At 69.5% G+C, this 461,373-nt stretch carries 372 protein-coding genes and 1 pseudogene (2 of these 373 only partly in view); 183 read left to right on the top strand and 190 right to left on the bottom strand.

Features of this window, described 5'->3' with window-relative positions; genetic code table 11:
* The 3 genes in view from SK854_RS10520 to SK854_RS10510 are tightly spaced (at most 35 nt apart) and all read right to left on the bottom strand, a layout consistent with a single transcriptional unit that may run on beyond the window.
* Positions 1 to 1,375, bottom strand: the 5' portion of a protein-coding gene (locus SK854_RS10520; protein WP_319974830.1) for an AfsR/SARP family transcriptional regulator. Its footprint begins 1,301 nt before the window's first position; the window shows 1,375 of its 2,676 coding nt (coding positions 1-1,375); it begins with the start codon at positions 1,373 to 1,375; its stop codon lies beyond the left edge, outside the window.
* A 13-nt stretch (positions 1,376 to 1,388) separates the two neighbouring features.
* Positions 1,389 to 1,775: a hypothetical protein gene (locus SK854_RS10515; RefSeq protein ID WP_319974829.1), complete on the bottom strand. Its 387-nt coding sequence runs from the start codon at positions 1,773 to 1,775 to the stop codon at positions 1,389 to 1,391.
* A gap of 35 nt (positions 1,776 to 1,810) precedes the next feature.
* The gene (locus SK854_RS10510) at positions 1,811 to 2,689 is read right to left on the bottom strand and encodes an alpha/beta hydrolase (RefSeq protein WP_319974828.1); all 879 of its coding nucleotides are present in this window, start codon (positions 2,687 to 2,689) and stop codon (positions 1,811 to 1,813) included.
* 22 nt (positions 2,690 to 2,711) lie between these two features.
* Between SK854_RS10510 and SK854_RS10505 the strand changes: the two genes are divergently transcribed.
* The 3 genes from SK854_RS10505 to SK854_RS10495 all read left to right on the top strand — a co-directional run bounded on the left by SK854_RS10505 (position 2,712) and on the right by SK854_RS10495 (position 4,783).
* Positions 2,712 to 3,251 (top strand): PH domain-containing protein, encoded by a 540-nt coding sequence (locus tag SK854_RS10505; RefSeq protein ID WP_319974827.1) that lies wholly within the window; start codon positions 2,712 to 2,714, stop codon positions 3,249 to 3,251.
* A 69-nt stretch (positions 3,252 to 3,320) separates the two neighbouring features.
* Positions 3,321 to 3,740, top strand: a complete 420-nt coding sequence (locus SK854_RS10500; RefSeq protein ID WP_319974826.1) for a pyridoxamine 5'-phosphate oxidase family protein — start codon at positions 3,321 to 3,323, stop codon at positions 3,738 to 3,740.
* A gap of 155 nt (positions 3,741 to 3,895) precedes the next feature.
* Entirely contained in the window at positions 3,896 to 4,783 is an 888-nt protein-coding gene (locus SK854_RS10495; protein ID WP_319974825.1) for a cellulose binding domain-containing protein, read from the top strand.
* On the opposite strand, the gene SK854_RS10490 is transcribed toward SK854_RS10495, so the two are convergent.
* From SK854_RS10490 to SK854_RS10480, 3 genes are read right to left on the bottom strand one after another with little or no spacing between them, the layout of a single operon-like run.
* Positions 4,755 to 5,096: a DUF4387 domain-containing protein gene (locus SK854_RS10490; protein ID WP_319974824.1), complete on the bottom strand. Its 342-nt coding sequence runs from the start codon at positions 5,094 to 5,096 to the stop codon at positions 4,755 to 4,757. The two genes, SK854_RS10495 and SK854_RS10490, sit on opposite strands and share 29 nt — an antisense overlap.
* Positions 5,089 to 6,471 (bottom strand): acyclic terpene utilization AtuA family protein, encoded by a 1,383-nt coding sequence (locus SK854_RS10485; RefSeq protein WP_319974823.1) that lies wholly within the window; start codon positions 6,469 to 6,471, stop codon positions 5,089 to 5,091. Before SK854_RS10485 ends, SK854_RS10490 begins: the two co-directional genes overlap by 8 nt.
* 15 nt (positions 6,472 to 6,486) lie before the next feature.
* On the bottom strand, positions 6,487 to 7,743 hold the full coding sequence (locus tag SK854_RS10480) for an MFS transporter (RefSeq protein WP_319974822.1): 1,257 nt from the start codon (positions 7,741 to 7,743) through the stop codon (positions 6,487 to 6,489).
* Positions 7,744 to 7,825: 82 nt separating this feature from the next.
* On the opposite strand from SK854_RS10480, the gene SK854_RS10475 reads away from it, so the two are divergent.
* A complete protein-coding gene (locus SK854_RS10475; protein ID WP_406601748.1) occupies positions 7,826 to 8,575 on the top strand; it encodes a GntR family transcriptional regulator in 750 nt (249 codons plus the stop codon).
* A 17-nt stretch (positions 8,576 to 8,592) separates the two neighbouring features.
* On the opposite strand, the pseudogene SK854_RS10470 reads toward SK854_RS10475, so the two are convergent.
* Positions 8,593 to 9,276 (bottom strand): annotated as a pseudogene (locus SK854_RS10470) (alpha/beta fold hydrolase); the annotation flags it as partial.
* 65 nt (positions 9,277 to 9,341) lie between these two features.
* Here SK854_RS10470 and SK854_RS10465 point away from each other — a divergent pair.
* A complete protein-coding gene (locus SK854_RS10465) occupies positions 9,342 to 9,764 on the top strand; it encodes a MarR family winged helix-turn-helix transcriptional regulator (protein WP_319974820.1) in 423 nt (140 codons plus the stop codon).
* 4 nt (positions 9,765 to 9,768) lie between these two features.
* On the opposite strand, the gene SK854_RS10460 is transcribed toward SK854_RS10465, so the two are convergent.
* The 4 genes from SK854_RS10460 to SK854_RS10445 all read right to left on the bottom strand — a co-directional run bounded on the left by SK854_RS10460 (position 9,769) and on the right by SK854_RS10445 (position 13,271).
* Positions 9,769 to 10,857, bottom strand: coding sequence for an alanine racemase (locus SK854_RS10460; RefSeq protein WP_319974819.1), 1,089 nt, complete (start codon positions 10,855 to 10,857; stop codon positions 9,769 to 9,771).
* Positions 10,854 to 11,783: an ornithine cyclodeaminase family protein gene (locus SK854_RS10455; RefSeq protein WP_319974818.1), complete on the bottom strand. Its 930-nt coding sequence runs from the start codon at positions 11,781 to 11,783 to the stop codon at positions 10,854 to 10,856. The genes SK854_RS10460 and SK854_RS10455 overlap by 4 nt, the downstream gene beginning before the upstream one ends.
* Positions 11,780 to 12,448, bottom strand: a complete 669-nt coding sequence (locus SK854_RS10450; RefSeq protein ID WP_319974817.1) for a helix-turn-helix transcriptional regulator — start codon at positions 12,446 to 12,448, stop codon at positions 11,780 to 11,782. Before SK854_RS10450 ends, SK854_RS10455 begins: the two co-directional genes overlap by 4 nt.
* Positions 12,449 to 12,521: 73 nt before the next feature.
* Positions 12,522 to 13,271 (bottom strand): SDR family NAD(P)-dependent oxidoreductase, encoded by a 750-nt coding sequence (locus tag SK854_RS10445; protein WP_319974816.1) that lies wholly within the window; start codon positions 13,269 to 13,271, stop codon positions 12,522 to 12,524.
* A gap of 91 nt (positions 13,272 to 13,362) precedes the next feature.
* Here SK854_RS10445 and SK854_RS10440 point away from each other — a divergent pair, with 91 nt between their 5' ends.
* Positions 13,363 to 13,962: a TetR/AcrR family transcriptional regulator gene (locus SK854_RS10440; protein ID WP_319974815.1), complete on the top strand. Its 600-nt coding sequence runs from the start codon at positions 13,363 to 13,365 to the stop codon at positions 13,960 to 13,962.
* A gap of 103 nt (positions 13,963 to 14,065) precedes the next feature.
* Here the strand turns inward: SK854_RS10440 and SK854_RS10435 are convergent, their stop codons facing one another.
* Positions 14,066 to 16,381, bottom strand: a complete 2,316-nt coding sequence (locus SK854_RS10435; protein WP_319974814.1) for a beta-L-arabinofuranosidase domain-containing protein — start codon at positions 16,379 to 16,381, stop codon at positions 14,066 to 14,068.
* Positions 16,382 to 16,813: 432 nt separating this feature from the next.
* Between SK854_RS10435 and SK854_RS10430 the strand changes: the two genes are divergently transcribed.
* The 3 genes from SK854_RS10430 to SK854_RS10420 are packed head-to-tail and all read left to right on the top strand — an operon-like array spanning position 16,814 to position 19,135.
* On the top strand, positions 16,814 to 17,266 hold the full coding sequence (locus SK854_RS10430) for a hypothetical protein (protein WP_319974813.1): 453 nt from the start codon (positions 16,814 to 16,816) through the stop codon (positions 17,264 to 17,266).
* 37 nt (positions 17,267 to 17,303) lie between these two features.
* Entirely contained in the window at positions 17,304 to 18,491 is a 1,188-nt protein-coding gene (locus tag SK854_RS10425) for a sensor histidine kinase (RefSeq protein WP_319974812.1), read from the top strand.
* On the top strand, positions 18,491 to 19,135 hold the full coding sequence (locus SK854_RS10420; RefSeq protein WP_319974811.1) for a response regulator transcription factor: 645 nt from the start codon (positions 18,491 to 18,493) through the stop codon (positions 19,133 to 19,135). The genes SK854_RS10425 and SK854_RS10420 overlap by 1 nt, the downstream gene beginning before the upstream one ends.
* Here the strand turns inward: SK854_RS10420 and SK854_RS10415 are convergent.
* From SK854_RS10415 to SK854_RS10385, 7 genes are all read right to left on the bottom strand, one after another.
* Positions 19,128 to 19,604 (bottom strand): RDD family protein, encoded by a 477-nt coding sequence (locus SK854_RS10415; RefSeq protein ID WP_319974810.1) that lies wholly within the window; start codon positions 19,602 to 19,604, stop codon positions 19,128 to 19,130. The two genes, SK854_RS10420 and SK854_RS10415, sit on opposite strands and share 8 nt — an antisense overlap.
* A gap of 96 nt (positions 19,605 to 19,700) precedes the next feature.
* Positions 19,701 to 20,540 carry a LacI family DNA-binding transcriptional regulator gene (locus tag SK854_RS10410; protein ID WP_319974809.1) on the bottom strand — a complete coding sequence of 280 codons (840 nt, stop codon included), beginning with the start codon at positions 20,538 to 20,540 and terminating at the stop codon, positions 19,701 to 19,703.
* Positions 20,530 to 23,007 (bottom strand): glycoside hydrolase family 2 protein, encoded by a 2,478-nt coding sequence (locus tag SK854_RS10405; protein ID WP_319974808.1) that lies wholly within the window; start codon positions 23,005 to 23,007, stop codon positions 20,530 to 20,532. The genes SK854_RS10410 and SK854_RS10405 overlap by 11 nt, the downstream gene beginning before the upstream one ends.
* Positions 23,004 to 23,759 (bottom strand): ABC transporter ATP-binding protein, encoded by a 756-nt coding sequence (locus tag SK854_RS10400; protein WP_319974807.1) that lies wholly within the window; start codon positions 23,757 to 23,759, stop codon positions 23,004 to 23,006. Before SK854_RS10400 ends, SK854_RS10405 begins: the two co-directional genes overlap by 4 nt.
* Positions 23,756 to 25,435 (bottom strand): dipeptide/oligopeptide/nickel ABC transporter permease/ATP-binding protein, encoded by a 1,680-nt coding sequence (locus tag SK854_RS10395; protein ID WP_319974806.1) that lies wholly within the window; start codon positions 25,433 to 25,435, stop codon positions 23,756 to 23,758. Before SK854_RS10395 ends, SK854_RS10400 begins: the two co-directional genes overlap by 4 nt.
* Positions 25,432 to 26,430, bottom strand: a complete 999-nt coding sequence (locus SK854_RS10390) for an ABC transporter permease (protein ID WP_319974805.1) — start codon at positions 26,428 to 26,430, stop codon at positions 25,432 to 25,434. Before SK854_RS10390 ends, SK854_RS10395 begins: the two co-directional genes overlap by 4 nt.
* Before the next feature lie 2 nt (positions 26,431 to 26,432).
* Complete coding sequence (locus SK854_RS10385; protein ID WP_319974804.1) at positions 26,433 to 28,097, bottom strand: ABC transporter substrate-binding protein; 1,665 nt, start codon at positions 28,095 to 28,097, stop codon at positions 26,433 to 26,435.
* Positions 28,098 to 28,234: 137 nt separating this feature from the next.
* On the opposite strand from SK854_RS10385, the gene SK854_RS10380 reads away from it, so the two are divergent.
* The 10 genes from SK854_RS10380 to SK854_RS10335 all read left to right on the top strand — a co-directional run bounded on the left by SK854_RS10380 (position 28,235) and on the right by SK854_RS10335 (position 37,423).
* Positions 28,235 to 29,464 (top strand): ROK family protein, encoded by a 1,230-nt coding sequence (locus tag SK854_RS10380; protein WP_319974803.1) that lies wholly within the window; start codon positions 28,235 to 28,237, stop codon positions 29,462 to 29,464.
* A 72-nt stretch (positions 29,465 to 29,536) separates the two neighbouring features.
* On the top strand, positions 29,537 to 30,151 hold the full coding sequence (locus SK854_RS10375) for an NPCBM/NEW2 domain-containing protein (RefSeq protein ID WP_319974802.1): 615 nt from the start codon (positions 29,537 to 29,539) through the stop codon (positions 30,149 to 30,151).
* Positions 30,152 to 30,233: 82 nt separating this feature from the next.
* Positions 30,234 to 30,689: a hypothetical protein gene (locus SK854_RS10370; RefSeq protein WP_319974801.1), complete on the top strand. Its 456-nt coding sequence runs from the start codon at positions 30,234 to 30,236 to the stop codon at positions 30,687 to 30,689.
* Positions 30,690 to 30,847: 158 nt separating this feature from the next.
* Positions 30,848 to 31,771 carry a carbohydrate ABC transporter permease gene (locus SK854_RS10365; RefSeq protein WP_319974800.1) on the top strand — a complete coding sequence of 308 codons (924 nt, stop codon included), beginning with the start codon at positions 30,848 to 30,850 and terminating at the stop codon, positions 31,769 to 31,771.
* A complete protein-coding gene (locus SK854_RS10360) occupies positions 31,761 to 32,594 on the top strand; it encodes a carbohydrate ABC transporter permease (protein ID WP_319974799.1) in 834 nt (277 codons plus the stop codon). The genes SK854_RS10365 and SK854_RS10360 overlap by 11 nt, the downstream gene beginning before the upstream one ends.
* 15 nt (positions 32,595 to 32,609) lie before the next feature.
* Complete coding sequence (locus SK854_RS10355) at positions 32,610 to 33,917, top strand: ABC transporter substrate-binding protein (RefSeq protein WP_319974798.1); 1,308 nt, start codon at positions 32,610 to 32,612, stop codon at positions 33,915 to 33,917.
* Positions 33,914 to 34,996 (top strand): Gfo/Idh/MocA family protein, encoded by a 1,083-nt coding sequence (locus SK854_RS10350; protein WP_319974797.1) that lies wholly within the window; start codon positions 33,914 to 33,916, stop codon positions 34,994 to 34,996. Before SK854_RS10355 ends, SK854_RS10350 begins: the two co-directional genes overlap by 4 nt.
* Positions 34,993 to 35,859, top strand: coding sequence for a DUF6807 domain-containing protein (locus tag SK854_RS10345; RefSeq protein ID WP_319974796.1), 867 nt, complete (start codon positions 34,993 to 34,995; stop codon positions 35,857 to 35,859). Before SK854_RS10350 ends, SK854_RS10345 begins: the two co-directional genes overlap by 4 nt.
* The gene (locus tag SK854_RS10340; protein WP_319974795.1) at positions 35,853 to 36,566 is read left to right on the top strand and encodes a cupin domain-containing protein; all 714 of its coding nucleotides are present in this window, start codon (positions 35,853 to 35,855) and stop codon (positions 36,564 to 36,566) included. The genes SK854_RS10345 and SK854_RS10340 overlap by 7 nt, the downstream gene beginning before the upstream one ends.
* 74 nt (positions 36,567 to 36,640) lie before the next feature.
* Positions 36,641 to 37,423, top strand: a complete 783-nt coding sequence (locus SK854_RS10335; RefSeq protein ID WP_319974794.1) for a glycoside hydrolase family 16 protein — start codon at positions 36,641 to 36,643, stop codon at positions 37,421 to 37,423.
* 48 nt (positions 37,424 to 37,471) lie between these two features.
* On the opposite strand, the gene SK854_RS10330 is transcribed toward SK854_RS10335, so the two are convergent.
* Positions 37,472 to 38,746 (bottom strand): YncE family protein, encoded by a 1,275-nt coding sequence (locus tag SK854_RS10330; protein ID WP_406601747.1) that lies wholly within the window; start codon positions 38,744 to 38,746, stop codon positions 37,472 to 37,474.
* A gap of 162 nt (positions 38,747 to 38,908) precedes the next feature.
* Here SK854_RS10330 and SK854_RS10325 point away from each other — a divergent pair, with 162 nt between their 5' ends.
* On the top strand, positions 38,909 to 39,553 hold the full coding sequence (locus SK854_RS10325; RefSeq protein ID WP_319974793.1) for a TetR/AcrR family transcriptional regulator: 645 nt from the start codon (positions 38,909 to 38,911) through the stop codon (positions 39,551 to 39,553).
* Positions 39,554 to 39,630: 77 nt separating this feature from the next.
* Here SK854_RS10325 and SK854_RS10320 read toward each other — a convergent pair whose 3' ends face one another.
* Positions 39,631 to 43,371: a glycoside hydrolase family 2 TIM barrel-domain containing protein gene (locus tag SK854_RS10320; RefSeq protein WP_319974792.1), complete on the bottom strand. Its 3,741-nt coding sequence runs from the start codon at positions 43,369 to 43,371 to the stop codon at positions 39,631 to 39,633.
* Positions 43,372 to 43,559: 188 nt separating this feature from the next.
* Here SK854_RS10320 and SK854_RS10315 point away from each other — a divergent pair, with 188 nt between their 5' ends.
* The 4 genes from SK854_RS10315 to SK854_RS10300 all read left to right on the top strand — a co-directional run bounded on the left by SK854_RS10315 (position 43,560) and on the right by SK854_RS10300 (position 50,442).
* The gene (locus SK854_RS10315; RefSeq protein ID WP_319974791.1) at positions 43,560 to 44,963 is read left to right on the top strand and encodes a BNR repeat-containing protein; all 1,404 of its coding nucleotides are present in this window, start codon (positions 43,560 to 43,562) and stop codon (positions 44,961 to 44,963) included.
* Position 44,964: 1 nt separating this feature from the next.
* Positions 44,965 to 47,802, top strand: coding sequence for a glycoside hydrolase (locus SK854_RS10310; protein WP_319974790.1), 2,838 nt, complete (start codon positions 44,965 to 44,967; stop codon positions 47,800 to 47,802).
* A gap of 126 nt (positions 47,803 to 47,928) precedes the next feature.
* Positions 47,929 to 49,692, top strand: coding sequence for a rhamnogalacturonan lyase (locus SK854_RS10305; protein ID WP_319974789.1), 1,764 nt, complete (start codon positions 47,929 to 47,931; stop codon positions 49,690 to 49,692).
* A 462-nt stretch (positions 49,693 to 50,154) separates the two neighbouring features.
* Positions 50,155 to 50,442, top strand: coding sequence for a GNAT family N-acetyltransferase (locus SK854_RS10300; protein WP_319974788.1), 288 nt, complete (start codon positions 50,155 to 50,157; stop codon positions 50,440 to 50,442).
* Between the two features lie 50 nt (positions 50,443 to 50,492).
* On the opposite strand, the gene SK854_RS10295 is transcribed toward SK854_RS10300, so the two are convergent.
* Together SK854_RS10295 and SK854_RS10290 are read right to left on the bottom strand one after the other, a co-directional pair.
* Complete coding sequence (locus SK854_RS10295; RefSeq protein WP_319974787.1) at positions 50,493 to 51,500, bottom strand: SGNH/GDSL hydrolase family protein; 1,008 nt, start codon at positions 51,498 to 51,500, stop codon at positions 50,493 to 50,495.
* Positions 51,497 to 53,746: a rhamnogalacturonan lyase gene (locus tag SK854_RS10290; protein WP_319974786.1), complete on the bottom strand. Its 2,250-nt coding sequence runs from the start codon at positions 53,744 to 53,746 to the stop codon at positions 51,497 to 51,499. The genes SK854_RS10295 and SK854_RS10290 overlap by 4 nt, the downstream gene beginning before the upstream one ends.
* A 251-nt stretch (positions 53,747 to 53,997) precedes the next feature.
* Here SK854_RS10290 and SK854_RS10285 point away from each other — a divergent pair, with 251 nt between their 5' ends.
* Positions 53,998 to 56,157 carry a glycosyl hydrolase family 95 catalytic domain-containing protein gene (locus tag SK854_RS10285; RefSeq protein ID WP_319974785.1) on the top strand — a complete coding sequence of 720 codons (2,160 nt, stop codon included), beginning with the start codon at positions 53,998 to 54,000 and terminating at the stop codon, positions 56,155 to 56,157.
* Between the two features lie 50 nt (positions 56,158 to 56,207).
* Here SK854_RS10285 and SK854_RS10280 read toward each other — a convergent pair whose 3' ends face one another.
* Both SK854_RS10280 and SK854_RS10275 read right to left on the bottom strand, forming a co-directional pair.
* Positions 56,208 to 57,500 (bottom strand): jacalin-like lectin, encoded by a 1,293-nt coding sequence (locus SK854_RS10280; protein ID WP_319974784.1) that lies wholly within the window; start codon positions 57,498 to 57,500, stop codon positions 56,208 to 56,210.
* Positions 57,500 to 59,416, bottom strand: a complete 1,917-nt coding sequence (locus SK854_RS10275) for a ricin-type beta-trefoil lectin domain protein (protein WP_319974783.1) — start codon at positions 59,414 to 59,416, stop codon at positions 57,500 to 57,502. The genes SK854_RS10280 and SK854_RS10275 overlap by 1 nt, the downstream gene beginning before the upstream one ends.
* Before the next feature lie 327 nt (positions 59,417 to 59,743).
* Here SK854_RS10275 and SK854_RS10270 point away from each other — a divergent pair, with 327 nt between their 5' ends.
* From SK854_RS10270 to SK854_RS10260, 3 genes are all read left to right on the top strand, one after another.
* A complete protein-coding gene (locus SK854_RS10270) occupies positions 59,744 to 62,005 on the top strand; it encodes a cellulase family glycosylhydrolase (RefSeq protein WP_319974782.1) in 2,262 nt (753 codons plus the stop codon).
* 139 nt (positions 62,006 to 62,144) lie between these two features.
* The gene (locus tag SK854_RS10265) at positions 62,145 to 65,264 is read left to right on the top strand and encodes a family 78 glycoside hydrolase catalytic domain (RefSeq protein WP_319974781.1); all 3,120 of its coding nucleotides are present in this window, start codon (positions 62,145 to 62,147) and stop codon (positions 65,262 to 65,264) included.
* A 114-nt stretch (positions 65,265 to 65,378) separates the two neighbouring features.
* Positions 65,379 to 66,269 carry a CPBP family intramembrane glutamic endopeptidase gene (locus SK854_RS10260; protein WP_319974780.1) on the top strand — a complete coding sequence of 297 codons (891 nt, stop codon included), beginning with the start codon at positions 65,379 to 65,381 and terminating at the stop codon, positions 66,267 to 66,269.
* Between the two features lie 19 nt (positions 66,270 to 66,288).
* Here the strand turns inward: SK854_RS10260 and SK854_RS10255 are convergent, their stop codons facing one another.
* The 10 genes from SK854_RS10255 to SK854_RS10210 form a co-directional block, all read right to left on the bottom strand.
* Positions 66,289 to 67,542, bottom strand: coding sequence for an MrcB family domain-containing protein (locus SK854_RS10255; protein WP_319974779.1), 1,254 nt, complete (start codon positions 67,540 to 67,542; stop codon positions 66,289 to 66,291).
* Positions 67,543 to 67,587: 45 nt separating this feature from the next.
* Complete coding sequence (locus SK854_RS10250) at positions 67,588 to 68,823, bottom strand: SGNH/GDSL hydrolase family protein (RefSeq protein ID WP_319974778.1); 1,236 nt, start codon at positions 68,821 to 68,823, stop codon at positions 67,588 to 67,590.
* Positions 68,824 to 68,943: 120 nt separating this feature from the next.
* Positions 68,944 to 70,242, bottom strand: a complete 1,299-nt coding sequence (locus tag SK854_RS10245; RefSeq protein WP_319974777.1) for a rhamnulokinase — start codon at positions 70,240 to 70,242, stop codon at positions 68,944 to 68,946.
* Positions 70,239 to 72,263 carry a bifunctional aldolase/short-chain dehydrogenase gene (locus SK854_RS10240; RefSeq protein WP_319974776.1) on the bottom strand — a complete coding sequence of 675 codons (2,025 nt, stop codon included), beginning with the start codon at positions 72,261 to 72,263 and terminating at the stop codon, positions 70,239 to 70,241. The genes SK854_RS10245 and SK854_RS10240 overlap by 4 nt, the downstream gene beginning before the upstream one ends.
* Positions 72,263 to 73,417: an L-rhamnose isomerase gene (gene rhaI / locus SK854_RS10235; protein WP_319974775.1), complete on the bottom strand. Its 1,155-nt coding sequence runs from the start codon at positions 73,415 to 73,417 to the stop codon at positions 72,263 to 72,265. Before rhaI ends, SK854_RS10240 begins: the two co-directional genes overlap by 1 nt.
* 18 nt (positions 73,418 to 73,435) lie before the next feature.
* A complete protein-coding gene (locus tag SK854_RS10230) occupies positions 73,436 to 73,747 on the bottom strand; it encodes an L-rhamnose mutarotase (protein WP_319974774.1) in 312 nt (103 codons plus the stop codon).
* Between the two features lies 1 nt (position 73,748).
* On the bottom strand, positions 73,749 to 74,810 hold the full coding sequence (gene rhaS / locus SK854_RS10225; protein ID WP_319974773.1) for a rhamnose ABC transporter substrate-binding protein: 1,062 nt from the start codon (positions 74,808 to 74,810) through the stop codon (positions 73,749 to 73,751).
* Positions 74,807 to 75,766, bottom strand: coding sequence for an ABC transporter permease (locus SK854_RS10220; RefSeq protein WP_319974772.1), 960 nt, complete (start codon positions 75,764 to 75,766; stop codon positions 74,807 to 74,809). The genes rhaS and SK854_RS10220 overlap by 4 nt, the downstream gene beginning before the upstream one ends.
* On the bottom strand, positions 75,759 to 76,802 hold the full coding sequence (locus tag SK854_RS10215; protein WP_319974771.1) for an ABC transporter permease: 1,044 nt from the start codon (positions 76,800 to 76,802) through the stop codon (positions 75,759 to 75,761). Before SK854_RS10215 ends, SK854_RS10220 begins: the two co-directional genes overlap by 8 nt.
* Positions 76,799 to 78,316 carry a sugar ABC transporter ATP-binding protein gene (locus SK854_RS10210; RefSeq protein ID WP_406601756.1) on the bottom strand — a complete coding sequence of 506 codons (1,518 nt, stop codon included), beginning with the start codon at positions 78,314 to 78,316 and terminating at the stop codon, positions 76,799 to 76,801. The genes SK854_RS10215 and SK854_RS10210 overlap by 4 nt, the downstream gene beginning before the upstream one ends.
* 108 nt (positions 78,317 to 78,424) lie before the next feature.
* On the opposite strand from SK854_RS10210, the gene SK854_RS10205 reads away from it, so the two are divergent.
* Entirely contained in the window at positions 78,425 to 79,447 is a 1,023-nt protein-coding gene (locus tag SK854_RS10205; protein ID WP_319974769.1) for a LacI family DNA-binding transcriptional regulator, read from the top strand.
* On the opposite strand, the gene SK854_RS10200 is transcribed toward SK854_RS10205, so the two are convergent.
* Together SK854_RS10200 and SK854_RS10195 are read right to left on the bottom strand one after the other, a co-directional pair.
* Positions 79,440 to 79,850: a hypothetical protein gene (locus tag SK854_RS10200; RefSeq protein ID WP_319974768.1), complete on the bottom strand. Its 411-nt coding sequence runs from the start codon at positions 79,848 to 79,850 to the stop codon at positions 79,440 to 79,442. The genes SK854_RS10205 and SK854_RS10200 overlap by 8 nt on opposite strands.
* Positions 79,851 to 79,914: 64 nt before the next feature.
* Complete coding sequence (locus tag SK854_RS10195) at positions 79,915 to 80,742, bottom strand: S1 family peptidase (RefSeq protein ID WP_319974767.1); 828 nt, start codon at positions 80,740 to 80,742, stop codon at positions 79,915 to 79,917.
* Positions 80,743 to 80,883: 141 nt separating this feature from the next.
* Between SK854_RS10195 and SK854_RS10190 the strand changes: the two genes are divergently transcribed.
* Positions 80,884 to 82,026, top strand: coding sequence for a serine/threonine-protein kinase (locus tag SK854_RS10190; protein ID WP_319974766.1), 1,143 nt, complete (start codon positions 80,884 to 80,886; stop codon positions 82,024 to 82,026).
* 1 nt (position 82,027) lies between these two features.
* On the opposite strand, the gene SK854_RS10185 is transcribed toward SK854_RS10190, so the two are convergent.
* The 5 genes from SK854_RS10185 to SK854_RS10165 all read right to left on the bottom strand — a co-directional run bounded on the left by SK854_RS10185 (position 82,028) and on the right by SK854_RS10165 (position 88,637).
* A complete protein-coding gene (locus SK854_RS10185; protein WP_319974765.1) occupies positions 82,028 to 83,617 on the bottom strand; it encodes a CocE/NonD family hydrolase in 1,590 nt (529 codons plus the stop codon).
* Positions 83,614 to 84,192 carry a TetR/AcrR family transcriptional regulator gene (locus SK854_RS10180; protein WP_319974764.1) on the bottom strand — a complete coding sequence of 193 codons (579 nt, stop codon included), beginning with the start codon at positions 84,190 to 84,192 and terminating at the stop codon, positions 83,614 to 83,616. Before SK854_RS10180 ends, SK854_RS10185 begins: the two co-directional genes overlap by 4 nt.
* Before the next feature lie 40 nt (positions 84,193 to 84,232).
* The gene (locus SK854_RS10175; RefSeq protein ID WP_319974763.1) at positions 84,233 to 85,228 is read right to left on the bottom strand and encodes a TerC family protein; all 996 of its coding nucleotides are present in this window, start codon (positions 85,226 to 85,228) and stop codon (positions 84,233 to 84,235) included.
* Between the two features lie 87 nt (positions 85,229 to 85,315).
* Positions 85,316 to 87,616, bottom strand: coding sequence for a glycoside hydrolase family 3 N-terminal domain-containing protein (locus SK854_RS10170; RefSeq protein WP_319974762.1), 2,301 nt, complete (start codon positions 87,614 to 87,616; stop codon positions 85,316 to 85,318).
* A 7-nt stretch (positions 87,617 to 87,623) separates the two neighbouring features.
* Positions 87,624 to 88,637 carry a LacI family DNA-binding transcriptional regulator gene (locus tag SK854_RS10165; RefSeq protein WP_319974761.1) on the bottom strand — a complete coding sequence of 338 codons (1,014 nt, stop codon included), beginning with the start codon at positions 88,635 to 88,637 and terminating at the stop codon, positions 87,624 to 87,626.
* Between the two features lie 122 nt (positions 88,638 to 88,759).
* Between SK854_RS10165 and SK854_RS10160 the strand changes: the two genes are divergently transcribed.
* From SK854_RS10160 to SK854_RS10140, 5 genes are read left to right on the top strand one after another with little or no spacing between them, the layout of a single operon-like run.
* On the top strand, positions 88,760 to 90,037 hold the full coding sequence (locus SK854_RS10160) for an extracellular solute-binding protein (RefSeq protein ID WP_319974760.1): 1,278 nt from the start codon (positions 88,760 to 88,762) through the stop codon (positions 90,035 to 90,037).
* Complete coding sequence (locus SK854_RS10155) at positions 90,037 to 91,008, top strand: carbohydrate ABC transporter permease (protein WP_319974759.1); 972 nt, start codon at positions 90,037 to 90,039, stop codon at positions 91,006 to 91,008. The genes SK854_RS10160 and SK854_RS10155 overlap by 1 nt, the downstream gene beginning before the upstream one ends.
* A 1-nt stretch (position 91,009) precedes the next feature.
* Positions 91,010 to 91,825 carry a carbohydrate ABC transporter permease gene (locus SK854_RS10150; protein WP_319974758.1) on the top strand — a complete coding sequence of 272 codons (816 nt, stop codon included), beginning with the start codon at positions 91,010 to 91,012 and terminating at the stop codon, positions 91,823 to 91,825.
* An 18-nt stretch (positions 91,826 to 91,843) separates the two neighbouring features.
* Complete coding sequence (locus SK854_RS10145) at positions 91,844 to 92,836, top strand: endo-1,4-beta-xylanase (RefSeq protein ID WP_319974757.1); 993 nt, start codon at positions 91,844 to 91,846, stop codon at positions 92,834 to 92,836.
* Positions 92,837 to 92,849: 13 nt separating this feature from the next.
* Positions 92,850 to 94,391 carry a glycoside hydrolase family 43 protein gene (locus SK854_RS10140; RefSeq protein WP_319974756.1) on the top strand — a complete coding sequence of 514 codons (1,542 nt, stop codon included), beginning with the start codon at positions 92,850 to 92,852 and terminating at the stop codon, positions 94,389 to 94,391.
* A 4-nt stretch (positions 94,392 to 94,395) separates the two neighbouring features.
* Here SK854_RS10140 and SK854_RS10135 read toward each other — a convergent pair whose 3' ends face one another.
* Both SK854_RS10135 and SK854_RS10130 read right to left on the bottom strand, forming a co-directional pair.
* Complete coding sequence (locus SK854_RS10135; protein WP_319974755.1) at positions 94,396 to 94,875, bottom strand: roadblock/LC7 domain-containing protein; 480 nt, start codon at positions 94,873 to 94,875, stop codon at positions 94,396 to 94,398.
* A 5-nt stretch (positions 94,876 to 94,880) separates the two neighbouring features.
* Positions 94,881 to 95,255 carry a hypothetical protein gene (locus SK854_RS10130; protein WP_319974754.1) on the bottom strand — a complete coding sequence of 125 codons (375 nt, stop codon included), beginning with the start codon at positions 95,253 to 95,255 and terminating at the stop codon, positions 94,881 to 94,883.
* Between the two features lie 264 nt (positions 95,256 to 95,519).
* Here SK854_RS10130 and SK854_RS10125 point away from each other — a divergent pair, with 264 nt between their 5' ends.
* Positions 95,520 to 96,830: a DUF1996 domain-containing protein gene (locus tag SK854_RS10125; protein ID WP_319974918.1), complete on the top strand. Its 1,311-nt coding sequence runs from the start codon at positions 95,520 to 95,522 to the stop codon at positions 96,828 to 96,830.
* Positions 96,831 to 96,870: 40 nt separating this feature from the next.
* On the opposite strand, the gene SK854_RS10120 is transcribed toward SK854_RS10125, so the two are convergent.
* Entirely contained in the window at positions 96,871 to 100,602 is a 3,732-nt protein-coding gene (locus SK854_RS10120; RefSeq protein WP_319974753.1) for a glycoside hydrolase family 2 TIM barrel-domain containing protein, read from the bottom strand.
* Between the two features lie 448 nt (positions 100,603 to 101,050).
* Positions 101,051 to 101,788 (bottom strand): FadR/GntR family transcriptional regulator, encoded by a 738-nt coding sequence (locus SK854_RS10115; RefSeq protein WP_319974752.1) that lies wholly within the window; start codon positions 101,786 to 101,788, stop codon positions 101,051 to 101,053.
* Between the two features lie 224 nt (positions 101,789 to 102,012).
* On the opposite strand from SK854_RS10115, the gene SK854_RS10110 reads away from it, so the two are divergent.
* Positions 102,013 to 103,455, top strand: a complete 1,443-nt coding sequence (locus SK854_RS10110; RefSeq protein ID WP_319974751.1) for an RICIN domain-containing protein — start codon at positions 102,013 to 102,015, stop codon at positions 103,453 to 103,455.
* 12 nt (positions 103,456 to 103,467) lie between these two features.
* Here the strand turns inward: SK854_RS10110 and SK854_RS10105 are convergent, their stop codons facing one another.
* Both SK854_RS10105 and SK854_RS10100 read right to left on the bottom strand, forming a co-directional pair.
* Positions 103,468 to 104,376 carry a cellulose binding domain-containing protein gene (locus SK854_RS10105; RefSeq protein WP_319974750.1) on the bottom strand — a complete coding sequence of 303 codons (909 nt, stop codon included), beginning with the start codon at positions 104,374 to 104,376 and terminating at the stop codon, positions 103,468 to 103,470.
* Between the two features lie 209 nt (positions 104,377 to 104,585).
* Positions 104,586 to 105,587 carry a LacI family DNA-binding transcriptional regulator gene (locus SK854_RS10100; protein WP_319974749.1) on the bottom strand — a complete coding sequence of 334 codons (1,002 nt, stop codon included), beginning with the start codon at positions 105,585 to 105,587 and terminating at the stop codon, positions 104,586 to 104,588.
* A 217-nt stretch (positions 105,588 to 105,804) separates the two neighbouring features.
* On the opposite strand from SK854_RS10100, the gene SK854_RS10095 reads away from it, so the two are divergent.
* Complete coding sequence (locus tag SK854_RS10095) at positions 105,805 to 106,788, top strand: LacI family DNA-binding transcriptional regulator (RefSeq protein WP_319974748.1); 984 nt, start codon at positions 105,805 to 105,807, stop codon at positions 106,786 to 106,788.
* 162 nt (positions 106,789 to 106,950) lie between these two features.
* Positions 106,951 to 107,640, top strand: a complete 690-nt coding sequence (locus SK854_RS10090) for a glycoside hydrolase family 12 protein (protein WP_319974747.1) — start codon at positions 106,951 to 106,953, stop codon at positions 107,638 to 107,640.
* Between the two features lie 16 nt (positions 107,641 to 107,656).
* Here the strand turns inward: SK854_RS10090 and SK854_RS10085 are convergent, their stop codons facing one another.
* Positions 107,657 to 108,634: an acetylxylan esterase gene (locus SK854_RS10085; protein WP_319974746.1), complete on the bottom strand. Its 978-nt coding sequence runs from the start codon at positions 108,632 to 108,634 to the stop codon at positions 107,657 to 107,659.
* A 33-nt stretch (positions 108,635 to 108,667) separates the two neighbouring features.
* Positions 108,668 to 111,493 carry a glycoside hydrolase family 3 C-terminal domain-containing protein gene (locus SK854_RS10080; protein ID WP_319974745.1) on the bottom strand — a complete coding sequence of 942 codons (2,826 nt, stop codon included), beginning with the start codon at positions 111,491 to 111,493 and terminating at the stop codon, positions 108,668 to 108,670.
* Positions 111,494 to 111,653: 160 nt separating this feature from the next.
* On the opposite strand from SK854_RS10080, the gene SK854_RS10075 reads away from it, so the two are divergent.
* From SK854_RS10075 to SK854_RS10035, 9 genes are all read left to right on the top strand, one after another.
* A complete protein-coding gene (locus tag SK854_RS10075; protein ID WP_319974744.1) occupies positions 111,654 to 113,336 on the top strand; it encodes a type 2 periplasmic-binding domain-containing protein in 1,683 nt (560 codons plus the stop codon).
* Positions 113,333 to 114,289, top strand: coding sequence for an ABC transporter permease (locus SK854_RS10070; RefSeq protein WP_319974743.1), 957 nt, complete (start codon positions 113,333 to 113,335; stop codon positions 114,287 to 114,289). Before SK854_RS10075 ends, SK854_RS10070 begins: the two co-directional genes overlap by 4 nt.
* A gap of 5 nt (positions 114,290 to 114,294) precedes the next feature.
* The gene (locus SK854_RS10065; protein ID WP_319974742.1) at positions 114,295 to 115,263 is read left to right on the top strand and encodes a carbohydrate ABC transporter permease; all 969 of its coding nucleotides are present in this window, start codon (positions 114,295 to 114,297) and stop codon (positions 115,261 to 115,263) included.
* A gap of 6 nt (positions 115,264 to 115,269) precedes the next feature.
* On the top strand, positions 115,270 to 116,298 hold the full coding sequence (locus tag SK854_RS10060) for a LacI family DNA-binding transcriptional regulator (protein WP_319974741.1): 1,029 nt from the start codon (positions 115,270 to 115,272) through the stop codon (positions 116,296 to 116,298).
* A gap of 40 nt (positions 116,299 to 116,338) precedes the next feature.
* Complete coding sequence (locus tag SK854_RS10055) at positions 116,339 to 118,375, top strand: glycoside hydrolase family 31 protein (RefSeq protein WP_319974740.1); 2,037 nt, start codon at positions 116,339 to 116,341, stop codon at positions 118,373 to 118,375.
* Positions 118,372 to 120,351, top strand: coding sequence for a beta-galactosidase (locus tag SK854_RS10050; RefSeq protein WP_319974739.1), 1,980 nt, complete (start codon positions 118,372 to 118,374; stop codon positions 120,349 to 120,351). The genes SK854_RS10055 and SK854_RS10050 overlap by 4 nt, the downstream gene beginning before the upstream one ends.
* Complete coding sequence (locus tag SK854_RS10045; RefSeq protein WP_319974738.1) at positions 120,348 to 121,805, top strand: glycoside hydrolase family 43 protein; 1,458 nt, start codon at positions 120,348 to 120,350, stop codon at positions 121,803 to 121,805. The genes SK854_RS10050 and SK854_RS10045 overlap by 4 nt, the downstream gene beginning before the upstream one ends.
* A 12-nt stretch (positions 121,806 to 121,817) precedes the next feature.
* Entirely contained in the window at positions 121,818 to 123,815 is a 1,998-nt protein-coding gene (locus tag SK854_RS10040) for a cellulase family glycosylhydrolase (protein ID WP_319974737.1), read from the top strand.
* A 115-nt stretch (positions 123,816 to 123,930) separates the two neighbouring features.
* Positions 123,931 to 125,358, top strand: coding sequence for a cellulose binding domain-containing protein (locus SK854_RS10035; RefSeq protein ID WP_319974736.1), 1,428 nt, complete (start codon positions 123,931 to 123,933; stop codon positions 125,356 to 125,358).
* Between the two features lie 3 nt (positions 125,359 to 125,361).
* On the opposite strand, the gene SK854_RS10030 is transcribed toward SK854_RS10035, so the two are convergent.
* The 6 genes from SK854_RS10030 to SK854_RS10005 form a co-directional block, all read right to left on the bottom strand.
* The gene (locus tag SK854_RS10030; protein WP_319974735.1) at positions 125,362 to 125,787 is read right to left on the bottom strand and encodes a nitroreductase family deazaflavin-dependent oxidoreductase; all 426 of its coding nucleotides are present in this window, start codon (positions 125,785 to 125,787) and stop codon (positions 125,362 to 125,364) included.
* Positions 125,788 to 125,816: 29 nt separating this feature from the next.
* Positions 125,817 to 126,656 carry an expansin EXLX1 family cellulose-binding protein gene (locus tag SK854_RS10025; protein WP_319974734.1) on the bottom strand — a complete coding sequence of 280 codons (840 nt, stop codon included), beginning with the start codon at positions 126,654 to 126,656 and terminating at the stop codon, positions 125,817 to 125,819.
* Positions 126,653 to 127,615, bottom strand: coding sequence for a galactofuranose ABC transporter, permease protein YjfF (gene yjfF, locus SK854_RS10020; RefSeq protein WP_319974733.1), 963 nt, complete (start codon positions 127,613 to 127,615; stop codon positions 126,653 to 126,655). The genes SK854_RS10025 and yjfF overlap by 4 nt, the downstream gene beginning before the upstream one ends.
* The gene (locus tag SK854_RS10015; protein WP_319974732.1) at positions 127,612 to 128,592 is read right to left on the bottom strand and encodes an ABC transporter permease; all 981 of its coding nucleotides are present in this window, start codon (positions 128,590 to 128,592) and stop codon (positions 127,612 to 127,614) included. Before SK854_RS10015 ends, yjfF begins: the two co-directional genes overlap by 4 nt.
* A 67-nt stretch (positions 128,593 to 128,659) precedes the next feature.
* The gene (locus SK854_RS10010) at positions 128,660 to 130,192 is read right to left on the bottom strand and encodes a sugar ABC transporter ATP-binding protein (protein WP_319974731.1); all 1,533 of its coding nucleotides are present in this window, start codon (positions 130,190 to 130,192) and stop codon (positions 128,660 to 128,662) included.
* A gap of 107 nt (positions 130,193 to 130,299) precedes the next feature.
* Entirely contained in the window at positions 130,300 to 131,268 is a 969-nt protein-coding gene (locus tag SK854_RS10005; RefSeq protein ID WP_319974730.1) for an ABC transporter substrate-binding protein, read from the bottom strand.
* Between the two features lie 163 nt (positions 131,269 to 131,431).
* On the opposite strand from SK854_RS10005, the gene SK854_RS10000 reads away from it, so the two are divergent.
* The 6 genes from SK854_RS10000 (at position 131,432) to araA (ending at position 140,957) form a co-directional block, all read left to right on the top strand.
* Entirely contained in the window at positions 131,432 to 133,903 is a 2,472-nt protein-coding gene (locus SK854_RS10000; RefSeq protein WP_319974729.1) for an alpha-L-arabinofuranosidase C-terminal domain-containing protein, read from the top strand.
* Positions 133,900 to 135,336, top strand: a complete 1,437-nt coding sequence (locus SK854_RS09995; protein WP_319974728.1) for a family 43 glycosylhydrolase — start codon at positions 133,900 to 133,902, stop codon at positions 135,334 to 135,336. Before SK854_RS10000 ends, SK854_RS09995 begins: the two co-directional genes overlap by 4 nt.
* Positions 135,337 to 135,444: 108 nt before the next feature.
* Positions 135,445 to 136,431: a LacI family DNA-binding transcriptional regulator gene (locus SK854_RS09990; protein WP_406601755.1), complete on the top strand. Its 987-nt coding sequence runs from the start codon at positions 135,445 to 135,447 to the stop codon at positions 136,429 to 136,431.
* Between the two features lie 679 nt (positions 136,432 to 137,110).
* The gene (araB, locus tag SK854_RS09985; RefSeq protein WP_319974917.1) at positions 137,111 to 138,784 is read left to right on the top strand and encodes a ribulokinase; all 1,674 of its coding nucleotides are present in this window, start codon (positions 137,111 to 137,113) and stop codon (positions 138,782 to 138,784) included.
* Positions 138,784 to 139,437: an L-ribulose-5-phosphate 4-epimerase gene (locus SK854_RS09980; RefSeq protein ID WP_319974726.1), complete on the top strand. Its 654-nt coding sequence runs from the start codon at positions 138,784 to 138,786 to the stop codon at positions 139,435 to 139,437. The genes araB and SK854_RS09980 overlap by 1 nt, the downstream gene beginning before the upstream one ends.
* A 17-nt stretch (positions 139,438 to 139,454) precedes the next feature.
* A complete protein-coding gene (araA, locus tag SK854_RS09975) occupies positions 139,455 to 140,957 on the top strand; it encodes an L-arabinose isomerase (protein ID WP_319974725.1) in 1,503 nt (500 codons plus the stop codon).
* Here araA and SK854_RS09970 read toward each other — a convergent pair.
* Positions 140,927 to 141,754 carry an alpha/beta fold hydrolase gene (locus SK854_RS09970; protein ID WP_319974724.1) on the bottom strand — a complete coding sequence of 276 codons (828 nt, stop codon included), beginning with the start codon at positions 141,752 to 141,754 and terminating at the stop codon, positions 140,927 to 140,929. The genes araA and SK854_RS09970 overlap by 31 nt on opposite strands.
* Before the next feature lie 154 nt (positions 141,755 to 141,908).
* Here SK854_RS09970 and SK854_RS09965 point away from each other — a divergent pair, with 154 nt between their 5' ends.
* From SK854_RS09965 to SK854_RS09955, 3 genes are all read left to right on the top strand, one after another.
* Positions 141,909 to 142,676 carry a hypothetical protein gene (locus SK854_RS09965; RefSeq protein ID WP_319974723.1) on the top strand — a complete coding sequence of 256 codons (768 nt, stop codon included), beginning with the start codon at positions 141,909 to 141,911 and terminating at the stop codon, positions 142,674 to 142,676.
* A 157-nt stretch (positions 142,677 to 142,833) separates the two neighbouring features.
* A complete protein-coding gene (locus SK854_RS09960) occupies positions 142,834 to 144,810 on the top strand; it encodes an RICIN domain-containing protein (protein ID WP_319974722.1) in 1,977 nt (658 codons plus the stop codon).
* Between the two features lie 77 nt (positions 144,811 to 144,887).
* Positions 144,888 to 145,835: a cellulose-binding domain-containing protein gene (locus SK854_RS09955; RefSeq protein WP_319974721.1), complete on the top strand. Its 948-nt coding sequence runs from the start codon at positions 144,888 to 144,890 to the stop codon at positions 145,833 to 145,835.
* Here the strand turns inward: SK854_RS09955 and SK854_RS09950 are convergent, their stop codons facing one another.
* Positions 145,836 to 146,819 (bottom strand): LacI family DNA-binding transcriptional regulator, encoded by a 984-nt coding sequence (locus SK854_RS09950; RefSeq protein WP_319974720.1) that lies wholly within the window; start codon positions 146,817 to 146,819, stop codon positions 145,836 to 145,838.
* Between the two features lie 73 nt (positions 146,820 to 146,892).
* Here SK854_RS09950 and SK854_RS09945 point away from each other — a divergent pair, with 73 nt between their 5' ends.
* From SK854_RS09945 to SK854_RS09920, 6 genes are all read left to right on the top strand, one after another.
* On the top strand, positions 146,893 to 148,065 hold the full coding sequence (locus SK854_RS09945; protein ID WP_319974719.1) for an MFS transporter: 1,173 nt from the start codon (positions 146,893 to 146,895) through the stop codon (positions 148,063 to 148,065).
* A gap of 286 nt (positions 148,066 to 148,351) precedes the next feature.
* Entirely contained in the window at positions 148,352 to 150,535 is a 2,184-nt protein-coding gene (locus SK854_RS09940) for a pectinesterase family protein (protein WP_319974718.1), read from the top strand.
* Positions 150,532 to 151,407, top strand: coding sequence for a carbohydrate ABC transporter permease (locus SK854_RS09935; protein WP_319974717.1), 876 nt, complete (start codon positions 150,532 to 150,534; stop codon positions 151,405 to 151,407). Before SK854_RS09940 ends, SK854_RS09935 begins: the two co-directional genes overlap by 4 nt.
* Entirely contained in the window at positions 151,404 to 152,285 is an 882-nt protein-coding gene (locus SK854_RS09930) for a carbohydrate ABC transporter permease (RefSeq protein WP_319974716.1), read from the top strand. Before SK854_RS09935 ends, SK854_RS09930 begins: the two co-directional genes overlap by 4 nt.
* Before the next feature lie 7 nt (positions 152,286 to 152,292).
* Positions 152,293 to 153,561, top strand: a complete 1,269-nt coding sequence (locus SK854_RS09925; RefSeq protein ID WP_319974715.1) for an ABC transporter substrate-binding protein — start codon at positions 152,293 to 152,295, stop codon at positions 153,559 to 153,561.
* The gene (locus SK854_RS09920) at positions 153,558 to 154,703 is read left to right on the top strand and encodes an enolase C-terminal domain-like protein (RefSeq protein WP_319974714.1); all 1,146 of its coding nucleotides are present in this window, start codon (positions 153,558 to 153,560) and stop codon (positions 154,701 to 154,703) included. The genes SK854_RS09925 and SK854_RS09920 overlap by 4 nt, the downstream gene beginning before the upstream one ends.
* Positions 154,704 to 154,745: 42 nt before the next feature.
* On the opposite strand, the gene SK854_RS09915 is transcribed toward SK854_RS09920, so the two are convergent.
* Complete coding sequence (locus tag SK854_RS09915) at positions 154,746 to 155,501, bottom strand: pectate lyase (protein WP_319974916.1); 756 nt, start codon at positions 155,499 to 155,501, stop codon at positions 154,746 to 154,748.
* Positions 155,502 to 155,683: 182 nt separating this feature from the next.
* On the opposite strand from SK854_RS09915, the gene SK854_RS09910 reads away from it, so the two are divergent.
* The 7 genes from SK854_RS09910 (at position 155,684) to mmuM (ending at position 165,563) form a co-directional block, all read left to right on the top strand.
* Positions 155,684 to 156,616: a pectate lyase family protein gene (locus SK854_RS09910; protein WP_319974713.1), complete on the top strand. Its 933-nt coding sequence runs from the start codon at positions 155,684 to 155,686 to the stop codon at positions 156,614 to 156,616.
* A gap of 243 nt (positions 156,617 to 156,859) precedes the next feature.
* Positions 156,860 to 159,736 carry a glycoside hydrolase family 48 protein gene (locus tag SK854_RS09905; protein ID WP_319974712.1) on the top strand — a complete coding sequence of 959 codons (2,877 nt, stop codon included), beginning with the start codon at positions 156,860 to 156,862 and terminating at the stop codon, positions 159,734 to 159,736.
* 11 nt (positions 159,737 to 159,747) lie between these two features.
* The gene (locus SK854_RS09900; RefSeq protein WP_319974711.1) at positions 159,748 to 161,013 is read left to right on the top strand and encodes a lytic polysaccharide monooxygenase; all 1,266 of its coding nucleotides are present in this window, start codon (positions 159,748 to 159,750) and stop codon (positions 161,011 to 161,013) included.
* The gene (locus SK854_RS09895; protein WP_319974710.1) at positions 161,013 to 161,465 is read left to right on the top strand and encodes a hypothetical protein; all 453 of its coding nucleotides are present in this window, start codon (positions 161,013 to 161,015) and stop codon (positions 161,463 to 161,465) included. Before SK854_RS09900 ends, SK854_RS09895 begins: the two co-directional genes overlap by 1 nt.
* A gap of 20 nt (positions 161,466 to 161,485) precedes the next feature.
* Positions 161,486 to 163,228: a glycoside hydrolase family 6 protein gene (locus SK854_RS09890; protein ID WP_319974709.1), complete on the top strand. Its 1,743-nt coding sequence runs from the start codon at positions 161,486 to 161,488 to the stop codon at positions 163,226 to 163,228.
* Between the two features lie 235 nt (positions 163,229 to 163,463).
* Positions 163,464 to 164,489 carry a LacI family DNA-binding transcriptional regulator gene (locus SK854_RS09885; protein ID WP_319974708.1) on the top strand — a complete coding sequence of 342 codons (1,026 nt, stop codon included), beginning with the start codon at positions 163,464 to 163,466 and terminating at the stop codon, positions 164,487 to 164,489.
* Between the two features lie 183 nt (positions 164,490 to 164,672).
* On the top strand, positions 164,673 to 165,563 hold the full coding sequence (mmuM, locus tag SK854_RS09880) for a homocysteine S-methyltransferase (protein ID WP_319974707.1): 891 nt from the start codon (positions 164,673 to 164,675) through the stop codon (positions 165,561 to 165,563).
* Between the two features lie 425 nt (positions 165,564 to 165,988).
* Here mmuM and SK854_RS09875 read toward each other — a convergent pair whose 3' ends face one another.
* The 6 genes from SK854_RS09875 to SK854_RS09850 all read right to left on the bottom strand — a co-directional run bounded on the left by SK854_RS09875 (position 165,989) and on the right by SK854_RS09850 (position 175,673).
* Positions 165,989 to 167,275: a ricin-type beta-trefoil lectin domain protein gene (locus SK854_RS09875; protein ID WP_319974706.1), complete on the bottom strand. Its 1,287-nt coding sequence runs from the start codon at positions 167,273 to 167,275 to the stop codon at positions 165,989 to 165,991.
* Positions 167,276 to 167,304: 29 nt separating this feature from the next.
* Positions 167,305 to 168,600 carry a cellulose binding domain-containing protein gene (locus SK854_RS09870; RefSeq protein ID WP_319974705.1) on the bottom strand — a complete coding sequence of 432 codons (1,296 nt, stop codon included), beginning with the start codon at positions 168,598 to 168,600 and terminating at the stop codon, positions 167,305 to 167,307.
* A 45-nt stretch (positions 168,601 to 168,645) separates the two neighbouring features.
* Positions 168,646 to 171,480 (bottom strand): glycosyl hydrolase family 95 catalytic domain-containing protein, encoded by a 2,835-nt coding sequence (locus SK854_RS09865; RefSeq protein ID WP_319974704.1) that lies wholly within the window; start codon positions 171,478 to 171,480, stop codon positions 168,646 to 168,648.
* 25 nt (positions 171,481 to 171,505) lie between these two features.
* Positions 171,506 to 172,855: an extracellular catalytic domain type 1 short-chain-length polyhydroxyalkanoate depolymerase gene (locus tag SK854_RS09860; protein ID WP_319974703.1), complete on the bottom strand. Its 1,350-nt coding sequence runs from the start codon at positions 172,853 to 172,855 to the stop codon at positions 171,506 to 171,508.
* Positions 172,852 to 174,225, bottom strand: a complete 1,374-nt coding sequence (locus tag SK854_RS09855) for a glycoside hydrolase family 43 protein (RefSeq protein WP_319974702.1) — start codon at positions 174,223 to 174,225, stop codon at positions 172,852 to 172,854. Before SK854_RS09855 ends, SK854_RS09860 begins: the two co-directional genes overlap by 4 nt.
* A 77-nt stretch (positions 174,226 to 174,302) precedes the next feature.
* Positions 174,303 to 175,673: an endo-1,4-beta-xylanase gene (locus SK854_RS09850; protein ID WP_319974701.1), complete on the bottom strand. Its 1,371-nt coding sequence runs from the start codon at positions 175,671 to 175,673 to the stop codon at positions 174,303 to 174,305.
* A 456-nt stretch (positions 175,674 to 176,129) separates the two neighbouring features.
* Here SK854_RS09850 and SK854_RS09845 point away from each other — a divergent pair, with 456 nt between their 5' ends.
* Positions 176,130 to 177,506 carry a glycoside hydrolase family 6 protein gene (locus tag SK854_RS09845; protein ID WP_319974700.1) on the top strand — a complete coding sequence of 459 codons (1,377 nt, stop codon included), beginning with the start codon at positions 176,130 to 176,132 and terminating at the stop codon, positions 177,504 to 177,506.
* A 166-nt stretch (positions 177,507 to 177,672) separates the two neighbouring features.
* Here the strand turns inward: SK854_RS09845 and SK854_RS09840 are convergent, their stop codons facing one another.
* A complete protein-coding gene (locus tag SK854_RS09840) occupies positions 177,673 to 180,048 on the bottom strand; it encodes an RICIN domain-containing protein (RefSeq protein WP_319974699.1) in 2,376 nt (791 codons plus the stop codon).
* A gap of 297 nt (positions 180,049 to 180,345) precedes the next feature.
* On the opposite strand from SK854_RS09840, the gene SK854_RS09835 reads away from it, so the two are divergent.
* The 6 genes from SK854_RS09835 to SK854_RS09810 all read left to right on the top strand — a co-directional run bounded on the left by SK854_RS09835 (position 180,346) and on the right by SK854_RS09810 (position 188,631).
* Positions 180,346 to 181,113, top strand: coding sequence for a FadR/GntR family transcriptional regulator (locus SK854_RS09835; RefSeq protein ID WP_319974698.1), 768 nt, complete (start codon positions 180,346 to 180,348; stop codon positions 181,111 to 181,113).
* A gap of 141 nt (positions 181,114 to 181,254) precedes the next feature.
* The gene (locus tag SK854_RS09830) at positions 181,255 to 182,295 is read left to right on the top strand and encodes a LacI family DNA-binding transcriptional regulator (protein ID WP_319974697.1); all 1,041 of its coding nucleotides are present in this window, start codon (positions 181,255 to 181,257) and stop codon (positions 182,293 to 182,295) included.
* Positions 182,296 to 182,464: 169 nt separating this feature from the next.
* Positions 182,465 to 183,478, top strand: coding sequence for a cellulose binding domain-containing protein (locus SK854_RS09825; RefSeq protein WP_319974696.1), 1,014 nt, complete (start codon positions 182,465 to 182,467; stop codon positions 183,476 to 183,478).
* Between the two features lie 39 nt (positions 183,479 to 183,517).
* Entirely contained in the window at positions 183,518 to 184,978 is a 1,461-nt protein-coding gene (locus SK854_RS09820; RefSeq protein ID WP_319974695.1) for a non-reducing end alpha-L-arabinofuranosidase family hydrolase, read from the top strand.
* A gap of 63 nt (positions 184,979 to 185,041) precedes the next feature.
* Positions 185,042 to 186,679 (top strand): glycoside hydrolase family 27 protein, encoded by a 1,638-nt coding sequence (locus SK854_RS09815; RefSeq protein WP_319974694.1) that lies wholly within the window; start codon positions 185,042 to 185,044, stop codon positions 186,677 to 186,679.
* Positions 186,676 to 188,631, top strand: coding sequence for a family 43 glycosylhydrolase (locus SK854_RS09810; RefSeq protein ID WP_319974693.1), 1,956 nt, complete (start codon positions 186,676 to 186,678; stop codon positions 188,629 to 188,631). The genes SK854_RS09815 and SK854_RS09810 overlap by 4 nt, the downstream gene beginning before the upstream one ends.
* Before the next feature lie 98 nt (positions 188,632 to 188,729).
* Here the strand turns inward: SK854_RS09810 and SK854_RS09805 are convergent, their stop codons facing one another.
* The 15 genes from SK854_RS09805 to SK854_RS09730 all read right to left on the bottom strand — a co-directional run bounded on the left by SK854_RS09805 (position 188,730) and on the right by SK854_RS09730 (position 209,823).
* The gene (locus tag SK854_RS09805) at positions 188,730 to 189,059 is read right to left on the bottom strand and encodes an anti-sigma factor family protein (RefSeq protein ID WP_319974692.1); all 330 of its coding nucleotides are present in this window, start codon (positions 189,057 to 189,059) and stop codon (positions 188,730 to 188,732) included.
* On the bottom strand, positions 189,056 to 189,565 hold the full coding sequence (locus SK854_RS09800; protein WP_319974915.1) for a sigma-70 family RNA polymerase sigma factor: 510 nt from the start codon (positions 189,563 to 189,565) through the stop codon (positions 189,056 to 189,058). The genes SK854_RS09805 and SK854_RS09800 overlap by 4 nt, the downstream gene beginning before the upstream one ends.
* Positions 189,566 to 189,577: 12 nt before the next feature.
* Positions 189,578 to 190,351 (bottom strand): enoyl-CoA hydratase/isomerase family protein, encoded by a 774-nt coding sequence (locus tag SK854_RS09795; RefSeq protein ID WP_319974691.1) that lies wholly within the window; start codon positions 190,349 to 190,351, stop codon positions 189,578 to 189,580.
* A 10-nt stretch (positions 190,352 to 190,361) separates the two neighbouring features.
* On the bottom strand, positions 190,362 to 191,594 hold the full coding sequence (locus SK854_RS09790; RefSeq protein ID WP_319974690.1) for a hypothetical protein: 1,233 nt from the start codon (positions 191,592 to 191,594) through the stop codon (positions 190,362 to 190,364).
* A complete protein-coding gene (locus SK854_RS09785) occupies positions 191,591 to 193,129 on the bottom strand; it encodes an amino acid adenylation domain-containing protein (protein ID WP_319974689.1) in 1,539 nt (512 codons plus the stop codon). The genes SK854_RS09790 and SK854_RS09785 overlap by 4 nt, the downstream gene beginning before the upstream one ends.
* Positions 193,130 to 193,842: 713 nt before the next feature.
* Positions 193,843 to 194,928 (bottom strand): aldose epimerase family protein, encoded by a 1,086-nt coding sequence (locus tag SK854_RS09775; protein WP_319974687.1) that lies wholly within the window; start codon positions 194,926 to 194,928, stop codon positions 193,843 to 193,845.
* A gap of 13 nt (positions 194,929 to 194,941) precedes the next feature.
* The gene (locus tag SK854_RS09770; protein ID WP_319974686.1) at positions 194,942 to 198,016 is read right to left on the bottom strand and encodes a family 43 glycosylhydrolase; all 3,075 of its coding nucleotides are present in this window, start codon (positions 198,014 to 198,016) and stop codon (positions 194,942 to 194,944) included.
* Positions 198,017 to 198,053: 37 nt separating this feature from the next.
* On the bottom strand, positions 198,054 to 199,268 hold the full coding sequence (gene mmsB / locus SK854_RS09765) for a multiple monosaccharide ABC transporter permease (protein WP_319974685.1): 1,215 nt from the start codon (positions 199,266 to 199,268) through the stop codon (positions 198,054 to 198,056).
* Positions 199,268 to 200,770 (bottom strand): multiple monosaccharide ABC transporter ATP-binding protein, encoded by a 1,503-nt coding sequence (gene mmsA / locus SK854_RS09760; RefSeq protein ID WP_319974914.1) that lies wholly within the window; start codon positions 200,768 to 200,770, stop codon positions 199,268 to 199,270. The genes mmsB and mmsA overlap by 1 nt, the downstream gene beginning before the upstream one ends.
* A gap of 26 nt (positions 200,771 to 200,796) precedes the next feature.
* Positions 200,797 to 201,882, bottom strand: a complete 1,086-nt coding sequence (gene chvE, locus SK854_RS09755; protein ID WP_319974684.1) for a multiple monosaccharide ABC transporter substrate-binding protein — start codon at positions 201,880 to 201,882, stop codon at positions 200,797 to 200,799.
* A 107-nt stretch (positions 201,883 to 201,989) separates the two neighbouring features.
* The gene (locus SK854_RS09750; protein ID WP_319974683.1) at positions 201,990 to 202,232 is read right to left on the bottom strand and encodes a hypothetical protein; all 243 of its coding nucleotides are present in this window, start codon (positions 202,230 to 202,232) and stop codon (positions 201,990 to 201,992) included.
* A gap of 60 nt (positions 202,233 to 202,292) precedes the next feature.
* Entirely contained in the window at positions 202,293 to 204,869 is a 2,577-nt protein-coding gene (locus SK854_RS09745; protein WP_319974682.1) for a glycoside hydrolase family 9 protein, read from the bottom strand.
* A gap of 502 nt (positions 204,870 to 205,371) precedes the next feature.
* The gene (locus tag SK854_RS09740) at positions 205,372 to 206,850 is read right to left on the bottom strand and encodes an arabinofuranosidase catalytic domain-containing protein (RefSeq protein ID WP_319974681.1); all 1,479 of its coding nucleotides are present in this window, start codon (positions 206,848 to 206,850) and stop codon (positions 205,372 to 205,374) included.
* 44 nt (positions 206,851 to 206,894) lie between these two features.
* Positions 206,895 to 208,688, bottom strand: a complete 1,794-nt coding sequence (locus SK854_RS09735; RefSeq protein WP_319974680.1) for a ricin-type beta-trefoil lectin domain protein — start codon at positions 208,686 to 208,688, stop codon at positions 206,895 to 206,897.
* A 121-nt stretch (positions 208,689 to 208,809) separates the two neighbouring features.
* On the bottom strand, positions 208,810 to 209,823 hold the full coding sequence (locus tag SK854_RS09730) for a LacI family DNA-binding transcriptional regulator (protein ID WP_319974679.1): 1,014 nt from the start codon (positions 209,821 to 209,823) through the stop codon (positions 208,810 to 208,812).
* Positions 209,824 to 209,987: 164 nt separating this feature from the next.
* Between SK854_RS09730 and SK854_RS09725 the strand changes: the two genes are divergently transcribed.
* The 4 genes from SK854_RS09725 to SK854_RS09710 are packed head-to-tail and all read left to right on the top strand — an operon-like array spanning position 209,988 to position 214,606.
* Positions 209,988 to 211,214, top strand: a complete 1,227-nt coding sequence (locus SK854_RS09725) for a sugar ABC transporter substrate-binding protein (protein WP_319974678.1) — start codon at positions 209,988 to 209,990, stop codon at positions 211,212 to 211,214.
* 6 nt (positions 211,215 to 211,220) lie between these two features.
* Positions 211,221 to 212,090: a carbohydrate ABC transporter permease gene (locus tag SK854_RS09720; protein ID WP_319974677.1), complete on the top strand. Its 870-nt coding sequence runs from the start codon at positions 211,221 to 211,223 to the stop codon at positions 212,088 to 212,090.
* Positions 212,087 to 212,899, top strand: a complete 813-nt coding sequence (locus SK854_RS09715) for a carbohydrate ABC transporter permease (RefSeq protein ID WP_319974676.1) — start codon at positions 212,087 to 212,089, stop codon at positions 212,897 to 212,899. Before SK854_RS09720 ends, SK854_RS09715 begins: the two co-directional genes overlap by 4 nt.
* Positions 212,900 to 212,911: 12 nt before the next feature.
* Positions 212,912 to 214,606 (top strand): amylo-alpha-1,6-glucosidase, encoded by a 1,695-nt coding sequence (locus tag SK854_RS09710; protein ID WP_319974675.1) that lies wholly within the window; start codon positions 212,912 to 212,914, stop codon positions 214,604 to 214,606.
* On the opposite strand, the gene SK854_RS09705 is transcribed toward SK854_RS09710, so the two are convergent.
* The 4 genes from SK854_RS09705 to SK854_RS09690 are packed head-to-tail and all read right to left on the bottom strand — an operon-like array spanning position 214,590 to position 218,809.
* Positions 214,590 to 215,771: a mandelate racemase/muconate lactonizing enzyme family protein gene (locus tag SK854_RS09705; RefSeq protein WP_319974674.1), complete on the bottom strand. Its 1,182-nt coding sequence runs from the start codon at positions 215,769 to 215,771 to the stop codon at positions 214,590 to 214,592. The genes SK854_RS09710 and SK854_RS09705 overlap by 17 nt on opposite strands.
* 1 nt (position 215,772) lies before the next feature.
* On the bottom strand, positions 215,773 to 216,600 hold the full coding sequence (locus SK854_RS09700; protein WP_319974673.1) for a carbohydrate ABC transporter permease: 828 nt from the start codon (positions 216,598 to 216,600) through the stop codon (positions 215,773 to 215,775).
* Positions 216,600 to 217,532, bottom strand: coding sequence for a carbohydrate ABC transporter permease (locus SK854_RS09695; RefSeq protein ID WP_319974672.1), 933 nt, complete (start codon positions 217,530 to 217,532; stop codon positions 216,600 to 216,602). The genes SK854_RS09700 and SK854_RS09695 overlap by 1 nt, the downstream gene beginning before the upstream one ends.
* Before the next feature lie 5 nt (positions 217,533 to 217,537).
* Positions 217,538 to 218,809: an ABC transporter substrate-binding protein gene (locus tag SK854_RS09690; RefSeq protein ID WP_319974671.1), complete on the bottom strand. Its 1,272-nt coding sequence runs from the start codon at positions 218,807 to 218,809 to the stop codon at positions 217,538 to 217,540.
* A gap of 158 nt (positions 218,810 to 218,967) precedes the next feature.
* Between SK854_RS09690 and SK854_RS09685 the strand changes: the two genes are divergently transcribed.
* Positions 218,968 to 219,732, top strand: a complete 765-nt coding sequence (locus tag SK854_RS09685) for a FadR/GntR family transcriptional regulator (RefSeq protein WP_319974670.1) — start codon at positions 218,968 to 218,970, stop codon at positions 219,730 to 219,732.
* Positions 219,733 to 219,735: 3 nt separating this feature from the next.
* Here the strand turns inward: SK854_RS09685 and SK854_RS09680 are convergent, their stop codons facing one another.
* Positions 219,736 to 220,335: a TetR/AcrR family transcriptional regulator gene (locus tag SK854_RS09680; RefSeq protein WP_319974669.1), complete on the bottom strand. Its 600-nt coding sequence runs from the start codon at positions 220,333 to 220,335 to the stop codon at positions 219,736 to 219,738.
* Positions 220,336 to 220,421: 86 nt separating this feature from the next.
* Between SK854_RS09680 and SK854_RS09675 the strand changes: the two genes are divergently transcribed.
* Both SK854_RS09675 and SK854_RS09670 read left to right on the top strand, forming a co-directional pair.
* Positions 220,422 to 220,979 carry an NAD(P)H-dependent oxidoreductase gene (locus SK854_RS09675; protein ID WP_319974668.1) on the top strand — a complete coding sequence of 186 codons (558 nt, stop codon included), beginning with the start codon at positions 220,422 to 220,424 and terminating at the stop codon, positions 220,977 to 220,979.
* A gap of 141 nt (positions 220,980 to 221,120) precedes the next feature.
* Positions 221,121 to 223,214 carry a beta-galactosidase gene (locus SK854_RS09670; RefSeq protein WP_319974667.1) on the top strand — a complete coding sequence of 698 codons (2,094 nt, stop codon included), beginning with the start codon at positions 221,121 to 221,123 and terminating at the stop codon, positions 223,212 to 223,214.
* Between the two features lie 16 nt (positions 223,215 to 223,230).
* Here the strand turns inward: SK854_RS09670 and SK854_RS09665 are convergent, their stop codons facing one another.
* The 8 genes from SK854_RS09665 to SK854_RS09630 all read right to left on the bottom strand — a co-directional run bounded on the left by SK854_RS09665 (position 223,231) and on the right by SK854_RS09630 (position 233,299).
* Positions 223,231 to 223,554: a hypothetical protein gene (locus SK854_RS09665; protein WP_319974666.1), complete on the bottom strand. Its 324-nt coding sequence runs from the start codon at positions 223,552 to 223,554 to the stop codon at positions 223,231 to 223,233.
* Positions 223,555 to 223,699: 145 nt separating this feature from the next.
* On the bottom strand, positions 223,700 to 224,719 hold the full coding sequence (locus SK854_RS09660) for a LacI family DNA-binding transcriptional regulator (RefSeq protein WP_319974665.1): 1,020 nt from the start codon (positions 224,717 to 224,719) through the stop codon (positions 223,700 to 223,702).
* On the bottom strand, positions 224,716 to 226,092 hold the full coding sequence (locus SK854_RS09655) for a GH1 family beta-glucosidase (RefSeq protein ID WP_319974664.1): 1,377 nt from the start codon (positions 226,090 to 226,092) through the stop codon (positions 224,716 to 224,718). Before SK854_RS09655 ends, SK854_RS09660 begins: the two co-directional genes overlap by 4 nt.
* Positions 226,093 to 226,094: 2 nt before the next feature.
* Positions 226,095 to 226,907 (bottom strand): carbohydrate ABC transporter permease, encoded by an 813-nt coding sequence (locus tag SK854_RS09650; RefSeq protein ID WP_319974663.1) that lies wholly within the window; start codon positions 226,905 to 226,907, stop codon positions 226,095 to 226,097.
* Positions 226,907 to 227,866 carry a carbohydrate ABC transporter permease gene (locus tag SK854_RS09645; RefSeq protein WP_319974662.1) on the bottom strand — a complete coding sequence of 320 codons (960 nt, stop codon included), beginning with the start codon at positions 227,864 to 227,866 and terminating at the stop codon, positions 226,907 to 226,909. The genes SK854_RS09650 and SK854_RS09645 overlap by 1 nt, the downstream gene beginning before the upstream one ends.
* A complete protein-coding gene (locus SK854_RS09640) occupies positions 227,866 to 229,146 on the bottom strand; it encodes an ABC transporter substrate-binding protein (RefSeq protein WP_406601745.1) in 1,281 nt (426 codons plus the stop codon). Before SK854_RS09640 ends, SK854_RS09645 begins: the two co-directional genes overlap by 1 nt.
* Before the next feature lie 375 nt (positions 229,147 to 229,521).
* Entirely contained in the window at positions 229,522 to 230,544 is a 1,023-nt protein-coding gene (locus SK854_RS09635) for a LacI family DNA-binding transcriptional regulator (RefSeq protein WP_319974661.1), read from the bottom strand.
* Positions 230,545 to 230,656: 112 nt separating this feature from the next.
* On the bottom strand, positions 230,657 to 233,299 hold the full coding sequence (locus tag SK854_RS09630) for a glycoside hydrolase family 9 protein (RefSeq protein ID WP_319974660.1): 2,643 nt from the start codon (positions 233,297 to 233,299) through the stop codon (positions 230,657 to 230,659).
* Between the two features lie 219 nt (positions 233,300 to 233,518).
* On the opposite strand from SK854_RS09630, the gene SK854_RS09625 reads away from it, so the two are divergent.
* On the top strand, positions 233,519 to 235,567 hold the full coding sequence (locus tag SK854_RS09625; protein ID WP_319974659.1) for a cellulase family glycosylhydrolase: 2,049 nt from the start codon (positions 233,519 to 233,521) through the stop codon (positions 235,565 to 235,567).
* On the opposite strand, the gene SK854_RS09620 is transcribed toward SK854_RS09625, so the two are convergent.
* Positions 235,551 to 236,513: an alpha/beta hydrolase gene (locus SK854_RS09620; protein ID WP_319974658.1), complete on the bottom strand. Its 963-nt coding sequence runs from the start codon at positions 236,511 to 236,513 to the stop codon at positions 235,551 to 235,553. The two genes, SK854_RS09625 and SK854_RS09620, sit on opposite strands and share 17 nt — an antisense overlap.
* Before the next feature lie 98 nt (positions 236,514 to 236,611).
* Between SK854_RS09620 and SK854_RS09615 the strand changes: the two genes are divergently transcribed.
* The gene (locus tag SK854_RS09615) at positions 236,612 to 237,592 is read left to right on the top strand and encodes a helix-turn-helix domain-containing protein (protein ID WP_319974657.1); all 981 of its coding nucleotides are present in this window, start codon (positions 236,612 to 236,614) and stop codon (positions 237,590 to 237,592) included.
* Here the strand turns inward: SK854_RS09615 and SK854_RS09610 are convergent.
* The gene (locus SK854_RS09610; protein ID WP_406601753.1) at positions 237,589 to 238,539 is read right to left on the bottom strand and encodes a helix-turn-helix transcriptional regulator; all 951 of its coding nucleotides are present in this window, start codon (positions 238,537 to 238,539) and stop codon (positions 237,589 to 237,591) included. The genes SK854_RS09615 and SK854_RS09610 overlap by 4 nt on opposite strands.
* A gap of 63 nt (positions 238,540 to 238,602) precedes the next feature.
* Here SK854_RS09610 and SK854_RS09605 point away from each other — a divergent pair, with 63 nt between their 5' ends.
* On the top strand, positions 238,603 to 239,745 hold the full coding sequence (locus tag SK854_RS09605) for an epoxide hydrolase family protein (protein WP_319974655.1): 1,143 nt from the start codon (positions 238,603 to 238,605) through the stop codon (positions 239,743 to 239,745).
* Here SK854_RS09605 and SK854_RS09600 read toward each other — a convergent pair.
* On the bottom strand, positions 239,742 to 240,392 hold the full coding sequence (locus SK854_RS09600) for a TetR/AcrR family transcriptional regulator (RefSeq protein ID WP_319974654.1): 651 nt from the start codon (positions 240,390 to 240,392) through the stop codon (positions 239,742 to 239,744). The genes SK854_RS09605 and SK854_RS09600 overlap by 4 nt on opposite strands.
* A 117-nt stretch (positions 240,393 to 240,509) precedes the next feature.
* On the opposite strand from SK854_RS09600, the gene SK854_RS09595 reads away from it, so the two are divergent.
* A complete protein-coding gene (locus SK854_RS09595; protein ID WP_319974653.1) occupies positions 240,510 to 241,889 on the top strand; it encodes an MFS transporter in 1,380 nt (459 codons plus the stop codon).
* Here SK854_RS09595 and SK854_RS09590 read toward each other — a convergent pair.
* The 3 genes from SK854_RS09590 to SK854_RS09580 all read right to left on the bottom strand — a co-directional run bounded on the left by SK854_RS09590 (position 241,882) and on the right by SK854_RS09580 (position 244,218).
* Positions 241,882 to 242,829, bottom strand: coding sequence for an alpha/beta fold hydrolase (locus SK854_RS09590; RefSeq protein WP_319974652.1), 948 nt, complete (start codon positions 242,827 to 242,829; stop codon positions 241,882 to 241,884). The genes SK854_RS09595 and SK854_RS09590 overlap by 8 nt on opposite strands.
* A 67-nt stretch (positions 242,830 to 242,896) precedes the next feature.
* Positions 242,897 to 243,370, bottom strand: a complete 474-nt coding sequence (locus tag SK854_RS09585) for a GNAT family N-acetyltransferase (protein WP_319974651.1) — start codon at positions 243,368 to 243,370, stop codon at positions 242,897 to 242,899.
* Positions 243,367 to 244,218 (bottom strand): NAD(+)/NADH kinase, encoded by an 852-nt coding sequence (locus SK854_RS09580; RefSeq protein ID WP_319974650.1) that lies wholly within the window; start codon positions 244,216 to 244,218, stop codon positions 243,367 to 243,369. The genes SK854_RS09585 and SK854_RS09580 overlap by 4 nt, the downstream gene beginning before the upstream one ends.
* Before the next feature lie 166 nt (positions 244,219 to 244,384).
* Between SK854_RS09580 and SK854_RS09575 the strand changes: the two genes are divergently transcribed.
* The 4 genes from SK854_RS09575 to SK854_RS09560 are packed head-to-tail and all read left to right on the top strand — an operon-like array spanning position 244,385 to position 248,029.
* Entirely contained in the window at positions 244,385 to 245,002 is a 618-nt protein-coding gene (locus tag SK854_RS09575) for a M15 family metallopeptidase (protein ID WP_319974649.1), read from the top strand.
* A complete protein-coding gene (gene alr / locus SK854_RS09570; RefSeq protein ID WP_319974648.1) occupies positions 244,987 to 246,090 on the top strand; it encodes an alanine racemase in 1,104 nt (367 codons plus the stop codon). The genes SK854_RS09575 and alr overlap by 16 nt, the downstream gene beginning before the upstream one ends.
* Positions 246,087 to 247,040 (top strand): D-alanine--D-alanine ligase family protein, encoded by a 954-nt coding sequence (locus tag SK854_RS09565; protein ID WP_319974647.1) that lies wholly within the window; start codon positions 246,087 to 246,089, stop codon positions 247,038 to 247,040. The genes alr and SK854_RS09565 overlap by 4 nt, the downstream gene beginning before the upstream one ends.
* Complete coding sequence (locus tag SK854_RS09560; RefSeq protein WP_319974646.1) at positions 247,037 to 248,029, top strand: acyltransferase family protein; 993 nt, start codon at positions 247,037 to 247,039, stop codon at positions 248,027 to 248,029. Before SK854_RS09565 ends, SK854_RS09560 begins: the two co-directional genes overlap by 4 nt.
* Here SK854_RS09560 and SK854_RS09555 read toward each other — a convergent pair.
* From SK854_RS09555 to SK854_RS09540, 4 genes are all read right to left on the bottom strand, one after another.
* Positions 247,983 to 249,002 carry a glycoside hydrolase family 5 protein gene (locus SK854_RS09555; RefSeq protein WP_319974645.1) on the bottom strand — a complete coding sequence of 340 codons (1,020 nt, stop codon included), beginning with the start codon at positions 249,000 to 249,002 and terminating at the stop codon, positions 247,983 to 247,985. The two genes, SK854_RS09560 and SK854_RS09555, sit on opposite strands and share 47 nt — an antisense overlap.
* 238 nt (positions 249,003 to 249,240) lie before the next feature.
* Positions 249,241 to 252,780, bottom strand: coding sequence for an nSTAND1 domain-containing NTPase (locus SK854_RS09550; RefSeq protein ID WP_319974644.1), 3,540 nt, complete (start codon positions 252,778 to 252,780; stop codon positions 249,241 to 249,243).
* Positions 252,781 to 252,979: 199 nt separating this feature from the next.
* A complete protein-coding gene (locus SK854_RS09545; RefSeq protein ID WP_319974643.1) occupies positions 252,980 to 254,101 on the bottom strand; it encodes an ArgE/DapE family deacylase in 1,122 nt (373 codons plus the stop codon).
* On the bottom strand, positions 254,098 to 255,105 hold the full coding sequence (locus tag SK854_RS09540; RefSeq protein WP_319974642.1) for a pyridoxal-phosphate dependent enzyme: 1,008 nt from the start codon (positions 255,103 to 255,105) through the stop codon (positions 254,098 to 254,100). The genes SK854_RS09545 and SK854_RS09540 overlap by 4 nt, the downstream gene beginning before the upstream one ends.
* Before the next feature lie 64 nt (positions 255,106 to 255,169).
* Here SK854_RS09540 and SK854_RS09535 point away from each other — a divergent pair, with 64 nt between their 5' ends.
* Positions 255,170 to 255,400, top strand: a complete 231-nt coding sequence (locus SK854_RS09535) for a hypothetical protein (protein WP_319974641.1) — start codon at positions 255,170 to 255,172, stop codon at positions 255,398 to 255,400.
* On the opposite strand, the gene SK854_RS09530 is transcribed toward SK854_RS09535, so the two are convergent.
* A complete protein-coding gene (locus SK854_RS09530) occupies positions 255,397 to 256,257 on the bottom strand; it encodes a LysR family transcriptional regulator (RefSeq protein ID WP_319974912.1) in 861 nt (286 codons plus the stop codon). The genes SK854_RS09535 and SK854_RS09530 overlap by 4 nt on opposite strands.
* Positions 256,258 to 256,343: 86 nt before the next feature.
* Between SK854_RS09530 and SK854_RS09525 the strand changes: the two genes are divergently transcribed.
* The 5 genes from SK854_RS09525 to SK854_RS09505 all read left to right on the top strand — a co-directional run bounded on the left by SK854_RS09525 (position 256,344) and on the right by SK854_RS09505 (position 261,821).
* Complete coding sequence (locus SK854_RS09525) at positions 256,344 to 257,156, top strand: LLM class flavin-dependent oxidoreductase (protein WP_319974639.1); 813 nt, start codon at positions 256,344 to 256,346, stop codon at positions 257,154 to 257,156.
* Entirely contained in the window at positions 257,156 to 257,956 is an 801-nt protein-coding gene (locus SK854_RS09520; protein WP_319974638.1) for an alpha/beta fold hydrolase, read from the top strand. Before SK854_RS09525 ends, SK854_RS09520 begins: the two co-directional genes overlap by 1 nt.
* Before the next feature lie 57 nt (positions 257,957 to 258,013).
* Positions 258,014 to 260,008, top strand: a complete 1,995-nt coding sequence (ligA, locus tag SK854_RS09515) for an NAD-dependent DNA ligase LigA (protein WP_319974637.1) — start codon at positions 258,014 to 258,016, stop codon at positions 260,006 to 260,008.
* Positions 260,009 to 260,952: 944 nt separating this feature from the next.
* The gene (locus SK854_RS09510; RefSeq protein ID WP_319974636.1) at positions 260,953 to 261,279 is read left to right on the top strand and encodes a hypothetical protein; all 327 of its coding nucleotides are present in this window, start codon (positions 260,953 to 260,955) and stop codon (positions 261,277 to 261,279) included.
* Between the two features lie 20 nt (positions 261,280 to 261,299).
* Positions 261,300 to 261,821, top strand: a complete 522-nt coding sequence (locus SK854_RS09505) for a hypothetical protein (protein ID WP_319974635.1) — start codon at positions 261,300 to 261,302, stop codon at positions 261,819 to 261,821.
* A gap of 44 nt (positions 261,822 to 261,865) precedes the next feature.
* Here SK854_RS09505 and SK854_RS09500 read toward each other — a convergent pair whose 3' ends face one another.
* On the bottom strand, positions 261,866 to 262,789 hold the full coding sequence (locus SK854_RS09500; RefSeq protein WP_319974634.1) for a peptidoglycan-binding protein: 924 nt from the start codon (positions 262,787 to 262,789) through the stop codon (positions 261,866 to 261,868).
* Between the two features lie 10 nt (positions 262,790 to 262,799).
* Complete coding sequence (locus SK854_RS09495) at positions 262,800 to 263,324, bottom strand: response regulator transcription factor (protein ID WP_319974633.1); 525 nt, start codon at positions 263,322 to 263,324, stop codon at positions 262,800 to 262,802.
* Positions 263,325 to 263,421: 97 nt separating this feature from the next.
* On the opposite strand from SK854_RS09495, the gene SK854_RS09490 reads away from it, so the two are divergent.
* Positions 263,422 to 267,537, top strand: a complete 4,116-nt coding sequence (locus SK854_RS09490) for an nSTAND1 domain-containing NTPase (RefSeq protein WP_319974632.1) — start codon at positions 263,422 to 263,424, stop codon at positions 267,535 to 267,537.
* Here the strand turns inward: SK854_RS09490 and SK854_RS09485 are convergent.
* Together SK854_RS09485 and SK854_RS09480 are read right to left on the bottom strand one after the other, a co-directional pair.
* Positions 267,492 to 268,157, bottom strand: coding sequence for a response regulator transcription factor (locus SK854_RS09485; protein WP_319974631.1), 666 nt, complete (start codon positions 268,155 to 268,157; stop codon positions 267,492 to 267,494). The genes SK854_RS09490 and SK854_RS09485 overlap by 46 nt on opposite strands.
* The gene (locus tag SK854_RS09480; protein ID WP_319974630.1) at positions 268,154 to 269,236 is read right to left on the bottom strand and encodes a sensor histidine kinase; all 1,083 of its coding nucleotides are present in this window, start codon (positions 269,234 to 269,236) and stop codon (positions 268,154 to 268,156) included. Before SK854_RS09480 ends, SK854_RS09485 begins: the two co-directional genes overlap by 4 nt.
* Before the next feature lie 131 nt (positions 269,237 to 269,367).
* Here SK854_RS09480 and SK854_RS09475 point away from each other — a divergent pair, with 131 nt between their 5' ends.
* Complete coding sequence (locus SK854_RS09475; RefSeq protein WP_319974629.1) at positions 269,368 to 269,682, top strand: DUF6223 family protein; 315 nt, start codon at positions 269,368 to 269,370, stop codon at positions 269,680 to 269,682.
* Here SK854_RS09475 and SK854_RS09470 read toward each other — a convergent pair.
* The 4 genes from SK854_RS09470 to SK854_RS09455 all read right to left on the bottom strand — a co-directional run bounded on the left by SK854_RS09470 (position 269,639) and on the right by SK854_RS09455 (position 274,034).
* Complete coding sequence (locus SK854_RS09470) at positions 269,639 to 270,778, bottom strand: ROK family protein (RefSeq protein WP_319974628.1); 1,140 nt, start codon at positions 270,776 to 270,778, stop codon at positions 269,639 to 269,641. The two genes, SK854_RS09475 and SK854_RS09470, sit on opposite strands and share 44 nt — an antisense overlap.
* A 61-nt stretch (positions 270,779 to 270,839) precedes the next feature.
* Complete coding sequence (gene xylB, locus SK854_RS09465; RefSeq protein ID WP_319974627.1) at positions 270,840 to 272,222, bottom strand: xylulokinase; 1,383 nt, start codon at positions 272,220 to 272,222, stop codon at positions 270,840 to 270,842.
* 1 nt (position 272,223) lies between these two features.
* On the bottom strand, positions 272,224 to 273,375 hold the full coding sequence (gene xylA, locus SK854_RS09460) for a xylose isomerase (RefSeq protein ID WP_319974911.1): 1,152 nt from the start codon (positions 273,373 to 273,375) through the stop codon (positions 272,224 to 272,226).
* A 68-nt stretch (positions 273,376 to 273,443) separates the two neighbouring features.
* On the bottom strand, positions 273,444 to 274,034 hold the full coding sequence (locus tag SK854_RS09455; RefSeq protein WP_319974626.1) for an SGNH/GDSL hydrolase family protein: 591 nt from the start codon (positions 274,032 to 274,034) through the stop codon (positions 273,444 to 273,446).
* Positions 274,035 to 274,352: 318 nt separating this feature from the next.
* Here SK854_RS09455 and fusA point away from each other — a divergent pair, with 318 nt between their 5' ends.
* Both fusA and SK854_RS09445 read left to right on the top strand, forming a co-directional pair.
* A complete protein-coding gene (gene fusA / locus SK854_RS09450) occupies positions 274,353 to 276,338 on the top strand; it encodes an elongation factor G (RefSeq protein WP_319974625.1) in 1,986 nt (661 codons plus the stop codon).
* Between the two features lie 120 nt (positions 276,339 to 276,458).
* The gene (locus tag SK854_RS09445; RefSeq protein WP_319974624.1) at positions 276,459 to 277,220 is read left to right on the top strand and encodes an endonuclease/exonuclease/phosphatase family protein; all 762 of its coding nucleotides are present in this window, start codon (positions 276,459 to 276,461) and stop codon (positions 277,218 to 277,220) included.
* Here SK854_RS09445 and SK854_RS09440 read toward each other — a convergent pair.
* Positions 277,210 to 278,667: a hypothetical protein gene (locus tag SK854_RS09440; RefSeq protein ID WP_319974623.1), complete on the bottom strand. Its 1,458-nt coding sequence runs from the start codon at positions 278,665 to 278,667 to the stop codon at positions 277,210 to 277,212. The two genes, SK854_RS09445 and SK854_RS09440, sit on opposite strands and share 11 nt — an antisense overlap.
* 118 nt (positions 278,668 to 278,785) lie before the next feature.
* Here SK854_RS09440 and SK854_RS09435 point away from each other — a divergent pair, with 118 nt between their 5' ends.
* The 3 genes from SK854_RS09435 (at position 278,786) to SK854_RS09425 (ending at position 282,574) form a co-directional block, all read left to right on the top strand.
* Entirely contained in the window at positions 278,786 to 279,394 is a 609-nt protein-coding gene (locus SK854_RS09435; protein ID WP_319974622.1) for a hypothetical protein, read from the top strand.
* 22 nt (positions 279,395 to 279,416) lie between these two features.
* Positions 279,417 to 281,654, top strand: a complete 2,238-nt coding sequence (locus SK854_RS09430) for a GH92 family glycosyl hydrolase (protein ID WP_319974621.1) — start codon at positions 279,417 to 279,419, stop codon at positions 281,652 to 281,654.
* Positions 281,655 to 281,995: 341 nt separating this feature from the next.
* Positions 281,996 to 282,574 (top strand): phosphatase PAP2 family protein, encoded by a 579-nt coding sequence (locus SK854_RS09425; protein ID WP_319974620.1) that lies wholly within the window; start codon positions 281,996 to 281,998, stop codon positions 282,572 to 282,574.
* On the opposite strand, the gene SK854_RS09420 is transcribed toward SK854_RS09425, so the two are convergent.
* On the bottom strand, positions 282,484 to 283,086 hold the full coding sequence (locus tag SK854_RS09420; protein ID WP_319974619.1) for a flavodoxin family protein: 603 nt from the start codon (positions 283,084 to 283,086) through the stop codon (positions 282,484 to 282,486). The two genes, SK854_RS09425 and SK854_RS09420, sit on opposite strands and share 91 nt — an antisense overlap.
* Before the next feature lie 72 nt (positions 283,087 to 283,158).
* Here SK854_RS09420 and SK854_RS09415 point away from each other — a divergent pair, with 72 nt between their 5' ends.
* From SK854_RS09415 to SK854_RS09405, 3 genes are read left to right on the top strand one after another with little or no spacing between them, the layout of a single operon-like run.
* A complete protein-coding gene (locus SK854_RS09415; RefSeq protein ID WP_319974618.1) occupies positions 283,159 to 283,482 on the top strand; it encodes a plasmid stabilization protein in 324 nt (107 codons plus the stop codon).
* A 1-nt stretch (position 283,483) separates the two neighbouring features.
* Positions 283,484 to 284,146: a hypothetical protein gene (locus tag SK854_RS09410; protein ID WP_319974617.1), complete on the top strand. Its 663-nt coding sequence runs from the start codon at positions 283,484 to 283,486 to the stop codon at positions 284,144 to 284,146.
* A gap of 15 nt (positions 284,147 to 284,161) precedes the next feature.
* Complete coding sequence (locus SK854_RS09405; RefSeq protein ID WP_319974616.1) at positions 284,162 to 284,716, top strand: hemerythrin domain-containing protein; 555 nt, start codon at positions 284,162 to 284,164, stop codon at positions 284,714 to 284,716.
* On the opposite strand, the gene SK854_RS09400 is transcribed toward SK854_RS09405, so the two are convergent.
* Positions 284,713 to 285,411, bottom strand: a complete 699-nt coding sequence (locus tag SK854_RS09400; RefSeq protein ID WP_319974910.1) for a TauD/TfdA family dioxygenase — start codon at positions 285,409 to 285,411, stop codon at positions 284,713 to 284,715. The two genes, SK854_RS09405 and SK854_RS09400, sit on opposite strands and share 4 nt — an antisense overlap.
* A gap of 18 nt (positions 285,412 to 285,429) precedes the next feature.
* On the bottom strand, positions 285,430 to 286,623 hold the full coding sequence (locus SK854_RS09395; protein ID WP_319974909.1) for an MFS transporter: 1,194 nt from the start codon (positions 286,621 to 286,623) through the stop codon (positions 285,430 to 285,432).
* Between the two features lie 101 nt (positions 286,624 to 286,724).
* Between SK854_RS09395 and SK854_RS09390 the strand changes: the two genes are divergently transcribed.
* The 5 genes from SK854_RS09390 to SK854_RS09370 are packed head-to-tail and all read left to right on the top strand — an operon-like array spanning position 286,725 to position 291,367.
* Positions 286,725 to 287,702, top strand: coding sequence for an ABC transporter substrate-binding protein (locus SK854_RS09390; RefSeq protein ID WP_319974615.1), 978 nt, complete (start codon positions 286,725 to 286,727; stop codon positions 287,700 to 287,702).
* A complete protein-coding gene (locus SK854_RS09385) occupies positions 287,695 to 288,756 on the top strand; it encodes a FecCD family ABC transporter permease (protein ID WP_319974614.1) in 1,062 nt (353 codons plus the stop codon). Before SK854_RS09390 ends, SK854_RS09385 begins: the two co-directional genes overlap by 8 nt.
* The gene (locus SK854_RS09380) at positions 288,753 to 289,520 is read left to right on the top strand and encodes an ABC transporter ATP-binding protein (RefSeq protein WP_319974613.1); all 768 of its coding nucleotides are present in this window, start codon (positions 288,753 to 288,755) and stop codon (positions 289,518 to 289,520) included. Before SK854_RS09385 ends, SK854_RS09380 begins: the two co-directional genes overlap by 4 nt.
* Before the next feature lie 12 nt (positions 289,521 to 289,532).
* Positions 289,533 to 290,363, top strand: coding sequence for a Rossmann-like domain-containing protein (locus SK854_RS09375; RefSeq protein WP_319974612.1), 831 nt, complete (start codon positions 289,533 to 289,535; stop codon positions 290,361 to 290,363).
* Positions 290,336 to 291,367: a pyridoxal-phosphate dependent enzyme gene (locus SK854_RS09370; protein ID WP_319974611.1), complete on the top strand. Its 1,032-nt coding sequence runs from the start codon at positions 290,336 to 290,338 to the stop codon at positions 291,365 to 291,367. Before SK854_RS09375 ends, SK854_RS09370 begins: the two co-directional genes overlap by 28 nt.
* Here the strand turns inward: SK854_RS09370 and SK854_RS09365 are convergent.
* Positions 291,339 to 291,503: a DUF3040 domain-containing protein gene (locus tag SK854_RS09365; protein ID WP_319974610.1), complete on the bottom strand. Its 165-nt coding sequence runs from the start codon at positions 291,501 to 291,503 to the stop codon at positions 291,339 to 291,341. The two genes, SK854_RS09370 and SK854_RS09365, sit on opposite strands and share 29 nt — an antisense overlap.
* A 484-nt stretch (positions 291,504 to 291,987) precedes the next feature.
* On the opposite strand from SK854_RS09365, the gene SK854_RS09360 reads away from it, so the two are divergent.
* A complete protein-coding gene (locus tag SK854_RS09360; RefSeq protein ID WP_319974609.1) occupies positions 291,988 to 292,149 on the top strand; it encodes a hypothetical protein in 162 nt (53 codons plus the stop codon).
* A 1-nt stretch (position 292,150) separates the two neighbouring features.
* Here SK854_RS09360 and tsaA read toward each other — a convergent pair whose 3' ends face one another.
* Both tsaA and SK854_RS09350 read right to left on the bottom strand, forming a co-directional pair.
* Positions 292,151 to 292,546 carry a tRNA (N6-threonylcarbamoyladenosine(37)-N6)-methyltransferase TrmO gene (gene tsaA, locus SK854_RS09355; RefSeq protein ID WP_319974608.1) on the bottom strand — a complete coding sequence of 132 codons (396 nt, stop codon included), beginning with the start codon at positions 292,544 to 292,546 and terminating at the stop codon, positions 292,151 to 292,153.
* Positions 292,546 to 293,943, bottom strand: coding sequence for a protein adenylyltransferase SelO (locus SK854_RS09350; protein ID WP_319974607.1), 1,398 nt, complete (start codon positions 293,941 to 293,943; stop codon positions 292,546 to 292,548). The genes tsaA and SK854_RS09350 overlap by 1 nt, the downstream gene beginning before the upstream one ends.
* Before the next feature lie 138 nt (positions 293,944 to 294,081).
* On the opposite strand from SK854_RS09350, the gene SK854_RS09345 reads away from it, so the two are divergent.
* Together SK854_RS09345 and SK854_RS09340 are read left to right on the top strand one after the other, a co-directional pair.
* Positions 294,082 to 294,999, top strand: coding sequence for a COG4315 family predicted lipoprotein (locus SK854_RS09345; protein WP_319974606.1), 918 nt, complete (start codon positions 294,082 to 294,084; stop codon positions 294,997 to 294,999).
* 75 nt (positions 295,000 to 295,074) lie between these two features.
* Positions 295,075 to 295,521, top strand: a complete 447-nt coding sequence (locus SK854_RS09340) for a hypothetical protein (RefSeq protein ID WP_319974605.1) — start codon at positions 295,075 to 295,077, stop codon at positions 295,519 to 295,521.
* On the opposite strand, the gene SK854_RS09335 is transcribed toward SK854_RS09340, so the two are convergent.
* Both SK854_RS09335 and SK854_RS09330 read right to left on the bottom strand, forming a co-directional pair.
* A complete protein-coding gene (locus SK854_RS09335; protein ID WP_319974604.1) occupies positions 295,518 to 295,907 on the bottom strand; it encodes an HNH endonuclease in 390 nt (129 codons plus the stop codon). The genes SK854_RS09340 and SK854_RS09335 overlap by 4 nt on opposite strands.
* Entirely contained in the window at positions 295,891 to 296,820 is a 930-nt protein-coding gene (locus tag SK854_RS09330) for a LysR family transcriptional regulator (protein ID WP_319974603.1), read from the bottom strand. Before SK854_RS09330 ends, SK854_RS09335 begins: the two co-directional genes overlap by 17 nt.
* A 70-nt stretch (positions 296,821 to 296,890) precedes the next feature.
* On the opposite strand from SK854_RS09330, the gene SK854_RS09325 reads away from it, so the two are divergent.
* Both SK854_RS09325 and SK854_RS09320 read left to right on the top strand, forming a co-directional pair.
* Positions 296,891 to 297,913, top strand: coding sequence for a TDT family transporter (locus SK854_RS09325; protein WP_319974602.1), 1,023 nt, complete (start codon positions 296,891 to 296,893; stop codon positions 297,911 to 297,913).
* Positions 297,914 to 297,928: 15 nt separating this feature from the next.
* Positions 297,929 to 299,065, top strand: coding sequence for a hypothetical protein (locus SK854_RS09320; protein ID WP_319974601.1), 1,137 nt, complete (start codon positions 297,929 to 297,931; stop codon positions 299,063 to 299,065).
* On the opposite strand, the gene SK854_RS09315 is transcribed toward SK854_RS09320, so the two are convergent.
* Positions 299,028 to 300,725, bottom strand: a complete 1,698-nt coding sequence (locus SK854_RS09315) for a tetratricopeptide repeat protein (RefSeq protein ID WP_319974600.1) — start codon at positions 300,723 to 300,725, stop codon at positions 299,028 to 299,030. The two genes, SK854_RS09320 and SK854_RS09315, sit on opposite strands and share 38 nt — an antisense overlap.
* A 54-nt stretch (positions 300,726 to 300,779) precedes the next feature.
* Here SK854_RS09315 and SK854_RS09310 point away from each other — a divergent pair, with 54 nt between their 5' ends.
* Complete coding sequence (locus SK854_RS09310) at positions 300,780 to 303,842, top strand: CHAT domain-containing protein (RefSeq protein WP_319974599.1); 3,063 nt, start codon at positions 300,780 to 300,782, stop codon at positions 303,840 to 303,842.
* Here the strand turns inward: SK854_RS09310 and SK854_RS09305 are convergent.
* Both SK854_RS09305 and SK854_RS09300 read right to left on the bottom strand, forming a co-directional pair.
* Positions 303,827 to 304,759: a hypothetical protein gene (locus SK854_RS09305; RefSeq protein WP_319974598.1), complete on the bottom strand. Its 933-nt coding sequence runs from the start codon at positions 304,757 to 304,759 to the stop codon at positions 303,827 to 303,829. The genes SK854_RS09310 and SK854_RS09305 overlap by 16 nt on opposite strands.
* Positions 304,756 to 305,157, bottom strand: coding sequence for a hypothetical protein (locus SK854_RS09300; RefSeq protein WP_319974597.1), 402 nt, complete (start codon positions 305,155 to 305,157; stop codon positions 304,756 to 304,758). The genes SK854_RS09305 and SK854_RS09300 overlap by 4 nt, the downstream gene beginning before the upstream one ends.
* Positions 305,158 to 305,766: 609 nt before the next feature.
* Between SK854_RS09300 and SK854_RS09295 the strand changes: the two genes are divergently transcribed.
* Complete coding sequence (locus SK854_RS09295) at positions 305,767 to 306,387, top strand: hypothetical protein (protein ID WP_406601752.1); 621 nt, start codon at positions 305,767 to 305,769, stop codon at positions 306,385 to 306,387.
* Between the two features lie 130 nt (positions 306,388 to 306,517).
* Entirely contained in the window at positions 306,518 to 307,726 is a 1,209-nt protein-coding gene (locus tag SK854_RS09290; protein ID WP_319974595.1) for an MFS transporter, read from the top strand.
* Here SK854_RS09290 and SK854_RS09285 read toward each other — a convergent pair.
* The 8 genes from SK854_RS09285 to SK854_RS09250 all read right to left on the bottom strand — a co-directional run bounded on the left by SK854_RS09285 (position 307,710) and on the right by SK854_RS09250 (position 345,678).
* Positions 307,710 to 308,555 (bottom strand): XRE family transcriptional regulator, encoded by an 846-nt coding sequence (locus tag SK854_RS09285; RefSeq protein WP_319974594.1) that lies wholly within the window; start codon positions 308,553 to 308,555, stop codon positions 307,710 to 307,712. The genes SK854_RS09290 and SK854_RS09285 overlap by 17 nt on opposite strands.
* 10 nt (positions 308,556 to 308,565) lie before the next feature.
* Entirely contained in the window at positions 308,566 to 339,201 is a 30,636-nt protein-coding gene (locus SK854_RS09280) for a hypothetical protein (RefSeq protein ID WP_319974593.1), read from the bottom strand.
* A 68-nt stretch (positions 339,202 to 339,269) separates the two neighbouring features.
* Complete coding sequence (locus SK854_RS09275; protein WP_319974592.1) at positions 339,270 to 341,090, bottom strand: hypothetical protein; 1,821 nt, start codon at positions 341,088 to 341,090, stop codon at positions 339,270 to 339,272.
* A gap of 48 nt (positions 341,091 to 341,138) precedes the next feature.
* On the bottom strand, positions 341,139 to 341,645 hold the full coding sequence (locus tag SK854_RS09270) for a YbaB/EbfC family nucleoid-associated protein (RefSeq protein ID WP_319974591.1): 507 nt from the start codon (positions 341,643 to 341,645) through the stop codon (positions 341,139 to 341,141).
* A 41-nt stretch (positions 341,646 to 341,686) separates the two neighbouring features.
* Positions 341,687 to 342,442: an ESX secretion-associated protein EspG gene (locus SK854_RS09265; protein WP_319974590.1), complete on the bottom strand. Its 756-nt coding sequence runs from the start codon at positions 342,440 to 342,442 to the stop codon at positions 341,687 to 341,689.
* Entirely contained in the window at positions 342,439 to 344,076 is a 1,638-nt protein-coding gene (locus SK854_RS09260) for a PPE domain-containing protein (RefSeq protein ID WP_319974589.1), read from the bottom strand. Before SK854_RS09260 ends, SK854_RS09265 begins: the two co-directional genes overlap by 4 nt.
* A gap of 43 nt (positions 344,077 to 344,119) precedes the next feature.
* On the bottom strand, positions 344,120 to 344,500 hold the full coding sequence (locus tag SK854_RS09255; RefSeq protein WP_319974588.1) for a hypothetical protein: 381 nt from the start codon (positions 344,498 to 344,500) through the stop codon (positions 344,120 to 344,122).
* A gap of 416 nt (positions 344,501 to 344,916) precedes the next feature.
* Positions 344,917 to 345,678 carry an ESX secretion-associated protein EspG gene (locus SK854_RS09250; protein ID WP_319974587.1) on the bottom strand — a complete coding sequence of 254 codons (762 nt, stop codon included), beginning with the start codon at positions 345,676 to 345,678 and terminating at the stop codon, positions 344,917 to 344,919.
* Positions 345,679 to 346,021: 343 nt separating this feature from the next.
* On the opposite strand from SK854_RS09250, the gene SK854_RS09245 reads away from it, so the two are divergent.
* The 3 genes from SK854_RS09245 (at position 346,022) to SK854_RS09235 (ending at position 350,286) form a co-directional block, all read left to right on the top strand.
* Positions 346,022 to 347,137, top strand: a complete 1,116-nt coding sequence (locus tag SK854_RS09245) for a molybdopterin-dependent oxidoreductase (RefSeq protein WP_319974586.1) — start codon at positions 346,022 to 346,024, stop codon at positions 347,135 to 347,137.
* A gap of 129 nt (positions 347,138 to 347,266) precedes the next feature.
* Positions 347,267 to 348,844 (top strand): MFS transporter, encoded by a 1,578-nt coding sequence (locus SK854_RS09240; protein ID WP_319974585.1) that lies wholly within the window; start codon positions 347,267 to 347,269, stop codon positions 348,842 to 348,844.
* Between the two features lie 104 nt (positions 348,845 to 348,948).
* The gene (locus SK854_RS09235; RefSeq protein WP_319974584.1) at positions 348,949 to 350,286 is read left to right on the top strand and encodes a collagenase; all 1,338 of its coding nucleotides are present in this window, start codon (positions 348,949 to 348,951) and stop codon (positions 350,284 to 350,286) included.
* Here SK854_RS09235 and SK854_RS09230 read toward each other — a convergent pair.
* From SK854_RS09230 to SK854_RS09220, 3 genes are read right to left on the bottom strand one after another with little or no spacing between them, the layout of a single operon-like run.
* Positions 350,270 to 351,214 carry a LysR family transcriptional regulator gene (locus SK854_RS09230; protein ID WP_319974583.1) on the bottom strand — a complete coding sequence of 315 codons (945 nt, stop codon included), beginning with the start codon at positions 351,212 to 351,214 and terminating at the stop codon, positions 350,270 to 350,272. The two genes, SK854_RS09235 and SK854_RS09230, sit on opposite strands and share 17 nt — an antisense overlap.
* Before the next feature lie 21 nt (positions 351,215 to 351,235).
* The gene (locus SK854_RS09225; RefSeq protein ID WP_319974582.1) at positions 351,236 to 352,129 is read right to left on the bottom strand and encodes a hypothetical protein; all 894 of its coding nucleotides are present in this window, start codon (positions 352,127 to 352,129) and stop codon (positions 351,236 to 351,238) included.
* 3 nt (positions 352,130 to 352,132) lie between these two features.
* Positions 352,133 to 352,639, bottom strand: coding sequence for a hypothetical protein (locus SK854_RS09220; RefSeq protein WP_319974581.1), 507 nt, complete (start codon positions 352,637 to 352,639; stop codon positions 352,133 to 352,135).
* A gap of 172 nt (positions 352,640 to 352,811) precedes the next feature.
* On the opposite strand from SK854_RS09220, the gene SK854_RS09215 reads away from it, so the two are divergent.
* On the top strand, positions 352,812 to 354,188 hold the full coding sequence (locus SK854_RS09215; RefSeq protein ID WP_319974908.1) for an aminopeptidase P family protein: 1,377 nt from the start codon (positions 352,812 to 352,814) through the stop codon (positions 354,186 to 354,188).
* On the opposite strand, the gene glpK (SK854_RS09210) is transcribed toward SK854_RS09215, so the two are convergent.
* Positions 354,185 to 355,678, bottom strand: coding sequence for a glycerol kinase GlpK (gene glpK / locus SK854_RS09210; protein WP_319974907.1), 1,494 nt, complete (start codon positions 355,676 to 355,678; stop codon positions 354,185 to 354,187). The two genes, SK854_RS09215 and glpK (SK854_RS09210), sit on opposite strands and share 4 nt — an antisense overlap.
* Before the next feature lie 25 nt (positions 355,679 to 355,703).
* On the bottom strand, positions 355,704 to 356,468 hold the full coding sequence (locus SK854_RS09205) for an IclR family transcriptional regulator (protein ID WP_319974580.1): 765 nt from the start codon (positions 356,466 to 356,468) through the stop codon (positions 355,704 to 355,706).
* A gap of 242 nt (positions 356,469 to 356,710) precedes the next feature.
* On the opposite strand from SK854_RS09205, the gene SK854_RS09200 reads away from it, so the two are divergent.
* Genes SK854_RS09200 through SK854_RS09185 form a run of 4 tightly spaced genes read left to right on the top strand, consistent with a single transcriptional unit; the run spans position 356,711 to position 360,943 of the window.
* The gene (locus SK854_RS09200) at positions 356,711 to 357,466 is read left to right on the top strand and encodes an MIP/aquaporin family protein (protein ID WP_319974579.1); all 756 of its coding nucleotides are present in this window, start codon (positions 356,711 to 356,713) and stop codon (positions 357,464 to 357,466) included.
* A gap of 28 nt (positions 357,467 to 357,494) precedes the next feature.
* Positions 357,495 to 359,012, top strand: a complete 1,518-nt coding sequence (gene glpK / locus SK854_RS09195; protein ID WP_319974578.1) for a glycerol kinase GlpK — start codon at positions 357,495 to 357,497, stop codon at positions 359,010 to 359,012.
* Positions 359,013 to 359,037: 25 nt separating this feature from the next.
* The gene (locus SK854_RS09190) at positions 359,038 to 360,648 is read left to right on the top strand and encodes a glycerol-3-phosphate dehydrogenase/oxidase (protein WP_406601744.1); all 1,611 of its coding nucleotides are present in this window, start codon (positions 359,038 to 359,040) and stop codon (positions 360,646 to 360,648) included.
* A 1-nt stretch (position 360,649) separates the two neighbouring features.
* Entirely contained in the window at positions 360,650 to 360,943 is a 294-nt protein-coding gene (locus SK854_RS09185; protein WP_319974577.1) for a hypothetical protein, read from the top strand.
* Here the strand turns inward: SK854_RS09185 and SK854_RS09180 are convergent.
* Complete coding sequence (locus SK854_RS09180) at positions 360,933 to 361,364, bottom strand: hypothetical protein (RefSeq protein ID WP_319974576.1); 432 nt, start codon at positions 361,362 to 361,364, stop codon at positions 360,933 to 360,935. The two genes, SK854_RS09185 and SK854_RS09180, sit on opposite strands and share 11 nt — an antisense overlap.
* Before the next feature lie 118 nt (positions 361,365 to 361,482).
* Here SK854_RS09180 and SK854_RS09175 point away from each other — a divergent pair, with 118 nt between their 5' ends.
* Positions 361,483 to 362,415: a glycoside hydrolase family 6 protein gene (locus SK854_RS09175; RefSeq protein WP_319974575.1), complete on the top strand. Its 933-nt coding sequence runs from the start codon at positions 361,483 to 361,485 to the stop codon at positions 362,413 to 362,415.
* On the opposite strand, the gene SK854_RS09170 is transcribed toward SK854_RS09175, so the two are convergent.
* The 4 genes from SK854_RS09170 to SK854_RS09155 all read right to left on the bottom strand — a co-directional run bounded on the left by SK854_RS09170 (position 362,409) and on the right by SK854_RS09155 (position 365,609).
* Positions 362,409 to 363,224, bottom strand: a complete 816-nt coding sequence (locus tag SK854_RS09170; protein ID WP_319974574.1) for a helix-turn-helix domain-containing protein — start codon at positions 363,222 to 363,224, stop codon at positions 362,409 to 362,411. The two genes, SK854_RS09175 and SK854_RS09170, sit on opposite strands and share 7 nt — an antisense overlap.
* 280 nt (positions 363,225 to 363,504) lie before the next feature.
* Positions 363,505 to 363,915, bottom strand: a complete 411-nt coding sequence (locus tag SK854_RS09165; RefSeq protein WP_319974573.1) for an SsgA family sporulation/cell division regulator — start codon at positions 363,913 to 363,915, stop codon at positions 363,505 to 363,507.
* A gap of 297 nt (positions 363,916 to 364,212) precedes the next feature.
* Complete coding sequence (locus SK854_RS09160; protein WP_319974572.1) at positions 364,213 to 364,671, bottom strand: hypothetical protein; 459 nt, start codon at positions 364,669 to 364,671, stop codon at positions 364,213 to 364,215.
* Complete coding sequence (locus tag SK854_RS09155) at positions 364,668 to 365,609, bottom strand: pirin family protein (RefSeq protein ID WP_319974571.1); 942 nt, start codon at positions 365,607 to 365,609, stop codon at positions 364,668 to 364,670. The genes SK854_RS09160 and SK854_RS09155 overlap by 4 nt, the downstream gene beginning before the upstream one ends.
* Positions 365,610 to 365,641: 32 nt before the next feature.
* Here SK854_RS09155 and zapE point away from each other — a divergent pair, with 32 nt between their 5' ends.
* Positions 365,642 to 366,580, top strand: a complete 939-nt coding sequence (gene zapE, locus SK854_RS09150) for a cell division protein ZapE (RefSeq protein WP_319974570.1) — start codon at positions 365,642 to 365,644, stop codon at positions 366,578 to 366,580.
* Positions 366,581 to 366,656: 76 nt separating this feature from the next.
* Here the strand turns inward: zapE and tnpB are convergent, their stop codons facing one another.
* Positions 366,657 to 368,018: an IS607 family element RNA-guided endonuclease TnpB gene (gene tnpB / locus SK854_RS09145; protein WP_319974569.1), complete on the bottom strand. Its 1,362-nt coding sequence runs from the start codon at positions 368,016 to 368,018 to the stop codon at positions 366,657 to 366,659.
* 131 nt (positions 368,019 to 368,149) lie between these two features.
* Between tnpB and SK854_RS09140 the strand changes: the two genes are divergently transcribed.
* A complete protein-coding gene (locus SK854_RS09140; RefSeq protein ID WP_319974905.1) occupies positions 368,150 to 368,923 on the top strand; it encodes an ion transporter in 774 nt (257 codons plus the stop codon).
* Positions 368,924 to 368,991: 68 nt separating this feature from the next.
* Here SK854_RS09140 and SK854_RS09135 read toward each other — a convergent pair whose 3' ends face one another.
* Entirely contained in the window at positions 368,992 to 371,793 is a 2,802-nt protein-coding gene (locus SK854_RS09135; protein WP_319974568.1) for a right-handed parallel beta-helix repeat-containing protein, read from the bottom strand.
* A gap of 392 nt (positions 371,794 to 372,185) precedes the next feature.
* On the opposite strand from SK854_RS09135, the gene SK854_RS09130 reads away from it, so the two are divergent.
* Positions 372,186 to 373,040: a geranyl diphosphate 2-C-methyltransferase gene (locus SK854_RS09130; RefSeq protein WP_319974567.1), complete on the top strand. Its 855-nt coding sequence runs from the start codon at positions 372,186 to 372,188 to the stop codon at positions 373,038 to 373,040.
* Entirely contained in the window at positions 373,040 to 374,104 is a 1,065-nt protein-coding gene (locus SK854_RS09125) for a family 2 encapsulin nanocompartment cargo protein terpene cyclase (protein WP_319974566.1), read from the top strand. Before SK854_RS09130 ends, SK854_RS09125 begins: the two co-directional genes overlap by 1 nt.
* Before the next feature lie 53 nt (positions 374,105 to 374,157).
* Here the strand turns inward: SK854_RS09125 and SK854_RS09120 are convergent, their stop codons facing one another.
* The 6 genes from SK854_RS09120 to SK854_RS09095 are packed head-to-tail and all read right to left on the bottom strand — an operon-like array spanning position 374,158 to position 380,578.
* Entirely contained in the window at positions 374,158 to 375,048 is an 891-nt protein-coding gene (locus tag SK854_RS09120) for an alpha/beta hydrolase (protein ID WP_319974565.1), read from the bottom strand.
* Complete coding sequence (locus tag SK854_RS09115) at positions 375,045 to 375,878, bottom strand: carbohydrate ABC transporter permease (RefSeq protein ID WP_319974564.1); 834 nt, start codon at positions 375,876 to 375,878, stop codon at positions 375,045 to 375,047. Before SK854_RS09115 ends, SK854_RS09120 begins: the two co-directional genes overlap by 4 nt.
* The gene (locus SK854_RS09110; protein ID WP_319974563.1) at positions 375,868 to 376,755 is read right to left on the bottom strand and encodes a carbohydrate ABC transporter permease; all 888 of its coding nucleotides are present in this window, start codon (positions 376,753 to 376,755) and stop codon (positions 375,868 to 375,870) included. Before SK854_RS09110 ends, SK854_RS09115 begins: the two co-directional genes overlap by 11 nt.
* Positions 376,752 to 377,945 (bottom strand): ABC transporter substrate-binding protein, encoded by a 1,194-nt coding sequence (locus tag SK854_RS09105; RefSeq protein WP_319974562.1) that lies wholly within the window; start codon positions 377,943 to 377,945, stop codon positions 376,752 to 376,754. The genes SK854_RS09110 and SK854_RS09105 overlap by 4 nt, the downstream gene beginning before the upstream one ends.
* 15 nt (positions 377,946 to 377,960) lie before the next feature.
* Entirely contained in the window at positions 377,961 to 379,556 is a 1,596-nt protein-coding gene (locus SK854_RS09100; RefSeq protein ID WP_319974561.1) for an FAD-dependent oxidoreductase, read from the bottom strand.
* A 14-nt stretch (positions 379,557 to 379,570) separates the two neighbouring features.
* Positions 379,571 to 380,578, bottom strand: a complete 1,008-nt coding sequence (locus tag SK854_RS09095) for a LacI family DNA-binding transcriptional regulator (protein ID WP_319974560.1) — start codon at positions 380,576 to 380,578, stop codon at positions 379,571 to 379,573.
* Positions 380,579 to 380,713: 135 nt separating this feature from the next.
* On the opposite strand from SK854_RS09095, the gene SK854_RS09090 reads away from it, so the two are divergent.
* The 3 genes from SK854_RS09090 to SK854_RS09080 all read left to right on the top strand — a co-directional run bounded on the left by SK854_RS09090 (position 380,714) and on the right by SK854_RS09080 (position 383,683).
* Positions 380,714 to 382,492, top strand: coding sequence for a hypothetical protein (locus tag SK854_RS09090; protein ID WP_319974559.1), 1,779 nt, complete (start codon positions 380,714 to 380,716; stop codon positions 382,490 to 382,492).
* Positions 382,493 to 382,616: 124 nt separating this feature from the next.
* Positions 382,617 to 382,793 (top strand): hypothetical protein, encoded by a 177-nt coding sequence (locus tag SK854_RS09085; protein ID WP_177320336.1) that lies wholly within the window; start codon positions 382,617 to 382,619, stop codon positions 382,791 to 382,793.
* An 80-nt stretch (positions 382,794 to 382,873) separates the two neighbouring features.
* Positions 382,874 to 383,683, top strand: a complete 810-nt coding sequence (locus SK854_RS09080) for a mechanosensitive ion channel family protein (protein ID WP_319974558.1) — start codon at positions 382,874 to 382,876, stop codon at positions 383,681 to 383,683.
* Positions 383,684 to 383,729: 46 nt separating this feature from the next.
* Here the strand turns inward: SK854_RS09080 and SK854_RS09075 are convergent, their stop codons facing one another.
* Entirely contained in the window at positions 383,730 to 384,086 is a 357-nt protein-coding gene (locus SK854_RS09075) for a DUF6401 family natural product biosynthesis protein (RefSeq protein WP_319974557.1), read from the bottom strand.
* Positions 384,087 to 384,206: 120 nt separating this feature from the next.
* On the opposite strand from SK854_RS09075, the gene SK854_RS09070 reads away from it, so the two are divergent.
* The 4 genes from SK854_RS09070 to SK854_RS09055 are packed head-to-tail and all read left to right on the top strand — an operon-like array spanning position 384,207 to position 385,786.
* Positions 384,207 to 384,542 (top strand): hypothetical protein, encoded by a 336-nt coding sequence (locus tag SK854_RS09070; protein WP_319974556.1) that lies wholly within the window; start codon positions 384,207 to 384,209, stop codon positions 384,540 to 384,542.
* Positions 384,543 to 384,599: 57 nt separating this feature from the next.
* The gene (locus SK854_RS09065; RefSeq protein WP_090064545.1) at positions 384,600 to 384,788 is read left to right on the top strand and encodes a DUF3072 domain-containing protein; all 189 of its coding nucleotides are present in this window, start codon (positions 384,600 to 384,602) and stop codon (positions 384,786 to 384,788) included.
* 37 nt (positions 384,789 to 384,825) lie between these two features.
* Positions 384,826 to 385,281 (top strand): general stress protein, encoded by a 456-nt coding sequence (locus tag SK854_RS09060; RefSeq protein ID WP_319974555.1) that lies wholly within the window; start codon positions 384,826 to 384,828, stop codon positions 385,279 to 385,281.
* Between the two features lie 4 nt (positions 385,282 to 385,285).
* The gene (locus tag SK854_RS09055; protein ID WP_319974554.1) at positions 385,286 to 385,786 is read left to right on the top strand and encodes an MSMEG_6728 family protein; all 501 of its coding nucleotides are present in this window, start codon (positions 385,286 to 385,288) and stop codon (positions 385,784 to 385,786) included.
* On the opposite strand, the gene SK854_RS09050 is transcribed toward SK854_RS09055, so the two are convergent.
* Positions 385,720 to 386,640, bottom strand: coding sequence for a sensor histidine kinase (locus SK854_RS09050; protein ID WP_319974553.1), 921 nt, complete (start codon positions 386,638 to 386,640; stop codon positions 385,720 to 385,722). The two genes, SK854_RS09055 and SK854_RS09050, sit on opposite strands and share 67 nt — an antisense overlap.
* A 111-nt stretch (positions 386,641 to 386,751) precedes the next feature.
* On the opposite strand from SK854_RS09050, the gene SK854_RS09045 reads away from it, so the two are divergent.
* Entirely contained in the window at positions 386,752 to 387,114 is a 363-nt protein-coding gene (locus SK854_RS09045) for an STAS domain-containing protein (protein ID WP_319974552.1), read from the top strand.
* On the opposite strand, the gene SK854_RS09040 is transcribed toward SK854_RS09045, so the two are convergent.
* From SK854_RS09040 to SK854_RS09025, 4 genes are read right to left on the bottom strand one after another with little or no spacing between them, the layout of a single operon-like run.
* Positions 387,111 to 387,482, bottom strand: coding sequence for a VOC family protein (locus SK854_RS09040; protein WP_319974551.1), 372 nt, complete (start codon positions 387,480 to 387,482; stop codon positions 387,111 to 387,113). The genes SK854_RS09045 and SK854_RS09040 overlap by 4 nt on opposite strands.
* A 22-nt stretch (positions 387,483 to 387,504) precedes the next feature.
* Entirely contained in the window at positions 387,505 to 387,900 is a 396-nt protein-coding gene (locus tag SK854_RS09035; RefSeq protein ID WP_319974550.1) for a PRC-barrel domain containing protein, read from the bottom strand.
* A 34-nt stretch (positions 387,901 to 387,934) separates the two neighbouring features.
* On the bottom strand, positions 387,935 to 388,483 hold the full coding sequence (locus SK854_RS09030; protein ID WP_319974549.1) for a DUF305 domain-containing protein: 549 nt from the start codon (positions 388,481 to 388,483) through the stop codon (positions 387,935 to 387,937).
* Positions 388,468 to 389,319, bottom strand: coding sequence for a lytic polysaccharide monooxygenase auxiliary activity family 9 protein (locus tag SK854_RS09025; protein WP_319974548.1), 852 nt, complete (start codon positions 389,317 to 389,319; stop codon positions 388,468 to 388,470). The genes SK854_RS09030 and SK854_RS09025 overlap by 16 nt, the downstream gene beginning before the upstream one ends.
* Before the next feature lie 256 nt (positions 389,320 to 389,575).
* On the opposite strand from SK854_RS09025, the gene SK854_RS09020 reads away from it, so the two are divergent.
* On the top strand, positions 389,576 to 389,914 hold the full coding sequence (locus tag SK854_RS09020) for a VOC family protein (RefSeq protein WP_319974904.1): 339 nt from the start codon (positions 389,576 to 389,578) through the stop codon (positions 389,912 to 389,914).
* A 10-nt stretch (positions 389,915 to 389,924) separates the two neighbouring features.
* Positions 389,925 to 390,170 carry a DUF2630 family protein gene (locus SK854_RS09015; protein ID WP_319974547.1) on the top strand — a complete coding sequence of 82 codons (246 nt, stop codon included), beginning with the start codon at positions 389,925 to 389,927 and terminating at the stop codon, positions 390,168 to 390,170.
* A 1-nt stretch (position 390,171) separates the two neighbouring features.
* Here SK854_RS09015 and SK854_RS09010 read toward each other — a convergent pair whose 3' ends face one another.
* Together SK854_RS09010 and SK854_RS09005 are read right to left on the bottom strand one after the other, a co-directional pair.
* Positions 390,172 to 390,654: a GtrA family protein gene (locus SK854_RS09010; RefSeq protein WP_406601743.1), complete on the bottom strand. Its 483-nt coding sequence runs from the start codon at positions 390,652 to 390,654 to the stop codon at positions 390,172 to 390,174.
* 74 nt (positions 390,655 to 390,728) lie between these two features.
* The gene (locus SK854_RS09005) at positions 390,729 to 391,649 is read right to left on the bottom strand and encodes an AraC family transcriptional regulator (RefSeq protein WP_319974546.1); all 921 of its coding nucleotides are present in this window, start codon (positions 391,647 to 391,649) and stop codon (positions 390,729 to 390,731) included.
* A 70-nt stretch (positions 391,650 to 391,719) separates the two neighbouring features.
* Here SK854_RS09005 and SK854_RS09000 point away from each other — a divergent pair, with 70 nt between their 5' ends.
* From SK854_RS09000 to SK854_RS08985, 4 genes are all read left to right on the top strand, one after another.
* Positions 391,720 to 392,304, top strand: coding sequence for a class I SAM-dependent methyltransferase (locus tag SK854_RS09000; RefSeq protein WP_319974545.1), 585 nt, complete (start codon positions 391,720 to 391,722; stop codon positions 392,302 to 392,304).
* 123 nt (positions 392,305 to 392,427) lie between these two features.
* The gene (locus SK854_RS08995; RefSeq protein WP_319974544.1) at positions 392,428 to 394,398 is read left to right on the top strand and encodes a WD40 repeat domain-containing serine/threonine protein kinase; all 1,971 of its coding nucleotides are present in this window, start codon (positions 392,428 to 392,430) and stop codon (positions 394,396 to 394,398) included.
* Positions 394,399 to 394,471: 73 nt separating this feature from the next.
* Complete coding sequence (locus tag SK854_RS08990; RefSeq protein ID WP_319974543.1) at positions 394,472 to 396,085, top strand: purine-cytosine permease family protein; 1,614 nt, start codon at positions 394,472 to 394,474, stop codon at positions 396,083 to 396,085.
* 51 nt (positions 396,086 to 396,136) lie between these two features.
* On the top strand, positions 396,137 to 397,834 hold the full coding sequence (locus SK854_RS08985; protein WP_319974542.1) for a cation:proton antiporter: 1,698 nt from the start codon (positions 396,137 to 396,139) through the stop codon (positions 397,832 to 397,834).
* On the opposite strand, the gene SK854_RS08980 is transcribed toward SK854_RS08985, so the two are convergent.
* Together SK854_RS08980 and SK854_RS08975 are read right to left on the bottom strand one after the other, a co-directional pair.
* Positions 397,827 to 398,912: a hypothetical protein gene (locus SK854_RS08980; RefSeq protein WP_319974541.1), complete on the bottom strand. Its 1,086-nt coding sequence runs from the start codon at positions 398,910 to 398,912 to the stop codon at positions 397,827 to 397,829. The two genes, SK854_RS08985 and SK854_RS08980, sit on opposite strands and share 8 nt — an antisense overlap.
* A 56-nt stretch (positions 398,913 to 398,968) precedes the next feature.
* Complete coding sequence (locus tag SK854_RS08975; protein WP_319974540.1) at positions 398,969 to 399,733, bottom strand: GntR family transcriptional regulator; 765 nt, start codon at positions 399,731 to 399,733, stop codon at positions 398,969 to 398,971.
* A 179-nt stretch (positions 399,734 to 399,912) separates the two neighbouring features.
* Between SK854_RS08975 and SK854_RS08970 the strand changes: the two genes are divergently transcribed.
* The 5 genes from SK854_RS08970 to SK854_RS08950 are packed head-to-tail and all read left to right on the top strand — an operon-like array spanning position 399,913 to position 405,680.
* A complete protein-coding gene (locus tag SK854_RS08970) occupies positions 399,913 to 401,151 on the top strand; it encodes an extracellular solute-binding protein (RefSeq protein ID WP_319974539.1) in 1,239 nt (412 codons plus the stop codon).
* The gene (locus SK854_RS08965; RefSeq protein WP_319974538.1) at positions 401,148 to 402,092 is read left to right on the top strand and encodes a carbohydrate ABC transporter permease; all 945 of its coding nucleotides are present in this window, start codon (positions 401,148 to 401,150) and stop codon (positions 402,090 to 402,092) included. Before SK854_RS08970 ends, SK854_RS08965 begins: the two co-directional genes overlap by 4 nt.
* On the top strand, positions 402,089 to 402,910 hold the full coding sequence (locus tag SK854_RS08960; protein ID WP_319974537.1) for a carbohydrate ABC transporter permease: 822 nt from the start codon (positions 402,089 to 402,091) through the stop codon (positions 402,908 to 402,910). The genes SK854_RS08965 and SK854_RS08960 overlap by 4 nt, the downstream gene beginning before the upstream one ends.
* Positions 402,907 to 404,328 (top strand): beta-N-acetylhexosaminidase, encoded by a 1,422-nt coding sequence (locus tag SK854_RS08955; RefSeq protein ID WP_319974536.1) that lies wholly within the window; start codon positions 402,907 to 402,909, stop codon positions 404,326 to 404,328. The genes SK854_RS08960 and SK854_RS08955 overlap by 4 nt, the downstream gene beginning before the upstream one ends.
* Positions 404,313 to 405,680 (top strand): cellulose binding domain-containing protein, encoded by a 1,368-nt coding sequence (locus SK854_RS08950; protein WP_319974535.1) that lies wholly within the window; start codon positions 404,313 to 404,315, stop codon positions 405,678 to 405,680. The genes SK854_RS08955 and SK854_RS08950 overlap by 16 nt, the downstream gene beginning before the upstream one ends.
* A 43-nt stretch (positions 405,681 to 405,723) precedes the next feature.
* Here the strand turns inward: SK854_RS08950 and SK854_RS08945 are convergent, their stop codons facing one another.
* Both SK854_RS08945 and kstR read right to left on the bottom strand, forming a co-directional pair.
* Positions 405,724 to 406,125, bottom strand: a complete 402-nt coding sequence (locus SK854_RS08945) for a hypothetical protein (protein WP_319974534.1) — start codon at positions 406,123 to 406,125, stop codon at positions 405,724 to 405,726.
* 77 nt (positions 406,126 to 406,202) lie between these two features.
* Positions 406,203 to 406,778, bottom strand: a complete 576-nt coding sequence (kstR, locus tag SK854_RS08940; RefSeq protein WP_245821835.1) for a cholesterol catabolism transcriptional regulator KstR — start codon at positions 406,776 to 406,778, stop codon at positions 406,203 to 406,205.
* Positions 406,779 to 406,937: 159 nt separating this feature from the next.
* Between kstR and SK854_RS08935 the strand changes: the two genes are divergently transcribed.
* Genes SK854_RS08935 through SK854_RS08905 form a run of 7 tightly spaced genes read left to right on the top strand, consistent with a single transcriptional unit; the run spans position 406,938 to position 414,297 of the window.
* Positions 406,938 to 408,839: an acyl-CoA dehydrogenase family protein gene (locus SK854_RS08935; protein WP_319974533.1), complete on the top strand. Its 1,902-nt coding sequence runs from the start codon at positions 406,938 to 406,940 to the stop codon at positions 408,837 to 408,839.
* Complete coding sequence (locus SK854_RS08930) at positions 408,839 to 409,801, top strand: acyl-CoA dehydrogenase family protein (protein WP_319974532.1); 963 nt, start codon at positions 408,839 to 408,841, stop codon at positions 409,799 to 409,801. Before SK854_RS08935 ends, SK854_RS08930 begins: the two co-directional genes overlap by 1 nt.
* Positions 409,791 to 410,918 (top strand): acyl-CoA dehydrogenase family protein, encoded by a 1,128-nt coding sequence (locus tag SK854_RS08925; protein WP_319974531.1) that lies wholly within the window; start codon positions 409,791 to 409,793, stop codon positions 410,916 to 410,918. Before SK854_RS08930 ends, SK854_RS08925 begins: the two co-directional genes overlap by 11 nt.
* Positions 410,918 to 411,802 carry a bifunctional MaoC family dehydratase N-terminal/OB-fold nucleic acid binding domain-containing protein gene (locus SK854_RS08920; RefSeq protein ID WP_319974902.1) on the top strand — a complete coding sequence of 295 codons (885 nt, stop codon included), beginning with the start codon at positions 410,918 to 410,920 and terminating at the stop codon, positions 411,800 to 411,802. The genes SK854_RS08925 and SK854_RS08920 overlap by 1 nt, the downstream gene beginning before the upstream one ends.
* Entirely contained in the window at positions 411,789 to 412,172 is a 384-nt protein-coding gene (locus tag SK854_RS08915) for a MaoC family dehydratase (RefSeq protein ID WP_030481674.1), read from the top strand. The genes SK854_RS08920 and SK854_RS08915 overlap by 14 nt, the downstream gene beginning before the upstream one ends.
* Positions 412,169 to 413,314 carry a lipid-transfer protein gene (locus SK854_RS08910; RefSeq protein WP_319974530.1) on the top strand — a complete coding sequence of 382 codons (1,146 nt, stop codon included), beginning with the start codon at positions 412,169 to 412,171 and terminating at the stop codon, positions 413,312 to 413,314. The genes SK854_RS08915 and SK854_RS08910 overlap by 4 nt, the downstream gene beginning before the upstream one ends.
* 11 nt (positions 413,315 to 413,325) lie before the next feature.
* Complete coding sequence (locus SK854_RS08905) at positions 413,326 to 414,297, top strand: hypothetical protein (protein ID WP_319974529.1); 972 nt, start codon at positions 413,326 to 413,328, stop codon at positions 414,295 to 414,297.
* On the opposite strand, the gene SK854_RS08900 is transcribed toward SK854_RS08905, so the two are convergent.
* Genes SK854_RS08900 through SK854_RS08880 form a run of 5 tightly spaced genes read right to left on the bottom strand, consistent with a single transcriptional unit; the run spans position 414,284 to position 419,026 of the window.
* Positions 414,284 to 415,111, bottom strand: a complete 828-nt coding sequence (locus tag SK854_RS08900; RefSeq protein WP_319974528.1) for a MaoC/PaaZ C-terminal domain-containing protein — start codon at positions 415,109 to 415,111, stop codon at positions 414,284 to 414,286. The genes SK854_RS08905 and SK854_RS08900 overlap by 14 nt on opposite strands.
* Before the next feature lie 10 nt (positions 415,112 to 415,121).
* A complete protein-coding gene (locus tag SK854_RS08895; RefSeq protein WP_319974527.1) occupies positions 415,122 to 416,093 on the bottom strand; it encodes a ferredoxin--NADP reductase in 972 nt (323 codons plus the stop codon).
* Positions 416,086 to 416,325, bottom strand: a complete 240-nt coding sequence (locus SK854_RS08890; RefSeq protein WP_319974526.1) for a hypothetical protein — start codon at positions 416,323 to 416,325, stop codon at positions 416,086 to 416,088. Before SK854_RS08890 ends, SK854_RS08895 begins: the two co-directional genes overlap by 8 nt.
* Complete coding sequence (locus tag SK854_RS08885) at positions 416,322 to 417,458, bottom strand: Rieske 2Fe-2S domain-containing protein (protein ID WP_319974525.1); 1,137 nt, start codon at positions 417,456 to 417,458, stop codon at positions 416,322 to 416,324. Before SK854_RS08885 ends, SK854_RS08890 begins: the two co-directional genes overlap by 4 nt.
* The gene (locus SK854_RS08880) at positions 417,455 to 419,026 is read right to left on the bottom strand and encodes an FAD-dependent oxidoreductase (RefSeq protein WP_319974524.1); all 1,572 of its coding nucleotides are present in this window, start codon (positions 419,024 to 419,026) and stop codon (positions 417,455 to 417,457) included. Before SK854_RS08880 ends, SK854_RS08885 begins: the two co-directional genes overlap by 4 nt.
* 114 nt (positions 419,027 to 419,140) lie before the next feature.
* On the opposite strand from SK854_RS08880, the gene SK854_RS08875 reads away from it, so the two are divergent.
* The 8 genes from SK854_RS08875 to hsaB are packed head-to-tail and all read left to right on the top strand — an operon-like array spanning position 419,141 to position 426,647.
* The gene (locus SK854_RS08875; RefSeq protein ID WP_319974523.1) at positions 419,141 to 420,598 is read left to right on the top strand and encodes an FAD-binding protein; all 1,458 of its coding nucleotides are present in this window, start codon (positions 419,141 to 419,143) and stop codon (positions 420,596 to 420,598) included.
* Positions 420,592 to 421,362 carry a 2-keto-4-pentenoate hydratase gene (locus SK854_RS08870; protein WP_319974522.1) on the top strand — a complete coding sequence of 257 codons (771 nt, stop codon included), beginning with the start codon at positions 420,592 to 420,594 and terminating at the stop codon, positions 421,360 to 421,362. Before SK854_RS08875 ends, SK854_RS08870 begins: the two co-directional genes overlap by 7 nt.
* A 9-nt stretch (positions 421,363 to 421,371) precedes the next feature.
* The gene (locus tag SK854_RS08865; protein WP_319974521.1) at positions 421,372 to 422,250 is read left to right on the top strand and encodes an acetaldehyde dehydrogenase (acetylating); all 879 of its coding nucleotides are present in this window, start codon (positions 421,372 to 421,374) and stop codon (positions 422,248 to 422,250) included.
* Positions 422,216 to 423,226: a 4-hydroxy-2-oxovalerate aldolase gene (gene dmpG / locus SK854_RS08860; RefSeq protein ID WP_319974520.1), complete on the top strand. Its 1,011-nt coding sequence runs from the start codon at positions 422,216 to 422,218 to the stop codon at positions 423,224 to 423,226. Before SK854_RS08865 ends, dmpG begins: the two co-directional genes overlap by 35 nt.
* On the top strand, positions 423,223 to 424,389 hold the full coding sequence (hsaA, locus tag SK854_RS08855; protein WP_319974519.1) for a 3-hydroxy-9,10-secoandrosta-1,3,5(10)-triene-9,17-dione monooxygenase oxygenase subunit: 1,167 nt from the start codon (positions 423,223 to 423,225) through the stop codon (positions 424,387 to 424,389). The genes dmpG and hsaA overlap by 4 nt, the downstream gene beginning before the upstream one ends.
* 10 nt (positions 424,390 to 424,399) lie before the next feature.
* On the top strand, positions 424,400 to 425,209 hold the full coding sequence (gene hsaD / locus SK854_RS08850; protein WP_319974518.1) for a 4,5:9,10-diseco-3-hydroxy-5,9,17-trioxoandrosta-1(10),2-diene-4-oate hydrolase: 810 nt from the start codon (positions 424,400 to 424,402) through the stop codon (positions 425,207 to 425,209).
* Positions 425,209 to 426,111, top strand: coding sequence for an iron-dependent extradiol dioxygenase HsaC (gene hsaC, locus SK854_RS08845; protein ID WP_319974517.1), 903 nt, complete (start codon positions 425,209 to 425,211; stop codon positions 426,109 to 426,111). Before hsaD ends, hsaC begins: the two co-directional genes overlap by 1 nt.
* Positions 426,075 to 426,647: a 3-hydroxy-9,10-secoandrosta-1,3,5(10)-triene-9,17-dione monooxygenase reductase subunit gene (hsaB, locus tag SK854_RS08840; protein ID WP_319974516.1), complete on the top strand. Its 573-nt coding sequence runs from the start codon at positions 426,075 to 426,077 to the stop codon at positions 426,645 to 426,647. The genes hsaC and hsaB overlap by 37 nt, the downstream gene beginning before the upstream one ends.
* On the opposite strand, the gene SK854_RS08835 is transcribed toward hsaB, so the two are convergent.
* Complete coding sequence (locus tag SK854_RS08835; RefSeq protein ID WP_319974515.1) at positions 426,633 to 427,448, bottom strand: class I SAM-dependent methyltransferase; 816 nt, start codon at positions 427,446 to 427,448, stop codon at positions 426,633 to 426,635. The two genes, hsaB and SK854_RS08835, sit on opposite strands and share 15 nt — an antisense overlap.
* Before the next feature lie 42 nt (positions 427,449 to 427,490).
* Between SK854_RS08835 and SK854_RS08830 the strand changes: the two genes are divergently transcribed.
* Entirely contained in the window at positions 427,491 to 427,880 is a 390-nt protein-coding gene (locus tag SK854_RS08830; RefSeq protein WP_319974514.1) for a helix-turn-helix domain-containing protein, read from the top strand.
* On the opposite strand, the gene SK854_RS08825 is transcribed toward SK854_RS08830, so the two are convergent.
* From SK854_RS08825 to SK854_RS08800, 6 genes are read right to left on the bottom strand one after another with little or no spacing between them, the layout of a single operon-like run.
* Positions 427,877 to 428,458 carry a hypothetical protein gene (locus SK854_RS08825; RefSeq protein ID WP_319974513.1) on the bottom strand — a complete coding sequence of 194 codons (582 nt, stop codon included), beginning with the start codon at positions 428,456 to 428,458 and terminating at the stop codon, positions 427,877 to 427,879. The genes SK854_RS08830 and SK854_RS08825 overlap by 4 nt on opposite strands.
* Before the next feature lie 3 nt (positions 428,459 to 428,461).
* Positions 428,462 to 429,430 carry an acyl-CoA dehydrogenase family protein gene (locus SK854_RS08820; protein ID WP_319974512.1) on the bottom strand — a complete coding sequence of 323 codons (969 nt, stop codon included), beginning with the start codon at positions 429,428 to 429,430 and terminating at the stop codon, positions 428,462 to 428,464.
* Positions 429,427 to 430,431 (bottom strand): acyl-CoA dehydrogenase family protein, encoded by a 1,005-nt coding sequence (locus tag SK854_RS08815; RefSeq protein WP_319974511.1) that lies wholly within the window; start codon positions 430,429 to 430,431, stop codon positions 429,427 to 429,429. The genes SK854_RS08820 and SK854_RS08815 overlap by 4 nt, the downstream gene beginning before the upstream one ends.
* Entirely contained in the window at positions 430,428 to 431,519 is a 1,092-nt protein-coding gene (locus tag SK854_RS08810; protein WP_319974510.1) for an acyl-CoA dehydrogenase family protein, read from the bottom strand. Before SK854_RS08810 ends, SK854_RS08815 begins: the two co-directional genes overlap by 4 nt.
* Positions 431,519 to 432,349 carry an enoyl-CoA hydratase gene (locus SK854_RS08805; RefSeq protein ID WP_319974509.1) on the bottom strand — a complete coding sequence of 277 codons (831 nt, stop codon included), beginning with the start codon at positions 432,347 to 432,349 and terminating at the stop codon, positions 431,519 to 431,521. The genes SK854_RS08810 and SK854_RS08805 overlap by 1 nt, the downstream gene beginning before the upstream one ends.
* Positions 432,346 to 433,821, bottom strand: a complete 1,476-nt coding sequence (locus SK854_RS08800) for a FadD3 family acyl-CoA ligase (RefSeq protein WP_319974508.1) — start codon at positions 433,819 to 433,821, stop codon at positions 432,346 to 432,348. Before SK854_RS08800 ends, SK854_RS08805 begins: the two co-directional genes overlap by 4 nt.
* Before the next feature lie 43 nt (positions 433,822 to 433,864).
* On the opposite strand from SK854_RS08800, the gene SK854_RS08795 reads away from it, so the two are divergent.
* From SK854_RS08795 to SK854_RS08780, 4 genes are read left to right on the top strand one after another with little or no spacing between them, the layout of a single operon-like run.
* The gene (locus SK854_RS08795; protein WP_319974507.1) at positions 433,865 to 434,938 is read left to right on the top strand and encodes an acyl-CoA dehydrogenase family protein; all 1,074 of its coding nucleotides are present in this window, start codon (positions 433,865 to 433,867) and stop codon (positions 434,936 to 434,938) included.
* A complete protein-coding gene (locus tag SK854_RS08790) occupies positions 434,935 to 435,678 on the top strand; it encodes an SDR family oxidoreductase (protein WP_319974506.1) in 744 nt (247 codons plus the stop codon). Before SK854_RS08795 ends, SK854_RS08790 begins: the two co-directional genes overlap by 4 nt.
* A 14-nt stretch (positions 435,679 to 435,692) precedes the next feature.
* Complete coding sequence (locus tag SK854_RS08785) at positions 435,693 to 436,289, top strand: TetR/AcrR family transcriptional regulator (protein ID WP_319974505.1); 597 nt, start codon at positions 435,693 to 435,695, stop codon at positions 436,287 to 436,289.
* A gap of 24 nt (positions 436,290 to 436,313) precedes the next feature.
* A complete protein-coding gene (locus SK854_RS08780; protein WP_319974504.1) occupies positions 436,314 to 437,444 on the top strand; it encodes an acetyl-CoA C-acetyltransferase in 1,131 nt (376 codons plus the stop codon).
* Here SK854_RS08780 and SK854_RS08775 read toward each other — a convergent pair.
* The 4 genes from SK854_RS08775 to SK854_RS08760 are packed head-to-tail and all read right to left on the bottom strand — an operon-like array spanning position 437,428 to position 440,723.
* Positions 437,428 to 438,477 (bottom strand): NAD(P)H-dependent flavin oxidoreductase, encoded by a 1,050-nt coding sequence (locus SK854_RS08775; RefSeq protein ID WP_319974503.1) that lies wholly within the window; start codon positions 438,475 to 438,477, stop codon positions 437,428 to 437,430. The genes SK854_RS08780 and SK854_RS08775 overlap by 17 nt on opposite strands.
* Positions 438,474 to 439,187, bottom strand: a complete 714-nt coding sequence (locus SK854_RS08770) for a CoA-transferase subunit beta (protein ID WP_319974502.1) — start codon at positions 439,185 to 439,187, stop codon at positions 438,474 to 438,476. Before SK854_RS08770 ends, SK854_RS08775 begins: the two co-directional genes overlap by 4 nt.
* Positions 439,184 to 439,981, bottom strand: coding sequence for a CoA transferase subunit A (locus SK854_RS08765; RefSeq protein WP_319974501.1), 798 nt, complete (start codon positions 439,979 to 439,981; stop codon positions 439,184 to 439,186). The genes SK854_RS08770 and SK854_RS08765 overlap by 4 nt, the downstream gene beginning before the upstream one ends.
* Positions 439,956 to 440,723 carry an enoyl-CoA hydratase family protein gene (locus SK854_RS08760; RefSeq protein WP_319974500.1) on the bottom strand — a complete coding sequence of 256 codons (768 nt, stop codon included), beginning with the start codon at positions 440,721 to 440,723 and terminating at the stop codon, positions 439,956 to 439,958. Before SK854_RS08760 ends, SK854_RS08765 begins: the two co-directional genes overlap by 26 nt.
* A 63-nt stretch (positions 440,724 to 440,786) precedes the next feature.
* On the opposite strand from SK854_RS08760, the gene SK854_RS08755 reads away from it, so the two are divergent.
* Genes SK854_RS08755 through SK854_RS08745 form a run of 3 tightly spaced genes read left to right on the top strand, consistent with a single transcriptional unit; the run spans position 440,787 to position 443,354 of the window.
* Positions 440,787 to 441,548 carry an SDR family oxidoreductase gene (locus SK854_RS08755; protein ID WP_319974499.1) on the top strand — a complete coding sequence of 254 codons (762 nt, stop codon included), beginning with the start codon at positions 440,787 to 440,789 and terminating at the stop codon, positions 441,546 to 441,548.
* Positions 441,545 to 442,399: an SDR family oxidoreductase gene (locus SK854_RS08750; protein WP_319974498.1), complete on the top strand. Its 855-nt coding sequence runs from the start codon at positions 441,545 to 441,547 to the stop codon at positions 442,397 to 442,399. The genes SK854_RS08755 and SK854_RS08750 overlap by 4 nt, the downstream gene beginning before the upstream one ends.
* A gap of 10 nt (positions 442,400 to 442,409) precedes the next feature.
* The gene (locus SK854_RS08745; RefSeq protein ID WP_319974497.1) at positions 442,410 to 443,354 is read left to right on the top strand and encodes a protein kinase family protein; all 945 of its coding nucleotides are present in this window, start codon (positions 442,410 to 442,412) and stop codon (positions 443,352 to 443,354) included.
* Here the strand turns inward: SK854_RS08745 and SK854_RS08740 are convergent.
* On the bottom strand, positions 443,338 to 444,465 hold the full coding sequence (locus SK854_RS08740; RefSeq protein ID WP_319974496.1) for a steroid 3-ketoacyl-CoA thiolase: 1,128 nt from the start codon (positions 444,463 to 444,465) through the stop codon (positions 443,338 to 443,340). The genes SK854_RS08745 and SK854_RS08740 overlap by 17 nt on opposite strands.
* A gap of 128 nt (positions 444,466 to 444,593) precedes the next feature.
* Here SK854_RS08740 and SK854_RS08735 point away from each other — a divergent pair, with 128 nt between their 5' ends.
* Entirely contained in the window at positions 444,594 to 445,820 is a 1,227-nt protein-coding gene (locus tag SK854_RS08735; RefSeq protein WP_319974495.1) for a cytochrome P450, read from the top strand.
* 51 nt (positions 445,821 to 445,871) lie between these two features.
* On the opposite strand, the gene SK854_RS08730 is transcribed toward SK854_RS08735, so the two are convergent.
* From SK854_RS08730 to SK854_RS08710, 5 genes are read right to left on the bottom strand one after another with little or no spacing between them, the layout of a single operon-like run.
* Positions 445,872 to 446,312 (bottom strand): nuclear transport factor 2 family protein, encoded by a 441-nt coding sequence (locus tag SK854_RS08730; RefSeq protein ID WP_319974494.1) that lies wholly within the window; start codon positions 446,310 to 446,312, stop codon positions 445,872 to 445,874.
* Complete coding sequence (locus tag SK854_RS08725; RefSeq protein ID WP_319974493.1) at positions 446,309 to 447,169, bottom strand: TIGR03619 family F420-dependent LLM class oxidoreductase; 861 nt, start codon at positions 447,167 to 447,169, stop codon at positions 446,309 to 446,311. The genes SK854_RS08730 and SK854_RS08725 overlap by 4 nt, the downstream gene beginning before the upstream one ends.
* Entirely contained in the window at positions 447,166 to 448,308 is a 1,143-nt protein-coding gene (locus tag SK854_RS08720; RefSeq protein WP_319974492.1) for a thiolase domain-containing protein, read from the bottom strand. The genes SK854_RS08725 and SK854_RS08720 overlap by 4 nt, the downstream gene beginning before the upstream one ends.
* A complete protein-coding gene (locus SK854_RS08715; protein ID WP_319974491.1) occupies positions 448,308 to 449,363 on the bottom strand; it encodes a thiolase domain-containing protein in 1,056 nt (351 codons plus the stop codon). The genes SK854_RS08720 and SK854_RS08715 overlap by 1 nt, the downstream gene beginning before the upstream one ends.
* Positions 449,364 to 449,370: 7 nt before the next feature.
* Positions 449,371 to 450,315, bottom strand: a complete 945-nt coding sequence (locus tag SK854_RS08710; RefSeq protein ID WP_319974490.1) for a Zn-ribbon domain-containing OB-fold protein — start codon at positions 450,313 to 450,315, stop codon at positions 449,371 to 449,373.
* A 45-nt stretch (positions 450,316 to 450,360) separates the two neighbouring features.
* On the opposite strand from SK854_RS08710, the gene SK854_RS08705 reads away from it, so the two are divergent.
* Genes SK854_RS08705 through kstD form a run of 4 tightly spaced genes read left to right on the top strand, consistent with a single transcriptional unit; the run spans position 450,361 to position 455,092 of the window.
* Positions 450,361 to 451,404, top strand: coding sequence for an LLM class F420-dependent oxidoreductase (locus tag SK854_RS08705; RefSeq protein WP_319974489.1), 1,044 nt, complete (start codon positions 450,361 to 450,363; stop codon positions 451,402 to 451,404).
* 25 nt (positions 451,405 to 451,429) lie between these two features.
* Entirely contained in the window at positions 451,430 to 452,944 is a 1,515-nt protein-coding gene (locus SK854_RS08700; protein ID WP_319974488.1) for an acyl-CoA synthetase, read from the top strand.
* Positions 452,937 to 453,389 carry a pyridoxamine 5'-phosphate oxidase family protein gene (locus SK854_RS08695; RefSeq protein WP_319974487.1) on the top strand — a complete coding sequence of 151 codons (453 nt, stop codon included), beginning with the start codon at positions 452,937 to 452,939 and terminating at the stop codon, positions 453,387 to 453,389. Before SK854_RS08700 ends, SK854_RS08695 begins: the two co-directional genes overlap by 8 nt.
* Positions 453,386 to 455,092 carry a 3-oxosteroid 1-dehydrogenase gene (gene kstD, locus SK854_RS08690; protein ID WP_319974486.1) on the top strand — a complete coding sequence of 569 codons (1,707 nt, stop codon included), beginning with the start codon at positions 453,386 to 453,388 and terminating at the stop codon, positions 455,090 to 455,092. The genes SK854_RS08695 and kstD overlap by 4 nt, the downstream gene beginning before the upstream one ends.
* Here kstD and SK854_RS08685 read toward each other — a convergent pair.
* The 3 genes from SK854_RS08685 to SK854_RS08675 all read right to left on the bottom strand — a co-directional run bounded on the left by SK854_RS08685 (position 455,089) and on the right by SK854_RS08675 (position 457,510).
* Positions 455,089 to 455,811 (bottom strand): HAD family hydrolase, encoded by a 723-nt coding sequence (locus SK854_RS08685; protein WP_319974485.1) that lies wholly within the window; start codon positions 455,809 to 455,811, stop codon positions 455,089 to 455,091. The genes kstD and SK854_RS08685 overlap by 4 nt on opposite strands.
* Positions 455,812 to 455,852: 41 nt before the next feature.
* A complete protein-coding gene (locus SK854_RS08680; RefSeq protein ID WP_319974484.1) occupies positions 455,853 to 456,623 on the bottom strand; it encodes a hypothetical protein in 771 nt (256 codons plus the stop codon).
* 95 nt (positions 456,624 to 456,718) lie between these two features.
* Entirely contained in the window at positions 456,719 to 457,510 is a 792-nt protein-coding gene (locus tag SK854_RS08675) for a crotonase/enoyl-CoA hydratase family protein (protein ID WP_319974483.1), read from the bottom strand.
* 74 nt (positions 457,511 to 457,584) lie between these two features.
* Between SK854_RS08675 and SK854_RS08670 the strand changes: the two genes are divergently transcribed.
* The gene (locus tag SK854_RS08670) at positions 457,585 to 459,171 is read left to right on the top strand and encodes an acyl-CoA synthetase (protein WP_319974482.1); all 1,587 of its coding nucleotides are present in this window, start codon (positions 457,585 to 457,587) and stop codon (positions 459,169 to 459,171) included.
* The gene (locus SK854_RS08665) at positions 459,152 to 460,240 is read left to right on the top strand and encodes an NAD(P)H-dependent flavin oxidoreductase (protein ID WP_319974481.1); all 1,089 of its coding nucleotides are present in this window, start codon (positions 459,152 to 459,154) and stop codon (positions 460,238 to 460,240) included. The genes SK854_RS08670 and SK854_RS08665 overlap by 20 nt, the downstream gene beginning before the upstream one ends.
* On the opposite strand, the gene SK854_RS08660 is transcribed toward SK854_RS08665, so the two are convergent.
* Positions 460,224 to 461,135 (bottom strand): acyl-CoA dehydrogenase family protein, encoded by a 912-nt coding sequence (locus SK854_RS08660; protein ID WP_319974480.1) that lies wholly within the window; start codon positions 461,133 to 461,135, stop codon positions 460,224 to 460,226. The genes SK854_RS08665 and SK854_RS08660 overlap by 17 nt on opposite strands.
* A 22-nt stretch (positions 461,136 to 461,157) precedes the next feature.
* Positions 461,158 to 461,373: the 3' end of an acyl-CoA dehydrogenase family protein gene (locus tag SK854_RS08655; protein WP_319974479.1), read on the bottom strand. 945 nt of this gene lie beyond the right edge of the window; 216 of the gene's 1,161 nt are visible here — the last part of the coding sequence; the start codon falls outside the window, past its right edge — the gene reads right to left on this strand; its stop codon occupies positions 461,158 to 461,160.

The raw sequence follows: 461,373 nt of genomic DNA, 5'->3' as shown, positions 1-461,373 counted from the left end.
ACAGGTCGGGTTCGGTCAGGATCCGCGCGCCCACGATGCTCAACGCGAGCGGCAGCCCGCCGCACAGCACGATCAGCCTGGCCACGGCGAGAGGTTCGGCGCTCAGTCTGGTCGCGCCGATGCGTGCCGCCAGCAACGTGCTCGCGTCGTCCTCGGCGAGCACCTCCAGGCCTACGGCTTTCGCGCCGAGCCCTGGCAGCCGGTTCCGGCTGGTCACGAGCACCCGGCAGGTGTCGCCGCCGGGCAGGACCGGTACGACCTGAGAGGCGTCGGCCGCGTTGTCGACGACCACGAGCAGGCGCCGGCGCGCGGTGAGGTCGCGGAACAACGCGGCTCTGGCCGGTGGATCGGGCGGAACGGCGCCGACGTCGAGTCCGAGCGCGTGCAGGAACCCGCGGATGGCCACGTCCGGTTCCATCGGCGTCTCGTCGGGACTGAACCCGCGCAGGTCCACGAACAGCTGGCCGTCGGGGAAGCGGTGCAGGTTGCGGTGCGCCCACTGCAACGCGAGCCACGTCTTGCCCATGCCGCCCGCGCCCGCGATCGTCGCCACGCCGGCCGTGCGCATCGCGTCGTCCAGGTCGGTCAGGTCCTGCTCGCGGCCGATGAACTGCGCCGGCGCGGACGGCAGCTGCCTCGGCACGACGTGGCGTGGTTCGGGCTCGCTGATCAGCAGTTTCTCGCGCAGGTCACGGAGTTCCCGGCTCGGTTCGGCGCCGAGTTCGCCGATCAGCCGGACGCGGACGGCGCGGAACTCCTCCAGGGCCTCGGAGATCCGGCCCGCCTGCGCGAGAGCCCGCATGTGTTGTGCGGCAACGCGTTCGTCCAGCGGGTTCTGCGCGGCACAGGCGGAGATCGCCGCGAGCAGCTCCGGGCCCTGACCGAGCCGCAGGCGCGCGTCGAACAGGTCGAGTTCGGCGGAGGTGCGTTCAGCGGTGAGCCGGTCGCGGGCGTCGTCGGCCCAGTCGCCGCCGATGCCGGTCAGCGGTTCGCCCTGCCACAACGCCAAGGCCTCGGTGAGGACGCCGACGTCGTCGGTGTGCCCGCGGGCCTTCTCGCGGAGTTTCCGGAACCGCGCGAGGTCCACAGTGGACTCGTCCGCGACGAGCACGTATCCGGCGGGCCGGCCGGCCAGCGTGACGGCGCCCGCGAAGGCGTGGCGCAACCGGGAGAGGTAGCTGTGCAGCGTGGCCCGCGACCGCTGTGGCGGGTCGGCGCCCCAGATGCGTTCGACGAGCTGCCGCACGGTCACGACCTGGCCGACGTCGATCGCCAGCGCCGCCAGCACGCACCGCTGCCGCGCGTGCCCCAGTTCGACGGGGTGGCCGTCGACCCGCGCGCTCACCTCTCCGAGCAGCGCGATCTCGACCGTCACGGCCGCCCTCCGATCAGCTGTCCTTCTCGGCGGCGAGCAGCGACACGACGGCCAGCCCGGTGTTGACGGCGGAGATGATCGTGGTCAGCTTCGCCGCCCTGGCCGGCAGTTCGCCGCGCTTACCGGCGTAGACAGCGGCGGCGGTGTCCGTGGCGTGAATGAGCACGGCCTGCCGCAGCACCCGCCGTGCGTTCGCGTCACCGCTCTTCAACGTCAGCAGGTCCACGCCGAGGACGAGCGTGCGGATGCCGAACATGCGGGCCGGGTAGACGAACCGCTTGTCGTCACCCAGTTCGTCGCCGAGGCTCTTCGCCATCCGTTCGGCGGCGACCAGGCCCAGCGCGCCGTTGAAGATCCGGACGCAGGCCAGAGCGGTCCGCGTGACATCGCCCAGCTTCATGTCGCCACCTCGTGTTGATCACTGTTGGCCGGAGTCTAGGAGAACCTGGCCGCGAGCCACTGCTCGATGTCGTGCCAGGCGGCCCGCGCCATGCCGTTGTCCCGGTTGGTGAAGCCGTGTCGCGACTCCGGGTAGATCTTGAGGTCGACCTCGCCGCCCGCCCCGACGATGCGGGCCGCCATGGCCAGGTTGTCCTCCAGGATCACGTCCTGGTCGCCGACGACCATGAGGAACTCCGGCAGTCCGCGCAGGTCACCGAAGACGGGCGAGATGTCCGGGTTCGTCCTGTCCCGCACGTGGCCCGCGTAGGCCTCGATGAAGTACTCGTCCGCGATCGACCGGCCGGCCGGGGTCAGCCCGCTCAGGTCGTAGGTGCCGGCCTGGAGGACCGCGCCCGCCACCCGGGCCACCTCGCCCCGGTCGCGCAGCCGCAGCAGCGTGGTGACGACGAGGGTGGATCCCGCCGAGAAGCCCCCGATGACGATCCGGTCCGTGCCGAACCGCTCCCCGGCCTGGTCGAGGAGCCAGAGCGCGGCCGTCTCGGCGTCGTCCGGAGCGGCCGGCCAGGGGTGTTCCGGGGCGAGCCGGTAGTCGACGCTCACGACGACGGCGCCGACCGCGTTCGCGAGCCGCTGGTTGCGGGCGTCGTCCTGCGCCGCGGAACCCATGAAGAAGCCGCCGGCGTGGAAGTCCAGGTAGACCCCGCGGGGCGTGCCCTCCGGCCTCAGAATCCGGACGGGCACCTCGCGGCCGCGAGCCTCGACCACGGTGTTGTCCTCGGCTGGGGCGACCCTGAAGCTCCGCAGCTCGTCCGCGTTGCCCGGGCCGCGCCGGACACCCCGCTCGGCGTTCGTCCGGCGCGACTCCTCGACGTGCACGGCGAGTCCGGGATCAATGAAGGTCTCCAGGTTCATGGACAAGTCCTATCGTGTGGCCATGAGCCGGGGCAGGGCGGCAGTGGTGCTGCGCAGGAAGTTCGACAGCGTCCTCAGCTGGACGGTGACGCTGGGCATGCTGGTCACGACCGTGTACGTGCTGCTCACCCCGTTCCCCGGCAACGGGTTCGCGCAGCGGCTGGAGTTCGTCGCGATCATCGCGCCGATCACCTGGTTCGTGTGGATGGTCGGCGCGCACGCGGCGGTGAAGATCTACGGCTCCGGCGTGCTGGTGGTGAACTGGTTCCGCGCGTACTGGGTGCCGTGGGCCGACCTCGCGTCGATCGAGTCGGAACGCGAGGTCCACCTCGTCACCACTTCGGGCGAGCGGATCAACGTCGCCGCCGGCGCGTTCTCCGTCGCGAGCTCCCTGAACGGAAGCCGGGTGCAGCACCGGATCCGGGAGGAGATCGAGCGGCACCGTCCGGACCCCGTGCCAGCGGAGACGGGTGTGCGCAAGAGCTTCGACCTGGTGCTGTGGCAGTTCGCCGGTGTCGTGGGGTTCCTGCTCGTCATCGCCTGGATCGGGGCGCTGATCTAGACGATTGGACAGGTGATGCGGCTTCTCGGCCATGTACCGGTCGTGATCCGGCCGTGTTCAATCGGACTCATGAGCGATTCGCTGACCACCGAGGATCTGGAGTTCCTGAGCCGCCCGCTGTACGGGTTCCTGTCCGTCGCGGCGGGGCCGGTGCCGGCGCAGCCGCGGCCGGTGTGGTTCGAGGCCACGGCCGAGGGGACGATCCAGCTGTTCACCGACCCGAACTCGCTGAAGGTCCGCCGCCTGCGCCGCGATCCCCGCGCCTCGATCGTCGTCGCCGCCCCCGTGGGGGAGCGCGAGCGCTGGCTGGCGATCTCCGGCCCCGTCACGGTGGAGACCGACGGAGCGCACGAACTGGCCGAACGCCTGGCTGCCCGCTACTGGGACGCCGACGACCCGTCCCGCGTCGACGACCTCGCCGAAATCCTCGGCGCGGAACAGGTCCGGCTCGTCATCCAGCCGGACGACGTGCGCCGGTTCGTCTACTGAGCCGTCAGTTCCACGTGGTCTGCCGAGGAACCGCACGCACCGCGCGGTAACGCGCTGATCACCCCGGCCGACAGTCCAGCAGTGAGTCGCGTGAGGACGGTGCACGAATCGTTTCGTGCCAAGCGACTTCCGTGTCGGGTGGACAGTCGGGGGTCATGGTGGCGCGCAGGCACCTGCTGGTGTTGTCGGTGTTGTTGGTCGGTGCGTGTTCGGCCGAGCCCGCGGCGCCGGCGCCAGTGCCCCAGACCCCGCTGAAGCCGCCGACGCTGGTCAACGAGGTGGTGCCGCCGCAGGACGTGCTGACCGTCGTGCGCGATGTGGTCGACGGCCGCACCGTCGAGTTCGCCGACGGCACGAAGGTCCGCATCGCCCTGCTGGCGGAACCGAAGGAGTGCTTCGCGAAAGCCGCGCTGGACTTCGCGAGGTCGACGCTGCTGGCGAGCTCCGTCCGGTTCACCGCACTGACGCCCGGCGAGGTGAACCTGGAGCTGGAGGACGGGACCGACTACGCGGTGCTCGCCGTGCGGCAGGGTGCGCTGAAGCCGGAAGGCGTCGACGGCGGGCCGATGATCGCGGCACGGGACGAGGCCACCGCGGCCAAGCGAGGGTTGTGGGGCCCACCGTGCGAGGGCTCCGACACGACCGAACCCGCTCCTCCCACGACAACGACGACCAAGGCCCCGCCGCCACCACCGCGCACGACGACCCCGCCACCGCCGGCGAAGGCGTGTGCGATCGCCTACCGGGTCACCGGGCAGTGGCAGGGCGGGTTCCAGGCGAGTGTGACCGTGCGCAACACCGGCACCGCGGCGGTGAACGGCTGGACGCTGCTCTGGGTCTTCGCGAACGGGGACGGCATCCGCGACATGTGGAACGCCACCGGACGGCAGTACGGGCCGATCGTCAGCGCCACGAACGCGAACTACAACCAGCAGATCGCGGCGGGCGCGTCGGTGCAGATCGGGTTCAACGGCAGCTCCCGCGGCACTCACACACCGCCGACGACGTTCTCGTTCAACGGCCTGAAGTGCTCGGTGGAATAGGCAGCGACGCCAGTGGGACGTGGTGCTGCCCGGCGTGGATGTCGCGGTCCAGCAGTCCACCCTGGGGAACGGGCCGCGGGAACGAGATCTTGACGACGTTCAGCGACGGGATCCGGAAGATCTGGACGTCCTCGGCGCGCACGCCGTACAGGAACGCGATGGCGTCCTCGTTGATGATCTCCGGCGCGGCCGCCAGCGCGTAGTCCGCGGGGTTGCGCATGAACAGTTCCATCGTGACCCAGAACGGTCCGGCGTTCTTGGAACGGACCTCCAGTGCGATGTCGCCGAACGTCTGCGCGGGCTGCTCAGTCATGGACAACGGCCTTCCGGTGCTCGATGCGGAACATCTCGGTGGGGGTGCGGGTGTCGACGACGTGGTTGAGCACGAACTCGTAGACGGGGCCGCGTTCGGTCTCGGCGGGGGAGGTCGCGAACGCGAGGCTGGGCAGGTAGGCCATGTCCGGGGTCGGCAGGTGCAGCATCAACGGGTTGGCGACCTTGGCGACGGCCGTCGCGAGCTCCTGGGTGGCGGCGCGGACCAGCAGCATCACGGCGATCTCGCGCGGGGGACGGGTGGCCGGTTCGAGCGAGCCCAGCACGGCGTCGTGGCCGTAGCGGCGCAGGTCGAAGGAGTAGTCGGCGCTGTCGAGGCCGAGGGTCTGCTCGACGCGGGCGGTGAAGACCTTGACGAACAGGTCGGTCCAGTCCTCGATGTTCGCGAGGATGTGCTCGTCGCGGATGGCCGTGAACGACATGGTCTCGTAGCCGGTGATCCGGGCGCCCTCCAGCTTGACCGTGTGCTGGTCGGCCGGGTGGAACAGTGAGCCTTCGACGCGCACGCGCCGTTCGTCGAGGGCCGTGTAGGTGGCTTCGGTGACGTCCAGTTCGCCTGCGGGCTCGCGCATCCGGAACGGGTTCACCGTCTCGTAGAGCATGTGCGCGGCAACGGAGATCGGTGTGCAGGCGGCGTCGGGGTCGAGCGGTTCGATGGTGAAACCGGTGTGGTCGATCGTGGCGAGAACGCCGCCCGCGCGCGGGTTCGTCGTGCACTGGCCACCGCATTCGACGATCTTCGCCGCGTGCCACGCCGGACCCGCGGGCATGCCCCTCATCAACGGGACGGCGGCGGCGAGGGCGGTGTCGGTCGCGCGGCCCGCGAGCACCACGTCCGCTCCGGCGCGCAGGGCCTCCTCGATCGGTTCGTGGCCCATCATTCCGACGATGTGGGTGCAGCTGTCCACAGTGGTCTCGTCGAGTGCGGCGGACGGTGCCAGCGGATGCACCGCGCGTTCCCGGAGACGCCGCTTGACGAAGTCGGCACGTTGCCCGCTGAAGATCGTCGCCACGGACAGGTCGAGCTTCTCCTCGCACAGGACGTCCTCGACGATCCCGGCGACCCAGGCGACGCCGGAGTCGGTGCCGCTGGTGCCGCAGGACCCGACGATGAGCGGGATGCGGGCCTGCGCGGCGGCGCGGAGCAGGATCCGCAGGTCGCGGGCGACGGCCGCGGCGGTCGTCTTGGCGGTGCCCGAACCCAGGTAGTGCGGGCCCGAGTCCGTCGAGCCGCCGTCCACGGCGATGACGTCGGCGCCCAGCTCCAGTCCGCGGTCCACGGAGGACTGGGTGAAGCCTGCGCCGAGCATGCCTGTGGGCGTCAGGACGCGGACAGCTCCGATAGGAGCGCTCATGTGCGGTTTTCCTTTCTACAGCGAGACCGAGCGACGTCGGCTCAGGACGGCGACGCGCAGGATCACGGCGGTGGCGAGCGCGGTGATCAGGGCGATGTCGAGGAGCATGTAGCGCCACCCGGTGATGTCGACCATCGCGCCGACCACTCCCGGTCCGATGAATCCACCGGCCGCCCAGCTCACCGTGTACAGGCCCGTGTACACGCCGATCACGCGGGCGGACGGCGCCAGGTTCCACAGGACGACGGCGGCGTTGATCAGGAATCCGGACGCTCCGGCGGCCGCGACGCAGAAGGCGACGACCGTGGTGGTGGGAGTCGGCACGAGGCTCCCGAACGCGAGGGAGACGCCGAAGACGACCATCCCGATCGTCATCGTCCGGATGCGCCCGATGCGTTCGGCGAGCAACGCGGCGGGATAGGCGGCGAGGAGGAACGCGACGCCGCTCGGGAACGTGAGCGAGCCCGCCTCACCCCGGGACAGGGCAAGGGTTTCCATGCCGTACGGGGTGAACAACGACCGCGAGGAGAACCAGGCGGACGCGAACAGCAGGACCGCGGTGACGACGAGAAGCCGGCTGCGGTCGGGGTCGCGCAGGATGTCCCTCGCCAGGTCGCGCAGGCGTGCGGACGTCTCGTCGTGGACGTCCTCGGTGAGCGCGAGCTGGTAGCCCCTCGACGTGTTGTCGCGGACCCGCGAGACGAGAACGGCCGTGCTCACCAGCATGATCAGGGCGGGGACGGTGAACGCGAGCTTCGGGTGGTCGTCCACCATGAACGCGCTGACGAGCGCGGACACGATGACCGTCAGGCCGGAGGCGATCTTCACCACCGCGTTGGCCCTGCCCCGGCGTTCCGGCTCGATGAAGTCCGGCAGCAACGCCTGGGCGATCGGCTTGAAGCTGTTGCCCACCAACGAGTAGACGAAGATGACCGCGATCAGCGCCGGCAACGCGGTCGCCAGCGGGATGAAGACGAACAGCACGGCGGCGAGCGGCATGCCCACCGCGAGATAGGGAATCCGGCGGCCCCACCGCGTGCGGGTGTTGTCCGAGCGGTTCGCGATCCAGGGCTGGACGAAGATGCCGAGCAGGTTGTCCATGCCCATGAGCAGGCCGACGATCGCGGTGCTGGCGATGTGCTCGCGCAGCAGCGGCGGCACCTGGGCGTCGTAGAAGTCCCAGGTCGTCTCCTGCGCGAACACGGCGAGCGCCACGAAGAACGTGATGCGCCTGGTGAGCCGCCGGTCGACCGGCGCGGCGAGTGACGACATCGGGAAGCCTCCGTTGGCTCGGGAACGTCGCGGCGTCCACGAACTTAGGATGCTATAGCAAAATTAGCAAGCAATAGCTTAGGTGCTTGTCGTAGTATCGGTGCTCGTGATGGCCGACAAGGATCCCCAGTCCGACACGCTGGCAGGCCGGGCGTACCGCTCGGTCCAGGAGGCCATCGGCGCGGGTGACCTGGCCCCCGGCGAGAAGATCACCGAACGCGGCCTCGCCGAACGGCTGTCGATGAGCCCCACGCCGGTCCGGGAGGCCATCCGGCGGTTGGAACAGGACGGCCTGATCAACAGGACCGGTCCGCGCACGGTCGTCGTCGCGGACATCGGCGCCTCCGCGGTCGAGGACCTCGCCGAGGTCGAGATCGCGCTGCGCGGGCTCATCGCCCGGTTCGCCGCCCGTCACGCGACCACCGCCCAGCTCGACGAACTCGACGACGTTCTCGACGAGGCGGACGACCTGTTGATCGTCATCAAGCAGCGCGACGCCGAGGGCCGCCCGGTCGAGAAGCACCTGAACACCTTGCTGGACACCATGCAGCGCTTCAACGACGCCGTCGCCGCTTGTGCGGGCAACGCCGTTCTGGTTCGACTGCTGGAGCAGACCAGGGTGTTCACGCGGGCGGAACGCCGGACGCGGATGCTGGACCGGGTGCTCGCGAACCACCGGTTCGGTCTCGACCGCTACACCAGCCACCGCGCGCTCGTCCGGGCCCTGCGCGCCGGCGACTCGGCCGCCGCGGAGCAGATCACCATCGACGACGTCCGCGGCGGGCTGGACGACCTGCGGCGCGAGCCCGGCCAGGTGCCGTCACCGAACTGAGAGCACGCGTCGAGGAGTGCCTCGGGTGACTCGACCTGGGGCAGGTGCCCGGTGCGGGGCAGCAGGGTGAACGTCGACCGCGGGATCGCGGCGGCGAACGCCTTGCCGTATTCGGGGGAGACGAGACCGTCGCTCTCGCCCCACACCACGTGGACAGGCACCGGGGTCTGGCCGAGCCGCTTGGCGAGGGTCGGATCCGCCATCGCCGGTCCGGTGTAGCCGATCAGCGCCTGCACGTCCGGGCCTGGGCCGGTCGCCTGCTGCGGCGCCTTGCTCTGGTCGTGCCACGAGAGGTTCCGCAGTTCCGCCGGGGAGAGGCCGCGGACGTCGGTGATCGGGTGGCCGTCGACCTCGACGCCGATCCCGTTGGCGATCACCGCGCTGCTCACCCGCGGGCTGCCGAGCAGCGCGATCTCGGCGGCCACCCAGCCGCCGAAGGAGTTGCCGATCACGGTGACGCCCGTGAGATCGAGGCGGTCGAGCAGGTCGACGTAGGTCCTGGCCAGGCCGGTGACGCCGGTGAGGTCGTCCGGTTTCGGCGTGCCGCCGAAACCGGGGTGCGTGGGCAGCAGCACCCGTGCGTGAGCGCGTTCGGCGGGCAGGTGGGCGAAACCGGCCATCGTCGGCACGCCACCGCCGCCGTGCAGCAGGAGGAACGTCCGGGTGTGGTCGAGGTCCAGCAGGGTCAGTTCGGAAGTCATATAAGGAACCTTAGATAAGGATGCTTATATAAGCAACCTGTCCTCAGTCGGGTAGGCTGGCTCGCATGCCTCACCGTCCCGCCGACGTCGGCCTGGCCGTCAAGCGCCTGCAGCACCGCCACCACCGAACGATGAGTCAGGCGCTCGCGCCGCTCGGACTTTCGCTGGTGCAGTGGGACACGCTGCGGCACCTGGCCCGCAACCCGGACGCGTCACTGCACGACCTCGCGGTGCTGACCTTCCAGACCGACCAGTCGTTCGGGTCGCTGGCCACGCGGATGGCCGACCGCGGGCTCATCGAACGGGTGCCGGGGCCGGGGCGTCCCGTGCGGCACCGGCTCACCGCGGAGGGGGAGAGGCTGCTCGCCGCTGGTCAGGACCTCGCCGACGGTGTCCTGGACACCTCTTTCCGGAACCTCTCGGCGGATCAGCTCGACCAGCTGGGCGACCTGCTCGCCCTCGCGCTCGGCGCCGATCCGACGGCGTGATCCGTCACCACCCGCGCAGGCGGCTCCACGTGGTGCCGCTGACGAGGTGGTAGCGGTCGTGCTGGGCGGCGGTGGCGCACGCGTGGTTCGGCAGGATCCGCAGGCGGGTTCCGATGGGCAGATCGGGTACCGGCCTGCCGTCCCGCGTGCTCAGGACGCCGTGCTCCTGGCTCGCCCCGGTCATGAGCAGGTCGGGGATCAGGTCGCCGTGCTCGTCGGCGACGAGTCCGTAACCCTGGTCGACGGCCTGCGCCTGCGTGCCGCGGTCCCGTGACGTGGCCATCCAGCCGCCGTCGGTGAGCACCCAGTTCTTGTCGTGCCGGTGGCCGATCACCGTGACGACCACCGAGAGCGCGAGGTCGTCGAGGCCGCAGACGCCGATGCCCGCCATGACGAGGTCGAAGAAGACGTAGTTGCCGGCGCGGACCTCGGTGACGCCCGCCAGATCGGTCGCCGCGTGCGCGGTGGGTGTCGAGCCGACGCTGACGATCGGGCAGTGCAGTCCGGCGGCGCGCAAGGCCTCCGCGGCGGCGACGGCGACGTCCCGCTCGTTCTGGGCGGCCTGCCGCAACGCCTCTGGGGTGTGAGCGAAGTAGGACTCGCCCGCGTGGGTGAGCACGCCGGCGAGGTGCGAGCCGAGCGACCGTCCGATGTGGACGAGAGCGGGATCGGCAGGTGCGATGCCACCCCGGTGCCCGTCGCAGTCGATCTCGATCAGGGCCGGCATCCGGAGGTTCTCCCCGGCTGCGAACCGGGTCAGCGCCTCGGCCTGTTCGACGGTGTCGAGCAGCACGGTGAGCGTCACACCGCGACGCAGAAGTGCGGCGACGCGGGGCAGTTTGTGCGGGTCGATGCCGACGGCGTAGAGCACGTCCCGGTAGCCCGCGTCGGCGAAGTGCTCGGCCTCGGCGAGGGTGGACACCGTGATCGGCCCATCCGCATGGACCCGTCGCGCGAAATCGACGGACTTGGACGTCTTGACGTGCAGCCGCAACGGCACGCCGAGCCCGTGCAGGTGGTCGCGGAGCCGGGCCGCGTTGCGGTCCAGCCGGTCCGTGTCGATCAGGGCGAACGGGGTGTCCACAGTGGTCATTCGGAGTCTCCCGGGGAAGCGGCGCGGCGGCGCAGCAGGGCGGCGGCGAGAGTGAGGTCCTGCAGGGCGAATCCGGAGCTGTCGAACACCGTCACGTCCTCCGGCGAGGTCCGCCCTGCGGCGTCTCCGGCGAGCACGGCGCCGAGCGCGACCGGCACGGGGTGGGCGTGCTGGAACTCGCCGATGGTCCGGGACTGCTCGGGAAGGTCGCAGAACAGCGAGGCGCGGTCGTACAGCGCGACCGGCAGCTCCTGCTTGCCGGGACCGTCGGCCCCCATGGCGGAGATGTGCGTGCCCGGCGCGACCCAACTCGCGTCGAACAGGTGCTCGCGGGCGGTCGTCGCCGTGACGAGCACGTCCGCCGCGGCGACCCCGGTCCTGGCGTCGACGGGTTCGGCTTTCAGACCGGTCACGGCGGTCACTTCCGCTGCGAACGCCTGTGCCGCGTCAGCACGCCTGCCGACGACGAGGACCCGGTCGATCGGCCGCACCCGGCTGACGGCGCGGACCTCGTGCAGGGCCTGGTGCCCGGTTCCGATCACGGTCAGCGTGCGGGAGTCCTTGCGGGCCAGCGTGTCCACGGCGAGCGCGTCGGCGGCGGCCGTGCGGTAGGCGTTGGCGGCCGCGGCCTCGACGACGGCGCTCAGCCTGCCGGTGGCGGGATCGAGCAGCACGATCGTCGAGCTGTGCCGGGGCAAGTCGACGTTGCCGGGCCAGAAGCTGCCGATCTTCACGCCGACGAGGTCGCCCGCGGCGCCGGACTTGAGGGTGAACCTGTTGTGCGGCAACGACTGCCCGATCACGACCGGGAATGTCGATCCCGTCGCGGTGGCCAGGAACGCCTCGCGTGCGGCGGCCAGTGCGAGGTCGTCGTCGACGAGGGCCGCCGACTCGGACTCGCTGATGAAGGCGGGGCTGTCGGTCACGGGGTGTCCTTCTTCAACTCGGCGAGGTCGTTGTACAAGCCGGTGCGCGAGATGCCCAGCCGTTGGGCGATACGCCCCGGCGCGCCGCGCAACGCGAAGACACCGGCCTCGTTCAGCGACCGGACGAGCACCAGCCGTTCGTCACGTCCCAGCGCCGCAACCGGAACGGCGTGCGCACGTTCGGCGCGTTCGATCAGGGACTCGACCACCTGGTCCAGGTCGCCGGAGAAGTTCGTGGACGCGGTCGGTTCCTCCAACGCGGACAGGCCGAGCAGGTCCGACAGCACTCCGGTCGCGCGGTTGATCGCCGAGACGTCGATGTTGACGCACAACGCGCCGATCAACGTCCCGTCGACGTCGCGCAACGGCAGCGTCGTGCACTTGAGCACCCGCCCGTCCTGGGCGCGGGTGAGGTACCCGACCTCGTTGCGGGCCTCGTCCCCGGCGGCGAGGACGCGCAGGCCGATCTCGCTCATCGCGTCGCCGACCTCCCGGCCCGTGACGGATCCGGCGACCGCGACGACCGACCGCTCCTGGTCCCGGTAGTCGTGCAGCACCACCTCGCAGCTTCGCCCGAACGTCGCCGCGATGCCCTCGATGACGGGGGACAACGCGGCGAACACGGCGTCCGCGGTGCTGCCTCCGGGTTCAGGAACGTCTCGCATGTGATCTCCAGAACTGAACGAAATGTCAGATGCTGGACAAAGTGTCACACGGACGAGTTCCTGGCGTCCAGGGTCAGATCTGGTTCTCGCCGCCGTCGACGTACACGTTGGCGCCGAGCATGAAGCTGCTGTCCGAGGAGGCGAGGAACGCCACCGCGGCCGCCACCTCGTCCACGTGGCCCATGCGTCCGATCGCGATCCGGGCGGCCTCGTTCGCCTTGAACGCCTCCGTGTTCTCCTCGCCCACGAGCTCCGTGATCCCGTTGGTGTCGGTCGGTCCGGGGGAGATGGCGTTCACCCGGACACCGCGGTCCTTGAGTTCGTTCGCCCAGGTGCGCGTGAACGTCCGCAGGGCTGCCTTGGACGCGGCGTAGGCGCCGAATCCGGCGGTGCCCCTGTCGGCGGCGGTGGAGGCGTTGATGATCACCGACGCGCCCTTGTTGAGCAGCGGAAGTGCTTTCTGCAGTGTGAAGAGCGTGCCCTTCACGTTGACGCCGAAGACGGTGTCGAAGTCTTCCTCGGTGATCGTCTCGATGGTCGCGAACGACGCGGTGGCCGAGTTGGCGAACAGCACGTCCAGCCCCTGGCCGCGCGCGGTGACCGTCTCGTAGAGCCGGTCCAGGTCGTCCAGGTTCGTGATGTCGCCCGGCACCGCCGTCACGTTCCGGCCGATGGCCTCCACCGCGTCGTCCAGCTCGGTCTTGCGGCGGCCGGTGATGAACACGTGCGCGCCCTCTTCGACCAGCCGTGCGGCGGTGGCCCTGCCGATGCCTCGGGTGCCGCCACCGGTGATGACCGCGGTCTTGCCTTCCAGCCTGCGCATTTCCTGACCTCCACGATTTTATGCACCGATCGGTGCATATTGCGACCGTAGCACTTCTGCACTGATCGGTGCAGAAGGGTAGGATGTGGCCGTGGAGAAGGCTCAGATCGGTCGGCCGCGAGAGTTCGACGCCGAGGAGGCACTCCAGAAGGCGATGGTGGTCTTCTGGGAGCAGGGGTACGAGGGCGCGAGCCTCACCGACCTGACCGAGCGCATGGGGATCTCCCGCAAGAGCATGTACGCGGCCTTCGGCAACAAGGAGGAGCTCTTCCGCAAGGCGTTGCAGCGCTACTCGGAAGGCACGGTCTCCTACGCCGTCGAAGCACTGCAGGCGGCCACCGCCCGTGAGGTCGCGGAGACGTTCCTCGCCGGCTCTGTCCGCGCCAACACCCGGCCGGGATGCCCCGCCGGCTGCCTCGGAGTGCAGGGCGCGCTGGCCGTCGGCGAGACCGGACGGGTCGCGCGCGACATCCTGACCGAGTGGCGCAACGGGGGCCAGGGGCTCCTGCGCGACCGGTTCGAGCGGGCCGTCGAGGAGGGCGACCTGCCCGGCGACGCCGATCCGGACCTGATCGCCCGCTACGTCATGACGATCGGGAACGGCATGGCCGTGCAGGCGGCTGGTGGCGCGGCGCGCGAGGACCTGCAGCGGGTGGCCGACGCCGCGCTGCGGAACTGGCCGCCTGCCTGAGGCGAGCGGCCGTCACGGGCGCGGTCATCTGACGGGTGCCTGCCCGGAACGGATCTTCGAGGACGGCGGGGCCACGCGGAAGTGGCCCCGCCGCGTCCGCGGATCAGTTCGCGACCAGGCTCCACCGGTTGTCGGCGCTGCCGTTGTCCGAGTCCTGCACGACCTGCGCACCGGCGGTGGTGGAACCGTTGAGGACGCCGAGCAGCTTCCCGCTGTGCACGTTGCGGATCTTGTAGGTGCCGTCGCCCTGAGCGACGAGAGTCCACTTGTGATCGGCCGTGCCGTTGTCGGACCACTGCAGGACGCGGGCGTTGTCCGCGGTGGACATGTTCTCCACGCCCAGCACCTTGCCGCTGTGGACGTTGCGGAACCGGACGTCCGGCCCGTCGGTGACCATCTGCCAGTTGTGGTCGGCGGTCCCGCTGTCGTGCCACTGCACGGCGAGACCGCCGTCCGCGGTGGACATGTTCTGGACCCCCAGCACCATGCCGGTGCCGGTGTTGACCAGCCGGTGGCTCGCCGTGCCGCCACCGCCGGTGCTCCAGTAGACGGTGTAGTTGAAGCCGTGCGCGTCGTGGAACGGCCCGAGGTTGACCTGCGTTCCGTTCGCCGTCGCGGTGAACGCCAGTGACGACGTGCTGGTGCGGGTCACGGAGCCGACGTTCAGCGAGGGCAACGCGGACAGGCTGGTGTTGCCGTAGTTGCCCGCGAGCACGGCGGGGCCGTAGGTCAGCGCGACGACGCCGGTGTTGTCGTTGGCGGGCTGGGCGATCACGCGCATCGGCAGTCGCAGTGTCACCACGTCGCCGGACGTCCACGTTCGAGTCAGGGACGCGTAGGTGCCGGGAGTGGCGGTCACGTTCTGCGCGACGCCGTTGACGCTGATGGTCGCGCCCGTGGTCCAGGCCGGGATGCGGAACCGCATCGTCCACGACCCGCCCGCGTTGCCGGTGACGGTCAGCGTCGTGGTGTCGCTCGCCGGGTAGCTCGTGGTCTGGGTGACCGTGATGGCGCGGGACGACCACGTGAGCACCGACGGCGTGTAAAGGTTCACCGTGAGCGTGGTGCCGTTGAAGAAGTAGACGGAGTCGGCGAGCTTGGTGTTGGTCTCCAGCGCGGTGCCCTGACAGCACCAGAACGTGCCGTAGTCCGTGCTCCAGTTGCCGCCGCCCCACGCGGGACCGGTGTTGCCGCGCCGGTGGCCGGGGTTGAGGCCGGTGAAGTAGCAGATGTTCCCGTGCGGGTCCGCCGGGTTCTGCTGGCCGATCAGGTGGTTGAGCAGGGCGCGCTCGTAGTAGTCGAAGTAGGCGACCTTGCCGGGATCGGTCAGCCACAGCTCACGGGTCAGCTTGAGCATGTTGAAGGTGTTGCACGCCTCGCACGCGTCGGTGCTGAGGTACGCGGCGATTGCGTTGGGAGCGCGGAAGTGTTCTGCCTGGCTGTTGCCGCCGATGACGTAGGTGTGCGCGCCGACGGTGATGCTCCAGGCGTTGAGGGCGATGTCGCGGTAGCGGGTGGTCCCGGTCGCCTTGTACTCGCGGGCGGCGCCGATCCACTTCGGCACCTGGGTGTTGGCGTGCAGGCCGTTGAGCCGGTCCTGGTTGGCGGCGAGGGGGTCGAACACCGCGGCGTGGTCGAACCGCTGGGCCGTCGTCAGCCAGCGGGCGTCGCCCGTCTGCTGGTAGAGGTCGGCGAGCACCGCGTTCATGCCACCGAACTCCGTGCCCAGGACGTTCTGCATCGTGCTGTAGGACAGCCGGGCCGTGCGCCAGTCCACCCAGCCGGCGAAACGCAGCAACACGTCGCGCGCCTGGGTGTTGCCGATGTAGCGCCATGCGTCCAGCAGGCCGGCGAGGGTCTTGTGCAGGGAGTAGTACGACACCGACTTGGGCGAACCGGCTTCCATCGCGTCGAAGTCCGACTCGGGGAACCCCGACAGGTAACCGCTGGTGAACCCCGCCGCCGAGTTGTTCGCCTGGCACTTGGCCAGCTCGGCCACCATGTAGTTCGCCTTGTCACGGCACGTCGTGTCGCCCAGGACCGCCCACGCCTGCGCCCATGCCGTGAGGAAGTGCCCCTGGCTGTGCGTGCGGAACGGGAAGTTCGGGGCCTCCCACCCGCCCAGCGCGGCGGCGCCGTTCGTGGACAGCCGGTGGTTGGCGCGGAAGTTGTAGAGCAGCCGGTCGACGTCCACGAACCGCAGGTAGGACAGCGTGCGGTTCTGGTTGTCCAGCCATCGGCCCTGCGTGAGGCGGACCTCGGACAGGTCGAACGCGTAGGCCGACACTCCGGCGTCGGTGCGCACCGGCGGCACCGAGGCCGCCTGTGCGGAACCCGCCATCAGTGACGGCGCCGTGGTCGCGATGGCGGCCACACCCGCGGCTTGGAAGAGCCTGCGTCGACTCAACGATGAGGACATGGGGACGCTCCCGTCGCTCGGCGAAGCGGTGCGGTTCGGAACGAGTCACACCGCCGGCGCGGAGCCGGACTGCCCGCGTCGGCCCCGAGACGGAACGTAGCCACGAGTCCATCAAGCGTCAACGCTAAATGTGAGCGTTAACTTTAGCGGTTTTGCGAGGAATCGAACGTGATTCGACGCTCGGACAGCACTGCTGGATGATGCCGCGAACGCCGTTCGGGCCGCGATGTTATCGCTCACATGATCAATGGCTGAGCCGGTGCGCGGCGGCGGTCGCCGCGTGCCCCCTCGCCCGCTCCGCTGGGCGTCCAGACGGAGAGCCCGGCATGCTGGCGGCCTTCACGGACCACCGCAACCGGGCTCTCGTCCGAAAGTACTAGATGGCAACCCGTTGTGCTGCAACCACTTTCGTCGCGTCCTACGGTCGTGATCATGACTACTGCAACGGGCAGGACCACGCCGCCGGGCACCATCATCGCGGCGTTCGTGGGGTTCCTCGTGTCGTGCGTCTTCGCGGTGACGTCGGTGGGTGTCCTGGTGGGCACGCGCGATGATCTCGTCGAGGCGCTGAGGGCGTCGGGGACGGCGATGACCGAAGAACAGCTGCAGAGCGCTGCCACGTTCACCCAGGTGCTCGTGGCGGGCATCGCGCTGGTGATCGCGCTGGTGCAGCTGTGGCTCGCGTTCAAGCTCAGGTCGGGACGCAACTGGGCCAGGATCCTGCTGACCGTGTTCACGGTCTTCCAGGTGGCGTCGCTGTTCATCGGGGAGGGATCGGCGACGCTGCCCGCGTACGGCGGCGCGGCGGTGGCCGCGCTGGCGGTGGTGGCGAGCTACCTGCCCGCCTCCAACGTCTACGTCGACGCGGTCAAGCGGGCGGGGTAGCGGGATCCTCCGCCGGAGCCGGGGCCAGAATGCCGGTATGACCGCAGGGGGACAGCCGGCGCGGCGAAGCGTGTTCGTGGCCGAGGTCGCGGTGCTGCTCGTCGCGACGGTCGTGGACGCGGTGCAGGTGTCCGGCGGGGACGGTCCGCGGGGCGTGCTGGGACCGTTGTTCACCGTGGTCGTGCCGTACGCGGGCACGGCGGCCGCGATCCTGGCGGTCCTGCGCCGCAGGTTCCCCCGCCGGGTCGAGCTGCTGGCGGGCGCGGTCATGGGACTGTCGCTGCTCAGCACGGCGGCCGCGGGATTCGTGGAGCAGGTTGCCGCGCAGCCGCCGTTGACGGAGGTGCTGGCGGTGCTGTTGCTGGCCGCCGCCGGATGCCGCCGGCTCCCTCCGGCGCGGGCGGCGGTGCTGGCCGTCGCCGCCTGCGTCACCGTCGTGCTCGCTCCGATCGTGCGCTACGGCCTGGACTATCCGGCGGCGTTGTTCCCGGTGGCCGCGGCGCTGGCGTGGGGCGCGGCGCTGGCGCTGGGCCTGATCCTGCGGGACGCGGACGCCCGGCACCGCCGCGAGCTGGAGCGCATCCGCACCGAGGACCGGCTGCAGCTCGCGCGGGACCTCCACGACCTGGTGGCGCACCACGTCACCGGCATCGTGGTGCGGACCCGTGCCGCCCAGGCGCTGGCCGCGAATCCGGCGGCACCGGCCCAGGACCCCGCCGAGGTGTACGACCAGATCGAGCACGCGGCGGCCGAGGCCCTGACCGCCACGCGCGGACTGGTCGGGGTGCTGCGCAGCGACGAGCCACTGCCGTCACCGAGCCTCGTGCTGGGCGACGTCGTGCGCGCCGCGGCGGGGGAGGAGGTGGCGGTGCACGTGGGTGACGACGTCGAAGCACTTCCGTTGCCGCCAAGGGTTTCCGTCGCTCTGCACCGGGTGCTGCTCGAAGCGCTGACCAACTCCCGCCGGCACGCGCGTGCCACCGTCGTGCGGGTCACGGCGCGATCCGACGAGGACGGCCTGGTGCTGGAGATCGACAACGACGGTGTGCCGGACGGCGTTGCGGCACAAGGCGGACATGGCGTCCTCGGCATGACCGAGCGGATGGCCGAGCTGGGTGGCGAGCTCGCCGCGGGTCCGCACGGCCACGACGGCTGGCGGGTCACCGCACGGCTGCCGCTGGGACCGGACGACGATCCGTCCGACACCGTGCCGAGGGGGATCTGATGACGATCCGCGTGCTGATCGCCGACGACCAGACCCTCGTGCGCACCGGTTTCCGGCTGGTCCTCGACGCCGAGCCCGGCATCGAGGTGATCAGCGAGGCCGCCGACGGGGAGGCGGCGGTGAGGCTGGCGCGGCAGCTGCGTCCCGACGTGACGCTGATGGACATCCGCATGCCGAAGCTGGACGGGTTGCGGGCGACCCGGCTGCTGGCCGGACCTGGCGTCGAGGACCCGCTGCGGGTGCTGGTCGTCACCACCTACGACGTCGACGAGAACGTCTACGCCGCGTTGCTCGCCGGGGCCTGCGGGTTCCTGCTCAAGGACGCCCGGCCGCGGCTGCTGGTGGAGGCCGTGCACGCCGCGGTGCGAGGCGAAGCGCTGGTCTCGCCCGCCGTGACGGTGCGGCTGCTCGCGCACTTCACCGGCGGCTCCGGGCCCGACCGGCCCGGCGAGCCGCTGACCGGCCGCGAGCTCGACGTCGTGCTGGCGGTGGCACGCGGCTGGACCAACGCCGAGATCGCCGACCGGCTGCACGTCTCGTTGTCGACGGTGAAGTCGCACCTGACCAACGTCCAGGGCAAGCTCGGCGCGCGCAACCGCACCGAGATCGCGATCTGGGCGTGGCGCAGCGGCCTGCTCAGGTGACGGGGTCCGCGGGGGAGGGGCGTCGCACCACCACCGTGCCGGCGACGATGTCCCCGAGCCTCTGGTTGCGGGGTGTCACCGCGATCAGCACCGCGCCGACCAGGCCCATCAGCAGGCCGTCCACGGCCATCAGCAGCCACCGCACGAAGTAGTCCCGCAACGACGGCTCGCCGCCGCGCAGCGTGGTGATCCGCAGCCCCAGCCAGCGCATCGCCGGCGTCGAACCGCCGTGCCGGTACGGGTACCAGATCTCGATCCACAGCACCCCGAGCAACGACACCGCCACCACCATCGCCCACGGCAGCACCGAGAACACCTTCGGCGTCACGCCGAGCTTGATGAGCGGCACCGACAGCAGGACGCCGAGGAACACGCTCAGGACGGCGGCGACGGCCAGCAGGGCGAACTCGATGACGTGCTGCCAGTAGCGGCGGAGAACGATCGAACGGGCATCCGCGTCGGTGGCCACCCGGCCATCATGCCAAGGTTCGCGCCCGGGCGGGCCGACGGGGCGAGACCTCTTCTCGCAACCGCCGGCACCCCAGGTCCCCGGCGCCCCGGTGTCCTAAGTGGACGCGGGTGCCGTCGTGCCGCGCGGCAGGTAGCGGGCGGTCGGCGACCAGCGCGGCGTGACCGGGCCGCCGTCGATCCGTTCCAGCACCGACTCCGCCACCGACACGCCGAACTGGTGGACGTCGACGCTCATCGTCGTGAGCGCGGGGGAGGCGAGCCGGCACAGCGTCGAGTCGTCCCACGCCACCAGGCTGAGCCGATCCGGCACCGCGACACCGAGTTCGGCGGCCGCGGCGAGTCCGGCGACCGCCATCACGTCGTTGTCGTAGAGGATCGCGGTGGGCGGCTCCGGTCCACTCAGGAGCGAGGCGGTGAGCTTGGCGCCCGCCTCCTCCGAGTAGTCGCCCTCGACGATCACCGGGTCGACGCCGGCCTGCGCGCATCCGGCCAGCAGCGCGTCGGTGCGGGCCCGCGTGTGCTGCAACGCCGACGGGCCGGTGACCCTGGCGATCCGCCGGTGCCCCAGCGAGAGCAGGTGCCCGAGCGCTTCGGCGACCGGGCCGGCGTGGTCGGTGCGGACCGAGGGCAGCACCGGGTCGTCGCCGACGACGACCGCGGGCAGTGCGATCTCGGCGAGCACCGCGGGGCGGGGATCGTCCGCCACCGGGTTCACCACCACGACGGCGTCGACCAGACCGCGGCCCGCCCAGCGGCGGTACGCGGCGATCTCGGCCTCGTGGTCCGCGACGACGTGCAGCAGAACGGACAGGTCGCGCTCGGCGAGCCGTTCCTCGATCCCCGCGATGAACTCCATGAAGAACGGCTCGACGCCGAGCAGGCGCGCGGGCCGCGCGAGCACCAGCCCGATCGCGCCGGTCGGTTCAGCGGGCATCGGGCACCGCGCGGAGGTCGGTGGCGCGGAGGTCGTTGGCACAGCGCAGGACCAGTGGATCGGTGAAGGCCGCGGGATCGACGAAAGCGTCCGTGCGGATGTGGAACACGCGCACCTCTCCTGCCAGCATCGGCACGAGCGAGTCGTCGGCGACGGCGTCCGGCGCGACCCGGTCGGCCAGGATCGTGACGTCCCGCGCGAACGAACCGGCGCGCACCTCGACCTCGTACCCGCCGGGCACGGCATGCGCCTGGGCGGAGAGGGGACGCGGGTCGTACGCCAGGTCGACGTCCTCCCGGAACGGCAGGATCGCGCGGGCTTCGGCGGTGGTCGCCACCATCACCTCCGCGTCGTCGTTCACCGGCCGCGGCAACGCCTCGTCCAGATCCAGTTCGAGGATCGAGCGGGGCGGCACCGTCCGGCGCAGTCTAGTCAGGTGCAGGGTGACACCCCGGAACGTCTGGCGCTCCAGGGTGAGGTGCGCGTCCCACGGTTCGTCGTGGTCGTTGACGGCGACGAGCACGAGCCGGTCGCCGCGCGGCTGGAAGGTGAGGAGCCGGGGCGCGTACGCGTGCCGCAGCCCGAACCACAGCGGCTTCACCCGTTCCTCGCTGTCGATCGCCGCCCAGGACGTGACCGGCCAGCAGTCGTTGAGCTGCCAGACGATCGCACCGGCCGTGCGCGGCCACCACGAGCGGAAGTGCTCGACGCCGAAGCTCACCGCCCGCGCCTGGTTGAGCTGCGTCGCCCAGTGCCAGTCCTCGAAGGCCGACTGCACCGGCAGGTGCGCCGCCAGGCCGCGCGCGAGCTTTCCGTTGCCGTCCTCCGCTTTCTGGTGCGTCAGGAAGCTCGGCGAGTCCGGGGTCAGCGGCTGGTCGTGGATCCACCGGGTGAGCGTCGACCACGCCGGCGGGCCCTGGAACCCGAACTCCGAGCAGAACCGCGGCACGTGGTCGCGGTAGTGCTCGTAGGGGGCCTGGTTCCAGACGTGCCAGTCGTGGCGCGTGCCGTGGTTCTCGTCGTTCGGGTGCACGCCGTCGACCGGGCTGTACGGGCTGCTGGGGCAGTAGAACCGGGTCGGGTCGAGCTCGGCCACGATCCCCGGCAGCAGGTCGTCGTAGTAGCCCAGCCCCCACGTCCGGCCGTCGAGCTGCTCCGGCCAGCCCCAGTCGGCGAATCCCCACAGGTTCTCGTTGCCGCCGTTCCACAGCGCCAGCGAGGCGTGGGACATCAGGCGCACGACGTTCTCGCGGGCCTCGGCCTCCAGCTCGCCGCGCACCGGTTCCTCCTCCGGGTACGCGGCGCACGCGAGCGGGAAGTCCTGCCACACCAGGACTCCGCGTTCGTCGCAGACGTCGTAGAAGTCGTCGGACTCGTAGATCCCACCGCCCCAGACTCGCAGCAGGTTGACGTGCGCGGCCACGGCCTGGCCGACCCGCCGTGCCAGCCGGTCGCGGGTGATCCGGGTGAGGAAGTGGTCGTCCGGGATCCAATTGGCGCCCTTGACGAAGACGGGCTTGTCGTTCACGACGATCGTGAACGGGGTGCCGTGCTCGTCGGGGGTCGTGTCGACGGTGATCGTGCGGAACCCGATCCGCTTGGCCGTGCTGTCGAGCTGCTCCGATCCGCCGCGCAGCACGACGTCGAGGTTGTAGAGCGGTTGTCCGCCGTACCCGGCAGGCCACCAGAGTTCGGCGCCGGGCACGTCCACGCGGGCGACCACGGTCGTCTGACCGGCCGGGACGACGACGGTGCGCTTGTGCGCGCCCACGGTGATCAGCAGTGTCAGAGTCTCGGTGGCGTCCTGCGCCCACTCGACGTCGACGTGCAGCTCGACCTGGCCGGTCCCGTCCGGTGCCACCGTCACGATCGGACGGACTAGGGCCAGGCGCGCGGTGTGCCAGCGCTCCAGCCGGACCGGTCGCCAGATCCCCGCGGTCTGCAGGTCCGGTCCCCAGTCCCAGCCGAAGCTGCAGGCCATCTTGCGGATCATGTTGAACGGGTGCGCGTTGACGTGCTCGCGCCGGCCCAAGGCCGCCTCGACCTTCTCCGCGTGGGACAGCGCGGAGGAGAACGACACGGTGAGGTCGTTGGCGCCGTCCAAGAGGAACGGCCGGACGTCGAAGCGGTGGCTCCGGTGCATGTTCGCGGTGTGGCCGAGCAGGTGGCCGTTGAGCTCGACGGAGGCGATCGTGTCCAGCCCGTCGAAGACGAGGTCGGCCTGCTGCCCGGACGTGACGGCGGCGGCGAGGAACTGGGTGCTGTACCGCCAGTCCGCGCGGTGCGTCCAGGCCAGCTCCTCCTCGGCGCGGTCGAGGAACGGGTCGGTGATCAGCCCGGACGCGAGCAGGTCGAGGTGGGTGCTGCCGGGCACGCTCGCGGGCACCGTCCTGCCCCGGACGTTGTCCGGTACCTCGTTCGTGGTCGCGGTCAGCTGCCAGCCGTCGTGCAGGTACTGCCGGATCAAGACGGACCTCCCTGGAGGAAACGGGTTTCGGGGTCGGGCGCGGCGGCGGCCAGCTGCCGGGTGTACGGGTCCTGGGGGTGCAGCAGCACGTCGTCGCCCGGCCCGCGTTCGACGATGCGGCCCCGGTGCATCACCAGCACCTCGTCGGAGAAGTGCCGGGCGGTGGCCAGGTCGTGCGTGATGTAGAGGACCGCGAGGTCCTCCTCGCGTTGCAGCCGGTCGAGCAGCTTGAGCACGCCGAGCCGGATCGAGACGTCGAGCATGGACACCGGCTCGTCCGCGACGATCACCGTGGCGCCCGGTGCGAGCGCGCGGGCGATGGCCACGCGCTGCCGTTGCCCGCCGGACAGTTCGTGCGGACGCCGCCGCGCGAGGTCCGGGGAGAGGCTCACCCGCTCCAGCAGGTGGGGCACCTCCGTCCGGGAGCGGCCGTGCAGCAGCAGGGGCCGGGCGAGGTGGTGTTCGACGGTGTGGAACGGGTTGAGCGACGCGAACGGGTCCTGGAAGATCATCTGCACGTGGTCCCGGTACCGGCGCGACGGCACCGGGTCGCCGTCCGGACCGGTCAGCGTGATCTCGCCGGAGGTGGGCCGGACCAGCCGGGCGATCATCCTCGCGATCGTCGACTTCCCCGATCCGGACTCGCCGACCAGCGCGACGGTCCGCCCGGCGGTGAGCGTGAACGAGACACCGTCGACCGCGCGGTGCCGGTGGAACGTCTTGCCGAGGTCGCGGACTTCGAGCGTGGTCATCGGATCAGGGCTCCTCGCTCGCCGGTCAGGCTGGGGAACGACGCCAGCAGCTGACGGGTGTACGGGTGCCGCGGCCGCAGGTACATCTCCTCGGCCGCCGCGTACTCGACGACCTCCCCGTCGCGCATCACCGCGATCCGGTCGCTCAGCTCCAGCAGCAACGGCAGGTCGTGCGTGATGAACACGACCGCGAACCCCAGCTCGTCGCGCAAGCGCTTGATCTCGTTCAGGATCTCGCGCTGCACCAGCACGTCGAGCGCGGTGGTGGGTTCATCCATGATCATGACCTGCGGTTCGAGCAGCAGCGCCATGGCGATCATGACCCGCTGCCGCATGCCGCCGGACAGCTCGTGCGGATACGAGCCGAGCCTGGCCGGGTCGACGCCGACGAGCCGGAGCACCTCCGCGCACCGGGCCTCACGGTCCGAAGTGGACGTCGACGGGCGGTGCGTGCGCAGGACGTCCTGCAGTTGCGCGCGGATCGGGGTGACCGGGTTCAGGGAGTTCATGGCGCCCTGGAAGACCATGGACAACTTCACCCAGCGGAACTCGCGGAGCTCCTCCGGACCCAGTGCCAGCACGTCGACGCCCTCGAAGACGACCGAGCCGGAGGTGACCTCCGCCGGTGGCCGGTGCAGGCGGTTGATCGCGTAGGCGAGCGTGGTCTTGCCGCAGCCGGACTCGCCGGCCAGGCCGAGGATCTCGCCCCGCCGCAACGTCAGCGACACGTCCTTGACCGCGTGCACGGGTGTGGCGCCCTGGTACACGACGTTGAGGTTCGTGACCGTCAGGACGGCGTCCTGGTCCGCGGGGGCCACCGCGGGTGTGGTGGCAACGACATCGCGTTTGCGCCTGGGCCGTTCGCGCAACGCGGGGTTGATGATCTCGTCGATGCTGAAGTTGATGAGCGACAGCGCGCCCCCGAACAACGCGATGATCAACCCCGGCGGGACGAACCACCACCACGCTTCCCGTTGCAGCGCGAACCCGTTCTGCGCGTAGTAGAGCATCGTGCCGAGCGTCGAGGAGTCGGCCGCGCCGAGCCCGAGGAACGACAGGCCCGCCTCGCTCAGGATCGCGAGAACGACGGCGAACACGAACTGGGAGGCCAGGATCGGCAGCAGGTTCGGCAGGATCTCCACGCAGATCACCCGCCAGGTCTTCTCGCCGGACACCCGTGCCGCGGCCACGTAGTCCCGGTTGCGCAACGACAACGTTTGCGCGCGCAGCACCCGCGCCGCCGCGGCCCACCCGGTGATCGCGAGCACCAGCGAGATCGTCCACGTGCCGCGCTGGTCGGCGGGCACGAAACCGGCGATGACGATGACCAGCGGCAGTCCTGGGATCACCAGCATCACGTTGGAGAACAACGAGAACGCCTCGTCCACGACGCCACCCGCGTAGGCGCCGACGATGCCGAAGATCCCGGACAGGACGGTCGCCATGACCCCGACGAGCACGCCGATCCACAGCGAGCCGCGAGTGGCGTGCGTGAGCTGGGCGAGGACGTCCTGGCCGATGATCGTGGTGCCGAGCAGGTGGTCACCGCCGGGTGAGGTGAGCCCGATGTCCCTGATGGTGGCCGGATCGCCGGTGAGCAGCGGGCCGAGCAGTCCGAAGAGGACGATCAAAGCGGCCAGGCCGAGCCCGGCGCCGAGTTTCCCTGACCAGGTCATGACACCGTGCTCCGATCCCTCGTGCGGGCGTCGATCAGCCCGTACAGCAGGTCGACGACCAGGTTCGCGCCGAGCACCGCGACCGTGATCACCAGGAAGATCCCCTGCATCAGCGCGTAGTCGTTGTTCTGCACGGCCTGCAGCAGCTTCGACCCGATGCCGGGGTAGGAGAACACCTGCTCGGTGACGATCGACCCGGACACCACGAACCCGAGCGAGATCGCGAACCCGGCGACCGACGGCAGCACGGCGTTGCGGGCCGCGTACCGGATCATCACCCGGCTGCCGGTCAGGCCCTTGGCCCGCGCGGTCAGCACGTAGTCCTCCGACATGGCCGAGACCATCATGTTGCGCATGCCGAGCAGCCAGCCGCCGACGGACGAGACGACGATCGTCAGCGCGGGCAGGATGCCGTGGTAGAGCGCCGATCCGAGGAACTCCGGACTCCAGCCGGGATCCAGGACCACGTCGTAGCCGCCGTTGAGCGGGAACCAGCCGAGCCCCGACGAGAGCAGCGCGACCAGGATCAGCGCCAGCCAGAAGTACGGCACCGCGGCCAGCATCGTGGTCGCGGGCACCAGCGAGTCGAGCCAGGTGCCGCGCCTCCAGCCGACGAGCGCGCCGAGCCCGATGCCCAGCACGAACGAGATCAGCGTTGCGAGGCCGACCAGCACGACGGTCCACGGCAGCGACGCGCCGATCACGTCGGAGACCTTCGCCGGGAACGCGCTGACCGACACCCCGAGATCACCGCGCAGCAGACTGCCCAGGTACGCCAGGTACTCCTGCGCGAACGACTCCCGCCCGCCGGTGCCGAGCAGTGTCTCGTAGGCCTGCCGGGCGGCGGGGTCGACGGACCCGCCGCGCTGCTGGAGCTTGGCCATCAGGATGTCCACCGGGTTGCCCGGCAGCAGCCGCGGGATGACGAAGTTCAACGTCACCGCCGCCCACAGCGCCGCCAGGTAGAAGGCGACCTTGCGCAGGTGGTAGCCCATCGTCAGGACCCGGCGGGCTTGAGCTTCGCGTACACCTGCGAGGCGTCCGGCCGCTTCCACACGGCGGGGAACGCGTACAGGTCGTCCTTGGTGGGCCAGCCGGTGAAGGCCTTGTCGTTGTACTCGTTCGGGACGCCGCCGGTCAGCACCGGGATGTACGGCATGGACTTCTCGAGCTCGACCTGGATGGCGTCGTAGTGCTGCTGCCGCGCGGGGTTGCCGCGGTCGGTCTTCTTGAGCTCGGCCAGCGCGGCGTCCACGACCGGGTTGCTGAACCGGGCGAAGTTCGGGTTGGCCGCCTCGCCGACCGGCGCGGTCGTCGCGGTCGAGAAGAAGTAGCTGTAGGTGTAGTACGGGTCCGGCGCCGGACCCTGCTCCACCGAGTCGATCAGCAGCTCGAACTGGCCGCGACCGCGCGCGTCCGCCCACTCGTTCCACGACAGCTGCTGCGGCGTGATCTTGATGCCGATCTTGAGCAGCTGCTGGCTCAGGGTCTCCAGCGCGGTGATGTAGTCAGTCCAGCCGGCGACCACCTTCACGGTCAGCGCCAGCGGCTTGCCGTCCTTGGCGTAGATGCCGTCGGGGCCCTTGGCATAACCGGCGGCGGTGAGGATCTGGTCGGACTTGGCGGTGTCGGCGTTCATCGGCGCCATGCGGTCGGTGAGCTTGCTGGAGATCAGCGACTCGTCGCGCGGCTGGAGGGTGTAGCCGGGCGACATCGCGGCGGCGGTGTTCTGGAACGCCAGCGAGTTGATCTGCGTGCGGTTCATGCCGTGGTAGATCGCCTGGCGCACGGCCGGATCGGTCTGCGCGCCCTGGCAGCCGAGCTGTGCGTTGGAGCAGGTGAACAACGCGACCTGGTTGAGCGGCAGCGTGACGACCTTGTAGCCGGGGTAGTTCTTCTCGACGTCCTTGATGTCCGGGACCGGCCCGGTCTGCCAGTCGATCGACCCGGCCTTGAGGGCGTCCACGCCCGCCTGGTTGCCCGACAGGGACAGGTAGCGGATCTGCTTCAGCGCGGGCTCTCCGCCCCAGTACTTCGGATTGGCCTTGAGGGTGAACGACTGCGCCTTGAACTCGCCGAGCTGGAACGGCCCGGTGCCGACCGGGTTCTGGTTCACCTCGGTCGCGGGCGTGGGGTAGTTCTTCCAGATGTGCTCGGGCATGATCCACAGCTGGCCGAGCACCTGCGGTCCGTCCATGTAGGACGGTTCGGGGAACTTGACGACCACGTGCGTGTCGTCGACCGCGGTCGTCGTGCCCTTGAACCCCGTCTTGTTGACAGCGGGGGTCTTCGCGACCATGTCGAGCGTGAACTTGACGTCCTCCGCGGTGAACTTCTCGCCGTCGGACCAGGTCACGTCGTTTCTGAGCGTGACGGAGAGCTCGGTGCCGTCCGGGTTCCACTGGAACTCGGTGCCGAGCAGGGGTTTCGGCGGCTGGTCCTTCGCGATGTTGAAGAAGAACAGCGGCTCGTAGATCGTGCCGGGCCCCTCGATCAGGGTGGGGGCGTACGGGTTGAAGTTCAGCTGGTAGTCGCCGGCCTGCCCGGTGTAGACGACGAGGGTGTCGCGGGACCGGCTCGCTCCGCCGGATCCGGAGCAGGCGGCGGTGGCGGCGACGACCGCGGCCAGACCGAGTGAGCAGAGCCTCTTGTGCAGGAACATCGTTGATCCTCCCGTGGGCTGGGTGGTTCGCGGCGAGGATTCTTCAGTTACTAAACAAAGAAAGTCAACGGCTCGGGATGCTTTACTGATCCCGAGCTTGTCGATGTGCCAAGTTCGTCGTTCGACGGAGGAGTGCGGTGAGCGGACCGGCGCGGGTGACCCACGCGAGCACCAGGGCGGCGGTGCTGGACCTGGTCAGGGCGGCGGGCATGATCAGCCGGGTCGGCCTGGTCAACGCCACCGGCCTGACCGGCGGAACGATCTCCACGGTCGTGCGCGGCCTGATCGACGAGGGCCTGGTCGCCGAGACCGGGCACGCCGAGTCGACCGGTGGCAAGCGCCGGGTCATGCTGCAGCTCAACCACTTCGCGCGCTACGCCGTCGGCGTGCACCTCGACGGCGCGCGGATCACCTACGTGCTGACCAACCTCGGCGGGGCGGTCGTCGCCAGGATCTCGCGCGCCGGTGCCGGCACCGACGAGCCGGCGGCCGTGGTCGCCAGGGTGGCCCGCGAGGCCGACGCGCTGATCGACAGCGTCGGCGTCGAACGCGATCGAATCCTGGGGCTGGGACTCGTCGCGGCCCGCCCGGCGGAGCACCACGAGTTCGGCCGGGCACTGGAACGTGCGACGGGCCTGCCCGTGGTGCTCGACCACGACGCGACCGCGGCGGCGATAGGCGAGCACTGGTCCGGCGGCGTGGGCGCCACGTCGACGTTCGCCGCGTTGTTCATGGGCACCGGGATCGGTGCGGGGATCGTGCTCGGCGGCACGACCTACCGCGGCCCGAGCGGGCACACCGGCGAGATCGGCCACGCCTGCCTCGACGTCGACGGCCCGCGGTGCTGGTGCGGTGCCAGGGGATGCCTGGAGGTGCTGGCCGGTCCCGCCGCCGTCGTCGAGCAGGCACGGGCGGACCGGGCGCTCACCCGTGCGGCGGGCCTGGTCGGCGGCAGGACCCGCGCGGCCACGCCGGTCGCGGCGGACTTCGCGGCGATCAGCAGGGCGGCCCGGCAGGGCAACGCCCGCGCGGTGGCGTTGCTGGAACGGTCCGCCCGCTACGTCGCGGCCGCGGCCCGCACGCTCGCGAACGTGCTGGACCTGGAGGTGCTGGTGCTCACCGGCCCGAGCTTCGCCATCGCGGGCTCGATCTACCTGCCCGTGCTGCGCGCCGAGCTCGACAGCGCGTTCATCGCCCGCGACGTGCACCCGATCTCCGTGCGGTTGTCGCCGTCGGCCGCGTCGGCACCGGCGATCGGCGCCGCGGCGATCGTGCTGCAGTCGGAACTGGTGCCGCGCCGGCAGGCGCTTCGGCTGCCGGACGACCTGGCGGCGGAGGAGCCGCCGGTGTTCCAGGTATTGCGCTGAATGGAGTTTCTTTTTGTCTCAAAAGGAGCTGACCCTGTAACAAAGAGGTGTCCGTCCCAGACAATGCCGGGCATGACTAGGCAAGACGGTGGCGCAGGTCACAAACCCAGGCGATGGATCGCGGGCACGGCGGCCGTGGCCATCGTGCTGGTCGTCGGAATATCCCTGCTCGTCAGCGGAGTGTTGAGCGGCGAAGAGCCGGCGGCCACCGTCCTCACCACGTCACCGGCCGCGCCTCCGCGGCCCGTCGAGGACTGGTACGACCTCACCACCTACCAGACGATCGAGTCCGGCGCCGGGCACGAGACCCTGGAGTCGATCAGCATCGGGGTGGGCAAGGAGCCGTTCGCCCGCGGCATCCGGGGTTCGGGCGGCTCCTCGGCGACTCAGTCGGCCAACTTCCGCACCTGGTCCACCGCGGGCAGGTGCACCCGGCTGTCGGTGTGGATCGGCAAGGACGCGGCCTCGGCCCAGACGGAGGGGGTCGGCCAGTTCGTGATCAGGGCCGACAAGGCGGAGGCCGTCACCCGGCAGGCGAGCATCGCCGACGCTCCCCAGCACGTCGAGGTCGACATCTCGGACGTCGACCGGCTGACGTTGCTGGACGTGCGCGGCGGCCGCGACGCCGCCAACGCCTGGGGGACCCCGCGGGTGTTCTGCTCCGCGCCGCCCGGCAAGTCCGTCTGACCGGCTCGGCCGGCGCTGGTGAGGCTTTGCGTTGAGAAGCAATAGCTTCAGCACACGCGGGTGAGCGCTGTTAACTGCCGTCATGGTTTCGAGAACCTTCAGCAAGATCGCCGGCCGGGTCGCGGCCGCCGCCGTGGTCGCGCTCTCGGCGGTCGTCGTCAACGCGCCCTCGGCCGCTGCCGCCGACCAGGAGTTCATCTACTCGGGGCAGGACTACGGGTACGCCGGGGCGACGTTCGACTGGACCGGGCGCAGTTCGGTGGGCAACATCGACCTGCTCGTGTCGGACTGGGGCTGTGACGCCAAGCCGGTCTACGCCTACTTCCTGTTCTACAACGGGTCGCTGCACCCGGACACGACGCCGACGCGCCGGTACGACTACTCCGGTTGTGACAAGGAGGACTACTCGTCCTACAACAACCTGACGTGGTCGATCAGCGGCGACTCGATCACCTACATGGGCGTCGTCGTCTGCCGTGACGCGTCGAACGGCCCGTGCAAGGTGGGCGGGCTCTCCGGCCGCAACCCCTACGCGTAGCGACCAGGTCCACAAAGGACCTGTGTCGAACGGGTCGTCGAACGGTGACGCGGCTGTTCGACGACCCGTTCGACTGCATTCGACAGCCTTGCTTGACGCTCGTGGTGCACCGATGCAGACTCCGGAAAGCGTTTTCCAGACGACGGGGTCAGGAGTTCATGAGCGCCCTCGACGAACTGCGCGGGCTGCGTCGCAGCGGCACGCAGGTGCGCAAACGGGACAACAAGGCCGCGTTCTGGTTCCTGGCGCCCTGGTTCGCCGGACTGCTCCTCGTCACGGTCGGTCCGGTGCTCGCGTCCTTCGGACTGGGCTTCACCAGGTACAACCTGATCCAGCCGCCGAAGCTCATCGGATTCGACAACTTCGCGCGCATCCTCAGCGACACGCGCCTGCACAACGCGCTTCGGGTCACGTTCACGTACGTGCTCGTGTCCGTTCCCCTGCAGCTGGCGTGCGCGCTGGGCGTCGCGCTGCTGCTCAACCGCGGGCTGCGCGGACTCGCGTTCTACCGCTCGGCGTTCTACCTGCCGTCACTGCTCGGGTCGAGCGTGGCGATCGCGGTGCTGTGGACGCAGGTCTTCGGTACCGAGGGCCTGGTGAACCGCGTGCTGGGCTTCTTCGGGGTCGAGGGCAAGGGGTGGATCTCCGACCCGGACACCGCGCTGTCGACGCTGATCGTGCTGAACGTGTGGACGTTCGGCTCGCCGATGATCATCTTCCTGGCCGGGCTGCGGCAGATCCCCGAGGTCTACTACGAGGCCGCGGCGATCGACGGGGCCGGTAAGTGGTCGCGGTTCTGGCGGATCACCCTGCCGCTGCTGTCGCCGATCCTGTTCTTCAACCTGGTGCTGCAGATCATCCACGCGTTCCAGTCGTTCACGCAGGCGTTCGTCGTCTCCGGCGGCACCGGCGGGCCGTCCGACTCGACCATGTTCTACACGCTCTACCTGTACCAGCAGGGTTTCAGCCGGTTCGACATGGGTTACGCGTCGGCACTGGCCTGGTTCCTGCTGCTGATCATCGCGGCGTTCACGGCGATCAACTTCTGGGCGGCGAAGTACTGGGTGTTCTATGACGACTGAGCGGCTTTCCCGGCTGGCCAAGCACGCCGGTCTGGTCCTGTTCGGGTTCGTGATGCTGTACCCGGTGCTGTGGATGGTCGTGAGCTCGTTGCGGCCGGGTGACGAGATCTTCCGCAGCCCCGGGCTGATCCTCGACAGCTTCCAGACCGAGAACTACACCGAGGGCTGGAACGCGCTCACGCCGTCGTTCGGGACCTACCTGCTCAACTCGGCGATCCTGGTGCTGGGCTGCATCGTCGGCAACCTGGTGTCGTGCTCGATGGCGGCCTACGCCTTCGCCCGGTTGCAGTTCACCGGCAAGCGGTGGTGGTTCGGCCTCATGCTCGGCACGATCATGCTGCCGATCCACGTGATCATCGTGCCGCAGTACGTGCTGTTCTCGAACATCGGCTGGGTCAACACGTTCCTGCCGCTGATCGTGCCGAAGATCCTCGCCACCGACGCGTTCTTCGTCTTCCTGATGGTGCAGTTCATCCGGGGCCTGCCGCGCGAGCTCGACGAGGCGGCGCGCATCGACGGGTGCGGTCACCCGCGGATCTTCGCGCAGATCGTGCTGCCGCTGATGAAACCGGCGCTCGCGACCACCACGATCTTCACGTTCATCTGGACGTGGAACGACTTCTTCAGCCAGCTGATCTACCTGACGGATCCGGACATGTACACGGTCCCCGTCGCTCTGCGCTCGTTCGTCGACTCGACGGTCGCCACGTCGTGGGGCTCGCAGTTCGCGATGAGCGTCGTGTCGCTCCTCCCGATCTTCCTCGCGTTCCTGGTCGGCCAGCGGTACCTCGTCCAGGGGATCGCCACGACCGGGGGCAAGTAGCCGAAAGGACAGCTCATGTTCAGAGGTGTTCGCCGCGGTGCCGCGTGGGCGGTTCTGCTGTCGCTGACCGCGTCCCTGGCCGGGTGCGGGTCCGGGTCCGACGCGGGTGGCGACCTGACGACGGAGAAGGTCACGCTGCGCTTCACCTGGTGGGGCGCCGACGACCGGCACAAGCGGACCCAGCAGGTCATCGACATGTTCCAGAAGAAGCACCCGAACATCACCGTCAAGGGCGAGTTCAAGGAGTGGAACGGCTACTGGGACAGCCTCGCCACCACGATGGCGGCCAACGACGCGCCGGACATCATGCAGATGGACGAGCTCTACATCGCCTCCTACGCCGAGCGCGGCGCGTTGTTCGATCTGAACGAGGCCAAGAAGCACCTGGACACCGCGAACTTCGACCAGAAGGCGCTCGCGACCGGTGCGATCGCGGGCAAGCAGTACGGGTTGCCGGTCGGCCTGGGCATGTACTCGATCATGGTCAACCTCGACGTGCTGGCGAAGTACAACATCCCGGTGCCCGACGACACGAAGTGGTCCTGGGACGACCTGAAGAAGATCGGCGACCAGGTGTCGAAGGCCGGTGGCGGTCAGGTGTTCGGCGTGCAGTCGCCCGGCATCAACGACGCGGCCGGGCTGAGCATCCGGGCGCGGCAGCAGGGCAAGGCGATGTTCGACGCCGACGCCAAGGTCGTGCTGCCGCAGGAGATCGCGCGCGACTACTGGCAGTACATCCTCGACCTGTCGAAGTCCGGTGTCGCGGCGCCGCCGTCGGTGACCGTCGAGAAGGCCTCCGCCGGGCTGAACCAGTCCGCCACCGCGACCGGCACCGCGGCGTTCGGCCTGTGGTGGAACACCCAGCTCACCGCGCTGACCGCCGCCAGTGGCGCCAAGCTGAAGCTGCTGCGGCTGCCCGGCGAGACGCAGGGCAAGGCACCCGGCGCCTACTACAAGCCGTCGATGTTCTGGTCGGTGTCCTCGCGGTCGAAGTACCCGGCCGAGGCCGCCGCGTTCGTGAGCTTCCTCGCCAACGACGAGGAGGCCGCGAAGATCCTGCTGACCGAACGCGGCGTGCCCGCCAACCAGAAGATCCGCGAGGCGATCGCGGGACAGCTCAAGGACACCGACAAGGCCGCCAAGGAGTACCTCGACACGGTCCCGGTCAGCGACCCGCCCAGGATCACGCCGAACGGCGCCAGCACCCTCGACACCATCCTCAAGCGGCACACCGAGGACGTGCTGTTCGGCCGGACCACGCCCGACGCCGCCGCCGCGGCGTTCATCAAGGAAGTCCAGGCCGAAGTGGACGCGGCGAAGTGAGGCGTGCCGCCATCATCGGCACGGGCGCCATCGCGGCCGCCCACGCCGAAGCGCTGCGGGCGGCGGGAGGACGCGTCGAACTGGTCGCGGTCGTGGACGTGGACGCCGGTCGTGCGACGGCGTTCGCCGAGGAGTGGGGTGTGCCGCGCACACACCTCACTCCGGCCGCGTTGCTCGACGCGGAGGACCTGGACCTGGTGCACATCTGCACACCGCCGCGCTCCCACGTGCCGCTCGCGCTGGAGTGCCTCGCCGGGAACGTGAACGTGCTGGTGGAGAAGCCGCCGGCGTTGTCGCTGAGCGAGATCGACATGCTGATCGCGGCCGAGCACGGCTCGACCGGCCGGGTCGCGACGGTGTTCCAGCACCGCTTCGGGCCCGCCGCGATCCGGTTGCGCCGGCTGGTCTCCGAGGGGGTGCTCGGACGGTCGTTCGTCGCCAAGTGCGACACGCTCTGGTATCGCGGCGACGCCTACTTCGACGTGCCGTGGCGCGGCACGTGGGAGAGCGAGGGCGGCGGGCCGACGATGGGTCACGGCATCCACCAGTTCGACCTGCTGCTGTCGGTTCTGGGGCCGTGGCAGGAGATCCGGGCGGTGGCGGTCCGGCAGGCGCGGGACGTGCAGACCGAGGACGTCTCGATGGCGCTGGTGACCTTCGCCGACGGCACGGTCGCCTCGGTGATCAACTCCTTGCTGTCGCCGAGGGAGACCTCGCAGCTGAGGTTCGACTTCGAGCGAGCCACGGTCGAGGTCGAGCACCTCTACGGCTACACCGACGCGCATTGGACCATGACTCCCGCGCCCGGCCATGACGAGGTCGTCGGTGCCTGGCGTGGCGAGCAGCCGCTGGTCGTGAGCGGCCACCGGTGCCAGCTGACGGCGTTGCTGGACGCGCTGGACAGCGGCGAGACGCCACCGGTGACCCTGGCGGACACCAGGAACACGATGGAGTTCGTCGCGGCGCTTTACGCCTCCGCGTTCACCGGTGCCGTCGTGAAGGCGGGCGAGATCGGCCCGGACAGCCCGTTCTACGCGACGATGGAAGGAATCGGTGCCCCGTGGGCGGATCCCCGGTGATCACGAGGCAGGACGACGAGGTGCTCGCCGTGTCGGTGGGCGACGTCGAGCTCTTCCGGTACGTGCACCGGCCGTCGACGCCGGCGTTCGAGGGCCCGAAGCCCTACCTGCATCCCGTGCGCACGCTGGCCGGTGACGTGGTGACGGCGTTCCGGCCGCACGACCACCGCTGGCACAAGGGCGTGCAGATGACCGCGACCGACGTGTCGGGGGAGAACTTCTGGGGTGGCGTGACGTACGTGCGCGACCAGGGGTACGTGGTGCTGCCCAACGTCGGGACCATGCGGCACGAGGACTTCGAGGTCGACGGTGCCCGGTTCACCGAGCGGCTGTCCTGGTTCACCGAGGCGGGAGAGCGCTGGGTCGGGGAGACGCGCTCGTTCTCGGTGCATGACGTCGAGGACGACTCGTGGACGTTGGAGTTCGCCACCACGCTGACGAACCTCCGCCTGGAACCGCTGGTCTTCGGCAGCCCTACGACCAACGGCCGTGAGCTGGCCGGCTACACCGGTTTCTTCTGGCGCGGCCCGCGTTCGTTCACCGACGGCCAGGTCGTCGCGGCGGACGGGGGAGTGGGCCAGGAGATGATGGGCGAGACCGCGCGGTGGCTGGCGTTCATCGGCCGTCACGACGAGGTGGACCGCTCGTCGACGCTGCTGTTCCTGGACCACCCGGACAACAAGGGCACGCACTGGTTCGTGCGCAGCACACCGTTCGCCGCGGTCAACCCGTCGTTCGCCTTCCACGACACGGTGGAGCTGGCTCCTGGCGACGCGCTGAACCTGCGCTACCGGCTCGTCGTGGCCGACGGCGAGTGGGACAGGGCCCGACTGGAATCCTATGTGGAGGAACATCCGTGGTGACGCCGTTTCCCGGTGGGGTGGGGATCTCCGGTCTGAGGGTGTACGACTGGCCGGCGGTGGACGGGGTCTGCGGCGGCTCGCCGCACGTCCACCTCGCCTGTGCGGAGTGCTACTACGTGATCGGCGGGCGGGGCAGCGTCCAGACCCTGACCCGGCGCGGGTTCGCCGAGACGCCGTTGCGCGAAGGCACCGTCGCCTGGTTCACGCCCGGCACGATCCACCGCCTGGTCAACGACGATGACCTGCGGATCCTCGTCGTGATGCAGAACAGCGGCCTGCCTGAGGCGGGGGACGCGGTGTTCACGTTCCCCGCCGAGGTGCTGGCCGACGCGGAGAACTACCCCGCGCACGCTCAGGCCGGTGACGAGGAGTCGGCCAGGCGGCGCAGGGATCTCGCCGTCGAGGGATTCCAGGAGTTGCGGCGACGCGTCGAGGAAGGCGAGGACGCGGCACTGGACGACTTCTACCGATCCGCCGTGCGGCTGAAGCAGGACGTTCTGGACGACTGGGAGAAGCGGTGGCGGGCCGGCGCCCTGGCCTCGGCCGAGCGCACCGGTGATCAGCTGAACCGGTTGCGGGAAGGCGACATCGGCCACCTCGCGGAGGCGGACGTGCACGTGATGCGCGCGGAAGGGCCGCAGCGGTTCGGCATGTGCGGCCGGCTCGACGTCCACGACCCGGCCCAGGGCAGCTCGCCGCACGACTGAACCGTCGAGTCGAACCGTTCGTCGAATCGACGGAACTGTTGTGCGGCAACAAGTCCGTGCTGGACAGTGAGGCGATGAGAATCGCAGCAGGCGCACTCGTCGTCGTCCTCACCGCCGCGTCCACGACCCCCGCGAACGCGGCGGCGTGGGAAGAGGTGATCGGGACGGGATCCTTCAGCGGCTACGGCGCGCTGGAGTCGGAATGGAACTACCGCTACCCGTGGGGATCCGACCACAACGGCACGGCCAGGATGTACGCGAGTTCCAGCGACCACAACCACGTGTCGCTGTCGGGCGGCGTGCTGACGGTGAAGGCGACGCGCATCTCGTGGGACGAGGGCAACAGCGGGGCCGATCCGCACCTGCCCATCCGCTACCACTCCGGCGCGATCCACGCCAGGGAGCACGTCGTCGTGAACGACCAGTTCCCGAACTGGGAGGTGAAGGGCGACTTCCAGGCGCCGTCGACCCGCGGCACCTGGCCCGCGTTCTGGCTGACCGGCGTCAACAGCTGGCCGCCCGAGAGCGACGTCCTGGAGTTCAAGGGGGACAACCGGAACTGGTTCAACACCTTCCGGACGTCCAGTGACGTGTCGAGCTCGATCGTCGGTGTCTCCTCGCCGGGCTCGTGGCACACCTACCGGGCCTGGATGACCAAGGTGAACGGCACCGACGTCGTCATCCACTACTACCTCGACGGCAAGTGGATCGCCCAGCACACCGCGAAGAACTTCGTCGGCAAGCCGCTCTGGGTGATCATCAACCTGCAGATGGAGGGCTCTTCCGGCAGCCCCGGTCCGACCGCGGAGACCGTCTACCGGGCCCGCAACGTCTACATCGGACGCACGCGGGCGTGAAAAGAGGTGGCCCCGGCGAACACCGGGGCCACCTCCCTGGACCGGTGGTCAGTTGGTGGGGCTGGTCCAGCCGGCGGAGATGTGGGCGACGCGGACGCGTTGCGGGTGGTCGCCGACGGGTACGGAGACGACTTTCCGGCCGGTGCCGAAGTCGATCGCGGTGACCTGGTCGGCGCCGCTCTCGGAGATGACGCACTGGCGGCCGTCGCCGCTGACGGTGGCCCAGTAGGGCTTGGAGGCGGTGACGAGCGGGCCTTCCTGCAGGGTGGCGCGGTCGACGACGGTGGCGTAGTCGTCCATGGTTCCGGCGACGCACAGCTTGCTGCCGTCCGGGTTCATGGACAGGCCGTGGTGGCGTGAGTCGTTGACGAAGGTGGTGCGGTCGTCGCTGGTGTCCGGGTTCTTCGGCAGCGTCTTCAGCTGGGTGATCCTGTCGGTGGCGACGTCGTACTCGATGAAGCCGTTGAAGTACGACACCTGGAAGTACAGCTTCGAGAAGTCGGGGCTGAACGTCGCGGGCCGCACCGCGTTGGACAGGTCCTTGCGGCCGAAGGCGTCCAGCTTGCCGCGCATGTCGATGGTGCGGACGATCTGGTAGGTGGCGGCGTCGACGACGGTGATGTGCCGGTCGCCCTTCAGGAAGTCCTGCCACGGTGCGTCGAAGTTGTTGTTGACCTCGCCGATCGACATGTTCCAGAGGTACCTGCCGCCGTTGGTGAAGACGTTCTCGTGCGGCTTGTCACCGGTCTTGAAGGAGCCGAGCTGCCGGCCGGTGTTGATGTCCAGCACGTGCACGGTGTTGGACGTCGACGCCGAGACCGCGATCTTGGTGCCGTCGGGGGAGACGGCCATGTGGTCGGCGCGGAAGCCCGACACGGGGAACCGCCACTTGATGTTCCCGGTGGCCAGGTCGAGGGAGACGACGTCGGCGAAGCTGGGTCGCGAGACGACCATGGCCGTGCCGTCGGGGGTGGAGTACATGTCGTCGACGAACTGGTCGTGCCCCTCGCCGGGGCCTGAGCGGATACCGAGGAAGAAGGCCAGCTTGATCGGGTTGAGGTAGATCTCGGTGAGTCGCTGGTCCTTGTCGGGGATGACGTTGATCCGGCCGATCTTGGCGAAGTCGCCGGTGGAGGAGATCACGTCGGCGGTGCCGTCCCAGTTGTTGCCGACGAACATCACCTCACGCAGCGGCGCCGCGGAGGCGGCCGGACTGGTGACGCAGGCGGCGAGCACCGCCGCCGCGGCGACGGCGTGGGTGAGGCGGCGGCGCGTGAGAGCGCTTCCGGAAGGTTTCCGTGCAGGGGTCGACGAAGCGTGCATCGTTGCATCTCCGAATGAAGTGGGCGCCGGCAAGGGGGCGCATGCCGCAGGGAGATCTGAACTTGGCCGAGTTCAGATTTTACCTACTGGATAGTAGGCTGACGTGATCCCGGCCACAAGAGCCAGTGGAGGCAACCACCGCACACGTCCGTTGGAGGCACAGTGGCAGGCAGGATCACCCCGGCGGAGGGCCGTTACGGCGGCAGGGACGCGGCCGAGCGCCGCGACGAACGGCGCGGGCGGTTCCGGGAAGCGGGCCTGGAGACCTTCGGCACCGCACAGGGTTTCCGGGGGACCCGTCTGGGCGATCTGTGCAAGGCCGCCGGTCTGTCGAGCCGCCAGTTCTACGAGGAGTACCGCGCCCTGGAGGACCTGCTGGCCGATCTGCACCTCCACGTCAACGACGTGGCGGGGAAGGCCGTCGCCGAGGTGCTGCCCGGCACCGCGCACCTGAGTCTGCCGGAGCTGCTGCCCCGCTTGGTGCACGCCTACGTGAAGGGCGCCTGCGCCGACCCGCGGCACGCCCGCATCGCCTACGTCGAGGTCGTCGGAGTCAGCCCCCGCATGGACCGTCAGCGCCTCGAACGCCGCGCCATCTGGGTCGAGATGATCAACCGGCTGGCCGCGGACGCCGCCGCACGGGGTGAGATCCCTCCCGGCAACTACCGCATCACCGCCGCGGCCATCATCGGCGCCATCAACGGACTCATGCACGACTGGGTCGTCGGGTGGGTCGATGCGACGCTGGACGAAGTCGCGGACGAGCTGGTCCAGATGGTGCTCGGCAGGTACCAGATCGCCGAGTGAGTCGAACGTCCACATCGGACGCACGCGGGCGTGAAAAAGGAGGTGGCCCCGGCGAACACCGGGGCCACCTCCTCCGGTCAGGCCCCCGCCGGAAGGCCCGACCAGGCTTCCTGCGACGTCAGCGGTCGCATCGTGATCGTGTACTCGTAGGTGCTGTCAGGACGGACCTGGCTGCGCTGCCGCACCGGGTTCGGCGTGTCACCGACACCGGTCACGGCATGATCGGCGTGCAGCGTGAAGTACCCCTTGTTGCGCTGCAACATGAACGGGTACGCGGCGCGCTCGATGTCGTCGTACTGCGTCACGCTGACCTCGCGCGCACCCGACACCAGCAGACCGGACGTGCGTCCGTCGGTGAGCAGCGCCCACCGTGTGTCGGTGTGGTTGCCGTGGTCCTGCGGACGGTGGTACTCGACGTACTGGTCGGCCACCGAGCTGGAGTGCACCCCGATCGGCGTGCCGTCCTTGCGGTCGACGTAGCTCTCCGCCTTCCTGCCGTACCAGGAGAACTCGGAGAAGCGGTCGGGCACGGACAGCTGGACACCGATGCGCGGCAGGTACGGCAGCGTCCGCATCGAACCCTGCGGCGTCACCCGGTGCCCGAGTCGCAGCACACCGGCCGAGTCCACCGAGTAGACCATCGTCTGGTCGAACCACGCCCCGCCGACGCCGGGTGCGGCGACCTTGCTGTCCACGATGATCCGGGTGGTCTTGTGCCCGTCCTTCTCCACCCGCACACCGGACACCGTGGTCTCCAGCCGGTCGAGGCCGGCCTTGCGCCAGTCCTCACCCTCGGCGCGGCCCCACGTGTAGGTCTCGTTGCTGATCGGCGCACGCCACGCGTCGAGCTTCGGACCGCTGGTGAGCAACTCCCGGCCCCACGACTTCATGGACGTCAGCGCACCGGACTTCTTGTCCACCGTGTAAGCAGCGCCTGCTGCCGTGGCGGTGACCTTCTGGGCGTCCTCGTGGGTGAACACGACGGCCCAGTCGAGCGGTGCCTTGTCCAGGCCGGGAACGCGGCTGCCGCCCAGCGAGAACTGGTCGTGGGCGAGGACGTGCCCGGCGGGCAGCAGCGGTGCCTTGGCCGACGTGACCGTCTCGACCGTCAGGAACCGTTCCCGATCCGCGTCGTTGACCGGCATCGGCAGCGAGATCGGCGCGGTCGAGGCGGCGGCGACGCGCAACGGCTGTTCGCCGCTCTTGACCACCCGTGAGCCTTCGGTGACCCGCCAGCGCAGGGTGAGGTCGTCGGTTCCGGTGAACTGCCGTTCGTTGGTCACCGACAGCACGCCGCCGGAGTAGCCGAACCGGATCGGCTGGTGTGCCCACGCCATCTGCGTGGTCTCCGGCTGCGGCTTGCGGTCCGTGCCGATCAGACCGTCCACACCGGACAGCGTCGACCCGTGCGCGAAGTGCGTGCCGCGTTCCCGCACGCTGTCGAAGTCGAGCGCCAGCACGGCGCCGCCGGCCGGGGCGGAGGAGACACCGAGTTCGGCGGCGGGCAACACCCGGTCGTAGACGCGCACGTCGTCCACCTCGCCGCGGGCCATCCAGCCGACGGTCGACGGGTCGTTCCACGACATCTCGAAGTCGCGGCCGATGTTCACGTCCGCCGCCGAGTAGTCGATCGCACCGGTGAACGGCAGGGTGCCCACTTCGGCGCCGTCGATGTACAGCCGCAGCGCGGTGCCATCGTACGTGCCGCTGACCCGGTGCCACTTGCCGTAGAAGTCGGCGGGCACCTTCGCCTGCACCGCGCGCCACGTGCCGCTGTGGATGAAGAACTCGAGCGTGGTCTCGTTCTTCATCTTGAGCGTCCACTGGTGGTCGCCCTTGGCGATGATGGGGAACTGGCCGGTCCACTTGCCGGGCTTGACCCACGCGTCCAGCGTCAGCGCGGTGCCGGTGATGTCGAGCTTGCGATCGCGGTAGACCTCGACGAAGTCGTCGAGCCCGGACAGCGACAACGCCTTGCCGCGGTGGCCGTCGACGAGCTTCGGTGCGCCCGACAACAACGCCGTGATGTCGTTGCCCGAACTGTCGGGTGCGATGCGGGTCTTCTGCTTGATGTTCTGCTCGGCCCAGTCCCAGATGAAGCCGCCCTGGGTCTGCGGGTTGGCCCGGATGATGTCCCAGAACTCGTGGAAGTTGCCCAGGCTGTTGCCCATCGCGTGGGCGTACTCGCCGAAGATCAACGGCTTGGTCGTGCTCTTCGCCTGCTCGGCGAACCGCTCCGGAGACGGGTAGCGCGGCCCCCACACGTCGGCGAACGGCGCGTCGCCGTCGGGGTTGTTGGACTGGTGGTAGATCGGCCGCGACGGGTCGTTGGCCTTGAGCCACTTCGCCATCTCGTAGTGGTGCGCGCCGAGCCCCGCCTCGTTGCCGCTGTCCCACAGGAAGACGCTCGGGTGGTTCTTGTCGCGCTCGACCATGCCGATCAGCCGGTCCAGGAAGGTGTCGCGCCACTCCGGCTGGTTCGCCTGGCACCACCGGGCGCAGTTCTCGTGGTTGTGGGTCTCGATGTCGACCTCGTCGTCGATCCAGATGCCGTGCTGGTCGGCGAGGTCGTAGAAGTACGGGTCGCTCGGGTAGTGCGAGGTGCGCACGGCGTTGACGTTGAGCTGCTCCATCAGCGCCACGTCGCGTTCCTGCGCCGCACGCGGGACGTGCCGGCCGTGGTCCGGGTCGGTCTCCGCGCGGTTGACGCCCTTGAACAGCACGCGCTTGCCGTTGACCAGCAACGTCCTGTCGCGAATCTCGATCTCGCGGAAACCGGTGGTGTCACTGGTGATGTGCGTGATCTTGCCGTCTGGCGCGGTGAGCGTCAGCACGACGGTGTAGAGGTTCGGCGTCTCGTCGGTCCACTTGGCCGGGTTGCGCACGGGCAACGTCAGGCGTGCGGTGTTGCTGTCGGTTTCCTGGCTCACCGCACCGACTTCGGCGCCGCGGGAGTCGCGCAGGCTGGCGGTGACGCGGTGCGTGCCGGTGGTGCCACCGGGTTTGTGGCCGAGTTCGACGTCCGCGGTGAGGGTCGCGTCGGTGTAGGTGGCGTCGAGGTCGGTCTTCAGGGTGACGTCCTGGATGAACGTGGCGGGCGTCGAGTACAGCGACACCGAGCGGAAGATGCCCGAGTACCGCCACTGGTCGTAGTCCTCCAGGTAGGACCCGGCGCTCCACCGGTGCACCTGGACGGCGATCTTGTTGCGGCCCGGTCGCAGCGCGGAGGAGATGTCGAACTCCGCCGGGGTGTAGCCACCCTGGTCGTAGCCGATGTACTTGCCGTTGACCCACACGAAGTAGCCGGACGTCACGCCTTCGAAGCGCACGAACGTGGCGCGCTTCGTCCAGTCGGCGGGCACCTCGAAGTCGCGGACGTACGCGCCGGTCGGGTTCACGTCGCGGGGAACGCGGGGCGGATCGTCCGGCTGCACCTCGGTGGCGATGTTGCGGAAGATCGGGTGGTCCAGGCCGTCGGTCTGCCAGGTGTGCGGCACGGTCACCGTGCGCCAGCCGGACGTGTCGTGGTCGTCGGCGTAGAACCGCGCCGGGACGTCGGCCGGCTTGTCCGCCACGGAGATCCGCCACTGGCCGTCCAGCGACCGCGTGAACGGAGTGCGCTCGTCGCGGCGCACGGCCGAGGCGACATCCGCCTGCGGGAGCAGCAGTGCGTGGTGCGGCTCCTGTCCTTCGGCGATCTTGCGCGGATCTTCGAGGTAGGTGTGCACGTCCGGAGGTGGATCGGCCGCGGAGGCGATCGGTGTCGTCGAACCCACCGCAACTAACAGCACCGTGGCAAGAACAATCGCGCGCCGCACGCTGAACCTCCATGTTCAGACAGAACTGAACACAAGTGAACAGTCGGGGCGGAAGGGCGACAAGGGGCCGCGAGGTCCGGGCCGTTCACAGGGCACCGGCTGTTATCGAACAGGTCGACGCTTGCGTTCGATTTTGTTCGACTTCACGCTCCGGGGAACAAGCCGAACCGCGACCAGCCGGGGGAACCGTGAAGAGGACAGTGCTGTGCTTGGTGACCGCGATGCTGCTGGCGTCGCCATGGCCTGCGGTCGGTGCGCCCGCGGCGGCGCCGGCGGTCAGCCTCGTGGGCGACACGCTGCTCGATCCTTCCGCGCTGTACTTCGTGTCCTACGACGGAGTGGTGAACAACAACTCGTTCCAGCAGGACGCGATCCTGACCTATCAGGGACGTCAGTACGCCACCTGGTACACGGCGACCCGCGAGGCCGTGGTCGCGCGGCGGACCGTGGGCGGTACGCGGTGGGAGACCGTGATCCTTCCGCACAAGCTCAGCGCCGACGACTCGCACAACGTGATCTCGCTCGGAATCTCCCCGCAGGACAACGCGATTCACGTCGCGCTGGACACGCACAACACGCGCTTGTTCTACTTCCGTTCCCTGCCAGGCCTCGCGACCGGTGCCCAGCAGTGGAACGCCGCCGCGTTCGGCTCGGTGCAGCGCACGCTCGGCGGCGTCGAGCTCGGTTCCATGACGTACCCGCAGTTCGTGGTGACTCCCGAGGGCAGGCTGCAGTTCAGCTACCGCACCGGTGGCTCCGGCAACGGCGTCAACGAGCTGGCGGAGTACTCCGGCGGCACGTGGCGCAAGCTCGGCGGCTGGTCGTCCGCCACCGGTTCGTACACCGGCCCGAACGGCGTGGTGTCCACCACCCGCAACATGTACCTGCACGGCCTGACCTATGACCGAAGTGGACGGTTGCACGCCGCTTTCACCTGGCGTGAAGGCAATGCCGGTGTGCTGTGCAACCCAGGCGGCCTGACCAACCACGACACCGGCTACGTCTACAGCGACGACCGCGGCCGCACGTGGCGCAACGGTGCGGGAACCGTGGTGGGCACCACCGGTGGCACACCCGTGCACGTCAACTCGCCGGGCCTGGTGGCCGATCCGCTCGACCCGAACCACGGCCTGATGAACCAGGAGAGTCAGGCCGTGGACGCCCAGGGCCGGCCGCACGTGGTGATCAGCTACGTCCCCGGCCGGTTCACCCAGTGCGTGTCGAACTACGCGCAGCAGCGCACGCAGTACGGCCGCACCTTCCACGTCTTCCGCGGAGCGGACGGCAGGTGGACCAAGATGGAGGTGCCGATCCCGCCGAACCACACGCAGCGCACGAAGATCGTGTTCGACCGGGACGACAACGCGTACCTCGTGCTGCCTCGCGGGAAGATCGTGGCGGCGAGCAAGGCCAGCGGCTGGACGGACTGGACGACGTTGTTCGACCGCCCGTCGCTGCAGGCGTTCGGAGAGGTGAACGTGGACGCGTCGCGCGTCGCGTCCCAGGGAATCCTTTCGGTGCAGTACCAGCAGAACTCCAGCGGCACCACGCCGTCGCCGATCCGCGTCGCCGACTTCCGGCTGGGGGCCTGACGTGGCGAGGCTTTTGCTGGCCCTCACCCTCGTCGCCGCCGGCCTTGCCACGCCGGCTGCCGCGGACCCGTTGCCGCAGAACGGGGTCACCGTCCGCATCGACCCGTCGTACCAGCAACCGGAGTTCGAGGGCTGGGGCACCAGCCTGGTGTGGTTCGCGAACGTCACCGGCGGCTATCCGGAGCCGATCCGCCGCAAGCTCGTCGACCTGCTGTTCGGTGAGGACGGACTGCGGCTGAACATCGCGCGGTACAACATCGGTGGCGGCAACGCGCCCGACGTCCGCGAGGACTACATGAAGAAGGGCGCGACGATGGAGGGCTTCTGGAAAGCCCCTCCCGGCACCACGCGCGAGGACGTGGACTGGTGGCAGCCGGACAACCCCGACCACTGGGACTTCTCCGCGGACGCCAACCAGCGTTGGTGGGTCGACCAGGTCAAGCGCAAGGTCACGAAGTGGGAGGCGTTCAGCAACTCGCCGCCGTGGTTCCAGACCGTCAGCGGCTACGTCTCCGGCGGGTTCGACGCGAACACCGACCAGATCCGCCGCGACCGCGTCGAGGACTTCGCCACGTACCTGGCGCGCGTGACCCAGGAGATCGAACGCGCGCACGGCATCAAGTTCGACACGCTCGCCCCGTTGAACGAGCCCAACACGAACTACTGGGGCACGCAGATCGGCCCTGACGGCCAGCCGACCGGCGGACGTCAGGAGGGCGCGCACGCCGGACCCGAGTTGCAGCAGGAGGTTCTGCTCGCCACGCGCCGCGCGCTCGACGAGCTGCGGTCGCGGGTGAAGGTGTCCGCGATGGACGAGACGAACCCGGGCACGTTCGTGCGCAACTGGAACGGCTACGGTCCGGCGCGGGACGTGGTCGACCAGCTCAACGTGCACACCTACGGCACGGGCCAGCGCACCAGCGTCCGCGACATCGCCAAGGGCGCCGGTGAGAAGCTCTGGATGAGCGAGGTCGAGGGAACCTGGGGCAACGGCACCACCGACTACACGAGCATGGAACCCGGCCTGGGCATGGCGACCAGAATGCTTGAGGACATCCGCGAGCTCGAACCGTCCGCCTGGGTGTTCTGGCAGCCGATCGAGGACACGGCTCCGCAGACGGCCGCTGGGAAGAACTGGGGCAGCGTCCACATCCCGTTCGACTGCAAGGCGAACGACACACTGGGGACCTGTCCTGTCAGGACCAACACCAAGTTCCACACCATCCGCAACTTCACCCACTTCGTCCGGCCGGGCGACCGGTTCGTCAAGACCGACGACCCGTCGAGCGTCGCCGCGGTGAAGCGGTTCGGTCTGGACGCGACGGTCGTCCACGTCAACAGCGGCACCACCGATCGCGCGGTGACGCTGGACCTGTCCCGGTTCGGGGTCGTCTCGCCGCTGGCCAAGGTGACGCCCGTGGTCACCGACGCGTCCGGTGCCCTCGTGCGCGGCAAACCGGTGCGGGTGGCGGGGAAGTCGGCGACGCTCACGGTGCCGGCGAAGTCGGTCACCACGTTCCTCGTCGACGGCGTGGCGGGGGTGTCCGGCGACGCCGCGCTCGTCCAGCCCGATCACGTGTACCGGATCGCCACGGGCGGGAAGTCCTTGCAGCCGTCCGACGACTGGGCGAAAGCGGTCCTGCGGACCACCGACCCCGCGAGTGCGCGACAGCTGTGGGCGGTGCGGAAACTGGGGCTCGGCAACGGAAAACGCGAGCGGTACGAGATCGTCAGCGCCGTGACCGGAACCCGGCTGGCCGCATCCGGTGACGCCGTCGTGCTCCAGTCGGCAGGTGACACAGCGGCTCAGTGGATCATGTCGACGACCGGGGACGGCGGCTGGACGTTCGTCAACGCCGCCACCGGCACGCTGATCGACGCGACCGGGGAGACCGTGTCGGCCAGGACCCCGACCTCCGGCGCGAGCCAGCGCTGGACACCGGTCGACGAGACCGTGCAACGGGTTCAGGACGCCGCCGTGTTCACGGTTCCGAAGCTTCGGCCCGTGCTGCCGCAGACCGTGACACCGGTGTACCCGGACGGCGCGCGCGGAGCTCTTCCCGTGGTCTGGAACCTCCCGCCGGACTGGCAGTGGCAGCACCCTGGAACCGTGCGCGTTCATGGCACGGCGACGGACGTGCTCGGGCGGAAGTTGCCCGCACAGGCCGTGGTCACCGTCGACACGATCGCCTCGACCCTGCCCGCTCGCGCGAAGACCTACGTCGGCGGGCGGCCCGAGTTGCCGGCCACCGTCACGGGTGTGGGCAAACGGGGCGGCAAGGCCGAACTCCCCGTGGTGTGGGACACCGCGGTGTTCGACCACGTGGGGACGGTGACGGTGACCGGTCGTGCCCAGGTCGTCGACGGCAGCACGGTGGCCGCCACAGCCGTGGTGCAGGTGACCGAGCCCGTCGAGGTCAACGCGGCGCTCGACGCGGCTGTCGCAGCGACCTACACCGAGTCCGGCTACTCCGCGGACCGGCTGCGCAACGGCGTCACGGAGGAAAAGGCGTGGTCGAACTGGAGGTCCGGCGCCAAGAACCCGTCCGACACGATCACCTTCACCCTGCCCGGAACCCGTGATCTCACGCGGGTGGCCGTGCACTCCCACCGCGACGGCGAGGGTGGCATCGCCCAGAGTCTCAAGGTCCAGGTGCGCACGGTCGACGGCGCGTGGGTCGACGCGAGCGGTGACGTCGAAGTCAACGCACTGCGGACAGAGGTCGTGCTGAACCCCTCGCCCCCGGCGACCGCCGTCCGAGTCGTCCTCACCGCGCGTCCGTCCGGATATCTCACCCTCGGCGAGATCGAGGTGCTGGCGAAAGCACCTGCTTTGTGAGTGGTGTCGAATCCGGGTCGAAGAATTGCCCTCCGCGCATTCGAGTTGTTCGACGCTACTGTTTCTCGTGTGAAACGTTTCAATTTTGCGAGGGACAATTGTTCGGTGTCAGGAGGGTGATCGACGATGAGAAGGACAACGATGTCGGCACTGCTCGCGGCGATGCTCGTCGCGGGCGGTGTTCCCGCGGTCGCGGCTGAACCGGCGGGTGCCGCCGAACGCGGGCTGGTCAGCATTCGGTCGGTGCGCGGCGACGGCAACTTCGTGTCGTGGCGGCTGCTCGGTGGTGACGCCGCCGATGTGGCGTTCAACGTCTACCGCGACGGGGTGAAGGTCAACCGCGCGCCGGTGACGACGGCGACGAGCTATCTCGACGCGGGTGCGCCCGCGACCGCGTCCTACTCGGTGCGCCAGGTGAGCGGAGGCGTGGAATCGGCGGCGGCCACGCGTTCCGTCGGCACCCTGGAGACGAGCAGGGACGTCCCGATCCAGAGTCCGGGATCCGGTTACGTGGCGAACGACGCGTCGGTCGGCGACCTGGACGGCGACGGCGAGTACGAGATCGTCCTGAAGTGGGATCCCGCCGACGCCAAGGACAACTCGCAGGCAGGCCGCACGGGCAACGTGTACCTGGACGCGTACGAGCTCAGCGGCACCCGGTTGTGGCGCGTCGACCTCGGCCGCAACATCCGGGCGGGCGCGCACTACACGCAGTTCCAGGTCTTCGACTACGACGGCGACGGCAGGGCCGAGATCGCCGTGAAGACCGCGGACGGCACGCGGTCGGGCACCGGGCAGGTGATCGGCAACGCGAACGCCGACCACCGCAACAGCGACGGTTACATCCTGACCGGACCGGAGTTCCTCTCGGTGTTCCGCGGCACGGACGGCGCGGTGCTCGACACCGAGAACTACGTGCCACCACGCGGAACCGTCTCGTCGTGGGGTGACAACTACGGCAACCGGGTCGACCGCTTCCTGGCCGCCACCGCGTACCTGGACGGCTCGCGGCCGAGCATCGTGATGGCCCGCGGGTACTACACCCGCAGCGTGATCTCGGCGTGGGACTTCCGGAACGGGCAGCTGACCCAGCGCTGGACGTTCGACTCGGCGTCCCAGTCGAACCGCTCGGCCTGGGAGGGCAAGGGCAACCACAACCTCTCGATCGCCGACGTGGACGCCGACGGCCGCGACGAGGTCGTCTACGGCTCCATGGCCATCGACGACAACGGCCGCGGCCTGTGGCAGAACAGCACCCACCACGGCGACGCCCTGCACGTCGGCGACTTCATCCCGGGAAGGCCGGGACTGGAGGTCTTCAAGCCGTCGGAGTGGACCACCGAGGTCACGCACTGGATGGGCGACGCGCGCACCGGTCAGATCATCTGGAGCGCGCCGTCGTGCGGCTGCGACAACGGCCGTGCGGTCGCCGCGGACATCTGGGCCGGCAACCCCGGCGCGGAGGCGTGGTCGGCGTCCGTGGGAGGGCTGCGCAGCGCCGCCACGGGAGCCCAGGTCGCGGCGCGCAAGCCGGGGTCGATCAACTTCGTGATCTGGTGGGACGGTGACGCGCAGCGCGAGCTGCTCAACGGCACCACGATCGACAAGTACGGCCCCAACGGCGACACGCGGCTGCTCACCGGTTCGGGCGTGGCCTCCAACAACGGCACCAAGTCCACGCCGGCGTTGCAGGCGGACATCCTCGGCGACTGGCGCGAGGAGGTCATCTGGCGGACCTCGGACAGCCGGGCGTTGCGGATCTACTCGACCACCGAGCCGACGACGATCCGGCGGGCCTCGCTGATGGAGGACCGGCAGTACCGGGAGGCGGTGGCGTGGCAGAACACGGCCTACAACCAGCCGCCGCACCCGAGTTTCACCTCACCCTGAATTGACTGAATGCCGAATTCGCGGACGGGGATCGCCCGTCCGCGAATTCGGCATTTCGGACTGGTTCGTGAATTGCGCTTGGCGGAGTGGCGGCGCGAAGGAGCCCCGATGCAGCTGCATTCGGGGGACGTCGGGTTCTACTGGCAGTTCGGCCCGGAGGTGACCGCCGCGGCGTTGCGAACGCGGCGTCCTGCCGGCGGACAAGGCCCACGTCGAAGCGCTCTGGGAGGGCCGATTCCGGGAAGTGCTGCAAGAGGACGGCTGGGAACCGGATGAGCCGTGGATCCCGATGGTGCGCGACCTGAGCGCGCCCGTGGCGGACAGCGGCGTGCGGATCGAGGTGGTCGGCCCCGAACGGGTCGAGGACCGGGTCGCGGTGCACCGCGGGGCGTTCGCCGGATCGAAGTTCAGCGCGGAGCGGTGGCGGGCCATGGCCGCCGGGACGCCGTACGCCGATGCCCGATGCCTGGTCGGGTACGACGACCGGGCGATGCGGTCGCGGCCACGACCGTCTGGTCGGCGGGCCCCGGGAAACCCGGTCTGCTCGAACCTCTCGGCGTGCACCGCGATCATCAGGGACACGGCTACGGCAGGGCGATCGCGCTCGCCGCCGCGGCGGCCCTGCAGGACATGGGTGCGTCCAGCGCGACCGTGTGTGCCGAAGGCGCCAACACCGGGGCCGTTGCCACCTACCGCGCTGCCGGATTCCAGGCCCGGCCCGAGGTGCGGGACCTGCGCCGGATCGGCTAGTGCTCCAGTCGAGGGTTCGGGGTGTGAAACCCCGAACCCTCACCGCACCACTAGATCCTGGCCGCCACGATCGGTGCCAGCCTGTCGGCGATCTTGCGGTGGCCCTGGTCGTTCGGGTGCACGTTGTCCGACGTGTCGGTGGCCTCGTCGATCCAGCCCAGCGTGTCGACGAAGTGCACGTTGCGGTCGCCGCCGTCGGTGAGCGTCTTCACCGCCGCCTGGGTCTCCGGGACGTACCGCTTGCGGAACGTGGCGAGAGCGAAGATCGCCGCCGTCGGGTACTTCTCCCGCGCACGCCGCAGAAGCGTGACGTAGGAGGCGCGGAACTCGTCCTTGGTGACGCTGTGGCCGACGTCGTTCGTGCCGAGGTTGATCACGACGGCGTTCGCCTTGTAGCGGCCGAAGTTCCACGCGGGCGCGGTCAGTGCCAGGCCGGTGCGCAGGAAGCCCTCGCGCATGCTCAGACAGCCGTCCGCCGCCGGGTGCAGGCACGCGCCGCCCACCGCGATCTGCGTGTGGCCTGCCTTGAGCTTCTCGCCGGTCAGCCAGCCGTACGCGGTGAGCGCCTGCTTCGACGACAGCTGGCCGACGGTGATCGAGTCACCGACGAACTCGATGATCTTCGACGGCGCGGTGGGCGCGAACGTGCGCGCGCCGGTGTCGATCTCGATGCCCTGGTACACCGCGTCGCCCTTGTAGGAGCCCGCGATCGGGCGGTAGGAGACGCGGAGGGTGTGGTTGCCCGCGGCCAGTGGCGCCGGGGTGAGGTCCACCGTGCCGGTCCGGTTCACGTAGGACACGTCAGGACCGCCGTCGATGCTCACGAACAAGTCGATCGCGCGGCGCTGCTTGAGCTTCACCGTCCGGCCGGTGAAGCCGACGACGAGGTAGGCGCCGGCCCACTCGGAGACGTAGGCGCTCGACGAACTCGTGTTCCAGCGGCCGAAGTACCTGACGTTCGGGTCGGTGGGCGAGCTCGTGGTGGCGGCGGACGCCGCCGGGGCCACGACGGCGGTGCTCATGAGCACCGCTGCCGTGACGAGAAGTCGTGTGATCATGATCCGGCCAATCGGTGCGAGGGCAGGGGAACGCGCGACCAGTCGACGTCCGAGGCGAAGTAGAAGCTCGGATAGGACGGCTGGTTGTAGGTGGTCTGCTGGCGGGCGACCTCGACGCGGTACTGGCGGTCGTGCATGAGCGTGTACATCTTGTGGTTCGTCGGTTCGGTGCTGAGGTAGAAGCGCAGGGCCGTGCTGTCCTGCGTGCGCACGACCAGTTCCTCGCGCCAGTCGCCGAGCACGTCGGCCACGAGCGACGGGTTTCCCTTGGTGCCGTTGTTGGTGCGCGTCCCGGTGGCGGTGAGCAGCGTGCCGCGCCGCCAGTCGTCGATGGACGGCGTGACGTCCTGGGCGCCGTTCACGATCTGGGTGGTCAGGTCGCCGGCCCAGCGGATGCTCATGTTCGTTCCAGGAGAACGGTTCTCGAGCCGGCGGCCGTCCGCGCTCCAGGTGCCCGCGGAGTCCGATCCGTTCGGCATGGACGACCAGGTTTCGAGGCCGGGCACGTCCGGGCGGACGTCGCCGATCATGCCGCGGCCGGTGTCCATTCCGGAGTAGGCGCCGTAGATCGTCGCGCCGGTGCGGGCGTCGCGCAGCGCGTAGCCGTACGGGGCGGAGCGGGCGCCCTCGTGGACCATGTAGATCTCAAGCCCGGCACGGTTCGGGTCGATGTCGGTGACGTGCAGGGCGTCTCCGTGCCCGACCCGTGCCTCGGCTCCCGGTTCCACACTGCCCGGCGGCAGCACGCCGACCGAGCTATACAGCAACGAGCCGTTGTCGTCGAGCGTCGCGCCGCCGTAGATGATCTCCTGTTTGCCGTCGCCGTCCACGTCGGCGACGCTCAAGGAGTGCGAGCCCTGCGTCGTGAGCTTGGCGTGACTGGGGTTCGTGCCGTCGCGGCCGTGCGGGGTGTCGCGGAACGGGTTCGTCATCGGCACCCAGCCGCTGTCGACGAGCCAGCGCTTCTTGAGCCGCCGTCCGTCCCAGTCGTAGGTCGCTACCGTGGAACGGGTGTAGTAGCCGCGGGCGAAGATCGCGGACGGGCGCCTGCCGTCCAGGTAGGCGACTCCGGACAGGAACCGGTCGACGCGGTTGCCCGGTTCGATGCGGGACATCGCGTAGTCGCCCCACATCAGGCCGTCGTCGGTGCGGCCGGGTTCGTAGCGGACGGTCTGCAGCTCACGTCCCGTGGCGCCGTCGAAGACTGTCAGGTACTCCGGGCCGTCGACGATGAAACCGGCGAACTGGCGCAGTTTGTTGTTGGCGCTGCGGGACGGCGCATACACGTCGACGAAGTGGTCGGCCAGCGCGGCAGCGTCCTCTGTGGACAGCGGGTAGGCGTACCGCGGCTCGATGCCGAACGCCTGTTCCAGCGTCGCGGGCCACCTACCGGAGATCACCTCGGGATGGGAGTCCCAGCCGCGGAACACGCCGATGAGGTGGTCGCGGTATCCCTCCGGGCTGAGCCGGTAGTCGTCGGTGTTCCGGTACCCGGCACGCACGTCCTCGCGCGGCATCGTGATGAACCGCTCGCGGCCGTCACGAGTGCCCGGCGCGGTCTTCGTCATCAGCTCCGCGCGGCCGTCGCCGTCGAAGTCGTAGACCAGGAACTGGGTGTAGTGCGCGCCCGCCCGGATGTTCACGCCGAGGTCGATCCGGTGCAGCAGCGTGCCGTCGAGGCGGTACGTGTCGAGGTACACCGGCCCGGTGTAGCCGACCTGCGAGACGTCCTTGGAGTTGCTGGGATCCCACTTGACGACGTACTCGTACTGGCCGTCGCCGTCCACGTCGCCGACGCTCACATCGTTGGCGGAGTAGGTGTAGTGCTCACCGGCCGGTGTCACGCCGTCCGCGGGCTTGCGCAGCGGCAGGTCGTGGTGGGACGCCGCCCACGCCGTCACGGACCTGCTGCGCCCCAGCGGGACACCGCGTCGCACGGGAGCGACCTGGTACCGCGCGCCAGGTGCCGCGCCGGTGTCGACGTACGTGGTGCTGTCGGTGACGGTCGCGATGCGCTTCCCGTCCCGGTAGACCGCGAAGTCGGGCCCCGAGAGGCCGGTGGCGGTCGCGCCGGTGGCCTCCTTGCCGAGCAGGCGCCAGCTCAGGTGCACGCCGCCCGCGACGGAGGCCGCGACGAGCCCGCGGTCGAGGTGCTCACCGGGTGAGGCGTGCGCGGCAGCGGGCAGTTGCCCTGCCAGGACGGCTGTGATCACGAACGGCAGCAGAACCCCTCGTCGCAGATCCACGACGGCTACGATGAACCGTTTCAACTCTTGAGGCAAGAGGCTGGATGCGTTGCGGCATAATGTGGAAAGCGTTTTCCGCGGCTCGCTGTCGAATCGAGCGTGCCGTTCGACGGGAGAGGCGTCGAACGAGTCGAATCGAGGTCGCCGCTTCCGTCAACCGTCAATGTGAGCGTTCACGCGGCCAGTCGTGAACAGAAGACGCGCCCGGTCCGTAATGTCATCGAAACGCTTCAACACTCGGAGGTGCCGCGGTGACCCGCCTGTGGTTCGAGGCCCCTGCGAGGGCGTGGGAGGAAGCGTTGCCGCTGGGCACCGGCAGGCTCGGTGCGATGTGCTTCGGCGGTATCGGCACCGAGCTGGTGCAGCTCAACGACGACCGGCTGTGGACGGGGTCGCCGCTGCCGGCGCCGTCCGGTGATCCGGAACTGGTGGAGCAGGCCCGTTCGCACGTGCTGTCCGGCTCGCCTCGTGCGGCGGAAGAGGTGTTGCGCCGCCTGCAGGGCCCCGACACCGCGAAGTACCTGCCGCTGGCCGACGTCCTGCTCGGCGGTGGACCCGAGCAGGCTGAGGCCTACCGCCGTGAGCTCGACCTGCGCACCGGCACGTACTCGGTCTCCTACCGGACCGGGGAGACGGTGGTGCGGCGGGAGGCCGTGTGTCATGCGGGCCTGCACGTACTGGCGTTGCGGGTGACCGGTACCGCTGTCAGTCCGGTGCTGCGCGGGTCGTTGCCCGGCGAGCACTTCACCTCGTCCGGCGGGATCGTGGGGGTGCGGGGCGTGGTGCCGGGCGGAATGGCCTGGGCGGCGGTCGTGGCGGTGGACGGCGACACGGTCTACGTCGCCACCGAGACCGGCTACCGCGGGCCTGGTGCCGCGCCGGTGGACGATCCCGCCGAATGCTCCCGCGTGGCGCTCGACCGGGTCGAACGGGCACGTGGGCTGGGCTGGGCGACGTTCCGCGACCAGGCCGTCCAGACCCACCAGGCGTTGTTCGACCGGGTGAGCCTCCAGCTGGGCCCGGTGCCGGACGCGCCGACGGACGAACGGATCGCGCGGCCAGACCGGGCGTTGCCGGCGTTGCTGTTCCAGTACGGCCGCTACCTGCTGATCACCAGTTCCCGGCCGGGCACGCTGCCCGCGAACCTGCAGGGCATCTGGAACCCGCACACCGACCCGCCGTGGCGCGGCAACTACACGCTCAACATCAACCTGCAGATGAACTACTGGCCGGCCGAGGTCACCGCGTTGCCCGAGTGCCACGAGCCGCTGCTCGAGTTCGTCGAGCAGCTGTCCGGACCCGGTGCGGAGACGGCGAAGGCGCTCTACGGCGCGCCGGGCTGGGTGGCGCACCACAACAGCGACCCGTGGTGCCTCACCACCCCGGTCGGCGACGGCGGTGGCGACCCGGCGTGGGCGAACTGGCCGATGGCCGCGGCGTGGCTGTGCCGGCACCTCCTGGACCACTACGCCTTCACCGGTGACGTCGACTGGCTGCGTGACCGCGCGTGGCCGGTGCTGCGCGGCGCGGCCGAGTTCTGCCTGCACTGGCTGGTCCCGCGCGACGGCGTGCTCACGACGGCGCCGTCGACGTCACCTGAGAACCACTACCTGGCCGCGGGAGAGCCGGTCGCGGCCGGCGTCGGGTCCACCATGGACCTGGCGTTGACAGCGGACCTGTTCGCCGGTCTGGCCGAGGTCGCGAAGGTGCTGGGGCTGCGCGACGACGTGGTCGACGAGGTGCGGAGGATCGAGTTGCCGCCACCGCCGATCGGATCGCACGGCGGGCTGCTGGAGTGGGCCGACGAGGTGCCCGACGCGGAGCCGGACCATCGGCACGTGTCGCACCTGTACGGCCTGTACCCCGGTGATCAGATCGATCCCGTGCGCACCCCGGAACTGGCCGAGGCCGCCCGGCGTGCGCTGGTAGCCAGGGGAGACGCGGGCACGGGCTGGTCGCTGGCCTGGAAAGCCGCGCTGTGGGCACGGCTCGGTGACGGCGACCGCGCGCACACGTTGCTCTCGATGTTGCTGACGGAGGCCACGGACGGCAGCCCGCACGGGGGAGGCGTGTACCGCAACCTGCTGTGCGCACACCCTCCGTTCCAGATCGACGGCAACTTCGGCGCCACCGCCGCGATCGCGGAAATGCTGCTGCAGAGCCACACCGGTGAGCTGCGCCTGCTGCCCGCACTGCCCTCGGCGTGGCCGACCGGGGTGGTGCGCGGACTGCGGGCGCGGGGCGGCGTGGTGGTCGACCTGTGGTGGGACGGAGGGGAGTTGAAGGCCGTCGCGCTGCGCACTCTCCAGGGTGCGAAGGCAGTTGTCGTGACGTGCCAGGGACATGCGGCGGAAGTGACGATCCGGCCGGACGTTCAGCTGATGCTCGGCGAGAAGCTCGTCCCGCGGTGACGGACGTCCGCGCCCAGGCAGTGCCATGGGCGCGGACGTCCTCTCCTCGCTCAGGCGGGCATGAAGATCGCGCCGAGCCGGTCGATCTCGGTGCCCGACCGGCCGGTGAACCCGGCGATGCGCCAGCCCGCGGGTGCCGTGACGGTGAGCGTCTCCCCGGTCGGCTGACCCGCCGAGAGCGTGCGCCCCCGGTTGGTGGTGAAGGCGGCCGAGAACACCCGCGTGTGGCCGTTGTACTTGCTCTGGGTCAGTTTCGCGGACACGAAGTGCTCACCCGGTTCGAGCGTGAGGGACGTGGCCGTGCCGCCTGAGCCACCGTGGGTGAGCGTCGTGCCGTTCGTGAGCGTGGCCGAGATCTGGTCCAACCTGCTGGCACCGCGCAATGTGAGCGTGCGCACCGCGCCCAGGTCGACCGACGCGACGTCGGTGAACGGGCTTCCGTGCGGACCGCCGGCTTCGGCGCTGAGCTTGATGCCGTCGTCCGCCGTCCAGTCGAACCGCGCGGCGATCGGGTAGTGGTCGGACAGCGGTTTGCCCTGTGCGTCCACGAACGCGGCGTTGTCGTTGCGGTAGTCCCGAGCGGTCAGCGTGATCTGCCGGTTGCCCCGGTAGAGGATCTTGTCGACCACCTCGCACGAGTCGGTCAGCGCCGCCGGGTCGCACACCAGCGCCGGGTCGCCCGCCGCCGGTGCCCGGCCGCCGCGTTCGAGCTGCACCCACGCGTCGGTGAGGCCGTTGGTGCCGGCCAGTTCGCGGATGTTGTCGTCGGCACGGGTGTAGCGGGTGTTGGTGTCTCCCATGACGATGACCGCGTTGCCCGCCGAGTTCGCGGCGATGAAACGGGACAGCTGGGTGATGTTCGACCGGCGCGCGGCGAGGTCCGCGTTCTCGGTACCAGCGTTGGGGTGCAGGTTGTAGACGTCGACGTACACCCCCGCGGCCAGCTCGACCCGTTTGTACGAGAAGCCCTTGGGCGTGAGGCAGTCCGTGCCGTTGCAGGACGACCACTTCGTGCGCTGGAGGTCGCTGTAGGGCCGGTGCGACAGCGTGTTCAGGCCGCTGCCGAACGGAACGCCACCGGTCGTCGGCGTGCGGTGGGCGTGGTTGTCGCCCGCGTACAGCGCCGCGTGGTAGTTGAAGTCCTCCTGGACGTTGATGATGTCGTAGGGCGCGAGACGCGGGCTGATCAACGGGGTGTTCACCGCGGGGTCGCCGGACGACAGCGGCTCCGGCAGGCCCGCCACGTTGTAGGTCAGCACCTCGAAGCTGCCACCGGTGGTGGCGTGGGCCGGTGTGGCGAGCGCCGCCAGCACCACGGGGATCAGGAGCAGGGGTCTGATCATCAGTTGCGCGTCCACTTCTGGTTGGCGGCGCCGTTGCACGTCCACAGCACGAGTTTCGTGCCGTTGGTCGTCGCCGCGTTGTTGGCGTCGAGGCAGAGACCGGACTGCACGCCGGTGATGGTGCCGTCCGGGTTGAGATTCCACTGCTGGTTGGTGCCACCGGTGCAGTCGTAGATGGCCACCTTCGTGCCGTTGGTGGTGCCGTGGTCCCAGGCGTCGAGGCACTTGTTGCCGTAGACCACTAGTTCCTTGCGTGTGGTGTGCGTGAACGTCTGCTGCTCGCCGCCGTTGCAGTCCCACAACTGGGCCTGTGTGCCGTTGGTGATGGTGTTGCCGTTGATGTCGGCGCACCGGCCGGACTGCGAGCCGATCACCTCGGTGCCCGCCGTGCCGGGCAGTTCGCGCACCTCGACGGCTGTCACCCCGGTTCCCGACACCGTGAGGGAGTTGGTTCCCTTCGCCAGGGACACGATCGCGGACACGGTGCCCTTGGGCGTCGGCGGAAGCGCGAGCGTGGTGGGGATCTGGCCGCCGTTGACCTGCAGGGTGGTCTGGCGGGCGACGCGATCGCTGTTGGTGTACTCGAACGTGGCGACCGCCAGCCCGCCGGTTTTGGCGGCGATGCCGGTGGCGCTGGAGTTCACGACGGGGTAGGTGGCGGCGCTCGCCTCCGCACCGGCGACGGACAGCAGCACCGCGTCGCCCGCGGGAACCGTGACGCTGTGGCTGCCGTTGGTGATCGGCGTGGCGACGCCGCTCCACAGGTCGCGTGCGGCCGCCATCCGGCCGGTCAGGCCGAGGTCTGCCAGCCTGACCGTCATGGTGGCCGCCGAGGACGTCCGGTTGAGCAGGGCCACCGCCCTGCGTCCGGTGCCGGACAACACCTTCGCGTAGACCTGCTGATCGCGGACGTCCTCCGCGATCTCGACGGCGGGCAGGCCGCGCGGGTCCTGGCCCACGGCGAGCACCTCGCGGTTGGTCAGCACCGAGATCGCGTTGTCGTCCATCCTCGTCAGGTCGTTGCCGAGCAGCATCGGCGAACCGCCGGCTGCCCACAGGCTCATGTGCACCCGGCTCGCCGTGGCGGACAGACCGGGCATGCCGATCATCATCATGTCCGGGTCGTTGTAGTAGCCGGTGTGCTGCGCGGTCGGCCGCTGGTTCTTGTCGAAGTTCTCGTGGACCATGCCGATCGACGGCGTCTCGTGCGCGAAGATGATGTCCGTGCCGGTGCGCCACAACGGGGCCATGCCCGGCGCCCAGTTCCACGGGTCGTTCTTGCCCCACTCGCAGATGGACAGCACCAGCTCACGCCCGGTGGTGGCGCTCGCCTTGGCCGCGGCGTCGCTGAGCGCCCGGTAGGTGCTGGGAGCGTCGAGCTTCTCGACGTCGGCGCCGCACCAGTCGACCTTGACGTAGTCGAAGCCCCAACGGGAGAACCGCAGCATGTCCTGCTCGTAGTGCCCCTCGCTGCCGGTGCCGGCGTGCGGCGGGCCGGGAGTGGGGAAGTAGTAGCCGCAGCCGTTCTTGCCCGCGTCGGTGTAGATCCCCGCCTTGAGCCCCTTGCTGTGGATGTAGTCGGCGATCGCCTTCATACCGCCTGGCCACTGGGCCTCGTCGACGGTGATGTCGCCCGCGCCGTCGCGGGTGCCCTTCCACCAGCCGGAGTCGATGTTGACGTAGCGGTAGCCGGCGGACGCGAGCCCGGACGACACCAGCGCGTCGGCCTGCGCCTTGATCACGTTGTGGTCGATGTTCTCGAAGAACGTGTTCCACGAGGCCCAGCCCATCGGCGCGGCGGGCACCCGGACCTGGTTCCCGGAGATCGCGGGCCCGGCGGAGGCCGGTGCGCCGCCGATCGCGGTGACGGTGCTCAGGGCGACTATCAGAGCGAGTAGTCGTGTGAACGTTAACATCGGGGGTTGTGACTCGCTTTCCGCTTTTGCGGGGGGATTCGGGGAAAGAGAATTCCGACGGGATGTGAGCGCTGCCATGATCTAGTCGAGAACGGGGTCCGTCAACGGTTCGGCGAATGTTCGCGGTCGATTCGACGAATGCGTTCGACGGTATGACAGAGGCCGCCCGGCCGGACAAACCCGAGGTCAGCCGGATGTCCGCACCGGACAGGCTCCGCCGGTGGGCCACTCGGCGGTGTCTGCCGGTGATCGGCTGGCTAGTGTCCGAATTCTGGGAGCGCTCCCAGAATTCCCCGAGAACAATCGAACATTTCCCAGGAGGTCGTCGTGACCTTGCGATTCCTTCGGGCGGTGGTGACCGGGCTGCTGCTGGCCGCCTGTGTCGTCATCGCTCCCACCGCGGTGAACGCCGCCGCACCCGCGCGCGTGATGGCGCTCGGTGACTCCATCACCGGCTCCCCGGGGTGCTGGCGGGCGCTGCTGTGGAAACACCTGCAGGACACCGGGTACACCGACGTCGACTTCGTCGGCTCGCTGCCGGCACAGGGCTGTGGCTTCGCCCACGACGGTGACAACGAGGGCCACGGCGGGTTCCTCGCGACCAACATCGTGCGGGACAACCAGCTCCCAGGCTGGCTCTCCTCGGCACGGCCGGACGTCGTGCTCATGCACCTCGGCACCAACGACGTCTGGAACAACATCCCGGCGAGCACGATCCTCAACGCCTACACCGCGTTGCTCGGCCAGATGCGGGCGAGCAATCCCGCGATCAAGCTGGTCGTCGCGCAGATCATCCCGATGAACCCGTCGAACTGCTCGGCGTGCGGACAGCGGGTGGCCGACCTGAACGCCGCGATTCCCGGCTGGGCGCGGGCGAACAGCACCACGGCGTCCCCGATCACGGTGGTGGACCAGTGGACCGGGTTCGACACCGCCGCCGACACCGGCGACGGCGTTCACCCCAACAGCACCACCGGCATCCAGAAGATCGAGGCCCGCTGGTACCCGGCTGTCGTGGCGGCACTGCGGTCCCAGCCGACGGCGGTGGGCCTGCACGTCGAGGGCACGCGGGTCGTCGAGGGCAACGGCGCCACGTTCGTCATGCGCGGCGTGAACCACGCGCACGTCTGGTACCAGGGTCAGACCAGGGCGTTCGCGGACATGAAGTCCTTCGGCACCAACACGGTGCGCGTCGTGCTGGGCAGCGGGCAGCGGTGGGGACCTACTCCGGCGGCGGAGGTCTCGAGCGTCATCTCGCTGTGCAAGCAGAACAAGCTGATCTGCGTGCTGGAGGTGCATGACACCACCGGCTTCGGCGAGCAGAGCGGTGCCGCGAGCCTGGACCAGGCGGCGACCTACTGGATCGGCGTGGCCGACGCCCTGAAGGGGCAGGAGAACTACGTCGTCGTCAACCTGGGCAACGAGCCGTTCGGCAACAACGCCTCGGTGAGCGCGACGTGGGCCAGCGCCACGAGCAGCGCGATCAGCAGGCTGCGCGGTGCGGGGTTGCAACACCTGATCATGGCCGACGCGCCGATGTGGGGCCAGGACTGGGGCAACATCATGCGCGACAACGCGGCGTCGGTGTTCAACGCCGATCCGTTGCGCAACACCGTGTTCTCCATCCACATGTACGGCGTCTACGACACCGCGGCCGAGATCAACGCCTACTTCGACGCGTTCCGGACCGCCGGCCTGCCGCTGGTGGTGGGGGAGTTCGGGCACAACCACAGCGACGGCGACCCGGACGAGGACACGATCATGGCGCAGGCCCAGTCGCGCGGCCTCGGTTACCTCGGCTGGTCGTGGAGCGGCAACAGCAGCGACGTCGGCTACCTCGACATGACGAACTCCTTCAACCCGGCGAGCCTCACCTCCTGGGGTGAGCGGTTCCTCAACGGCGCCAACGGTGTCCGGCAGACCTCGAAGGAGGCGACGATCTACGGCGGTGGCAATCCCGGCGACACCGTGGCGCCCTCCACGCCGGGCACTCCGGCTGCTTCCGGAGTCACCTCCACGGGCCTCACGCTGAACTGGACCGCGTCGACCGACAACGTCGGCGTCACCGGCTACGACGTGCTGCGCGCAGTGGGCAGCGGCTCGTTCACCGCGGTCGGCTCGACGGCGACCACCACGTACGCCGACTCCGGTCTCACGCCGTCGACCACCTACCGCTACCAGGTGCGGGCCAAGGACGCCGCCGGCAACGTGTCGGCGAGTTCCGGCATCGTGTCGGCGACGACCGCCGCGGGTGGCGGCACCGGTGCCTGCAAGGTCGGGTATTCCGGCCAGAACTGGGGCGGTGGCAACGGGTTCACGGCCAACGTGACCATCACCAACACGGGCACCTCCGCGGTCGACGGCTGGACGCTGGCCTTCAGCTACGCGGGCGGCCAGAAGGTCACGCTGCCGGGCTGGGGTGCGACGTTCGCCCAGTCGGGCGCCGCCGTCACCGCGACGAACCTGACCTGGAACCGCACGCTGGCGCCGAACGCGTCGGTGGGCATCGGATTCAACGGCACGTACAGCGGGTCGAACCCCGCGCCCACCTCGTTCACCCTCAACGGAAGCACCTGCACGACCGGTTGACGTTTAAACGATTCAACCGGTGATGTCCGATTGCGGACAGCCTGCTCCCGCAGTCCTTGACACCCCGCTCCGCCCACAACACTCTGGCCCTCGACGCCGCGATTGAAACGTTTCATCCAGCGACGAAGGTGGAGACGACGTGCGCAGACGTGAGTTCCTCAGGACATCGGCCGTCGGGCTGTCCGCGACGGCGCTCCCGGTCGGGGTGGCGCACGCCGAGCCGGGCGAGAAGGCCGGTGGGGTGCGGGTCGTGCGTACGACGGTCGAGTACGCGGAAACGCTGCTGGGCACCGATGTCACGGCACCTCGGCTCGGCTGGGTGCTGGCGGCGGACGGTACCGGCGCACGGCAGACCGCCTACCAGGTCGAGGTCGGCACCGCTCCCGGACGGTCGGACGTCTGGCAGTCCGGGAAGGTCGGTTCCGACCGCACCGTCGGGGTTCCGTTCGCGGGCAAGGAACTGAAGCCGCGCACGCGGTACCACTGGCGGGTGCGCGTGTGGGACGGCTCCGGCCGGGTGTCAGCGTGGAGCACGACGAACTGGTGGGAGACCGCCCTGCTCGGCACGCCGTGGCAGGCGCGGTGGATCGGCGCCGCGGACACGTCGATCACCTTCGCGGGCGCCTCGTGGATCTGGTCGGCGACGGCACCGGTGGAGAGCCGGTGGTTCCGGACGTCGATCGACCTTCCGGCGGACGCGGTCAGGGCCAGGCTCGTCGCGACCGCGGACGACGACTTCACGTTGTACGTCAACGGTTCCGAGGTCCTGCACGTCCCGGAGCAGGTCGACGTGTGGAAGGTCGGGCAACGCGCCGACGTGACCCGCCTGGCCGGCCGGCGGATCGTGCTGGCCGCCCGTGCCACCAACAGGTCGCCGGGGCCGGCCGGACTCCTGCTGCGACTGGTGGTCGATCTGCCCGGCGGTCAGCGCGAGATCGTCACCGGCCCCGGCTGGAAGGTGGCGCAGACCGAGCAACCCGGCTGGCAGACCGCGGACTTCGACGACTCGGCGTGGACCGCGGCGACCGTGCTCGAACCGTACGGCCAGGGCCCGTGGGGAGCGAACGTCACGGTCAAGGAGCAGCCCGCGCCGTTGCTGCGCAGGGAGTTCGCGCTGGCCAAGCCGGTGAAGCGCGCCCGGCTGTACGTCAGTGGCCTCGCCTACCACGAGACCGAGATCAACGGCCGGCGCGTCGGCGACCGGGTGCTGGATCCCGGATTCACCGACTACGACAACACCGTTCTGTACGCGACGCACGACGTCACGAGTCTGGTTCGCAGTGGCCGCAACGCGATCGGCGTGACGCTGGGCCGCGGCTTCTACGGCATGAAGACGCCGAACGTGTGGCGATGGGAGCGCCCGCCGTGGCACGACGAACCGAAACTGCTGGCACAGCTGGAGATCGACCACCCGGACGGCACCCGCACGACCATCACGTCGGACGAGGAGTGGCGCCTCACCGACGGCCCCACGGTCTCGAACTCGCTCTACACCGGCGAGACCTACGACGCCCGCCTCGCCCCGCGCGACTGGACGAAACCGGGCTTCGACGACGGCGCGTGGCAGCGCACTTCCGTCAGGCCGGCGCCCAAGGGCACGCTGAAGGCCCAGGAACACGAACCGATCCGCGTGATCGAGTCGGTCACGCCGACTGTGAGCGTGCTCAGGCCGGGCGTGTTCGTCGCTGACATGGGCCGCACGATGTCCGGCTGGACGCAGCTCACCGTCACCGCCCCCGCGGGCACTGTCGTGCGGCTCAAGCACGGCGAGACGCTGAACTCCGATGGCAGCGTTCACATGGACAACGGGCACGTCAGCGGCAACCGCATCCAGCTCGACGAGTACGTCTGCGCCGGCGGTGCGGAGACGTGGGAACCGAAGTTCTCCTACAAGGGTTTCCGCTACGTCGAGGTGACCGGACTGACGGCGGCGCCGAAGCTCGTCGGCCGCCTGGTGCACTCGGACGTGCCGCGGGCCAGCACCTTTCGCTGCTCCGAACCGTTGTTCGAGCAGTACGACGCCGCGATGCGCCGCACCGTCGCGAACAACCTGCACGGCATCCCCACCGACACCCCGACCTACGAGAAGAACGGCTGGACCGGCGACGCGCAGGTCGGCGCACCGTCGATGCTCGCCGAGTTCGGCATGGCGAAGTTCTTCACCAAGTGGCTCGGCGACCTCGCGGACAGCCAGGACACGGCAGGCCAGCTCCCGGTGATCGTGCCGAGCGGCGGCTGGGGCTACCGCGAACTGGCGCCCGCTCCCGAGTGGACGACCGTGTACCCGTTCGTGCTCAGGGAGATGTACCGGATCTACGGCGACGACCGGCTGCCCGCGCAGCACTGGCCGGTGCTCACCCGGTACCTGGACTGGGAGATCGGCAGGCTGCGCGACGGCCTCGCGGTCACCGCGCTCGGCGACTTCCTGCCGCCCGACTCGGGCGGCATCCCGCCCGAGGACACCAGGCTCACCGCCACCGCGTACCTCTACCGCGCATTGGTGCACACCGCCGAACTCGGTGACGTGATCGGCAAGCCCGTCCCGCGCTACCGCGAAGTCGCCGCGAACCTGTTGTCAGCGTTCAACAACACGTTCCTGGACGGCTACTACCGCACCGCCAAGGACACCGACTACCGCCAGACGTCCAACGCGATCCCGCTCGCGTTCGGCATGGTGCCCGCGGGCTCCGTCCAGGCGGTCGCGGACAAACTGGCCGCCGAGGTCCGCGCGAACGGCAACCACGTCAACGTCGGCTGTCTCGGCGCCAGCGTGCTGCTCCAGGCGTTGGGCGACAACGGTCACGCCGACGTCGCCCACGCCATGGCCACCGAACGCTCGTACCCGAGCTGGGGCCACTGGTTCTCGAACGGCGCCGACACCATGTGGGAGATGTGGGACACCGGCACCCGTTCCCGCAACCACTACTTCAAGGGCACCGTCGCACAATGGCTGTACGAGCACGTGGCCGGTCTGCGGCCGGGCGACGCGGGCTACCGGACGTTCACGGTCCGGCCCGCCGCGACCGCCTTGGCGTGGGCACGGATGGAGTTCGAGAGCGTGCGCGGCCGCATCAGCGTGGGATGGGCGAAGGTCGACGGCGTGCTGCGATTGACCGTCGAAGTTCCGGTCGGGTCTACCGCGGAGGTGCACGTGCCGCATTCCAGCGGTGTCGCGGTGGTCAAGGTGCCGCACGGGCGGTGGAGGTTCACCGGGGGAGGTAGTGCCACAGCGGCGGCGACCGCCGAACCGGCTTCCTGAGGCCGCTGTCCCCCGTGAGAGCTACTTCCGAGTGTCCTCTCCGGTGGGATTTGCCCGGTCACCGATCTTCCTAGTGTTCGCGGTGTTCCCGCAGACAACCAGGAAGTCGGAATCATGGAGCGAAGTGCTTTCCCGGACGACAGTCGTTCAGCCGTCGAGTTGTCCGTGCGCAGGCGTCGGTTGCGCACGTTCAGGTTCCCGGTTCTCTTCGTCTCGCTGTTCGTCGTGATGCTCGCGGTGGTCGGCATCGACACCCTCGTCGCACCGCTGCCGCTGCTCGCACTGCCGATCGGTGTCGGCCTGGCCGTGGCGGGGATCGTCTGCTACCGCAGGCTGTCCCAGACCGTCGAGGTGCGGGACGACGTACCGGAACTGGAGTCGCGGGACCGGTGGCGCGGGCTGGGCAGGGGCGCGCTGCTCGGGTTCGGCCTGTTCTGCGCGATGATGCTGGTGATCCTGGTGTTCGGCGGCGTGGACGGACTGTCCTGGGGCTCGTTCTTCGGTTTCCTGGGCCTCGCGGGAATGATGGCGAGCGTCGCGGTCATGGAGGAGGTGCTGTTCCGCGGGGTGCTCTTCCGCATCCTCGAGGAACGAGCGGGAACCGTGATCTCGCTGGTCGTGTCCTCACTGCTGTTCGGCGCGACGCACCTGGTCAACGTCAACGCGACGCTGTGGGGAGCGCTGGCGATCGGGCTCACCGGCGGCGCCATGCTCGCCTCCGCCTACGTCCTGACCCGGTCGCTGTGGTTCCCGATCGGCCTGCACTTCGCCTGGAACTTCACCCACGCCGGTCTATTCGGCATCGCGGTGTCCGGGTCGAACGACGTGCCCAACGGGCTGCTGCGCACCACCTTGTCCGGCCCGTCAGTGCTCACGGGCGGCACGTTCGGCCCGGAGGCCAGCCTGATCGCGCTCCTGGTCTGCCTCGCGACGACCGTGCTGCTGCTGCGCCGGGCCGCCCGTGCCGGTCAGATCCGTCCCCGGCCGGCTCGCCGCGACAAGTAGTGACACCGCGAGTACCTGCTCAGGACGGCGGTACTCGGTAGGAGTACTGGGTCGGTGTGAGGTGCGTCGTGTCAATGCCCCACGGCCACAGGAGACGCTCGTGTCCTCCAGAACATCGCACGCCATGAGTGCGGTCGAGGGTGATCTGCGAGACGACGTACAGCGCATGCGCGGCGTCGCACTTCTCCGTGTCTCGGACGTGACGCACCTCGCCGGGCGTCAGAAACACCTCTTCGCCCAGCGTTTGTGTTCCCTTGACCTCGACGTGCAGCGGATTCTCTTCATCCTTCGTGCACTCGAGGTCATAGCCCAGTTTGAGATGACCAACGCGCTTGACGGTCCAGCCGGATCCCTCGAAATACCTCACAGCGAGGTCCTCCGCGTGGAGCTCAATGGCCTTCCTGGCTGCGGAATCCAGCTGTCGCCCCTGGGCGCGGGCAGCTGCGCCGCGGGCCTTCGCCACCGGTTCCTGGTCGGCCGGAGTGCGAACCAGAACCGGCAGATCACCAGGGCCCACCGGCGTCCCGTAGAGCTCGGCCAGCAGCGGAAGCATGTCGGCGAGGTCCTCGACCAGTTGGTCGTGAGAAGGAATCTCGTGGGTCCGGTACTCGTAGGCGAAGATGTTTCCGTCCTCGTAGTTCCGCATCCGCCTCTTGCTCTCGATGCCCACGGACGCGACGGATGCCCAGGTCAGGTCGATCGCCACCTGACCGTTCTGGACGACGGGCGACTCCGCGAAGTCAGCCAGAGCGCCGCGTGCCTCCGCCGCGCGTCCCACCAGCACACGCCTGTCGTTGATCGGCCGCATCGCACCCGAGCGCCATTCGCTGGTTCCCTGGTTGAGGGACAGGTAGACCCGGCTGCCGTCCGCCGCGAACAGGTAGACCAGGTAGAAGCCCTCCAAGGCCCTCGGCGAGCACTCCTTCGAGAACACCCGCACCCACGCCACGGGGCTGTAGTTGGTTTGCCTGCCGCCAGGCTTGACCCTGATGTCCAGGTCTTCCAGGCCGAGCACCTCGATCATCGGGACGAGCGCGCTTTCGAGGCTGGCGGCCAGCTCAGCGGTGGCGTTGTCACGATCGCTCATGGCGGGCGTGGCGTCCTTGGAAAAGGACGAGGCCAGGTCGAGCACACGTTGCATCGGCCGCGGCAGCGAAAGAATCGGTGCATTTGGATTTGAAACAGGCACGTGCACACCGTCGCACACTTCCGCGGCGCGGCAGCCGTTTGGGTGCGGTTCACCTACCCGGCTGCTTTCTGAGGCCGGCGGCACCGCAAAGTGCCGTCCGCCCTTTCCTCTGCTCCGGTGGAGGATCGACTACCGGAACAGGCGGATCGGCACCGCCTCCGCGAGCATTCGGTTACCGGTCGGGTTCAGGTGCAGGTGGTCACCGACGTCCGCGGCGGCGAGGAGTCGCCGCGGATCGGCCGGATCGCGCACAGCAGCGTCGAAGTCGATGACCGCGTCGAAGCGGTGGCTCGTGCGGATCCAGCGGTTGACGGTCTGCCTGGCCGACTCGCGCATGCCGCCTGGATCGTCGTAGCCGCTGCCGCCGAACGGAAGCAGTGTGGCGCCGTAGACCCGGATGTCGTGTGCGTGGGCGCGGTCGACGATCTGCTGGTAGGCGGCGATCAGGTCGTCGGACACCTGCTTCTGGGCGGTTTCGTCCGGCGCGGCGGTACCGATGTCGTTGACGCCCTCGAAGAGGATCAGCCACCGGACGGCGCTCTGCGCGAGGAGGTCGCGGTCCAGCCGGGCCAGCACGCTGGGACCGAGGCCGTCGTTGAGCACGCGGTTGCCGCCCGCGGCCTGGTTGAGGACCGCGATGTCCTTGCCCCGCAACCGGTCGAAGAGCTGGTTGGGCCAGCGGTCGTTGCCGTTGGTGGTCGAGCCGCGGCCGTCGGTCAGCGAGTCGCCGATCACGACCACGCTGGCGGCGTCCGCGCGCACCTCGACGCCGCTGACGAAGTACCAGTGGTCGGTGGGGGTCGCGCTCGGCAGATCCGGGGAGTCGACGTGGTTGCCCGCCACCAGGTGCGACGTGGTGCGGGAGCCGGGGTGCGAGGTGATCGCCGTGGACGCCTGGCCGCTCGCGAAGTAGGCGGTCACGGTGAGGTTCGTGCCCGGAGCGAGGGTGAAGCCGAGCGGGTCGGACAGGACCAGCGCGCCGACCGGAACGTTCGCCGAGGCCCTGCCGCCGAACGTCACCCGGCGGACCGTCCCCGGCTGGACCGCACTGACGCCCGCGCGGCCGTCCACCGGCAGTGCGACGGTGACCGCGGTGATCGGCAGCACCGCCCCGCCGAACGCGTTGGAGAACCGCAACCGCATCCGCCGGCCGCCCACCGAGACCTGGACGGTCTGGCGCAGCGTGGCGTCCGCCAGCACGAGGTTCTCCTGGGTGAACGGCGGCGGTGGCATGTTGTGCGGTTCCGTCAGCTGGGGCATCGAAGTCCACGTGGTGACCCAGCGTTCGCCCCTGGCATCAGCCTGGGCGACGGTGGGGACGAGTGCACCGGTGGCGGCCAGGCCGAGGAACGAACGCCTGCGCATCTCTCACGTTCCTTTCGAAAAGGAGTGAAAAGACGAACCTGCAACGAACCTAGGGCTGCGCGCGAACGAGAGTCAATCCGCACGGACAGACGAATAATTTTCGAAACTTCTCTCGAAAAATCATCGCGGGAGGTAACGCCGTAGCGGCAGCGACTGCCGCACCAGCTTCCTGAGATCGGCGAGAGTGCCGTGGGCCGCGCCCACGGCACGAGCCTGCACCAGGACGTTGCCCAGCGCGGTCGCCTCCGCCGGACCCGCCACGACGGGCAGTCCGCACGCGTCGGCGGTGAGCTGGCAGAGCAACTCGTTGCGCGAGCCGCCACCGACGATGTGCACGACGTCGACCTCCTTGCCGGACAACCGCTGCGCGTCCGCGATGGCGTCGCGGTGGGCGAGCGCGAGACTGTCCAGAATGGACCGGACGACTTCCGCTCGCGTCATCGTCTTCCCGCAGGCTCGTTCGATCCGGGCGGGCATGTCGCCGGGCGGGAGGAACACGGGGTCGTTGGGGTCGAACACCGATCCGGCCACCTGCTCGGCTTCCCGCAGCAACGGTTCCAGCTCGGTGTTCCAGGCACGCAAGCATTCCTGCAGGAGCCAGAGGCCCATCACGTTGCGGAGGTAGCGGATCGTGCCGTCCACGCCGCCCTCGTTGGTGAAATTGGCGGCGCGGCTCTCGGCGGTGAGCACCGGGAGGTCGAGCTCGACGCCGACCAGGGACCAGGTACCGCACGAGATGTAGGCGAACCGGTCCGTCTCGGCGGGCACCGCTACGACGGCGGACGCGGTGTCGTGCGAACCGACCGCGGTGACGGGAATGCCCTTGAAGGTGCCCGCGGGGTCGCCGGGGTGACGCAGGGCCGGCAGCAGACCGGGTGGGAGGTCACGCGTCAGCTCGGGTGACCACTGTCCTGTTCGGACGTCGATCAGGCCCGTCGTGGTGGCGTTGGTGTACTCGGTGCCGCGTTGCCCGGTCAGCCAGTACGAGAGCAGGTCGGGGATCAGCAGGAGCTGGGAGGCCTGGGGGAGCAGGGGTTCGGCCATGAGCTGGAACATCGTGTTGAACGGCTGGAACTGCAGCCCGTTGATCTCGTACAGGCCATCGGCGGGCGTGATGCCGTCGGTGCGGGAGTCGCGATAACAAACGGGATTGCCCAGCAACTCGCCGGACGCGTCGAGCAGGCCGTAGTCGACCGCCCAGCTGTCGATGCCGATGCTGGCCAGACCACCCGCGAGTCTCAGCCCAGTGAGAACCTCGTGGTAGAGGTGGGGCAGGTCCCAGTGCAGCCGGTCGCGGTGGCGCACCGGCCCGTTGGCGAACCGGTGCACCTCCTCGAGGTGAACGTCGCCGTCGGTGAAGACCCCTCGCACCACGCGGCCGCTGGACGCGCCGAGGTCGATCGCGGCGACCGCGGTCATCGCAGGAACGCCGCTGCGACACCGGCGTCGACCGGCACGTGCAGGCCGGTCGTGAGGGACAGGTCGCCTGCTGTCAGCGCGAACACCGCCGCTGCCACGTGGGAGGGCAGCACCTCGCGCTTGAGCAGCGTGCGCTGGGCGTAGAACTCGCCGAGCTTCTCCTCGGGCACGCCGTAGACGGCGGCACGTTGGGCGCCCCAGCCGCCGGCGAAGATCCCGGAGCCGCGGACCACGCCGTCCGGGTTGATGCCGTTGACGCGGATGCCGTCCTCGCCGAGTTCGGCCGCCAGCAACCGGACCTGGTGCGCCTGGTCGGCCTTGGCCGCCCCGTACGCGACGTTGTTCGGGCCGGCGAAGACCGCGTTCTTGCTGGAGATGTAGATGAGATCGCCTCCCATGCCCTGGGCGCGCATGACCTTGGCCGCCTGCTGCGAGACCAGGAACGACCCCTTGGCCATCACGTCGTGCTGGAGGTCCCAGTCGGCCTCGGTGGTCAGTTCGAGCGGCTTGGAGATCGACAGGCCCGCGTTGTTGACCACCAGGTCCACGCCGCCGAACGCGAGCGCGGCCACGCGGAACGCCTCGGCGATGCCCGCGGCGGAGGTGACGTCGACCGTCACCGGCACCGCCACGTCCGAGGAACCCAGGCCTGAAGCGACCTCACGCGCGCTGTCGCCGTCCCGGTCGGCCACCACGACGCACGCGCCCTCGGCGGCCAGCCTCTGAGCGACCGCGCGACCGATGCCCGAACCACCGCCGGTGACGAGCGCGACGCGGGTGGCGAGCGGTTTGGGTTTCGGCATCCGCTGGAGCTTGGCCTCTTCGAGCGACCAGTACTCGATGCGGAACTTCTCACGCTCGTCGATCGGTGCGTACCGCGAGACGGATTCGGCGCCCCGCATGACGTTGATGGCGTTCACGTAGAACTCCGCGGCTACGCGCGCGGTCTGCTTGTCGCGGCCGAAGCTGAACATCCCGACGCCCGGCACGAGCACGATCGCCGGGTCGGCGCCGCGCATCGGCGGGCTGTCCGGCTCAGCGTGCCGCTCGTAGTACGCCCGGTAGTCCTCGCGATAGGCGGCGTGCAGGAGTTTCAGGCGCTCCACCACGTCTTCCAGCGGCGCGGCCGGTGGCAGGTCGAGCACCAGCGGCCGGACCTTGGTGCGCAGGAAGTGGTCGGGACACGACGTGCCGAGCGCGGCCAGCTCCGGATGCCGTTCCCGCGACAGGAAGTCGAGCACCACGCCGGAGTCGGTGAAGTGACCGATCTGGGGGCTGTCGGTGGAGGCCAGACCGCGGATCACCGGCGCCAACTCGGCGGCCCGCACCCGTCGCTCCTCCGAGGACAGCGGTGCGTGGACCACCGGCCCGAACGGCTCGGCGCGGCCGTGCTCGTCGAGGTGGCGCTGGGCGGTCTCGATGATCTCCAGCGAATGAGCCTCGCACTCCTCGCTGGTCGCGCCCCACGCGGTGATGCCGTGCCCGCCCAGGACGACACCGATCGCCTGCGGGTGGTCGCGCCTGATCGCCGCGATGTCCAGCCCCAGCTGGAAACCGGGCCGCCGCCACGGGACCCACGCCACGCGCTCGCCGAAGCAGGCCTTGACCAGCGCCTCTCCGTCCGCGGCCGTCGCGAACGCGATGCCCGCGTCCGGATGCAGGTGGTCGACGTGGGCGGCGTCGACGAGGCCGTGCATGGCCGTGTCGATCGACGGTGCCGCGCCTCCCTTGCCGTGCAGGCAGAAGTCGAACGCGGCGACCATCTCGTCCTCGCGCTCCACGCCCGGATAGACCTCGGTCAGCGCGCGGAGCCGGTCGAGCCTCAGGACCGCCAGCCCGGCCTCTCGCAACGTGCCCAGGTCCCCGCCGGATCCCTTGACCCACATCAGGTCCACGGGCTGCCCGGTCACCGGATCCGTCTCGGATCCCTTGGCCGAGGTGTTGCCACCCGCGTAGTTGGTGTTGCGCGGATCGGCGCCGAGCCGGTTGCTCCGCCCCAGCAGCGCTTGGACCTGCTCCATCACGCACCCCACCCGGCGGCCTCGCCACCGACTCGTTCCCTGACGATCTGCTCGGCGTACCCGGACCGCCGGTACGCGGCCATCGGATCGGGATCGAGGCCCATGTCCTCGCGCAGCTCCCGCAGAAGTGGCCGCACGTCGGTGTTGTAGGCGTCCATCACCGCGGCATTGGCTCCCAGCACGTCACCGGCCCGCTGGGCCTCCGACAACGCCTCCTGGTCGACCAGGAGGGCCTTGGCCGTCGCCTCCTGGACGTTGAGCACCGACCGGATGATCGCCGGGATCTTCGGCTCCAGGTTGTGGCACTGGTCGAGCATGAACGCGATGCCGGCGGCGGGCTTCAGCGCGTCGGCCAACACGATCTCGTGCATGATCCGGAACAGCTGGAACGGGTCGGCGGCCCCGGCCATCAGGTCGTCGTCGGCGTAGAAGCGCGAGTTGAAGTCGAACGCGCCGAGCTTGTCCGCCCGCAGCAGGAACGACACGATGAACTCGATGTTCGTGCCGGGGGCGTGGTGCCCGGTGTCGATCACGACCTGCGCCCGTTCGCCCAGCTGCAGGCAGTGCGCGAACGCCGTGCCCCAGTCCGGCACGTCCGTGGCGTAGAAGGCGGGCTCGAAGAGCTTGTACTCCAGCAACATCCGCTGATCCGCGCCGAGCCGTTCGCAGGTCTCGGCCAACGCTTCGGCGAGCCGGTCCTGACGGGCACGGAGGTTGTCCTGACCGGGGTAGTTCAGGCCGTCGGCGAACCAGAGCTTGAGATCCCGTGACCCCGTCTGGTCCATGATGTCGATGCAGTCCAACAGGTGCCCGATCGCCTTGCGTCGCACCGTCGCGTCTGGATGGCAGACGCTGCCGAGCTTGTAGTCGTCGTCCTGGAACACGTTGGAGTTGATGGCCCCGAGCGCGACACCGCGGTCCCGCGCGTACTCGGACAGCTTCCCGTAGTCGTCGACCCTGTCCCACGGGATGTGCAACGCGACGGTCGGCGCGATGCCCGTGAGCCGGTGCACCACCGCGGCGTCGTCGATCTTCTCGTACGGCGTGCGCGGAACTCCCTGCTGCGCGAACACCTTGAACCGGGTGCCGGAGTTGCCGTACGCCCACGACGGCGTCTCGATCCGCTGCTCGCGCAGCGCGTCCTTCACACTCATGGTTCTCCCCAAAGCATTTCAGTCGAGGTGGAAGACCTCGTCGAGCGGCCGCATCCGTTCGTCGGCGTTGCCGTCGCCGTCGAAGAACTCCGCCATCTCGGCTTGCCAGCGCGCGTTGACCTCGGTGCGCGCCATCTCCGCGAGCGCCGAGTCGAAGTCGTCGCACTCGAGGTAGCCGATCAGCAGGCCGTCCTCAGCGAGGAAGAGGGAGTAGTTGCGCCATCCCGCTTCGCTGAGGGCGGCCCGCATCTCCGGCCACACCTCGCGGTGCCGCGCCCGGTAGTCGTCGAGACGACCGGGGCGGACCCGCAAGGTGAAGCAGACGCGCACGTCAGAAGTCGAACTTGTCGATGTTGTCCTTGGTGAACACGGTCGGCGGGCCGAGCACGACCTCGCCCTTGGCACCGATCGTGTAGTCGCCGAGTTCACCGGCCTTGTACTTCTCGCCCTCGGCACCGGTGATCTGCCCGGACGCGAGTGCGGCCGCGGTGTAGGTGGCGAGGTAGCCGAGCTTGCTCGGGTCCCACAGGGCGAACGACTTCACGGTGTCGTCCTGGACGAACTTGCGCATCTGGTTCGGCGTGCCGAGACCGGTCAGCTGCACCTTGCCCTTGTACTCCGACGAGCTGAGGTACCGGGCGGCCGCCGCGACACCGACGGTGGTCGGCGAGATGATGCCCTTGAGGTTCGGGTGCGCCTGCAGCAGACCCTGCGTCTTCTGGAACGACGTCTGGTCGTCGTCGTTGCCGTACGCGGTCTCCACGAGCTTGAGACCGGCGTACTCGGGCTTCGTGAGCTCGGTCTTCATGACCTCGATCCACGCGTTCTGGTTGGTGGCGTTGGGAGTCGCGGACAGGATCGCGATCTCACCGGACCCGCCGACCGCCTCGGAGATCAGCTTCACCTGCCCGGCGGCGATCTCGGTCGACCTGGCCTGGTTGATGAAGACGTCGCGCGCGTCCGGCGCCGCGTCGGAGTCGAACGTGACGACCTTGAGTCCTTGTGACCGTGCGCTCTTCAACGCCGGTGCCACGGCGTTGGCGTCGTTCGCGGAGATCACCAGCGCGTCCTGCTTCTGCTGCGCGGCGGTGTTGATGTAGGTGACCTGCGAGGACGCGGCCGCGTCGGACGGTCCGGTGGCCTTGAGCTCGGCCTTGATCGCCGTGCCCGCCTGCTCGGCACCCTTCTGCGCCACCGTGAAGTACGGGTTGTTGACCTGCTTGGGCAGGAACGTGATCTTCAGGCCCTCTTTGAGCGCCGCGTTGGGATCACCCTTGGCGGCGTTGGTGGCACCACCGGTCTGATCACCGGCGCTGTCCTTCGTGGTGCCACCGCAGGCGGTGAGCGCGACTGCCCCGGACATCACCAGGGCAAGCACTAGACGTGTCTTCATGGCGCGGCCTTCCTCAGACTTCCAACGCGACGGGTGACGGACGGGGCGAGAACGCTCACCAGCAGCAGGAGGCCGGTGACGATGGTGAGGACCTCGGTCGAGGTGTCCTGCAGGATCAGGAGGTTGCGCAGGCCGCCCAGCAACAGCACGCCCGCGAGCACGCCGAAGAGCGATCCCTTGCCGCCGAAGATGGACACGCCGCCGAGCAGCACCGCGGCGACGACGGCGAGTTCGAGCCCGACGCCGTTGTCCGCGCGGGCACTGGAGAAGCGGAACGTGTAGACGATGCCCGCGATCGCGGCGACGGCCCCGGCGAGCACGAACAAGGACAGCTTGATGCGCTTGACCCTGATGCCGGAGAAGCGCGCGCCCTCTTCGTTGGCGCCGATCGCGAAGACGGACCTGCCGAACGAACTGGCGTGCAGGGCCACGCCGAACAGGACGGCGAGGATCGCGGCCAGCACGATCGGATAGGGGATGTCGGTGCCGGGCAACGGGGTCGTGCCGAACGAGGTGTAGCTCGCCGGGAAGTCGGCGACCGCGGTGTCGCCCAGGACGACCAGCGCGAGGCCGCGGTAGAGCGCGAGCGTGCCGATGGTGACGGCGAGCGAGGGCAGTCCGAGCCGCGTGACGAGCAGGCCGTTGACCGCGCCGCACACGGCGCCCACGACGATCACCGTGGGCAGGATCGTCTCCAGTGACCAGCCCGCGTTCCACAGCCAGCCGATCAGCGCGCTGGACAGGCCGAGCACCGACGCGACGGACAGGTCGATCTCGCCCGCGACGATCACCAGCGTGAGCGGGAGGGCGATCAGCGCGATCTCGCCGATGTCGAGGCCGAGGTAGAAGAGGTTGCCACCGGACAGGAACGAGCCGTCGGTGCTCACCTGACCTGTCAGCGCCACCACGATCAGCAGGAACACCAGCGCGGTCTCCCACCGCAGGAGGTTACGCATGGCTGGTCCCTTCGGAGGTGCGCAGGGCTTTCGCCAGTCGCAGTGCCAGGAGCCGGTCGACGGTGAGCGCGCTGAGCAGGAGCGCGCCCGCGATCGCCTGCTGCCAGAACGCGGGGATCTGCAACACCACCAGGCAGCTGGTGATCGTGCCCAGCAGGAGCGCGCCGAGCGCCGCGCCGGTGACCGTGCCGGATCCGCCGAAGATCGCGACGCCGCCGACCACGACCGCCGCGACGACCTGGAGTTCGAGGCCGGTGCCCGCGGCCGCGTCGACCGTGCCGTAGCGGGCCACCCAGAGCGCGCCCGCGAGCCCGGCGATGAGTCCGGAGACGGCGAATGTTGTGAGCGTGCGCTTCGCGACCGGGATGCCGGCGAGCGTGGCGGCCTCCGGGTTCGAGCCGATCGCGTACAGCTCGCGGCCGGACCGGTAGGAGCGCAGGTAGACGGCGGCCACCACGATCACGACGACGGCGACCAGCACCAGGATCGGAATGCCGAGGACGCGGCTGCTGCCGAGGTTCAGCAGGGCGTCGGGGAGGTTGGAGGCGTTGACCTGCTTGCCTTGCGCCAGCGCGTAGTCGACGCCGCGGAACACGTACAGCGTGCCGAGGGTGACCACGAGGCTGGGGACGTTGCCGAGTGCGACCAGCAGGCCGTTGAGCAGTCCGCAGGCGAGACCGACCGCCACGCCGAAACCGATGCCCAGGACCAGTGGGGTGCCGGGGTTGTCGGCGAAGTGCTGGGCCGTGAGGAACGCGGACAGGCCCAGGACCGAGCCGACGGACAGGTCGACGTTGCGGGTGATGACGACGAGGGTCTGGCCCACCGCGAGAAGCGCGACGATCGAGGCGTTGAGGAGGAGGTCGCGCAGGCTTTGGGCCTGGATGAACCGCGGGTTGACGATCGCGGTGGGGATGACCACGAGGGCCAGCGCCACGACGATGCCGAGTTCGCGGACCCGTCCGACGCGGGTGGTGAGGCGGCGGGCGGCGGTGCGACGGGCAGGGGCGACCGCTGGGGTGAGTTGGGTGGTCATGGCGCCATCACCTGTCCCGCGGCTGCCATCGCCACCCGTTCCTCGGTCGCCTCGGCCCGCGAGAGTTCCTCGACCAGACGGCCTTCGTGCATCACCAGCACGCGGTCGGCCATGCCGAGCACCTCGGGCAGTTCCGACGAGATCATCAGCACCGCCACGCCCTGCCCGGCCAGTTCCGACAGCAGCCGGTGCACCTCGGCCTTCGTGCCGACGTCGATGCCCCGCGTCGGTTCGTCGACGATCAGCACCGACGGGTTGCGCGCCAGCCACTTCGCCAGCACGACCTTCTGCTGGTTGCCGCCGGACAGCACGCCGACCGGGTCGCTCAGCCGGGAGAACTTCAGCCGCAGCTTCACCGCCCAGTCCTGGGCGAGAGCACGTTCACTGCGGCGGCGCAGCAACCCGAACTTCGACAGCCTGCCCAGTGAGGCGAGCGCGGTGTTGCGTTCGATGGACGCGTCCATCACGAGTCCTTGCTGGCGGCGGTCTTCCGGCACGAACCCGATGCCCGCGGCCATCGCGGCGGTGGGGGAGCCGTACTTCAGCTTCCGGTTGTTCACGTGCACAGAACCCGCGTCGGGACGGTCGATGCCGAAGATCGCCCGCGCCACCTCGCTGCGTCCGGCGCCGACCAGCCCTGACAGGGCGACGATCTCGCCCGCCCGGACGTCGAACGAAACGTCGGTGAACACGCCTTCACGGGTCAGTCGTTGCACCGAGAGCAGCACTTCGCCGGCGGTCGTGTCCTGTTTGGGGAAGAGCTGGGACAGCTCGCGGCCGACCATGCGGCGCACCAACGAGTCCGGAGTCTCGTCGGACAGTTCGCCGGACCACACGAACTCGCCGTCGCGCAGCACGGTGGCGCGCTGGCACAGTTCGAACACCTCGCCCAGCCGGTGCGAGACGAACAGCACGGCGGCGTCCTGTGCGCGCAATGCCTGCACCACACCGAAAAGCCGTTGGACCTCGTGCTCGGACAGGGCCGCGGTCGGTTCGTCCATGACGATCACGCGGGCGTCGAACGACAACGCCTTGGCGATCTCGACGAGTTGCTGGTCCGCGATGGACAGTCCGCGTGCCGGACGGGCCGGGTCGAGCTTGACCCCCAGGCGGGAGAACAACTCCGACGTGCGGGAGTGCATCGTGGCGACGTCGATGCGGCGGCCGAACCCGAGCGGCTGGCGGCCCATGAACACGTTCTCGGCCACTGACAGGTCGCCGAACAGCGTCGGTTCCTGGTAGATGATCGCGATGCCCGCGGCGAGCGCGTCGGCGGGACCGGAGAACCGTTGCGCGGCCCCGTCGACGAGCACCTGGCCGGCGTCCGGGCGGTGGACTCCGGCGAGTGTCTTGATCAGCGTCGACTTGCCGGCGCCGTTCTCCCCGAGCAACGCGTGGGCCTCGCCGGGCAGCAGTCGCAGCGACACCCCGGACAACGCGCGGACGGCGCCGAAGGACTTGCTCACCTCGTCCAGTGTCACCACGGGAGGTCGGTCCACGTCCGTCTCCTCGATGTTGAAACGTTTTAACGCCTGAGTTACGAGCACTCTGGGTGTGTTACGGCACCATGTCAAGGGTTGCGGGGTACGATTCGTTGTCACGTTTCAACAAAGGAGCCGCCGGTGAAGCCGTCAGTGGGCATCCGCGACGTCGCGCAGCACGCCGGCGTGTCCAACGCGACCGTCTCGAACGTGCTGAACCGTCCCGACGTCGTCGCCCCGGCCACGCGCCAGCGGGTGCTGGCCGCCATCGAGCAACTCGGCTTCGTGCGCAACGAGTCCGCGCGCCAGTTGCGCGCGGGTCGCAGCAGGGTGATCGCCTACGTCGTGCTCGACGCGGCGAACCCGTTCTTCACGGACGTGGCACGCGGTGTCGAGGACGCGGCGCGAGAGGCCGGCCTCGCCCTGTTCCTGTGCAACAGCGCGTCGGACGACGGCCGTGAACGCGAGTACTTGGAGCTGCTGCACGAACAACGCGTCGAGGGCATCTTGATCACCCCGGTCGACGCGGAGAGCGCGCAGATCGCCGAACGCGGCACGCCCGTGGTGCTGGTCGACCGCGAGGCGGTGGACGGCACGCGCTGCTCGGTGGCCGTGGACGACGTGCTCGGCGGCGAACTGGCGGTCACCCACCTGATCGAGAGCGGCCACACCCGCATCGCGATGGTCGGCGGCCCCCTGTCCATCCAGCAGGTGCGCGACCGGCGCGAGGGTGCGATGCGAGCGCTGACAAACGCCGGGCTGCCCGCGGACGCGCTCACGTTCCTCGAAACCAGGAGCCTGCAGGTGGCGGAAGGCCGGGAGGCGGGGGAGAGACTGGTCGGCCTGCCCGCCTCGCGCCGTCCCACGGCGGCGTTCTGCGCCAACGACCTGCTCGCCCTGGGCCTGCTGCAGTCGATGACGCAGCAGGGTCTGCGCGTGCCGGACGACCTGGCCGTCGTCGGCTACGACGACATCGAGTTCGCCGCGGCCGCCGCCGTGCCGTTGACGTCCGTGCGCCAGCCGCGTGAGCAGCTGGGCCGCACCGCCGCCCAGCTGCTGCTGACGGAGAACGAGCCGGACCACGAGCACCGGCACGTGAAGTTCCAGCCGGAGCTCGTGGTCCGCGCCTCCACCGCTATCAAACGGCGGGCGACGACTACCTGACGAGCATCATTTCCCTGTCGCTTTCCACAATGCTCGAACTGTCCGGCGGAAGGTAGACGTTCAGCGACGCGGAAGTGAATGCGACGCCCTGCCGGAATGCTTTCGTGCGCGACACCACGGTCACGTCGACCTTGTGGTAAGCGCCGGTGCACGGAACGCTCGACGTGTACTTGTCGCCGATCGCGAGGTCACCCCGCACGTTCTGGGTGACCTGCACCCACAACGACCCGGTGGCGCCGTTCTGGCACATCACGCGGGTCGGCACGACCACGGCGACGCCCCGCGCCTCCAGCCTGGCCTGCGACTGGAGAGCCACGGCGGCATCGACCTGTGCCGCCGATGCCGGCAATGCGGTGGCCAATACCGCGGTCGCGGTCAGCACGAACGCCGAAATTGCACGCACGATTTCTCCTCGTTCTCGTGGAAGGGCGGAATGCGGCCGCACGCCGACATTAGCCACGAGGTGTTCAGCGGTGCGAGGGGCCATTGATCGTCGCGCGAATCCACTCCGCGTGCGCCGGCACGTTCGTGTAGAGGCCCGGCCCGTTCGCACAGAGGCTGTCCGTGTCGCCGGGGCCGGAGGTCGTGCCGATCAGCTCCCACCGGCCGTGCTTCCCGCGCTGGATCTGCGGGCCGCCCGAATCGCCGACGCACGCCATGGCGCCCGGCTTGCGGCTGATCGTGCACAACCGCGTCGCGTCCGCGTAGCCCGGCGCGCACTCGGACACCGCGCCACGCCGGGTGTCGAGCTGCTGGAGCCGTTCGGGGAACACGGCCTCGGTGATGTCGACCGTGTCCACTGTGGTGCCGAAACCGAGCAGCCGGGTGGGCGTTCCCGTCCGGCCGGGCCGGGTGGCGATGCGGATCGGCTGCTCGCGCACCGGGCGGTCGAGCCGGATCAACGCGATGTCGTGCTGGTTGGGCTGTCCGAGCCGATATCCCGGATGTCGCACCACGCGGTCGATGGCGCGCACGGTGCCGCCGGACGTCCTGCGGTCGCTGCCGATGCGGACGGTCCCGTCCGGCACCGCTCCGGTTCCTTCCGGGTCGGCGCAGTGCGCGGCCGTGACGACCCACCGGGGGTGGATCAGCGACGCCCCGCACACTCCTTTCGCGCCACCCGCGGCGGGCACGGTCTCCGGGATCGACGCCATGAACTCGTAGCGCTCGGTGGAATCGTTCCCGTTGACGACAGCACTGGCGGTTCCGGTCATCGCCATGGCGCACAAGGCCCCTGCCAGTGAGACGAGGGCCGGTTTCAGGCTGGGCATGATCTTCTTTCGTTCGCCGGACATCTGTCCTGATCAGAATGGTCGCCAGGCGCGAAATGATCGATCGGGGCAGCTGGTGTTCTCAGGTGGAGCCTGCTCCACGGTTGGATCACCCGCCGGGTGGGCACCCACGGGTGGACCCGCCCGAACCGAAAGGTCTCAGCCATGCCGTCGGACACTCTTCTGCTCGCCGACCGGTACCGGCTGGGCGAGGTGCTCGGTACGGGTGGCGTGGCGCAGGTGCGCCGGGCCAGGGACGTCCTGCTCGCGCGCGACGTAGCGGTCAAGTTGTTCCGGCCGGGTGAGGACCTCGCGGACGCGCGCCGGATCGACAACGAGATCTGCGCGCTCGCGGGGCTGTCGCATCCGGGCCTGGTCACCGTCTACGACGCGGATCCGGGCAGCGAGACGCCGTACGTGGTGCTGGAGCTGATCGAGGGCAGGACGTTGCGCGACCGCGTCCAGGACGGTCCGATGGCCGTCGAGGACGTGCGCCGCCTCGGTGCCGCACTGGCCGACGCGCTCGCTCACGTGCATGAACGCGGCTTCGTCCACCGTGACGTCAAACCCTCCAACATCCTTCTCGATGACGACGACCGCCCGCGCCTCGCCGACTTCGGTCTCGTGCGCATCATGGGTGACGCCGGCGTCACCAGGACCGGACTCGTCGTCGGCACGGCCGCCTACCTCTCACCGGAGCAGGTGCGCAACGAGGAGGTCTCCGCCGCGGCCGACGTCTACGCGCTGGGGCTGGTGCTGCTGGAGTGCCTGACCGGACGCCGTGTGTACGAGGGCGCGGAGGTCGAGGCCGCCGTCGCTCGCCTGCACCGGCCCCCGGAGCTGCCGGACGACCTGCCGTTCGACCTCGTGCGGTTGCTGTCCAGGATGACGTCCCTGAGCGCGGCTCGCCGTCCGTCCGCTCGCGAGTGCGCCGAGGCTCTGCTCACGCCTGCGGCAGATCCGCCGACCCTCGTGGTGGAGCCTCCGCAACGCCGGCCGCGCGGACTGATCGCGGCCGCCTCGATCGTGGTGCTGATCTCGGCGATCGGCACGGGGATCAGTGCCTGGAACAGCGTCACGTCAACGGGTTCGGAGCCGCAGGAGACCACCGCGCCCACCGCCCCCGCCTCGACCGTGCCGCGCACCGCGGAGATCACCCCCGCGCCCGTCGCGGTGCAGCCGACCACTCCGGCCGTCGCGCCGCCGATCCAGGCCGTGAACAAGGGCAAGCCGGCCGGTCCGGCCGGGTCGGACAACAGCGGCAAGGGCAAGCCCGGCAAGGGAAAGGGCAAGGGGGACGGGACCTGAGTCAGCGCACCGGAAGAATGATCGCGGACGGCCGTGCCGGTCCACAGTGGACCGTTTGGTCCGCCGCGATCATCGTCGCGGCCGTCGACCGCGGTTCGCCGGTGCCGGGATTGCGGGCGTAGCGGGGGAACGCGCCGCTGGAGACCTGCACGCGGATGCGGTGCCCGCGGCGGAAGCGGTACGCCGTCGGCCACAATCGGACAGTCGCGCACTGCGGCTCGTCCGCCGATGTCAGGCTCACCAGGCCGTCGCACACGTTCCACGAACGCCCGGCAGGATCGACGTCGCACAGCCGGACGAACACGTCGGCGTGCGCGAGCGAGGACGAGAACCAGATCTCCGCGCTGACCTCGCCGATCACCTCGACGTCCTGGTCGAGGACGGGCGTGGTGTAGGTGAGCACGTCCGGCCGGGCTTCCAGCGAGGTGTTGTCGACACGGCCGCCGTCCCGCGCCAGGCGCACACCGCCGGATGCCGGAGTGGGATCGGCCGGGTCGTGGTGGAAGGTGTCCACTGAGGACTCTTCAGGCGCCGCTGTACCGAGTGCGCCGCCCGAGCCCAGGTGAAAGCGCGTGGGCGAGTAGCCGGAGGGCGGCCAGGAGTCGAACGAGCGCCACGCGTCCTCGCCCATCACGTACAGCCGGACCGCGGCGCGCTCGGGTGGTTCTTCACCGCGTGCGTGCGCGAGACCGAACTCCAAGGCTTCGTTGATCGGCGGGGCCATGACCTGAGTGTGGGTCCACGGCCCGACGGTCAGCCGCGCGGAACGGCCGTTGTCCTGCAGCGCCTGGAAGTCGCGCAGCTGACCGGGCAGGAAGATGTCGTACCAGCCGCCGATGGAACTGACCGGCACGGTCACGCCGGCGACCCGGTGGCTGTGGTCGAACCCCTGCCAGCGCGGAGAATCGGCGTCGTGGGTGAGGATGTCCTGGATGTAGGCGGAGCGCGAGCCGAACGCCGCGACGTCCCCTTCCCGCAACGGCAGCGTCCGCAGCGCTCGTGCGGTCTTCTTGTCCTGGAACGTCTTGCGCAGCAGTGCCAACGGACGCTGCTGGGTGCCGACCAGCACACCCCACTCGAACGGCGTCTCCAGCGACATGCCGTCGGAGCGCAGGAACTCCAGCGTCAAAGCAGATTCCGTCACCACCGGGATCATCGCCTTGACCTGGGGCGGCAGCTGGTCGGCGACCGCCCACTGCACGTGGCCGAGGTAGCTCAGCCCGTAGAGCACGATCGCGTCGCTCCACGACTGCTCCACCAGCCAGTCGAGCGTCGCGAGGCCGTCCGCGCGTTCCTGGCGCATCGGGTCGAACGCGCCGCCGGAGCCGAACCCGCCGCGCACGCTCTGGATCACCACCTGGTAGCCGCGCTCGGCCAGCGGCCTCGCCATGACCGCGCCGAACATGCGCCGGCCGTACGGGGAGCGGATCAACGCCGTCGGCAGTCCGTCGCCGCCGGAGCGCGGCATCCACCGGTCCGCGAGCAGGTCCACGCCGTCGGGCATGGGGACGCGCAGATCTCGCTGCACCACGACGTCGCGGGTCAGGGGCGGCGAGAGCTTCAGTCCACGCTGAAGAAGACGGCTGATCATCGGGGCTCCAGGAGTAGTGAGATCAGGCTCATCAGCCGGTCGGTGAACGTCTCCGGATCGGGCGCTCCCGCGACCACCCAGGACGTGACGAACGATCCGGCGCCGCCCGTGAAGAACGCGGCGAGGTCGTCGACTGCCTGCTCGGAGAGCCGGTCGCGGTACAGGTGCTCGATGGCCTGCCGGTTGATCGGCAGCAGCAGGCTGATGAGCCCGCGGTCCAGCGCGAACGCACACGAACCGGTGAGCAGGGCGCGGTAGAACACCATGTGGCCGGCGAAGTGCCGGGCCATGGCGAGGGTCTCGGCCCGCGGGTCCGCCGCCTGGCTGAAGTCGGTGAGACAGGGCAGCAGCTCGCGCCGGGCGAGGTCGAGCCCCGCCTCCAGCAGCAGCGAGTCGAGGTCGCCGAAGTGCTGGTAGACGACGCGCCTGCTGACGTCGGCGGCCTCGGCGATCTCGGACACGGTGATCGCCGCCGTGCCCCGCTCGGTGACCAGGTCGATCACGGCCCGCAGCACGGCCGCGCGAGTGCGGCGCACCCGGCGGTCGCGTGCGGGCTCGACCTCGCGCAGATCCATGCGCCAGATCGTGTAACAGCTGTTACTAAGTAGTCAAGTGTTACTTATCTTCGTCGCGGTGGCCGCGCAGCGAACCGGGATGGGCCTTGGCCGACGGGTCGTTGCGCGTCTTGATCAGGCTGGCGACGGTCACGATCACGAGGATCGCGATGATCACGCCGAGGCTGAGCGGCGTCGGCACCTCGGGGACGCTCGCGGAGATGTCCACGTGCGCCCAGTGCAGGATCAGCTTCACGCCGATGAACGCGAGGATGATCGCGAGCCCGGCCGACAGGTACACCAGCCGGTCGAGCAGGCCCTTGACTAGGAAGAACAACGCCCGCAGGCCGAGCAGCGCGAACGCGTTGGCGGTGAAGACGATGTAGGGCTCCTCGGTCACGCCGAACACCGCGGGGATCGAGTCGAGCGCGAAGAGCAGGTCGACGCCGCCGATCGCGACCAGCACGACGAACAGGGGAGTGGCGAACCGCTTGCCGTCGACGCGGGTGAAGATCTTGCCGCCGACGTAGTCGTCCGTGACGGGCAGGAGCTTGCGCGCGGTCTTCACCACGATGTTGTTCTCGACGTCGGGATCCTCGTCGCGATGCCGGAACAGCTGCACGGCCGTGAAGATCAGCAGCAGCCCGAACAGCAGGAACATGAACGAGAACAACGACAGCAGCGTCGCGCCGACCGCGATGAAGATGCCGCGCATGATCAGCGCGAGCACGATGCCGAACGTCAGCACCTTGTGCTGGTGCTCCTCCGGCACGAGGAACGTGGTCATGATGATCACGAAGACGAAGAGGTTGTCGACCGACAGGCTCTTCTCGACGATGTAGCCGGCGAAGTACTCCGCACCGAACCCGCCGCCGTGCGCGCTCGCGAACCACACACCGAAGCCGATGGCGACGAGGATGTAGAACACCGACCACAGACTGGCCTCGCGGAAGCCGATCCGGTGCGGCCGCCACGCCGCGATCACGAGGTCGGCCGCCAGCAGCAGGACGATCACCCCGATCGTCGTCGCCCACGTCAGTCCGCTGATCTCCAGCACAGGAACACCCCTCGGCCGCCCGATCCGTCCGCAGTGGACGTTACCGGGCGGCCAGGGGTAAGAGCGCCAGCGGCGCGGCCCGGAAAGCTATGAACTCGCGGTGAACTCCGGTGTCACGGTGCGGTCGAACCCTACGCGCCGGGTGGGCCCGGTCATCGTGAGCTTCAGCGCCGTGTGGATGTTCGCGCTGGACGTGCCGACGTGCAGTTCGACGTCACCGGCGTCGACCTGGCGGTGGCCCGCGCGGCCGGTGTAGGAGGTGAGGTCCGCGTGCAGCCGGGCGGTGACGGTGCGGGTCTGGCCGGGAGTCAGATCGACCTTCAGCGCGCCGATCAGCTGCCGGACGGGCCGGGCGACCTCCGCGACCGGGTCGTGCAGGTAGACCTGGACGACCTCGGTGGTCGGAACATCCAGGTCGTTGCGCACGACCACGTGCACGGTGCAGATGCCGTCGGTCGGCCACTCGCGTTCTTCGCAGCCCGCCGTCACCCAGGTGGCGGGGGCGTAGGAGAGGCCGTGGCCGAACGGGAACAGCGGGGTCGGGTCCACGTTGCTGATCTCGGTGACCTTCCCGAGCGGGGCGCTGAGGTAGGTCGAGGGCTGGCTCGAGCCGGCGCCGGGGAAGCTGATCGGAAGCCTGCCGGACGGGTTGACGCGTCCACTGAGGACACCCGCGAGCGCGGGCCCGCCCTCCTGACCGGGGTAGAAGCCGCAGACGACGGCGGCGAGCCGGTCGGCCTGCCGCGACAGGTCGTAGGGCCGGCCGGACAGCAGCACGAGCACCACCGGCATGCCGGTGCCGAGCACCGCCTCCAGCAGTTCCTCCTGCCGTCCTGGCAGCCTCAGGTCCGTGGCGTCGCAGCCCTCGCCGGACGTGCCGTTGCCGAACAGCCCCGCCTTGTCACCCAGCACGACGACGCAGACGTCCGCCTGCCGCGCGGCCTCGACGGCCTCGGCGATCTCGTCGTCGGTTCCGCCGAGCACGGGACATCCGAGCGCGAACACCACCTCGTGGTCCGCGCGCAACGCCTCCAGCACCGTGGTGACCTCGACGCCCATCTCCACGTCCGGGTGGTGCACGCCTACGTGCATCGGGAACGAGTAGCAGCCCATCATCGCGCCGCGCTCGTCGGCTCGCGGTCCCACGACGGCCAGGCGCTTGCCCGCCAACGGCAGGACGCCGTCGTTCTGCAGCAACACGATCGAGCGTTCGGCCACCTCGCGGGCGAGCGCGCGGGACTCCGGGTCGTCCAGGTCGAGATCCGCGCCGGGCGCGGGGGAGTAGCCGGGGTCGAGCAGGCCCAGCTCCACCTTCTGCGTCAGCACGCGGGTCAGCGCCCTGTCGACGAGCGCCGCGTCCACCCGTTCGAAGTAGAGGCCCTCCAGCAGGGGTTCGCCGTAACAGTCCACAGTGGGCAGTTCGACGTCGATGCCCGCGGTCAGCGCCAGTGCGGCAGCGTCCTCACGACCGGCGGCGACCCCGTGCAGCTTGTGCAGGAACGCGACCGAGAAGTAGTCGGACACCACGGTCCCGGTGAAGCCGTACTCGCCGCGAAGCCGGTCCGTGAACAGCCCGGCGTCCGCGGCGGCGGGAACGCCGTCGTTGTCGGCGTAGGAGTTCATGACCGACCTGACGCCGGTCCGCAGCGCCATCTCGAACGGGGGCAGGATCACGTCCGCGAACTCGCGCGGCCCGATCGACACCGGCGCGTGGTTGCGTCCCGCACGCGAGGCCGAGTAGCCGGCGAAGTGCTTGAGCGTGGCCACGATCCCGGCCGATTCCAGGCCCGCCACGTAGGCGGAACCGATGGTGCCCACCAGGTGCGGGTCCTCGCCGATGGTCTCCTCGATCCGGCCCCAGCGCAGGTCGCGCGCGACGTCCAGCACAGGGGCCAGGCCCTGGTGGATTCCGAGGCGGCGCATCGAGTCGCCGACCCGGACGGCCATGCGCCGCACCAGGTCCGGTTCGAAGGTCGCGCCCCAGCACAGCGGTGACGGGTACACGGTGGCCTGCCACGCGGCCAGTCCGGTCAGGCACTCCTCGTGCGCCACCGCGGGAATCCCGAAGCGGCTCGCCTCGATGATCTGCCGCTGGGTGCGGGCGAGCGTGTGCGCGCCGACGTCCGGCGCGATCGGCCGGGTGCCGAAGACGCGGGTGAGCTGGCCGATGCCGTGGCGGGTCAGTTCGGCGAAGTCCTGCGGCGCCACGGCGAACTCGTGCTGGTGCGGGGCCATCTCGCCGGCGGCGTCGATGCCGGCCCAGATCCCTTGCAACTGCGCGATCTTCTCCTGTGGCGTCATCCGTGCGACGAGGTCGCTCACACGGTCGGCCACGGGGGCGTGCGGATTCCGCCAGATTTCGTCCGGCGTGGTGGCTTCTGTCGTCACGACAACCTCAGGGGGTCAGTGGGCGGGTCGACTGCCGGACGACCAGTTCGGTGCCCAGGGTGATGTGGGTGTCGCCGGGCTCGGTGCCGTTGATGAGCCGCACCAGCAACTCGACGGCGCGGTGGCCCATCTCGCGGATCGGCTGCTGCACCGTCGTGATCGGCGGCGTGCACAGCGCGGACTCGGGGATGTTGTCGAAACCGACCACCGACAGGTCCTCCGGCACCCGCAGGCCCATCTCGCGGGCGGCGTCGATGGCCGCGATGGCGGTGGTGTCGTTGGCGGCGAAGATGGCGGTCGGCCGCTGGGGCCGGCTCAGCAGGGAACGCGTGGACGCGGCGGCCACGTCCGCGTCGTAGTCGCCGCGGCAGACCAGGCTCTCGTCCACCTCGACGCCCGCGCTGGCGAGAGCTCCCCGGTAGCCGGTTTCGCGCTGCTGAGCGGACTTCAGGTCCGCGCGGCCGGTGAGCAGTCCGATCCGGCGGTGGCCGAGCGCGAGCAGGTGCTCGGTCGCGAGCCGTCCGCCGTGCAGGTTGTCGGAGTCGACGGTCGGCAGCGCCGCGCGCCCGGTGTGCGGGTCGACGGCGACGACGGGTGTGCCGGGCAGGCCTTCGAGGTCGACGGCCGGCGTGACCAGCACGGCGCCGTCGACGAGGGTGCCGCTCAGCCGGGTGAGGTAGCGCTGTTCCCAGCCCTCAGGGTCGCCGGTGCGGCCGCCCGCCGAGTACACCACCAGCTCGAAGCCGGTGCCGCGGATGGCATCCGCCGCTCCCTTGAGCAGTTCGGTGCTGAACGGCTCGATGTCGGCGACCAGGATCCCGATGACGTTCGTGCGGTGGTTGCGCAGGCTCTGCGCGACCAGGCTCGCCTCGTACCCCAGATCCTTGATCACGGCCGTGACCCGCGCGAACGTCTCCGCGGAGACGCCGTACCGCTGGTTGAGCACCTTGGACACGGTGGCTACCGAGACGCCGGCCTGAGCGGCGACGTCCTTGATCGTGACGCGAGAGCGTGGAGGCACGGGGGTCAGGCTAGCCGTGTAAAACGTTATCGACAACGATTGACACGGAGCCGATTTGGCGGGAGTCTCTGGCCCCAACACAGGCAGTCCAACTCGGCCGACGTCGTCAGGAGTGGACCCCAATGCGTTCCAGAAAGCCCCTTGCCCTCTTCGCCGCCGCGGCACTCGCGCTGGCAGGGTGCAGCGGTGGCGGCACTGACGCCTCCACCGAAGGTCCCGTCACGCTCACCTGGTGGCACAACCGGACCACCGAGCCGATGAAGTCGAAGTGGCAGCAGATCGCCGACGACTTCCACAAGACCCACCCGAACACCTCGTTCACGATCGAACCGCTGCAGAACGAGCAGTTCCAGACCAAGGTGCCGCTGGCCCTGCAGGGCAGCACCCCGCCGGACCTCTTCCAGCAGTGGGGCGGCGGAGCGCTCGCCGACCAGCTGAAGTCCGGCAAGATCGCCGACATCACGCAGGCCTCGTCGGGCTGGATCGGCCCGCTGGCCAAGAACGCCGACGGCTGGAAGGTCGGCGGCAAGCAGTACGGTGCGCCGTACCTGATGCACGCGGTCGGGTTCTGGTACCGCAAGGACGTCTTCGCCACGGCGGGGATCACCTCGACACCGACCACTGTGGACGAGCTGAACGCCGCGGTGGCCAAGCTGAAGACGGCGGGCGTGACGCCCATCGCGCTCGGCGGCAAGGATCGCTGGCCCGACGCGTTCTACTGGGCCTACTTCGCGGTCCGCCAGTGCTCGGTCGACACGCTGAAGAAGGCGGTCGAGAAGACCGAGCTCACCGACCCGTGCTTCCTCAAGGCGGGCGAGAACCTCAAGAGCTTCCTGGACACGAAACCGTTCCAGGACGGGTTCGTCGGGACGCCCGCTCAGCAGGGGGCGGGCAGCTCGGCGGGCCTGGTGGCCAACGGCAAGGCGGCCATGGAGCTGCAGGGCGACTGGAACCCCGACGTGATGCAGGCGCTCACCGAGGACAAGGAACTCGGCTCGAAGATCGGCTGGTTCCCGTTCCCGAGCGTGCCGGGCGGGCAGGGCGATCCGAGCGTGCTGCTCGGCGGCGGTGACGGGTTCTCCTGCACCACCCGCGCGGCCAAGGCGTGCGCGGAGTTCCTCGGTCACCTCGTCGGCGACGACGTGCAGAAGATCCTCGCCGAGACCAACTCCGGTCTGCCGGTGACCCCTGCCGGAGTGGCCGCGCTGAAGAGCGAGCCGCACAAGGCGATCGCCGAGGTCATGACCAAGGCGTCGCACGTCCAGTTGTACTTCGACACCGCGTTCCCGACCAAGGTCGGTCAGGCCCTCAACGACACCATCGCGAACTTCTTCGCGGGTCAGGGCGGACCCGACACCATCGTGAAATCGGTGAGCGAAGCAGCAGCCGGGAACAAATGATGAGTGCCGCGATCACCACGCGGCCGCCGACCGCCCCCGTGCCGCACGCGCCAGCGGCCGGGGGCACCCGGCGGCGTTCCCGCCTCCGCCCCCGTCTCGAGCTCGCGTTCCTGCTGACCCCGGCCCTGCTGCTGTTCATCGGGTTCGTGCTGATCCCGATCGGCGTCGCCGGGTACTACAGCCTCTACTCGTGGAACGGCTTCGGCCCGCTCACGGACTTCGTGGGGCTGGACAACTACGTCGACGCCTTCTCCGGTGACGTCTTCCAGAGCGCCATCGGGCACAACCTGATCATCGCCACGCTGTCGGTCGTCGTGCAGCTGCCGTTGAGCATCGGGCTGGCGTTGCTGCTCAACCGGAAGCTGCGCGGCCGGACGTTCCTGCGGATGGTGGTCTTCGCGCCGTACGTGCTGTCCGAGGCCGTGACCGCGGTGATCTGGCTGCTCATGTTGCAGCCGGGCGGGTTCATCGACGAGATCCTGCGCGGCATCGGCCTGGGCAGCCTCGTGCAGCTGTGGCTCGCCGACCAGTCGCTCGTGCTCTACACGCTCTTCGTGGTGATCACGTGGAAGTACATCGGTTTCGGCGTGATCCTGCTGCTGGCCGGCCTGCAGGGCGTTCCTCCAGAGCTGCGGGAGGCCGCGGCGCTCGACGGTGCGACCGCCTGGCAGACCACCCGGCACGTCGTGCTCCCGTTGCTGGGACCGACGATCAGGATCTGGGTGTTCCTGTCCGTGATCGGGTCGCTCCAGCTCTTCGACCTGGTCTGGATCATGACGCTCGGCGGTCCCGCCAACGCGTCGACGACCATGGCCACCTACCTGGTCGACCACGGCTTCAAGCGCTACGAGTTCGGTTTCGGCAGCGCGGTCGCGGTGATCCTGTTCATCATCTGCTTCCTGTTCGCGTTGCTGTACCAGAGGTTCGCTCTGCGTCGCGACACCCAGGGCGCGTTGACGGGAGTGCGCTGAGATGTCACGTCGTAACACCGTCGGCTACCTCGCCGCGTTCGCCGTCATCGGCATGACGGTGGTGCCGCTGTTGTTCGTGGTGCTGGGCGGTTTCCGCACCACGGCCCAGATCAACTCGTCGCCGGCCGGGTTGCCGGGCCCGTTCGTGTGGGACAACTACCGGGAAGTGGTGACCTCACCGCAGTTCTGGCGGCTGCTCGGCAACAGCGCGCTGATCGCGGTGATCGCCACGACGCTGGCGGTCGTGCTCGGGTCGATGGCGGCGTTCGCGTTGTCCCGCTACGCCTTCAAGGGCCGCGAGGCGTTCTACACGCTGTTCACGCTGGGCCTGCTGTTCCCGCTCGGCGTGGCGACACTGCCGCTGTACCTGTGGCTGCGTCAGCTGAACCTGCTGGAGAACCCGCTCGGTGTCGCGATCCCGGAGGCGGCCTTCTCGTTGCCCGTCACGATCGTGATCCTGCGGCCGTTCATGAACGCGATCCCCGGTGAGCTGGAGGACGCCGCGCTGCTCGACGGCGCGGCCAAGCTCGGGTTCTTCTGGCGGATCCTGCTCCCGCTCTCGCGGCCGGCGCTGATCACGGTGTCCGTGCTCGCGTTCGTCACCAGCTGGAACTTCTACCTGTTGCCGTTGCTGGTGTTCAACGACTCCACGAACTTCACGCTTCCGCTCGGCGTGGCAATGTTCCAGTCCGAGCACTCCCAGGACACCGCGAAAATCCTCGCCTTCACCGCGTTGTCCATGATCCCCGCGCTCACGTTCTTCGTGCTCGCCGAACGCCGCATGGTCGGGGGACTCACCGGTTCTGTGAAGGGCTGACTCACAAGGGAGTGATTCATGCGAACCCGATTAGTGGCCGGCGTCGCCGTGCTGCTGCTGGCGTTGCCGGTTCCTGCCTCGGCTTCAGGGCCGTTGAAGACCGTCACGAACAGGTACGTGGGCAGCGCGGTGGCCGTCCAGCACCTCGACGCCGAAGCCGACTACAAGAAAGTGCTGACGCGGGAGTTCGACAGCGTCACGCCCGAGAACGAGATGAAGTGGGGCGTCGTCGAAGCCGTTCGCGGCCAGTACGACTGGTCAGGGGCGGACGCGATCGTCGCCTACGCCAAGAAGACCGGGAAGTCCGTGCGCGGGCACACGCTCGTGTGGCACAGCCAGCTGCCGGACTGGGTGGGCGGGCTGGAAGCGGCGGAGCTGCGCGGTGTGGTCAAGGACCACATCAGGACCGAGGCAGGCCGCTACCGCGGCAAGATCCGCGCGTGGGACGTCGTCAACGAGGCGTTCAACGAGGACGGCACGCGCAGGCAGACGGTGTTCCAGGAGAAGCTCGGCGACCGCTACATCGCCGACGCGTTCCGCTGGGCCCACGCGGCCGACCCGAAGGCCAAGCTCTACATCAACGACTACAACATCGAGGGACTCAACCCCAAGAGCGACGCGACCTACGAGCTGGTGAAGTCGTTGAAGCGGCAGGGCGTGCCGATCCACGGCGTCGGCATCCAGGGACACCTCTCGCTGATGTACGGCTTCCCGTCGGGCATGAAGGAGAACATCGCCCGCTTCGCCGCGCTCGGTCTGGACGTCGCGATCACCGAGGCCGACGTGCGGATCCCGTTGCCCGTCACGCCCGAGAAGCTGGACGCGCAGGCGAGCTACTTCGGCCAGGTCTGGGACGCCTGCCACGCGGTGCGGCGGTGCGTCGAGTTCACCACCTGGGGCTTCACCGACCGGCACTCGTGGGTGCCCGACGTGTTCCCCGGCGAGGGCGCGGCCTGCCTGTTCGACGAGAACCTGAGGCCCAAGCCTGCGTACGCAAGGCTCAACCCCTAGCGGGAGTGTCCACTTGACACAGTTCGAGAACCCGATCCTGCCCGGCTCGCACCCCGATCCGTCGGTGTGCCGGGCGGGATCGGACTACTACCTCGTCACCTCGACCTTCGAGTACTTCCCCGGCCTGCCGATCTACCACAGCAGGGACCTGGTGCACTGGCGGCTGCTCGGGCACGTGCTGGACAGACCGTCCCAGCTGCCGCTGCAGGGCGTCCGGGCCTCCGGCGGCCTGTACGCGCCGACGATCCGGTACCACGAAGGCGTGTTCTACGTGGTGTGCACGCTCGTCGACGGTGCGGCGAAGAGCGGCAACTTCGTGGTCACCGCCACCGATCCGGCCGGGGAGTGGTCGGAACCGCGGTGGCTGCCGGAGGCGGACGGCTTCGACCCGTCGCTCTTCTTCGACGACACCGGCCGCGCGTGGTGGACGGCGACCCGGGAAGTGCCCGGTGGCCGGTCCGGTCAGACCGAGGTCTGGTTGCGCGAGTTCGACCCCGTGGAGTTCGAGCTCATCGGCGAGGAACACGTGTTGTGGAGCGGCTCGCTGCGCGACTCCGTGTGGCTCGAAGCACCGCATGTGTACAAAGTGGACGGGAAGTACGTGCTGCTGTGCGCGGAGGGCGGCACCGACTTCGAGCACTCGGTCGTCGTGGCGACGGCGGACGAGATCACCGGGCCGTACCGCGGTTCACCGCTCAACCCGGTGCTGACCCACCGCCACCTCGGCCGGGACCATCCGATCGCGGCCGTCGGGCACGCCGACCTGGTGTGCACGCAGGAAGACCAGTGGTTCGCGGTGCTGCTCGCGACCCGGCCGTACGGCGGCTACTACTACAACCTCGGCCGCGAGACGTTCCTCGTGCCGGTGTCCTGGGAGGCGGGCGGCCCCGTGTTCAGTCCGGGCACCGGTCGTGTCGAGGCCCGGTACGACGTTCCCGTGCTGCCCGCACACCCGTGGCCCGAGAACGGGCCGACCGACGACTTCGACGCACCGGTGCTCGATCCCGCCTGGATGTTCCTGCGCACGCCGGACGAGGCGTTCTGGTCGCTGACCGACCGGCCGGGTCACCTCCGGCTGCGCGTGCGCCCGGAGTCGATCACCGACCTGGTCACGCCGAGCCTCGTTCTGCGTCGCCAGCAGCACCAGGACTTCCACGCGTCCTGCGCACTGGAGTTCACGCCGGCACACCCGGACGACGCGGCGGGACTGGTGCTGTTGCAGAACAACGACCACCACGTCCGGCTCCTGCTCGGCGCCGACCGCGAGGTCACCCTCGTGCGCCGCGCGGGCGGACGCGACGAACTGCTGGCCACGACGCGACTGCCCGGCGGTGTGGTGCGGCTGGGCTTCGAGGCGACCGGGCAGGAGTACCGGGCACTGGTCGCCGGTGCGGCGCAGGAGTGGCGGCCGCTCGGCGAGCCCTTCGACGGACGGGTGCTCAGCACCCAGGCGGCGGGCGGGTTCACCGGAGTCCACATCGGACTGCACGCGACCGGCCCCGGTGGGAACTGGGCCGACTTCGACAGCTTCACCTACCGGAGCCTGGACGGCTGACCGATCACCGGCGAGCCGCGACCGCCTGCTGCAGCAGGGTCAACGCCTGTTTGGCCACGACGTTGAACATGCCCATCGTGGTGTCGCGCTCGCCGAGCACCACCAGCAGCGTGTCGGCGTCGACCCCGAACACGCCGACCTGCCCGGACTCGCCCTCGAAGAACACCGCCCGTGGGCTGCCGACCCCGGCCTGCGAGGTGAACTGGGTCGCGAGCCCCGCTGCAGCCGAGGCCATCGCCGCGACGCCGTCGTCCTCGATGCCGCGCGTGACTCCGCACAGCACGAGGCCGTCCCGTGTCGCGACCAGCACGCCGTTGATCGCCACGGAGTCGATGCTGCCGTGGACCTCTTCCAGCGCCTCGGTCATCAGCTTCGCGACGGCACTCGCCGGTACCTGTCGTTCCGGTGCGGGAGGTGCCTCCGACAACGGTCCGCGCCGGCGCAGGGGCAGTCCGCCGTGCGTCTGCGTCGACTGGGTGGACATCTCGTTCACACCGTGAGGTCGGTTTCGATGGACTTGAGGCTGTGCCTGGCCATCGCGAGGTTGGCGCGCTCCCGGTCCAGCACGAGGTAGAGGAACAGCTTCGAGTCGCTCCGCTTGCCCGTCGTGAGCAGACGGATCAGGTGGTACTGGCGGTGCAGGGTGATGAGGATGTCCTCGATCTCGTCGTTCAGCTTGAGCGCGGAGATCACCCGCTGCTTGGCGCGCACGACCTCGGTGTTGCCGGCCGCGGCCACCTCCAGGTTCAGCCAGTCGCCACCACCGATCGAGCCCAGTGACATGCCGCTGTCGTAGTCGACGAGCGCGGCTCCCACGGCGCCGGTGATCGTCATTGCTTCCTTGAGCGCTGTGTCGATGTTCATGCGACTGCTTCTCCTCGTACCCGACCGGTCACGCGCGGCGACGATCTGCCGGAACTTCACCGAAATTCGCTGGCAGACCCCGTGATCGAATCACCCTACGTCGCCACGGCGGGGCGCGGGACAGGCCCGTTCGGAGCAACGTGCGAAGTGCACAGTCCGTTCAGGACCGAACGGAATCGGCTCCGCGAAGACGTTGTTCGACGACCGTTCGACTCGAACGGAGTCGAAATGATCGTTTTCCGCCACCGGCACGTACCCCGTGACATGAGCCTCTACAAAGGACGTTCTCTCGCGGTGAAGCTCACCGCGGGTCTGCTCGGCCTGACCGCCCTGGGCGCGCTCGCGGTCGCCGCCTCGACCGGTGGCGAGGTGTCCGCCCTGGCCGACGGCGCCGACAAGTCCCAGTTCACCGACATCACGAAGGTGAAACCGAACGTCCAGATACCCAGACCGGGGAAGGGGGCGACGACCGGCACGTTCACAGTGGACTGCGGCCGCAACGAGAACGGGCACTTCAACCCGGACAACTTCATCGCACAGCCGGGTGTCCGCAACGGCGCCCAGCACCTGCACGACTACGTCGGCAACCTGTCCACCGACGCCGACTCGACCGACGGCTCGCTGGAACGGGCGGGCACCACCTGCCGCAACGGCGACAGGTCGGCCTACTTCTGGCCGGTGGTGCGGATCAACGACGGCGACGAGGACGAGGCGAAGACGGTGAGCTGCCCCGACGTCGCCAGCAAGCTGCCCAAGGTCCCCGACCAGGCGAAGGCCGAGGTCGACCGGAACCTGGCGCTGCTCAAGACGCAGATCGACGAGGCGAACACGCGCCTGGCCAAGAACGAGAACCCCCGCGACCTCAACTTCAACCAGAACGCGATCGTGGGACCGTTGAAGGACAAGAGGGTCGCCACCATCGACCGCATGGCCATCGCGATCGGCCGCAACGCTGAGCGGCCGCAGGGGCTCGAGAAGCTGGCGCCGTGCAAGCTCGAGGGCGGCGAGGGCGGCGGCGAGAACGAACTGCCCGGCAACGAGGGCGACATCCAGCGCCCGGAGACCGTGGACCTGACCTTCCGCGGTTCCCCCGCGGGCAAGGTCGTGGCGATGCCCAAGTTCCTGCGCGTCCTGTACGGCGACGCCAAGGTCACGGCCAACGGCACGAAGAACGCCCGCGACTCGTGGACCTGTACCGGCTTCGAGGACAAGGTGCTGATCAACAAGTACCCGGTCTGCCCGAAGGGCTCCAAGGTCAAGCGGATCCACGACTTCCCGAGCTGCTGGGACGGCAAGAACACCGACTCGAAGAACCACCGCGACCACATCGCCTTCCCCGACCCCGGCACCGGCAAGTGCAAGGACGGCTTCAAGGCCGTTCCCCAGTTGCGGATCTCCCTGACCTACAACATCCCGCTGGACGTCCAGAAGCAGGGGCGGTACGCGGTCGACTCGTTCCCGGAGGAGAAGCACAACCCCTTCTCCGACCACGACGACTTCGCCAACGTGATGTCCCAGCAGATCATGAACAGGCTCGTCGACTGCGTGAACACCGGGAGGAAGTGCCGGGAGTGACGGGAGAGGCGGTGGCCGGCGGGCCACCGCCTCCGAGGTTCTAGAGCCGCTGGAGCCCGAAGCGCTGGTTGAGCCCGCTTCCGGTGGTCCACTGCGAGACGCGGGCGCCGTCGGCGGTCGAGGCCTCCCACACGTCCATGGCGAGCCCGCTCTGCCGGTTCACCAGACTGATCACGCCGAGGCCGTGGTCCACCACCTGCCACTGCTGGGCGGCCGAGTTGGAGTCGGGTTGCTGCGTGATGTCCGCGCCGGTGCTGGAGCTCGCGACCTGGAGCACCAGGCCGCTGTGCCGGGCCCGGACGCGGTAATAACCGCTGCCGGAGTCGAGGAAGTCGAACACCTGGTTCAGCCCGCCCGTGGCCGTCCACTGGATGGCGGCGGCACCGGCGGACGCGGACCCACCGTTGATGTCGACCAGCTTGGAGCTGTGCTGGGCGACGAGCCGGTAGTCCACCCCGGTCTGCACCGGACCGGTGCCGCCTCCCGCGGTGCCGACCGGCTTGCGGGACAGCGCCTGCGCCTCGGCGAGGGCCGGCAGCGGCCGCAACCGGTAGGTGTACGTGTAGTCCCGGTTGGGGAAGAGCTTGTAGGTGTCGAGGGGATGGGCGCCCCAGCTGTCGTTGCCGCCGATGCCGGTCTGCCGCAGGTTCAGCCGCAGCACCACGTCCTGGCGCCGGGTGAGCTGGTAGTCGTGCCGGACGCCCTTCGAGAGGTCCTCCGGCGTGAAGTACGACGCGTTCACCTCCAGCAGCGGTTCGCCGTACGCGAGCAGGCCGCGGCCGCTGCCGTTGACGAGGGCGATCCACCGGACGTCGGTCTTGTTGCCGTTCTCCTGCGGCCGGATGTAGCCGGTCCACTGCTCGGCGACGGTCGAGGAGTGCACGCCGACGTCGGAACCGGTCTTGCGGTCCCAGTGGTTCTCGTGCGGACCTCTGCCGAGGAAGCGGATCCGGGAGAGGTCACCCGGCAGGAACAGCATCGTGCCCACCTCCGGGATGTACGGCAGGCTCGACGATCCGGGGTGCAGCGTGCTGTCGACCTTGATCTCGCCGTTGCCGTAGATCGTGTACGTCGTCGAGTAGGTCGACACCGCGGTGGTGGGCAGGGTACCGCTGACGGTGATCCGCGCTGCCCGGTCGGACGGCCGGTCGAGCGTCACGCGCGAGACCGTCCGGTTGGCGCCGGCGTTGCGCCACGTGCCGTTGCGGTTCGGATGGCCGTTGCCCACGTCGTTGTCGGTCGGCGCCCGCCAGAAGTTGGGCTGGGGACCGGAGTTCAGCAGCCGCATGCCCATCGCGTCGTAGGAGGTGATCAGGCCGGTCGCCTTCGCGATGACCACGCTGAAGTCCTGACCGGACACGGTGATGCGGTCGCCGGTCTCGGTCGCCGTCACCACCGGCACCGACGTGACGGGCGTTGGCACGACCGGAGGGCTGCCGAGGTCGATCGGCAACTGCTGTTTGGCCACCTCGAAACCCGCCTCCGCCCACGGCGTCGCGGTCCGCAGCCGGAAGGACAGCTGGAGGAAGTGCTCCTCACCCGGCGCGGGATCGGCCGGGCGCTGGACGGGCAGCTGCACGGTCCTGTTCGACAACGGCGGGACGTCGAGCTGCGCCGCCGTGAGCTGTCCACTTTGGACGACGACACCGTCGGCGAGCAGCGACCAGGTGCCGGTGAACTCGTTGACGTTGGTGAACAGGTTCTCGTTGGTGATCCGGACGGTGCCGGCGGCACCGGCGTTCGCGACGTTGATCGCCTGGTAGACCTGTTTGACCTCCACGGCCTTGCCGCTGATCCGCCGGTCGGCCGTGACGATGCCGTCGGCGCAGAACGCCCCGTCGTTCGGGTTGTCGCCCCAGTCGCCGCCGTACGCGAGGTAGGTGGTGCCGGACTGCGTCCGCCACGTCAGGCCCTGGTCGACGAAGTCCCAGATCCAGCCGCCCTGCAGAACGGGGTTGGCACGGATGATGTCCCAGTACTCCTTGAAGTTGCCGGTGGAGTTGCCCATGCTGTGGGAGTACTCGATCATCACGTACGGCCGGGTGTCGTTCGTGTCCCTCGCCCGGTTCTGCACTCCCGCCGGGCTTTCGTACATCGCGGACCGGATGTCGCTGACCTGCGGGCGGTTGTCGCCCTCGTACTGGATGATCCTGGTCGGGTCGGCCGCGCGGATCCAGTCGCGCATGGCCACGAAGTTGCTGCCGCCGCCCGCCTCGTTGCCGAGCGACCACATGATCACCGAGGGGTGGTTCTTGTCCCGGTGCACCATCTGGGCCGCCCGGTCGAGCACGGCCGCCGTCCAGTCGGCCTTCGAGTCCGGGTAGTTGTCGCGGATCCCGTGGGTCTCCAGGTTGGCCTCGTCCACGACGTAGAGGCCGTACTCGTCCGCGAGGTCGTACCAGACGGTGTTGTTGGGGTAGTGCGACGTGCGCACCGAGTTGATGTTGAGCTGCTTCATCACCGTGATGTCGCGGATGAGGTCCGCACGGGTCAGGGCCGTCCCGCGGTCCGGGTGCATCTCGTGCCGGTTGGTGCCGCGCAACGACACGGGCTGGCCGTTGATCCGCATGAGGCCGTTCCTGAGGACGAACTCGCGGAACCCGACGCGCGCCGACACCGTCTGGGTCACCGCGCCCGCCGGATCGCGCACCGTGAGCACGGCGGTGTAGAGGTTCGGGTGCTCGGCCGACCAGAGCCTCGGCCCCGCCACCGCCTTCGAGCCCCGCGCGGTCGCCTCCTGGCCGGGGGAGGGGGAGTTCACGCTCGTGCGCAACGGTTCCGGCCACACCGGCTGCCGGTTCTGGTCGTACAGCTGCGTTTCCACGGTGAACGTGCCCGCCTGCTGCCCGCCGCTGTTGCGCAGGCTCACCGCCACCGCGAGGTCGGCGTTGGTGTAGTTGTCCCGCAACGGGGTGGTGATCGTGAAGTCGCGCAGGTGCACGGCCGGCAGGGAGTAGAGGAACACCGGCCGGAAGATCCCGGACAGCCGGATCATGTCCTGGTCCTCCAGCCACTCCCCGTCCGGGTACTTGAAGACCTCGACGGCGACCAGGTTCGACCCCGCGCGGACGTGGTCGGTGACGTCGAACTCGGACGGCGTGTACGACCCCTCGCGGTAGCCCACCTTCGTTCCGTTGATCCACAGGTAGAAACCGGACTTCACGCCCTCGAAGTGCAGCAGGACCCGCCGCCCCTGCCACGAGGACGGGAGCGTGAACGTGGTGCGGTACTGGCCGACCGGGTTGACCCGCGACGGCGCGAACGGTGGCTGCGTGTTCTCGTTCTGGCCGTTGGCGCCCCACCACGGGTAGGTGACGTTGAGGTAGATCGGGAAGTCGTAGCCGTGCAGCTGCCAGTTGGACGGCACCGGGATGGTCGCCCAGCCGCTGTCGTTGACGTCGGTGCGCCAGAAGTTGAGGTCGCGGTCCGCCGGTCGGTTGGCGTACTTGAACCGCCACGTGCCGCTGATGTCCAGTCTGTACGGCGAGTTCGTGCGATCCAGCGCGAGCGCCTGCTGCAGGTCGGCGTAGGGCATCAGCGTGGCGTGTGCCGGTTGGGCGTTGACCGCGAAGATCCCCATGTTGTTGTTCCACTCGGGGAAACCGTTGGGCGGATCGGGCCACGCCGCCGCGGCGAGCGCCGGTGAGGCGGCCGCTGCCGCCGTCGTGGTCAGGCCCGGCACGGCGAACGCCGCGAGTCCTCCGCCGAGCAGCGTGCGCCGGCGGATCCTGCGCCGGTGCGGCGGCAGACTCTCGTCAGGGGTGGGGGACAAGGTGCTCTCCTAGCCGGTCAGGGCGGTGGCGAGCGATCTGACGCGCCGCCGCGGGGGTGGTCTGCCGAACATCGCGACCCTCGTTCCCCCAGGGGAGAAAGGGTTGTTCGAGCTCACGGCACGGCTCACGCCGGCCGAGTCCCGGTGCCGGCGGCGGTGCGGCGATCCGGAAAGTCCTCAGTGGACGGTGGACGGTCTCCCGCCGTGCGGGCACGGCTCGGCGACCGGGTGTTCCGGCGGGTGGCTGGTTCTCCGCGTGCGGCGGTGGGCCGGCAGCGCCGGGATGGATCCGTGAGTGACCGGCAGGGTCGCGCTCACGGCGTCAGGTGCCTGCGTTCGGTGGCGGACATGCGTCCCTCCCTCGATGCCTCGCTGCACCGGATTCAGTGCGACACATCACACTGACAATCGAGAAGGTTGTAGCACACATCCAGAAGACGGGTCCAGGTCAGCCGAACACGCGGCGCTGGATCTCCCGCCGGTAGTCCTCGAGGGTCCGGTCCACGTGCACGGCGGCCGCATCGGCCGCGGCCTCGGGGTCGCCCCGCCGGATGGCCTGGTAGATCGCGGCGTGCTCCTCGACCGCCTCGGCGGTGTGGCTGCCCACCGCGCCGTGCATCCCGATGATGTTGGACTGGCGCTGCAGGCGGCGCGCCTCGCGCACCGCCGCGACGAGGAACTGGTTGTGCGAGGCGGCCGCGACGGCCAGGTGGAAGTCCTCGTCGCCCTGGTCGAACAGCGCGGCCTCACCGGTGAGGTGGCCCTGCCGGCACATCTCGGCGGCTGCCTCGATGGTGTGCAGCTCAGCGGGGGTGGCGCGGGTCGCGGCGTACCGCGCGGCCGCGGTCTCCTGGACCCGGCGGAACTCGAAGAGCATGTACACGTGGTCGAGGTCGGTGGGCAGGAAGAAGCCGCCCCAGCGGGACGCTCCGAGCATCCCCTCGTCGTCGGCCACGTAGAGACCGCGGCCTTTGTGGGCACGCACCCTGCCGAGCGCCGAGAGGATCTTCACGGCCTCCCGCACGACGGTCCGGCTGGTCCCCATCCGGCCGGCCAGCTCGTTCTCCGTCGGCATGCGGTCGCCGGGACGCAGCTCCAGCTCGGCGATGAGTTCCAGGATCTTCTCCGCCACGACCTCGTAGCCGGGCCGGTAGGCGGGCGGTGCGAACGTGGCATCTGCATCCACCGACCGGCTCCTTCGTGAGTACGACTTTTTCTCCGTCGAACGAGGATACATGCGGAATCGAACGTGCAGGGCAACCCGTCGAACGCGACATCGTCGCTGCCCAGAGCCATGATCGTGCACACGATCGACAGCCAAGATAAGCATGCTCATTTTCTTGACGTCGGCTCGTTCAGGCTGCCATGGTCCAGCGGGCACGGGTGACACACGACGTAGTGGAGCAGCCGATGAGTCGTCGCTGGAAAGCGCTTACCGCCTTGCGGTTGCTGATGTCTCTCCTCCTCGCCACATCCCTGGCGATCGTCACCCAGGCCACCGCGCAGGCGTCCACGAGCCAGTTCCGGGGCGTGAACTGGGCCGACCAGAGGGACAACTTCGTCAACGGCGTGCTCTACCCGTCCGGGCTCAGCGCGTCGGACACCTACTCCTCGGCGGCCGTCGTCGCGGACCGCGTGGTGGGACAGCTGTACTCGCTCACCGGCGCCAACACCGTGCGGATCCCGATCAACGAGCCGACCGTCACGAACTACTGGGGTACCTACACCGGCGCCATCGACACCGCGCTCGGCAAGGGCAACGTGATCTTCGCGTACTGGGCGCACACCGGTGGCAGGCCGCAGAACCAGGCCGCCTTCGAGAGGATGTGGGACACCGTCATCGCCAAGTACGGCTCCCACCCCAACGCGTACTTCGAGGTCATCAACGAGCCGCACGGCTACAGCACGACCGACCTCAACAACATGTACAACTCCTGGCTGACCAGGTACTCGTCCGTCCCGCGCGGCAGGGTGGTCCTCGACGGCGCGGGCCTCGCCCAGAACGTTCCCGCGGTCGGCGGCGACAGCAGGCTGAACGGCACCCTTCTCGCGGTGCACGACTATTCGTTCTTCGCCGGGTTCGAGAGCGAAACCCAGTGGGCGGACCACATCGCGAGCTACATCGGCGCCTACGCGAGCCGCACCATCGCCACCGAGTGGGGCGGCGCGATGGGTCCGGGCACCAAGAACGGCGTGTACTTCGACGCGGTCGACTACAGCGTCCCGAGCGGGTCGTACATGGCCGACTACATCCGCGGGGTCAGCGCCAAGCTGCGCAGCCTCGGGATGGGTGGCGTGTACTGGCCCGGCCTGCGCGACGGCGACTGGTACAGCCTGACCACCAGGAGCGGCAGCGGTTCCGGCACGACGCTGTCACTGACGAACCGCTCGGGGCTGCAACGGCTGCGCTACTCCTGGGGTCTGGGCGACGCCGGCACCGAGGTCGCCGGGATCCGCAACGTCGGAACAGGCTGGTACGTCGACGGTCTCGGTAGGACCACCGAGTCCCCGGCAGGACAGGGAACCGGCGGTGCGAGCCCCGGTCAGCGGTGGGTGGTCGAGAACTCCGGCGCCTACGTCCGGATCAAGAACGCGACCACCGGCCTGTACCTCGACGGCCTGGGCCGCACGGCCAACGGCTCCGACGCGGTCCAGCGCGCCGGCAACACCGCCACCAGTCAGCAGTGGACGGTGGTGACCGGCACCAGCAGGGGCAACGACGTGCGCATCAGAAACCGCGCCACCGGCCTGTACCTCGACGGCATGGGACGTGCGTCGACCTCCGCGAACCTCGGCCAGTGGAGTGACAGCAACAGCGTCAACCAGCAGTGGCGGATCGTCGCGGCGGGCTGACCGGCGCACGCCTCAGGCGAGCGAACAGGCGTGCCCGTTGAGGGTGAAGGCCCGGGGAGTGGTGCTGGCACCGGACGCGGTGAAGCCCAGCAGCAACGACTCTCCGGCGGGGATCGCGACGTTGTACGGCACGGCGGTGGCGGAGATGTCCCTGCCCGACTGCTTCGGCGTCGCGTTCCACATCTCGGACACCGTCTGCGTGCCGGCGAACGTCCACTGCAACGTCCAGCCGTTGATCTCCGCGGCACCGGTGTTGCGCAGGGTGACGTCGGTGCGGAACCCGCCGGGCCAGGTGTGGGTGACGACGTAGGCGACCGAACACCCGGTCACCGGCTTCGGCGCCTGCGGTGCGGCGGGCGTGGACGCGGCCGGTGCGGTGGGCGCAGGGGCCGCGGTGGTGCTGGGGGCGACGCAGGGCGGGCCCCACTGCCCGAGCCGCTTGGAGGTCGCGGACGCCTCCGCCTCCTTCATCACGCGGTCGTCGGGGTTCTCGTTGCGCGCCATGCCCATCTCGACGGCGAGCAGCGCGTAGTCGGTGCCGTCCGCGAGGCGCAGCGACACCACGGGTTCGCCGTCCGGTGTCCGCTCGACGGGCTTTTCGAGCAGCATCGTCTTCGCGAACGTCGTGGACGCCTCGGTCCAGCACGCGTCCGGCACGGCGAGTCCCTTGACGCGCACCTCCTCACCGTCGGAGAGCCGCACGGTCCGCACGTCCACGACGGTCTGGACGGTCGCGGAGTACGCGGTCTTGAGCGGAGGCTCGATGATCGAGGGGAACGCGGGCGGCGTCGAGGTGACGGCCGGTGGCGCCGGCTCCCCGCCGCAGCCGGCGACGCCGATCAGCAGTACCACGGCGATCGCCGGCCACCTGCCAGATCTGGTCCCCGGAGCGGTCCGCGCGTCGCCTCGTGATCGTGTCATTGTTCCTCTGCCGGGATGCGGCGAACACCAGGAGGAGTTCGCCCGAACGGTCGATGTGATCCCGGGAGGCTACGACCTTTCGGTGGAACACGGAAGATCTTTCGCATCAACGAAAAGTGTTCTTCGACGCTTTCGAGTCGAATTCCTGTCGAACGCGGGGCTCGCGGAAAAAATGGTGAACAACGTTGCCGACTTTGATCGGCGCGGGTTCAGCGGGCGGCGGTGCTGCCGCGATCGGTGAGCAGCGGCTGGAGGAGACGGACCTCCGGCGCGAGCTCGCGGCCCAGACGCGCCATCACCATCTCGACGGCGATCGCGCCCAGCTCCTGTGCGGGAACGGCGATCGAGGTGAGCGGGACGGGCAGGGTCTCCGCGACGTCGTCGGGGCACAGCGTGATCACCGACAGGTCGCGGGGGACGTCCAGCGACCGGCGCCGCAGTTCGAGCAGCAACGGGCCGAGGACCGCCTCGTTGTGCACCACCAGTCCGGTGGTGCCGCGGTCCGGGTGCAGCACGTCGTCCAGGCATTCGGACACCGCGGCGAAGCCGGGCGCGCACGAGTGGACCGAGGCGAGCAGACCGCGTTTGGTGGTCTCGCCCTGGAACCCGGACAGCAGCCGCGCGGCGTAGCTCGTGCCGCGCTGGTAGACCGAGGGAGGCGAGCCGATCAGCGCGATCGAGCGGTGGCCGCGCTCCGCCAGGTGGCTCGCCATCTGCCGGCCCGCGGTGGCGAAGTCGAGGTCGACGCAGCTCAGACCCTCGTGGTCGTCGGGCATGCCGAGCAGGACCACCGGCGCGTCGACGTCGCGCAGTTCCGGGACGCGGGGATCCGCGCTCTCGACGTCCATCACGACGATCGCGTCCGCCATGGACCGCGCGATGACGCGGTGGGCCTCGCCGGGACCCGCCTCCTTGGTCAGCAGCAGCACGTCGTAGTCGTGGTCACGGGCGCGCGCCACGATCGACGACACGAACCGCATGATGATCGGCATGTTCTGGTCGGAGTGCAGCGGCACGACCAGGCCGACCACGCGCGACCGGTTCGAGGCGAGCGCCCGCGCACCGGCGTTCGGGTGGTAGCCCAGGGCCACGATGCTCTGCTCGACGCGGCGCTTGGTCTCCTCGGAGATGCTGCGCTTGCCGCTGAGCACGTACGAGACCGTGCTCATCGAGACGCCGGCGTGGTGGGCGACCTCCTTGATCGTGATCATGCCCGCCCTTCGGGTCGCGCCGGTTCGTCGCGAGCATCGTAGTGCGTGGGACCGGTGTGGTCGAACAGCTGTCGAACGCCGGCACGACAATGGTCGAACTCGTCGAACAGGTGCACTGCGCTTGACGTGCGGGTTTCGCCTGTGTCACATTCTGAAACCACGTTCGAAGCGCTTCGATTCAATTCTGCTCAGGCGCTGCGGAACCGGAGGTGTCGGCGTGGTCACCATTGTGGACGTGGCGAGGCACGCGGGTGTCGCGCCCAGCACGGTTTCCTACGTGCTGACCGGCAAACGCCCGGTTTCGGCCGAAACCCGAATGCGGGTGGGGGAGAGCATTCGGCTGCTCGGCTACCAGCCGCACGCGGGGGCGAAGGCGCTGGCCGGGAGCCGGACGAACGTGCTGGCCCTCGTCCTGCCGCTGCGGGAGGGCGTGCACCTGCCGGTGGTGATGCGGTTCGCCTCCTCGGTCGTCACCACCGCCCGCGAGCACGACATGGACGTGCTGCTGGTGACCGCGGACGAGGGCGCCGCCGGACTCCGCCGAGTCGCCGGCACCGCCAGGGTGGACGGGTTCCTCGTGATGGACGTGGGGCTGGAGGACGAGCGCGTGCCGGTGCTGCGCGAGCTCGGCCGCCCGGCCGTCCTGCTCGGGCATCCGACCGTGGCGAACGGCCTGACCTGCGTCGATCTTGACTTCGAGGCGGCCGGCGCGCGGTGCGTCGACCACCTCGTCGAACTCGGGCACCGCACCATCGGCTTCCTCGGGGCGCCGGGAGCGGTCTACGCGCGCAACACGGGGTTCGCGCAGCGCACGCTCGCGGGGTTCAGCGCCGCGGCGATGCGGCGCGGTGTCGCGTCGACCGCCCTGCCCGCCGAACGGCACCGTGACGCCGTGCGCGCCGTGGTCGGGACGCTGCTCAGAGAGCTCTCGCGGATGACCGCGCTGGTCGTGCACAACGAGGCGGTGCTGGGCCTGGTCGTCGAGTGCCTGCGGGCCGAGGGACGCCGCGTGCCGGAGGACGTCGCCGTGGTCGCGATCTGCCCGGACGAACTGGCCGAGCAGCTGCGGCTGACCTCGGTGCGGCTGCCCGCCGACGTGCTGGGGCGGCGCGCGGTCGAGCTGCTGATGGCCAAGCTGAACGGACAGCAGCCGCCGGCGCTCACGTTGCTGCCGCCGAAGCTGTTCAGCCGGACGGGATGAGGCGTGAATGGGATTCGCCGCGCATCTGTCCGTGAATCCTCATCGAATTTTTTCGCTCGGTTGTGTTCGATGATTTCGATGTTAGGTTGAATTCAGCGAATCGCTTCGGCTTCTCGGGCGGCGCGAATTCCGTTCAATGGTGTGCGGAAGGGAAAATCGAAGATGAAAATCGTGCGTGCATTTGTTGTCGTGATGGCGGCTGCCCTGACGGTCTCCCTGGGGGCCGGCACCGCGTCCGCCGCGACCTGGAGTTCCTCCGACAGGTGGGGAACGTGGTCGAACGGCGGCTACACGGTCCGCAACAACATCTGGGGCAACGGGTACGGGCCGCAGACGATCTGGGCCAACTCCTACAGCAACTGGGGCGTCTGGGCGAACCACCCCAACACCGGCGGGATCAAGGCCTACCCGCACTCCGAACGGCAGGTGAACCGGCGGCTCAGCTCGCTCGGGAGTCTGTCGAGCAGCTTCAACGTCTCCTATCCGAACTCCGGCGCCTACACGACCGCCTACGACATCTGGGCCGACAACAACGCCTACGAGATCATGCTGTGGATGAACAAGGTCGGCCCCGTCGGCCCGATCGGGGCGCGCGAGACGACGGTGTCGGTGGGCGGCCACACCTGGGACGTCCACCGCGGCTCGAACGGCTCGAACCAGGTGTTCTCGTTCGTCCGCACGTCCAACACCGGGTCCGGCACGATCAACGTCAAGGCGGTCATGGACTGGATCCGCAACCGCGGCTGGTTCGGTGACGTCACCGTCGGCTCCGTCCAGTTCGGCTACGAGATCACGTCGTCCAGCGGCGGCCTGAACTTCACCACCAACAGCTACTCCGTCTCCTTCGGCTGACGCCGGACAGAGGGGATCACGGCGTCAGGGCCCGGTCGCGCAGCCACTCCAGCTGCGCGACCGGGTTGGACCCGTATCCGCCACCGTGGTCGGCGAACGGCCACACGGTCATGGTCCGGTCCTCGCCCGCGTAGTGGTTGAACGCGGCGTACACAGTGGACGGTGGGCAGACGGGGTCCATCAGCCCGACGCTGAACAACGCCGGCGCCGTCGCCCGTTGCGCGAAGTTGACACCGTCGAAGTAGGACAGCGTGCGGAAGGCCGGCTCCACCCCGTGCCTGCTGTGCCAGCGCAGGTACTCCGCGATCTCCACGTACGGACCCTCGCCCGCCATCTCGGCCGCCCGCCGGTAGTGGCACAGGAACGGCACGTCCGGCAGCGCGGCCGCGACGCGGTCGCGCGCCAGCCCGGCGACGGCGATGCTCAGCCCTCCGCCCTGGCTGCCACCCGCGACGACCACCTGCTCCGGATCCAACCCGGGCAGGTGCCCGACTGCGTCCACGGCGCGGACGCAGTCGGTGACGAGACGCCGGTAGTAGTGGTCGTCCGGTGAGTCGATGCCGCTGGTCATGAAGCCCTTGACCCACTGGGTGCCCCCGCTCGCCACGCGGTCCGGGGTGTCGTGGCCCTGACCGCGGCTGTCGACCACGAGCTGGGCGTACCCGGCGGCGGACCACAGCAGGTGGTCGGTGGGCAGGCCGCGACCGCAGCTGTAGCCCAGGTACGTGACGACGACGGGCAGTGGGCCGTGGCTGCCGCGCGGGCGCAGCAGCCAGGCGGCCACCGGGTCGCCGCCGAAGCCGGGGAAGCGGACGTCGGCGACCTCGACGGTGCGCAGCAGGTGCCGGTCGGTGACGTCGGTGGCCTCCACCGCGCCACCGGCCGAACGGGCCTCGCCGAGCGTCCGGTCCCAGAACTCGTCGAAGTCCGGTGGTGCCTGCATCTCCGGGCGGTAGACGACGAGTTCGTCGAGCGGGGCGTCCGTCAGCGGCATCGGGGCTCCTTCAGGCGGGTCTGCGTGCGGATCTCATTCTGCGGTGGAGAAGCGGAAGGACGTGAGCCGGAAGGAGCCGTGCAGGACCACTCGCAGGTCGTGGACCCCGGTCACCGCCGAAGGCAGCGCCGCCGAGACGGTCGTCCACTCGTAACGGCCTCCGGTGGCCGGCACCGGCAGCTCCGCCAGAACTCCCTCGTCCGTCCTGAACTCCAGTCGTGCCGAGGAGTTCTCCGAGGAGACCTCCGCCTCGACGCGGAGCGCGCCGGACAGGTCGGTCCGCCCGAACCACAGGGTGGCCGGTCGATCGGCGTCGGTGGCGGTGACCGCGTCACCGGTCACGCGCGTGGCGTCGACGAGGGTCACGTTGTCGTGGTCGTCGAAGTCGGCGGCGAGAAGACGCCCGGCGCCCGCGCGAGGGGAGGGGGCCGGTCCTGCGACCGTGAGCGGGGCGGTGAGCACGACGTCCCCGGCCGAACGGGCGACGAGAACCTCGTAGGCGCCGGGATCCACCGCGAACGCACCGGTCGCGACGTCCCAGTGGGCGAGCTTGTCGACGGGCAGCCGGAAGGACAGGACCCGGCTCTCGCCGGGAGCCAGCGTGATCTTGCGGAAGTCGGCGAGCCGCAGCAGCGGGGCCTCGTACCGCGCGTGCAGCGCGCGGACGTAGAGCTGGACGACGTCGCTGCCGGTCCTTGCTCCGGTGTTGGCCAGCGTCACCGAGAGGTCGATCGCGCTGTCCCGGGTGGCGGTGTCCGACGACAGGATCAGGTCGCGGTGGGCGAAGCCGGTGTAGGAGAGGCCGTGGCCGAAGGGGTACAGCGGCGCGGCGCGGTGGTACTGGTAGGTCCAGCCCGCCTTGATGATGTCGTAGTCGAGCGGGTGCGGCAGCGCGTCGTCACCGCGGTACCACGTCTGCGGCAGGCGTCCGGCGGGTTCGGCCTCGCCGAGCAGGACGGCGGCCAGCGCCCGGCCGGTCTCCTGCCCGCCGTGGGACGTCCACACCACGGTGGGCAGGTGCTCGTCCGCCCAGTCCAGGGCGTAGGGGTAGCTGCTCATCACGACCAGCGCCGTGTCCGGCCGGACTCCCGCGACCGCGCGCAGCAGCGCGTCCTGGGCGGCCGGGAGCGCGATTCCCGCGCGGTCCTCGGTCTCCCGTCCGTGGATCAGCGGGTGGTTGCCGAGGACGACCACCGCGACGTCCGCCGACAGCGCGGCGGCCAGCGCCTCCGCGGTGCCGTCGCGCAGGACCTCGCGCTCCCAGCGTTCGGCGGCATCGGCGGTCTCCGCGGTGACGCTCACCGTGCCGTCGACGGGATCGACGACGGCGTACCGGCCCGTGAGCACGTTCTGCAGCAACACCGAGTCCTCGGCGGGCACGAGGCGGAACGTCTCGCGGACGTCCCAGCTCTTGATCAGCTCCTGGTCGGCGGCCAGCGAGGTGTCCTGGAGGCTCAGGTAGCGCCCGGACTCCGCCGACCGCAGCGTCAGCACGCCGCCGCCCCAGTCGACGACGTCGAACGGCGCCTTGCCCAGCAGTTCGCCGCTGGTGCGCGAGCGCAGCGCGATCCGGTCCGAGCCGTCCGCGACGACCACCTCGCCGCCTTCGCCCAGCACGGCCTGGAGTCCACTCGCGACGGTCACCTGGTACGGAAGCGTGCCGCTGTACCAGTCCTCGCACACCATGTCGGCGAGCGGACCGATCACGGCGATCCGCGACGTGCTGCCCGCGTCGAGCGGGAGCAGTCCTTCGTTGCGCAGCAGCACGACCGACTCGGTCGCGGACCGCAGCGCGAGGGCGCGGTGCTCGGCGCAGCCGATGACCTCGGGGCCGATGGTGGCGTACGGGTCGAGATCGGGGTCGAACTCGCCGAGGCGGAAGCGGATCTCCAGCTGCCGGCGCACGGCGCGGTCCACGTCCTCCTCGTCGATCAGGCCGCGCTCCAACGCCTCGCGGAGCCTGCCGATCGGGACGGCGCTGTCCTCGCCGTGGTCCGTGAAGCTGTCGATGCCCGCCTTGAGCGCGGCCGCGTGGGACTCGGCGTGGTCGTCGAAGTAGTGCTCCGGGTCCACCAGGTTGGACGGCGCCTCCGCGTCGCTGACCACGAACAGCTCGTGCCCGGTCGGCTCGGCCCAGCGGCGCAGTTCCGTCCCGATGAGCGGCGTGACGTGGCACGGGCGGCCGTTGACCAGGTTGTAGCCGGCCATGGCGCCGGTGGCGGCGCCCGAGGCGACCACGGGGCGGAAGGCCGCGAGGTCGTACTCCTGCAGCACGCGCGGGCGCAGGCCGGACGAGGTGACGCAGCGGTCGTCCTCGTTGTTGTAGGCCAGGAAGTGCTTGAGCACCGGGGCCGTGCGCAGGAACCGGTGGTGCTCGCCCGCGAGGCCGCGGCAGAACGCCGTGCCGATCCGCGCGGTGTGCACCGGGTCCTCGGAGTAGCCCTCCTCGTTGCGGCCCCAGCGGGGGTCGCGCAGCAGGTTCAGCACCGGGGCCCACGCCTGCAGGCTGTTCCTGCCCACGCCGATGGCGGCCGGGCGGTGGTAGTGGAACGCCCTCAACTCGACCGAGGTGGCCTCGGCGACGCGGCGCACCAGTTCCTCGTCCCAGGTCGCGCCCAGCCCGACCGCCTGGGGGAACACCGTGGCGGGGCCCAGCCACGCGACGCCGTGCAGCGCCTCCGACCCGGTGCGGAACACGTCCACGCCGAGGCGGGGCACCGCCGGCGAGTACTGGTGCAGCATCGCGATCCGCTCGTCGAGCGTGAGCCGCGCCAGGAGATCGTCGATGCGCTTGCGCGTCGACAGCGCGGAGTCGCGGAAAGGCAGCCGATCGACGGCGGGCACGGACTCGGAAACCACGTGGTAACCCCTCAGTTCAGAGCTAGCGTTGAAGCGTTTCGACGGTGTCACGCAGAGGTTTCTGCTGTCAACGGTCTTGTCTGATGCGACCTGCGTCACTAACCTCCCCGACATCTGTTTAAGCGCTTCGACACTTCGACGATGAAGGATCGGTCCCGCCATGGGCAACGAGTTGAACCGCAGAAGCTTCCTCAACGCCGCCGTCTCGGCAGCAGGGCTCGTCGCGATGGGACCGCTGCTGTCCGCCTGCGGCAGTGGCCCGGCGCAGCGGGCCGGAGTGGGTTCCGAAGCGGCGCTCAAGGCCGTGTTGCCGGCCTACGTGCCGAACACGTCGATCAAACCGGACATCCCGTCCATCGCGGGCGGCCCCGACGTGATGACGAACCCCGGCTTCCTCAGCTACCCGGCGAACCGGGTCGCCACCGTGTCCGGCATCCCGGGCAAGGGCGGGAAGTACTCGGCGGTCACGCCGCTGTGGGGGACCATCCCGCCCGCCGACAACGCGTTCTACGCGGCCATGAACAAGGCTCTGGGCGTCCAGCTGGAGATGAAGCCCGCGGACGGCAACACCTACAACACCATCATCCCGACGATGACCGCCTCGAAGCGGCTGCCGGACTGGATCCAGCTGCCGGCCTGGTGGAACTCCCAGATGAACGTCGGCGGGCTGGTGGGGAACCAGCTCGCGGACCTGACGCCCCACCTGTCCGGCGACAACATCAAGAAGTACCCCAACCTCGCGGCCATCCCGACCTCCGCGTGGCGCACCGGCGCCTGGGGCGAGAAGCTCTACGGAATCCCCTCGTTCGCCACCGGCTTCCAGATCGCGGGCACGCTCTACTACCGCCGCGACATCTTCGACGCCAAGGGAATCACCGCCGACCAGGTGAAGTCCGCCGACGACCTGATGAGGCTCGGCAAGGAGCTGACCGACGCCAAGAGCGGCGTGTGGGCCTTCGACGACGTCTACCGCTACCTCTACACCTCCTTCGGCGCACCGCTGAAGTGGCGGGTGGACAACGGGAAGCTGGTCCACCTGTTCGAGACCGAGGAGTTCTACGCGGCGCTCGACTGGAACAACCGGCTCGCCGCCGCGGGCTACGTGCACCCCGACGCGCTGGCGGGCGACAACGCCAACGGCAACACGCGGTTCTACGGCGGCAAGACGCTGATCTCCAGCAGCGGTACGGGGGCGTGGAACCTCGCCGACCTCCAGTCCGGCAGGGCCGCCGACCCGAACTACCGGCGCGGGGCGTTCAACGTCATCGCCGCCGACGGCAAGAGCACGCCGCGGGTCTACATGGGCGCGGGCGCCGACATCATGAGCTACCTCAACATCAACCTGAAGCCGGAACAGATCGAGGAGTGCCTGGCGATCGCGAACTACCTGGCCGCGCCGTTCGGCTCCGCCGAGTTCACGATGGTCAACTTCGGCGTCGAGGGCACCCACTTCACCATGGTCGACGGTGTGCCGACGGCCACCGAGGCAGGCAAGAAGGAGGTCCAGGCGCAGACCTACCCGTTCCTGGCCTCGCCGGCCGCCGCGACCAACAGCCCCGGCGCGCCGCAGGTCACCCAGGACTACCTCGCCTGGCAGGCCGCCAACGTGAAGGCGCTGACCAAGCCGGTCTTCTGGAACATGAACATCAGCATGCCCCAGGCGCAGGCCACGGCGGACGCCGCACAGCAGGTCGAGGACGCGATCAAGGACTGCATCCACGGCAAGAAGACGGTGGCCGCGGTGAAGGACGCCGTGGCGAGCTGGAAGACCAGCGGTGGCGGGGACAAGCTCATCCAGTGGACGAACGACAACGTCCTGCAGAAGCACGGCACCGGGCAGTGACCACGGCGGCCCCGACGCGGCCGGACCGCGCGACGCGACCGGCGCGGCAGAACTGGCGGGTGAGACTGCGCCGCGACCGGTCGCTGATCCTGATGACGCTGCCCGCCGTCGTCCTGCTGCTGGTCTTCAACTACGTCCCGCTGTTCGGGCTCGTCACCGCGTTCCAGGAGTACGACCCGCTGGCCGGGATCTGGTACAGCACGTGGGCGGGTCTCGACCAGTTCCAGCGGCTCTTCGGCGACGCGCTGTTCTGGAACGCGGTGCAGAACACGCTGTACCTGAGCTTCGTCCAGCTGATCCTGTTCTTCCCGGTCCCGATCGCGCTGGCCCTGCTGCTCAACTCGGTGCTGTCGCTGAGGATCCGCAACTTCATCCAGTCGGTCGTCTACCTGCCGCACTTCTTCTCGTGGGTGCTGGCCATCACGATCTTCCAGCAGATGCTCGGCGGTGCGGGAGCGCTCAACCACTTCCTGCGCAACAACGACATCGGCACCTGGGACGTCATGACGAACCCGGACACCTTCGCGTTGCTGATCTCCGCCCAGGTGATCTGGAAGGAGGCAGGCTGGGGGATCATCGTGTTCCTGGCCGCGCTCGCCGCCGTCAACACCGACCTCTACGAGGCCGCGGCGGCGGACGGTGCCGGGCGGTGGCGGCGACTGTGGCACATCACCCTGCCCGGCCTGCGCGGCGTCATCGTGCTGATGCTGGTGCTGCGACTGGGAAACGCGCTGACCGTCGGCTTCGAGCAGTTCCTGATCCAGCGCAACGCCGTGGGCTACGACACGGCGGACGTGCTGGACACCTTCTCGTTCTACTACGGCATCGCGACCGGTGACTACAGCTACGGCGCGGCGGCGGGTCTGTTCAAGAGCGTGATCTCGCTGTTGCTCATCTGGGGTGCGAACAAGCTGGCGCACACCTTCGGCGAAGACGGGTTGTATCGGAGGTGACCGACATGCTCACGATCGAACGCACACCTGAGGTCGCGAAAACGCTTGCGCCGCAGCCGGTGCGCAGGAAGAAGCGGAACACGCGGCCGGCGTGGGAGGAACCGCCGACGATCGCCGGCGAGGCGGCCAAGGGCATCACCCTCGGCGGCGTGCTGCTGGTGATGCTGGTGCCGTTGTGGATCATCGTGGTGACCAGCCTGTCCACCCAGGGCGCGGTCAACCGCGCCGGTGGTCTCGTGATCTGGCCCGACGGGCTGACCTTCGAGGCCTACCGGGTGATGCTGGAGGACACCACGGTGCGCACCGCGCTGCTGGTGAGTCTCGGCATCACCGCGGCCGGCACCGCCGTGTCGATGGCGGTCTCGGTCATGTGCGCCTACGGCCTGTCCCGGTCGCGGTCGTTCGCGCACCGCTTCCTGCTGACCCTGTTGATCGTCACCATGTTCGTCAACGGCGGCCTGATCCCGACCTTCCTGGTCGTCACCGGGCTGGGCGGCTACGGCCAGTGGTGGTCGCTGATCCTGCCAAGCGCGATCTCCGTCTTCAACATCCTGATCCTGCGGTCGTTCTACTCCAGCACCTCGGCCGACCTGATCGAGGCGGCGCGGATCGACGGCGCGGGGGACTGGCGGATCCTGTGGTCCATCGTGCTGCCGACCTCGCGGGCGGTGACGGCGGTGATGGCGCTCTTCTACGGCGTCGGCTACTGGAACTCCTTCTTCAACGTCATGTTGTACATGCCGACGGACAGTGAGAAGTGGCCGCTGCAGTACGTGCTGTACACGTACGTCAACCGGGGCAACGGCATGCCGGGCTCGGTGAACTCGGGCTTCGGCACGGCGTTCTCCCAGACGGCGCCGCTGTCGCTGCAGATGGCTGTCGTGGTGCTGACTCTCGTGCCGTTGCTCATCGTTTATCCGTTCGTGCAGAAGCACTTCCGCACGGGCGTCCTGACCGGCGCGATCAAGGGCTGAACATTCATGGTGACCATTGCCGACGTGGCCAGGCACGCGGGCGTGTCGTCCAGCACGGTGAGCTACGTGCTCAGCGGCAAGCGCGCGATCTCCGAGGAGACCCGCCGCCGGGTGCGGAGTTCCGTGCAGGTGCTCGGGTACCACCCCAACGCCGGTGCGCGTGCGCTGGCCGCGCGGCGGTCGCACATCATCGCGTTGATGGTGCCGTTGCGCACCGACGTCTACGTCCCGGTCATGATGGAGATCGCGATCGCGGTGACCACGGCGGCCCGTCAGCACGGGTACGACGTCCTGCTGATCACCAACGACGAGGGACCGGACGGGGTCCGCAGGATCGCCGCCAGCGGTCTGGCGGACGGCCTGATCCTGATGGACGTCGAGCTCGACGACGAACGCATCCCGGTGCTGCGCGCGCAGGGCACCCAGGCCACGCTCATCGGGCTGGCCGACGACGCGCGCGGAGTGTCCTGTGTGGACCACGACTTCGTGGCGGCAGGGGCGTTGTGCGCGGACCACCTCGCCGATCTCGGTCACCGCGAGATCGCGTTCATCGGCTACGGGTCCGGGGTCTACCACCGGCACGCCGGGTACGCCGAGCGCACGCTCGCCGGGTTCCGCGACCGGGCGGGGCAGCGAGGTCTGCGCTTTCTGCACAGGACCTGCGAGGGCACCTACGAGAGCACCGCGGGCACCCTCGCCCGCGTGCTCGCGGACCGTCCCGGCACCACCGGGTTCGTGGTGCAGAACGAGGGCGCGATCGGCCCGTTGCTGACCCTGCTGCGCACCAGCGGGCGGACGGTCCCCGAGGACGTCTCGGTGATCGCGTTGTGCCAGGACCAGCTCGCCGAGCAGTTCGCGCCGAGGCTCACGGCGGTGACCGGGTCCGCGCAGGAGCTCGGCCGGGTCGCCGTGGAGCAGATCGTCGGCAGGCTCGCCACGTCGAGCGACGGCGGCCGTCCTGACGACGACCGGGCTCTGCTCACCCCGGCCTTGACCGTGCGCGAGAGCACGGGACCCGCGCCACTGCTTCCCTGACCTTCTCCCGCACTCATCCAGGAACGTGAGGAGCTTCCGCATGCCCCAGCACTTCCGAGACCTCGGCACCGCGCTCGAATGGCGGGCCAGGGGCGAGACGCTCCGAGTCGAGGCGTGGGGCTCCGACGCGGTCCGCGTGCGCGCCACCCCCGCCGGTCCGCTGCTCGACGACCTCCCCGGCGCGTTGCTCGGCACGCCACCGGACGGCGGCCCGGTGGAGATCAAGATCTCCGAGCACCACGCCACGCTCGTGCACGGCGCGCTCACCGTCCGGATCGACGCCGGAACCGAAGGCGCCCTGACCCCGGAACTGGGGGCGCTCGCGGGAACTCTGACGTTCAGCAGAACCGAGGACGGCACCGAGCTCCTCGCGGAGGAACCGGCCCACTTCTGGTGGCCGGGCCCGCGTCTGGCCACCGCGACGGGCAACGGCCATCACCGGCTGGAGCAGCGTTTCCGCGCCTACAAAGGGGAACGGCTCTACGGCCTCGGCCAGCACACCCACGGCATGCTCGACCAGAAGGGCGCGGTCATCGACCTCGTCCAGCGCAACGCCGAGGTCACCATCCCGTTGCTGGTCTCCGACCGCGGCTACGGCCTGCTGTGGAACTCGCCCGCGATCGGGCGGGTGGAGCTCGCGGAGACCGGCACCCGCTGGGTGTCCGACAGCGCCCGTCAGATCGACTACTGGTTCACCGCGGGCCGGCCGGCCGACGTGCTGCGCCGCTACGCCGACGTGACCGGGCATTCGCCGGAGCTTCCCGAGTGGGCGTCCGGTTTCTGGCAGTGCAAGCTGCGCTACCGCACCCAGGACGAGCTGCTCGGCGTCGCCCGCGAGTACGAGCGGCGCGGGCTGCCGTTGTCCGTGATCGTCTGCGACTTCTTCCACTGGACCCATCTCGGCGAGTGGAAGTTCGACCTCGCCGAGTGGCCCGACCCGGCGGCGATGGTCCGCGAGCTGGACGAGATGGGCGTCAAGCTGATGGTCTCGGTCTGGCCCTCGGTCAGCCCGGCCAGCGAGAACTACCACCCCATGCTGAACCAGGGCCTGTTCGTCGGGACCGAGTTCGGGCCGATGGCGCACGCCGACTGGCCGGACAAGGGGCTCGGCGCCTACTCCGCTCAGGTCGCCTTCTACGACGCCACCAACCCCGAGGCGCGCGAGTACGTCTGGGAACGGATCCGGCGCGGCTACCACGACCTCGGCATCTCCGTGTACTGGCTGGACGCGGGCGAACCCGAGCTCAAACCCGGCCACCAGTACAACCTGCGCTACCACGCGGGTCCCGGCCTGGAGGTCGGCAACCTCTACCCGCGCGAGAACGCCCGCACCGTCCACGACGGACTGCGCGCGGCGGGGGAGACCGAGATCATCTCGCTCAACCGCTCGTCATGGGCGGGCGCGCAACGGTACGGCGCCGCGCTGTGGTCGGGGGACATCGGCACGGACTTCGCCACGCTGCGCACGCAGATCAAGGCCGGGCTGAACGTCATGATGTCCGGCATCCCCTGGTGGACGACGGACATCGGCGGATTCCACGGCGGCGACCCCGACGACCCCGCCTACCGCGAGGTCCTCGTGCGCTGGTTCCAGTACGGCACCTTCTGCCCGCTGTTCCGCCTGCACGGCTTCCGCGGCGACGAGCAGGTGCTGGAGCCCGCGATGACGGGACTGGCCAACGAGGTCTGGTCCTACGGCGAGGAGGCGTACGAGATCCTCGCCGGGCACCTGCGGCTGCGGGAACGTCTGCGCCCCTACGTGATGGAGCAGATGCGCACGGCCTCCGAGACCGGTGTGCCGCCGATGCGGCCGGTGTTCCTGGAGTTCCCGGACGACCCGGCGGCGTGGCGGGTCGAGGACGCCTTCCTGCTCGGCCCCGACCTGCTCGTGGCCCCGATCACCGAGGCGGGTGACCGCGAGCGCGACGTCCACCTGCCCGCCGGCGCGCGGTGGACCGACGCGTGGACCGGCGAGGAGCACGAGGGCGGGCGGACGGTCACCGTCGCCGCGCCGCTCGACCGCATCCCGCTGTTCCTGCGCGACGGCGCCCGGCTGCCCGTGCGGGAGGAGGCGTGATCGCGAACCGGCTGGGCGGCCTGGCCTTCGGCGGCGACTACAACCCCGAGCAGTGGGACGAGCGGGTGTGGAAGGAGGACGACGAGCTGATGCGCGAGGCCAGGGTCAACCTGGCCACGGTCGGCGTCTTCTCCTGGGCCCTGCTCGAGCCGGAGGAGGGCCGCTACGACTTCGGGTGGCTCGACGCGCATCTGAACCGCCTGCACGCCAACGGGGTCGCGGTCGACCTGGCCACGCCGACCGCCTCGCCGCCGCCGTGGTTCACCCTGGCTCACCCGGACGCCATGCCGGTCACCCGTGAGGGCACCAGGCTGGTCCACGGCAGCCGTGACACCTACTGCGTCAGCGCCCCGGCCTACCGCGCGGCGTCCCGGCGCATCGCCTCCGCGCTCGCGCAACGCTACGGCGACCATCCCGCGGTCGCGTTGTGGCACGTGCACAACGAGTACGTGACGTTGTGCTGGTGCGAGCACACCGCCGCCGCGTTCCGGGTCTGGCTGCGCGCCCGGCACGGTTCGCTGGACGCGCTCAACGAGGCGTGGGGCACGGCGTTCTGGAGCCAGCGGTACGGCAGCTGGGAGCAGGTCCTGCCGCCGCGCGCCACCCAGTGGCACCGCAACCCCGGTCTCACGCTGGACTTCAGCCGGTTCTTCTCCGACGAGGTGGTCGCCGCCTACACCGAGCAGCGGGACGCGATCCGCGCGCACAGCGACCGGCCGGTGACGACGAACATGATGCAGCCCGGCTACCAGAACGTCGACCTGTGGGCGCTGAGCCGTGAGGTCGACCTGGTCGCGATCGACCACTACCCGGACCGGCCGGGTCTCGACGCGGCGGCGGACGTCGCGTTCGCCGCGGACCGGGCCCGCTCGTTCGGCGGCGGCAGGCCGTGGCTGCTGATGGAACAGGGCACCAGCACGGTCTACGACCAGGGCCGGACGCTGGCCAAGGAACCCGGCGAGATCCTGCGCCACTCGCTAGGCCACATCGCGCGCGGCTCCGAAGGTGCGCTGTTCTTCCAGTGGCGCCAGTCGAAGGCGGGTGCCGAGCAGTGGCACTCGGCGATGGTCCCGCACGCCGGTCCGGACAGCCGCGTCTTCGCCGAGGTGAAGGAGATGGGCGAGGCCGTGTCCCGGCTCGGCGAGCTCGCGGGCTCGACCGTGACCGCCGACGTGGCCGTGCTGCACGACTCGGACGCCTGGTGGGCGTTGAACTCGGACGGCCTGCCTTCGTCCGAGCTCGGCTACCACTCGGCACTGCGCGACGCGCACCGGGCGTTGTGGGACAACGGGGTCGTCACCGACTTCGCGCACCCGGAGGCGGACCTGAGCCGGTACCGGCTGGTCGTCGCCCCGGCGTTGTACCTGCTCTCCGACGCGGGCGCGGAGAACCTGCGCCGCTACGTCGTCAACGGCGGAACGTTGCTGGTCCAGTACTTCAGCGGGGTCGTCGACAGCCGCGCGCACGCTCGGCTCGGCGGCTATCCGGCCGCCCCGCTGCGCGAGGCGCTGGGCATCCGGGTCGAGGAGTACCGGCCGCTGCGGCACGAGGAACGGATCCTCCTCTCGGACTCCTCGCACGGCACGGTCTGGAGCGAGACGGTGCGCGCACAGGGCGCGGAGACGGTCGCCGCGTACACCCACGGCGCGCTCGCCGGTTCTCCCGCGCTGACCCGGAACCGTTGTGGTGCGGGAGACGCCTGGTACCTGTCGACGCGGCTCGACGACGCGGACTACACGGCACTGCTGTCCCGGCTGCTGGACTCCGCCGGCGTCGGCCCGGTCCTGCCCGGCCTGCCGTCCGGTGTCGAAGTCGTTGTGCGCCAAGGTGAGGACGGCCGCCGCTGGCAGTTCGTGCTCAACCACCGCGCCGAACCCGTGTCCCTGCCCGATGCCGCCCACGACGTGCTGACGGGCGGATCGGTGCGGGAGCTGCCACCCGGCGGGTGCGCTGTGCTGACAGGAGCCGGCCGGTGACGATTCCCGTGATCCCGGGAACGCACCCCGACCCGAGCGTGTGCCGGGTGGGGGAGGACTACTACCTGGTGTGCTCCAGCTTCGAGTACTTCCCCGGAATCCCGGTCTTCCACAGCCGGGACCTGAAGAGCTGGACCCAGATCGGCAACGCGCTGGAGCGACCGAGTCAACTGCGGCTGACTGCGGAGACACCGTCGTCGGCGGGGATCTACGCGCCGACGTTGCGCCATCACGACGGCCGGTTCTGGCTGATCGTCACGAGCGTGAGCCACGGCGGCGGCAACATGGTGTTCACCGCCACCGATCCGGCCGGGCCGTGGTCCGACCCGGTCCCGCTGCCCGGCGTCGGCGGCATCGACCCGGACCTCGCCTGGGACGACGAGGGCACCTGCTGGTGCACGGTCGCGGGGGTGCGGCAGTACCGCGTCGACCCGGCCACCGGCGAGACGTTCGGTGAGCCGCGACGCTTGTGGTCCGGCACTCCCGGCGCCAAGGCACCGGAAGCGCCGCACCTGTACCGGATCGGCGACCACTGGTACCTGCTGATCGCCGAGGGCGGCACCGAACGGGGCCACGGCGTCTCGATCGCCCGCGCCTCGTCACCGGACGGCCCGTTCGAGCCGTGCCCCGCCAACCCGATCCTGAGCCACCGCAGCACCGACGAGCGCGTTCAGAACACCGGTCACGCCGATCTGGTGCAGGCGCCGGACGGTGCGTGGTGGATGGTGCTGCTCGGTGTCCGGCCCGGCGGCGGGACCCCCGGCTGGCACGTGCTCGGCCGGGAGACGTTCCTGGCACCGGTGACGTGGACCGACGGCTGGCCGATGGTCGGGGAGCTGACGCCGGGCGCACCCGGTTCCCCCGTGCCGGAACGGGACGACTTCGACCTCACCGAGCTGCGGCCGTGCTGGGTCTCCCTGCGCGACCGCTCGGAGCAGCACTGCACCACGAAGGAACGCCCGGGCTGGCTCACGCTGCACGCCCGCGGGTCCGGAATGGACGATCCCGCCGTCGTGTTCGCCGGGCGGCGCCAGCAACACCTGTCCTGCCTCGCCCGCACGGTGCTGGACCCGTCGGAGGGCCGTGGCGGCCTGGCGGTCCGGCTCGACGAGGAACACCACTACGAGATCGAGGTCGCGTACGGGGAGGTGCGGGTCCTTGCCCGCATCGGACCGGTGAGCACCGTCATCACCTCCCGCCCGGTGCCGGAGGGGCCGGTGGTCCTGGCCGTGCGCGTGGAGGAGGCCAGGGACCTGCGAGACGCGCGTTCCGGGCCCGACACCCTGTCGTTCGGCGTGGAGGAGCCCGGCGGCACCTTCACCGCACTCGCCACGCTCGACGGCAAGTACCTCTCGACCGAGGTCGCCGGTGGGTTCACCGGCCGCGTCATCGGCCTGTACGCCGCCGCGGGCACCGTCCACTTCGACTGGTTCGAGTACCAGCAGCTCCACTGAATGCGAGGGTTCATGAACGGATCACGCAGGGCAGTGCTCGGCGCGGTGATGGCCCTGGTGGCCACCGTCGTGCCGGCGACAGCGTCCGCGGCCGCAGAGACCGGCTGCGAGATCACCTACTCGACGACGGGCCAATGGCAGGGCGGCTTCGTCGCCGAGGTTGCCGTGACCAACCGCGGTGCGGCCCTCGACGGCTGGAAGTTGAGCTGGGACTGGCCGTCCGGCCAGCAGACCGGCCACGGCTGGAACGCGAAGATCACCGAGTCCGATCAGCAGGTCACGGCCGAAAACGCCGGCCACAACGCGAAGATCGCGACGAACGCGACGGTGAAGTTCGGCTTCAACGGCACCTGGGAGGAGGCCAACACGGCGCCGTTGTCGTTCTCCCTCAACGGAGTCACGTGCGTCCACGGCGGCCCACGCCTGAGCGCGACGCAGCACACCGCGGCGATGCAGCCGGGGTGGAACCTGGGCAACACGCTCGACTCGACGGGCAGCGACGAGACGTCGTGGGGCAACCCTCGCATCACGGAAGCCTTGCTGGACAACGTGAAGGCGCAGGGCTTCAAGAGCGTGCGCCTGCCTGTCACGTGGAGCGCGCACCTGGGGCCTGACCACGTGATCGAGCCTGCGTACCTCGCCCGCGTCAAGGAGGTCGTGCGCTGGGCGCTGGCCCGCGACCTGTACGTGATGGTCAACATCCACCACGACTCGTGGCAGTGGATCTGGACCATGCCGGCGGAGCACGACGACGTGCTCGCCCGGTTCAACGCGATCTGGACGCAGCTGACGGGCGCCTTCGCGGAGTTCGGGCCCAAGCTGACGTTCGAGAGCTGGAACGAGCCGCAGTTCACCGGGAGCACCGGCAAGCCGCAGGAGATCGCGCTCAACAGCGAGCTCAACGCGTCGTTCCACGACATCGTGCGGCGGTCGGGCGGCAACAACGCCACCCGCCTGCTGGTCCTGCCGACCCTGCACACCTCGTCCGAACAGGGGTACATCGACCCGTTGGTGGAGCAGATCCGCGGGTTCGCCGACCCCAACCTGATCGCGACGGTGCACTACTACGGCTACTGGCCGTTCAGCGTCAACGTCGCCGGCGGCACGCGCTACGACGCGACCGCGCAGAAGGACCTGACCGACATGTTCGACCGCGTGCACGACAGCTTCGTCGCGCGCGGCATCCCGGTGATCATCGGCGAGTACGGCCTGCTCGGCTTCGACCGGCACACCGGCACCATCGAACAGGGCGAGAAGCTCAAGTTCTTCGAGCACCTCGGCTACTACGCCCGCACCAAGAAGGTCACCACCATGTTGTGGGACAACGGCCAGCACCTGAATCGCACCTCGGGGCAGTGGAACGATCCCGAGCTCTACGCGCAGATCAGGTCGAGCTGGACCACCCGCTCCGGCACCGCCTACACCGACCAGGTGTTCAGCGAGAAGTCGAGCCCCATCACGGCCAAGACCATCGCGCTCAACCTCAACGGCACGAAGTTCACGGACCTCTACCACGGCTCCACGAAACTGACGCGCGGCCGCGACTACACGATCGCGGGCGACCAGCTCACCCTGACGGTGTCCGCGCTGACGAGGCTGAGCGGTTCCCGGGGCTACGGCACGAACGCGGTGCTGACGGCCCGCTTCTCCCAAGGTGTGCCGTGGCGGCTCCACGTCATCACCTACGACACGCCGGTGTTGTCCAACGCCTCCGGGACGACGGAGAAGTTCGAGATCCCGACGGTCTTCCGCGGTGACCAGCTCGCCACGATGGAGGCCAAGTACGACGACGGCACCAACGCGGGGCCGAACGACTGGACCTCGTTCAAGGAGTACGACCGGACCTTCCTGCCCAACTACACCGACGGGCGCACGATCCTGACGCCGGACTTCTTCGCCGCTGTCCGGGAGAACGCGCGGGTGACGTTGACGTTCCACTACTGGAGCGGCCTCAAGGTCACCTACTTCGTCGTCAGGTCGGGCAGTTCGGTGACCGGCACGACGGCCTGACCGGACGGCGTCGAACGGGATCGTTCTCCCGTTCGACGCCGTTCGACACTACCGTTGACCTCCAACGAGGTTCCGTGTTCGCCGCAGCCATCCACAGTGGACTCAAGGAGCACAGGTGTACCGGTTCGAGCGGACGGCAGCCGCCGTCCTCACCGCCGCGCTGACCGCGGCGGTCACGATCAGCAGCGCCCCGCAGGCCGGAGCGGCCGCGGGCTGCCGGGTCTCCTACCAGGTGACCCACGAGTGGCAGGGCGGCTTCAGCGCGGACGTGAGCGTCACGAACCTCGGTGATCCGGTCACCGGCTGGCAGCTGGCGTGGTCGTTCGGCGCCGGCCAGACGGTCGGCCAGCTCTGGAACGGCGAGGTGCGCCAGTCCGGCGCGCAGGTCACCGTCGACGACGCGGGGTACAACGGCTCGCTCGGCACCGGCACCAGCGCCGGATTCGGTTTCATCGGCACCACGAACGGCTCCGGCAATCCCGTGCCCGCCGGCTTCACGCTCAACGGCACGGCGTGCACGGGCACGGCGCCCGCACCGGACCCGCTGGAGCAGGCGCACACCGCGGGCCGGGTCACCGCGTCCGGGCAGTACACCTGGCCCGGGGTCTACTTCGAGGGCCGGTTCCGGGGCACGGGCGTCGGGATCGTCCTCAACGACTCGGTGAACGACTACGACGTGCAGGTCGACGGCGCGACCGTCGCGTCGCTGGTGATGCCGGGCAGGACCACTTACTGGGTCCGCGGCCTGAGCGACACCGAGCACCGCGTGCGCCTGGTCAAGCGGACCGAGAGCACCTGGGCTGCGGGCGAGTTCGGCGGATTCGTCGCCGCGAACGGCGGGGCGGTTCTCGCCAGGCCGGCCGCACGGACCCGGCAGATCGAGTTCATCGGCGACTCCCTGACCGCGGGCTACGGCAACCTCTCGACCACCCGTGACTGCTCCGCGAACGGCGGCGTCGCCCGCAACACCAACACCGATATCAGCTTCGGAGCGCTCGCCGCGAAGACGCTGAACGCCGACTACCAGGTCAACGCGTTCTCCGGCCGCGGCATGGTGCGCAACTACAACGGTGGCGAGCCCGGCACCAGCTACCGCACCTACTACGACCGGGCACTGCTGCACGTCGACGGCGACGTGTGGCGCAACCCAGGCACGTGGCGCCCGCAGCTGGTCGTGGTCGGCCTGGGCACCAACGACTTCTCCACCGCCCTCAACCCCGGTGAGCAGTGGCCGACGCAGGACAGCCTGGTCACCGCGTACAAGTCCGCGTACCACGGCTTCCTCGACAAGCTGCGCACCCGGTACGGCCCGGCCACGACGATCGTCGTGAGCGTCCCCGAGGCCTCCGGCACGTTCGCCGACGCCGTCCGCCAGGTCGTGCAGGACCGCAACAGCCAGGGCGACAGCCGGGTCCGCCACTGGAACTACAGCGACCCGGCGCTGGACCGCCTCGGGTGCGACTGGCACTTCTCGGCGCGTGACCACCGGCTGATCGCGGGGAAGCTCGGCGACTACCTCGCCACGCTTCCCCTGGCCTGGTGACGCCTACTTCGGGTCGAGCACGAACAGCGGGATCAGCCGGTCGGTCTTCTCCTGGTACTCGGCGTAGTTGGGGAAGGCCGCGACGGCGCGCTCCCACCACTCGGCCCGTTCGGCGCCGTCGACCTCACGGGCGACGTAGTCCTTCACCTCGGTGCCGTCCTGAAGGGCGATCTCCGGGTGGGCCTTGATGTTGAAATACCAGGTGGGGTGCTCCGGCGCGCCGCCCTTGGACGCGACGACCGCGTAGCTGCCGTCGTGCTCCACGCGCATGACCGGGGTGTAGCGCAGGGCACCGCTCTTCGCGCCGCGCACGGTCAGCAGCACGATCGGCCTGCCGACGACCTTGATGCCCTCGGTCGTCCCGGTCTCGAGGATCTGCTTCGTCTGGTTCTGGACCCACTCGGTCGGGCTGAGCTTCACATCTGCCATGTCTGCGATCAACAACTCGCGCGCCGGTCTCATTCCCCGGCGCGGGCGAACTGCAGGGTCGTGGCCTGGACCGCGTCCGGCCTGACCGGCAGCGCGTTCACCACCAGACGTTCGCCGTGGACGTCGGTGACCGCGATGGCCCCGCCGCACCCGGCGCCGTTCTCGGAGAGGAAGTAGTTGTACTCGGCGCGTTTGAGCTGCCGCCACTGCCCGCCCGCCTGGACCTCCAGCCGGGCCACGGGGTTGCGGTGGTCGAGGACCTGGATTCCGCACCAGTACTGGCTGGAGCCGGTCTTGTAGCGGATCGCGATAGTCTTGGACGTCTCCGGGCTGACGAGGGTCCAGGTGACCGGGATCTCGCCCTTCACGGGCGCTGCCAGCATCGCGAACGCCTGCGCGCTGAGGTCCAGCTGCCCCGGACGGCACGGCGCGGGACAGAGGTTCGTGATCCGCACCGTGATGCTCTTCCCACCGGCCTGGACCAGGACGTACGCGCCGCACGCGGCCGAGCCCTCGTAGTCGGCCTCGTTCATCGCGGCGGTCAGCGGATCGGGGCCCGGATCGTACGAGCACGCGCCGCCGCCGTCGGAGTTGTAGAACGTCGCGACGCCCTGGCGCGGCTCACCAGGCTTGATCTTCCCGGCCAGGGGAGTGCCGGCCGGGGTCGGTGCCGTCGTGGTGGTCGTCGTCGGGCTCGGGACCGACGTGGTCACGGCCGTGGTGGTCGTGGGCGGAGTGGTCACAGGCGCGCTGCTCCGGCCGGCCACGGGTGTGCCCGCGACGCCCCGAGGTTCACGCAGCACCACCACGCCGACGACCGCCACCAGTACCGCGAGCAGGACGAACAGCAGTGGGCGAGTGCGTCTCACCGCCGAACCATAGTCCGCTGCACCGCGATGAACACCAGCAGCAGCACACCGATCACGATCTTCGTCCACCACGAGCTGAGCGTGCCCTGGAACGAGATCAGCGTCTGGATCGTGCCGAGCACCAGCACCCCGGCCAGCCCTCCGAGCACGTACCCGACCCCGCCCGCCAGCAGCGTTCCGCCGATGACGACCGCGGCGATGGCGTCGAGCTCCATGCCGACGGCGTGCAGGCCGTAGCCGGACAGCATGTAGAGGCTGAACAGCAGACCGGCCAGCGACGAGCACAGGCCGCTGATGACGTAGACGCCCACCTTGACGCGGGTGGTCGGCAGGCCCATGAGCAACGCGGACGACTCGCTGCCGCCGACCGCGTAGACCGTGCGGCCGAAGCGGGTGCGGTGCAGCACGTACATCGCCGCGGCGACGACCAGCAGCGCGATCACGACGTTGTAGGTGATGGTCATGCCGCCGGGCAGCTCGATCGCGGCGGTGGCGACGTCGCGGAACGTCCTGTCCTTGATGGACACCGACTCCACGCTGATCAGGAAGCACAGGCCGCGGGCGAGGAACATGCCGGCGAGCGTGACGATGAACGGCTGGATGTCGAACTTGTGGATCACCAGGCCCATCAGCAGACCCAGCGTCGAACCGGTGAGCAGGACGGCGACGATGACGAGCGGCACCGGCCATCCCGCCTGCAGACCCGATGCCGTGACCATTGTGGACAGTGCGACGACCGAGCCGACGGACAGGTCGATGCCGCCGCTGAGGATCACGAACGTCATGCCGGCGGCGAGCACGATCAGGAAGGCGTTGTCGATGAACAGGTTCGCGATCACCTGGCCGGACGCGAACCCGTCGTAGCGCGCAGAGCCGACACCGAACGCGAGGACGAACAGCGCGACGGTCGCGAGCGCCGGCAGGAACCGCGTCGGCACCCGAGGGGCGAGAGTGGTCATGAGACGGCCACCTTCCGGAAGCTCAGTGCGGCGCGGGCCTTCGGCGCCTGGACCAGGCACACGGCGATGACGACGATCGCCTTGAAGACCAGCGTCACCTCCGGGGCGACGCCGATCGTGTAGACGGTGGTGGTGAGGGTCTGGATGATCAGCGCGCCGAGCAGCGTGCCGGCGAGCGAGTACCGCCCACCGGCCAGCGAGGTGCCCCCGATGACGACGGCGAGGATCGCGTCCATCTCGATCCACAGACCGGCGTTGTTGGCGTCGGCCGCGCTCACGTTGGAGCTGATCATCAGCCCGGCGATGCCCGCGCACACCGCGGCGAACACGTAGACGGTCCAGATGATCGTGCGGGAGCGCACCCCGGCCAGCCGCGACGCCTCCGGGTTCACGCCGACGGCCTCGATCAGCATGCCGAGCGCGGTCCGCCGGGTCACGAACGCCACCAGCCCCAGCACCAGCAGGGCGATCAGGATCGAGATCGGCAGCACCACGAACCCGGCGCCGACCTGGCGGTAGGCGGTGTTGTTGACCGTGACGATCTGCCCCTCGGTCACCAGCATGGCCACGCCGCGTCCCGCGGTCATCAGCACCAGGGTCGCGATGATCGGCTGGATGCCCAGCCCCGCCACCAGGAACCCGTTCCACAGACCCAGAACCGCGCAGAGCACCAGCGCGATCGCCATGCCCGCGAACGCCGTGGCGGCACTCCCGGACGTTCCGATGTGGACACACGTCACGGCGCCCGCGATGGCCGCCACCGCGCCGACCGAGAGGTCGATGCCGCGGGTGGCGATCACCAGCGTCATGCCCAGGGCGATCAGCAGGGTCGGGGCGCCGTTCTTCAGGACGTCGACCAGGCCGCCGTAGAGGTGACCGTCCTGGATGCGCAACGCGAAGAAGGACGGCGTCACGATCAGGTTGAGCAGCAACAGCGCGACCAGCGCCAGCAGCGGCCACAGCAGCTTGTTCTTCATGAGGTCGCTCCTTCCGGCGCGGTCTCGCCTTGGTGGGTGCGTGCGGGGCTGCGGTCAGTTGATGCCTTCACGACACCACCTTCTCCGGCGTTGCCCCGCCCGCGATCAGTTCGACGACCTCGTCCACGCCGGTCACCGAACCGTCCAGCTCGGCGATCTTGCGCCGGTCTCGCAGCACGACGATGCGGTCCGCGATGCGCACGACCTCCTCCAGTTCCGCGGAGATGAACAGGATCGCGGTGCCCTCCGCGGCGAGCGCGGTGACGAGTTGCTGGATCTGGGCCTTCGCGCCGATGTCGATGCCCCTGGTCGGCTCGTCCAGGATCAGCAACCGCGGTTCGGTGACGAGCCAGCGGGCCAGGAGGACCTTCTGCTGGTTGCCGCCGGACAGCGTGCGCACCAGCGCGTCCGGGTTGGCGGGCCGGATGTCCAGTGCCTTCAGGTACTTGTCGACGAGCTGGTCCTTGGTCCTGCGCGGCAGCGGCCGGGTCCAGCCGCGGGCCGCCTGCATCGCGAGCACCAGGTTGTCGCGGATCGAGAGGTCCGCGACGAGGCCCTCGCCCTTGCGGTCCTCCGAGCTGAACGCGATGCCCGCCGCGATCGCGGACCGGGGGCCGCGCAACCGCAGCGGCTTGCCGTCCACGAGCAGCCTGCCGGAGTCCGCGCGGTCGGCGCCGAAGAGCAGCCGGGCGAGTTCGGTGCGGCCCGATCCGAGCAGACCGGCGAGGCCGACGACCTGGCCCGCGCGGATCTCCAGGTCGAACGGTTCGATCGCGCCGCGCCTGCCCAGGCCCGTCGCCTCCACCAGCACCGGGCCCTGGGCCTGGCGCTCCTCGGCCGCGTGCTCGATCGCCTCCAGCGTGCCGAGGTCGCGGCCGATCATCTGCGCGATGAGCGTGCGCCGGTCCACGTCCGCGGTGAGGTGCTCGCCGACGAGGGTTCCGTTGCGCAGCACCGTCATCCGGTCGGAGATCTCGTAGACCTGGTCGAGGAAGTGCGACACGAACAGGATCGCGACGCCCTCGTCGCGCAGCACGCGCATGATCCGGAACAGCTCGGCGACCTCGCCGGCGTCCAAACTGGACGTCGGTTCGTCGAGCACGAGCACGCGGCAGTCGACCGCGATCGCACGGGCGATGGCGACCAGCTGCTGCACCGCGATCGGGTGTTCGCCGAGACTCGACGCCGGGTCGATGTGCACGCCGATGCGCGCCAGCACCTCCGCGGCACGCCGCCGCATCGCCGGGAAGTCGATGCCGCCGAACCTGCGAGGTTCGCGGCCCAGCAGGATGTTCTCCGCGACCGTGAGGTTCGCGCAGAGGTTGACCTCCTGGTACACCGTGCTGATCCCGGCGTGCTGGGCCTCGCCTGGGGAGGAGAACGCCACGTCGTCGCCGGCCAGCACGACCTGCCCGGCATCGGGGCGGTGCACGCCGGTCAAAGTCTTGATCAGGGTGGACTTCCCGGCGCCGTTCTCGCCCATGAGGGCGTGCACTTCACCTGGGAAGAGCCGGAAGTCGACGTCCTGCAACGCCTTCACGCCGGGAAACGCGAGGCTGATGCCCCGCATCTCGACGACAGGTGGCGGTGACTCGGTCATGGGCCCTGGCTCTCGTCGTTCTGGCCGAGGGGCCCGTCACCCGATGCGCGGGAGTGACGGGCCCTTCGGGGTCGGGGGTGACGGTACTTCCCTCTGGGAGGAAAGGCTCAGTACTGGCGCTGCGGGAGTGCGGCCTTGGCCTGCTCCTGCGTGAACGTGCCCTCTTCGGTCACGACCCGCTCCGGCACCTGCTCGCCCTTGACGACCTTCTTCGTGAGGTCCATCAACTGCTTGCCCAGCAACGGGTTGCACTCGACGATGAAGTTGATCTCGCCGTTGGCCAGTGCCTGCATGCCGTCCTTCACCGCGTCCACGGTGATGATCTTGATGTCCTTGCCGGGCACCTTGCCCGCTGCCTTGATCGCCTCGATCGCGCCCAGGCCCATGTCGTCGTTGTGCGCGTACACCACGTCGATCTTCGGCTGGGACTTGAGGAACGCCTCCATGACCTGCTTGCCGCCGGACCGGGTGAAGTCACCGGACTGCGACGCGACGACCTTGATGTCGGGCTTGGTGGCGATCTTCTCCTCGAAGCCCGTCTTGCGGTCGATCGCGGGCGCGGCGCCGGTGGTGCCCTGCAGCTCCACCACGTTCGTCGGGCCGGAGGCGTTGGCCACCAGCCAGTCACCGGCCTTGCGGCCCTCCTCGACGAAGTCGGATCCGAGGAACGTCTTGTACAGCGACGTGTCGTCGGAGTCGATCGAACGGTCGGTGAGGATCACGGGGATGTTGGCGCGCTTGGCTTCCAGCAGCACGGTGTCCCAGCCGGTCTCGACGACCGGGCTGAACGCGATCACCGACACCTTCTGCTGGATGTAGGAGCGGATCGCCTTGATCTGGTTCTCCTGCTTCTGCTGCGCGTCGGAGAACTTCAGGTCGATCCCGGCGGCCTTGGCCTCGTCCTGGATCGACTTGGTGTTGGCCGTGCGCCAGCCGCTTTCGGCACCCACCTGGGCGAAGCCCATCGTGATGGTGTCACCACCGGACGTGCCGGTGTTCGCACCACCTCCTGAACCGCACGCGGTGAGCGCGCTCAGCAGGACCACGCTGGCGACTGTCGTGATCTTCTTCAGCACTGGGGTTCCTCCGGGGTGACGACGGTGTCGCGGAGCTCGACCGCGTGTCCGCGGTTGTCAGGTGGACAAGAGTGAACGCTCACAACTGTCGCGTCAAGGGCTTGCTCGTAACGAGTTCGCAGCCCTATGTTAACGCTCACTTCCGAGCCTGGGGAGGAATCCCGTGCCCCGCAAGCACGTCCTGTTGAGCGCCGCTCTCGCTGCCAGCCTGCTGGTCGCCGTTCCCGGATCGGGAGCGGCCGCCGAAACCGACTACACGCTCAAGATCGACGCCACGAAGAAGGGTGCGTCGATCGACGACTCGATGTACGGCGTGTTCTTCGAGGACATCAACCGCGCCGCCGACGGCGGCCTGTACGCCGAGCTCGTGCAGAACCGGTCGTTCGAGTACGACCCCGCCGACAACGCGAGCTACCACGGCCTGACGTCGTGGGCGCCGCACAGCGGCACAGTGGACGTCGCCGACGACACCGGCCGGATGAACGAGCGCAACCGCCGCTACCTGAAGCTGGGCCTGCCCGCCGGCGTCATCAACTCCGGCTACAACAGCGGGATCGCGGTTCAGAGCGGCCAGCGCTACGACTTCTCCGTCTGGGCCCGCACCGACCAGGCGAGCACCCCGCTGACCGCCGCCGTCACCGACCCCGCCGGAACCCCGCTGGGCGACCCGGTGAAGATCCAGGTCCGCGGCGACGGCTGGACCCGCTACACCGGCACCGTCCGCGCGCAGAAGACCTCGACGACCGGCAGGCTGCTGGTCACCGGCGGCGGAGCCGGAACCTTGCGCCTCGACATGATCTCGCTGCTGCCACAGGACACCTTCAAGGGCCACGGCCTGCGCCGCGACCTCGCCGAGAAGATCGCCGCGCTCAAGCCGGGCTTCGTCCGGTTCCCCGGCGGCTGCCTGGTCAACACCGGCAGCCACTACGGCTACGACGCGCCGAACTTCGAGCGCCGCCGTTCGTACCAGTGGAAGGACACCATCGGCCCGGTCGAGCAGCGCGCCACCAACTGGAACTTCTGGGGCTACAACCAGTCCTACGGCCTCGGCTACTTCGAGTACTTCCAGTTCTCCGAGGACGTCGGCGCCATGCCGCTGCCCGTCGTGCCCGCGCTGGTCACCGGCTGCGGCCAGAACCGCGTCACGGACGACCCGGCGTTGCTGGCCAGGCACGTCCAGGACACGCTCGACCTGATCGAGTTCGCGAACGGCCCCGCCGACTCCACCTGGGGTCGCAAGCGCGCCGAGATGGGGCACCCCAAGCCGTTCAAGCTGACCCACCTCGCGGTCGGCAACGAGGAGAACCTGCCCGACGAGTTCATGGCCCGCTTCACGAAGTTCCGCGACGCCATCAACGCGAAGTACCCGGACATCACCGTCGTCAGCAACTCCGGCCCCGACGACACCGGTGGCACGTTCGACCGCCTGTGGCAGCTGAACAAGCAGGCCGGCGTGAAGATGATCGACGAGCACTACTACAACAGCCCGAGCTGGTTCCTGGAGAACAACAACCGCTACGACTCCTACGACCGCAACGGTCCCAAGGTGTTCCTCGGTGAGTACGCCTCGCAGGACAACAGGTACTTCAACGCGCTGAGCGAAGCGGCGTTCATGACCGGCCTCGAACGCAACGCCGACGTCGTGAAGCTCGCCTCGTACGCGCCGCTGCTGGCCAACGAGGACTACGTCCAGTGGCGTCCGGACATGATCTGGTTCAACAACCACGCGTCGTGGGGCTCGGCCAGCTACGAGATGCAGAAGCTCTTCATGACCAACGTGGGCGACCACGTCGTGCCGAGCACCGCGTCCGCCACGCCGTCCACCCAGGCGCCCATCACCGGCGCGATCGGGCTGTCCACCTGGGCGACCGCCGCCACGTACGACGATGTGAACGTCACCAGTGCGGCCGGTCAGGCGTTGTTCAGCGACGACTTCTCCGGCACCGACGCGCAGTGGACGAAGTCGGGCCGTGGCGCGTGGAACGTCGTGAACGGCGCCTACGTCCAGTCCGACGCGGCCGCCGAGGACACGCTCGTCACGGCTGGGGACAAGTCGTGGCGTGACTACACGCTGAACCTCAAGGCCACCAAGCAGGCCGGGCGCGAGGGCTTCCTCGTCGCGTTCGGCGTGCAGGACACCGGCAACTACTACTGGTGGAACCTCGGCGGCTGGAACAACACCCAGTCCGCGGTCGAAAAGGCCGTCGGCGGCGCCAAGAGCACGTTGATGACCAACGGCACCCGCATCGACACCGGTCGCACGTACGACGTGCGCGTCGAGGTCCGCGGACGGCATGTCGCATTGTTCCTCGACGGCCAGAAGTGGGGCGAGTTCACCGACGACAAGCTCGCCGAGCCGTTCCGGCAGGTCGTCACCCGCGACCTCGCCACCGGCGAGCTGATCGTCAAGGTGGTCAACGCCCAGGACAACGCCGCCCGCACGCGCGTCGACCTCGGCGTTCCGGTGGCGTCGACGGCGCGGGCGACCGTGCTGCAGGGCCGCCCTGACGACATGAACACCGAGTTCGCCCAGCCGATCCGCCCCCGTGCCGAACAGGTCCGGGTGGCGAGCAGCTTCACGCACACGTTCCCGCCGAACTCCGTCACGTTCCTCCGGATCAGGAGCCGCTCGTGATCACCCGACGATCTCTGCTGGCCACGGGCGGTGTGCTCGCCGCGACCGGGGCACTCGCCTCCGCCGCGCCCGTCGCCACCGCCGCCGAGCCCGCCGCGGAGGTGCCGACCCGCAGCCCGCTCGTCGAGCAGCGCGCCGACCCGTTCATCACGCCGCCGACCGACGGCATGTACTACCTGACCGGGTCCGTGCCCGAGTACGACCGGGTCGTCATCCGCGGCGCGTCCACTCTGGACGGTCTGTCCGCCGCCCGTGAGCGCACCATCTGGCGGCGTCCCGCGTCCGGCAAGATGGGTGGCTACATCTGGGCGCCGGAACTGCACCGCATCGACGGGAAGTGGTACGTCTACTTCGCCGCCGGTGACAAGGACGAACCGTTCCGCATCCGCACCTACGTGCTGGAGTCGCCGAACGCGGACCCGCGCGAGGGCGGCTGGGTCCTGCGCGGGCAGATGGTGACGGCGTGGGACACGTTCACACTGGACGCGACCACCTTCGCGCACCGCGGCAAGCGCTACTTCCTGTGGGCGCAGAGCGAACCCGGCATCGCCACCAACACGAACCTCTACATCGCCGAGATGGCCTCGCCGCTCGCGCTGAAGACCGCGCCGGTGCGCATCGCGACGCCGACGCTGCCGTGGGAGGTGCAGGGCTTCAAGGTGAACGAGGGGCCCGCGGTGCTGATCCGCAACGGCCGGGTGTTCGTGACGTTCTCCGCGAGCGCGACGGATGCCCGTTACTGCATGGGCCTGCTGACCGCCGATGAGAACGCGAACCTGCTGGACGCGCGGTCGTGGACGAAGTCGCCGAACCCGGTGTTCGCGACTCATGTGCCGACGTCGCAGTACGGGCCGGGGCACAACTCGTTCACCACGGTGGGTTCCACCGACGTGCTCGTCTACCACGCCCGCGACTACCGCGACATCACCGGCGACCCGCTGTTCGACCCGAACCGGCACACCCGCGTCCAGAAGCTGCACTGGAACGCGGACGGCACGCCGTCGTTCGGCGTTCCCGTCGGCCGTGGCGGGCCGATCGTGCGGCTGTCGCCTTTGGACGCGCCTTCGCTGGTGGTGCGGCACTACGAGTACCGGCTGCGGGTCGACGGCAACGTCCGCGACGTCGGCGACAGCCAGTTCCGTTTCGTGCCGGGATTCCTGGGTGCCGGCACGGTCGCGCTGCAGTCGATGAACTTCCCGGACCGGTACGTGCGGGTGGACGGGGACGTGGTCCGCATCGATCCGTTCGAGGACACCGACGGGTACGGCCGCGCGGCGAGTTTCGTTCGTGTGCCGGGACTTGCGGACGGTGGCGCGGTGTCGCTGCGTGCCGGCGCGGACACGTATCTCGCCCACGACAACGGTCGCGTCGTGTTGTCCAGACCAGGAAGCGCCCGCGACGCGCGCCGACGTGCCACATTCCGTCTCGAATAAGTGGACAATGAGCACTGCATCGAAGCCGACCTGGTGTTATCGCTAACATCACCGGCGCAGATCGAAGATCGGAGACCGCTCGTGGAGAAGACGTCGCGTGACCCCGCGATGACCGATGTGGCACGACTTGCCGGGGTGTCGCACCAGACGGTCTCGCGTGTGCTCAACAACCACCCGAACGTCCGCGAGCAGACCCGGCTCCGGGTGAAGGCGGCCATCAAGGAGCTCGACTACCGGCCCAACCGGGCGGCCCGCGCGCTCGTCACCGGCAAGACGCAGCTCATCGGCGTGGTCGCGCAGAACTCGACGCTGTACGGCCCGGCCTCGTTGCTGTCCGCCTTCGAGGAGGCGGCGGGCGAGGCCGGGTTCGCGGTCAGTGTGGGCAGGGTGAAGATCCTCGACCGCGACTCCATCGCTGCCGCCGTCGAACGGCACCGGGACCAGCGCGTGGCCGGCATCGTGGTCATCGCGCCGAACTCGTCGGCGGCCGACGCCCTGGCCGACGTGCCCGCAGGCGTGCCGCTGGTGACCGTGGACGGCGACCCCGACAGGTCGACGCCGCTGGTCACCGTGGACCAGGCCAAGGGCGCGTTCGAGGCCACGAAGCACCTGATCGACGCGGGCCACGAGACGGTCTGGCACGTGTCCGGGCCCGCCGACTGGTTCGACGCGGCGGGCCGCGTGGAGGGCTGGCGAGCGGCGCTCGACGCCACCAGCGCCGAGGTGCCGCCGGTGGTGGCGGCCGACTGGAGCGCGGCGTCCGGCTACCGGGCAGGCCAGATGCTGGCCAGGATGCCGGAGGTGACGGCCGTGTTCTGCTCGAACGACCACCTCGCCCTCGGCGTGCTGCGGGCGATGAGCGAGCGCGGCAGGAACGTGCCGCACGACGTGAGCGTCGTGGGTTTCGACGACGTGCCCGAGGCCGCCTACTTCATCCCGCCGCTCACCACCGTGCGCCCGGACTTCGCCGCGGTGGCGCACGAGACGCTCGGCCTGCTGCTGGAACAGATCAGCGACGGCGAGACCACCCGGCCGCGCCGGACGGTCGCGCCGATGCTGGTGAAGCGCAATAGCGTGGGCCCGCCGCCCCGGTAGTCCCGGCCGGAGGCTTCGGCGGCTCGCGTCTCTGTCTTCAGGGATGCGCGGGGAACGTTCGCGCATCGGGAGCGAGGGTCCTCGTGTGCCATCGGGGCCTTGGCGGTTCCTCTGGTTGTTGTAGGGGGCTGTGGCCCGGAGGCGCGGGGGATCTTTCGCACTTCGGAGGTGCGGGCTCTCGAGTGAGTCGAGGCCTCGGCGGTCCCGCTGATTGGTGCGTGGGCTGTTGTCAGGAGCGCGGGTCCTCGCGTGACATCGAGGCCTTGGCCGTTCCGCTGGCTGTTGTAGGGATTGTGGCCCGCAGGCGCGGAGAAGGTTCGCACTTCGGGTGTGGGCCCCCACGTGACATCGGGCGGGGCCTTGGCGGTGCCGCTGGTCGGTGCGTGGGCTGTCGCCGGGGCGCGGTGATCGAGCGTGCTTCAGAGGCGCGGGTCCTCGCGTGACATCGGGATCTCGGCGGGTCCGCGGCTTGGCCGTCGCGTGGGCGATCCCTGGCGGCACGCGGGGAAGCGGCTGCGGTCGGGGCTGGACGCGGCCCGGCCCGTACCGGTACTGACGCGGGCCTGTTTGTCGTGCGCTCACGTCTCTGCGCATTTCCCTCGCTCGCAGGGAAATCACGATGTATCGGGCACATCTTGACTCCCTGATTGTTAGCGATAACACTCAGGTCGTGACTGACATGACGATCGACCGCGACGCGTGCGTGGTGGGTGTCGACTTCGGCACGCTGTCCGGCCGCGCCGTGGTCGTGCGCGTCCGCGATGGCGCGGAGCTCGGCACCGCTGTGCACGAGTACCGCCACGGAGTGGCGGACCAGGTGCTGCCCGCGACCGGCCGGCCGCTGCCGCCGGAGTGGGCGCTGCAGGTCCCGGCCGACTACCTCGACGTCCTGCGCACCGCCGTCCCGCAGGCGGTCGAGGCGGCCGGGATCTCCGCAGAGCAGGTGATCGGCATCGGGACCGACTTCACCGCCTGCACGATGGTGCCGGTCACGGCTGACGGCACACCGTTGTGCGATCTGCCGGAGTTCGCGGAGAACCCGCACGCCTACGTGAAGCTCTGGCGCCACCACGCCGCCCAGCCGCAGGCCGACCGCATCAACGAGCTGGCCCGCCAGCGCAAGGAGCCGTGGCTCCCGCGGTACGGCGGACTGATCTCCTCGGAGTGGGAGTTCGCGAAGGGCCTGCAGGTGCTGGAGGAGGCGCCCGAGGTCTACGCGGCGATGGCGCGGTGGGTCGAGGCCGCGGACTGGATCATCTGGCAGCTCACCGGCACCTACACGCGCAACGCCTGCACCGCCGGCTACAAGGGCATCCACCAGGACGGCCAGTACCCCGGCGAGGACTTCCTCAAGGAGCTCAACCCCGAGTTCGCGACGTTCGTGGCCGACAAGCTCGACCACCCGCTGTCCGCGCTCGGCGACCGGGCAGGCGAGCTGACCGCGCAGGCCTCCGAGTGGACCGGGCTGCCCCAGGGCATCGCGGTGGCGGTCGGCAACGTCGACGCGCACGTCACGGCGCCCGCCGCGCAGGCCGTCGGCCCCGGCCAGATGGTCGCGATCATGGGCACCTCCACCTGCCACGTGATGAGCGGCGACGTGCTGCGCGACGTGCCGGGCATGTGCGGCGTCGTCGACGGCGGCATCGTGCCGGGGCTCTGGGGCTACGAGGCCGGGCAGAGCGGCGTCGGCGACATCTTCGCGTGGTTCCTGCGCAACCAGGTGCCGCCCGCCTATCACGATGAGGCGAGCGAGCGCGGTATCACCGTGCACGAGCTGCTTTCCGAGCTGGCGGCACGACAAGGGGTCGGCGAGCACGGGCTCGTCGCGCTCGACTGGCACAGCGGCAACAGGTCCGTGCTGGTCGACCACGAACTCTCCGGTGTGATCGTCGGTCAGACGCTCGCCACCAAGGCGGAGGACGTCTACCGCGCGCTGCTGGAGGCCACCGCGTTCGGCACGCGCGTCATCGTCGACACCTTCACCGACGCGGGCGTGCCGGTGACCGAGCTCGTGATCGCCGGCGGGCTGGTCAAGAACACGCTGATGATGCAGATCTACGCCGACGTCGTGAACCTGCCGCTGTCGGTGAGCGGCTCGGCACAGGCGCCCGCGCTCGGCTCCGCGATGCACGCGGCGGTGGCGGCGGGCGCGTACCAGGACATCCGCGCGGCCGCGGCCGAGATGGGATCGGTGCGCCACAACGTCTTCACGCCCGTGCCGGAGAACGTCGAGGCGTACGAACGACTTTTCCACGACTACCTGGAGCTGCACGACTACTTCGGCCGCGGTGCCAACGATGTCATGCACCGGCTGCGCGAGTACCGCCGCGCCGCCCTGGAGGGGAAGAGCTGATGTCCGCGACGACAGAACTCCGCCGCACGGTCGCCGAACTGCACCGCGAGCTGACCCGCTACGAGCTGGTGAGCTGGACGGCGGGCAACGTGTCGGCGCGGGTGCCCGATCAGGACCTGATGGTGATCAAGCCGTCCGGGGTGTCCTACGACGAACTGGGTCCACACGCGATGGTCGTGACGGACCTGCACGGCACCCTCGTCGAGGGCGAGCTCGCGCCGTCCTCCGACACCGCGGCCCACGCGTACGTCTACCGGCACATGCCTCACGTCGGCGGTGTCGTGCACACGCATTCTCCTTACGCGACAGCGTGGGCGGCGCGCGGTGAGCCCATCCCGTGCGTGCTCACCATGATCGCGGACGAGTTCGGCGGCGACATCCCGGTCGGGCCGTTCGCGTTGATCGGCGACGACTCGATCGGCAAGGGGATCGTGGACACCCTCAGCGCCAGCAGGTCTCCCGCCGTGCTGATGCGCAACCACGGCCCGTTCACCGTCGGCGCGACCGCCCTCGCCGCCGTGAAAGCCGCGGTGCTGGTGGAAGACGTCGCCCGCACCGTCCACTTCGCACTCCAGCTCGGCAAGCCCGACGTGATCGAGCAGGAACACGTCGACCGGCTCTACGAGCGCTACCAGAACGTTTACGGCCAGTGAGCCCAGAAGGAGAGCACATGCCGGACAAGCCCCAGATCTGGTTCCTCACCGGCAGCCAGCACCTCTACGGCCCCGAGACGCTCGACCAGGTCGCGGCCCAGTCCCAGCAGATCCAGCGGATGCTCAGCGAGTCCGGCCGGATCAGCGCGGAGATCGTGTGGAAGCCGGTGCTCACCGACTCCGGCGCCATCCGGGCGATCATGCAGGAGGCGAACAACGACCCGTCGTGCGTCGGCGTGATCGCGTGGATGCACACGTTCTCGCCGGCGAAGATGTGGATCACCGGGCTGGACCTGCTGCGCAAGCCGTTGCTGCACCTGCACACGCAGCTCAACGAGGCGCTGCCGTGGTCCACCATCGACATGGACTTCATGAACCTCAACCAGGCCGCGCACGGCGACCGAGAGTTCGCCTACGTGCAGACCCGGATCGGGGTGGCGCGCAAGACGGTCGCCGGTCACGCGAGTGATCCCGTGGTGGCCGAGCGGATCGACGGCTGGGCCCGTGCCGCCGCCGGTCGCGCGCACCTGCGCGGCCTGAAGCTGGCCCGGTTCGGCGACAACATGCGCGACGTCGCCGTGACCGAGGGCGACAAGGTCGAGGCGGAACTGCGGTTCGGCGTCTCGGTCAACACCTACGGCGTCAACGATCTCGTCGCCGTGGTCGACGCGGTGCCCGACGCCGGCATCGACCTGCTCGTCGCCGACTACGCCGAGACCTACCGGCTCGCACCGGAGCTGGCGCGCGGGGGAGAGCGGCACGACTCGCTGCGCTACGCGGCCCGCATCGAGATCGGCCTGCGGTCCTTCCTGGACGACGGCGGGTTCGGCGCGTTCACCACGAACTTCCAGGACCTCGGCGGGTTGCGGCAGCTGCCGGGTCTTGCCGTGCAACGCCTGATGGCCGACGGCTACGGCTTCGGCGGCGAGGGCGACTGGAAGACCTCCGCACTGCTCGCGGCCGTGAAGGCCATGGGCACCGGCACCGGCCGCGGCACGTCGTTCATGGAGGACTACACCTACCACTTCGGGCCGGGCACGCCGAAGATCCTCGGCGCGCACATGCTGGAGGTCTGCCCGACGATCGCCGCGGCCCAGCCGTCCTGCGAGGTCCACCCGCTGGGCATCGGCGACCGGGAGGACCCGGTGCGGCTGGTGTTCGACGCGGCACCCGGTCCCGCCGTGGTGGTCGGACTGGCCGACATGGGTGACCGGTTCCGCCTGGTGGCCAACGAGGTCACGGTGGTCGAACCGGACGAGCCGCTGCCGAAGCTGCCGGTCGCACGGGCCGTGTGGCAGCCGGCGCCGTCGCTGTCGACGTCAGCGGAGTGCTGGCTCACCGCGGGCGGTCCGCACCACACGGTGATGACCCAGGCCGTCGGGGCCGAGGTGCTGCGCGACTTCGCGCAGATGGCCGCCACGGAGCTCGTGCTCATCGACTCCGAGACGACCCCGGCCTCGTTCATCGACCGGCTGCGCTGGAACTCCGCCTACCACCGCCTGGCGCTGGGAATCAGCTGACGCGCGTGGAACTCGGCGATCTGCCGCCACACCGCGACGGGGTTGGAGTACATGGGGAGATGCCCGCTGTGCGGGATCTCCGCGAGCTCCACCCCGTTCGCGTCGAGGATCGGCAGGTACGAGAGGCTCGCGCACTGCTCGCCGTAGAGGTACATCTTCGGACAGGGCAGTGACAGGAACTTCTGCAGCAGGTTCCCGTGGTCGGCGAGCTCGACCATCGACCGGAACAGGGTGGGCACGGCACCGCGCTGGACCTTGTTCGGGAGGTTCGCCGCGTACAGCCCGCCGCCGTAACAGGGGGTCTCCCGGCTGCGTTCCGCGAGCCTGAAGAGGTAGTCACTGGGATCGCGGTGGTTCAGCGCTTCCCTGCTCAGCACGCAGTCCTCGGGTGCGAGCACACCCTTGATGTTCACGAAGCTCAGCACCCGGCCCGGTTCCTGGTGAGCCAGGAGAAGCGCCGCGAGTGCTCCCGTCAGGTGTCCGACCACGTGGAACCGGCCGATGCCCGCGCGGTCGAGCATCGCCCGCGCGGTCTCCGCCAGGAACGGCACGTCGACCTCGCCCAGGCCGGAGCACTCCGTGGCGCCCGCACCGGGCGCGTCGTAGGCGAGGAACGGACGCCCGGCGAACTCGTGTCGCTGGAGGACGTCCAGGTAGTCCTCCTTGCTCGTGCCGAACCCGTGCAGGAAGACGACGGGAGCGTCGACGCCCGCGCGACGCACCGACGCGACCTTGAGGTTCACCCCGTGGATGCGCAACGGGATCTGCTCGTGGACGACTCTGTCTGCCGATGGCATGGCTGTTCCCCGGTTCTTCGCAGGTGCGGTGCTGCGGAATGAACCGTGAGCATGCCAGCAGCTGTGAACGCTCACAAGTGGTTGAACTTTTTGCTTTCCCGGTCCGTATCCCGTTGTGCCGGCACAAAACGTCCCCTAGTCGTGAGGTTCGAATATGTCGAGAGCGCATGCACGACCCCAGCGGAGCAAGCGGGTGCTCGTGGCCGGAGTCGCCGTCGCCGCAACGCTGACAGCGGTGACCGCGGCCGTCGCCTTCGCGGGCGGGGAGACCGCCACCGGCGCGATCGCGTGTCCGCAGCCTGTCGTACCGGCGGTGCCGGCCGCGGCGCAGGCCGAGGTCCAGCGAGAGCTGGCCAACCTCGACAAGCAGATCGCGGAGGCCAACAACCGGCTGAGCACGTCGGCCGGTGAAGGAGGGCCGAACTTCGTGCAGAACGCGATTCTCGGCCCGCTGGCGAGCAAGCGGGTCGCGGCGCTGAACCGCATCGAGACCGCCATCGGCCGGGTCGCGGAGAAGCCAGAAGGCCTGGAAAGGTTCGCGACCTGCGGACTTGGTCAGGCGCCCGCCGTGTCCGCGCCGCCGACGACGTCACGACCGGCCTCGACGAGTGCGAACGCCGGTACGGGTTCGGCGGCCGGGCAGGTGATCGAGTGCCCGCTGCCGGTGGTGCAGAACGTTCCCGCGGCTGCGAAGGCCGAGGTCGACCGCGAGTTCGCCAACCTCGGCAAGCAGCTGGCCGAGGCGAACGAGCGGCTGCGCACGTCGGCCGGTCAGGGCGGGCCGAACTTCGTGCAGAACGCGATCCTCGGTCCGCTGGCAGGCAAGCGCGCCTCGGCGCTGGACCGCATCGCGATCGCCATCGGCCGCGTGGGGGCGCGGCCTCAGGGACTGGAACGCTTCGCCACCTGCTCGCTCAAGTAACTCTCCTCGGGGTTCGAGCGTGCGGGCCCGTCTCCTCGGGGGCGAGCGTTCCAAGGGGGCCTGCCGGACGGACGCGCCTCCGTCCGGCAGGACCTTGACGCGCGAGTAGGTTCTCGATAGATGTTAGCGTGAACATCGCGCGTTCAACGGAGAACCGATGACCAGACTTCTTGCTCTGCTTGCCGTTTCGGCGCTGGCACTGTCCACCGCGGCCCCTGCGACGGCCGCCGTGGAAGCCGTCACGGTGAGACCGGATCCGACCTATCAGCAGGAGCCGTTCCAGGGCTGGGGCACGAGCCTGGTGTGGTTCGCCAACGCCACGGGTGGTTATCCGGACGAGATCCGCAACCAGCTGGCGGAGCTGCTGTTCGGTGAGGACGGACTGAACCTCAACATCGCGCGGTACAACATCGGCGGCGGCAACGCCCCGGACGTGCCGGAGTACCTGCGAGCGGGTGCCGCGGTCCCGGGGTGGTGGAAGGCGCCGGCCGGCACCACCCGCACGGACACCGACTGGTGGAAGCCGGGCGACGCGCGTTTCTTCGACGCTGCCGCGGATCCGCGGCAGCGGTGGTGGGTCGACCGGATCAAGCAGGACGTGACCCGGTGGGAGTCGTTCAGCAACTCGCCACCGTGGTTCCAGACCGTCAGCGGGTACGTGTCCGGCGGCTTCGACGCGAACGCGGACCAGCTGCGGGAGGATCGAATCGGTGACTTCGCCGCCTACCTGGCGCAGGCGACGGCGGAACTGGAACGGGCGCACGGCATCAAGTTCGCCACGGTCGACCCGTTCAACGAGCCCAACACCTCCTACTGGCGCACGACGCTCGGCCCGGACGGCAACCCGACCGGCGGGCGGCAGGAAGGCGCCCACATCGGGCCCGCCCTGCAGGCGAAGGTCGTGCCCGCGATGGCGCAGGCGTTGCGCGCCAACAAGCTCAAGGCCACCGTGTCCGCGCCGGACGAGACCAACCCCGGCATCTTCGCTGACGACTGGGCGGGTTATCCCGCCTCGACGCGCGCGCAGGTCAGCCAGCTGAACGTGCACACGTACGGCACGGCACGCCGCACGTCGGCCCGTGACATCGCCAAGGGCGCGGGCAAGCCGTTGTGGATGAGCGAGGTTGACGGGCACTGGGGCTCCGGTCAGAGCTTCACCAGCATGGAGCCGGGCCTCGGCATCGCGGAGCGCGTGATCGACGACCTGCGCGAGCTGGAACCGCGTGCGTGGCTGCTGTGGCAGGCGGTCGAGGACTACAACAACATGACGCCCGGAGCCGAGTCCCCGGACGGCATGAACTGGGGCGTGATCCAGATCCCGTTCAACTGCGGGGCCCAGGACACGCTCGCGACGTGCCCGGCGCGGGTCAACACGAAGTTCCACGCGCTGCGCAACTTCACGCACTTCGTCAAGCCCGGTGACCGCCTGGTGAAGGTCAACACCACGACCGACGTGGCGGCGGTGCGCAACACCGAGCTGAAGTCGTTGGTGCACCTCAACAAGAGCGATCAGGCGCAGTCCGTGACGCTGGACCTGTCGGCGTTCGCGACGGTGCGGCAGAACGCGTCCGTCCGTCCGGTCGTGACGGACCAGCACGGCGCGTTGATGAAGGGCGCCGCCGTGCGGGTCAAGGACCGCAAGGCAACGCTTTCCGTGCCGGCGAAGTCGGTCGTCACGTTCGAGGTGAGCGGTGTCAGCGGAGTGAACCGCGACGCGGCTCTGGGCGGGCAGTACCGGCTCACCGGTGCGCAGAGCGGCAAGTCCCTTGCTCCGTCCGGCACCTCGCTAGTGCAGCGCACCACCAGCACGACCGCGGCCGACCAGATGTGGCGGGTGGAACGCCGATCCGGCGGCTACGACAACCGCGCGCAGTTCTCCGTCGTCAACGCCGCCACAGGTCAGCGGATCGCGGCGGCCGGTGGGAACGTCGTGCTGACCTCGTCCGACGGTCCGGCCGCGAGATGGGTGCTCTCGTCCACCGGGGACGGCACGTGGACTTTCGTCAACCAGGAGAACGGAAGTCTGCTCGACGTCGTCGGCGAGTCGCGTGAGGACGGTGCCAGAATTGGTTTGTACCAAGCGACTTCCGGTGCCAATCAGCGTTGGTCGATGACCGCCGTTCCGCGCAGGTAGTCCACTCCGAACGGTCGATTGAGCCGGGCCCGCGACCCTCTAGGGTTGTTGAGAGTTCAATGACAATTGGGGTAACGGTGTCGCGCAAGCTTTGGCTCGTCGTTCTGGTCCTGCTCACCGGAGCATGCACGGCAGGGCCGCCGTCGCCGGCGCCGTCCACCCGCACGCCCTGGAAACCGCCCTCCCTCATCAACGAGGAGGCGCGGTACCAGGGCGTGCTGCACTTCGTGCGCGACGTGATCGACGGCCGCACCGTCGAACTGGCGGACGGCACGAAGGCCCGCATCGCGCAGCTGGCGGAGCCTCCTGCCTGCTGGGCGGAGGGCGCGCTGTCGTTCGCCAGGACGACGCTGCTGGCCAGCGCCGTCCGCATCAGTCCCGTCGTCTCCGGCGACGTGAACCTGATGCTGGAGGACGGCACCGACTACGCGTTGCTCGCGGTGCGGCAGGGCGTGCTGCGGGCGGAGGGGGTCGACGGCGGCGCGCTGCTCACGGCGGAGTCCGAGGCGGCCGGTGCCGACAGGGGCCTGTGGGGACCGCCGTGTGACGGTCTAGACGCGGCCCCGCCTCCCGCCGCCACCACGGGTCTTCCGGCGCCGGGCACGACCGCGGCGCCGCCACCGCGACCGGCTCCGGCCATCACGACCACGACGCCACCCCGTCCCGCGCCCGCGCCCACGACCACGTCGCCGAAGCCTCCCGCGCGGACGTGCGCGGTCGCTTATCGCATCTCCGGTCAATGGCCGGGCGGTTTCCAGGCGAATGTGAGCGTGCGCAACACCGGTTCCTCGTCCGTCAACGGCTGGACGCTGAAGTGGAGTTTCGCGAACGGGCAGACCGTCACCGACATGTGGAACGCGAAAGCGCGGCAGTCCGGTGCGACCGTCAACGCCGCGAACGCCGACTACAACCCGCAGATCCAGCCGGGCGGTTCGGTGTCGATCGGATTCAACGGTTCCGTGCGGGGCGCGAACTCCGCTCCCGGCGCGTTCACGCTCAACGGTCAGACCTGTTCGGTCGAGTGATCACGCGCTGTCCCGCACGACGAGCGCGGAGGGGTAGAACGTCGCCCCGGACGTGTCGCGACGGTCGAGGACGGCCTGCGCTGCGGCGGCGGCGATGTCCTCCACCGGGTGCGTGCTCGTCGTGAGGGCGGGGCGGCTGAGCCCGGCGAACGCGATGTCGTCGAACCCGGCGACGGCCACGTCCCCCGGCACCCGCACACCCAGTGCGTGAAGTCCGTCGAGGACACCCAGCGCGGTGAGGTCGCTGAGCGCGAACACCGCGTCGGTGTCCGGCCACCGCACCATGATCTCGGCGGCCGCCTCGGCACCGCGGGCGGCGGTGAAGTCACCGGTGACGACCCTGGGCTCGCCGCCGCTGTCGCGCAGCACCTTCCGGTAGGCGTCGACGGCGCGGTCGCCGCAGGGCAGCCACGACGGCCCGGTGATCATCGCGATCCGGCGCCTGCCGGTGCGCACGAGGTGCCGCACGACCCCGTCCGTGCCGGCGCGGTTGTCGACGTCGAACGACGGCACGTGCCGCGTGCCGACCCCGACCGCGGCGACCCGGCCGCGCAGGCCTCGCGGCACGGTCTCCAGCGCCGGTCGCGTCGGGTTCACCACCACCAGGCCGCCGAGCCCGCGCCCGTCGGCGAGCCGGGCGAGCGAGCCGGGGTCGTCCAGCGGCAGCCAGTGCAGGGAGACGCCGACCTCGCGCTCGGCGGCGACGTGCGCCGCCGACGTCAGGACACGACCGACGTACGGATCGTCGAGCACGGCGGCGGTGTGGCCGATGACCGCGATGGCGAGGCGCGTGCCGGTGCGGGTGACCAGTGCGCGGGCGGAGGCGTCCGGCACGTACCCCAGCGCGGCCACGGCGGCGGCCACCCTGTCGCGTGCCCGCGGCGACGCAGGACCCTGTCCGGTGACCACCCGCGAGGCGGTGGCCCGGGACACGCCTGCGGCCCGTGCCACGTCGTCGAGTGTCGCGGTGCGTTCTCCCGTCATCTCAGCAGTATTGCGGTGGAAGCGCTTCCATGTATGGGGTAGTTACTTCGTGTATCGAGAAAGGAGGACCGGGATGTCGGTCACGGTGCCACGCAATCAGGTCCGAGCCGCCGCCGCGGGGGTCGCGGTCACCTTCGGGCTCAACGGCGTGGCCGTGGCGACGTGGTTCGCCCGCGTGCCCGCCGCCCGTGACGCGCTGAGCCTCACACCGGGCGCGCTGGGGTTGCTGCTGCTGTCGATGTCCGTGGGCGCGTGCCTGGCGATGCTCACCGCGGGCGAGGTCACGCACCGGCTCAGGCCGAAGCGGACGGTGAGCCTGTCGGCCGTGACGGTCGCGCTGGGACTCGCGGTGGCGGGCGTCGGCATCGGCGCCTACCCGTCGCCGGTGGTGACGGCTATCGGGATCTTCGTGCTCGGCTACGGCTCGGGGCTGTGCGACGTGGCGATGAACGTCGAGGCCGCGGAGGTGGAACGCGCTCTCGGCAAGACGGTGATGCCGCGCTTCCACGCCATGTGGAGCCTCGGCACGGTGGCCGCCGCCGGGCTGGCGTCGTTCGCGGCGTGGGCGGTCCTGCCCGTGACCGCGCACCTGGCCGTGGTGGCCGTGATCGTCGCCGGCGGCACGCTGGTGGCCGCGCGCACGTACAGCCTGGCCGCCGAGGCGGAGCAGGGCAGCGGCAGCGGGGTCATGGCGGCGTGGCGGGAACCCCGCACGTTGCTGATCGGGCTGCTGGTGCTGGTGCTGGCGTTCACCGAGGGCACCGCGAACGACTGGGTGGCGGTGGCGTTCATCGACGGCTACCAGGTCGACCCGGCACTGGGCGCCCTGGTGTTCGGCGTGTTCGTCACGACGATGACGTTCGGCCGGATCTTCGGCACCATCGCGCTGGACCGCTGGGGCCGTGTCCCCGCGGTCGTCCTCTCGATGCTGCTGGCTGTCTCCGGCGTGACGCTGGCGGTGTTCGCCGGGTCGTTCGGGCTGGCGGTCGCCGGTGTGGCCGTCTGGGGACTCGGGACCGCGCTGGGCTTCCCGGTGGGCATGAGCGCGGCCGCCGACGATCCCGAACGCGCGGCGGCGCGGGTCAGCGTCGTCGCGGTGATCGGCTACACCGCGTTCCTGGCGGGGCCGCCGCTGGTCGGGCTGCTCGGCAACCAGTGGGGGGTGTTGCGGGCCTTGATGGTGGTGCCGTTGTTGTTGCTGCCCGCGCTGGTGCTGGTGCCTTCGCTGCGGCAGGTCAAGCGCTAAGTCCTTCTGGGCCCTGCGCCGGGCCGTCGAATGACGAACGCCGCGATCGACTTCCGATCGCGGCGTTCGTCTGTTTGCCGCAAGCAGGGGTGCGAGAATCGATCAACCGCTGATCCACACCCTTGAACAATCGACGGTATTCGATTCGAAGAATCTTCGAACGCCGTGCTGAATCGTCGAATGAATTCACTTCGTTGACGCATGCCGGAAGCATTCGTAATACTCGGTTCACGATCGTGGACCTTGTTCAAGAATGTGAATCCTCCCTTCCGAAGGGTATTCCGTCATGCGGCTTTTCGTTGGCGCGCTGGTTCTGGCCTGCGCATCCGCCGGGGTGGTGAGCCCTTCCGCGCACGCAGGACACGACCCGGCGAGGCAGGTGCTGCCCGCAGGGGACGGCTGGGCGTCGGCCGGGCCGGGCACCACCGGGGGAGCGGCGGCGCCCGCCGCTCACGTGCACGAGGTGCGCACGCGGGCCCAGCTCGTCGCGGCCCTGGCCTCGCCGGGACCGCGGATCATCAAGGTCAGGGGCGTGATCGACGCGAACACCGCTGACGACGGGAAACCGTTGCGGTGTGAGGACTACGCGGCCGACGGCTACACACTGGCCGGCTACCTCGCGGCGTACGACCCGGCCGTCTGGGGATGGGAGCGCGAACCCGAAGGGGCGCTGGAGGACGCGCGGGCCGCGTCGGCGAAGAAGCAGGAAGCGGTCATCGGGCTGAACGTCCAGGCGGACACGACGATCGTCGGGGTCGGCCGTGGCGCCGGTATCACCGGTGGCAGCCTGCGGATCCACGGCGTGCGCAACGTGATCGTGCGCGACCTGACCTTCCGCGACACCCGTGACTGCTTCCCGCAGTGGGATCCCACCGACAACAGCCCCGCCTCCCCGCCCGGCAACTGGAACTCGCTCTACGACTCGGTGTCGCTGCAGCGGTCCGAGAACGTGTGGGTCGACCACAGCACGTTCACCGACGAGCCGAACATCGACAGCACCCAGCCGCTCCACTTCGGACGGCCGTACCAGGTGCACGACGGCCAGCTCGACATCACGAACGGGTCCGACCTCGTCACCGTGTCCCGCAACGTCTTCGCCGAGCACGGCAAGACCATGCTGATCGGGTCGTCGAACTCGTCCACGACCGACCCGGGCAAGCTGCGGGTCTCGGTGCACCACAACGTCTTCCGCAACGTGCTGGAACGCGCGCCCCGCGTGCGGTTCGGCCAGGTGCACGTCTACAACAACCTGTACGAAGGCGCCCAGACGTACAGCTGGGGCGTCGGCGTCAAGTCCCAGATCTACGCGCAGAACAACTTCGTCAGGGGCATCGCACCCGAGGAGATCGTCTACAACTGGGGCGGCACGGCGATCACCGACACCGGCAACCTGGTGGACGGCAGGCCGGTCAGCCTGGTGAACGCGCACAACGCGGCGTTCCCGGACAAGGCCCTCGGCACGGACGCCGGGTGGACGCCGACGCTGAACCGCGGTCTGGAACCGGCGCACCAGATCAGGCACCTCCAGGCGGGCGCGCCACCGGCAGGACACCACCTCGTGGTGGGCCAGGGTTTCGCCACCGTGCAGTCCGCTATCGACGCGGCACCGGCAGGAGGTGTGATCACGCTGCCGAAGGGCGTGTACCGGGAAGTCGTCAAGATCCCGGCCACCAAGCAGAACCTCACGCTGCGAGGCGCCACCGGACGCGCCCAGGACGTGGTGATCGACTTCGACAACGCCAGCGGCACCAAGAAGCCCGACGGCACCACCTACGGCACGACCGGCAGCGCCACGGCCACGATCGCGGCCAACGGGTTCACCGCCCGCGACGTCACCTTCCGCAACTCGTTCGACCGCAAGCAGCACCCGGAGATCACGGCCACGCAGGCCGTCGCGGTCAAGGCCACCGGCGATCGGATGCTGTTCGACCGCGTGCGCTTCGAAGGCCACCAGGACACGCTGTACGCCGACACCCCGGACGTGGCCACGCGGTCGCGGCAGTACTACCGGGACTGCGCGATCACCGGCGACGTCGACTTCCTCTTCGGCCGGGCGACGGCCGTCTTCGAACGGGCGACCATCACCGCGCTGAACCGCGGCGGCGACCCCAACGGCTACGTGACCGCCGCCAGCACCCGCAAGGACAACCCGCACGGGTTCCTGATCGTCAACTCGAAGATCCTCAGCGACGCCCCGGCCGGCACGTACTTCCTCGGCAGGCCGTGGCATCCCGGCGGTGACCCGGACGCGATCGCGCAGGTCGTCATCCGCGACACCGTGCTGCCCGCCGCGATCAAGCGCGCGCCGTGGACCGACATGTCCGGATTCCCGTGGCGTGGAGCCAGGTTCGCGGAGTACCGCAACACCGGGCCCGGCGCGGGCACCGGAACCGACCGCCCGCAGCTCACCGACGAGCAGGCGCGGCAGCACACGAAGGCCGCCTACCTGGGCGGGTGGAACCCCGCGTGAGGACCCGCACCTGGGCGCCGTACGCCCTGATCGCCCCGACGCTCGTGCTGATGGCCGTGTTCCTGGTCTACCCGATCGCCAGCGTCGGGTGGTTCAGCCTGCGCCAGCACACCGTCACCCAGCCCTGGAAGAACGGCTTCATCGGGTTCGAGAACTTCCGGCGGATGCTGTTCGAGGACCAGCTGTTCTGGCAGAGCCTCGCGTTCAGCGCCAAGTGGGTCGCCGTCGAAGTGGGACTGCAACTGGTGCTGGGACTCGTCCTCGCGCTGATCGTCAACGAGACGTTCGTCGGCCGTGCGCTCGCCCGGTCGCTGGTGTTCTCGCCGTGGGCGGTGTCCGGAGTGCTCACGACCGGCATCTGGATCCTGCTCTACAACCCGTCGACGGGGATCTTCCAGCAGCTCGCGCAGTGGGGCATCGGCGATCCCGGCACGTCGGTGCTCGGTGATCCGGCGACCGTGTTCCCCGCGACCGTCGTCACCGAACTGTGGCGCGGGGTGCCGTTCTTCGCGATCCTGCTGCTCGCCGACCTGCAGACCATCCCGAACGACCTGTACGAGGCCGCGGCGGTCGACGGCGCCGGGAGATGGCGCCGGTTCGTCAGCGTCACCCTGCCGCACCTGCGGGACGCAATCGTGCTGTCCACGTTGCTGCGCGCGGTGTGGGAGTTCAACAACGTCGACCTCATCTACACGCTCACCGGCGGCGGACCGGCGAACCAGACAACCACGCTGCCGCTCTACGTGGCACGAAAAGCCGTGGACTCGCACGACTTCGGCTACGGATCGGCGCTCACGATGGCCGGCTTCGTGATCCTGCTGTTCTTCTCCGTCCTCTACCTGAGGCTGTCCAAGTTCGGGAGCAGGGCATGACCCAGACGCTCACCCGCCCGGCCACGGTCCTGACACCGCCGCCGGCGCCACCTCGCCGCAAGAGGCACCGCGATCCGAGCCGGTACTTCCGGCTGCACCTGCCGCTGGTGCTCTACCTGCTGTTCACGCTCATCCCGTTCTACTGGATGGTGGTCTTCGCGGTGAGGCCGGCGGGGGAGACCTCGCTCGTGCCGTGGCCGATCACGTTCGAGCACTTCGACACGGTGTGGAACGGCATCGGGTTCGGGCTCTTCTTCCAGAACAGCCTGATCATCGGGGTCGGCACGCTCGTCGTGGTCACCGTGTTCGCGCTCATGGGCGGCTACGCGCTGGCGCGCTTCAAGTTCCGCGGCCAGCGGGTGTTCCTGCTGGCGTTGCTGTGCACGCAGTTCATCCCCGGCGCGATGATGCTGATCCCGTTGTTCGTGATCTTCAAGTCCGCCGGGCTGCTGAACAGCCTCACCGGCCTGGTGATCGCGGACACCGCGTTCCAGCTGCCACTCGCGCTGATCCTGATGAGCGGGTTCGTGCGCAACGTTCCGATCGAGCTCGAAGAGGCCGCGATGGTCGACGGCTGTTCGCGGCTGCGCGCGTTCTTCGCGGTGACGCTGCCACAGCTCAAGCCCGCGATCGTGGCCGTCGGGTCGTTCGCGTTCATCGGTGCCTGGAACAACTTCCTGTTCGCGCTGATGTTCGCGAGCAGACAGGACAAGTTCACGCTGCCGGTCGGACTCAGCTACGCGCTGGGGGAGTTCAACACCGACTTCGGGGCGCTCGCGGCGGGCGGCGTCGTCGCCGCGGTGCCGGTCGTTCTGGTTTTCGCCGTGGTGCAACGGTTCCTGGTGCAGGGACTCAGCGCCGGTGCGGTCAAGGGATGAGGGAGACATGAGGAGACTGCTGGTCGCGCTGGCACTGGTGCTGAGCGCGTGTTCCGCGGGACAGGACGGGCCCACGACGATCACGTTCTGGGACAACAACGGCGGCCCCGGCCGCACACCCATCTACCAGGAGCTGATCAAGCGGTTCGAGGCGGCCAACCCGGATGTCAAGGTCGAGTACGTCGGCATTCCCAGCGCTTCGGTGCAGCAGAAGTACGACACGGCCATCGCCGGCGGGTCCACCCCGGACGTCGGCGGCGTCACGACGTCCTACCTCGCGCACCTCGTCGGGCAGGACGCGCTCGAGCCGGCCGACGATCGGGTGGAGAACGGCCCGCTCAAGGGAAAGCTGCTGAACGGCCTGCTGGAGACCGTGCGGCAGACCGCACCCGACGGCAAGCTCTACGCCGTTCCCGCGTCGGGCAACATGGACGTCATCTGGTACCGGTCGGACCGGTTCGAGGAGAACAAGATCCCGGAACCGTCCACCTGGGACGATCTGGCCAAGGCCGCGACCCAGCTGACGAAGCCGGCGGACAACCAGTACGGCTTCACGATTCGCGGCGGTGCCGGATCGGTCTTCCAGCTGCTGTCCGAGGCCTACTCCTACTCAGGTGTCGAGAAGTTCTACGACGGCGGCAAGAGCACGGTCGCCGACCCGCGCAACGCCGAGCTCGTGCGCAAGGTGGCCGAGCTGTACAAGAAGGCCACGCCCGAGGCCGACGTGAGCAACAGCTACACGCAGATGGTCGCGCAGTTCACCGGCGGCACGGTGGCGATGATGCACCACAACCTCGGCTCGACCGCGGACGTGATGAAGGCGCTCGGCCCTGAGCGCGTGGCCGCCATGCCGTTGCCGAAGGGGCCGTCCGGCAAGCGCACGGTGGTGCCGAACCCGACCGACGGCTTCGCGGTGTTCAAGGGAAGCAAGAACCGGGACGCGTCCTGGAAGTTCGTCGAGTTCCTGACGTCGGCCGAGAGCAACGGCTACTGGAACGAGAAGGTCGGCCAGATCCCGGCGAACACCGACGTGCGCGGGGCCGAGTGGATCCAGAAGAACCCGGCCGTGAAGATGGCGCTTGGGGTGCTGGAGGACCCGGCGACCGTGCTCGTGCCTGCGCCGGTCTACCTGCCCGAGTACTCCTCGATCACCAAGACCGACACCGAACCGCTGTACCAGAAGGTGTTGCTGGGCCAGATGTCCGCGCAGGAGTTCCTCGACCAGCTCGCGGCCAAGCTCACCACCGCCCAGCAGGACTGGGAGAAGCGAAAGTGATCGAACGGGTGGTGGTGCGGACGTTCAAGACCACGGCGGCCACGTCCGTCGACCCGGAGGGACACCGGCACCCGGCGCCGGAGCACGAGGTGGTCGAGGCACTGCTGGAGATCACCGACGCCGACGGCGCCACCGGCTACTGCCAGGTGCAGCCCGACCAGCTGCGGCCCGCCGTGCTGGACAAGCACGTGCGGCCGGTGCTGCTGGGCCAGGACCCGTGGGACCGCGAACGGTTGTGGCGGCTGCTCGCGCGCCGTCAGCGGGGCGCGCACGGCGGGTTCACCGACCGCGCGCTCGGGTTCGTCGACCAGGCGCTGTGGGACCTCGTCGCCCGCCGGGTCGAGCTGCCCGCGTGGAAGCTCGCCGGGGGCGCCCGTGACCGGATTCCCGCCTACGCCAGCACGATGTGCGGTGACACGGACGGCCTCGCGACACCGGGTGACTACGCGGACTTCGCGAAGCACCTCGTGTCGGTGGGCTACCGGGCGATCAAGCTGCACACGTGGATGCCACCGGTGCCCGGCGCGCCCAGCGTCTCCCGTGACGTCGAGGCGTGTCAGGCGGTGCGGGACGCGGTGGGGCCGGACGTCGCGCTGATGCTCGACGCGAGCCACTGGTACTCGCGGACCGAGGCGTTGCGGCTCGGCAGGGCGCTGCAGGAGCTGGACTTCTACTGGTTCGAGGAGCCGATGGAGGAGGCGTCGATCAGCTCCTACCGGTGGCTGACCGAGCAGCTCGACATCCCGGTGATCGGCCCGGAGGTGGCGTGGGGCAAGCACCTCACCCGCGCCGAGTGGATCGCCGCCGGGGCCTGCGACATCCTGCGGGCAGGCCCCGCGGGCAGTGGCGGGATCACCCCGGTGCTCAAGACCGTGCACCTGGCGGAGTCGTTCAACATGGACTGCGAGATCCACGGCAACGGGTCGGGCAGCCTCACCGTGCTCGGGGCGACCGACGCGGGCCGCTGGTACGAACGCGGTCTGCTGCACCCGCAGGTCGACTTCGACCGCGTCCCGCCGCACCGGAACGCCATCGCCGATCCGCTGGACGAGAACGGGCACGTGGCGCTGCCGGTGATTCCCGGAATTGGCGACGACTGGAATTTCGAACACATCGGAGTTCACACTCTTGAAGTGTGGTGAGAAATGCCCCGGCCAGTGGCCGGGGCATTTCCGCTATCGGTGCTATCGGTAGGTGATGTCCGAGGACTTGAACAGGCAGTTCGTGCTGTCCGCCCCGGTCCCGATTTTCTTCGGTTCACCGCTCGTGACACCCTGGTACTTGTCGCAGATCGCGATCTTCTTGCTGCTGTCCCCGACGATGGTGATCCTCGAGAACCGCGCGGTGTCGCCGTAGTTGGTGTTGATGCCGACCAGCGACTTGCCGGGGGAGAACGCGGTGATGTTCTCCAGCACGACGTTGCGCTTGTGCTGGGTCTTGCAGTTGCCGCAGGACCGGTAGAGCTTGCCGAAGTCGTCCACCTGGAAGTTGCGGATGATCATCGTGCCCGGCCCGTTGTGCTGGAACACCTTGTCCGACGCCTTGCGCGCCCCACCACCGCTGATGGTCATGGTCTGCGACGACGACGTGCCCTTGAACGTGGCCGCGTCCTCGCCGACGTCCTCCCACCACACGTTGGTGAGCGTGCAGGTACCGAGGCAGTGGACCCCGTCCGCGGCCGGCGCGCCGAGCACGACGTTCTTGAGCGTCGCGCCGTCGGCCAGCTGGAAGATCGGGCCCTGGTCCTCGCCCTGTCCGCCGGATCCGAGTTCGCCGGTGCCGTAGAAACGTTGCATGCCACCGTCGTAACCGCTCGATCCGACCTTGATGGTCGTGCCGACCGGTTTCGATCCGGACGGCGTGGGGAAGGTGCTGCCCGCTGCCTGTGCCTGAGGTGCGAGAAACGCGGCCAGAGCCGCGGCCAACACCAGTGGTGCCATTTTCTTCATGTGCGCTCCGCTTGCAGGGGGATGCGCGGCGGTAATTCGATGGTAGAGCGGAGATCTTTTCTGTCAACCTCTATTCGAATGTTCGAATCGAATATCTTCGAATTGGTTGACCGTCCTGTCCCGTGCTGGTTGTGTGAGTTCTACCGCCGCTCACTCTCATTGGGAGCGAGTAAATGATTCCAAAGCGCACAGCATTGATTTCCGCCGTCGCGCTGGTCCTGGGTGCGATATCAGTTCCCCAGGCGGCCGCCGCTCCGTTCGGGCTGGTCGGCTGGGCCACTCAGGGTGGTGGCACGACGGGTGGCGGCAGCGCCTCTCCGGTCACCGTCACCACGGCGTCCGCGTTCGTCGCGGCCGCCAAGGCGTCGGGCGCGGCGGTGATCCGGGTCTCCGGAACGATCTCGTTGTCGAGCATGACCAAGGTCGCCTCGAACAAGACCATCGAGGGCGTCGGCTCGACCGCGACGATCACCGGGCAGGGCCTGAACATCGCCAACGCCTCGAACGTGATCGTGCGCAACCTCAACTTCCGAAGCTGGGGTGACGACGCGGTCAACGTGCAGTACTCCACCCGCGTGTGGATCGACCACAACTCCTTCTCCAGCGGGTACGACGGAGCGGTTGACGTCAAGCGGGCCTCGGACTACGTCACGGTGTCCTGGAACAAGTTCAGCAGCCACAACAAGGCGATGCTGCTGGGTCACAGCGACGACAACGGCTCGGAGGACCGCGGCAAGCTCCGGGTGACCTACCACCACAACTGGTTCGCCGGCACGCAACAGCGGCACCCGCGCGTGCGGTTCGGCAACCCGGTGCACGTCTACAACAACTATTACGGCGGTGTGACCGACTACGGCGTCGCGTCGACCGTCGAGGCCGGGGTCCTGGTCGAAGGCAACTACTTCGAGAACACCGAGGACCCGTTCCACCGCGGTGAGGGCAGTTCGCCCGGTGGCTCGCTGGTGGCGCGCGGCAACCACTTCGTCAACTCGGGCACGGGCGACCAGGGCGGCTCGGTGAAGAGCATTCCCTACTCGTACCCGCTGGACGGCGCGAGCAGCGTGAAGAGCGTGGTCACGGCCGGTGCGGGGGCCGGACGCGGCTGACGAGACCAGGGGGCGCCCGAAGTGGCGTGGGCGCCCCCGCCCTCGTCTGGGACCGCTCCCAGAATTCCACTCGAAGAGAGCAGTAAGAGGAACCGGCAGACGAATTGTCATTGTGCCGTTCAGGGCAAGGGCCAGGGCTCTTCGGTGGATCATCGGCTGCACCGGCGGCCAGTTGGCCGATGTGCTCCACGTTACAGTGCCGTGAACTCTGGGAGCGCTCCCAGTTGTCGAGAGGGCGGCGGCATGACTCGACGAACAATGGCGTTGGCGGTCACGGCGGTGGTGTTGATCGGCGGGGTACCCGCCGTCGCCGCACCACTCGCGGTGGCCTGCACCGTCAACTACCAGATCACCAACGAGTGGAACACCGGATTCGGCGCTGCTGTGTCGATCCGCAACGACGGGGAGGCGCTCAACGGCTGGAACCTGACCTGGACGTTCCCGGACGGCCAGCGCGTCACGCAGGGCTGGAGCGGCAACTTCACCCAGACCGGCGCCGTTGTGAGCGTGACCAACCCCGCCTGGGCCCCCACTCTGGGGTCGGGCGCCACGGCGCAGGTCGGCTTCAACGGCAGCAAGGGCTCGGCGAACCGGCCACCGACGGACTTCGCCGTGAACGGCGTGTCCTGCACCGGCCCCAACCAGGCACCATCCGTGGCACTGACGGCGCCGACCGCGGGCAGCAGCTACACCCTGCCAGCGTCGATCCCGCTGGCGGCGACCGCGCAGGACACCGACGGCACGGTGGCCAAGGTCGACTTCTACGCGGGTGACACCCTGATCGCCACCGACACCAGCGCGCCGTTCACCGGCACGTGGACGTCGGCACCGGCCGGTGACCACAGCATCACCGCGCGGGCGACGGACAACCGCGGCGCCACCGCGGCCTCGGCACCGGCCGCGGTCAAGGTCCTGTCCGGACCGGCAGTGGTGGCCTCGCCGAGCACGGTCTCGGTCAAGCAGGGCCAGACGGCGACGTTCGACGTCTCCCTGGCCACGGCACCGAGCCAGCCCGTCACGGTCACGCTCGCCCGCAGCGGCAGCGCCGACCTGACGGCGACCCCCACGACGCTCACGTTCTCCGGCACCGCGAAGCAGACGGTGACGGTGACGTCGGCGAACAACGGCGGCGCGTTCGGCACCGCGACGTTCACGGCGTCGGCCACCGGGTACAGCCCGGCGAGCGTCACGGTCAACGAGATCGATCCGTCCACATCGGACTTCAACAAGGCGTTCCTCGACCAGTACAACAAGATCAAGGACCCGGCGAGCGGCTACTTCCGCAAGTTCGGCGACCTGCTCGTGCCGTACCACTCGGTCGAGACGCTGATGGTGGAGGCACCGGACCACGGTCACCAGACCACGTCCGAGGCGTTCAGCTACTACCTGTGGCTGGAGGCGAGCTACGGCCGGGTCACCGGTGACTGGGCGCCGTTCAAGTCCGCGTTCGCGTCGATGGAGAAGTACATCATCCCGGCGAAGGCCGACCAGCCGACCAACGACAAGTACGACCCGTCGAAGCCGGCCACCTACGCGCCCGAGCACCCGAGGATGGACGCCTACCCGTCGACGCTGGACGGCACCGTTCCCGTGGGCCAGGACCCGATCGCGGCGGAGCTCAAGTCCGCGTACGGCAACTCGGACGTCTACGGCATGCACTGGCTCATCGACGTCGACAACACCTACGGCTTCGGCCGGTGCGGTGACGGCACGACGGCCCCCGCGTACATCAACACCTACCAGCGCGGCTCGTCGGAGTCGGTGTGGGAGACCATCCCGCAGCCCTCGTGCGACACGTTCAAGCACGGTGGCCCGAACGGCTTCCTGGACCTGTTCACCAAGGACTCGTCCTACGCCAAGCAGTGGAAGTACACCAACGCGCCGGACGCGGACGCCCGCGTGGTGCAGGTGGCGCTGCTCGCCCAGCAGTGGGCGACGGCGCAGGGCAAGGCCGGGGACATCTCCAGTGAGATCGGCAAGTCCGCGAAGATGGGCGACTACCTGCGGTACGCCATGTTCGACAAGTACTTCAAGCGCATCGGCAACTGCAGCAGCCCGTCGTCGTGCCCCGGCGCGACCGGCAAGAACAGCGCGCACTACCTGATGTCCTGGTACTACGCGTGGGGCGGCGCGACCGACACGTCCGCCGGCTGGGCGTGGCGCATCGGTGACGGTGCCTCGCACCAGGGCTACCAGAACCCGTTGGCGGCACACGCTCTCGCGAACGTGCCCGCGCTCAAGCCGTTGTCCGCCACCGGGCAGCAGGACTGGGCGACGTCGCTGAGCAGGCAGCTCGAGATGCTGCAGTGGCTGCAGTCTGCCGACGGCGGTCTCGCCGGCGGCGTCACGAACAGCTGGGAGGGCCAGTACGCCTCACCTCCCGCCGGCACGCCGACGTTCTACGGCATGTACTACGACGCCCACCCGGTGTGGCGCGACCCGCCGAGCAACCGGTGGTTCGGCTTCCAGGTGTGGGGCATCGAGCGCACGGCGGCGCTGTACCGGCTGACCGGGGACGCGCGGGCCAAGAAGATCCTCGACAAGTGGGTGCCGTGGGCGATCGCGAACACCACCACGGGCACGAACTTCCAGATCCCGGCCGACCTGCAGTGGTCGGGAGCACCGGACACGTGGAACGCCACCAACCCCGGCTCGAACGCGAACCTGCGGGTCAGCGTGCTCAACCACAACCAGGACGTCGGTGTGGCCGCGTCGTACGCCAAGGTGCTGCTCAACTACGCGGCGAGGTCGGGCAACGCCTCGGCCAAGACCACGGGTGAGTCCCTGCTGACGTCGTTGCTCTCGCACCAGGACAGCCTGGGCATCGCGACGCCGGAGACCCGCTCGGACTACAACCGGTTCGACGACGTCTACAACACCTCCACCGCGGAAGGCCCGTACGTGCCGCCGGGCTGGACCGGGAAGATGCCGAACGGTGACCAGATCGGGCAGGGCTCGTCGTTCCTGTCGATGCGGTCGATGTTCCGCAACGACCCGCAGTGGCCGAAGGTGCAGTCCTATCTGGCCGGTGGACCGGCACCGACGTTCACCTACCACCGCTTCTGGGCGCAAGCCGAGATCGCGACGGCGTTCTCCCTGCACGCCGAGATCTACGGGTGAGGAGTCCCGAGATGAGGAAACGCATAGCGTTGCTGGCAGTCGCAGCCGCGGTCGGCGCCTTGTTGGTGCAGACCGGTGGCACGGCTGTCGCGCACGGGTCGATGGTCTGGCCCGGCAGCCGCACCTATCTCTGCTACGAGGACGGCCGCGCCGGCAGTGGCGGCGGAGACATCCAGCCCACCAACCCGGCGTGCGTCGCCGCGGTGGCCCAGGGCGGGAAGCAACCGTTGTGGGACTGGTTCGGCAACCTGATCAGCAACGCCGCCGGACGCCACCGGGAGATCATTCCCGACGGCAACCTCTGCGGCCCCACCACGAAGTACTCCGCCTACAACCTGACGCGCGCCGACTGGCCCACGACTCAGGTGCAGGCGAACAGCTCGGTCACCTTCCGGTACAACGCGTGGGCGCCGCACCCCGGCACGTGGGAGCAGTACGTCACCAAGGACGGCTTCGACGTGACGAAGCCGCTCAAGTGGTCCGACCTGGAGTCGGCACCGTTCGACAAGGTGACGAACCCGCCGCTGGCGAACGGCGAGTACGCCTGGCAGGCCCGGCTGCCCAACAAGTCCGGCCGGCACATCATCTACTCGCTCTGGCAGCGCTCGGACAGCCCGGAGGCGTTCTACAGCTGTTCGGACGTCGTGTTCGGTGGCGGCACCGGCACGCCGGACACCACCGCGCCGTCTGCGCCCGGCACCCCTGTCGCGTCCAGCGTCACCAGCAGCACGGTGAAACTGGACTGGAGCGCGTCGACGGACAACATCGGCGTGACGGGTTACCGCGTCTACAACGGAAGCCAGGTGGTCGCGACCTCCGCGACGAACTCGGTGACCGTCACGGGTCTGACCGCGGACACCCAGTACTCGCTGACGGTGGTCGCGACGGACTCGGCGGGCAACACCTCCTCGGCGTCGTCGGCCGTCGCGGTCAGAACATCGAGTGGTGGCAGCACCGGTTCCTGTTCGGTGGCGTACTCGCGGCCGAGCACGTGGAACGGCGGATTCACCGCGAACGTGACGGTGTCGAACAGCGGCACCAGCGCGATCAGCGCGTGGCAGCTCGTGTGGGACTTCCCTTCCGGACAACAGCTCTCGCAGGCCTGGTCGTCGACGGTCACCGTCGCGAGCGGGCAGGCGACCGCGAAGGGCGTGTCGTACAACGCGGACATCCCGGCCGGAGGTTCGGTCACGTTCGGGTTCAACGCCACGACGACGTCCACACCTGCTGATCCGACGTCCTTCACGCTCAACGGATCCGCGTGCGCCATCCGGTGATGAGGGCCCTGGTCGCCCTCCTGGTGGTGGGTTCGGTCGCGTTCGCCCTCCTCGTAGGACGCGCCGAACCCACCCCAGATCTCAGCAGGGGCGTCGACGGCATCGCGGCATGGCTGAACGACCTGACCGACGAGTGCGCGACCGTCAAGCGGGACAACGACTTCACCGACTTCGCAGGTCCGGTGCGGTCGAAGGTCTACGCGCCGTTCATCGCGGAGTGGGGGACCTGCGCCAAGCCGCCTTACGAGCGGCTCGGGCTGCTGGTCCTCAAGCCGGGCCTGGAACAGGCCTGGCGGACGGCGCTCGCGAACGGCGAGGTCCGGGGCGACCCGGACCTCGCCTTCGGGGACGGGTTCGCGCTCACCGGCTCGATCGGCATGGAGTACCTCGGCCTCAAAAGACTTGAGTGCACGCCCACGGCGTGTTCGCTCATGGAGATCAAACACCATTGAAAGACAGGAGATCCGGAGCAATGAAGCTCAACGGACAGAGGCGGTGGGCCGCGGCGGGAGTCGTGGTCGCCACCACCGCGGCGACGATCGCGGTGGCGCTGGCAGCGCCTCCCGCGGGCGCCGCACCCGGCTGCCGTGTGGACTACACGGCGAACAACTGGGGCGGCGGAGGGTTCGGCGCCTCGGTGAAGATCACCAATCTCGGCGACGCGGTGACGGGCGGCTGGACGCTGAAGTTCGCGTTGCCCGGCAGCCAGCGCGTGGCGCAGGGCTGGAGTGCGAACTGGACGCAGTCGGGCGCCGACGTGACGGCGGCGAGCATGTCGTGGAACGGTAGCCTGGGCACCAACGCGTCCATCGACATCGGTTTCAACGGTTCCGGTGCCGCCAGCGGTGACGTGAACCCGACGACGTTCACCTTGAACGGCACGGTCTGCACCGGTGCGCCGACGACCACCACCACGACGACCACCACGACCACCACGACGACGAGCGGCAACCCGAACCCGGGTAACCGCGTCGACAACGCGTACGTGGGCGCGAAGCAGTACATCAACCCTGACTGGGCGGCCAAGGCGAACGCGGAACCGGGCGGCAGCCGGGTCGCGAACCAGCCGACGGCGGTGTGGCTGGACCGCATCGCGGCGATCGCCGGGACGGCCGACTCCCGCGGCCTGGTCGGACACCTGGACGAGGCGGTGCGCCAGGCGGCGGGCTCACCACTCGTCATCCAGCTGGTGATCTACAACCTGCCCGGTCGCGACTGCTCGGCGCTCGCCTCCAACGGTGAGCTCAAGGCGACGGAGATCGACCGCTACAAGTCGGAGTACATCGACCCGATCGCGGCGATCCTCGCCAGGCCCGCGTACGCCGGCCTGCGGATCGTCACGACGGTGGAGATCGACTCCCTCCCGAACCTGGTCACCAACGTGACGCCGCGCCCGACCGCTGTGGCGGCGTGCGACGTGATGAAGGCGAACGGCAACTACGTCACCGGTGTCGGCTACGCGCTCGCGAAGCTGGGTGCGGTGCCGAACGTCTACAACTACCTCGACATCGGCCACCACGGCTGGATCGGCTGGGACGACAACTTCGGCGCCACCGCCGAGCTGCTGTTCCAGGCGGCGAACGCCTCCGGCAGCACGAAGGCGAACGTGCAGGGCTTCATCGCCAACACCGCGAACTACGGCGCGTTGAAGGAGCCCTACTTCAAGATCGAGGACTCGGTGAACGGCACGTCGGTGCGCCAGTCGAAGTGGGTGGACTGGAACCGCTACGTCGACGAGCTGTCCTACGCGCAGGCGTTCCGGCAGCGGGCCGTGCAGGCGGGCTTCGACGCCAACGTCGGCATGCTGATCGACACCAGCCGCAACGGCTGGGGCGGCAGCGCCCGGCCGACGGGCCCCGGCCCGACGACCGGCGTCGACGCCTACGTCAACGGCGGCAAGATCGACCGCCGCATCCACCTCGGCAACTGGTGCAACCAGTCGGGTGCGGGCCTCGGTGAGCGTCCGAAGGCGGCACCGGAGTCGGGTATCGACGCGTACGTGTGGGTGAAGCCTCCTGGCGAGTCCGACGGCGCGAGCGAGGAGATCCCGAACAACGAGGGCAAGGGCTTCGACCGGATGTGCGACCCGACCTACACCGGGAACGTGCGCAACGGCAACAACATGTCGGGATCGCTGGGGAACGCCCCGCTTTCCGGCAAGTGGTTCTCCGCCCAGTTCCAGGAGCTCATGCGCAACGCCTACCCGGCGCTGTGAGCAACTGGATGTGAACGTGCCCATGCGGCCGGCCCTGTCGTTCGGGGCCGCGCCGTGTGGGCGCGCTCTTCCTACCTGGCCTCGGTTTCTGTCGGGCAAGTTTCCAGACAGTGCGGAATTCGTCTGGACCACCCGAATTGCGCAATGTTAACGCACACATAACCCTTGATGTCATCAGAAGGTGCTCCCTATGGTGTCGACACGCTCACTGAGCGCAAGCGCGAAAGGAGGCTGTGTGGTCACCATCGCCGACGTCGCAAGGCACGCCGGGGTAGCCCCGAGCACGGTCTCCTACGTCCTCACGGGCAAGCGGTCGATCTCCGCGGACACGAAGTCGAGAGTCCGCGAGAGCATCAGGGCGTTGGGCTACCAGCCGCACGCCTCGGACCGCACGATGTCGGCGGGCCGGACGAACGTGATCGGGCTGGTGCTCCCGCTGCGGGCGGGCACCCACCTGCCCGCGGTGATGCGCTTCGTCACCGCCGCGGTGACGACCGCCCGCCGTTACGACATGGACCTGCTGCTCATGACCGCGGACGACGGCGCGGCAGGCCTGCGCCGAGCCGCGAACAGCGCCCAGGTCGACGGGTTCCTCGTGATGGACGTGGAGATGGACGACGACCGCGTGCCGCTGCTGCGGCAGCTGTCCAAACCGTCCGTCCTCATCGGACACCCGGCGGCCGCGCGCGGACTCACCTGCGTGGACCTGGACTTCGAGGCCGCGGGCGCGAAGTGCGTCGACCACCTCGCCGACCTGGGTCACCGGTCCATCGGCTTCCTCGGCGCGCCGAGTGCCGTCTACCGGCGCAGCACCGGTTTCGCCCACCGCACCATGAACGGGTTCAGCGCGGCCGCGATGCGCAGGGGAGTCGCCGCGACGGCGCTGGCCGTCGAGGGCGACCACGACTCGGTGCTCAGGGCGACCAAGGCCCTGATCCGCGCACACCCGTCCATGACAGCGCTCGTCGTGCACAACGAGGCGGCGCTCGGCTGGATCACCACCTGCCTGCGTGCGGCCGGCCGGCAGGTCCCCGGCGACGTGGCGGTGGTCGCGATCTGCCCGGACGAGCTGGCCGAGCAGACCTCACCGCTGCTCACCTCGGTGCGCCTGCCCGCGGAGGAGCTCGGCAGGCACGCCGTCGACCTGCTCGTCGCCAAGCTGGAGGGCAAGCAGCCACCGCCGCTGATGTTGTTGCCGCCCAGGCTCTCCCGCCGGGCGAGCACGCCGGACCACGCCGCACACCGCGGCGCGACAGGCTGACCGGCCCGCCGTCGGCGGGCCGGGGCAATGCGGGCGGTCACTGGGACGGCCTCCGCGCGTGCGGAAATGCGGCGCGCACACGCGGAGGCCCCCGAAGATCGTCCCGGAGGGGTGCGCGACACCACGGCGGAGCGGCCGTCGCGCACCCCTCCCCTTGCGTTCGGCGGCCGTAGACTCGCCGGGGTGGAACTGGCAGAGGCTTTGGCGCGCGGGGCGGTCGTGCTCGACGGCGGGATGTCGACGGCCCTGGAACTCGCCGGGCACGACCTGTCCGACGAGCTCTGGTCGGCCCGGTTGCTGCTCACCGACCCGGACGCCGTGCGCGCCGCGCACCTCGCCTACTACCGGGCGGGCGCCGAGGTGGCCATCACCGCGAGCTACCAGGCGAGTTTCTCGGGTTTCGCCGACCGCGGCATCAGCGAGGCGGAGACGGCACGGCTGCTGCGGTCCAGCGTGGAGCTCGCCCGCTCCGCCGCGTCCGAAGTGGACGGAACGCGCTGGGTCGCGGCGTCGGTGGGCCCGTACGGCGCGGTGCTGGCGGACGGCTCGGAGTACCGCGGCCGCTACGGCCTGAGCCGGCAGGAGCTGATCGGCTTCCACGCGCCTCGCATCTCGACGCTCTGCGAGGCGAGCCCGGACGTGCTCGCGATCGAGACGATTCCCGACGTCGAGGAGGCCGAGGCCGTGCTGGAGGTGGTGCGCGGCGGCGGGGTGCCGGTCTGGCTCTCCTACACCGTGCGCGGCGACCGGACCTGCGCGGGCCAGCCGCTCGAAGAGGCGTTCGCGGTCGCGGCCGGTGTGGACGAGGTCATCGCCGTCGGCGTGAACTGCTGCGCACCGCAGGACGTGGCGAACGCGGTCGCCGTGGCGCGCCGGGTGAGCGGGCTGCCGGTCGTGGTGTACCCGAACAGCGGTGAGCAGTGGGACGCGGCGGCGCGGTCGTGGTCGGGGGACGGGGCCGGCTTCGCCGCGTTGGCCGAGGGGTGGGTCGACGGTGGTGCCCGGTTGGTCGGCGGCTGCTGCCGGACCGGGCCGGACGCGATCGCGGTGCTGGCGGAGGGTTTGCGGCGCTGAGGAGAGCGGTCTCGTTCGGTCGAACGGGGTCGAGCGGGTCTCGTTCACGATGGTCACGGATGAGTGGCCTGGGGGCGGCACCGCTGAAACGACCGGGCGGTGGGTCGGGGCCAGACGTGGCCGCGCCGGAGGAGGGCTTGCCGCGGCAAGACGAGAGGGTCTCCGACCGACCGTTCGCGGTGGTGATGAACGAGGGATCTGGCGCAGGCGCTCACGGTGAGAGGGCTTTCGCCGGCTCCAGGTCGGCGAAAGCCCTCCGTTCGGCCGAACGACGTCCCGCGGCCTCGTCAACGACGGCCACGGGCGAGGGACCCGGCGGCGGCACCGCCGAACGACCAGACACGCCCGTATGAGGTCGTCTCGGCGGCACCGCCTCCGGGCCGCTCGCCCGTGAGTCACGTCGAACGAGGCCCGCGGGACGCGGCCTACACCTGCGACCAGCGCTGGTTCGCGCCTGCGTGGCACGTCCACACGATCGCGGTCGTGCCGTTGGCGGTGCCGGCGCCGTTGACGTCGAGGCACAGCCCGGTCTGGGCGTTGCCTATCGTGCCGTTGGCGTTGACGTTCCACTGCTGGTTCGCGCCGCCCTGGCAGTCCCAGAGTCGCACTGCGGTGCCCGCGGTGGCGTTCGCGGGGGCGTCCAGGCACTTGCCCAGGACCTGCAGGGTCTGGCCGGTGCGGGTGAACTGCTGGTTGGCGTTGGTGTGGCAGTCCCACACGACCATCGGGGCGCCGTTGGCCGAACTGGCGCCGCTGACGTCCAGGCAGCGACCGGAGGCCTCGCCGCGCAGCCGGAACGTGGTCGGGGCGGGAGTGGTGTCGCCGGTGAAGAACTTCCAAACCTCGGTCTTCACCCAGCTGCGGGCTCCGCTCTCACAACCGGCGCAGCCGTCCACCGGTCCCTGCTGGTGACCTCCGTCGAACGGTGCCCACACCACCGGATACCCGGCCCGGCAGCCCGCGTAGGTGGTGGTGATGTGCGTGCGGCTGCCTGCCGACGGTTCCGGTGCGTTCTGAGGCTGGCAGCCGTTGTTGCGGACCCACCTGTCCCGCTGGCCGCGGCCGGAGCCGATGTTGTCGCCGTTGCCGTGGATCCCCATGAACGCGACGGGCGCGGTGCCGCCCGCGCATCCGCTGATCTCGCCGGGGCTCGCGATGGCCGCGATCGCGCGGAAGACGGTCGGCCGCGAGCACGCGAGCGAGATGCTCATCGCGCCGCCGTAGCTGAAGCCGAGAGCGAAGCGCTGCGTCGTGTCGACGCAGAGGTCGTTCTCGATCCGGCTGCGCATGTCGTCGACGAACGTGACGTCCTCGCCGCCGGAGTTGGCCCAGCCGTTGCCGATGCCCTGCGGTGCCACGAAGATCGCGCTGTTGTTCGCCAGCCGCCGGAGTCCGTAGTGGGCGTAGACGTCGCCGTCGCTGCCGCCGGAGGCGACGTCGTTCATCGTGCCGCCCCACCAGTGGAAGCCGAAGACCAGGCGGTACTGCCGGGTGTTGTCGTAGTTGTCCGGGACGCTCAGGACGAACGACCGGCTCTTGCCCCCGCTCTGGATGGTCTGCGTGCCGCTGCGCAGGGTCGGGGCCTTGCCGCAGCCCGGGGTCGCGGCGAGAGGTGTCTGCGGGCCGGCGGCAGCGGTGCCGGTGCTGACGCCGGAGAGGACGAGTGCGGCGACGGCCACCGCGGTGAGCCACCACTTCTTGTGCTGGTGCATGGGTTTGTTCGCGCTCCCTGTAGTGACGGTCAGGCGACTGAGCACGTGTTGCCGTTGAGGCTGTACGAGGCCGGCGCCGAGTTGTTGCCGGTGTGCGTGGCCTGGAAGCCGACGGTGATCGACGCGTTCGGCGCGATGTCGCCGTTGTACTGGACGTTCTTCGCGGTCACCTGCCCGGAGGCGGGGGAGTAGGTGGCGCTCCAGCCGGACGTGATCGTCTGCCCGCCGGGCAGGGTGAAGACCAGCGACCATCCGCTGATCGGTGAGGAACCGGTGTTGGTGATGGTGATGTTCGACGTCAGGCCGTTGTTCCAGGCGCTGATCACGTTGCCGACGCGGCAGGCCGCGCCGCCGGGAGGCGAGGTGGTCGTGGTGGTCGTGGTCGTCGTGGTGGTGCTCGTCGGGCCGCCGCCGCCCGCGAACTGGGTGAGGAACTTCCACGCCTCACCGGACGTCCAGGTCCGCCAGCCGTCGCCGCCCGAGTCGATCGGGCCGGGCGTGTGTCCGCCGTCGAACGCGGCCCACACCACGGGATACCCCGCCCGGCAGCCGCTGTAGTTCGTGACGATGTGCCGGCGGCTGCCCGCCGCGGGCTCGGGAGCGTTCTGCGGGGTGCAGCCGTTGTTGCGCACGAACGTGTCGCGCAGGCCGCGGCCCAGTCCGATGCCGAGCACGTTGTCGCTCACACCGTGGATGCCCATGTACCCGATGGGCTGGTTGCCGCCGTCGCAACCACTGAGCTGCGCGCCCGAGTAGGCGACCACGGCGCGGAAGACGTTGGCGCGGGCGCAGGCCACCGCGTACGACATGCCGCCGCCGTAGCTGAAGCCACCGGCGAACCGCTGGGTCGTGTCGATGCACAGCCCGTTGTCGAGGAGTTTGACCAGGTCGTCGACGAACCTCAGATCCTGACCGCCGGGGTTGGCCCAGCCGTTGCCGTTGCCCTGCGGTGCCACGAAGATCGTGCCGTTGTTCTCGGCGTCGGCGAGCCGTCGCAACCCGTAGTAGGACCAGTTGTAGCCGTCGGTGCCACCGGAGTCGACGTCGTTCGCGGTGCCGCCCCGCCAGTGGAAGCCGACGAACAGCCGGTACTGGCGGTTGCTGTCGTAGTTGGTCGGCAGCCGCAGGATGTACGAGCGGTTCTGGCCACCGCTGTTGATCGTGTGCTGGCCGCTCGTCAGTGCCGGCGGCTTGCCGCACCCCGCCGTCGCCGCCGCCGTGCCGGTCTCCCCGGCGGCCTGGCCGCCCAGCGCGATCCCCGCCGCGCCCAGGAAGGCCACGGCGCTCGCGACGGCCGCCGCGAGCACGGCCCTATGCCGCGACATGGCAGAACCCCTTGTGCAGGTGGAACATCGTCGTCCCTTCGCTCATCAGGCTTGCTGGAGTTGGAACCGCTGGTTGGTGGAGCCGGTCGGACTCCACTGGGACAGCCGGGCGCCGTCGGCGGCCGACGCCTCCCAGACGTCCACGGCGAGCCCGCTCTGCCGGTTGACCAGGCTGATCACGCCGCCACCGTGGTCGACGACCTGCCACTGCTGGCTCGTCGCACCGGTGTCGGGCTGCTGGGTGATGTCCGCGCCGCTGCTGGAGCTCGCGACCTGCAGCACCAGCCCGCTGTGCCGGGCCCGGACGCGGTAGTAGCCGCTGCCGGAGTCCAGGAAGTCGAACTGCTGGTTCAGCCCGCTGGTCGCGGACCACTGCTGCAGCAACGCTCCTGCCGCGGTGGACCCACCGCTGACGTCGGCGTACTTCCCGCTGTGCCGTGCGACGAGCCGGTAGTGGACGCCAGGCCGCACACCTGGACCCGAAGCCTGACCCGTCACGCGATAGGTGTGTCCACGTTGGACGGAGAACGTGACGACGTCCGCTTCCGGCTTGGTGTGCTCGACCACGGCACCGTTCGTCGTGTCGCGCAGCTCGAACGTGCCGGCGAAGACCCGGTTGCGGATCCTCACCGTGCCGTCGCGGTCCGGCTTCACGGACAGGGTGGTGGCACCGTCGGCCCCCCAGGTCGCGCCGACGGTGTGCCCACCACGCCCGCGCAGCCCCGCGAAACTGCCGGCGGACCAGGCCGGTGGCAGCGCGGGCAGCACGTGCAGTTCGCCGTTGTGGCTGTGCAGCAGCATTTCCGCGACGCCGGAGGTGGCGCCGAAGTTGCCGTCGATCTGGAACGGCGGGTGCAGGTCGAACATGTTGGGCGCGAGGCGGTCGGTCGTCACCAGGGACCGGAGGAGGTCGTGCGCCCTGGCACCCTCCTCCAGCCGCGCCCAGAAATTGATCTTCCAGGCGAGCGACCACCCGGTGCCCGCGTCACCCCGCAGTTCCAGGGTGCGCAGGGCCGCGGCGTGCAGCTGGGGAGTGCCGCGCTTGGTGATCTGGTTGCTCGGGTGCAGGCCGTACAGGTGCGAGACGTGCCGGTGGTTGCGCTCGGTCTCGGTCCAGTCGTACAACCACTCCATCACGTTGCCCCGCGACCCGACCCTCGTCGGCGCCAGCCGCTGCCGCGCGGTGCGCACCCGGGTGCGGAAGTCGGCGTCGACGCCGAGCACCTCGGAGGCGCTCGCACAGCCGTCGAACAGGTCGCGCAGGATCTGCACGTCCATCGTCGGCCCGGCGCAGACGCTGGCGTTCGTGTGGTGGTTGAGCTCCGGCGAGTTCGACGGGTTGGTGACGAGGTAGCCCAGGCTCGGTTCGGTGACGAGCGTGTCCAGGAAGAACTGCGCGCAGCCCTTCAGCGCCGGGTAGTACGTGCGCAGGAAGTCGAGGTCGCCGGTGAACAGGTAGTGGTCCCAGACCAGCGTCGAGAGCCACGCCCCGCCGGTCTGCCACATGCCCGCGGCGGCGAAGTCGACGACCGAGGAACCGCGCCAGGCGTCGGTGTTGTGGTGGGTGACCCAGCCGCGCGCGTTGTACTGCAACTGCGCGGTGCGCGCCCCGGTGACGGTCAGGTCGTTGATCATGCGGAACACCGGCTGGAGGCACTCGCCGAGGTTGGTGGTGTCCGCCGGCCAGTAGTTCATCGGCAGGTTCGCGTTGATGGTGTACTTCGAGTCCCACGAAGGCGCCATCTGGTCGTTCCAGATGCCCTGCAGGTTCGCCGGTTGCGTGCCGGGGCGCGACGACGAGATCAGCAGGTAGCGGCCGTACTGGAAGAGCAGCGCCGCGAACTGCGGGTCGCTCGTGCTCGCGTGCCGGGAGATCCGGACGTCGGTCGGCTGGTCGGCCGCCGCCGTCCGCCCGAGGTCGAGTGACACGCGCCCGAACAACGCCTGGTAGTCCGCGACGTGCCGGGCTCGCAGGGTGTCGAAGCCGATGCCCTGCACCGCGTTCAGGCGAGCGCGGGCGATGCCCTGGTAGTCCCCGTTGACCGTGCGGAAGTCGACGTAGCCGCTGCCGATGGAGATCAGCACCGTCACCGCGTTCGCGCCGGTGACGCGCAACGTCCCGCCGGAGCTGCTGACGGTGCCGCCGTCGGCGACCGCCCTGGCGAGCGCGAGGAACCGGACGGTGCCCGCGATGCCGCGTTGCGTGCCGGAGATCCCGTCCAGCCCGATCGTCGTGCCGTCCACTGTGGACGTGGTCGTGCGCTGCGGTGAGCCGAACGACGCGGTGAACGAGATCGAGCCGGGCGTCTGGGCCGTCAGGCGCATCACGATCACCTGGTCCGGCGCGCTGGCGAACACCTCGCGCTGGTGGCGCACGTTGTTCGCCGTGTAGGTCACCACCGTCGTCGCCGTGGTGAGGTCGAGCGACCGCTGGTAGGACGACGCGGTCGCGGAGGGGAACGTCAGGCGCAGGTCGCCGACCGGCTGGTAGGCCAGCTGCCCGGCGGGACTGCCGAGCATGGTCTGGTCGATCAGCGACTGCGCCTGCGTCCACTGGCCGGCGAACACGAGCCGCCGGATCTCGGCGAGAGCCCCGGCGCCACGCGGGTTGGTGTAGTCGTGCGGCCCGCCCGCCCAGACCGTGTCCTCGTTGAGCTGAAGGCGTTCGGTGTCGGTGTTGCCGAACACCATCGCGCCGAGCCGCCCGTTGCCGATCGGAAGTGCGCGCAACCAGTCACTCCCGGCTGGTCCGCCGTACCAGAGCGAGAGGTCGCCGGGTGCGCGCACGTCCGCGGAGGCGGGGCTCGCGATCCACCCCGCCTGCGTCAGCGCGACTCCCGCGCTGAGCTTCATGAGCTGCCGGCGGTTCAGTTCGGACATGCCGGTCCTCCAGTGGTGTGCGCGGTCAGGCCACGGCGCAACGCACGCCGTTGAGCGTGAAGCCGTCCGCGGGTGCGCTGTTGCCCGTGTGCGTGGCCTGGAAGCCGATCGACACCTGCGCTGAGGGCTGGATCTGCGCGTTGTAGTCCACGTTCCTGGCCGTCACCTGGCCGGTGGCGGGGGAGTAGGTGGCGCTCCAGCCGCCCGTGACGGTCTGTCCGCCGGGCAGCGTGAACTGCAGCGTCCAGCCGTTCACCGGTGCCGAGGACGTGTTGGTGATGGTGATCGTCTCGGTCAGGCCGGTGTTCCAGGCGTTGACCACGACCTTGACCGAGCAGCCCTGGGACGGCGGCGGTGTCGTGGTGGTCGTCGTCGTGGTTGTCGTGGTCGTTGTGGTGGTTGTCGTCGTCGGTGGGCGGTCCAGGCCGAGGAAGGTGATGGCCTGCGCGACCATTCCCGCGGTCGGCACGTCGTGGCCGGTGCCCTGGGCGCTGATCCCCTCGACGACGGCCGGCGTGCCGGTGCCGTAACGGGTGCGGGTCCAGTTCGACTGGGGCTGGTCGGTGAACGTCGGCGTCCTGCTCACCCCGTGCAGGTTCGTCCACTGGTCGAGCGCCTCACCGAAGTTCGGGTACGCCAGCGTCGTGTCGGCGGTGCCGTGCCACAGCTGCATCCGCGGGTAGCGGCCGGTGTAGCCGGGGTACATCGCCCTCGCCTGGTCACCCCACTGCTGCGGGGTCTTCAGCAGGTTCCCGCCAGAGCACTGGCTGTTCCACATCGACCCGTCCGTCGTCGCGAAGCAGCCCGCCGGAACACCGGCGAAGGCCGCGCCGGCGCTGAACACGTCCGGGTACTCGGCGGCCAGCACGTTGGTCATCATCGCGCCGGACGAGATGCCGGAGACGACGATGCGCTCCGGGTCCACGTTGTAGCGCTGCCGCGCGTACGACACCATCGACATGATTCCGGTGGAGTCGCTGCCTCCGTTGCGCCGCAACGCGTTCTGGGTCGACACGTCGAAGCAGCGCCCGTCCCGCGTCGCCTCCGGGTAGATGATCACGTACCCGTTTCGGTCCGCGGCGGTCACGTAGTCGCGCCCGCCGCCGTTGTGCACCGCGCTCGCGGTACCCGTGCAGTAGTGCACCATCACGAGCAGCGCGGGGCGTTCCGCGAGCCGGTCCGGCGCGTAGACGTACATGTTCAGGCCGGTCGGGTTCGTGCCGAAGTTCGTGACCCGCACCAGGGACGCGGCCTGGGCCGGCTGGGGCACCAGTGAGAGCGCGACCGCCGCGATCAGCACCAGCACGGCCGCGATGATGCCGACGAGACTGAGCCCGTCGAGGCCTGTCCGGCCGCTGGGATTCACGTTGCTCATGACGAGCTCCCCCCGGTGAACTGCCACCAGTTCATGTTGAGCAGATAACCGCCGCCACCGCTGAACCTCAGGTAGAGATCACGTGTGCCGGTCAGCCCGTTCACCGGGCAGGAGACCGTGGTCCACGTCTGCCAGCCGCCGGTGTTGGGCACGGAGCAGGTGCCCGCGAGAGCGCCGGTCGGGCTACCGCTGCGCACCTCGACGGAGCTTCCCGCGACGGTCGACGAGACGCGGGCGGTGAACGTCGAGGCGCCGTTGCCGAACGCGACGTTCTTCACCTTGATGTTGTCACCGTTGTTGATGAAGCCGACGTTCATGCCGCCTTCGCTGGAGGCCTCGGTCTCGATGCCGTTGCCCCACGCGATGGTCTCGGCTTCCTGGCGCGCATAGGGGTTGAGCGTGTCCGCCGCCGGTGGTCCTGCCGTCGTCATGGTGAGGGACGGGATGGTGCCGTCGGCGTTGTAGGTGAACTTCTCGACGGCGACGGAGCGGGTGAAGCCGCCACCGCCGGGCAGGGCGCCGTTGTGGTAGAAGAAGTACGAGCCGCCCTTGAAGTCGATGATGCCGGGGTGGTTGGTGAAACTGCTGCCCTGCGTGGACATCACCGTGCCGCGGTAGGTCCACGGCCCCGTCGGTCCTGGGGAGGTGGAGTAGGCGATGAACTCCGAGCAGCACTTGGCCGCGTAGACGTTGTAGTACAGGCCGTTGCGCTTGTAGACCCAGGGACCCTCCTCGTAGAGGGTGGGCCGGTTGGGGTCACCGGTGCGAGTGCCGAAGCCCGCCGTGGTGAGCGCGATCCTGTTGATGCCGCCGGAGTAGGAGATCATGTCCGTGTTGAGGCGGACGTAGGAGAGGTTGGGGTTGCCCCAGTACAGGTACGCCTGACCGCCGTCGTCGATCATGACGGTGGGGTCGATCTCGCCGTTCTCCACCAGGGGACGGCCGAGGGCGTCGCGGAACGGGCCGGTGGGGCTGTCGGCGACGGCGACCCCGATGGCCGGGCGTCCGGTGGCCTTCGTGACCACGGGGACGTACCAGTAGAACTTGCCGTTGCGTTCCACGGCCTGGCCCGCCCACGCGTCCTGCTTCGCCCAGCTGAACGAGGCGAGGTTCAGGGGAGAGCCGTGGTCGGTCCAGTTCACCATGTCGGCCGAGGACCAGACCCGCCACTCCTTCATGGTGAACCAGGTCGAGCCGTCCTCGTCGTGCCCGGTGTAGAGATAGACCCGTCCGTTGTGGACCAACGGCGCGGGGTCGGCGGTGTAGATGTGCTGCACGATCGGGTTGTCCGCTCTTACCGGCGAGACCACCGTCAGGATCGTGCCCACCACCAGGGCGATGCTCGTCCAAAGCCTTCTTCTCGTGACCATTGTCGTCTCCCGGGGCAGGGCCGCTCCGGCGGACGATCGATCGTCCGCCGGAGCTTGCCGTTCGTGTGGTGCGGGAGTCAGCTCGCGGCGCAGGACGGGTTCAGCCCTGATCCGCTGCCGTTGCCCTGGAAGCCGAACTCGGTGGACTGGCCGGCAGGCACGTTGGCGTTGTAGTCCACGTTGGACCAGTTGACGGTTCCGCTGGTGCCACTTCCGTTGGCACTCCACGAACTGGTGACCGTGCCGTTCGACAGCGTGGTGGTGACCCTCCAGCCGCGCAGGGCGCTGGAGCCGGCCGTCACCTTGATCGTCGCGACGAAACCACCGTTCCACTGGTTCAGCGACACCGACGCCGTGCAGCCGCCGGTACCCGGATCGTTGCTCGTGGTGGTCGTGGTCGTCGTCGTGGTGGACGTCGTCGGGCCGGGACCACCCGCGTTGAGCGCGTTGAGGACCGAGGTGTAGGCGGCCTTCTTGTTGCCGTTGCCGTCGAACAACAACGGGGTGCCGGAGGCGCGCCACGAGTCGGTGTCGCGGATGCCCCACACGGTGATGCCGGTGCACCGCGTCACGGCGAGGCATGCCCGCGTCACGCGGTCGTAGTTCGACGCCTGGGAACTACCGGAGCCCTCGATGTCCAGTTCGGTGATCTGCACGTCCACGCCGAGGTTGGCGAAGTTCTGCAGGGTGGTCTGGTAGTTGGAGGGAACCGGGCTCTGCGAGTTGAAGTGGGACTGGAAGCCGACGCAGTCGATCGGCACGCCGCGGGACTTGAAGTCCTGCACCATCCGGTACACGCCCTGGGTCTTGGCGTGCGACCAGTCGTCGGTGTTGTAGTCGTTGTAGCAGAGCTTCGCGCCCGGGTCGGCCGCCCGTGCCGCGCGGAAGGCGGCCTCGATCCAGTCGTTGCCGGTGCGCTGGAGGTTGGAGTCGCGACGTCCGCCGCTGCTGCCGTCGGCGAAGGCCTCGTTGACGACGTCCCAGGCGTAGATCTTGCCGCGGTAGTAGGTCGCGACCTGCGTGACGTGGTTCAGCATCGCGTTGCGCAGCGCCGTGCCGGACATGTTCTGCATCCAGCCGGGCTGCTGCGAGTGCCACGCCAGTGCGTGCCCGCGGACCCGCTTTCCCTGGTTGCGGGCCTGGTTCAGGATCCGGTCGCCGTTGCCGTAGCTGAACTGGTTCTGGTTCGGCTCGGTCGCGTCCATCTTCATCTCGTTCTCGGCCGTGACCATGTCGAACTCGCGGTTCAGGATCCCGGTGTAGGTCGAGTCACCGAGTCTGCCCGCGGCGACTGCGGTGCCGAAGTAACGACCGCTCTGCTGGGCGGCCGCGCCGAGGGTGGTCGCCGCGTTCGCGACGGGAGGTGCGATCAGGGTGGCGCCGATTACCACTGTCGCGGCCGTGGCAATGATCGGGATCAGAGCCGCTGACTTCGATGTCAGTCTCATCATTCACGCTTTCGCAGGAACACCCGTTGCGGGGTGTGACGGGCAGGGGCAGCTCGCGGGGTCCGGTGCGCCAGTGCCGGATCCCTTGAGCGACAAGGAGTGTCTCAGCTCCATGTTCACGCTCACAAGAACGCACTGTCGAATTCGACAGCAGGTTGACTCGATCGGCGCACAAATGTAGGGGAGCGCTCCCAGTCTGAACGTCAAATCGTTTGAACACGACCGTCGAACGGCATTGAAACCGCATTCTGCTAAAGTTAGCGCTAACATTTTTAGCGTTGACGGACTGGTGTTCCGAGGCTACGTTGGCCCGAACTCGTATTCGCTTTTCCGCGATGCCGGTCCGAGACGGACCGAGTGCTCGGCTGTGCGCCGCACGTTTCGCGCACTGCCTGTGAGAGCGCTCTCACGCATCGTCCCCCTTTTCCCCATGGCAACGACGCTGCGAGGACCTGAATGTCAGCAACTGTTCCGTCCCGAGAAGTCACGACGGCACCGAGGAGGCGGGCGGCGGGCGCGTGCCTGTTCGCGTCCGCGCTCGTCGCCGGGGTCACCGCCCTGGTGGTCAGCGGCGGCACGGCCGTCAACGCGGCGGAGTCGGCGTTCTACGTCGACCCGTCGAGCTCCGGTGCCAGGTGGGTCGCCTCCAACCCGGGAGACTCGCGCGCGGCGGTCATCCGCGACCGCATCGCGTCGGTTCCGCAGGCGCGCTGGTACACCACGACCAACACCTCGACGGTGCGGTCGGAGATCAGCTCGTTCGTCGGCGCGGCGGCCTCCGCCGGCAAGATCCCGATCCTGGTGGTCTACAACATCCCCAACCGCGACTGCGGAGGAGCCAGCGGCGGCGGTGCCTCCTCCCACGAGGCCTACCGGGCGTGGGTGGACGAGGTGGCCGCGGGACTGGCCGGGCGTCCGGCGACGATCGTGCTCGAGCCGGACGTGCTGCCGCTGATGACCAGCTGCCAGAACGCGGACCAGCAGAACCAGACCAGAGCGTCCATGGCCTACGCCGGCAAGAAGCTCAAGTCCGGCTCCGGGCAGGCGAAGGTGTACTTCGACATCGGGCACTCCGCGTGGCTGAGCCCGTCCGAGGCCGCGAACCGGTTGCGCGCCGCGGACATCTCCAACAGCGCCGACGGCATCTCGACGAACGTGTCGAACTACCGTTCCACGTCCGACTCGGTCAACTTCGCCAAGAACGTGCTCAACGCCGTCGGCGACAGCCGTCTCAAGGCCGTGGTCGACACGAGTCGCAACGGCAACGGCCCGGCCGGCAGCGAGTGGTGCGACCCGGCGGGACGCGCGATCGGCACGCCCAGCACGACGAACACGGGCGACTCGAAGATCGAGGCGTTCCTGTGGGTCAAGCTGCCGGGTGAGTCCGACGGCTGCATCGCGCCGGCCGGTCAGTTCGTGCCGCAGCGCGCCTACGAACTCGCGATGGCGGCGGGTCCGATCACCACGACGACGACCACCACGACCACCACGACGACCACCACCACGAGTGGCGGCAACCCCGGCGGCGGCTGCAAGGCGACCCACCGCGTCGTCAGCCAGTGGCAGGGCGGCTACACCGGCGAGATCGTGATCGAGAACCGCGGCCAGGCGATCAACGGCTGGACGTTCTCGTTCTCCGCTCCCGGCGTGTCCGTCACGCAGGGCTGGAACGGGACGTGGACCGACACGGGCGACGAGGTCCGCGTGGCGAACACGTCCTGGAACGGCTCGCTGGGCGCCGGTGCGCAGCTGAGCATCGGGTTCAACGCGAACTACAACGGTGGCACGCCTCCGTTCTCGTCAGCGGTGCTGAACGGCGTCGCCTGCTCCTGAGGTGACGTGGACGGGTCCCCGCACCGGCCGGTGCGGGGACCTGGTGGTGTGGCTCGGAAGGATGGTTGGGCGATTCACGCTCAGGGGAGCGCCTCGCGGCGCCGCGACGCACCCGTCTGCCCGCGAACTCACCCGGCAACCTTCCAAGCCACACCACTGGCTGTGCTCAGCCGCGCAGGCTCCACTGCTGGTTCGTCCCGCCGTGGCAGGCCCAGAGGTGGATGAGCGTGCCGTTCGCGGTGCCGTTGCCGCTGGCATCGAGACACAGCCCCGACTGCGCACCGGTGATGGTGCCGTCGGCGTTGACGTTCCACTGTTGGTTCACGCCGCCGTGGCAGTCCCAGAGGATCGCCGCGGTGCCGTTGGCGGTTCCTCCGCCGCTGGCGTCGAGACACTTGCCCTGCACGGTGAGTTGCCTGCTCGCCGTGTGGTTCCAGCGCTGGTTCGCGCCGCCGTTGCAGTCCCAGAGCCTTGCCTGGGTGTTGTTGCCGGTGCCGGCGACGTCGAGGCAGCGACTCGACTGGCTTCCGACGACCGTGACGTTCTCGCGGCCGCCGCCCCCGCTGCCGCCCGGTCCGGCGTTGGCGATGACGGCCTGCGCACCGGACGGCCAGTTTCCGCCTGAGACCACGACGTTGCCGTTGACCACGTTGCCGCGGTCGCCGTTGGTCACGTTGGTGCTGTTGTTGGTCGACCAGTTGCCGGTGAGCGTCCAGTTGCCCATGTTCTCGCCGCCCCAGTAGTTGGCGGTGGCCCAGGTTCCGGTGGAGGAGAAGACGTTGCCGGTCGCGCGGTAGTACTTGGAGCCCTCGTCGAAGTAGAGCCCGAACCACCCGTTGGTGCGCAGGCAGTGGTTGCCGCTGATCTCCGCGTTCGGGTTCCAGCCGAGCGTGTAGATGCAGCCGCCGTCGGTCATCTGCTGCATCACGTCGTGGACGTAGTTGTTGATGAGCTTGTTGTTCGACGCGGTGGTGGGAGTGGAGTACCGCGGCTGGTAGTTGTACAGACCGCGGTTGGCGTAGTGGTTGCTGCCACCCGCGTCGTTGGCGCCCCAGCCGTATCCGAGGGACAGGCCGGAGTACGGCATGTTGTAGATCTCGTTGTGGGACACGGTCGCCGTGGCGACGTAGGTGTTGAGCACCGACACGTTGCCGCGGTACTCGACGGCGAGGTCGTGGATGCGGTTGTGGCTGACCGTGATGTCCCGGTTGACCATCCGCTGGTCGCTCGGGTGGTGCGCGTCGGCGCGCACGCCACCGACCACGACGCCGCCCGCCGAGTTGCGGGCGATCTCCGACCTGGTGATCGTGATGCCGGACGCGCCCAGTCCCACACCGCTGGCGTGCGCGTTGGCGTCGTTGCCGATGCCGATCGCGGTCTGGCCGAGGTTGACGAACTGCGAGTCGGTGAAGGTGATGCCGCTCGCCGCCGAGACCTGGACCGCCGCGGGCATCTGGGACCAGTGCGGCCGCACCGCCTCGAACTGCGCGCAACCCTGCTGGCACGAGTTGATCCGGTCGGCGGGCCAGTTCTGGTTGCCCGCCATGTAGGCGCCGGTCTGCTGGTCGGCGAATCCCTGGTTGCTGCTGGGGCCGAGCCACGAGGTACCGGTGAAGGTGATGCCGCCGAACGTGATGTCGCGCGCCGGAGCGTCGTAGGTGCCGCCGACGTTGACCAGCGACTGCAGCACCGGCAGTTCCACGTTGACGTTGCTCATGTTCTGCCCGGCGAGCGGGATGTAGTAGAGCGCGCCCGCGCCGGGGTTGACGTACCACTCGCCCTGCGCGTCGAGGAACTCGTACGCGTTCGCCAGGTACAGGGGCCCGGCCCGGTGCGGTTTGCTGAGCGTGTCGTAGCCGAAGGTGTTGTTGTTCCACGCGGGTTGCTGCATCGTGAGGAAGTTCCCGGCGATGCTCTGCACCGGCGAGTAGCGGTCGGTGAACGAGTTGACGCTCTCCACCTCGACGCGGTTCTGGTTCGCCAGGTTGTTCAGGTAGTTCAGCGCACTGTTCGAGAAGCGCATGCCGGTGTCGGTGAACGTGAAGTCGGCGCGGTTCACCTGGGTCCGCGCGCGGGTCGCGACAGCGCCGTTGACGTACAGCTGGCGGCTTTCGGCACCGGTGCCGACGTTGGCCCGCCAGATGTTCTTGCCGGCGTCGGCCAGCGACCACCCGGTGACCGCCCTGGCGCCGCTGATGACGGGACGCGCCGACGGGGCCGCCTGCCAGCGCACGCGGTACCCGTTGCCGCCGGAGTCCGCCGCGGTGAGCCGGAACGGCGCGGTGAGCCGGTAGGTCCCGCCGGCCAGCTCCACCACGATGTCACCGGACATCGATGTGTTGAGGGACCGCACCGCGGCCTGTGCGCCGGTCAACGAGCACGGCGCCGCGGCGGAGCAGGCCGTGCCGGTGCCCGAGGGAGAGGCGTGGAGGGTCGTGGTGGCCGCGGAGGCGGGGGGAGCGAGGGCTAGGGAGGCGATCACCGCCGCGGAGGCGGCGAGTGCGATCCGCCCGCGCACAGCGGGGAACGAGGACGTGGACAAGTGACCTCCTGGTGGGTGTGGCCTGATCACCTCTCCCGCTGCGGCGGACGGGACAGCTCGTGTCCTGTGTGGACGGTCGGATTCGTCGAGTCCGCCGGGGAACACCCCGGCGGGACGGAGGACTTCGCGGCGGCGGCACCGTGGAACAGGGCGTGCGGACGGGTCCCCGTGGACGGGAGGACCGGCGTCCCGGCCGGCCCAAGAACAACGCGAACGTAACTCGTATGACGTGTGACGTCAATGGTGTTACGTATACTGTCGGGTCCTGGCAACAGGTTGCGGCGCAACGGAGGCGAGATGTCGGTGACACGTCCGGAGCAGGGTGCGGCCGCGATCCCCGGATGGACGCGGAGACCGGTGAACCTGGCCGCCGCGGTCACCGCCGAGCTGGTGCAACGCGTCGTGCGCGGCACTTACGCCCCTGGAACCACACTGCCGCCCGAGCCCGTGCTGTGCGAGACCTTCTCGGTGAGCAGGACGGTGATCCGCGAGGCGGTGAAGGTCCTGCAGGAGAAGGGGTTGGTGCGGGTGCGCCAGGGCGCGGGCACCACAGTCACCCCGATGGCGCAGTGGAACATGCTCGACGAGCTGGTGCTCGCCGCCGCGGTCGACGAGGACGAGAGCCTCGCGATCCTCGACGACGTGGTGGTGACCCGCCGGTTGCTCGAGTCGGACATGGCACAGGTCGCCGCGCGCACGGCCGGCGAGGAGACCCTGGACCGGTTGCGCGCGTTGGTGGACCGGATGGACGAGCTCGTCGGCGACACCACCACCTACGAGGAGCACGACCGCCTGTTCCACGACACGATCATGCAGGCCTCGGGGAACCGCATCGCCCGTGGCGTGGTGCGCTCGCTGGAGAGACAGGTGCTCAACAGCGCCGGCTATCACGGCCGCAGCGGCCGGGACATGTGCAAGGCGTCCAACCAGGGGCACCGCCGCATCTGCGAACGCATCGCCGCCCGCGACGAGATCGGTGCCGCACAAGCCATGTTCACCCACATCACCGAGGCGTGGCTCGTGCGCCGAGGAGAGGCGGGGGACCCCGGTCGCCTGAAGCGGTAGACCGCTCGTCGTGCGACGGCCCCCTCCGCCAGGGCCGTTCGGCGGAAGGCGTGTGACCACAACCATTTCGTGGAACATCCGACTGGAACGCGGTCGGGCCCGTACAGCACGGGAGGCGGATCTGCGGTGGGACGAACTCGCGTGACCCTGGCCGACGTCGCGGCGGCGAGCGGGGTGTCGGTGACGACGGCGTCGCTCGTGCTGACCGGACGCGCCCGCGAACTGCGCATCTCCGAGGACGCCGAGCAGAGGGTCCGTTCCACGGCCAGGGAGCTGGGCTACCGGCGCGCCGCCCTGGTGGGCGGCCCCCGTCCGGGACCGTCGCGGACGATCGGGTTCGTGCTCGACACCGTCACCTCGTCCGGACTGGCGGGCGAGGTGGTGAAAGGCGCGGTGGAAGCCGCCTACCGGCACGGGTTCATGCTGTTCGCCGGCGAGACCGGCGGCGACGCGGGACTCGAGCGGTCGCTGGTCGAGGCGATGCGCGACCGGCGTGCGGATGGCATCGTCTACGCCACCACGCACACGAGGGCCATCGCGGTGCCGGAAGGCCTGCACCACGGCCCCACCGTGCTTCTCAACGCCACCGCAGGGGCCCGTTCGAGCATTCCGTCGGTGGTGTCCGACGAGGTGCAGGGCGGTCGCTCGGCGGCACGTGTCCTCGTCGAGGCCGGGCACCGCCACGGCGTTCACCTGATCGGCGCGGGACCGGGTCCCTACGACGTCCCGCCCCACAGCATCGCGGCCGTGCAGCGCCTCATCGGGATGCGCGAGGTGTTCGCGACCGCGGGCGTCGAGGTGGTCAGCGCGCACCGCTGTCCCACCTGGACGCCGGAGGACGGGTACGACGCGACGAGGGAACTGCTGCGGCACCACCTGCCCAGGGCGCTGGTGTGCTTCGACGACCGCCTGGCGTTCGGGGCCTACCAGGCGCTCGGGGAGGCCGGGCTCTCGGTGCCGGGCGACGTCTCCGTGCTGGGGTTCGACGACCACCCCGTCGCCTCGTGGATGCGGCCCAGGCTGACCACCATCGCCCTGCCCCACCACGAGCTCGGCGTGCAGGCGGTCGAGGTCCTGGTCGACATGCTGGGACGACGGGGGCGCGGCGTCCGGCCCCCGCTGGTCCGCCGGGTGCCGATGCCGGTGCGCGAGGGCGGTTCGGTCGCGCCGCCGCAGCGGTGAGCGGCTTTGTTCGCGTTAACAGCGCGAAGGCGAGTGGTTTCGGGTTGAACGCCTGTGCACGTCACTTTGCTAAAAGTTAGCGCTCACATTTAGCTTTGACCCGGCGTGACGGGGTCTTCTACATTGCTGGAAGCCGCCCCGCCGCTGACCGCTCGTCGAAAGGCTCATCATGCCGAGCCCGCTCAAAGCGCTGTGCGGTGCGTTGATCGCCACCCTGCTGGCCGCGTCGCCCGCCCTCGCCGACCAGTCCACTGTGGATTTTCCGGCTGCCGCCGCCGACCCGGTGCGGGTGATGCCGCTGGGCGACTCCATCACCCAGGGCGGCTCCATCGGTGGCTACCGCCTCGATCTCGGCACGAAGCTGCGTGCCGCCGGACGCGCCGTCGACTTCGTGGGTTCGCTCGCAGACGGGCCGGGCTCCATGCCCGACCGCAACCACGAGGGGCACCCCGGCTGGACCATCGCGCAGGTCGACGCGAACGTCGTGAACTGGCTGAGGACCTACACCCCGCGCACGATCCTGCTGCACATAGGCACCAACGACATGTACGGCAGCGACCCCGCGGGGGCGCCACGCCGGCTCTCCGCGCTGGTGGACAAGATCACCGCGCAGGCGCCGAACGCCGAGGTGTTCGTCTCGACCATCATCCCGATCCGGTTCGCCGACGCCACCGTGCGCGGCTACAACGCCGCCATCGTCCCGCTGCTGCGGGCAAAAGCCGCGGCGGGCAAGCGGGTGCACGTCGTGGACATGTACCCGGCGGTACCGATCTCCGACCTGCCCGACGGCATTCACCCGAACGCCGCCGGCTACAGCAAGATGGCGACCGTCTGGTTCACCGCGCTCTCCTCGGTTCCCGGCAGCATCGGCGATCCTCCCGCACCCGGCGGCACCTGCACCGCCACGTCGAGCGTCACGGGCCACTGGAACGGCGGTTTCCAGGCCGAGGTCACCGTCGCGAACCCCACCGCGTCCGCCCTCACCGGCTGGACCGTCAAGTTCACGCTTCCCAACGGGCACACCGTGTCGCAGATCTGGGGCGGCGTCGCCAGCGGTTCGGTCACGGTCACCAACGCGCCGTACAACGGCTCGATCAACCCCGGCGCCTCGACGACGTTCGGCTTCCTCGCGTCCGGTTCCGGTGCGGCGGCGGTCGGAACCGCCACCTGCGCCAGCGCGTGATCCCTGCTTCTCCGCTCCCTCCGACGACGAAGGGTGATCATGTTCTTCGCACGATTGTTCACATCACGACGAGCCCGGCTCACGGCCGTCGCCGCCGTGCCGCTCATCGCGGTGTCCGCGCTCGCCGCGGTGGCGGTGCCTCCCGCCGCCGCCGCGCCGGGCTGTTCGGTGACCTACTCCGCACCGTCGCAATGGGACGGTGGCTTCACGGCGAACGTCAGCGTCACCAACCTCGGTGACGCCGTCGACGGCTGGACGCTCACGTGGAGCTTCTCCGCCGGCCAGCAGGTGAAGCAGGCCTGGAACGCCGAGGCGACCCAGTCGGGCACCCAGGTGACGGTGCGCAACGTCTCGTACAACGCGACGATCCCCACCGGCGGCAAGGTCGAGTTCGGGTTCAACGGTTCCTCCACCGGTTCGACGAACCCGAACCCCACGGCGTTCACGCTCAACGGCACCCTGTGCACCGGCGACGTCGGCCCCACCACCACCACTACGACGACGACCACCACGACCACGACGGGCAACCCACCGGTGGGCAACCTGCCGTCGAGCTTCCGCTGGAACTCCAGCGGCGTGCTGATCAGCCCGAAGCCGGACGCCACGCACGCGAACGTCGCGGTGAAAGACCCGAGCGTCGTGTACTACAACGGCAAGTACCACGTCTTCGCGTTCACCTACACCAACGGCTACAACCTGATGTACACCAGTTTCAGCGACTGGTCCCAGGCGTCGTCGGCACCGCACTACTACCTCGACCGCTCCGGCGTCGGTGCCGGGTACCGGGCCGCGCCGCAGGTGTTCTACTTCGCGCCGCAACGCCTCTGGTATCTCGTCTACCAGACCGGGTCCAACGCGTCGTACTCCACGACCACCGACATCTCCAACCCGGCCTCGTGGTCCACGCCGAAGAACTTCTACGCCAACGGAATGCCGCAGATCATCCGCGACAACATCGGCAACGGCTACTGGGTCGACTTCTGGATGGTGTGCGACACCGGGAAGTGCTACCTGTTCTCCTCTGACGACAACGGCCACCTCTACCGGTCGGAGACCAGTCTCGCGCAGTTCCCGAACGGCTTCACCAACACGGTGATCGCCATGCAGGACAGCAACCGCAACCGGTTGTTCGAGGCGTCGAACGTCTACAAGATCGCCGGCAAGAACCAGTGGTTCCTGGTGCACGAGGCGATCGGCTCGGACGGCCGCCGCTGGTTCCGCTCCTGGACCGCGCCCTCGATCACCGGTCCGTGGACGGGGCTGGCCGAGAGCGAGTCGAACCCGTTCGCCCGCGCGAACAACGTGACGTTCCCAGGTGGACAGTGGACGCGCGACATCAGCCACGGCGAGATGGTGCGCACGAACGTCGACCAGACGATGGAGATCAGTCCCTGCAAGCTCAGCTATCTCTACCAGGGCATGGACCCGAACGCCGGAGGTGACTACAACCGGCTGCCCTGGCGGCTCGGCCTGCTGACCCAGACCAACTCGACCTGCTGAGTGCAGGACCGACGCCGCCGGGCACGCGCACCGGCGGCGTCCCCCTGCGAGAAAGGGGCAACGATGCCCTCCTGGTCCAGGAAACTCACGCGTCTCGCCGCCGTCCTGCTGGCGGCGATGGCGACCGTCACCGCGAACCCCGCCGCCGCTCCTGCCGCTCCCGGCAGCCCGGCGCTGACCCCGCCGCTCGGCTGGAACAGCTGGAACAGCTTCGGCTGCGGCATCACCGAGGGCCAGGTCCGCCAGGCCGCCGACGCGATGGTGTCGTCGGGCATGCGCGACGCCGGCTACCAGTACGTGGTCGTGGACGACTGCTGGTTCGACCCGCAGCGCGACTCCGCCGGCAACCTGCGGGCGCACCCGTCGAAGTTCCCGAGCGGGATGAAGGCGCTGGGCGACTACATCCACGGCCGCGGCCTGAAGTTCGGCATCTACCAGGCGCCGAACGAGAAGACGTGCGCGCAGGGCACCGGCGCCCACCCCGGTTCGACGGGCAGCAAGGGCCACGAGGTCCAGGACGCGCGGATCTTCGCGTCGTGGGGCGTCGACTACCTGAAGTACGACTGGTGCTCCGGCGCCGGCACCCGGGACGAGCAGATCGCCCGGTTCACGATCATGCGCGACGCCCTGCGCGCCACCGGCCGCCCGATCGTCTACAGCATCAACTCCAACAGCTTCCACGCTCCCACCGGCGACAGGTACGACTGGAGCGAGATCGCCGACCTGTGGCGCACCACCGAGGACCTGCTGGACATCTGGCAGAACGGCAACACCAACAGCTACCCGATGGGCGTGGGCAACGTCGTCGACATCACCGCCCCGCTCGCCGTGCAGGCCGGTCCCGGCCACTGGAACGACCCGGACATGCTGGTCGTCGGACGTCCAGGCCTCACGCTCACCGAGTCGCGGTCGCACTTCACCCTGTGGTCGCTGATGGCGGCGCCCCTCATGGCGGGCAACGACATCCGCACCATGTCCGCCGACGTCAGCGCCGTCCTGCGCAACCAGCGCCTGATCACCGTGAACCAGGACAGCCTCGGCGCGGGCGGGCGGCGGGTGCGTGACGACGGCGCCACCGAGGTGTTCGCCAAACCGCTCGCGGACGGCTCGGTCGCCGTCGGCCTGTTCAACCGGGGCGGCGGCACCGCGACCATCGCCACCACAGCCGCTCAGATCGGCCTGTCCGGCGGCAGCTTCACGCTGACCGACCTGTGGACCGGTGGTACGTCCACCACGTCGGGTGCGATCTCCGCGTCCGTTCCCGCACACGGCGTCACCGCGTTCCGGGTGACCGGCGGCAGCCCGCTGGAGAACACCACCTCCCGGCTGCGCGGTGCCGGCTCGAACCGCTGCCTCGACGTCGAGAACGGGTCCACGGCGGCAGGGGCCGCGGTCGTGATCCAGGACTGCCTCACGCCGGCCTCCCAGCGGTGGACCTCCTGGACCAACGGCGAGGTCCGCGTGTTCGGCGACAAGTGCCTCGACGCGTACGACCAGGGCACCGCCACCGGCACGAGGGTCATCGTCTGGCAGTGCAACGGCCAGGCGAACCAGCGCTGGACGCTGGGCTCGGACGGGACGCTGCGCAACACGAACGCCGGTCTGTGCCTGGACGTCGAACGGGCCGCGACCGCCAACGGTTCGAAGCTGGTGCTGTGGACCTGCAACGGTCAGACCAACCAGAGGTGGTCACGATCATGAGGTGGGCTCCCGCCGCGGCGGCGGTGTCCGCCCTCACGCTGGTGGCCGCGGGACTTGCCGCGAGCACGACCGCGCAGGCCGCTCCCGGCTGTTCGGTCACCTACACCAAGACCTCCGAGTGGCAGGGCGGCTTCGGCGCCTCCGTGTCCATCACCAACACCGGTGACGCGATCACCGGCTGGACCCTCGAGTGGGCGTACGCCTCCGGCCAGCAGGTCGGGCAGCACTGGAACGCGGTGATCACGCAGAGCGGCGGCGAGGTCAGCGCGCGCAACGCCTCCTACAACGGGTCGGTGCCGGCCGGCGGCAAGGTCGAGTTCGGGTTCAACGCCACGTCCGGCTCCGCCAACCCCGACCCGGTGTCGTTCCGCCTCAACGGAACCACCTGCAACGGCGGCACGGATCCGACCACCACCACGACGACGACCACCACGACGACGTCGACACCCCGGCCGGCGTCGTTCACCAACCCGGTGCTGTGGCAGGACTTCGCGGACATCGACATCATCCGCGTCGGTGACGCGTACTACTACTCGGCGTCGACCATGCACTACTCGCCGGGCGCGCCGATCCTGCGCTCCTACGACCTGGTGAACTGGGAGTTCGCCGGGCACTCCGTGCCACGACTGGACTTCGGCTCCAAGTACGACCTCAACGGTGGCCGAGGGTACGTGCGGGGGATCTGGGCTTCGTTCCTCAACCACCGCAAGAGCAACAACACCTTCTACTGGGGCGGGTGCGTCGATTTCGCTCAGACCCACATCTACACCGCCGCGGCCGTGGACGGGCAGTGGTCGAAGCTGTCCACGATCAACAAGTGCTACTACGACGCGGGAATGCTGGTCGACGACAACGACACGATGTACGTCGCCTACGGCAACACCACGATCAGCGTCGCGCAGCTGTCGGCGGACGGGAAGTCGGAAGTCCGTTCGCAGCAGGTCTTCCAGACGCCGTCCAACATCGGCACCTTGGAAGGCGCCCGGTTCTACAAGCGCAACGGCAGTTACTACATCTGGCTGACCAGGCCCGCGAACGGCCAGTACGTGCTCAAGTCGTCGAGCCCGTGGGGCCCCTACACCGTCCAGCAGGTGCTGCTGAACATGCCCACGCCGATCCAGGGCGGGGGAGTCCCGCACCAGGGCGGCATGGTCCAGACGCAGAACGGCGACTGGTACTACATGGCGTTCGTGGACGCCTACCCCGGCGGCCGCGTGCCGGTGCTCGCGCCGATCACCTGGACCTCCGACGGCTGGCCGCGCATCACCACCGTCAACGGAGGCTGGGGCGCGAACTACCCGATGCCGAACCTGCCCGCACCACCACGCCAGGTCAAACCCATGATCGGGGTGGACACCTTCGAGGGCACGAAACTCGGGCCGCAGTGGGAGTGGAACCACAACCCGGACACCACGAAGTACAGCGTCAACAACGGATTGCGGCTGTCCACCGCGACCGTCACCAACGACCTGTACAACGCCCGCAACACCCTCACCCACCGAATACAGGGCCCGACCTCCACGGCCACCGTCACCCTCGACCTCGCGTCGATGCGCGACGGCGACCGCACCGGCCTGGCGATGCTGCGCGACTCCTCGGCGTGGATCGGGGTCAAGCGCGACAGCGGCCGCAACCGCGTGGTCATGGTCAACGGCCTCACCATGGACAGCAGCTGGAACACCACCGGCACCGGCACCGAGGTCGCGAGCGCGAACCTCACCGGCACCCGGATCTGGTTGCGCGCCAACGCCGACATCCGTCCCGGCAGTGGGCGCCAGGCCCGGTTCTCCTACAGCACCGACGGCGTGAACTTCACGTCGCTGGGCAGCGGCTTCACGCTGAAGAGCGACTGGCAGTTCTTCATGGGCTACCGGTTCGGCGTCTTCAACCACGCCACGCAGGCGCTCGGCGGCTCGGTGGGGGTGCAGCGCTTCGAGCTGACCACTCCCTGACAGGTCAGAGCCAGTGGAGTGGCCCGGAACGTCGGCTGGGTGATTCACGTGCACCCGTCTGACCGCGAATTCGCCCGGCACCCTTCCGAGCCACACCACTAGCAGCAGAACAGCACGCCGAGCACCACACCGGTCACGGCGGCGACGAGAACCGTCGCCGCCGTGACCACGAGGCGACGCCGCCGCACGGCCCGGACGAGCCGGGGCAGGACGGTGGCAGGTACCTCCGGGTCGGTGTCCAGGGACTGCACCGCCCACTCCGTCGGCACGCGCGACAGCAGGCCCGTCACCCCCGCGAGCCGGCAGACCTCCTGCTCGCACGAGGCGCACTGCGCGAGGTGCTGCTCGTAGGCCAGCCGGTCCGCGGTCGACAGCGAGCCCAGGACGTAGGCGCCGTCCCACTCCCGGAACGGATCCGGTGTGTTCACCGCCCCGTGACCCCGTTCTCCTGCAGCGCCAGCCTCAACGCCCGCAGGCCGTAGTGCAGCCGCGACTTCACCGTGCCCTGCGGTACTTCCAGCGCGTCGGCGAGCTCCGCGATGGACTCACCTCGGTAGTAGGCCCGCACGATCACCTGCCGGTGCTCGGGTTTGAGCGTGGACAGCGCGTCGGCGACGAGCCACGCGTCGAGCGTGGAGTCGGTGTGGTCGGCCCGCGACCGTTCGGGCAGGCTCTCCGAGTCGACCTCCCACCGGGCACGGGCGCTGCGGCGTTCGTCGATGGCGTAGTTGCGCGCCACGGCGTAGAGCCACGCCTTGGACGCCGACGAACCCTGCTCCAGCACCTCGGGATGCCGCCAGGCGCGCAGCAGCGCCTCCTGGACGACGTCCTCGGCGAGTTGCTCGTCCCCGGTCAGTCGCAGGGCGTAGCGCCACAGGGCGGCGGCGTGGCCGTCGTGCAGCGCGCGCAACAGGGCGATGTGGTCGTCGTTGATGACGCACCCCGCCTAGGTGCGGAACGCCGGGGAGCGCTTGCCGAGGAACGCCGCTGTGCCCTCGCGCATGTCGTCCGTGGTGAAGGCGTGCCGGAACGCCTCCAGTTCGGCGTGCAGCCCCAGGCCGACGGGCACGCCGTCCGCGGCGTTGATCACCGACTTGCACGCGGCCACCGCGGCGGGCGAGTTGGCGGCGATGTCGGCGAGCACCAGCCGTGCGGCGGCGAACATCTCCTCGCGGGTGTCGAAGACCTGGTTCACCAGGCCGGTGCGGTGCGCCTCTGCCGCGTCCACCCGCCGGCCGGAGTAGATCATCTCGCGGGCCCGCGCCACCCCGACCCGCCGGAACAGCCTGACGCAGCCGCCGAAACCGGGGATCAGGCCGAGGAGCACCTCCGGCTGCCCGAACACGGCCTTGCGGGTGGCGTAGACGAAGTCGCACGCCAGCGCCATCTCACAGCCGCCGCCGAGCGCGTAGCCGTCGACGCAGGCCACCACGGGAACGGGGAGCCGTTCGAGCAGGCACGTCACCTCCTGGCCCAGCGCGCCGAACGCCTCGCCCTCCTCGGCGGTCATGGCCGCCATCTCGCGGATGTCGGCGCCGGCGATGAACGCGGGTCCCTCCGATCCCGTGAGCAGGACCGCGCGCGGACCGGAGAGGGTAGACAGCAGGTGGCGCAGCTCGGTGAGGGTCCGCTGGGACAGGGCGTTGCGGGCGTGTGGCCGGTGCACGGTCACCGTCAGCACGCCGCCCTGCTCGTCGAGCACGAGGTCCTGATAGTCCACAGTGGTCTCCTCACGAGTCCCAGATGGCGCCGTAGGCGGGGATTCCCCTGGCCTCCAGCTCTTCGACGACGTGCCAGGTGGTCTGTTTGTTGGAGATGCAGATGACCGCCTCCGCGTCGAACCGGCGGCAGGCGTCGTGCGCGAGCGCGACGAGATCAGGCTTGCCCTGACCGGCGGTGTCCCAGACGACGGCGTCCGGTTGCGCGTCGAGGATCTCGTCGACCAGCGCGTCGCCGTAGGTGCGGCGCGGGTCGCGGGTCGACCACACCAGCGTGGCCGGCGCGGTGCGGGCGAGCAGGTGCGGCAGGCAGGGGCCGATGCCGCTGCCGGTGGCGACCCACACCACCCGGCGGAACAGCTTGTCGATGTTGCCGACGCCCGCGGTCGGGATCCCCTTGACCCACAGGTGGCTCGGCTGGTCGGCGATCAGCTTGGCCGTCCAGTCGCCCGCGCGGGAGATGGTGAGCCGGAAGCCGGAACGTCCCGGGGCGGGCACGTTCGCGAACGAGTGCCATTCGAGCAACGGATTGCGGCTCACCGCTGTCGAGGAACCCGCGAACGGTGTGACGCCGTGGTCGAACGAGACGAGCGCGACGTGCGGTGACGGGCTGACGATCCGCACCGGCACGCGCCGCAGCCGAAGCCACGGCAGCGCCACGCTGACCACCACGAGGGCGAGGGGCCAGAGGAACACCGGGTTGGACACCCCGGCCAGCGCGCCGAACAGCACGAGCACGGTCCAGCCGCCGAACCGGTGCGACCGTTCGAAGAGGTCGTGGTGGCGGGCACGGAACCGGGGGAGCGCGAGCACGGTCATCGCGACGAGCAGAGCGAAGATCGTCCAGCTCAACGCGATCGGCAGCACGCCGCGCGTGATGACGGCGAGCGGGACGAACCAGGCCACGGCACAGACTGCGCCGCCGACGTGCAGGCCACCGAAGTGGTAGACCTTGCCCAGCGTCCACCGCACCCGCAACGGCCAGTGTGCCGGCGCGCTGGTGGCGAGCCGGAACAGCAGGTTGATCACCAGCTGCTGCCGGACCAACGCGGCGAGCGCCACGTTGACGACCACGAGTGTGGTCAGCACGTCCTGGTCGCCCCACCAGTCGCCGACGAGCGCGAAGACGAGGTTCGCGAGGACGACGCCCGCCGCGAGCCGGTTGTGGTGGGTGAACGGGCGGCGGCGCAGGACCGCGCGCAGGGATCGTTCGGCCGGTGGCAGGACCAGATCGTGCACCGTCATGCCACGGGCTCCCGCCGCAGTCCGTCCACACGCGACAGAAGCGCGCGCCGGTCGACCTTGCCGCGGTCGGTCGTCGGCAGCGTGTCGACCGGGACGATCAACGTCGGCACGCAGTAGTACGGCAGCCGTTGCGAGACCGCCCGCCTCGCCTGCTCCGGTGTCGCGGTGCCGGGACTGATGAAACCGACGAGCTTCCCGTCGTGCACGACGGTCGTGGCGCGGTCGCAGTCCTCTGCGCGCTCCAGCGCCGCGGTGACCGCGTCCAGCTCGACCCGGAACCCGCGCACCTTGACCTGGTCGTCGGTGCGGCCGCGGTGCTCCAGCCGGCCTTCGCGCGTCCACCGGCCGAGGTCGCGCGTCCGGAACATCAGGTGGTCGCCGCCGAGGAACGGATCGGGGCGGTACCGCTCCGCCGTGAGGTCGAGGTCGCCCAGGTAGCCCGCCGTCACGCACGCCCCGCCGGCCCACATCTCACCGACCGCGCCGATGGGGCACGGCCGCAGGTCGTCGTCGAGCACGTACACGGTCGTGTTCGGCACGGGCCTGCCGATGGTGAGCTGCCCGGAGCCCGGTTCGTAGCGCTGCACCGTGTTGACGATGGTGACCTCGGTGGGACCGCAGGCGTTGTGGAACGCCACGCGGCCCGCCCACACGTCCGCGAGGGCCTGCGGACAGCGCTCGCCGGCGACCGCGACCGTGCGCACTCGTTGGCACGCGGCGGGATCCAGTGTCGCCAGCACGCTGGGCGTGGCGATCACGACGTCGACCGTGCTCGCCGTCCGCGCGAGGTCGTCGCCGCGGATCACGAGCGTGCCGCCGTTCGCGAGCGTGCCGAGGATCTCCCACATCGCCATGTCGAACGCGATGTTGAGCAGCTGCGACACCCTGATCCCCGGCGCGACACCGAGGGAGCCGGGTGCGGTGAGCAGGACGTTGCACAGGTTGGCGTGGGAGACCCGCACCCCGTTGGGCCGCCCGGTGGTGCCGGAGGTGAAGATGACGGCGGCGATGTCCGACTCCGCGGTGATGGTGCGGCGGAACGCGCCGGCCGCGGGCAGCGTGTCGATCGTGATGATCGTGGCGAGGTGAGGGGGCAGGGAGGCCGCGTCCGCGGTCGTGGTGAGCACCACGTTCACCCGTGCGACCCGGACGATGTGCCGCAGATGGGCCTCGGGGGTGATGCGCACGTCCTGCGGCACGTAGGCAGCACCGGCCTTGAGCACCGCGAGAACGCCCACCACCATGGAGATCGACCGCGTCAGGAACAGTCCTACGTGGTCGCCGGGGCGCACGCCGCCGCGGACCAGGATCTCGGCCAGCGTCGAGGCCCTGGCGTCGAGCTCCCCGTAGGTCAGGGACTCACCGAGGTGTTCCACCGCGGTCAGGTGCGGGCGACGCGTCGCGTGCGTCTCGAAGGCGTGGTGGACGTGGTCGGACGGAGGGGTCCGGACTGGACCGGCGCCGAACGCCTGGAACAGTTCGCGGTCGGCGGGGGACAGATCGCACAGGGCGGATTCCTGGAACAGGGCTGTCACGACAGGTGCCCTTTCGTGAGCGGTGCGTGGGCAACCGCTTGAACGAGACAGCCCGCCGGGAGGTTCACGTCGTGTCGAATCGCCCGTCGAATTCGAAAAGTCCTTGTCCTGCAAAGCTTTTCTTCGCGCGTGGGCGGGACTGTCCCGTCACCCAGACGGATGATCCCGGGTTCCTGCGTTTGTCATAGTCGTCTGCGCATATGAGCATCTGTCCTATGACGACTGTCGAGCACGCTCCCGCGGAACTGCACCGCCACACCCACGGCCCTGGCTGCGGCCACGATGCCGTCGTGCACCGGGATCACGTCGACTACCTGCACGACGGGCACCTGCACCGCGAACACGTGACGGATCGCGGTGTGCACTACGACGAGTGCGACAAGTGCCGGTGCGCGCACTGCACGGACTCGTGCGCGCAATGCGACTGCTCAGAATGCGACTGCCCGACTTGCAACCACGCCCAGTGCGCGTGTGACGGATGCGCTGACTCGTGCGCCAACTGCACGTGTGCCGAATGCAGCTGCCCCACGTGCAGTCACGCGGCGTGAGCTAGGGCCTGTGTCGAAGTCTGGTCCGCGATAGCCGGGCCCGAGACGGCCCCTGGCGGCACGGCCGGACGACCCACGTACAACACCGGTACGCGGGCCATCCGGCCGCACCAACAGGAACCACCTCAAGCACGACTCTCATCGAACCAGACTTCGACACAGACCCTAGTCCGCAGTGGACAGTTGGAAGACCGTCTCCTGGTGGTAGACGTCGCCGGGCCGCAGCACCGTGCTGGGGAAGTCCTGGCGGTTCGGCGAGTCCGGGAAGTGCTGTGCCTCCAGGGCGAAGCCGGCGCCACGGCCGTACGCGCGGCCGCCGGTGCCGACCAGGTCGTCGGTCAGGAAGTTGCCCGAGTAGAACTGCAGGCCGGGCTCGCTGGTCCACAGGGTCAGCAGTCGTCCGGAGACCGGGTCGCAGGCCTGCGCGGCGAACGAGGCGCCGGAGGAGTCCAGCACCCAGTTGTGGTCGTACCCTCCCGCGATCCGCAACTGCGGGTGGGCCGCGCGGATGCGGGCGCCGATCGCGGTCGGCAGCCGGAAGTCGAACGGGCTCGCCTCGACCGGCACGGGAGCGCCCACCGGGATCAGGGCCTCGTCGACGGCGCAGAACCGGCTCGCGTTGAGCATCAGCGACTGGCGGTGCACGTCGCCGCTGCCTTCCCCGGCCAGGTTCCAGTAGGTGTGGTTGGTCATGTTGAGAACGGTGGGCGCGTCCGTGGTCGCGCGGTAGGTGATGCTCAGGCGGTTGTGCCGGTCGAGCCGGTACGTCACCTGCGCCTCCACGGCTCCTGGGAAGCCGCCGTCGCCGTGCGGGCTCACCAGTTCGAGCCGCACGCCCACGCTGTCCGTCTCGTGCAGTTCGGTCGCGGACCACACCCGCGTGTCGAAGCCGGCCGGTCCGCCGTGCAGGCTGTTCGGGCCGTTGTTGAGCGGGAGCTGGTGCTGGACGTCGTCGAGGGTGAAGGCGCCGCGCGCGATCCGGTTGGCGTACCGGCCGATCACGGCGCCGAAGAACACCCTGGTCGCGCCGGGCCGGGTGTTCGCGACGTAGTCGTCGAGCGTGGGGAACCCGAGCACCACGTTGGCGGGAACGCCGTGGCGGTCGGGTGCCTCCAGCGACTGGATCACCCCGCCGTAGTCCAGCACCCGCACGGTGAGGCCGCCCGGCCACGCCAGCACGTACCGGTGGACGTCGGTGTCACCGACCCGGCCGAACTGCTCCCGGCGTAGCTCGGGTTCCCGCTGCGACATCGAACTCCTCGTATCAGTTGATCAGGGCCCGGCAGTGCTGCGGCCGGATCCGTTGTGGTGCGACGCTCTCCAGGGTCGGCGTGACCGGGACGATGGAGCCGTCGCGGCCGAACCTCATCCTGTCGATCGTGGTCTCGCGGTGCGTGCCGTCCCCGCCGGGGATGGCGAAGCGGTGGTACACGAGGTACCAGTCGTCGGTGCCCGGCACCTGCAGCATCGAGCTGTGCCCGGTGCCCTTGACGCCGAGCTTCAGGTCCTTGCTCAGAATCAGGCCGCGGTTCGTGAACGGGCCGGTGGGGCTGGGCGCGGTCGCGTAGGCGACGCGGTAGTCCTCGCTGCGGGTGTCGTCGATCGACCAGCTCAGGTAGTACGTGCCCTTGCGCTCCACCATGAACAGGCCCTCCCGGAAGTCCGTCAGCCCGGTGAGGCGGGTGATCTTGGCCGGGTCGTAGGAGATCATGTCACTGTTGAGCGGAACGACGTAGGCCTCACCGTTGCCCCAGTACAGATAGGGCTGTCCGGAGCGATCGACGAAGACGGCGGGGTCGATGGCCTGGCCGCCGCCGGTGGGGTTGCGGGCGATCAGCGGCTGACCGGAGTCGACGAACGGGCCGGTCGGGGAGTCGCTCACCGCGACGCCGATCTTGGCCTCGGCGCAGAAGTAGAAGTAGTACTTCCCGCCGCGTTCGACGATCGTCGGTGCCCACGCGTTGCGGTCCGCCCAGCTGACGCCGGGACCGAGGTCGAGGATGACGCCCTCGTCCTTCCAGTCGACCAGGTTCTTCGACGACCAGGCGGAGAACTTCGTGCCGCTCCAGCCGTCGAAGCCGTCGGTGGTCGCGTAGATGTAGTAGGTGTCGCCGAACGCGACGACGTTCGGATCGGCGTTGAGGCCCGGCAGCACGGGGCTGCGCATCTCGTGGGCCTCGACCGTCCACACGCGACTCTCGCGGCCCAGCCTCACGGTGAACTGCCGCGGCTTGCGCAGGTCGACCGGGCCGCTGGGCGTGATGGTCGCGCCGGGAGCCAGGCCGAAGTCGAGCTGGACCCGCCGCAGGTCGGTACCCGGTCGCACGGGGAGCACCACGCTGCCGGGTTCGATGACCGCCGGTGCCTTGAGCGAGTCGTGCGCGACCGACCGGATCAGGGTCGCGTTGAACGGCAGCGCGGCCACCTCGGTGCTCGCGAGCGCCCGGTTGTAGAGCCGGACGTCCTTCATCCTGCCCTGGAACGTCCTGTCCGCCGCGTACACCGATCTGCCGAGGTAGTTGGCTGCCGTGATCCCACCGCCGAGGTCGGACGGCTTGATGGTGACGGCGTTGTTGCGCGCCACTTCGACGCCGTCGAGGTAGAGCACCTCCACGCCGTTGCCGACGGTCAGCGTCACGTTCTTCCAGACCCCGCGCGGCAGCGCCTTGCCGGAGTTCACGCCCTGCTCGGTCGTCCAGTTGCCGGTCGCGATCGCGCCGCGATACCCGTCACCGGTGCTGAACAGGTAGCCGTTGCCGACGCCGTTGGGCGCGGTGTTGCCGAACCCGTAGAGGAAGTACGGCGTCTGCTGGGCCGGATCCACCAGCACGTCGGCGGAGATCGTCGCGGCAGGGGCACCGGTCAGCATGTTGTTCGGCAGCTGGACGTGCCCGCCCTTGAGCGACAGGGAGCCCTCGGACCACGTGGCGTCGCCGGCGAGCACGCCGTCGTAGCCGTGGCCGGTGGCGTCGGCGGCGGACCCGTTGAGCGGCCAGTGCGCGACGAGGCCCTTCGAGTCGGCCTTCACCGGAGCCGGGGGAGCGGTGAGCCGGGACAGCTCGGCCTGGGTCACCGGGAGCACCGTGCCGTGCCGCGGAGACGTGGGCAGGCGGGCGCCCGTGGACATGGTCCACTTGCCGGAGGCGAGGTCGGTCGTCTCGAACGGCACGTAGCCGCGGCCGCCGTACTCGTCGATGAACAGGTACCACTTGTTCTCGGTGTTGGACTTGAACCCGGTCGGGCCCTCACCGGCGCTCAGGCCGGGGCTGGTCGAGGTGGCCTTGCCGATGCACTCGGAGACGAAGTCGTACTTCGGGTTCAGCAGGTCCGCCGACTTCTCCGCGGTGATGTACTTGCTGCACGGCGAGGACGACGAGTTGTTCCGCTCGTCCTTGGTGTAGCGGTAGTAGGTGCCGTTGTGCTCGATGACGGTCGAGTCGATCACCGAGTAGCCGGGGTCGATCCACACCTTCGCCGGGCTGAACGTCACGAAGTCGCGCGTGGTCGCGTACATCATCCGGTTGTAGCTGTCGCCGGTGTGGCCGGGATCGGTCTCCGCGTAGAGCTTCGACGCCCAGTAGACGACGTAGTGGCCGCGCTTGGCGTCCCAGAACGCCTCCGGTGCCCACGTGTTGCCCGCGGTCGGCGGCGAGACCTGGACGCTGCGCTGGCGTGACCAGTTCCGCAGGTCCGTCGACTCCCAGACCATCAGCGACCGGCTGCCGCTGCGCTGCGCCGCGTCCCAGCCGCGCCCGCCGTTGATCTTCAGATCCGTGGCCAGCAGGAAGAACTTGTCCCCTTCGGGGGAGCGCAGGATGAACGGGTCGCGCACGCCCAGTTCACCGAGGCTGGACTTCAGGACCGGCTGGCCGCCGTTGACCTCGGAGAAGTCGAGCGGGTTGTTCCCGTTGCTGGCGGCGGCGTAGATCTGCTCGCCGATCGGGCTGCCCTCGCCGGTGAAGTAGAAGAAGCTGTAGCCCGCCAGCGGTTCCTTGACGGGCAACGGGGTGACGGTGGCGGTGAGCGCGCGGGTGACGCTCTGCTGCCCGCGGCTCACCTTCGCCGTCAGCACGACCTTGGCGGGTTTGCCGCCCGCAGGAGGGCGGCTCACCTCACCGGTCGGCGTGATCACCTTGCCGTTGGACGACTTCCACGTGACGGTCGTGTCGTGCGCGCCGGTGGCGGGCAGGGTGAGATGTCCGCGGACGTCGTCGATGTTCGGGACTTCGAGCGCGTTCGCCGCTGTCCGCACGAGCGGTTCGGCGGCGGCAGGGGTGATGGGGACCAGGGCGGCCGTCACGGCCACCACCAGACCGAAACGGCGCAGGGATGACAACATCGTTGTTGTTCGCCTTCCGGGGTGGAGAGAGGGGACTTCAGGCGCGTCGCTTGGTCCAGACGTCGTAGGCGACTGCCGCGAGCAGGACGAGGCCCTTCACGAGCATGACGCGCTCACTGGGCGCGCCGATCAGGGACATGCCGTTGTTGATCACGCCCATGATCAGGCCGCCGGTGATGGCGCCGACGACCTTGCCGACACCGCCCTGGACCGCGGCGCCACCGATGAACGCGGCCGCGATGGCGTCCAGCTCGAACGACATGCCCGCCGTCGGGCCCGCCTGGTTGAGCCGGCCGGCGAAGATCACGCCGGCCAGCGCGGCCAGCGCGCCCATGTTCACGAACACCCAGAACGTGACGGCCTTGACCTTCACGCCGGACAGCGTGGCGGCCTGCAGGTTGCCGCCGATCGAGTAGATGTGCCGTCCGAACACGGAGTTGCCGGCCATCAGCGAGTAGCCGAGCGCGAGCGCCGCGAGCAGCACCAGCACCCACGGCAGGTTGCGGAACCGGGCGAGCTGCACCACGACGGCCATCACGACGACACCGACGCCGACGATCTTGAGAACGAACACCGGCATCGGCTCGACGACCTGGCCGTAGCCGAGCCGGGCCGCGCGCTTGCGCCACTGCGACAACGCGAACCCCGCCACGAACGTGAGTCCGGCGAGCAGGCTCACGAGGTCGGCGCCGCCGAGCGGGCCGAGCGCGATGTTGCCGAGGTAGCCGCCCGTGAAGCCGTTCGCCAGCGACCGGATCTCGTCGGGGAACGGCCCGATGCCCTGGTTGCCCAGCGTCGTCAGGGTGAGCGCGCGGAACACCAGCATGCCGGCCAGCGTGACGATGAACGCCGGGATGCCGAAGTACGCGATCCAGTAGCCCTGCGCCGCGCCGATCAACGCGCCCGAGAGCAGCGTCAGCAGCACCGCCACCGGCCACGGCAGTCCCCATTGGACGGTGAGCACCGCGCAGATCGCCCCGGTCAGCGCCACCGTCGAGCCGACCGAGAGGTCGATGTGCCCGCCGATGATCACCAGGATCATGCCGATCGCGAGGATCAGCACGTAGGAGTTCTGCACGATGATGTTCGAGATGTTCTGCGGCTGCAGCAGGGCGCCGTCGGTCAGCACCGCGAACAGGACGACGATCAACGCGAACGCGACGTAGATGCCCGACTGCCGCGGGTTGATCGAGAACCGCCGTGGCTGGGCCGGTGGGGCGGCGGCGGGAGCGGGCGCGGTCTTCGTGGTCATCAGCTCTGTCCTCGCGTCATGTACTGCATCAAGCGTTCCTGCGTGGCCTCTTCGCGACTGACCTCGCCGGTGATGCGGCCCTCCGACAGCGCGTACACGCGGTCGCACAGGCCGAGGAGTTCCGGCAGCTCCGAGGAGATCACCAGCACCGCGCGGCCCTGGGCGGCGAGCTCGTTGATGATCGAGTAGATCTCGTACTTCGCGCCGACGTCGATGCCGCGCGTCGGTTCGTCGAGGATCAGCACGTCCGGGTCGGTGAACATCCACTTCGCCAGCACGACCTTCTGCTGGTTGCCGCCGGACAGCGTGCCGGTCGGCGTCGACACGGCGGCCGTCCTGATGCCCATCGACTTCCGGAACCGTTCCGCGACGGTGAACTCCTCGTTCTCGTTCACCCACCCGCGGTTCGCGAGCTTGCCCAGCGCCGCGGCGGAGACGTTGCGCTGCACGCCCTCGATCAGGTTGAGCCCGTACTTCTTGCGGTCCTCGCTCACGTACGCGAGGCCGTGCCGGATCGCGCCGCGCACGGTGCGCGTGTCGATCTCCTGGCCGTCCTTGACCACGCGCCCGGAGATGCCGACGCCGTACGAACGGCCGAAGACGCTCATCGCGAGCTCGGTGCGGCCGGCGCCCATCAGGCCGGCGAGACCGACGATCTCCCCGCGCCGCAACGACAACGTGGCGTTGTCGACGACCACCCGGTCCGGCTGGGCGGGGCTGTGCACCGTCCAGTCCTCGATGCGCAGCACCTCCTCGCCGATGTCGGGCGTGCGCGGCGGGAACCGGTGTTCCAGGTCGCGGCCGACCATGCCGGAGATGATGCGTTCCTCGCTGAGCCCCTTGGCGGGCAACGTCTCGATCGTCCTGCCGTCCCGCAGGACGGTGACGGTGTCGGCGATCCTGGTGACCTCGCCCAGCTTGTGGGAGATGATCACCGAGGTGATGCCCTCGTCCCGCAGACCGTCGAGCAGGTCCAGCAGGTGCTGCGAGTCGTCGTCGTTCAACGCGGCCGTCGGCTCGTCCAGGATCAGGAGGCTGACCTCCTTGGACAGCGCCTTGGCGATCTCGACGAGCTGCTGCTTGCCGACGCCGAGGTCGTTCACCGCTGCCGTCGGGTTCGCCTGCAGTCCCACGCGGTCGAGCAGTGCCTGGGCCTCGTGGTTGGTGCGGTTCCAGTCGATGAACCCGCGCCGGGACCTCTCGTTGCCCAGGAACAGGTTCTCCGCGACGGAGAGCTGGCCGCACAGCGCCAGCTCCTGGTGGATGATCACGATGCCGCGGCGCTCGCTGTCGCGAATGCCGTCGAACGCGCACGGCTCGCCCTCGAAGAGGATGTCACCGTCGTACGTGCCGTGCGGGTGGACCCCGGACAGCACCTTCATCAGCGTGGACTTGCCCGCGCCGTTCTCTCCGCAGATCGCGTGGATCTCACCGCGCCGCACGGTCAACGAGACCTCGTGCAGCGCGGTGACACCCGCGAACCTCTTGGTGATGCCGCGCATCACCAGGATGTCGTCGGACACAGGACCTACTTGAGCTGGTCGGCGGTGTAGTAACCGGAGTCGATCAGCTCTTTCTGGTAGTTCGCCTTGTCCACGGGAACGGGCTGGAGCAGGAAGGACGGCACGACCTTGTTGCCGTTGTCGTAGTCCTTGGTGTTGTTGACCTCGGGCTTGCCGCCCTTGAGCACCGCGTCGGCCATCTTCACCGTGACGTCGGCGAGCAGGCGGGTGTCCTTGTGGATCGTGGAGTACTGCTCACCGGCGATGATCGACTTCACCGAGGCGACCTCGGCGTCCTGACCGGTGACGATCGGGTAGGCCTGGCCGGCCGTGCCGTAGCCACCGCTCTTGAGGGCGGAGAGGATGCCGATCGAGATGCCGTCGTAGGGGGACAGGACGCCGTCGACCTTGGCACCGCCGTAGGTCGAGGTGAGCAGGTCCTCCATGCGCTTCTGCGCGGTCGCGGGGTCCCAGCGCAGGATCGCGACGGTCTTGAAGTCCTTCTGGCCCGACTTCACGACGAGCTTGCCCTGGTCGACGAGCGGCTGGAGCACGGACATGGCGCCGTTGAAGAAGAACGTGGCGTTGTTGTCGTCCGGCGACCCGGCGAACAGCTCGACGTTGAACGGGCCCTCGCCCTTCGTCTTCAGGCCGGCCAGCAGCGAGTTCGCCTGTTCCACGCCGACCTTGAAGTTGTCGAACGTCGCGTAGTAGTCGACGTTCGGGCTCTTGCGGATCAGCCGGTCGTAGGCGATCACCGGGATCTTCGCGTCGGCGGCCTGCTGCAGCTGCGACGTGATCGCGGTGCCGTCGATCGAGGCGACGATCAGGAGCTTGGCGCCCTTGGTGATCTGGTTCTCGATCTGGTTGGCCTGGGTGGGGATGTCGTTCTCCGCGTACTGGAGGTCGACCTTGTACCCCTTGCCCTCCAGGGCCTTCTTGATGTTGTCACCGTCGTGGATCCAGCGTTCGGACGACCGCGTCGGCATGGTGACGCCCACCAGCGCACCCTCGCTGGAGCCGGTCTGCTGGTCGACCGTCTTCTCCGCCGAACCGCAGGCGGCGAGGGTGACGGCGAGTGCGGTGGTGGCCGCGATCCTGGCAAGCCTCATTGCTTCTCCTCGATGTCACCGACAGGCAACAAATGCTGTAGGCGGCGAGTGTTATCGCTAACAACAGGCTCGTCAAGTTTCATCTGGATAACAGCAGGTAGTTCCTGTTAGCGCTCACAGATGCCACAAACGCCGAGCGCCAGCCTCGGGTTGCCGAGGTCGACGGACGCGTTTCTGGCGGCCTCGGCCCCGCCGGCGGGCAGTGCCTGGTGCCAGGGGCTTGGTGGGTCGCCGAGCCGGATGTTCGAGCTGGTGTCGCATGCCGCTTCCGGGCCCGCCCTCGTGCCGGAGGCCGCGTGGTCGGGCATCGTGATCAGGCGATACTGGCGCAGCTGGGAAGCCGTGTCCACACCACGAACGCAAAGCGCCCGCTGCCACCGGAGTGACAGCGGGCGCATCCCTGGTGCGGGTCAGGCGATCTTGCAGGCCTTCCCGTTGATGGTGAAGGCGGTCGGGTCGGTTCCGGTGCCGGAGCCGTTGAATCCGATGTGGACCGTCTGGCCGGGTCTGACCTGCCCGTTCCACGGCATGCTGGTCGCCGTCACGTCCCGCCCGGTCTGGCTCCACGTCGCCGACCACCCGGCGGTGACCTTCTGGGTGCCGGGGAACGCGAACCCGAGCTTCCACGAGGTCCACGCGGTCGTGCCGGTGTTGGTGAGCTTCACCTGCGCGGAGAGGCCGTCGTTCCACCTGCCGGCGGTGAAGCCGACCTCGCAGTCCGGCTTCGGCGCGGACGTCCCGGACTTCTCCGCTGCCCAGCCCGAGACCCAGGCGAGCGCGGAGTTCCAGTTCACCGCCACCTCGTTGACCGAGTAGGCGCCGATGTCGTCGACCCAGCACTTCTGCTGCGGGCAGCCGGCGAGCAGTCGCTGCGCCACCGGGTCCTGCAGAGCGCTGTTCGGGCCGCCGGACAGCGAACCGGCCGGCGCGATCGGCAGGGTTGGGTCGTTCTGGTTGGCCCAGAACCGGTGGTGCGCGTTGCGCATCGCCTGGTCGCCGTAGCCCGCCACGTACGAGGTGCTCAGCGGGTTGCGGCCGAGGACGTAGTGCAGTGTCTCGAACACGCCGTCGCGGTACTTGGCCGCGCCGGTGAAGTCGTGGGCGAGCGCGAGCACCTGGGCGTTGTTCAGAACCGCGGAGTTCGAGCCCCAGACGTACCCGTCCACGCTGTTGTCGTACGGCGCGGCGTAGCCCATTCCCGCCATGGCGGTCAGGTGCTGGTCCGCGACAGTCGCGAACGCGGACTTGATCGCCGCGACGTCCGCCGCCGGCAGGCCGTTGGGCGCCAGGGCGAGCGTGATGTCACCCAGCGGCGCGGTGCCGCCCCAGTAGAAGCCCGCCCTGGTCAGACCGGCCGCCTTGTAGTGCGGCGAGGCGGTCACGTCGGTCCGGTACGTGTTGTCACCGGTGGTCGCGTACAGCTCCGACGCTGCCCAGTAGAACTCGTCGCTGACGGTGCTGTCGCTGTAGGCGCCACCGCCGGTGCCGTCGTTCGGATCGGCGATCTTGGCCGGGTTCGCCTTGGCCGCCGTGTAGGCCTTGCGCGCCGCCGTGAGCAGTGTGGCGGAATACGTCGCGTCGATGCCCTTCCACAGCCGGGACGCCTGCGCGGCGACCGCGGCGAGGTTCAGCGTCGCGGCGGTGCTGGTCGCGGACAGCCTGCGCGGCTGGTCGTCCAGTTCGGGCCGGGTCGGCAACGCCGTCCAGTTCGCGTCGTGGATCTTGTGGTGTGCCATGCCGTCAGGTGCCTGCATCTTCAGCAGGAAGTCGACCTCCCAGCGCGCCTCGTCGAGCAGGTCGGGCACGCCGTTGGTCTTCTCCGGGATGGCGAGGGTGCCGTCGCGGAACGCGGACGCGTCGCCGACGCGGGTGGCCCGCTCGTAGGAGTTGAGCAGCTGCCAGGCCGCGATGCCGCCGTTGACCACGTACTTGCCGTGGTCGCCCGCGTCGTACCAGCCGCCGCGCACGTCGAGCGTGTAGCCGCAGGCGAGGTCGGCCCGGCACGGCACGTTGTCGTCACCCTGGTTGGGTGCGACGTTGATGTGCCCGGCGGGCCGGGAGTACTCGTCCCCGACGTACTGCGCCTCGATCGGCGTTCCGCTGCGCTGGTGGTAGAAGAACGCGAGCGAGTCGTAGCGCAGCCGCTTGATCGGGTCGGCGGAGATGTCGAACGGGAAACTGCTGTCCTCACCGACGGAAAGCGTGTATCCGGTGCCGGCCGTGTCGAACGACGAGAAGTCGATCTGGTGCACCGAGTCGCCGGACGTGGCGTCCGCGCCCTTCGGCGTGCTCTGGCCGGTGGCGACGGCCGTGCCCGCGGAGTTCTTGAGAGTCCACGTCTGCGGAGTCGTCGCCGTGGAGACGAGGGTCGCGCGCTTGGGCAGACCCGGCACGTACCCGACCAGGTCGACCTGGACCTTCTTGGTGGGGTTGGGATTGACGCCACCGGGCGGCTTCACGCCGCCGACCACGGAGACGTTGTCCACGCAGATCGTGTTGTCGGCGGCCTGTCCGCCCAGCTGGAACGCGACCTGGCCGTTGCCCGCGTCCGGGAAGTCCAAAGTGGACGTGAAGGTGAACGTGAAGCGCTGCTTGGCGGTGGAGAGCGCGAACTGCTGGCTCGCGATCCCGCGGTACGGGCTCACGCTCTCGCCCGCGGCGGCCGTGATCGGCTGCGCAGTGGTGGCGCGGGCGTCGAACGAGAACGTGTAGGACTGGCCGGTCTCGAACGGAACGCCGTTCTGGCCGATCAGGGCGTCCCACGGGTTCGTGGTCCCACCGGTGACCGCCGCGCACAACTCGCCGCCGGTGACCCGGTTGGTCACTCCGGCGCCGCTCCACCAGGGATCGGCGGCGCCGCTGTCGAACGTGCCGTTGAGCACGCGTTCGTAGTCCGCCGCCGCGGCTGCGCCCGCGGTCTGGAGTGAGGTCGCCGTCAGCACCGCGAGCAGGGTCGCGGCGAGGAGACGTGGGGATTGCGATCTCATCGGGATTCCTCCGTGGATACCCCGGCCTTCAGGCTGGGGAGGAAACGGACCCCTGCGGAGTAGGACAAGGACGGGATTTCGCCTCTAGGGCGAAAGTCCATGCTCTGACCCCCAGGTTGGGTGGTTGGTGGAGCGGCTTGTAGAGTTGTCGCGCCTGGTCGGCGGTTACCAAGTCGGCCGGGGCTACCGCCGGGCTGGCGGGATGTCAGGTCTGTGGAGCTTGTGTAAGACCGTGGGCGGTACACCGTCCCTTCGCTGGAGACCCCAGGCGGCAACGGGCTGTGAAGCAGAAACTCGACCCGCGAGGGAAGAATCTCCCTGCTACAGCTGGGAGAGAGGTCAAGCTGTGAGGTTCTCCGTCCTCGCGTCGATGATCGGCCTGGGAGCGCTCCCAGGCCGACCGTAGGCGGAGTCCGGCGGCGGCTACAAGCCCCGTTCGGTCACCGAACGCTTTCGACGGTCGATTCGACTCGAACCGCCGGGCGCCACCGGCGTGGGCACGTCACCCGGTCGTCCACTGCTGGTTGCCGCCGCCGTGACACGTCCACAGGATCGTCTTCGTGCCGTTGGCGGTGGCGGCCCCGTTGACGTCGAGGCAGAGGCCCGACTGCGCGCTGCTGACGGTGCCGTTGGCGTTGAACTGCCAGCGTTGTCCGGCTCCGCCGTCGCAGGCCGCGATCACCACCGCGGCGCCGGTCTGGGAGCCCGACGCGGCCGCACACCGGGTCGAATCTCCACTGTAGACGGTCAGCTGGCCGGAGGCGGTGCGCGTCCACGTCTGGTTCGTGCCGCCGTTGCAGTCCCAGATCTGCAGTGGTGTTCCCGCCGCGGTGCTGCCCGCGTTGACGTCCAGGCACCGACCGGCGGCGACCGAACGCACCGCTCCGGTGGCACCGGAACCCCCGCTGCTGTACCCGGCCGCGATGATGTTCGCCTGCACCGCGTTCTCGGTCGCGTCGGACGGGTAGCCCGACACCATCGCGCCCTCGTAGAAGGTGCCCGCGCTCAGGTTGGCCCCACCGCCCGGTTTGCAGCAGTCGCCGCCGCTGCCGAGGATGATGGCGCCCTGCTTCCTCATCGGGCTGTAGCCGGGTGGGAGCGAGCCGTCCCACAACGTCGTCACGCCACCGGACTGCGCGTTGGCTCCCTTGATGGCGAACCGCGAGGTCCCGTTGTTCTTGAGCATCGCCGTGACGAACCTGTTCGGGAATGCCCGCTGGTTGGGGTTCCAGGACTGGCTGCCGCCGGAGAAGAGTCCCCATTCGAGGTCGGCCTGCACCCACGGGCCGGTGCCGGAGCACCCGCCGAACCAGCACTGCGTGCTGAAGTTGATGGCGTCCATCGCCCCGGCGGCGTCCGCGCTGCGGGTCGTCTCGCTGTTGCCGTAGTCGAAGCAGCAGCCGCCGTTGACGTGCGTGCCGCTGGTGACCATGTACATGCCCTCCGGCGCACTGCCGGTCGGGACACCCGTCAGGTGGCCGTCGCGCCAGTAGCTGTTGCCGGGGTTGATGTAGAGCGAGTAGGCCTTGCCACCACCGACGGTCAGCGACTCGGAGGTGGCGGTGGCGGGCCTGCTCTGGCTGGAGCCGGGAACGACGCTGGAACCCTGGTACCACAGGTCGTTCCCGCGTCCGGACTGGTCGTAGACCACGGTGATGACGCAGGAGGTGCCCGCGCAGAACGTGTCCTGCGTCGCCGCGTTGGCCGTGCCGCCTGCGGCCACCACGGCGATGTCGCGCGTGGTGTTGTCCGATGATCGCCGGACTTGGTAGAGGTTGCCGCCGTACGAGCCGTAGAGCGCCCGCACGGTGCTGTGCGCGGCGACGCAGGGTGTGCCGCCGGCGGCGTAGATGTCACACGGTCCGGTGCCGGCCGCTGACGCCGGCGCGCTGTCCGGTGCGACGGCCAGTGCCGCCGCGAGGCACATCCCCAGTGCGGCGGCCAGACGGCGACGCACCTTGCTTTGAGCCTTCACTGTCATGAGGTGCTCCACTGCGTTGTGGACGGACATGACTCGCCTCGGGACTACCGGCCCCAGAGACGCCAGGTCTGGTTGAGCTCACTGCCCTGGGCGGCGGACTTGCACGCCCACTGGATGATCCGGGCGCCCGCGGCGGTGGAGATCCCGTTGACGTCCAGGCACTTGCCGCTGTGCCGCGCGACGAGCTGGTAGTCGTGCGGGTCGTTGCCGCTGTAGGTGACCTTGCGCAACGCGTACTGCTGGCTCGCCGAACCGGGGGAGCAGGTCTGCTGCACGACGGCGGCACCGTCCGCGGCCGAGGGGACGTCGAGGCACTTGCCCGACTGCTGGTTCACGACGGTGTAGGTGTCGGCGACGCCCTGCACGGGCGTGAAGTTCCACAGCTGCTGGTCCCCGCCCTCGCAGTGGAACTGCTGCTGCGGATTGCCGTCGGCGGTGCCCAGGTTGGTGTTGTCCAGGCACTGCTGGGAGTGCTGCGCGGCAGCGACGGACTGGAAGCCGCTGTCACCGGGCGGCAGCAGCGTGACGGTGAACGTCTCGTCGACGCTGTTGTGCGGCACGGTGACCGTGATGTTGTTGCCGGACAACGACACCACGGAGTTCTGCACGGTGACCGGCCCCTGCACGGCGCCGCCGTTGTTGTACGGGATGCGCTGCACGAGCACCCGCACCTGGTTGTTCTGCACGAGACCGGTCGTGGTGTCCAGGCGCTGCAACGTGATCGCGACGTTGCCGGTCGTGCTGCCGCCGCCGACGAGGACCTTCGCCACGCCGCCGGCCTTGGTGGCGAAGGAGTCGTACGACTGGCTCGGTGTCGTGGAGACGATTTGGCCGGTCTGCGAGCCGTAGAACCGGTAGGCCCACCACTCGCCCTTCGGCTGGTGCTGTCCAGCGGAGTTGCGCACCAGCAGGTTGCCCAGGTCGTTGTGCAGGTTGCCGGCACTGGCCCAGTTGGCGCGCAGGCCGTCGGCGCCCGCCCGTTCGAGCCGCGCGATGTACCACGCGCCGTCGCCGGGGTTCTGCTCGCTGGACGCGCCGTACTCGTTGATCTGGTACGGCCTGGGGTGCGGGATGCCGCGCGCGTCGAGCGTCGAGTTCGCCACCGCCACGTTCGCCACCGGATCGCTCGGCAGCGCGTGCCAGCTGAAGATGTCGGGCACGACGTTGTTCGCTCGCACGAAGTCCAGGTACTGGGTCCACCAGCCGCCGGTCGACGGCACCCCGGCATGGCTCGGCCCGACGATCAGCTGAGTGGGGAAGGCGGCACGGACGCGCTGGTAGGTGCGGCGCCAGAGCTCGAAGTACTGGGACTGCGGCCGGTTCCAGAACAGCGTGATGTTGGGCTCGTTCCAGATGTCCCACTGCACCGGCGCGCCCGTCGCCCGGACGTCCGCGATCAGGCGGGTGAGGAAGTTGTCGTAGTCGGTCCAGTCGCCGTTGTCGCCGGGGAAGCGCGAGATCGGGTAGCCGTCGGCACCCCAGAGGTCGTGGGGCAGCAGGACGAACTCGCCGCCCAGCGAGCGGGTGCGCAGGAGCTGGGCCCTCGTGGCGTTCCAGCGTCGGTCGTACTTCCCCGACACCCAGCCACCTGGGCCGTCGAGCTGCGCGCCGCCCGCCCTCATGTAGCGGAACTTCACGTCGCGGAAGAAGTGGTCGGCGGGGCCCGCGGCGTTCTCCGTCATGCCGTAGATCCAGCCGGACGCGCGGTAGGCCGGTGTGCCTCTGGTGACGGAGAAGTCGACGCTGATGGACTCGTTCGCGGCCTGGGCGGGGGTGGTGAAGGCGAGTGCCGACGCCACGACGGCCAGGAGGACTGTGCTGGTTCGTCGCTGAACCATGTGGGACTCCGTAACGGGTCAGGGGTGACGGAGAATCGAACCGGTTCGATCGAGAAATGAAGGTACGCCCGAGCGACGAGGGACAGCAATGGACCGGAGGGTCGAACCGATTCGTCTCCGGTCAGCTCCTGCGGCGGGCTCCGGTGCTGGAGCGCAAGGTGATCGGGGGAGCGAGCAGCGCGTGCCGCGGCGGCGCGGACGGGTCGGCGATCTGCTCCATCAGCAGGTCGACGGCGAGCTGCGCCATCTGCCCGGCGGGAACGTCCGCCGCCGTCAGCGGCGGGTGGAAGTCCAGGGCCAGCCGGTCGGCGATCACGCCGGTGAGCGAGAAGTCGCGGGGCACGTCGAGCCCGGCGCGGTGCAACGCGCGCTGCACGCCGGGCAGCGCTGACTCGTTGATCGTCACGGCCGCCGTCACCTCCGGGCGGCGCTCGAGGATCTGCTCGAAGCAGGCGAGACCGGCCGCCGGGTCGTCGGCGCAGCACACGTCGTGCGCCGTCATGCCGAACCCCTCCGCGGTCTCGAGGAAGCCGGCCGACGCGCGCATGGCGGGGCCGTAGCCCGACGCGACCAGCTCGTCGGAGCGGTTGATGAGGACGACGTGCTCGTGCCCCAGGTCGGCCAGGTGCCGCACGCAGCGGCTGATCAGGCCCGCGTAGTCGACGTCGACCCACCGGGACGCGGCGGAGTCCACGACGTGGCCGATCGTGACGAACGGCAGGCCGGAGGTGGTGAGGCGGTCGACCCGCGGGTCCCGCAGGAGGATCTCCATCAGGATCACCCCGTCGACCCTGCGGCCGGTCACGACGCGGTCGAACGACCTGTCGTGGTCGCCGCCGCTCGGCGACAGCAGCACGTCGTGGTCGTACGCGGCGGCCACCTCGACGACGCTGGCGACGAAGCTCAGCTGGACGTCGGTCAGCCGGGTGCTCGCGGGCGGGATCACGAGCCCGAGCGTCCTGGTGCGCCCCTCGGCGAGCGCGCGGGCGCTGGCGTTCGGGCGATAGCCGAGCTCGGCGATGACGTCGTTGATCCGCCGCACGGTCGCCGCGGAGACCGGTCGCTTGCCGCTCAACGCGTACGACACGGTGCTGCGCGACACGCCGACCCGTTTGGCGATCTCTCCGATGTTCATGCCCGTTCCCGTCTCCGGTCCGTCGAATGAACCGGTTCGACCATCGACAATCGTAGGCCACTGGCTCTTGCGACGTTTCGTTCGACACGGCTACGTTGGCGCGATTCCTCCAAATCGAACCGGTTCGATGAATGTCGTCAACGAAGTCGGCAGGAAGGACCAAGATGCGACGCGCGGCTGTTCCGAGGCTCCTGACCGCGGCCTGTCTGGCCGTCTCCGCGACGGCCTGCTCCTCCGCACCGGGCGGCTCCTCGCCCGACACGTTCTCCGTGTGGGACCCGTACCCGCAGTTCGCCGCCGGCTCCGACTGGGTGCGGACGATCGAGGGGTGCGCGGCTCAGGCGGGGGTGAAGGTGCAGCGCCAGGCCTACGACACCACGGACCTCACCGGCAAGGTGCTGCTCGCCGCGCAGCAGCGCACCGCCCCGCAGGTGCTGGTGGTCGACAACCCCGTGGTCTCCACGCTCGCCGAGGCCGGGGTGCTCAGGCCGAACTCCGACGTCGGTCTCGACGCCTCGTCGGCCTCGCCGAACCTCGTGGCCGCGGGAACGTCGAACGGCCAGACCTACGGCACGCCGATCGGCGCGAACACGCTCGCCCTCTACTACAACAAGGCGGTGCTCGGCGCCGCCGGCGTCGACCCCGCGTCCGTCACGGACTGGGCCTCGCTGGACGCCGCTCTCGGCAAGGTGAAGGCCGCGGGCAAGAAGGGCATCACGTTCTCCGCGATCGGCACCGAGGAGGGCAGCTTCCAGTTCCTGCCGTGGTTCTGGGGGTCGGGCGCCACGCTCACCGACCTGTCGTCCGCCGACGCGGTCAGCGCGCTGACGTTGTGGAAGTCCTGGCTGGACAACGGATTTGCGCCCAACTCCGTGGTCGGCAACACCCAGACCACCAGCTGGCAGGAGTTCGCCACCGGGGAGTACGCGTTCGCCGAGAACGGCACCTGGCAGCTGCAGAACGCGAAGAAGGCCGGCTTCGAGTACGGCGTGATCGCGATCCCCGGCCGCACCGGGGGCACCGCGCCCGCGCCCACGGGAGGCGAGTTCGTCACCGTTCCGGCGCAGGAAGACAACGGCACGGAGACCAAGGCTGCACAGATCGCGACCTGCCTGACAGCGCCGGACCGGGTGCTCGCCACCGTCACCGCGCTGACGTACGTCTCGGCGGTGCCCTCGGTGCGGGAGCAGCAGGTGGCCGCGGCGCCGGAGCTCAAGGTCTGGGTGGACGCCGTGCAGAACGCCAAGGGCCGCACCGGTGACAACCTCGGCACCCGCTATCCCCGGATCTCGCAACCGCTGTGGGGCGCCGTGCAGGCCGCGCTCACCGGTGCGAAGACACCGGAGGCGGCGTTGAAGGACGCCCAGGCCGCCGCGGCGTCCGCGAAGTAGCCGCCGGTGCGCACGCGACTCACGGGGTGGGCGTTCGTGCTCCCGCTCGTGGTGTACCTGCTGGTGTGTTACGCGTATCCGTTGTACACCAACGTCGATCTGAGTCTGCGGAACCACACGGTGCGGACGTTCGTCCACGGCGGTGCTCCGTTCGCCGGATTCGCCAACTACGCCACCGTGTTCGCCGACCCGGCCTTCCGGACGGCCCTGCTGCACACGGTGGTGTTCACCGCGGTGTCGCTGTTGTTCCAGTACACCATCGGCTTCGCGCTGGCGGTGTTCTTCGCCCGCCACTTCCCGCTGTCCGCGACCCTGCGCGCGTTGTTCCTGGTGCCCTGGCTGCTGCCGCTCATCGTGTCCGCGTCGACCTGGGCGTGGTTGCTCAACAGCGAGTCCGGGCTGGTCAACGCGGCGCTGGTGGCCGTGGGCATCGGGCCGGTCAACTGGCTGACCTCACCGTCGTGGTCGCTGGTGTCCGTCGTCATCGCCAACATCTGGATCGGCGTGCCGTTCAACCTCGTGCTGCTGCACAGCGGGTTGCGCGGCCTGCCGCCCGAAGTGCACGAAGCGTCCTCGTTGGACGGAGCGAGCGGCTGGCAGATGTTCCGCCACGTCACGTTCCCGTTGCTGCGCCCGGTATCGGCGATCACCCTGCTGCTCGGCCTGGTCTACACGCTCAAGGTGTTCGACATCATCTGGATCATGACGAGGGGCGGGCCGAGCGGATCGTCCTCCACGCTCGCCACCTGGTCCTACGAGCTCGGCTTCGGCGGGGCGCTGCCCCGGTTCGGGCCGAGTGCCGCGGTGGGCAACGTGCTGATCCTGATGGCACTCGCGGCGGGCCTGGTCCACATCCGCGCGCAGGAGCGCACATGAGGACCCGGTACTGGCGCACCGCGGCCGGACTGCTGATGACCGCGGTGATGCTGTTCCCGGTCTACTGGATGGTCGTCGTGTCGCTCACGCCGGCGCGGGACATGCGGAAGTCGCCGCCGAGCCTGTTCCCGGCCTCGCCCACGCTGGAGGGCTACGAAAGGGTTCTGCGCGAACAGTTGCCGTACTTCGGCACGAGCCTGCTGGTGGCACTGGGAACCGTCGTGCTCACCCTCGCACTGGCCGCGCCCGCCGCGTACGCGCTCGCGAAGCTGTGGCCGGCGGGGCGGCGCGCGTTCGGGTTCGTCCTGCTCGTCGCGCAGATGATCCCGGGGATCATCATGGCGCTCGGCTTCTACGGCATCTACGTCCGCCTCGGCATCACGAACACCGTGTGGGGCCTGATCCTGGCGGACTCGACGGTCGCGGTGCCGTTCGCCGTGCTGGTGCTGACCGCGTTCATGGCCTCGGTGCCGGACGAACTGCTGCAGGCCGCGCGGATCGACGGCGCGGGACCGTGGCGCGCGTTCGTCTCGGTCGTGCTGCCCGCGAGCCGCAACGGCGTGATCACGGCGGCGCTGTTCTCGTTCCTGTGGGCGTGGTCGGACTTCCTGTTCGCCGCCACGCTCGACTCCGGCGGGGCACTGCAACCGCTGACGCTCGGCATCTACCGCTACATCGGCAACAACAACCAGGAGTGGAACTCCATCATGGCCACCGCCGTGGTCGCGTCCGTACCGGCGTCCGTGCTGCTCGTGGTGGCACAACGCTTCGTCGCCGCCGGACTGACCTCCGGCGCCGTGAAGGACTGAGAGGGGTCCGGCGTGACAACCGAGTTCTCCGTGCGTGAGATCCCCTTCAGCCGGTACGGCGCGTGGTTCTGCCTCTCCCCGGTGGTAGGACTCGCCGAGTACGCCGACGACGTGCACCTCGTGTCGCACCGCAACGGCATGCACCCGGTGCTCTCGTTCGTTCCGCTGCTCGGCGGCGAACGCGTTCCGGTCGAGGTGACCGCCGACCCCTCGGCACTGCGCTGGCGGACCGGAAGTGGCAGCGTCACGGCGGTGTTCTCGTCACCGGACGCGGTGCGGCTGCGCGGTACCGGCCTGGGCCTGCGGATCAGTGCCGTGCAGAGGACGCTGACGCCGTTCACCGGCACCTACCTCTTCGCCGATCCCGCCGGTGGGCTCGTCTTCACCTCCTACGAGACCGGGCACCGCCTACGTCTCACCGTCCAGTCCGGACAGTGGCGGCCGTGTGGCGACCAGGAGCTCGGGGACGCGGAGCGCGGGATCGTGCTGGACGACGAACCCTGGGAACTGACGATCGAGGAACTCGGCACGACCCGTCCGCCGTCCCGGCCCGCGAACGACTTCGACGACGCCGTGGCGGACGTGCGGGAGGAGTTCGGCTGCTTCGCCGAGGCCGTGGCGCCCTGGCGCGGCGACCGCACCCCGGCCGCCGAGCTCGCCTGCTACGTGCTGTGGTCGGCCACCGTGCGGCCCGCCGGGTTCGTCCACCGGCCCGCCGTGCTGATGTCCAAGCACTGGATGGACAAGGTGTGGAGCTGGGACCACTGCTTCACCGCGCTGGCACTGGCGCCCGGCGCGCCGGGGCTCGCCTGGCAGCAGTTCCAGGTCGTGTTCGACCACCAGGACGAGCACGGCGCGCTGCCGGACTCGGTCACCCATTCCGAGGTGCTGCGCAACTTCGTCAAACCGCCGGTGCACGGATGGGCGCTCTCCCTGCTGCGGCAACGACTTCCGGGCGGACTGCCCGACGCGGGGCCGACGTATCGGCAGCTCCGCGCGTGGACCTCGTTCTGGCTGGAGCACCGAACGGCCCCCGGCAGCCTGTTGCCGCACTACGAGCACGGCAACGACAGCGGGTGGGACAACTCGACGGTGTTCCGGGAGGAACGCCTCGTCCGCTCGCCCGACCTCGCCGCCTTTCTCGTGTTGCAGCTGAAGGAGCTCGCCCGGCTCGCCGCCGAGGCAGGGGACGAGCCGGCGCGGTGGTCGGAGCAGGCGGACGCGCTGCTCGACGAACTGCTCGACGAGCTGTGGCGGGGCGACCACTTCGTCAGCCAGGGCGTGGCCAGCGGGACGAAACGGCGCAGCGCGAGCCTGCTCGACCTCATGCCCGTGGTGCTGGGGGAGCACCTGCCGCGGGAGGTCTTCGACGCCCTGTGCGCCGGTGTCGCCGCGCACCTCACGCCCGTCGGCCTGGCCACGGAGGAGCCGGGCTCGCCCTACTACGAGCCCGACGGTTACTGGCGCGGACCGGTGTGGGCGCCCGCCACCGTGCTGATCGAGGACGGCCTGCGCCGCGGCGGCGCGGTGGAGCTGGCCGACCAGGTGAGCGCGCGGTTCCTGGCCACCTGCGAGAAGTCCGGGTTCGCGGAGAACTTCGACGCCCTTACCGGGGAAGGGCTGCGCGACCGCGCCTACACGTGGACGGCCGGGGCTTACCTCGTGCTCGCCGGGGAGGTCGGACGCAGCGCTACACCCCGGCGTTGAGAACGGGGCTCTCCTCACCCGCCTCCACCGCGTGCAGGCGCCGTCCCGCACGCTCGGGCCGGATGTGCGTGCCGCCGGCCGACGGGTGGGGGAGCAGGTGGCTCGACGCGGCGATGGTCTGCTCGTCGAGCCGCACGCCCAGCCCCGGGCTGTCGCCGAGGACGTAGGCGCCGTCCTCGACGTGCAGGTCGAGCGAGACGCCCACCGCGGGCCGCAGGTCCTGCAGTTCGCTGACCAGGTGGTTGGGCACCGACGCGGCGCCGTGCAGCAGGCCGATCGGACTGGTGCCGATGGGACTCACGGGCAGGTCGTGGGCGTGGGCGAGGGTGGCGACCCGGAGGAAGTGGGTGATGCCCCAGACCCCGGCCGTCTGCACGATGTCGACGGCGCCGGCCGCCATGAGCGGACGGTGCTGTTCGAGCCCGGTCAGGTTCTCGCCGGTGGCGACGGAAGCCCGGATTCCACGGCCGACCGCCGCGTGGCCCTCCACGTCCCAGCGGCGGACGGGTTCCTCGACCCACGTGAGGTCGAAGGTCCGTTCGAGTTCGCTGACGTACCGGACCGCCTGCTTGCGCGTCCACGTCTCGTTGACGTCGAGCATCAGGCTCGGCCGCGCGCCGTCGCCCGCCTCGGTCAGGACGTCCCGCACGAGGGCGAGGCGATGCCGGTCGCGGTCCACGTCCAGGCCGCCCTTGAGCTTCGCCGCGCGCAGTCCGCGATCGGCATAGCCCTGGTACACGGCAACGAGTTCGTCGTCGGTCAGCGCGATGTCCAGCGCCGAGGCGTAGGCGGGCACGCGGCGGTCGCGGCCGCCGAGCAACCGCCACAGCGGTTCCCCGGCCGCCTGGGCCTTGATGTCCCACAACGCGCTGTCGAACGCGCCGATCGTGCCGAACACCGCACCGGCGTGGCCCGCCTTGAACATCCGGCGCAGCATCCGGTCGTACAGGGCGGTGACGCAGCGCGGGTCCTCGCCCTCGATGGCGGCGAAGACGGCCTCGATCTCCACGTGCGGGCCGAGTCCGACGCCGGTGAGACCCGCGTCGGTCTCGACGACGACGATCGGGACCCGGACGAGGCCGTCGGGGATCACGCCGTTGGCGTCGCCGACAGGACGGCCCCAGTCCTGGACCGTGGTGAGCGTCCGGTAGCCAGTGATGCGCATGTCAGCCCTTCGTGGACCCGGCGGTGACACCGTCGGCGATCTGGCGTTGCAGGAACAGGTAGACGACCAGGACGGGGACCGCGGCGATCAGCACTCCCGCGGCGAACGTGGGGATGTCGTCGGAGTACTGGCCGCGCAACGACGTGACACCGACCATGAGCGTGCGGTGCTCCGCGGACGGCATCATCAGCAACGCGACGAGGACGTCGTTCCAGCAGAACAGCGCGTTGAGCACACCGACCGACAACAGCGCGGGCGCGCCGATCGGGAGCATGATCCGCCAGTAGACCCCGTACACCGAGTTCCCGTCGATCCGCGCGGCGTCGACGATCTCGGACGGCACACTGGCGTAGTAGGTCGTCAGCAGGAAGATCGTGAACGGCAGGAACTGCGCCACGTACGCGAGGACCAGGCCGGGATAGGTGTCGATGAGACCCGTGTCCGCCATCGTCCGCGCCAGCGGCACCATGATCACCTGGAACGGCACGAACAGCGCCGCGAGGATCCCCAGGAAGAGCGCGGACGAGCCGCGGAACCGCAGCCGCCCGAGCGCGAAGCCCGCCATCGAGCCGAACAACAGCAGCAGCGCGACCGAGCAGGCCACGACGACCACCGAGTTCAGGAAGTACCGGGACATCCCGACGCTCGTCCAGGCCTTGACGACGTTGTCGAGGCTGAACGAGTCGGCAGGGGAGAACCGGTCGAGCACGTACTCGCGCCGGGTCTTCATGGCGACGTTGGTGGTGAACACCAGCGGGTAGATCGTGGCCAGGGCGAGCGCGGCCATCGGGACGGCGGCGACCCACCTGACGGGACGGGAGCCGGGCATCAGTCCTCCTTGCCGGCGGCGCGGCGCAGGATCGCGATCTGGGCCAGCCCCACCACGAGCATGATCAGGAACAGCGCGGTCGACGCCGCGGAGGCGAGCGCGGGCTGGTTCAGGCGCCCCTGCTGGATCCAGATGTAGTACTCGGGCAGGTACGTCGACCCCTCCGGCCCGCCGCTCGTCATCACGTAGAGCAGGCCGAACATCGAGGTCAGCATGCCGATCATGGTGGTGACGAAGACGAACTGGATCGTGCGTGTCAGGCTCGGGACGATCACGTGCCGGACCGTCTGCGGGAACGACGCGCCGTCCATCTTCGCGGCGTCGAGCAGCGACTGGTCGAGGGTGGCGAACCCGGCCAGGAAGACGACGAGAGCCATGCCGAACGTCGCCCAGACGTGCACCGCGACGACCACGAAGAACGCCACGCCGGGATCGCCGAGCCAGTCCACCGGCCCGATCCCGAGGCCGCCGAGGAGCCCGTTGAACGGCCCGTCGAACGCCAGCAGCAGCGTGAAGATCGCGCCGACGATCACCGGCGAGAGCACCGCGGGGAAGAAGTAGACGCCGCGGTAGAGCCGATGTCCCGGCACACGCAGGTAGATGAACGTGGCGAGGAGGCCGGGGATCGCCACCGCCACCGGGAGCAGCAGGACGAGCAGCCCGACGTTGCGCAGGGCCGTGCGGAACAGCGGATCGGCGAACAGGGTCACGTAGTTGTCGAGGCCGACCATCACGCCGTCTCGGTCACCGTCGCCGGTGAAGGAGAAGTTGACGCCCAGCACCAACGGCCACAGGCGCAGCCCGATGATGATCAGGACGGCCGGCGCCACGAGGACGAGGGGAGCCAGGCGCTCGGCCCGTGAGCCGGACCGGCGCCGCCTCGCGGGCCCGGCCGGAGCCGGGCGCGCGGGGGAGAGCGTGGGTGCCGCCACGGCGGTCAGCCGGTCTTGTCGGAGGCGGCCAGCTGCGCCACCGCGTCGTCCACCGCGGCCGATCCGCTCAGCAGTTGCTGCGACAGACGTCCCATCAGGTCAAGGGTTTTCGACGACAGGGCGACGTGCAGCGCGGGCTTGCCCGACTTGACCTCCGCGACGATCGCTTTGACCGCGGGGCCGCCGGAGGACACGTCGATCGTCGCGTCGGACGCGATGGCGCCACCGTCGGCGTAGAACGCCTTCAGCGCGTCGGCGGAGGTCAGCGAGCGCACCAGGTCCGCGGCCAGCTTCGGGTCCTTGGTCCACTTCGCGACCGCGTAGCCGATGCCGCCGTCGAACGGCAGGCTCGGCTTCGCCGCGGGGTTCACCACGGGTGCGCGCATCACGCCGAGCTTCTCCGGGGTGAGGAACTCGGCGAAGTCCTTCCAGTGCCCCACGTCCGACATCAGGCCGATGACGTTGGCCACCTTGCCGGAGTTGAAGAGCGCGAACGCGTCGTTGAACATCGCCGTGGAATTGGCGCCGTCGGTGTTCAGCCCGGCGTCGGCGGTCTGCTTCCACAGCTCGAAGATCCGCTTGACGTTCGCGGAGGACCAGTCCCGCTTGCCGGCGATCCAGTCGTCGTACTCCTGTGGCGTCAGGACCGCCGAACCCATGGCGGACAGGAAGAACTGGATGCCGTAGCCCTCCTTGTTGCCCTGCGCCAGGCACTTCGCGCCGGTCTTCTGGGCGATCACACCGCAGTCGCGGACGAAGTCGTCCCAGGTCTTCGGCGGGGAGTCCGGGTCGAGGCCTGCCTTCTGGTAGAGGTCCTTGTTGTAGTAGACGGGATGCCCCTGCAGCGTCACCGGTGCGGCGTAGGTCTTGCCGTCCTTGGTGAACGCGTCCCAGCCGGCCAGCCGCTTCCGGTCGTCGGCGACGTAGGTGTCGAGCGGGGCGAGCGCGTCGGCACGGTCGCGAATCTGCCCGCCGCCGTTGAAGAGCACGACGTCCGGACCCTTGCCGGCCTGGATGGCCGCGCCGAGCAGGGTGTAGTACTGGTCGAACGGCTGGGCCACGAACTCGACGTTCACGCCGGGGTGGTTCTTCGCGAAGTCGGCCTTCGCCTTCTCCACGTAGGCGGCCGCCTTGGCGTCACCGGACTTCCAGTCCCAGACCACGAGCTTGTCGCCGGAGCCGCCGGACGAGGTGCCCGGCCCGGACGCGCTGCCGCATCCTGCCGTCAGCGTCAGCCCCAGGACCAGGGCGGCGGACAAGAGTGTGCGCTGCTTCATCGCTCGCTCACTTCTCTTCCCGAGAGGGTGCCGGGCTGCGTCGTTCCCGACGGGTGCGGTGAACGTAAGTCGTATGACGTATTACGTCAATCGCCCGTTCTGCAGTACTCTCGCCGCACGTCCTCGCACGACGGCGCGAGGACGTGACCGGAGGAACGATGACCGCAACAGGCCGGAGAACGGCCGCCGCCGCCCCTGGCTGGGTGCGCAGGCCGGCGAGCCTGGCCAGTGCGGTGACCGCCGAGCTCGTGAGCCGGATCGTGCGCGGCGACCACCCCTCCGGGACGTCGCTGCCTCCCGAGCCCGCGTTGTGCGAGGCCTTCTCGGTGAGCAGGACCGTCATCCGTGAAGCGGTGAAAGTCCTGCAGGAGAAGGGTTTGGTGCAGGTCCGCCAGGGCGCGGGCACCCAGGTGACCCCGCCGTCCTCGTGGAACGTGCTCGACGAACTCGTCCTCGGGGCGGTCGTCGCCGAGGACGAGACCCTCGCGGTGCTCGACGACCTGGTGGTCACCCGGCGGCTGCTCGAGTCGGACATGGCCCAGGCCGCCGCCCGCACCGCTGACGAGGCCACCGTCGCCGCGTTGCGCGACCTCGTGGACCTGATGGACCGGCTGGTCGGCGATCCGGACGCCTACCGGGAGCAGGACCGGCTCTTCCACGACCGGATCATGCGCGCGTCCGGCAACCGCATCGCCAGGGGTGTGGTGCGGGCGCTGGAGAGCCAGGTGATCAACACCGCTCGCTACACGGGCCGCAGCGACCGCGCCCTGTGCGCCGCGTCCAACGAGGGCCACCGCCGGGTCTGTGAACGGATCGCCGCGCACGACCCCGCCGGTGCCGCCGAGGCGATGTTCACGCACATCACCGAAGCCTGGCTGGTCCGCCGCAGCGACGTGGGCGATCCCAGCCGCCTGGAGCGGTAGCGGTCAGGTCAGGAGCCGGTCGACGAGGTCGTGCCACCCGGCCTCCACCCGTGCCAACGGCATGCCGTGGCCGCGGACGAGGTGGTCGGTCAGCACGACGTCCACCGACGCCAGCAGGGTGTGGGCGAGCAGGTCGGCGTCGGCGCCGGGCAGGAGCGCGCGCACCAGCAGGGCCACGTGCCGGTGGCGCAACCGCCGGGCCGGGACCGCGAACCGGCGGCTCGGCGACGGCTCGGCCGCCAGGTAGAGCTCCAGGTCGGCGTGCTCGTGGCGCAGCAGGGCCGGGCCGAACGCCCTGAGTCTCGTGGCCGGATCGGCCCGCGGTCCGAGCGGCGGCGGTCCGCTGAGGAACGCCTCCTGGAACAGGCTCTCCGAGCGGTCCAGCAGGGCCTGGAGCAGTCCGTTGCGGTCACCGAAGCGTCGCGACACCGTGCCCTTGCCGACGCCGGCCTCCGCGGCGACCGCCTCCATCGTGATCGCCGCCGCACCCCGTCGCGCCGCCAGCCGGGCGGCCGCTTCCAGCAGCAACGCCCGGTTGCGCACCGCGTCCGCACGCAGGGGCGGCTCCGCGCCGGCGAGGGGCAGGGATGTGCTGTCGATCACCTCGGCAGCGTAGCCGGAAGATAACCGGGCCGCGTCCCGTTTAGGGTGTAGTCGTTCAAGCACACACCGCACCTGGGAGTCACTTCATGGCCGTCCGCATCCTCACGCTCGTCGGCAGCCTCCGTTCGGGTTCGCACAACCGCAGGCTCGCCGAGGCCGCGGTGCAGATCGCGCCCGAACACGTCGAGGTCGGTCTGTTCGAGGGCCTGGACACCGTGCCGTTCTACAACGAGGACCTCGACGCCGAGGGCGCCGTGCCCGCCCCCGCCGCCCGGCTGCGGGAGGCCGCCGCTGAGGCGGACGCCCTGCTCCTGGTGTCGCCCGAGTACAACGGCACCATCCCCGCCGTGCTGAAGAACGCCATCGACTGGCTGTCCCGTCCCTACGGCGCCGGCGCCCTGTCCGGCAAGCCGGTCGCCGTCGTGGGCACCGCGTTCGGCCAGTACGGCGGCGTGTGGGCGCAGGACGAGGCCCGCAAGGCGGTCAAGATCGCCGGTGGCGCGGTCGCCGAGGACCTGACCCTCTCGATCCCCTCCTCGGTGGTGCGCTTCGCCGACCTCCACCCGGTCGACGACCCCGAGGTCACCGAGAAGCTGGCCGGCGTGGTCGAAGGCCTCGCCGCCCGCGTCGCCGCCACCGTCTGACCGTCCACGTTCGACTGTCGATTCGAGTCGAACGTGCCCCGAAAGGCCCAGCGGCGCAACGGAAGCGCCGACTTCCGTTGCGCCGTCCGGAAAAGCCTCCGATGATCACGTGAGCGTCCCGCTCACCACGGAGGTCTCCTGATGGCTGTCCTGCCCGAGCGGGTGCTGTTCGGCGCCGCGTACTACCACGAGTACCAGCCGTACGAGCGGCTCGAAACCGACCTGGACCTCATGGCGCAGGCCGGTTTCACCGTCATCAGGGTCGGCGAGTCGGTGTGGTCCACGTGGGAGCCGGAGAACGGCCGGTTCGAGCTGGACTGGCTCCAGCCGGTGCTCGACGGCGCGCACGAACGCGGGATCTCCGTCGTGCTCGGCACACCGACGTACGCGGTGCCGCCGTGGCTCGCCCGGCAGTACCCGGAGATCGCGGCGCAGCGGGCCGACGGCCGGCGCGTCGGCTGGGGCGCCCGGCAGGAGGCTGACTTCACCCACCCCGCCTTCCGCTTCCACGCCGAACGCGTCGCGCGCAGGATCGCCGAGCGGTATGCGGGCCACCCCTCGGTCATCGGGTTCCAGGTGGACAACGAACCAGGCGTGCACCTGCTGCACAACCACGGCGTGTTCCAGCGGTTCGTCGACCACCTGCGCACCACCTACGGCGACGTCGAGAACCTGAACCGCGCGTGGGGCCTGGCGTACTGGTCCCACCGGTTGTCCGACTGGGCCGACCTGTGGACGCCGGAGGGCAACGCCCAGCCGCAGTACGACATCGCGTGGCGGGCGTTCCAGGCGCGGCAGACCACGGAGTTCGTCGCGTGGCAGGCCGGCATCGTTCGCGAGTACGCGCGGCCGGAGCAGTTCGTCACCACCTGCCTGCACTACCCGCACGTGGCTCTGGACGACGACGGGCTGACCGGCCACGTGGACGTCACCGCCGGAAATCCTTACTACGACATGCAGGACGGCCTCACGTTGCCCGATCCCACGCCGGACGAGCACGAGCAGGGCTGGAAGACCAGGGGAGTCTGGGCGTTCTACCGCGGTGCAGACTGGATCTTCTCCTCCCGTCAGGAACCGTTCCTGGTCACCGAGACCAACGCCGGGAACATCGGCACGCCCTGGGACAACCGTCCCGCCTACGACGGCCAGTGGCGTCAGGCGGCCTGGGCGTTCGTCGCCCGTGGCGCGCGGATGATCGAGTACTGGCACTGGCACACGCTGCACTTCGGCGCCGAGACCTACTGGGGCGGCGTGCTCCCGCACAGCGGCCGGCCCGGTCGCGCCTACGCGGAGCTCGCGCGGCTGGGAGCCGAGTTCGAGAACGCGGGCGCGGCGGTCGCGGGCGTCGAGCCGGACGCCGACATCGCGATCGTCCACTCGCTGCCCAGCAAGTGGTACATGCAGAAGTACCCTCCGCTGTCCACTCCGGACGGAGGGCCGGACGCCGCCGCGTACCAGCGGATCTTCGATTCGTTCTACCGCGGCGCGTTCGAGGCGGGACGGCAGGTGCGGATGATCCACGCCGGTCAGCTGGCCGGTCTGGAGGAGGCCGCGCGCCGATACCCCGTGCTGATCGCGCCCGCCCTGTACCTCGCCGACGACGCGACGATCGACTGGCTGGCGGAGTACGCGCGCTCGGGCGGCCACCTGGTCATCGGACCGCGCACCGCCTACGCCGACCACGAGGGCAGGGCACGCCACGAGCCCGCTCCCAGCCGTCTCACCGAGGCGGCGGGCGTCCACTACGACGAGTTCAGCAACCTGTCGCGTGACCTCCGGGTGCACGTCACGGAGGGATCGGCGCTGCACCTGCCCGCGGACGCGGTCGCCACCAGGTGGGTCGAGGGGTACGAGGTCACCGACGCGGACGTGCTGGTGGAGTACGACCACCACCACTTCGGACGCTGGCCCGCCGTCACCACCCGGCGGCACGGCGCCGGTCGCGTCACGTGCGTTGGCACGGTGCCCGGCCGCGTTCTCGCCGCCGCGCTCGCGAGCTGGCTCGCGCCCGCACCGGTGTCGGGCTGGGCGGATCTCCCGGAGACGGTCACCGTGACGACCGGCACCTCGCCGGACGGACGTCGTCTGCACGTGGTGCACAACTGGAGCGGGGACCGCGCCGAGGTCGTCGCGCCGGTCGCGCTCACCGACCTGCTGGGCGGTGACGGCGTTCCGGTGGGCGGGCGCGTCGCGCTCGGGGAACGGGACGTGCGCGTGTTCGCATCGGAACGGTAGGCGTGCACCAGATCCTTCAGCGCATGGTGACGGCGCGCCAGTGCGCCGAGTCGTCCTGCGCACCCCTGCCGGGGCGGTTCTCCTGGTACCAGTCCATGATCCGCCGTCGGCCGGCGTCCGTGATGTGGTAGCCGAGGTGGTCGCCGACCGGTGCCCAGATCAGCTCGCTCTTCAGGGCGTGTTCGATGGCATCGCCGCGGCACATGCTCTGCAGCAGCCACGGCCACACCATGCCCTGCGCGGTCATCCACAGCACGCGCAGCACCGCTGTGTCCGGCAGTTCCGGACCGTTGTCCGGTGAACTGTCCGGTGAATCGTCGAAGAATCGGCCCGCCTGCATCGCAACCCCCGCTCTCTCTCCCTCGCATGTCGTAATACGGCCTGGTCCTGGCTCTGGTTCAGGCCCGGGAGGAATTACTTCCGCGTCGAATGGTTTCGAGTCGATTCGACCCGAGGGCGATCGAACCGTTGGGGTGCAAGCATGATCAGGCGCTCGCGCGGCGCACCAGCGACGTGGGCAGCAGCATGGACTGCGGCAGCTTCTCCTCGCCGGCCAGCTCGGCCAGCAGCCGCCAGGTCAGGGTGCGGCCGAACCCCTCGACGTCCTGCCGCACGGTGGTGAGCGGCGGCACGGCCGTCGCGGCGAGCACGGAGTCGTCGAACCCCACGACCGCGACGTCGTCGGGGATCCGGCGGCCGCTCGCCTGGAGCACCCGCAACGCGCCGAGCGCCATGATGTCCGCCGCCACGAAGACCGCGTCGAGATCGGGCGCCCTGCGCAGCAGCTCCTCCATCGCGAGCGCGCCGCTGTCGGGCGTGAAGTCGCTGTGCACCACCAGTTCCACGGCCATGCCGTGTTCCGCGAGCCCGCACCGCCAGCCGCTCAGGCGGTCCATGCCCACCGCCATGTCGAGCGGCCCGGCGATCGTGGCGATCTTCTCGCGGCCCAGCGAGATGAGGAACCGCACGGCCCCCAGAGCGCCGTTGAAGTTGTCGGCGTCGACGAACGGGACGGAGCCGCCCGCGAGCGGACGGCCGCCCACCACGATGGGCAGCCCCGTCTCGTGCAACGTCCGCGGCAACGGGTCCTCGCCGTGCAGGCTCACCACGAGGGCACCGTCGACGTGCCCGCCGGTGAGGTACGCGATCTGGTCCTCACCGTCGAGCGGTTGGTTCATCATCAGCAGGAGCTGCACGTGCCGTCCGGCGAGCTCGGCGTGCACCCCGCGCAGCACCTGGGCGAAGAACGGGTCGGCGAGCACCCGGCTGCCCTGCTCGGAGATGACCAGGGCGATCGCGTTCGCCTTGCTGCCTGCCAGGGTGCGCGCGGCGTGGTTCGGGCTGTACCCGAGCAGCGCGATGGCGCGGTGCACCGCCTGGCGCGACCGCTCGCTCACGTACTTCTCGCCGTTGATCACCCTGGAGACCGTGGACTTCGACACCCCGGCCACGCGCGCGACCTCCTCGATGCGCGGGCCGGGGCGGCGACTCCTGCCTTCTGTCATGAGACGGCGACCAACGCGTTGTCCCGGGCCACCCTGCTGTACCACCTCGCACTCATCTTCGGCGTGCGAATCTGGGTGTCGTAGTCGACGTGGACGATGCCGAACCGCTTCGCGTACCCCTCTGCCCACTCGAAGTTGTCCAGCAGCGACCAGCAGAAGTAGCCGCGCAGGTCGACGCCCGCCTCGATGGCCGCGTGGGCGGCACGAAGGTGGGAGGCGATGAAACCGGTGCGGTCCACGTCGTCGATCGCGCCGGTGCCGGAGAAGTCGTCGCGGAACGCGGCGCCGTTCTCCGTGATGTACAACGGAAGTCGCGGGTAGTCCTGGTGCACCCGCATCAGCACGGCCGTGAGGCCGTCCGGCCTGACCTCCCAGCCCATGTCGGTCATGGGAGCGTCCCTGGCCGGGAACGAGGCGTGCTGCACACCCACCCACGGCGACGGGCCGGTCTCGCCGTTGGGCGTGGAGCTGACGTAGTGCTCGGTGTAGTAGTTGACGCCGAGCATGTCCATCGGCCCCGAGATGACGCCGAGGTCGCCGTCCTTGACGTGCTCGCCGAACCCGAACGGTTCGAGGTCCGCGAGGATGTCGGCCGGGTACTCGCCGCGCAGCAACGGGTCCAGGAAGATCCGCTGCTGCAGCCCGTCGAGCCGGCGCGCGACGTCGAGGTCGGCCGGGTTGCCGGGATCCACGGGGATGATCGGGTACATGTTGAGAGTGATGCCCACCTTGGCTTCCGGCTGGGCGGCGCGGATGGTGTCGGCCGCGAGCCCGTGCGCGAGCAGCAGGTGGTGCACCGCGGCGACGGCGGCCTCGGGCTCGGTGCGGCCGGGCGCGTGGATTCCGCCCGCGTACCCGAGAAACGCCGAGCACCACGGCTCGTTCATCGTCGTCCAGGTGCCGACGCGGTCACCGAGAGCCTCGACGGTGGCGGCCGCGTAGTCGGCGAACCGGAACGCGGTGTCGCGGTTCGCCCAGCCGCCGGTCTCCTCGAGCTTCTGCGGGAGGTCCCAGTGGTAGAGCGTCGGCCACGGCGCGATGTCGTGCGCCAGCAGAGAGTCGATCAACCGCTTGTAGAAGTCGAGCCCCGCCTGGTTGACCTTCCCACCGTCCGGCCGCACGCGCGGCCAGGCGATCGAGAACCGGTAGGCCTTCAGTCCCAGGTCCGCCATCATGGCGACGTCCTGCTCGAAACGCCGGTAGTGGTCGGCGGCGGGTTCACCGCAGTCGCCGCCCACCACCTTGCCGGGCTGCCGGCAGAACTCGTCCCAGATGGAGTCGGTGCGGCCGTCCACGTCGGTCGCACCTTCCACCTGGAACGCGGCGGTCGCGGCTCCCCACAGAAAACCCTGTGGGAAAAGAATGTTCTCCATTTTCACCCCTTGACGGCGCCCTGCATGACACCGGCGACGATCTGCCGCCCGAGTACGAGGAACACGATGAGCACCGGAACCGTCGCGAGCGTGGTTCCGGCGAGTACGAGCGAGTAGTCGACGTAGTAGCCGCTCTGCAGCTTCTCCAGTGCGACCTGGAGGGTCGGGTTGTCGGCGTTGAGCACGACCAGCGGCCACAGGAAGTCGTTCCAGGACTGCATGAACGTGAACACGCCGAGCATCGCGGCGGCCGGCCGGGCGGCGGGCAGTGCGACGTGCCAGAACGCACGCCACAGGCTGCAGCCGTCCATCCGCGCCGCCTCGACGAGCTCGTCCGGAATGGCGTCGAGCAGGTACTGCCGCATCCAGAACACGCCGAACGCGGTGACGAGGTTCGGCACGATCACGGCTTCGAGCTCGCCGGCCCAGCCGAACTCGGCCATCGCCATGTACAGCGGGATGATCCCGAGCTGGGTCGGCACTGCCAACGTTGCCACGACGAACAGGAACAGCACGCCCCGGCCGCGGAACTTCAGCTTGGCGAAGGCGAACCCGGCCAGCGTCGACAGCAGCACCACCGAGAACGTCACGGTGCCGGACACGAGGAAGCTGTTGCCCAGGGCCTTCCAGAACGGGACCGTGTCGAACACGCGCGTGGCGTTCGTCCAGAAGTTGCCGCCGGGGATCAGCGTGAAGTCGCCCGTCAGCACCGAGTTGTCGCGGCTCGCGACCAGGAACGACCAGTAGAACGGGAAAGCGGAACCGAGCACGAACGCGCCGAGGATTCCGTAGATCGCGAAGGACGGTCGTCTCATCATCGCACGGCCCTCCTGGTGAGGAAGAAGTTGAGGGCGGCGACGGCGATCACGATCATGAACAACACCCACGCGATCGCGGAGGCGTAGCCGAGGTCGAGGCCCTGGAACGCCGACTGGTACAGGTAGAGCACGACGGTCTGGTACTGGTGCTCCGCGCCGCCGCCGCTGCCGCCGGACGGCTCGAACAGCTTCGGCTCGGTGAAGATCTGCAGGCCGCCGATGGTCGAGGTGACGACCACGAAGATCAGCGTCGGCTTCAGCAACGGGAGCGTGATGCTGAAGAACTGCCGCAGCGCGCTCGCGCCGTCCACCAGCGCGGCCTCGTAGACGTCACGGGGGATCGCCTGCATCGCGGCCAGGATGATCAGCGCGTTGTAGCCGGTCCACCGCCAGTTGACCATCGACGCGATGGCGACGTGACTGCCGAACGTGCTGGCCTGCCAGTCGATCGGGTCGATGCCGACGAGCCCGAGCACGTCGTTCACCAGGCCGTACTGCGGGCCGAACAGATTGCCGAAGATGATCGTCAACGCCACGAGGCTCGCCACGTAGGGCAGCAGCACGCCCATCCGCCACCCGGTGCGGGCCCGCAGGTTCGCGTTCAGCAGCGCCGCCAGCGCCACGGCGACCACGATCTGCGGACCGCTGGAGAGCACGAAGATGCTGAACGTGTTGAAGAGCGCGTTCCAGAACTGGTCGTCCTCGAACAGCGTCCGGTAGTTCTCCAGACCGATGAACAGCGGCTCGTCGGCGCCGACCTCCCAGTCGAACAGGGAGACGTAGGCCGTGTAGAGCAACGGGAACAGCCCGATGGCCCCGAAGAGCACGAAGAACGGTGCGACGAAGAGGTACGGCGACACCTTGGTGTCCAGATTGGACAGCCGGTACCGCCGCGGAGGCCGCGGGCGAGCCTCCTGCGCTCGCCCGCGGTCAACCTTGGAGAGAGTGGCCGTCACTACTTGGCCGCCTTCTTCGCGCCCTCGACGGCGGTCGTCCAGGCCTCGTCGGCGTTCTTGCCCTGCTCGACCGACTGCAGCGCCGGGCTGAAGACCGTCTCCTGGATCTGGCCGTCGGCCGGGCCCTTGTACTGCGCGGCCTTGATCTTCTTGGCCTGCGTGGCGAACAGCTCGCCGGCCTTGACGTTGCCGAAGTAGGCGTTGGTCTGCTCCAGCAGCTCAGGCGCCTCGAGGGCCTTGACCTGGCTGGGGAAGGTGCCCTTGGCCTTGAACGCCTTGATCTGCTGCTCCGGCGCGGTCAGCCAGGCGGCGAGCTCGGCGGCCTTCTTCGCGTTCTTGCTCTGCTTCGGCACGCTCAGGTACGAGCCACCCCAGTTGCCGCCACCGTTCGGGAACGCGTCGGTGACCGCCCACTTGTCCTTGTTCTCGGGTCCCGCCTGCGTCTCGACCACGCCGAGCATCCACGACGGGCAGGTCTTGGTGGCGAACTTGCCGAGCTTGAAGCCGGTGTTCCACTCGTTGCTGAACGCACCGAGGCGAGCCGACTGTCCCTTGGCGACAGCCCCGGTCACCGCGGTCCAGTTGGCCTTGATGGCGGAGTTGGTGTCGACGACCAGCGTGTCGGACTTGTCGTAGTAGCCGGTCTCGAGCTGGTTGTGCATGGCGTTGTAGACCTGCGCGGCGCTGTCGAACCACGCGACGCCCGGAACCTTGGCGACGAACTGGTCACCGGCGGCGAAGTAGCTGTCCCACGTGGCGAACAGGGCCTTGACGCCCTCGGGGTCGGACGGCAGACCGGCCTGCTGGAACAGGTCCTTGCGGTAGCACATGGCCAGCGGACCGATGTCGGTGCCGTAGCCGATGAGCTTGCCGTCCTTGGTGGTCATCGCCTGGGTCTTCCAGTCCAGCCAGCGCCCGTCCTCGATCTTCGGGCCGATCTCCTTGAGATCGTTGAACTGGGAGGCCTTCGACATCACCTGGCTGAGGTAGCCCTCTTCGACGCCCTCGATGTCGGCGAGCCCGGAGCCGGCACCCAGCTTGGTGAACAGGTTCTGGTGGTGCGGCTGACCCTGTCCGGTCTTGCGCTGGGTGATCTTGACGTCCGAATGAGCCGCCTCGTACTCCTTGAACAGCTCTTCGTAGCCGAACTCGTTGAACGTGGCGATCGTGAGTTCGGTCTTTCCGTCTGCGGACTGGCTGGCCCCGCCTGATCCGCACGCTGTGGTGGCGGCGGCGGACACGGCGGCACAGATCAGCACGCTGATCCAACGGTGTCGCACGGGAGAACTCCTCTGGTCTCGGCGGCGGTTCTGGGAGCGCTCCCAGATGCAGGGGAGTGTCGTACTGGCTTCGAACGTGTGTCAAGACACACTTCGGCCCACACCAGGCGCTTTCGATGTCACTCGACCGGGTGACCTCGTCATTCATGACTCAGGTCACGGTTGGGAAACCTGGGAGCGTTCCCGGAAATATGTCCGAAGGGTTAACACTGAGTGCTGATCCCGGCACGGAAAGCGTCAGAGCCCGTGCCGAAGCCCGGTTCGCGACAGCCGGGTGCGAGGCGGCATCCGGCGGCACGGGTGTGCGGGCCGTCCGGCCGCATCACCGGCAACCACCGCAAGCGCGACTCTCCGCGAACCGGCCTTCGACAGGTCCTAAGCGCTCGCGCGAAGCACCAGGGAAGTCGGCAGCAAGAGCGACGGCGGAAGGCCGTCCTCGCCCGCCAGTTCGCCCAGCAGCCGCCACGTCATCGTGCGGCCGAGCTGCTCGACGTCCTGCCGGACGGTGGTGAGCGGGGGAGTGGCCGTGGACGCGAGCAGCGAGTCGTCGAACCCGACGACCGCCACGTCCTCCGGAACGCGCTTGCCGCGTGCGTGCAGCACCTGCAGCACGCCCAGAGCGATGATGTCGGCGGCGACGAACACCGCGTCGACGTCGGGTGCGCGGTCGAGCAGGTCGCTCATCGCGCGGGCGCCGCTCTCCGGCGTGAAGTCGGCCTCGGCGACGAGGTCCGCGGGCAGTCTCGCCTCGCCGAGCCCGCGCCGCCAGCCGCTGAGCCGGTCGAGACCCGCCGCCATGTCGCGCGGGCCCGCGACGGTCGCGATCCTGGTGCGCCCCAGTGAGACCAGGTGCCGCACCGCGTCCAGGCCGCCGGTGAAGTTGTCCGAGTCGACGAACGGGACCGAGCCGGAGCCCAGGGGGCGTCCGCCCGCGACGACCGGCAGGCCGATCTCCTGCAGCCGGCGCGGCAGCGGGTCGTCGCCGTGCAGGCTCACCAGCAACGCGCCGTCGACGTGGCCGCTCGCCAGGTAGCCGAGGAGGTCGTCGTGGTCCTCCGGCTGGCTGAGCATGAGCAGCAGCTGGATCTGCCGCCCGGTCAGTTCGGCGTGCACCCCGCGCAGCACCCCGGCGAAGAACGGGTCACCGAGGACACGGCCGCTCTGCTCGGAGACGATCAACGCGATGGCGTTCGCCTTGCTGCCTGCGAGGGAGCGGGCGGCCTGGTTCGGGCTGTACTTCAGGTGGGTGATCGCCGTGTGCACGGCGTCCCGGGCCTTGGCGCTCACGTACGGCTCGTCGTTGATCACCCTGGAGACCGTGGACTTGGACACCCCGGCCAGTCGGGCGACCTCCTCGATCCGGGGGCCGGGCCGTCGTTGCCGGTCGATCTCCGTCATGAGTCCATCGTAGAGGCCCGTGAGAGCGCGTTCACGGCACGACGCTGTGCCGGGAACGCGGCTGGGGTCGGGGCGGGACGCCTGCCGCGCAGAACGTCCCGCCCCGAAGTCGTCAGGGCTCGGCACCCCACGCGAGGGCGCCACCGGTGTGGGCGGTCACCCTGTCGAAGTCGGTGAGAGCACTGCTGATCCGGTAGCTGTGGTCGTCGGACTGGACGAAAGTGGACCAATCGGACTTCGCGATCCTCACCTGGATCTCGCCCGTGCTCGCGCCCGCGGCGAGGCTGCCGGAGGCGAAGGACACCTCCAGGTACGCGTCGGCTCCCGCACGTGCGGTCGTGAGCCTGACCACCCGCACCTGGACGCCGGCGCACCCGAGCTGCGCCCAGTCGCACCAGGTCTGGTACGTCACCGCCGGTGCGTCGCCGGTGAACCAGTACCTGATCGTCGTGGTGGCCAGGCTGACCGGTGAGGTGCCCCGGTTCGTCAGCTGGAGCGTGGCGCCGATCTGGTTCGACGTGGCCGCGCCGGATCCCTTGTGCTGCACCGAGAGCGTGCTCGCGGTACCGGGGAGTGTGCGCGTGGCGACCGAGGTGCTGGCCGCGGAGATGTTGCCCGCCGCGTCCTTCGCGCGCACCGCGAACGAGTACGGCGTGTCCGGCGTCAGGCCGGTGACCTGCAGGCTGGTCGTGGTCGCTGTGCCGACGACCGTGGTTCCGTTGAGCACGTCGTATCCGGCGACTCCGACGTTGTCGGTCGACGCCGTCCAGCTCAGCGTGACACCGGTGGCGGTGGCGCCCGCGGCGGTCAGTCCACTCGGGACCGACGGTGCCTCGCTGTCCTCGACCACGCCGCCGGGTTCGTTGCCCCACACCGTCCTGCCGTCCTGGCGCAGCACGATCCTGTCGGTCTGGGCGACGGTGTTGCCGCTGCCCAGACCGGTGTGGGACCAGTCGTTGGCCGGGTCCCACGTGCCGGTGGTGGCGATGCGGAACTGGACCTCCTTGCGGAACGCGGACTGCCCGGCCGGAGCCACGCCGGGGCACGGGATCTCCACGTAGTACACCGCGCCGCGGTACTGCGCCGGCGCACTCGGTGTGCCGCACTGGTTGTAGTTCGTGGTGACGGTGATCTGGCTCGGCGTGGTGGCGCCGTCGAGCGTGAAGTAGTAGCGCAGCGTGCCGTTGAACGTCCGCGCCGGCCACGCGCTCTTGTTGAGCACGAACGCCTTGATCTCGGTGAACTGCGCGGCGCTCTGGTTCACCGACGCCTGGACGGTCAGTTCGGGGCCGTCGGGCGTCTCGGTCACCGGGAAGTTCGTGAGCGGGGTGCCGCCGAACTCCCCGTACAGGCGGGCGAGGGCACCGGTGAAGCCGGCGTTGTAGTCGAGCGCGACCTCGTTCATCACGTAGTCGCTGCGGCTGTCGGTGTAGGCGTCGTTGTTGGTGCTGGGACCGCCGACCAACGCGCCGTAGAGCACGTGCCGGCTGGTCGTCGGTTCCTGGATGCTGTCGGCCCACGAACCGTGCGCGGTGCGGTGGTGCGGGTTGCGCGGTGGGTTGGTGCCGAACCCGACGACGTAGCTGGAGTTGCGCGGGTTGTCGCCGAGGGCGTAGTTGACCTGCCGCACGCCGAAGTCGTGGTAGGTCCTCGCTCTGGCGCTGTCGCGAGTGGACAGCCAGTCGGAGTAGGTCAGGGCGGCGAACGCCGTGTTGGCGGCGTAGCGCAGCGATCCCCAGCTGTCGAGCACCGCCTGGCCGCCGGGGGAGTAGCGCACCCGGTTGCCGTTGTAGCCGGTGGTCCAGAAGTCCAGCCAGCGGTTGGCGTCGGTGATGTACGTCTGCTCGCCGGTGAGCTTCGCCATCAGGACGTAGGCGCCGTACGACTTGTCGTCCCACGCGATGGTCCACTTGTAGGAGCGTTCGGAGCTCTGCGGTTCGGTGCCGAGCTTCTGGTACTCCGTCTTCGCCTTGGTCAGGTAGCTCGCGTCACCGGTGGCGCGGTGCAGCCAGATCGCACCCCAGACGAGCTCGTCCTGGTAGCCGCTCCAGGAGTTGTAGTAGTTCGCGGCGTCCGTGATGCACGAGCTGTACTTGCCGCGATAGGTGTCCGCGAAGCTGTAGAGCTGCTTGGCGTGCGTGAGCAGAGTCGCCGCGTAGGTGGGATCGGTGTCCTTGAAGACCATCGACGCCGACGCCATCGCCGCCGCGTACTCGCCCGCGAGGTCGGAGCCGGGACACGAACTGTCCACTTTGTACGACGGACGGGCCATCGGCATGACCTCCGCCGATCCCCACCAGGCGTGGTCGGGGTTGCCCGCGCCGACCTGCCCGTAGACGACGTTCGGGGACGGGTGCGCCTTGATGATCCAGTCGGTGCCGTGCTTCAGGTTCGCCAAAAGGTGCGGAAGCTGGCCGGAACCGGCGTAGGCGGCCCGGTTCTCCACGGCTCCCCAGGCGAGCATCGACACGCTGAACGCGAAGGGCAGCCCGAACTTGACGTGGTCACCGGCGTCGTAGAAGCCGCCGGACAGATCGAGTCCGACGTCGGAGCCGTCGCGCAGGGCCGAGCCCGCGCGCCAGCTCACGCGGTTGCTCGCGGGCAGTGCGCCCGACCGCTGGGCGTCGTAGAACCAGACCGACTTCTGCAACGCCTCCGCGTAGTTGAACGCGGGTGCGGCGGCCGATGGTGGCGCCAGTGGGCCGGCCATCCCCGCGAGCAGCGCGACGAGGACGGCTGCCACAGCTCTCGACATGCGACGGTGCACGTCAGCCTCCGATGACAGGGTGCGGACTGTGTCTGGGAGCGCTCCCAGGTTTCGGACTGTAACGGTCATGAAAGCGCTCCGACAGGAGTCCGGACTCGTTCGACGGCACATCGACCACAGTTCGACGGCTCACTTTTCGAGCGTGTTGATGCTGGTTACAGTCCGGCTCCGAACTGGGAACGCTCCCAGTCCGTGGAGGTGGGTGGCATGACCGGAAGGCGCATCGTCGCGCTGACGGCGGCGTTCGTGTCGGTGGCCGCGAGCATCGGCTTGGCGGTCGTGGCTCCCGCCGCGGCCGCGCCGGGCTGCAAGGTGGACTACGCGGTACCGAGCCAGTGGCAGGGCGGGTTCACCGCGAACGTGTCCGTGACCAACGTCGGCGACCGCGTCGACGGCTGGCGGCTGACCTGGACGTGGCCGTCCGGCCAGCAGGTGACGCAGGCCTGGAACGCGACCGTCACGTCGTCGGGCAGCCAGGTCACGGCCGCCGACGCGGGCTACAACAAGGTGATCGAGCCGAACGCCAAGGTCTCGTTCGGCTTCAACGGCAGCTGGTCGGGCGCCAACACCGCCCCGGCGTCGTTCGCTCTCAACGGGGTCACCTGCACCGGAAGTCCAGGCACGCCCACGACGACGACTACGACCACCACCACCACTGGAAATCCCGTGCCGGGCGACGCGATGGCGCAGGTGGCGGCGATGCAACCGGGGTGGAACCTCGGCAACTCGCTCGACGCGACCGGGAGCGACGAGACGTCCTGGGGCAATCCGCGCGTCACGGAAGCTTTGCTGGACAACGTGAAGGCGCAGGGCTTCAAGAGCATTCGCATCCCCGTCACGTGGGGCCAGCACCAGGCGTCGGACCACACGATCGAGGCGGCGTACCTGAGTCGTGTCAAGGAGGTCGTCGGCTGGGCGCTGGCCGACGACCTCCAGGTGATGATCAACATCCACCACGACTCGTGGCAGTGGATCTCGGCCATGCCGTCCAACAGGACCGGCGTGCTCACCCGCTACAACGCGATCTGGACGCAGCTGGCGGCCGCTTTCAAGGACTCGCCCGGAAAGCTCGTGTTCGAGAGCGTGAACGAGCCTCAGTTCACCGGCAGTTCTGGCGACGCTCAGAGCGCCCAGCTGCTGCACGAGCTGAACTCGTCGTTCCGCGACATCGTGCGGCGGTCCGGCGGCAACAACGCGAGCCGTCTCCTCGTGCTGCCCACCCTGCACACGTCGTCCGACCAGGCGCGCCTCGACGAGCTGGCGACGTCGATCAGCGGGTTCAACGACCCCAACCTGATCGCGACCGTGCACTACTACGGCTACTGGCCGTTCAGCGTGAACGTCGCCGGCGGCACGCGCTACGACGCGACCGCGCAGAAGGACCTGACCGACTCGTTCGACCGCGTCCACAACACCTTCGTCGCACGCGGCGTCCCGGTGATCCTCGGTGAGTACGGCCTGCTCGGGTTCGACCGGCACACCGGCACGATCGAGCAGGGCGAGAAGCTGAAGTTCTTCGAGCACCTCGGCTACTACGCGCGCACCAAGAAGATCACGACGATGCTGTGGGACAACGGCCAGCACCTCGGCCGCACCTCGTTCCAGTGGAGCGATCCCGAGCTGATCGCGCAGATCAAGTCGAGCTGGGCCACCCGTTCCGGCACGGCGTCGACCGACCAGGTGTTCAGCGCCCGGTCGAGTGCCGTCACCGCCAAGACGATCACGTTGAACACCAACGGAACCACGTTCACCGGCCTGCGCCAGGGCACGACGGAACTGGTGCGCGGCACGGACTACACGATCGCGGGCGACCAGCTCACGCTGACCGCGGCGGCGATGACCAGGCTGAGCGGATCACGGAGCTACGGCACGAACGCCGTCCTCACAGCGAGTTTCTCGGCGGGTGTGCCGTGGCGGATCAACCTGATCACCCACGACGTCCCGGTGCTGTCCGCCGCGACCGGTACCACCGCCGCGTTCTCGATCCCGACCACGTTCCGCGGCGACCTGCTCGCCACGATGGAGGCGAAGTACGCGGACGGGTCGAACGCCGGCCCGCACAACTGGACTTCCTTCAAGGAGTTCGACCGGGCGTTCGCACCGAACTACACCACCGGCGCGACGACGCTCACGCCGGAGTTCTTCGCCGAGGTCAACGACAACGCGCGGGTGACGCTGACGTTCCACTACTGGAGCGGCGCCACCGTCACCTACTACGTCACCAGGTCGGGCAGCGCGGTCACGGGGAGCTTGTGACCTTCAGCCCGCGCCGCAGCGCCTCGATCTCGTCGGCGAACATCCGGCGCGTGATCTCCGCGCTCTGCACGAGCGAGGACCCGTGGAACGTGCCGGGGTAGAGGCGCAGTTCGGTGGGCACACCCGCGTGCGCGAGCCGCCGGGCGTACTCGACGCCCTCGTCGCGCAGCGGGTCGTACTGGCAGGTCGTGACGAACGCGGGCGGTAGCCCCGAGAGGTCGGTGGCCCTGGCAGGGGCGGCGTACGGCGAGACGTCGTCGCCGCCCGGCTCGGTGCCCAGGTAGGCGGTCCAGCTGTAGATCGCGTTGGGGCGGTTCCACAGCGGGGTGTCGACGTAGTCCCGCATCGACTCGGTGTCGAGCCGGTCGTCCAGTTCGGGAATGCCGAGCAGCTGGAAGCACAACGCGGGGCCGCCCCGGTCCCGCGCCACCAGCACGGTTCCCGCCGTGAGCCCGCCGCCCGCGCTCTCGCCGCCGATGCCGAGCCGGGCGGGGTCGATGCCCAGCTCGTCGGCCTTGGCCGCCGCCCACGTCAGCGCGGCATAGCAGTCCTCGACCGGCGCCGGGAACGGGTGCTCGGGCGCCAGGCGGTAGTCGACCGACACGACGACGACGTCCAGCTCGTCCACGATCTTGAGCACGTGCGCGTCGAACATCTCGACGCTGCCGACGACGAACCCGCCGCCGTGGATGTAGACCAGGCCGGGCACGGGGTTCTCGCGGCCCGCACGACTGTAGACCCGCACCCGCACGTCCGGAGCGCCGGAGGGACCGGGAACCGTCTCGTCGCGGACGTCGATGGCGTTCGCGGGCTCGTGGACCGGCACGAGTCCGGCGAGCTCCGACTGCTGGCCGCGGGCGGCGACCAGCGCGTCGTAGTCGGTCAGGACCACCTGCGGCAGCATGTCGAGCCAGGGCCGCAGTTCGGGATCGAAGTCGTAGCTCATGGGACCAATCCTCGGCTCTGGGCGGCGGTGCGGGCAGCCGACACGTGGCGGGCGATTCGGCCACCCGGCCAGCCACCTGTCGGGGCTATGGTGGCGTGATGCGAGGCCTGCTGCTGAGGTTGTCCGGGCTGGACGCCGACGCCGAGAGCGCGGTGAGGGTGATCGGGTTCTTCGATCGCCTGATCACCGAGCGCGCGGGCCTGGACGCGTTGGTGCGCACCACGTCCGAACTCGCCGGGTGCCCGGTCGGGCTGAGCGCGCCGGGACAGGGCCTGGCGCTGCGCGCCGACGCCGGTGGTGCCGTCACGGCGGGTCCGGTACCCGCGCGGGCCGCCGTCCGCGCTCTCGAAGGCGGCGTGCAGGTGTGGGTCGCGCGCGAGGGCACGCCCGCTCCGTTGGACGACATGTTGCTGGAACGGTTCGCGATCGCCGCCGCCGTGCTGCTGGAGCATTCCAGCGTGCCGCTGCCGGAGCTGGGCGATCCGGCGTTGGTGGAACTGGTGCTGTCCGAAAGCGTTGGTACAGCGGAACGATCCCGCGCCCTGCACCTGCTCGGCATCGCCGCCACGGCACCGTTGCGCGTGCTGGCGGCGACCGGCGAGGTGCCGGGCAAGTCGGTGTTGCTGGGGAACGTGCGGGCGGTGCTGGGCACCGAGATCCCTGACGTGGACGGGCGTCTCGGCGTCGGGCCGCTGCTGCCCGCGATCGAGGCGGCGCGGTCCTGGCAGGCCGCGCGGACTGCGTTGCGGTACACATCGGACAGTGAACCGGTGGTGTGGTGGGAAAGGCTCGGCGGGCTGGCGCTTCTCGCCGAACAGCTCGACACCGCGGACATCGCGGCGCTGCCGGACGTGCGCGCGCTCGACCGGCTGGCCGCGGAGCCGGGCATGATCACGATGCTGGACGCGTTGTGCGCCACCGGTTCGGTGCGCAAGGCGGCTGCGGTGCTGCACCGGCACCACAGCACGATGACCGTCCGGCTCGCCCGCGCCGAGTCGGTGCTCGGGTTCGAACTCGACTCGGCCGGGCGGTTCCGGCTCCACCTGGCGTTGATGTTGCGGCGCCTGCGGGACGACTAGGTCCCCGCCGCACGGCGGAACCTCGTCGCTAGGCGGTCGAACGCCGCCGCGAGCTCGTCTCCGTCGATCACCTCGATGTCGAAGTCGAGCTGAGCCATCCACAGCGCGACCCGGTCCGGGTCGTCGGCACCCACCTCGACCCGGCACGTGGACTCGTCGACCGCCTCGACGCCGACCGGGATCTGGATCTTCGCGGCGACTTTGGCGGCGGGCGCGTGCACGAGTACCAGGGCGCGGTACTTCGAGGCCCCCTTGCTGACGCGTCCGAGGACGTACTCGACGGCATCGTCCTCCGGGATCACGCGTGGCCGGAACCGCGCACCCGTCGGTGCGTGCGGAGCCATGCGGTCGACGCGGAAGATCCGCCAGTCGTCACGGTCGAGATCCCACGCGAGCAGGTACCAGAGCGCTCCCCAGCTCACCAGCCGTTGCGGTTCGGTGTGGCGTGGTTCTTCGGCGCCCCCGGGCTTCGTGTACCCGAACCGGAGCCGTTCGTGGCCGCGGATCGCGGCGGCGACCGCGCCGAGCACCGAGACGTCGAGCGGCGGACCGGCCCCAGGAACGACGCTCGTCGCCTCGCGCACCGCCTCCACGCGCCGACGCAGCCGCGAGGGCAGCACCTGCTCCAGCTTCGCGAGCGCGGTCAGCGACGTCTCCTCGACCCCGAGCCGCTGGGTCGCGACCGCACCCAGTCCGACCGCGACGGCGACGGCCTCGTCGTCGTCGAGCAGCAGCGGGGGCATCGCGGTCCCGGCAGCCAGCCGGTATCCGCCCGCGACACCGGGGCGTGCCTGCACGGGATAGCCGAGCGACCGCAGCTTGCCGACGTCGGCGCGCACGGTCCTCGTGCTCACGTCGAGCCGGCCGGCGAGTTCGGTGCTCGTCCAGTCGCGCTTGAGCTGGAGCAACGACAGCAGTTCGAGCAGACGGGCCGAGGTCTCCAGCATGTTCTCGATCATTCCAGCAATTGCGGAAGCTAACCTGCCGCATTACCTGAAAACGTCAGTGCCATGAACGAGAACAACGCACTCACGCCGTTCCGCGTCGACATCCCGCAGGCGGACGTCGACGACCTGCGCGACCGGCTGGCGCGCACGCGCTGGCCGATCCCCGTGCCGGGCAGGGACGATCGCAGCGACTTCAGCCGCGGCATCCCGCTGGTGTACCTGAAGGAGCTCGCCGAGTACTGGCGCGACGGATTCGACTGGCGTGCGCAGGAGGCGAAGCTCAACGAGCACGACCAGTTCACGACGGTCGTCGACGGCCAGACGTTCCACGTCGTCCACGTCCGGTCGGCGAACCCGGAGGCCACCCCGCTGGTCCTGAACCACGGCTGGCCGGGGTCGTTCGTCGACTATCAGCGCCTCGTCCCGCTGCTGACCGACGAGTTCCACGTGGTGATCCCGGCCCTGCCCGGTTTCGGGTTCTCCACTCCGCTGTCGGGGACCGGGTGGGAGCTGGCGCGGACGACGGACGCCTACGCCGAGATCATGACGCGGCTGGGCTACGAGAGGTTCGGGTCCCACGGCACCGATGTCGGCTCGGGCACCACCGGCCGGCTCGCGGCGACCCACCCCGAACGCGTCATCGGGACGCACATCGGCGTCGACCCCCGGCTGCTCGGGTTTCTCGGCGACAAGTTCCCGTTCCCCGACGGCCTGTCCGACGACGAGATCGCCCAGATCGAGGCGGTGCGCGCCGAAGACGCGGCCGATCGCGGGTATCTCCTGATGCAGGACCACCGTCCCGACACGATCGGCGCGGCGCTCACCGACTCGCCGGTCGGCCAGCTCGCGTGGATCGCGGAGAAGTTCAGGACCAGGACCGGCGGCGGCTACCGGACGCCGGACGAGTCGGTCGACCGTGACCAGCTCCTCACGAACGTCAGCCTGTACTGGTTCACCCGCAGCGGCGCGTCGAGCGCGCAGTTCTACTACGAGTCGGAGCACTCCGGGCTCGACCTGGTCATGGCCGGCGGCGTGCCGTCGGGATGGGCCGTGTTCGACACCCACCCGCTCGTGCGCCGCGCGATGGATCCGGGCAAGGTGATCGGCCACTGGAGCGAGTTCGCCGAGGGCGGTCACTTCCCCGCGATGGAGGAGCCGAAGCTGCTCGCGGACGACATCCGTGCCTTCTTCCGCGGCGTTTCCTAGCCGCTGACGGGCGCCCGCCACAGCCCCACCAGGGCGTCCACCAGGCCCGTCGCGGTGTCGTGCCAGCTGGCGCGCGGGGTCGGGGTGTCGTCGGCCAGGGCCCGCTCGCGTTCGGCGATCATGTGCACGAGCAGCTGGCGGGCCATGTCGTGGCGTTCGGCGCGCACGTCGTCCGGCAGGCCGGCCAGGCACGCGTTCAGGCCGGCCAGGATGCGCACCTGCGACGGCGACGAGCGCGTCTCCTCGATGATGATCGGCCGCAGTGTCGGGTCGGTCATGACCTGCGCGCCGAAGCGGGCGAACCAGGTGGGGCTGCCGACCGCGTCCAGGTGCTCGGTGACCGGGCGGACGAGGCAGCTGAGCCAGTCGCGGATGCCGGGGGAGTCGCCGAGCTCGGAGACCATGCGCTGCCGGATCTCCTCGACCTGCGCCAGGTGCTTGCGGGCGATGGCCCGGACGAGGTCGGCCTTGGTGCCGAAGTGGTAGCCGACGGCCGTGTTGTTGCCCTGGCCCGCCGCCTCGCTGACCTGGCGGTTCGACACGGCCAGCACGCCGTGCTCGGCGAACAGGCGCTCCGCGGCGGTCAGGATCAGCTCACGGGTGGCGTGCGCCCGTTCGGCCCTCGTCGGGTTGTCGACCTTGCTCATCACGTCCCCATCTTCCACCGGGAGCTGCTCCGGACATCGCGGACATCCTTCGCGCGGGCCGTTCAAGATGCCCGCCCTCTCCAGATTAAGTCAAGTGACTGACTTAGACTCGGTGGCGTGCTCCTCGAAGAAACGCCTCCGGTGACCCGTCCGAACGTCGTCGTGGCAGTCCTCGCACTGGGCGGCATCACGGTCGCGCTGATGCAGACCCTGGTCATCCCGCTTCTGCCGAGGTTCCCGGCACTGCTGAACTCCTCGCCCGCCGACACCACCTGGGTGATCACGGCGACGCTGCTGGCCGGCGCGGTCGCGACCCCCGTCGTCGGCCGGCTCGGCGACATGTACGGCAAGCGCCGCATGCTCCTCGTCAGCCTGATCCTGCTGGTCGCCGGCTCGGTGATCGCCGCGCTGAGCTACTCGCTGGTGCCGCTCGTCATCGGACGTGTGGTGCAGGGACTGGCGGTCGGTGTGATCCCGCTCGGCATCAGCATCATGCGCGACGAACTGCCGGTGGAACGGCTGGCGGGGGCGACCGCGCTGATGAGCGCCTCGCTCGGCGTCGGCGGCGCGCTCGGCCTGCCCGCGGCGGCGATCCTGGTCGAGCAGACCGACTGGCACATGCTGTTCTGGACGTCGGCGGGCGTGGGCACCCTGGTGCTGGCGGCGGTGCTGATCTTGGTGCCCGAGTCGCCGGTCCGCAGCGGAGGGCGGTTCGACGTCCTCGGCGCGGCAGGCCTGTCGGTAGCGCTGGTCTGCCTGCTGCTCGGGGTGTCGAAGGCGTCCCAGTGGAGCGGTGGCACGGTCACGAGCCTGTTCGTCGTGACGGCGGTCGTGCTCGGGCTGTGGGGCTGGTGGGAGCTGAGGTCACCGCGGCCGCTGGTCGACCTGCGCACCACGGCCCGGCGTCAGGTGCTGCTGACCAACATCTCGTCGCTGGTGTTCGCGTTCGCCATGTTCGCGCAGTCCCTGGTGCTGCCGCAGGTGCTGCAGCTGCCGGTCTCCACCGGGCACGGGCTCGGACAGTCGCTGCTGGTCACGGGCCTGGTGCTGGTGCCGTCCGGACTGGTCATGATGGCGACGTCACCGATCGCCGCGCGGATCTCGAACGCGCGGGGCCCGCGCACCACGTTGATCCTCGGCACGCTCGTGGTCGCCTTTGGTTACGGCGCGGGGATCTTCATGCTGACCGCCGTGTGGCAGCTCGTCATCATCTCGGCCGTGATCGGCGCCGGCATCGGCCTCGGCTACGGCGCCATGCCCGCGCTGATCATGGGTGCCGTGCCGACGTCGGAGACCGCCGCGGCCAACAGCCTCAACGCGTTGATGCGCGCGATCGGCACGTCGGTGTCGAGCGCGGTGGCGGGCGTCGTGCTCACACAGGTCGCGGTGCCGTTCAGCTTCCAGCTCATCATGGGCCTGGGCGCCGCGACCGCGCTGCTGGCAGTCGTGGTCGCGGCGTTCATCCCCTCGGCACGTCCGGTGAGGCAGGTCAGCTGAAGAACCGGACGATCTCGCCCGCGACGAAGTCCGGCTGCTCCTCGGCGAGCCAGTGGCCGGACCCGTCGACGCGCACGACCTCGAACTGGTTCGCGACGTTCGGCAGCGCCCCGAGGAACTGGTCGTAGGACGAGATCGAGGCCAGCCCCAGCACCGGCGGCACCAGCTTGGCGTACGTCTTGCCGTCCGCGATGTCCTGGTGGAACGCCTGGTACCAGCCGTTGCTGGCGCGGATGGCCTCCGGTGAGTTGTAGTTCTGCGCGTAGATCCGCCGCGAGCGTTCGTCGATGGCGGACGGCGTGAACGCGGTGTTCGCGAACAGCCAGTCGATCAGGTACCGGAACCGCCCGGCCAGCAGCTGCTCCGGCAGCCCCATGACCTGGTTGAACGCGAACCACCACACGCTGAATCCGCCCGGCGGAGGCAGCAGCGGGATCTGGTAGAAGCTCTCGTCGGGGTGCAGCACGTCCATGAACGCGACCTTCTTCGTCGCGTTGGGGAAGTTGGCCGCGAACGAGAACGCGACCATGCTGCCCAGGTCGTGCCCGACGACGTTGACCTTGTCGTACCCGAGCTTCTTGACGAGCTCGTGCAGGTCCGTCGCCATCGTCTTCTTGTCGTACCCGCCGGCCGGCTTGTCCGATCCGCCCTGCCCGCGCATGTCGACCGCGATCACCCGGAACTTCGCGGCGAGCGCGGGCAGGATCTTGTTGTACAGCCACCAGGTCTGCGGCCATCCGGCCAGCAGCACGAGCGGCTCGCCCCTGCCGCCCGTGACGTAGTGCAGGCGCACCCCGTTGACCTGCGCGTAGTTGTGCTTGAAACCGGGGAGGTCCGGCTCGGCGACCTTCCGCTCGGTGTCGGCACCGGCGGTACCGGCGCCCGCGGCGAGCGCGGCGCCCGCACCCAGCGCGAACACTCTGCGCCTGTTCAGCTCCATGTCCCTTGCCCCCATCCGTTGCTCGGCGCGGACATCCGAACAAGCGGCGCTTGAGCTCGACTGGAGATCAGGGAACGAGGTGGTAGGCGACCGTCGGCCAGATGCCGCCCTTGATCTCGCGGTCCTCGTCGCGGGCGGGATCGCGGACGAACCCGGCGCGCTCGGCGGCCTTGCGGGAGCCGATGTTGTCCCTGTGCGTCCACAACCTCAGTTCGCCGACGGTGCGATGGGCGAGGATCCACGCGACGAACTCGGTGAGCGCCTTGGTCGCCAGTCCCCGGCCGCGTGCGTGAGCGGCCACGAGGTACGACACGTGGCCGACGCCGTCCTCGAAGTCGACGGCCACGTTCCCGCAGCGTTCACCCGCCTCCTCGATGCAGAACGACGCGGTGGCGGGGTTCGTGGACAACGACCTGATCGCGTCGGCGACCTGCGCCTCGGTGATCGTGGGCGGGTCGGTCGTGTAGCGCTGGACCTCCGGGTCCCTGGTGGCCTCCGCGTACCAGGCCGCGTCCTCGACGGTCCACTCGCGCAGCCTCATCCGAGTTCGGCGCTGTCGGTGAGCCGCAGCTTGCGGCGCGCCCGCTGGTAGAACGTCGTCATCCCGAGTCGCACCACCCGCGCGGCGCCGGCGCGGCCGCGCAACGACACCCGCTGACCCGGTTCGACGTAGCCCGCGACCATGCCGTCCACCTCGACGGCCAGGCGGCCGCTGGACGGGAGCAGGTCCAGTTCGACGTGGTCGTTCACCGACAGCACGATGCCCCGGCTGTAGGCGGAGTGCGGGGCGGCCGGGGTGACGAGCAGGGCCTCGACGGACGGGCTGGTGATCGGGCCGCCCGCGGAGAAGCTGTAGGCGGTGGAGCCGGTCGGGGTGGCGACGATGACGGCGTCGGCGGCGTAGCTGACGAACGGCTGGCCTGCCACGCGGACGGCGACGCGGGCGCTGCCCTCGCCGGGGATGCGGACGACGGCGATGTCGTTGAACGCGGTGACCTTCTGGTCGTTGAAGTGCGCGTCGACGGCGAGGCGGGGTTCGACGGTGAAGTCGTGGGCGTCGATGGCGCTCAGGGCCGCGGGCAGGTCCGGGACGTCGACCTCGGCCAGGAAGCCGAGTTTGCCCAGGTTGACGCCGAGGACCGGGGCTCGTTCGCCGTCGGCCATGCGCATGGCGCGCAGCATCGTGCCGTCGCCGCCGAGGCTCACGAGCAGGTCGGCGCGGCGGCCCAGTTCCTCCGCGCTGACCGGGGTGGCCTCGCAGCGCAGGCGCTGGATCTCGTCGGAGATGCCGAGGATCTCGACACCGCGGAGGGTCGCCCAGCCGAGGACCGCCTCGACGGCGGCGGCGGAGTCTCGTTGCGGGTGCAGCACCAGGCCGGCGGCGTGCACGTCAGTTCGTCCTCTGTCGGGTCACGACGCCAGTCTGCCGAATTCCGGGCGGACGTGCGCCCCTCGTCCGAACGGCTGATCCGCACGCCTGCGAACCGGCCGTTCGGCGGGCGGGCGTGACCGCGAGGAGGAGTCCGGAGTGGACGTCCGTTTCTAGGTTGGCTGCATGACCATCCTGCTAGCCGATCCGGTCGTGCGCGCCGTCCGCGTGCTCGACAACGGGGATCCTTTGGTGCCATTGGACCACGCACCCGGAGTGTGGGTGCGGGAGGGACTCGCGCGGCGGCTCGACGTGGCCCGCGCGCTGCTTCCGTCCGGTGTGGACCTCCGGGTGATCGAGGGTCATCGCAGCATCGGCGACCAGAGCGCGATCATCGAGCGGTACACGGCCGAGTTGCTCGAACTGCACCCCGCGGCCGATGCCGTCGAACTCGGCCGGTTGTCGAGCCGGTTCGTGGCTCCGCTGGCCGTCGCGCCGCACGTCGCGGGTGCCGCGGTCGACCTGACGCTGGTCACGACGTCGGGTGCCGAGCTCTGGATGGGCACGGCGGTCGACGCCACTCCCGAGGAGAGCGACGGCGCCTGCTTCTTCGCGGCGCCGGTCGACGACGAGGCCCGCCGCAACCGGACGGTGCTGGCCGACGCGCTGAGTGCGGCCGGCCTGATCAACTATCCGACCGAGTGGTGGCACTGGTCCTACGGCGACCGCTACTGGGCGTTGCTGACCGGGGCCGACCACGCCGTCTACGGACCAGTGGAGGTGCCTGCGTGGGCGCGCGCGTGACGAGCCTGCGCCAGGTCTCGGCCGGGCCGTCGCTCTCGGTCGACCTCGCCGCGGTGGCCGCCAACACGAGGCGGTTCGTCTCGCTGGCCCGCGGTGGCGTCATGGCGGTGGTGAAGGCCGACGGGTTCGGGCACGGGCTGGGCGACGTCGCCCGCACGGCGGTGGCCGCGGGCGCCACCTGGATCGGGGTCACGTCCCTGGCCGAGGCCGTGCAGGTGCGGGAGTCCGGTGTGGACGTTCCGGTGCTGAGCTGGCTCAACCCCGTCGACGTCGACGTGCGGACGGCGGTCCGGTACGGGATCGACCTGAGCGTGCCGAGTCTCGACCACCTCGCGGCCATGGAGGCCGGGGTGCGCGTGCACCTCCAGCTGGACACGGGAATGGCGCGGGACGGGGCCGCGCCGGAGACCTGGCTGTCGCTGATGTCGGCGGCACGTCGTGCGGAACTGGCCGGGAGGGTCTCGGTCGTCGGAGTGATGGGACATCTGCCTTGCGCCGACATTCTTGGAGCGAATGAGTCCGGGAAGCGCGCACTGCTGCGGGGAGTCGCGATGGCGCGCCAGGCGGGGCTGCGGCCGTCCGTGCGGCACCTCGCGGCCACGAGCGCCGCGCTGACGGACCCCGGCGCCCACCTGGACGTCGTCCGGATCGGGGCCGGGCTGGTGGGGATCGACCCGTCCGGGACCACCCGGCTGCGCTCCGCGTTGCGGTTCACGGCGCCGGTGGTCCAGGTGCGGCGGGTCGCCGCCGGAACCGGCGTCGGCTACGGGCACGCGCACGTGACGGAACGCGCGACGACGCTGGCGTTGCTGCCGGTGGGCTATGCGGATGGCCTGCCGCGCAACGCGTCCACGCGGGCTGAGGTGTGGCTGGCGGGACGGCGCCGGCCGGTCGCCGGGGTGATCTCGATGGACCAGGTCGTGGTCGATGTCGGGGACGACGTGGTGGAACCGGGGGACGAGGCGGTGGTGTTCGGGCCGGGCGACGACGGCGAGCCGACGGCGGGGGACTGGGCTCGGTGGGCCGGAACGATCCCGCACGAGATCGTGACGGGCATTGGGGCGAGGGTGCGGAGGAGCGTTCGATGAGGGGGATCCGCGTCGCCGTGATCGGCGGCGGGCAGAACTGCGAGCACGACGTCTCCGTGGCGTCGGCGGCGTCGGTGCGGGAGGCGCTCGACCCGGCGAAGTACGAGGCCGTGGCGCTCACGATCGGCCGCGACGGCCAGTGGTACGGCCAGAACGGTCAGGTGCTCGACACGCTGACGTCCGGCAGCCTCGCCGCCGCGCTCGACGTGATCGCGACCTGCGACGTCGTGTTGCCGCTGGTCCACGGGCCGCTGGGCGAGGACGGCACGCTGGCGGGTCTGTGCGAACTGGCGGGCGTGCCGTACGTGGGATCGCCGCTGCGGGCCGGTGCGCTCGCGATGGACAAGTGGGCCACCAAGCTCGTCGCCGAGGCCGTCGGGGTCCGCACGGCGAAGGGCGCTCTGGTCACCAACGCGTCCACTGTGGACTTCACCGGACCTGTCGTGGTGAAGCCGGTGGCGGCGGGGTCGAGTTTCGGGGTGAAGCTCGTCGAACGCGAGGAGGATCTCGAACCCGCCGTGCGCCACGCGCTGGAGCTGGACGACCGCGTGCTGGTCGAGGAGGTGCTGAACGGCCGGGAGATCGACATCGCCGTCCTGGACGACCCGGAGGAGGGCCGCAGGACCGGGCCACCGCTGGAGATCCAGGTTCCCGGACTCTTCGACACGACCGTGAAGTACGACGGCAGCGCCCAGTTCGTCATCCCGGCCCCGTTGGCGGACACGGAACTCAAGGCGCTCGAAGACGCGGCGCTCAAGGTCTACGAGGCGCTCGGCTGCCGTGGACTCGCGCGGGTCGACTTCTTCCTCACCCAGGACGGCCTGGTGCTCAACGAGGTCAACACCATGCCGGGCATGACGGCGGAGTCGCAGGTGCCCAAGATGTTCGCGGCCGCCGGACTGTCCTATTCGGACCTGCTGGACAAGCTCGTCCGGGGAGCGATGCGGTGAAGCGGATCGCCGGGCTGGACGTCTTGCGCGGCATCGCGATTCTGCTGGTGATGCTGCGCCACGCGTTCCCTGACGTGTTCCCCGGTGCGGGCGTGGTCGGCGTGGTCGTGTTCTTCACGCTCAGCGGCTACCTGATCACCGGCGTCCTGCGGCGGGAACTGACGAACACCGGACGCGTCGACTTCAAGCGGTTCTACCTGCGCCGGGCGCGAAGGCTGCTGCCCGCGTTGCTGGCGCTCACCCTGATCTTCGCCCTCGTCACCCTCGTGTTCGACCCGTTGGGAGAGCGCGACAAGCTGCTCAAGACCGTGATCGTGCTGGTGACGTTCACCGGCAACCTGCCCGTCGGCGGGGTCAGTCCGGCGGCGTTCCACGGCTGGACGCTCGCGACCGAGGAGCAGTTCTACCTGCTGTGGCCCGCGTTGCTGGCGTTCGCCTGGGTGCGCGACCGGACCGGCGCGGTCCTGGTCGTCACGGCACTGGGCGCGCTCGCGGCCTGCACGGCGACGCTCGTCTGGCTGTGGCCGAACGCCGACAACGCCTACGCGCTGCCGACGTCGTGGTTCGTGTGCTTCGTGATCGGCGCCGCGACCAGGCTGAAGCTGACCACCGCGCCGCGCTGGGCCGTGCCGATCGCCCTGACCGGGCTGGCGGTGCTCTCGGTGGTGCCGCTGCGAGGCCACGCGCTGACCTACCTCGTGGCGGGCCCGGCGATCGCCGCCTGCACGGCCGTCCTGCTGCTGGTCTGGTCGAAGTGGGAGCAGGTGGCGACGCCGATCCGCCCGCTGGTGGCGCTCGGCACCCTGTCCTACGGCGCCTACCTGTGGAACTACCCGCTGACGCTGTGGCTGCGGCCGGAGCTGGGCGCCGCCGCCGGGCCGATCGCGGCGGTGCTCACGATCGTGGCGGCGGCGCTCAGCTGGCGTTACGTCGAGGAACCGGTCATGCGGCGAGGTAGCCGTTCACCAGAGCGAGCCAGCCCGGCTTGAGGTGCCACCCGTCCGGTTCGGAGGGGTCGGCGTAGTAGATGCCGTGCGTGTCCGGGTTCGTGCCGCTGATCCGGTAGGTCCACCACGCCCAGCCGATGCCGTTGTCGTCGAAGGCCCCCAGCACCTTGCGGGCCTTCGACTTCGCGTCGTCGTCGCCGCTCTCGACGCCGACCTGGTTGATCCACACCGGCACGCCGTGCGCGGCCCGGAACCCGGTGATCTGCCCGATCCGGTTGAGCGGTTCGGAGAAGATGAAGTAGTTGCAGGTGTAGATGACCTTCGGGTCGATCGTCGTGTACGCGCCTTCGAGGTGGGCGCAGCTGTAGTTGTCGTTGGGCCCCACGACGATCGGGGTCCGGCGGTCGACACTGCGGATCACGCCGATCATCTCGTCGTAGAACGCCTTCACCCCGGCGTCGTTCACCCCGATGGGCTGGGGCTCCGGCAGGATCTCGAACGCCCCCACGAACGCCTTGGTCTTGTAGCGCCGCACGAGGAACTGCCAGACCTCCTTGAACTCCTGCTTCATCGCGGCGTTCGTCCAGAAGTTGTCAGGACGCCCACCCGCGCCCTGCCCGTGGTCCGAGTCCACGAACAGCGTGATCCACAGGCCCGCGGCGCTCGCCTGCTCGACGGTCTGGTCGAGCAACGCCAGATGACCGGCCTTGACGTGGCTCGGGTTCGCGGGGTCCGGATCGCGGCTGTCGACGCCGTCCTTCCACTCACCCCACCAGCGCAACGGGATGCGCACCGAGTTCGCGCCCGCGGCCACGTTGTCTCCCGCGTCCTGCGGCTGGACCGTGCCCCACTGTCCCCAGTTGTAACCCCGCAGCACGATCGGGTTCCCGGCCGGATCGACCACGTCCGCCCCGGACACCGAGAGCCGCGCCGGTGCGGCCGCGCTCGCGGGCACGCCGCCCAGCAGCAGCACGACCGCGGTGGATAACCCGAAAACCGCCTGTCTCAGCTTCATGAGAAGTCCCCTCTCAAGATCGGCAAGAACCGTTCGGGTCGATACGGTGCCGGACCTGGAACAGGGCGTGGTTCGGGCTTTGTTCGGGAAGCGTCAAGATCGCCGGGGTTGTTCACCGTTGTTTCTTCAGCTCACGGCCTCGACCGTGAAGAACCTTCTCCCGCTAGACAGTCAGCGGGAGAAGGGGGAGCGCCATGAGTGAAGAGGTGGGTCTGCCGCGATCGTCGCTCTGACGACGTCATCGCGGGCAGGGCGGGGTGAGGTCGATGCCCGGGAAGTGGCGGTTCCAGTCGGGGGCGGACAGGGGCGGCGACACCGTGGCGCAGATGCGCGCGGCAGCGTGCTCGGCATCGGCCTCCCACGCTCGCACGGTCCGGTCGCCACCCGCGCTGAGCAGCGTGTGGCCGTCGGGCAGGAACGTCAGCGCGTACACCCGCTCGGTGTGACCGGACAGCGTGGCGAACGGCGTGCGGTCGGCGACGCGCCACAGCCGCACGTCGTGGTCGGCGCTCGCGCTGGCCAGGGTGGCGCCGTCGGGGGAGAACGCGACGGCGTGCACGGTGTCGGTGTGGCCGGTCAGTTCGGCGGCGAGGGTGCCGGTGGCGGCGTCCCACACGCGGACGGCGAAGTCGGTGCCGCCGGTGGCGAGGAGCGTGCCGTCCGGGCTGAACGCGACCGACTTGACGGCGTGCGTCTGGCCGGTGAGGTGGGTGGTCACCCGGCGCTGTGCGACGTCCCAGATCCGGGCGCTGAAGTCACCTGACCCGCTGGCCAGGCGGCGGCCGTCCGGGCTGAAGGCGAGCGTCTCCACGGTGTCCGAGTGGCCGAGCAGGGTGCCGAGCGAGGCGCCCGTCGCCGCGTCCCACAGCACGATGGTGCGGTCGGTGCCGGCGGTGGCGATGGTGGAGCCGTCCGGGCTGATGGCCAGGGCGTTCACCGCGTCGGCGTGGCCCGCGAGGTCGGGGAGCTCGACCGGGGTGCCGCTGATGTCCCACCGGTGCACGCGGTGGTCCGCGCCGGCGGCGAGCAGGACCTTGCCGTCCGGGGAGAACCTGACCGTGTTGACGGCGTCGGCAGGCCCGGTCAGGACGGTGCGGAGCCTGCCGTCCTGCCACAGCTTCACCGTGCGGTCGTAGCCGCCGGTCGCGATCATCTTGCCGTTGGTGGCGACGGAGTAGACGGAGTCGCTGTGGGCCTGCAGGAGCTCACCGGGCAGGTCCCAGAGCCGGACGGTGTGGTCGTCGCTCGCGGTGGCCAGCGTCGATCCGGCGAACGTGGCCGCGACGACCGCGGCGGTGTGGCCGGTCAGCACGAGCGGGTCGGCCTGACCGAGGTCCCAGACGCGGGCGGTGCGGTCGACCGAGGTGCTCGCGAGGAGGCCGTCGGTGCTGAACGCCAGTCCGCGCACGACGTCGGTGTGCCCGGTCAGGATTCGCGGCTCACCGCCGTTCATCGGCCAGACCTGGACTTCGCGGTCGCGGCTGGTGGCGATCTGCTGTCCGTCCTGGCTGATGGCGACCGCGTGCACCGGGCCCTTCCCCGCGAGCACGCGCGAGGTGGGGGTGCCGGTCAGGTCCCACAGCAGCGCGGTGCCGTCCCAGGTGCCGGCGACGAGCTTTCCGCTGTCCGGGCTGAACGCGAGCGAGATGACGGAGTCGGGGTGGGGCAGTTCGGCGATCCGGCGCGGGTGGCGCAGGTCGGTGAGGTCCCAGAGCCGGACGATCCGGTCGGTGCTCGCGGTGGCCAGGATCCGGTCGCTGAACGCCACGGCGTTGACCGGGTCGGTGTGGGTGAGGGTGGCGAGCACGTCTCCAGTGCTCGAATCCCACAAACGGGCCGTGCGGTCCCATCCGGCCGTGGCGAGGAGCGCGCCGTCGGTGTTGAACGCGACCTTCACGACGTTGTCGGTGTGGCCGGTGAGCGTCGAGACCTCCCGCGGGTGGTGCGGGTCGGCGAGATCGACGACCTCGACCGTGCGGTCCCTGCTGGAACTGGCGAGCAGGTGCCGTTGCGGTGAGTACGCGACGGCGTTGACGTTGTCGCGGTGGCCCGTCAGGCGGGTGGCGTAGAACGGTGTGAACGCGCTGAGCACGGCGCTGCGGGCGTCGGGCGTGGGGGAGAGCCGGTAGGCGGCGAGCGCGAGTTGCGCGGCCTGCGCGGGATCGGTGCCGCGCAGGCGTTTGGCGTCCTGCGCGACCTTCTGCGAGAGCGCGCTGTTGCGTTGCTTGGTGGCCTCGGACGTGGCCTGCATCGCCGTGACGCTGATACCGGTGGTGATGATCAGGAGCAGGGTCAGCAGACCCACGAGGACCTGCAGCCGGCGCCGGCCCTGCCGGGTGCTGGCGAGATCGGCGGACTCGGCGTTGACGCTGGTCGTGAGGAACTCGCGTTCGCGGGCGGTCAGGGGGTGTGGCGGGTCCTCCAGCCACTGACGGAACGAGCCCAGGCGCGCACCGCGCACGAGCGCGCCGGGATCGCGGTGCAGCGACTCCCACACCGCCGCCGATTCGGCCAGGTCGCGGTGGGCGCGCAGGCCGTCGCGGTCGGCGGCGAGCCACTCGCGCAGGCGCGGCCAGCAGCGGATCAGCGCCTCGTGCGTGATCTCGATCCGGTCGTGGTCGACCGTGATCAACCGGTGCGTCGTCAGCGCCTCCAGGACGAGCGCGGCGTCCGGCTCGTCGTCGAGTTCGCTGCGGGAGATCCGGCGTTTGGTGTCCTCGGTGCCGTCGCCGATCGCGGTGAGCCGGATGAACAACGACCGCACGACTTCCTGCTGCCGTTCGCTCAGACCGGCGAACACCGACTCGGCCGTGCGGGTCAGCGCGCCCTCGAACCCGCCCGCGGCACGGAAGCCCTGCAGCGTCAGGGTGTTGCCCTTGCGGCGGTGCCAGGTCTCCAGCAGGGCGTGGGAGAGCAACGGCAGCGCGCCCGCCTGCTCGACGCAGTTCGCCACGAGCTCGGCGACCAGCGCGGTCTCGACGGTGTGGCCGATGCGCCGGGCGGGCTGGATGATCGCGGCGCGCAGCTCGTCGGTGCTCATCGGGCCGACGGTGATCTGGGCGCTGCCCATGGCCTCGACCAGCGCGGGGAAGTCCGTGCAGTGGCCGTAGAAATCGGCTCGCACGCCCAGCACGACCCTCCGCGCGGTCAGCCTGTCGACGAACCGTCTGCGGGTGTCGCGGTCCTCGCAGAGGGTGAAGATCTCCTCGAACTGGTCGACGACGAGAACGGTGTCCGGCGTCGCGTCCTCCACCGCCCTGGCGTACTCCTCCAGCGGTGCCGAACCAGGCGTGAACAGCACGGCGCGATCGCCCAGCCGGGGCATAAGACCAGCCCTGAGCAGCGACGACTTGCCCGCGCCGGACGCGCCGACGACCACGACGACCCGGTCGTCCCGCACCTGGCGGGCGAGCCGGTCGATCAGGCGGTCGCGGCCGAAGAACCGTTCGGCGTCCTGCTGCCCGAACGCGGTCAGCCCCGCGTAGGGCGAGCTGATGTCCTGCTCCGGCTGCGCTTCTTCGGCGGCCGTGGCGTACCAGCGGCGTTCCCACTCCTCCTCCGACCCGCCACACGCCCGGACGTAGGCGAGCGTGACCTGCAGCGTCGGCAGCTTGCGCCCGGCGGCGGCCTGGGACAGGGCCGCCTCCGAGTAGTGCGTCATCGAACTGAGCTGGCGGTAGGTGGGGCTGCCCGCCCTCTCCCGCAACGACCTGAGCTCCCGCGCGAACGTGAGCACCGCCGAGTCACCCGCGTCGAGCGGCCTTTCCTTGCGTGGCATTCCCGGCTCCCCCTCGTGCTTCCCGGGAAGAGAACCTAGTGGCGCGGCCCGGACTGTTGGCGAGCGCATTCACGCTCAGCAGGGCGCCTCGCGGCACCGCCCCCACGCCCCCATACGGTCCAGTATGAGGACGTGGGGGCGGCACCACGATGCACCCGTCTGACCACGAATCCCCCCGGCAACATTCCGGGCCACACCACTAGCCGCAGAATCCGGCGATCGTGGCGGTCAGCACCTCGGTCAGGTGGTCGAGGGAGGCCAGGTCGACGTACTCGGTGGCCGCGTGGGCACCCGCGCCGTCGACGCCGAACAGCAGGCAGGGGATGCCGGCGCGGTCCAGCAGGGCGCAGTCGGTCCAGAACGGCTCGGCACGGATGACGGGCGGCTCGCCGAGGTTCGCGATCAGTGTGCGGACGATCTCGGCTTCGGGGTCGGCCTCGAAGGGATCCCTGGCCAGGCCTCGGGTGAGCGTGGCGGTGAAGTCCGGGACCGTCGCGGTGAGGTGGTCGAGGATCGTGCGCAGCTCGTCCTCGGTCTGCTGCGGGGATTCTCCGGGGACCGTGCGGCGTTCGAGGGTGATCCTGCAGGTCGCGGGGTAGGTCGAGGCCTCCTCACCGCCGCTGATCAGCGACGCGTGGACCGTGCCGGTGCCGAGCAGGTGATGTTTCGGGCCTTCCGCGAGGTCTCGGCCGAGTTGTTCCAGCGCGACGAGGAAGTGGCCTGCTTTGGCGATCGCGTCGATGCCGAGCTCCGGCCGTGACCCGTGGGCGGCCCTGCCCTGGACCTCGACGTCGAACCACACGAAACCCTTGTGCGCCAGCGTGACTTCGAGGTGGCTGGGTTCGGTGACGATGGCGGCGTCGGCGGTGAAGCGCTCCAGGACCTCCTCCGTGCCGGAGCTGCCGTGCTCCTCGTCGGCCACGCACGCGACGATCACGTCACCGCGCAGAGGACGTTCGGTGGCCCTGGCGGCGGCGATCATCATGGCCGCGATGCCGCCCTTCATGTCGAACGTGCCGCGGCCGAACATCTTGCCGTCCCTGATCTCCGGCTTGAGCGGGTCGCCGTCGTAGCCCGCGAGACCGACCGTGTCGAGGTGGCCGTTGAGCATCAACGATTTCCCACCGCCGGTGCCCTTCCTGACGGCGACGAGCGACGGCCTGCCCGGTCGTCGCTCCAGGCGGTGGACCTCGAAGCCGTTGCGCTGGAACCAGGTGGCGCAGAAGTCGGCGATCGCTCCTTCGCCGTGGCCGCCGGGGACGAGGTCGGGGTTGACCGAGTCGATGGAGATCAGGCCGGCCAGCAGGTCACGTGGGTTCACAGGCGTCCTTCGGTGCTGATGAGCACAACGGTGGCGAGGTCGCCGAACTCACTGCGGATGGCGCGCAGTCCGGCGAGAGGGGCGGCGCCGCACGGTCCTGAGTGGACGTTCTGCGCGTGGAGGTCGTGCATCGCTTGGGCGCACTCGGCTTCGGAGATGGACACGGCGGCGTCCAGACCGTTGTTCAGGTACGGCCAGGCGGTCGCGGACGGGGTGCCGCAGTTGAGACCGGCCATGATCGTGTCGCCGGTGGGGATGGTCTTGCGTTCGCCCGCTCGCAGGCTTTCGAGGACACATGCGGCACTGTCGGGTTCGACGGCGAGGAGTCTCGTGCGCGAGTCACGGCTGCGGTAGTGCGTGATGACGGCCTGGGCGAACGAGCCGACGCCGACGGGGATGACCACCAGGTCGGGTTCCGAGTCGAGCTGTTCGTCGATCTCGTGGCAGAGCGTGCCGTAGCCCTCGACGATCCAGGCCGGGATCTCCTCGTAACCGGGCCATCCCATGTCCTGCACGAGGATCCCGTCCGCTTCGGCGGCTCTGGCGACCGCGTCGTCGTACGTGCCGTCGACGACGGTGACCTCGGCGTTCTCGGCCCTGATCGCCTCGATCGCCTGGGCCGGCACGGTGTTCGGCACGAAGACGTGGGCTCGCTGGCCGCGCAGCCGGGCCATGCGGGCGACCGCGCGGCCGTGGTTGCCGTCGGTCGCGGTGGTGAGCGTGACCGGCCCGGTTCGGTGCTGAAGAACGCGGTGAACGGCCCACGACGCGCCCAGGGCCTTGAAAGCGGGCAGGCCCAGCCGGGAGGATTCGTCCTTGACGAACAGACGGCCGATCCCGAGCTCCGCGGCGAGAGACGGCAGTTCGGTCAGCGGCGTGGGAGCGTGGTCAGGCAGCTGAGCGTGGAAGTCCCGCACCTCGGTGGGCGCGGGCGGGCATCGCCAGCTGCGGGCCTCTGGCCGCGAGAACTTCATGAACGACAGCGTGCTGGTAACGCGGATCATCGGTCCAGCACATGTTCTCGACGTGTATCGGTGGAAGAATCCGAAGGGTGGGAGGAGGTGCCGGATGAGCGACGAGGAGCTGATCGTCGAGTTCGCGCTGACCCGCCTCGACCACCCCGGCCTCGACCTGGAGGAGGTCGCCGCGCTCGTGGTCCGGCGGGGCGGTCCGGAACGCATGGTCGAGTTCGCCGGGCAGACCCTGGTGCACCGCGATGAACTGCGGGGAGCGGTGTTCCCGGCGGCCGTCGAGCACGTCCTGCGGGTGGTGCTGATGCTGCGCGGGCCGCGTGACTAGAGCTTCGCGGTTGTCTGCCTGGTCAGCTCGATGACGCGGGTGGCCAGCGGTGACAGCGTCCGGTTCGCCTGCCAGGCCAGGTAGATCTCCCTCGGGGCCAGCGCGGGTTCGAGCTCGTGCGTGGACAGGTCGTCCGAGGGCACGTCGAGCGCGAGTCTCGGCATCACGGCGACGCCCATGCCGGCGCGGACCATCGAGATCACGCCCCGGTTGTCGGCCGTGCGGAACACGATCAGCGGCGCGACACCGGCGTCGGCGTAGACCCGTTCGACCCTGGCCTGGTCGCAGATCGGTGGCTGGGCGACCATCGCGGCGCCGTGCAGGGCCTGGAGCGGGACCGGGCCGGGTGGGAACTGGCCGCGGCGGGTGACCAGCACGTACGGGTCGTCGAGGATCTTGACCTGGTCGGCGTCCTTGACCCGTCCGTCGAAGAAGACCAGGTCGAGGCCGTCGGCGCTGGGCTGGTCGGTCTCCTCCTCGAACAGCCGGATGTCGGCGGCGGGGTGTTCGGTGAGGAGCTGGCGGACCACCGTCGGGAGGATGACGTTGGTGACGCTCTGGAAGGTGCCGATGTCGACGCGGCCCTCGCCGGCCTTGAAGCGTTCGACGGCGTCCTCGGTGGCGGCGGCTCTGGCCAGGAGTTCGCGTCCGTGGGCGAGCACGACCTCGCCCAGTGGCGTGAGGCGGACCGGTTTCGGGCCGCCTGGGCGGTCGAACACGGCGCCGCCCACGGCCTTCTCCAGCGCGGCGACCTGCTGACTCACGGCCGACTGCGTGTAGCCGAGGCGGTCGGCGGCCTTGCCGAAGGTGCCTTCGGTGGCCACGGCGTCCAGGGTCGCCAGGTGGCGGAGGTCCATCACGGCCCTGACTATAAGCGTGGCTTGTTGTTGTGAGCAGAATCTATCGCTTTTGTTAATGCTCGTCCGTTTCTAGCGTTGCTCTCATGACCCCACGATGTGCTCTCTGGTTGCCGCTGTTCGACGCGCTCGCCGATCCGTTGCTCGTCGCCCGCCTCGCCGCGGAGGCGGAGGAGGCGGGCTGGGCGGGGCTGTTCGTCTGGGACCACGTCCGCTGGCGCGAACCGGTCACGCACGTGGCCGATCCGTGGATCACGCTGGCGGCCGTCGCCTCGGCCACCTCGCGGCTGCGGTTCGGGCCGATGGTGTCGGCCGTCGCCCGGCGGCGGCCCGTGAAGCTCGCTCGCGAGACCGCGTCGCTGGACCTGCTCGGCGGTGGACGGCTCGTGCTCGGCGTGGGCCTCGGGAGCGACCGGTTCGCGGGCGAGTTCTCGCGGACCGGGGAGGAGTGCGACGACCGCGTGCGCGGGCAGATGCTGGACGAGTCGCTGGAGATCCTGCGGGCGGCGTGGTCAGGCGAGACCGTGCATCACCGCGGCGCGCACTACACCGTGGACGGTGTGACGTTCCTGCCTCGGCCCGTGCAGCGGCCTGGCGTGCCGGTGTGGGCCGCCGGCTTTCCCGGGAAGGTGCGGCCGATGCGTCGGGCCGCCGGTCTGGACGGCTTCTTCCCGGTGAACCTGTCGTCGGCCGGTGAGTTCGCTGACGCGGTGGGGCAGGTGGAGGAGCTGCGGACCGGTGACGGGCCGTTCGACTACGTCTGCGAGGTTTCTCCTGGTGAGGACGTCGCGCCGTATGTCTCGGCCGGTGCCACCTGGTGCCTGACCGCCTTCGACCCGGCTGCCTTGTCCGTGGATCACGTGCGCGGCGTGCTGCGCGATGGACCGGCGGTGCGGTGATGCGCGTCAACGGGGTGGAGTTGTGCGTCGAGACGTTCGGGGATCCTGCCGATCCGGCTGTGCTGCTGATCCACGGTGCGTGCGCGTCCATGTTGTGGTGGGAGTCGGAGCTGTGTGCGGCGATCGCGGCGCGTGGGCGGTTCGTGATCCGTTACGACAACCGCGACACCGGGCTGTCCGTGAGCTATCCGCCCGGCGAGCCGGGGTATGCGCTGTCGGACCTGGTGCTGGACGCCGTGGGGATCCTGGACGCGTTGGGCGTGGACCGTGCTCACGTGGTCGGGCGGTCGATGAGCGGGGCGATCGCGCTGGCGCTGGGCGTCGATCACGCGGATCGGGTGCTGTCGCTGACGTTCGTGGCGACCACGACCGGTGACCCGGACCTGCCGCCGATGACCGAGGCCTTTCTGGAGGCTTCGGGTGCGCAGGCTTCGTCCGATGTGGAGTCCATCGTGTCGGTGCTGCGGGCGTACGCGGGTACGTCGCCGTACTTCGACGAGGAGGCCGTGCGTCTGCTGGCCCTGCAGGACGTGGCACGGACGGTGAACTTGGCGTCGGCGATGACCAACCACTTCCGCATCGAGTTCGACGCTCCGCGTGGGGGTGGGTTCGGTGACATCGTCGCGCCCACTTTGGTGATACACGGTTCGCTCGATCCGGTCTATCCGCCGGAGCACGGGGAAGCTCTGCGTGACGCTGTGCCGGGTGCGTCGCTGCTGGTTCTGGACTCGGTCGGGCACGATCTGCCACGTCCGGTGTGGCCCGAGTTCGTCGGCGCACTGGTGGAGCACACGGCTTGAGCGGTGCTCGATCGCGGCTGCACGGAATTGTCAGGGGTGCCCGGTAACGTCCTGTCCATGAGTGCTGCGGGGGATCGGATTCAGGAGCTGGCGGCGCGGATCGTCGAGCTGCGGGACGCGTACTACCAGGGCGAGCCGTTGGTGGCGGACGCGGAGTACGACGCGATCGAGGACGAGTTCCGCGGTCTGGTCGCGAAGCATCCGAAGCTGGCGCCGAAGGACAATCCGCTCGACCACGTGGGCGCGCCGTCGGTGCTGCACGCGCCCGTGCGGCACTCGCGGCCGATGCTGTCGCTGGAGAAGGCGAACAAGCCTGAGCAGGTCGAGTCGTTCTTCTCCCGGTTCCCCGGTCAGCCCGTGGTCGTCATGCCGAAGCTCGACGGCCTGTCGCTGGCGCTGGTGTACGAGAACGGCCGGCTCGCGCGCGCTGTCACCCGTGGCGACGGCACGACGGGGGACGACGTCACGTTCCTCACGCGCGCGCTGTGCGACGGCGTGCCGGACAAGGTCGAGGCGCCCGGTCGCGTCGAGGTGCGCGGCGAGTGCGTGATGCTGCGCTCGACGTTCGACACGTACAACGCGGCGCACCCGGACAAGCCGCTGATCAACCCGCGCAACGCCGCCGCGGGCACGTTGCGCGCGAAGGACCCGAAGGCGGTCGAGGGCCGGCGCATGCAGTTCTTCGCGTTCGACCTGACGACCGAGCCGGAGAGCGCCGACTCCGACCTCGACGCGGGCCTGCGCAAGCTGGGTTTCAGCGTGGCGGAGATGAAGCACTGCTCCACCGCGGCCGAGGCGCAGGAGCTGATCGGCGGCATCGAGCAAGCTCGCAACAAGCTCGACTACGACCTCGACGGCGCCGTGCTGCGCCTCGCGAACCGTGACGCGTTCGCCGCAGCGGGCACCCGTTCGTCCTCTCCGCGCGGCGCGATCGCGTACAAGTTCGCGGCCGAGGAGAAGACGACGGTGCTGAAGGACGTCGTCTGGGACGTGGGCAAGACCGGCAAGATCGCCCCGGTCGCGTGGCTGGAGCCGGTGTTCGTCGGCGGCACCACGGTCACCCGAGCGACGCTGGCCAACCAGGAGGTCATCCGCTCGAAAGGCATCAAGATCGGCGACACCGTCCTGGTCCGCCGAGCGGGCGACGTGATCCCGTTCGTCGCGGGCGTCCTGGACGAGTCGAAGCGCACCGGAGACGAGCAGGAGATCATCCCGCCCTCCGACTGCCCGTCGTGCTCGCAACCGCTGACCGAGCAGGGCAACAGCCGCGAGCTGTTCTGCACGAACGCCGTCTGCCCCGCCCAGACCGTGCGCCGCCTGATCCACTGGTCGTCCCGCGCCGCGGCCGACATCGACGCCATCGGCCAGGTGTGGATCGAGCGCCTCGCCGAGACCGGCGACCTGGTGAATCCGTCCGACTTCTACACGCTCACCAAGGAACGCCTGCTGGAGTTCGACCGCGTGGGCGAGATCTCCGCGACCCGCATGATCGAGTCCATCGACCGCAGCCGCTCCGTGGGCCTGCGCCGAGCCATGATCGGCCTCTCGATCCCGATGGCCTCGGAAGGCACCGCGGCCCGCCTGTGCCGCGCGGGCTTCGGCTCCCTGGAAGAGGTGGCCGACGCGGGCGTCGAGAAGCTCGTGGCGGTCGAGGACATCGGCCAGAAGGTCGCCGAGTCGATCGACTTCCACCTGTCCCGCCTGCGCCCGGAGATCGAACGCCTGCGGGACCGCGGCGTCTCCCTCGAAGTCCGCCAGGAAGACCTGCCGCCGGTAGTGGTCGCCGGCGCGCCCCTGGAGGGCAAGTCCGTCGTGATCACGGGCTCGATCAGCGACCCGCGCTCCGGCGAGAAGGTGACCCGCCCGACGTTCCAGAAGATGTGCGAACGCGCCGGCGCCACCGCCGCCTCCTCGGTCTCGGCCACCACCGACCTGCTCATCACGGGCGAGGGCGTGGGCGCCGGCAAGCTGACGAAGGCGGAGAAGCTCGGCGTCGAGGTGGTCGACCAGGGCGAGATCTGGACGAAGCTGATCGCCGCCGGAGTCGCCTGACCCGTCGGGCCCGCAGATGCGAGAAGCCCCCACGCTGCCTGGGGGAGGACGGCAGCCTGGGGGCGAGTAGGGGTGGTCGGTGCGGCGGTCGCCTCTCGGCGGTGGGCACGACGCGGCTCCGGGTGAACGGGGTTCCGCGAAGGCGTTTGTGTTGGGGCCCGGGGACTCGTTCCGCGCCGACCGTCTTGTACAACGGTGCGGGGTTCCGTTGTGTTTCCTGGTGATCTGTGTGCTCGCTCACCGCTCGGGGTGCTGAGTTCCTGTTTTAGCAAGGGATTGAGCGCGTCCGCTGCAGGATTCTTTGCGGAGCAAGGGAATCCGGTGAAGGGGAAGGCCCTCAAGCTGTCCGGGGGGTGTGCAGCCTGAGGGCCGAGCTTGTGGTCGGTGCGGCGGTCGCCTCTCGGCGGTGGGCACGACGCGGTTCCAGCCGAACGGTATGCCGCGAAGGCGTTTGTGTTGGGGCCCGGGGACTCGTTCCGCACCGACCACCCCGTACAACGGTGCGGGGATCCGTTGTGTTCCAGGGGAACCTGTGTGGCCGGTCACCGTCGCGAACGCGGAAGACCTTCCGGGGCAAGAAAAACCGGGTGGTCGGCGCGGCAGGAGAGCTCCGCGCCGACCGGACGCCCTCAAGACGTCTGTCGGGGAGAGCGACGCCTTGAGGACGAGCTGGTGAGGCCGATGCGATCGGTCGCCTCTCGGCGAGTGGCTCTACGCGGTACCAGCCGAACGGTCTTCCGCGAAGGCGTTGAGGTGAGGCCCGGGGGACACGGATCGCACCGACCAACACGTATAACGGCCCCCAAGCCCGCAGTGTTTCCGGAACGGGCTGTGTGGTCGCTCACCGCGTACCGGCATCCTCCGAAACCCTGGCCTGGCGGGGTGACTCCCCGCTCTGATGGGCGATGACGCCGCCCCTGTCACAGGTTGGAGAAAACCTGACGGTGAGGCGGCGTTCGTTCCTGCTCGGGGCATCAGCCCTGCCGCTCATCGGCCCTGGTACGGCCCAGGCGGTGGCCGGGCCGCTCGACTCCGGGCGGCTGGCCGCGGACCACTGGATCCGCACGCTGACGAAGGGCTGGGACGGCCTGACCAGGCACGCCCTGCAGACCGGCGGCCGGCTCGGGTACGTGCAGGGTGTGGAGCAGCAACCAGCCCGTGCGCGCTGGCGACACGTCGAACTTCGCCGTCGGGGCGTTCCTGCTCGCCACGTCGGAGATCGCGCGCCTCTAAGCGCGAAAGTCGTCCGGCAGCGGCGGTTGCCTGCCTAGACTGACGATCCGGGGGAGCCATGAGAATCACGCGGTACGTGCTGGGAGCGCTGGCGGTCGCCACCGCGCTGGCTCTTGCCCACGACACGGCCGGCACTGTCGCCATCGCCGGAACACCGGCACCGCTGTCGATCGAGTCGATGCGCGCTCTCGCGGACGACGGTTGCCGCAGGCCACCAGGATTCCGGCTCAACACCCTGCAGAGGCTGAACGACAGCGTCCTGGAGGTGGGCGTCACCGACAGCCGGCTCGTCGTGTGCACCGTCGAACCTCAGTCGCAGACCGTCTCGACGTCCGAGGTCGGTCCACCGGGTGACGAGTACTTCGCCGGCCGCCTCGGCCTGGTCAGCGAGGACGGGACCGTCGAGGTGGGGCGGGTCGGCCCGGAGGTCGCCGTCCTCGAGTTCCTGCTCGGCGGGCAGGTCTTCCGAGCCGAGTTGTACGGCGAGATCTACCTCTGCCGCATCCCGCAGGAGCTCACGAACGTGCGAGTCCGCGCCTACGACGCGGCCGGCCGTCTTCTGCGGGAGGCAGAGATCTAGGGCCTGGATCGCCGAGAGCCTCGGCGATCCAGGCCCGTTTTCTGTCAGTAGAAGCAGCCCGTGCGGGGCAGCGACGACGGCGCCGGCGGCGTCCGTCCGTCGTACAGCGCGAGCAGGAAGTTCTGCGGGCAGTAGGACGTTCCGCTGATCTTGATCGCGATGTGCAGGTGCGGGCCCGTCGAGTTGCCGGTGTTGCCGGTCGTGCCGACGCGGTCACCGGCCTTGACGGCGGTGCCGTTCGAGACCGACCACGACGAGAAGTGGCAGTAGATGTAGTCGACGCCGCTCTTGACGATCCGCAGGCCGTTGCCGCAGCCGCTGGGCTCGTTGATGCGGTAGGCGGTGCCGGTGACCATCGCGTACGCCGGCTTGCTGTTCACCGGCAGGTCGATGGCGGGGTAGTCGTGGTGCGGGTCGTCGTACTCGCTGCGCGGCAGGGCGCTCTTGGCCAGCGGCAGACTGTAGGTGCCGCCGCCACCGCCGCCGGAGCCCGATCCGCCGACCAGGGTCTGCCAGGTGTTCGGGCCGACGACGCCGTCCGCCGACAGGCTCTTCGACTTCTGGAACGCCACGGCGGCGCTGTGCGTGCCGCCGCCGAAGTCGCCGTCCTCGTCCAGGCCGTAGCCGTAGCGGTTGAGCTGCACCTGGGCGGCGCGGACGGCGTTGCTGTTGTTGCCCTGCTGGACGCTGACGATCAGCTTCGGCCAGGTGTTCGGGCCGATCTGGCCGTCGGACGACAGGCCGTTGGCGGTCTGGAACTGCTTGACCGCCGCCTCGGTGGCCGGGCCGAAGTCGCCGTCGGCGCTGATGTTGTAGCCGCGGTGACGCAGCAGGTGCTGGGCGGTCAGCACGGTCGCGCCGTTCTGCCCTTCCTTGACGTTCGGCCACGACGGCAGCGCCGCCTGTGCGGGGCTGACGACTCCTATCAGAACCCCGAACGAGATCAGGGCGGCAACGAGGATTCTCATGCTCAGCACGCTAGGAACGGACGGCCAGCGGGCGCCCTAGTCGCGAGACCAGTTGTGTGCGGTCGCGGCACCCGAACTTCCTCAGCAGGTTCGACACGTGGTACTTCACCGCGCTCACGGTGATGAACATGGCCGCGGCGATCTCCGCGTTCTCCCGTCCCTCGGCGACCAGCCGCAACGTCTCCCGCTCGCGGGCTGTCAGCGACGCCGGCGGGGGACCGGGCAGCAACGAGGACACCAGCCGCGGCGACACCCAGCCGCCGAACCGGTGCACATCGTGCACCGCCCGCACGATGTCATCGGGAGGGTCGTCGGCGAGCACGAGCCCCGTCACGCCCAGCCGCACCAGTCCTTCCACGGCGTCGAACGACGACAGCACCGCGACCGTGCGCGGCCCGGCGGCGGCAGCGGCGTCGGTGACGATCACGTCGGCGGGAGTGCCTGGGACAGCCCACGGCACGGCGGTGAGGCGGGACGAGATCCGGTCGGCCAGCAACGTGCTGCGCAGCGACAGGGAGACATGGATGGTCGGCACATCCCGGAACAGTCGGGAAAGGACCGTATTTCCGCGTATCGGCTGCGTATAACGCCAGGTCGTTGTTACCGTTCCGCCGATCATCGGGGGAGGGTGCGTGCGGTTCCGGGTGCTCGGTCCGATCGTCGTCGCGGCGGGCGAGGAAGAGACCCCGTTGCGGTCGGCGAAGCAGCGGATCCTGCTCGCGATGCTGGTGCGGCACGCCAACACACCCGTTTCCCCGCAACGGCTGATCGAGGTGCTCTGGGAGGTCCCGCCAGCCTCCGCGCAGGAGAACGTCCGGTTGTACGTCTACCAGCTCAAGCGCGCGCTGGGCCTCGGCGACCGGATCACCCGCGAACCGGCCGGGTACGAACTGAGGATCGACCCCGGCGAGCTCGACGCGGACCTGTTCGACCAGCTGACCGAGGACGGCGAACGGGCGCTCGCGGACGGCGACCCGGCCAAGGCGGCCGACCTGCTCACCGAGGCGCTCGGCCTGTGGCGCGGCCCGGCCTACCCGGATCTGCCCGGCCAGTTCGCCGCGAGACTGGACGAGGCCCGGCTGCGGGCGGCTGAAGCGCGTGCCGCGGCCGAACTGGCGCTCGGCCGGCACGCCGAGGTGATCGGAAGCCTGGCCGAGCTGGCGCACGCCAATCCGTACCGCGAACCGTTGCACGCCAAGCTGATGACCGCCCTCTACGGCGCGTCCCGCCAGGCAGAGGCCCTAGAAGTGTTCCGCCGGGCCCGCGAACGGCTCGTGGGCGACCTCGGCATCGAACCCGGCCCCGAACTGCGCGGCCTGCACGAGACGATGCTGCAGGGCGCGCCGCTGCACGAACCCGCGCCGCCGAAGACCGCCCGCGCGGACTGCCCGTATCGCGGCCTGATGGCATACCAGCCGGAGCACCACCCGTGGTTCTTCGGCCGCGACCACCTCGTCGACCTGGTCACGCGCCGGATCGACCGCCATCCCGTCGTCGGGGTGTTCGGCGCTTCGGGCAGCGGCAAGTCCTCGTTGCTGCGCGCCGGTGTCGTCGGCGGGCTCGACCGGAGCTGGCGGCCGATCGTCATCACGCCGACCGCGCACCCGATGGCAGCGCTCACGAACGCGCTCGCGTCGTTCACCGGCAAGCGGCCCGACCTCGACGCAGACCCGGCGGCGTTCGACGTCGAGGTCCGCAACGCGCTCGCGAACGGCCCGGACGACGTGCGCGTGCTGCTCGTCGTGGACCAGCTGGAAGAGCTGTTCACGTTGTGCACCAACGAAAGTGAGCGCTCACAGTTCATCGGCGTGCTGCTCGACGCAGCCCAGGGACCGCACCGCCGCACCCACGTCGCGCTCGGCGTCCGGGCGGACTTCCTCGCCCACGTCACGCAGCACCCCGGCCTGGTTCAGGCGCTCGCCGACGAGGCGACCGTGCTGGTCGGACCGCCGTCCAGCGCCGACCTGCGGGACATCGTGCTGCGCCCGGCCACGATGAGCGGGCTGTCCGTCGCCGCCGACCTGCTCGCGACCGTTCTCGCCGACGTGGACGCTGAACCGGGCGCGCTTCCGTTGCTGTCGCACGCGCTCGTCGAAACGTGGCAACGCTCCGGCACCGAACTGACGCTGGCCGCGTACCGGGCCGGTGGCGGGGTGCGCGGGGCGATCGCGCAGACCGCCGAACGCGCTTACGACGACCTGGACGACGCCGAACGGCAGGCCATGCGCCGGATCCTGGTGCGGCTCACCGCGTTCGGCGACGGCACCGAGGACACCCGCAGGCCGATCCGCCGCGCCGAACTCGACGGCATCGCCGAGCCGGGGGTGATCGACGGCGTGCTCAGCCGCCTGGTCGCCGAGCGGCTGATCGTGGTGGACGAGGACACCGCGGAGATCGCGCACGAAGCGCTGATCCGCGCGTGGCCCCGGTTGCAGCGCTGGCTGTCCGACGATCGCTCGACGCTGCTGGTCCACCGCAGGCTGACCGCCGCCGCGCACACCTGGAGCGAACTGGACCGGGACGAGGGCGCGCTCTACCGGGGCACCCAGCTCGTCACCGCGTCGGCCTGGGCGCAGGACCACCCCGGCGAGCTGAACGCGGCGGAGGAGGCGTTCCTCGGAGCCAGCCGCGAGCGCGACGAGGCCGAGCAGGTGACGGTGAAGCGCCGCAATCGCTTGCTGACCAGGCTCGTCTCGATCATGGGCGTGCTGCTCCTGCTGGCCGCGGGCGGTGGTGGGGTCGCGTGGTGGCAGTCACGGGAAGCCCAGCTGCGGCAACGGATCGAGCAGGCCCATCAGATCGCGCTGTCCGCTCGTGGCCTCGTCGACACGGCCCCCGACCTCGCCGGACAGCTCGCCGTGTCGGCCTACCGGTTGCACGCGGATGACGACACCCGAGGCGCACTGCTGAGTGCCGCTTCCGCACCGCGACGGCGAATCGAGCTCAACGCGGACGGCCCACCGGTGCTCGATGTGAGCGTGTCGCACAAGGGGGACGTGATCGCCACGGCCGATCGGGACGGCCACGTCACGCTGTGGGACCCGCAGACCCGGTCCCGAAAGCTCCTTCTGGCCGACCACAACGGGTTCACCGACGGCGGCTACGCCAGGCAGGCCGAGTTCAGCGCCGACGACAGGTTCCTCGCCTCGAACGCGTCACTGCCCGCGCTGGGCGGAAGCCGCGGTGACGTCGTGGTCTGGGAACTGGCGAGCGGCGCCGCCGTGTTCTCCCACCAGTTCGACGTGATCACCACCGGGCTCGCGTTCCACCCGGCCGGGACGTCGTTCGCGGTCGGCGTCGCCGGTGGCACCGTCGAGGTGTGGGACGTGGCCACGAAGACCAGCAGGATCTTCCAGGGACACCGCAACGAGGTGAACGCGCTGGCGTTCAGCCCGGACGGCTCGCTGCTCGTCACCGCGAACGGCAAGGAGCGCCCGCTGGTGTGGGACGTCGCGTCCGGCGCGCGCATCGGCGAGATCCCGTCCCCGGAGGTCAACAACGTCGGTTTCGACGGCGCGGCGATCGTCACCTCGACGTTGCGCGACGGCGTCAAGTTCTGGGACGTCAGCGGGAAGTTGCTGTCCGAGCTGCCGAAGCAGGGCGCCTACGCGTGGGAGGCGTCCGGACCGGTGGGCGGCCGGATGGCGGTGGCGGACGAGGACGGCCTCATCACCATCTGGGACATCCGCACCGGCCGTCCCATCACGACCTACCGCGACCGCGGCCGCACCGAGTCCAGGGCGATCGCGCTGGGCCGCGACGGCACGCTGCTGGTCTCCGGCGGCTACGGCCGGATCGTGGCGGTGCGCGAGGACGCCGTGCCGCCGTTCACCGGACATGCCGACGGCATCAACGACATCGACGTGTCCGGCGGTGTGGTCGCGTCCGCCGGGGACGACGGAACCGTGCGGTTGTGGGATCTCGACGGCGTCGCGGTGGCCACTTTGGACGGTCATTCCGACCGGGTGGAGTCGGTGGCGTTCAGCCCGGACGGCTCCCGGCTGGCCGCGCTGACCCGCGACCACACCATCTCGCTCTGGGACGTCGCCCGGCGGGAACGGCTGTCGTCGTTGTCCTACAGCGGTCTGGGCGCGTCGACCGGCATCGCCTACCAGCCGGACGGGCGCGGGATCGTGACGGCGTCGCTCGGCCGGTTCCGCTGGAGCCTGCCCGATCTGACGCAGGGCGCCTTCTCCGGTGGCCCGTACATCGCGAGCGCCGTCGAGTTCACCCCGGACGGCCGCCTGCTGATCTCCACCGATCCGGCGGGCGGCGCGATGCTGTGGGACCTCGCCGGCGACCGGCTGGAACGACGGGTCAGCACCGGTCAGGGCGACGTGCGGGACGTCGCGGTCAGCCCGGACGGCACGCGGTTCGCGACGGCGGGCGCCAACCGGACGGTGAAGGTCTGGGACGTGGCCACGGGTGCGGAACTGATGACGCTGACCGGCCATTCCGCCGCGGTGGTGGCGCTGGCGTTCAGCCCGTCCGGCGACGCGCTGGCGTCCGGGGGAGAGGACGACTCGGTCGTCGTGTGGAACCTCGGCACCCGTGCGGGCACGACGCTGACCGGGCACACCGGTCCGGTGCAGGCCGTCGCGTTCACGCGGGAGGACGAGCTGGTGTCCGGCGCGAACGACTCGCGGATCATCCGCTGGTCGCTGTCCACTGCGGACGCCGAGGCGCGGATCTGCTCCGAGGGCTATCCGCGTTCCGAGGCCTGCGGGACGACCAGGCCCGACTCGTAGGCGATCACCACGAGCTGGGCCCGGTCGCGGGCGTGCAGCTTCATCATCGCCCGGTTGACGTGGGTCTTCGCGGTGAGCGGGCTGATCACCATTGCGGCGGCGATCTCGTCGTTCGAGAGGCCGCGCGCGACCAGCGTGACGGCCTCGCGTTCGCGGTTGGTGAGGTGGGCGAGGCTCTGGTTGCGGTGCGGCGGCTGGCTCACGTACCTGTCGATCAGGCGGCGGGTGATCGACGGGGCGAGCAGCGCGTCGCCGCGGGCCGCGACCCGGACGGCGTGCAGGAAGTCCTCCGGCTGCACGTCCTTGACCAGGAACCCGGCCGCGCCCGCTTTCAGAGCGTGGAAGACGTACTCGTCCAGGCCGTAGTTGGTGAGGATCACGACGTGCGTGCCGGTCAGGGCCGGGTCGGCCGCGATCTGCCTGGTCGCCTCGATGCCGTCCATCCCGGGCATCTGGACGTCGATCAGCGCGATGTCCGGGAGGTGGCGACGGGCCTGGTCGAGCCCTTCCGCGCCGTTCGCGGCCTCGGCGACGACCTCGATGTCGTCCTCGGCGTCCAGCAACGCGCGGAAACCGCTGCGGATCAGCGGCTGGTCGTCCACCAGCAGGACGCGGATCATGGCTGCACCACGGGAAGTTCGGCCTGCACGCTGAAACCGCCTTCAGTGCGCGGAGCGGCGCGCAGGTGACCGCCGAGCGCCGTGACCCGTTCCCGCATGCCGAGGAGCCCGACGCCGGGCTCCGGGTTCCTCGGCGTCGCCGTGCCGTCGTCGTCCACCTGGATGACCACCGCGTCCGGCCGGTAGTCGATGTGGATCTGAGCGGTGGCCGCGACGGCGTGGCGGGCGATGTTCGTGAGCGACTCCTGCACGATCCGGTACGCCGTCCGGCCGACCGCGGCGGGGACGTCGTCGTGGCGGCCTTCGATCGTGAGCCGGGCGTCCAGGCCGTTCGACCTCGCGCGTTCGACGAGCGCGGGGACGTCGTCCATGCCGTGCGGCGGGTTCTTGTCGTCGTCCCTGAGCGCTTCCAACGTCGCCCGCAGCTCCCTCGCGGCTTCGCGGCCGGCGTCGCGGATCACCAGGAGCGGCTCGGGCACGTCCTCGCCGCGCTTGCGGGCGAGGTGGACGGCGACCTCGGCCTGCAGTTTGATCACGGAGATCTGGTGGGTCAGGGAGTCGTGCAGTTCGCGGGCGATGTGCAGGCGTTCCTCACCGGCCCGCCTGCGCGCCGTCTCCTCGCGGGTGCGTTCGGCCTCGTCGGCTCTGCGCTCGGCCTGCCTGAGCGCCTCACCGGCGGCCGCGGCGGCGATCAGCCACGCGATCTGCAGGACGTCCCTCGTCTGCCCGAACGCCTCGTACACCGTGAGATCGCGGGGCGACAGGAGCGCCGCGAGAGGGAGCGTGGCGAGCATCAGCACGGAACCGGCGAGCGTGACGACGCGATGGCCCGCCCGCATGGTCGCGTACACGGCGAACAGGAACGCGATCACGGGCACGTCGGCCCCGGTCGCCTGGTAGCCCAGCGCGAGGAGCCCGGTGGCGACGAGCACGGCGATCGGGGCCGTCCTGCGCGCCACGAGCGCCAGCCCGCTCGCGGCCAGCAACGCGTAGCCCGGGCCGGTGGCGGGATGCCCGGCCACCACCAGGCTCGCGGCGACCCCGGCGGCGATCGCCCAGTCCAGCCAGCGCCTGCTCATGCGTGCACACTAATCCGGTGCCGTCGCTGGTAGATCCTGCGCTGGGATGACTTCGGGACTACCGCGACCGCGGTAGTCGCTGTCTGCGCACGCACGACGACCGTTCGCGGTTCGCGGGACACGCTTGAGCCATGTTGCTCTCAGCTGCTTACGAGATGACCGCCGGACGCATGTGGTCGCTGATCGGCGCTGCCGCCGGCGTTTTCGGCGTGGTGATGGGCGTGCTGGCCCTGAGACGAGGCCGGAGCGGCCTGGTCGCCGCGATCGCCGGTGGGGTCGCGGTGGTGCTCGGCGTGGTGGTCGTGCTGATGGCGAAGGGCGGTCCCGGCACCGGCTACGGCATCGTCGGCGGCTACGTGTCGCTGGTGGTGGGCCTCGCCGCCGTGGCGCTCGGCGTGCTGGCTAGGCGAAGAGTCGCTCGGGCTGCTGCACCGCGCGTCTCGTGACCAGTCCCGCCGCGCCCCGCGCCACCGCGAACTCGCCGAGGGGTGAGGCGATCAGCCTGGTGTGCCGTTCGCCGCCCGCGAGGACCCTGCGGTCCATTTCGGACTGCACGGCCTCGCGCAGGTGGTCGTACAGCACGGCGTAGCTGCCGCCGAGCACGACCGTCGGGACGTCGAAGAGGTTCATCAGGGTCCCGAGCCCGACCCCGAGCGCCTCGCCGGCGTTCCGCACGGCCTCCAGCGCCCTGAGATCGCCCGCGTCCAGTGCTTTGCACAGGGAGTCGAGCCGCCGCCGTCCGGCCTCGCGCAAGATGACGTCGAGGCCCGCGTACCGCTCCACACAACCGCGACTGCCGCACGTGCAAAGCACGCCGTTGCGTTCGATCACGACATGCCCGAGTTCGCCCGCGAACCCGCTGACGCCGCGATAGACCTCGCCGTTCAGCACGACACCCGCACCGATGCCGACGTCCGCGGTCACGTGCACGAAGTCCTCGCCCGCGAGGTGCCGCGGCCACAGGTGGGCGAGCGCGGCGAGGTTCGCCTCGTTGTCCAGCTGGACGTCGAGGTCCGTTCGCCGGCTCAGTCGCTCGGCCAGCCGCACGCCGACGAGGTTCGGCAGGTTGGGGGTCCGGATGACGACGCCGTCGTGGACGACACCGGGTATCGCCAGGCCCGCGCCGAGGAACAGGCGCGGCCCGGTGACCTCGCGGATCAGGTCGGCGATCCGGTCGAGCACCTCGTCCGCCGTGGCCTTGCGCATGTCGGCGGGCACGAGACGGCGCTCGAGCGTCTCGCCGTCGAGTCCGATGGTCTCGACGGCGAGGTGGCTGACGTTGATCTCCGCGCCCACCGCGACCGGGCCGTCCGGGTGGAAGCGCAGCGGTTTGGACGGCCTGCCCATGCCGGCGAGCGTGGCCGGTTCCTCGACCAGGATCCCGTTGGCCAGCAACGGTTCGGTGAGGTTGGACAGCGTCGCCTTGGTGAGGCCGGTGCGCCCGGCCAGGTCGGCCCGCGAGCCGGGACGGTCGACGAGCGCGAGCAGCACCGTCCGCAGGTTGCCGAGGCGGACCTGGCGGAGGTGGTCGACGGTGGTCATCGGCTCAAGTATCGCTGCGCGGGTCCGGGAGTCCGCACGCGGACTCCCGGCCTCCAGGTGGTCACCGGTTCAGGTACTTCCGCGCGGCATCGCCGTACCGCGCCCGGATCTCCGGCACCGCCTCCGCCGCGTAGCGAGTGCTGTCCGCCAGCGTCCACTCCGGCGGCGTCGCACCGCCCGTGAGCGTCCACGCGGCCTGCCTCGCGGCGCCGTCGGCGACGTACTCACCAGGCGCTGGCACCGTCACCGGCACCCCGAACACCACCGGCGCGATCTCCCGCACCGCTGGTGAAACCGCCGCTCCTCCGACGAGCCGCACGCCCGTGACGTCCGCACCTTGCTCAGCGAGTGCGTCGAGTCCCACGGCGAGACCGCACAGCATGCCTTCCACGGCCGCACGCGCGATGTTCGCGGGCGTCGCGTTGGCAAGCGTCAGGCCGTGCAGTGCACCCGTCGCGTCCGGCAGGTTCGGTGTCCGCTCGCCCTCCAGGTAAGGCACCATCACGACGCCTTCCGCACCCGGCTTGGCGGACAGGGCGAGCTCACTGAGCTTCGTGAGGTCGACGCCCAGCATCCTGGCGGTCGCGTCCAGCACGCGGGCTGCGTTCAACGTGCAGGCCAGGGGCAGGTAGCGGCCCGTGGCGTCGGCGAACCCCGCCACGATCCCGGACGGGTCCTGCGCCCGGACGTCGCTGGTGGCCGTGACCACGCCGGACGTGCCGAGCGACACCAGGATGTCCGTGCCGCCGCCGACACCGAGCATGGCCGCCGCGTTGTCGCCGGCACCCGCGGCGAGACGAGACGGTCCGTCTCGCCACTCGGCGGGCCCCAGCACCTGCGGCAGCACCACGTCGGAGCGGCCGAGGGCCAGCGAGACCAGGTCAGGCACGTAGGAGTTCGTCACCGAGTCGAAGTAGCCGGTGCCGGACGCGTCCGAGCGGTCGGTGACCAGGTCGGCCAGGTCGCCGGTGCCGCGCAGCCGCCACGTCAGCCAGTCGTGCGGCAGGCAGACGGCGGCGGTGCGCTTGGCGTTGGCCGGTTCGTGCTGGGCGAGCCAGCGCAGCTTCGTGATCGTGAACGACGCGACCGGCACGAGCCCGATCCTCGCCGCCCACTCCGCCGCGCCCAGCTCGTCCGTGAGTGCGGCGGCGGCCGCCGCGGAACGGGTGTCGTTCCACAGCAGCGCCTCGCGCACGACCTCGCCGTCCTCGTCGAGGCAGACCATGCCGTGTTGCTGACCGGCGACGCTCACCGCCGCGACGTCGTCGAGCCCGCCGGCATCGGCCAGGGCGTCCTGAAGCGCGCTCCACCAGTGCGACGGGTGCACCTCGGTGCCGTCCGGGTGAGCCGCGCGGCCCTCCCGGACGAGCCTGCCGGTCTCCGCGTCACGAACCACGACCTTGCACGACTGCGTGGACGAGTCGATGCCGGCGACGAGCGTCATGTCAGCGTGCTCCCGTGAGGTGCTCGATGGCGAGCTGGTTGAGCTGCACGAAGCCGTAGCCGCGTTCGCCCGCCTGGTCGGGGTCGAAACCGGTGTCCTTGATCAGGTCATCGTAGGACTCGCCGGCGTTCAGCGTGGGCTGCGACAACTCGGCGACACCCGCCGTCGCGAGCGCCTCCTGCACCTCCGGGTCGGCCCGGAAGGCTGCCGCGCGGTCGCGAAGCAGCAGGTAGGTGGCCATGTTCGCTTTCGCCGAGTCCCAGACGCCCTTGATGTCCTCGGTGCGCGACGGCTTGTAGTCGAAGTGCCGCGGGCCGTCGTAACCGGCCGTCTCCAGCAGGTCCACCAGCGCGAACGCGTTCATCAGGTCGCCGTGCCCGAACACCAGGTCCTGGTCGTACTTGATGCTGCGCTGCCCGTTGAGGTCGATGTGGAACAGCTTGCCGTGCCACAACGCCTGCGCGATGCCGTGCACGAAGTTGAGCCCGGCCATCTGCTCGTGCCCGACCTCGGGGTTCACGCCGACCAGCTCGGGCTTGTCGAGAGACGTGATGAACGCCAGCGCGTGCCCGACCGTCGGCAGCAGGATGTCGCCGCGCGGCTCGTTCGGCTTCGGCTCGATCGCGAACCGGATGTCGTAACCCCGGTCGGTGACGAACTGCGTCAGCAGGTTCATGGCCTCGCGGTACCGCTCGAGCGCCGCCCGCACGTCCTTGGCCACGTCGTACTCGGAGCCCTCGCGCCCGCCCCACAGCACGAAGGTCTTGGCGCCGAGCTCCGCCGCCAGTTCGACGTTGCGCAGCACCTTCTGCAGCGCGAACCGCCGCACGCCGCGGTCGTTGCTGGTGAAGCCGCCGTCCTTGAACACGGGGTGGCTGAACAGGTTCGTCGTCACCATCGGGATGACGAGCCCGGTTTCGGCGAGCGCGCCCTGCAGCCGGCTGATCTGCTGGTCGCGGTTCGTGGCCTCGAAGCCGAACAGGTCGTCGTCGTGGAACGTCAGCCCGTACGCGCCGAGTTCGGCGAGCCGGTGCACCGCCTCGACCACGTCCAGTTCGGGGCGCGTGGCCTCGCCGAACGGGTCACGGCCCTGCCAGCCCACGGTCCAGAGACCGAAGGAGAACTTGTCCGCCGGAGTGGGCGTGCTCATCATCCACCTCATTCGTTCAATGCTTGAACTTAGTGCGGACAGTACGACGCCACGGCGTTGATCGCAATCGCTCAGGCGCGAAGTTCCGCGGCGACGGCTTCGACCGCGGGCGCGAGAGCCGCGGCGATCGCGCGGTAGCCGGAGGCCGACGGGTGGAAGCGATCCGCCGCGAAGAGCGAGGGGTCCGCGGCGAACTGCGGAGTCACCGCGCGTTCGACGTGGGCGACCACACCACCCGCGCGGATGACGGCCTGCTGCTGCACCTGGGCGTAGTCGCGGCTCACGGCGGACACGACGTCGCGCAGGGCGGGCGGCACGTGCGCGACGACGCTCAGGTCGGGCGCGGTGCTGACGACGACCGCGGCACCCGCTCGCCGCAGGTCCGCGACCGCGTCGTGCAGTTGCTGCGCGCCGACGTGTGCCGGGACGAACCTCGTCAGGTCGTTCGCGCCGATCACCACGACCGCGAGGTCGACCTTGCCCGCCGCTCGAACCTGGGCGCGCAGGTCGGCCGAGCGGGCGCCCGCGAAGGCGTGCACGCTGAGGTCGACCTGGTGTCCCATCGCCCGAAGGCGTTCGGCGAGCAACGGGCCGAGCGTGTCCTCCCGGCGCGTGCTGCCCACTCCCGCGGCGATCGAGTCGCCGAGCAAACACAGACGCATGCTTGTGGAACGAGGGGCGCTGGGGTGGTGTTCCTGGGAACAATCCGCTGTGAGCGGATGTTGATGTGAGTAAACCGCTGTCGTGCGAGTGCTGATCTGTCTACACTCCACGATCATCATCACCGAGTGAACGACGAGAGGGGACCGGCCATGCGCACCACCGCCGTGCTCCCGTCCCGTTTCGACGTGATCCTCGTGTCTCCGCACCCCGGCTGCCCGCTGCGCGCCGGGTACCGGAGTGTCTGACGAGCCCGTTCCAGGTGTTCGTCGGGTCATCGCGCTGACCCCGTAAGTCCTTGACACCAAAGGCACACAGCCATGCGCACGATCACGTTGAACGCTGTCCGCAACCTCGGCATCCTCGCCCACGTCGACGCGGGCAAGACCACGCTCACCGAACGCGTCCTGTTCGCGACCGGCAGCACCTACAAGCGCGGCGAGGTCCACGACGGCACGACCGTCACCGACTTCGACCCGCAGGAACGCGACCGCGGCATCACGATCTTCGCCGCGGCCGTGACCTGCACGTGGGACGGGCACCGCATCAACCTCATCGACACGCCGGGACACGTCGACTTCGCCGACGAGGTCGAACGGTCCCTGCGCGTGCTGGACGGGGCCGTCGCGGTGTTCGACGGCGTCGCCGGTGTCGAGCCGCAGAGCGAATCCGTGTGGCGGCAGGCTGATCGCCACGGCGTGCCGCGGATCGCGTTCGTCAACAAGCTCGACCGGGCGGGCGCGGACCTCGACGCCGTCGTGGAGTCGATCCGCACGCGGCTGCACACCGTTCCGCTCGTCGTGCAACTGCCGATCGGCGTGGAGGACGGGTTCCGCGGCGTCGTCGACCTGGTGCGCATGCGTGCGCTGACCTGGGACGACGGCATGACCGAAGGACCCGTGCCGGACACGCTGCTGGCAGAGGCACAACGACGTCGCCGCGCCCTGGAAGAGGCGGTGGCGGAACTGCATCCCGACGCATTGGAGGAGTTCTTCGCACAAGGCCTGTCCGAGCAGACGTTGAGGAACGCTCTGCGGGAACTGACCCAGCGAGGTCAGGCGACCGTCGTGCTGTGCGGCTCGGCGTACCGCAACCGCGGCATCGAACCGTTGCTGGACGCGGTGATCGCGTACCTGCCGTCCCCTGTGGACGTTCCGCCGGTGCGTGGCGTCGACGGCCAGGAACGGCAGCCGGACCCGGACGCGCCGTTCGCGGCGCTGGTGTTCAAGGTGAACGCCACCGCCACCGGACGGCTGGCGTACGCGCGCGTCTACTCGGGCACCCTCCACAAGGGAGAGACGGTCCAGGTCGGCGGCCGCACCGAGCGCATCGGTCGGATCCTGCGCGTCCAGGCCGATCGGCACACGCCGGTCGACCAGGCCGTCGCGGGTGACATCGTGGCGCTGGTGGGGCTGAAGTCGGCACGCACGGGCACAACCCTGTGCGCGCCAACGGCTCCGCTGTTGCTCGAACCCGCGGTGTCGGCCGATCCGGTCGTGTCGGTGGCGGTGGAAGCGCGGACCAGCGCGGACAACGCTCGGTTGACCGAAGCGTTGGCCCACCTGGTCGACGAGGACCCGTCCCTGCGGTTCGGGACGGACCCGGAGACCGGCCAGACGGTGCTGTCCGGCCAGGGCGAGCTGCACCTGGAGGTCTCGGTGGAGAAGGCGCGCACGCTGCACCGCATCGAGATCACCATGGGACGCCCGCGCGTCTCGTACCGCGAGACCGTTGCCTCAGGCGTGACGGGATTCGTCTACCGGCACGTGAAGCAGGACGGAGGGCAGGGGCAGTTCGCGCACGTCGTGCTCGACACCGAGCCGCTGGAGACCGGTTTCGAGTTCCGCTCGGCCGTCACCGGCGGGCGGGTGCCGCAGGAGTTCGTCCGCGCGGTCGAACAGGGCTGCCGGGACGCGCTGGCCGAAGGGCCGCTCGGGCATCCGGTGGCCGGTGTGCGGGTGACGCTGGTCGACGGGTCCACGCACGTCAAGGACTCGTCGGAGATGGCGTTCCGCACGGCGGGACGGCTCGGGCTGCGTGACGCGCTGAAGGCCGGCGCGATGACGTTGCTCGAACCGATCGCCGAGGTCACGGTGACCGTGCCGGAGGAGTACCTCGGTGGAGTGCTCGGTGATCTGGCTTCGCGCCGGGGCAGGATCCTCGGTTCGGTGGCCAGGACCGGCACGACGGTGGTGACGGCGAGCGTGCCGTTGGCGGAGATGTTCGGCTACGTGACTCGCTTGCGCAGCCGGACGCAAGGCCGCGGCAGCTTCACCGCCACTCCGACCGGTTATGCGCCCGCGTAAGTAGCAGGCCCGCCTCGTGAGGGTTGGGGCAAGTCGGCACGTTTTTCGTCGACTTGCCCCAACCCTCACCCCGGCTTGTGTGATTCAACGCAGAGGCGGGCCTGTGTCATGATCGGCCAAGTGGACCCGTTGAGCGTGATGTCCTTCAACCTGCGGTACGCCTCAGCCGCCGAGCCGAACTCGTGGGCGGTCAGACGCCCGGTCATGGCCCAGATGCTGCTGAACGAGCTGCCGGCCGTCCTCGGCACGCAGGAGGGTCTCTACGGGCAACTCCTCGACATCGCCCACGACCTGCCCGCCCACTACGACTGGATCGGCCTGGGCCGCGCGGGCGGCAGCCACGACGAGTTCATGGCGATCTTCTTCGACACCCTCCGGCTCGAACCGCTCGAATTCGACCACCACTGGCTGTCCGCCACTCCGAACGTCGTGGGCTCCCGATCGTGGGGCAACAACGTGATCCGCATGGTCACGTGGGTCCGGTTCGCGGACCGCCTGACGGGCAAACAGTTCGTGGCGGTCAACACGCACTTCGACCACGAGTCGGCGAACTCCCGCCTGCGCAGCGCCGAGTTCGTCCGCGACCGCCTCCAGGCCCAGACCCTGCCGGTCGTGCTCACCGGCGACTTCAACGACGTCCCCGGCTCGCCGCCCTACGCCACCCTCACGGCCGGTCTGGCCGACACGTGGCTCGCGGGCCCGCAGACCACCCCTGCGTACGGGACGTTCCACGGCTACGGCCCGCTCGTGCCGGACGGCCCGCGCATCGACTGGATCCTCACCCGCGGCGTCACCGTCGAGGCCGCCGCGATCAACACCTTCCAGCGAGATGGCCAGTTCCCGTCCGACCACCTCGCCGTCCAGGCACACATCACCTTCTAGGCGCCCACTCGGGTGGCAGGTCGTGCGAACAGGTCGGTGCTCCGGCCGCACGCGCCTGCCGTTGCTCCAGGTACGGCCCGGCGATCTGCTCCCGGGGCACCGGGGCCAGCGCCGTGATCGCGTCGCCCGCGGCCAGCACCTGGCGCCGCATCCGTTCGTGGTCGACGGCCGCCGAGCCGAACGACGGCGCCCAGAGCGTCCACGGCCCGGAGATCATCGCCATCGTCGGGATCAGGTGCGAGTGGAAGTGCGTGCCGATGCCGCCGAACGAGCACTGCGCGGGCACCCGGCCCGGCACCGGCGGGTCGCTGCCGGGCAGGACGAACGTGCGATCGACCGCGCGCCCGGCCAGTGCTGTCAGCGCGCTCTGGGCCAGCACCGGACTGCCCGCGAACCAGCCGGACAGCTCGGCCAGGCCCGTCGGTCGCAGCGAACCGCCTTGAGGCAGGAACTCCCGCGTGCCGAGGTGTTCCAGCACGAACGCGAACGCGACGGAACCCGAGTCGTAGTCGGCGTCGAGCGCGCGGGCCCGGAACTCGCTGCCCTCCGCCGGGCGGTGCAGGTGCCCGGTCGCGAAGACGAACTCGATCGTGCGCGGCCGGCACCGCGACGGCAGGCGCGCGAAGTGCTCGGCCAGCGCCAGCAGCGCGACGGTGCCGTTCTCCTGCACCCACCCCACGCCGTCGGTGTTGGTGTCGAGGACGATCCGCTCGCTGCTCAGGCCCGGCAGCGTGGCGATCAGCGAACGCGTGACGGCCGGTGCTCGCCCGGCCAGCACGCCGATCGTCGTTCGCGTGCCCGCAACCAGCCGCGCAGCCGCGTCGGAGCCGACGAACACGCCCGGCACGCGGTAGTGGGTGCCGAGGTGCGGGTCCCAGTAGCCCTTCACCTGCTCGTGCGGGAACGGGAAGGCGACGACGACCCCGGTGGCACCCGCCTTGCCCGCGTCGACCATGTCCTTGTCCAGCAACGGCTCGGCGAGGTAGCCGCGGTCGAGGGCCGGAAAGTCCCTCAGGACGACCTTGCCGCGGGCGTTCTCGGCGGTGATCGGCGTGCCGGTGGGCAGGCGGACCAGTTCGCCGGTGCGCAGGCCGGGCTCGGAGTAGGGGATGGCGCCGGCGACCGGCACGACGCCGCCCGAGAGCAGGAAACCGGGACCTGGCTTCCAGCGCTGGATCGCGAAGGGCTCCGATCGCACTGACACGCCCGGCAGCCGGTCCACGCGGCGTTCCAGCCAGGAGATCAGGCGGTCGTGGGCGGGGCTGCCGGTGGCGCGGACGCCGAACCCGGCGACGGTGGCGTTGAGAGCGCGCAACCGGGCGGCGGAGGCGAACGACCGGTCGTCGACGGTGGGGGAGCAGTCGGTCGACGCGACGGCCGGAGCGGTCAGTTGGAGGGAGAGAACCGTTACGACACCTATGAATGCGATGCATCTGGCGGGCTGCACCAGGCTCACTGTGAACCTGGCGGACGGTCCTCACAATCCGCTGTCCAGGTAGCCAACTGAGACCAGTGTCAACCGTGAAGAGAAATGGTTTATACCAATTTCCGCTACGGTCCGCGAGATGCGCCTGAAATCGACGTTCGGCCGCGTCGCGGTGATCGCGTACGCGCTGCTGTTCACCCTCGGCTCGACAGCGGTCGCGAACGCCTCGCACGGCCGCGAGTGCGCCACCCCGTCCATCGACCGGTACCAGCAGTGGATCGCCAGTGGTGAAGGTGCCACGGAGCCCGCGACCGGCAGCATCCTCGTGCCGAAGGGACGGCACGACCACACGGCGAAGATCAAGTTCCTGGCCGACGACTGGGCTGTCATGGTCGTCTGGCTGGGCAACAGGTTCGAGGCCCAGGCCGACCTGTCCGACTCGGCCGGTTTCTGGATGACCTACCGCGCCACCAACGACCTCTACGTCCAGCTGCGACCCGCGGAGTTCTGGAGCGGCGGCGACAAGTGGGTCACGAAGATTCCGTCCACGGGCGGCAGGCTCGTGAAGCGGTTCTTCAGCTTCAAGACAAAGGACTGGACATATCTGCCCGCGCTCGGCAAGCCGTCCTACCCGCTCGCCGAGGCCCTCGACGACGCCCGTGGCCTGGTGTTCGTCGGCAACACGAAGAACGACCTGGAGTTCCAGAGCCTGAAGATCGACGGCTACCGGCCACCCTGCGTTTACTGACAACCGGTTAGTGTCCCGGGACGTGAGAGCGCTCCCGGTCTTCCTGGTCACTGTCCTCACCGCCGCGCTGGCGACTCCCGCGAGTGCGGCGGTGAGAGACGACACGCGCTACGTCGACCCGCTGATCGGCTCCGCGGGCGGCGGCAACACCTATCCCGGCGCGGTGCGACCGTTCGGGATGATCTCGTGGAGTCCGACGTCGACCCGCGGCGACCAGACGAACACGGGCGCCGCCAACGGTTACGCCTACGACGCGACGAGGGTGCGCGGCTTCAGCCTCACGCACGTCAACGGCGCGGGCTGCCATCCCGGCGCGGCGGGTGACGTCCCGATCATGCCGCACGTCGGTGAGATCACCTCGTCGCCGACCGCGGACACCAAGGACCAGATCTTCGCGAGCGACTTCTCCCACTCCGACGAGAAGGCCGAGGCCGGCCGCTACCGGGTGGGCCTGAAGTCCGGTGCCACGGCGGACCTGTCGGTGTCGACGCGCGCGGGCATCGGCGAGTTCACGTTCCCCGTCAACGGGTCGCTGCTGTTCCGCACCTCGAACTCGCTCAACGGCAGCGAGGACGCCGACATCACGATCGACCCGGCGACCAATACGGTCTCAGGTTCGGTGCTCACTGGCGCGTTCTGCGGCCGGCGTGCGAACGGCGGCACGAACAACCAGAAGACCTACTACCGCCTGCACTTCACCGCGTCGTTCGACCGTCCGATCGCGGCCTATGGCACGTGGGTCAACAGCGAACTGCGGCCCGGCACGACGTCCGCTTCCGGCGGCGAGGGCTACCTGACCGGAAGCAACCGCGCGGGCAAGGGTTCCGGCGGTTACGTGTCCTTTGCGGACAGTTCCGTGCGGATGCGCGTCGGCATCTCCTACACCAGCCTCGACGCCGCGAAGCGCAACCTCGCGACGGAGATCCCGAAGCGCGCGTCCGTCGCCGACGTGGCGGCGGAGGCCAGGAAAGCCTGGGCGAAGCAGCTTCGTGCGGTCGAGATCGACGGTGGCACCGCGGACGAGCGCACGATCTTCTACACCGCGCTCTACCACGCCTTCCTGCAGCCCAACGTGATCAGCGACGTCGGCCGCGAGGTGCGGTACGGCAACTTCTCCGGCTGGGACCAGTACCGCGCCCACACCCAGTTGCTCGCCCTGCTGGCGCCGGACGTGGCGAGCGGCTACGCCCAGTCGTTGCTGGAGATCTCACGCAAGAACGGCGGTGTGTGGGACCGCTGGGTCCACATCACCGGCCCGACGCACGTCATGACCGGCGACCCGTCCGCTCCGGCCATCGCGGGCATGTACGCCATGGGCGCGCGGAACTTCGACGTGCGGGCGGCCTACGACTCGCTGCTGCGCCAGGCCACCGTCCCGCACCCGGACGGCCTGTCCGACAAGGGCTGCCCCGGCCAGTGCGAGGGCCAGCGCCCGAACCTCGCCGAGTACCTGCGCCTCGGCTACGCCCCGCAGGACACCTGCCACTGCTGGGGCGGCGCCGCCGAGACGCTGGAGGACTCCGTCGCCGACCAGGCACTCGCCGATCTGGGACGCAAGCTCGGCCGTCCCGACGAGGACATGCGGAAGCGCGCGGGGTGGTGGCGCAACACGTTCAACCCGGCCACCGGCTACCAGCAGGCCCGCAAGGCCGACGGCACCTGGGTGACGCCGTTCAACCCGGCCTCCGACCAGGGCTTCGCGCAGGGCAGCAGCGCCACCTACACGTGGATGGTGCCGCACGACGTCCAAGGCCTCGCCGAGGAGATGGGCGGACCCGAAGCGGCGGCGACCAGGCTCGACGCGTTCTTCCACCGCGCGGACGGCTCGTGGGCGACCGGCGGCGATGCGCTGCGGTACGACCCGACGAACGAGCCGGGCATCCACACGCCGTGGATCTACAACGAGCTCGGCCAGCCGCGGAAGACCCAGGAGACCGTGCGCGCGATGGCCCGGCTGGTCTACCGCACCGGCCCGTCCGGCCTGCCCGGCAACGACGACCTGGGCACGATGTCGGCCTGGTACGTCTTCGCCGCGCTGGGCCTGTACCCGCGCACACCGAGCAGTGCCGAACTGCACGTGTCGAGCCCGATGTTCCCGAAGGCTCGGATCACCAAGAAGTACATCACGATCCTGGCCGCCGGCACGCCGGGCATCTATGTGAGCGAAACGCGGTGGAACGGCCGCAAGGTCGAGCAGCCGTGGCTGCCGGAGGCGTTCGTCGAGCGCGGCGGGGTGCTGGTCTCACGTCTTGAAGGGTGATCCGGCGCCCTCCGCACGGGTGTGGCTGCGCCGCGCGCAGCGCTGCAGGTGGAAGCACTCGCGGAGCTCCTCGACGGTGCGAATGCACGTTTGTTCGGCATCGCCGGCCGAATGGATGTCGATGAAGTCGACTCATACGGATACGAGTACTTTGTCCGTTCCGGTAGGCATTGTCGGTAAAACGACCAGATCGTCGATTTTCGGCTCCCCCTCGCCGTCGCAATTGGGTTCGAACCGCGGCCCGGTGGAACCCCCTCGGGACAGATCGTCGCTCGAGCGACGAGTCCACCCTGGAGGATTCTTGAGGTTCGTCACGGTTGTGCCAGTTTGTCCGGTGTCGCGTGAACGGTGAGAACGAACTGGACGAAGAATCGCTGCACGACAGCGAGGAGTTGCCCACCAGACGCCCGCACCCGATCATCATCGCCGCGAGTCTGACCGCGCGAGGTGGTGTGCTCTGGTTGCCCGTCGCCGGGCTGCTCGTGTTGGCAGGCAGGGAAAAGGCCGCGAAGCGCGCACTCGCGGCGGCCATCTTCGCCATGCCGCTCGGACACATGGTCAGCCTCTTCGTGCACCGTCGACGGCCACAGGTCCCGGCCATGCCCGCGCGCCGGGCGCTGCCGGAGCACCCCCGCTCGTCCTCGTTCCCGTCCAAGCACGCGGTGACTGCGGCCGCGTTCGGCACCGCCACCGCGCTCGTGGACCGCGAGGCCGCTGTGTTCGTGACGCCCGTGGTGCTGCTGGTCGCCTACAGCCGCCTCAGGACCCGTGTGCACTGGCCCACGGACGTCCTGGGCGGCTTGGTGATCGGCGCTCTGGTGGCGCTGGCTCAGGCCGGAATCGGGCGTTCCGCCAGGGCCAGGGCGACGGCGTGCAGGTTGGCGGCCATGGTGCGGCCGGTCTTCTCCGACCACTCGTGACCCTCGTCGGTGTCCGAGTAGCTCGGGCCCGGCCCCGGACCGCGGTTCCAGTAGGTCCAGGCCTGGCCGGGGATCGTGTAGCCGATGTCGCCGAGCCCGCCGCAGATCTCGCTGATGACGTGGTGCGCGCCGTCCTCGTTGCCGGTCACCACCACGCCCGCGACGCGGTTGTAGGCCACCGGCCGGTCCTCGTCGTCGGTCTCGGAGATCATGGCGTCCATCCGTTCCAGCGCCCGCTGGGCCAGCGAGGACGGGCGGCCGACCCACGTCGGGGTCGCGAACACCAGGATCTCGGCGTCGAGCAGCAACCGGTGGACGTTCGGCCACTCGTCGCCGCCGCCGAGGTCGGTCTCCACGCCCGGCGGGATCTCGTGGTCCGCCAGCCGGAACGACGTGACCTCGACGTCCTTCTTCGTCAGCTCGTCGATCACGACCTGGGCGAGCAGGTCCGTGTTGGACTCCTCCGGCGACTTCTTCAGGGTGCAGTTCAGCACCACGGCACGCATCGTCATGCCTCGCGGCTACCCGGTCGGGTGGGTGTGAACCTCACTGACCGGGGGTATTCGCCGGGCAAGGAGGTCGTGATGCCCGCAGGATCGAACGCGAAACGTGAACGCCAGTACGAGCACATCAAGGACTCCGCCGAGGACCGCGGCGCATCGCCCAAGCGCGCCAAGGAGATCGCCGCGCGGACGGTCAACAAGAACCGTGCGCAGGCCGGTGAGTCCAAGACGGCGAGCAGGTCGTCCATCGAGGACATGTCACCGCAGAAGCGCGGCGGGCAGCGGTCGCACAGCGGTGCGCAGGGGCCGACGTACGACCAGCTGTACAACGAGGCGAAACAGCGCAACGTCAAGGGCCGGTCCAAGATGACGAAGAAGGAACTCGCCAAGGCGCTCGGTCATTGACGTGTCAGACGTGGACAAGGCCTCGGTGCTGACGATCCTCACCATGGAGCACAACACGCTGCAGATGATCCGCACGGCGACGATCACCGACTCGACCGGGCGGGCGGGTCATCTCCTGACGACGATCTCCGCGTCGATGATCGCGCTCGGGTTCGTCGCGCAGGTCGTGCCGCTGACCGTGTTGCTGACGCTGATGCTGGTCGTCTTCACCGCGCTGTTCCTGATCGGTCTCGCCACGTTGTTCCGGACGGTCGAGCTCACGATCGAGGACGTGCGGGCCGGCCTGGGGATCAACCGCATCCGGCACGTCTACGGCGATCTCGAACCGTCCATCAAGGACGTCTTCGTGCGCCAGATCCACGACGACGTCCTCGGTGTCGAGGCGGACGGCGGCCAGACCGGCTGGCGCAAGACGAGGCGGCCGCGGCCGCTCGGAACCGCGCTGGGCGTCGCCGGCCTCGTGAACCTCGTGAACGGACTCGTCGGCGGTGTGATCGCCGGCGCGGCGTCGGGCCTGCTGGGTGCGGGCCTGGCCTGGTCGATCGTCATCAGCGCGGTCGTCGCCCTCGCCGTGATCAGTGCTTTCGGCGTGGCACTCGGCCGGATCGGACGGCGCGGTCTCGAGTCCACCACCACGCGCTTTCCGAGGAACAACCCGAACTGAAGGAGAACCACCACCATGCAGTACGACGTCGTCGACCTCATCATGCAGGACCACCGCGAGGTGGAGCGCCTGTTCGACGAGCTGAAGAACCACCCGGAGAAACGCCCGCTGCTCACCCCGGTGATGTGCGGCCTGCTCGTCGCCCACAGCCGCGCGGAGGAGTCCGAGGTCTACCCGCCGGCCAAGGACGCGGGTGGTCAGGACGAGGTCGAGCACAGCCAGGAGGAGCACGCCGAGGCCGAGCAGTTGCTCGCCAAGCTCCTCGACTGCGAGTACGACTCGCCGAAGTACGAGAAGGCGCTGCAGGAGGTCATCGACTCCATCACCCACCACGTGGAGGAAGAGGAGAAGACGGTGCTGCCGGGCATGCGCAAGCGCCTGAGCGCACAGCGCCGCTACGAGCTCGGCGAGGCGTTCGCCCGCAGCCGCGCCGACCACCTCGGTGAGCTGCCCGGCCAGGCCACCCGCGAGGAACTGCTCACCCAGGCTCAGAACCTCGGCGTCACCGGTGCGTCGAACATGACCAAGGAGCAGCTGCGCAAGGAACTGGAGAAGGCAGCGTCCTCCTAAGCGTCGTCGGTCCGCACGGTTTGGATGTGCACGGTCCGGGCGCCGGTGTGCGCGTCCCGGCCGTGCCAGCAGCGGTAGTTGTCGAGGACCAGGAGTTCGCCCTCGTTCAGCCTGAGTCTCGGCAACGTCCGCTGCACCCGCTCGACCTCGGCGTCGAAGCGGGCGAGCATGTCGATGACGTGTTCGGCGGCGGGGTCGCGGTGCAGGGCCGCGACCCCGTCCGTGCGCCGGTTGATGCGCCTGCCCGTACGGGTGTACTCGATGTGACGGCCCACCCGCGGTGTCGCGGGCAGGCCGCGTGTTCGTGCCCAGCGTCCGTACAGGTCCACATCGGACCCCGTGAGGAAGTCCTTCAGCTCCGCGTCGAGCGAGTCGGTGAACTCGTGCGCGTCGAGGACGAACGACTGACCTCCGGACGGCGCCTGGGAAGCGAGCAGCACCAGGACGTGGTCCTCGTCGGGATGCCTGCGCCGCACGGGTTTCCCGGCGACGTCGACGACCACGTCGAAGCTGTCCGCGTGCAGTCCGACGACCTCGCCGTCCACCGATCGCCGGGTGCGGTACGGGAACAGCTCGCGCAACGACGTGCCGAACAGCAGGGAAGCGGCGACCGGCAACGAGTCCGGGGAGTTCGGCAGGCCGGTCAGGACTACCGCGCCCGTCTCCGTCAACGTCCTGCGCGCGGCCGGATCCAGGGCCTGCAGGCGGCACGATCATCGGCGCGGCCCGAAGTCCCGTGACGACGGCACCAGCGCGGCCAGAGCGGGCGCGGCGAAGCAGATCACCGCGCAGGCGGCCAGCACCACGGGCGCGCCGAACGCCGAGATCGCCGGGGCGATGAGCGCCAGGCCGATCGGCGCGAGGCCGTAGGACATCAGGAAGTCCAAAGAGGACACCCGGGCGAGCTTGGACGGCTCGACCTCGCGCTGGGTCGCGGTGAACCACGGCACGTTGAACAGCTCGATGCCCAGTCCCGCGACGGCGTAGGCGGCGATCACGACGAACGGGTGCACCGGCAGCAGCAGGCTCAGCGGCGCGAACCCGTACAGCGCGAGGCCGAACAGCGCGGTCCAGCCCGCGTGCCGGGGCCGCCAGCGGGCGATGAGCAGGGCGCCGGCGAGTGCGCCGAGCGTGTAGGCGGTCAACGCGCCCGCCAGCACCGCCTCGGTGTCGTAGCGGTCGCGGCTGACCAGGGGGAGCACCACACCGGTCGCCGAGTAGCCGGTGGCGATCACCGCGGTGAGCGCGCCGAGCCCGGCCAGGAACCACGGATGCCTGCGGGCTTCACGCACGCCGTCCCAGAAGTCCGCCACGAAGCCCGAACCGCCGCCAGGGGCCGTGCTGCCGGTTCCCGCGGGCGGGACCAGCGCCGCGGCCAGCCACAGCGCGCCGATGCCGAGCAGCAGCACCTGCGTGTTCAGGAACAGGGCCAGCAACGCGGTCAAGCCCGGCGCCACCAACGTCGTCACGCGCACCGACAGGGTCATCGCGGCGTTGGCCTGCTGCCGTTGGCCGGCCGCGACCACCTCGGCGGTCAGCGCCTGGAACGCCGGCCGGCACGCGCCCTGGCCCGCTCCCATCGCCGCGGCCGCGACGGCCGCGAACACCAGTGAGTTGCCCACGAAGGCAGCGAGGACGGGCGCGGCGGCGGCGGACACGAGCCCTGACCACAGGACCACCTGACGGCGCGCGTAGCGGTCGGCCAGGACGCCGCTGACCGGGACGGCGGCCAGGAAGCCCGCGGTGCGCGCGGCGAGCAGGACGCCCAGTTCCACGGCCGTCAGCGAGCGCGAGAGCACGGCCAGGCCCAGCACGAACGGCAGCGCCCAGGTCGCGATGCCCGATGCCGTCGTCGCGGTCCAGAGACGGAGAAAAGTGGTGCTGCGCAACACCGACGGGCTGCGCATTGTGTCGTGGGCCACGCGATCGACCTTCCAGCAGGGTTGCAATGAAAATGATTGTCGTTACAGTAGCGCACACCGTTCGAGTGAACTTTCTGGAGGATCCGATGTCTCACCCCGCCCGGTTCGGCCTGGCGTTGGTCGCGGTGCTCGCCGCGGGCTGCGCCACACCGGGAGGCGCCCAGGCGCCGACGGCTCAGTCGGTGGTGGTGGACAGCTGCGGCAAGCAGCTCACGTTCACCGGCACGCCGCAGCGGGTGGTCACGCTGGACCAGAACTCGACGGAAACGTTGCTGGCGCTGGGAATGCAGGATCGGATGGCCGGCACCGCGAACGTGAAGACCAAGGTGGCGCCCCGGTTCGCCGACGCCTACGCGAAGATCCCGGTGCTGTCGCCCAAGATCCTCACCTCGGAGCCGCTCAGGGCGGCCAACCCCGATGTCGTCGTGGCGTCGTTCAAGGAGCTCTTCACCGCCGACCGCGCCGGAACGCGCGATGAGCTGGAAACCCTTGGGGTGCCCACGTTCGTGAGCGCGGTGAACTGCCCGGACGGCACGACCGCGCCGTTCGACCGCCTGTTCCGCGACTACGAGAACTTCGGGAAGATCTTCGGCATCACCGAGAAGGCGAACCAGCTCGCCGCCGAGCAACGCGCGGCCGTCGCGGAAGTCCAGGCCGTGAAACGGGATCCGGTGAAGGTCGTCTGGGTCTACTCGGTCTTCAAGGGCGTCCCGTACGTGGCGGGCAAGGACGGCATGCCGAGCCAGATGAGCAAGATCGCCGGTGCGGTCAACGTCTTCGACGACCTGAGTCAGGAGTGGCCAGAGGCGTCCTGGGAGGAGATCGCCCGCCGCGATCCCGACGTCATCGTGATCGGCGACCTGTCCGAACGCGGCAACCCCGGCGACAGGGCGAGCGAGAAGCTCGCGATGATGCGCGAACACCCGGTCGTCTCGCAGCTCAAGGCGTTGCGGGAGAACAAGGTGATCGAGCTGCCCGGCATCGAGATGGACCCGTCCGTGCGCACGGTCGACGCGCTCAGGGCGTTCGGCGCGGGGCTCGACGAGATCGCCGGCCGTGGCTGACGCGGCTGTTCTCGACCCGGTCGTCCTGGAAGCTCCGAAACTCGTTCAGCGCAGGAAGAACACGCTCGTGATCGTGCTGAGCCTCGTCGTCCTCGTGGTGTCGGCGGTGCTCGCCGTCCGCATCGGCGTGGGCGCGGGCTGGGCCGAGATCGGCAGGGCCGCGGGCGGACGCCTCGGCCTGCCGGTCGTTCCGCTGCCGCGCCTGCTGGACTCGCTGATCTGGGATCTGAGGGTGCCGCGGGTGCTGCTCGCGGCGCTCGTCGGCGCGGCGCTGGCGGTGTGCGGCGCGGTGCTGCAGAGCGTCACGCGGAACTCGCTCGCCGACCCGTACCTGCTCGGGGTGTCGTCCGGCGCCTCGACGGGCGCGGTGGTCGTGGTGGTGCTGGGGTTCGCCGGCTCGCAGCTCGGGGTCACCGGTGGGGCGTTGATCGGCGCGCTGGTGGCGTTCGGGCTGCTGATGCTGCTGCTGCGGCGCACCGGCCTGGACTCGTCGCGCGTCGTGCTCACCGGTGTGGTCGTGGGACAGCTGTTCGCCGCGCTCACCTCGTTGATCCTGCTGACGTCCGGGGACGCCGACAGCATCCGCGCGGTCACCAACTGGCTGCTGGGATCGCTCGCGTCGGCCCGGTGGACGTCCGTGGTGGTGTGCGCGGTGGTCCTGGCGGCCGGGCTGCTGGTGGTGTGGCTGTGCTCGGCCGCGCTGGACGGGTTCGCGTTCGGCACCGACACCGCGTCCTCGCTGGGGGTCGACGTGCGCACGACGCGCATCGTCCTGCTGGTCACGACCTCGGTGCTGACGGCCGTCGCGGTGGCCGCCGTGGGCGCGGTCGGGTTCGTCGGGCTCATCGTCCCGCACGGCGTCCGGTTCCTCGTCGGGCCGTTGCACCGCAAGCTCCTGCCGCTGTCGGCCGTCGTCGGCGCGGTGTTCCTGGTCTGGACGGACGCGCTCACCCGCGTGGTGTTCTCGCCGCTGGAGGTGCCGGTGGGCGTGTTCACCGCGCTGCTCGGCGTGCCGCTCTTCCTGCTGGTGCTGCGCAAGCGGGGTGAGCTGTGAGGATCGACGTCCGGAACCTGAGCTGGGGCGTGCCCGGCAAGACCATCGTCAGGGACGTGAGCCTGACGGTCGAACCGGGGGAGACGGTCGGGCTGATCGGGCCGAACGGCTCCGGCAAGTCGTCGCTGTTGCGGTGCCTGGCCGGGCTGCGCACCCCGACGAACGGAGAGGTGCGCTTCGACGGCGTGGAGATCACGTCGTGGTCCGCCCGTGAGCGAGCGCGCAGGCTGGCGTTCGTCGAGCAGACCGCCGACACCGACAGCGACTTGCGGGTGGCCGAGGTCGCGATGCTCGGCCGCACCGCGCACCGGTCGCGATGGCGCGGGCCGGACGCGAGTGATCACGCGATCGTCGCCGCCGCACTGGAAAGGCTCGACCTCACCGGGCTCGCGGACCGGCCGTGGAAGCAGCTGTCCGGTGGCGAACGTCAGCGCACCCACCTGGCGCGGGCGTTGGCCCAACGCACGTCCGGACTGCTGCTGGACGAGCCCACGAACCACCTGGACGTGCGCCACCAGCTCGAACTGATGGAACTGGCCGGGCGCACACCGCAGACCGTCGTCGTGGCGCTGCACGACCTCGCGCTGGCCGCCCGCTACTGCGACCGGCTGGTCCTGATGCACGGCGGCACGGTCGTCGCGGACGGCCAGGCGGCCGACGTGCTGACCGCGCCACTGCTGCGCGAGGTGTTCGACGTGGAAGCCGAGATCGGCCGCGACAGCCTGGGCCACCTGGCCGTCGGCTATCGCGAGCCGGTCCGCTGAGAAGGGGGAGAAATGTCCACTGTGGATGATCTGACAGCAGAGGTGCTGGCGGGCCGGCACGGTCCCGATCCGCGAGAACTGCCTGCCACCAGCGTGTTCTGGGTCCACCACGGCACCAGGCTGGCCGGCGGCGACACCACCTACCGCAACCAGTACGTGCTGGTCCGCGTCGGAACGGCGTTCGGCGCCTGCGCGTTCGCGGAAGGCGACGCCGATCCGGCCGTGGCCGCGAACTACTCCGGCGCTCCCGTGGCGCGCCTGCTCACCGAGGCCCCGGCCCCGGTGCGGGTGGCGGCCCTCGACGCCTACCTCGGCAGCGTCCGTCCACATCGGACGTCCGATGCCGAACGGGTCGTGCTGCCTGCCGGAACGCCGGAGGAGCGGGCGCGGGCAAGAGATGCGGCCGTCGCCGGCCTGCTCGACGTCGAACCAGGCGCCAAGGTCGCGTTGATCGGCGTGGTGAACCCGTTGGTGGCAGCCATCCGCGAGCGCGGCGCCGAGTGCCTGCCCTGCGATCTCTCGTTGCGCACGACGCAGTGGGGCGACCCGGTGACCCCGGACATGCGCGACGTCCTCGGAGTCGCGGACGCCGTGGTCGCGACCGGCATGACGATCGGCAACGGCACGTTCGACGAGATCCTGCGCGCCTGCCGCGAACGCGACATCCCGCTGATCGTCTACGCCCAGACCGCCGGCGCCGTCGCCCGCCACTTCCTCGGTGGGGGAGTCACGGCCCTGTCCGCGGAACCGTTCCCGTTCTCGCAGTTCAGCGCCGACGAGTCCGCGCTGTACCGCTACCGAGCAGGAGAGAAGACGTGGACCACCACATCGCCGACGCGCTGAGCCGTCCCGCCCTGGTACGCCTCGACTCCCGCACCCTCTGCCTGCGCTTCGAGACCATGAAGGTCGCCTCCGCCCTCGAAGCCGTCCGGTACCTCCTCGAGCGCGGCACCATCGCGCAGGGGGACACGCTGGTCGACAGTTCCAGCGGCATCTACGCGCACGCCCTCGCGTTGGCCTGCCACCGCTACGGCCTGCACTGCCACATCGTCGCCTCCACGACGGTCGACAGGACGTTGCGCACGCAGTTGGAGATCCTCGGTGTCACCGTGGAGCCGATGCCGGCGTCCGCGAGCCTGAAGCTCGACCAGAGCCGGCGGGTGGCACGGGTGCGGGAGATCCTGCGCGATCACCCGAGGCACCACTGGATGCGGCAGTACCACGACGACGTCCACTACCGCGGCTACCGGCCGATCGCCGACCTCATCCGCGAGCACGCAGACTGCGACCACCTGAGCGTCGTGGGCGGCGTCGGCACCGGAGCGTCGACCGGGGCGCTGACCACGTTCCTGCGGGAGACGGCGCCTCAGGTCGAACTGGTCGGCGTGCAACCGTTCGACAGCGTCACGTTCGGCAGTGAGCACGTGCACGACCCGGAGATCATCATCGCCGGGATCGGCAGCTCGATCCCGTTCGGCAACGTCGACCACACCCTCTACGACACGGTGCACTGGTTCGGCTTCGACGCGGCTCTGTCCGGCAGCGTGGCCCTGTTGCGCGAGCACGCGATCTTCGCCGGGCTGTCGGCGGGAGCGGCGTACCTGGCGGCGCGGTGGGAGCAGCGACTGGACCCGGAACGGCAGGTGGTCGTGCTGGCCCCGGACACCGGCCACCGCTACGTCGACGCCGCCTACTCCCGGCATGCGGAGGTGCCGATGCCGGAGGACCTCCGCCCGCGCCAGATCACCAGGCTCGCGGACATGGACCTGCCGTGGTCGCGGATGCGCTGGAACCGGGCCGAGGCGCCGCCGAACGCGGTCAGTCGGCCGATCGCGGTGGCTTCCTGAAGAACGCCGCCACGCGCCACCCCAGGTTGCTCTGGGAGAGCGGACCCTGGCTCAGCGCGCGAGCCAGGTCCGGGTCGGAGGCGCGAAGCCACCGTTCGATGTCGCTGAGCTGCTGCTGTTCCTGAGCACTGAGCATGTCCGCTCCCCAGGTCGGTCCGGCCTGCCGAAGAGCCGCATACCCAGCGGCTCAGCGGTTCAAACCGGTTTCGGCTGCGGAGGAAGCGGATCGTCGTCCGGCCCGGGAGGACGTACCGGGTCGGCGTCCGGGCCGGGCAGATGTGGCTGGTCCGGCCCGGTCGGTTGCGGCTGGTCCGGACCCGGCGTGGTCGGCACGGGTTCCGCAGGCGGAATCGGTTGGCTCATCTCCTCGGGGTACCCGCAGGGCACGTTCTTCTCACCGCATTCTCATCCGCTTCGCATCAGCCCGATTCGGCTAATGCGAAGACCGTCCTGCTCGACACTCCGTCGAGGTTCTGTTTGGGACCGGCAGAACGGGTGAGGGAGACGACGCTGTTCAAAGTCACGTCACAGGGGCCTCCCGCCCGCGCTGGCCTTCCCGCGACGTACCGCTGCCGATCGTCCACAACGCCATCGAGGGGGCAACCGGGACAATCGGGTTCGTGGCCAGCACGCACGTGCCGTCGAACAAGGCCGTGTTGGTGTTGCGCGGTAACGCGGACACGACCTCGACGCCTCGGCTGTTGTGCGGTGAGCTTCCGTTCCGCGAGGACCTGGCGGCAGGGCTGGAGCAGGACGGGGGATGCCCGCGCGACACCCAGTAGGTCAGCGTTCCGGCCCCAGCACGGGCTTGACGTCGACGATCGGCGTGCCGTCGATGGCCTCCAGGTGCGCCACCCGGATCTTGAGGCCGTCCACCGCGGTGATCCGGACGTGGTGCAGGCCGATCGGGTTCGGGCGGTCCGGCGAGCGGGTCGAGAACACGCCTGTCTCCGGCCGGTCCTGGTCGCTGCGGGGATGCACGGCCAGCACCGACCTGTCGGCGCGGTCGAGCCAGGTCAGGACCAGGACGTCCTGGCCTTCTTCCAGTTCCCGCATCGCCCGCGCGTACTCGGGCGCGAACACGAGCAAGGCCTCTGGCGCGCCCTCGTCGGCCTGCTTGGGCGCGGTGGAGCGGTCGGTGAGGGGTGATTCGACGTGGCCGATCGGCTGCAGCTTCATCAAGTCCCGCAGTAGGTCCGGTAGGTGGCACTGAAGTCCCGCGGCGCGGGATCGGCGAAGTATTCCAGGCCGGGCCGTTCGCCGAACGGGGAGGTAACCGCTTTCAGCAAACGGTCGAACGGGCCCATGTCACCGTCCGCCCCGGCGGCCAGCGCCTCCTCCACGAGGTGGTTGCGCGGGACGTAGACGGGGTTGGCGCGGTCCATCGTCTCGGCATCCGGTCCGAGTTCGCGCCAGCGCGCGAGCCAGGCGTCGACGGCCGCGAGGTCGAGGAACAGCGAGCGGGCGGGTTCCGCGTCGCCGCGAGCCGCCTTGCCGAGGAGGTGGAAGAACGACGTGAAGTCGACGTGGTTCTCGTGCATCAACGCGAGCAGGTCCTGCAGCAGGGGCTTGACGTCGCCGGACACGCCGAGCTTCGCCCGCATGCCGCCGATCCAGGTCTCCTCGAAGTGCGCGTCGAACGTCCGCAGCGTCGCGAGGGCCAGTGAGACGGCCTCGTCCTCGTTCTCGGCGAACAGCGGCAGGAGGGCCTCGGCGAGGCGGGCCAGGTTCCACTCGGCGATGATCGGCTGGTTGCCGTAGGCGTAGCGGCCGCGGTGGTCGATGGAGCTGTACTTCGTCGTCGGGTCGTAGGCCTCCATGAACGCGCACGGGCCGTAGTCGATCGTCTCGCCGGAGATCGTCATGTTGTCGGTGTTCATGACGCCGTGGATGAAGCCGACCAGCATCCACCGGGCGACGAGGGACGCCTGGGCGGCGACCACGTGCGCGAACAGCTCCAGGTAGGTGCTGCCGGGGTGGTGGCGCGCGATCGCGTGGTCGGCGAGGCGGCGCAGCAGGTCCAGGTCGCCGGTGTTGCGGGCGTACTGGAAGCTGCCGACGCGCAGGTGCGACGCGGCGACCCTGGCCAGGACGGCACCGGCCAGCGGTTCCTCGCGCTGGACGACGTGCCCGGTCGACACGACGGCCAGCGCACGGGTCGTCGGGATGCCGAGCGCGTACATGGCTTCGCTGATCAGGTACTCGCGCAGCATCGGGCCGACGGCCGCCAGTCCGTCGCCGCCGCGGGCGAACGGGGTGCGGCCGGAGCCCTTCAGGTGGAGGTCGCGGAGCCGTCCGTCGGCGGCGGTCAGCTCACCGAGCAGCAGCGCGCGGCCGTCGCCGAGCCTGGGGGAGTAGCCGCCGAACTGGTGTCCGGCGTAGGCCTGGGCGACACCGCGCCCGCTCACGAGAAATGGCAGATCGTCAGCGCGCAGCCGGCTGGGGTCGAGTCCGAGCTCTTTCGCGAGTGGCTCGTTGAGGGCCAGGAGTTCCGGTTCGGCGACCGGGACGGCCTCCCACGAGACCGCCATCTCCGGCACCGCGTCGGCGAAGTCGCTGCTCAGGCTGGTGTTCACGCCCCCAACGGTACCGGGTGCGCTTCCCGACACGTGTGATCGCGCTCTCACCTGGAACTCGGCTGAACCGATCCGAGGAGTCGTACGTGATTGGGGGTGAACAGGTTGGCGAAAGTCCACTCAGGAATGAGAAAAACAATGCGTCGCAAGCAAGTTGGGTTCGCTGCTGCCCTTTTCGCGGTCGGTGTCATCGCGTTGACGGCGTGCGGTCAGGGTGCCGCGCAGCCCGGATCTGCAGTTCCCGCAACGGAACAGGCCCAGGAGACGCAGCAGGCGTCCGCCGAACAGTCCGATGTGGACTTCCTGCGCGGATCGGCGAACTCCAACAAGGCCGACCAGAACTCCGGCGACCGCGCTCCGGCGACCGCGTCCCCCGAGGTGAAGCAGAAGTGGGTCGAGCTGCGCGTCGCCAACGCCGGTGGCCTGGAGCCCGCCGTCGTCAACGGCAAGGGACTCTCGGTCTACTGGTTCAGCGACGACCCGGTGAAGGGCGGAGTGTCCAACTGCAACGGTGACTGTGCGAAGACCTGGCCGCCGATCACCGTCGCCAAGGGCACCAAGCTCTTCTTCCCCGGCATCAAGCGGGAGAACATCGGCTTCGTCAAGCGCCAGGACGGCGCGACGCAGGTGACGATCGGCGGCCGCCCGATCTACTTGTTCAACAAGGACGAGAAGGCTGGTGACATCAAGGGCCAGAACGTCGGCAACAAGTGGTTCGTCATCAACCCCGAGGGCAAGCGCGCTGTCGCCCCCGCCGAGGCTCCCGCCACCCAGCCCGCCCCGCCCGCTCCCGGCGCCAAGCCCGCGAACTCCGTGACCTTCTTCAGCGGCAAGAACTTCGACGACTTCAGCGGCAACAACTTCGCTACCGGCGTCAAGGTCGAGGCCAAGTGCGCCGACCTGCGCGGCGGCTTCAAGTCGCTCTCCCCGGACGGCGCGGTGAAGATCTGGTCCGAGCCGGGCTGCAAGGGCAAGTCCACCGTCGTGAGCGACGACGTCGCGGACACGGACGCGCTCGGGTTCCCCGACGGTGTGAAGTCCTTCATCCGCGCGTGAACCTGATCGGGTGAACGCGGAGGCCGCCGGAGCACCCCAGCTCAGGCGGCCTTTCGGGCTCGCTACGCTGCCCGCATGCGCTACTCCGCCATTGCGCTGGCTTTCCTCCTGCTCGGGTGCGGTACCGGGACGTCGTCCCTGCCCACGATCAAGCCGGCCCCCATCTCGTCGACCGGCTCACCGCTGCCGGACCTGCAGCCCAGGCTCGACGCGATCGGCGTCCTGCTCACGGACTGCGCGGCGCGCCTGCGAGGCGAGCCCGTCGCCCCCGCCGACAACTGCACGCACGTCATGCCCGACGTGACAGGGGTGATCGACGAGGTCGAGAAGCAGTCGGCCAAGCTGCCACCCGCCGGTCAGACCGCCCTTGCCGAGGTGCGCCGCCAGCTCACCGAGATCGCGCCGTGCGAGCCGTGGTTCGCGGCCGGTGGGACGAGTGCGGACGGGCAGCTCGACGCCCGCTGCAAGAAGGCTTGGGACGCGCTCTTCGACGGGTACAGCGCCGTGCGCAACTCCGCCTAACCCGGTTCCACTGTGGACTCGGCGACCTCGACGACCTCGGCGAAACGCGCGGTCAGCTCGTTCGAGATCTCGTAGTGGCGCACCAGGAACGTGCGCTCGTCGAGCTTCTTGCGCCGCAGCCAGCCCGTCACCTCGGCGTTGCACTTGCTCGCGTTGCACGATCCGCACGCGGGCACGACGTTGCCGAGCGTGTAACGGCCGCCGCGGGAGAGGGCCTGCACGCAGTCCTTCTGCAACGAGCTCGCGGGAGCGGTGCAGTAGGCGCAACCGCCCCACGCCGTCTTGAGGGCGTCCCACTGCTCGTCGGTGAGGTCGTTGATGACGCGGGCCATGCGCTTCTTGCGCTTGCGCGCGGCGCGAACCTGTTTGCTACCGCCGGTCGGCACGATCGGTGAGACTACGCGTCGCGATGGTCAACAGGTCGGAGGCGGGGCCCCGGGGTGTCCGCCCGGACGGCCAGACCGCCCTGAGCGCGCGGTGCAGGTCGACGCCTGAGACCTCGACCCGGACGAGCGTGCGGGCGGCGATGTCGGCGGCCACGGTGTGAACGCTCAGGACGGCGGGGCCGATGCCGCCGATCGCGGCAGCCTTGATCGCCGTGGTCGACGACATGTCGAGCAGCGGCCCCGCGGACTCGGTGATGCCCGCTGCCTTCAGCGCGTGCTCCCACGCCTGCCGCGTGCCCGAACCCGACTCCCTGCTGACCAGCGGCGTCGCGGCGGCCTTCGCGGCGGTGACGCGCCGACGCCTGGCCCAGGGATGGCCGGGTGCGACGACGAGCACGAGTTCGTCCTTCGCGACCACGCGGCTGGCCAGGCCCGCCGGCACGTCGGTGCTCTCGATGAACCCCAGGTCGGCCTTCTGGGCCAGCACCTGCTCGGCGACGTGCACCGAGTTGCCCGCCGACAGCACGGTCGCGGTGTCCGGGCTGACGGACCGCAGCGCGATCAGCCACGCGGGCAGCAGGTACTCGGCCACGGTGAGGCTCGCGGCGATCCTGAGGTGGCTCTGCCGGTCCGCGCGCAGGCTGGTGATGCCGGCGTCGAGGTCGGCCGCGCGTTCCAGCACCTGGGCCGCCCAGCCGGCCACGAGCTGGCCCGCCGTGGTGAGCCGGGCGCCGCGCGAGGTGCGTTCGAGCAACGTGACGCCGACGCGGGCCTCGAGGGTCCTGAGCCGCTCGCTGGCGCTGGGCTGGGACATGCCGTGCGCCTGGGCCGCGCGGCCGATGCTGCCCAGCTCGGCGACGCTGCGCAGCAGGTCGAAGCTGGTCAGGTCGGTGACCCTGGACGGCAGAGGCATAGGGACAGCCTATGTGCACCTCGGCGATTGGGGCCTACCGAGCCAGGCGTGGCGCGGGGATTGTCATGTCGTGACCGCTCTCGCACCTCAACACACCGTGCCCGTCGGGGTGCGACGAGCGGCACCATTCGGCCCGAACCTCTTCGCCTCGGTGATGGGGACGGGGATCGTCGCCACGGCCGGAGCCTCGATGCCCGGTCTGCGCACCGCCGCCACGTACGTGTGGGCGCTCGACGTCGCGCTGCTGGTCTTCCTCGTGGCGGCCGCCCTGAGGCGCTGGACGTGGTCGACGGTGCGCTCGCAGCTCGCCGATCCCGTGATGGCCCAGTTCTGGGGTGCGCCGCCGATGGCGTTGATGACCGTCGGCACGGGCGCGTTGCTGCTCGGCTCCGATTGGATCGGGCTGCCCGCCGCACTGGCGCTCGACTGGACACTGTGGACGGCGGGCACGCTGCTCGGGCTGGCGACCTCGGTGCTGGTGCCGTTGCGGATGATCGGCAGCGGCGAGCGCGCGTTCGCCGGCTGGCTGATGCCCGTGGTGCCGCCGATGGTGTCCGCCGCCTCCGGTGCCCTGCTGGCGCAGCACCTGCCGGAGGGATCAGCGCGGCAGACCATGGTGCTCGGCTGCTACGCGCTGTTCGGCGTCAGTCTGTTCGCGACGATGGTGATCGTGCCGCAGATCTGGCAGCGGCTGGTGCAGCACGGGCTGGGCGCGGCCTCGACCGTGCCGACGTTGTGGATCGTGCTCGGCCCGCTGGGTCAGTCGATCACCGCCGCGAACCTGCTCGCGGGTGTGTCCGTGCTGCCGGGCCAAGCCGCGTTCGGTGTGCTCTACGGCACGATCACGTGGGGGTTCGCCCTGCTGTGGGTGGCGCTCGCCACCGCCGTCACCGTGCGGACCGCACGGCGCGGGCTGCCGTTCGCGTTGACGTGGTGGAGTTTCGTCTTCCCGCTCGGTACCCTGGTGACCGGGACGAGCGCGCTCGCGGTCCGGGTTCCCTCGGCGATGCTCTCCGGGGTTTCCGTTGTGCTGTACGGAGTGCTGGTGGTCGCGTGGGTCACGGTGGCCGCCCGCACGCTGATGCGCGGGTAGACGTACACTGCCCGCATGAGCCCGGAAGCCCGTTACGTCATCATTCTCGTTGAAGGACAAGGGCTTCCGCTCGCCGTCGTGCGGCTGACCGGGGCCGTTGAGGAAGCGTTCACGCACGACCTGCGCTGGGAGCCGTCGGATCTGCTCGGCCGCGTTCCGTCCGAACCGGACTGGACGGTGCGCGATGTGGGCGTCAGCGACGCCAACGGATTCCTGGTCGAGATGATCCGCACGATCCGGTCGCGCGACCACGAGTCGGAGCTGACGGACTACAAGTACTACGCGTCGTTCAAGGACGCGCTGGGTGTGCTCGACCTGGCCGAGGCGGACCGGCTCCTCCGCCGGCCGGACGGCGGTGCCGAGGAGGAGTACGCCGGGCATCAGACGTGGGAGCCCAGCGAGAAGCTCCACCGCATCGACTCCGGGCTCGACAAGCCGGAGGAGTACGTCGCGCTCAGCCTCGTCGAGGCCGCTTCGGTCAAGAGGCTGATCGACGCGCACTGGGATCAGGGCTGCACTCACCACGTCGTCCTCGTGGACAAGCGTCCGGTCGCCGTGGTCACCCAGGTGGCCAAGGACCCGGACAGCGAGCTCGCGTTCACCGGCGACCCGGAGCCGCAGCCGTCGAGGTTGCTCGCCCAGGCCACCCGTGAGCCGCGCATGGACGCCGTGCGGACGTCCATGGCGACCGCCGTCGAGACGATGGCGCGGCTCTCGTTGAAGTGGCGGACCGAGGTGCGAGCGGGCGAGACCGCCGGGTACGCGGTCTTCCACCGGCTGACCGACGTCCTCGACCTCGACTCGGCGCACGACGTCGTACCGGAGGCCCAGGGCGAGTTCGCCGTGCCGCTGAACGCCTCGGAGAAGGCCCGCCTCACCGCCCGCCTGCACCTCCGCAACGCACGCCGGGAAGCGCAGCCGATCGACGGCCACTTCTACTTCGCCGTCTTCGAGGTGTTGCACGAGGTCATGGATCTGGACAACGCGCGCTCGCTGATCCGCGTCGACGACTCCCAGGATTGGGAGATGCTCCAGCAGGACGGGCAGTGGGGGCCCACGAGCAAGCCGCGGAAGCTGCACGCGCTGCCGCTCACGAAGTCCGGTCTCGACCACGTCACCCGTCGGGTGGAGCGGGAGCGGCTGACCCGCTGAGCTTCTGGTAGCGCGCGTGCACGACCCGCAACACCTGCTGTTCCTTTTCCAGGGCGGGAAGTTCCGCGAACCGCTTGGCGCGGGACAGGCAGAGCTTCAGGAACTCCAGCGAGTCGAGCAGGTCGGGGATCACCCAGGGCTGGGACTCGCCGACGCAGCCGCGTTGCAGCGTGATGGTGCCCAGGATCGCCTGCTCCGCCTCGCTCCAGCGGTGCAGGGCGGCGAACGCGTTGGCCATCGACCACGTGGCGATGGCGCACTTGGCGGCATAGGCGTGCGGTGACTGCGGGACCAGCGCGTACAGCACGCGGGTCGCGGTCAGGTAGCCCTCCAGCGCGTTGGCGTGATCACCGCGGGCGGCCAGGCGGTTCGAGAAGTTCAGCACCACCTGGGCGTACTGCGGGCCGTGCCGGTCCGGGTCGAGCCGGTGCAGGTCCTGGATCAGCAGCAACGCCTGCTGACCGACGTCGAACGCGTCCTGGCCCGCTGCGCTCAGCGCGGTCGCGTACGTGTCGAGGGCGGCGATGTAGCGAAGCAGGTGCCGGCCGGGGTCGCGGTCGGCCATGTCGCGGAGCAGCGCGACCGACTCGGCGGCGAACTCGGCCGCGCGGCCCGGCTCTCCGGTGTGGGCCGCGCAGGCGAGACCCAGTGCGATCGCCTGGTCCTCCGGCTCGAGTTTCCGGGACAGCTCCAGGGCTTCGAGTGACGCGGCCGCCGCGCGGGAGCGGTCCCTCACGGCGTGGTTGCTCGCCACGACGGTCTGCAGCGCGTCGAACAGCAGGCCCTTGTCACCGACACCGCGGGCGACGGCCACGGCCTCGTCGGCCTTCTCCCGGGCGTACCAGTGGTGGCCGAGCAGGGCCACCGCCCGGGACAGGACGACCAGCGCACGGACGCGGAGGTCCTGGCTGTGTGCGTTGCCTGCGGCGCGGTGGGCGAACGCGGCGGCCTGTTCGGGTCGCTCGCCGTCGAGCATGCGGGTGGCGAGGTCGAGGTCGAGCATGGGGCTGGGCTCGTCCGCCGGATCGGGGTCGGTGTCGAAGGTCTTGCGGGCGAACAGGTCCAGCGCGATGTGCGCGATGGCGGAGGCCAGCCGCGAGTCCTGCCGGGGCAGCCTGAGGTAGGCGTCGACGGCGACCTCGTAGCTCGCCGCGGGGAACGCCCGGTGCAGCAGGTCGACGAGCCGCGCGGGGTCTTCGGCCGAGGTCGTCGCCTGCGCGAGCGCGGGCAGGTAGGCGTCCGGGTCGTCGGTCAACGCCTGCGACAGCGCGAGGTCCGCGGCCTCCGCGGCGATACCCGGAACGGATGTCAAGCGACACAAGGATTCCACGGCACTTGGACGATCTGGCGCCGCGACGGCGCGCAGGGCGTCGACGAGCACGTCGGCGCCCCTGTCCGGTTCCCCGTAGGCGTTCAGCGCTTCTCGCACCAGCTCGTCGCCCGATTCCACCGGGGAGAGAACGTCCGCGGTGCGCTGGACGTCGTAGAGCCGCGCGCGGAAGCCCGGCAACGCGGTGAGCAGCGCTTCCGTCGATCGCCTGTCGCGCACGGGAAACAGGGCGGGCAGGGCCAGGGTCAGGGAAAGGGTGATCGGGTCGTCCGCGAAGCCCAGTCCGGCGTCACGGACCTTGGTACGCCAGTGCTCCAGGTCTTGGGGCATGGGATCATGTAACCAGCTCTCGTGCCCGTGCAGGGTGACGATCGGGGGAGGCCCGTGGATCCGTTGTCGCGGCTGGCGGAACGGCTCTGGTGGTTCACGACGGGCGGCGACCCCGGCCCGTTGCTGGAGGACGCCGCGATCGACGAGTCCCAGGCGGTGCTGGAGGTCGCGCTGCGGGCGGGTCCGGACGGTCAGGCAGAGGTGCTCGACCGCGACGCCGTCGCGTTCGCCGCGCTGGTGCACTGGTTCCGGTACACCGCGCTTCCCAAGGGACAGTGCGAAGGCGACTACCTGCGCAGCGTCTCCCTGGCGCGGGCCATCGGGTTCGACGATCCCGGTCAGATCACCGTCGGCCTGAAGGTGGGCGGGGAAGACCGGGCCTCGCTCGACACGGTGGACGCGGCCGTGCAGTGGGCGCGGCACCTCGCCGCGCGGTTCGACCAGTCCAGCGATCAGGAGGAACTGGCCTCCGCCGCGGGCTACCTGCGGGCCCGGATCTCGGTGCTGCCCGATCCCCGGCTGCTCGACGCGTTCGTCGCGGTGGTGTACCGGCAGTTCCTCGCGCGGCCGGACCAGCTGTGGCTGCTGGAGGAATCGGTCGCGGCAGCCCGCCGCGCGCTGGGACTGACGACCGAGGACGACCCGTTGCGCGACGGCCGGATCTACGCGCTCGGCGCGGTGCTGGACGCCCGGACCAGGATCTCGCCACCCGCCGAAGCCGTGGAGTTGTTGCGCGGACTGGCTTCCCGGACACCCGACGACGACCCCGCGTTGCCCAGCTACCTGCTCGCGCTGGGCAGGGCGTTGCCGGACTCCGACGAGACGTTCGCGGTGCTGGACAGGGCGATGAGGGTGAGTGCGGAGCCGGGACTGGAGTTGCTCCTGCGCTACGTCGAGGTGCTGCCGTCACACGCGCCGATGAAGGTTCTCGGGGTGCGACGGGCCATCGTCGACCGGATGCCCGCCGACCACCCGGACCGGCCCCTGCACCTCCTGGCGCTGGCGGACGTGCTGCGGATCTCCGGCCACCACGACGAAGCGATCGCGCTGCTGCGGTCCGCGGACGTCGAGGGGCCGTGGCGGGCGCGGACGTTGTCGGTGCTGAGCAGCGCCCTGGGCGTCCGGTTCGAGCATCGGGGCGATCTCGCGGACCTGGACGACGCGGTCTCGTTCGCGCGCGAGGCAGAAGGCCTGGGAGACGACCTGACCGCGCAGGCCGCCCTGGGGCTGGCTCTGCTGCGCCGGTACGAGCACCAGCGCGGCCGGACGGACCTCACGGAGGCCTTGCGGCACCTGCGCGAGGTCACGGCACGTGCTCCGGACGATCACCCCGGCCGTCCGGCGTGGCTGTCGAACCTGGGTGCGGCGTTGTCGTTTCACGGCCCGGACGGCGCGGAGGAGGCGGTGGACACGCACCGGGCCGCGTTGTCGGGAGCCCTGGATCACGGCGAAGGCCTGGCCCTCGCTCTCGTCCGGCGCGGGAAGTCGGGGGATCTGGACGAGGCCGTCGGCATCCTGCGCGAGGCGGTGGAGGCGACCCCGGACGGTCAGCCGCGCAAGGCCGTCCGGCTGTGCAACCTGGGCGAGGCGTTGCGGGTGACCGCCGAACGTCGCAACGATCCAGCGCTGCTGAACGAAGCCGTGCGCGTGCAACGGGAAGCGCTGAACCAGTGCGCCGCGGACGCCCCGGAACGGGCCTGGGTGCTCGGCAGCCTGGCCTCCACGTTGCTGGACAGGTTCACCCACACCCACCATCCCCGGGACCGGGGCGATGCCGTGACCGCCCTGCACGCGGCGGTCGAGCACCTCCCGGCGCCGGTGAGCGAGCGGATCGGGGCGGCGGTGCGACTGGGCGGGCTCGGTGCGGAGACGGGGGACGCGGAGGCGGCCGCCGCCGGGTTCGGCGGCGTGGTCGACCTGCTGCCCGGCCTCGTCGCGAACGGCATCGCGCGGGCCGATCGGGAGGAACTGCTCGGTGCCTGGCAGTCGCGCGGCAACGACGCGGCGGCGTGGGCGGTGGCGGCGGGCAGGCCGGAACGCGCGCTCGACCTGGTCGAACGGAGCCGGTTGCTGCTGTCCGGCGGCCAGGACGTGTCCGTGGACGTGGGGGAGCGGACCGTCGTCGTGATCAACGTCAGCCGGTACCGCTGCGACGCGCTGCTGGTCAGCGCGGCCGGAGTGTGCGCGATTCCGTTGCCGGGCCTCACCTTCGCCGACGTCACCGCGCGAGCCCACGTGTTCCTCGGCGCGCAGGCGAGGCTGGAGACGAGCCGGTTGCCGTTGCCGGAGAAGGTCACGCTGCTCGAACAGGTGCGGGAGACGCTCGACTGGTTGTGGCGGACGGCCGTGTTGCCCGTGCTGGACGCGCTGGACCCGGTGCCGCCCCGGATCTGGTGGAGCCCCACGGGGCTGTTGTCGGTGCTGCCGTTGCACGCGGCCGGTGCGTTCGCCGGTGAGTCGGTGCTGGACCGCGTGGTGTCGTCCTACGCGGGCAGTCTGCGGATGTTCGCGCGGAGCGGCGACGAACGCCCGGTCAGGCCCGTTCTCGTGGTCGCGGTGCCGGAAGCCGAAGGGCTACCGGCGTTGCACGGCGTGGACGAGGAGGTGTGCGCGATCGAGCGGATCGTCACCCCGACCGTCCTAAGAGGATCCGAGGCGACGCTGGAGGCCGTGACCGCCGCCCTCGCCGAGCACGACGTCGCCCACTTCGCTTGCCACGCCACGCAGAATCTCGCCGATCCGGCCGAGTCCGGCATCGTGCTGCACGACGGGAAACTCGGCCTCGCCGCGATCGCCGCCGTGCCGGGTGGTGCGCAGCTGGCGTTCCTGTCGGCGTGCCGCACGGGTGTGGGCGCGGTCGACCTGCCCGACGAGGCGTTGCACGTCGCGGCGGGGTTTCAGGCGGCCGGGTTCCGGCACGTGGTGGGCACGCTGTGGTCGGTCGAGGACCAGTCGGCGGCGGAGTTCACGGCGGCGGTGTACGCGCGGCTGCGTGACGGTTCAGGGCTCGATCCGGCACGGACCGCGGTCGCGGTGCACGAGGCGACTCTGCTGGCACGTGAGGAGGATCGGTTCGACCCGATGCGCTGGGCCCAGTGGTTTCACTTGGGCCCCTGATCCTCCGGTGACTCGTGCCGGTACTCGAACCTCACCGGCCTGCCCTGCCGCCAGAACGCCGACAGCCGCCGGTTGTCCTGCTTCTCCGCCTCGACGTCGTCGGGCAACGGCAGGTGCAACGCCCGGTACAGGTCGAACCGGTGCAGGTCGAACGCCGTCTCGACCGCTTCGCCGTACGCCAGCGCCGCCTGCACGCAGCCGCGATAGGCGAGCCGTGCCGCGACCAGCAGCCCGAGCGCGACCAGCAACCACCAGCCCGCTCGATGCAGCAGCGCCGCGCTGACCACCGCCGTCAGGCCGAGCGTGACCGACAGCCTGGCCGCCAGATCCATGCTGTCTCGCCGATCCGCGACCACCGCCCGCACCTGCTCGCCCAGCACCGGGTACAGCCGCGGCCACACCACGACGGCATCGAGCCCGTACGCGCGACCGGCCTGATCCTCCATCGCCGTCAGCACGTTGCCCAGCGCGGTCGGGCGGACCAGATGCTCGTCGTGCGGGAATCGTTGGCGCAGCAGGACAGCGGCCTGCCCGGCCCGTTGCACCTCCGCCGGTTCCTCGGAGGAGACCTCCGCCGAGCGGGCCAGCCGGGCACGCCGCTTCCGCTGCCACCACCGGAACGGCCCGGCGGTGAAGCGCGGCCACGCACCTTCCAGGAGCCGGACCAGGGCGAGCTGCAACGGTTGCACGAGCAGGGAAAGCAGGGTCACCGCGAGAACGAGGACGAACGCCTCGCCGACGCCGATCTTGCCCGCCGTGCGCCAGGCCGCGCCGAAGTCCAGCCGCGGACCGGGAGCACCGGCCCACACCAGCACGAGCACGCAGACCGCGCCCGCCGCCGTGGGCAGGTAGTTCACCAGCACGAACCGGCCCGACATGGCGTCGTTCAGCGGCCGGGCGAGTTGCTCGAACCTCATCCCCGCAGCTCCATCACGCCGTGTTCGGGACAGCTCGGCAGATCCCTGTCGTCGTAGGTCAGGCGCACCGCCCGGCGGTCGCATCCGGTGCAGGCGAAGCGAAGCAGTTCGAACTGGGTGGAGACGCCGGGCTGGCCCGCGCGGTCGCCCTCGCCCAGCCGGTGCAGCGGCTCGCCGGACAGCCGAGCGAACCACGTGCGCGTGCAGGCGCCGATCGGCCGCGTCCCCACGGTGAGCATCACCTGGTCGAGGCCGGGTTCGGCGCGGTACAGGGCGATGAGCGCCTTGGCTACCTCGGCCGCCGGCACGTCCGCGTCGCTGACGTCGAGCACCGTGCGCCCGTCCGACGGCGCCCGCGGGTCCAGGAAGACCCCGTACCGCGCGTGTCCCGCGTCCATGCCGCTGATGGTCGCAGATTCCGCCCGCGCGGATGTAGGGGATCGGCTGTTCGAGCGTCAATTCGTCCCCGGGAAAGCGCCGATTTCGCGGTTGGACGGCACGCCTTTCTCATTTTTCCCGCTCGGCCGCGGACGCGGATCCGCACCGAGACCAGACCACGGCCCTCACTGGTCCTATCGCCCGGCCCCACCGCACTCACCAGGCCGAACTGGCCCCTCGCGTCCCGGAAACGCCGCCTGACCAGCAAGATCACCATCACTCCGAAAACCTTAAAGGCATTTAAAACCAACAGGGTTCTGTTCGCTTTGAACCCCGTCCGTGACCTCCCCGTAGTCATCGGTACAACACCGTTCGACCCCCCGAGGAGATACAGAATGGGCGCTCGACACCGCAAACCCGCGATGATCGGCGCGGGCGCCGTGCTGGCGGTCGCCGCTGTCGCCGGTGGCATCTTCGCCTTCAGCGGCACCAACTCGAACGCGGCGGAGGACTGCGGCGGACTCGACACCGCGCTGCAGAACAACCTGACCTTCATCGCCGGTCAGCAGGCGAACCCCGACGCGCAGTCGGACGCTCGCATCGCGAACCGGCAGGCGGTCGTCAACCTGATCAACCAGCGGCGTGCGGCGGCTGGTTGTGGCAACAACGTCCAGGCGAAGCCCGAAGCGGGGCAGGCCGCCACGTCCGGTGAGGACTGCGGCGGGCTGGACAAGGCGTTGCAGAACAACCTGACCTTCATCGCGGGGCAGAAGTCCGCTCCGGACTCCCAGTCCGAGGCTCGCATCGCGAACCGGCAGGCTGTGGTCGACCTCATCCAGCAGCGACGCAAGGCGGCGGGCTGCAAGGGTGACGGTGGCGCGGCCGACGCCGGCCAGGGCAACGCGAACCAGGGCAACAACAACGCCGGTCAGGCGCCGGCCCAGCAGCCCACCAAGCAGCCCGACGCGAACCAGGGCAACAACAACGCCGGTGGCGCTACCGGCCAGCAGGTCTGCAACGGCTCGACCGTGACGCTGTCCGGCGAGGGCGGCGAGCCCGCCGCGTCGAGCGGCACGTTCCCGGTCGGCACCACGCTGAAGGTCACGAACCTGGACAACAACAAGTCCACGACCGTCAAGGTGGCGTCGGTGTCCGGCAGCTGCGCGCTGCTGAACAACGCGGCCTTCGAACAGGTCCGCGAGCCCGGCAAGTTCCTCATCCGCAACGCGCGGATCGAGAAGATCGGCTGATCTGTCCACACAGGACAGCGCTCCACGGCAGCCGGGTGTTCCCGTCAAGGCGCGGGGGAACACCCGGCTGTTGCGCGGTCACTGGGAATAGTGTGGTCAGGAGTCCGCCGATGGTGAGACCTTGGTCGTCGTGACGGAGAAAGCAACGGCACCATCTGTCCTGCGGAACGTGGCTTTCCTGCGGCTGTGGACCGGCACGACCGCGTCGGGGCTCGCGATGTGGGCCCTGCCGTTCGTGCTCGGCCTGGCCGTTCTCGAACGCTCGATCACCGCCGTCGAACTCGGCGTCGTCCTCGCCACCAGAACCGTCGGCTTCCTGGTGGCGGTACCTGTGGCCGGTGTGCTCGCCGATCGCCATTCACGACGCAACGTCGTCTTCTGGTCGTGCCTCACGGGCGCGGTCATGACACCCGTGATCGCGCTCGGCATGGGCAGTTCACTGGTCCTCATGGCCGCCGCGGCCGCGATCGTCGGTGCCGGTCAGGGTGGCTGCCGGCCCGCGTTCCAGGCGATGGTGGCCGAGGTGGTGCCCGAGTCGCAACGGCAGCAGGCCAACGCCGCGACCACCGTCGCCATCAGGGTGACCACGTTGGCCGCCCCGAGCCTCACCGCTCTCGCCGCGCTCCTGGTCGACGCCAAGGCGCTGCTGATCATCACCGCCGCGCTCTGGCTGGTCGGCGCGTTCGTGCCCCCCAAGGGCACCAGGGCACCGGATCGGACCACTGCCCAGGCCAGCTTCGCGGCGGACTTCCTCGAAGGCCTGAACGAGGCGCGCCGGCACCCGTGGCTGCTCTCCGGACTCGGCGCGCTGACCATGATGGTCGCCTTCGGCTACTCCGCCACGGCCGTCCTGCTGCCGGTGGTGAGCCGCGACCGCTACGACACGGAAGCGATACTGGCGGCCGGCACGACCGCGTACACCCTCGGTGCGCTGGCGGGAGCCGCGCTGATGGCCCGCTGGCGCCCGAAGACCCCAGGATGGGCCGCACTGGCCGGAATGGCCTGCTACGGCCTGGTCCCGCTGGCCCTGCTGCTGCCGGTGCACTGGTCCGTGCTGATCGCCGTGTACGTCGTGGCGGGTGTCGGGATCGAGCTGTTCAACATCCCGTGGTTCACCGCGGTCCAGCGAGAGGTCGAGCCGGGCAAGCTCGGCCGCGTCTCCTCGCTCGACTTCCTGCTCTCCTTCGGCCTCGCGCCGGTCGGCCTGGCCTTCATCGCACCGGCCATCGACCACTTCGGGGCCGGCTTCGTGCTGGGCGCCTGCGCGGTCATCTGCTTCGCCGCCCCCGCGGCCGCCGCACTGGTCCCGAGCTCCAGGGGGTTCACCAGGACCAGCTGAACCCGCGGACACCGGGCTGCACGTCCAGCGCCACGTCCAGCAGCGTGCGGCCGGGAGTCACGGCGGAACCGTCCGCGAGCTGGACGACGGACGCGGGCGCGGCGCCCTCGAACGTCACCTCCAGCACGTACTCCCGCGTCGGCAGGCGGAACTTGCGCTCGTAGTTCGTCGCGAACGGACACGGGTCCTGGTTCACCAGCTCGTGCTCGATCACGACGCTCTCGCCCTTGCGCAGCGGCCGTTCGAACAGCAGCTCGGCGACCAGCAAGCCCTCGGACGGTTCCCGGACCACCTGCCCGACCGTGCAGTTCTTCAGCGCGTTGACCAGCGGCAACGGCCGGTCGTGCGAGTCGACGTGCATGATCACGACCCACCGGTCCGGGCCGGTCATCGACGCCGACAGCACCTGCCGCGACCGGAACGCCCGTTCGGTGCGGTCCGCCCCGATCGTCACGAAGTCCTGCTGGCTCACGCGCAGGAGCTGGTCGTCCCACTGCGTGTCGAGGTCGTGCAACGCGTGCTCGACGGGTGACGGAGACGGCCAGAACGCGGACATCGGCGCCGGGGCGTGACGCAGCCAGCGGCCACGGGGACGCGGTGGCCCCAGCAGTTCCGAGAGGTGGCCGGGCGGCAGCTGCAGGATGTGTTCCAAGTGGACGACGGCCTGCAGCGACTTCTGCCGCTCGGGACGGCTTCGGCCCGTCTGCCAGTAGCTCAGCGTCGCCATCGAGACCGACACGCCGTTCTGCGAGAGGTGCTCGCGCAGGCGCTCCAGACCGAGACCGCGATTCGTGATCGCCGTCCGGAGCGCCTGCGCGAACTCGTCCACGCGAGTCACGCTAATGCATCTGCACGTCCGGCTGCACCCCTCCGGGCGGCTGGTACGGCCGGTAGGTGACCTGCCGTCCGTCGATCACCATCTCGACGTCGACGGTGTCGGGGAAGGGCGGGCCCATCGGCCGCAGCAGCACCGGGTTGCCGCCTGCCTGGTGGATCCGGATGTTGACGCCCTGCTGCGTCGCGATCAGCTGTCCGACCAGGTCACGGGCGTTGCCGGCGCCGACGTTCTCGGCGCCGTCGGGCTTCATGTGCCAGTTCGCGTTCTCCACCAGCGCGCCGTTCAGGTGGCCCGGGTGCATCGGCCGGCTGACGGTGTACTCCGCCACGAACTTCGTGACGGCCTGGTGGCTGGCGGCGAGGCCCACGACCTGCTGGCGCAGCGTCACCGGGTCGATGCCGCGGGCCTGCGCGACGACCGCGTACAGGCCGTTGGTGGTGACCGGCGGCGTGGGCTGGCGGACCAGCACGTCCTCGTTGAGGAACCGCAACTGCCGCTGCGTGTTGCTCACGTGGTCGGACGCCACGAGCCCGTGCGCCGCGGCGACCTTCTGGTCCTTCTGGATGCCCGCCTGCATCTGGTCGAACGGCGCGGGCATCGGCGCGGACACCGCCGGGTTCATCCGGTTCTTCTGCGGCGCTCCGAGCTGGGTCTCCATCTTCCTGGGCGGGTTCCACGTGTTCGTGGTCTGCCCGTCGGCAGGAGGCAGGAACGGCTCGACCACGGCGTGCTCGCCGGTGGCGAGACGGTCGCGCTCGTCGGCGAACTTCGTGCCCTTCTTGGCGGGCTTGCCGTCGAGGAACCGCTCCGACACGTTCGGCAGCGCGGTGTGCGACTGCGGCAGCTTGCCGTCCGTGATCAGCCCGTAGGCGATCCTGGACAGGTCGGTGCCGGTGTCGCCCGCCACGAAGTCCGTCGTGAACGCCTGACCGCGCACCGGGTGCCGGTTGTTCTGAACGTCCACCTTGGCCTGTTCGGTGGCGGCGTCCATGTCCGCGGCGTCGGCGGGCGTGTGCAGCTTGGCCAGCTCCGCGGCGTAGAACCGGTTGAGCGACTGGCTGAGCTGCCCGAACTCAGCCTGGCCAGGACCGAACCGCACGTTCGGGTCCACCAGCGGCACCAGGCCGTCGACGAACAGGTTCGGCTCCGGCGTGTAGGGCAGCAACGGGTGGATGCCCTGCTGGGTCCGGCGCGCGTGCATGTCCGCGTCGATCACGTGCACGAACCGCTCGTGGAAGCCCGGATCGTCTAGCTTGGCCCGGTAGGCCTCCTTCTGCGCGTCCGTGGTCTTCGAGTCGCTGTTGATGCGGTCGAGGACGTCGGCGTGCAGCTGCTCCGGCGTGACGGCGACCCGGTAGCCGCCGCCGATCATCAACGGCCGCAGCGGCGCCGGGACGTCGGGACTGTCGGCGGGCCCGACCTCGTCGGCGTCCGTGAGCCGCTTGACGTGGTCGAAGACGTGCACGCCGTCACGGGTCGTGCGGTCGCCCGCGTCGAAGTCCATGACCGCGACGTACGGGTGCGTTCCGGCAACGGCCAGGGCGGTCACCGCGAACACGTGCGCCTCGCTTTCCAGCGTGGCGTTGCGGGTCTCGCCGAACTTGAAGCCCTGGGGCCCGTGCGGAACGCTCACCAGCGCGACCGCTTCCGGCCGGCCGGCGACCGACGGGGTCGCGGTGGCGATGGCGGCGTCGATCTCCTCCTGCGTGGCGCCGTTCACGCCGAGCACGAACGCCACTCGGCCGTCCATGTCCTGCGTGCCGGCCATGACACCGTCGATCACGGTGTCGAGCTGGCCGAGCTCGCTCGCCCGGACGATCATGCTGACCACGAACGACGGCTTCTCGTTGGCCTCGATGCTCGCCTGCGTCCACTGCAGGTAGTTCTCGGCGGTGACCTGTGCGAGCGCATTGCCCCGGGCCAGGTTCTCGTACGCCGCGTTGTGCACGCCGTTCTCGTTGAACGGCGCGGCTTCCTGCTCGGCCATCTCGACGTCTTCGTTGTCCTCGATGGACAGTTCGGCGAGATCTTCGCGGGTCCGCTTGACAGCGTCCCCTGCCGGGTGGGAGTCGAGGTGTTCGTTGCCGCGCTTGGGCATCTGCGGCGCGGGCAGGTCCGAGTGCTCCTCGACGGCGGGCTGCGGCCGGTTGTGCGACTGCAGCGCCTCCATCCTGCTCTGGACCAGCATCAGGTGGCGCGGCTTGAGCCGGGCGTCGGCCTTGTCGATGCCCTGGGTCATGGGGGAGTTGTCGTTGACGACGCGGCCCCTGCCGTCCTGGTGCTGGAAGATCGGCTTCACGTCGCCGGTCTCCAGGTACTCGTCGCGCAGCCCGAGGAAGTGCCCGACCTCGTGCGCGAGGCGCCGCGAGTCGGTGTCCACCGGCCAGCTGAGCTGGTTGGCCCTGCCTCCGGCGGCCGCGACCTCGACGGTGGCGTGCGCGTCGGCGGGGTTGTCCGTGAACTCGACCGTGACGTGGAACTGCTCGCCGCTGGGCAGCTTGTAGCCCTGGTTGTACAGCTCCTCGACGCCCGCGCGGGTGCGGTCCTGGACGGCCGCGTCGCCGCCGTTCAGGTGCAGCCGCACGGTGAAGTCGCGCACCGGCACGCCGTCCACGTCCAGGACGCGGTTGTCGTAGGTGATCGGGCCGCGCCAGGCCCGCATGGTGATGCCGTGCGGGCCGACCTTGGTGTTGTCGAGGACACCGCCGTCCTCACCGCGCACCCAGCTGGAGGCCGGGGTCGTGGCGCGGGCGTCCGCGATGGCCTGCGAGGACACGGGGGTCTGCGGGTCGAACCACGGAGCGCTCGTGTCGGTGCTGTGCAACGGACTCGGGTCGGCCGGTGGCCGGTGGGACACCGGCGCGTCCTTCGGGGGCGAGGACGGCGCCGGGTCGTCGTCGACCATGCCGTCGTCCTGCAGCTTCTTCTTGAGCTCTGCGATCTTCGCGTCGTCCAGGGTCACGCCCAGCGCCTCGGCGAGCGGGGCCCGGTTGTCCTCGACGGCCTCGGTGAACGCCCGCGGGCTGAGCAGGCCCTCGTCGATCAGCATCGAGTTGGTCAGCACCTGGTGCACCCACAGCGACTGGCTGTAGGGGTCGGGACCGTAGACCTTCAGACCGGCGATCGAGTCGGCCAGCGGCGGCGCGCCGATGGCGTCCACGAGAGCGGTCCGCTGCGCCATGTTGAACGCCCGGTTGTAGCCCTTCTCGTGGTTGAAGACGCGCTCGGCGATCTTGCCGGGGTCCGCCGTGAAGGTGGGGCTGTTCTCGACGGTGCTCCACAGCTGGTGCGACCAGTCGCTGAACTTCCCGTGGCCCGCGTCGTCGGCGAACGAGCCGAGCTGCTCGGTCTCGATCACCGGCCGCCCGAACCGGTCGTTGAACGCCGTCGTGACGGCCTCCAGACCGTGCTGGTCGATCAGCGCGGCGACCTCGGCCGAACGGGTGTGCAGCACCACCGAGGCGCGCAGCAGGTCCATTCCGGACTCGTGGTCGAGGTACCGCTGCGGGTTTCCCTCGAGCTCGGCCTTCACCTGCAACATCAACGGGGTGGCGTTGTCCATCGCGTCGGTCGTCAACGCGTCGAGCGCGGTGTAGGCCTCGCTGCGGATGGCCGGCGCCGACGGCGGCACGGGCTCGTTGGCCGCGGGCGGGTCCTCGTCGACCATGCCGTTGTCCTGCAGCGTGGTCCTGAGCTCGGTGATCTTGGCGTCGGTGAGTTCGACGCCCATGGCGCCGCCGAGGAGGGCCCGGTTGCCGGTGACGGCGTTGGTGAACGCGTCGGCGCTCACGCTCTCGGCCGGCAGGATCCCGGCCTGGCCGAGCACCTGCGCCACCCAGAACGCCCGGCTGGTCGTGTCGGTGCCGTTCGGCGGGGTGACGCCGACGACGTCGCTGAGCGCGGGTGCGCCCGTGATGTCGGCGACGGCGGCGTCCTGCGCGAAGTTGTAGCCGCGGTTGTAGCCCTTGTCGTGGTTGAAGAGGTCCGCGACCTTGCCGACGTCCGCGCCCAGCGTCGGCCCGGTGTTGATCGTGGACCACATCTGGTGGGCCCACTCGGTGTACTTGGCGCGGCTCTCCGGCGTGGCCAGGTTGCCGAACTCCTGGATCTGGACGGTCTCGAGGACCGGCCGCGCGAACGCCTTGTTCAGCGACTTCGACACCGCGTCGGCACCGTGCTGTTCGATCAGCGCGCCGATCTGGTCCGCCCTGGTGTCGAGCAGGACAGAGGCGTGCAGCAGGTGCCTGCCGGCCTCGGACTGCACGAACCTGCCCGGATCTGCCAGCAGTGCCGCCTCGACCGCGTGCGCGAAGGCCGGGGCGTTCTGCCACGCGTCCGCGCTCAGCGAGTCGATCGCGGCGTCCACCTCGGGCACCGTCTCGATGGTCAGTTCCGCGTTCGCTTCGGCATCCGTGGACGTGGACGCGGCCGGAGCCGAGGGCGGGACCGGCTCGTGCACCGAGCGCGAACCCTCGGGCTCGGTCCAGGTGCTCGCCGGAGTCGTCTCCGGCTCGTCGATCATCCCGTTGTCCCGCAACGCGGTCGTGAGCTCCGCGATCTTCGCGTCGTCGAGCTCGACGCCCAGTGCCGCACCGAGCTCGGCCCTGTTGGCGGCGACCGCGTCCGTGAACACCTCGGCGGTGACGCTGCCCTCCGGCAGGACCTCCGCGTCGCCGAGCACCTTCTGCACCCAGAACGCCTGGTTGTCCGTGCCCGGACCGAACTGCGGCGTACCCGCGATCGTGTCGGCCAGCGGCGGAGCGCCGACCATGTCCGTGAGCGCCTTCTCCTGGGCGAAGTTCGTGCCCCGGTTGTAGCCCTTCTCGTGGTTGAAGACGTCGGAGGCGAGCTTGGCGGGGTCGGAGGTGTACGACGGCGTGTTGTTGACCGTCTCCCACAGCTGGTGCGCCCACGCGTTGAACGCCATCCGGCTGTCCGGAGTGGACAGATCCCCGAACTGGCGCAGCTGCGCGCCCTCGATGACCGGCCGGCCGAACTCCTTGTTGAACGCCTTCGAGACCGCCTCGACGCCGTGGCGCTGGATCAGCATGGCGATGTCGTCGGTCCTGGTGTCGAGCACGACCGACGCCCGCAGCAGGTCCAGGCCCGCCTCGTGGTCGAGGTAGGTGGCGGTGTCCGACCGCAGCGCGGTCTCCACGTCCCTCGCGAGCGGCGAGGCGTTCTGCATCGCGTCCGCCGTCAGCGCCTTGAGGTGGCTCTCGATCACCACGCTCGGGACGCTCGCCGGTGCCTGGGTCTCCGCACTGCCTTGCGCCGGGGTCTGGGTGGCCGGGGCGTTCGGCGGTGCCGGACGGGTCTCCGCGTCCCTGCTCGACGACGCCTCGGCGGGCGGGGTCGGCGGCAGCGGCTTGGACAGGTCCGGCCCTGGCGGGGGCGGCGGGGGAGCGGACGACGTGGTGGTGTTCGCGGGCGGGTTGTTGAAGTCGGCGATCCGGTCGTCGACGACCGCCTTGCGGTCCCACCACTCCTGCTGCTTGCCGTCCGCGGTCCGGCGCGCGTCGTCGAGCTTCGTCTCCGCGTCCTTGACCAGTGCTTCCTGCGCCGCGCGGTCGGCGGCGAGCTTGGCGACCGCCTGGTCGTGCAGCGTCCGCGCGTCGGTGCGGGCCGTCTCCGCCTGGGCGACGACCTGCTGCTGCGCGACGAGCTCGGCCTTGCGGGCCGCGGCTGCCGTCTCCAGACCGGGCAGAGCGGCGTTGGCTTCGTTGAGCCGCTGCTGGGCCTCGTTCATCGCCTTCGTCGCGGCGGTGAACTCGCCCTCCGCCGTCCGCAGCGCGGTCTCGGCGTCGGTGTGCGCCTGGCGTGCGGTGTCGATCTGTCCCTGCAGGCCGGGCGTGCCGGCCGCCTGGCCCTCGAGCCGCCGCAGCGTCTGCGCCTTGGTCTCGACGTCCGACTTGGCGTCGTCGATCTCGAACTGCTTGCCCATGGCGACGGTCCCGAGACCGTCGACCCTGGTGGACAGCTCGGTGATCGCCTCGGCCGTGCGGGCGGCCTGGTCCGCGGCCGTCTGCGCCCTGGTCTGCAGCTCCGGGATCTTGGCCTGCTCGTCCAGGTGCGTCTGGATCGCGTTGTTGTAGCCGATCTGGACCGAGGTGAAGTCCGAGTCGTTCTTGGCGAGCGTGGTGGCCGAGGTGTTGATCACCTGCTGGGCGTCGTGCCGCTTGGCGTCGACGTCGACCTCGGCGGTGCGCCACGCGTCCGCCGCCGCCTTCACGTCGGCCTGGGCGTCCGTCAGCGCCTGGCTGAAGTTCTGGCCCAGCACGGCCTGCGCGTCCGCCGCCGGCATCCGGACGGCGGCCGAGTTCGGCACCGACAGGTCGATGACGGACGTCTTGCCGCCGATGGTGGCGACCACGCGGTACTCGACGCCGAACTGGACGAGTCCGGTGGTGGCCTTCGGCTTGAGGTTGTTGACCTTGTTGTCGGTCTGGCCGCCGGAGTTCGTCGTGGAGTCCTCGCCGGCGTGGCGCAGCTCGACACCGCTCGTGCCGAAGGCGACGTTGTCCTTCGGGTCGGTGTTCTGCTTGACGCCCGCGCCACCGGTCGCGAGACCGACGGACAGGTCGCCGCTCTCGGTGACCTTGGAGTCGGTGCTGGTCGCGGTGACCTGCGACTTCGGGTTCTCCATCGCCACACCGTCGCTGAGCGCGCCCAGCGTCGGGTCGACCAGCTTCGCGTAGACCTTGACGTCCGCGTCCTGGCCGAACGTCAGCGCCGCCTCGTGCAGGCCGGGAACCGTGATCGGGCCGGACAGCATGCCCGGCAGGTGCGGCTGCAGGTTCTCCGGGCTCAGCGTGGACAGCAGGCTGTTCAGCGCGCCCGTTCCCTTGCCGGTCAGGCCCTTGCCCGCGCCCGCGTCCTCGAGCGCCTTGATCGTCGCCTCGCGCAGGTCCTTGGCGCCGCGCAGGTTCTCCACCGACGCGCCCGGCTTCAGCGTGGCCGGACCGCCCTCCCGCTGCCAGTCCGCGGCGGCCTGGGGCGTGCCCTGGGAGGCCGGCTGCGGGGTCTGGGTCGAGTGGTGGGGCAGCGGCGGGAGCCCGCCGTCGACCTTGACCTTCTGGTTGTCCGCGTGCAGGCGGACGGTCATCTCCTGCGGGCCGCTGGGCGCGGTCGCGATGACCTTGTTCCCCTTCTCCACGACGAGCTCGAACTCGATCGGCACGGTGTAGCGCGCCGCCGGTCCGCTGCCCGCGCGGAAGCTGCCCCACTGGTCGGTCGTCGACGTCGAGACCGAGCTGCTCGTCGAGCCGCCGATGTTCGCCGCCGCCATCACACCGGCGGTGCCGGACACGTTCGGGTTCGCGCTGCCGGGAGCCGCGAGCCCCGGCGCCTTGAGACCGAGGCCCCAGCCGGTGCCGCGGCCCTGGCCGTCGGTGACCTTGTGGGAGCCGGAGATGGTCGACTCCATCTCGATGCCGTCGTTGACGACCTCCTGGAACGCCGGCGTGCCCGCCTTCGCCCGCAGGGTGACCTGGTAGGAGTCCTTGCCGAACGTGCCGGGCTGGTGCACCAGCAGCGGCACGCCGCCGTCCAGGGCGCTGTCGATCATCGACTTGACGCTGGCCGGCGAGCTGAAGTCGACCAGGCGCTGCAGGTTGCTCATCGAGTCCTGGAGCACCGAGCCGGGCAGCAGCGGGCTGCCGAAGCGCTTCGCGGTCTTCGTGTCGAGCTGGTTCGACAGGTCGGTGACCACACCGGACAGGTCCGGCACGGCCTCCACGACGGACAGGCCGAGCGCGCTCGAGTCGCCCTTGCCCACGGTCGCGGGCGGCGCCATCTTCGGGAAGTCGGGCTTGGGGACGTTCGGCTGCACGTCGGGCAGCAGACCCATCTCCCGCGCCACGTCCTCGGTCACGCGCACGAACACGGACTGGGGCAGGCTGACCGTCGCGCCCTCCGCCCTCGGCGTGCCGCCGTGCAGGAAGTTCCCCGCCCGGCTCTCGCCGACCACGGTGACGTCGGCGTCGAGCTGCACCAGCACGGTGCGGCCGCCCGCGGGCGTCACGTGGTTGCGGTCGTGGCTGCCGCCGATCTCGGTGCCCTTCGACTTCGAGTCCGACCACGGCGTGATCTTGCCTGCCACCGCGAAGCCACCGGCACCGCTGGCGGGCGTGGGCTCACCGGCCGGCGGCGCGGGGTCGTTCGGCTTGATCGGCACGTTGATGCCGCCGGTGATGTCGACCGACCTGTTCGTGGACGACGACTGGCCGGCCTTGTAGCCACCGGTGTAGGCGTTCTCGGTCGCCGTGTTGTCCGAAATGGACACCAGCTTCGCGTTGCCCAGCTTGAACGAGACCCCGATCGCGCCCGTGCGGTCGGTGACGCGCCGGTCGTACTTGAAGCCCTGCTCCTGCATGCCGGTCTCGGTCAGCTTGCGCAGGTTCGCCTTGATGTTCTCCGGGGAGAACATCTTGTCGATCTGGGCGCGCGACGCGGTGCCCGGCACCGTCAGCGCGGAGTCGCCGTTCGCCGCGCGGTTGAGCGCGTCGATGGCCTGATCGCGCAGCGCCGTCGTGTTCGCCACGGCTTCCACGTGCAGGAAGTCCGGTGACTTCTCCTTCGGCGTGCTGAGGAGCGTCTTGACCGACGGCGCGTCCTTCAGGGTCCTCGTCTCGGGCTTGCCCGGCTCGAAACCCTTGCCGGGATCGGAGTCGAGCGTCGAGCTGTCCGACACCCAGAGGTTGACCTCGCCCTTGATCGGCTTCAGGTCCGCGTCACCGGTGCCGGTCTTCGCGACCGTGGTCTGCTCCGGCGAGTGGAAACCGGGGGCGCCGGGCACGACCCGCCGCACCCAGGCCCGCGGCCGGGTGAACGTCGTGATCTCGACCTCGAACTCCACGTCGCCGCGGAACACCTGGGCGTTCGGGCTGCCGACGTTGAGCGAGGTGCTGTTGACCGTCGGACCGGCCGAGGTCTTGTCGGTCCACGCGTGGTTGTACTTCACGCCGAGCTGCGGCGTGGGCGTGAGCTTCGCGACGCTGGTCTCGCGGGGAATCACGACCTTGCCCTCGACACCACCGCTCCAGCCCTTGGTGGTGCTCGTGGAGCTGTCCAGCTTCGGACCGGTCGACGACGCGTCACGGACGTTGCGCGCGTCGGCCTGGCCGAGGTGCTTCGGGTCGGTCACCTTCGCCTTGACGGTGATGTTGACGTAGGTGTTCGACGTCGTGCCGCTGTTCTTCAGCTGCACCTGGACGCCGGGGCCCATCAGGCTGTCCATGTTGGTCTTCAGCGCCGCAGGGGAGAGCTGCGAGGTCAGCCTGCGCTGGTTCGCGAGCTGCTCGGCGACGTCCGCGAAGCCCTTGCCCTTGCTGCTGCTCGGGATCGCGTTCGGGTCGTTCCAGGTCGGCAGGAACTTGTCGAAGCCGGGCAGGCCGCGCAGCGACTCCTCGACCTGCGTCTGGACCTCCGAGGCCACCTCGAACTCGCCGACCTTGGCGCTGCCCGTGGCGATCGCGTCGGCCATGTAGGGCGGCGGGAACTTCTGGCCCTTGGTGGACTCGTCGACGATGTTGTTGCGCGTGCCGTCCGGCGTCGGCAGGCCGAGCTGGCCCGCCTCTGGCAGACCGAGCCGCATGTACGTGGTGACCGGGACCTCGACGTTCTTGCCGCGGGGAGTGCGGACCTCGACCACGGCGGTGACCTTGTACAGACCGGTCTCGCCCTTGAGCTGGATGCCGCTCTTGTGCGCGGTGTTGGTGCCCGCGTTGACGTTCTCCGCGATGCGCGCGGCGTAGCCGACGGTGGCGCCGACCTGGCCGCCGACCACGTTGGGCAGTCCGGCGTTGAAACCGAGGCCGGCGTTGAGGTCGCCACCGGACTTGGTCGTCGAGGACACGCCACTGCTGTGCGACGAGGACTCGTGCAGGCGGAGCTGCCCGGTGCCGAGCGTGCCGACCAGCTGTGCGGTCTGCAGCTTGGCCGTCATCTGCACCGCAGCGCCCTTGCTGGCGTGCGGGCTGATGAGGTCCGGCGACGTCACGTAGGCGCCGCCGAGCATCGCGCCGAGGTTGTTGCGGATCTCGGTGGGGCTCAGGAAGTTGAGCAGCGCCTCACGGCCGGGCGAGCCGACCTTGACGATCGACGGGTGCAGGTTGCGCGCCACGTCGTCGAACGCCTTCTGCGCGTTGTCGACCGACACCGCCTCGGGCGCGGGGTGCTCGAGCTTCGCGCCCCACGTCGTGTCGGTGGGGGTCTTCACGTCGGACGTGTTGCCCGAGGCCGTGATCACCGCGAGGTCGTTCGGGATCTGCAGCGTCACGTCGGTCCCGGTGGTGACCGGGTCGATGTTCGTGACGGTGCCGTCGGCCTTGGTGAGCGTGATGTCGTAGGACACGTTCACCTTGGCCGTCGTGGAGCCCTCACCGGCGCGGATGATCCGCTGGTCGGTGAGCGACGACGACATGCCCTGCGACTGCGCGGGCGTGGCGAACTGCGCCTTGCCGCCCAGCGAGCCGTACGGGCCGAACCCGCCGGTGGCCGAGGCCGAGCCGCCGATGTCGTTGGCCGTGGCGACGGTGTGCGTCGCCGAGGACGTGTTGCCCGACTGCGCGGTCGCGTCGACCTTGACGCCGGGAGCGTCCACCGGCGCGACGTCCGTCTGCGCCTGCATGGTGGCGCGGACGTTCGCCTCGTACCAGTTGTTGCCGATCTTGACCTGGAAGTTGCGGCCGTTGTCCAGGAACGACTCGAAGTCGCCCTTGATCGCCTGCTGGATGCGGGCGGCGTCCTCGGGCTTCAGGTTCGTGATGGCGCCCGTGACGTTCTCGGCACCGTTCACGTCCGTCGGCGCGATCGTGCCCAGCGCCTTGTTCTCCTGGAAGAAGCCCGGCAGGTTCTGCGCGTTCGGCATGACCTGGCCGACCGCCGGCGGCGCCAGCCTGGTCATCGGGATGACCGGGTTGGGCGGCGGCGGGGCCGGACGCGTCTCGACCTCGGGTGCGGGCGGTGCCGCGCGGTGCGACGGGCCCGCGTCCGGGTTGTGCGGGCTGAACGTCGACTTGCCGTTCGGGTTCGGCGTCCTGTCGATGTGCAGCTCAGGCCCGAACTTCGGTTCCTTCCACCTCTTCGCCTTGGCCTTGTCCGCGTCGGTGGAGTGCTCGAGGACCTCCGGTTTGAGGTCGTAGAACGGGTCGACGGTCGTGGTGCCGTCCGGGCCGTGGACGGTGATCGGACGGTTGAGCTTCGTCGCGAGCAGCTTGACGGCGAGTTCCTCCGCCTTGGCCGCCTTGACGTTGTCGGCGGCCTTCTGCGCCGCGTCCGCCCGGTCCTGCGCGGCGCGCTCCTGCGCCGTCAGCTCGGTGCCGCTCGTGCCCGAGTTGTCGACCGGGTGCGCGGTGGTGCGCACCGGGGCCGGCTGGGGCTCGATGAGCGCGTTGACCAGGTGGCCGTTCTCCAGGCCGTGCTGCTGGCGGAACCGCGCGATCTGCGTGGTCACGCTCTCCGAGGCGATCGAGCCCTGCTGGATCGTGCTCGTCCGCAGGTCCACCGGCGACAGGACCGGGACGGCCTTGCCCTTGCCCTTCTTGCTCGACCCCGGCTGGTTCTGGGCTTCGGCGGTCTGCGCGGCGTGCACGGCGTTGAACACGCCGTCCGTGCGCGGGGCGCCGACGTTCGGGGCGATGCCGTGCTCCAGCATCACGAACGTCCTGGTCACGTTGCTGTCGTTGTCCGACAGCGCCATGTTCAGGACCGTGGCCATCTTCTGCTGCTTGGCCGTCGGGACGATGTGGCCGAGCTCGGCCTCGGTGCGCGGCGGGAGCGGCTGCTTCTTGCCCGTGACCGGGTGCGGGGGCAGCTCCGGTCGCGGCGGCGGGTAGCTCTTCGGGTCGTTGTCCTGCGGGGGGACGCCCATGTGCCCGTTGCCGGGGATCTCCGCGGAGATCGCGTGGTTGAGCGTGTTCTTGTTCTCCCAGCCGAGCTTCAGCGAGTCGACCCTGGACGGGTTCCAGCCGCCGGTGGACCCGGTGTGCGTGTGCTTCCCGGTGGTCTCGTCGACGCTGTACTCGTGCGTGATGACCTGCTGGGGCTCGCGCTTGTCGAACGGCTTGTTGCCGGGGTTCGGCACACCGGCCTTGGACTTCTTGTTCTGTGCCTCGCCCCGGATGTCCGCGGGCGAGGCCTCGGCCTTGGCGGCCTTGGACGCCTGCCCGAGCTCACCGCCGAAGGTCCGGTTCGGCACGGTCTTCAGGTCGACGTGCGACTGGGACCACGACTTGCCGTCGGCCTTCGCGAAGTCGAGCGCGATGCGGGACAGGTCGGTGCCCACCGCGCCGTTCACGAAGTCGGTGGAGATGGTCTGGCCGCGGTACGGGTGGCGGTTGGTCTGCATGTCGACGTCGATGCCGGACTGGACGGCGACGGCGGTGACGGCGGCCTCGAACTCCGTGCCCCTGACGAACTTCTCGTTCTGCTCGATCTCGGCGTCGATCCGCGCCAGCGTCCTGAGCTGGATCTCCTCCGGCTTGCCGGGCTGAGTCCTGAGGTCGGCCTCGAGCTGGGCCTTGGCGGCCCTGAGGTCCGCGTTGAGCTCGGGTGCCGGGAGCTTGTTCTTGTGGATCTCCACCAGTTCGGCGCCGGCGAACTTGTTCATCGACTTGCCGAGGCCGTTGAACTCGGCCCCGCCGTCGCTGAACTTCACCGAAGGGTCGACCAGCGGGACGTTCGCGTCGATGAACAGGTTGGGCTCGGGCAGGTACGGCAGCAGGGGCGCCGTGTCCGACTGCCGGACCCGCGCGTCCATGTCGTCGTTCATCGCCTGCTGGAACTTCTGGACGAACGCGGCCCGGTTCTCGGGCTTGACGTAGTCCTTGGCCAGGTCCAGCTGCCGCTGCTTCTTGGGGTCCGGATCGGCGTCGAGGGCCTGCTGTTCCTTCGTGATCCGCGTCTGCACGTCCGCGATCAGCGCGTCCGCGTCGCCGACCCGGTACCCACCGGCGTACATCAGCGGGCGGATCGGGCCGGTCTCCGGCGAGTTCATCGACTCGGTGAAGTGGTTGAAGACGTCCTTGCCCGACGGGACCTGGCGCGAACCGGCGTCGAAGTCCTGAATGGACAGGTACGGGTGCGTGCCCTTGCCGTTCATCGCGCCGACGGCGAACTTCGTGGCGGCGCTCTGCATCGTCCCGTTGCGCATCGTGCCGTACGGGAAGCCCTTGCTCGGGTCGAACGGTGGCAACGGCACCAGGGCGATGGCCTCGCTCCTGGTCGCCACGTTGTTGTTGGCCTGGGCGATGTTCGCGTTCAGGTCGGCGTCGGACCCGATGGGACCGTTGACGCCGATGACGAACACCATGTTGCCCTTGAGGTCGCCGGCGTCCCTGGTGACGGCCTCGATGACCGAGTCGATCTCGCCCAGCTGGTTGTGGCCGACGATCATGTTGACCACGAACGACGGCGGCGCGTCCTGCTCGACGTTCTTCCTGAGCTGGTCGAGGTAGGTGTCCTTGGTGGGCAGCTCGACGGGGCCGTTGGCGAGGCTCGCGAACGCCGGGTTGTACGAGAAGTCGACGTTGCCCAGCGACAGGCCGGCGAAGCGGCCGGCCAGGTTGTCGAGGTCGGAGTCGTCGACGGTGTCCATGTCGACGTCGCCGTCGGCCTGGGAGTCGACCTCCATGTCCGCGCCGGAGTTGCTCGGACCGGCCTCGGCGTTGGTCCAGGTGTCGGCGGCGGGCTTCTTCTTGGTGGTCCGGTTGTCGGCCGGGGTGCCGTTGTCGCTCTCGGGGGAGCGGTCGCGCTTCTGCTTCGCGGGCCGGGTGTCGACGTCCGAGGTGGTGTCGGGACTGGTGTTCTGCGTGGGCTGGTACCCCGGGAGCGGGCCGGTGGAGTCCAGCCTGGTGTCGGGGACCATGACCTGGCTGGTCGCCGTGCGCTCGATCAGCCACAGGTGGCGCGGCCGGATGCCGGCGTCGGGCAGGTGGACGTCGGCGCCCATCATGCCGCCGTCGTTCTGGTGCACGCCGGAGTTGGTGTCGTGCTGCTGGAAGACGCGGGTCGAGTCCTTGTACTCGTCCGGGATCCCGAGGTAGTGCAGCGTTTCGTGCGCCAGGACCTCGGGGCTGGTCTGCGTGCCCCAGTGCGTCTGGTCCGGGTTGGTCGTCTTGTCGTCGACCTTGATGCTCGTGTGGGCGTCGGCCTTGTTGTCCGTGAACTCCAGGTTCAGGTGGAACTGGTCGCCGCTGGGCAGCCGGTAACCCTGGTTCAGCAGGTTGTCGACGCCGTTGTGCGCGTTCTGCTTGACCTGTGCGATGGCCTCCGGCGTCGTGTTCGCGGCAGGGTCGATGTGCACCTTGACGGTGTACTCCTGCACGAACTTGCCCGGGCTGGTCTCGATGCGGCGCAGGTCGTAGTTGATCAGGCCCTGGTAGGACTTGATGTTCGACGGCGTGCTGTTCGTGCGGACGTCGTGCACGACCTGGTCGACGGTCCGGACGTTCGCGTTCGCACGGCGGTCGGCCCAGGAGCTCGGGTCGGCCGGGTTGTTCGGAGCGGACCACTCGGCCGTCTTGGCCGGGTCGTGCCGCCACGACTCGTCGGTGAAGACGTCCTTGCCCCTGTGCGACTCCGCGGTCGGCGGGGTCATCCTCGGCGGCGCGCCACCACCCTTGATCTTCTTCGCGTCGCTCTTCGTGTCCGTGCCCGGAGCGGGAGGGGCCGTCGGTGCCGCGGCCGGCGCGGGACGGGACGAGCTCGCCTCCACGCCACCGCGGCTGGTGTCCACCACGGTGGATTCCTGCGGCCGCTGGTCGACGCCGGGGGTCGTGGTGGAGGCGGTCGTGGTCGTCGTGGGCGGCGCCGGCGGCGGGGTGTTCGCCGTGGCGTTGAACGCGTCGACCTCGTTGTCCACCTTGGCCTTGGCGTCCCACCACAGCTGCTGCTTGGCGTCCGCGTCGCGCCGGGCGGCGTCGAGCCTGGTCTCCGCGTCCGTGATCGCCTTCTGCGCGGCCGTCCGCTCGTCCACGATCTTCTGGTGCGCGTCCTGGGCGGCCGCGCGGGCGGCATCGGCCTTGGCCGCGGCCTCCTTCGGCCCCTGGAGCTCGGTGCGGGCGTCCGTGGCGGCCTGACGCTGGGCGTCGAGCTCCGCACGCGCGTCGGCGACCTGCTGCTGCGCGTCGGCCAACGCGGTGTGCGCCGCGTCGGCCTCCTGCGTGAGCCGGTCGATCTCGGTCTGCGGCGCACCGTCGGCCCAGGCGTCGCTGACCGCGTTGTCGGCCACCTGTGCGTCCTGGCTCAGCGACACGACCTGCGCGTTGAGGTCCTTGATCGTGGCGCGGGTCTGGCCCGCGTCGCTGATCGTGTCGTCGAGCGCCGTCTGGAACGGCGTGACCTCGGCCTCGGCGGCGACGTGCGCGTCGGTCGCCGTCTTCAGCTTCGCCGAAGCGTCGCTCAGCGGCTGGTCGGTCCGCGCCAGCACGGCCGCGGCCTCGTTGATCGCGTCCTGGGCGTCGTGACGGGCCTTCTCGACGTCCTTCTCCGCGGTCCGCCAGTCGTCGGCCGTCTTCTTGACGTCGGCCTGGGCGTCCTTCAGCGAGTCGCCGAGCGGCTGGTTCAGCGTGGCCTCGACCTCGGTGGCGGGCATCCGCACACCGGCGGAGCCGGGCACCGACAGGTCGACGACGGAGGTCTTGCCCCCGATCGTCGCGACCACGCGGTACTCGACGTCGTACTGCACCAGACCGGTGCGGGACGTGTCCTTCGGCTTGACGTTGCCGCCCTGGGCCTGCGCGGGACCGCCGGACACGCCCGACGAGTCCTCGTTCGCGTGCCGCAGCTCGACACCACCGGTGCCGAAGTTGACGGTGTCGGTCGGGGCGCCCTGCTTGACCGCGGCGCTGCCCTGGGCGAGACCGACCGACACGTCGGCCGAGTCGGCCACCTTGGCCTCGCTCGAGGTCTCGGTGGTCTTCGTGGTGAGCGGGGTGTCGACCTTGACGTCGTCGCTGAGCGAGCCCAGCTGCGGGTTGACGAGCTTCGCGTAGACCTTGACGTCGGCGTCCTGCCCGAACGTCAGCGCGGCCTCCTTGAGGCCGGGCACGTCGAGCGGGCCGGACAGCATCGACGGAAGGTGCGGTTGCAGGTTCTCCGGGCTGAGCGTGGAGAACAGGGCGTTGAGCGAGCCCGTGCCCTTGCCGGTCAGGCCCTTGCCCGCGCCCGCGTCCGTCATCGCCTTCACCGCGGCGTCACGCAGGTCCTTGGCGCCGCGCAGGTTCTCCACCGACGCGGTCGGCGGCAGCTTCGAGGCACGGGTGTCCTGCTGGAACGCGGCCGTCGCCTCGGGAGTGCCGAACTCGCTGCCGCGCCTGCTCGCCGCGGACATGTACGGCTGCGGATTCCCGTGACCGGTGGTCGGCTGGGAGACCTTCTGGTTGTCCGCGTGGGTGCGGACGACCATGTCCTGCTTGTCGCTCTTGGCCTCGGCGACGACGCTGTTGCCCTTCTCCACGACGAGCTCGAACTCGATCGGCACGTTGTAGCGCGCCGCCGGTCCGCTGGCCGTGCGGGAGCTGCTGAACGCCTCGGTGGTCGAGGTCGTCACGGAACTGCTCGTGCTGGCGCCGATGTTCGCGCCCGCGGCGACACCAGCGGTGCCCGAGACGTTCGGGTTCGCGCTGCCCGGCGAGGCCAGGCCCGGTGCCCGGACGCCGGCTCCCCAGCCGGTGCCGCGGCCGACGCCGTCGCTGTCCTTGCGGGAGCCGCCGGTGCCGTGGGACATGTCGACGCCGTCGTTGACGACCTGGTCGAACTTCGGCGTGTCCGCCTTGGCCCGCAACGTGACCTGGTAGGAGTCCTTGCCGAACGTGCCCGGCTGGTGCACGAGCAGCGGCACACCGCCGTCGAGCGCGCTGTCGATCATCGCCTTCACGCTGGTCGGCGAGTTGAGGTCGACGATGCGCTGCAGGTTGCTCATCGAGTCCTGGAGCACCGAGTCCGGGATCAGCGAGCCGCTGCCGAACTTCTTGGTCTTCGTGGCGAGCTGGGTCGTGAGGTCGTTGACCACACTGGACAGATCCGGCACCGACTCCACGTTGGACAGACCGAGCGCGCCCGGTTCGCCGACCGCGACCGTCGACGGCGGTGCCATCGTCGGGAAGTCCGGCTTCGGCACGTTCGACTCGACCTTGGGCAGCACGCCCAGCTCACGCGCGACGTCCTCGGACACCCGCACGAACACCGACTTCGGCATGTCGACCGTGACGCCCTCGGCGTGCGGCGTGCCGCCGTACAGGAAGTTCCCGGAGCGGCTCTCGCCCACGATCGTGAACTCCGCGTCGATCTGGACCAGGACGGTCCGCGCCTCTTCCGGCGTGGTCCTGCCGCGGTCGACGTTGCCGCCGACCTCGGTGGAGGTGGTCTTCGAGTCCGACCACGGCGTGAACTTGGCGGTCACCGCGGCGCCGCCGGACCCGCTCGGGTTCGTCGGCGTGCCGGCGGGCGGCGGGGTGACGTTCGGGCGCACCGGGACGTTGATGCCCGCGGTGACGTCGACGGACCGGCTGGTCGTGGACGACTCACCGGCCTTGTAGCCGCCGCTGACCGAGTTGTCGGAGCCGGTGTTGTCCGAAATGGACACGAGCTTCGCTTCGCCCAGCTTCACGGACATGCCGATGGCGCCGGAACGGTCGGTGACGCGCCGGTCGTACTTGAGGCCCTGTTCCTGCACGCCGGTCTCGATGAGCCGCTGCAGGTTCGCCTTGATGTTCTCCGGGGAGAACATCTTGTCGATCTGGGCACGCGAGGCGGTGCCCGGCGTGGTGAGCGCCGAGTCGCCGTTCGCCGCGCGGTTGAGCGCGTCGATCGCCTGCTCCCGCAACGCCGCGGTGTTCGCGACCGCCTCGACGTTGAGGAACTCCGGCGACTTCGGCCGTGCCTCCTTCGGGGCGAGCAGTTCCTTGACGGTCGGGGAGTTCTCGAGCTGCGTGGGCTTGGGGTCACCGGGCTTGAAGCCGTCGCCGGGGTCGTTCTTGAGCGTCGAGCCGTCCGACACCCACAGGTTGACCTTGCCGTCGATCTTGTCGAGGCCCGCGCCGGTCTTGGCGACCGTCGTCACCTGCGGCGCCTGGACACCGGGCGCGCCGGGCACGACGCTGCGCACCCACGTCCGCGGCCGGGTGAACGTGGTGATCTCGACCTCGAACTCCACGTCCTGCTGGAACACCTGCGCGTCCGGGCTGCCGGGGTTCGTCGACGTGCCGGAGACGGCCGGTCCCGCCGAGGTCTTGTCCGTCCACGAGTGGCTGTAGGACACACCGGCCTGCGGCGTGGGGGTGAGCGAGGCGACGCCGGTCTTGACCGGGATGTTGACGCGGCCCTGCACGCCACCGGTCCAGCCCTTGGTGGTGCTGGTGTTCGCGTCGAGCTTCGGGCCGGTCGTGGTCGAGTCGCTGACCGGGCGCGCGTCGGCCTGGCCGAGGTGCTTGGGGTTGCTGACCTTCGCCTTGACCGTGACGTTGACGTAGGTGTTCGTCGTCGTGCCGGAGTTCTTCAGCTGCACCGAGACGCCAGGTCCGAGCAGGCTGTCCATGTTGGCCTTGAGCGCGGCGGGGGAGAGCGTCGCCGCGATCTTGCGTTGGTTCGCGAGCTGCTCGGCGACGTCCGCGAAGCCCTGACCCTTGCTGCTGCGCGGGTTCGCGTCCGGGTTGTTCCACTTCGGCAGGAACTTGGCCATGCCGGGGATGTCCTTCAGCGCGGCCTCGACCTGGGGCTGCACCTTGGCGGCGGGCGTGAACTCGCCGACCTTCGCGTTGCCGGCGGCGAGCGTGTCGGCGACGAACGGCGGCAGGTACTTCGTGTCCGCCGTGGCCGGGTCGGTCGTCGAGTTCCTGGTGCCGTCGGGCGTGGGCAGTCCCACGGCACCGGCCTCGTTGAGGCCCATGCGCATGTGCGTGGTGACTTCCATCATCACGCTCTCACCGGACGGGGTGCGCACCTCGACCTCGGCGGTGACCTCGTACAGGCCGGTCTCGTTCTTCACACCGATACCGGTCTTGTGGCTGCTGCTCGACCCCGCGTTCACGCCCTCGGCGGTGCGCGTGGAGTAGGTCGCGGTGGCGCCGACCGTGCCGCCGACCTGGCCGGGCACGCCGATGTTGCCGCCGAACCCGGCGGTGACGTCGAACCCGGTCTTGGTGGACGCGGACACACTGCTGCCCCAGGACGAGGTGTCCTTGAGGTCCAGCGCCGCCGTGTCGTGCGTGCCGACCAGCTTCGCGTCCTTGAGCGTCGCCTTCATCTGCACCGCGCCGCCCTTGCTGGCGTGCGGGCTCATCAGGTCGGGCGACGTGACGAAACCGCCGAGCATCGCGGGCAGGTTGTTGCGGATCGAGGTGGGGCTGAGGAAGTTCTGCAGCACCTCGCGGCCGGGCGAGCCGACCTTCGTGATCGACGGGTGCAGGCCGGCCGCGACGTCGGTGAACGCCTTGCCGGAGTCCTTGACCACCACGGCTTCCGGTACCGCGTTCTCGACCTTGGCGCCCCAAGCGGCGTCGGTCGGCGTCTTGACGTCGGAGGTCTTGCCGGAGTCGACGATCTTGCTCAGGTCGGCGGGGATCTGCAGCGTGACGTCGGTGCCGGTGCTCAGCGTCGAGAACTGCTTCACGTCGCCGCTCGCGTCGGTCAGCGTGACCTCGTACGAGACCGGGACGGTCGTCTTCTTCGAGCCGTCGTCCGATCCCTTGATCGCCCGCGCCTCGGTGGTCGAGTTGCTGGTCGACTGGGAGACCGCCGGCGTCGCGAGGGCCGCCTTGCCGCCCAGCGAGCCGTACGGGCCCATCGGGACACCGGCCGTGGCCGAACCACCGACGTCGTTGGACGTGGAGATCGAGTTCGAGGTGCCCGTGGCCGCGGCCGCCTGGTAGCTCTTGTCGACCTTGGTGTCGGCGTCGGTCTGGACGTTCGTCGTGGCGTCCGCGTGCATCTCGGCGCGGACGTTCGCCTCGAACCAGGCGTTGCCGATCTTCACCTGGAAGTTGCGGCCACCGTCGAGGAACGTCTCGAAGTCGTTCTCGAGGGCGTCCTTGATGCGGGCCTGGTCGTTGGGCTTGAGGCCTGGGATCTCGGCGACGACGGCGTCGGCGCCCTTGACCTCGGTCGGGAGGATCGAGCCGAGCGCCTTGTTGTCCTGGAAGAAGCTCGGCAGGTTCGTGCCGGGGACCTGGCCGACCGGCTGCGGCGCCATCGTGGTCATCGGGATGACCGGGTTCGGCGTCGGCCTCGGTGGCGCGGGACGGGTCTCGACCTCGGGGGCCGGCCTCGTGTCCGCGTCGGGCTCCGACCGCGTCTGGACGTCGGTCTCGGGCGTCGGCTGGGTCTGCACGTCGGCCGGGGCGGGAGCAGGAGGCGCGGGACGCGTGTCCGCGTCCTGTCGCGCTTCCTGGATCTCCTGGGTGAAGTCCCGGAACGCTTCGAGGTGGCTGGTGTTGTGCCCACCCGTCCGCGCGTCCTGGATCTGCTGGTCGACATGGCTCTGCACGGCCGCGATGTCGGCGTCGCTGAACTGGCGCCAGCCGGGCGCGTCGACGTCGGCGGGCAGCTGCAACCCGTACGCGGTGAGCGACGCGTCGCGGTTGGCCGTGAGCTGGTCGACCTGGTTCTGCCGCCACTGGACGTCGCGGCCGGCCCGCTCCCGGCGGGCTGCCTGGTCGTCCAGCATCGACTGGGTCTTGAGGGCGTCGGGCACCATGTCGGCGGCGTTCCACCGGGTGCTGTCGGCCTTGGCCTTGGCGAGGCCCTGCTCGGCGATCTGCGTTCGCTGGTCGTAGAGGTGCGGGGGACCGGCGTGGCGGGAGATGTCGATCGCGTTCTGGATCGCGGCCGCACGGTCCGGGTTGTTGCTGTACGCCGGGTTCTGCTGCATCTCACGCAGCGCCGGGGTGTCCAGGCCGTACAACGACGCCGCGAACGACCGCGCCGGCGTGCCCTCCTGGACGGGACCGAAACCGCCGGGGACGACGAGGTCCACGTCCGGGTTCGCGGGCCGCGCCGCCGGGTCCTGCATGAACGGGCCCGGTTCGGCACGGGGCGCGGGCGCCGGTGCGGGCTGCTCTACCTGCGGGTTCCCGTCGGCCGCGCGGTCACGGACGTCGCCCGCCGGTGGGGGCGGCGCGTCGTTGTCCGAGTGGACGGACGAGGCGTCGTCCGCCTGGACCGGCGGCGTCTCCGGCCGGTAGGGCACTGCCGAGTCGATGAGCTGGAGGTCCTGGAGCTGGCCGTAGAGCTGGTCCAGCTCCGGGGTCGGCTGACCGGCCACGCGTGCGTCGCGGATCAGGTCCGTGACGTGGTCCTGGAGGACCTCGACGTCCTGCGGCGTCACCGACTGCCAGCCGGGAGCGTTCAGGTCGTCCGGCGGCAGGTTCAGCGCGTACGTCGTGAGCGCGTCCTTGCGGTCGTACTGCAGCGTCATCAGCTCGTTGGAGAGCTGCGACTGTTGCTGCTTGAGCTCCTGCTGCTGGGCCTGGCGCTCGGCTTGGTCCGTGCGCATCAGCTCGGACTTGAACATGTCCGGAAGCGCGTCGGTGACGTGCTTCAGGTCGGTCGCCTTGCGGTGCTTGTCGTTGATCTCGGTCTGGAGGTCGCTCAGGTGCTGCTGGATGCCACCGGGCTTCTGCGCGATCTCCAGGTTGCGGGACATCTGGTTGATCTCTTGCACGTGGAACGGGTCGTTGCGGTGCTGCACGGCGAGGTCGGCGAGCTCGGCGGGGGTCTTGCCGAAGAGCGAGGCCCTGAACGCCGCGAACTCCTGCCGCGGGTTGAGCCCGCGGTTGTCCGGCTGCACGTCGAGATCGGACTGGGCGTCGAGATCGGACTGCACGTCGATGTCCGACTGCACGTCCGACTGGACGTCGACGTCGGACTGCACGTCGGAGCCGGGACCGTTGAGGGCGGCCTCGTTCGCCAGCTCCTGGCGGCGCTGCTCCAGCTCCAGCTCGAACTGGCGGTTGTTGAACTCCCGGGTCCTGGCATCGAGGTCGCGCAGGCGTTCCGCGCGCGCTTCGATGTCCGCGTTCATCTGCTCGATCTTGGCCTGGGTGGCCTGGATGTTCGCGTACATGTCCGCGGCCTTGGCGAAGCGGTTGTCGTAGTCGGGGTTGCCGACGAACGACAGGTTGTGCTCCGTCCGCTGCACCTGGGCCTCGGCCTCGGCGATCTTCGCGTCGAAGTCGACCGAGCTGTCGACCTCGCCGCCGAACATGCGGGTCAGGAGGCCGTTGATGCCGGTGTTCGCCGACTTGCCGTTGCGGTAGTTCTCCAACGCCACCTTGGCGTCTTCCAGCTGGGTGGACAACCCGTCCAGGCCGCGCGTCGAGGCGTGGGAGAGCACCTTGCGGACGTCCGCCTCGTTCTGCACCCGCGTCTGCAGGTCCTTGAGGCTCTGCGCGTCGAAGCCGGCGTTCTCCGCCGCCGCGATCTGCTGGGTCAGGTGGGCGTCGAGCTGGGTGAGCGTGGCCGGCTTGATGCTCGCGAGCCCGTCAGCGTTCGGGCCCGCGACCTGGGTGTCGATGATGTGGGTCATGCCCACGTTCGGGCCCTCGGCGTTGAGGGTGTCGATCTGGCTGTTGGTGTTGTTCAGCAGATCGGTGAGGGTCGCGACCTGCTCCTTGATCGCTGCCGTCTGCGCGAGCTCCTGCGGGTTCTGCATCGCCTCGGGCTTCCAGGAGCCCTTGGACTTCGCGTCGTCGATCCGGCTCTGCAGGTCCGCCGACCGTTGCATCAGGTCGTTCGTGAAGACCTGCGGACCGCCGGGGTGCGCTGCCGCGCGCTTGATCAGCTGGGTCTTCTGCGCCGCGTCGTAGAGGCCCTTGTCCTGGCGTCCCTTGTACAGGTCGCCGACGGTCTGGTTGACCTCAGCGGAGGACTTGCCGCCGAGCCAGGCCTCCATGCCGGCGCGGACCTCCTGCGGCGTCGGGCCGCCGAGAGCGCCGAACGTGCCGTTCTGCGAGGAGACCTGCACCTGCGGCGCGCCCGCGGGGCCGTGGACGGTCTGCACGCCGTTGTTGTCGACGACGAGCTGCACGCCCAACGACTGCGCGACCGTGTCAGGCAGGTGCGCACCGACCTGGGAGTCGGCCCACGACGGAGTCTGCAGACCCGTGGTGACGAGGTCGGCGGAGGTCGGCATCGCGCCGTTCTCCTTGACCTGCTGCGTCACGTGGTTGACCACGTCGGCGTCGCCCGGCTTCATACCGTCGGTGCTCACGACGTCCCAGCGCTTCGACGAGCCGTTCGCGAGGTCGTTCGCGAGGTTGTCGCGCCACTGGTCGAGCTTGGCGCCGGTGTTGGGGCCGGGCACGTTCGGTTCGAGGTCGGGGTGGAACTTCGCCAGCGTGTCGGGATCGGTCTGGCTAGCGACCCAGCTCGACAGGCCGTTGGGCGTCAGGCCGGGGTGGTTGTGGTTCTGCGGGTTCTGCGCGACGTCGTTCAGCACGGCGTCCACAGTGGACTTGACGTCGCTGGTGCCGACCACCGGTGACGCGTTCGGGACCGGCGCGTTCTGGAACGCGGCGCTGCGCAGCACCGACTCGACCAGACCGACCTTGTCGAGGTTCGGCAGGTGGTTCTGGGTGTTGGGCCGGACGTCGGCGTCCACGTCGGAGTCGACGTCCCAGCTACCGGGCAGGTTCGGCGTGTCCGAGGGCATCGGCCGCGTCTGCACGTCGGGGCCGGGGGTGTTGCTGTCGGTGTCCGGAGTGGACGGTGCGGGCGTGCTGTCCGCGGCGGGCTTGGGAGTCCAGTCTGCGGGCGGCGGCACGGTCGCCGGACCGGCCGGGTTGATCGTGGTGTCGGGCACCGCGACCTGGCTGTTGGCGTTGTTCTCGATCAGCCACAGGTGACGAGGCCGGATGCCGGGGTCGTCCAGGTGGATGTCGGCGCCCATCATGCCGCCGTCGTTCTGGTGCACGCCGGAGTTCGTGTCGTGCTGCTGGAAGACCCGGGTCGTGTCCTTGTACTCGTCCGGGATGCCCAGGTAGTGCAGGGTCTCGTGGGCGAGGACCTCGGGGCTGGTGTTGGTGCCCCAGTGGGTCTGGTCCGGGTTGGTCGTCTTGTCGTCGACCTTGATGCTGGTGTGCGCGTCGTTCTTGTTGTCGGTGAACTCGAGGTTCAGGTGGAACTGGTCGCCGCTGGGCAGCCGGAAACCCTGGTTCAGCATGGAGTTCACGCCGTTGGTGGCGTTCTCCTTGACCTGTGCGATGGCCTCCGGCGTCGTGTTCGCGGCAGGGTCGATGTGCACCTTGACGGTGTACTCCTGCACGAAGTTGCCGGGGCTGGTCTCGATGCGGCGCAGGTCGTAGTTGATGAGTCCCTGGTAGGACTTGATGTTCGACGGCGTGCTGTCCGTGCGGACGTCGTGCACGGTCTGGTTGACCGTCCGCACGTCGGTGTCGTTGCGGCGGTCGGCCCAGGTGCTGCGGTCCGCCGGGTTGCTCGGGTTCGACCACTCCGCGGTCCTGGCCGGGTCGTGGCGCCACGACTGGTCGGTGAGGACTTCCTTGCCCTTGTGCGACTCCGGGGTCGGCGGCGTCATCGCCGGCGGCGCACCGACCTTCGGCACGTCCTTGCGGGTGCCGTCGGGGTTCAGGTTCGACTGCGGTGCGGGCGGTGCCGGGGGAGCGGGCGGGGCCGGCGGGGCCGCGGGCGGCGGGGTGGCCGGTGCGTCCCTGGTCGGCGCCGGGCCGTTGCCGGGGGTCTGCTGGGTGTTCTGGGACGGCGCGTCGGTGTCCGCGGACTTGTTCGTGTCGGTGTTCGGCCTGACGTCGGTGTTGCCGGGCGCCGGGGGCGCGCTACGGGTGCCGTCCCCCGGGTCGGTGCCGGGGTTGGACTCGGCGTCGAAGAAGGCGTCGTTGTCGGAGTCGCTGTCGGAGTCGCTGTCGGAGTCGCTGTCGGACTCGGCGTTGGTGTTGGCGCCGGTGTTGGTCTCGACGTCGCTGTCGAACCCGAAGAGGCCGCCGCTCATGTCGGGTCCGTCGGATTCGGTGTCGCTCTCGACGTCGCTGCTGGTGCCGGGGTTGGACTCGGCATCCACGTAAACGTCGTTGTCGGAGTCGCTGTCGCTCTCGACGTCGCTCTCGGCGTTGGCGCCGGTGTTGGTCTCGACGTCGCTGTCGAACCCGAAGAGGCCGCCGCTCATGTCGGGTCCGTCGGACTCGGCATCGCTCTCGGCGTTGGCGCCGGTGTTGGTCTCGACGTCGCTGTCGAACCCGAAGAGGCCGCCGCTCATGTCGGGTCCGTCGGACTCGGCATCGCTCTCGGCGTTGGCGCCGGTGTTCGTCTCGACGTTGGTGCTGGGGGTCGTGACGGCGGGAGGCGCCACCGAAGCAGGGCCCTGCTGGGCCGGGGGCGTCGATTCCACCGGCGTCTGCGGACTCGGCACCTCGGCGTCCGGCGTCTGCACTGCCGGGGCAGGCGGCGGCGGGGACGGCGGGTCCAGCCGCAGGGTCAGCGCCTGGAGAACCTGGTTGTTCTGCGGTGCGCGAGCGTCCTCGAACACCTGGGAGAAGTACTTGCTCTCGGGACTGTCCTTCTGCGAGAGGTTCTTCAGCAGGTCAGCGAGCTGGGCAACGTCGTTTCGAGCCGAATCCGGATCGGCGGGATCGACCGGATCGACCGGGTTGTTGCTCGGGAAGTCGTCGGCCAGCTGTTGCTGGAGGTCCGGCTTCCGCGACTCGAGCAGATCGATGATCTGGTCCAGTTGCTCCTTGGTGAGGTCGACCGCATATTTGGAGTCGTCGAGGAACTCCGGCGACGGCTGGTTGCCGTCGATGACGCTGCTGATCTCGTTGGCCGAGGCTTCGGGGATTCCGGAAAGGATGTTCGTTACCTCCGCGCCCCGGCCGTGGAGCGCGGGCGAGAGCATGGAGGCGATCTGGGAGACAGAGCTGGCTGCCTCGTCGGGGTCGCGGTCCGGCGACACCACGTAGTCCCGGAGCGCCGAGAAGGTCTCGATGGCCGTGGTCACCTTGAACGCCTGCTTTGCAGCCGACGGGTTCTTGGGGTCGGAGTCCGCTTGCAAGGCCGCGTCGACGGCTGCGGTCCATGCGGTGTCCGCTCGCAAGCCGTTGCTCGCGTTGTTCAGGTTCGTGGTGGCGGCGTCGGCACCGGGGACGTTCGGATAAGGGGTCTTGCTGGTGAGAACGGAGATGTTCGGCCGTTCGACGAGGTGCGCGAGGTTCGTGGAGTTCGCGCCCTCGTTGATCGCGGGCAGGGTGCCGAGCTGGAAGACCTGCTGGAACACCGCCTGCGGCATGGACCCGGTGTTCACCACCAGGACGTCGCCCTGCTTCAGGTCGTCGATCTTCTGCTGCAGGTCGGGTGAGGTGATGTCCGCGCGCTGGATCCCGTCCACCTCGAGCTGCGGCACGAACCAGACCGACGAGGGGGTGATCTCCATCATGATCGCGGGCTGCTGGTTCAGCGAGTGCAGAGCCATCGCGAGGTGGTTGGACACGCCGGGACGGCTGATGGGGTCGACAGCCACGAGGCCGTAGACCGGCATCAAGTCGGCCTTGCCGCCCAGCACCGCGTCGGCGACCTTCTTGATGCCGTCCGCCTTCGCGGGGTTGGCGGGCATCTCCTGGTCGATGAGGTCGGCCAGTTCCTTCGGATTGGTGATCTTCGGCACGTCGTAGACGTACCTGGCGTCCGGGCTGATGTGCGGGTCCAGATCGATGATCTTGACCTCGCTGCCGGGGCCGTCGCGCTTGATGAGAAGCCGCTTGCTGCTGTCCCAGGCGTAAGGCTTGAGGATGACAGCTTCGTTGACGTTGTTCTTGTTGAGGTAGTTGGTGGCGGTGTTCGTGTCATGCGCGTTGAGTGAGTCGTCGCCTGCCGACATCAGCAACGTGTTGCTGTCGGCGGGATGGTTCGGCGAGCTGGTGACCTCGACCGGCTGCAGGTCCGGCGTGATCAGGAGGTCCATCTTCGCCACGGACTCCGGATCGGTGACGAAGGTGATCTTGTCCTTGTAGCCGCCGTCGCGCAGCGCCTTCACCAGCGTCGTCGCGGCGGCCTGGTGGCCCAGCCCCGCCGCGTTGTCCACCGCGACGACGACATTGTCGACGTCCGACAGCAGGTCCTTCACCGTCGGAGCGGCGTCGGAGGTCGTGGCCTCCTGCTGGGCATCGGTGGACGAGTCGGCGTCGGACGCACGTCCCGTCTCCGCGTTGGGGTTGGGATTCGATCCGGCGGCCACAGGCGGCAGCACGACCAGGCCGGGCGTGAGGTTGGCCGTCGTGTTCGGGTTCGCCGTGGTGTTCGGGTTCGGCGCCGCGCCGGTGGGCGGCGGGGGAGCCGGCCGCGTCTGGACGCTCGGGTCGCCGGGGTTGGGCGTGTTCGTGTCCGGGGTGGGCTTGGACCCGGCAGGGGGAGCGTTGGTCTCGGGCTTCGGCGTGTTCGCGGGCGGGACGTTCGTCGCCGGAGTGGGCGAAGGCGTGTTCGTCGGCGGGACGTTCGTCTCGGGCCGCGGAGACGGCGTGGAGGCCGGGGGAACGGTGGTGTTCGGCGTGTTGGCCGGCGGAGTGTTGGTCTCGGGCTTGGGAGCCGGGTTCGGGTTCGGCGAGGTGTTCGCCGGGGGAACGTTGGTCTCGGGCCGCGGAGACGGCGCGGGCGTGTTCGCCGGAGGCGTGTTGACCGGAGGCGTGTTCGCCGGCGGCGGCGTGTTGACCGGAGGCGTGTTGGTGTTCGGCGTGTTGACCGGAGGCACGTTTGCCGGCGGCGTGTTCACCGGAGGCACGTTCGCGGGCGGCGCCGGGCGCGTCTGCACGGGCGGTGCGTCGGCACGCGGTGGCTGTGCGGACGGCGTCGTCTCCGAACGGGGAGACGGCGTGTTCGTCGGCGGGACGTTGGTCGACGGCGCGTTGGTCGCCGGGTTCGGCGAAGGCGCGTTGGCCGGCGGGGTGTTGGTCGCCGGGTTCGGCGAAGGCGCGTTGGCCGGCGGCGCGTTGGTCGCCGGGTTGGGTGCCGGCGCGTTGGCCGGCGGGGTGTTGGTCGCCGGGTTCGGTGCCGGCGTGTTGACGTTCGGCGTGGGCGACGGCGTGTTGACCGGCGGCACGTTCGCGGGCGGCGCCGGACGCGTCTGCACGGGCGGTGCGTCGGCACGCGGCGGCTGAGCCGACGGCGTTGTGTCCTGGCGCGGCGACGGCACGTTCGTGTTCGGTGCGGGCGACGGCGCGTTGGTGCTTGGCGACGGCGTGTTGGTGCTCGGCGCGGGCGACGACACGTTCGTGTTCGGCGCGGGCGTCACCGGCGGCGCGACCGGAGCCGGCCGCGACTGGGCGGCGGGCGGCGGCACGTTCGCCGCGGGAGGCGGCGTCGACACCGGCGGCGTGCCGGGCCGGTTCTGCGCGGGCGGCGCGACGTTCGTGTTCGGCGCGGGCGCCGGCGAAGAGACCGGTGGCGTGCCAGGGCGGTTCTGTGCCGGGGGTGCCGTGTTCGGCGAGGTCGTCGAAGGCGCGGTGGCCGCGGGAGGCGGCGACAGCGGCGTCGGCTTCGGGGCCGGAGGCGGCGTGGAGGGCGACGTCTGCGGCGGGGCCTTGGTGATGGTGCTGTCGGGCGAGGGGGGCTTGGGCGCGTCGAACACGCCCTTCGCGCCGCCGCCGGCGGGGGTGAACTTGCTGCCGCCGCGTTCGCCACCGGTCGCACCGGGGTTCGCACCGCCGCCAGGTGCCATCGGCGGCGCCATGGGAGGAGCGGCCGAGGCGGAAGGCGTCACGCCGGGAGCTCCACCGGCCCGAGGGCCGGCGCTCTGCGGCGGGGTGGCGACGGCGCTCTGCGAACCGGGCGCCGTCGGGCCGCCGGGGTTGCCGGGGCCGTTGTAACCGGGCGCCGTCGGCGTGAACGCGGCGGGGCTCTTGGCACCGCCGCCAGGCGACGAGGAGCCAGGAGTCGCACCACCGGCGGGCGGCGTCGCACCACCGGCGGGCGGCGTCGCGCCACCCGTGGGCGGAGTGCCGCCGACACCCGGCTTCGGGGCCGGGGGCGGGGTGGAAGGCGAGGAAGACGGCGGGGCCTTGGTGATGGTGCCGTCGGGCGAGGGGGGCTTGGGCGCGTCGAACACGCCCTTCGCGCCGCCGCCGGCGGGGGTGAACTTGCTGCCGCCGCGTTCACCGCCGGTGGCACCACCGGGGTTCGCGCCGCCCATCGGCGGGGCCATGGGGGGTGCCGCGGGAGGCGTCGCACCGCCACGCGAAGGCGACGTCACCGCGTTCTGCGGGCCGGGAGCGGACGTGGCGGGCTTGGTACCGGCCGCGCCACCGGGAGTGTTGGGGCCGTTGTAACCGGGCGCCGTCGGCGTGAAGGCCGCGGGGCCCTTGGCGCCGCCACCGGGGGTCGCGCCGCCGGGCGTCGCGCCCCCGCCCTTGCCTCCGCCTCCGGGAGGCGTCGCGCCGGGCGCCGTCGGCGTGTAGGGCGCCGGGCCCTTCGCGCCACCACCGGGCGTGGCGGGCGACTTGCCGCCGCCGGCGGCGGTGGCGCCGCCGGGCGGGGTGTAGCCGGGCGCGGTCGGGGTGAAGGCCGCGGGGCTCTTGACGCCACCGGCCGCGCCGCCCTTGCCACCGCTGGCGTTGGTGCCGCCGGGTGGGGTGTAGCCGGGCGCGGTCGGGGTGAAGGCCGCGGGGGCCTTCGCGCCGCCGCCAGGCGTGGCGCCGGTGCCGCCCTTGACGTTCGGGGCCGCGCCTGCGGAAGGCCCGCCGGGGGTCTTGGCACCGGACGTGCCGCCCTTGGCGCCGTTACCGCCGGGTGGGGTGTAGCCGGGCGCGGTCGGGGTGAAGGCCGCAGGGGCCTTGGCGCCGCCGCCGGGCGTGGCACCGGCACCGCCCTTGATGTTCGGTGCCGCGCCGGCTGCGGCACCGCCGGTGGTCTTCCCGCCGCCGGGCGTCGCGCCCGTGCCGCCCTTGCCGCCGGGTGGGGTGTAGCCGGGTGCGGTCGGGGTGAAGGCCGCCGGGGCTTTGGCGCCACCGGGCGTGGCGCCGGCACCGCCCTTGATGTTCGGAGCCGGGCCTGCCGCGGCACCGCCGGTGGTCTTCCCGCCGCCGGGCGTCGCGCCCGCGCCGCCCTTGATCGCCTGCGGACCGGTGACGCTGGGACCGCCGGGGCCCTTGGCGCCGCCGCCCGTCGCGCCGCCGCCGCCGTTGATCGCCTGCGGGCCGGTGACGTTGGGGCCGCCAGGAGTCTTGTTGCCCGGCGTGTTGGTGCCGGCGCCGGGCACGTTCTTCGCGCCGGTGGTCGAGTCGATCGACTTGATGTTGGTCTGGTTGGTCTGGTCGACCTGCACCGCGGTCTGCTGCGTCGCCTTCAGGTTCGTCTGGACCTCGGTGAACGCCTTGGCGCCCCGGTCGGCCTGCGAGACGGCGTTGTCGTTGGACGCGTTGAGCGCCGGCACCGCGAACAGGCCAATGGGCCCGAGCGCGTTGCCGCTGAAGTTCAGGCCCCGCAGGCCGGACGAGATGCTCGTCAGCCGGGACCCCAGGTCACCCGCCTTGTTCTGCAACCCCTGCATCGAGGAGTCGTTCATGGAGAAGCCGCTGTTGCCGGTGGGGCCGCCTCCGCCCGTTCCGCTGGTGGGCGGTGCCGAGGCGGGAGGGTTGGCTCCCGGGTTCGGCGCTGGGTTGGGATTGACGTTCCCCTTGGCCATGAGCGGCGATTCTCCAGTGCTGCGTCAGAACAAGGCGGGATCGCGGGGATCCCGGCTGTTGGCTGGACTTACTCTGTCGGCCGGACGGACCGCTCGTGCGCGATGGTCGGACGCAGCGGCTGGGCCGCGGCACCGCCGGCCGCCTCGTAGCCGATGGTCGGCTGCAGCGGCTCACTCGCCATGAGCGGGTTGACGCTCTCGTAAACGGGCTGTGCGTCGACGCGCCCGTAGACCTCACGCGCTTCCGACGGCTCGAGGGCGTCGTACGCGTGCGACATCTGCGTGCGCGCGAGCGGCTCGTAACCCGACTGGGCCTGCAACGGCTCGGAAGGCGTTTCGGGGCTCGAGTACATCTCACGCGCCTGCATCGGCTGGACGGCCTCGTGCATCGGCGCCCCCGCGGTCATGCTGACGCCGGACACCATCGTGGAGTCCTGCGCCGACGCACGGGAGAACGCGACGGGAGCCTCGGCCGCCTCCACGCGGGAGAACGCCATCGGAGCCTGAACCGCCTCGGCGCGCTGCATCGGCTGCAACGGCTGCATCGGCTCGGCGGCGTGCATCGCCGCGGTACGGGCCTGCAGGGGTTCGGTCACGTGCATCGCACGTGCCTGCAGGGGCTCGGTGGCGTGCACCGCCGCGGTACGGGCCTGAAGGGGCTCGGCCGCGTCCATCGCACGGACAGCCTGCATCGGCTGCAGCGGCTCGGAGGCCAGTCGCTTGGCGGCCTGCATGGGCTCGGCCGCTTCCGTCCGCCTGAGGGCCTGCATGGGCTCGGCCGCCGTCGTCCGCCGGAGGGCCTGCATGGGCTCGGCCGACGCCGTCGCCCTGAGAGGAGCGTTCGGCAGCGTCGCCTGCGCGTACCCGTCCTGCTGCACGGTGCCGATGCGGGCGTTGGCGAGAGTGGCCTGCGCGGTCCCGTCCTGCTGGACCATGCCGACGCGGGCGTTCGCCAGCGTCGCCGCGCTCGCGGTGCCGGTCGCGTCCGCGGCCGTCTTGCCGTCGGAGGCGCCGGGCGGGGTGTTGCCGCCACCGCCGCCGCCCCGGTTCGCCATCGCCTCGTCGATCTTGTCGTCGACACCCTTCTGGGCCTTGTAGCCCTCGTAGGTGATCTCGGCGACGTCAGCGGAGTTCTCGAACCGCTCCCAGCCCTTGCTGACCTTCTTCATGATGTCGTCGAGGTCGCCGATGCGCTTCATCTGACGGCCGAGCGCGGCGACGACACGGGCGACGCGGGACGCGATGTTCACGCCCAGCGCGACCGCCTTGCCGACCGCGAAGCCACCGAAGACCGCGATCGAGGTGCCGAACGTCGGGATCATCATGGCGGCGGCGATGAGCGCGCCGGCGATCAGCGAACCGATCAGCTGGGCGATCAGGTCGCGGACGATGTCACGCAGAACGGTGACGAGCATGCCCATGATCGCGACGATCTTGGCCTTGGACTCGACGGCGTTCGCCAGGTCGTCGAGCTCCTGGCCCATGCCGTCCATCGACGCCTTGAAGCGCTCGGACGACTGACCGCTCCAGCCGTCGAACGTCGCGAGGCCGCTCTTGTGGTCCTCCGCCAGCACCCGCAGCTCGGCCGCGCGCGCCTTGTTGGCCTCGACGTTGGCCTGGATCTCCTCCGGGTTGCCCATCAGCTGGTTCAGGGCGTCACGCAGGAACGACACGTGCTCGATGAGCCAGCCGACACCGGCACCGATGATGCTGCCGAGCGGGTCGATCGCGAACATCACCGTGGCCGAGGCCGCGCCGATGGCGTTGAACGTGATGTCGAGAGCCTTCTCGGTCTCGGACTCCGCGTCCTTGCTGATGCCGTCGATCAGACTGCCGTAGGCCTCGATGAACAGCGAGCCCTTGAGCTTGTTCTCCTCGGTGATCTTCATCCCGGGAGGAGACGGGAGTGGAGTTTCAGGCGCGGTCATCGCTGTTCCTTACCAGGGGTTGTCGTCGTCGTCATCGTCGTCGTCCGCACGGCGCCGGCCGCGGACGGGCGCCGGCTGCGGGGTCGCCGCGGGCGTGCTCGCCGGAGGAGCAGGAGCGGGTTCCGGCTCGTCGTCGATCTCGTCGTACGGGTCGGTGTCCTCGTCGACCTCGTCGTCCGGGATCGAGTCCGAGACCATCTGGTAGGCCTCGGTGCCCTCGCCGAGCGGCTTGAAGAGCTCGAGGACCTGCGTCGCGGCCTGCTTCTGGGCCTTCCGCGCCGTCTCCAGGATCAGCGCGGTGAGCCGGGGGCCGCCCAGCTCGATCGCGCGGTGTCCCAGCTGCAGGTTCTGCAGGCCGCCGTTGGGGCCCACCGTCACTGTCACCGCGCCGTCCTTCGACGTCACGGTGGCGGAGGCCGCCGCGACGTTCTCCGTGAGGTCCTCCGACTTCTGCTTCAGGTCGGCCAGCTTGGCCTCGTACTCTTCGACCCACTGATAGGGGTTCGCGGGATTCACACGGTCCTCCGGCGGCGGCGGTTCAACTGAGACGCGCTAGTTCACGCGAGCACAGCGTCGATTCGGGTGGCGATGCGGTCGTTGTCGGTCGGCGAGACGCTCATCCAGCCGTCCGAGTTGACCATCAGATAACGGCCCTGGTGGGTGTCGAACCAGTTGATCACGACCCCCGACCGCTGGCGGCCGTGGGTGATGCCGAACTGGCCGCCCGCGACGCGGTTCGACGCGAGTTCGTCGAACTGCTTCGCGTCCTGTGCGGACAGACCGGCCTGCTGCAGCGCCTCCTGGTCGTCCACCCCGCCGTCGCCGAACAGGTCGTCGGAGGGGTCCACCTCCTGGGCCTCCTGCAACGCGACCGCGTCCTGAAGGGACTGGACCCGGACGTTCACCGCCGTGCCCGGTCCGGGCACGGCGTCGGGCAGCACCTTGACGATCTCGCGGGCGATCCCGGTCTCGCGGATCTCCAGCAGCCCGACCCGGTCGCCGTCGATGATCGCCAGCGCGGCGCGCCGGCCGTTGGAAACGGCCAGCGCGCGCACGGTGCGGTCAAGACCGGCGACGGCGTCCACGGACACCTCGTGGTCGTCGAGCAGCCGCAGGAATTCCTCGAGACGCTGGTTGTCCACGAGCCCGCGTGACCGCAGCTCGTCCATCGTCTTCGTGACGAGCACGCGGCGTTCCTGCTCGGTCTCGCCCTCGTTCGGCACGTCCAGCGGGTACGGCACTCTGCCGAGCCGCAGGGCGTGCCACAACACGTCGAACTCGCGCGGCGACAGCAGGAACTCGGGCGTGATCACTGCGACTCGGTCCCCTTCTGCTTCTTGACCTTCGCGGCACCGATCACCGACGGGGGCAGGTTCTCGCCGGGGACCTCGAACAGGTCGCCGCCCATGATGTAGCTGGCGGAACGGTGTTCCTTGTCGTCCTCGCCCCTGCCGCCACCGGGAGCGCCGCCCATCGGCGCGCCACCCATGCCGGCACCCGCCGCGGAAGCGCCACCGGGACCCATGCCCATCGGCATGCCGCCACGAGCGGCCTGGCCCTGGACACCGGCCGCGCCGCCGGACTGCATCGAGCCGCCCGCGCCCGCGGCACCGCTCGCGCCGCCGCCGAACGCGCCGCCGGCACCGCCACCGCCGCCACCCGCACCCATCTGCGGGGTGTACGGCATCGGGCCGCCCTTCATACCGCCACCGCCACCGCCACCGGCGCCACCACCGGCACCGCCGCCCGCACCACCGGGACCGGTGTAACCGGGCGCCGAGGGGTTGTAGGCCGCGGGACCCTTGGGGTTCTGCGGGGTGTAGTTCGGGTTGGCCAGGTCCTTGCCGACGACCGGGGTCTTCGGGACGTTCTGGTTCTGGCCGGTGTTCGTGCGGCCGCCGTTACCCATCTGAGGCGTGTAGCCGGGCGCGGTGGGCGTGTAGGGCGCGGGACTGCCGCCGCTGCCGCTGGTGTACGTGCTGCCCGTGTTGCTGGGGCTGTACCCCGGCGCGGTCGGCGTGTACGCCGCGGCCGTGTTGGTGTTCGTGTTGCCCATCTGCGGCGTGTAGCTGCTGCCGCCACCGGCGCCACCGCCCGCACCGCCGCCGGCTCCCGCTCCGGTGTAGCCGGGCGCGCTCGGGTTGTACGCGGCCGCGGCGGGCTGGTTCACGCCACTGCCGGCACCCGCGCCGCCACCGGCTCCGGCGCCCGCACCGGAACCCGACTGCTGTCCGGTCACCGGAGGGGCGGCCGTCGCCGCACCGGCACTCGCCGCCTGGGTGGACATGAGGCCGTCCGCACCGCCGGTGAACGCGGCCGCACCGGAGCGCGGGACCGCCATCACCGGCTCCTCGACCTTGCCGGTGTTCGGGTTGAACGGCGGCTTGAAGGCGGGCGTCGTCGAGTCGATCTGGCGGGAGTTGTTCTCCATGTCGGTCATCACGGTGACCGCCTGGTCGTGCGCCGCGCGCGACGCGGTGTTGGCGGCCGCGATGTCGGCGGAGGCCAGCACGAAGGCGGGCGTGCCCGGCTGGGAGAGCGCGGCCGCGGCCTTGTTCCAGTCGAACTGGACCGGCTGGGGCATCTGCGCCCTGGCGTTCTCCATGACCCGGCCCTGGTCGGCGACCTTGGTGCCGACGTCGACGGCCGTCTTCGCGGTCTCGTCGACCCAGTCCCCGAGCTTCTTCATCGCGGCACGGGCGGCCTCGGCGGCTCCACCCGTCCACTTCGACTCCGACGCGGTGATGACCGAGTTGATGGTCCGGGACGCCTCGGTCAGCTCGTTGCCGTACTTGCTCCAGTCGGAGCTGATCTGGCCGGCTTGACCGGGGTCGTTGTTGTTGTGCACCGCGGCATACAGCTCTTGGTGCGATCGGGACGCCCAGTTCTGCGGGTCCGTGAGGACCGGGACGTTCTCGACCTCGCTCGGGTCGGTCTCGGGGGGCATGACCGGCTCGCCTCTCACTCCGTTGGATCAGCTGGCCACAAGATCAGCTGTTACCCATGTGCTTCTTCAGTTCGGCCTGCTGTTCCTCGTCGAGCTTCGTGAAGTTCCCGATCGCTTCGACGATGGAGTTCTTCGTCTGCTCCAGAACCGTGCGGTACGCGGTCATGACGCTGACGAACGAGTACTGCTCACCCTCGGCGCGATGCGTGAACTTGTCGCGCATCTTGTCGCCGACGGGGTTCGCACCAAGCGGCGCCGGGCGGGCGATGCTCGAGTTGGCGCGTTCGATCCACGAGTCGACCTGGTCGATCTGGGCCTGGAACTGCTTGCGGAGTTCCTCGCCTGCCTCCGGGTCGATCTGCACCTGACCCGTGCTGACGGTGTCGCCGAGCGGGACAGCGTCTTTGTCACCGACGATGTACATGCGGGCAGTATCGGGTGTCTTTTGGTGTATCGCTCACTTTGCCGCGCGCGAGTTACCAATTGAGATCCGCGTTCACAATGCGTTGTCACTGACCGAATCGGGCCACGAACCGGTGAACGTCGTGTAACGGGGTGATCGTTTGCCCTGGTTGTGGGAGCGCTCTCGGGGTGCTGCCCGTTCGGGCTCTCGATCTCTGTTCACATCCCTGGAACGGCCCTTGACCTGGGCCGACTGTGACGCGAATCACATAGGGGATTCTCTGGAATTTAGGGCTTTCTTGAGGTCCGTCACAGCCTGGTTCGTCGATCACCGGATCGGGTGAATCGGCCGACCGGCGCAAGAACGCGGGCGCACTCCGGAGAGTACGCCCGCGATGCCCGATTTGGATCATTCTTGTGCGCTGGAACGCACCGCTCTCAGGCCAGTACGGCGTCGATCCGCGTCGCGATGCGGTCGTTGTCGGTGGGTGACAGGCTGAGCCACCCGTCGGAGCGCACCATCAGGTAGCGCCCCTGGTGGGTGTCGAACCAGTTGATGACCACGTCAGCGCGGTGTCGTCCGTGCGTGACACCGAACTGGCCACCCGCGACCCGGTTCTGCGCGAGCTCGTCCATCTGCCGTGCGTCCTGCGCGGACAGCCCGGCCTTCAGCAACGCCTCGCGGTCGTCGAGCTCCTCGTCGGCCGCGCCCCACGGGTCCTCGGAGTCCTCCTCCTGCTCGGCCTCCTGCAATGCGACGGCCTGCTGCAACGTCTCCAGTCGCACCGACAGCGCGCTGCCGGGCCCGGCCACCCCGTCGGGCAGCACCCTGACGATCTCGCGTGCGAGAGAGGTGGGCCTGATCTGCGACAGGCCGACGGTGTCGCCGTCGATGACGGCCAGCACGGCCTCCGTCCCGCCGGCGGCGGCCAGCGCCCGCACGGTCCGGTCGAGCCCGGCGACGGCGTCCACGGACACCTCGTGGTCGCCGAGCACCCGCAACAGGTCCTCCAGCCGGGGGTCGTCGGCGATGCCGCGCCGCCGCAGTCCGGCGATCGTGCTGTGCTGCAGTGCTTTGACGTCCTGCTCGGTCGCTCCTTCGCTGGGCACGTCGAGCGGGTACGGCATTCTGCCGAGCCGCAGCGTCTGCCACAGCACCTCGAACTCGCGGGTCGACAGCAAGTACTCGGGCGTGATCACGAGTGCTCGGAACCTTTCTGCTCTGCCTGCTTTGCGCGCAGTATCGGGCAGAAATGCGTCAACCGTTCCTCATCGGCCGAATACGTACCCGGTTGAGACGAATGTTCACAATCAGTCGCGGCGGCCCGAAACGGGCCACTTCCGGGCAAGCGGAACCTGTGTGCACGCTTGTTTTCCCAGGTTCCGGGAGTGTTCTCAATGCGTGACCTGGGCAGATGCCCGCGGTCCGTTCACGCGTCCTCACGGGCGTCGTTCGACCGGTTGGCTGTGACCCAAATCACGCCTCCTGGGTGGTCCTGCGATGTGAGACGCACTCTTGCGGTGGGTAGCTAGCTTCGGACGCATGATCTCTCGGCGCGGCGTGCTCCTCGCGGCAGGACTCTCGGTGCTGCCTTCGGTGCTTCCCTCCAGGGCGGTGGCGGCCCCAGTGATCGTGAAACCGTTGCCCGACACGGACTTCATCGTGCACGGCACCAACGCCGAGACGCGCTGGGAGGCTCTGCGCGGCACCGGCTCGCTGACGCCGGTCCCGAAGTTCTTCGTCCGCAACCACACCTCGACACCGCTGCTAGACGCCACGTCCTGGCGGCTGGAGATCCACGGCTCCGGAGTGGCCCGCCCGCTGTCGTTGTCCCTGCGAGACCTGCGCGCGCTGCCGTCGTGCTCGGTGGAGGCGGTGATCGAGTGCGCGGGCAACGGCCGCAGCTTCTTCACCACGCAGCAGGGCCAGACCGTGTCGGGCACGCCGTGGAAGCTGGGCGCCGTCGGCAACGCCCGGTGGCGCGGCGTGTCGCTCGGCCTGCTCCTGCGGCTGGCCGGCCTGCGCCGCTCCGCGGTCGACGTGCTGCCCGCCGGCCTGGACGCGGAGTACGTGACCGGCGGCGTGAACCTGGGCCGGGTGCGGCGCCCGCTGCCCGTGTCGAAAGCCCTGGACGACGTGCTGGTGGCGTACGAGATGAACGGCGAGCCGCTGCCGCCTGACCACGGGTTCCCGGCGCGGCTGGTGGTGCCGGGCTGGGTCGGGATCGCGAGCATCAAGTGGCTGGGGTCGCTGGAGGTGTCGGAGTCGGCGCTGCACTCGCCGTGGGACACGCAGTACTACCGGCTGCTCGGTCCCACGTACCCGGCGGACGGGACGCTGGTGACCTCGCAGGTGGCCAAGAGCGCCTTCGAGCTCGGGTGGGGCGCCGTGGTGCCGGCGGGGCGTCAGGTGCTCACCGGCCGGTCCTGGTCGCCCGGCGGGGTGCGGAAGGTCGAGGTGTCGACGGACGGGCGATCCTGGCGGCGGGCCACTCCGGTGTCGCGCGGTGGGTGGACCCGGTGGCAGGTGCCGTGGCAGGCGACTCCGGGGGAGCACGTGCTGCGGGCGCGGGTGGACGGGCAGCCGGACGAGTCGCCCTACAACACGCAGGGCTACCTGTTCGGGGCCGTGGTCCGGCATCCGGTGACGGTGGCTTGAGCGTTCGAGGCGTGCGTGCCCACCACACACACGACGCTGGCCGGGTACCCCCAATTTCAATTCTAGTCACCGCGACCGACAGGCTCCGCGTGCTCGGCAGGGCACACCCTCAGGTGTGAAGATCAGGCAGTGACTGTCTCCCCGTGGGCGCCCCTGCGCCGCAGCGCGTTCCGTGCGTTGTGGCTCGCCCAGTTCGCCTCCAACATCGGCACGTGGGCGCAGACGGTCGGCGCCCAGTGGCTCATGGGCGACCTGGGCGGCAGCGCCCTGCAGGTCGCGCTCGTCCAGACTGCCACGACGCTGCCGGTGTTCCTGCTGGTCGTGCCGTCCGGGGCGCTCGGGGACATCCTGGACCGGCGGCAGGTGCTGATCTCCGGGCAGGCGTTGATGCTGGCGGGCGCGGGCGGGTTGATGGTCTTGGCGGGCACGGACAAGGCGACGCCGGTCAGCCTCCTGGGGTTGCTGGCGCTGATGGCGATCGGGCAGGCGTTGTCGATGCCGTCGTTCCAGGCCATTCAGCCGGAACTGGTGTCGCGCGAGGAGATTCCGCAGGCCGCGCTGCTCAACGGCGTCAACATGAACGTCGGGCGTGCGATCGGGCCCGCGCTGGGCGGGTTGCTGATCGCGCTGGCCGGGTCGGAGGCGACGTTCGCGTTCAACACGGTGAGCTTCTTCGGCGTGCTGATCGTGCTCTCGCGGTGGAAGCGGCCGTCGGACCACCGGCCGCTCGGGACCGAGCACATCGCGACCGCCATGCGAACCGGTGCGCGATACGTGGCGAGTTCGCCGTTGTTCCGGCGCGTGCTCACGCGGCTGACGTTGTTCATCGTGTTCGGCAGCGGGTTGTGGGCGCTGCTGCCGGCGATCGCCCGCGGGCCGTTGCGACTCGACGCGAGCGGGTACGGCGTGTTGCTCGGCAGCGTGGGCGCGGGGGCGATCGGCGGCGCGTTCGTGGTGCCGAAGTTGTTGCAGCGCATGAGCAAGAACCGGATGGTGCTGCTCGCGACGTTCGTCTACGCGGCGGCGACCAGCACGGCGGTGCTGACGCAGAGCTTCGTGGTGGTGATCGTCGCGATGCTGCTGACGGGTGCCTGCTGGATCGCCACGCTGTCGACGTTCAACGCGCTCGCGCAGGTGCTGCTGCCGGCGTGGACGCGTGCGCGGGCGTTGGCCTACTACCAGCTGATCCTGATGGGCGGCCAGGCGCTCGGCGCGGTCGTGTGGGGCGTGATCGCGGACGCGTACAGCCTCAAGGTCGCCATGATCGTGCCCGCGGTGGCGATGGTCGTGCTGGCCGTCGGTGCCACGAGGTGGCTGCCGCTGCACGACCGGCCGCTCGACGTCAGCCCGGCGACCTACTGGGAGGAACCGCCGGAGATCACCGACACCGACGCGGGCCCGGTGCTGGTCACGGTGGAGTGGCCGGTGGCGCAGGAGAACGAGGACGCGTTCATCGACGCCATGCAGCGCGTCGGCAGGGCCCGGCGCAGGACGGGCGCCACGATGTGGGGACTGTTCCGGGACACCGAGCAGCCCGAGACGTTCCTGGAGACCTTCACCGTGGCGACCTGGCAGGAACACCTGCGCCAGCACGTCGAACGCGGCACCGTCGTGGACCAGCAGAACCAGGAGACCGCACGCGCGCTGGCCAAGGGACCGGCGCACGTGCGGCACCTGCTGTTCGCCGAGCCGACGAAGCCGGAGTAGACGTCGGGACAACCCATAGCAGCGCGCTATGAGCGAAAGGGATGATCGCGGGCCGACGGGCGATGTGACGCTCTGGGACACCTCAGACCCCTGCGGAGGACCCCATGAGATCACTCGCGCTCGTCCTGGCGCTGTTAGCCGGACTGCTCGCCCCTGCCACAGCCCAAGCCGCTGCACCCGGCGCACCGAACAGCCCGCTGCTCCCGCCCGAGACCACCAGGAACGTCCTTCACCCCGCGCCCGAGTCGACGATCTACGCGGCCGCGACGGACTATCCGGCCGAACTGCGCGCGTTGACCCGCGTGCTCGACAACTACACCAGCGCGGACGACGCGGCCGTGCACGCCGGCATGCTCCTGCTCTACTACGGCCACAGCTACCCGGAGTTCCTGACGGCGGTCAAGGCCGACCCGGAGGTGTTGCGGGCGCTGCACCGGTTCGTGGTGGGGCACCTGGACCTCTTCGGCACCGACCGCCAGTACCTCGTCCAGAACGCGACCCGCGAACTGGGCAGGTTCTTGCAGCACAACGACATCGCGCCACGCGTACGTCCGTTGCTCGTGGACATGGCGGCACGCGGGGACGTCGTCGGCCGCCTCGCCCCGCTGTGGGTGGGCGTCGCGGAGATGGCCGACTGGTACGACAAGGCGAACTGCCGCCGCTACAACACCTGCGACTTCCGCGCGAAGATCGACCGCCGCGTGCTCACCGTCCGGCACACCTGCAGTGCCACGCTGAAGATCCGCGCCCAGCAACTGACGCGCACCCAGCTCCGCCAGACCTGCGCGTCGCTCGCCGGTCAGGACGCGGCCTTCCACCGGGTCGTGCGCGATCCGGGACCCGTTGCCGGTGACCAGAACACGGCGCTGGAGGTCGTGGTCTTCAACACCGGCAACGACTACCGGACGTACGCCGGGGTGCTGTTCGACATCTCCACCAACAACGGCGGCATGTACCTCGAAGGCGACCCGGCGCTGAACCAGGCGCGGTTCATCGCGCACGAGGCCGACTGGCTGCCGGCGTTCGCGATCTGGAACCTCAACCACGAGTACACCCACTACCTCGACGGCCGGTTCGACATGCACGGCGACTTCGAGGAGAACGTGACCACGCCGACCGTGTGGTGGATCGAGGGCTTCGCCGAGTACCTCTCGTACAGCTACCGCGCCGAGGTCTACACCGACGCGCTGGCCGAGGCGAAGAAGCAGACCTACGCGCTGAGCACGCTGTTCGACACGACCTACGACCACGACACCAAGCGGGTCTACAACTGGGGTTATCTGGCGGTCAGGTACCTCGTGGAGAAGCATCCGGCGGATGTCGCGGCCGTGCTGGCGGACTACCGCGTCGGCGACTGGGCGGGTGCGCGCGACCACCTCACGCGGGTGATCGGCAACCGCTACGACTCCGACTGGTACGGCTGGCTCAGTTCGCTGAAGTGAGAGCCGTGCCGCGCTCCTCCCACCAGGGCCGGAACACCGGACTCGCGAGCGCCTGATCCGAGTAGGCGCCCAGCACCTCGGCGAACACGCGGCTGGCCTGACTCCAGGTCAGCCGCTCCCGCCGCCACGCGAACACCAGCCGCATCCGCATCGGTGCCCCCGCCAGCGGCCGCACCGCCACCCCGGGGCCACCCTGTGACGTCGGCTCGACCAGCTGCACGGCCTTGCCCGCCGCGATCAGCTGACGGCCCGCGCCGCTCGGCACCTCGAACCGGACCCGCGGCACGAACCCCGCCGCCCGGCAGGCCGCGCGCAACGCCGTCAGCGACCCGTCCTCGGCGCCCGGCGGCCCGATCCACGCCTCGCCGGCCAGGTCGGCGAGCTCCACCTCGGTGCACTCGGCCAGTCGATGACCTGCGGGAACGGCGATGTACACCGGCACCCACGGCACGACGACCCGTTGCGCCACCCCGCGCGGCAACCCCAGGTCACCCTCCTCGTCGACGGCGATCACCGCCGCGTCCAGGTGCCCGTTCGCGAGCGCCAGCGCGAGGCCCGTCGACGAGGGATCGACCACCAGCGTGACGTCGTCCAGCACCTCTTCCAGCCGCGAGTAGAGGGCGGCCACGCACTCCATGTGCACCGACCCGAACCGGACGGGTCCGCCGCGACCGGCCGTGTCCGAGCCGAACGCCTCCAGCTCCACCAGCAGCAACCTGGCGCGTTGCAGCATCTGCGCGCCCAGTGGCGTGGGCGCGGCGCCGGAGCGGCCGCGGTCGAAGAGCGTGCCGCCGACCATGCGCTCGACCCGTTGCAGCAGGGTGGTGAGCGACGGCTGAGAGATGCCGAGCTGCGTCGCCGCGCGGGAGAGACTGCCCGCGTCACCGATGGCGCAGATCGCCCTCAGGTGCCGGATCTCCAGTTCCATAGGGCCAGGCTATACGCGCGATCAGCAGGAGCGGTCGCGCTCGGCTTCCGGCCGCGAGAACTCCAGGCGGGTGTCCCCGGAGCGGGGCAGCACGAGGGCCACTCCGTCGCGCTGGTTCCACTCTTTCGGCAGCAGGAGGCTCTGACTGGCCGACTGCAGAACCATGACCAGCCCGTCATAGCGGAACCTGTACGCCGAGTCCGTGGCGGTGCACGCGGTCGTGGTGACGCCCGGCCCGCGGATCCCGATGTCCTTGGTGCTGAACACGACCGCCTGGGGCAGGGTGCCGAGCCTCGTCTGGTACTCGTAGCCCCTCGCCGCCCCGACGGCCGCCGAGTAGTCGTTGACCGCCCAGAACAGGCCGATGCTCGCGAGCACGAACGTGAACGTCCACTGGATCACCGGCACGACGCCGGCGACGCGCTTGCCGGACAGCGTCGTCTGCAGGTGCTCCGCCACCGGGAACAGGATCACGCCCAGCGCCACGCACACCCCGGGAAGACCGGGCACGGCGTAGAGCAGCCGGGGCACCGCGAGGCCGCTGAGCCCGAGCAGCAGGAACACGAGACCCAGCGACACCAGCACCGGAACGGCGCGCCGGGTCAGGACGCGCCACGTCCTCGGTGCCAGCGCCGAGTGCAGGAAGCGGTAGCCCCACAACGCCGCGAGCCCTCCGGCCGCCAGCACCGTCAGCGGCACGAACATGCCGTCCGAGCTGCGGATCAGGTAGTCCGGCGCGGTCAGGCCGAGCACGGAGTAGTGCACGCCGAACCAATCGCAGAAGAAGGTCGCGTGCCGGGTGCCGAAGTAGAACAGCAGCGCGGTCAGCAAGGTGGTCGGCGCGAGCAGGGAACCGAAGACCCGCAGCCCCTTCGACGGCGCCTCGTCCTTCGGCCTGGCGGCGGCCGGGCGCACGGGTCAGCCCTCGGAGCACAGGTCGTTGGTGATCCTGAACGTGATCTTGCCGCCCTCGTGCAGGGGGACGGGCACCTTGATACCTCCCCGGACGACCTTGCAGTCGCCCTCGGTGTCCGTGGACCCGTCGACCACCAGGGTGTATCCGACGCACAGCTTCTTGCCGGGACAGGCTTCCGTGAGCTGGCCCGAGATGGTGTTCCAGGACAACTTGAACGGAATCCCGGTCTGCTGCTCGATGGATCCGCGCAGTTCGGAGGTGAGCACCCAGCGGTCCGGGGGTTTCGGCGGCGGAGGGGGTGGCTTCGTCGTGGTGCGGGGCGGTGGTGGCGGAGGTTTCGGTGGCGGGGTCGTCGTGGTCTCGGGCGGAGCTGCGGTGGCGGCCTCGGTGGTCGACGTGGCCGTGACCTCGGTGTTCGGCGCCGGTTGGGCAGTGCCGGGTGATGGTGGCTGGCCGCAGGCGGTGAGCGTGGCGGCGGCCAGGAGACAGAGGACGGTTCGGGTGATCATGGCGGATGCCTCCTTTACAAGTAGAGGCCTGCCGCCGATCGAGGGATACACCTGCCGCTTCCATAGTGTGAAGCTATGGCCAACTGGGATTGGCGAGATCGCTCCGGCAGGAGGAAGGGTGGGAGGAAGGACAACTCTGGAAGGACCCGAATTGGCTCGGACACGCCGCGACATGGCGAAACTGGTGGACGCGGACGGTTTCCGCACGTACATCCGCGACGGCTGGGGTGAGTGGGACAACTCCGTCGACCTCCCGGACGGCACGGCAGAGGCGGCCGCCGCACACCGCGCCAGGCTCACCGCGGCGCTGCCCGGCAAGCGGATCGCGCTGGCCGCCGGACGTGCGCACGTCCGGTCCAACGACACGTTCCACGAGTTCCGCGCCGACAGCGACTTCGTGTGGCTGACCGGCTGCCAGGTCGAGGGCGCCGTGCTGGTGCTGACCGACGACGACGCCACGCTGTTCGTGCCGGTCCCGTCGGAGACCCACAGCGTCGACTTCTTCGGCGACGCCGACCGCAGCCCGTTCTGGATCGGCGCCGCCGCCGGCCCGAAGGAGTGGGGCGCGGCGCTCGGCATCACGGCCCGCCCGATCGAGGACCTCGCGAACGCCCTGCGCGGCCGTCACCCCGAGACGCTCGTCGCCAAGGGCCTCGACCCGGTGCTGGACGCGCTGACCGGCTCGCACAGCGACGAGCTGCGCACCGTCCTCTCCGAACTGCGCCGGATCAAGGACGACTGGGAGATCGACCAGCTCCGCCAGGCCGTCGACGCCAGCGTCAAGGGCTTCGCCGACGTCGCCATGGAGCTCGGCCAGGCCGTGCGCGGCGGGGGAGAGCGCTGGCTGCAGGGCACGTTCGACCGTCGTGCGCGCACCGAGGGCAAGGGCCCCGGCTACACCTCTATCGTCGCCGCCGGCGCGCACGCCCCGGTGCTGCACTGGACGCGCTGCGACGGCCGCGTGAACGACTCCGACCTGCTGCTGCTCGACGCCGGCGTCGAGATGAACTCCCTCTACACCGCCGACGTCACCCGCACGTTCCCGGTGAGCGGCGAGTTCAGCGAGCCGCAGCGCAAGGTGTACGACCTCGTGCTGAAGTCGCACGTCGCCGCGCTCGCGGAAGTGCGGCCGGGCAACGACTACAGCGCTTTCCACCACACCGCCATGCGCGTGCTCGCCGAGGGCCTGCACGACTGGGGCCTGCTGCCGGTCAGCGTCGACAAGGCGCTCGACCCGTCCGGCCAGCACCACCGGCGCTACATCGTCTGCGGCACCGGGCACTTCCTCGGCCTCGACGTGCACGACTGCGCCGACGCCCGCCAGGAGACCTACCAGCAGGGCATCCTGGAGCGCGGCATGGCGCTGACCGTCGAGCCCGGCCTGTACTTCCACCCGAACGACGAGACGCTGCCGCCGGAGCTGCGTGGCATCGGCGTGCGGATCGAGGACGACCTGGTCGTCACGTCGACCGGCGCCGACGTCCTCTCGGACTCGTTGCCGATCGACGCGGACGACGTCGCCGCGTGGGTGCGCAAGCAGCGTTCCTAATTGGACGGAGTGGAGCGGGCCCAGGCGAACGTGAGTTCCACGGCCCGCTTCCAGTTCGCGTACTCGTTCTCGCGGTGCCGGGCGTCCATCGCCGGGTTCCACCGGGCGGCCAGGTGCCAGTTGCGCCGCAGCCCCTCCAGGTCCGGCCAGTACCCGGCGGCCAGCCCGGCGGCGTAGGCGGCACCCAGTGACACCGTCTCCGCGACCAGCGGCCGTTGCACCGGGATGTCCAGCACGTCCGAGATGAACTGCATGAGCAGGTGGTCGGCGGTCATCCCGCCGTCCACCTTCAGCACCGGCGTCGGCACGCCGAGGTCGGCGTTCATCGCGTCGACGACCTCCCGCGTCTGCCAGCCCGTCGCCTCCAGCACGGCCCGCGCCAGGTGGCCCTTGTTGATGTACGAGGTCAGCCCGACGACGAGCCCGCGCGCCTGCGAGAGCCAGTGCGGCGCGAACAAGCCGGAGAACGCCGGCACGATGTAGCAGCCGCCGTTGTCCTTCACCGTGCGCGCCAGCGTCTCGATCTCCGGCGCGGAGTGGATCAGCCCGAGGTTGTCGCGGAACCACTGCACCAGCGACCCGGCGACGGCGATCGAACCCTCCAGTGCGTACGCCGGCTCGCCGCCGATCTGGTAGCCGATGGTCGTCAGCAGCCCGTGCTTCGAGCGCACCAGCTCGCTTCCCGTGTTCATCAACAGGAATCCGCCGGTGCCGTACGTGCCCTTGATCGAGCCCTTCTCGAAACAGGTCTGCCCGAACAGCGCCGCGTGCTGGTCGCCCAGTGCCGCCGTGATCTTGATGCCCGGCACCACGCGCGTCGTGACACCGCTGATCTCCGTCGACGGCCGGATCTCCGGCAGGATCTGCGGCGGCACGCCGAAGAACTCCAGCAGCATCGGATCCCATTGCCGCGTCGAGAGGTTCATCAGCATCGTCCGCGACGCGTTGGTGACGTCCGTGACGTGCAGGCCACCGTTGACGCCACCGGTGAGGTTCCAGATGAGCCAGGTGTCCATGGTGCCGAACAGGACGTCGCCGCGTTCGGCCTTCGCGCGCAGCCCGGCCACGTTGTCGAGCATCCACCGCAGCGACGGCGCCGAGAAGTAGGTCGCCAACGGCAACCCGCAGCGGTCGCGGACCTCCTCGAGGCCCGGCTTCTTCCCGAGTTCGGTGACGAGGTCCTCGGTCCGGATGTCCTCCCAGACGATCGCGCGTCCCATCGGGACACCCGTGTGCCGGTCCCACAGCACGAACGTCTCGCGCTGGTTCGTGATGCCCATCGCGACGACCTGGTCGGCGGTGATCCCCGCCTGCCGCAACGCCTGCGGCACGATCCGGTCGACGTTGCGCCAGATCTCCACGGCGTCCTGCTCGACCCAGCCGGGCCGCGGGTGGTACTGGCGGTGCTCGCGCTGGGCGACCGCGACGAGGCGGGCGTTCTGGTCGAACACGATGCAGCGCGTCGACGTCGTCCCCTGGTCGATCGCCATTACGAACCGTTGCACGGCGAGCCCTTCAGTTCTCGTCGACAAGCGAAGTGGTGACGGATTCCGCGGCCTGCACGACCTGACGCACCAGCGTCGCACGCGGACGGCCCGCGGAGTCGCACAGCCGGTCCGCAGCACCGGAGATGCCGATCGCGCCGATCACGAGGCCGCCCGGGATGCGGATGGGCGCGGCGATGCTCGCCTCACCCGGCATGTACTCCTCGGCCTCGCCGGCCCAGCCCTGCCCGCGCACCTCGGTCAGCACGCGCTCCAGCATCTGCGTGCGCGTGATCGTCCTGCGCGTCAACGACGTCAGCTCCCGCCGGCGTGCGGCCGCAGACAGGTCCGGGTCGTAGGCCAGCAGGACCTTGCCGAGCGCGGTGGCGTGCAAAGGCAGCATCGCGCCGATGCCGAGTGTTTGCACAGAGTCATCAGGCCGGAACACGTGGTGCACGACGAGCACGGCGCCGTCGTGGTGCATGCCGATCCTGACCTCCTGGCCCGACCGCGAGGCGAGCGTGTCGGCCCAGTTGATCGATCGAGAACGCAGCTCGTTCGCGTCGAGGTAGGACGTTCCCAGGTGTAGGAGCGCCGCGCCGAGCCGGTAGCGGCCCGTCGCCTGGTCCTGTTCGACGAACTCGACCCGTTGCAGCGTACGAAGAATCCCGTGCGCGGTGCCCCGCGCGAGACCCAGCGAGTCGGCTATCTCCGTGAGACCGTGATGGCCGGAGCCACGCGCGAGCAGCCGCAGCACGGCGGCGGCGCGTTCGATCGACTGAATGGGTCCCGGCACGCGTGAAACGTAATTGAGACGACCCGTGTCGGCAATGTCGAACGGCTGGGGCGGCCATCACGCCTGGACACGGGCCTGAAACGCCTTGTCTGCGCGCAGCGTGACCGGTCGGTCACACCTTCGGGGGTCGCAGGTGTCGACATTGTCGAACCGCGCCTGTTGAACAGCCGTTCAGGCGGTCATACGTTCCGCCTCAATCACCACGTGGTGATCAGCCGTTCAAAGACGAATGGGAGGCCAGCGTGGGTCTCGGGTCAGTGTTCCTCAGCGAGGTGCTCGGTACGGGCGTCCTGCTGTTGCTGGGTGCGGGCGTGGTGGCCAACGTGCTGCTCGCCAAGTCGAAGGGTTTCGACGGCGGTTGGCTGTTGATCAACTTCGGCTGGGGCCTCGGTGTCTTCGCCGGTGTGTACGTCGCCTACAAGTCGGGCGCGCACCTCAACCCCGCGGTGACGGTGGGCATTCTCACCAGCGGTGCGGCCGAGTACGCCCCTGGTGTTCCGGTCAGCTTCGGCTCGACGATCATCTACTTCGCGGGCGAGATCCTCGGTGCGTTCCTCGGTGCCGTGCTCGCCTGGCTCGCCTACAAGCCGCACTTCGACGAGACCCCCGACGAGGGCCTCAAACTCGCCGTCTTCTCGACCGGCCCGGCGATCCGCAGCTACGCCTGGAACCTCGTGTGCGAGATCATCGGCACGTTCGTCCTGGTCTTCGTGATCCTCGCGTTCGGCAAGACGCCGACCCAGATCGGCCCGCTGGCCGCCGCACTGCTGGTCGTCGGTATCGGTGCCTCTCTCGGTGGCCCCACCGGCTACGCGATCAACCCGGCCCGCGACCTCGGCCCGCGCATCGCGCACGCGCTGCTTCCGTTGTCCTACAAGGGCACTGACGGCGAGGCCGTAGGCAAGAAGGACTCCGACTGGAGCTACTCCTGGGTGCCGGTCGTCGGCCCGCTCATCGGTGGCGCGCTCGCCGGTGTGATCGCCTCGCTCGCGTTCTGACGCTGACCATCCGGAAAGGACTTCTTCGATGTCGCAGTACGTTCTCGCCGTCGACCAGGGCACGACCAGCACGCGGGCGATCATCTTCGACCACAGCGGCTCCATCGTCGCCGTGGGCCAGAAGGAGCACGAGCAGATCTTCCCGCGCGCCGGCTGGGTCGAGCACAACCCGGTGGAGATCTCCGAGAACACCCGGTTCGTGATCGGCCAGGCGCTCTCCACGGCCGACCTCAACACCGGTGACCTCGCCGCCGTGGGCATCACCAACCAGCGCGAGACCGCGGTGGTGTGGGACAAGAACACCGGCGAGCCGGTCTACAACGCGATCGTCTGGCAGGACACCCGCACCCAGGCCATCGTCGAGGAGCTCGGCGCTCTCGGCGGCGGCGCCGACCGCTACAAGGCGAAGGTCGGCCTGCCGCTGGCGACCTACTTCTCCGGCCCCAAGATCCGCTGGATCCTCGACAACGTCGAGGGCGCCCGTGAGCGTGCCGAGGCCGGCGACCTGCTGTTCGGCAACACCGACACGTGGACGCTGTGGAACCTCACCGGCGGCCCCAACGGCGGCGTGCACGCCACGGACGTCACCAACGCGTCGCGGACCATGCTGATGGACCTCGACACGCTGCAGTGGGACGCGGAGATCGCCTCCGACATGGGCATCCCGCTGTCCATGCTGCCGGAGATCCGTTCCTCCTCCGAGGTCTACGGCACCGGCGGCCCCGGCGGTGTGCTGAAGGGCGTGCCGATCGCGGGCATCCTCGGCGACCAGCAGGCCGCGACGTTCGGCCAGGTCTGCTACGAGCCGGGCACCGCGAAGAACACCTACGGCACCGGCAACTTCATGTTGCTCAACACCGGTACCGAGAAGGTCGCCTCGAAGAACGGTCTGCTCACGACCGTCTGCTACAAGATCGGCGACGAGGCTCCCGTCTACGCGCTGGAAGGCTCCATCGCCGTCACCGGTTCGCTGGTGCAGTGGCTGCGCGACAACCTCGGCATCATCGGCTCCGCCGCGGAGATCGAGACGCTGGCGAAGACGGTGGAGGACAACGGTGGCGCGTACTTCGTGCCGGCGTTCTCCGGTCTGTTCGCGCCGTACTGGCGGGCGGACGCGCGTGGCGCGGTCGTCGGTCTGACCCGGTTCGTGAACAAGGGTCACCTGGCGCGGGCCGTGCTGGAGGCGACGGCGTTCCAGACCCGCGAGGTGCTGGACGCGATGAACGCCGACTCCGGAGTGCCGCTGACCGAGCTGAAGGTCGACGGCGGCATGGTCGCCAACGAGCTGCTGATGCAGTTCCAGGCCGACGTTCTGGACGTGCCGGTGGTGCGTCCCGTCGTCGCCGAGACGACCGCTCTCGGTGCCGCGTACGCCGCCGGTCTGGCCGTCGGCTACTGGTCGGGGCTCGACGAGCTGCGCGCCAACTGGGCCGAGGACAAGCGCTGGACGCCGGAACTCGACTCCGACGAGCGCGAGCGCGAGTACCGCAACTGGAAGAAGGCCGTCACCAAGTCGTTCGACTGGGTCGACGCCGACGTTCGCTGACTTCTTTCTTTAGGAGCTGAAGAAGTTGTTCGCAAGGCTGGATCCGGCTCGGCGTGCTCGGTCTCTGGAGACGTTGGGCAGCACGGAGTTCGACGTCCTCGTCGTCGGAGGTGGTGTGGTCGGTGCGGGAGCTGCGCTCGATGCGGCGTCCCGCGGCCTCTCCGTCGCGCTGGTCGAGGCCGACGACTGGGCGGCGGGCACGTCGAGCCGGTCCAGCAAGCTCGTCCACGGCGGGCTGCGGTACCTGGAGCAGCTGGAGTTCAAGCTGGTCCGGGAAGCTCTGAAGGAACGCGGCCTGTTGCTGCGCCGGCTCGCACCGCACCTGGTGCGGCCGGTGCCGTTCCTCTTCCCGTTGAAGAAGCAGTGGGAACGCGCCTACGTCGGCGCGGGCGTGATGTTGTACGACTCGATCGGCGGCGCAGGGGCCGTGCCGATGCACCGGCACCTCTCCCGCCGCAAGATGGCGGCTGTGGGTCCGTCGCTGGACTCTGACGCCTTCGCGGGCGCCATTCGGTACTACGACGCGCAGATGGACGACGCCCGGCTGGTGTCGACGCTGGTCCGCACGGCCGCCCAGCACGGTGCGACGGTGGTGTCGCGGGCTCGCGTGACTTCTCTTCTGCGTGTTGACGGCCGGGTTTCCGGTGCTTCGGTGCGCGATGAGCTGTCCGGCGTGACGCACGTGGTGCGGGCCCGCCGGGTCATCAGCGCCACCGGGGTGTGGACCGACTCGCTCAACTCGATGTCGCCGGGCACCCCGCCGTTCCACGTGCGGATGTCCAAGGGCGTGCACGTGCTGGTGGAGCGGTCGAAGATCCAGCTGGATGGCGGGCTGATCACGCAGACCGAGAAGTCGGTGCTGTTCGTGATCCCGTGGGGTGCCTACTGGATCATCGGCACCACCGACACGCCTTACTCCGGTTCGCCTGAGGACGTCACCGCTACTTCCGAAGACGTCTCTTACATCTTGGACCACGTCAACGCCGTGCTGCGGTCTCCGCTGACCGTGGACGACGTCGTTGGCACGTATGCGGGTCTGCGGCCGTTGCTCGCCGGGGCTTCCAGCGACACGTCGAAGCTCTCTCGCGAGCACGCCGTCGCCGAGCCCGAGCCGGGGTTCTTCGTGATCGCCGGCGGCAAGTACACGACGTATCGCGTGATGGCCGCTGACGTCGTGAACGCCGCGGTTTCTGGTTTGGGGCGTGCGGTGGCGCCTTCTCTGACCGCCCGGCTGCCGTTGTGCGGCGCCGTCGGTTACCAAGAGCTGTGGGCGGACCGGGCTCGAGTCGCTGCGGAGTCCGGCCTGCCCACGTCCACTGTGGAGCGTCTGCTGCGCCGGTACGGCTCGGCCGTGTCCGACGTGCTGGCGTTGATCGCGCAGGACTCCTCGCTGGCCACGCCGGTGGCGGGGTACCTGGCGGCGGAGATCGTGTACGCCGTGACGCACGAGGGCGCGTTGGGGCTGGAGGACGTGCTGGCGCGGCGGACGCGGATCGCGATGGAGCACCTGGACTTCGGTGCTTCGGTCGCGGGCGAGGTGGCGGATCTGATCGCCGGTCCGCTGGGCTGGTCGGCTGATGAACGTGTTGCTGCTGTGGAGTCCTATCGGACGAGCACGGAGTTGGCGGCGAGATGAGATGGACAGCGCGGAGCTGATCGAGAGGTTGCGGCGGGAAGGCGGCTTCCGGCTGCTCCCGCTGCTCGGGAACACCGGGCAGGTCGCAGGGGTGCACCTGGCCCGGTTCCTTCCCGGCGGGCAACTCGACGTGATCCAGGCGTGGGACGAGCGGTGGGCCGTGTGGGCCCGGATGCCGGACTCGCTGGACCCCGCCGCGCCGTTCGCTGGACCTGAGGGTGGTGTCGTGCAGAGCGGGCCGTTCGCTCGTGTCGTCGCGCCGCTGTTGCCGATTCAGTCCGGCCTCAGCCGCTGAGCACGTCCCACTTGTCCCACCACCGCACGACGTGGGACGGGGGCACCGCGTAGTGGCGGCTGTCAGGGTTCTTGGGACGCGTGCCGACGCGCGCCAGGTACTCGGTGTACCGCTTCTCGACGTCCTGGCGGAACCAGTCGGCGGGCACCGGGTAGAACTCAGGACGTTCGCCTTCGAGGTCGACGAACACCACGGCATCGGTGTCCGGCGCCAGCGGCTTCAACGCGTCGGACAGCTGCCACTCGTCAGAGCGCTTGCCGAACACCTGCACCAGCCGCCCGCCGACCTTGAGGCGGTAGCGGCGTGGTTCGGACCGCACCTCCACCGGCAGCATGGTCGTCCGGACGGCTTCCGCCGCCGCGCAGTACACCGCGTAGGCGTGCACCTGATCGTTGCTCAGCTTGGTGAGGCTCGACGTCACTTCCGCATGGTTCACCGATGTGGTTTTGTGCGTCAACGAACTGTCCACTCCTGACTGGGAAGTGGACGTTCACCGCCGAATAACCACGCCTTAAGCGCGGGGCGCGAGTGTGCTGGACATGATCAGAGCACTCGCGCTGGCCCTGCTGGCCGTCGTGGCGACCGCCCCGGCCGCACACGCCGCCAGCCCCGTCGGCATGACCGACGGCTTCTACGTCGACCCTGACTCCAACCCCGCCGTGTGGGTGCGCGACCACGCGGGCGACGGCCGCCAGGCCGCGATCAAGGCGAACATCTCGACCAAGCCGATCGCCCGCTGGTTCGGTGCCTGGAGCGGCGACATCAAGACCTCGGTGTCGGCTTACGTGAACAGGACCGGCACCAAGCTGCCCGTCCTGGTCGCCTACAACATCCCCGGCCGCGACGCGTGCGGTGGCCACTCCGGCGGCGGCGCCGGTTCGCCGGAGGCCTACCGGACCTGGATCTCCTCCTTCGCCTCGGCCATCGGCACGCGCCCGGCCGTGGTCGTGATCGAGCCGGACTCGCTGGCGGACTTCAACTGCATGGACGGCGCGAAGATCGCCGAGCGGACGGCGATGATCAAATACGCCACCGAGCAGTTCAAGGCCAAGGCGCCCAACACGTGGGCCTACCTCGACGCCGGCAACGCGCAGTGGGTGCCGGCCGCGACGATGGCCACCCGGCTGGACTCGGCGGGCGTGCGGAACGTGCGCGGCTTCTCGATCAACGTGTCCAACTACCACGCCACCGCGGCCTCGACGGAGTACGGCAACTCGGTCAGCGGCGCGCTTCCCGGCTACACCAAGCCCTATGTGATCGACACCAGCCGCAACGGCAACGGCCACAACGGCGAGTGGTGCAACCCCGGCGGGCGCAAGCTCGGCACGCCCGCCCGCACCGGTGGCGGCGCGGAGATGTTGTTGTGGGTCAAGGTTCCCGGCGACTCGGACGGGCGCTGCGGCAAGGCGCCGGGTGTCGACGCGGGCAAGTTCGACCCGCAGCTCGCGTTCGACCTGGTGTACGGCTACTGAGTCTTGACCAGGGCACGCAGCGGTGTGGGCCCGCGGTACTCCGCGAGCTTGCGCCGTGACTGGTTCTCGTCCAGGGCGACGTCTTCGAGCAGGTCGAAGAGCTTCCGGCTCCGCTCGACGGCCGCCTCGCCCTGGGCGAAGACCCTGGCCAGGCCGGATTCCACGTGGACGAGCGGCGAGGCCTTCTCGAACTCGAACAGCGTGCACGCCGACTGGAACGCGGCAGACGCCGCTTCCTCGGGCACGATGCGGACGACGGAGGAGTTCGCCAGCAGCCACACGAACTGCTCCTCCATCACCTGGTCGTCGCCGAGCCGCATCCGCAACGCCAGCTCGTGCAGGTAGAAGACGCACTTGGGGCCATTGGGACGGCGCATGACCGCCTGCCGGTCGAGGTCTTCGATCGGCTGTCCGGTCGCGGCCTGCACGGCACGCGCGTACTTCGGCGTCCGCAGCAGGCTGTTGACGGTCAGGACGTCGTAGGCGGTGATGCCGGTGGCCATCGCCTCCGTCATCTCCAGGGTGCGCAGGCTGTCCGGCGCCTGCGCGAGGTACGGGTCGAAGGCGTTGTGGTAGCGGCGGAGGAAGTCCTCGAAGTAGTCGATGTCCTTGCCGCACACGGTGAGGTACTGCGCGAGGTCGATGTCGGTGCCCTTGATCTTGCCGTGCTCGAGGTTGGAGACCTTGCTCGGATCCCAGCCGAGCTGCAGCGCCATCGCGCGGCCCCTCAAGCCGGTGAACCTCTGCCTGAGCCGGCGCAGTTCGTCGCCCATGTCCCTGCTGTACGCGGTGGAAGTCGTCACGGTCACGACCTCGAACGTATGGGTTGGAACGACTCCATGCCACGGGCTCGTTCGGGTGAAAACGCGCTCTTGAGCGGCTCGCCATGGTGGGGGAGAGCCGCGGGCAACAACCCGGCGACCTGGAACCGCGTCCTCGGCATGACGGTGGACCCGGGCCTGTGGAGTAGACACGGTTCCGGCTGTTCGGCCGGCATCACCGGCGGCTTCATGTGGCTCTACGACGACATGAAGGCGTGCGTGGCCCAAGGCACCGCGGCGGCCTACGCGACCGCGATCCGCAACGGCGTCAGCTGGTCGGGTCGAGCAGCTTGCGGAGCTCGGCCTCGAAGTCGACGTGGTCGTTCTCGTGACCGGGGGCGACCACGTCGTAGGTGGAGTTCAGGAACTCCTGCATCTCCGACGACTGCACGTGGAACACCGCGTGCGACACGTCGGACCGCAGCTCGAGAACGGCCGTCGTGGAGTTGTGGGGGCGCAGCGTCACGTCGCCGGCACCACTGGTGGTGATCAGTCCGTCGGCGAGCAGGTCGCGGCTCACGAGCCACACGGTCTCCTGGCGTCCCATGCGGAACGTCATGGTCACGGCGTGCGGGTCGTCGGCGCGGTAGCCCAGCTCGACCTCGACGGGCAAGGGGCGCCCGGAGGGGGCGATGAAGGCGAAGACGGACTCGGCGCCCACTCGTGTCACGTTCGTCATGCCCCCTAAGACGTACAGCAGCCTCCGTGGATGCCTCAATCAGGAAAAGCGATCAGAACGTGATTTTCAATGGTCCCGAAGTATGACTTTTGACAACCGGCTCGGCTCACCAGGTGAGACGAGCTTGTTTGACTGTTCTGACCTGCGGGTTTGTGTTCTTTGCGCTGGTGGGGTTCGGTCATCTGTGGAAGAAATCACCAGTTGGGACGCGCTGGATGCGGTATGGGAAGGCCCGGATGCTGAGACGGGGAAGCTCGTTACCTTAATTCGACTTAAATGTGGAAGTGCTTTCCGTAGTTAATTCAGCACGGAAAGTGATGGCCGCAGGGCGGTGAGGTCGGCGACGAGCGACGCCGCTCCGTCCCGCACCTCGGCGGGCTGGGCCGGGTCCTGCGTCAGCTCGCGAAAGATCCGCACAGCGGCGTCCCGTTCGCGCTCGAACACGCCGAGCACAGCGTGCAGAGCGGCGTCGAGGTGGTCGGCCTGCTCGTCGTCGGCGGCCGTGACTGCGGCGCTCACGACGGCGAACCCCAGAGCGTCGCCACGGCGGAACAGCGCCTCGGCCGTCTCCTGGGTGACGAACGTGTCCGCGGGGTCGAGCACCAGCTTCAGCAGCACCGGGCGGGCCGCGGACACGTCGGCGAGACTCGCGAGACCGCGGCCCGCGTCGGCCCTGTCCCGATGGTGAGGACTGGCGGCCAGCCGGACCAGTGCGGTCACGGCGGCCTGCCGCGCGTCGTCGTCGGTGGCGGTCATGCCGGGTTGCCGCGCGGCCGCAACCGCCCACCCGGCAGCGGCGGCGCCGGCAGGCGATCACCGGGATAGCCCTCGACCCGCCCGAACCGGTCCGCCTCCGCCTGCCACTCCTCCCGGAACCCGGCGATCTCGTCGTGCGTGCGCCCGACGAAGTTCCACCACATGACGATCTCCTCGCCGAACGGCTCCCCGCCCAGCAGCACGACCCGCGCACCGTCAACCGACGAGAGAGTCAGCGTCGACCGGCCGGTGCCGACGTACCCGAGCGCCCCGGGAGACAGCGCGGTCGCACCCAGCGTCACGTCACCGGTGTCGAGCAGGACGCCGTGCTCGAACGACGGCGCCACGTCCAACGTCAGCGACGCACCGGCGGGCAGCACGATCTCGGCGCCGAGCAACGGGGTGAAGGTGCGCACCGGCGACGTCGACCCGGCCAGCGAGCCGAGGAACACGCGCACAGCGGCACCATCAGCGGCAACGGTCAGTGGGACGTAGTGCTGGAAGTCGCGTGGCGCGTCGCGGTGGGCGTCGGGCAGGGCCAGCCAGAGCTGCACGCCGTGGAGCACGGAGGACGCGGCGGTGGACACCTCGGAGTGCGCGATGCCGCGGCCGCCGGTCATCAGGTTGAGTTCGCCGGGGCGTACGAAGGCGTGGACGCCGTGGCTGTCGCGGTGCTCGATCTCGCCGGTGAACAGCCAGCTGACGGTCTGCAGGCCCGTGTGGGGATGCGGGGCCACATCCATGCTGACGTCGTCCGGGCCGTAGTGATCGCAGAAGCACCACGCGCCGATCAGCGACCGTTGTTTCTGGGGGAGCGTCCGGCGGACCGACATCGCTCGCGGGCCGCCCAGGGGGACGTCGCGCGGGGTCAGGACTTCCACGTCGCCGGGGGAGGAGGTGCACGTCACTTCTGCGGGCTCGGCCTCGACATTGCTCACGGGGTCGATCGTAAGCTGGCGCGGGGGCAGCAGTGGATCTTCGCGCGCACGTGTCGGGCAGCGGGTACGAGCTCGACGACGCACAACTGGAAGCCATCACGAGGCTCAACGAGCTCGCAAGCCAACGCAGGGGTGTCTACCTGCACGGGCCGGTCGGCCGTGGGAAGAGCTTTCTGGCGGACGCACTGTTCGACGTGCTGCCGGAGCCCAAGAAGCGCGTGCACTTCCACGCGTTCTTCCAGGAACTGCACCGGAGGATCTCCGAACGGCTGCGCGAGCGCGGCGCCGTCGCCAGGGCGGTGAAGGAGCTGATCGGCCGGGCGAAGGTGCTGGCGTTCGACGAGCTGCACGTGCACGACGTCGGCGACGCGATGCTGATGACGCGGTTGTTGGAGGAGCTCCAAGCGCGCAACGTGATGATCATCGCCACGTCCAACTACCCGCCGGACGGCCTGCTGCCCGACCCGCTCTACCACGACCACTTCCTGCCCGGCATCGCGCTGATCAAGGAACTGATGGACGCGGTGGACCTCAACGGCGCCACCGACTACCGGCACCTGCACACCGAGCCGCGCTCGCGGTTCGAGACCGGCGAGATCACCAGGACCGCGACCCTGCCGGACACGCCGGTCGTCCTCGAGGTCAACGGCCGCGCGTTCACCGCGCTGGGCACCGAAGGCGCCAGGATCTGGTTCGACTTCGGCGACCTGTGCGAGAAACCGACCTCGACGCAGGACTACCTGGTGCTCGCGGACCGCTTCGACGACTGGGTGATCACGGACGTCCCACGGTTGGGCACCCGCGGCCGGGAGACCAGGCAGCGGTTCGCGAACGTCGTGGACGTGTTGGTGGACAAGGACGTCCGGCTGACGCTCGTGAGCGACCACGCGCTCGGGGAGATCGTCGGCGGCGACACGCGCGACCTCGCCCGCACCGCCAGCAGGCTGGAGCTGATCAACACGACCGGGTGAACAGTTGGGTCGCCTCCACCGCCGATAGGTAGCACAACCGTTGCCTGAATTGTGAGCGAGTGTGAGTCCACTGTGTTCAGACAGCCGTCGCCTTGCGGCGTCGGCGTTGACCCGTACTGGTCTGTGCGGGTCTTCCCGTGGCAGTACCCGTCGCCCGCGCAGCGCGGGTCTTACGCAGGTTTCCAGCGGGCTCGTTTACCGTCGCCCCGCAACTCGGGGAGGACATCTCGCAGCGCACGAGCGCGGCGAGGTTGCACGCGGCGTTGAGATCACGGTCCAGGACCAGACCGCACGCGTCGCAGCGGTACACGCGTTCGCCCAGGCGCAGTTTGGCTTTCACTGTGCCACAGGCCGAACACGTCTTGGAGGAGGGATACCACCGGTCGGCGACATGCACATGCACGCCCGCCCATGTGGCCTTGTACTCGATCTGGCGGCGCAGCTCGGCCATACCGACACCGGCGATGTGCCGGGCAAGCCTGCGGTTGCGGGTCATGCCGGCCACGTTCAGGTCCTCGATCACGACCGTTCCGTGGGTGCGCACGAGCCGGGTGGACAGCGTGTGCAGCCCGTCGCTCCGGACGTTGGTGATCGCGGCGTGCAGCCGCGTGATGCGCGCCTGGGTCTTGCGCCATCGGGCGGAGGGTTCCCGGCGGGTGCGCCGGTCCGGGCCAGTGCGGCGCGCGGCTTGGCGTTGCAGGCGACGCAACTCCCGCTGAGCGGTCTCCAGATGCCGCGGGTTCGGGATGATCTCGCCGGTCGACAGCACGGCCAGGGACTTCACGCCCAGGTCCACACCCACAACGCTCTCCGGCCGGGTGGGCACGGGATCGGCGCGGGTGATCTCCACGGAGAACGCCACGAACCAGCGGCCGGCCCGGAAGGAGACGGTCGCAGAGCGGATGCGCGCTGTACCACGCTCGACGTGCCGGGCGAGCTTGCGGGTCGACTCGTGGGTGCGCACCACACCGATACGGGGCAGTTTCACGTGCCGTCGGTCGTCGGCGAGGCCGAACGCGCCGGTGGTGAACCGGCACGACAACCCGGACCGGCGGCCCTTGAACCGGGGGAACCGAACCCCTTGGCCGCGCCGCTTCCCCCTTGTGGAACCGACCCAGTTACCGAGCGCGGCCGCGAGGTTGGCCAAGCCGGACGAATAGGCCTCCTTCGAGTTCTCAGCCCACCACGGCGCGACCTCGTCCTTGCCCTGGTTCCAGCCCTTGCGCAGGCTGTAAGCCGACCACGACACCGGCGGGGTGAGCTGATCCTCGGGAATGTCGTAGGTCTTCTCGGCGGCACGCTGGTCCAGGTTCACCCTGATTCGCGCCAAGCCCCAGTTGAACGCGTACCGCTGCGCACCACAATGCGACCGCAGAGCCGAATGCTGCCCCGCGGTCGGATCGAGCGCGAACCGATACGCCTGGATCACCGTGACCATTTCACCGACACCGTAGCGGCCGACACCGACAACACCGCCCTGGCCCCGCTCCACGAAAACTCACACAACTCCGCGTTTGTTCACGTTCCACCAAACAGTTACAACCCCTGTAGTAGGAGCAGCAAGTGAAGATGGCGCGTGCCCGGACCGGCCAGCTCGTGGAGAGCAACCGGTTCCAGATGTTCATCGTCGGCGTGATCGTGATCAACGCGATCACCCTGGGAGCCGAGACGTCGACCGTCCTGGAAGCGAAGTTCGGCCCTCTGTTGACGACGATCGACCACCTGGCGCTGGCGATCTTCACGGCCGAGCTCGCGGCCCGGCTGTACGCGTTCGGCTGGAAGTTCTTCAAAGACCCGTGGAACGTCTTCGACTTCATCATCGTGGGCATCGCGCTGATCCCGGCCGCGGGACCGCTGTCCGTGCTGCGCAGTCTCCGGATCCTGCGCGCGCTGCGGCTCGTGGCGATGGTGCCGAGCATGCGCCGGGTCGTCACGGCGCTGGTGCGGTCGATTCCCGGCCTGGTGTCGTTGTCGGGCCTGCTGGTGCTGCTCGTCTACATCGGCGGCGTGATCGCGAGCAACCTGTTCGGCGACACCGGAGACCCGCGCTTCACCGGTCTGGGCCCGACGTTGCTGACGCTGTTCCAGATCACCACGGGCGACGGCTGGTCGGACGTCATGCGCGACCTGATGGTGCAGAAGCCCTACGCGTGGATCTTCTTCCTGATCTACCTGCTGGTCGGCACGTTCACGATGCTCAACCTGTTCATCGCGGTCGTGTGCAGCGCGATGCAGGAGGAGGTGACCGTCCCCGCACCCCGTTCCGCGAGTCACGACGACCTGCTGCTGCAGGAGGTTCGCGCACTCAAGGAAGAAGTGCGGGCGATGCGTCAGAACGCCTGAGAGCAAGCCAGGGATCCCGATCGGCGACGCCGCCGTACACCGATCGGGACCCCTGCAACCCCCGCCTTCTACGGGGTGACCGGGATGTTCGACACGCCCTTCTTGGCCCTGGTGGCCGTGTTCGAGGCGTGCACGACATTCGGGTTGGCCTTGCACTTCGACGTGGACGACACGTACACCGCGTACTCGCCGACGTCGCCGAGATCGGACCTGTTGCCGCGCCACACGTTCCCGCAGCCGTTGCCGAACGCGGGCGTGGTGCTCGGGTTGTGCGTCTCGTAGCCGTTCTTGAACGTGCCGGGAGAGGCGAAGGTGCCGGTGTTGTTCTCGATCCGGTAGTCGAAGCCCTTCACGTCGATCCACGAGTCGGCGGAGTTGGCGCCGGAGATCCCGGTGCCGTTGAACGTGTTGCCGCTGATAAGGCCGCCCTGCGTGCCTTCCTTGACGTCGATGTGCTCCGCAGACACCCCAGGGCCGATCTTGTTGTTGAGCACCTGCACGCGGTCGGACTTGTCGACGCCGCCGGAGTTGCCGTGGCACTTCCAGTTCGAGTTCGCGGAGCCGATGTACACGCCCTCGCCGTAGTCCTTCGTCACGACGCCGGCGTCCGTGATCGTCGAGTTCCTGATCACGCCGTCCGCGGACGAACGCCGGAAGTGCACGCCTTCCTCGTCCGTCCTGCGCACGGTCACGCCGTCGATCGTGACGTGGTGGGAGTTGTCGAGGACGATGCCCTTCTTCGACTCCGCCACCGTGATGCCCTTGATGTTCCAGTAGGGCGCGTTGTACAGCCACAGGCCGTAACCCGAGTCCCAGCCCGCGGTCGGCACCGGGCAGGACGGTGCCGTGCCGGACGGGCCGTCGTTGACCAGCACCGCGGACGAGGGCCCGGTGAGCGTGATCGGGTTGCTCGACGTGCCGGCCTTCTGCGAGACGAACGACCCGCGGTAGGTGCCGGACGCGAGCTGGACGACGTCACCGGCCTTGGCGTTGGTCAGCGCCGCCTTGAGCTGCTCGGCGTTCGACACCGGGATGGTGGCCTGCACGCCGAAGGTGGCCGGGATGTTCTTGAGGAACAACGACTTCGCCGAGTCGGTCTTCGTCGCGTCGACGCCGTGACCGCCGGTGTAGTCGCGCTGCTCGTTCTTCGCCCAGTCCGCGATCGGGGCGCCGCCGACGTCGAGGTGCTTGTACGCACTGCCGTTCCAGCCGAACTGGTAGATCCGCGACTTCTCGCTGTAGAAGGCGTCGTAGGTGCCACCGGTCGACAGCTGCTTCGTCATGGCGTTGTTGAAGAACACGTTGCGCGGGCCGGAGGCTCCCGACCACTTGACGGCCTTCTTGCCCGCGCCCCACCAGATCGGGAACCAGTTCGAGTCGTCGGGCCCGCCGCCGCCCTCCTCACCGCAGTTCGCGCGGCAGTTGCCGGAACGGTGTGCGTAGGAGACCTTCACGCTGTTGTTCTCGAACAGGTTGTTGCGCTCCCAGCCGCCGTGCAGGTTCAGATCGGAGTCGAAGTCGTTGCCGACCACCACGTTGCCCGACGCCGACCACTGGAACGTGAAGTGCCGCAGGTTGCGCGACGTGTTGCCGGCGTAGAGCGAGTCCCACACCCGCGAGCCGCGGAAGTAACCGTTGCCGCCCTTGCCCTTGTTCCACGAACCGTCCAGATAGTTGTCGACGATCTGCAGGTTCTTGGCCTCCTCGGTGACGATCGGGTGCGACCCGGTCATCTCCGCGCGAATGCCCTTCACCCACGAGTTCGCCGCCCACTTGAAGACGATGCCGTGCATCTCGTCCGCGGGAGCCATGTTGCCGTAGTTGTTGGTGGCCTCGGCGGGGTCGAGGTTCGGCATCGCCTGCGTGAAGCCGAAGTTCTCGAACCCGACGCCGAGGACAGGGTCCACCAGCGGCGACATCTTCGAGTCGTACGTCGCTCCGCCGATGGCCGGTGAACCGTCCGAGGTGGAGTTGACCGGAACGTCGAACTCCAGCGGCTTGTCGAGCGTGACCGTGGTGCCCGACACCGACGCGACGGTGAAGATCTGCTGCCGCATGTGCATGTTCAGCATCGGGTACGGGGTGCCCGTGGCGAACTGCTGCTCGTAGAACTTGACCGAGTTCGCGGCACGGACGTTGACGAACATGCCCGCCTTGATCGCACTGGCGGAGGCGACCTTGATGGTGCGGTCACCGGCCTTGGCGGCGGTGCTCACCTTCGTGCCGGCCTTCCAGTGCACGTTGATCGTGCCCTCGAAGATGTCCTTGCGGTTCTCCGGCGCCGCCGCGTGGTCGCTCGCGTAGCTCGGGTGCACGCCGCGCGACTGGACCCGGAACAGGCCGCGGCCCGGCCACAGCCAGCCGCCCTTGCCCTGCCCGGACGTCATCGCGTCCTCGTCCCAGTCCGAACCGTCCGGTGTCAGGGAGTCGTACCGGGTGTTGGCGTCGGGCGTGTAGACGATCTTCGTCGCCGTCGCTCCGGCACCCCTGATGATCAGGTAGTCGGCGTCGACGTGCAGTTCCTTCGACACCTTCAACTGGCCCGCCGGCAGCGTGATGGTGCTGAGCTTCGTGTAGCTCGCACTGGGCGAACACTGCGTCTTGATGGCGTCGATCGCGGCCTGGAGCCCTGCCGTGTCGTCGGCCGCGTCATCGGGACGCACGGAGAACTGGGAAGCGAGTTCCGCCGCCGTGATCTGACAGGCGGCGCTCGGGTTCACCTCATTGTTTCCCGGTAGCACGCCATTGCCGCGATACCCGGATTTCGACCAGTCGTACAGGCCGGAAACAGGCGCGCGCCGGTTGCCTGACGAGACGTCCAGGCCCGTCAGAGCAGGTGCGGCGATCGCCGTGGCAGTGGGAACGGCCAAGGAACCTATTAGAAGCAGGGATAGCAGAGGCAGGGAGGTTCGCATCATTGATTACCCTCGTTTGGCAGGGCGGGGCCATTTCTTTGTAGTAGAGGTGTAGGCCTCTGTCAAACTTTCACATTCATGAAATAGATAATGATGCAATGGTTTTCAATGACGGTTCTTGCCCGATCGGCAGCGCGCGGAGCAGCTCACGCATCTGAATCGTGTGAGTACGGGATGTCTGCCAGGCGGCGTGGAATCCTGCTTCCTTCTGTCATCCGGTTGGTTGCCGGCCCACCCGTTCGTGTCCGAACCAAGCCTGAACGGCGGATCGCTGACTGGGCCATCAGCTGCAAAGGTCAGTTCCTGTTCGGCAGTGAGCGTTCCAACGAACAGGAGCCACCCAGACCATGGCGAGCCCCACTGTGAAGCCGGTTCTGCGCACCGACTACCAGCGTTCCGTCGCGGACTACTGGAACAAGGAGAAGGACCCGGTCAACATCAAGCTCGGTGAGGTGGACGGTCTCTACCACCACCACTACGGGCTCGGCCAGTACGACCCGGCGGTGCTGGAGGCGCCGCTCGCGGTGCGCGACCAGGCGATCATCGCCGAGATGCACCGGCTGGAGACCGCCCAGGCAGAGGTGCTGCTGGACGCGTTCGGCGACGTTCCCGTGCGCGGCCACCTGATGGACGGCGGTTCCGGCCGCGGCGGCACCAGCTTCATGGCCAACGCCCGGTTCGGCGCCCTGGTCGACGGCGTCAGCATCTCCGAGCAGCAGGTGGCGTTCGCCAACGACCAGGCCGTGGAACGCGATGTCGCGGACCAGGTCCGCTTCCACTTCAAGAACATGCTCGACACCGGCTTCGAGACCGGCTCGTTCAACGGCATCTGGACCAACGAGACCACGATGTACGTGGACCTCCAGCAGCTGTACGGCGAGTTCGCGCGGCTGATCGCGCCCGGCGGCCGGTACGTCTGCATCACCGGCTGCTACAACGACCTGACGGGCGGCCGTTCGCGGGCGGTCAGCCAGATCGACCAGCACTACATCTGCAACATCCACCCGCGCAGCGAGTACTTCAGGGCGTTGGCGGACAACGGTTTCGTGCCGATCAGCGTGGTCGACCTGACGCCGGACACCATCCCGTACTGGGAGCTGCGCGCCAAGTCGTCGGTCGCGACCGGAGTCGAGGACCCGTTCCTCACCGCCTACAAGGAAGGGTCGTTCCACTACCTGTTGATCGTCGCGGACCGCGTCTGATGAGGGATCTCCTCACTGGGCCGTCCGGGCTGGGCACTTCTGCTGCCCGTCTCGGGCGGCCCGAGGCCGTTGCCCTGCCGCCCGAACCCGGTTATGCCGAACGCCCGTGGGGTGACGGCACCGCGCCACCGCTGTACGTGCCGGTGCTCGAACGCGAGGACGCCGTGCTGGCGGCCGCTGTCGACGAACGCCTGGTCGCGTGGGCGGGGGAGTGCGGTTTCGAGGAGCCGGAACGGTTCCTGGGCGGCATGTTCGGCCGGCTCGCGGTGCTGACCCACGTGGACACCGACGACGTCGACCAGCTGCTGATCGCGGCGAAGCTGAACGCGGCGTGGTGGGCCGCCGACGACCTGTACGCCGACAGCACCGAGATGGGCGCGGTCCCGGCCGAACTGCCGCCGCGCCTGGCGCTGGCGATGGCCGCGATGGACCCGGTCGCGCCCGCCGCCGAGTTCACCGCGGAACTGGAGGAGACGCTCGCCGCCGACCCGGTGCTCGTCGGCCTGCGTTCGGGCATCGCGCACCTGACGTCCCGCACCACAGCGACCGTGGTGCAACGGGTCTGCTACTCGACGTTCGCGATGTTCGTGTCGTGGGGCGCCTATGCGGCGTGGCGGCACACCGGCAACTACCCGCCCGCGTGGCAGTACCTCGCGACTCGGCAGCACGACACCTTCTACACGTCGATGACGCTGATCGACGCCGTTGGAGGCTACGAACTGCCCGCGCCGCTGTACTACGACCCGCGCGTGCGGCAGCTGCTCACGTCCGCGGGCACGGCGGCGGTGATGGTGAACGACCTGGTGTCGGTGGAGAAGGACGCCGCCGACGAGCAGCCGGTCTGCAACATGGTGCTGCAGATCGCCGCCGACCGGGAGTGCTCGATCGCCGAGGCCACCGCACGGACCGTGGAGCTGCACAACCAGCTGGTGCGCGATTTCGAGGCCGGGCACAAGGCGTTGCTCGCGGTGCCGTCGGTGGAGCTGCACCGGTTCCTGAAGGGCACCAAGGCCTGGATGGGCGGCGGCTTCGAATGGCACACCACGCATCCGCGATACCGGTAACCGCAGGACCTCCTCGCGTGCGGTGACCCTCCCTCCCCACCGCCGCGAGGACCTCAGCCGATCACCCTGCTCAGCCACTCCATCCGCGTGGCTCGGGCACGCCGGGACAGTGCCGCTTCCGGTGCGAGGTGGTCGAAGCCGTGGCAGCCACCGGGCCACACGTGCAGTTCCGCGTCCCCACCGGTCTGCCAGATCCGGGACGCGTAGTCGACGGCCTCGTCGCGGAACACGTCCACCGAGCCGACGTCGACGTACGTCGGCGGTAGCCCGGAGAGGTCGGTGGCGCGTGCGGGAGCGGCGAACGGCGACACGTCCGGACCGCCCCGCGCGTCACCCAGCAACGCCGTCCAGCCGGTGATGTTCGACGAGCGGACCCAGATCGTGCCGTCGAGGAACTGGTGACTGGACGGGGTTTCGCACCTGTCGTCGAGCATCGGGTAGATCAGCAGCTGGCCGCGGACGGCAGGGCCGCCGTGGTCGCGGGCCATGAGCGTCACCGCCGCCGCCAGTCCACCGCCTGCGGACGTGCCCGCGACGACCGGCGAGCTGAAACCGTTGCGCTCCATCCACGTCAGCGTCCGGTAGCAGTCCTGCACGGGCGCCGGATGCGGGTTCTCGGGTGCCAGGCGGTACTCGGGGGAGAACAGCGTGACGCCGAGCTCCGACACCCACTCCGCCAGCACGTGCAGGTCGGAGCGGCGGGTGCCCGCGACCATCCCGCCGCCGTGCACGTGCAGGACCGGCGGGCCCTCCGGAACCCCGGCGGGACGCAACACGAGCACGGGCACACCGTCCGCGTCCTCCTCGGTGAACGTGACCGAGCCGCCGCGCGTCAGTTCGGCGTCGGTGACGACCCGGTTGGCGGCCCGCCTCGCCGCGATCCCGTCCGCCGTCAGCGGTGGCCGGGAGAGGTCGATCGCCGCCGCGAGCTCCGGATCGATCATCCCTTCACGCCCGTGTGCGCGAGACCCTCGATGAACTGCCGCTGGGCCAGCACGAACACCACCAGGATCGGCACCGCCGTCATCGTCGCGGCGGCCAGCTGGACGTTGAACATCGGACCACCGTAGATGTCGACGAACTGGGTCAGCGCCTGCGGCAGTGTGAACATGTCCGGCGTGGACAGGTACACGATCGGTTCCAGGTAGAGGTTCCACGAGTGCAGGAACGTGAAGATCGCGACCGCGCCCAGCGCCGGGCGGGAGAGCGGCAGCGCGATCCGGTAGAAGATCCCGGCGCGACCCAGGCCGTCCATGCGGGCGGCCTCCTCCAGCTCCGGCGGCAGCGCGATGAAGAACTGGCGCATGATGAAGATCGCCAGCACGCACGGCGCCCCGAAGATCGGCACGATGATCAACGGCCAGTGCGTGTTCGTCAGCCCGAGCGACTGGAAGAGCTGGAACAACGGGACGATCGTCACCTCGCTCGGGATGAGCAGACCGGTCAGCACCACCACGAACAGCGCGTTCTGCCCAGGAAACCTGATGCGCGCGAACGCGTAGCCCGCGAGCGCCGCGACGGCCATCGTGCCGACCGTGACGATCACCGCGATGTAGAGGCTGTTCCAGTACTGCTGCCCGAACGGCTGCATCCGGAACACCTGGGAGTACGTGGAGAACGTCCACTCCGATGGCAGCAGCGACTCGGAGAAGATCTCGCTGATCGGCTTCATCGACGAGGTGACCATCCACCACGTCGGGAACACGAACGGCACGCACAGCACGCACAACAACCCGTAGAGCGCGACGTTCCGCTTGGAGACGTTACGACTCATGGAGCACCCACTTCCGGCGCATCCGCCACTGCAGCAACGTCAGAGCGGCGACGATGACGAACAACAGCACCGAGATCGTCGCGCCGTAGCCGAAGTGGTGGAACTGGAACGCCTGCTGGTACAGGTAGTAGATCAACACGGTCGTGGACGTGCCGGGACCGCCCTGGGTGAGCACCGCGATCTGCGCGAACACCTGCAACGAGCCGACGATCGTGATGATCGACGTGAGCAGGATCGTCGGGCTGATCAACGGGATCGTGATGCTCCGGAACCGCCTCCACGCGCCCGCGCCGTCGATCTTCGCGGCCTCGTACAGCGGTGCCGGAACCCCTTGCAGCGCCGCGAGGAACAGCACCATGTTCAGGCCGACGTTCTTGATCACCTGCACGACGACCACCGACACCATCGCGGTGGTCTCGCCCCGCAGCCAGTTCGGTCCGTCGACGCCGAACACGCTCAGCAGGCCGTTCACGCTGCCGTCCGGCTGCAGCATGAGCTGCCAGACCAGCGTCCACGCCACCAGCGACACCAGCACGGGGGAGAAGAACAACGTCCTGAACAGCGTGGTGCCGCGCAGTTTCTGGTTGAGCAGCACCGCGAGCAGCAGGGCCAGCGACAGGTTCAGCACCACCAGCCCGGCGGCGAACCAGGCCGTGGCGACGAGCGACTCGCGCAGCTTCTCGTCGGCGAGGAGCTGCTTGTAGTTCTCACCGCCGATGAACTCGAACGTCCCGCCGAGCACGTTCCACTCGTTGAGGCTGTACCAGGCGACCAGCCCCAACGGGATGAGCACGAACGCGAGGCTGCCGAGCAGAGCAGGCGCGACGAACAGGTAGCCGACCAGGTTGTCGCGCCTGCGATACGTCCAGAACGTCACTGGCGCTCCAGCAGCGGCTTGATCTTCGCGCACACGCCGTCGAGCACCTGGCCGACGTTCGCGTCCGGCTTCCACAACGGGTCGAGCGCCGCGCGGATCGTCTGGTTCAGCTCCTCCTGGCCCTGGTGGCTCGGCTTCACCACGCCCTTGCTGATGCCGTCGATCACGACCGACTGCAGCTGCTCCGGCTTGATCAGCGGGTTGCTCTTGGCCAGGGTCTCCGCGTTGAGCAGCGACTGGCGGACCGGCGGGAAGAACTGGGCGAGCTTGGCCGAGTTGGCGGCGTTGGTGAAGAAGCCGAGGAAGTCCGCGGCGGCGTCGGCGTTCTTCGAGCGCTTCAGCACACCGACGCCGGCCTGGCCGATCACCGCGTAGTCACCCTTCGGGCCCTGCGGCAACGGCAGCAGCGTCCAGCCGAACTTGGCGTCCTTCAACGCACCCGCGCGCGAGATCTGACTGATGGCCATGGCCGCGTCGCCCGCGAAGAAGTCCACGGTCGTGCCGGGGCCGGGGATCGCCTTGTCCGTGAAGATCGCCTTGTGGACGAACGTCATGGCGTCCTTCATCTCCTGGCTTCCGAAGCCGCAGGACCTGCCGTCCTCGCTCCACGCGTTCGCGCCCCACCCGCGCCAGATCGCCGAGAGCACCGCCCAGTTCTGGTACTTGAAGTCCGGCAGCACCAGGTTCTTGCCCGCCGACGCCGCGACCGCCTGGTCCCAGGTCTTCGGCAGGTCCTTGACCAGGTCGGTGTTGACGAACAGGCCGAACGGCGAGGTGGAGAACGGGTAGGCGTAGAGCTCGCCGTCCTTCTCCCACAGCTTGGTGGCGGACGGCACGAGTTCGTCGGCCTTCTCGACCTTGCCCTTGATCGGCGCGAGGGCACCGGAGGAGACGAAGTCCGGTGCGGACTCCTCCAGGATCCACGCCAGGTCCGGTGCGTTGCCACCGGCGATCTGGGTGGTGAGCGTGGTGGTGTAGCCGTCGGCCGGGATCGAGTCGAACTTGATCTCGGTGACGTCGGGGTGCGAGGCCTTGTACTCGGACGCGATCTCGTTGAGCAGCTTGAGATGCGCCTCGTTGGCGGTCCACACGGTCATGCGCAGCGACTTGGGACCGGACTGCGCGGCGGATCCGCTGCAGGCGGTGAGGGCGAGCAGTGCGGCGACGATCAGAGCTGTCAGGCGCGACATCGTTGTCTCCCAGTACTAGTAGCCGGACACGTCCGGCCAGCGGAGCTCGACCCCGTCGCGTTCCAGCCGGTGCTGGAAGTCCGCGAGCAGGCCGGGGGTGTTGCGCACCGCGCGAGGGGTGACTCGGTGCGCCAGGCAGAAGTCCGCGAGCGCGCCCGCGACCTCGCCGACGTTCCACTCGACCGGGTGCAGCCGGTGGGAACCGTTGGTGATGTGGGTGGTGCCGATGTTCTTGCCCGCCGGGAGCAGGTTCTCGACGCGCTGGGGGATGAGCGCGCCGAGCGGGATCTCGAACGGGCAGCTGGCGACGTCGAGGTAGTTGTCGCCGCCGGTCGAGGGGTGCAGGTCGATGCGGTACATGCCGACACCCACGGCGTCGGCGTGCTGCACCGCGCCCTTGTCGCCGCGCACGGCGAGCGAGAGGTCCTGCTCGACGATCGTGTACTCGGTCCTCATCCGCCGCGACTCGCGGATGTACGGGGCCTGCGCCAGGCCGTCCGCGCTGCCGGTGACGTCGCCGCGCAACCGCAGGCCGGGGAAGCCCGTGCCGCCGTCGGCGCGCGGTGCCTCGGTCTGCAACCAGTACAGGACCGACTTCGACAGCTCCCGTGCCGCCGCGATGTGCTCGTCCGCGTCCGGCACGTCGATCACCGGCGACTCGAAGTAGTCGATCATCGGCCAGTTGACCAGGCAGATGTCGCTGTCGTAGGCGCCTTCGACGAAGTTGCGGCGGGCGGCGATGCGGCGGAACGTCCACAGGTTGCTGTCGCCCGCGCTGAGCCGCTGGTCGGACAGGACCGAGAGCGGGTCGTCGTCCGGGTTCGGGGTGAAGGTGCGCTCGGCGATGGTCAGCGTGCGCGGGTCGGGGGAGCGGAACGACAGCATGCGGTCGCCCCAGTAGTCCGGCTGGTACTCGCGCCAGAAGTCGTAGCGCGCCGGCTTGTCGATCGTGTGGTCGCCGTCGACGTGGTCGATCGCGAAGCACACCGACATCGCCTGCATGTTCGCCGGCTGTGCCGTTTCCGGTGCGCTGGGCTCGCCGGTGTCCAGGGTGGACTCGAAGCCCGTCACGTACTCGGTGCCGGACAACGGGAGCAGCTCGCCGGTCTCGGTCGCGTCGAGGACGTACGGCGCGGCGAGTTCGATCTCGGAGCCGTTGTGCTCGACGGTGACCGACACAATGCGGTCGCCGTCGGTGCGCGCGGAGACCGGCCTGGCGGGCTGGAGGACCGTCAGCCTGCCGCTGCCCCGGTACGGCGCCAGCATCTCGTCGATCACGGCGACGGCCACGCGGGGCTCGTGGCAGAGCCTGCTCACGTTGCCCGCACCGGGGTTGAGCTCGCGCCACGCCCGTGCCCGCGGGGTCAGCGGGTAGTGGCGGCGGTAGTGGTCGCGGATGCCGTCACGCAGCGCGCGATACGAAGCGGTGACGCCGAAGCGCTCGACCCAGCTGTGCTCGTCCGGCGGCACGGCCTGACTGGTGAGCTGCCCGCCGAGCCACTCGAACTCCTCGGTCAGCACGACCCGGCGACCGGCGCGCAGCAGCGCGAGCGCGGCGGCGACCCCGCCCAGTCCGCCGCCCACGACGACGACATCTGTGTTGTGCGGCAACAGGTTCCTCCTGATCAACCCTGGGCCCTGCACGGGCCGAGGGTGGTGCCTTCGACGAACTCGCAGGCCAGCAGCTCCCGCGGGGTGGTGCCGTGTTCGAGCACCTCGGTCAGCGCCTGCACCGCCCGGCGGCCCATCTCGCGCCGGGGGATGCGGAATCCGGTGAGCTGGACGTCGTCCGGTGCCGGACGGGTCGCGGCGCCGAGCATGAGCACGGAGAGGTCGCCGGGGACCGACAGGCCGCGCTCGCGGGCGGCGAGCACGAGTGCGGCGCCGTCGGAGACCTCCTCGGCGAGCACGGCCGTGATGCCCGCGTCGAGCAGTTGGCCGAGCCCGGCGAACTGCACGTGCGTGCCTTCGACTCCGTGTGCCGCAACGGCTTGCTTGAACCCGCGCAGCCTGTCGGCCGACGACTCCGCACCCGTCCCGGCACCCACGTACGCGAACTTGCGGTGGCCCAGGGCGACCGCGCGGTCCACGAGGTTCCGCACGGCCGCGGGGTAGTCGGCGCCGATGTGCGGCACCGGACCGCCCGCGTCGTCGCGCCGGCCGATCGAGACGAACGGGACGGCCTCCGCCACGAGCTGCGCGAGGTCGTCGCGGTCGATCGAACGACCGAGCAGCACGCAGCCGTCGGCGAGCCGGATCCTGCTGTCGTCGCTGAAGATCCGCCGCTTCCCCTCCGCCGCCTTGGCGCTGGTGAACAGCAGCAGATCGCAGCCGGCCACCTCGGCCTGCTCCTCGATCCCTTCGAGGAACGGCTGGTAGAAGTCCGCACGGGTGCTCGGGAACACCGCCTCGTAGGTGAAGACGCCGAGGATCCGGTTGCGCTGGTCGTGCAGCCGGCGCGCGATGGGGTTCGCGACGTAGCCCGTTCTGCGGATGACCTCCAGAACGCGTGCGCGGGTCTCCGGCGCGATGCGGACACCGCCGTCGGTCCGGTTGTTGAGCACCAGCGACACCGTGGCCTGGCTGACGCCTGCCATCCGCGCGATGTCCTGCTGGGTGAGCCGCTTGGCCATGAGCACCTGCCAATTCGAATTGGCAGGGAGTCTGCGTCAGCACCCGGCTCGCCGTCAACCCTGTAATAATTCGAATTAGCATCTTGACGGGCCGCGCCTGGCCGCGCGAGGGTCCTCCGCCAAGGAGGTAGCCCCGTGAACGCATTCAGCCGACGCAGCCTGATCACCGGTGCCACCGCGATCGGACTGCTCGCCACCCTGCCCACGCCGGCGCACGCCCTGCCCGCGCCCCCACCCGTCACCCCGGACCGCCGCGCCTTCGCGCCTGGCGAACAGCGGTTCGCGCAGTACCTGATGCTCGTCTCGCCGATGGTCGCCGACATGAACTCCAGCGGCTTCTTCGGCGGTGGCTGGTGGCGCAGCCCCAACGTCTCGTACAACGCCCGCGTCCAGGAGCACGTCTACACGCTGGCGTGGTTCGCGACGCAGTCCCGCTCGTGGAACCCGTACCGCGGCAACAGCTTGGTCCTCACCGCGCTGGACGCGGGGCTCGGCCACTACCTCGGCCTGCAGCACGCCGACGGGTCGTGGCCGGAGTACTCGGCGGACCAGCACTCGCTCGCGGCGACCGGGTTCGCCATGGGCTACCTGAGCAAGACGAACGCGTTGCTCAAGCGGGCCGCGGCGCTGCCGTCCCGGCAGGCCCAGATCACCGCCGCGCTGCGCAGGGCCATGACCTGGTTCCTCGACCCGTCGAACGGCACGGTCTGGCAGTCACCGCTCACCTGGGCGAACCAGACCACCTCCGGGCTCGCGGGGTCGGCGCTCGCGCTGAAGCAGGACCCCGATCCCGCGCTGCGACAGCGACTCACCGAGGCGTTCCGGCGGCTGACCACCGTCGGCCAGAGCCCCGCCGGGTTCTTCTACGAGGAGTCGGGCGCGGACACCAACTACAACTTCGAGGTCATGCTGCCCGAACTGGCCGACGCGTGGCGGCAGTCCGGCGACCCGAACCTCGTCGCCATGACCCGGAAGTACACCGACTGGCTCGGCTACAACCTGCTGCGCGAACCGGACGGTTCCGGCTGGTTCGCGAACATCGCCACGAACTCGCGCACGTCTTCGAAGTTCTACGCCGACGTGCGGCCCGATCCCGAACGGACGGCGCTCAACGCCCAGTTCGTGTCGGAGGTGCCGAACCTCGCCGCGTTCGTGTCCAGCCGTGAGGACCTGGCCGCCGCACGGGCCGCGTGGGCAGCCTCCTCGGCCCCGGTGCCCGCGTTGGTCAAGCCCGACACGTCACCGCGCATCCTCGCGCACGCCATCTACGGCGAGCGCTACCCGAGCCGTGCCGAGCGGACAGCCGCGATCGCGCGGTTGCCGTACCGCCGCGCGCACTTCACCGAGCGGCGCAGCGATCAAGGGCAGGACTTCCTGTTCGTGCGGCGTCCACGGTGGTACGTCGGCGGCTACTTCGGTGCCCGCCGCGCGACCTCGTTGGCCCGCACCGGGTTGACGTTCCTGTGGCACCCGGTGGCGGGCACGCTCGTGCAGTCGATGAACAACAACAACCACGCGTGCTGGGCCACCGTGTTCCCCGGCCAGGCGCCGGACTCGAACGGCCCGCAGCAGGCGGAGTTCCCCGGCGGCGAGCCGTACCGGTTCCGCTACCGCACGCCGTCCGGCTCGGTGGTGACCGAGGTGACGGTGGGGGACCGGATCGTGCGGTCGGTGCGCGCCCAGTCCGCTGCCACCGAGCAGATTCCTTTGGTGGTAAGGGATTCCGACACGGTGGCGCTCGACTCGCGCGGCCTCACGCTCACCCGCGGCCGGACCGTGATCCGGTTCGACTGGGCGCGGCCACTGGATCCGCGACTGCGGCCGGCGTCCACGATCACCTACCCCGGCCGTCGCATGGAGATCCTCACCGTGCCGCACGACGGCACGTTCACTCTCACGATCACGGCGCGTTAGTCCACTGAGGACGGAATGGTTCACCCTTATGTCGCAGTGGTAACAGGCATGTTCGTGCAGCTCACGGGGTATTCGGTGATCCCAAACCCGCTGGCTCCGCAATCCATGCGAAGGAGTGGTCGCGATGGCACACGTGCGTCATCTGGTCGACGTCCACACCGGAGACGAGTTCGATCAACCCGTCCCGTTCGGTCTGGTGTATCCGATCTGCACCGCGGACGGTTCGGCACCACCGAGTCAGCGCGGCCGCACGTGGGAACACCTGATCGCCTGCGATCGCGAGCTGCGTCAGGTTGTGTGAATTCCGTGTGAAGTGAGCCCGCACCGGGTACTGCCAGGTGCGGGTGGCCCGGTCGGGCGCCCGTGCGAAGGGAGTTCGACATGGACTTCGGACAAGGGCTGACCGACGCCTGGCGCGCCGTGGCCACGTTCGTGCCCAAGCTCGCGGCGTTCCTGTTGATCCTGCTGATCGGCTGGTTCATCGCCAAGGCGGTGGCGAAGCTCGTCGACAAGGTGCTCGAACGCGTCGGGTTCGACCGGCTCGTGGAGCGCGGCGGCATCAGCCGGATGCTCGCGAACAGCAAGTACGACGCCTCTGACCTTCTCGCCAAACTGGTCTACTACGCGTTGTTGCTGATCACGCTGCAGTTCGCGTTCGGCGTCTGGGGCCCGAACCCCGTCTCCGAGCTGCTGACCGGCATCGTGTCGTGGCTGCCGAAGGCTGCGGTCGCGATCATCATCGTCGTCGTGGCGGGCGCGGTCGCCAACGCGGTCAAGGACTTCATCGGTGGCGCGTTGGGCGGCCTGTCCTACGGCCGCGTTCTCGCGAACATCGCGTCGATCTTCATCTGGGCGCTGGGCATCATCGCCGCGCTGAACCAGATCGGCGTCGCCACCACGGTCACCACGCCGGTCCTGATCGCGGTGCTCGCCACGGTCGGCGGCATCCTCGTCGTCGGTGTGGGCGGTGGCCTGGTGAGGCCGATGCAGCAGCGGTGGGAGGGCTGGCTGGGGCGCGCGGAGCAGGAGCTGCCGCAGGCCCAGGCTCAGGCGGAGGCGTACCAGCGCGGGCGTGAGGACGCCGTGCGCACCGGCACCTCCGCTCCGGCGGAGCCCGTCACCGCGCCGGTGCCGACCGCCGCGCGACCGGAGGACCCGGTGCTCGGCGAGCGGAGGCCGGAAGACCGCTGAACGAGGAACGTCGACGAGGCGCACCCGCCCGGGTGCGCCTCGTTTCTCATGTGAGCTTCGGAAGCGCGGACACGTCGTCGGTCAGCGGCTTCGCGTCGTGCAGGTGCGCGAGCTGACAGACGGCCATCAGGCGGACGCCGAGCCACGACGTGGGCGTCCAGTCCGATTCGAGCGCGTTGTCGAGCAGGCCTCGCCCGTACGCGGCGAGGAGCACGACCGCGCCCACCGTGCCGGCGCCTTCGACACCGAGCAGGAGGATGTCGCGCACCGCGGCGCCGTGCTGGTCGACCTCGGCGGCGAGAGCGGGGGTGAGGGCGAGCGTCGCCCACCCGGCCGCACCGATCCGGTCGGAGAGGTCGGAGATCCACTGTCGCGCGTTCTTCTCGCGCCAGGTCACACGCATCCCGACACCGTAGCCGCGCCCGGTGAAGCGACGGTTTGACGGCGCTCGAACCGGGTACACGGGCGCGTGCGCGTCAAGCAGTCGGCGCGGAATATCCGGCTGTGAAGGCAGGCGATGACCATGACCACCGAACTCGACGAACCGTCGTCGCGGCAACAGTGCGCGACCGCTCTGGAGAAGCTGGACAACGCGGTCTGCACCGCGTTGGCGGGCATTGACGAAGACGAGGCCCGCAGAGGACTCAAGGAGGCGCTGGCAGCGTGCTCGGCCGCGGACGCCACGGTGTCGCCGCAGCTCATGGGGTATGTCGAAGCCGCGAGCGAGCACCTGCGCTACGGCGAGCGGATGGAAGCCCGGACGCTGCTGACCGTCGCTCACCGCCTGCTCGGCCGTGCGTTGCGCGCGACGGCCGTACCGGCTCCCTCGACTCCTGGTGATGCCGTCCTCCACCGGTGATTGGACCCGTGACGCCCTGGGTACCTCGAACGCACGTTCGAGTGGAAGGGGATCGCGGTGAACCGCACGCCGGAGAAGGACCCGCAGGACTGGACGACCGGTGACGAGCCGATGACCGGTCCACAGGAGTCGTACCTGCACACCCTCGCCCAGGAAGCGGGCGAGGAGGTGCCGGCCGAACTCACCAAGGTGGAGGCGTCGCAGCTCATCGACCGGCTCCAGGAGAAGACCGGCCGGGGAAGTTGATCGTGTTGGACGCGGCGCCCGCGGGTAACCGGATGACGTGGACATCAAGCACGAAGTGACCCAGACCGAGTCTTCCCTGCTGGCGAGCTACCCGGACTACCTCGACGCCCAGCGGCTGGTGGACCGGATGTCCGACGACGGCTTCCCGGTGGAGAGCGTGCGGATCATCGGCGACGGTGTCCGGACGGTCGAACAGGTGACCGGGCGCATGACGCGAGCCCGCGCCGCGGTGACGGGCGCGGCCAGCGGCGCCTGGTTCGGTGTGTTCATCGGCCTGCTCTTCGGCCTGTTCACCGCCGGCCAGACCTGGGCCTGGTTCGTGTTCATCAGCCTCGTGGTCGGTGCCTTCTGGGGCGCGGTCTTCGGGTTCGTCGCGCACTGGAGCACGCGCGGGCGCCGTGACTTCGCGAGCGTCATGACGCTGCAGGCGCGGCGGTACGAGGTGCACGTCGACAAAGAGCAGGCCGCGCGGGCGGCGAAGTACGTGCTCTGAGCCGATGCAGACCTTCCTGCCGTACCCGGACTTCGCCGAGTCGGCCCGCGTGCTGGACCGGAGCAGGCTCGGCAAGCAGCGCGTCGAGACGATCCAGGTCCAGCGCGGGCTGGTGGTGCCCGGCTACGGCTGGCGCCACCACCCGGCGGTGAGGATGTGGGCCGGCCACGAGGAAGCGCTCGTGCGGTATGGCCTGGAGGTCTGCGCGGCGTGGCGTGAGCTGGGGTTCCCCGACACGCGCGAAGAGATGATGCGGTCGGACCTGGCGCACGCCAGGAACGTCGTGGTGGTGCGCACCCAGCGGGAACTGGCCGAGGCCGGCGACCTGCCCGGCTGGCTCGGCGACGACGACTTCCACCGCAGCCACCGGTCGGCTCTGGTGCGCAAGTTTCCCGCGCACTACCGCCGGTTCTTCCCCGACGTGCCCGACGACCTGCCCTACGTCTGGCCGCCGATGCTCACCCGCACCGTGAACCCGTCGTCGTCCCGGCACATCGACACGTAGTCGCACGTGCGGTGCAGGATCCACAGCCCGAGTCCTGCGGACAGGGTCTCGGCGGTCGGCATCAGACCTGCCAGCGGGTCCGACGGTCCGGTGCCCCGATCGGTCACCGTCACCACCACGCGCGAGTCGTCCGACCACAACCGGAACCGGACCGGCGCGATGCCGTGCGTCAGGCCGTTCGTGACGATCTCGCTGGCCGCGTAGACCACGTCGTGCGCGTCGTCCTCGGTCAGACCCATCGCGCCGATCACCGTCCCCACGGCCTCGCGCACGCAGCGGGCGGTCGGATCGACGAGTTCGACCAGCGGGACGCCTTGTTCCAGCACGTCCGGGACCTGCGCCGATGCCGCGAGACCCTCGCGGTAGCCGGGGTTCGGCTCGTGCGTGCCGGGTGCGGTGGAGATGTTGGGGTGCGTGCGGACCACGTCGGCCAGCACCTCGGCGGGCGTCGTCCTGGTGTCGTACGGGCACAGGCCCCACACGGGGAACTCGGCGTAGGCCAGGTTCACAGCGGCCTCGTAACGGGCCCACCAGTCCCACGGCGCGCCCATGCCGGGATGCGGCACGTCGCCGACCACACGCATCTGCTGTGCGCCGGACGAGGTGTGCTCCGCGAACAGTTCCCGGTAGCTGGCGATGGCCTCGGACGGCCGGGCGTACTGGTCCGCGCCGGGCATGTACGTCACCGCGGTGCCGCGGCCGAGCGCTCCGAGCAGCAGAGCGGTGTTCTGCTCGTTGCACGCCACCACAGACGGCTCACCGGCGCGCAGGCCGTTCTCGAGGAACGGCACGGCGTGCGCGAGGAAGTCGTCGTCTGAGCCGTAGAAGGCGGTCTCGTGGAAGAAACCGGTCACGAGAACTGATGCTACGCGCGCCGATGGCCGTGAACTGCGATACCGTTCTAGTTGGGTTGAGCAGCCAGCCCTGTGACGGTCGTTCGTGCCGTCCTTACTGGAGGTTGCCGCGTGCTCCCCAACGGTCAAGTTCCCTTCCGCTCCGCCCGCGAGAGAGTAGGCGACACCGTTCTCGTACGCGTCGCCGGCGAGATCGACGTCTCGACCGCCCAGAACCTGGCCGACTGTCTCGGTGAGGCCGTCCGGATGGTCACCCCACCCGCGTCCGTCGTGCTGGACCTGAGCGGCGTGCGATTCCTCGGTGCCCAGGGCATCGGCCTGCTGCTCGACCACCAGGACCTCTGCCTGCGCCGCGGCAGTGCGCTCGTGATCGTCGCGAACACCGCCGCGGTGCTGCGGCCGTTGCAGGCGCTGGAACTGATGAGCGTGCTGGGCGTGCGGTCCAGCGTGCTGGAGGCGATGGCGCCGGCCTAGGCGCGCTCGGACTCGCTGCGCAGCACGCAGAACTCGTTGCCCTCGGGATCGGCCAGGATCGCCCATCCGGTCCCGTCGGGGTTGCGGTGATCGCCGACGAACGTCGCGCCCAGGCCCAGCAGCCGTTCGACCTCCTCGTCCCGCGAGGTCTCGGGGCGCAGGCACAGGTGCAGGCGGTTCTTGACGGTCTTGGGCTCGGGCACCTCGTTGAAGAAGAGCACCGGGCCCTCGGCCAGCAGCACCTCGGTCTCCCGGTCGCCCGGCTTGTCGTCGGGGTGCATCGGGCGACCGGTGACCTTGCTCCAGAACAACGCCAGCTCGTAGGCGTTCGCGCAGTCGATCGCCACGTTCTGCAACACAGATGTCATGCGCGCCAGCCTATTGCCGCGGCTAGAGCATCGGCGGCATCAGGCGGTAGCTCTCGGCGTAGTAGTCGTCGGTCCGACTGCGATAGCCCTCGTGGTCGTCCGGGTCGTACTCCGGCGCGTTCTTGATCTGCTCCTTGGTGCGGTCGACGTGGACCTTGCGTTCCTCGTGGTCCACGTGCCGCACCGTGCCGACCGGGAGCACGACCCGGTGGCCGAAGATCCACGGTCCGGTGTCGACCATCAGACAGTCGTGCGGCACCTTGGCGTTGTCCTGGTCGATCTTGCCGATGCCGCCGTCGGTCGCCTCGACGTCGTAGCCGATCAGTCCGGTGTCGGGGCGATCCGCGAGGTCCTGGTCCGGCTCGTCGGCCCACGACGGATCGCGCCACACCCACGGCATGAACGGGACGGGTTGCATGTCGGCCTCCTTCAGTCCGGCATGGGGTACCCCGCTACGCCCTGTCGAGGAACTTCTTCATCATGCCGATCTGCGCGGTGCGCGACTTGTCGATCCGGTCCGCGAGATTCTTCACCTCCCGGTCGGCGCCGCTGCCCGTCTCCCACCGCGCCATCTGCACGGCGTCGTCCTGGTGGGCGATCATGACGTTGAGCAGCCGCTTGTCGAACTCCGGGCCGCGCAGCGCGGACAACCTCGCGACCTCCTCGGGATCGGACTGCCGCATGCCGCCGTGGCCCGAATGGGAGTCCGGCGGTGCCGTCAAAGGCTCGCCCCACGACGTCAGCCAGTCCCGCATCGTGCCGGCCTCGGTCGCCTGGGTCTGCTCGATCGCGGCCGCGAGCATGCGCAGTTCCTCGTTCTGGGCACGGTCTTCGGCGAGCGCGACCATCTCCACTCCCTGCTGGTGATGCGGGAGCATCATCTGCAGGAACATCACGTCCAGCGGATCGCCGCGCAACACGGCGTCCGGCTGCGTGGTCGCGCAGCCGGACACCACGAAGGCGAGCGCCAGCACCAGGAACCGCATCAGAGGCGTCGCCACAGGGCGGGCGTGTTCGGCGGCTCCCACCCGGCGAGGGCGGTGTGCGCGAGCTGGCACTCGTAGTTCACACCGTTGTAGGTGACGCGGTTGCCGATCGAGTAGGTCGTGCCCGCGGCCCACGTTCCGCCCACCGGCGGGGGAGTCGTGGTGGTCGTGGTCGGCGGGGGCGTGGTGGTCGTCGTGGTCGGGGGAGGCGTGCTGCCGCCGCCGAAGTCGACGTCCGAGCACGTGTAGAAGGCCTCGTTGCTGCCGACCACGCGCTGCCAGATCGAGTAGAGGATGTGCCGTCCGGAACGACCGGGGAGGTTCAGCGTCCAGTTCGTGAACGTGCTGGGGTTCTGGCCGTTGAACGTCTGCAGGTGCACGAGGTCCGACCAGCGCAGCGGCTGCGTCGGGTCCCACCCGTCCCTGGTGAGGTAGAACTCGAAGTTGCTGTTCGAGTGCGGCGCCGACGCGTGGTACGTCACCGTCAACGGCCCGGCGGTGACCCGCTTGGCGGGCCAGTCGGCGCGTTGCAGGTCGAGTCCGCGGTACTTGTCGCGGCCGGCGCTGCACAGCTTGCCGTCCGGGATGAGCTGGCGGTGGCGCCCACCGGCTTCGAGCAGCGAGACCTCGTTCCAGTCGTAGTACGCCTGCGTGCCACCGGCGGCGACGGCCGCCTTGCACGCGTCGGACTTCGGGGTCTCCGGGCCCTCGTTCTTGCACGTGTAGACCCGGCTGGCCGGATCGGACATCGTGCCGTGGGCGATCGCGGGCGTCGTGGGGACGAGGAACGCGACGACCACCACGGCGGTGGACGTGAGGCTCGCTAGGGCAAGCCGAGTACGTGACTTCACAACGCCTCCTGGCAGGCGGAGGTGGCGAAGCACTTCCGCGGGGGAGGTGGTTCGCGTGACGGGTCGGCGGCCCTGTTCACGAGTGTAAACAAGTGGTTGAACCATTTCGTTGGACCAACCGGACGAATCGCCCGTGCCCTGTCCCGTCCGAGACCCGACGTGCGCTCGCTCGACGAGCGATGAGTTCTCGTCGCGCGACCGGTCCACCCTTCCAAGACGATTGGGAAGGGCGGACCGCGTGGATCTGCACAGCGTGATGTGTGTGAGCGACCTGGCCAGGTCGCTGAAGTGGTACGGCGTGTTCTTCGGCCGCGAGGCGGACGAGGTCATCGGCGAGGAACACCTCTGGCAGGTCGGGGAGGGCGCGTACGTCGTGCTCGACGCCCGTGACGTGCGGTCGTCGCGCGTGGGCGGCTCGATGATCACGTTCGGGGTGGCGCTGAACGAGTTCGACGAGGCACTGGCCAGGCTCGCGGCTTCTGGTGTCGGCCACGAGCCCGTCGAGACGTACTCCAACGGCGTCCGGCACGTCGAGGTGCTGGATCCGGACGGCAACAGCCTGTCGCTGGCGGCGCTGCCTTCGGGTACGTCGTAGAGTCGGAGAGATGAGCGACGAGAACGTGCTGGGCCGCATCAACGAGCTGGTCGACGAGGAGCACAAGCTGCGCGAGCAGCTCGCGTCCGGGGAGATCTCCACGGACGAGGAGCACGCCCGGCTGCGGTCGCTGGAGGAAGCCCTCGACCAGTGCTGGGACCTGCTGCGGCGGCGCCGGTCGGCCCGGTCGCTCGGTGGCGACGCGGAGGACGTCCCCGCCCGCTCGGTCGGCGAGGTCGAGGGCTACCTGCAGTAGGTCAGTTCTTGGTGTCGCGGAAGATGATCCAGCGCATCGCGCTGTACATGAACGCGGCCTCGCACGCGCCGGCGACGATGCGGGACAGGTGGTACTGCAGGCCGATCTCGGTCAGCGCGCTGCCGACCCCGAGGATGAACGCCAGGTAGTTGATTCCGATCGCGACGGCGTACAGGCCCGCCTGCGGGCCGACCGGCGCGTGCGAGCGGAAGTTCAGCGCCCGGTTGAGCACGAAGCTCAGACCGAACGCGAGCACGTAGGCGATCGTGAACGCGATCGGCACCGGCAGGCCGAGGCCACCGCGGAACAGCGTGAGCAGCAGCAGGTCGACGCCGAACGTGAACCCGTTGATCACGGCGAACCCGAGGAAGCTCGGCGCGACGACGCGGGAGAGTCCGAACGGCAGCCACCTCACCACGACTTCCATCCGGTCGTGGAACCTCGCGCCGAGGTCTCTGCCGTCGTTCAGGGTGGTGCCGGTCATGGCACGACAGTGCCACGGCCGGGAGGGACGAAAGCGACGAAACGGCCCTTGATCGACAGGGCGTCCACAGGAGTTCAGCGGGCGTTCAGGTGGTTGAACCGCCGCCAACGCGTGGGGCTCATCCCGTGCACCTTGCCGAACGTCCGCGCGAAGTAGCCGGCGTCCGGGATGCCCACCTCTCGCCCGATGTCGCCGACCGGCAGATCCGTCCCGGCGAGCAGCCGCCGTGCCTGGACCATCCGGCGTTCGGTGATCCACTCCTGCACCGTGCGCCCGGTCCGCCTGCGCACCGTCGAGGTCAGGTGGCCGGGGGAGATGCTGACCGCGGCGGCGACCTCGCGCAGCGACAACGGCTCCGGGTAGCGCCGTTCGATCACGTCGAACACCTCGGCCAGCAGCGGTTCGGCGTTCTCGCGCAGGTCGCCGACGACGTCCGCGGCCAGCCTCGACACCCCGACCAGCAACAGCGTCAGGTGCGCCGACACGGCTTCCCGGTAGCCGTCCTGGCGTCGCACGAGTTCCGCGTGCAGTGCCTCCACGCGGGCGGTCCACTCGGTGCGGTGCTCGACGGGGACCTTGAGCCGCAACGCACCCGTCGCGCCGCCGTGGACGAACGGGAACAGCAGCGGGTGCGTGCGCCACGCCAGGTGCGCGCCGGGAGTGTCCGGGCCGAGCGCGTCGGCGGTGAAGAAGACGCCCCAGCCCCGTGCGCCGAGGAGGTCGTCGCTGCGGGCCTGGCCCATCACGTCGCCGGGCGCGATGACGAACAGGTCGCCTGCCTCGACCTGCCTCACCTGCCGGCCGTGGCGGACCACGCCACCGGCCGTCTCGAAGTAGGCCAGGCCGGGGAAGTCGTGGGAGTGGGCCTCGTGCGAACCGTCGAAGTCCGCGCCGTGCCCGAGCCGCAGGGCCATGACGGGCAGGTCGCCGGGAGCGGGTTGCCAGGCGTACTTCGCGGGCCCGGAGCCCTTCATCGGTGTTCGGATGGCGCGCACCGTCAAATCGTCCCACTCAAACCGTGGATCGGCACAGAAATCCTGGTCTGAAGCCAGTCAGAATGAGTACATGGCCGAAACATCGTCCCAAGAGCGGGACTACCTGCCCGGGATGGGCAAGCACTACCTGCTGCCGTTCTACGACGTGCTGCACCGGGTGTCCGGCTTGGCCGCGATCCACCAGGAGATGGTCGAGGTGGCCGGACTGAGTGCCGGGCAACGAGTGCTCGACGTCGGCTGCGGCACCGGGAACCTGTTGCGCTCCACCGGAAAGCGTCATCGCGACATCGAGCTCACCGGCGTGGACCCCGATCTGAAGATGCTGGCGCGGGCGGAGCGCAAGCTGCGGCGGGCCGGGTTGAAGGTGAAGCTGGACCGGGGGTTCGCGCAGGAACTGGCGTTCCCGGACGCCTCGTTCGACGTCGTCTTCTCCAGCCTGATGCTGCACCACCTCGACGGGCCCTCGAAGGGGGAGATGCTCGCCGAGGTGCGCCGCGTGCTGCGGCCGGGCGGCCTGCTCGTGCTCGCCGACATCGTGCATCACGGTCACGCGGCGAAGGGGATCGGCGAGGCCGGCTTCACGACGGAACCGACGAGGACGCGGAAGTTGCGGATGTTCGGGGAGATCGGGATCGAGGTCGCGAGAGTCCACTAGGGACAGGTCCATTGTCGACCGATTGAACGCACATGATGTTTCTTCGCTACCAACAGGTTCATCAGTAAGCGAACTTGCCGGTTACCGTCGTGGGAGCGTGTTCTCCCATCTAAGCTGCGCGCCGTGACAGATGCGACGGGAAGTCTGGTGGCGCAGCGCTACCGGCTCGTTCAGGTGATCGGCGTCGGCGGCATGGGCCGGGTGTGGCTCGGCCGGGACGAGGTCATCGGCCGTGAGGTGGCCATCAAGGAGCTGCTGCTGCCGGTCGGACTCGACCCGCAGCAGCGGGCGTTGCTGTGCCAGCGCGCCATGCGGGAGGCGCAGCTCGCCGGCCAGCTCAACCACCCCGGCATCGTCACCGTGCACGACGTCGTCGAGTACAACGGCACCCCGATGATCGTGATGGAGTACGTCCGGGGCGGTTCGCTGTCCGACGCCGTCAAGGCGCAGGGCGCGCTGCCACCGGACCAGGTCGCCTACGTCGCCACGTCGATGCTGAGCGCGCTGCGGGTGGCGCACCAGGCAGGGATCGTGCACCGCGATCTCAAGCCCGCCAACGTGTTGCTGTCCGGCGACCGGGTCGTCATCACCGACTTCGGCATCGCGCGGCTCACCGGCGACGTCCCGCTGACCACCGACGGCTCGATCGTCGGCACGCCCGCCTACATGGCGCCCGAGCAGGGCACCGGCGCGCCGATCACCCCGGCGACCGACATGTGGTCGCTCGGCGCCACCCTGTACGCCGCCGTGGAAGGCCGGCCGCCGTACCAGGGCAAGGACTTCATGACGACCCTGTCGATGCTGCTCACCCAGGATCCGCCGCCCCCGCAACGCGCAGGGCACCTCGCGTCGCTGCTGGGCGGGCTGCTGCGCAAGAACCCCGCCGACCGCGCCTCGGTCGACCAGGCGCTGGCGATGCTCGCGGGCGCACCCGTCGTACTGCCGGTCGTGGCGAGGTCCGGCGGTGTCAGCAGACGCACGGCGTTGTTCGCCGGTGTCGGTGCGGTCGCGCTGATCGGCGGCGGAACCGCGTGGTGGATCGGCACGAGGAACAAAGACGGCGGGGAGGCCCAGCTGCCGTCCAGCAACGACACCAAGGCGGCCTCCGACAAGGAGGGCGGCTCCGAGCAGTCGACGACGTCCTCGAAGGCCCAGCCGGGACGCCCGGAGGAGTTCACCGAGCACGTCCAGCTCGTCGACCACACGTACGCGATCGCCTCCGTCGCCTGGAGCCCGGACGGCAAGTTCCTGGCCAGCGCCCAGGACGGCCTGGGTGACGGCGGTGACACCGTCCGGATCTGGGACACCACGACCAACAAGGTCGTCGGCACCGTCCAGCTCCCGGCCGGTCCCGGCGGCGCGGCGGCCACCGCTGTCGCGATCAGCCCGGACGGCAAGATCCTCGCGGCGGGCGGCAACCGCACCGGCGACTTCACCACGTACCTGTGGAACCTCGCCGACCGCACCATGATCGGCGGCCTCGACGAGAGCCGTTCGATCATGAAGAACCTGCGCTTCCACCCGGACGGCAAGACCCTCGCCGGCATCACCCACGGTGGCCGCCTGCAGGTCTGGGACGTCGCGACGCGCAAGGTCAAGATCGGCCTGACCGAGGCCCAGGGCAGCAGCGAGCTCTCCTTCAGCCCGGACGGAAAACTCCTCGCCTACGCGGGCACCAAGTACCAGGAGATCAAGATCGTCGATCCGGCCACCGGCAAGACGGTCAAGACCATCAACGACTCGACGGGCGACGGCGGCACGTTCTCGCCCGACGGCAAGTCACTCGCGGTCATCGACGGCGACGGCAAGAACGCGATGCAGCTCTGGGACGTCGAGTCGGGCCAGAGCAAGGCGGTGTTCCTGCGCGCGGACGACGGTCTGACGGTGTCGAGCGCGCTGTTCCACCCCGACGGCGACACGATCGCGGTCTGGGGGCAGGGCAACTTCGTCCAGCTGTGGGACGTGGAGACGAAGAAGATCCGCGCGACGGTGATCGGTGCGGCCGGGCAGATCCAGACGGTGGCGTTCTCGCCGGACGGCAAGCGGATCGCGGCGGGTGGCGACGACAAGACCGTCAGGATCTGGAAGTTGTGAGTGCGCGGAGCGTGATGCGCTCGTCACAAGTGGTGCGACTGAACGAAACGCGCAGTTCCTAGCGTCGAGATCCATGACCCTTGACGAGGTTGTGGAGCCCGCGCCGGTTCGTGCGGCGTCCAAAGAGACGCTTGAGGACTACACCCTTCGGTTCGCACCCCGGACGTACCGGCGCTGGACGCCCGCCGTCGTCGGGGCGTCCGCGCTGGGCGGGATCGCCTACATGGCGGACTTCTCGATCGGCGCGGGCATCGGGCTCGCGCACGGCACCGGGAACGCGTTGCTGGCCATCGCGTTCGCGGCGATCGTCATCTTCGTGACCGGGTTCCCGCTGGCCTACTACGCGGCGCGGTACAACATCGACCTCGACCTGATCACGCGCGGATCAGGGTTCGGCTACTACGGCTCGGTCATCACGAGCGTGATCTTCGCGAGCTTCACGTTCATCTTCTTCGCGCTCGAAGGCTCGATCATGGCGCAGGGTCTGCGGTACGCGCTGGGTCTGCCGCTGTGGCTGGGGTATCTCGCGTCGACACTCGTGATCATCCCGCTGGTGATCTACGGGATGAAGGTGCTCGCGAAGCTGCAGAGCTGGACGAACCCGTTGTGGCTGCTGCTGATGGTGGCGCCGCTGCTGTACCTGGTGATCGCGGATCCGGACTCGGTCAGCCGCTGGCTCGCCTACGGGGACACCGGCGTGAACACCGCGGCGGTGATGCTCGGCGCGGGCGTGTGCCTGTCGTTGATGGGGCAGATCGGCGAGCAGATCGACTACCTGCGGTTCATGCCGCCCCGTACCGCGGAGAACCGGCGGGCGTGGTGGACGTCGATGATCATGGCCGGACCGGGCTGGGTCGTGTTCGGCGCGCTGAAGCAGGCCATCGGCGCGTTCATGGCGGTCTACGTGCTCGACGCGGTCGGCAAGGTCGCGGCCGTGGAGCCGATCGAGCAGTTCACCGGGGTGTTCAAGCAGTTCATGCCGGCGTGGCTGGTGGTGCCGCTGGCGCTGGTGCTCGTGGTGCTGAGCCAGGTGAAGATCAACGTCACCAACGCCTACTCGGGGTCGCTGGCGTGGACGAACTCGTTCACCCGCGTCACGAAGCACTATCCGGGACGCTTGGTGTTCGTGCTGGTCAACCTCGTGATCGCGCTGGTGCTGATGGAAGCGGACATGTTCAGCTTCCTCAACAACCTGCTGAGCTTCTACTCGAACTGCGCGATGGCGTGGGTCGTCACGGTCGCGGCGGACATCGCGATCAACAAGTACCTGCTGAAGATCTCGCCCAAGCAGCCGGAGTTCCGCCGCGGCATGCTGTTCGCGGTCAACCCGGTGGGCGTCGGGTCGTTCCTCGCCTCGTCGATCTTCTCCATCTCGGTCTACTTCGGACTGTTCGGCGCGGCGATCCAGCCCTACTCGCCGCTGGTGGCCGTCGGGATCCCGATCGTGCTGACGCCGTTGCTCGCGGTGCTCACGCGCGGCCGGTTCTACCTGCGCCGCACCGATGACGGCATCGCGGAACCGGTGCTCGACGAGGACGGCAACCCGAGCGGGACGCGGTACGAGTGCGTGGTCTGCACGGAGTCGTACGAGCGACCCGACATGACGGCCAGTGCTCTCGGCGGCGAGATCTGCTCGCTGTGCCTGAGCACCGACCGTGACGGCCGCCACGTGCTTCCTGCTTCCTGACCGGCGTGGCTGCCCGGGCGAGGTCCGTTCCGATCAAGCAAACTGCACGTCATGCAGGAATGGGCCTTGCTCGCCGTCGCGGCCGTGCTGATCATCGTGGTGGTGTCGTACGCCGCGCCCAAAATGGGCGTGGCCGCACCCGTGCTGCTCGTGCTCGTCGGCATGGGCTGCAGCCAGCTGCCCGGCGCGCCGCACCTGGTCGTTGAACCCGAGTGGATTCTCGTGATCGTGCTGCCGCCGATCCTGTACTCGGCGGCGGTGAACGTGCCGGTGGTCGACTTCAGGCGCAACTTCGCGACCATCGGCGCGCTGTCGGTGCTGCTCGTGGTCGTGTCCGCGTTCGGCACCGGCCTGCTGATCTGGTGGCTGCTGCCGGAGATCGGGTTCGCGGCGGCGCTCGCGCTGGGCGCGGTGATCAGCCCGCCGGACGCGGTCGCCGCCACGTCGATCGGCAAGAAGCTCGGCCTGCCGCCCAGGCTCGTCACGATCCTCGAGGGCGAAGGCCTGGTCAACGACGCGACCGCGCTCGTGCTCCTGCGCACGGCCATCGTCGCGATCACGGCGAGCGTGTCGTTCGGCAGCGCGGTGGGCGACTTCGCGTACGCCGTGTCGGTGGGTGTGGTGATCGGCGCCGCGGTCGGCATCGTGTCGGTGTGGGCGCGGTCGAAGATCCAGGGCCAGCCGGTGCTCACGACCGCGATCTCGTACGTCGTCCCGTTCCTGGCGTTCATCCCGGCCGAGGAGGTGCACGCGTCCGGCGTGATCGCCGTCGTCGTGGCCGGCCTGATCACCGGTCACCAGAGCGCCAAGCGGTTCACCGCGCACGACCGCATCTCCGAACGCACCAACTGGCGCACGATCCAGCTGATCCTGGAGAACGGCGTCTTCCTGCTGGTGGGCTTCGAACTCACGTCGGTCGTCGCCACCGTGGCGGACGACGATCTGGCGCGGACGCTGGTGATCGGCGCGCTGGCCACCGTGGCGCTGGTCCTGCTGCGCGTGGCGTTCACCATTCCGGTGATCGCCCTGCTGCGCCGCCAGCAACGCCGCGCGGACGCGTTCACCGGCAAGCTCGAGGCCTTCGCCGACCGGTTCGTCGCACGCGGCCCCAAGCCCGGCGAGGAGAAGCGGTACGACCGCGGAATCCGGATGCTGCAACGCAAACAGGCCGACGTGGCCTTCTACGCCACCGAGGGCCTGAGCTGGCGCGGCGGCGCGGTGCTCGCCTGGTCGGGCATGCGCGGCGTGGTGACGGTGGCGGCCGCCCAGACGCTGCCGGAGGATCTGCCGTTCCGCAACGAGCTGATCCTGATCGCCTTCACGGTCGCGATCCTCACCCTGGTCGTGCAGGGCGGCTCGTTGCCGCTGGTGATCAGGTGGCTGGGCATCCGGGGCAACGACGAGGACCACGAACGCCGCGAGTACGCCCGGCTGGCGGGCGAACTGGTGACGGCGAGCCGGACGTTGCTGGAGAGCTCGACGTTGTGCCGCGAGAACGGTGAGCCGTTCGACGAGCACCTGCTGGAGCAGACGCTGGAACGCACGATCGCGATGAGCGAGGGCATCGAGAAGAAGTTCCTGGAGCAGGACCCGGACAAGTCGCTGCACCAGCGTTTCGAGCTGCAGCGGATGATGACGGACGCGCAGCAGAACGCCCTGCTGGACGCGCGTGCCGGGGGAACCTATGCCTCGCACACCCTGGAACGCGCGCAGAACTTCGTCGACAGCCAGAGCACCCGGTTCATGTGATCCGGCGGACGGCCCCGTCGGGTAGTCGCGGGGTCAGGCGCCGCCGGCGTACCGCCGGCTTGCGCGCTGGCGGCGGAGAAGCGGGCGGCTCGGAAACGTAGGTGACGGCCATCAGCCAGCAGACGGCGAGCAACTGCACGCCGAGCACGAAGTCGAGCCTCGTCAGTCCGGTGATGTCGGTGGGCACGAAGACCTGGCGCAGTGCGATGAGTGCGAGCAGGGCGGCCGCGAGTTCCATGGCCGCAGAGGTGTCTCCGGCACTCACGCCACGCCTTCGTCTGGTGCGGACGAAGAAGCTCAGCCCGATCACCGCCGGCATGAGGCTGACCGCGTAGATGAACGCCCAGTAGGTCCAATCCCGGGCGAACCTCGCCTCAATGCGCGCCTTGTAGCTGCGCTCGCCTATGTAGGGACTGGTCTCGATGCCTCCGGAGACGGTCTCGTTGGTGTAGAGGTTCCACCGCCCGAGCCGGTGGTCGACCGCGATGCCGAAAGCTACCGGAAGTTCGCGTGTTGCCTCCGGTGTCACGGGGGCGTTGTCGCTCGTGTTCTGCGGCATCACAGCATTGAGGCCGGACGGCAGATAGGCGTTGACGCCCAGAATGAGGGAGTACACGTCGTTGGGGAACTGGGTCGGGTCGACATCGACGGGAATGGAGGCGGTGACAATTGAAGGGTCCTCGTTGCCGAGCGGGTCCACGACCTTTGCGACAGGAAAGTGCACCGTGGTGGCACTCACCGACATGCCTGAACGCAGGTGCATGATCAGCTTCGCATCGGCGAACTCCGGCTTGATGACGCCGGACTCCTGGACAATGGACCCTCCGTTCGAGTCGACGAGCCTCGGCAAGTGGTCTCGTGAGACCGGCACGAGAGCCAACGTGGCCTGGAGTCGCCGTTCTGCCGGATTCAGACTGGTCACGGTGACGACGAAGCGCAGCGCTGGTATCGGCGCGTCGTACTTGTGATTGAAGAGGTCGAGGTAGATGGATGACTCGGCGTGGTCGAGGTCCGCGTATGGCAACAGGTTCCTGAACCCGGCGACGAACGCGATAGCGGCCAACGTTGCCGCAACCACCCGGACGACTCTCGGTCCCTGCACGTGATCTCACGTCGTGCCGAGGCAGTCCGGTGTTACTGGAACAGGTCGTTCCCGACCTTCGCCTGAACATCCACGGTGTTGCGCGGCGAAGCCCCGAGCGTCAACCGCGACACGATCCGATACCGGTCCCCCCGATAGATCGAGTGCACGTACTCCACTTGCCGCCCTTCGGCATCGGTGGTCAGGCGCTCGAACAGCAGAGCGGGCGCGAACACCGGTACACCGAGCAGAGCGGCCTCGGACTCGTTGACCACTGTCGGCTCGATCGACTGCACAGCCTCGGAAACGTGGACGCCGTGCTCGCGCAGCCGTTCGTAGAAGTCGCCGGACTCCATGTCGTGCAACGTCAACGAGGGCGCGATCAGTGCGGGCACGTGCAGGTACTCCAACGCCATCGGCTCGCCGTCGACCAGGCGCAGGCGGGCGATGTAGTGGATGTCGGCGGCGGGGGAGAGGTGCAGGCGGCGGCCCACTCGGGCGCCGGCCGGGATGCGGGCGTGTTCGAGCACCCGGGACGACCACGTGCCGCCTGCCTGGGGCAGGGACATGGATCCGGTGTCGGAGACCATCTCCTGGGTGATCTTGGCGCGTGCCACGAAGGTGCCCCGGCCGTGCTGGCGGACGAGCAGGCCGGTGTTGACCAGTTCCTCCACGGCGGAGCGGACAGTGGGGCGCGAGACCGAGAGTTGCTGGCACAGCACGCGTTCGGCGGGGATCGGGGCGCCCGCGGGGTGGGTCTCGATGAGCTCGAGCAGGTAGTCGCGGACCTGCTCGCGCTTGAGGATCGCTTCGGCCATGCCCCTCCGCTCGGTCGGCGGCCAGTATGGCATACCACTGGTAAGTAACCAGCCTGTTGAAGATCGGGAGCGCTCTCACGCAGCCAACCAGGGGATTGACCTGAGAAGTGGTCTATGCCACTTTCTACCCACTCCCATCGGACCTGACCAATTGGTCACATCCCAGCGAGAGGTGAGTCGTGTCGCGCTCCGCTGCCTTGTTAGTCCTGGCGCTCACGTTGTCGGCCTGCGGTACGTCCGCGGGCGGCGGCGGTGGGAAGCAGGAGATCACCGTGTGGCTCATGAAGGACACGGCCACCGAGGAGTTCGTGTCGAAGTTCGAGAGCGAGTTCGAACGTGATCACGCCGATCTCGATCTGAAGATCCAGATTCAGGAGTGGAACGGCATCACGCAGAAGGTGACCAGTGCCTTGGCCAGCACTGATCCGCCGGACGTGATCGAGGTCGGCAACACCCAGGTCGCCCAGTACGTGGCCAGCAAGGGCGTCACGGACCTGTCCGCCAAGAAGAGCGAGCTTCAGGGCGACGACTGGATTCCTGGCCTGAGCGAACCGGGTGCGGTGGACGGCAAGCAGTTCGGCGTCCCGTTCTACGCGGCCAACCGGGTCGTCATCTACCGCAAGGACCTGTTCGAGGCCGCCCAGGTCACGCCGCCCAAGACCCGCGAGGAGTGGCTCACCGCCACGGCCAAGCTCGACCAGGGCGACCAGCAGGGGATCTACCTGCCCGGCCAGAACTGGTACACGTTGTCGGGCTTCGTCTGGGACGAGGGCGGCGACCTCGCCAAGCAGAGCGGCGACAAGTGGAGCGGCTCGCTGAACACGCCGCAGGCGTTGGCGGGCATGGACTTCTACAAGAAGCTCCAGGCGCTCGGCGACGGGCCGAAGGACTCCGACGAAGCCAAGCCGCAGCAGACGGACGTGGTCGCGGGCGGCAAGGTCGCGCAGTTCATCGCGGTGCCCGGTGCGGCGAAGCTCGTCACGAAGGCCAACCCGGAGCTCGAAGGCAAGATCGGCTTCTTCCCGATCCCCGGCAAGACCGCGGACAAGCCCGGCGCGGTGTTCACCGGCGGCTCCGACCTCATCATCCCGATGGCGTCGAGCAGGCAGGACGGCGCGTACGAGGTCGTCAAGGCGCTCGCCGGCGAGAAGTGGCAGGTCGAGCTCGCGAAGGCGATGAACTACGTGCCGAACCGCAAGTCGCTCGCGCAGGCGGTGGGCGGCGATCCCGGCACGGCGGCGATGGCGCAGGGCGCTGCCAACGGGCACGCCACCCCGAACTCGCCGAACTGGGCGGCGGTCGAGGCCCGCAACCCGATCAAGGAGTTCCAGACCGCGGTCCTGACCGGCGCCGATCCCGCGGCAGCGGCCAAGACCGCCGACGAAGTGATCACCCAAGCGCTCAACTCGGGCAAATGACGCTCCTGGCTGAAAGGCCGGTGCGGGAGACCGCGCCGGCCGCCCCGAAGCGCCGCAAACGTCCGGTGCTGCCGTACCTGTTGATCGCGCCCACCCTGATCACCACCGCCTACCTGCTGGTGTACCCGCTGATCCGCAACGTGATCATCTCGCTGCAGGAGTTCGGGCTGCCGCAGCTCGTGCGCGGCGACGCGAAGTTCGTGGGTCTCGCGAACTACGTGAAGGTGCTGTCCGATCCCGAGTTCTGGGGCGTGGTCAAGCGCACGCTCTGGTTCACCGCGATCAACGTCGTGCTCATCATGGTTCTGTCCACTTTGGTCGCCCTGTTGCTCGTCAAGCTCGGGAAGTGGTTGCGCCTGCTGGTGATGGGCGGGCTCGTGCTCACCTGGGCGACGCCGATCATCGCGGCGACCACGGTGTTCCAGTGGCTCTTCCAGTCCAGGCTCGGCGTCGTGAACTGGGCGCTGGTCGCGCTGGGCTTCGACGAGTACCGCGACTACACCTGGTTCGCGAACGGCGAGGCGACGTTCGGCATCCTCATCACGCTGATCGTCTGGCAGTCGATCCCGTTCGCCGCGCTGTCGCTGTACGCGGCGATGATCACCGTCCCGCAGGAGCTGTACGAGGCCGCGCGCATCGACGGCGCGGGCGCGTGGCGGGTGTTCTCGACCATCACCTTTCCCATGCTGCGCGCCATGTTCGGGCTGATCACGTGCCTGGAGGTGATCTGGGTCGTCAAGGCGTTCGTGCAGATCTGGGTGATCAGCCAGGGCGGTCCCGGCCAGGCCACGACGACGCTGCCGGTCTACGCCTTCCAGGTCGCGCAGTCGTTGCAGCGCTACGACCTGGGCGCGGCCGTGTCGATGCTCATGGTGGTGCTGCTCGTGCTCGCACTGCTGGCGTACTTCCGCCAGCTCTACCGGCAGGAGCGGGACGCATGATCGGACGGATCTCCCGGATCACGGCGGCGTTGACGGTCTTCGTGATCTCGGTCTTCCCCGTGTACTGGATGGTGCTCACGGCCTTCAAGCCCACCAAGGACATCCAGAGCGCGACACCGACGTTCCTGCCGCTGCCGATCACGTTCGACCACTTCGGCACGGCGATCGCCGCGAAGGGGTTCTTCTCGTTCTGGCGCAACAGTCTCCTGGTGGCGGGCGGCGCGGTGGTCCTGGCGTTGCTGGTGGCCCTGCTCGCGGCGTTCGCGATCGCGCGGTTGCAGTGGAAAGGCCGCAGGGCGTTCGTGCTGATGGTGTTCGTCGCGCAGATGACGCCGTGGGAGGCGCTGCTCATCCCGATCTACGTGATCGCCAGGGACACCGGCATGCTCGACACGCTGTGGATCCTCACGCTGGTCTACTTCATGATGACGCTGCCGTTCACCATCGTGACGTTGCGCGGGTTCCTCGCCGCCATCCCGGTGGACCTGGAGGAGGCGGCGCAGGTCGACGGCTGCACGCGCGAGCAGGCGTTCCGCAAGGTCGTGTTCCCCCTGCTGGCGCCGGGTCTGCTCGCGACGTCGCTGTTCGGGTTCATCACCGCGTGGAACGAGTTCGCCTTCGCCAACGTGCTGATCATCAAGAATCAGGACGACCGCACGCTGCCGGTCTGGCTGTCCTCGTTCAACAACACCTTCGGCACCGACTGGGGAGCCACGATGGCGGCCTCGACGCTGTTCATGCTGCCGGTGCTGCTGATCTTCGTCGTGTTGCAGGGCCGGGTGACCACCGGCATCGTCGGAGGGGCGGTGAAGGGGTGATCGTTCCACTCCCGACCAGGATCGTGCGGCGTAGCAAGGGGTTCACGCTGGACTGCGGCACGAGCGTGCGCGTCACGCCCGGCGCCGAGCCCGTGGCCAGGCTCCTGCGCTCGCTCCTCAGGCCCGCCACGGGACTGCCGTTGCCGATCGCGGACCACGGCCAGATCGTCATCGCGCTGGATGCCAAGCTCGTCGGACTCGGCGCGGAAGGGTACGCGCTGACCGTCAACGAACACGGCGTCCTGCTGCGCGCGGGAACCAGAGAAGGCCTGACGCACGGAGTCCAGACGATCCGCCAGCTCCTGCCGGTCGAAGCGCTGAAGCCGTCCCGGGCGTCCGAAGTGGACTGGACGCTGCCGGGCGTCGACATCCGCGACGTGCCCAGGCTGCCGTGGCGCGGGTTCATGCTCGACGTCGCCAGGCACTTCCAGCCGGTGCACGTGCTGCGCAGGTTCATCGACCTGATGGCGTTCCACAAGCTCAACGTCCTGCACCTGCACCTGACCGACGACCAGGGCTGGCGCATGCCCGTGCCCGCCCACCCGTTGCTGACCTCGATCGGCGGCTGGCGCACCGAGACGAACGGTGACGGCGTCCCGCACGGCGGCACCTACACCCGTGCCGAGTTGGAGAGCCTGGTGGCGTTCGCCGCCGAGCGCGGCGTCCGGGTCATGCCGGAGATCGAGATGCCCGGCCACGCCCGTGCGGCACTGGCTGCCTATCCCGATCTGGCTGCCTATCCCGACCTCGGCGTCGTCCCGGAGCCGCTGCCCGTCTGGACGCGCTGGGGCATCAGCGACGCGGCGTTCGGTCTGCACGCGATGGGCTTCGTCCGCGAGGTCCTGGCGGAGGTGCTGGAGGTGTTCCCCTGCGAGCACGTCCACCTCGGCGGCGACGAATGCCTGCTGCCGGAGGACGTGCACGGCCAGTTCCTCCGCCAGGCGAGCAAGTACCTGCTCGACCGCGGCCGCGTCCCGGCCGCCTGGGAACCGACGGGCGACCCACGTTCCGTCGTCATGCCTTGGAAGGACGAAACCCAGGCAGCCACAGCGCTGGAGCAAGGCCGGCCCGTCGTGATGGCCCCGCACACCTCCACCTACCTCGACTACCCGCAGTCGGACGCCCCGCACGAACCGCCCGGCCAGCCCGGGTACGTCGTGACCGCCCGCGACGTCTACCACGTGCCGCTGCCCGACGGCGTGCTCGGCGCCCAGTGCCAGCTGTGGACCGAGCACGCCCGTTCCCGTGACCACCTGGAATACCTGGCATTTCCCCGTCTTGCCGCGCTGGCCGACACCCTCTGGTCCCAGCGCCCCGAGTGGGAGGGCTTCACCACCAGGATGCGCCTCCACTCGTCAAGGCTCGCCGCCCTGTCCATCCCTGCCGAAATGAGGAGAGAACGTTGCGAGCACTCCTAGCCGCGTCCTGCGCGGCCCTGGCGGTGGCAGCACTGGCCGTGGCGCCCAGCGCGTTCGCCGCCGACGCGATCACCGCCCAGTACCGGACCAGCGCGTCCGGTGCGACGACCGACCAGGCCGAACCGTGGTTCAAACTGGTCAACTCGGGTACCACGAGCGTGCCGCTGTCCGACCTCAAGGTCCGCTACTACTTCAAGAGCGACACCCCGGACGTCGGCTACCGGTTCGCCTGCTCGTGGGCCGTGCGCGGCTGCGGCAACGTGACCGGCCAGTTCGGCACCCTGACCGGCGGTCCGGCCGACCGCTACCTGGAGGTCGGCTTCACCTCCGGCGCCGGCACGCTGAACCCCGGCGCCGACTCCGGAGATCTCCAACTCCGCTTCTACCGCACCAACTGGGGCCCGATCTCCCAGTCCGACGACTACTCGTTCCGCGGTGAGAGCACTTACTCGGCGTGGAACCGCGTCACGGTCTATCGCGGCAGCACGCTGCTGTGGGGCACCCCGCCCGGTGGCAGCCCGCCCACCACCACGACGACCACGACGACGCCGTCGAACCCCAACGGCCCCAAGATGTTCGACGACTTCGCCTACACCAACTCGGGCGACTCGCGGATCAGCCAGCGCGGCTGGACCGTCCGCTCGGGCGGTGGCGGCCCCGGTGTGCCGGGCGCGACCTGGGACCCGTCGCGCATCACGTTCCCGACCGTCGACGGCCAGCAGGTCATGCGTCTCGACTCGTGGAACAACGGTTCCGCCGCCAGGCAGACCGAGCTGTACCACCAGCGGAAGTTCTTCGAGGGCACCTACGCGTCACGCGTGAAGTTCAGCGACGCGCCCGTTTTCGGCCCGGACGGTGACCACGTCGTGCAGACGTTCTTCACCATCACCCCGCTCGACGCGCCGATGGCACCGAACTACGGCGAGATCGACTTCGAGTACCTGCCCAACGGCGGGTGGGGCGAACCGGCCAACGTCATGTACGAGACCACCTGGGAGACCTACCAGAACGAGCCGTGGGTCGCCGACAACATCCACAACGAGCAGCGCGTCAGCTACAACGGCTGGCACGACCTCGTTTTCCAGGTGGCGAACGGCCGCGTGAAGTACTACATCGACGGCAACCTGGTCGCCGACCACGGCGACAAGTACTACCCGGAGACGCCGATGTCGATCAACTTCAACCTCTGGTTCATCTCGGGCGGCCTGCAGGGCAGCAGTGCCGAACGCGCCTACCAGCAGGAGGTCGACTACGTGTACTTCGCCAAGGACCAGGTGCTCAGCCCGGCCCAGGTGAAGACGGCGGTGCAGGACTACCGCACCGCGGGCGTCGCGCACGTCGACAACGTGTGACCCCTGGCGGGCGTCCCGGACTCCCGGGGCGCCCGCTCACCGCTCAGGACGCGGTCACGGCCTCGCAGCTGACCTTCTGGCCGGCCGACGCCGTCGCGGTCGCGAGCTCCTTGACCCCGTCGAGCAGGATGCGGCACGTCAGCACCTGGTCGCCCTTGGGCGTGGCGGTGACCTGCGCCTTCTCGCCGGCGTTGATCACGACCTCGGACGTCCACGGCAGCGGCTTCGAGACGCTGACGTTCTGCGGCGTCTCCTTGCGGTAGCGGGTGGGCGACTCGGTGTACGTCACGTCCACGAGCGACTCGGCGGGCTGGGACGAGACCTCGTAGGTGATCGCCCAGGCCTTGCCGGTGAGCGTCGTCCAGCCGCCGAAGTGGTTCACCAGGGCAACGGTTCCGCCGCCGAGCACGGCCAGCACGACGAGGACCACCACGAGCGTCTTCATAGGACAGACGGTAGGGGTGAACGCCGTGCACCGGCATCGTTCGGCGGTGTGACTCGCGGGTCATCCCACGGGACGACTCACTTGAGCAGCAGGCGCACCGTGAGTTCGAGGCGGTTCGCGACGTCCGTGGCGGTGGCGCGGCGCGTGACCCAGGCGACCAGGTTCGACAGCCACACGTCGCCGATGACGCGGGCGATGGCCTTCTGCTCCTCGGTCGGCGCGTCGTCGCTCATGGCCTTGGTGAACATGCTCTCCATGAGCAGCGAGACCCGGTCGATCTCGGCGCCCGCGGAGGCGTCGGCGAACGTGAACGCGCGTGTCATCGCCTCGGTGAGGTGCGGGTTGCGCTGCAGGCCCCTGGTGATGCGGCCGAGCACGAACAGCACGCGCTCGTACGGGCTCTCGCCGGGGACGGTGGTGCGGTCCATCTTCTCCTGGGCGCGTTCCAGTTCCACCGCGAGGCTCGACACGAGCAGGTGGACCTTCGAGGGGAAGTAGCGGTACAACGTGCCCAGCGCGACGTCCGCGCGGTCGGCCACGGCGCGCATCTGGACGGCGTCGAACCCGCCCTTCGACGCCAGCGCGATGGTCGCGTCGACGATCCGCTTGCGACGCTCGCGCTGGGCGGCCGAGCTGAGCTCGTCGCCCGCCATGAGCGCGTCCGTGCGCGACTTCGAAGGTGACACGGAGATGATCCTCCTGGAACGTGTTGCAGCTGCCTTCGCATCATACTCGATCGGTTTCCCAGCCATGATCTGTTGCCGGAAATAGAACACGTTCTATAAACTTCTTCATGTACTGGAGGAGGCCGCATGCCGATCGCCACGACCGGGGAACAACGCGCCCTGCGCGACAGTGTGGACGCCGCCAAGGGTGAGTGGGCCGATCTCGTCAAGGTCGGGTTCTTCGAGGTGACGCGGGAGGGCGGCACGGTCGCCGATCTCGCGGTCATGCTGGAACGGGCGGCCGAGAACCTGGTGCCGGGGCCGTTGCTGCCCACGGCGCTCGTGTCGGTGCTGTTCCCGGACTTCGAGGGGATCGCCGGGTTCGGGTTCTCGTCCCGGCACGTGGCCGGTGCCGCCGAGGCGACGCACCTGTTGCTCAAAACGGACAGTTGGATGCTCGTGCCGGTCGAGCAGGTGTCGCTCACCGCACTGGAAGCCGTGGACCACTCACGTTCGCTGGGATCGGTGGTGGTCAACGAGCCCGGGCGGACCGTGGACGACCCGACCGACCTCGCGATGACGTTGATGGCCGCCGAGGCGAGCGGGGTCGCGGCGTGGTGCCTGAACACCGCTGTGGAGTACGCGAAACAGCGTCAGCAGTTCGGGCGTGTCATCGGGTCGTTCCAGGCCGTGAAGCACCTCTGCGTGGAGATGCTGTGCCGCGCCGAGCAGGCGTCGTCGGTGGCCTGGGACGCGGCGCGGTCGGTCGGCGAGGAGGAACACCCGCTGGCGGCGGCGGTCGCGGCGGCGGTGGCGTTCGACGCGGCCGTCCGCAACGCCAAGGACTGCATCCAGGTGCTCGGCGGCATCGGCTTCACCTGGGAGCACGACGCGCACCGCTACCTGCGGCGGGCGTTGGCGCTGCAGCAACTCGCGGGTGGTGTGGCTTTCTGGCGGCGACGGGTCGCCGAGCTGGCGCTGGCGGGAGCACGCCGGTCGCTCACCGTCCAGGTCGAGCCGGATCCGGAAGTGCGGAAGTTCGCGGAGGAGATCGCCGGACTCGACGCCGCCGCCCAACGGGAACGGCTGGCGGAGAGCGGCTTTCTCGTGCCGCACTGGCCCAGTCCGTACGGGCAGGACGCCGACCAGGCCAGGCAGATGGTCATCGACAGCGAGTTCGTCCGCGCCGGGGTGCGCAGGCCGGACCTGATCATCGGCGGCTGGGCGGGACCGACGATCCTCCGGCACGGCACGCCGGAGCAGCAGGAACGGTTCGTGCCACCGACGTTGAACGGCGAGCTGACCTGGTGCCAGCTGTTCAGCGAACCCGAGGCCGGCTCGGATCTGGCCTCGTTGCGCACCAAGGCCGTGCGCGTCGAGGGCGGCTGGAAGCTCACCGGGCAGAAGGTGTGGACGTCGCTCGCGCACCAGGCCGACTGGGCGATCTGCCTGGCCCGCACGGATTCCAGCGTCCCGAAGCACAAGGGCATCACGTACTTCCTGGTCGACATGCGCGCGACCGGGGTGGACGTGCGGCCGTTGCGGGAGATCACCGGCGACGCGCGGTTCAACGAGGTCTTCCTGGACGACGTGTTCGTGCCGGACGACTGCGTGGTCGGCGCGGTGAACGACGGCTGGCGGCTGGCCCGCACCACCCTCGCGAACGAACGCGTCGCGATGGGCTCGGCACTCGGCGAGCCTCTGGAACAGGTCCTGAAGTCACCTTCGGCTCCGGACCACGCAGAACGGCTGGGTGCCCTGGTGGCTCAGGGATTGGCGGTGTCCGTGCTGGACCTGCGGGCGAGCCTGCGGGTGCTGAGCGGACAGGAGCCGGGCGCGGAGTCCAGCGTGCGCAAGCTGGCCGGGGTGCGGCAACGGCAGGACGTCGCCGAGTTCGCGGTCGAGCTGCTCGGTCCGGACGCCGCGGCCGAAGGTGAGCTGATCTACGAGTTCCTGCTCACGAGGTGCCTGAGCATCGCGGGCGGAACGACGCAAGTGCTGATGAACCTGGCAGGCGAGCGAATTCTCGGTCTACCGAGGGAGCCCTGATGGATTTCCAGCTCGACGAGACCCAGCGCGAGATCGCCACCCTGGCGGCCGACGTGCTGGGCAGGGAGAGCGCGACCCCCTGGAAAGCCCTGGGGGAGGCGGGACTGCTGGCCCTGGCCGTTCCGGAACGGCTCGGTGGCGACGGGCTCGGCGTGCTGGAGACGGCCGTGCTGCTCACCGAGGTCGGCCGGCGGGCGGTGGACGTCCCGGCGCTGGCCACGCTCGCGCTGGGCGTGTTGCCGATCGTCCGTTACGGCACCCCCGAGCAGCAGGACGCCTTGCTGCCGTTGGTGACCGAACAGCACGGCGTGCTGACAGCGGCGTTGAGCGAACCATCGAGACCTCTTCCTTCCGCGCCGGAAACCACGGCAGGGCCGGACGGCATCTCCGGCGTGAAGATCAACGTGCCGTACGCCGCCGAGGCGCGACGAATCCTCGTCAGCACGAACAACGGAATCTTCGTCGTCGATCCGGCGCAGCCCGGTGTGTCCACATCGGACGGAACTGTGCGTTTCGACGGCGCTCGAGGTGAACTGCTGGAAGGCGCGGAGGAGGGCATCCACCGGTTCGCACTGGCCGGAGCGGTGGCGATGGCCGACGGCGTCCTGGCCGGAGCCCTCGACCTCACCGTCAAGCACGTCGGCACCCGGCACCAGTTCGGCAAGCCCCTCGCCACCTTCCAGACAGCGGCGTGCCTGGTCGCGGACGTCTACATCGCCTCCCGCACCCTGCACCTCGCCGCGCTGACCGCCGCCTGGAGCCTCGACGACAACGACCTCGACACAGCCGCGTACTGGTTGGCCGCGGAAGCCCTGCCGGCCGTGCACACCTGCCATCACCTGCACGGCGGCCTCGGGCTCGACATCACCTACCCGATGCACCGCTACTACGGCATGGCCAAGGAGCTGACGCGGTTGGTCGGCGGAGTGGAGCACCGCTTGGGAGCCATCGATGTTCATTGACCTCACCGCCGAGCAACTCAAGCTGCGCGACGAGCTCCGCGAGTACTTCGCGACCGTCATGTCCGACGCCGAACGCGAGGCGATGCTGACCGAACGGCACGGCGCCACCTATCGCGAGCTGGTCAGAAGACTCGGCCGCGACGGCAGGCTCGGCGTCGGCTGGCCGAAGGAGTACGGCGGGCTGGGGTTCGGGCCGATCGAGCAGCAGATCTTCGTCAACGAGGCCGCTCGCGCGGACGTCCCGCTGCCGTACGTGACGCTGCAGACCGTCGGCCCGACCCTCCAGACGTACGGAACCCAGGAACAGAAGGACTTCTTCCTGCCCAGGATCCTCAGCGGCGACCTCCACTTCGCCATCGGCTACACCGAACCGGACGCCGGCACCGACCTGGCCGCGTTGCGCACCAAGGCGATCCGTGAAGGCGATCACTACGTCGTCAACGGGCAGAAGACGTTCACGACGGGTGGCCACGACGCCGACTACGTGTGGCTGGCCTGCCGCACCGGAGCAGCGGACTCGCGGCACAAGGGCATCACGATCCTGATCGTCGACACCACCGACCCCGGCTACTCGTGGACGCCGATCATCACCTGCGACGGCGCCCACCACGTCAACGCCACCTACTACAACGACGTCCGCGTGCCGGAGAACCGCAGGGTCGGTGAGGAGAACAAGGGCTGGCGGCTCATCACCACCCAGCTCAACCACGAGCGCGTGATGCTCGGCCCGTCCGGCCGGCTCGGCGCGCTGGTCGAACGGGTCCACGGCTGGGCCTCGGAACGTCGGCTCCTGGACGAACCGGACGTGCGGCGGGCACTCGCCGAGGCACGGGCGGTCCACCGCGTGAACGAGCTGCTCAACTGGCAGGTCGCCGGCGGTGAGCTGGAGGTCGCGGACGCGAGTGCCACCAAGGTGTTCGCCGCGGACAGGACCCAGCGCATCGGCCGCCTGCTCGAAGAGCTGGTCGGACGCCATGGCGCCGACGCGGAACTGGTGCGCTGGCTGGACGTGCAGGCGCGGCGCAACCTCGTGCTGACGTTCGGCGGGGGAGTGCAGGAGATCCAGCGCGAGCTGATCGCGAACATCGGGCTCGGACTACCGCGGGTGGTGCGATGATCGACATCGAGAAGGAAGCCGCCCGCATCGCCGAACAGGGCGAGTGCGCGCCGCGACTGGCCCGCGACCCGGTCAACCAACCGATGATCAACAACTGGCTGGAGGCCTTCGGCGACGAACACCCCGGCTACACAGGGACGGCGCCGCCCGCGATGGTCCAGGTCTGGACGATGGCGGGACTGCACGGCCAGCGCACCCTGGACGACCCGCTCGGCGCGATGATGACGATCCTGGACGAGGCCGGCTACACCTCGGTCGTCGCGACCAACAGCGACCAGACCTACCACCGGTATCTGAAGGTCGGCGAGCACCTGTCGGTGACGACGAGCCTGGAGGACGTGACCGGGCCGAAGAAGACCGGGCTCGGCGAGGGCTGGTTCGTGACGACCAGGAGCACGTGGTGGGTCGGCGACGAGGCCGTGGCGGAGATGCGGTTCCGGGTGCTGAAGTTCAAGCCGGCGCAGAAGCCCGAACCTCGGCGGGAAACGCCGAAGGCTCAGGCGATTCGACCTTCCGTCAATCGCGACACCGAGTACTTCTGGGAAGGCACCCGGCAGGGCGAACTCCGCATCCAGCGGTGCGGCGGTTGCGGCCTCCTGCGCCACCCACCAGGCCCGATGTGCCCGGAATGCGGTGCCACGAAGCCGAAGTACCTCGTCTCGGAGGGCTACGGCGTGGTTTACAGCTACGTCGTGCACCACCACCCGCAGGTGCCCGGCAAGCAGACCCCGTTCGTCATCGCCCTGGTCGAACTGGACGAGGGCGTGCGGATGCTGGGCGAACTGGAGGGCGAGCCCAGCGTCGGGCAACGGGTCGAGGTCGTGTTCACCAAGGTCGACGACGACCTGACGATGCCGAGCTGGAGGCCCCGTGCGGATCGGTGATTCCCTGCCCGAGTGGCACGTCGAGGCCACGCCGACGTTCGTGATCAGCACCGCGCTGGCCACCCGCGACTTCCAGGACGTGCATCACGACCGCGACCTGGCGATCCAGCGCGGCTCGAAGGACATCTTCATCAACATCCTCACCACCACCGGACTCGTGCAGCGCTACGTCACGGACTGGGCAGGCCCGGAAGTGCTCGTACGGCAGGTCAACATCAAGCTCGGCGCGCCCTGCTTCGCCTACGACACGCTGAAGTTCTTCGGCCAGGTCATCGAACGCGAGCAGCAGGACCTGACCATCGAGGTCGTCGGCCGGACCGCGCACGGCGACCACGTCACCGGAACCGTGAAGATCGAGGTGCCCGCGTGAACGCCGCGATCGTCGGAATCGGCGCGACCGACTTCTCCAAGGACTCCGGCCGCAGCGAACTCCAGCTGGCGGCCGAAGCTGTGAGAGCGGCGCTCGAAGACGCCGACCTCCAACCGTCCGATGTGGACGGCCTGGTCAGCTTCACCATGGACACCAACGCCGAGATCGCGGTCGCCCGTGAACTCGGCGTCCCGGAGCTGACGTTCTTCAGTCGCGTCCACTACGGCGGCGGGGCGGCGTGCGCGACGGTGCAGCAGGCCGCGATGGCCGTCGAGACCGGCGCGGCGAAGGTCGTCGTCTGCTATCGGGCGTTCAACGAACGCTCCGGGCACCGGTTCGGGCAGGTGCAAACCGCAGCGGCGGCCAACATCGACAACAGCTGGTCCTACCCGATGGGCCTGGGCACCCCTGCCGCGATGGTGGCGATGTTCGCCCGCCGGTACATGCACGAGTACGGCGCCACGAGTGAGGACTTCGGGCGGATCGCGGTGATCGACCGCAAGCACGCCGCCACGAACCCGCACGCCTGGTTCCACGACCGGCCGATCACCCTGGACGACCACCAGTCGTCGCGCTGGATCGCCGAACCGCTCAGGCTCCTGGACTGCTGCCAGGAGAGCGACGGCGGAGTCGCACTGGTCGTCACCTCGGCCGAACGAGCCCGTGACCTGCCGAACAAGCCCGCGCACGTCAAGGCGGCGACGCAGGGCAGCGGCGTGGACCAGTTCACGATGACGAGCTACTACCGCGACGACCTGACCAGGCTGCCCGAGATGGGCGTCGTGGCGCGGGGGTTGTGGGAGAAGTCGGGCATCGGTCCGTCCGATGTGGACGTCGCCGTGCTCTACGACCACTTCACGCCGTTCGTCCTGGTCCAGCTCGAAGAGTTGGGCTTCTGCGGACGCGGCGAGGCCAAGGACTTCATCAGGTCCGGAGCGCTCGAACTGGACGGGACGCTCCCGCTCAACCCGCACGGCGGCCAGCTCGGCGAGGCCTACCTGCACGGCATGAACGGCATCGCCGAGGGCGTCCGTCAGGTGCGCGGCACCGCGGTGAACCAGGTCTCCAAGACGGACCACGTCCTGGTCACCGCAGGCACCGGCGTCCCGACGAGCGGTCTGATCCTCGGCAAGGAGGCCTGAACTCGCTGGCCATGACCGAGCCCGCGTTGCACGTGAGCAATGGCGACAGCACCGACGTTCCGGGCACCGGGCTCGCGCAGCGCGTCCTGTACTGGCGTGACTCGCTGCACGAAGGCCCCGTGCCCGATGTGGGGCCCGAGGAGCTGCGCGAGACCAGGGCCGGTTTCCTGGCGGCGAGCGGCGTTGACGACCGCGCGGAGGGCTCGGCCGTGTTCGCCGAGCGGGACCGGGTCCTGGAGGCAGGCAGGGACGGCGAGTACGTGTTGTGGTTCGAGGCCGATCTGTACGACCAGCTGCAGATCGTCCAGGTCCTCGACCGCCTGGCGGGCCTGGGCGTCGAGCCCTCGCGCATCACGCTGATCTGCATCGGCGAGTACCCCGGCATCGCCCGTTTCGGCGGCCTCGGCGAGCTGACGGCGGACCAGTTGCGGGAACTGCCCGCGACGAACGCGTGTGCGGTCCTGACCTCGGACGCGCTGGAGCTGGCAGTCGACGCGTGGGCGGTCTTCCGGGCGCCTGCTCCTGACCGGATCGCGGAGATCGCCGCCCATCGCTCCGGCGAACTGCGGTTCCTCGGTGAGGCCTTCGACCGGCTCGGCCGCGAGTATCCGTCCACTCGCGACGGTCTGTCGCTCACCGAACGACGCGTGCTGGCCGCAGTCGCGAGCGGGGCCGCCGACGCGGGCACGGCGTTCGTCCGTGCCGCGGCCAGGGAGACGCGCCCCTACCTCGGTGACTCGTGGTGCTTCCTGATCATGGAACGGCTCGCGCACGCGCCGGTCCCGCTGCTCACCGCCTCGGACGACCGGATCACCGGTCAGACCCGCCTGAGCCTGACCGGCACCGGGGCAGAGGTCCTCGCGGGACGGGCGGACCACGTCACGATCAACGGCGTCGACAGGTGGATCGGCGGTGTCCACCTGCGCGGGAGCCGGCCGGGCTGGCGCTGGGACGAAGGCACCGAGGCCGTCACACGGTGGTGAGCACCGCGTCCGCGAGAACGGGACGGTCCCCGGCGAACGTCGTCAGCACCAGCCGCGGACCGTCCCGCCACACCCGCGTCGTCAGCGTCTCGCCGGGGAAGACCACGCCCGCGAACTTCGCCCCGAACGACGACACCTGCTCCGGTCCGTCGAGCATCGCGTCGATCACGGCCTTGCACACCACCCCGTACGTGCACAGCCCGTGCAGGATCGGCGCGTCGAACCCGGCCCGGACAGCGAACTCGGGATCGGCGTGCAGCGGATTCCGGTCACCGCACAACCGGTACAGGTAGGCCTGCTGCGGCAGAGTCGGCGTCTCGATCACGAAGTCCGGTGCGCGCGACGGCACCTCGACCTTGCCCGAAGGCCCGCGGTCTCCGCCGAACCCACCCTCGCCACGAGCGAAGATGCTGGACCGGGTCGTGTACAGCGCGGTTCCGTCCGGGGTGAGCGCGGTCGACTCCTGCACGATGACCGCGGCCTTGCCCTTGTCCCACACATCTGCGATCCGCGTCTGCAGCACCGCCTCGCCCTCAGCGGGTAGCGGAGCGTGCACGGTGATCTCTTGCGTTCCGTGCAGAACGCGGGCCAGGTCGATGTCGACACCGGGGAACGACACGGCAGGCGGTGCGGTCTCGTGGAAGCGCGGCGCGACAACGCCGAACGTCGGCAGCACCTGTAAACCCTGCTCGTAGACGTAACGGAGTTCCGTCGCGCCTAGCGCCAGGTGGTAGAGCAGCACGTCGGACTCGGACCAGGAGAACTTGATCTCGGGAAGTTCCGCCCCGATCGCGACAGCGGGATCGATCGGCATCAGGCGCCCCTCACTCGTAGCTGATCTTCACGGTGTCGGTGACCGGAACCGACTGGCACGCCAGCACGATGCCCTCGGCGATGTCGTCGGAGTCGAGCACGTCGTTGTTGAGCATCTTGACCTCGCCCTCGACCAGCCGGCACGCGCACGCGCTGCACGCACCCTCCCGGCACGAGTACGGCGCGTCGAGTCCCTTCTCCAGCAACAGGTCGAGCAGCTTCGTCCGCGCGGGCCACGGAAACCGGTGCTGCTCACCGTCCAGGTCGACCTCGACCACCGCGTCCGGCCGATCGTCCGTGATCGGCTCTTCGACTGTGGAGAACGGGTCACTGGACAGCGACACGAACTTCTCGACGTGCACGACCGAAACGTCGTGCAACGCCTTGCGGGCAGCCTCCATGAACGGCCCGGGCCCGCACACGAACGCCTCGTCGCACGACCGGACGAACGCCCGCAGTCCCGCCGCGGAAGGCAGTCCCTGCACCGACTCCAGCCAGTGCACGACGGTCAGTCGTTCCGGATGCGCGCGGACCAACTCGTCGAGCTCCCGTGCGAAGATCACCGAAGCCTCGTCCCGGTTGGCGTACACCAGGAAAACCCGCCCGGACCCTGCACCGAGCACGGCCCGGACGATCGACATGACCGGGGTGATCCCGCTCCCTGCCGCGAACGCCAGCAGCGACCCGTCCAACGAGGCCGGCGTGAACACCCCGGCCGGCGCCAGCACGTCCAGTTCCATCCCGGCGGACAGCGACGAGCACATCCAGTGCGACCCGTACCCGTCCGGCGTCCGCTTGACCGTGATCTTCAACGGCTCACCCGGCGCGCTGGACAGCGAGTAGCACCGTGCCACGTCACCGGCCCGCACGGTCAGGAACTGGCCGGGCTTCACCGCGAAGTCCACGCCTGACAGCACGAACGAACGCGCGTCGGCGGTCTCCTCGATCACGGCGTCGACCCGCAGCCGGTGCACCTCAGCCATCGGCGACCTCCAGCGTTCCCTCGCGCACGGCCTTCTCGATGCAGTCCCGCAGTCGCAGACACGTGGGCACGAAGGCGGACCGCGGCCCGCACAGCTCGACGCACGTGGAAGTGTCGGAAAGCCACTGCACGCTGGTGTGCTGGGGGCTGTTCTTCTTGACCAGCACCCGGTTTCCGCAGTCGCACCGCACCGGCACCATCCCGCCGACCAGGAACTCGTCGCGCTCGCTCACGTCGCCTGCTCCTGGGGTTGCTGCTTGGCGAGGTTCTCGGCGACCTCCTTCTCCCAGACCTCGATCGCCCGGCTCGTGTCGACCTCGAACTCGAAGCGCCGCACCATGTCGTCGCTGACGTCCTCGACGTCGACGTAGAACTGCTCGTACCAGCGGCGAAGCTGATAGACCGGCCCGTCCTCCTCGCACAGCAGCGGGTTGTCGATGCGCGACTTGTTCTGCCAGATCTCCACGTCCTGCAGGAACCCGACACCGATGCCGCGCGCGAACTTCCTCGCGATCTTGTCCGCGTGCTCGTCGTCCACGCCGGGCAGCTTCTTCACGATCGCGCCCCACTGGAGCTTGAACGACGTCGGCGAGATCGGGTAGTGGCAGTTGATCAGCACCGTCTCGATCTCAATGCCCTTGTAGTCGTTCCACAGGTAGTCGATCATGTACGACGGACCGTAGTACGCGGCCTCGGAACGCACTTCCACGTCACCGGTGTAGTTCGAGCCCATCGCGACGTCCGGACGGCCGCGCGTGGTCAGGTACTGCGAGGCGACGTGGCCCTCCATCACGTTCTTGAAGTACGTCGGGAACGCGAAGTGGATGTAGAAGAAGTGGGCCATGTCGACGACGTTGTCGATGATCTCGCGGCAGTTCGCGTTGTCGATCACCACCGAGTCCCAGGTCCAGTTGCTCCACTCTTCGCTGAACGCCGACTCGATGCGCGGGATCGTGATGTGCTCGGGCGGCGGGTTGCCCTGCGGGTCGTTCCACACGAAGAGCTGCTTGTTCTCTTCGAGCGTGATCCACGACCGGGTACGTGCCCGCAGCGGAACCCGCTTGGCGTAGGGGATGTCGACGCACTTGCCGTTGCCCGCCCACCGCCAGTCGTGGAACGGGCAGGCGATGTTGTTGCCCTTGATCGTGCCCTGGGTGAGGTCGCCGCCCATGTGCCGGCAGTACCCGTCCAGGACGTTGATCTTGCCGTCCTCCGAGGCGAACACCACGAGCTTCGTGCCGAACGCCTCCACGGGGTGAGGTTTGCCGTCGCGGAAGTGACTGGCGAGGCCGAGGCAGTGCCAGCCGCGCGCGAACCTCGCTGGAGGCGCGCCGGCGTCGATCGTCCGCACGCTGTCCTGCGTCATCGCTTTCCTCCAGAGATGTCGAGGCCGGCCAGATATCCGAACGTCATCGCCGGTCCGAGGGTGGCGCCCGCGCCCGCGTAGGTGTGGCCCATGACGGACGCGCTGGTGTTGCCCGCCGCGTACAGGCCGTCGATCACCGAACCGTCCTCGCGCAGAACCCGCGCGTGGACGTCGGTGCGCAGGCCGCCTTTGGTGCCGAGATCGCCGGGCACGATCTTGACCGCGTAGAACGGGCCGGTCGTCAGTGGCGCCAGGTTGGGGTTCGGCTTGTTGCGCGGATCGCCGTAGTAGCGGTCGTACGCGCTGTCGCCGCGGTGGAAGTCGGCGTCCTTGCCTTCCACGGTCAGGGTGTTGAACCGCCGCACGGTGTCCACCAGTTCCGGCAGGTCGGCTGCGTGGGCGAGCTCGTCCAGACCGGGCGCGGTGAGCACGGAGTCCTTCCAGCGCCGGGGGAGCGGGCGGCGGGGCGGGATGCCGCAGAACGGGTAGCGGCTGCGGTAGGAGTGGTCGAAGACGAGCCACGTGTCGCCGGTCATCGCGTTGACCACGTCGATGTAGGGCGCGGCCTCGTTCACGAACCGGCGGCCGGTCTTGTCGACCAGCACGCAGCCGGGCAGGGATCGTTCCGCGAGCAGGAAGAACGGGCCGCGCGGCAACGGGACGGACGGGCCCCACCAGGCGTCGTCCATCAGCCCGACGGCCGCGCCCGCCCGTTGCCCGGCCTCGATGCCGTCACCGGTGTTGGCCTTGGCGCCGACTGTCCACTCCGTACCGATGTCCTGGTGCTGCTTGCGCATCCGTTCGTTGTTCTCGAACCCGCCGGACGCCAGCACCACGTGGTTCGCCAGGATCACCTTCTCGCCGATCAGGACGCCGGCCACGCGACCGTTCTCGAAGTGCAGGTCGGTCATCGCGGTGTTGAGCCTGACCTCGACGTTCAGTGCTTTCAGCCCTGCCCGCAGTCCCGCGGACAGCGCCTGGCCCATGGTCAGCCGGCGGCCGGGCAGGAACCGGCGGGCGAAGACCTTGGCGGCGGTGACGATGCCGCGCGGATGCCGTCCGATCAGGGTGAGCCAGCGGTAGTCGGTCTGGGTGATCACGATGCCCGCGGGCGTCGGCACGTACGGCGGTTCGAGGTCCTTGAGCTCGTCGCCGAGCAGCGCCGCCTTGAACGGCAGGGGCTCGACCGAGCGGCCGCGTGGCTGCCCCCCTGGCGCCTCCGGGTAGTAGTCGGAGTACTCGCGGACCCACCGGAACTTCAGCGGCGTGTGGGCGCGGACGAACGCCAGCATGGCCGGTCCGGCGTCCAGGAACGCCTTCCGCAGTTCGGCCGGGACCTCGCTCGCGATGTGCGCGAGATAGGTGCTGGCCCGCTCCGGCGAGTCGGGTATGCCGTTGGCGGCGACCACGGCGTTGTTCGGCACCCAGATGCCGCCGCCCGACCGCGCGGTCGAGCCGCCGTAGTGCGCGGCCTTCTCGATGACCAAGGTCCGCAAGCCGTTCCGAGCGGTGCAGAGTGCGGCTGTCATGCCTGCCGCGCCGCTGCCGACGACGATCACGTCGTACATCACACCTCCACGGGGCTCCAACTAGAACAGGTTATAGTTCTGAGGCGGTTTGGCGCTATGGTGTAGGAGTTCCAGGCAAGTCGACTCACCAAGAACCTGTTTCTGGAGGGTTGCGTGGAAGTCACCGCTGACGTGGTCGTCATCGGCTTCGGTGCGGCCGGCGCGTGCGCCGCCATCGAGGCCGCGGCGGCTGGCGCGTCCGTGGTGGTGCTGGACCGGTTCGGAGGCGGTGGCGCGACCGCGTTGTCCGGTGGCGTCGTCTACGCGGGCGGTGGGACGCGGCAGCAGGTCGAGGCCGGTGTCACCGACTCGGCCGACGCGATGTTCTCCTACCTGCGGCACGAGGTCCGGGACGCGGTCTCACCCGGGACCCTGCGGCGGTTCTGCGAGGACAGCGCGAAGATGCTGGCCTGGCTGGAGGACCAGGGCGTGCCGTTCGACGCGCGGGTGTCGCCGTTCAAGACCTCGTACCCGACCGACGACTACTACCTCTACCTGTCCGGCAGCGAGGACGCCTGGCCCGATCCGGCCCCGCGCGGACATCGGACCAGGGCGAAAGGCACGTCGGGCAAGGCTTTCTTCACTCGTCTGGCCGAAGCCACCCGGCGTGCGGGAGTGCGAATCATGCCGCAGACCCGGGCCGTCGAGCTGGTCGTCGCGGACGGCCGGGTGACGGGCGTGCGGTGCCGGACCCTGAGCGGACTTCCACGGGTTCTGCACGGAGCGTTGTCCAAGGCGGGCGCGAAGCCGTGGCTCTACTACCCGCCGTTGGGCAAGAGGCTGTTCGGGCTGGCAGCGTGGCTCGAACGGTTCAGCCGGCCGTTGATGATCAACGCCGGGCAGGGCGTGATCATCGCGGCCGGCGGCTTCATCGCGGATCGGGCTCTGGTGCACGAGAACGCTCCGGCCTACCGCGGTGGCCTCGCGCTGGGCACGCCCGGCGACGACGGTGGCGGGATCCGGCTCGGTGTGGGCGCCGGTGGCAAGACGGCGCGCATGGACAAGATCTCGGTGTGGCGGTTCATCACGCCGCCCAGCGCGTTGCAGCGCGGAGTCCTGGTCGACGCGGCCGGGCAGCGGTTCGGTGACGCGACCCTGTACGGCGCGGCCAACGGAGGGGCGATCGTCGAACGCGGCGGCAAGGCCTGGCTGCTGATCGACGACGAGATCCTCCAGGTCGCGCGGGCCCAGGTGAAGACGCAGACGGCGCCGTTCCAGCGCTGGCAGGTCCGCTACCTGCTGGGACGCGGCATGGTCACCGCGCCGACGATCGAGGAAGCCGCCGCCAAGGCAGGTGTTCAGGCTCCCGAGCCGTTCGGGACGCCGCCCTATTCGTTGATCAACGTGTCGGTGCGCGCGGGGTTCGGCTACCCGTGCCCGATGCTCACGCTCGGCGGGCTCGTCGTGGACGAGGACACCGGTCAGGTGCAGGGAGTCGCAGGTCTGTACGCGGCGGGCCGGTCGGCGGTCGGGGTGTGCTCGGAGTCCTACGTCAGCGGCCTCGCGCTCGCCGACTGCGTCTTCTCGGGCCGCCGTGCGGGGCAACACGTGGCAAAGGAGGCCCGGTGCTGACGATCCAGTCCAGGGAGGCGGCTGCCGAACTGCTGCGGACGGCGGAGCGCGACCGCGTGCCGATCAAACCGCTGGTGGAGCTGTATCCCGACATCGACGTGGTGGACGCGTACGAGATCCAGCTGCTCAACGTCCGGCACCGCAACAGGGACGTGATCGGCCACAAGGTCGGCCTCTCGTCGTTGGCGATGCAGCAGATGATGGGCGTCGACGAACCCGACTACGGCCACCTGCTCGACGACATGCAGCTCGCCGGTATCGCCGACGCTTCGGCCTACCTGTACCCGCGGGTCGAGGTGGAGATCGCGTTCCTGCTGGCCCGCGACCTGCCCGGCGAGGGCTGCACGGTCGAGGACGTGCTGGCGGCCACCGAGTTCGTCGCACCGGCCATCGAGCTGATCGACAGCCGGATCGAGAACTGGCGGATCGGGCTGCAGGACACCATCGCGGACAACGCGTCGTCGGCCGGGTTCATGCTGGGCTCCGAACGCGTGCGTCCGTCCGAACTGGACATCGGCGCCGTCGCGGCTACGTTGCGGCGCAACGGTGAGGTGGTCGCCGAGGGACGTGGTGACGCCGTGCTGGGCGATCCGGCGATCGCGGTGGCGTGGCTGGCGGCGAAGGTCGCGAGCTTCGGTGTCCGGTTGCTGGCGGGGGACATCGTGCTGCCCGGTTCGTGCACGCGCGCCATCGACGCCCGGCCGGGTGACGAGTTCCACGCCGAGTTCGCCGGACTCGGCTCTGTCGACCTGAAATTCGAATGAGGTGACTGGGTGAAGGCGGCCATCGTCGGCTCCGGCAACATCGGCACCGACCTGCTCTACAAGCTCCTGCGCTCGCAGGTGCTGGAACCGCGCTGGATGGTGGGCATCGACCCGGCCAGCGAGGGACTGCGCCGCGCGGCCGATCTCGGGCTTGAGGTCTCGGTCGACGGCGCGGAGTGGTTGCTGCGTCAGGACGAGCTGCCGGACATCGTCTTCGAGGCGACGTCCGCGGCGGTGCACAGGGCCAACGCCCCGCGCTACGCCGAGGCGGGCATCCGGGCGATCGACCTGACACCGGCCGCGGTCGGGCCCTACGTCGTGCCTCCGGTCAACCTCGGAGAGCACCAGGACGCGCCCAACATCAACCTGATCACGTGCGGCGGCCAGGCGACGATTCCCATGGTGCACGCCGTTTCGCGGGTGGTGCCGGTGTCGTACGCGGAGATCGTCGCGAGCGTCGCGTCGGTGTCGGCGGGACCGGGCACGCGGGCCAACATCGACGAGTTCACCCGCACGACCAGCCGTGGCATCGAGGCGATCGGCGGGGCTGAGCGCGGCAAGGCGATCATCGTGCTGAACCCGGCGGACCCGCCGATGATCATGCGCGACACGATCTTCTGCGCGATTCCCGGGGACGCCGATCCCGACCCGATCACGGACTCGATCGCCCGGATGGAGACCGACATCCGTTCGTACGTCCCGGGGTTCCGGTTGCTGCGCGAGCCGCAGTTCGACGCCGGTCGGGTCGCGATCTTCGTGGAGGTCGCGGGCGCGGGCGACTTCCTGCCCGAGTACGCGGGGAATCTCGACATCATGACGGCCGCCGCGACCAAGGTGGGGGAGGAGATCGCTCGTGCAGCTTCGGCTCACCGACACGTCATTGCGTGACGGCTCGCATCACAAGCGGCACCAGTTCACGACCGAGGACGTCCGCTCGATCGTCGCTGCCCTCGACGGCGCCGGGGTGCCGGTGATCGAGGTGACGCACGGCGACGGGCTGGGCGGGTCGTCGTTCAACTACGGCTTCAGCCACACGCCCGAGCAGGAACTGATCAAGGTCGCGGTCGAGACCGCTTCCCGAGCCAAGATCGCCGTGCTGATGCTGCCGGGTGTCGGGGTGAAGGACGACATCCTGGTGTCGCAGGACAACGGCGCCTCGATCGTCCGGATCGCCACGCACTGCACCGAGGCCGACGTCTCCGTCCAGCACTTTCAGCTGGCTCGCGACCGTGGGCTGGAGACCGTCGGGTTCCTGATGATGGCGCACTCGCAGCCGCCGGAGGCGTTGGCGAAGCAGGCTCGCATCATGGCCGACGCCGGATGTCAGTGCGTCTACGTCGTCGACTCGGCCGGCGCTTTGGTGCTGGAGCAGGTTTCCGAGCGGGTCGAGGCACTGGTCGCCGAGCTGGGGTCTGATGCCCAGGTCGGGTTCCACGGGCACGAGAACCTCGGTCTGAGCGTCGCGAACTCGGTCGCCGCCGCACGAGCCGGCGCGAAGCAGATCGACGGCAGCGTGCGCGGATTCGGGGCAGGCGCGGGAAACACGCCCCTTGAAGCGTTCGTCGGCGTCTGCGACAAGCTCGGGTTCTCCACCGGCGTCGACTTCTTCAAGATCGTGGACGCGGCCGAGGACGTCGTCCGGCCCGTCATGCCCGACGAGTGCCTGCTCGACCGGATGGCGCTGATGATGGGGTACGCGGGCGTCTACTCCAGCTTCCTCAAACACGCGTACACGCAGGCGCAACGCTACTGCGTGTCCGGCGCGCAGATCCTCGTCCGTGCGGGCGAGCGCAAGCTCGTGGGCGGGCAAGAGGACCAGCTGATCGACATCGCACTGGAGCTGAGCAGGGAGAAAGTCCGATGAGCGAGGAAATCCTCGGCAAGGTGCGGGAACTGCTGCCGGCGCTCGCCGAACGCGCGGCCGAGGCGGAGGAACTGCGCAAGGTGCCGCCGGAGTCGGTGAAGGCGTTGCAGGAGACCGGGTTCTTCCGGATGCTGCAGCCCGTGCGGTACGGCGGGTTCGAGTCGCACCCGCTCGACTTCTACACCGCGGTCAGGATGATCGGCAGCGCCTGTGGATCCACGGGCTGGGTCGCGTCCGTGCTCGGTGTGCACCCTTGGCACGTCGGGCTGTTCGACGTCCGGGCGCAGGAAGAGGTGTTCGGCGAGGACCAGGACACCCGGATCTCCTCCTCCTACGCGCCGACGGGTCGTGCGACGGCGGTGGAGGGCGGGTTCCGGTTCAGCGGCAAGTGGAGCTTCTCGTCCGGCTGCGACCACGCGACCTGGGTGCTGCTCGGCGGCCTCGTGATGAACGACGAGGGCAAGCCGATCGACTTCCGCACGTTCCTGCTGCCGATCGCCGACTACACGATCAACGACGTGTGGGACACGGTCGGCCTGCGTGGCACCGGTAGCAACGACATCGTCGTGAACGACGTGTTCGTGCCGGAGTACCGGGCGCTGAGCATGTCGAACACCGCGCGGTGCAAGTGCCCTGGCCAGGAGGTCAACCCCGGCCCGTTGTTCCGCATGCCGTACGGGACGATCCACCCGTACGCGGTGACGGCGCCGATCATCGGCATGGCGACCGGGGCGTACGCGCTGCACGTCAACGCGACCCGTGAACGCGTCCGGGCGGCGTACCTGGGAGAGAAGTCGGTCGACGACCCGTTCGCCCAGGTCAGGATCGCGACCGCGGCAGCCGACGTCGACGTGGCGTGGTGGACGCTGGAGAAGGACATCAACGACGAGTGGGCGCACGCCGTCGCCGACACGAAGATTCCGATCGACCTGCGCCTGAGGGCCCGGCGCGACCAGGTGCTCGGCAGCGGGCGGGCGCTGGCCGCGATCGACCTGCTCTTCGAGAGCGCGGGCGGCAAGGCGATCAACGCCGGTCTGCCGTTGCCCCGCTTCTGGCGCGACGCCCACGCCGCACGGGTGCACGCGGGCAACGACCCGGAGCGCGTCCTTGTGCTGTACGGCAAGAACGAGCTCGGCATCCAGGTCCGCGACGGCTTGTTCTGAGGGGGCGTTGATGAGTGTGCGGTTGCACTACCACGAGGCCGGTACCGACAACGCCGAGACGCTGGTCCTGCTGCACGGCGGCGGACCCGGTGCGTCGGCGTTGAGCAACTTCCGCGCGAACATCCCGGTGTTCGCGAAGTCGTTCCGGGTGCTGGCGGTCGACATGCCGGGCTACGGCCAGTCGGACAAACCGGCCGAGCACGACCAGTACTTCTCCTTCGCCTCCAGGGCTTTGAAGGATCTCCTGGACTCGCTGGAGATCGAGCAGGCGCACGTCCTGGGCAACTCGCTCGGCGGTGGCACCGCGGTCCGGTTCGCGCTGGACAACGGGAAACGTGCCGGTCGATTGGTGCTGATGGGGCCGGGCGGGTTGTCGTTGAACGTCTTCTCGCCTGATCCGACCGAGGGTGTGCGCAAGCTCAGCGCGTTCGCTCGCACACCCACGCGGGAGAAGATCGAGGAGTTCCTGCGGATCATGGTGTTCGACCAGTCGCTGATCACCGACGAGCTGATCGACGAACGGTTCGAGGCCGCGTCGAAGCCGGAGTCGTTGCGGGCCATGGCCGCGCTGGGCAAGTCGTTCTCCGGCCCCGACTTCGAGCAGGGCATGCTCTGGCGCGAGGCTTACAAGCTGCGCCAGCGGGTCTTGCTGGTGTGGGGCCGCGAGGACCGGGTGAACCCGCTGGACGGCGCGTTGCTGGCGACGAAGCTGATCCCGCGCGTGCAACTGCACGTGTTCGGTGGGTGCGGGCACTGGGCGCAGCTGGAGAAGTTCGACGAGTTCAACCGGCTCGCCCTCGACTTTCTGACGGAGGCGTGATGAGCATCCGGTCGCTGGCGTATCTCCGGATCGAGGCCACCGACATGAACCGGTGGCGCGAGTTCGGGCTGAAGGTCCTCGGCATGGTGGAGGGCAAGGGTTCTGTCGAGGGTGCTTTGTACCTGCGGATGGACGACTTCCCGGCACGTCTGGTGATCGTGCCCGGCGAGGCCGACCGGTTGCAGGCGTCCGGCTGGGAGGCCGCCACCGAGGCCGAGGTCGAAGAGGTCGCGAAACGCCTGGCCTCAGCCGGGGTCGCGTACGTCGAAGGGTCGGCGGAGGACCTGGCGGAACGACGGGTCACCGGGCTGATCCGGTTCGAGGACCCGTCCGGCAACACGCTGGAAGTCTTCCACGGCGCTGCTTTGGAGCACCGGCGGGTCGTGTCGCCGTACGGACACCGGTTCGTGACAGGGGAACAGGGCCTCGGCCACGTCGTGCTGTCCACTTCGGACGACGAGGCCGCGCTGCACTTCTACCGCGACGTGCTGGGGTTCCGGCTGCGGGACTCGATGCGCCTGCCACCGCAGTTCGTCGGCAGGCCCGCCGACGGACCGCCCGCGTGGCTGCGGTTCTTCGGCTGCAACCCGCGCCACCACAGCCTCGCGTTCCTGCCGATGCCGACGCCGAGCGGGATCGTGCACCTGATGGTCGAGGTCGAGAACACCGACGACGTGGGCCTGACGCTGGACCGGGCGACCCGGCGCAAGGTGCCGATGTCGGCGACGTTGGGCAGGCACGTCAACGACCTGATGCTGTCGTTCTACATGAAGACGCCCGGTGGGTTCGACGTCGAGTTCGGTTGCGAGGGACGGCAGGTCGACGATGAGGACTGGATCGCACGCGAGAGCACGGCGGTGAGCCTGTGGGGACACGACTTCAGCGTGGGCGTCCAGAAGTAACCGCCCGCTACCGTTCCGTTCTCGGTCACTTCTGCACGGGGGTGACCGTGGTGACCGGCATGTCCTCCGACGGGCCGGTAGGGTTCGCCTGTCAGGCCTTCGCCGCGTTGTCGCTGGACCCGCCGCTGGTGGTGTTCTGCCCACAACGGACCTCGCGCAGCTGGGCGGCGATCGCGTCGGCCGGCTCGTTCTGCGTGAACGTGCTGGCCGAAGACCAGCGCGAGGTGTCGACGGTGTTCGGGAAGGCGGGCACGGACAAGTTCTCGACCGTCTCGTGGACGCCTTCCCCGACCGGCGCTCCGGTGCTCGACGGCGCGCTCACGTGGGCCGACTGCCAGGTCTCGGTGGTGCACGACGCCGGCGACCACCACATGGTCGTCGGCTCGGTCGTGGAGCTCGGCCCGGTGCGCGAGGCGCAGCCGCTGCTGTTCTACCGCGGCCGCTACGCCACGCACGCCGAGCTGGACACCCGCGGCTGGTCCGGCGAGGTCCTCGACAACCTGCTGACCTGGCAGCGCCAATCAGAGTGGAGCTGACGCGGTGACCTGCCACACCGCGGCCGGAATCCGCACCTCGTCCCCGTGCACGAAGCCGTCGAACGCGCTCCGGACGGCCGCCATGATCCGGGGCCGTTCGGACTTTTCGGCCTCCTTCAGCGCACGGGAGATCGGGCCGAGGTTGCTCAGGTACGGGACCAGCAGTTTCTCGGGCAGGGCGCGGAGGTGGTCCACCGGCCGGATGTCGATCCCGCCCCAACCGGCCTCTTCGAGGGTCTTGCGCGTCTTGCCGGGGTCGGCGAAGGCGAACGGACCCGGCCCGTCCGGATCCGGAGCGGGCGCGTCGGGCAACAGCGGGGCGGCGGCCTTGGTCGCGGTGGTCATGAACGGGTTCTCGTCCGCCGTGCGCCAGGTGATGAAGCAGAGCTCACCTCCGGGCGACGTGGCTCGGAGCAGGTTGCGGAAGGCGGCGACGGGGTCGTCGAAGAACATGACCCCGAACCTGCTCACGATCAGGTCGAAGCTCGCGTCGAACGCGTGCACCTGTGCGTCAGCCAGGACGTACTGCGCTTTTCCGTGCTCGCGGGCGGCGGCGAGCATCGTCTCGGAGATGTCGACGCCCACGCAGGCCGCCCCGGTGGCCTCGGTGATCGCCCTCGTGACACCGCCCGTGCCGCACCCGACGTCGAGAACCCGTCCACGCGGCCGTTCGAGCGCGGCCTGGACCAGCAGGTCCTGGAACGGGCGGAGCATCAGGTCCACGATGTCCTGCACGTTCGCCCAGCCCTGCCCCGCGGCGTTCCACCAGGCGGCCTGCTCGCTGTTCACCTCTGCTGTCATGCTCCTACCGTCCTACTTCAAGTCGGCTTGAGGTCAAGTGTCGTGGACAAAACCGAGATCGGCATCGGCGAGGTGGTCCGGCGTTCCGGTGTACCCGCGTCGACCCTGCGCTACTACGAGGAACGCGGCCTGATCGCGTCCGTGCGACGGCAGGGCCTGACCCGCGTGTTCGCACCGGCCGTGCTGGAACAGCTGGCGTTGATCGCAGTCTGCCGCACGGCGGGGTTCTCGCTGGACGAGATCACGCTGATGTTCTCGCCCGACGGCCGCCCGTCGCCGAACCGCGCCATGCTCGCGGCCAAGGCGGACGAGCTGGACGTGACGATCCAGAAGCTGGCGTCGATGCGCGACGAGCTGCGGCACGCGGCGGCGTGTCCGGCGCCGACGCACATGGAGTGCCCGACGTTCCGCCGCGTGCTGGGACAGGCCTAGGCGACCCAGATCCGCGGCGCCACGGAGGCAGCCGCCTGGTACGGCGAGAGCCTGGTCCCGACCACCTCCAGTGGCCACTTCTCGCGGAGCGTGACCCACAGCCGTCCGGAGAGTCCGGCGAAAACGCCGAGCACGTCGGCATCGGACACCTCCAGGACGTAGGTCCACTTCGCGACGTCCGGTGCGCCGACTAGCGGTTCCCTCCAGGCACGGCGCAGGACGCGTCCGCCGTACCGCGCCGCCTCGTCGGCCAGCACGCGGTCCGCCCGGCTCGGATCCGGCGCGTCGGCGGGACCGCGGGGGCTGAACCGGTACGGCACAGGTGGTACGGCGGCGATGATCCGCACGGAGGCCAGGTCCGGGCTGTGCGGATCGTCCAACGTGGATCGAATGAGGTCGTGTTCCTCCTGCGTGATGCCGATGTCCTCGTTCGCCATGGTCAGCAACAACGCGGCCTCGGCCTGCGCGGGCTCACCGCCGAAGTAGTCCTCGCGCACCGACCGCAGGACGTCGTCCTCCAGCCGCCCCGCGAACCGCCCGCACAGATCGGTGACCGTCGCGTAGGTCCGCACATCCACGGATCAGATCTTCGCCCGCAACCGTTCGAGGTGCACGGCCGGGCTGCCGAACAGCTGGCCGCTGCCGTGCGCCCGTTTGAGGTACAGGTGCGCGTCGTGCTCCCAGGTGATCGCGATGCCGCCGTGCAGCTGGACCATCTCGGCGGCGACCTTGAAGAACGCCTCCGAGCAGTAGACCTTCGCGACCGCCGCGGACACCTCGTCGATCGGGGCTTCCGCGGCTGACCTGGCGGTTTCGACGAGGACGTGCATGTCCGCCATGCGGTGCTTCAACGCCTGGAACGAGCCGATGGGCTTGCCGAACTGGATCCTCGTCTTGGTGTACTCGACGGTGAGTTCGAGGGCTCTAGCGGCGGCACCGACCTGCTCCGCGCTCAGTGCGGCCAGCGCGATGTCACGGACGTGGGGCGACCACGGGCCCAACCGGTGGGTGGCGGCGTCGGTCAGGTGGAGGGTGGCGAGGCGGCGGGTCTGGTCCATCGTCGGTGTGTGCTCGCGGCTGATGCCGGGGTGGCCGAGGTCCACCTCGTACAGGTCGGTGCCGTCGGTGGCGAGGAGGATCTCGGCGAGGTCGCCTTCCAGGACGTAGCGCGCCGTGCCGTTGAGGCTGGTCCGGCCGTTGTCCCACGGCCAGACGAGGGTGGCGACGGTCCCGTCCGCGATACGGGGCAACAGTCGTTCGCACGCCTCCTCGTTCCCCGTCGCCAGCAACGCCTGAGCCGCCAGCGTCGAAGCCAGCAGCGGTGACGGGGTGAGGGTGCGGCCCAGTTCTTCGAGGGCGATGCGGGTCTCGGCCAGGCCGGCGCCGGAACCGCCGTACTGCTCGGGGATCGGGAGCACGCCGATGTCGCACAACCGCGCCCACACGGCCTTGTCGTAGCCGTGTGGGGTCTCGATGGCCGCGCGGACGTCCGAGTGCTTGTCGAGCAGGCTGCGGACGGCGTCACGCAACGCGAGTTGTTCCGGTGTCACAACGCCTCCAGCACACGTGCTCGGTGCATCGACGGACTGCCCCACGCCGTGCGCAGGGCTCGGGTCTGCAACAGGAAACGGCCCAGATCGTGCTCGGCGGTGTAGCCGATGGCGCCGTGGACCTGCAGTGCCGTGCGAGCGGCCTGCCAGGCGGCGTCGGAGGTGGCGACCTTGGCGGCGGAGACGTCGCGGGAGGACATGGTCACGGCCGCGCCGAACACCAGCGGGCGGGCGAGTTCGAGTCCGATGAGGACGTTCGCGAGATGATGCTTGATCGCCTGGAACTGGCCGATGGGCTTGCCGAACTGGGCGCGGACCTTGGCGTGGGCGGTGGTCATCTCCAACATGGCCCTGCCGAGTCCGAGGAGCTGGGCCGAGCAGGTCAGGACGCCGAGGTCGAAGGCGCGGGCGGCGGGGACGTCGGTGGCGACGACCGGGCCGGCGGCGAGTTCGACGAGGCGGCGGGCCGGGTCGACGGACTCGAGTTCGGTGGTGGGGGAGGCCTCGCGGAGAGTGTCGCCCTCGATCAGCAGGTAGTGGTCGGCCTCGACGGCGTGGGGGATCAGGGGAGGGAAGGCAACGGACCAGGTCCCAGCCCCAGCCTTGCCAACGACTCCGGCTTCAGTCCCGCCACCAACGCCGCCACCGCCGCCACTGCCGCCAACGCCGGCGCCACCGCCCCCGGTGCCGGCGCCAACGCCGCCGGCGCCAACGCCGCCGGCGCCAACGCCGCCGGCGCCAACGCCGCCAGCGCCAATGCCGCCAGCGCCACCGCCACCGCCAGCTCTGAGGCCGTCCACCAGCGCTGGCACCACCGCCAACGACTCCACCAGCGGCCCGGGGACCGCGTGATGCCCCAACTCCTCGAACACCACCACGAGGTCGACCGGGTCGGTCACCTCGTCCACCCCGAGCGAGGCCAGGTCCGTCTTCCCCGCGGCCAGGAACCCGTGCAGCACGCTGGCGAAGTCCGTCTGCTCGGACGACAACGTGAACATCATCGCGGCAGCCCCAGGAGTCGTTCGGCGATCACGTTGCGCTGGATCTCGTTGGTACCGGCGTAGATCGGCCCCGACAGCGAGAACAGCCACCCGTCCCGCCACCCCGGCGCGACCTCGCCGAGCAGGTCGAGGGCGGTCTCGTGCAGTGCCACGTCCAGCTCGGACCAGAACACCTTCGTGACGCTGGCGGCAGGCCCGGACAAGGGGCTGGCCAGCGCGCCGAACGTGTGGAGTCGGTAGGCCTGCGCGCCGATCCACGCGTCGACGACCCGATCGCGCAGCGCCGGGTCCGGGTTCTTGCGGTAGAGCTCGACCAGCCGGGAGGCCGCGGCGGTGAAACGGCCAGGGCTGCGCAGGGTCAGGCCGCGCTCGTTGCCCGCCGTGCTCATCGCCACGCGCCAGCCGTCGCCGACCTCGCCCACGACGTCGCGATCCGGCACGAACACGTCGTCCAGGAAGATCTCGGCGAAGCCCGGTTCGCCGTCGAGTTGGTTGATCGGCCGCACGGTGACACCGGAGGCACGCAGGTCGAAGAGCAGGTAGGTCAGGCCGCGGTGACGTTCGCCGGGGCCGGTGCGGAACAGGCCGAACGCCCGGTCCGCGAACGCCGCCCGCGAACTCCAGGTCTTCTGGCCGCGCAGCAGCCAGCCGCCGTCACACCGGACCGCGGTGCTGCGCAACGACGCCAGGTCCGATCCGGCTTCGGGCTCGGACCAGGCCTGCGCCCACACCACGTCGGCGCGCGCCATCGAGGGCAGGATCCGGGTACGTTGCTCGTCGGTGCCGTGCGCGAACAATGTTGGTGCTAAAAGAAAAATCCCGTTCTGAGAGACACGGCCCGGCGCGCCCGAGGCGTGGTACTCCTCCTCGAACACCAGCCACTGCAGCAACGAGGCTTCCCGTCCGCCGAACTCAGCGGGCCACGAGACCACCGACAGCCGCTCGGAAGCCAGCAGGCGCTCCCACGCGCGATGCTCCTCGAAGCCCGCGGTTGTGTCCATGGAGGACAGTGGACGAACGTGCGCGGCCAGCCAGGCATGCACCTCGGCCCGGAACTCCAGCGTCGAAGCGTCCAGATCCAGATCCATCAGCCGGAGGCCTTCTTCATCGAACGGGCGTCCATCCCGGCCAACGCGTCGGAGCTCACCTCGGCGTTGTGCGCGTGCGCGAAGTGGTGCAGACCGAAGACCGAGTCCATCCCGGCACGCAGGCCCATCAGGTCCTCGGACTGGTTGACCGCCTTCTTCGCCAGCGCCAGCCCGAAGCGCGGCATCGCCGAGATGCGCGAAGCCAGCTCAAAAGTCGAAGACTCCAACGAGGAACGCGGCACGACGCGCGAGACCATGCCCCACTCGTAGGCGCGCTGGGCCGAGAAGCGGTCGCCGGTGAACAGCACCTCCTTCGCGGCGCGCGGGCCGAGCATCCACGGGTGCGCGAAGTACTCGACGCCAGGAATCCCCATGCGCACCACGGGATCGGCGAAGAACGCGTCCTCGGCCGCCACGATCAGGTCGCACACCCAGGCGAGCATCAGGCCGCCCGCCACGCACGCGCCCTGCACCATCGCGATCGTCGGCTTCGGGATCTCCCGCCACCGCCGGCACATGCCGAGGTAGACCTCCATCTCACGGGCGAAGCGGAGATCACCGCCCTCGCGGCCGACGTGGTCCCACCACATCACGGCCTTGCGCTCGAAGGAGACGTCTACATCGCGGTCGGGCGAGCCGATGTCGTGGCCCGCGGAGAAGTGGTCGCCGGCCCCGGCCAGGACGATCACCTTGACCTCGTCGTCGTTCACGGCGCGGGTGAAGGCCTCGTCCAACGCGTAGGTCATCGCCGAGTTCTGCGCGTTGCGGTACTCCGGGCGGTTCATGGTCACGACGGCGACCGCGTCCCGCCGCTCATACGAGACTGTCACGCGTTCTCCTTGCGCAGTTGGGTTTTGAGGACCTTGCCCATGGCGTTGCGGGGGAGCGCCGGGTGGAACTCGACGGCGCGCGGCACCTTGTAGTTCGCCAGCCGCTCGCGACAGAACGCGATCACCTCGTCCGCGGAAAGCGCGAATCCAGGCGCCGTGACGATGTGCGCCACCCCGACCTCACCCAGCCGGGCGTCGGCCATCCCCACGACGGCCGACTCCGCGACCCCTGGCAGCCGGGCCAGCGCCTGCTCGATCTCGGCGGGGTAGACGTTGAAACCGCCGCAGATGTACATGTCCTTGAGTCGGTCGGTGATCGACAGGTACCCCCGCGAGTCCACCGCGCCGATGTCACCGGTGTGCAGCCAGCCATCGGCATCGATCGCAAGAGCCGTCGCCTCCGGATCGTCGAGGTAACCGAGCATCACGTTCGGCCCGCGCAGCAGCACTTCGTCCTGCGAGCCCAACCGGAGCTCGAACCCCGCCATCGGCGCACCGCACGTGTGCGCGACGGTCTCGGGTGAGTCGCCAGGGCGGCACATGGTGGCGACGACGGCCTCGGTCAGCCCGTAGGCGGTGAGCACGGTCAGCGACAGCTCCGCCCGCAGCCTCTCGATCAGCACCACGGGCACGACCGCCGCGCCGGTGACGACCAGCCGCAGACTCGACAGGTCGAACGAGCCGCGCTCGGGATGGTCGAGCAACGCCTGGAAGATGGTCGGCGGCCCGGGCAGCACGGTGATCCGTTCCCGTTCGATCAGCCGCATCGTCTCCACGACGTCGAACACCGGCTGCGGCACGATCGTCGCCCCGGTCAGCAGACAGGCCAGAATCCCCGCCTTGTAACCAAAGGTGTGGAAGAAGGGGTTGACGATCAGATAGCGATCCGCGGACGTCAGCTCGCCGCAGGCGGCCCAGGCCTCGGCCACCCCGAGCGACTGCCGATGCGCGCTCATCGCTCCTTTGCTGCGCCCGGTGGTGCCGGACGTGAACATGACGTCGCAGAGCTGATCTTCAGTCAGCTCAGGAAGATCGGCGTCCGCGGCGACCCACGAGGCCGGTGATCGCACCACCGCGGGCAGGTCGGACGACAACGCCCGCAGCTCCGCCTCCCGGTCACGCCCGAGGAACTCGCCTTCGACGATCAGCACGCGAGCGGCACTGCGTTGCAGCACGTCCACCGTCTCCGTCGCGGTGAACCGGGTGTTGATCGGAACCAGCGCCGCACCCGCGCGCAACGCCCCGAGCGCCGCGACCACCCAGTGAGCGGAGTTGGGTGCGCACAGAGCCACCCGATCGCCTGGCCGCACACCCATCCCCACGAGTGCGCGCGCCGCGTCCAGCGCCGCCGAACGCAACTCCAGCCAGGTGAGGCGAACCTCCCCGTCCACCAACGCCTCCGCGTCGATGTACGAAGCAGCAGCGCGGTCGAGCACGACTGAAACCGTTTGCCTGCTTGGAACGTCCGCCATCACGCCCTCCAAAGCAAGTGCTTGGTAGGTTAGAGTATGGCGCATGGAGTCCTTCCGGCGCGAGGTGCGGGAATGGTTGTCCGCCAACCTCGTCGGTGAGTTCGCTGAGCTGCGCGGCCTGGGTGGACCCGGCCGCGAGCACGAGGCGTTCGAGGGACGGCTGCGTTGGCACCGGCACCTGGCGCGCAACGGGTGGACGTGCCTCGGCTGGCCCGGTGAGCGCAGTGTGGAAGAACAGGTGATCTTCCACGAGGAGTACGCGGAGGCCGATGCTCCGGCGAAGGTCGACATCGTCGGCGAGGGCCTGCTCGGCCCGACGCTCGTCGCGTTCGGCACACCAGAGCAGAAAGAACGCTTCCTGCCCAAGATCCGCTCGCTCGAAGAGCTGTGGTGCCAGGGCTACTCGGAACCGGGCGCGGGCTCGGACCTCGCCTCGGTCACGACGAAAGCCACCCTCGAAGGCGACCGGTGGGTGATCAACGGCCAGAAGATCTGGACGTCGAACGCGCACTACTCGGACTGGATCTTCGTCCTGTGCCGCACCGAACCCGGTTCGCAGCGGCACCAGGGCCTTTCGTACCTGCTCGTGCCGATGAACCAGCCGGGCGTCGAGGTGCGGCCGATCCGCCAGCTCACCGGCACGTCCGAGTTCAACGAGGTCTTCTTCGACGGCGCCGTCACACCGCGCGAGAACGTCGTCGGTCAGCCGGGCGAAGGCTGGAAGATCGCCATGGCGACCCTGGGCTTCGAGCGCGGCACCGCGATGCTCGGCCACCAGGTCGGCTTCCGCCGCCAGCTCGACGCGATCATGGCCAAAGCGCCAGACGACGAACGGCTCACCAGGGCGTGGCTCGAACTGCACGTCATGCGCTCGCACACGATGAGAACGCTCAACGACGACCCGGGTCCGGAGGCGTCCGTGCTGAAGCTGTTCTGGGCGGGCTGGCACCGCAGGCTCGGCGAGCTCGCGATGGACTCGCTCGGCCCCGAGTCGATGATCGACGACAACGAGTGGCAGCGGATGTTCCTGTTCAGCCGCGCCGAGACCATCTACGGCGGTTCCGACGAGATCCAGCGCGAGATCATCGCCCACCGCATCCTGGGGCTGCCCCGATGAACGGCCACGACCTGCTCAAGGACAAGATCGTCGTCGTGACGGCCGCGGCGGGCACCGGCATCGGCTCGGCGACCGCGAAGAGGTGCCTCGAAGAAGGCGCGAAGGTCGTCATCAGCGACTGGCACGAACGCCGCCTCAAGGAAACCCACGAGACGCTCGGCACCGACCACGCGATCCAGTGCGACGTCACCAACGAGCAGCAGGTCCAGACGCTGATCGACGAGACGGTCGAGCGCTACGGCCGCATCGACGTGATGGTGAACAACGCCGGCCTCGGTGGCGAGAAGTCCGTGCTGGACATGGCCGACGACGAGTGGTCCCGCGTCCTGGACGTCACGCTCAACGGCACCTTCCGCTGCACCAGGGCCGCGTTACGCCAAATGGTCGTCCAACGAAGCGGTGTCGTCGTTAACAACTCCAGTGTGATCGGCTGGCGCGCCCAGAAGGGTCAAGCCCATTACGCGGCAGCGAAAGCCGGAGTCATGGCGCTGACCAGATGCGCCGCGATGGACGTCGCCGAGCACGGCATCCGGGTGAACGCGGTCGCCCCGAGCTTGGCGGCGCACCCGTTCTTGACCAAGGTCACCAGTGAGGAGTTGCTGACGGAACTGGCGTCCCGGGAAGCCTTTGGGCGCGCCGCCGAGCCCTGGGAGGTCGCGAATGTGATCGTGTTCCTCGCCAGCGACTACTCGTCCTACCTGACGGGCGAGGTCGTCTCGGTGAGCAGTCAGCACCCGTGAGGAAGGAACGACCGATGAGTAGCCGGAGGGCCGAGCTGCTGGAGCTCGCCGCGAAGATGTTCGCCGAGCGTGGCTACGGGCAGACCACGGTCAGGGACATCGCGGACGCGGCGGGCATCCTGTCCGGCAGCCTCTACCACCACTTCGACTCGAAGGAGTCGATGGTGGACGAGATCCTGCGGACCTTCCTGGACGAGCTGTTCACGCGGTACCGGGAGATCGTCGAGGCCGGCCTCGGCCCGAAGCAGACGCTGAAAGCGCTGGTCGTGGCGTCGTTCGAGGCGATCGACACCCGGCACGCGGCGGTCGCGATCTACCAGAACGAGTCGAAGCACCTGATGGGGCTGGAGCGGTTCTCCTACGTGGACGATCGCAGCGTGGAGTTCCGCAAGCTGTGGACGGTGCTGCTGGAGGAGGGTATGAGCGCGGGCGTGTTCCGCGCCGACCTCGACGTTGACGTGGCGTACCGGTTCATCCGCGACACGGTGTGGGTGGCCGTGCGGTGGTACCGGCCGGACGGCGGCATGGGAGCGGACGAGGTCGCCGACCAGTACCTCGCGATTCTGCTCGACGGCATCGCCACGGGCCGCAGGAAGAACTCCAAGACGTAGCAAAGCCGTAGAAGGAGGGCCCTCGTGGCCGAGGCGTACATCATCGAGGCTGTGCGGACTCCGGCGGGCAGGCGTGGCGGCGAACTGAGCCACGTGCACCCCGCCGATCTCGGCGCGCACGTGATCACGGCGCTGCTCAACCGGGTCGACGTCGACCCGACGGACGTGGACGACGTGATCTTCGGATGCGTGGACACGGTCGGCCCGCAGGCGGGTGACATCGCGCGGACGTCCTGGCTGGCGGCGGGATTCCCGGAGCAGGTGCCGGGCGTGACGGTCGACCGGCAGTGCGGGTCGAGCCAGCAGGCGCTGCACTTCGCGGCGCAGGCGGTGATGTCCGGAACGGCCGACGTCGTGGTCGCGGGCGGCGTGCAGAACATGTCGCAGGTGCCGATCGGGTCGGCCATGACCGTCAGTCCGTTCGAGGGGTGCGAGGGCTGGCGGCACCGCTACGGCGACGAAGAGGTCAACCAGTTCCGGGCGGCCGACCTGATCGCCGTGCGCTGGGACCTCTCGCGCCGCGAGATGGAGGAGTTCGCGCTGCAGAGCCATCTGCGGGCGATCACCGCGATCAAGGAGGGCCGGTTCGACCGCGAGATCGCGCCGGTCAACGGGGTCGCGGCCGACGAGTGCCCGCGCACGGACACGAGCGTCGAGAAGATGGCGGCGCTGCAACCGTTGCGGCCGGGCGGCAGGACGACGGCGGCGTTGTCGTCGCAGATCTCCGACGGCGCTTCGGCCGTGCTGGTGGTCTCGGAACAGGCAGTGCGCGAGTACAAGCTGAAGCCGCGGGCTCGGGTGCACCACATGTCGGCACGCGGTTCGGACCCGATCTACATGCTGACCGCGCCGATCCGGGCCACCCGGTACGCGCTGGAACGCGCCGGGATGTCCATTTCGGACATCGACCTGTTCGAGATCAACGAGGCGTTCGCGTCGGTGGCGCTGGCGTGGGCCAAGGAGCTCAAGATCGACCTCGGGAAGGTCAACGTCAACGGGGGAGCGCTCGCGCTGGGGCATCCGATCGGCGCGACCGGCACCAAGCTGTTCACGACGTTGCTGCACGAGCTGGAGCGGACGGGTGGCCGGTTCGGGCTGCAGACGATGTGCGAGGGCGGCGGTCAGGCGAACGTGACGATCATCGAACGTCTCTGAGGCGGTCGATCGCCGACTCGGCGTCCTTGACGATGGTCTCGATCAGTTCCGCGCACGTCGGCAGGTCGCCCAGCAGTCCGGCGACCTGACCGGACGCGAGCACGCCCGCGTCGGTCCTGCCCTCGACCAGGCCGGCGCGCAGCAGCATCGGCGTGTTCGCGGCCATGATCACCTGCGACCAGGTGAGGTCCTTGCCGTGCCTCATGGCCAGGCCTTCGCGGATCATCGCGCGCCACGACAGGCCGGTGTGCTCGCGGAACCTGGCCGCGTTGGTGACGGCCCGTGCCAGGCTGCTGAGCTTGCCGGACTTCTCGAGGTGTTCGACGAGATCGGACCGCAGGACTCGGTGCGGCAGGCCGTCTACGCGAGTGGTCACGACCGTGCTGTTGAGATCACGTTGCAGGTAGGCCTGTTTCACCGCGTCCGGGACCGTGCTCTCCTGGGTGAGCAGGAACCTGGTGCCCATCGCGATGCCGGCCGCGCCGTACGCGAGCGCCGCCGCGAGGCCTCGGCCGTCGAAGAAGCCACCGGCCGCGATCACCGGGATGTCGACGGCGTCCAGCACGCTCGGGAGCAGCAGGGTCGTGGCGACGCCGCCGGTGTGGCCGCCGCCTTCGCCACCCTGGACGATCACGGCGTGGGCGCCCCACTTCGCGACCTTCTCCGCGTGCCTCGCGGCGCCGATGGACGGGATCACGACGACCCCGGCGTCGTTGAGCTTCGCGATCATGTCCGGTTTCGGGGCCAGCGCGAAGGAAGCGACCTTGACCTGTTCGCGGATCAGCAGATCGATTCGTTCCGGCGCGTCGGAGGCGTCCGCCCGGAGGTTCACGCCGAACGGCGCGGACGTGCGGGAGCGGGTCTCCTTGATGGCGGCTTCGAGTTCCGCGTAGGTCATGGTCGCCGAAGCGAGGATGCCGAGCCCGCCCGCTTCTGCCGTCGCGGACACCAGCCGTGGCCCCGCGACCCAGCCCATGCCGGTCTGCACGACCGGGTGCCGGACGCCGACCAGGTCGGTGAGCGCGGTTCTCACTGCGGGACTTCCTTGTCCCGCTTGCTGCCCGGATCGAGCCTGGTTCTGATGAGGTCCAGCTCCTCGTCGGTGGGGAGCCGGGTCTCGGTGACGTTCTCGGCTGCCAGCGGGAACGACGTCTGCTTCTGGACCTCGTCGACAGACACGCCGGGATGCACGGAGACGATGCGCATCGAGTGGTCCGGGGTGTCGAAGTCGAACACGGCGAGGTTCGTGACCACGCGGTGGATGTCGTGGAACGGCCCGACGGCGCGGTCGTAGCCGACGCCGGAGACCACGTCCACGGCCTCGACCAGCACACGTGGGCTGTGCCGCGGCACCCAGTAGCTGGTGCGGTGGTTGACGGTGTTGCCGGGCGCGCCGCGGAACCCGAGCAGCTGCCGGGTCGGCTTGGCGTGATCGCCGATCGCGGAGATGTTCTGGTTGCCGAACCTGTCGACCTGGTTCGCGCCCATCACGACGTGCCGGCGGCCGTGCGCGACGACGTCGAACACCTTCCGGTACGGCAGCCAGCCCTCCACAGTGGACTCGGGCGTGAGCAGGAACGCCTCGCCGTCGCTCAGCAGCAGGTCCGGTTCGGTGGTGAGGCGGGCGAGTTTGGCGCCCAGGGACGGGATGAGGCCCATCGGGCTGGCGAGCGTCTCACCGGCACCGAGGAACAGGTCGGCGCAGGCCGCGACGCAGACTTCGGCTCGCGTGATGTCGCTCATCCCAGGAACCTCTCGTAGAACTCCGGCCACTTCTCCAGATCAGAGGCTGCCTCGGCGTACTCGCGCTGGAGGGCCTCGTCGCGCGGATAGTCCGGGACGCAGCTCGTGAACCCCGCCCCACCCGGTGCTTCCACCACGCCGTCGACCATCATCCGGTTGAGCAGCAACGTCTGCGGCGGCCCGTCGAACGTCTCCACGATCTGCTCGCACGAGACGTAACGGCGGTCCGCGGCCAGGCAGAACAGGTCGTCGAAGTACGGGTCCGGCCCGAGGTACTGCGCGTTGCCGTGCTTGTCCGCGCGGTTGAGGTGCACCAACGCGACGTCGAGTTTCAACGCCGGCATCGCGACCAGTTCTTCGCCGTCTTCGTAAGGCGATCGCACGGTCTTGAGTTCGGGCGCGTACTTCAGCACGTCCGAACCGAGGCCCGCCCTGATCGGCAGGAACGGCAGCCGGTGCCCAGCAGCCCGAAGCCCGGTCTGGAACATGCCCTCGTCCAGCTCCAGGACCTCGATCGCGGCGGTCTCGCGCGCCCGCTTGAACCACGGGTCGTACGGGATCGAGTCGAGCGAGACGAAGCCGTAGACCAGCTTGCGGACCTTGCCCGCCGCGCACAGCAGCCCGGCGTCCGCACCGCCGTACGTGACGACCGTCAGATCCTTGACGCCGGACCGCAGCAGCGCTTTGACCAGGGTCATCGGCTTGCGCCGCGAGCCCCAGCCGCCGATCCCGACGGTCATCCCGTCCTTGATCTCGCCGACGACCTCGTCAGCTGTCATTCGCTTGTCGCGCATGGTTTCCGTCCAGGAAGGCCTGCCGGGCGTGGTCGGACACGCCGGTGAGGTTCAGTTCGAAGGTGAAGCCCTGCTCGAAGCGGTAGCTCTGGTGCACGCGCTGCGGGTCGATGCCGTTGATGGCCTCCTTGGCCGCGCGGATCACCGCCGTGTCCTTCTTCGCGATCTCCTTGGCGATCTCGCGCGCCGCGTCGTCGAGCTGTGCGCGTGGCACGACCTCGACGACGCTGCCGTGGTGGTGCAGCGTTTGCGCGCTGACGTTGCGGGCCGTGTAGTAGAGCGTCCGCATCAGGTGTTGCGGAACGAGCCTGGCCAGGTGCGTGGCCGCGCCGAGCGCGCCTCGGTCGACCTCGGGCAGCCCGAACGTGGCGTCGTCGGACGCGACGATGATGTCCGCGTTGCCGACCAGCCCGACGCCGCCACCGAGGCAGAATCCGTTCACCGCGGCGATCACCGGCACCTCGCAGTCGTACACGGCCGCGAAAGCCTTGGCGCACCCCCGATTGGCCGCGACGAGCGCGTTGTAGCCCTCGGCGCGCTGGATCTCCTTGAGGTCGACGCCCGCGCAGAAGCCGCGGTTCTCGGCCCGGAGGATCACCACACGTGCGTCCGGGTCTTCGCCCGCGGCCGTGATGGCCTTGGCCAGCTCGAACCAGCCCTGCGACGGGACGGCGTTCACCGGGGGATAGTCGACGGTGACCTCGATGATGCCGTTTTCGGTGTGGCTGCTGGAGATTCCCATGGAGCCGCCTTCCGAACCAAGCGATTGCTTGGTAACTTAGCAGTGCTGAAGCGACCGGGGTAGGTGCTGGTGGAACTGGACCTCGACGGAGCAGTCGTCCTCGTGACGGGCGGAGTGCGCGGTGTCGGTCTCGGCATCACTCGCGCGTTCCTCTCAGCCGGGGCTGTCGTCGTCACGTGTGCCCGGCGTCCATCGGAGGTGGATGGAGCGTCTTTCGTGCCGTGCGACGTGCGGGACGCGGAGCAGGTGGCTGCCTTGGTGTCCGGGATCGTCGCCGGACACGGCCGGCTCGACGTCGTGGTCAACAACGCCGGTGGCGCGCCGTTCGCGTTGGCGGACAAGGCCTCGCCGCGGTTCCACTCCAAGATCGTCGAGCTGAACCTGCTGGCGCCCTTGCTGGTGTCGCAGGCGGCCAACGAGGTCATGCAGAAACAGGAGTCCGGCGGGGCGATCGTGAACGTGAGCAGCGTCAGCGGACGGCGTCCGTCTCCCGGAACCGCCGCTTATGGTGCCGCGAAGGCCGGGCTGGACAGCCTGACCTCGTCGCTGGCCGTGGAGTGGGCGCCGAAAGTGCGGGTCAACGCGCTGGCCGTGGGCATGGTGCGCACTGAACAGTCGCACTTGCACTACGGCTCCGAGGCCGGGATCGAGGCTGTGGCGCGGACCGTGCCGTTGGGGCGTCTCGCGTCGCCGGACGAGGTCGGCGCGTGCGCGGTGTTCCTGGCTTCACCGCTGGCGTCCTACGTCAGCGGCGCGACCTTGGTCGTGCACGGCGGGGGAGAGACACCCGCGTTCCTGACCGCTGCCGATGGGGGCTCTTCATGAACCGGGTTGTGATCGTGACAGGGGCCGGGCGTGGCATCGGCCGTGCCCACGCGCTGGCGTTCGGTGCCGCTGGGGCCAGGGTCGTGGTGAACGACCTGTCCGCGGCGGTCGCGGGCGAGGTGGCCGAGCTGATCGGGCCGCGGGCCGTCGTGAACACCGACGACGTCGGCACCTGGGCAGGTGCGCAACGACTGGTCGACACCGCGGTGTCGGAGTTCGGCGGACTGGACGTGCTCGTCAACAACGCCGGCATCGTGCGCGACCGCATGATCGTGAGCTGCGCCGAGGACGAGTGGGACGAGGTCGTCCGGGTTCATCTGAAGGGCCACTTCGCGACGCTGCACCACGCCGCCGCGCATTGGCGTGCCGTGCACAAGGCCGGTGGCGCGGTGTCCGGCCGGGTGATCAACACGTCGTCCGGGGCGGGGATCTTCGGCAGCGTCGGGCAGGCGAACTACTCGGCGGCCAAGGCGGGCATCGCCTCGATGACCCTGGTTGCGGCCGCCGAACTGGCCCGCTACGGGATCACGGTCAACGCGATCGCCCCGGCCGCGCGGACCCGGATGACCGAGGCGACGTTCGCGGAGACGATGGCGGCGCCGGAGGACGGGTTCGACGCGATGGCCCCGGAGAACATCTCGCCGCTGGTCGTGTGGCTCGGCAGCGAGGAGGCCGGGGACGTGACCGGCCGGATGTTCGAGGTCGACGGCGGACGCGTCTGCGTCGTGCACGGGTGGCAGCGCGGGCCGGAGATCGACAAGGGCGAGCGCTGGTCGCCCGAAGAGTTGGGGAGCGTCGTGCGCAAGCTGGTCGCGGACGACCACCCGACGCCGGTCTACGGAGCCGAGTAACTTCGATCATGTGACCCGTCTGGACTCGTACAGGACCGTCTCGGCCGCATTGGCGCTGCTCAGCGACCGCGAACTCGGTGACCTGGTAGATCGGGCCGAGCCTAGAGGGGCGGGAATCGGCGGGCCGACGGCGTTGGCGGACGTCGGCGGAATCCCGGTCTTCGTGAAACGGTTGCCGCTGACCGACCTGGAGTTGCGGCACGCCGGATCGACGGCGAACCTCTACGACCTGCCCGTGCACGCCCATTACGGCGTCGGGCTGGTCGGGTCGGCCGGCTTCGGCGCGTGGCGCGAGCTGGCCGTGCACACCATGACGACGGACTGGGTGCTGGCGGGCGAGCACGAGGGCTTTCCGCTGACGTATCACTGGCGTGTCCTGCCGCACCTGGGCCAGACGTTGTCCGCGGAACTTGATCAGGCGGTCGACTACTGGGGACCGGAGGTGGGTCCCCGCATCGAGGCGCTGAAGAAGTCGACCGCAAGCGTCGCGCTGTTCCTGGAGTACATACCGCAGAACCTGCACGACTGGCTGAACGGCCAGGACGACCTCGAAAGCGCCTGCGAGATGGTCGAACGGGAGATGGCGGCCGGGGTGGAGTTCATGAACTCCCGCGGCCTGCTGCACTTCGACGGCCACTTCCAGAACGTCCTGACCGACGGCGAGCGCCTGTACTTCGCCGACTACGGCCTCGCGATCTCCTCCCGGTTCGACCTGTCCGAGGAGGAGATCGCGTTCTTCGCCGAGAACGAGGACTACGACCGCCACTACACGGTCACGCACCTGGTGATGTGGTTCGCGTACCAGCTGCGCTCACAGGGAGTTCCGCCGCGGGTCGCGGCGATCCTCAACCGCCACAACGCCGTCGCAGCGGTGATGAAGGACTTCTACCGCCGCTTCCAGCACGAGAGCCGGCGGACTCCGTATCCGGCTGAAGACCTCAGATCCGTTCGATGATCGTGCCGGTGGCCATGGCCCCGCCCGCGCACATCGTGATCAACGCCGTCGAAGCGTCCCTGCGCTCCAACTCGTGCAACGCCGTGGTGATCAGCCGGGTGCCACTGCTGCCCACGGGGTGACCGATCGCGATCGCGCCGCCGTTGACGTTGACCCGGTCCAGGTTCGGCCGGTGCACCGCCGCCCAGGACAGCACGACGGACGCGAACGCCTCGTTGACCTCGAACAGGTCGATGTCGGCCATCTTCATGCCGCTGCGCTTCAGCAACCGCGCGGTGGCGTCCACGGGACCGTCCAGGTGGTAGTACGGGTCCGACCCGACCAGGCACTGCGTGACGATCCGTGCGCGCGGCTTGAGCCCGTGCGCCCGTGCGAACCCCTCGTCCACGACCATCACAGCGGACGCGCCGTCCGAGATCTGCGAGGACGTCCCGGCGGTGTGCACGCCGTCCGGCACGACGGGTTTCAACGCCGCCAACGCCTCCAGGCTGGTTTCGCGGAGGCCCTGGTCGGTGTCCACGAGGTCCTCGCCGACCTTCACCGGCACCACCTCGGCGGTGAACCGGCCCGCCGCCCACGCTGCCCGCGCCCGGTTCTGCGACTGGACACCGAACCGGTCGACCTCCTCGCGCCCGATGCCACGCCGTTCCGCCACCCGTTCCGCGGCGACGAACTGGTTGGGCAGGTCGATCGTCCACGAGTCGGGCCGCGGCATGCCGGTCTCGCCGATGTTGCTGCGCAACGGCACGCGGCTCATCGCCTCGACCCCGCACGCGATGCCGGCGTCGATGGCGCCCGCCGCGATGAGACCCGCGATGAGGTGCGTGGACTGCTGGGCCGAGCCGCACTGGGCGTCGACGGTGGTGCAGCCGGTGGTCTGCGGCAGACCCGCGTGCAGCCAGGCCGTGCGGGTGATGTTGTTCGACTGCTCGCCCGCCTGGGTGACGGTGCCGCCGATGACCTGTTCGACAGTGGACGGATCGAGACCTGTCCTGTCAAGAAGACCTCGTTGTGCCGCACCGAGGAGCTCGGCGGCGTGCAGGCCGGACAACCAGCCGTTCCGCCTGCCTATGGGCGTGCGCACCGCTCCCACGATCACCGGACTGCCCACGCGAGCCTCCTAGGCCTGGAGAACTAGAACACGTTCCTGTGTTGCTCCAGATTGGCCGTCTGGGGCCTTCAATACAAGCCGCAAGCGTGTTTGAATCGGATAGAACGCGTTCCACCTAGGAGGTGCCTGTGAGCAAGCCGCGCATCCCGGAAGGCTTCGACTTCACCGACCCCGACATGTACGCGAGCCGGCTGCCGTTCGAGGAGTTCGCCGAACTGCGCCAGACCGCGCCGATCTGGTGGAACTCCAAGCCGCTGGGCAAGGGCGGGTTCCCCGACGAGGGCTTCTGGGTGGTGACGAAGCACCACGACGTCAAGGAGGTCTCGCGCAACAGCGACCTGTTCTCCAGCCGCGAGAACACGGCGATCATCCGGTTCAAGGACGACATGCCGCGCGACAACATCGAGATGCAGCGGCTGCTCCTGCTGAACATGGACCCGCCGACACACACGAAGCAGCGCGCGATCGTCTCGCGCGGGTTCACGCCTCGGGCCGTGAACAGCCTGCGTGACGCGCTGGCCGAACGCGCCGAGAGGATCGTGGCGGAGGCGCTGGACAAGGGCAGCGGCGACTTCGTCTCGGACGTTGCCTGCGAACTGCCGTTGCAGGCCATCGCGGAGCTGATCGGCATCCCGCAGGACGACCGCCGCAAGATCTTCGACTGGTCCAACCAGATGATCGCCTACGACGACCCCGAGTTCGAGATCGAACCGCTGACCGCCGCCACGGAACTGCTCGGCTACTCGTGGACGATGGCCGAGGACCGCCGCAAGTGCCCGCGCCAGGACATCGTCACCAAGCTCGTCCAGGCGGACGTGGACGGCGCCGGCCTCGCGTCGGAGGAGTTCGGGTTCTTCGTGCTGTTGCTCGCCGTGGCCGGCAACGAAACCACGCGCAACGCCATCACGCACGGCATGAAGGCGTTGCTCGACCACCCCGAGCAGTGGGAGCTCTACAAGGACTCCAGGCCGGCCACCACCGGTGACGAGATCGTTCGGTGGGCCACACCGGTGGTGTCGTTCCAGCGCACCGCCATGGCCGACACCGAACTGAGCGGCGTGGAGATCAAGCAGGGCCAGCGGGTCGGGATGTTCTACTCGTCGGCCAACTTCGACGACGAGGTCTTCGACAGCCCGGAGAAGTTCGACATCACCCGCGACCCCAACCCGCACCTCGGGTTCGGCGGCAGCGGCGCGCACTTCTGCATCGGCGCGAACCTCGCCCGGCTGGAGATCGACCTGATCTTCAACGCGATCGCGGACGCCATGCCGAACATCAAGCAGGTCGCCGAGCCGCGGCGGCTGCGTTCGGGCTGGCTGAACGGGATCAAGGAGTTCCGCGTCCAGTACTCGTGACGCACGACTGAGGGCCCCTCCGGTGTCGCGGAGGGGCCCTCAGTCATGAACTCAGGACTCGACGCGCAGGGTGGCGAGCGCCCGTTCGGTCTCCCAGAACGCCCGCATCGACTTGATCAGCCCGTCCTCGCCCACGTTGTAGACGAACACGCCCTCGGTGTCGACGCGCGCACCGCCGGGCAGGAACGCGCTGATCGTGCCCACGTTCGCGCACTCCGAGCCCGCCGCGAACGAGTCGTGCATCGCGAACTCGAAGCGCTCGACGTTGGCGATCGCGAGGTCCCAGAAGGCCGCGATCGCCTCCTTGCCGTGGTGGCCCTTGCCCTCGGCGTCGAACATCGACGGGCCCACCGGGTCCTCGACGACGGCGTCCTCGGCGAACAGGGCCAGCCACTCGTCCTTCTTGCCGCTCGACACGGCCTCCATGGAACGCCACGAGGCCAACCGGGCAGGGGTTTCGGTCTTGGACGCCGTCCAAGTAACTGCGGTCACGCGAACTCTCCGATCACCTCGTCGGCGAAGCGCCGAAGTCCGTCCTTCTTGGCCTGCAGGCTGCCGTCGAAGCCGACGCCGTAGAACAGCCACGGCACGACGATCGTGTCGGTCACGCCGATCTCGTCGAGCTGCTTGTAGCCGTCGAGACCGAACCGGTCGATGCACACGGCCTGGATCTCGAACGGCCGCTCGAAGCAGCCGAGGTCGGTGAGCTGGGCGATCACCGACTTGAGCTCCTCGAACTTGATCATCGCCGACGTCCAGCCGTCACCGACGCGGGCGGCGCGCTTCAACGCGGCGGCGGAGTGGCCGCCGACGTAGAACGGGACTGGCGACGTCGGGGCCGGCGACATCTGCAACCGGTCGAAGTCGAAGTAGTCGCCGTGGTATTCGACCATTCCGCCACCGAGCACGAGCTTCAGAATGTCGATCATCTCGTCCACGCGCGGGCCGCGGTTCTTGTACGGCACACCGCACCACTCGAACTCCTCCGGCGACCAGCCGAGTCCGACGCCGAACCCGAAGCGGTTGCCGGTCATGTGCGCGACCGAGCCGACCTGACGGGCGAGCAGCAACGGGTTGCGGGAGCCCAGTTTCAGGACCTGCGTGTAGAAGTTGATCCTGGACGTGACGGCGCCCATCGCGGCGGCGGCGACGAACGGGTCCACCCACGGGGTCTCGGCGTTCCACATGCGGGAGCCGTCCGGGGTGTACGGGTAGTCCGCGGACACCTTCTCCGAGAAGAACAGGGAGTCCGGCAGCGCGATCGAGGCGTAGCCGCACTCCTCGGCGCACTGGGCCAACTCGGTCAGCTGGTCGAGCGGGCTCATGGCGATTCCGACGGTGAACTTCACGGCCTCTCCGATCCTACGACCCACATGGCGAAGAACTGCGAACCACCGCCGTACGCGTGGCCCAGCGCGACCCGCGCGCCGTCGACCTGGTGGTCTCCCGCGGTGCCCATGACCTGCATCGCGGCTTCGGCGAAGCGCAGCAGACCGGAGGCGCCGATCGGGTTGGACGACAGCACGCCGCCGCTCGGGTTCACCGGCAGACGACCGCCGATCTCGGTCTCGCCGGCCTCGGTGAGCTTCCAGCCCTGGCCGATGTCGGTGAAGCCGAGGTTCTCGAGCCACATCGGCTCGAACCACGAGAACGGCACGTAGATCTCGGCGGCGTCCACTTCGGACAGCGGATCGGTGATGCCCGCCTGTTTCCACAACGCCCTGGCGGCGTCCTGGCCCGCCTGCGGGTTGACCTGGTCGCGTCCGGCGAACGTCGTCGGCTCGGTGCGCATCGCGGTCGCGCGGATCCAGGCGGACTGGCCCGACGTGGGTTCCGCACTGATCACCACCGCGCAGGCGCCGTCCGAAGAAGGACACGTTTCGTCGTAACGGATCGGGTCCCACAGCATGGTGGAGGCCTGCACCGACTCGACGGTGATGTCCGGTTGTTTGAGGTGCGCGTAAGGGTTTTTGGAACCGTTGCGCCTGTCCTTGGCCGCGACCATCGCACCGATGTGCTCGGGCGCACTGGCTCGGCGGATGTAGGAACGCACGTGTGGCGCGAAGTAGCCGCCCGCGCCCGCGTGCACGGGCATCGTGAACGGCGTCGGCACGGACAGTGCCCACATCGCGTTCGACTCGGACTGCTTCTCGAACGCCACGGCCAAAACGCGGTTGTGCACGCCGGACTGGACGAGCGACGCCGCCACGTTGCCCGTGCTGCCGCCGACCGAACCGGCGGTGTGCACGCGCAGCAACGGTTTCCCGACCGCGCCCAGAGCGTCGGCGAGGAACAGTTCGGGCATCATCACGCCCTCGAACAGGTCCGGTGCCTTGCCGAGGACCACGGCGTCGATGTCGGACCAGTCCACGCCGGCGTCGGCCATCGCGCGGTCGATCGCCTCACGGCACAGGCCCGCCATCGACACGTCGAGGCGTTTCGCGGCGTGGTGCGTCTGGCCGACGCCGACCACTGCTGCCGGTCGCATCACTGACGCCCTTCCATCACGCAGACGAGGTTCTGTTGGAGCAACGGGCCGCTGGTCGCGTGTCCGAGGACCTTGGTCGCCGAACCGTCGTGGATCCGTCGGGCGGCCTCGCCGATTCGCGCCAGCCCGGCCGCGAACATCGGATTGCCCGCGAGCACTCCGCCGGACGGGTTCACGGTCACGTCGTCGCCGAGCCCGAGTGCCTGGCGCAGCAGGATTTCTTGGTGCGTGAACGGCGCGTGCAGCTCCGCCACCTCGACGCCGTCGGCGCCCGCCGCCTTGCCCGCGGCCACCGCCGAGGGAGAAGTGGTGAGGTCGCGCGTGCCGAACGACGGCGAGTCGGTCCGGTGTTCGAAGCCGGTGATCCACGCCGGACGTTCGCACAACTCGCGTGCTCGATCTCCGGCGGCCAGCACGATCGTGGCCGCGCCGTCGGTGATCGGCGCGCAGTCGTGGCGGCGCAACGGATCCGCGACGTAAGGCAAGGTCAGCAGTTCGTCGGCATCGACCTCGCCGGATAGCTGCGCCAGCGGGTTCGAGAGGGCCGCGGAACGGCTCTGCGCGGCCACGGCGGCCATCGCGCGCTCGTCCCACAGCCCGTTCTCGATGCCCATGCGCGCCTGAATCCCGGCCAGGCCGAGCGAATCCGGCCACAGCGGCGTCACGAGGTAGGGGTCGAGCTGCATCGCCATGACCCGCCGCAGTTGACCGGCCGACGACTTGCCGAAGCCGTAGACCAGCGCGGTGTCGATCTCACCGCAGAGCAGCTTCACCCACGCCTCGTACAGGGCCCAGGCCGCGTCCATCTCGACGTGCGACTCGGCGATCGGCGGGAAGGCGCCGATCGCGTCGACCGCGGAGACGAACGAGAACGCGCGCCCCGCCAGGTAGTCCGAGGAGCCCGAGCACCAGAACCCGATGTCGGTCTTGGTGATCCCGAGCCCGCCGAGCACCTCGTGGAAGATCGGCACCAGCATCTCGACACCGTTGGTGGTGCCGTCGGTCTCGCGCACGCAGGGCGTCTGCGCGAAGCCGACTACCGCAATGTCACGCACGCGAGCCTCACAGGTGCTGGGAGTAGGAGTCGAACGGCGCGTCCGGCTCGCCGGACGGCCTGAAGTGGTCGATGTTCTGCATCGTCGGGCCCCACTCCTCGCGCGGCTTCCAGACCGCCTCCACGCGCATGCCCATCCGCACGTCCTCCGGTGCGACGCCGAGCAGCAGGTGCAGGAACGGGATGTCCGCGCCGTCGAGCAGCACGTACGCCGAGACGTACGGCGGCGGGATGCGCTGGCCGAGGAACGGCACGTTGACCACGCAGTACGTCGTGATGGTGCCGCGGTCGGACAGTTCGATCTGGTCCGTCGTCGGCACGCCGTCCACTGGGCAGGCGGGGCGTGGCGGGAAGTAGACCTTCTCGCACACCGGGCAGCGCTGGGCGATCAGCCTGCCTTCCATGAGGCCGCGCAGGAACGGGTCTTCTGTCGGCGACGCCGAGTGCGTGTAGTGCAGGTTCACCGGTGTCGTGACCATCGTGACGGCCTCCGCCTCGACCGGTGGGTCGGCGGGTTCGTCGGAGATCTCGAAGCACTCGATGTCGGTGATCGCGCCGACGCGTTCGCCACGCCACCTTGCGCGCACGCGTGTTCCGGTCGCCATCTGATCCGGCGAGCCGGCGTCGACGGCGTGCAGCAACGAGGTGTCCGCGCCGTCGAGCTGGATCAACGCCCACGCGAACGGCCGGTCGAGCGGCTGTCCTTCGAGAGGTTCGGGAATCCACGACCACCCGCGCACGACGCCGGTCGCCGTCACGTCCACGAACTCATGGAGGCGTTCGGCGGTCACGGGGTCGTACTCCAGCGGCGGCACGTGCACGCGCCCGTCACTGCCGCGGATCCCGGTCACCTTGCGGCGGCGGAGATCCGAGAGGAACCGGCCCAGCGTCGGGCCGAGCGAGCGCGTGTAGTCGAAGCCAACGTCGAGCGGAGCACTCAGCGGCCGAGTCACAGATCAAAGTGAAACAGGTTCTCGAAATGGTGGCAAGATGGGTGCATGAAGCTCGGTCTGCAGCTCGGGTACTGGGGCGCCGGTCCGCCTCAGAACGCCGCTGAACTCGTGGCGGCGGCGGAGGAATTCGGCTTCGACGCGGTGTTCGCCGCCGAGGCGTGGGGGTCGGACGCGTTCACCCCGTTGGCGTGGTGGGGATCCGGGACCTCGCGCGTGCGGCTCGGCACATCCGTCGTGCAGATGTCGGCACGCACACCGGCCGCCTGCGCGATGCACGCGCTGACCCTGGACCACCTCTCCGGCGGCCGGTTCGTGCTCGGGCTGGGCGTGTCCGGACCGCAGGTCGTGGAGGGCTGGTACGGGCGGCCGTTCGCGAAACCCCTGGCCAGGACCAGGGAGTACGTGTCGATCCTGCGGCAGGTGATGGCTCGCGAGGCGCCGGTGCGCAACGACGGCCCGCACTACCCGTTGCCCTATCAGGGGCTGGGCGCGTTGGGGCTCGGGAAGCCGTTGAAGCCCATCACCCATCCGCTGCGCGCTGACCTGCCCATTTGGCTCGGTGCGGAGGGTCCGAAGAACGTCGCGCTGACGTCGGAGATCGCGGACGGGTGGCTCGCCATCTACTACGCGCCCAGGCTCGCCGGCATGTACGACGAGTGGTTGGACGAAGGCTTCGCGAAATCGCGCCAAAAGGATTCTGCTCGTACCAGGGAGAACTTCGAGGTCGCCGCCACCTGTCAGGTCGTCGTGACCGACGATCCGGAGTCCGTGCGGGCGACGCTGAAGCCGTTCGTCGCTTTGTACATCGGCGGAATGGGTGCACCCGGCATGAACTTCCACGCCGAGGTCTTCACCCGCATGGGATACGGCGAGGTCGTCCAGGACATCGGCAAGCTGTTTCAGGCAGGTCGCAAGGACGAGGCGGCGCAGGTGGTTCCGGACGAGCTGGTGGCCGAGATCAGCATCGTCGGCAGTGCCGAGCACGTGCGCGACGAGGTTCGCCGGTGGGAGAAGGCGGGCGTCACGACGCTGCTCGTCGGATGCCGCGACGTTGCCTCGATCAAGGCCTTGTCGGAGGCTTGTCAGTAGGTGAAACGCGTTCTACTTTGAGGGTGTGGTCACAGGACTCTGGAACATCGCTGCCGATCAGCCGGACCTGACCGCGCTGGTCGATCCGAGTGGTCGGGAGATCACCTACTCGGAGCTCGCGGACTCCGCGAACCGCTACGGACGCGGGTTCCGGGCCCTGGGGCTCGAACCCGGCGACAGCATCGTGCTGATGCTGCCCAACAGCGCCGATCTGGTGTCGGTGTACTTCGCCGCCTTCCAGACCGGCCTCTACGTCGTGATGGCCAACTGGCACCTGACCGGGGCCGAGGTCGCGTACCTCGTGCAGGACAGCGGAGCGAAGGCTTTCGTCGCCCACGAACGGTTCGCGGCCGCCGCCGCGGAGGCCTCGGCCGGCCTGCCCGCCAACGCCCGGTTCGCGGTCGGGGACATCCCGGACTTCGAGCCGCTGGCGAAGCTCGGTGCTGGAGAGGAAGGCCGTCCCGAGGGGCGCACCACGGGGTCGCCGATGCTTTACACCTCGGGCACCACCGGCAGGCCCAAGGGCGTGCGCAGGCCGTTGACCGGCGCCGATCCGGACGTCGTGCCGCCGGCCGCCCCCTGGTTCTTCGGCATCTTCGGGATCAAGCCGCACGACGGGCACGTGCACCTGTGCGGGTCGCCGCTCTATCACACGGCGGTGCTCAACTTCGTCGTCATCTCGATCCAGCTCGGCCACACCGCCGTGCTGATGGACCACTGGGCGCCTGAGGACATGCTGCGGCTGATCGAACGGCACAAGGTCACCCACAGCCACATGGTGCCGACGCAGTTCCACCGGCTGCTGGCACTGCCGGACGACGTCAAAGCCAAGTACGACATGGGTTCGCTGCGCGCGATGATCCACGGCGCGGCGCCGTGCCCCCTGGAGGTCAAGCGCCGCATGCTCGACTGGTGGGGACCGGTCGTGATCGAGTACTACGCGGCCACCGAGGGCGGCGGCACCGCGATCACCGCTCAGGAATGGCTGCGCAAACCGGGTTCCGTCGGCCTGCCCTGGCCGACGTCCGAGATCAAGATCCTGGGCGAGGACGGCACCGAGCTGCCCGTCGGCGAGCAGGGCCTGGTCTACATGCGGATGGGCGACGCGACCTTCGAGTACCACAAGGACGCGGAGAAGACCCGTGCCGCGCGGGTGGGCAAGCTGTTCACGTTGCAGGACATCGGGTATCTCGACGAGGACGGCTACCTGTTCCTGTGCGACCGCAAGAACGACATGATCATCTCCGGTGGTGTGAACATCTACCCGGCGGAGATCGAGGGCGAGCTCATCTGCCATCCCAAGGTCGCGGACGTGGCCGTGTTCGGCGTGCCGCACCCGGACTGGGGCGAGGCGATCAAGGCCGTCGTGCAGCCCACGGACGGAGTGGTCGCCGATGACGCACTGACCGAGGAGCTGCTGGAGTTCGCGCGCACGAGGCTCGCCAAGTTCAAGCTGCCGCGGACGATCGAGTACCTCGCCGAGCTGCCGCGCGATCCGAACGGAAAGCTGTACAAGCGAAAGCTGCGCGATCGTGCGTGACGCGATCAAGATGTCGGCCGAAGAGGTCGAGGCTTTTCTGGGTGAGCAGAAGACGTTGATCGTCGCCACCATCGGCCGCAACGGACTGCCGCACCTCGCGCCGATGTGGTTCGCGTGGGTGGCTGGCGAACTCGTGTTCTGCACCGACCGCAAGTCGCAGAAGATCGTGAACCTGCAACGGGACCCGCGCTGCAGCGTGCTGGCCGAGGCGGGGGAGACCTACGACCAGCTGCGCGGCGTGCACATGGAGGGCGTCACCGAGTTCACCGAGCTCGGCCCTGTCGTGGACGCCGTGGTGGCGCGCAACTTCGGCGAGGTCGGTTCGGAACCCGAAGCCCGCGAGGCCCTGCGCAAGGCGATGTCGAGGCGCGTCGCCGTGATCTTCCGTCCGACCAAGACCGCCAGCTGGGACCACCGGAAGACGATGTCTGGAGTGACCCCATGAACCTGAACCGCCGTCAGGTGCTCGCCGGAGCCGGTCTCGCACTGGCCTCGGGACTCGTCAAACCGTCATCGGCCTCCGCGGACCTCGGCGAGTTCGACGTCGTGGTCGTCGGCGCGGGTGCGGCCGGCATGACCGCCGCGCTCACCGCCGCCAAGCGCGGACTGAGTTGCGTGGTCGTGGAGAAGGCACCGACCTACGGCGGTTCGGCCGCCCGGTCCGGTGCGGGCATCTGGATCCCCAACAACGAGGTGATCCTGGCCGCCGGCATCCCGGACACGCCCGCGAAGGCCGCGCAGTACATGGCGGCGGTCGTCGGGGACATCCCGCTGGTGCGGCAGCAGGCCTACCTGTCGCACGGGCCGCAGATGATCTCGTTCGTCATGCGCAACAGCCCGCTGCGCTTCCGGCACATGGACGGCTACAGCGACTACTACCCGGAATACCCCGGCGGCATCGCGAAGGGCCGCTCGATCGAACCCGAGATGATCGACGGCCGGATCCTCGGCGCCGAGCTCGCGAACCTGAACGCGCCCTACCTCGCCACCCCGGCGGGCATGGTCATCTACGGAGCCGACTACAAATGGCTCGCACTCGCTCTCGTCAACGCGAAGGGTGCGGCGACCGCCGCGGCCGCGTTGGCCAGAGGTACGGCGGCCGCGTTGGCCGGTCAGAAGCCGTTGACCATGGGCCAGGCGCTGGCCGGCGGTCTGCGGGCGGGCCTGATGCAGGCGAACGTCCCGGTGTGGCTCAACACCGGCCTCCAGGACCTGGTCGTGGAGAACGGCGCCGTCAAGGGAGTGCTGACCTCACGGGGCGTCGTGCGCGCCCGGCGCGGCGTGATCATGGGCTCCGGCGGCTTCGAGCACAACGCGGCGATGCGCGCCCAGTACCAGCGCCAGCCGATCGGTACGCAGTGGACCGTCGGCGCGAAGGAGAACACCGGCGACGGTCACCGCGCGGGCCAACGGGCAGGCGCGGCGCTCGACCTGATGGACGACGCCTGGTGGGGACCGGCCATCCCGACGCCGGGCTCCCCGTACTTCTGCCTCGCCGAACGCACGCTCCCCGGCGGCCTGATGATCAACGCGGCGGGTAAGCGGTTCGTCAACGAGGCCGCGCCCTACAGCGACGTCGTGCACGTCATGTACGACAAGAACCCCGCCGATCCCTGCATCCCGGCCTGGCTGGTCGTGGACCAGAACTACCGCAACAGGTACCTGTTCGCCGACGTGGCCCCGACCCTGCCGCTGCCCGACGGCTGGTACCAGTCGGGCGCCGTGGTGAAGAACTGGTCCCTGGACGGCCTGGCTTCGGCCATCGGCGTCCCGGGAGCGGCGCTGAAGTCGACCGTCAGCCGGTTCAACGGCCAGGCCATGACCGGCCGCGACCCCGACTTCAAGCGCGGCGACAGCGCCTACGACCACTACTACACGGACCCCGCGGTCATCCCGAACTCGTGCCTCGCGCCGCTGTGGGCACCGCCGTTCTACGCCTTCAAGATCGTGCCCGGCGACCTCGGCACGAAGGGCGGCCTGGTCACCGACGCGCGGGCCCGCGTGCTGCGGCCGGACGGTTCGGTGATTCCCGGGCTGTACGCGGCGGGCAACGTCAGCTCGGCCGTGATGGGCCACAGCTATGCCGGGGCGGGGTCGACGATCGGGCCCGCCATGACGTTCGGGTACATCGCGGCCAACGACGTCTAGACGCAGCGGCAGAGCGCGGGCACGTCCACGAACCGCACCTCGTCGGTGATCTGCACGAACGGCCAGCCACCGGTCTCCGCGAGCAGGAGATCGGTGGTCGTGCTGTCGCCCGCGACGAGACACACGGTCCGGCCGTCCGTCAGCGCGGTGCGGACGGCCGCGGTGAACTCGGCGGTGCCCTTCGGATGCCCGACCTCGCCCGAGACGAACACGCGCTCGAACCGGTCGGCCAGCCCGGACAGTTGTATCTTCGCGCGCTGGAGCGACCGGCAGCCGTCCGTGGCGAGCCACAGTTCGTGGCGTTCGCGCAGCGAGTCCAATGCGGACTCCACGCCGGGGAACGGCCGCACCAAAGCCCTGCGCAGCCTGCGGAACGCCAGCGCGGCCTGTGCGGCGTCGGCGGCACTTCCCAGGTCGTGCAGGGCTAGCCGCCACGCTCGCACGTCGTTGCCCACCAGTGCCTGAACGGTCTCGCGCGGCATCGGCAGGTCGTGGAAGTCCGCCCAGAGCGCCTCCCAGGACGCGACCCGTTCGACCTCGCGATGGGTGACGAGCCGGTGGTCGCGCCACTCCCGGCGGGCGGCGGCGAGCACCGTGTCGACGGCCTGTTCGGTGGCGGCGATCGCGAACTCGTCCAGCACCGCGGCGATGGCGGCACGCGCCGCGGCGCCGTCCGGGATCAGGCAGTCGTCGAGGTCGACGATGACGACAGATCTCACGGATCCGATGCTAACCACGTCCCTCCCGAGTCGAGCGACGTCTAGGCGGACTCCCACACGGTGACCTGGCCGGTGATCGCGCTGCCGTCCAGCACCGTGACGTCGATGCGGAAGATCCGGCCCTCTGGGGTCTTCCCGCAGACCCGGCTGCCCACGACCACGTTGTCCGCGTCCAGCGTGGAGTTCTTCTCGAGGTGCGTCACGCACTCCTGCTGCCCCGGCACGCCGTCGCTGTGCCACTCCGCCAGCCAGTAACCGGGGTCGCCGTGCAGACGGGTCGGCGTGAGCGCCCAGACGTTCGACTCCGGTACGTCGCGCGGGATGGCGGGATCCAGGTGAAAACTGCCGAACCGCAGCTCGCCGCTATACCGCACGCCGGACTGGGTGATCGGTGCCGCGGCTGAGGTGACCTTGGTCTTCGGCGTGTGCGTGGCGGTGATCGACGTGCCGCTGACCGTGCGCGGAGTCGATCCGGGCGGCACCGGACGGTTCGCACCGACCATTGTGGCGGGAGTCCGCGCACCGGCCGCGGAGGACGATGCCGAGGCCGTGGTGGTCTCCGCCGGGACAGAACTCGCCCCGGCCAGCGGGGTCTCAGTGATCGGGTCATTCGGCGACACCAGTTGCACGGCCGTCAGCGTGGCGCCCGCGACGATCGCCACCGCCGGCACGGCCAGGTACTGCACCGCCTTGAGCCACCGGGGCCTGGCGGGCTCGCCCAGGTAGACGTCGCCCATCGACGTGGCCTGCAACGACGTGCCGTGGACATCCCCGCTGATGTCGTTCTCGGCCGACTGATCGGAGTGTTTCAAGACCTGCACCTGCCCCGGACCGCGGATGTTTGATACGCAGATCGGAGCAGTCCCGCGAAGTGTTACGGGCACGAACGAATTGGTTCGAGAGCTGTCTAGCGGCCTTTGAACTCCGGCTTGCGCTTCTCGGAGAAGGCGCGCGGGCCTTCCTTGGCGTCCTCGCTGGAGAACACCTCCATCCCGAGCCGAGCGTCCACTTCGAACCCGTCGTTCTCGTGCATGGCTTCGGTCTCCCGCATGGTCTGCAGGATCTTCTGGACCGCGATCGGCCCGTTGGCCGTGATCAACGCGGCCAGTTCCATCGCCTTGTCGAGCGCCTGACCGTCCGGCACCACGTGCCCGATCAGCCCGATCTCCTTGGCCTCCGCCGCGCGGATGTGCCGTCCTGTCAGCAGAAGGTCGGCCGCGACCGTGTACGGGATCTGCCGTGGCAACCGGACTGCCGAGCCGCCCAGCGGGAACAGGCCCCAGCGCGCTTCCGAGACTCCGAACCGCGCGCTCTCGCCGGCCACGCGGATGTCCGTCGCCTGAAGGATTTCCGTGCCGCCCGCGACCGCGGGTCCTTCCACCGCCGCGATGAGCGGTTTCGTCAATCGACGACCTTTCAGCAGTGGTTCGATGACGGAGAAGTCGAACTTGCCGGCGTTCTCGCTGGGATGGTTGGACGTCATGGCCTTCAGGTCCGCGCCCGCGCAGAACGAGCCGCCCGCGCCGGTGAGGATGCAGACGCGCACGTCCGGATCGGAGTCCACGCGGTCCCACGCCTCGCGCATGATGGCCAGCATCGGGCCGGACAACGCGTTGCGAACCTCCGGGCGGTTCATCGTGACGACCAGGACGTTGCCGACCAAGTCCACCAACGCATGTGGTTCCGTCGTGGTCGTCATTCACGCGCCTCCTGGATCGAGTCTGACCGCACGGGGGATTGTCCAGAACAGTAACACGTTCTACTTTGCCTACCATGGCCCTCAACGTCGCAGACCTCGTTGAACACGCCGCCGACACCGTGCCCGACCGGACCGCGCTCGTGTGCGGGTCCAAGAGGGTCACCTACGCCGAACTTGAGGCGCGAGCCAACAAACTGGCTCACCACCTGGCAAAGAACGGCGTGACACAGGGTGCGCACGTGGGGCTCTACGCGCGCAACTCGATCGAGCTCGTCGAGGCCATGCTCGCGGTCTTCAAGCTGCGTGCCGTGGCCATCAACGTCAACTACCGCTACACCAAGAACGAGTTGCAGTACTTGTTCGGTGAAGCGGATCTGACGGCACTCGTACACGAACGGCGGTACTCGCCGTTGGTCGCGGAGGTCGGTGCCCCCGGCCACACGGTCGTGATCGACGACGAGACGGAAGAGACGTTCGCGGGCGCAGACTACGAGACCGCGCTCGCCGAGGAGTCGGCGGAGCGGGACTTCGGGCCGCGCAGCCCGGACGACCTCTACATCCTGTTCACCGGTGGCACGACCGGCATGCCCAAGGGCGTGATGTGGCGGCACGAGGACGTGTGGCGCACGCTCGGCGGCGGCATCGACTTCGTGACCGGCGAGCGGTTGACGGACGAGTGGCAGCAGTCCAAGGCCGGCAAGGACTACGGGCTCGTCCGGCTGTGCCTGCCGCCGCTGATCCACGGCGCGGCGCAGTGGGCCATGCTCGGCGCGTTGTTCAGCGGCAGCACGGTCGTGCTGGTGCCCAAGTTCGACCCCGCCGAGATCTGGCGGGTGATCGAAAGGGAAAAGGTCCAGGTCGCCGCCATCACCGGGGACGCCATGGGCCGGCCCCTGATCGAGGAGTTCCAGCGCGGCTCCTACGACGGCTCGTCGCTGTTCATCCTCAACAGCAGCGCCGCCCTGTTCTCGTACACCGTCAAGAAGCAGTACCAGGAGCACCTGCCGCACACGACGCTGCTGGAGTCGATCGGGTCGAGCGAGACCGGGTCCACCGGCATCGGCGCGGTGTCGAAGGAGATCGTGAAGACCGACGGCACCAAGGTGAAGCTCAACGAGGACACCATCGTCATCGACGAGGACGGCAACAAGCTCGAACCGGTGCCCGGCGTGATCGGCAAGCTGGCGCGCGGCGGGCACATCCCGATCGGCTACTACAAGGACCCCGAGAAGACCGCGCGGATGTTCGTGGAGGTCGACGGCAAGCGGTTCACCGTGCCCGGCGACTTCGCGAGGTTCGAGGAGGACGGCGACGTCACGTTGCTGGGACGCGGCAACACCTGCGTCAACACCGGTGGCGAGAAGGTGTTCCCCGAGGAGGTCGAGGGGGTGCTGAAGTCGCATCCGGACGTGTTCGACGCGCTCGTGATCGGCATCCCGGACGACCTGCTCGGCCAGCGCGTCGGCGCGATCATCCATCCGCGCGACGGTGCGACGCCGACACTGTCCGAACTGGACGCCCACGTGCGCGAGACCCTCGCGGGCTACAAGGTGCCGCGTTCGTTGTGGCTCGTCGGCGAGATCGGCCGGACCCCCAGCGGCAAACCCGACTACCAGTGGGCGAAGCGCCACGTGGAGGACCATGCGCACCAGCCTGTGTGACGAGTTCGGCATCGAGCACCCCGTCTTCGGCTTCACACCGTCCGAGCACGTGGCGGCGGCGATCAGCAGGGCGGGCGGGCTCGGCGTCCTCGGATGCGTGCGGTTCAACGACGCGGAGGACCTCGACCGCGCTTTGACGTGGATGGACGAGAACACCGAGGGCAAGCCGTACGGCGTCGACATCGTCATGCCCGCCACCGTGCCGAAGGAAGGCACGCAGATCGACCTGGCCGGACTCATTCCGCAGAGCCACAAGGAGTTCGTGCAACAGACTCTGCTGAAGCTCGGCGTGCCCCCGCTGCCCGACGGTGAGGGCGGCGACGGCGTGCTCGGCTGGCTGCACTCGGTCGCGCGCTCGCACGTCGACGTGGCGCTGGAACACCCGATCCGGCTCATCGCGAACGCCTTGGGCTCGCCCCCCACCGACGTCATCGAACGAGTGCACGCGGCCGGAGTTCCGGTGGCTGCTTTGGCGGGCAAGGCCGAGCACGCGCGCAGGCACGTCGCCAACGGCGTCGACATCGTGGTGGCGCAGGGTTACGAGGCCGGCGGCCACACGGGTGAGGTCGCGTCGATGGTGCTCGTGCCGGAGATCGTGGACGCGGTGGACGTCCCGGTGCTCGCTGCGGGTGGCATCGGTTCGGGCCGCCAGGCCGCGGCGGCGATGGCGTTGGGTGCCTCCGGGGTGTGGATGGGCTCGTACTGGCTCACCACGGCCGAGTACACCCTGGGGAACACCAGCACCAAGGAGGCGTTGCTCGCCGCCGGTTCCAGCGACACCGTCCGCACCCGCGTCTACACCGGCAAACCCGCGCGGTTGCTGAAGACGCGGTGGACCGAGGCGTGGGCCGAGCCGGGCGCCCCGGACCCGTTGCCGATGCCGTTGCAGAACATCCTGGTCAGCGAGGCGCATCTGCGGATCGCCCGGTCCGACGATCCGTCCGTGGTGTCGATGCCGGTCGGGCAGATCGTCGGGCGGATGAACGACGTGCGCCCGGTCGCGGACGTCATGGCCGAGCTGCTGGCGGAGTTCGACGTGACGGTCGAACGCCTCACCAAGCTGCGCTGAGTTTGAGGAGCTGGGCGGTCGCCCCGCCCAGCTCGAACTCGTTGCGCTTGGCCGCGGTGAAGTACTTGTGCACCTCGTGGCTCATGTCGATGCCCGTCCCGCCATGAACGTGCACGGCGGTGTGTGCGACGCGGTGTCCGGCGTCGGCCGCCCAGAACTTCGCGGTGGCCACCTCTTCCGAAGCGTCCAGGCCTTCGGAGAGCTTCCAGGCCGCCTGCCAGAGCGTCAACCGGATGGCCGCGACGTCGATGTACGCATCAGCAAGCCGTTGCGCCACTGCCTGGAAGCTGCCGATCGGCCGGTCGAACTGCACGCGGGTCCGCGCGTACTCGGCCGTCAGCTCCAGCGCGCGTTCGGTCACGCCGAGTTGCAGAGCGCACAACCCCAGCGTGTACCTAGTGATCAGCCAGCCGGGGGAGAGGCCGGGCACCAGTTCCCCACCGGAATGCTCGAAGGACCCCGCGTCCGAGCCGTCGACCAGCTCCTGCGCCGTGATCTCCAGCTGGTCCGCCTCGACGAGGAACACCTGCTCGTCGTGTGCCACCAGGAAAGCTGCTGCCGTGCTCGCGAACGGCACGGTCGTCTTCACGCCGTCGGCCTCGGCGAGTGCCACGGACAGCACGGTTCCCGGCGTGAGCCAGCGTTCGCGCTGCTCGGGCGTGCCGAACTCCGCCAGCGCGGACGTCGCGACCGCCGTGGACAGATAGGGCACGGGGGAGACCGCGCGGCCCAGTTCGATCAGCACTGAGCACTGCTCCAGCACGCCGAACTCGTCGGGCTGCTCCGGCACGACCCCGGACTTCACGAGGTCGAGCCACGGCGAGTCGGACGAGTCGAGGATCTTGCGGGTCAGGGCGGCGAGCTCGCGTTGCGCCTCGGTCAGGGTGAAGTCCACGAAGTCTCCTTGCCGAAGCGACTTATCGGGGCACCGCGGGCAAACCGAGGCCCACGCGCGCGATGATGTCCCGCTGGATCTCGTTGGTGCCGCCGCCGAACGTGAGGATCAGCGACGACCGGTGCATGCGCTCCACCCGGCCGTGCAGCAATGCTCCCGGTGAGCCGGTGCGCACGATTCCGTTGGCGCCCAGCACCTCCATCAGCAGCCGGTAGCCCTCGGTGGCGAACTCGGTGCC

Origin of the sequence: Lentzea sokolovensis (assembly GCF_033949975.1) — a bacterium.
Classification (GTDB): domain Bacteria; phylum Actinomycetota; class Actinomycetes; order Mycobacteriales; family Pseudonocardiaceae; genus Lentzea; species Lentzea sokolovensis.
This window is presented reverse-complemented; position numbering and strand designations above follow the sequence as displayed.

What these genes read in the sequence shown, in the direction of transcription:
- rhaI (WP_319974775.1), bottom strand. Translation starts at nt 73,417, where the DNA reads ATGAGTGTGAAGGACGCGCTGCGCGAGCAGCGGATCGAGACGCCGTCG.
- SK854_RS10510 (WP_319974828.1), bottom strand. Translation starts at nt 2,689, where the DNA reads ATGAACCTGGAGACCTTCATTGATCCCGGACTCGCCGTGCACGTCGAG.
- SK854_RS09620 (WP_319974658.1), bottom strand. Translation starts at nt 236,513, where the DNA reads ATGAGCTACGACTTCGATCCCGAACTGCGGCCCTGGCTCGACATGCTG.
- SK854_RS08985 (WP_319974542.1), top strand. Translation starts at nt 396,137, where the DNA reads ATGCAGGAATGGGCCTTGCTCGCCGTCGCGGCCGTGCTGATCATCGTG.
- ligA (WP_319974637.1), top strand. Translation starts at nt 258,014, where the DNA reads ATGAGTGCTGCGGGGGATCGGATTCAGGAGCTGGCGGCGCGGATCGTC.
- SK854_RS09690 (WP_319974671.1), bottom strand. Translation starts at nt 218,809, where the DNA reads ATGAAGCAGCGCACACTCTTGTCCGCCGCCCTGGTCCTGGGGCTGACG.
- hsaD (WP_319974518.1), top strand. Translation starts at nt 424,400, where the DNA reads ATGAGTGTGCGGTTGCACTACCACGAGGCCGGTACCGACAACGCCGAG.
- SK854_RS08675 (WP_319974483.1), bottom strand. Translation starts at nt 457,510, where the DNA reads ATGACGACCACGACGGAACCACATGCGTTGGTGGACTTGGTCGGCAAC.
- SK854_RS09555 (WP_319974645.1), bottom strand. Translation starts at nt 249,002, where the DNA reads ATGAAGCTGAGACAGGCGGTTTTCGGGTTATCCACCGCGGTCGTGCTG.
- SK854_RS10190 (WP_319974766.1), top strand. Translation starts at nt 80,884, where the DNA reads ATGCCGTCGGACACTCTTCTGCTCGCCGACCGGTACCGGCTGGGCGAG.
- SK854_RS09685 (WP_319974670.1), top strand. Translation starts at nt 218,968, where the DNA reads ATGACCGCAACAGGCCGGAGAACGGCCGCCGCCGCCCCTGGCTGGGTG.
- hsaA (WP_319974519.1), top strand. Translation starts at nt 423,223, where the DNA reads ATGAGCGAGGAAATCCTCGGCAAGGTGCGGGAACTGCTGCCGGCGCTC.
- SK854_RS09345 (WP_319974606.1), top strand. Translation starts at nt 294,082, where the DNA reads ATGCGTCGCAAGCAAGTTGGGTTCGCTGCTGCCCTTTTCGCGGTCGGT.
- SK854_RS08905 (WP_319974529.1), top strand. Translation starts at nt 413,326, where the DNA reads ATGACCGAGCCCGCGTTGCACGTGAGCAATGGCGACAGCACCGACGTT.
- SK854_RS09605 (WP_319974655.1), top strand. Translation starts at nt 238,603, where the DNA reads ATGAACGAGAACAACGCACTCACGCCGTTCCGCGTCGACATCCCGCAG.
- SK854_RS09260 (WP_319974589.1), bottom strand. Translation starts at nt 344,076, where the DNA reads ATGCCCCCCGAGACCGACCCGAGCGAGGTCGAGAACGTCCCGGTCCTC.
- SK854_RS10240 (WP_319974776.1), bottom strand. Translation starts at nt 72,263, where the DNA reads ATGGAGCAGGTCCAAGCGCTGCTGGGGCGGAGCAACCGGCTCGGCGCC.
- tsaA (WP_319974608.1), bottom strand. Translation starts at nt 292,546, where the DNA reads ATGAAGCTGCAGCCGATCGGCCACGTCGAATCACCCCTCACCGACCGC.
- SK854_RS09080 (WP_319974558.1), top strand. Translation starts at nt 382,874, where the DNA reads ATGGACTTCGGACAAGGGCTGACCGACGCCTGGCGCGCCGTGGCCACG.
- SK854_RS10385 (WP_319974804.1), bottom strand. Translation starts at nt 28,097, where the DNA reads ATGTTCCTGCACAAGAGGCTCTGCTCACTCGGTCTGGCCGCGGTCGTC.
- SK854_RS09965 (WP_319974723.1), top strand. Translation starts at nt 141,909, where the DNA reads ATGTCGAGAGCGCATGCACGACCCCAGCGGAGCAAGCGGGTGCTCGTG.
- SK854_RS08960 (WP_319974537.1), top strand. Translation starts at nt 402,089, where the DNA reads ATGATCGGACGGATCTCCCGGATCACGGCGGCGTTGACGGTCTTCGTG.
- SK854_RS09305 (WP_319974598.1), bottom strand. Translation starts at nt 304,759, where the DNA reads ATGAGGTTCGAGCAACTCGCCCGGCCGCTGAACGACGCCATGTCGGGC.
- SK854_RS09790 (WP_319974690.1), bottom strand. Translation starts at nt 191,594, where the DNA reads ATGACGGTGCACGATCTGGTCCTGCCACCGGCCGAACGATCCCTGCGC.
- SK854_RS09165 (WP_319974573.1), bottom strand. Translation starts at nt 363,915, where the DNA reads ATGACGAACGTGACACGAGTGGGCGCCGAGTCCGTCTTCGCCTTCATC.
- SK854_RS08965 (WP_319974538.1), top strand. Translation starts at nt 401,148, where the DNA reads ATGACGCTCCTGGCTGAAAGGCCGGTGCGGGAGACCGCGCCGGCCGCC.
- SK854_RS09845 (WP_319974700.1), top strand. Translation starts at nt 176,130, where the DNA reads ATGTCAGCAACTGTTCCGTCCCGAGAAGTCACGACGGCACCGAGGAGG.
- SK854_RS10355 (WP_319974798.1), top strand. Translation starts at nt 32,610, where the DNA reads ATGTTCAGAGGTGTTCGCCGCGGTGCCGCGTGGGCGGTTCTGCTGTCG.
- SK854_RS10420 (WP_319974811.1), top strand. Translation starts at nt 18,491, where the DNA reads ATGACGATCCGCGTGCTGATCGCCGACGACCAGACCCTCGTGCGCACC.
- SK854_RS09825 (WP_319974696.1), top strand. Translation starts at nt 182,465, where the DNA reads ATGCCGAGCCCGCTCAAAGCGCTGTGCGGTGCGTTGATCGCCACCCTG.
- SK854_RS09320 (WP_319974601.1), top strand. Translation starts at nt 297,929, where the DNA reads ATGAGCCCGGAAGCCCGTTACGTCATCATTCTCGTTGAAGGACAAGGG.
- SK854_RS09850 (WP_319974701.1), bottom strand. Translation starts at nt 175,673, where the DNA reads ATGAGACTGACATCGAAGTCAGCGGCTCTGATCCCGATCATTGCCACG.
- SK854_RS08895 (WP_319974527.1), bottom strand. Translation starts at nt 416,093, where the DNA reads ATGGCTGAGGTGCACCGGCTGCGGGTCGACGCCGTGATCGAGGAGACC.
- SK854_RS09675 (WP_319974668.1), top strand. Translation starts at nt 220,422, where the DNA reads ATGGCCGTCCGCATCCTCACGCTCGTCGGCAGCCTCCGTTCGGGTTCG.
- SK854_RS09715 (WP_319974676.1), top strand. Translation starts at nt 212,087, where the DNA reads ATGAGGACCCGGTACTGGCGCACCGCGGCCGGACTGCTGATGACCGCG.
- SK854_RS10040 (WP_319974737.1), top strand. Translation starts at nt 121,818, where the DNA reads ATGAACGGATCACGCAGGGCAGTGCTCGGCGCGGTGATGGCCCTGGTG.
- SK854_RS09625 (WP_319974659.1), top strand. Translation starts at nt 233,519, where the DNA reads ATGACCGGAAGGCGCATCGTCGCGCTGACGGCGGCGTTCGTGTCGGTG.
- SK854_RS09875 (WP_319974706.1), bottom strand. Translation starts at nt 167,275, where the DNA reads ATGCACCAGCACAAGAAGTGGTGGCTCACCGCGGTGGCCGTCGCCGCA.
- SK854_RS10010 (WP_319974731.1), bottom strand. Translation starts at nt 130,192, where the DNA reads ATGACCGAGTCACCGCCACCTGTCGTCGAGATGCGGGGCATCAGCCTC.
- SK854_RS09500 (WP_319974634.1), bottom strand. Translation starts at nt 262,789, where the DNA reads ATGAGAATCCTCGTTGCCGCCCTGATCTCGTTCGGGGTTCTGATAGGA.
- SK854_RS09255 (WP_319974588.1), bottom strand. Translation starts at nt 344,500, where the DNA reads ATGTACATCGTCGGTGACAAAGACGCTGTCCCGCTCGGCGACACCGTC.
- SK854_RS08975 (WP_319974540.1), bottom strand. Translation starts at nt 399,733, where the DNA reads ATGGCCGAAGCGATCCTCAAGCGCGAGCAGGTCCGCGACTACCTGCTC.
- SK854_RS08885 (WP_319974525.1), bottom strand. Translation starts at nt 417,458, where the DNA reads ATGACGCAGGACAGCGTGCGGACGATCGACGCCGGCGCGCCTCCAGCG.
- SK854_RS09010 (WP_406601743.1), bottom strand. Translation starts at nt 390,654, where the DNA reads ATGACCGGCACCACCCTGAACGACGGCAGAGACCTCGGCGCGAGGTTC.
- SK854_RS08665 (WP_319974481.1), top strand. Translation starts at nt 459,152, where the DNA reads ATGCGCACCAGCCTGTGTGACGAGTTCGGCATCGAGCACCCCGTCTTC.
- SK854_RS10400 (WP_319974807.1), bottom strand. Translation starts at nt 23,759, where the DNA reads ATGACCACGCTCGAAGTCCGCGACCTCGGCAAGACGTTCCACCGGCAC.
- SK854_RS10500 (WP_319974826.1), top strand. Translation starts at nt 3,321, where the DNA reads ATGAGCGATTCGCTGACCACCGAGGATCTGGAGTTCCTGAGCCGCCCG.
- SK854_RS10330 (WP_406601747.1), bottom strand. Translation starts at nt 38,746, where the DNA reads ATGCACGCTTCGTCGACCCCTGCACGGAAACCTTCCGGAAGCGCTCTC.
- SK854_RS10450 (WP_319974817.1), bottom strand. Translation starts at nt 12,448, where the DNA reads ATGCGAGACGTTCCTGAACCCGGAGGCAGCACCGCGGACGCCGTGTTC.
- SK854_RS10250 (WP_319974778.1), bottom strand. Translation starts at nt 68,823, where the DNA reads ATGCGCAGGCGTTCGTTCCTCGGCCTGGCCGCCACCGGTGCACTCGTC.
- SK854_RS10100 (WP_319974749.1), bottom strand. Translation starts at nt 105,587, where the DNA reads ATGATCACGATCAAGGAGGTCGCCCACCACGCCGGCGTCTCGATGAGC.
- SK854_RS09075 (WP_319974557.1), bottom strand. Translation starts at nt 384,086, where the DNA reads ATGCGTGTGACCTGGCGCGAGAAGAACGCGCGACAGTGGATCTCCGAC.
- SK854_RS09860 (WP_319974703.1), bottom strand. Translation starts at nt 172,855, where the DNA reads ATGAGCAACGTGAATCCCAGCGGCCGGACAGGCCTCGACGGGCTCAGT.
- SK854_RS10260 (WP_319974780.1), top strand. Translation starts at nt 65,379, where the DNA reads ATGGAGCGAAGTGCTTTCCCGGACGACAGTCGTTCAGCCGTCGAGTTG.
- mmsA (WP_319974914.1), bottom strand. Translation starts at nt 200,770, where the DNA reads ATGCGCGGCATCACCAAGAGGTTCGCGGGTGTCACCGCGCTGCACGAG.
- SK854_RS10430 (WP_319974813.1), top strand. Translation starts at nt 16,814, where the DNA reads ATGACTACTGCAACGGGCAGGACCACGCCGCCGGGCACCATCATCGCG.
- SK854_RS09870 (WP_319974705.1), bottom strand. Translation starts at nt 168,600, where the DNA reads ATGTCGCGGCATAGGGCCGTGCTCGCGGCGGCCGTCGCGAGCGCCGTG.
- SK854_RS09130 (WP_319974567.1), top strand. Translation starts at nt 372,186, where the DNA reads ATGGCGAGCCCCACTGTGAAGCCGGTTCTGCGCACCGACTACCAGCGT.
- SK854_RS10090 (WP_319974747.1), top strand. Translation starts at nt 106,951, where the DNA reads ATGAAAATCGTGCGTGCATTTGTTGTCGTGATGGCGGCTGCCCTGACG.
- glpK (WP_319974907.1), bottom strand. Translation starts at nt 355,678, where the DNA reads ATGGCGATCGACCAGGGGACGACGTCGACGCGCTGCATCGTGTTCGAC.
- SK854_RS08930 (WP_319974532.1), top strand. Translation starts at nt 408,839, where the DNA reads ATGGATTTCCAGCTCGACGAGACCCAGCGCGAGATCGCCACCCTGGCG.
- SK854_RS10515 (WP_319974829.1), bottom strand. Translation starts at nt 1,775, where the DNA reads ATGAAGCTGGGCGATGTCACGCGGACCGCTCTGGCCTGCGTCCGGATC.
- SK854_RS09630 (WP_319974660.1), bottom strand. Translation starts at nt 233,299, where the DNA reads ATGTCGAGAGCTGTGGCAGCCGTCCTCGTCGCGCTGCTCGCGGGGATG.
- SK854_RS10145 (WP_319974757.1), top strand. Translation starts at nt 91,844, where the DNA reads ATGCGAACCCGATTAGTGGCCGGCGTCGCCGTGCTGCTGCTGGCGTTG.
- yjfF (WP_319974733.1), bottom strand. Translation starts at nt 127,615, where the DNA reads ATGACCACTCTCGCCCCTCGGGTGCCGACGCGGTTCCTGCCGGCGCTC.
- SK854_RS08785 (WP_319974505.1), top strand. Translation starts at nt 435,693, where the DNA reads ATGAGTAGCCGGAGGGCCGAGCTGCTGGAGCTCGCCGCGAAGATGTTC.
- SK854_RS10365 (WP_319974800.1), top strand. Translation starts at nt 30,848, where the DNA reads ATGAGCGCCCTCGACGAACTGCGCGGGCTGCGTCGCAGCGGCACGCAG.
- SK854_RS10280 (WP_319974784.1), bottom strand. Translation starts at nt 57,500, where the DNA reads ATGATCAGACCCCTGCTCCTGATCCCCGTGGTGCTGGCGGCGCTCGCC.
- SK854_RS09725 (WP_319974678.1), top strand. Translation starts at nt 209,988, where the DNA reads ATGCGACGCGCGGCTGTTCCGAGGCTCCTGACCGCGGCCTGTCTGGCC.
- SK854_RS08770 (WP_319974502.1), bottom strand. Translation starts at nt 439,187, where the DNA reads ATGAGCGACATCACGCGAGCCGAAGTCTGCGTCGCGGCCTGCGCCGAC.
- SK854_RS08765 (WP_319974501.1), bottom strand. Translation starts at nt 439,981, where the DNA reads ATGCGCGACAAGCGAATGACAGCTGACGAGGTCGTCGGCGAGATCAAG.
- SK854_RS10360 (WP_319974799.1), top strand. Translation starts at nt 31,761, where the DNA reads ATGACGACTGAGCGGCTTTCCCGGCTGGCCAAGCACGCCGGTCTGGTC.
- kstR (WP_245821835.1), bottom strand. Translation starts at nt 406,778, where the DNA reads ATGGCGGGCGACGAGCTCAGCTCGGCCGCCCAGCGCGAGCGTCGCAAG.
- SK854_RS10110 (WP_319974751.1), top strand. Translation starts at nt 102,013, where the DNA reads ATGAGTCGTCGCTGGAAAGCGCTTACCGCCTTGCGGTTGCTGATGTCT.
- SK854_RS09960 (WP_319974722.1), top strand. Translation starts at nt 142,834, where the DNA reads ATGACCAGACTTCTTGCTCTGCTTGCCGTTTCGGCGCTGGCACTGTCC.
- SK854_RS10490 (WP_319974824.1), bottom strand. Translation starts at nt 5,096, where the DNA reads ATGACTGAGCAGCCCGCGCAGACGTTCGGCGACATCGCACTGGAGGTC.
- SK854_RS09315 (WP_319974600.1), bottom strand. Translation starts at nt 300,725, where the DNA reads ATGCCCCAAGACCTGGAGCACTGGCGTACCAAGGTCCGTGACGCCGGA.
- SK854_RS10300 (WP_319974788.1), top strand. Translation starts at nt 50,155, where the DNA reads ATGCCTGGTCGGGTACGACGACCGGGCGATGCGGTCGCGGCCACGACC.
- SK854_RS08705 (WP_319974489.1), top strand. Translation starts at nt 450,361, where the DNA reads ATGAAGCTCGGTCTGCAGCTCGGGTACTGGGGCGCCGGTCCGCCTCAG.
- SK854_RS09635 (WP_319974661.1), bottom strand. Translation starts at nt 230,544, where the DNA reads ATGACGGAGATCGACCGGCAACGACGGCCCGGCCCCCGGATCGAGGAG.
- SK854_RS09855 (WP_319974702.1), bottom strand. Translation starts at nt 174,225, where the DNA reads ATGGTCACGAGAAGAAGGCTTTGGACGAGCATCGCCCTGGTGGTGGGC.
- SK854_RS09420 (WP_319974619.1), bottom strand. Translation starts at nt 283,086, where the DNA reads ATGACGATGCGTGCCGTGGTGCTGAACTGCACCCTGAAGAAGTCGCCG.
- SK854_RS09020 (WP_319974904.1), top strand. Translation starts at nt 389,576, where the DNA reads ATGTGTGTGAGCGACCTGGCCAGGTCGCTGAAGTGGTACGGCGTGTTC.
- SK854_RS08900 (WP_319974528.1), bottom strand. Translation starts at nt 415,111, where the DNA reads ATGCCGATCGATCCCGCTGTCGCGATCGGGGCGGAACTTCCCGAGATC.
- SK854_RS08750 (WP_319974498.1), top strand. Translation starts at nt 441,545, where the DNA reads ATGAACCGGGTTGTGATCGTGACAGGGGCCGGGCGTGGCATCGGCCGT.
- SK854_RS08720 (WP_319974492.1), bottom strand. Translation starts at nt 448,308, where the DNA reads ATGCGACCGGCAGCAGTGGTCGGCGTCGGCCAGACGCACCACGCCGCG.
- fusA (WP_319974625.1), top strand. Translation starts at nt 274,353, where the DNA reads ATGCGCACGATCACGTTGAACGCTGTCCGCAACCTCGGCATCCTCGCC.
- SK854_RS10275 (WP_319974783.1), bottom strand. Translation starts at nt 59,416, where the DNA reads ATGTTAACGTTCACACGACTACTCGCTCTGATAGTCGCCCTGAGCACC.
- SK854_RS09745 (WP_319974682.1), bottom strand. Translation starts at nt 204,869, where the DNA reads ATGAGATCGCAATCCCCACGTCTCCTCGCCGCGACCCTGCTCGCGGTG.
- SK854_RS09340 (WP_319974605.1), top strand. Translation starts at nt 295,075, where the DNA reads ATGCGCTACTCCGCCATTGCGCTGGCTTTCCTCCTGCTCGGGTGCGGT.
- SK854_RS09650 (WP_319974663.1), bottom strand. Translation starts at nt 226,907, where the DNA reads ATGAGACGACCGTCCTTCGCGATCTACGGAATCCTCGGCGCGTTCGTG.
- mmsB (WP_319974685.1), bottom strand. Translation starts at nt 199,268, where the DNA reads ATGACCACGAAGACCGCGCCCGCTCCCGCCGCCGCCCCACCGGCCCAG.
- SK854_RS10370 (WP_319974801.1), top strand. Translation starts at nt 30,234, where the DNA reads ATGGTTTCGAGAACCTTCAGCAAGATCGCCGGCCGGGTCGCGGCCGCC.
- SK854_RS09245 (WP_319974586.1), top strand. Translation starts at nt 346,022, where the DNA reads ATGATCTCTCGGCGCGGCGTGCTCCTCGCGGCAGGACTCTCGGTGCTG.
- SK854_RS09910 (WP_319974713.1), top strand. Translation starts at nt 155,684, where the DNA reads ATGATTCCAAAGCGCACAGCATTGATTTCCGCCGTCGCGCTGGTCCTG.
- SK854_RS10465 (WP_319974820.1), top strand. Translation starts at nt 9,342, where the DNA reads ATGCCTCACCGTCCCGCCGACGTCGGCCTGGCCGTCAAGCGCCTGCAG.
- SK854_RS09125 (WP_319974566.1), top strand. Translation starts at nt 373,040, where the DNA reads ATGAGGGATCTCCTCACTGGGCCGTCCGGGCTGGGCACTTCTGCTGCC.
- SK854_RS08815 (WP_319974511.1), bottom strand. Translation starts at nt 430,431, where the DNA reads ATGATGTTCACGTTGTCGTCCGAGCAGACGGACTTCGCCAGCGTGCTG.
- SK854_RS10065 (WP_319974742.1), top strand. Translation starts at nt 114,295, where the DNA reads ATGCTCACGATCGAACGCACACCTGAGGTCGCGAAAACGCTTGCGCCG.
- SK854_RS09395 (WP_319974909.1), bottom strand. Translation starts at nt 286,623, where the DNA reads ATGCGCAGCCCGTCGGTGTTGCGCAGCACCACTTTTCTCCGTCTCTGG.
- SK854_RS10485 (WP_319974823.1), bottom strand. Translation starts at nt 6,471, where the DNA reads ATGAGCGCTCCTATCGGAGCTGTCCGCGTCCTGACGCCCACAGGCATG.
- SK854_RS10410 (WP_319974809.1), bottom strand. Translation starts at nt 20,540, where the DNA reads ATGCCCGCTGAACCGACCGGCGCGATCGGGCTGGTGCTCGCGCGGCCC.
- SK854_RS10445 (WP_319974816.1), bottom strand. Translation starts at nt 13,271, where the DNA reads ATGCGCAGGCTGGAAGGCAAGACCGCGGTCATCACCGGTGGCGGCACC.
- SK854_RS10495 (WP_319974825.1), top strand. Translation starts at nt 3,896, where the DNA reads ATGGTGGCGCGCAGGCACCTGCTGGTGTTGTCGGTGTTGTTGGTCGGT.
- SK854_RS09120 (WP_319974565.1), bottom strand. Translation starts at nt 375,048, where the DNA reads ATGATCGATCCGGAGCTCGCGGCGGCGATCGACCTCTCCCGGCCACCG.
- rhaS (WP_319974773.1), bottom strand. Translation starts at nt 74,810, where the DNA reads ATGAAGACACGTCTAGTGCTTGCCCTGGTGATGTCCGGGGCAGTCGCG.
- SK854_RS10220 (WP_319974772.1), bottom strand. Translation starts at nt 75,766, where the DNA reads ATGCGTAACCTCCTGCGGTGGGAGACCGCGCTGGTGTTCCTGCTGATC.
- SK854_RS09475 (WP_319974629.1), top strand. Translation starts at nt 269,368, where the DNA reads ATGTTGCTCTCAGCTGCTTACGAGATGACCGCCGGACGCATGTGGTCG.
- SK854_RS09115 (WP_319974564.1), bottom strand. Translation starts at nt 375,878, where the DNA reads ATGAGTCGTAACGTCTCCAAGCGGAACGTCGCGCTCTACGGGTTGTTG.
- SK854_RS10085 (WP_319974746.1), bottom strand. Translation starts at nt 108,634, where the DNA reads ATGCCGCTGACGGACGCCCCGCTCGACGAACTCGTCGTCTACCGCCCG.
- hsaC (WP_319974517.1), top strand. Translation starts at nt 425,209, where the DNA reads ATGAGCATCCGGTCGCTGGCGTATCTCCGGATCGAGGCCACCGACATG.
- SK854_RS09775 (WP_319974687.1), bottom strand. Translation starts at nt 194,928, where the DNA reads ATGTCGCAGCGGGAACCCGAGCTACGCCGGGAGCAGTTCGGCCGGGTC.
- SK854_RS09705 (WP_319974674.1), bottom strand. Translation starts at nt 215,771, where the DNA reads ATGCGCATCACTGGCTACCGGACGCTCACCACGGTCCAGGACTGGGGC.
- SK854_RS10185 (WP_319974765.1), bottom strand. Translation starts at nt 83,617, where the DNA reads ATGATCAGCCGTCTTCTTCAGCGTGGACTGAAGCTCTCGCCGCCCCTG.
- xylA (WP_319974911.1), bottom strand. Translation starts at nt 273,375, where the DNA reads ATGATGAGCACGCCCACTCCGGCGGACAAGTTCTCCTTCGGTCTCTGG.
- SK854_RS09275 (WP_319974592.1), bottom strand. Translation starts at nt 341,090, where the DNA reads ATGAAGATCACCGAGGAGAACAAGCTCAAGGGCTCGCTGTTCATCGAG.
- SK854_RS10015 (WP_319974732.1), bottom strand. Translation starts at nt 128,592, where the DNA reads ATGAAGAACAAGCTGCTGTGGCCGCTGCTGGCGCTGGTCGCGCTGTTG.
- SK854_RS09915 (WP_319974916.1), bottom strand. Translation starts at nt 155,501, where the DNA reads ATGGCACCACTGGTGTTGGCCGCGGCTCTGGCCGCGTTTCTCGCACCT.
- SK854_RS08670 (WP_319974482.1), top strand. Translation starts at nt 457,585, where the DNA reads ATGGCCCTCAACGTCGCAGACCTCGTTGAACACGCCGCCGACACCGTG.
- SK854_RS09175 (WP_319974575.1), top strand. Translation starts at nt 361,483, where the DNA reads ATGATCAGAGCACTCGCGCTGGCCCTGCTGGCCGTCGTGGCGACCGCC.
- SK854_RS09070 (WP_319974556.1), top strand. Translation starts at nt 384,207, where the DNA reads ATGACCACCGAACTCGACGAACCGTCGTCGCGGCAACAGTGCGCGACC.
- SK854_RS10125 (WP_319974918.1), top strand. Translation starts at nt 95,520, where the DNA reads ATGAGCCTCTACAAAGGACGTTCTCTCGCGGTGAAGCTCACCGCGGGT.
- SK854_RS09980 (WP_319974726.1), top strand. Translation starts at nt 138,784, where the DNA reads ATGTCCGCGACGACAGAACTCCGCCGCACGGTCGCCGAACTGCACCGC.
- SK854_RS10480 (WP_319974822.1), bottom strand. Translation starts at nt 7,743, where the DNA reads ATGTCGTCACTCGCCGCGCCGGTCGACCGGCGGCTCACCAGGCGCATC.
- glpK (WP_319974578.1), top strand. Translation starts at nt 357,495, where the DNA reads ATGTCGCAGTACGTTCTCGCCGTCGACCAGGGCACGACCAGCACGCGG.
- SK854_RS09390 (WP_319974615.1), top strand. Translation starts at nt 286,725, where the DNA reads ATGTCTCACCCCGCCCGGTTCGGCCTGGCGTTGGTCGCGGTGCTCGCC.
- SK854_RS09665 (WP_319974666.1), bottom strand. Translation starts at nt 223,554, where the DNA reads ATGCAGGCGGGCCGATTCTTCGACGATTCACCGGACAGTTCACCGGAC.
- SK854_RS09405 (WP_319974616.1), top strand. Translation starts at nt 284,162, where the DNA reads ATGCAGTACGACGTCGTCGACCTCATCATGCAGGACCACCGCGAGGTG.
- SK854_RS08790 (WP_319974506.1), top strand. Translation starts at nt 434,935, where the DNA reads ATGAACGGCCACGACCTGCTCAAGGACAAGATCGTCGTCGTGACGGCC.
- SK854_RS10305 (WP_319974789.1), top strand. Translation starts at nt 47,929, where the DNA reads ATGAGAAGGACAACGATGTCGGCACTGCTCGCGGCGATGCTCGTCGCG.
- SK854_RS09035 (WP_319974550.1), bottom strand. Translation starts at nt 387,900, where the DNA reads ATGCAACCCGTCCCGTTCATGCCGTGGGTGTGGCGCGATCCGTCGTGG.
- SK854_RS08800 (WP_319974508.1), bottom strand. Translation starts at nt 433,821, where the DNA reads ATGGCGGACGTTCCAAGCAGGCAAACGGTTTCAGTCGTGCTCGACCGC.
- SK854_RS09585 (WP_319974651.1), bottom strand. Translation starts at nt 243,370, where the DNA reads ATGAGGCTGCGCGAGTGGACCGTCGAGGACGCGGCCTGGTACGCGGAG.
- SK854_RS09105 (WP_319974562.1), bottom strand. Translation starts at nt 377,945, where the DNA reads ATGTCGCGCCTGACAGCTCTGATCGTCGCCGCACTGCTCGCCCTCACC.
- SK854_RS10460 (WP_319974819.1), bottom strand. Translation starts at nt 10,857, where the DNA reads ATGACCACTGTGGACACCCCGTTCGCCCTGATCGACACGGACCGGCTG.
- SK854_RS09700 (WP_319974673.1), bottom strand. Translation starts at nt 216,600, where the DNA reads ATGCCCGGCTCCCGTCCCGTCAGGTGGGTCGCCGCCGTCCCGATGGCC.
- SK854_RS09140 (WP_319974905.1), top strand. Translation starts at nt 368,150, where the DNA reads ATGGCGCGTGCCCGGACCGGCCAGCTCGTGGAGAGCAACCGGTTCCAG.
- SK854_RS09160 (WP_319974572.1), bottom strand. Translation starts at nt 364,671, where the DNA reads ATGACCGCCACCGACGACGACGCGCGGCAGGCCGCCGTGACCGCACTG.
- SK854_RS10180 (WP_319974764.1), bottom strand. Translation starts at nt 84,192, where the DNA reads ATGGATCTGCGCGAGGTCGAGCCCGCACGCGACCGCCGGGTGCGCCGC.
- SK854_RS09540 (WP_319974642.1), bottom strand. Translation starts at nt 255,105, where the DNA reads ATGATCCGCGTTACCAGCACGCTGTCGTTCATGAAGTTCTCGCGGCCA.
- SK854_RS09970 (WP_319974724.1), bottom strand. Translation starts at nt 141,754, where the DNA reads ATGCCATCGGCAGACAGAGTCGTCCACGAGCAGATCCCGTTGCGCATC.
- SK854_RS09470 (WP_319974628.1), bottom strand. Translation starts at nt 270,778, where the DNA reads ATGACCACCGTCGACCACCTCCGCCAGGTCCGCCTCGGCAACCTGCGG.
- SK854_RS10505 (WP_319974827.1), top strand. Translation starts at nt 2,712, where the DNA reads ATGAGCCGGGGCAGGGCGGCAGTGGTGCTGCGCAGGAAGTTCGACAGC.
- SK854_RS09895 (WP_319974710.1), top strand. Translation starts at nt 161,013, where the DNA reads ATGAGGGCCCTGGTCGCCCTCCTGGTGGTGGGTTCGGTCGCGTTCGCC.
- SK854_RS09615 (WP_319974657.1), top strand. Translation starts at nt 236,612, where the DNA reads ATGCGAGGCCTGCTGCTGAGGTTGTCCGGGCTGGACGCCGACGCCGAG.
- SK854_RS09505 (WP_319974635.1), top strand. Translation starts at nt 261,300, where the DNA reads ATGAGAATCACGCGGTACGTGCTGGGAGCGCTGGCGGTCGCCACCGCG.
- SK854_RS09520 (WP_319974638.1), top strand. Translation starts at nt 257,156, where the DNA reads ATGCGCGTCAACGGGGTGGAGTTGTGCGTCGAGACGTTCGGGGATCCT.
- SK854_RS09945 (WP_319974719.1), top strand. Translation starts at nt 146,893, where the DNA reads ATGTCGGTCACGGTGCCACGCAATCAGGTCCGAGCCGCCGCCGCGGGG.
- SK854_RS09000 (WP_319974545.1), top strand. Translation starts at nt 391,720, where the DNA reads ATGGCCGAAACATCGTCCCAAGAGCGGGACTACCTGCCCGGGATGGGC.
- chvE (WP_319974684.1), bottom strand. Translation starts at nt 201,882, where the DNA reads ATGAGGCTTGCCAGGATCGCGGCCACCACCGCACTCGCCGTCACCCTC.
- araB (WP_319974917.1), top strand. Translation starts at nt 137,111, where the DNA reads ATGACGATCGACCGCGACGCGTGCGTGGTGGGTGTCGACTTCGGCACG.
- SK854_RS10375 (WP_319974802.1), top strand. Translation starts at nt 29,537, where the DNA reads ATGACTAGGCAAGACGGTGGCGCAGGTCACAAACCCAGGCGATGGATC.
- SK854_RS10295 (WP_319974787.1), bottom strand. Translation starts at nt 51,500, where the DNA reads ATGATCACACGACTTCTCGTCACGGCAGCGGTGCTCATGAGCACCGCC.
- SK854_RS09610 (WP_406601753.1), bottom strand. Translation starts at nt 238,539, where the DNA reads ATGCTGGAGACCTCGGCCCGTCTGCTCGAACTGCTGTCGTTGCTCCAG.
- SK854_RS09930 (WP_319974716.1), top strand. Translation starts at nt 151,404, where the DNA reads ATGACCCAGACGCTCACCCGCCCGGCCACGGTCCTGACACCGCCGCCG.
- SK854_RS10195 (WP_319974767.1), bottom strand. Translation starts at nt 80,742, where the DNA reads ATGTCCGGCGAACGAAAGAAGATCATGCCCAGCCTGAAACCGGCCCTC.
- SK854_RS09925 (WP_319974715.1), top strand. Translation starts at nt 152,293, where the DNA reads ATGAGGAGACTGCTGGTCGCGCTGGCACTGGTGCTGAGCGCGTGTTCC.
- SK854_RS09525 (WP_319974639.1), top strand. Translation starts at nt 256,344, where the DNA reads ATGACCCCACGATGTGCTCTCTGGTTGCCGCTGTTCGACGCGCTCGCC.
- SK854_RS09530 (WP_319974912.1), bottom strand. Translation starts at nt 256,257, where the DNA reads ATGGACCTCCGCCACCTGGCGACCCTGGACGCCGTGGCCACCGAAGGC.
- SK854_RS09215 (WP_319974908.1), top strand. Translation starts at nt 352,812, where the DNA reads ATGGCGAAACTGGTGGACGCGGACGGTTTCCGCACGTACATCCGCGAC.
- SK854_RS09575 (WP_319974649.1), top strand. Translation starts at nt 244,385, where the DNA reads ATGACCATCCTGCTAGCCGATCCGGTCGTGCGCGCCGTCCGCGTGCTC.
- SK854_RS09230 (WP_319974583.1), bottom strand. Translation starts at nt 351,214, where the DNA reads ATGGAACTGGAGATCCGGCACCTGAGGGCGATCTGCGCCATCGGTGAC.
- SK854_RS08925 (WP_319974531.1), top strand. Translation starts at nt 409,791, where the DNA reads ATGTTCATTGACCTCACCGCCGAGCAACTCAAGCTGCGCGACGAGCTC.
- SK854_RS10030 (WP_319974735.1), bottom strand. Translation starts at nt 125,787, where the DNA reads ATGGCAGATGTGAAGCTCAGCCCGACCGAGTGGGTCCAGAACCAGACG.
- SK854_RS09770 (WP_319974686.1), bottom strand. Translation starts at nt 198,016, where the DNA reads ATGTTGTCATCCCTGCGCCGTTTCGGTCTGGTGGTGGCCGTGACGGCC.
- SK854_RS10150 (WP_319974758.1), top strand. Translation starts at nt 91,010, where the DNA reads ATGTCACGTCGTAACACCGTCGGCTACCTCGCCGCGTTCGCCGTCATC.
- SK854_RS09815 (WP_319974694.1), top strand. Translation starts at nt 185,042, where the DNA reads ATGCCCTCCTGGTCCAGGAAACTCACGCGTCTCGCCGCCGTCCTGCTG.
- SK854_RS10395 (WP_319974806.1), bottom strand. Translation starts at nt 25,435, where the DNA reads ATGACCTGGTCAGGGAAACTCGGCGCCGGGCTCGGCCTGGCCGCTTTG.
- SK854_RS09280 (WP_319974593.1), bottom strand. Translation starts at nt 339,201, where the DNA reads ATGGCCAAGGGGAACGTCAATCCCAACCCAGCGCCGAACCCGGGAGCC.
- SK854_RS10335 (WP_319974794.1), top strand. Translation starts at nt 36,641, where the DNA reads ATGAGAATCGCAGCAGGCGCACTCGTCGTCGTCCTCACCGCCGCGTCC.
- SK854_RS09455 (WP_319974626.1), bottom strand. Translation starts at nt 274,034, where the DNA reads ATGCGTCTGTGTTTGCTCGGCGACTCGATCGCCGCGGGAGTGGGCAGC.
- SK854_RS09550 (WP_319974644.1), bottom strand. Translation starts at nt 252,780, where the DNA reads ATGCCACGCAAGGAAAGGCCGCTCGACGCGGGTGACTCGGCGGTGCTC.
- SK854_RS09565 (WP_319974647.1), top strand. Translation starts at nt 246,087, where the DNA reads ATGAGGGGGATCCGCGTCGCCGTGATCGGCGGCGGGCAGAACTGCGAG.
- SK854_RS09735 (WP_319974680.1), bottom strand. Translation starts at nt 208,688, where the DNA reads ATGGTTCAGCGACGAACCAGCACAGTCCTCCTGGCCGTCGTGGCGTCG.
- kstD (WP_319974486.1), top strand. Translation starts at nt 453,386, where the DNA reads ATGAACCTGAACCGCCGTCAGGTGCTCGCCGGAGCCGGTCTCGCACTG.
- SK854_RS09415 (WP_319974618.1), top strand. Translation starts at nt 283,159, where the DNA reads ATGCCCGCAGGATCGAACGCGAAACGTGAACGCCAGTACGAGCACATC.
- SK854_RS09990 (WP_406601755.1), top strand. Translation starts at nt 135,445, where the DNA reads ATGACCGATGTGGCACGACTTGCCGGGGTGTCGCACCAGACGGTCTCG.
- araA (WP_319974725.1), top strand. Translation starts at nt 139,455, where the DNA reads ATGCCGGACAAGCCCCAGATCTGGTTCCTCACCGGCAGCCAGCACCTC.
- SK854_RS10245 (WP_319974777.1), bottom strand. Translation starts at nt 70,242, where the DNA reads ATGACCGCGGTCGCCGCGATCGACCTCGGCGCGTCCAGCGGCCGCGTG.
- SK854_RS10425 (WP_319974812.1), top strand. Translation starts at nt 17,304, where the DNA reads ATGACCGCAGGGGGACAGCCGGCGCGGCGAAGCGTGTTCGTGGCCGAG.
- SK854_RS08935 (WP_319974533.1), top strand. Translation starts at nt 406,938, where the DNA reads ATGCCGATCGCCACGACCGGGGAACAACGCGCCCTGCGCGACAGTGTG.
- SK854_RS09220 (WP_319974581.1), bottom strand. Translation starts at nt 352,639, where the DNA reads ATGATCACCCGAACCGTCCTCTGTCTCCTGGCCGCCGCCACGCTCACC.
- SK854_RS10060 (WP_319974741.1), top strand. Translation starts at nt 115,270, where the DNA reads ATGGTGACCATTGCCGACGTGGCCAGGCACGCGGGCGTGTCGTCCAGC.
- SK854_RS10135 (WP_319974755.1), bottom strand. Translation starts at nt 94,875, where the DNA reads ATGTCCACCCAGTCGACGCAGACGCACGGCGGACTGCCCCTGCGCCGG.
- SK854_RS09740 (WP_319974681.1), bottom strand. Translation starts at nt 206,850, where the DNA reads ATGACAGTGAAGGCTCAAAGCAAGGTGCGTCGCCGTCTGGCCGCCGCA.
- SK854_RS09940 (WP_319974718.1), top strand. Translation starts at nt 148,352, where the DNA reads ATGCGGCTTTTCGTTGGCGCGCTGGTTCTGGCCTGCGCATCCGCCGGG.
- SK854_RS09375 (WP_319974612.1), top strand. Translation starts at nt 289,533, where the DNA reads ATGTCCACTGTGGATGATCTGACAGCAGAGGTGCTGGCGGGCCGGCAC.
- SK854_RS09670 (WP_319974667.1), top strand. Translation starts at nt 221,121, where the DNA reads ATGGCTGTCCTGCCCGAGCGGGTGCTGTTCGGCGCCGCGTACTACCAC.
- SK854_RS09235 (WP_319974584.1), top strand. Translation starts at nt 348,949, where the DNA reads ATGAGATCACTCGCGCTCGTCCTGGCGCTGTTAGCCGGACTGCTCGCC.
- SK854_RS09865 (WP_319974704.1), bottom strand. Translation starts at nt 171,480, where the DNA reads ATGTCCGAACTGAACCGCCGGCAGCTCATGAAGCTCAGCGCGGGAGTC.
- SK854_RS09480 (WP_319974630.1), bottom strand. Translation starts at nt 269,236, where the DNA reads ATGAGCAGGCGCTGGCTGGACTGGGCGATCGCCGCCGGGGTCGCCGCG.
- SK854_RS09900 (WP_319974711.1), top strand. Translation starts at nt 159,748, where the DNA reads ATGAGGAAACGCATAGCGTTGCTGGCAGTCGCAGCCGCGGTCGGCGCC.
- SK854_RS09095 (WP_319974560.1), bottom strand. Translation starts at nt 380,578, where the DNA reads ATGGCCAAGCGGCTCACCCAGCAGGACATCGCGCGGATGGCAGGCGTC.
- SK854_RS10435 (WP_319974814.1), bottom strand. Translation starts at nt 16,381, where the DNA reads ATGTCCTCATCGTTGAGTCGACGCAGGCTCTTCCAAGCCGCGGGTGTG.
- SK854_RS09330 (WP_319974603.1), bottom strand. Translation starts at nt 296,820, where the DNA reads ATGCCTCTGCCGTCCAGGGTCACCGACCTGACCAGCTTCGACCTGCTG.
- SK854_RS09810 (WP_319974693.1), top strand. Translation starts at nt 186,676, where the DNA reads ATGAGGTGGGCTCCCGCCGCGGCGGCGGTGTCCGCCCTCACGCTGGTG.
- SK854_RS09730 (WP_319974679.1), bottom strand. Translation starts at nt 209,823, where the DNA reads ATGAACATCGGAGAGATCGCCAAACGGGTCGGCGTGTCGCGCAGCACC.
- SK854_RS09365 (WP_319974610.1), bottom strand. Translation starts at nt 291,503, where the DNA reads ATGCTCAGTGCTCAGGAACAGCAGCAGCTCAGCGACATCGAACGGTGG.
- SK854_RS09820 (WP_319974695.1), top strand. Translation starts at nt 183,518, where the DNA reads ATGTTCTTCGCACGATTGTTCACATCACGACGAGCCCGGCTCACGGCC.
- SK854_RS09085 (WP_177320336.1), top strand. Translation starts at nt 382,617, where the DNA reads ATGGCACACGTGCGTCATCTGGTCGACGTCCACACCGGAGACGAGTTC.
- SK854_RS08760 (WP_319974500.1), bottom strand. Translation starts at nt 440,723, where the DNA reads ATGGGAATCTCCAGCAGCCACACCGAAAACGGCATCATCGAGGTCACC.
- xylB (WP_319974627.1), bottom strand. Translation starts at nt 272,222, where the DNA reads ATGACGCTCGTCGCCGGCATCGACTCGTCCACGCAGTCGTGCAAGGTC.
- SK854_RS08945 (WP_319974534.1), bottom strand. Translation starts at nt 406,125, where the DNA reads ATGAAGACGCTCGTGGTGGTCCTCGTCGTGCTGGCCGTGCTCGGCGGC.
- SK854_RS09040 (WP_319974551.1), bottom strand. Translation starts at nt 387,482, where the DNA reads ATGACATCTGTGTTGCAGAACGTGGCGATCGACTGCGCGAACGCCTAC.
- SK854_RS09600 (WP_319974654.1), bottom strand. Translation starts at nt 240,392, where the DNA reads ATGAGCAAGGTCGACAACCCGACGAGGGCCGAACGGGCGCACGCCACC.
- SK854_RS09890 (WP_319974709.1), top strand. Translation starts at nt 161,486, where the DNA reads ATGAAGCTCAACGGACAGAGGCGGTGGGCCGCGGCGGGAGTCGTGGTC.
- SK854_RS09055 (WP_319974554.1), top strand. Translation starts at nt 385,286, where the DNA reads ATGCAGACCTTCCTGCCGTACCCGGACTTCGCCGAGTCGGCCCGCGTG.
- SK854_RS09905 (WP_319974712.1), top strand. Translation starts at nt 156,860, where the DNA reads ATGACTCGACGAACAATGGCGTTGGCGGTCACGGCGGTGGTGTTGATC.
- SK854_RS10105 (WP_319974750.1), bottom strand. Translation starts at nt 104,376, where the DNA reads ATGACACGATCACGAGGCGACGCGCGGACCGCTCCGGGGACCAGATCT.
- SK854_RS08880 (WP_319974524.1), bottom strand. Translation starts at nt 419,026, where the DNA reads ATGTACGACGTGATCGTCGTCGGCAGCGGCGCGGCAGGCATGACAGCC.
- SK854_RS10130 (WP_319974754.1), bottom strand. Translation starts at nt 95,255, where the DNA reads ATGAACATCGACACAGCGCTCAAGGAAGCAATGACGATCACCGGCGCC.
- SK854_RS09015 (WP_319974547.1), top strand. Translation starts at nt 389,925, where the DNA reads ATGAGCGACGAGAACGTGCTGGGCCGCATCAACGAGCTGGTCGACGAG.
- SK854_RS08810 (WP_319974510.1), bottom strand. Translation starts at nt 431,519, where the DNA reads ATGGATCTGGATCTGGACGCTTCGACGCTGGAGTTCCGGGCCGAGGTG.
- SK854_RS09950 (WP_319974720.1), bottom strand. Translation starts at nt 146,819, where the DNA reads ATGACGGGAGAACGCACCGCGACACTCGACGACGTGGCACGGGCCGCA.
- SK854_RS08835 (WP_319974515.1), bottom strand. Translation starts at nt 427,448, where the DNA reads ATGACAGCAGAGGTGAACAGCGAGCAGGCCGCCTGGTGGAACGCCGCG.
- SK854_RS10390 (WP_319974805.1), bottom strand. Translation starts at nt 26,430, where the DNA reads ATGGGCTACCACCTGCGCAAGGTCGCCTTCTACCTGGCGGCGCTGTGG.
- SK854_RS09535 (WP_319974641.1), top strand. Translation starts at nt 255,170, where the DNA reads ATGAGCGACGAGGAGCTGATCGTCGAGTTCGCGCTGACCCGCCTCGAC.
- SK854_RS09655 (WP_319974664.1), bottom strand. Translation starts at nt 226,092, where the DNA reads ATGGAGAACATTCTTTTCCCACAGGGTTTTCTGTGGGGAGCCGCGACC.
- SK854_RS10155 (WP_319974759.1), top strand. Translation starts at nt 90,037, where the DNA reads ATGAGTGCCGCGATCACCACGCGGCCGCCGACCGCCCCCGTGCCGCAC.
- SK854_RS09590 (WP_319974652.1), bottom strand. Translation starts at nt 242,829, where the DNA reads ATGGAGCTGAACAGGCGCAGAGTGTTCGCGCTGGGTGCGGGCGCCGCG.
- SK854_RS09485 (WP_319974631.1), bottom strand. Translation starts at nt 268,157, where the DNA reads ATGATCCGCGTCCTGCTGGTGGACGACCAGCCGCTGATCCGCAGCGGT.
- SK854_RS10215 (WP_319974771.1), bottom strand. Translation starts at nt 76,802, where the DNA reads ATGACCACCCAACTCACCCCAGCGGTCGCCCCTGCCCGTCGCACCGCC.
- SK854_RS09300 (WP_319974597.1), bottom strand. Translation starts at nt 305,157, where the DNA reads ATGGACGCGGGACACGCGCGGTACGGGGTCTTCCTGGACCCGCGGGCG.
- SK854_RS09660 (WP_319974665.1), bottom strand. Translation starts at nt 224,719, where the DNA reads ATGACAGAAGGCAGGAGTCGCCGCCCCGGCCCGCGCATCGAGGAGGTC.
- SK854_RS09835 (WP_319974698.1), top strand. Translation starts at nt 180,346, where the DNA reads ATGTCGGTGACACGTCCGGAGCAGGGTGCGGCCGCGATCCCCGGATGG.
- SK854_RS08795 (WP_319974507.1), top strand. Translation starts at nt 433,865, where the DNA reads ATGGAGTCCTTCCGGCGCGAGGTGCGGGAATGGTTGTCCGCCAACCTC.
- SK854_RS08990 (WP_319974543.1), top strand. Translation starts at nt 394,472, where the DNA reads ATGACCCTTGACGAGGTTGTGGAGCCCGCGCCGGTTCGTGCGGCGTCC.
- SK854_RS10075 (WP_319974744.1), top strand. Translation starts at nt 111,654, where the DNA reads ATGGGCAACGAGTTGAACCGCAGAAGCTTCCTCAACGCCGCCGTCTCG.
- SK854_RS09435 (WP_319974622.1), top strand. Translation starts at nt 278,786, where the DNA reads ATGCGCCTGAAATCGACGTTCGGCCGCGTCGCGGTGATCGCGTACGCG.
- tnpB (WP_319974569.1), bottom strand. Translation starts at nt 368,018, where the DNA reads ATGGTCACGGTGATCCAGGCGTATCGGTTCGCGCTCGATCCGACCGCG.
- SK854_RS09185 (WP_319974577.1), top strand. Translation starts at nt 360,650, where the DNA reads ATGGACAGCGCGGAGCTGATCGAGAGGTTGCGGCGGGAAGGCGGCTTC.
- SK854_RS10055 (WP_319974740.1), top strand. Translation starts at nt 116,339, where the DNA reads ATGCCCCAGCACTTCCGAGACCTCGGCACCGCGCTCGAATGGCGGGCC.
- SK854_RS10160 (WP_319974760.1), top strand. Translation starts at nt 88,760, where the DNA reads ATGCGTTCCAGAAAGCCCCTTGCCCTCTTCGCCGCCGCGGCACTCGCG.